Genomic DNA, 461,373 nt, shown 5'->3' with positions numbered 1-461,373 from the left:
ATTTAAGAATTATCAAGGAGAATTGCCGGGTGGGCAAGGAGATCAATCTCCATATCAAGAATACAGGGTGTTGCCTGATCCCAGTACAAATGGAGCTGGGCCAAGGCGAGTGGTTGTGAATACACAGACTAACGAGTTTTATTATACTTGGACGCACTATGGTGACGCAGGTGATCCTTCTTTCGTTCAGATTAGGTGATTTATGATATATATGATAAAAAACAATTTCAAAAGTTATAATGAAGAAGATTTTAGATCTGTTTTTAAGATTGTTATCTCTAATAATATTAAGAATAAAAGTGATTTTTTTCTGGCTATAAAGGAGAATTTTTTATTAGATCCGCCTATTAATAGTTTAAATTGGGATGCTTTATCAGATTCTTTTTACGAATCTATAAATAATTTGGAAGAAAAAAAAATATTAATAATTTTTGAAAATCTTATTGACTTTTTTTATTTAAAAAAATATGACTTTATTGTTTCATTAAATATATTGAATGATTTATCAGAAGAGATATTTTCTCCACCTAAGAAGTTAAAAATTTATATTGTTTTTGATGGAAATGGAAATACGAAACAACTCCTCTCAAATGATTTAGAACATCTGCAAATCGTCTGGGGGCCTGACCCGCTACGGCTATGACGCCGCCGGGCGTCTTCTGAGCGCGTCGGGCGACGCAGGCTCTGAATATTTTACCTTTGACCCTGCGGGCAACATACTCGGTGAGAACGGCGGATCCGTACAGGCCACGGGCGATCGTCTGCTGCTCTCCGGTGACCGGAAATTCTCGTATGACCGCTGCGGCAACTGTGTGCGGGAAATGCGCGGCGCAAGCGGTCGTGTCGAGACCCTCTATCATTACCGTGCGGATAACCAGCTTGCCTCGGTGGAGGAGCGCAGCCGTCTTGGCGTGAACATGACGCGGTTTGCGTATGACGCGCTGGGGCGACGGACGGAGAAAGTGTTCACGGTATCAGTCATTCATTCAGGGGCATGGCTGTAGTTCTTCGCGAACAGAGGTCGCAAATCAACCAGACTGACAGCCAGCGCAGTCCGCTCGCTGTCAGTCTGTTCACTGTGCCTGTATCAAACCTTACGCAAAAAGCGATGGACACTGCGCCCTATCGCAGGCCAAACCCCTGCTTCGCCAGAACCTCACGCAACCGCTCCCGGCCATGCAATCCTTTTGGTGAGGCGAGACGTGGCAGTATTGCGTCTACCCAGCGTTTCTCAGGAAGCCCTTCCGTTTTCTGGAAGGCGGCATAGACCTCGTTATAGCGGGTAATCGCTTCCTGCTCGCCGCTCGCATCATACTGTTCACGATGCAACACGACGGACTGTGCAAGGCGCGGCTTGATATGAGCCGGTCTGTCCGGGTCCGGAAAACCGACACTCAGACCGAATGCCACGGCTGTCAGGGGCGGCAGATTCAGTTCCCTCGCCACTTCCTCGCTATGGTTACGCATCCCGCCGAGATAGACGATGCCGAGGCCGACGGCTTCGAAGGAGGCGACGGCGTTCTGCGCGGCGATGCCCGCATCCACGGCTCCAACCATGAACGTGTCGAGATAATCAAGGTTGTCCGTCGGACGCCCCTCAGCCTCGCCGATCCGTTTCAGTCGTCCGCAATCGATCAGCCAGACCAGAAGCAGCGGCGCTTCCCGAATGTGGGCCTGATTCCCTGCAAGCGCGGCCAGTCTGTCCCTGCGGGCCTGATCCTCGATCGCCACCACGCTCCATATCTGCATGTTGGAGGACGTGGAGGCTGACTGTGCGGCAGCAATGGCGGCTTCCAGCGCACCATCGGGCAGGGGCGTATTCAGATAGGCGCGCACGGTACGGTGGGCCAGCAGGCTCTCCGTGACGGTATCCGGCGTCACGGACGGCGCAGGGACATCCGTTCCATAGCGTTCTTCCCACAGCGCTTTGAAATGATCGCTCATTGGGCTTTCCCTCCTTCAGCTCTGGGATGATCCCGTCGGAAAAGCGCCCATTCCTCCATGGAGGTGCCGTCCGGCAGGTGACAGATGCCGTGTACACCCTCCGCGTCACGCCTGAATTCCAGGCGCCCGCCTATTTTCTGGCAATAGACCGAAGCGGGATTGGCCATGCCGATCTTCGGTGGTCCGCCAGTCTGCCCATCTGAGTCCGCAGCACAGGCGGACACTGCGCCGACCAGCAGGGCCGAGGCGCCCACCATCATGATTTTGCGATATGTCACCGTCTGTCCTTTCCTGTGGCCTTCCGCTTGATCAGCCATCATATGATCCGAATGAACCAGCGGACAATCACGTCCAGCCTGCTTGTTTCCGCAGCGCCGTGTCCATGGCGGAAAACGCGCCTTATCGAGACAGGGCGGAGATGGGAAAGGCAGCCGGTCGGGTCTCGTCAGCGCCGCGCAATAAAAATGTCATGTACTGTTACGGCATTCCAAGGTTGCCCGGTTGATGACCGTTCAGTAATGGTCGCCCGTGTCAGAAAGCGGAGCGTCTGATTCATGAATGGTATAGTGCAGACGGACGGAACGGTTTCAGGGATATCACCAGAAAGCATGCAAAAGCCGGATAACGCGCTCGAAGCCCGGTCCCGCATGGACGGTGATTCCATTTTCCGCGGGCTGGTGACAGGGGCGGGCATCGGAGTCCTGCTCCTTCTCGGCGGGATCATTCTTGTCATGCTAGGTGGCGGGATGAAGGCGTTCCAGATTTTTGGAGCGTCGTTCTTCACGACCTCCATCTGGAATCCGGTCACACAGCATTTCGGCGCGCTCGCGCCTGTCTTCGGCACAATCGTCACAAGTCTGATCGGACTTGTCGTCGCGGTTCCGCTGGCTTTCGGTGCGGCTTTCTGGCTGACCCAGATGGCGCCTGCCCGGGTCTCCTTTGCTGTCGGCATGGCCGTGCAGCTCCTCGCCGCTGTCCCGTCGATCATCTTCGGCATGTGGGGCTTCTTCGTCATCGTGCCTCTGATCGCCCGTTATGTGCAGCCCACGCTGCATCACTGGTTCGGTCATGTCCCGCTTGTCGAAGCGCTCGTGGCGGGAGCGCCGTTCGGCACCGGACTGATGACGGGTGGCCTGATCCTCGCCGTCATGATCATGCCGTTTGTCACGGCGGTCATGTGCGACGTGTTCACCTCCATCCCGGCAGTGCTGAAGGAAAGCGGCTTCGGTCTTGGAGCCACGCGCTGGGAAGTCATGCGCAGCGTCATTCTGCCCTGGTCCAGGAGCGCGGTCGTTGGCAGTGTCGTGCTGGGCATGGGCCGTGCGATGGGTGAGACGATGGCGGTCACTTTCGTAATCGGCAATGCGAACAGGATCGGCTGGTCCCTGTTCGCGCCGGGTAACACCATTGCCTCCCTGATCGCGCTGGAGTTTCCCGAAAGTCCGGCAGGCAGCGTCAAGCTCTCGGCGCTGATGGCGCTGGGCGCCATCCTGATGGGCCTGTCGTTCATCGCGCTGGCAATTTCCCGTGTTCTGCTGGGTGTTTCCGGCAAGAAGGAAGGGCGCTGACATGGCGCAGCTCAAACAAGTGTCCCGGCAAGAGTCCCTTCCAGCCGTGAGTGATGGCTGGAAGGTTGACGGCTCTCTCGCGATGCGCCGTCATTTTATGGACCGGATGGCGACCGTGCTCAGCATCCTTGCGACGGCGGTGGCGCTGATCGCGCTGGGCTCGATCCTGTTCACTCTTGTCGTGCGCGGCGCGGGTGGGCTGTCGCTCATCACATTCACCCATTCAACTGCATCGCCCGGACTGAATGGCGGTCTGGCGAACGCCATCATCGGGAGTCTGATCCAGACGGCCGTGTCGATTCTCATCGGCGCGCCGATCGGCATGATGTGCGGTATCTATCTGGCCGATTACGGTCGCGGCTGGATGGCCAGCACCACGCGCTTCGTCTCGGACATGCTGCTGTCCGCGCCGTCCATTCTGATCGGTCTGTTCATCTACGAGCTGGTCGTCGTGCCGACAGGACAGTTCTCGGGACTTGCGGGCTCTCTGGCATTGGCCATTCTGGCGCTCCCCATCGTGGTCCGCACGACGGAAGATATGCTGCGTCTGGTGCCTGTGTCCCTGCGCGAGGCCGGTATCGGGCTGGGCGCTTCCAAGTGGCGTGTCATTCTCTTCATCTGTTTGCGTGCGGCGCGGACGGGCGTGCTGACTGGCGTGCTGCTGGCCGTGGCCCGTGTGGCGGGTGAAACCGCGCCGCTGCTGTTCACGTCTCTGGGGAATCTGGACTGGTCCGTCAGCCTGACCCGCCCGATGGCCAGTCTTCCGGTCACCATCTACCAGTATGCGGGCTCAGCGTTTGACGACTGGGTTCAACTCGCATGGACCGGCGCCCTGCTGGTCACGATGGGCGTCCTGATCATCAATATTCTTGTCCGTGTCGGCTTCGGCCGCAAGGGAGCATAAACGAATGACCACCCAGACAGACAGCGGACAGGCTGTGATGGAAAAACCGGCCATTTCTGTGAAGGGGCTCGATTTCTATTACGGAGAGCACAAGGCGCTTCGTAACATCTCCATGGATTTCGCCCGTCGCAAGGTCACGGGGATGATCGGTCCTTCCGGCTGCGGCAAGTCGACCCTGCTCCGTATCCTCAACCGGATGTATGACCTCTATCCCGGCCAGCGGGCGACCGGCGAGGTCGTCTTTGACGGGCGCAACATCATCGGTCCCGGCGTCGATCTCAACCGGTTGCGCGCCCGCGTGGGCATGGTTTTCCAGAAGCCGACGCCTTTTCCGATGTCGATCTATGACAACATCGCCTTCGGCGTGAAGCTGCATGAAAAGCTCTCCCGCTCCGAGATGGACGGGCGTGTCGAGGACGTGCTGCGACGCGTCGCCCTGTGGGCAGAGGTGAAGGATCGTCTGAAGGCTTCCGCGACCGCCCTGTCAGGCGGCCAGCAGCAGCGTCTCTGCATTGCCCGCACGATCGCAACCCGACCGGAAGTGGTTCTGCTTGATGAACCGACCAGTGCGCTCGATCCTGTCTCCACGGCGCGTATCGAGGAGCTTCTGGATGAACTCAAGAAAGAGTTTACCATCGCCATCGTGACGCACAACATGCAGCAGGCCGCACGCTGCGCGGATCAGGTTGCGTTCTTTTATCTGGGTGAACTCGTGGAAATGGACAGCACTGACCGGATGTTCACCGCGCCGAAAGAAACCCGGACGCAGGATTACATCACCGGCCGATTCGGCTGAGGAGAGCAGGGCGATGACTGAATCGACACATACCGTCAAAAGCTACGAGCAGGAGCTTGAGCATCTCGGCAGTCTGATGGCCCGCATGGGCGGTCTGGTCGAGCGCCAGACCGCACAGGCCGTCAAGGCCGTCGTGGATGGCGATGAGGAAGCGGCTCTGGAACCACCCGAGCTTGATCCGGAAGTCGACGAGCTGGAACGGGAGGCGGAGGCTCTGGCGATTCGTATTCTCGCCCTGCGCTCGCCGATGGCCGTCGATCTCCGCACCATTGTCGCGGCGCTGAAGATCACCGGCGATCTGGAGCGGATTGGCGATTATGCTTCCTCCATCGCCCGCCGCGCCATGAAGCTGGAGACGGAAGGCAACATCTCTCTGGTCGGACTGCGGAACATGGGTCATCTGGTGCAGAACAACCTGCGCCGCGCCATTGACGCCCTGACCACCAAGGACCGGGATGGCGCTGTCGCGGTCTGGCAGTCCGACACGGCGGTCGACGAACTCTACACGGCCATGTTCCGTGAGCTGATGACCTACATGATGGAAGATCCCCGCAATATCGGCACCTGCATCCATCTGCTGTTCGTGGCGAAGAATCTTGAGCGCATCGGCGACCATACGACGAACATCGCCGAACGCGTCTATTATGCCGTGACAGGTGAGATGCTCCCCGCCGTCCGCCCACGCGGCGGTCGTTCCTATCCTGCTGCTTCCTGAGGGCAGGATGTCGGAGACCTCCGGTAACAGCGGATTACGCATCCTTGTCGTGGAGGATGATCCTGCGTTGCAGGTCATGCTGCGCTACAATCTGGAAAAGCAGGGATACCGGGTCGAGGTTGCGGGCGACAGCGAAGCCGCGCAGGCTGCCTTCTCCAGCTTTCGTCCCGCTCTGGTCCTGCTGGACTGGATGCTGCCCGGCGGCGTGAGCGGTCTTGACCTGTGTCGGCGTTTTCGCGCCACGCCGGGGGGGCACGAACTGCCCATCATCATGCTGACGGCCCGTGCCGAGGAAACGGACGCCATCCGTGGCCTTGAGACCGGCGCGGATGACTATCTGACCAAACCCGTCAGCATGGCGACGCTTGAGGCCCGTATCCGCGCGCTCCTGCGCCGGACGCAGACACCGGCGGAGACGCTGGCGTTCGAGGACATCGTGCTGGATCTGGTCAAGCATCGTGTGGAGCGCGGCGGCCGCTCCGTGCAGCTTGGGCCGACGGAATTCCGTCTGCTTGAGTTCTTCATGCGTCGTCCCGGCCGGGTGTTCTCACGTGAGGAGATCCTCCGTTCGATCTGGGGCGAGAACATCCACGTCGAAATCCGCACTGTGGATGTGCATATCCGGCGGCTCCGCAAGGAGATCAATGGTCCCGACGAGAAGGATCTGATCCGCACCGTGCGTTCAGCAGGTTACGCTCTGGACAGCGAGGACGAATAACATCGCCGCGTTTGCCGGAAAGGACGGGAGATGACGGCGGCAGGCATCGCGGCCTGTCTGCTCCCTGTCTGGCTGATGGGGGGACTGGCCGGATGGTTCCTGCGGGGACGCAGCCTTTCACGGGTGCTGCCGGGCAGCCTGCGGGCGCGCAGGGAGGAGGTCGGCACCGCCTCGGTGTCTCTGGAGGAAGTGCTTGATCTGCTTCCTCAGGCTGCGGTTCTTCTGGACGGACATGGCGCACCCCGCTTCGCCAATATTGAAGCGCGTGAAGCGTTTGGCGATGCGCTCGGCACGATCATGCGTTACCCGGATGTGTTCTCATCCATGCGTCACCTCAATGGCGTAACGGTCCAGTCCAGCACCGAATTCGTTCTAACCGTGCCGGTGCGCCGGGTCGTGCGGGTCGATCTCCGCCTCCTTCCCGAACTGCTGGCAATCGGTCCGGCCCACATTCTGGCCATTCTGACGGACTGCTCGGACAGGGACGCCGTGGAGCGGATGCGTTCAGATTTCGTCGCCTATGCCAGCCACGAACTGCGCACGCCGCTGACAGCGCTGATCGGTTTTATTGAAACCCTGCGTGGCCCGGCCGCCGATGACCCGGTCGCCCAGCAGCAGTTTCTGACGATCATGGCGACGCAGGCGCACCGGATGCAGCGTCTGATCGAGCAGTTGCTGGAACTGTCCCGCGTGGAAATGCTTGAGCATCGCAAGCCACGTGGTGTCATGAATGCGAGACAGGTCGTCGAGCTTGTCCGCGATGAACTGGGTAGCCTTTGCGCAGCACGGCATGTCGAACTGGATGCTGACGCGGCCGACGTGATGGTCCCCGGCGATCAGGAGCAGATCATCCGGGTGCTTGTGAACCTCATTGAAAATGCTGTGAAATATGCAGGTGCGGACGGACGCGCCGTGAGAATCCAGCTCTCCGTCGCCCAGAAAGTGCTCCGTGGCCTTCCCGGCGTGGCCTTTGTTGTGGAGGATAACGGTGTCGGCATTGCCGAGGAACATCTGCCCCGTCTGACCGAGCGGTTCTACAGGGTGGAAGGACATCGCAATGCTTCCGGTTACGGACTGGGTCTGGCGATTGTCCGGCATATCGTGGATCGGCATGATGGCCATCTGGATATCGCCAGCCGGATCGGGCACGGTACGCGGTGCGAAGTCTGGCTGCCCTGCGTGCGGGAAGCGGTGCACAGACCGTCCTTGCAGGCCGGATAACGCCGTTCCTGTCGTCTGGACCTTATGACGTCAGTCTCCGGGAAGAGGAATTGTCATCAAGACATCATTTTCCCTCGTGGCCGTCGTGCGGTAGAGCGATGCATCGGCAGCCCTGTCCCATCGGCTGCTGCGCTATTTCAATGGAGTTGGGAATGCTCAACAAGACCCGTTTTCTTGCCGCCCTTCTGCTGACGGCAGCACCGGTTATGGTCCATCAGGCGCATGCCGCCGACATCACCGGCGCCGGTTCAAGCTTTGCCGCGCCGATCTATCAGGCATGGGGCGACGGCGCGAAGTCGGCAATTGGCGTTTCCCTGAACTACCAGAGCGTTGGTTCCAGCGCCGGTCAGAATCTGGTCACGGCCCGCACGGTTGATTTCGGCGCTTCTGACGCACCGATGGCTGACAGCAAGCTGGCTTCCGCCGCTCTTTATCAGTTCCCGACGGTCATTGGCGGTATCGTGCCGATCGTCAACATTCCGGGTGTTGCGTCCAACCAGCTGAAGCTGAGCGGCGCAGTCCTCGCAGAAATCTATCTCGGCAAGATTTCCAACTGGAATGACCCGAAGATCGTGGCCCTCAACCCGGGTGTCTCTCTGCCGGATACCGCCATTGCGCCCGTGCATCGCGCTGATGGCTCCGGCACGACCTTCGTGTTCACATCCTACCTGACCAAGATGTCCGCTGACTGGAAAGATCAGGTCGGCGCGGCGACGTCCGTTCAGTGGGCTGGTGGTGCTGGCGCACGTGGCAATGACGGTGTTGGTTCGTCTGTGCGTGCAACCGAGGGCGCTATCGGCTACGTCGAGTATGCCTATGCCCGTCGCAACAGCATCCCGACGGCCCAGCTTCAGGACAAGGACGGCGAATTCGTCTCTCCTGATCTCGGCAGCTTCTCCGCCGCTGCGGCCTCGGCCGACTGGGATCATGCCTCGCACTTCGCTGTCGATCTGCTGAACGGCGCTGGCAAGAACGTGTGGCCGATCGTCTCCGCGACGTTCGTTCTGGTTCCGACCAACCCGAAAGACGCTGGTCGCGCCGCGGCTGTCTACAAGTTCTTCGATCATTCTTTCCGCACAGGCGATGTCACGGCGCAGAAGCTCGACTACGTTGCTCTGCCTGAGAGCGTGAAGCAGAAGATCGAAGCCGGTTATCCGGGCAAGAAATAAGATTTTGCCCACTCGCTCCGGGCTGCGGCCCGGAGCGTCCTGAATCGGTCTGGATTCTCGTCGGGGGTGTTTCTGCAACTGTTTCTGAAACAGGCGTGGATCGCCTCAGGCGTCTTTCGCTCTCACCCGTCCCATTTCCTGTTCAGTCGACCGGAATGACGGCCATTTATGTGAGGGGCCCTGTCCTGTCCGTTGGTCAGCAGAGCTGCTCTGAAGCGTCAGTCGGACGCATCCCGTCGCTGATGTGCGATATCAAACATCATCAATAGCTGATAACCTGCCCGACAGTACGGAAGCAGGATGAAGTGACCATGACGCGTCGATCCGGAAGCGCCGACATGCCGCTGCATGGCGGACGTGTGCCACAGTGGCTCGCGGATCGGATGAGCAGTCTGGGTGCCGTGATCACACAGGCGATTGTCCATCATTACGGACGCGATGAATTTCTGCGGCGTCTGGCCCATCCATTCTGGTTCCAGTCCTTCGGCGCTGTCATGGGCATGGACTGGCATTCGTCCGGTATTACAACGAGTGTCATGGGGGCTCTGAAACGTGGGCTGGCGCCCTTGTCTGGCGAACTGGGCCTGCATGTGTGCGGCGGCCGGGGACGGCATTCCCGCAATACGCCGGATGAGCTGACGGCCGTTGCCGACCTGACCGGTCTGGATGGCGCAGCGCTGGCGCGTGCGAGTCGTCTGGTCGCCAAGGTGGACAGCGCCGCGGTTCAGGACGGGTTTGATCTGTATCTGCACAGCTTCGTTCTCGCGGATGATGGCCGCTGGGTGGTCGTGCAGCAGGGAATGAACGGGGAAAGCCGTTATGCCCGCCGTTATCACTGGCTGTCGGAAGGGCTGACCAGCTTCGTCGCTGATCCTCACAGCGCCATTGACGGAAAACCGCTGGGGAATATCGTCAATCTTGCGGACAAACGCGCCGACAGGAGTCGTGTCGCGCAACTGGACCTGCTGCGTGATCTGGGGCCGGACAGGGTGGCGCGTGAAGTATCCGCCCTGAGAGCCGCCGAGCAGAACGCCCCGGAGCAGGGGATGCTGCCGCATCTGGTCATGCCGGAACATCATGATGTGCGCTCTGGCGACGTGATGCTCCGTCGCCTGCACGGTGCTCTCGCCGCAGCGGCGGACCGTGGGCCGGAGGACTTTCAGGATCTGCTGCTGACGCCGGGCGTGGGAGCCCGAACCGTGGAAGCACTGGCGATGGTGGCGGAGGTTGTGCATGGAGCGCCCTGCCGCTTTGCCGATCCCGCCCGTTTTTCCATGGCGCATGGTGGGAAAGACCGTCACCCTTTTCCTGTGCCGACGGACGTGTATGACCGCACCATCGCCATGCTGAAAGGCGCTGTGGAACAGGCCAGTCTGGGAAATGACGAACGGCTTGAGGCCATCCGCAGGCTGGACGCTCAGGCACGACGTCTGGAGCAATGGGTGTCGGGTCCATCGCTTGATGAACATATTGCGGCTGAAAGGGCGCAGTCCCATACATATGGTGGTCGGAGTGTGTTTGGCTGGGAATCGCCACCAAAGGTAAAGCCGACACGTCTGCGAGCCGCGTCAACGGCGACCGAGAGAAAACGCAGACCTCCACGTTTTGCCCTGACTCCGTAAATGGAAGGGAGGGCATCGGTTGTCCGCATTGCTGAATGAACTGTGATTTTGTGCGGAGAGATGCGGCACTCTGACGGGATTCGGTCAGAAGCCGTAAGGTTCACGCTGTATTTCAGGAAATCGGGGCAAGGGATCAGAGCCTGATCGCTCGCCATAGTGTCAGTCATCGGCGATGACTGACACAACGCTGTCACGACAGCATTGTGCAAACCAGTCTCTCCGGAAGCCCTGATAAGGGGACTCCCGGAGAGAAACCATATGGATCAGGCGCTGGCTTTTGCCTTGGCTGCCGGAGCCGCCGTGTCACGGGGACGCTCGGCGATACGGGCGGACTTGCCGCTACGGCCACGCAGATAATACAGCTTCGCACGACGCACCTTGCCGCGACGGACGACGACGATTTCAGAAAGCGTCGGCGAGTAAAGCGGGAATACACGCTCCACGCCTTCACCGTTGGAAATCTTGCGAACCGTGAAGTTGCTGTTCAGGCCCTTGTTGGAGCGGGCGATGACAACGCCTTCGTAAGCCTGAACGCGCTCGCGCTCGCCTTCCTTGACGCGGACGGACACGCGAACGGTGTCGCCAGCCTGGAACTCAGGCACTGCGCGGATCGTGGTGAGGCGGGCGATTTCGTCGGCCTCGTACTGCTGGATGATGTTCATAGGGACTGTCCTTCCTGAACGGATGGTCTGGAACTGTGCGACAGATGGGCTGCCCACAGGTCGGGCCGACGCTCGCGCGTGACCCGCTCGGATTGATCGCGCCGCCAGCGGGCGATGGCCGCGTGGTTTCCGGACAGAAGGACGTCCGGCACCGTACGGCCCTGCCATTCGGCGGGGCGGGTATAGAGAGGGTATTCAAGAAGACCGTCGGAAAAGCTTTCCTCGACACCGCTTTCCGCAGAGCCCATGACGCCGGGCAGCAGCCGCACGCAGGCATCCAGCAGCACCAGCGCCGCCGTCTCCCCGCCCGAAAGCACATAATCGCCGATCGAGACCTGCTCGATGGAGCGTGCTTCCAGAACGCGTTCGTCCACCCCTTCGTAACGCCCGCAAAGCAGGGTCACGCCCGGTCCCGCCGTGTAACGACGGATATCGGCCTGAGTCAGAGGACGGCCACGCGGGGTCAGATAGACGCACGGAGCGCCATCCTGCCGAGAGACGGAGGCCAGCGCCGTATCCACCACGTCCGCACGCATCACCATGCCTGCACCACCTCCGAAAGGTGTGTCGTCCACGGCGTTATGACGTCCGAGCCCGAAGGCCCGTAGATCGCGCACATCGCAGTTCCACGTTCCGTTCTCCAGAGCCCGACCGGCCAGCGACTGGCCGAGCGGTCCCGGAAACATCTCGGGGAACAGGGTGAGGATCGTCGCCGTCCAGCTCATGCCTTTTCCCTTTTCGGCGTCTGCTCTTCCTCACCGATCACCTCGACCGGTCGCACGACTGTCATGCGGCGGCTGGGAAAATCGATTTCGGGAACACAGACCCTGGAGAAAGGCACGATCAGGCCGGTATCGAGTTCGAGACTCGTGCCCGCGCCATAATCATGCACCGTGACGACCCTGCCGAGCGAAACTCCGTCTTCCACAGCGTCCAGACCAAGCAGGTCACTGTGATAGAACTCTTCTTCGTCCGGCTCGGGCAGCACGTCACGGCTGACATAGAGCTTGCGGTTGACCAGCGCCTGCGCCGCCGTCCGGTCGGCAAGCGGCTTTCCCTGCGCGTCGCGCAGTTCCGCCACACCGCCCGAACGCCAGCTCAGCGTCCAGCGATCGCCACGATCGTCCGTCAGCACACCATAGGAGACGAGCGAGTCCTCATCGGCGGCGTAGCTGTGCACATGCACAAGCCCGCGCACACCGTGCGGCCTCCCTATCACTCCAATCTGGATGCGTGCGTCGTTCATGGCGAGAAAGCGTCTTCCGGTCTTTCTTCAGCCTCAGGCTGCGGCTTCAGCAGCAGCGGCAGCGGCTTTCGCACGAGCCTGCGCCTTCTTCTTCGGCGCTGCCTGCTTCGGCTGCTCGTTCCAGGTCGGCTTGGCGATCAGGCCGGCGTTGCCAAGGAAGCGGGCAACGCGGTCGGTCGGCAGGGCGCCCTGTGACAGCCAGTGCGTGATGCGCTCGTTGAGCAGCTTCACGCGCTCGGCGTGGTCGGACGGCAGCATCGGGTTGTACGCGCCAACCTTCTCGATGAAGCGACCATCGCGCGGTGAACGGCTGTCGGCGATCACGATGTGGTAGTAAGGACGCTTCTTTGCACCAGCGCGTGCAAGGCGGATTTTGAGGCTCATTCAACTACTCCGGTAAAGCCAGAAAAAGAAAAAAGGGGACAGGTCAGCCGAAGGGAGGCCGGCCACCGGGACCACCGGGGTAGCCGCCGGGGCCTCCCGGCATGCCGCCCCCGGACATGAGCGCGGAGGCCTGTCGCATCAGGCCTTTCAGCCCGAGCTTGTTGACCCGCTTCATCATGGTGGACATGTCATCGAACTGCTTGAGCAGCTTGTTGACGTCCTGAACTGTGGTTCCAGACCCGGCGGCGATACGCTTCTTGCGCGACGCCTTGATGATGTCGGGCGTCTTGCGCTCCGCCTTGGTCATGGAGGAAATGATGGCCTGATGCTTCTTGAAGATCGTGGTGTCGAGCTTCTTCTCGTCCACCATGTCCTTCATCTTGCCCATGCCCGGCAGCATCCCGAGGATGCCCGAGATCGAGCCCATCTTCTGGATCTGCTTGATCTGCGACACATAGTCGTCGAGATCGAACTTGCCGGCCATCATCTTCTTGGCCAGCCGCTCTCCCTCTTCCTGATCGAGCGTATCGGCAGCTTTTTCGACCAGTCCGGCGATGTCGCCGAGGCCGAGGATACGGCCCGCGACACGCTCCGGATGGAACTCTTCCAGCGCGTCCAGCTTTTCGCCCGAGCCGGTCAGCTTGATCGGCGCGCCGGTGATCGCACGCATGGAAAGGGCTGCGCCGCCACGGGCGTCACCATCCATACGGGTCATGACAACGCCGGAAACGCCAACGGCCTCGTTGAACAGCTTGGCCGTGTTGACGGCGTCCTGACCCGTCATCGCATCGACGACGAGCAGCGTTTCCGCCGGGTGCGTGACGTCACGGATCTGACGGACTTCGTCCATCAGCGCTTCGTCGATGGACAGACGGCCCGCCGTATCGAGGATGACGACGTCATAGCCTTCTCGGCGTCCCGTATCCATCGCACGGTTAGCGATCTCGACCGGCGTCTGGCCAGTGATGATCGGCAGCGACGCCACCTTCGCACGCTCGGCGAGCTGCTGGAGCTGGAGCTGGGCGGCGGGACGCTGCGTGTCGAGCGAGGCCAGCAGCACCTTCTTGCGCTCGCGGGTGGCGAGACGCATGGCGATCTTGCCGGATGTGGTGGTCTTGCCCGAGCCCTGTAGACCGACCATCAGGATCGGCACAGGCGCGGCTGCGTTCAGGTTCAGGGGAACAGCGCCCGCGCCGCCAAGGGCATCGATCAGCGCATCATTGACGATCTTGGCGACAGCCTGACCGGGAGAGATGCTTGCCAGCACTTCCGCGCCGACCGAACGCTCCTTGACCTTGTTTACGAAGTCCTTGACGACCGGAAGCGCGACGTCGGCCTCCAGCATCGCCAGCCGAACCTCGCGCATGGCCTCCGCAACGTCGGCCTCGGTCAGCGTGCCACGCTTGCCGAGATCGCCAATAACGCCGGAAAACTTGTCGGACAGAGATTCGAACAAGAACCGTTTCCCCAAAAGAATACGCGCCACTGCGCGAACACTCGCGAGGTGGCGTGACTTATATGTGGAGATGGTTCCTACGCGCAGGGGAAAGATGAGTCAAATGGAATCGGTGGAGAGATGACGGTCAGTTGGCTGCAGTCCGACCGAGCCTCCTCTTTCTCTGGATGCCGCCCATTGGTCGGACGCCTGTATATAAGCGTCCGCGTTTCCCAGTGAGGTTCAGAATTTACCTGTAGAGGGAGAAGGCGAGAGGATATGGATTGCTGACATGAATATGCGAGCACGTCTATCACGCTCGCTGACGTCTTCTGTTTCATCAGAAGGAGCGTCCGGAAGACTGTCTGCTTCCGTTGTGCCCGCAGGGCTTTGCCCTTCACCTGAAAGAGGTCTGGTCCTTCCGGTTGGGGGGATTGACGGGGCGCTGCCCTGAACCCCGCCAAAGGCGCGCCTTTGGAAACCGTTTGCTCTCAACAGATTGGGGTCAAGAGCCTGCATGACTTCTGTAAAGGTCAGCCAGTATGGTGTGTTGCATCACGTGCCGGGCGCTTTGACCGCCGGTCAGCACGGTCAAAACCCAAACAGGGATGCTTCAGTTCAGACAGCGATTTTCGGGAACCAGGGCTCGTCCTGTTGTCTTTTGGCTTCGAAGGTTTCGATCGCGTTTTCACGCTTCAGCGTCTGGCCGATATCATCCAGTCCTTCAAGCAGCAGATGCTTGCGGAACGGATCGATCTCGAAGCTGATTTCCTGTCCGTCCGGGCGGATGACCACCTGACGGGCCAGATCGACCGTGATCCGGCTGTTTGAACCCTGCGAGGCGTCGCCCATCAGCATATCGCAGACTTCACGCGGCAGGCGGATCGGCAGGATGCCGTTCTTGAAGCTGTTGTTGAAGAAAATATCGGCAAAAGATGGGGCGATCACGCAGCGGATGCCGAAATCCAGCAGCGCCCAAGGCGCATGCTCACGGGACGAGCCGCAGCCGAAATTCTCGTGGGTCACAAGAATTTCCGCCTTCCGGTAAGGTTCCCTGTTCAGCACGAAATCCGGGTTTTCAGAGCCATCCGGACGATAGCGCATGCCGTCGAAGGCATGCACGCCAAGGCCGGTGCGCTTCGTCGTCTTGAGGAAGCGGGCCGGAATGATCTTGTCCGTGTCGATATTGGCCTCGGGCAGAGGTGCCGCGATGGCCGTCAGAGTGGTGAATTTCTCCATCGGTCTTCGTCCTTCTCTGCCGAAATCAGTTCGTAAGCTCGCGGGCGTCGGTCAGCACGCCGGTCACCGCCGCCGCCGCCGCCATCGCAGGCGACAGCAGGTGCGTCCGTCCGCCCGGACCCTGACGTCCTTCGAAATTACGGTTGGATGTGGAGGCGCAACGCTGTCCCGGCGTCAGTCTGTCCGGGTTCATGCCGAGGCACATGGAGCAGCCAGCCTCACGCCACTCGAAACCGGCGTCGAGAAACACGCGGTCCAGCCCTTCTTCCTCGGCCTGCGCCTTCACCAGACCGGAACCCGGCACGATCATGGCGCGTACGCCGTCGGCGACCTTGCGGCCTGCCGCGACGGAGGCCGCCGCTCGCAGATCCTCGATGCGGCTGTTGGTGCAGGAGCCGATGAACACCACATCGACAGGCGTTCCGGCGATCTTCTGACCAGCCTTCAGGTCCATATAGTCCAGCATGCGGACCATCTGCGCCCGTTTCGCCTCATCGGGTTCATCTGCCGGGTCCGGCACCGTGCCGTTGATCGGCAGCACGTTCTCGGGGCTGGTGCCCCATGTCAGGCACGGCTCGATCTCTTCCGCCCGCAGGGTGATTTCCGTGTCATAGACAGCGCCTTCATCGGCGGCGAGCGTCTTCCAGTAGGCCACGGCCTGATCGTAGCCTTCACCCTTGGGGGCGAAGCGACGGCCTTTCACATACTCGAATGTCGTCTCATCAGGCGCAATCAGACCGGCGCGCGCACCAGCTTCGATGGCCATGTTGCAGACCGTCATGCGGCCCGCCATGTCCAGCCCGCGAATGGCGGAGCCACAGAATTCGATGACATGACCCGTGCCGCCTGCCGTGCCGATCCTGCCGATGATCGCCAGCACCACGTCTTTCGCCGTCACGCCGGGAGCAAGCTGACCCTCGACGGCGATTTTCATGTTTTTGGCGGGCTTCTGCAGGATGGTCTGCGTCGCCATCACATGTTCGACCTCGGACGTGCCGATGCCGAACGCCAGAGCGCCCATCGCACCGTGCGTGGAGGTATGGGAATCGCCGCAGACGATGGTCATACCCGGCAGCGAGATGCCCTGCTCGGGACCGACCACATGCACGATGCCCTGATTGGCCGACAGCAGCGGGAAATACGGAACGCCGAATTCGCGGACGTTGCGCTCCAGCGTCTCGATCTGGTTGCGACTTTCTGGTTCCTCGATCGGCTGGGTGCGATCGGAGGTCGGGACGTTATGGTCCACTACGGCGATCGTGTTTTCCGGGTGACGCAGCTTGCGACCAGCCAGACGCAGCCCCTCGAACGCCTGCGGGCTGGTGACTTCATGCACAAGGTGACGGTCGATGTACAGGATGGCGGTCCCGTCCTCAAGGGTATCGACAACGTGGTTGTCCCAGATTTTGTCGAACAGAGTACGCGGTGACATGGCCAATCCTGATTATTCCGAAATTGAAGCAGACCTTTGCCTCCCGGCCATGCGGACCGTCAAGTTCGGTCTTGCACAATGATGATGTGCGCAGGGCATGGGCGGCGAGAAGCACACTCTATTATAGCATGAGAACAGCGCCTTCGATATTCCGATCTTTATATGGTGATCGCTGTGTAAAAGAGGACACAGCGTTATTTCGGGTTTCGTCGCCTGTTTATTTTAACAGACTGGGTCAGGGGCCAGAATGGCGATGGCGTCGACCGGACAGGAATCCAGAAGAAAAGCGTCTGAAAATGGCAGGACGTCATCAGAACAGAAACGGGATGAGCTTCCATTTTACCTCTTGTGACCAGTCCACCCATTCGCTGGTCTCAAGCATCTTTTCTTCAGCCTTGATCCGCATGAGCTGCATCCACCAGGTGAAAAGGAGGACGGCAGTATTATGGAAGGTGGGATATTGCAGCAGAAAGGCCGCCTGCATCAGAAGATAGCCAGCATACATGGGATGACGGATAATCCGGTAGGGACCGTTGGTTTTTAGCCCCCGTGAGGCCGCGATGATCCCGAAACTTCTGCGAAGACACAGCTTTGCAGAAAGGCTGAGCAGGATACCGGCCAAGGCCAGACCGCCGCAGAGCACGCGAGGGAGGAGCGGCGCGACATGCGGTGTCGCGACGACCAGCAGGCTGGCGTATGTTCCCAGTACAGCAACGAGCCAGTCGCGCCAGTGCGGGCTGACCGAACCGGGCTGACGTATGACCGTAAAGGTGATGTCGAGAAGAGCCTCTGCCATGTAAAGGCACGCCACAAAATTATGCGTGACAAAGACGGGTGTGAAATTCGCAAAAATGAAATAGCAGCCGACAGCAAGGAGCAGGAATTTCTCGCTCCGCTCAATCAGGGGTGTAACAGACGTCATGGAGGCAGACATATTTCACCGCTGATGAGGACACCCCTCGCTATGAAACATGGCGGTAAATATTTGATTGCCCGAACCGGCAGGAAACACCCGGTCTAAATATTATAAATAGACAGGATGTCGCAGACGGGAGCCTGCTGAGAAATGTCGCCGCTCCTGTTACGGAGAGGCGACAGTGTCCATAATGGGAAAGTGTGTTTTGATGTCCGCCGTTCTGGCAAACTCTAGGGCCGACTGGATACGCTTCAGATCGTCAGGTTCGGGCTTCAGGCCCAGCGCGACATTCCATTGATCAACCGCCTCGGTTTTCCGGCCGAGATTCCAGTACGCAACGCCAAGGTGATAATTCACCTCCGGATCAAGCGGTGTCTGTTCGGCGGCCCGTTCGATCAGCGCCGCGCCATGGGGCAGATCGCCTGAGCGCAGCAGAACCCAGCCCAGACTGTCGCGGATCGCGGCGTCATCGGGGTCAAGGGCAAGAGCGCGTTTGAGCAGTTCGGTCGCTTCGTTCAGATGCAGACCGCGCTGCGCCCAGCCATAGCCGAGAAAGTTCAGCAGCAGAGGCTCATCGGGCACCATCCTGCGGGCTTCCTGTAGATCCGCTTCCGCTTTCGGCCAGTTGTTGGTGCGTTCATAGGCCGCAGCCCGTTCGAACAGCAGAGTCCAGTCGAGAGACTGGCTGGCGCGGGCATTGGTGATGGCCTTGCTGAACGCATCAATTGCTGCGGGCCAGTCCTTGCTTTCCGAGAGGATCGTGCCGAGCGAGCGGATGGGCAGCACGAGGTTCGGGGCGTCGTGGGACAGATGCTCCAGCGCCTTGCGCGCGTCCGCATGATTGCCGAGCTGATCTTCCAGCATGGCCACGCGATATTGTGCGACGCGTGTCAGGGGATTGGTGTCGGGCAGATCCTTCAGAACGGCGATGGCGATGTCCTTGTGTCCCAGACTCTCCTCGATCTCCGACAGCATCAGACGGGCGATGGCCAGTGTCGGGTCAAGGGTCAGCGCCATGCGCAGCATCATCGCCGAGGCGATGTTGATCTGCTGCATGCTGTCCACTTCCGGCGCGTGAAGGGCCTGCTGCCGAAGGATGAAGGCGACCAGTACATAAGCATGCGCCACGCCATCGCGGGCGGTCGGCACGGGAGGGGTGTCGATGGCCGCCTGCAATTCGGGCTCGGCGAGGGACAGGACGGTATCGCTGCCGGTTGCCGCCCGCAGAAGCGTACGGGCTTCACTCTGATGCCCGGTCTGCCACAGAAGGTTGGCGCGCGCCCTGTTGATGAGCAGATCGCTCGCGGGGAAGAGCTGGTTGGCCCTGTCGAACAGCATTCTGGCCTGCCCGGTGTTTCCGGCGAGGAGGGCGATCAGTGCGGCATGGCCGACATAGAATGGCGCTGCTGGCGATGTGCTGTGCTTCGACGATGTGAGAAGCGCTATCGCATCCGGGTATTTTTTCTCGCCAGCCAGACACCATGCCTGCAGAAGGGGAGAGAGAATGTTGGTCAGGGCGTCGGAAGGCATGCTCCGATAGGCTTCTGCCGCATCCTGCCAGCGATCATGCAGCACGGCGTCGTTGCCGAGGACGAAGGCTGTCAGGATGCTGCGTCCACCGGCCTTCGCCAGAGTCTGGCGCGCCAGATCCACGGCGTTGGGAGCGCCGGCCAAAGCCGCTTCCGAGAAGGCCTGCCGGAGCAGTTCCATATTGTCGGGGTCTTTGGCCAGAGCCGCGCTGTAGGCCTGAGCGGCGGTGGCGTAATCATTGGCCCGCGCAGCCACGAGCCCCACCAGAAAATCCGGCGCATCAATCGGTGTAAACGGAGCCGCCTCCACCTTTGGTGAGCCCGTCGGCGTCTTCTGTCCCGCGGCTATCGCGCTGCTGGACAGAAGAGAAGCCAGCAGCAGGGCGGAGAAGGCGGGACGGATTGGCATGATGGTGACGGGCCTCTGACGATGTGTGAATGGGACGGTGGCGTCCCATGACTGTAACGGTCATGGAAAAGACTTAACCCGGCAAGCGTGATCGGCCAACCACGAGCATATGTGACTGATGAAGTTTGAAAAAGGATGGATGACGGGCAGGTTGCCCCGGTGCTTTTTCCTGACGCCGCGTTCACAGGCATGGAGGCAGGAAGAATCCTGTCCGGCTGTAGTTTTGGGGAAGTATGGCCGATAGGTCCTGACGGGCTGATTTGCTCTGCTGTCCGGTCAGCCATGCTCCGGCTTTCTCATATGGAAAAGGAGGCTTTACGGAGAGGAGGACGGACGGCCTCTTTTTCTCTATAGGAGTAAGGCAGAAGGTGTGGAGAATCTGGTGACGATGGACGCTGGTGCGGTTGCGGCGCTGCTGGAGTTGCAGATCGAGTGGGGCGTTGATGTCCTGCTTGATGAGGAGCCCCACGACCGGTTTGCCGAGTGGGAAGCCGAGCGGGTGGCCCGGCAGACGGCTGCGCCGGTGGTTGAGCGTGCCGCAGAGTATGCTGAACGGCGACCGCTCCCTGTCCGCGAAGAACTGCCTGCTCCGGCCGCGGCGCTCTCGGCGGCTCCTGAAGCGACGCTCCGGGCGCTGGGCGGACTCGCGACTATCGAGGCGTTGGAAAAGGCCATTGACGGGTTTGTGGCCTGCAACCTGAGAGGGACGGCGACCCATACCGTCCTGCCGCGTGGTCCGGTCGGAGCGAGGGTGATGGTGATCGGAGATGCGCCAGATGCCGACGAAGACAGGAGTGGTGTCGTTTTTTCGGGGGAATCCGGAGGATTTCTGACCCGTATGCTCGCCTCGATCGGGCGGACGCGTGAAGAGATGATTCTGGCTCCGGCGATTCCGTGGCGTCCACCGGGCGGACGGCCTCCGTCTCCCGTCGAGGTTGCGCAGTGCCTGCCGATGCTTCTCAGGAGTATAGCGCTTTACCAGCCTGAAAGACTGCTTCTGTGCGGAGGGCTGGCGACCCGGATGATCCTTGGTCCGGACATCAATCCTGCCCGGGCGCGGGGGAGTTGGCGCATGACCGCATGGGGGGCGGAAGGAGGGGTGCAGAAGCCTGTCATGGCGATGCGACACCCCTCACAGTTGCGGGCGGGCGCGACGGCTCGCCGTCAGATATGGGATGATATGTTGTTACTTGCGGTAACACTCGATGATGCTGTGAATTAAGTCACGTAATGATGGAATAATGAACAGTGATTCACAGGATTAGTCTCAGGTAGAAGCATCTTTCTACCATGTGTGACAAACACGGGAATTCAAGCGTTTACAAGGGATATTCCTGCGTGACGCTTCTCTGTTCCCGTGTGATGATTGTCAGCAAACTTGCATTTTGCAGTGGGAACTTATAGACCCCCGCCACCATGCGAGCCATAGGTCATATTTCCCACTCGATCGCCGCCAGGTTTCTGCTTGCCGGCGCTGCCTTGCTGACGGGAGCATCCTTCGCCAGTGCGCGGCCGCTACCGGTTTCCCCTGACGAAGGAGGTTCCCGGTCTTCGGCGCGGTCATCCCATGATGGCCATGGCAGCGATGAGGTGGCCATGGCTGTGTCGCGTCTGCCCTATGGCGGGCCTGACGATGCGGGTGTCTCCCTGCCACGGCCGCTGTCTTCCGACATGGCGACCCTCGTGCGGGCCATTTTCCGGCTTCAGCGCCAGAGCGCTTTCAGCGAGGCTCTGGCCAGCACGACGCGCCTGACCGACACCACCCTGCTGGCCGACATTCTGGCCGAAAGATTTCTCAACCCATCCTATCATCCCACTGCCTCGGAGATGAGACGCTGGCTGCATGATCACGCCGACATGGCGGATGCACCGGCGGTCTATAGCCGCCTGTCATCGGTTTCCGAGCGTGGCGCGCCGCTGCCTCCCGCGCCGTCTCTCGCCATGCTGGGCGGAGCGCGCGCCGGGAGCGTCAATGGGTCGATGGAACGGGCGTTCACACGCAATGTCCTGCTGGACCGCACGGTCATGGAACGCGCCACAACGGGCGCAAAAGGCGCTGAAAGCGCCCTGCATCTGATCGCGATCACACCGGGCATGACGCCTCCTTACGCGGCGCAACTGGGTGGCGAGGTCGCTCAGGCGCTGCTGAGTCAGGGAGCCTTCGCGGCTGCGGAAAAAACCGCGCGTGAGGCGCTCCGTCGCGGCAATGAAAAGGTTGGTTTCCCCGCCTATATGGCCGGGCTCGCGGCCTGGTCGCAGGGACGCAGGGCGGAAGCCGTCGTCCTGTTCGAGAAAGCCTCCCGTGCGCCGCTCGTGACGCCAGAGCTGATTTCCGCAGCGGCTTTCTGGGCGGCCCGTGGTCACCAGGAACTGGGCGAGATGACCTCTTTCCGTCCGTGGCTTCAGCGGGCGCAGGCGGCTCCGACCAGCTTTTACGGTCTGCTGGCGCGGCGGATGATGGAGCGCGTGCCGCATCATGTCATGCGTGAAGGCGCAGTGCAGGACGCGAGCCTCGAACTGTCGGCGGATGCGGCGCCTTCCGAACCCCTGTTGACGGAAATCGACGTGGAGGCTGTGGCCGCCACTTCGGTCGGGCATCGCGTCTTCGCCCTGTTGCAGGTGGGCGAGCAGGAGCGGGCGGAGCAGGCGCTGCGCCGCTACTGGCCGCAGATTGTGCGTGACACCGCTCTGGCGCAGTCCTTCCAACTGGTGGCCGCTGCCGCCGGATTGAACGATCTGGCGCTGGAAATGGCGGATTCCATTCAGGCGATGGAACAGTCTTCCGGCAGGCATGGCGAGCGTCTGCCGCTGCCAGCCCTGCATCCGCGTCACGGTTTCACTGTCGATCCGGCGCTGGTCTATGCGCTGACCCGTCTGGAATCCAATTTTGATCCCGGCGCTGTGTCCGGTGCGGGTGCGCATGGCCTCATGCAGATTCAGCCCGGCACGGCAGGCTTCGTCACGGGGCAGGCTGACCGGTTTGCGTCCTCGCCGCAGGTGCTGCATGACCCAGGTCTGAATCTGGAAATCGGTCAGCGCTATGTGAAGTATCTGGCGCATCTGAGCTGGGCAGGGCAGGCGGCGCCGGATGGCGGTGACCTCATTCGCCTGCTGGCCAGCTACAATGCCGGACCGGGTGCGATCTCTCACTGGGAGACAAGCGCTGGCGTGTCAGAGGACCCGCTGCTCTATATGGAGCGGCTGCCCAATGCTGAGACGCGGGCCTACGTCACGCAGGCTTTCTCCTATCTCTGGACCTACGCGGATCGCCTCAACCTGCCGACGCCCTCTCTGGAATCGCTGGCGGACGGTGAATGGCCGGGCTTTGGTCCGGAACTCAAGCTCGCGGCTCCAGCCTCCGCCCCGGCGCGTCTGCATCTGGCCTCAGCGAATATCTCTCCGACCATTCACTGATCTGCCTGCGCCCGTAAGGGATCACAGATTCCCCCGCTCCCTTGTTAATTTAACTGATCGGGATCAAAGGGGCCACGTCCCTTTGTGGAGTTCGGGACAAAACCCCGAGAAACGCGCGATGACATCCAACAGATGCGTGAACCTGAAGCCGTATCCGTTCACGCCGGTTCACGTAAACGACTCTGGATCATTGTTTTGTCGAGAAGCTCTTTAGCCGATCAGATGATTCCACCTGATCGGATGATGCTCTAAATCCCCGTCAGCTCGACAATCCAGCGCGCCACGGCCTCGCCCAGCAGCCTGTAGCCGAAATCACCCAGATGCAGCCCATCGGGGGAAAGCTGCTCGCGGGTCATGCCATGCTCGGCGGACCATGATTTCATCAGCGCGTAGCGGTTGAAAAACGGGATATTCATCTCGATGGCAAGCGCCGGAACGGCATCCCGGAAAGCCGGGAAATTCGGCAGCTCTTCCATCATCTTGCACCATTGCGGTCCGATCATGCCCAGATCACATCCGTCTGCCCGACGCAGACGCTCCAGATCATCCCGGGTCCGATCAATGAAGCCCGAGACGGGCTGCTCTTTCCAGACGTCATTGGTGCCGCCCTGCCAGATGACCAGATCGGCGCGATCGTCGATCACGTCCTGAAGCCGGGCATGCATTTCCTCGGCTCCATTGCCGCCGATGCCGCGATTGATGATGGTCACGCCGTTGGGCATGAAGGGTTGCAGTGTCCGCTCCACGACCGGGCATAGTCCATACTCCGGCGCGCTTGCCCCGATGCCTTCAACAGTGGAGGAGCCGAACAGGCAGATCTTCACGGAGGAGCCGGCCTGCAACAGCCGGGTCAGACGGGGAAAATGGCTCATTGTCGGTGTTCCTGTGTCTGTTGGCGGCGTCACCACCATAGGGGTGGCAAAAGGATCAGGAGGCGGCAGGCTGCTGCGGTTCCGATGGCTTCATCAGCTCGCGCGCCCGGTTACGCTTACGCTCGTAGACAACCGTCACGCAGTAGAGAATCCACAGACCTGCAATGTTGATCGCGATCTGAAGCAGCCATCCTTCTCCGAATGTGGTGAAGATCAGACGGCCGATCAGGTCGAGAACGGTGCCGACCGTAAAGACTTCCAGCGAATGACGCCCGCACAGCGCCAGCGCCTGTCCCAGCCTTGTTTCCGAGAATTGCCGGGCCAGTTGTGAGGACTGCACCAGATAGAAGATGGACAGCACATCCAGCAGCCGCAAAGGAGCCAGCGTGCTTTTGTCGGGAGAGGGCAGGGCGAGCGGGCGGATGGTCGGCAATCCCCACTGTGTCCACGGAAAGGCCTCAAGCAGCGAGAACATCAGATAGCCCCCGCAGAGAATTTTCAGCCAGGAAAAGGAGGGGAGATCTCCGTTGTGGCGGCTGGCCTCGATCGCTCCGCACGCGCCGAGTACGAACAGGAACTGCCATGCCAGCGGATCGAAATACCACCCATCCGGATCAAGCCAGTTGGGGAAATTGACACTGGGGTCGAGATTGATCAGCAGCCACAAGGCGCAGCTCAGTCCCAGCGCCAGAAAGCGATTGAACCGGATCACGCAGTACATCAGCGGAAAGGCCGCCAGAAGCACCATGTAGAGCGGCAGGATGTTCAGGTTGGACGGCAGGGCGTCCAGTAGAAAGACACGCCAGAAATTGGCGAGACCGTGCGCCAGCTCCGGTTCCAGAAAATCGACGGGAACGGGTGTGAAGCTGCGCCATGTGCGGATGATGACGACAGAGGACAGCATCATCAGCGCCTGCGCGATATAGAGCTTTCCACAGCGCACGGCGATCTTGCGGAGCGTCTCCGGCACGCCGTGTTTCGGAAAGCCGCGTCCGTACGCCAGCCATGAGGCGTAGCCGGCCAGCAGCACGAAAATCTCCGCGGCATCGGCAAAGCCGAGATTGCGGATGGTCAGCCGGTTGAGGAGGTTCTGCGGCATGTGGTCCACGAACATCATCAGCAGCGCAATGCCACGCAGGGCATCGACACGGTGATCGCGGGCGCGTCTGGTGGCAGGCGGATTGGTCCCGGCGGCTGTGGTCCTGTCAGTCCGTGTTTCGGACGGGGCGTGATCGGAAGGCGGAAAGGCGGAGTTCGTGGCGGTCATGTCCTGTCCTGCATGGATGCGACAATGGAGTGGTCGCCGGAGACCCGCGCCTTATAGCAATCATTCACGGAAGGGTGAGAGCCACGACGGAGGCGTCTGAGGCGTTTTTGGAAAACGCTGGTATCCATGCAACATTCTTTCATGGAGCAACGGTCATGACGCTCTGGTCTGGAGATCAATCGCATGCCGCAGCATGGCCGGAAATGCTTTACGAGGCGTTCCGGTGAAGGACTGGCTGCTGAAAGGGTGGCGGGGCTTCCATCTGGCCGTTTCGGCTCATAAACGTCATAAGCACCAAACAGCAGATAAAAGAGGCGATGTCATGGCCGCGCAGAAGGTGCCCTCGCGTGAGGAAATCGAGACAGTCATCCGGGGTGTCCGTGAGCCGACCAGCGGGCGGTCGCTGCTGGAAATCGGGCGGATCGAGGCGTGTCAGACCGTCGCGGGGCGCATCCGCCTGACGCTGGCCGTGGAACCGGCTCTGGCGGCGCATCTGGAAAAAAGCGCCGCCGCCGCAGAGCAGGCGCTTGACCGGGCTTTCCCGGAATGGCGCGCGAGCGTGCTGCTGACGGCGCATCGTCCGACAGCATCTTCTCCGGAGCCAAAAGCCGGAGGCGGTCACCGGCCTCTCGGCGGCGTCGGGAACAAGGACGCGTCCGAACCGCTGCTGCCGCAGGTCCGCACCGTGATCGCCGTCTCGTCCGGCAAGGGCGGCGTCGGCAAATCGACCACCGCCGTCAATCTGGCGGCGGGACTGGCGCTGGAAGGACTGTCGGTCGGACTGATGGACGCCGATGTCCACGGCCCCTCGCTCCCGCGTATGCTCGGTGTCAGCGGCAAGCCCGAAGTCCGTGACGGCAAGCTGATCCCGGCTGAGGCATGGGGTCTGAAAGCCATGTCCATCGGGATGCTGGTGGATGAGACGCAGGCGATGGTCTGGCGTGGCCCGATGGTGATGGGCGCGATCGGCCAGCTTCTCGGCGATGTCGCGTGGGGCGAACTGGATGTTCTGGTGATCGACATGCCGCCCGGAACGGGAGACGCGCAGCTCACTCTGGCGCAGAAAGCTGTCCTGAGCGGCGCGATCATTGTTTCGACGCCGCAAGACATTGCCCTGCTGGATGCGCGGCGTGGCGTGGCGATGTTCGAGAAGACCAAAGTGCCTGTTCTGGGACTTGTGGAGAACATGTCCTATTTCTGCTGCCCGAACTGCAATCATCGCACGGAACTGTTCGGTCACGGCGGCGCACGGGAAGAGGCGCGACGGCTCGATGTGCCGTTCCTCGGCGAGATTCCGCTGCTGGCCGATATCCGCCTCAGCGCCGACGAGGGCGCACCGATTGTGGTGAGAGCACCGAAAAGCGAGGCCGCGAAGGCCTACCGCTCGCTTGCGGCTGGTGTGGCGGGCGTTGTGCGGAAACTGCCGCACAGGCAGTAATCGCGACCTGAAACAGGTATATTCCTTATTTATTTTTGATGGGACGCTTTTGTGTTAATATGTAACTAAATATTGGCGTCCTTTTCATGTTGTTAACGGTTCGGCTGTGGGCGCATCAGACAGGTTTGAGGAAAGTCCTGATGGCGAGCGTAACAAATGGCGGTTCTGTTTCTGGCGCAACTACAAGTTCCGGTGATGTAACGAGCGGGTCGGTCGTCTATCCGGGTGGCGGCACAGGAACTGCCCGCGAGACGGTGGTCAGCAGCGGTGGAGTATTGACGTCGGCTATGCTCAGGCCGGGTGATGTGGTGACCGTGGAAGCTGGCGGAGCCTCCTATTTTACATCGGCTGTGGACGTGACGGGGTGGGGCGGGGCTTCTCCCACACGTTTTCAGAGTTCGCAGGAGAATGTTTACGGCCTGAGCACAAACGGCATATTTTCCGGTTACATCAGTGCGTCTGGTGACGGCAATTACTTTACGTGCTCTGTTGAGCAGGATGTTTACGCCGGAGGCGAGGCCTACGGAGCAAGCTTTACAACGCAATATCTTCCAATTGAGAGCAGCGATGGATTACCCATCGGGCAGGTGGTGGCGCCTGCCGAGCAGGTAATTGACTCTGGTGGTCTCGCCCGAAATACCCTGGTGGGCTACAGGGCGGAGCAGGATATTGCCAGTGGCGGCGTTGCTATTGACACAATGGTCAGCGGTGGCTTGCAGCTCGTTGAGCCAGGTGGCGTAGCGCGTGACACGACGCTGAATGGTCTGTCTTTCCAGCAGCTCTCTGGTGCGGGAGCCGTTGCCTACAATACGACAATCAATCGTGGTGCACTGGTGGAGGTTTATAACGGAGCCGCTGTTGTCGGTGTGAAAGTCAACGACGGTGCTGGGATCAACGTTTCCACTGGCGGAACGGTGAGTGACGCTGATATTGGCTCCGGCGGCGTTCTGAGCGCAGGCAGCGGCGCGACGCTGACGGACATCACGCTTGAGAATGGCGGCAGGCTGGACGTGTCGAAAGACACGCTGTTCACGGACCGTCTCGTGTTCAACGGCGGCACGATCGACATCACCGACCTGACAGGCACCGGCACGCCGGACTACACGTTCAGCGGCGACAACAGACTGACCATCACCCGCGACGGCGTCAGCGAGACCATCCTGTTCGACGGTGTCTATGATCCGACCAAACTGCTCGTCACAATCGACACTGACGGCAGCACGTTGATCGACTACGGCACCCCCGCGCCGTGCTATTGCCCCGGCACGCTGATCGCCACGGCGGCGGGTGAAACCCCGGTCGAGGCGCTGGCAATCGGCGATCTGGTCCGCACGGCGTCCGGCGTGCTGCGTCCCATCCGCTGGATCGGCCGCCGCGCCTATGACGGCGTGTTCGCCCGCGGCAACCCGGACCTGATTCCCGTGACCTTCGAGAAGGGGTCTCTGGGGTCCAGCCTGCCGAAGCGGGCGCTGACGGTTTCGCCGCTGCACGCCATGTGCGTGGAGGGCTATCTGATCCCGGCGCACTGTCTGGTCAACGGCGGCTCCATCCATTTCGACAGCATCGGCGAGCGGGTGGACTATATTCACATCGAGCTTGAAAGCCATGATCTGCTGCTGGCCGAGGGTGCTCCGTCCGAAAGCTTCGTCGATGACGGCTCACGCGGCATGTTCCACAACGCTGGCACGTTTGCGGAACTGTATCCGGACGCCGAGACGGTCGAGGCGGTCTATTGCGCCCCGCGTCTGGAAGACGGCACGGTTCTGGAGCATATCCGCGACCGCCTGTCGGCCCATACCGGCAGCACCGTGCGGTTGGGTCTGCTGGCGTCCGACAGGGAGCGTCAGTTGACCGGCTGGGCTGTCGATCTGCTGACGCCATCCGAGCCCGTGGCGCTGGAAGTGCTGCTGGACGGACGCGTGATTGGCATGACGCTGGCCGATGGTCCGAGCGGCGTGGTGAGCAACGGCGCTGCGGCCTACGGCTTCACGTTTGGGCTGCCGCGAGGCGTCACCTCCGTCAGTGGCACATTCTCGCTGCGGGCCGTGTCAGCCGTGAAAGCAGCGGCCTGAGTCAGTCCCGCATGACCGGTCCGCTCTATCGCGCCTTCCTCGATCGCGCGGACCGGTATGTCATCGAGGGATGGGCGAGGGATGAGGTGGACCCGTTCACGCCTGTCCCGCTCACCGTTTTCCGTGACGGTGTGCAGGTCGCGTTGCTGACAGCCGAAAGCTGGCGTGAAGACCTTGTGGAGCCCGGCCACAGCGACGGTTACTGCGCCTTTCGTCATGTCTGGATGCCGCCGCTCCCGGAAAACGATTTTTCACGGATCGAGGTGAGGCTGCCCGACGGGGAGCAGATCAACGGCTCCCCTGTTTTCGTGCCCATGCCGACAGACGAGCAGACCGTGCTGGGTGTACGGGGCGCGATCGACATCCTTGATCACGAGCGCATCGCCGGGTGGATACGCGACGAAGATCGTCCCGAGCGTGCGGTCGGAGTGGCTGTTCTGCTTGACGGTCAGGAAGTCGCCTTTCTGCGAGCCAACAGTTTCCGCCGTGACCTTCGCGATCTGGGGCTGGGAAGCGGGCGATACGGTTTCGAGTTTCTGTTTACGTCGCCACCGGACCCGCTCACGGCGCATACTGTTGAAATCCGCCTCGATACTGGCGTGTCTTTTCCGGACGGGATGAAAATTCTTCCAGCGGCGGAGGGTTTTTTCGATCAGGCCATGATGCGTCTCGCCAGCCGCGAGATTGGCGGTCTGTGCGATGTGGAGAAGATTCGGACCGCTGCTGATTTTCTGTCGTCCTGTCTGGAGACTCTTGGGAAAAAGGATGCGGAAGGCACGCTGGGGCTGGCGTCCCGCCGTGAAATCCGCCGTCTGCGTCGGCAGGAAGGCAATCGTGCCGTCACGGTCCAGCGTCAGGTGCTGGTGATTGATGACCAGATACCCGATACGCGGCGTGATGCGGCGTCGGTGGCGCTGCTGTCGCATATGAAAGCGCTACAGGCGGCGGGCCTGAAAGTATTCTTCACCCCAAGCCTTATTTCCGGCTGTCGTGAAGATGTTCTCGCGTCACTGGAAAAACAGGAGATTACGGTTCTCAGGCCGCCTTTGTGGGAGTCGGTCGAAGCCATTCTCAGACGGGCTGGAGAGGCGTTTGATCTGATTTACCTGCATCGTCTGGGCAATGCGTCGGCCTACCTGGAACTGACGCGGCGTCTCTGTCCGATGGCGCGGATTCTTTGGTCTGTGGCGGACATCGACAGTCTCCGTCTGCGGCGGCAGGCGCAGGTCGAGCAGCGGCCCGAACTGACCATTCTTGCCGCCCAGAGCGAGGCGCGGGAGCGGATGGTTATCTGGCGCTCCAACGTGGTGATCACGCATTCGGATGAGGAAACGGCGCGGATCAGGGAGAGTGTGCCGTCTTCTGCGGCCGTCACCGTGCGTTGGGCGGTTCCTGTAGGAAGGACCGTGTATCGACCGGCGAAACGGGACAGGATCATTTTTCTCGGTCATTTCGGCCATGCTCCCAACCGGGATGCCGTGCGCTGGCTGGCGACGGAGATTGTGCCCGCCCTGCGCCGTCTGAGTCCCGCGCTGGAAATCACGGTGTTCGGTTCAGGCATGACGGCGGAGACACTCTCCTTCGCCTGTGACGGTCTGGTCTTTGCAGGATACAAGCCGGAGATTGCCAGTGTTTTTGCAGAGGCGCGGCTGATGGTGGCGCCGCTGCGTTTTGGCGCGGGGATCAAGGGCAAGATACTGGAAAGCTGGGCGCATGGCGTCCCGGTTCTGATGACGCCTATGGCGGCGGAGGGGCTGCCGCTTCTGGACGGTCAGCGTTCCTGTGTGGCGCCAGCGGAGACGGAGGCCTTTGTCGCCGGGCTTGTGGCGTTATGGGCTGATGAAAGCGGACTGAAAGAGCAGTCTGCCTTGGGGCGGAAACTGCTGAGGGAAGCGTTCTCGGAAAAGTCGGTGGAAGCGGAAATGGCGCAGGCTCTGTCAGCCGCTTTTGCTGAAAAAGGTATGAAGAGCGAGAGTCTGTAATCAGAAGTTTTTGATGAAGGTTTTTTAAAAAAATTAATAATATATAAGGATTTAATAAAAATACTTAGAGGCTGCAATCCAGCGGGTGCGGTCCCTTTGGTTCTGGTTTGCGTTTCAGGACAAGAACAGGGTGTAGCCGGTCAGTTGGCTGGCCCGGAGGCTTTCAGTGTCGCGGCGTTGAGCTGCTGATGCAAGGACAGGCCGTGCGCAACCTTGGCGGCGTCGGCTGGCGTCATGGCAAGACCGATCGGTCCGTAAGCAGGATGCTGAAAGGCGAGAATGGAGCCCTGTGACTCCGGGTCAAGCTGAAGCGCCCAGTTTGTGCGACGTACCGGCGTGAACGACACTCCTTCGATGGGCGGAATATTCGCGCCGACCATGGCCTGATGCACCGCGCCAAGCCCTGTGATCAGGTCGGCGACCTGAGCGGCGTTCAGGTCCAGAACAATCTTTTTGCGCCCTGATGTGATGGTCAGGGTCGCCTGTTTGAAGTCCTCGGACGCCGCGATGTGAATATGAGGGTCCCTGACGCGTTCCGCAGGAGCTGATGTTTCCGCGGGAGTCGGTTTCTTGCTCATTATTCCGTCAGGCTTTCCTGCTAATCGAGGGAACCTGAAACCGATATTTCAGGTGGTCTCCTCCTCACTATAAACCATTTCTCCCGGAGAGAAATGCTCTTTCAGGCCGAGGGCTGAGTGGGAGCGGGCAGAACAGGTCCTGCCCATATCCACCAGTCATTCTGCTGTTCCAGTCTGAGCTGGCGTGCGGCGGCTTCCGCGCTTTCGGCCGTTTCGAACAGGCCGAAGCAGGTTGCGCCGGAGCCGCTCATCCGGCTGAGCAGGCAGTCAGGCAGTGCGCCGATAGCGTCCAGAACAGTGCTGATGGATGGACAGAGTGCGCGGGCAGGCGGCTCCAGATCGTTGCTGAGGCGTCGCAGGTCATCCGTCATGGCGGCGGCGGACGGCCATGCGGGTGGCAGGATGGCGTCCCCGGAAAAGGCGGCGTTGCGCGCCTTGAAAATGGCGGGAGTGGAAACGGCCTCGCCACAGTTCACAAGCAGTATGCCGCAGGGCGGTAGGACGGGGGCCGGGTTGAGCTGCTCGCCGATGCCGCGCATCAGGGCTGGTTTCTGGAGCAGGCAGACAGGCACATCCGCTCCCAGTTTTTCCGAGATCGCCAGAAACCGCGATTCCGATGTGCCGAGAGCCATAACGCGGTCCACAAGACGGAGCGTGGCGGCCGCGTCCGCCGAGCCGCCACCTATGCCGGAGGCAACCGGAAGGTTTTTCCCAAGGACGAGGCGGCCTGTGAGCGGCGTGTCCGTTCCCTCGGTCAGCAGGCGGGCTGCTCTTGTGACAAGATTGTCGTCAGTGGCTTCCGCTGCGAGCTTCTGCCCGAACGGCCCCGTCAGTTCCAGTGACAGCGGTGCACCGGACGCTTCATAGGTCAGGCGATCCGCTGCCCCTGCAAACACCACGAGACTGTCAAGCAGATGGTAGCCATCCGGTCGTTTGCCCGTGACATGCAGGTAGAGATTGATCTTCGCATGGGCTGTTTCTGTGAGACTCACGGGTTTGTCCGGCTGTTGTGGGATCGGCCTGCCGGGTTTAGCGCAGCTTGGCGAATGGCGCGAGACATGAACAGGAAGATGAAGATGTGAGCCCGCAGCGGGTGGACGCATTACAGAAAACGAAACCATTGTCCTTATTTAGCGTTCTGTTTCAGTGAAATAGTATCGCTGCGTGCAGATACGGCGTGGGAAAGTCAGCCGGTTTCAGTCACGGACGGCGATTGCCTGGAGGCCGGATTGCCCGAGACTGTCTATAGAAATGCCCACCTGTTCGATGGTCTTGGAACAGCGCCTGTCGAATCCGATATCCTGATACGGGATGGCCTCGTCGTCGCTATCGGAAAAGCCCTCCCCGTCTCGGGGGACGCAGTGGACATTGACTGCCGCGGCCTCTGGTTGTTGCCGGGCATGCTGGACATCCATACCCATCTCGATCTGGAAGTGGAACTGACACCGGGATTGCCCGAGGTCGTCCGGCACGGCACGACCACGGTCCTGATCGGCAACTGCTCGATCGGTGTGAGCTACGGCAACCAGAGGCGCAACGGCGAGGACCCGATTGTGGACTGCTTTGCGCGGGTGGAAAATATCCCCCGTGTCGTGCTGGAAAAGGTGGCGGAACAGTGTACGTGGGACAGTTCCAGCGCGTATCTTGATCACCTCAGGGCCTTGCCGCTCGGCGTCAATGTAGCGCCTTTCCTGCCACATTCCATGCTGCGGATCGAGGTGATGGGACTGAAGGAATCAGTTTCCCGTAAACCCACGAGTGCGGAACTGCGGAAAATGGAACGGCTGGTGGAAACGGCCATGCAGGAGGGATATGTCGGCCTCTCCACGGATGCGTTGCCCTTTCATTTTCTCGCCAACGCTCCACATAAAAAAAGCAAAATTCCGACCCAGTACGCGGCATTCTCGGAACTGAAACAGCTTCTGTCTGTTGTGCGACGCTTTGGGAGAGTCTGGCAGGCGACACCGCCGAAAGACGACATTGTGGCCGCAGTCAGAGGGTTTCTGCTGACCAGCCGTCGTCTTTACAGACGGGCGCTGAAAACTTCCGTTCTGGCGGCGCTTGATCTGCGCACCAATCAGTCCGCCTACAGACTCTGTCTTCTGCTGGCCCATATTCTCAATTCAAAGCTGCTTGGCGGGCATTTTCATTTTCAGGCCCTGTCCGGGCCGTTCCGGATCTGGAGCGATGGCGCCATCAACCCGGTCGCGGATGAGTTGCCTGAACTCAGGGCGCTGAATGAGCTGGAACTGGATGACCGGGAAGGACGGTTGCGGATTCTGAATGACCCACAGTGGGAGAGGGATTTTTGCCGGATGTGGATGAAAGGCCGGAAAGGTTTTTCTCCTGCCCGGCTGCTGCACTGGCTGCGTCTCGATCATATTGTTCTGAGCCGTTCTCTGGCTGACATGAATGTCGTGGAATGTCCCCTGCCTCACTGGTCCGGAAAGACGCTGCAGGAACCATATCGTCGATTGAAACTGTGGCGGGTCTATGGACGGTGTTACGGCGCGCAGAGCGCTGCCGAGGAGACGCTGTTTCGGAAAGTGCCCGCTTCCGTAAAAGATGATGCCCGGTTTCTGTTGTTCCTGCTGCGTGAATGGGATACGGCGCTGCGCTGGGAGACGGCCATTGCAAACAATGATCCGGATATCCTGAGACATCTTCTGTTCCATCCCATGACCTTGCCGGGTTTCAATGACAGTGGAGCCCATCTTGCCAATATCGCTTTTTACGATGGCAATCTGCGCACCCTGAAGATCGCGCAGGAAGAAGGACTGACCCGTGTGGCCGAGAGCGTCATGCGTCTGACGTCCGTTCCGGCCCGGTTTTTCGGACTGGATGTCGGGGTCATCCGTGTCGGAGCCAGAGCGGATCTGTGTGTTCTTGATCCGGAAGCGCTGCGGATGTGGAATCCTGAGCAGACCTGTGAGCTGCTGGTGAGGCCCGAACTCGGGTGTCGGGCCATGGTCAACAGACCGGCGGGCGTGGTACGGGAGGTCATGGTGTCAGGACGACGGGTCTGGGTGGAAGGCAGTTATGCCGACGATCTGGGCAAAGCGTCTTACGGTACCGTCCTTCGTGCCCTCTGAGGGGGCTTTGCTGTAAAAGGCCGCCGACAACCGGCTTTTTTGATTATCTTTCTGTGTTAAAATGCCTGTGGGGCAGGGGATGCCGAAACCGTTTTCCCACCTGTCGGTGTCATGCACTTTGTGTCATGCTACGGGGGAAGGCGCGTTTCTGCTGTGACGCATATATGAGGATTGAAAGGGCATTCGATGAAATGGCTTGGCCTTCTGGCTGGGGCTCTTGTGATGAGCATCGCTGTTCCGGCACATGCCGAGGATTACGTCAGGCTGGTCAGGAACGCGAAAGTTCTGACTTTCAAGGATGCGAAACCTGTTCCTGTCTCCAGTTCTGAAAAACTGCGGAGCGTGGCCAATCTGGAGGTGCAGGATGGAAAATATGTCGATGACTGCAATCATCCTGTAACACCTCGCAGTATCGCGCTTGATCTTGGAAAGGCCCTGCCGGATGTGCGGGCTGTCTTTGTGCAGGACAGCGTCTGTTATGGCGCGGGTGAGAGCAGCCTGACTGTCCTTGATGGAAATGATCGGGTGATCTGGCAGGATAACGCGACGAGTGTTGCCGTTCTGACTTCGACTCACGACAAGGTAAGCGATCTCGCTTTTCAGGAAACGGTTCCGACATTTTCTGTCTGGCGCTGGAATGCGGGCAACCGTGTGTATGAAATGCTTGAGACTGTCGAGTTGCCGGACTGACGGGACATTCACGTCTGACAGGCATTTTGTCTTCTGATGTCAGGAGATGAAATGCCTCTGACGCATCCATTGTTGCGCCATATCTGGCCAAGCGGCGGTTTCCGTGCCGGGACGCCCCATGCCAAAGCCATGCCCTCCATGCCCGAAGAGATGCCTGACAACGTCAACATTGTTGTCATGACAGGCTCTTTCCAGAATGGCGGTGTTTTCGGCGCTGGCGATCCGGTCATCTGCCGCCTGCACGAGAAAAAAGGGCGGATCACCGGGCTTTACATAGGTCTGCATTGACCAGTCGATACCATCCTGCGTGGTTGGGTGGTCACCAATCAGCATCCGGCGTGTACCCGTGCGCTGATAGGGAGGCTCCAGTGTGACGACAGGATAGGCGAGAAGGCTCAGGGCGAGTGTGGCGGGCTCTGTGTCGTACAGGTCCACGGGATGATAGGTTTGCCATTCCGGTCGGATGGCGCATGTCCCCATCAGGTGACCACCTGCGGAAAATCCGAGAGCGCCAATTCTTTCCGGGTCGATGCCGAATGTTTTCGCATGACCTCTTACAAGGCGGATCGCGCGCTGGGCATCCTGAAAAGGAGCCAGCCGACCATCTTTCCAGTGTTCGCCAGGAAGCCTGTAAATCAGGACAAAAGCGGTAATGCCGAGGGAGGTCAGCCACTGGGCCGGAAGGACACCCTCTTTCCTGATCTGGATATAGCGATAACCGCCACCCCCGGCCACGATAACGGCCGCTCCGTTGGAGCGTGCCGGACGGTGGACACTCAGTGTGGGGGTCGTAATGTTGGTCAGCGCACCATGGATCGAGATTCTGGGCTCTCCCTGTGGGCCGCCGCCATCGGGAGGAGCGCCGTTCCACAGCGGAATGTGCAGATCGCCGTCAGGCAAGGCTTCCTCGGGGTAGTCTGTCCTGCCTGCGCGGAAATCATAGGCGGGAGGAGCGCATCTGCTTAACAGCGGAGCGGCCAGCGCGGCGGCTGCATTGAGCGTGAAAAGCCTGCGTTTCAACGGCATATGTTTCAGAGTCCTGAGTATTCCTGAATATGGTGTTCGCGGGTTTGCTGACAGTCAAATCAGTTGGTTGTGTGGCGCATGCGGATAGGTCAGAAAAACCCGGATTGAAACCGTCAGATAAATTTCATCAGTCTTTCAAAATGACAATGCCGATGAAGAATCTGTCGTGCTCTTGAAGGATTGGAAAATATACGTGGAAAGATCAATAAGCCGGACAGGTCGAGAAAACTGCTCGTAGAATGGTCTGCTCTTGTCCGGCTGTCTCTTCTGTGGCTCTGAAGTCGTCAGGTGTAAGGGATTAGGTTACGCATGCAGCTTTTCAAGGTGAGGATGTCGCTATCAGCGACTGAAGCCAGACAGACGCAAAAATCAGAAACCGTCATCGTTCCTATATTGTTGCGTAAGGTATGAATGAAATCATCGAGACCGATTTCGTTATTTACACTGATAGATGAACAGGGGACTTTTCCATCATAGTCGATTTTGTTCAGCGTATATTTCTCCCAATCCAGAATCTTTTTTGCCGAGAAGCTGACTTCGCTGTCATCACAGTGGCTGGGAGGAGATGTCAGATAACTGTATTCGTAAGGATTGCGTATTGAAACATGGTCGTCACCAGCGTCTTCAACGACGACGCAGAAGGATGACAGGCTGCCCGTATCGTTTGAAATGGCTATGCTTTCACATGACTTTTGAAAAAAGCTGTAGAAGTCATTGTTCCCTTTGAGCTTGCGAAGATAAACCTTCTCGCCGGGTTCGCTTGAAATCCTGCCAAACGGGTTTAGATTCAGGGTATCGCCATTTTTATTTCTGATTTCAAAAACGTCCACATCATCTGCCGGTTCGGTCCTGTAGACCACGTGGTCCGAAAGGGAAATCATTCTGTAGTTCTTATAGGGAAAAATACATGCATGCTTCAGCGCGTCGAAAAATCTTGCCCTGTTGATTCTGAGCATGATATTTCTTGCATTTTTGGAAAAGGAGAGCGGCGCGAAATCATCGGCGTCATTAACGTTGAAGTGATTCCAGTATCCTATGGAGTCTGACAGGTCTGCATTAACGCGTCTTTTTATGCGTGAAACATAGTGCTCCATGCTTCTGCATATAAAATGCATTACTTTCGCATGGTCCCAGTTTATTTTCTTGGTTGTGCCTCGCCATTCAACAACGTCGCCACTCTCATCAAGGTAGCGCTCTTCGTTGACGTTTAATCTGTGTGGATTTGAGTAGTCAAAATCAACTTTCTCGGGTCGCACGAAACTTTTGACCAACCCGAAACCATCGGGATCGGGAGCATTCACATTGTATTTTGTGAACTGGTCAATGTTGAGTTTGTTATTTGCGATAACCTTGTCATTGCTGCCATAGACGCACCAGCTTATGGCGATTCCATCTGCGTTTTCAAATTTCTTCTGGGCAAAGAAATCGGCGGCGTTTGTAAAATCATTGATATACAGATATTCATCGCCATCCAGAAAACCGAGCCAGTCAAAGACACCTCTGGCCTTTTCAACGGCGCTATTGAAGCTCTGGCCTTGTCGATGATAAAAATTACGCTCTTTTTTTATGTTGGTTCTATAGCTTTCTATGGAATATATTTGTGACGCCGCCTGAATGACTTCCCATGTGCCGTCATCAGAGTGGTCATCAAATATGTACAAATGATTGATACCAATAGCAAAATGCCAGGCAATCCATCCCGTGATATCGTGTATCTCGTTTTTCACGAACAGTGCACAGGCAATTTTCATCTTAAAGCCCTTGTTTTTGAAATTATAAAACAAGTTTTGATCAGAAATTCCCTCTCTTTCCATGTAAAAGGAAAGAGAGGGAATTCACATTATGCCTGACCGGCGGTCAGCTCCATCTCGCGCAGTATCGCTGACGTCACGCGTGCATCAAACGCCAGACCACGGTCTGAAGTGTAGTCGTTGATTCCGTTCCAGCTATAATCAACCGGGAATGGAATATGGATGCAGGTTATATTCGAGTGTTCGGAGTGGGGAACATGATCCCGAGTGAGATTGAGAACAAGAAGTCTGGATGATTTTTCAACAAGAATCGGATTCATGTCTTCCATGAACTTTGGAAGATCACATTCCCCGACCATGCCGAAGACAAGAAGGGCATGTCCCTTGTTGAAGCGTCTGGAAAATGAATCGACCTTGCGTTTTATCAGGCTGTGAAACGCCTCCTGATCATCGCCGATAATTGTCCGTCCACGTTCATGGCCGAAATGGACGCCGGAAGGCTTGTGGAACATCTGGGGTGCGCCGGATGGGTCAACACCCTGATAGTAGTTTTCGGGTTGCAGATAGCTTGAAAAATCGGTCTTGATGGCTTCAGCCGCCGAGTTGCGGCTGAAAGCGCCCAGATCAAAGATCGTTATATCAGCGTCACCCGCGTAATCGATCAGTCCCCAGCGATTGGCGACTGTATAGGGGAGACAACTCTGGCCGAGCGAAAGAACGCTTACTTTCTGCTTCTGGGTGCTCAGCAGAGAGTGATAATTCACGGCTGACATGGCCAATGCGCGCAGGTTTCTGTAATCCACGCCTTCAATGACGGGAGAGCCGCCTTCAATCGTTGAAAGAAGCCGGTCACAGAGTTCGATCTGACGCCTGTAGTCTCCCAGAGCTTCCAGCGCGTAATAAACGGCTGCTCCGCATTTGCCGTCGACAAAGAACAGTTCCCAGTACTGGGTGACAATTTTGTTGAGGTAGGGAAAGTTCTTGGTCTCCACCAATGGCAGAAAGCACTCGGTGACCAAAGGCAGGAAATGAATGTTGGTAAAGGGGTTGTGCTTCCTGAGCATCAGCTCACGGCGTCTGAGGGATTCATTCCAGTCCGCGCGGGCATCGGTGCAGCGTGTCCACTGCAGGATAAAGCCGACATCGTTCGGGAACAGTCTTACAAAGTCATCGGCGCACTGGTCTGCTTCAACATCCAGACGCGCTCTTCTCAGGGCCGAATAATACTGCCACCACAGACCCGCATCATCAGGGAAATTTTTGACCAGTATGGCAAAGACCTCGCATGCCTCTTCATAGTCTCCATCCTCCATGAACGACATCGCCTTGTCGAAAACAGAAGACTTTTCTTCTTCTTTTAACTCGGTATTCACAGTCATTCTCTCGGCCTTTGCATTTAAAACTTCTGAAGCGACATTACAGAATTCAGTGCACAAACAAAACCAGCATCACAATAGTCAGAGACAGTTTCCACTTCAGACGCCTGCGGAGCGTCCTCTTCTGGCGCCGCGCAGTGTGTGCATCGCGAACACGCCCACACCCAGAAGAATGGCGGCGAAGGTCTGATGAACGGTGCCCGCCCAGACCGGGACGACCAGCAGCAGCGTCGTCACCCCCAGAGCGTATTGAATCAGCACGGCCCATCCGAGCAACGCCACGGCGGCATGGGCGCGTGGCGTCAGCTTCGTTTTCATCCCGGTGAGAACCGTCAGGCCGATTGCCAGCGCCGTTACCGTCGCCAGAAGACGGTGATCGAACTGCACCGCCGGAATGTTGGCGATCCAGTTATACCAGAACGGGCTGAGCTTCGCGTAACCCTCAGGGATCAGGCGACCATCCATCAGTGGAAACGTATTGAAGACGAACCCGGCATGCGTGCCCGCCGTAAAGCCGCCCGCCACGATCGTCAGGCCGATCAGCCCGAGGGCCGCGTGCAGGAAGCTGCGGGTCCGGCGGGCGCCGGCCATGTCCGGCAGGGCTTCCGGCTCGGGGACGCGCACCGAGAGCGCCGTCCACAGAATGGCGACGTAAAGAAGCAGCGCCATGCCAAGATGCAGCACCAGCCTGACCGGTTCGACAGCGGTGCTGTCAGGGCGGAAGCCGGAGGCCACCATGAACCAGCCGATTGCGCCCTGAAGCCCGCCCAGCACGAAGAAGACCAGCAACCTGATCACCAACCCACGGGTCAGGGCTTTTCTGAAAGCGAAGAACGCCAGCCCGCCGAGCAGGTTGATGCCCATCAGCCGCCCCCAGAAACGGTGAATCCATTCGAGCCAGAAAATCTGCTGGAACCCGGCGAGCCCGAACCCGTCATGCAGTATCCTGTACTGCGGAATGCCCTGATAAAGTGCGAATTCATGCTCCCACTGCGCGTGTGTGAGCGGAGGAATGATGCCGGTCAGCGGACGCCATTCCATGATCGACAGGCCCGACCCGGTCAGACGGGTCGCGCCGCCAAGGGCGATCATTCCGAGCAGCATGACGCAGATGCTCAGCAGCCAGTTGGAAACGTGGCGTCGGTCACGCAGGGTCATGCCGTCGACCTTCCGGGGCGCGCGGATTGAGGGAGAGGCTGAGGCAGGGGAGGGCATGTTGGACATTGTGCCGGTTGTTTAACGCGCTCTTGCAACCCTGAGCAAGGAGGTGTTACCGCGCGCCATGAGCGAGAGCCCGATGCCTGATCCGACAGAAACGCACGACGGAAAAATGCCAATGGGGCAGACGGGTGATGCCGGGGATCAGGCCGCCCCGTCAGCACTGTCCCTCCTGCGTCCGGCGATCATGCTGGCTGTCCTGTTGGGGGGAGCGGTCGCATTGCGGGAAGTGCCCGCGCTTCATGACCTTCTCAATGATACGGCGCACCTTCGTCAGGGCGTGGCCGGTCGCTTCTGGTTCTGCTTCGCCGGGACGCTCTGGTGTCTTTTCGGCCTGCCGCGCCAGATCCTGTGTTTCGCGGCTGGCGTGGCGTACGGTCTCACGGAAGGGACGGCACTCGCCACGGCGAGCACCGTCGCGGGCGCCGTGCTGTGCTGGGCATGGGCGCGGTGGGGGGCGCATCGTTGGGTCAGTGAGACCATGGCGCGGAGAAAGCGTCAGGGAAAGGGTGGCGTTCTCATGCGCTACGGCGAGCGAGTCGCCGGGATGCTCGCGCGTCATCCGTTCGAGACGATTGTCACCCTGCGGCTTCTGCCTGTCGGGTCGTCCCTGCTGCTCAACCTGTTCGCGGGCCTGTCCGCTGTCGCCCTGCTGCCGTTCATCACGGCGACGCTGGTCGGCAGCCTTCCGCAAAGCATCATCTTTGTATTGCTGGGATCAGGGGCGCAGTTCGGCAGTCTGGATCGAACCCTCATTGCCATGGCGCTTTTCGTCGCTTCCGGTCTTCTGGGATACCGACTGCTCCGACGCCTCGCCACCGGCGGTCAGGCGGATTTTTCCTGAAGATATATCCGCCGTGATGCGATATTATGGCGACTGTCACAGTCTTCTTCACGACAGGCGTCATTGTAAATTTGGCTTACCCCTTGCGGAAGAGCCAGACTGAACGCTACGAGCAGCAGAACACACAAACACTTTCTGTGTGGGTCACGGGATCAAAGTCGTCGGCTCGTTCTTCGCAAGGACGGTCGTCATGAAATCCTCATCTTTTTTACCCCTATATCTTCAGAACACAGCATCCGGGAAACGGCATGGCCGCTAACGCCCAGCCCCAGAAGCCTTCGGCGCGACACAGTTACGAAGCCCGACCGACAACGCCCTGGTGGCTGCCGGTTCTGCTTGGCTTTCTGACGGCTGTCGGCCCCATCTCGACGGACATCTATCTGCCGGCGTTCCCGTCGATGGTGAGCATGCTGCATACGAGCCTGTCCTCCGTGCAGATGACGCTGTCCATCTGGTTTGTCGGACTGGCCATCGGACAGTTGACCGTCGGGCCGCTGTCGGATCGTTTCGGGCGGCGCATGCCGCTGATTGCCGGAAATATCATCTTCGCCGTCAGTTCAGCCATCTGCGCCGCTGCGCCGGACATTCTGACCTTCAGCATCGCCCGCTTCATCGCCTCGATCGGGGCTTCCGCCAGTCTGGTCGTCCCGACCGCCTGCGTCCGTGACCTTGTGCCGGATCAGCGGGAAGGAGCGCGCATGATGTCACGGCTCGTGATGGTCATGGGGGTGGTGCCCATTCTCGCGCCGATGCTCGGAGGCATTGTCGTGACCTTCGTGTCATGGCGCGTGATCTTCTGGGCTTCCGCGGCCTACGGCGTGCTGTGCGTGCTGCTGGTCATGCGGATGCTGCCTGAAACGCTGGCCTCTGAACTCCGTCTGCGCCTGCCGCCCATCACGCTGATGATGCGTTATGTGATGCTCCTGCGTCATCGCGCCTTTCTCTCCCACGCGCTGATCGCCGGATTTTCAACCTTTCTGTCATTCAGCTACCTGACCGCCGCTTCGCCCGTCTTCATCAACGGGTTTCATTTCACGCCGTTCCGGTTCTCCATGCTGTTCGGGCTGTTCGCCGTGTTCATGATCGGCGCGTCCCAGATCAACGGTGCTCTGGTCAGCCGGTTTGATCCCCGCAGGATTCTCGCCGTCGCCATCAGCCTGTCTCTTGTCGGGAGTTTGCTGCTGGCGGGAATTTCGTTCTGGCTCAATATCCATCCCGTGCCACAGCACGGCCTGTCCCGGACGGTAATCTTCGTCATTCTGGCGATGCTGCTCACTCTCAGCCCTACGGGGGTGATCTATCCGAACGCCACAATGGGTGCGCTGGCTGATCATGCGCGGGTCGCCGGTACGGCCTCGGCACTGGCGGGGACGATGCAGTACGTGTTCGGCGCCATTGCCGGTGTTCTCGTCGGCGTGCTGTCATCCCTGCCGTTTTTCGCCTCCGAAACGCCTCTGCCGATGGCCATCGGGATGGCGGCGGGCGCTGTCGCCATGATGCTCTGTCTGCCCATGCGTCCCCCTGCCCGTTAGGGCGTGTCGTCAGTTAATGCGTTAGGAGCCGTAATCCCGGTTCGCGGGGTGTGTCGCCAGACTGGGGCGGGGTTTGGCGGAAAGCCGAAGGGGGTAAGACAGGCGAAAGCGGCGTGGTGGAAGAGTGAAACTGTGCGTTTTCTGCATCATCTGTATAAACAGTGTCTTGACGCATGGCGCGATGTCGCAGTGCTATGCTGCACGCGCCAACATCTGACGGAATAAAAGATGGCTCGCCATCCTGCCAAACGGGCCCATGTGCTTGCGCTTCTGGGCGCCGCGCTGCTGATCGTGACCTTCGGAACTCTGGCCATGCAGCTGGGTAATGAAATGGCGCGGCATGGTCAGATGGACCGTCAGAGCGCCAGCGCCGACCAGATTCTCCGCTCGCTGGACCGGGAGGTGGAACAGGCCCGCATCTGCCGTTTCGCATGGCTTGCCACACAGGATGAAAAGCAGCGGCAGTGCTTTCACGATGCGTTGGTCCAGATCAATGTCATCAGGGATGATTTTCCGTCCGTGGAGCAGGTGCAGGAACGCCTGAACCGCATTCGTCCGGCCAGCCTTGATCAGCTCAAAACGTCTCTGGACATGATCGCAACCTGGCAGGCGTCTGATGACGACGTCGTGAATCGTCCGGAAACCGACGCCACGCTGTCAGGGATCGACGAGGCGCTCATCAGTCTGAGCAGTGTCGATACGGCGCGGCGGGAAGGGCGGCTTGCCGACATGCTCCGTAATACGAGCTGGCAGAAACGGCTCGATGCGCTCGGGATCATCATCGGCGTGCTGATCATGGTGACGGCCGGATGGATTCTGGACCGGACATCCCTCGCCGCCGCACGCGCCGAGGCGCGGAGTCGTAACCTCGCCCTTCAGCTCAGGGCCGTACTGGACAGTCTGGCCATCGGCGTCGCTGTTTTCGGCACGGACGGCCAGCTCCGGCACTGGAATGACAGGCTCGGTTCGATACTCGGTCTCGATGAGGGTTTTCTGCGTCAGGGCCTGTCATATGGAGATCTCAGCGCCGCTCTCGTTGTGGATGGGCAGCCGCTTCTCGAACCTTTTACCCATGTTGAGCGCGCCTTTCATCGGGGCGAATCCGCTCCGCCCGTGATGGTCGAGTGCAAGGGCGTCAACGGCGCGGATCTTGAACTCTGCCGGACCCTGTTCTTCGCCTCCGATGATGGCCTGCACGCGGAGGACCGTCGTGGGTTCGTGCTGACGGCCAACGACATCACGCTTCGCCTGCGGAGTGAGCGCGCTCTGGGTGAATCGCAGAAGCTGCGCGCTGTTGGGCAGTTGACGGCCGGGATCGCGCATGATTTCAAAAATCTTCTGACGGTCATTCTGGGCAATATCGAACTCGCCACGGAAGCCGGGCAGGTGTCTGACGGTGAGCGACGCCAGCACTGTCTGGACGCTGCGGCCCATGCGGCCCGGCGGTCGGAGGCGCTGACGGGGCAGCTCCTGTCTTTTACCCGCCGGGACAGACCTGCCGCCGACACTGTCGCGCTTGCCGACATCTTCGCCCTGACCAACGGTCTTCTCGCCCGGGTCATCGGCACGCGCATCACGGTCGAGTGTGGAAGCGCCCGGGACATATGGCATGTGCAGGTCAATCCGGCCCAGCTTGAAAGTGCGCTGCTTAATCTCGCCATCAATGCCCGTGACGCCATGCCCGGTGGCGGCCAGATCAGCATCAGCGCCAGCAATGCGTCCTACCCCACGGCAGTTGACCTGCTGACGCTGCCCGTCGAGGCGAATCGTGGCCTGCGGGTGTCATCCGAGCCGACGCCGCTGCCTGCCGGCGCCTGGGTGCGCGTCGATGTCATCGATAATGGCTGCGGCATGGGACCGGAAGTGCTCCAACAGCTTTTTGAGCCTTTCTTCACCACGAAGAGCGATGGCGAAGGCACAGGGCTGGGCATGGCCATGGTGGTTGATTTCTGCCAGCAGGCCGGAGGGCGGGTTGTCGTGGCCTCTTCGCCGGGGCAGGGAACCTGCGTGTCCCTCTGGCTGCCGCGCGCCCTGACCGAAGCCGTGCGGGTCAGGCCCGATTACACGCCGGCTCCCGCCAGAACTGATCTCCGCGCTCTGGTGGTGGAGGATGATCCGGCCATTCGGGATATCGTCGCAACCATTCTGGGTCTTGATGGATATCGCGTGACGGAAGCGGCGGATGGAGAGGCCGCGTTCGATCTGGTTGTCGAAGCGGGTAATATTTATGATCTTCTGGTGACGGATATTCAGCTTCCGGGTCCGCTGGACGGGTTCCGGCTGGCCCGTCTGCTGCGCGAGCGCCTGCCGGAGCTTGGCATCGTCTGCATGTCCGGCGACTTCACGCTTGACGGTCCGCGTCCGGCTGCTGCCCTGCCCATCGTTCAGCTTCTGCCGAAACCCTTCCGGCGCGAGGGGTTTCTCAGGACCGTGGCTGCGGCCATGCAGGAACGCATCTCGGCGTGATGCGCTTCACAAAATGACTCCGGCCCTGTCGCGGGTATGTGGGGCGCTGCAAACAGGCCGTGTCACCTTGCGACCCGTGTGCTCACGGGGTAGTGTCCGCCCCGTTTTGTCCGAAGACGCGTCAAGCCTCTGGCGCTCCCCTGTCTGAAGACGTCCTCCCGTCAACTCGCATCGGGCCGCTCCATGAACGACATCGACCTCAAGCAGTATATCGAAAGCATTCCGGATTTTCCCAAACCCGGTATCCTCTTCTATGATATCGGCTCACTGATGCGGAATGCCGACGCCTGGCAGATGGCGACAGCCCGTATGGCGCACGCGGTCGCCCCCTGGCAGCCGGACCAACTGGCCGCCATCGAATCCCGAGGTTTCCTCACGGCGGCGCCTCTGGCCACGCGTCTGGGAGCGGGCATCGTCATGCTCCGCAAGCCGGGCAAGCTGCCGGGCGAGACAATCTCTCACAGCTATGATCTGGAATACGGCTCCGATACGCTGCACATCCAGAAGGGCGCCATCAAGCCCGGCCAGCGCGTGGTCGTGACCGATGACATGCTGGCGACAGGCGGCACGCTCGCCGCATCCATCGCCCTGCTGCGCAAGGCTGGAGCCAACGTGGTCGGCGCTTCCGTGATGATGGAGCTGACGGCGCTGCGTGGGCGTGAAAAGATCGACGTGCCGGTGCACTCACTTCTCTCCTACGAAGACTGATTCATCACTGACGGGCGTGGGCAATGTTCCCCCATGCCTGCGCAGAGACACGGAGAATGGTTTTCCTCTGACGCGTCGGTAAAAGACGTCTTCGAGCGAGTGGAAAACCTGTCTTTCCTCTCCAAAGCCCAATAGTCCCCAAGTATTCCCTGTGTTCCATGCGGCCATGTGCATGTCGCGCCCCTGCTTGCGGGAAATTGAGTTATTCATCCTGCGGATACGTGCTTGTAAGCATGCTGGTGTAAGCGGTCACAATGACTGCCGGTCTGGATGATAACGTGGGGTGTGGGCATGAATGATGGGACGATTCCCGGACAGCATCCCTTCATGGCCCGGATATGCTCCCTTCTGACCGGCTTTGCGTCCAGTGGCCCCGGCTCATGGATCGCTCGCCAGAAATGGCTTTATGCTCCCAGCCTGCTGAATTTCGGCTATGCCTTCCGCACCACCATCGCCTCGCTGATCGCGCTCGGCATCGCCCTGTGGTGGGAACTTGGCAGCCCGCAATGGGCGCCGCTCACCGTGTGGATGATCGCACAGGGCTCTCGCGGCAAGTCTCTGGCCAAGGCCCGCTGGCACATGTTCGGCATGATTGTCGGAACGGCGGTCGCCATCGCGCTGGTCGCCGCAGCACCCCAGCAGCCGCTTCTTTTCATTCTGCTCCTCTCCGGCGCCATAGGGATGTTGTGCTTCGTCGGGACGCTGCTCCCCGGTCCGGCCTCCATGGCCAACTACCGGATGCACGGCATGAGGGCGAGCGGCTTCACCCTTTCGATCATCTCGCTGGACGGAATTGCCGACCCCAACCATATCTTCGATATCTCCATGGCCCGCGCGACCTACATCACGCTGGGCATTGTCTGCGAAACGGTCATTTCATCCCTCTTCCAGTTCAGGCTGACCCAGCGCGCCCGGAACCGGCTGGTCGACAATTACGTGGCGGCGATCAGGCCAACGACAAAAACACTCGGCGCGCTGCTTGACGGCGACCGCAACGCGCTCCGCACGTCAGCCGAAATGATGGCGACGCTGGCTGGACTGGGTGACCAGATCGAGTTCGCCGAGATCGAGATGGGGAAGCATGGGCGTGAAGGGGATCATGCGCGAGCGGCTCTGTCAGGTGTCGCGGCCCTGTTCTCTCGTGGTCTGGAACTGGCGGCGCTGATGGCCGACCCCGCATCCTGTGGCGCGCGCTGGGAAAGGCTGGCCTCTGACAGCCGCTCCTTTCTGCTGTCTCTGCCCGATCGTCTGACCGACCCCGCCGAATTCGGCTCCGTCATGACCGAACTGGGCAACCTGCGCTCTACAAGCCGTGTGGAGGCCGCCAACTGTCTGGCGCGCGAGATGGAGATGGTCACGCACCCTCCCGTCAACGTGGTGGCTGAAACCGTTGTGACGCGGGAAGGGCAGGCCGTTCACGTTCTCGGCGACATGCTCGACGAACTGGCGACCTCGCTCCAGCAGTTCGATGCCAGCCGCAATCCGGTCGCCCATGACCACTTCCATTATCCGATCGAGACATGGCGTGACTGGCGTCAGGCGACCGGCAACAGCCTGCGCGCCAGCGTCTCCATGTTTGTGGCCGGAGTGATCTGGATCGCCACGGCATGGCCGCAGGGGCTGTTTTTCCTGATGTTCGTCGGGATCATCAACGCGCTCTTCTCGACACTTGAAACGCCAGCCGTCGCCACACGCGCCTTCCTGCACGGAACCGTCGTGGTGACAGCCGTCGCCGCGTTCATGGTGATGCTCGTCATGCCTGCCATCTCGACCTACGAGATGATGGCGATGTGCTTTATTCCCGTCATGATGGTCGGTGGGCTGGCTTTCTCGAATCCCGCCACCATTCTGGGAGCTGTGGCCTATAATCTGTTTCTCACCATTCTGGTCAGTCCGTTCAATGACGAGCGGATGATGGACGAGATCACCTTTTTCAACACCGCCATGCCGCTCTTCCTGACCATGGCGTTCTGCATGTGGATGTATCGCGTCTTCCTGCCGCTTGATCCGGACGGTGTGCGCTGGAGCATGCGCGAGCAGATTCTTCAGATGCTGCGGGGACTTGCGCGACGTCCCTCTCCGATGCGTCCACATGACGTGATCGGCGTCAGCATCGAACGGATGGTCAGGCTGCTCAACACGGTTGGTGGGCGGCGCGGCCCCGTGGTGGATGCGTATCTACAGGGCGTCCTGTCGGGCATGACCGTGGGACTTGCGATCCTGAGCCTGCGGGAGGTGCTGGCCCGGGGGAAACTGCCGACAATGGCGTCACGCGACGTAAGGGACATGCTGGCGCGCATGGCGCAGTTTACGGGGCGTTACGGCGGTCATTATGGCCGGACGGAGCATGCGACCAATGCGGCGGTCGCGGCGCTGGTGCGACTGGAGCAGGGAGAAACCAACCTGTCCCAACGCGTGGAGATTCTGCGAGCGCTGGCGAACCTGCGTGTCATTGCGGCGGAGCTTCACGAGAATCGGTTGTTCTTTGATGCGTCAAGCCCGTATCTGGATCCTGTATTTTCTTCTTGATCTGTTTTGAGTCGAGATGGAGGGAGCGGGCAAGCAAGCAGAATGCCCATGCATACCTTCAACTTTCACTCTGCCTCTCAATTTTCATGCCGGTTCTCGTGCTTCCAGAAAAAATTGGTATCCGTGATCATTTCCCTGTAAACATAGATTTTATGAAATCATAAAAAATAACTGTTACAGATTTCAGCCTGTGTTTTCTGCTGAACTTGCAGTGTAGCTCCTGATTTTCACAGTCTGCTTCTGATGAGGTGAGATGCATGTCAGCACACTGAAAACAATGAAGACAAAAGCTGCTACTTCAAGAGGGTAAGGCCATTTCTGCTCCCAAAGAAAACCATAAATCAGAGCAAAAAATGTTTCGAACAGGATCATCTGCCCTGTCATGGTCAAAGGCAAAAGGCGGCTCATCCGGTTCCATAAGGCATTGCCAAAAATGGAAGCGATGATTGCCACTCCTAATGAAATAATGCCGAATTTTATCCATTCATCCAGTCTGTGCTGTAAATGATCGTAAACAAGAGCGGCAGGAGTTAATAAAACAGCCTGTAACCCGGTCATCAATCCCATAAGAAGGTTCCAGTCATGAATGGAAATCGTATGCAGGCGCAACAGACAGCGGCTATTTTCAACAGCATAGAATGTCCATGCAGCAAGAGCCGCAATAGCGCATGAGAGCCCTTCCATTGACTGGGTTGAAGCGTCTGGAGATGCAATTGCCTGCCATCCGATACAGATAGTGCCCGCAATACACAGCATAAGTGATGGTAGTAGAGCAGAAAGACCGACCGCCCCTTTGTCACGACTGCCGATAACTGTGATGGTAACAGGAAGAAAACCGATTATCAGTGATGTCAGTGCTATCCCTCCTTTCTGCACGGCCATGGAAAGCAGGATGTAGTACAGTATGTTCCCAAACAGGGAGAGCCGGAAAAGTGCGTATAAATCCTGTTTTCTGATGTTGAAGCGCAAGTTTTTCCAGCGAGGTATAATCATGATGCTGGCGATTGCGCCATATGCCAGATACCGTCCCGCTGATAGTTGGAGGGGTGTGAAATCCTGAACAAGTTTTGGCGCCAGAAAAATCAGACCCCATAAAGCTCCCGCACCTGTTCCATACAGAATACCTGCTGGAATATTATGGCCAACTCCTGCCTGCGTTCCTGCTTCCTTATTCATCACGATGCTTCTCCTTGCAGAGAGGCATATCATCGTAGATGTGATTTATGTGCTCTTGATTTGCCGTCTGAATGCAACAAAAACTCACCTATGAGCAAAAAACCTTTTCCGCGTCTTCTGGATGAATTTGACAGAGCCATTCTGCGTATTGTCCAGAAGGATAACAGGATGCCGCAGAGACAGATTGCTGAACGGGTCAATCTGTCAGCGGCAGCCGTGCAGAGACGGATTGCCGCTATGGAAAAGGCCAAGATCATAATCGGAAATTCTGCTGTCGTGGATGTGCATGCGGTTGCGATGAATATTACGGCAATGGTCGAGGTTTATTTGAAAGACGAACGGATAGACACAGTTGATAATGCAAAGAAGCTGTTTCGTTCTGCGCCGGAAGTTCAGCAGTGTTATTACGTCACGGGTGGGATTAGTTTTATTCTGATCATTGTTACGTCAGATATGATTGCCTATGAAGAGATAACGCGTCGCCTTTTTGCACAGAATGATTCTGTAGGCAGCTATCGCTCCCTGATAGCCCTTGATCGAGTGAAATCAGGTTGTGAAGTAATTATTCATTGATGTCAGTTTTGAAAATGCTGGCAATTTTTTTGAATAGCAGTAGGAAAACGGAAATACAAACACGAAAAAGATAGTGGATTTTCACGAAAAACGAGCTGGTTTCAGAAAATCTTTACTGAAACCAGCTCACACACTCATCAGTCAGTCAGCTTGTCCAGCTCGCGGACAATCGCCTCACCCATGACATCGGTGCCGACGCGGGCCTTGCCTTCGCTCATGATATCGGCAGTCCGCAGACCTGTCGCCAGCACGGCGGAGACCGCGTTCTCGATCATTGTGGCTTCGGCTTCAAGATCGAACGAGTAGCGCAGCATCATGGCCAGCGAGAGGATCTGCGCGATCGGATTGGCGATGCCCTTGCCAGCGATATCCGGCGCGCTGCCGTGGATCGGCTCATAGAGCGCGGGCATGCGTCCGTCACCTGTTTTCGCGCCGAGCGTGGCGGATGGCAGCATGCCGAGACTGCCGGTCAGCATGGACGCCAGATCGGACAGGATATCGCCAAACAGGTTGCCGGTCACAATCACATCGAACTGACGCGGATTGCGGACGAGTTGCATTGCGCAGTTGTCGGCCAGCATGTGCGTCAGCGTCACGTCCGGATACTCGCGGGCATGGAGGTCGGTGATGACCTCTTTCCACAGCAGGCCGCTTTCCATGACATTGTGCTTCTCGACGGAGCAGACGCTGTTCTGGCGCTTGCGGGCCATCTCGAACGCCACACGACCGACGCGCTCGATCTCGTGCGTCGCGTAGACTTCCGTGTTGATGCCGCGTTTCTCGCCGTTGGGCAGTGTTTCGATGCCGCGGGGATCGCCGAAATAGATGCCGCCCGTGCTCTCACGGACGATCATGATGTCGAGGCCCTGCACGACGTCCGGTTTGAGCGTGGAGGCGTCCACCAGCGCGTCGAACACCTTGGCCGGACGCAGGTTGGCGAACAGGCCCAGTTCCTGACGCAGCTTGAGAATCGCCAGTTCCGGACGTTTGTCGAAGCCGACGCTGTTCCACTTCGGGTCGCCGACGGAGCCGAACAGAACGGCGTCAGCCTCGCGCGCCTTCTGGATGACTTCCTCGCGGATCGGCGTACCGTATTCGGCCAGCGACGCGCCACCGACAAGGTCTTCGGAGACGTCGAACGTGATGCCGCGCTTGCGGCTGAGCCATGCGGTGACGCGCGCGACTTCGCGCATGACTTCGGGGCCGATGCCGTCGCCCGGCAGGATCAGCAGTTTCCTGGCACTCATGACAATCTCCGGTGTCCTGTTATGTCAGGCGTGCTTATCAGCGGGACGATCCTGTTTCAATGTAAGGCGGATCGAACAGGGCGAGAGACTCCGATGCAGACGGTTGCGGGACGGGATGGACAGCCGCGCTGCGCGTGGTGCGCGGCGACGGACCAGTACGAGGCTTATCATGACCATGAGTGGGGATTTCCCGTCTCCGATGACCGGCGTCTGTTTGAAAAACTCTGTCTGGAAGGCTTTCAGGCCGGTCTGAGCTGGCGAACCATTCTGGCCAAGCGGGAGGCGTTCCGGGCCGCTTTTGCGGGGTTTGATCCCCAGCTCGTCGCACGTTTTGGGGAAGCCGACGTGCAACGGCTTCTGGCGGATGCCGGGATCGTGCGGCATCGCGGGAAGATCGAGGCGGCGATCAACAACGCCCAGCGGATGCTGGAGCTTGTGGCGCGGGAGGGATCTCTGGCGGCCTATGTCTGGGGCTTTGAGCCTGAACGGCTGGCGGCTCCGGAGGTGGTGTCGGAGACAGCGGCATCCCGGGCTCTGTCAAAGGATCTGAAAAAGCGCGGCTGGAAGTTCGTCGGCCCGACGACGATGTATGCCTTCATGCAGGCCATGGGGCTGGTCAACGATCACGCGCCGGGCTGTGTGACTCGGGAGAAGGTGGACGCGGCGCGAGCTGTGTTCAAGGTGCCGAAGTAGGTCATAAAAGCAGAAGTTTTTGGGTGTCACCTTTTTTCAAAAAGGCGAACTCTTCTGAAGCTTTTTGGAAAAAGCTTCACCAAAAACTTTCTTGGGTTTGATTGTCGTGGCTTTTTACTCCGCCGCCACATCTGCGACCTTGGCATCGGACAGCTTTACCGCATCGGCTGGCGCGATACGGACAACAAAACCCTGATCACCAGCGTTGATATAGACGTGATCCTGCTCCATTGCGTCCTGTGAGATGACAATGGGAATTTGTGTGGTCTGTCCAAACGGAGACGTGCCGCCCGACTGGTAACCGGTCAGGTCATGCGCCTTTTCCGGGCTCATCATACGGGCATTGCGCCCACCGAAAAGAGCGGCGACCTTCTTGAGATTGAGCTTCTGATGCGCGGGCGCGATCACGCAGGCGGGTTGATTCTTGTCGATCTCGACTACCAGCGTTTTCAGCACGCTGTCGGGGCTGGAACCGAGCGCTTCCGCCGCCTGCATCCCGATGGGACCGCCTTCCGGCGCGTATGTGTATTCATGCAGGCTGTAAGGTACATCCTGCCCGGCAAAGAAGGCGGTTGCGGCAGTCTCTTTCGTCACGTTCTGACTCCTGTTGAGGGGAGGGCAAGTGCTAAACAGGTCGACCGGCGTTTGCCTTGTTCAGGCTGTCATAGCTGAACTGGCCGCCGATGGCTTCAAGCCAGCCAGCTATGAAAATCGCTATAAATTCAAGAGGGAATTTATAGTAAAGTTTTTAAAAATTTTAAATGGCGGTGTGTCGCAAAGTAAAACTGTTGCCCAAAACTTTTACTCTGTGTTCATCTCACGACCACCAATAAACGCTTATGCCAACGGTTCTATGGAATGACTCTTATGGGATGTTGCTTGCATTCGCGAAGCACCACAGGCTCTTTTTTCCAATCATCCGATAATAAACGGTATTCATAATACTGCTTTTTGTGGTGCTTGGCATAGTCCAGAAAATCCCTATTCCAAAATTGGGTAGAAAAGATGTTGGGATTATTTAATTCGCATCTGTGTTGCAAAAGATGTCTGGTCTATATATGCGAATGACTCGCGTTTGTAATTCATCGCGTGGCAGGGGCAGAAAAAGTGATGTCGGGCTTGTGCAGGAAAAGAGTCAGTAAAGGAAAAGCATTACCCCTGATCTGTTACTTATGCGGTTTCGCGGCCGTCATCACAGAATCTGGGTCTGGAGCCCATGCGGTCGCGCCGATGGTCAATCTCGGCAATGCTGCGGCAGCCGGTGATGAATCCTCGAACGGAGTATTCGGCTTTCTGTCCAACTGGAAACGCAGCGCAAACCTGCTCGGTAATATGTGGGGGCTGAGATCGGAACTGGGAAAAGCCGGGGTCGTACTCGCTGTTCAGGAAACGTCCGAACTGTTCGGTAATCCGGTCGGCGGCATTCATCGTGGCGCCGCTTATAACGGACTGACCGTAGCGGTGCTTCAGATGAACACACAGCGCGCTTTTGGCTGGTACGGAGGCACCTTTCAGGTCAGCATGGAACAGGTCCATGGTCGCAGCCTCAGTCAGGACAATCTGGGCGTTTATCAGACGGTCAGCGGCATTGAGGCTGACCGTTCGACGCGGCTTTGGGAACTCTGGTTTGACCAGAAATTTCTTGAACAGCAGAAGCTTGATATCAAGATTGGCCAGCAGAGTCTGGATCAGGAGTGGATGGTCAGCAGCAATGCGCTGGTGTTCGCCAACACCATGTTCGGCTGGCCAATGGTCCCTTCCGCCGATCTGCCGGGAGGAGGACCAGCTTATCCGTTGTCCGCGCTCGGCGCACGCGCCAGGTACTGGATCACCACACCGCTCTATGTGCAGGCCGGTGTTTTCAGCGGCAGTCCCGCCTACAACGTTTCCGACGATGCGCAGAAAAGCAATCGGTCCGGCACCAGCTTCGTGCTCAATCGTGGCGTGATGGCGATACTGGAGCTTCAGTATGTCTATCCCGGTCTGGGCGCCATGGTTTCGCCGGATGAAGGTGAGCCGCTGTCCCGTGTCTATCGGCTTGGCGGATGGTACGATTCGGAACCTTTTGGTGATCAGTACTGGGATAGTTCGGGGACGCCCCTGGCGTCTCCGGACAGCAACGGTAATGCCCAGACCCATCGGGGGGCGTTCAGCTTCTATGCTGTCGCCGATCAGATGCTCTGGCGCAGCCGGATCGATCCGAACAGGACTTTCAACGTGTTTGGACGTGCTATGGGGACGCCTCAGTCCAGTCGCGTGCCCATCGATTTCAGCATGAACTTCGGCTTCACCTTCAAGGATCCGCTGCCTTATCGTCAGGACGACGTGCTGGGCCTTGCCATGGGTTACACACATGTCAGTCGTGCGCTGGCGAACTATGATCGCGCCATTCACAAATATACCGGGGCCTACAGTCCCGCTCAGGGTGGGGAGACGTATCTCGAACTGATGTACATGTGTCAGATGACGGGATGGCTGCAACTGGAGCCTGATTTCCAATACATCTTCAACCCTTCAGGCGGCGTGCCCAATCCATACCATCCTGACAGGCGGATCAGGGACGTCGCGGTTTTCGGCCTGCGCTCGAACATCGCCTTTTAGAGCATCATCTGAACGGACAGAAACGCCTGTCCGGGTAAAGAGAATCGCTCAAACAAACGGTTGGAGTAGTGTTCGTGAACTGGTGTGAACGGGCACAGCTCTCAATGTAATTTCCACGAGATACATCATGCGCCACATTCTTCCCGCTCTTGTTCTTTTCGGCCTGTCGGCAGTCAGCGGAGTTCAGTATGCCGCCGCCGCACCGAAAGGCTTTCTGGAAACCATCCACCGCCATTCGATGCTTGCGTCCACGAGCCCCGGGAATGGCGACCTCAATCCCTATGCCGTTTTCGTCGTTCCTCAGGACATGGGTGTCCTGAAAAAAGATGAGGTGATGGTCACAAATTTTAACAACATCACCAATCTTCAGGGAACCGGCACGACGATCGTTGTCTATTCTCCCGTGACGAAGACCGCGAGGCTGTTCGCCAGCGCTCCATCGAATCTTGCTGCGTGTCCGGGCGGGATCGGTTTTACGACCGCCCTGACGATTCTGAAATCGGGATGGGTCATCGTCGGCAGTACGCCGAGCAAGGACGGCACGACCGGGACTAAAGGTGATGGTTGCCTGCTGGTCTTTGACGCCAATGGCAAATTCGCCGATGCGTGGAAGGGACCGCTCATCACAGGGCCATGGGGCGATATTGCCAGTCTCGATAACGGCGATTCAGCCGTCCTGTTCATCTCGATGGTCGCTGCCGGGTTGCCTGCGCCAGATGTGCGCGATCCGGTGACCCACTATCCGCCGATCCTGCATAACGCGACCGTGTTGCGACTCAACCTGCGCATTCCATCCGGTCAGCCGCCCGTTCTTGAAAAACAGACTGTTGTCGCCAGCGGGTTTGCGGGTCGCGCCGACCGCGATAATTTTCTCTTTGGCCCGACCGGCCTCGCTCTCGACACAGACGGCACGCTTTACGTGACGGATGGCTATGACGAGGAAGTCACCGCTATCGACGATGCAGTAAACCGGACGGAACCGGTCACGCGCCAGAATGACGCGGTGGGGCGGATCATTACCAAGGGTGGTCTGCTGAACTGGCCGCTGGCGATGATCTGGGCGCCCGGTCATCATCTTCTGGTCGCCAACGGGCGTAACGGGCAGGTCGTCGAAATCGACCCCGATGCGAAAAAACAGATCTATGCGCAGTGGGTGGACAGTGATCAGGCCCAGCAGCCGCCGGGCAACGGAGATCTCTTCGGTCTGGCCATGACGCCCGACAATAAAGGATTTTATTATGTCGAGGATGATATGAACACTCTCAATCTCAGCGCACCCTGAGGCTACCGGTCATGGATTTCATTCTCTCTCGCCGTGCCGCTCTCGGTTCGCTGGCGGGCTGTGCGGGCTGGCATCTGGCTGGCTTGTCGTGCGCACGCGCGGCCTCGTCTCTTTTGCAGCATCAGCCGGGGATCGCGACGCCTCAGGAACCTTTCCTCTATTTTCTCACCTTCGACCTGACCGCAGAAAAACGGCAGGACGTTATCGACCTGATGCGCCGCTGGACCCGGGCCGCCGATGCGCTGATGGCAGGTAAGGTGCTTCCCGGCCTCATCGATCCGGAAGATGCCGAAGGACTGTCTGCAAAGGGGCTGACGCTGACCTTCGGCTTTGGTCCGGGCCTGTTCATCAGGGACGGCAAGGATCGTTATAATCTGGCGGCTCTCCGCCCCGCTCCTCTGGCGGATTTGCCGCGGTTCAATGGCGATCAGCTCGTTGCGGCCCATACGGGCGGTGACCTCTGCGTCCAGAGTTGCGCCGGTGATCCGCAGACGGCCTTTCATGCCGTGCGCATCCTTGCGTCGCTGGCCTATGGCGCCGCCACGCCACGCTGGGCTCAGACCGGCTTCATGCCGGATTTCGGCAAGAGGAAGACGCCGCGTAATCTGATGGGTTTCAAGGATGGGACGATCAATCCCGACATAAGCAATCCGAAGATCGCCGACCGCGTTCTATGGGCGGCGCCGGGTGATCTGCCCTGGATGCAGGGTGGAACCTATCTGGTCGCGCGGATCATCCGCATGGCGCTGGAGCACTGGGACCGCATGAAGGTCGCGTTTCAGGAAGAAACGATGGGGCGTCAGAAACAGAGTGGCGCGCCCATCGGCGGTCATGGCGAGTTTGAGCCGCTGACGCTGAAACAGACAGACAGGGATGGAAATCCTATTACCGCTCAGGGGGCCCATGCACGCCTTGCGGCACCGGAAGAGAACGATGGCGCCCAGATTCTCAGGCGCGCCTATGCCTATGATAACGGTCTGAGTTACGTCGCCGAGCGATGGCCGCCCTGGCGTCAGGGCAACGAGTTTGACGCCGGACTGATGTTCCTCGCCTATCAGCAGGATCCGCGAACCGGTTTTACGAAAATCTTCGAACGCATGTCGAAATTCGACATGATGAACCAGTTCACCACCCATGTTGGAGGTGGGCTCTTCGCATGTCCCGGACGTCTGACCGGAGGGTACGTCGGTCAAACTCTTCTGGAAGTCTGAAGCGATTGTCAGTCAGACGGGATGACGTCGCTGGTGTTAATAGTTCTACGGGGTAACTCTTATGCGGTCTCTGCCCGGACCCGACAGGGACCGCAGATTTGCGCCCCCAGATTTATTGATCAAAACAGTTTCCAAAGACGGCCTTGGGTGGGATTCTGGGTATCGCTTCCCAAATCCTTCCCGACAAAAAACAGGCAGAAACCTCGTGTTTCAGAGGCCCGTCTTCATCATTTCACGCAGAAAAGCAGATGGCACCCGTCTGCGGCGGCCTTCGGTATGCAGAGCTGTCCGAAGAATGATCGATTATATTTCGAGTGGACTGCGGGGCAGTCAGTATCAGGTGCACAGAAGCAGGGGAAAAATCCCGAATCAGTCCTGAATGCAGCATGACGTTCGGCTCCACGGTCATACAGGGAGAGGATTGATCTCCTCCTGTGGAGCGCTGAACGCTTGCGGGACCGGTCAACATTTCTGCCGTCCGGCCCCTGTAGTCGTCTTGTATCAGTCGTTCTTCTTGGAACGCTCGTTCTTCTTGCGCTCGTGCGGGTCGAGGTAGCGCTTGCGCAGACGCACGGCGGACGGGGTGACTTCCACCAGCTCGTCGTCCTCGATGTAGGCAATCGCCTGCTCAAGGCTCATCTTGCGCGGCGGAACCAGAAGCAGAGCCTCGTCCTTGCCAGCGGCGCGGATGTTGGTCAGCTTCTTTTCACGGACGGCGTTCACTTCGAGATCGTTCTCGCGAGAATGCTCACCGATGATCATGCCGACATAGACCTTCTCGCCAGCATTGACGAACAGCGTGCCACGGTCCTGAAGGGAGAACAGCGAATACTGTGTGGTCGCGCCGTCTTCAGACGAGATCAGCGAGCCGTTGCGGCGGCCTTCGATCGTGCCTGCATAGGGCTGATAACCCGCGAACAGACGGTTCATGATGCCCGTGCCGCGCGTGTCGGTCAGGAACTCGCCGTGATAGCCGATCAGGCCGCGCGACGGGATCAGGAACGTCAGACGCACCTTGTCGCCACCGGACGGACGCATGTCCTGCATCTGCCCCTTGCGGAGCGACATCTTCTCGACCACGACGCCTGAGTAAGGCTCGTCCACGTCGATCAGAACCTCTTCATAAGGCTCTTCACGCTCGCCGGTCTCTTCGTTGGTGTGGAACAGCACGCGGGGACGACCGATGGTCAGCTCGAAGCCTTCACGACGCATCGTCTCGATGAGCACGCCAAGCTGAAGTTCGCCACGACCGGCGACTTCGAACGCTTCGCTCTCGGGGCTTTCCGTCACGCGGATGGCGATGTTGCTTTCTGTTTCCTTGAACAGACGGTCACGGATCTGGCGCGATGTGACCTTCTTGCCTTCACGACCGCCCAGCGGGCCATCATTGATGCGGAAGGTCATGGACAGCGTCGGCGGATCGACCGGAATGGCCTTCAGGGCTTCAGTCACTTCCGGAGAAGCGATTGTTTCCGGAATCGTGGCCTCGGACAGACCGGCGACGGCGACGATGTCACCAGCCTCGACCTCTTCGACCGGCACGCGGTCAAGACCACGGAAGGAGAGCAGCTTGGTCAGACGGCCCGTCTCGACGACGCTGCCATCTTCACGCAGCACGCGGACCGGCATGTTGACGCGGGCGCGGCCCTGCTCGACGCGGCCCGTCAGCACGCGGCCGAGGAAGTTGTCGGACTCGAGGATGGTCGCGACCATCGCGAACGGCTTGTCCTTGTCCAGATTCGGGGATGGGACGTGGCGCAGTACGAGGTCGAACATCGGAGCCAGATCCTTGCGGGGCCCATCCAGTTCCTCGTCCGCCCAGCCTTGACGTCCGGAGGCGTACAGCATCGGGAAGTCGAGCTGCTCGTCATTCGCGCCGAGGGAGGCGAACAGATCGAAGATCTCGTTGTGGACCTCGTCCGGACGGGCGTCGCCGCGGTCGATCTTGTTCACGACGACAATCGGCTTCAGGCCACGGGCCAGAGCCTTGCCGACCACGAACTTGGTCTGCGGCAGCGCACCTTCGGCGGCGTCGACGAGCACGATCGCGCCGTCCACCATGCTCAGGATACGCTCGACCTCACCACCGAAGTCGGCGTGGCCCGGGGTGTCGATGATGTTGATGCGCGTGTCTTTCCAGACGACGGACGTGCACTTGGCGAGAATGGTGATGCCACGCTCGCGCTCAAGGTCGTTGCTGTCCATCGCACGCTCAGCAACCTGCTGATGTTCGTGGAACGAGCCGGACTGCTTGAGCAGTTCGTCAACAAGAGTGGTCTTGCCATGATCGACGTGTGCGATAATGGCGATGTTGCGAATATCCATCGTAAGGCGGACCTGATCTTTCTTTCCGTACATGCCCGCCGCTGACAGCACGAAGCGCGCAGCGGACACCTGTTAACGGCTGTCCATAGAGGGCGGCGGCGCGGATTGCACGCGAAACTTCGCGGTAAAGTGCGTCTTTGACGTGAAACTGGTGTGACCGGGCTGTCCCGGACACGGCCCGGTCACGGTTTTCTGCTCCGGTTATCATCTGGAGAGGAGGCTGTTTTCTGCTGGCGGTCTTCCGGCGGCCTCCCGCAATGCCGATGAAGCGTCTCCGCCGGTATTATCCGGGCAGCATCATGAGGCCCTGCGGCATGCCGGGCGTTTCGGTGCGCAGGCAGAACACGGCCCCGTTCAGTGGCTCCGCTTCAAGCTCGGCTGCCGACAGCCCTTTGCATGCCGTTGTGATGAACACGGTCCGCAGATCGTCGCCGCCGAAAGCCGCCTTGGTCACATTGGCGGCAGGCACGGGAATCGGTGCGAGCCGCTTTCCAGCGGAAGTAAAGCGTTCCAGCCTGTGACCTCCCCAGATACCGACCCACAATGTGCCGCCGCTGTCCATCGCCAGCCCGTCCGGCGCGCCGTTGCTGATCTCGGCGAAAATTCTCTGCCCGGCCAGAGCTCCGTTGAGAGTGACGTCGAAAGCGTAGATCACCCCTTGCGCCGAATCGCAGTGATAAAGGGTGCGGCCATCCGGGGACATGACGGGACCGTTGCTGACCGTGTAGCCGCTATGATGCCGACGCAGGGCAGTATCTCCGCCGTCCATGCTGTAGAGAGAGCCGATGGGGAGTTCTTCCTCGTCATCCATCGTGCCGAACCACAGCCGTCCGGACCTGTCGACATGACCGTCGTTCAGGCGCGTGCGGGAGTAGTTCTGTTCAACAGGCAGGAACGGGTGGATGCGTCCGGTCTCCGGGTCGAAGAGATACAGACCGTCCTCCATGCCGCAGATCAGGGCGCCGTCATGGGTCGGAACCAGAAAAGTCGGGCGGCGCTGCACATGCCAGCTTGAGCGCATTCCGTCGGATAGACGGTAGCGATGCAGGGCGCAGTTCAGGATATCGACGAAGTAGAAGGCGGATTCCGTTTCGCTCCAGACCGGTCCTTCCCCGAGTCTGGCCTGCAAACTCCAGACACTGACGGCTTCGTTTATGTTCGTTTCCGCAGCCTGAAAGACTCTGTCTACAGGAATGTATGTGGTCATCGGCACGCCTCCGGGGCGGTAACGGACGAAAACGGGAAAAGTTGCCATGCGATGATGCATGACCTGTCTGTTTTTCGTCTGCCGGATACTGAAGTGGACAGCGACACGAATAGGAAATAGGTATCATTCGCAATACGGCAACCAAACAGGCGGACAGGATCTGCGCATGCGCCTGGATGAACTTCCGGTCGGAATCGACGCTCTTATCGACCATATCGACCATCGCGGCGCAGACGATATCGTGGCGCAGCGGCTGGGCGAGCTTGGCTTCGTTCCGGGTGAACCGTTGCGTATTGTCGCCAGCGGCCCTTTCGGAGGCGATCCGCTGGCTGTGAAGATCGGGTTCACGCGCTTTGCTCTCCGGCGGTCGGAAGCGTCCCGGGTCATTTTGCGGGATGTTTCGTAAATCATGGACGTGCTGATCGAAACCCTTCCGCTGCGGGCGGCGCTGGTCGGTAACCCCAATTGCGGCAAGACCTCGCTGTTCAATCTGCTGACCGGCAGCCGTCAGAAAGTGGCGAATTACGCAGGCGTGACGGTGGAGCGCAAGGAAGGGCGTTTCACCACGCCCGGCGGCAGACCTGTGCGGCTGCTGGATCTGCCCGGCGCTTACAGTCTTGCCGCCACCAGCCCTGACGAAGCCGTCACCCGCGATGTCTGCGCCGGGCTCTACAGGGGCGAGCCTGCTCCCGAACTGCTGATCTGCGTGCTGGACGCGACCAATCTGCGCCTGCACCTGCGGTTCGCTCTCGAAGTCTGCCGTCTCGGACGCCCGACGGTCATCGTGCTCAACATGCTGGACGCCGCCCGCAAGCAGGGGCTGGAAATCGACCTGCCGCGCCTGTCGGCCGAGCTTGGTGCGCCTGTCGTAGGGGTTGTCGCGATCAGGAAAAGCGGCGCGTCTGATCTGCTTGCGCTTCTGGATAACCCGCCCCTGCATGCGCCGGTCATTCAGGCGGGTATTCACGAGGAGGTCCATGCCACGGTGCGGCGGCTTCTCACGGAATGCACATCCCGCCCGGCCATTGCTTCCGAGGCGCTGGAAGAGCGGCTCGACCGCTGGATTCTGCATCCCGTCTGGGGGTTGGTGATCCTGCTGGCCCTGATGTTCGTCATGTTTCAGGCGGTCTTTTCCTGGGCGCAGCCGGTCATGGACGCTGTTGACGCCGGTGTCACCGATTTTGGCGAGATGCTCCGCCAGCTTCTGCCGGAGGGGCTGATCCGCAGCCTGCTGGTGGATGGGATCATCGCCGGAGCTGGTACGGTGGTCGTGTTCCTGCCGCAGATTCTGATCCTGTTCCTCTGGATACTGATTCTGGAAGAGTCCGGCTATCTGCCGCGTGCCGCGTTCCTGCTGGACCGGATCATGGCGACAGCCGGTCTCTCGGGCCGGTCTTTCATACCGCTGCTATCCAGCTTCGCCTGCGCGGTTCCGGGCATCATGGCGACGCGCACGATCCAGAACCCGCGTGACCGCTTTGTCACCATCCTGCTGGCGCCGCTGATGACCTGCTCGGCCCGGCTGCCGGTCTATGCCCTGCTGATCGCGGCCTTCATTCCCCGTCATTCGATTGGCGGCGTGCTGAACCAGCAGGGTCTGGTGCTGTTCGCACTTTATATGGTGGCGATCCTCAGCGCGCTGGGCGTGGCGTGGGTCATGAAGCGGGGTGGGGCTCAGGAAGAGCATCCGCTGCTCATGGAACTGCCCGCCTATCGCTGGCCGAGCCTGCGCAATGTGGCGCTGGGACTCTGGCAGCGGGCCGTCATCTTTCTCTCGCGCGTCGGCAGCATTATCGTCACGCTCAGCGTGCTGCTCTGGGCGCTGTCGAGTTTTCCAGCCCCACCGGCTGGCGCGACCGGTCCCGCTATTGATTACAGTCTGGCTGGCTGGATCGGGCACATCATGCTGCCGGTCTTCGCGCCCCTCGGCTTCACCTGGCAGATCTGTGTGGCGCTGATTCCCGGACTGATGGCCCGCGAGGTCGCGGTGAGCGCACTGGCGACGGTCTATGCGGTTGGTGGCGTGGAAACGGATGCCGCTTCACAGTTGATCCCGATCCTGTCCAGACAATGGAGCCTTGCGACCGGGCTGTCGTTGATGGCATGGTATGTCTACGCGCCGCAGTGTTTCTCGACTCTGGCCGTCATCCGGCGCGAGACAGGCGGCTGGAAGGTCGTCTTCCAGACGGCCGGTTATCTGTTCGGTTTGGCCTATCTGGCGTCTTTCCTCACATGGAGGTTTGCGCTGGCGATGGGGTGGGGGCCGTCATGATTCAAAGCCTGATTATCGGACTGCTGGTTCTTGTCTGTGCTCTTTACTGGCTGGGACGCCTTGCGCCTTCCGTGACGCGGAGGTTGTGGAAAGGTGCGCAGTCCGTCCTGCGGGCGGTGCATGCGCCAGCCGTGCTCCAGACTGCTGTAGCCGGGCGGGCAGATGCTGGCTCCCGCGGCGGATGCGGAGGCTGCAAGGGGTGTGACAGCAAGGGTGGCGGCTGTCACTGAGAGCAGGGTCTACAGGTCGGATTGAGTGTTCGGGCGTAGCGCGGGCGCTGGAAGCCTGCTGGACGCGGCGTTTGCGACAGGAAGAGCGTTGCTCTGAAGCGTTCCCAAAAAAGCTTTATCAAAAACTTCTTTATGATTTCTTGGGGGACTTTCCCCAGATCCCATTGAGCGATCAGGGGTAAAGGGGTGGTGTTCCTTTGTGGGGTTCGGGGCAAGGTCCCGATGACGCCGGAAGAAGCGCGTTCATGCGCTCCCGGTAAAGGATGCCAGCCGCAGCGGATCGATGTTGATCGCCGCCAGCGCCTTGCGCCACTTGACCGCGTGATCCGATCCGAACACGATTTCACGTGAAGCCGGGGCGACCAGCCACGCCGAGTGGCGGGCGATTTCCTCTTCCAGTTGTCCTGCTTCCCAGCCCGCATGGCCCAGCGCCAGCAGGGCGTCCTTTGGGCCTTCTCCGGCAGCAATGTCCTTGAGCACTTCGAGGTTGGCGCTCAGAGAGATCTCGTTATTGACGGTCAGCGTGCCATCGCCGCCCCAGTCGGTGGAATGCAGCACAAGCCCGCGACCCGCTTCAACAGGTCCGCCCGCGCAAAGGCCGATCCGGCGACGGGGCGGTGTGGGGGCGATATCGAGTTGTTGCAGCAGATCGTCGAAACCGGGCTGCGAGAGGCGACGGTTGATGACGATGCCCATTGCGCCGCCATCCGCCGAATGGGCGCACAGATAGATCACGCTCCGATCGAATTCGGACTCCGCGAGGGATGGCATGGCGATGAGAAGCTGGCCTGCGAGTGACTCTTCGGCGCCGCAGGGTGCAACCGTATCAGACTGTGAAAACTGCATGTCACAGATATGGTGCGCCCGGCGTCATTTGACAACCGAGCCATTTGACAACCCGGCGGCAGAGAGAGGCTAATGCGCTACCCGGAAGAAAGAAGGAACTGGACGATGGCTGACACGGTGCTTGTAACAGGGGCGACGGCAGGGTTTGGCCGGGCCATCAGTGAACGGCTCGTGCGCGATGGTTATCGGGTGATCGGCACAGGTCGCCGTGCGGAAAGGCTCGACGCACTACAGGCTTCGCTCGGGGATGCTTTTCTGCCTCTGGCGCTGGACATGCTGGACAAGGAGGCGCTGCGGGCGCTCCCGACCGAACTGCCGGAAGGGTGGCGCGAGGTGGATGTGCTGATCAATAACGCCGGTCTGGCGCTCGGCATGGACCCGGCGCAGGCGACCAGCGTTGACGACTGGGAGCGGATGATCGGGACAAATGTCGCGGGGATGGTCGAAATCACTCACGCGCTGCTGCCCGGCATGGTGGAGCGCAACCACGGTCATGTCATGTCCATCGGCAGCACGGCGGGCATCTATCCCTATAAGGGCGGAAACGTCTATGGCGCGACCAAGGCGTTTGTCTCGCAGTTCATGAGAAACCTGCGGACCGACCTGCTTGGTACCCGCGTGCGCGCCACAAATCTGGAACCCGGTCTGTGTGGGGGAAGTGAATTCAGTAACGTGCGTCTGGGCGACGATGCGAAAGCGGCGGATGTCTATCGTGGCACGAAACCTCTTCTGCCTGATGATATCGCCGAGACTGTTGCATGGGTTCTTGGGTTGCCGGCGCATGTGAACATCAACCGCATCGAAATGATGCCTGTCTGTCAGGCGGCAGGCGGTCTGTCCGTCGCGCGTGATCTGGACTGAGAAAGGGGATTGGCGGAATGGGCACGGCTCTCAAAAGCAAGGTGACAATGGATGATCTTTCAGTTCTCACCACGCGTTATCGTGTCGATCCGTCAAGGCCGTTTCATCTGAATGATTACGATCCGGCTGACGATGCCGGACTGGGACTGACCAAGAAAGAGGGCAAGGCGCTTCTGAAGCAGGCGAAGAAGCGTCTCTCCGACCTTCAGGAACTGCTTTTCGCCAACAGCGAAGCATCCGTGCTGATCGTGTTGCAGGGCATGGATGCCGCTGGCAAGGACGGCACGATCAAGCATGTGATGTCGGGCGTGAACCCGGCGGGCGTGGCTGTGACGTCCTTCAAGCAGCCGGGTCCGAGGGAGCTGCTGCATGGCTTTCTCTGGCGCATCCATATTTCAGCGCCTTCCGCCGGGCGTATCGTGATTTTCAATCGCAGCCAGTATGAAGACGTTCTGGTAACGCGCGTTCATCCCGAAATGCTGGAGCGTGAGCATCTCCCGGGCGAGGTCGGAACGCCGGCTTTCTGGCAGGGGCGTTTTGATGATATCCGGCATTTTGAGCACTACCTGTCGCGGCAGGGTACCGTTATTCTGAAATTCTTTCTCAATATCTCAAAGGATGAACAGAGAAAGCGTCTTCTCAGTCGTCTGGACGTCAAGGACAAGAGATGGAAATTTTCTTCATCCGACATCAAGGAACGTCAGTTCTGGGATCAGTATCAGGAAGCCTATGACGAGGCGATCACGCACACCTCCCGCGATTACGCGCCCTGGTTTGTGATCCCGGCCAATCGTAAATGGTTTGCCCGTCTGGCGGTCATAGAGACAATCATCGGCGCACTGGAAAACCTGAAGCAGAAACCCCCGGTAATGGAGGAGGGCCTGATGAAGAGCCTTGATGACTACAGGGATGAACTCAGTAAAGAGCCTGACTGAAAGCGTTGCTGTCCGCCAACCCGCAGGTGATCCCATGTCTCTTCCATCCATGACGATGAAAGCCGTGCAGCTTGTCTCTCCAGACCGGCCTTTTGCCTTGCGGGCTGTTTCTATTCCTGAGCCTGAGACGGGTGAAGTCCGGGTGAGAATTGTCGCCTGCGGTGTCTGTCGGACGGACCTGCATATTCAGGACGGATTGCTGGATCTTGGCAAAAGGGATTTTACGGTCGGGCATGAAATTGCCGGGGTGGTCGATGTCTGTGGCAAGGGCGTGGATCAGACGTGGGCAGGACGCAAGGTCGTTGTCTATTATTATGTTGGTTGCGGCGCCTGTCGTTACTGCCGTGTGGGCGACGATCACCTGTGCCCGCAACCGAAAGCCCAGCCGGGATTTTCGAGTGATGGTGGTTATGCCGAATATATCACTATCCCCGTGAAAAACTGTGTGCCTGTTGCGGATCATGTCGATCTTGCTGAAGCGGCGACCATGGGATGCGCGGGTTCCACGGCGGTACATGCAGGGCGTATGGCGGCGATCCGACCGGGCGACTGGGTGGTCATCAGTGGCGCCGGAGGCGTGGGACTCGCCCTCCTGCACTATGCGCGTCAGGTGGGAGGTCGGGTCATTGCAATCGGACGTGGTGGCGCACGGGCGCGGATCGCACTGGAGATGGGAGCGGAGCACATCATAGATGTGCTGGAAACACCAGACGCAGCCAGTCGTGTACGTGAACTCACGGGTGAAGGGGCTGATGTTGTTTTCGAGCTGCTTGGCACACAGACGGCCATGAGCAGCGCCCTGAACATGCTGCGCCGTCGTGGGCGAATGGTGATGCTTGGTTATACGACTGATTCTTTTCAGTCTCATCCCATAGATTTTATTGTGAGGGAAATCACGCTTCTTGGATCAGTCGGTTCAACACTTGACGATCTTCATGAAGCGATTGAACTTCTGGCCCGTGGTGTCATGCGTTCTCCTGTCGCGGAGATTATGCCTCTGGAATTCTTCGATGAGGCTCTGATGAAAACACGACAGGGTGGGCTGAATGGGAGGATTGTTCTGGTTCCCTGACAGGGATTGAACCGTCCGGATAATCGGAAACGTTTTGATAGTTATTTTTTTAGGATATTTCCGAAAGAGCGTTCCTTGTAAAACCAAGTTTTTGGTTTCTATCCACCTGCCGCCAGAACAACCGGGCCTGCCGCGTCCATAATCTGGAACGGCAGTATTCCAGCCGGATCTCCATCCGCCTGAACCGGCAGTCCTTCCGGTGTCATGATTTCTATATGGGAGGCCCGCACGGTCTGGACGCCGGGCAGACTTCCCATTCTTCCCTGCGGCAGGGAAATTCCCGCCATCAGAGCGGAAGAGACGCCGCCATTTTCAAAAATCGTGACAGAAAAACCGGGTTCACCGGGAAGGGCGTCCGATGACAGCAGATAAGGGCCGCCGTAAAAACGTCCCTTGCTGATAATCACGCTGGCGGCGTGATATTCCTTCCCGTCGGCTCGTATGCAGAGCGATGGAAACTGGTAACGCGGCAGTTCCCGGACTGTCTGGAGCACATAGGCGCCACGGCCAAGCAGCCGCTTGGTGCCAAGATCGATATGATGCACGACATGCGCGTCGAAGCCTGCGCCGACCATCTGGACAAATAGCCTTGATTGACCGGCTGATTTCAGAATTCCCGGCCAGAGAGGGGTGCCGCTGTCCGAGCCGAGTACAGCAGCCAGCGCCTTCGGTGCGAAAGGCAGATTGAATTCGTGGGCGAGGACATTCGCGGTGCCGAGCGGAATGATCCCGAGGCGGGTGTCGGAATGCATCATGCCGGCAACAACTTCCGCGATCGTGCCGTCACCGCCCGCCGCCACGACCATATCCGCGCCCTGCCGGACCGCCGTGCGGGCCAGTTCTGTGGCATGGCCTGCGTACTGCGTTTCAAGAATTTTCAGAGGAATGCCGTGGCTGGCGAGGCAATCGAGCACGTTCCACAACCGGCCGGTGTTCCTGCGACCTGCGGTGGGGTTGTGGATGACGTACATGCGGTCGGCCTTTCCTGCCGTGCGGTGAGCTTTCAATTTCGCCCGATCAACGCAGGAACGCCATGATCGGAAACCGTGATTTTCCATAAATCATGGAACTGTCATGTAGCCATTGGCGGGGATGCTCTAAACAGGGGCAGACCTCCTGCGGGACGGAGCGCCATGAGCTTTGTTGATACTTCCCTTGCCGGGCAAACACCCTATCGTGCGGTGTTCCTGTCCGATATTCATCTCGGAACCAGGGGAAGTCAGGCGGCTCTCGCAGCCGATTTCCTGAAATCCGTTTCCTGCGAAAAGCTTTATCTGGTTGGTGATATCATCGACGGATGGCGGCTGCGTCGGTCATGGTACTGGGACAGCCATCATGATGAACTGTTGCAGGTTATCCTGCGCATGGCCCGTCACGGGACGGATGTGATCTATATCCCCGGTAATCATGATGAGATGTTTCGCCGCTGGCTTCCCATGAATCTGGAAGTTGCCGGTGTCCGACTGATGCCCAGGGCAGAGCATGTCGCAGGCGATGGCAAACGCTATCTGGTTCTGCACGGCGATGAATTTGACAGTGTTGTCCGCTATGCGCCGATCCTGGCGCTTCTGGGCGATCAGGCTTACACGGTGGCCCTCGTGCTGAACCGCTGGATCAATGGTGTGCGGCGTCGGCTGGGGCTGCCTTACCGCTCCTTTTCCGCTTGGGCGAAGCGGCAGGTCAAAGGGGCTGTGAAAGCCATTGACCGTTTTGAGGAAGCGCTGGCGAAGGAAGCGCGTCAGGTCGGGGCGGACGGCATTATCTGTGGGCACATCCACAGTCCTGAAATCCGGACAATAGACGGTGTCTGCTACATGAATACAGGGGACTGGGTGGAAAGCTGCACCGGCCTTGTCGAGGATCGGCACGGTCAGTTTGCGCTGATCGACTGGAGCAGAAAGACGCCTTCTCCTGTTCGCGATACGTCGGCTGCCGGCAGTCGGTTCCGCTGGGCGGAGAGCATGATTTCCCGTCGGGATGAACAGAGCAGTCAGACCGCGATGCCGGTCAAGCAGCCCGGCTGAAACGTGTCCCGACGCGCCCGGACAGGTGTGACAATGGGATTTTCCGCACGGCAGCATTCTGAAAAACCATAGTTCTTCCCGGATTGAGTGAGGTCTGGCTTGCGGATATTGATAGTGACGGATGCGTGGACACCACAGGTCAATGGGGTCGTGCGCACCATGACCACCATCGTCAGCATGCTCAGGGCCAAAGGGCATGAAGTGGAGGTCATAGGGCCGGATCGTTTCCGCAGCATCCCATGTCCGAGTTATCCGGAAATACCTCTCGCTCTCAATCCCGGTCGACGTTTGGGAGAGCTGGCCAATGCTTTCAGGCCGAATGTCCTGCATATCGTCACCGAAGGCCCGGTTGGTTGGGCGGCATGGCGCTGGGCCCGTAAACGCGGCGTTCCCTTCACCACCTCATACCACACACGTTTTCCGGAATATGTTCAGGCCCGTCTGGGTTGGGGCCTCAGGCCCGCCTATGCGTTGCTGAGATGGTTTCACAATCAGTCTCAGGGCACTCTGGCCGCGACCAGCAGCCTGCGTGAAGACCTGTCGGCCCGTGGTTTCACACGTCTGGTGCCCTGGACTCGGGGCGTTGATCTTGCGCGTTTTACCCCTGTGTCACGCAGGGACTGGAAGGCGGAACTGGGGATTCCAGGTCCGGTCTTCATTCATGTCGGACGGCTGGCGGTCGAAAAGAATATCGAAGCCTTTCTGTCTCTCGATCTGCCGGGGACGAAGGTTGTTGTGGGCGACGGTCCGCATCGCGCCTCACTGGAAAAGAATTTCCCACAGGCGGTCTTTACGGGACGGCTTGAGGAGGGCGCGCTGGCGGCGGCTTACGCGGGGGGCGACGTCTTCGTGTTCCCCAGCCTGACGGATACGTTCGGGCTGGTGGTGCTGGAAGCTCTGGCCTGCGGTACGCCGGTCGCCGCCTACAATGTGACGGGGCCAAAGGATATCCTCGCCGGGGCCGATGGGTGTGTCGGCTCCGTCAATGATGATCTGCGTGTGGCCTGCATGCAGGCGCTGGAAGGGGATCGTGCCGCCTGTCGCGCCCATGCGGAACGGTTCACATGGGAAGCCTGTGCGGACATGTTTGAGAATACGCTTGTTTTGTTCTAGCGGTATTCGTTCAGACTGGTCACGGATGCCGTTCTAACTCATTGTGTATCGAGCAATTTTATCCGAACCAGACGATTCCGTCTGATCGGATATTGCTTTGGCGGTATTTGAGTCCTGCCGGTCACAAGCCTGCCGATGGCGCCAGTGTCTGAGAACTACGAGACCCTGTCAGGAAAAACCGATCATGGTGCGACAGGGATCCGAAAGCGGGGTTTCCGCAGGCGCACCACCAGCGTATCCAGCGCGGACAGATAACGTGAACGATCCGCCTTGCTGAAGGTAGGACCACCCGGCGTCTCCATCCCGGCGGAGCGGAGATCGGTCATCAGATTGCGCATGGCGAGCGCCATTCCGATGGAGTTGGCGTCGAGTATCTTGCCCTTCGAGTCAATAACGCTCGCGCCTTTTTCCACACAGCGGGCCGCGAGAGGAATATCGCCGGTGATAACGATGTCGCCTTCCTGCGCCTGTTCCGCGATCCAGTCGTCGGCGACATCCGGTCCGGCTTCCACCACCACACGTTCAACCAAGGGGGAAGCAGGAATGACGATCATGCGGTTTGACACAACCGCAACGGACAGTTTGTAGCGGTCTGCCACACGGTAAGTTTCGTCTTTTACCGGACAGGCATCGGCATCAATATAGATACGGGTCATAAGCTCCGTCGTGCCTTATCGCAGCTACGAGGTAAAGCGTGATTCCGTCAACGCGCCGAATGGGCTAAACTCTTCCCAGCATGTCCGAACCCGTTCCTATCCAGCCAGTCCTGCGTCGGCTTTCCGATGCTGTTATCAACCGTATCGCCGCTGGTGAGGTGATCGAGCGTCCTGCCGCGGCCCTTAAGGAACTGGTGGAAAACGCACTGGACGCCCGGGCCCGACGTGTCCGTGTCGCCATCGTCAACGGTGGCGCTGACCGCATTGTCGTCACGGATGACGGCATCGGCATGACGCCGGACGAATTGGCGCTGGCCGTGCAACGCCATTGCACGTCAAAGCTGTCCGACGAGACGCTAGTGCGGATCGCCACCCTTGGTTTTCGTGGCGAGGCGCTGCCATCCGTGGGGGCGGCGGCCCGTCTGACCATCACCTCTCGCAAGGCCGACAGCGACTGTGCATGGCGTATTCATGTCACGGGCGGGGAGATTTCTCCACCAGAGCCTTGCTCGGGGGGAAAAGGCACCTCGATTCTGGTCGAAGATATGTTCTTCGCCACGCCTGCCCGTCGGAAGTTTCTCAAGAGCGCCCGAGTGGAGGGATCACACGCGGAAGCCGCTGTCCGCCGTCTGGCGCTGACGGCTCCCGATGTGGCGTTTTTCATGGAGGTGGATGGACGGACCATCCTTGATCGCCCATCTGAAACGCTGGAAGCGCGGGCAGCGGCACTGCTCGGGATCGAGGACGCGGATGGCCTGCTGAAACTGGAGGGTGTGCGCGGCGACATGAAGCTGTCCGGCTTCGCGTGCAGCCCGTCCGTCCACAGGCCGACGACGGCCGGACAGTTCATGCTGGTCAACGGTCGCGCCGTGGTCGATCCATTGCTGCGTACGTCCATCCGTGTTGCGTATCGCCGCGTCATCGAGTCCGGCCGTCATCCTGTCGCGGTGATCAACCTGTCGCTGCCGTATGAGCAGGTCGATGTGAACGTCCATCCCGCCAAGACGGAACTCCGTTTTGCCGATGAGGCTGGAGTGCGGTCACTGGTCATCGGCACCATCACACGGGCGTTGGGGCTGGGAGCGGGAACGGCGGGCGTCCGTCCCGGCTTTTCCGCACCACGTCCGGCCCGCATTGTCTATCCGCCGGAAACGCCGCGTTCGGACGGGTTTGCCGAGCCATTTCTGGCGCTGGGTGCTCAACCGGCGGCACGCTCCTTTGCGCCAGATCAGAGTGTTTCCGTTGTGCCCGCATCCGTTCAGGATGGTATGGATAGCGGAAATCAATTTCCCGGCCCGCAGTCACAGCCGCAACGACAGTCAGAGAGTTCACAGGCATATTCGACCGCTCCGGCAATGCGTCCGGAGACGGACCACCCTCTCGGCGCTGCGGTGGCGCAGGTGCTCAGCACCTACATCATCGCCGTGACCACCGACGACAACATGGTGCTGGTCGATCAGCATGCGGCGCATGAACGGCTGACGCATGAGGTGCTGCGCGAGCAGTTTCTCTCCGGCACCATCCGCGCCCAGCGCCTGCTGGTGCCGGATGTGGTGGAGTTGTCCCGTAGTCAGGCGGACCTGCTGGTGTCGCGCGCCGAAGCCCTGTCGAAACTGGGAATTGATCTGGAGCCGTTCGGTGCTGGCGCGGTGCTCGTCCGCTCGCTGCCCGCCCTGCTCGGTAATGCGTCGGCCGTGAATCTGCTGCGGGATTTGGCGGAAGAACTGGATGCGGATGACCTCGCCAGCATCGAGGAAACACCCACTCTGGATGCGCGTCTGGATGCGGTGATTGCGCGCATGGCCTGTCACGGCAGTATCCGGGCGGGCCGTAATCTTACCATTCCGGAAATGAACGCGTTGCTGCGTCGGATGGAGGAAACGCCGCGTGCGGGCACCTGTTCGCACGGGCGTCCGACATGGGTGCGGCTGACACGCAACGATCTGGAGTTGCTGTTCCGTCGCCGTTAGAGCCTGATCCAGTCTGGATGGATACATGCAAATTGATGGCGACGCCCGATAGACAACGCGTTTACCAACGGCCCTGTGAGATGTGGGTTCTGTCCGCACCCGCAAGGGACCGCAGATTCCTTGAGGGCCTTTGGCGGGGTCGGGGCGGTGCTCCGCAAACCTCACCGGGATGGACATCCTGACCAGCCCGTCGTGACGGAAACCGGGGCAAACCTGGGAGTTCTCGCGCTCAGGTCGCCTCGGAGTCGTCCGCTTTGCTTCGACGCGTGATCAGCAACTGGTTGATGCGGAATCCCTCGACATCGACCACCTCAAAGCGGAAGCCGGAAGAGTCCGTATGATCCGCCTTGCGGGCCATGCGGCGCAGGCGATGCATGACAAAGCCTGCAATCGTGTCGAAGGAATTGCTGTCGGGCAGGTCGGCGACGCCAAGTTCGCGGATGACGTCGCCGATCGGGGCAGCGCCGTCGATCAGCCATGAATTCTCATCACGCTGAACGATAAGCTGCTCCTCGAACGGTGTGGCAAGTCCGTCCATCAGCGCGCCCATGATATCCTTGAAGGTGATCAGCCCGACGACAAGCCCGTATTCACTGATCACGAGGGCAAAACCTGCGCCGTGGGCGTCGAACTGGGCTAGCGTATCCCACAGATTGAGCGTTTCCGGGACGGACAGAACATCACGACGCAGGCGGCCAAGAGGAAGAGCGCCTTTTTCGTCGGCGGAGGCGACAAAAATATCCTCGATCCGCACCGAGCCGATGACGTGGTCAAGGCCGCCATTGCAGAGCGGATAGCGTGAATAGGAATCCTGACGGACCTTGTTGCGCAGCGTGTCCGGGGTTTCCTGCACGTCGAGAAAGACGATTTCGTCACGCGGCGTCATGGCTGAACTGACGGCGCGGTCCTGAAGACCCAGCACGTTCTGGATCATCAGATGTTCCTGTTCCAGCAGCACGCCGGAAGCGGTGCCCGCCGCGAGAATGGCGCGCAGGTCTTCCGGTGTGACCGGTTCGACAGCGGAGGCCGCCGGTATTTTCAGGGCGCGGAGGAGCGCATCGGAGATTTTTGAGAAGACCCAGACAAACGGATAGAGCAGATGCAGCGCCGTGGAGGGGAACCATCCGATGGCGAGCCCGATCCGATCTGGCGCGTTCATGGCGATGCGCTTGGGAAGAAGGTCGGCGAAAACGACGAACGTGCCGGTGATGAAGATGAAGCTGACTGTCGCGCCAAGACTGTCGGCGGAGGCGCTGTTCAGACCCCATTTCCGGAAAATGTCTGACAGCGGCGGGGTGAGCATGTCGGAACTGACGATACCGCCGAGGATACCCACGGCGTTCAGAAGAATCTGAAGCACCGTCATCACCTGGCCGCTGTTGCGGCGCATGGCGAGGAAGGCTGTCGCCCGTTCGTCTCCTGCTTCGGCGCGGGATCGCAGTCTGACATCGCGCGCGGCGGCGAACGAAATTTCCGAGAGAGAAATGAGGATATTGATGGCAATCAGCAGGACGACCGCAAGGACGCCCATCAGGAGAAGCAGCACGGGATCAACCGATGTTTTTATGGGAGCCGCGTCTTGGTCTGGCGCGGCCTGATGCTGGTGTATATCCCGCCGACGCAGGAAAATTCCAGCATAGTTTCAGGGCGGCTGGAGTTTTTATGGGATGGCCGCAGGATGTTTACCTGTCGGTAATATAGTTTCTCCGGAAATACAGTCTGTAATGGCAGTCTTTCTCACTCAAAAATGGAAACGTCCCGGTAAGAAAGGTGTCCGGGATCTACCTTTTCAAAGTATGAACGTTTCAATACCGGATCATGATTTGTCCTGTAGACTGTATGAGAAGTATCAGTCCGTTCCTGCCAGTCTGCTTTTCCGGCGTCCGTAAAGAAAATAGACGCCCAGCCCGATGCCGAGCCAGATGAAGAGGCGGAGCCAGGTCAGGCCATCCAGAGATACCATAACGGCCAGGCAGGACAGGACACCGGCCAGAGGAATGACCGGACCGCCCGGCACGCGGAACTTGCGCTCGATGTCCGGTGCCTGCCGTCGGAGCATCAGCACGCCGACACAGACGATGATGAAGGCGAGCAGCGTGCCTATGGATGTCATATGGCCCAGTTCGGCGATGGGCAGAAAGGCGGCCAGCAGTCCCGTCAGCACCATGAAGAACAGGTTGGACAGCCATGGTGTGTGAAAGCGGGCATGGGTCCGGCTGAACAGGGCGGGCAGGAGACCGTCACGGGACATCGCGAAAAACACGCGGCTCTGTCCGAGCAGCAGCATCAGAAGTACGGAAGTGAAGCCACAGATAATGCCGAATTTGATGGCGAGCTGGAGCCACGCGATGTGCGTCCGGTCGATGGCCGTGGCGACAGGCGCGGGATCTCCGGCCATATCGGCGTAGTTCACGATTCCGGTCAGCACAAAGGAAAAACTGACATAAGCCAGAGCACAGATGGCCAGACTGCCGAGAATGCCGATGGGAATGTCACGCTTGGGGTTTCTGGTCTCCTGCGCCGCCGTCGAAAGCGCATCGAAGCCGATATAGGCGAAGAAAATGGTGCCTGCCGCCCGCATGACGCCTGACATGCCGAAATGACCGAACGTTCCCTCGTTGGGCGGAATGAACGGGTGATAGTTGGCCGTGTCGATCCACGGGATGCCGAAGCCGATGAAGGCGGCGATGACCGAGAGTTTGAGGACGACGATGACCGCATTGAATCTCGCCGAGGCGGAGGTGCCCCGGATCAGCAGCAGGGAGACGAGAATGATGATGAAGGCCGCGGGTATGTTGGCGATGCCGCTGGCGGTGGCGCCATCCGCCAGATGAACGGTCTGAAACGGCGAGGCGGTCAGTCGCGCCGGAAGACGGATTCCCCATCCGGCGAGGAGCGAAGTCACATAGCCCGACCAACTGACCGAGACGGTCGCGGCCCCGACGGCATATTCCAGAACCAGATCCCAGCCGATGATCCACGCGACCAGTTCGCCCATCGTCACATAGGCGTAGGAGTAGGCGCTTCCGGCCACCGGGATCATGCCCGCCAGTTCACTGTAGCAGAGACCGGCAAACCCGCAGGCGATGGCGGCGATGATGTAGGACAGCGTTACGGCTGGTCCCGCATTGTCGCCAGCCGCAATGCCCGTCAGCGAAAACAGTCCCGCGCCGATGGTGGCGCCCACGCCGAGAGCGACAAGAGTGGCCGGACCCAGCACACGTTTGAGGCCGCTATTCTCAGGAGTGGCAGTGATGGATTTGCGGCGGAACAGGGAAGATGCGCTGGGCCGGGGCGGTTGAGGCATGGGTAAGGCTGTCCTTGAAACTCTCTACGCAGAGCATCTATGCGCGAGGTGTGGTTTTCCGTCCATGAAAAGGCTACAACCGCGCCAACAGCAAGGTACGTTTCGGGTTGGGTGTCCGGTTCCGGCGCGGCCTGCTTTGTGATGAGTGGCTCTGGGACAGGGAGTTTCAAGATGAGCGAGACGGATCTGCATCGCTTTTTCCAATCTTCGCTGGCATCTGTTGACGCTGAGGTTGCGTCAGCGATTGCGAGCGAGTTCGAGCGTCAGCGTGACGGGATCGAGCTGATTGCATCGGAGAACATGGTGTCGGAGGCTGTGCTACAGGCTCAGGGCAGCGTTCTGACCAACAAATACGCCGAGGGCTATCCGGGCCGTCGCTATTATGGCGGCTGCTCCGAGGTCGACAAGGTCGAGACTCTGGCCATCGAACGCTCGAAACAGATGTTCGGCGCGGGCTTCGCCAACGTGCAGCCACACTCGGGCGCCAACGCCAATCAGGCGGCGTTCATGGCCGTTGTCGCGCCGGGCGACACCGTGCTGGGCATGAGCCTCGCCGCCGGTGGCCATCTCACGCACGGCGCGGCCCCGAACTATTCCGGCAAGTGGTTCAACGCCGTGCAGTATGGCGTGCGCCAGCAGGACGGTCATCTCGACTACAAAGAGATGGAATCCCTCGCCCGCGAGCATAAGCCAAAGCTGATCGTCGCCGGCAGCTCCGCCTATCCGCGCATCATCGACTTCGCCCGCTTCCGCAGGATCGCTGACGAGGTCGGCGCTTTCCTGATGGTCGATATGGCGCACTTCGCCGGTCTGGTGGCGGCCGGTCTCTATCCGAGCCCGATCCCGCATGCCGACATCGTCACGACCACGACGCACAAGACCTTGCGTGGTCCTCGCGGTGGCCTGATCCTGACGAACGACGAGGCGCTGGCCAAGAAGATCAACTCCGCCGTGTTCCCCGGCCTGCAGGGCGGCCCGCTGATGCATGTGATCGCCGCCAAGGCCGTCGCGTTCGGCGAGGCGCTGAAGCCGGAATTCGCAGAGTATCAGAAAGCCGTCGCCGCCAACGCGAAGGCGCTGGGCGAGACGCTGGTGGCGCGTGGTTTCGACCTCGTGACCGGCGGCACGGACAGCCATCTGCTGCTGGTCGATCTGCGTCCGAAGAAGGTGACGGGCAAGATCGCGGAGAAGGCTCTGGAGCGCGCGGGCATCACGGCGAACAAGAACGCCGTACCGTTTGACCCGGAGAAGCCTGCGATCACGTCCGGCATCCGTCTGGGCAGCCCGGCGGCGACGGCGCGCGGCTTCCGCGAGGCGGAGTTCCGCGAAGTTGGCGAGATGATCGACGAGGTTCTGACCGCGCTGGCCGCGTCCGGTGGTGAGGGAGACGCCGCCGTCGAGAACGCCGTCCACGAACGCGTCAAGGCGCTCTGCAAAAAGTTCCCAATCTATACAAGGTGATCTGGTTTCCGCCTGTAGGGTTTGCGGAAGAAGAGAGGCCATTGCGCCTCTCTTTTTTTATGGGATGTTTTTATGAGGCGGTGGTGAAAAGGGTTTTGGAGAGTTTCTGGATGGAGCTTCAGGGTTCAGTCGTCGGAAAGTCCGAACAGCTCGGGATAGGGCATGGCGTTTCTGCTGAGCTTCTTCTTTTTCCACTCGTCCAGCGCTCTGTTATATTCGACGTGGCGGAGAGCAAACTGCAAGGCTTCCACATGACGTTCGTTGTTGGCGTCCATCATGCTGCGTCGCCAGCCTGCCGCAATCAGCCAGCACTCTCCCGCGAGTTGCCACGATCCGGCGCGATGATACTCCTCGGCAAGTCGTTCAAGACCGTGATATGTGTTGTTCGGATTGGCGAGCGCCTCCGCAGTGAGGATGAAGTCCTCATCCTTCCATGGAAATGTCGCTTTCATGTAAGGAAACTGGCGCGTCAGACCACCGGGATTACCGAAATGCTCCTTGATCAGCATGGGGACCAGCCTGTCGTAAGATCGACGCCATTCGCACTGCACAGACTATTCCTTGAAGCTGTGTTGAAGAGTTGTGTTCGTATAACGGAGTGGTTTGGTAGAGTCGATTTCCGGATGCTCATCTCATGTCCGGCTTTTAAAAAAGGCCAGAAATTGATGGACGCCTTGAGCCTCCTGAAAGATCGTCATCTTAAGCGCCATAAGCAGAAGAGTGTATTTTGATTATTTCTCAATTTTACTAAATTTTTTCTGAATTCCCAAGGACTGCGGACGTCTGTTGCCAGACGGATGGATTTCAAACCTGAAGCGTCCCGGTAATTCTTGTGATGGTCGCGCCCCCGATCCAGATTTTGTCTTCCTCAAGATCAATATACACGCGGCCACTCCGGTCCAGTCGGGCGCCCTGACTGGCGATATAATGCTGGGGCGCCCGTCCTTCTCCAATCAGCCACTGCGCCAGACCGGCATTCAGACTGCCCGTAACAGGGTCTTCGTTGACACCGGCGCTCATGACGAAAGCCCGCACTTCAAATTGTGCTTCCGTTCCGTCGGTGGCTGGATTCCAGGGACCGATCACGCCGATACTCAGCCCTGCCAGACTCGCGTAATCCGGTTCAAGCGCCAGAACTTCCTCCCGGGAGCCGAGCAGGACGGAGAGCCAGCCGGGACCATTATCCGTCCACGCGGACGCCTGAATGGAAGAAGGTGAAATCTTCAGTCCATGTGCGACACGGCTGAGAAGAGCTTCGTCGATCGGACCGGATCGACGAAGTTCAGGCGCAACAAAGGCCAGACGTTCGCCTTCGGAACGAATGGGCACAAGACCAATATCGCATTCCTGTACGATTGTTTCGTTGCGGGGGCGACCACCGGATGTCAGCCATGCGTGACAGCTTCCCAGCGTGGGATGGCCGGCAAAGGGCAACTCTGTCTGAGGGGTGAAGATACGGACCCGGTAGTCGGCTTCCGGTGAGGTCGGCCTGAGCAGGAACGTTGTTTCGCTCAGGTTGGTCCAACTGGCAAAAGCTGCCATCTGCTCGGTCGTCAGACTGTCTGCTGCAAGGACAACGGCGACCGGATTGCCTTTGAAAGGCGTGGTGGAAAATACGTCGACCTGCTGGAATTCAAGCGTCGTCATCATGGATGTCCTGCCGGAAATGGGACGGAATATACAAACTCATTTCTCTGTTTCAGACCCTGTTGCCGGTCAAAGAGGTCGATGTCGGAGGGAGCGATGCTGCGGGCGCACAGTGCTGTTCAATCAACAGGCGTGCCATCTGACCCACAGCCGCTGCCGGTCCCGGCGATGGAAATGACTGCCCGCAGGCATAGGCTCCCTCCATCAACAAAATCAGCCCGTCTGCGAGGAGCGCGGGGTTGCGCGCACCGATGACGTCCGCTTTCCTGACCATCCATTCACGAACTTCCTGTTTCAGGGCTGCTGCTGCCTGACGGACCGGGTGATTCTGGTCGGGAAATTCCGCTATCGCGTTTGAAACTCCACATCCACGATAGTCCGGATGGGATGCGCGCTCGGACAGGCCATCAAAATACGCCAGAAGCTGGGCGCGGCTGTCATCGGGATGAATCACGCAGACCTCGGCGATCCGGTCCCAGAAACATTGCTGATAATCCGCGAGATAGGTGGCTGCCAGACCGTCCTTGGAGTCAAACAGACGATACAGAGAGGGTTTGGTCACCCCGGCTTTCTGCACGATCTCGTCCACACCGACCGTGCGGATTCCCTGTGCATAGAACAGTTCCTGCGCCGCATCGCGGATCTTGTCCGCTGCTTTCGGACGGGGGCCTTTTCGGGAGTGCGATATCATCAGGCAGTTTCCTCTTGACCCTCTTATAGCCCGGTCCTTATAGCTGGCCAAGAAATAACTTACCGGTCAGTAACATGAATACGTCCACGCCCAGTAACATACCCGGCAACAAGGGCGTCCAGCGACCCCACTATTTCATCCTTGTCGTGGCGCTGACGTTCATATCGCTTCTGGTGTCGGCGGGCGTCCGCGCAACCCCCGGTGTCCTTATGATTCCGCTGCAAAATACGATGGGCTGGAGCCGCTCAGGCATCTCTCTGGCAGCCGGTATGGGGATTTTCCTTTATGGGTTTGTGGGGCCTTTTTCAGCCGCGCTCATGCAGGCGATCGGGATTCGTCGCACCCTGATTGGCGCATTTCTCCTGATCGGGAGCGCCACGCTCCTGTCATTGGGTATGACCCGGCCCTGGCAGTTCCTCGTGACATGGGGCCTTCTGACAGGACTGGGCACGGGGGCTGTCGCCATGGTGTTCGGAGCGACCGTCGTGAACCGCTGGTTCGTGACGCGCCGGGGCACAGTGATGGGGCTACTCGCCGCCAGCACGGCCACGGGTTCACTGCTGTTCCTGCCTGCGCTGGCGTCACTGGCGCAGCATGAAGGCTGGCGTGGACCGGTGCTGGTTGTGGCGATCGCCAGTCTGGTGATGGTGCCGATCGTTGCTTTCTTCATGCCCGAACATCCCGCCGATTGTGATCTCGTGCCGCATGGAGCGCCCCATGATTATGTGCCTCCAGCCCGACCCACCAGCAATCCGGTGCGCGTGGCTTTGGAAGCGCTTGCCAATGCTGTCCATCGTCGTGATTTCTGGCTCATGGTCTTCACCTTTTTCGTGTGCGGCTTTACGACCAATGGACTGATCGGGACGCATTTCATCGCCATCTGTGCCGATCATGGCATCGGGGAGGTGCCTGCTGCCGGTTATCTCGCCCTGATGGGGCTCTTCGATCTGTTCGGCACGACTTTCTCCGGCTGGCTGACGGATCGGTACGATGCCCGGTGGCTCCTGTTCAGCTATTACGGGCTTCGCGGACTTTCTTTGATTGCCCTGCCATTCTGTGATTTTTCAACGACAAGCATGATGGTGTTCGGAGCCTTCTACGGTCTGGACTGGATCGCCACATTGCCTCCGACACTGAGGCTGGCAAATGCCGCCTTTGGCGAGCGTTCAGCGCCAGTCGTCTTTGGCTGGATTCTGTTTGGACACCAGATTGGCGCTGCGTTCGCGACCTTTCTTGCTGGCGTACTGCGTCAGGTGGAGGGAAGTTATCGTGATATGCTTGTTCTGGCGGGTGTCTCCGGCATTCTGGCGGCGATCATGGCGACCCGTATCGGACGCAAGCATGCTGATTCAGCAGTCGCTGCCTCTGCCCTTTAGATATTGTCTGCATGAAATAGGCGGTGGTTTGTCCTGCTGATCGGCCGATGCCGCGTATCTTCGTCAAAGCGGCTTTATTTCGATCAAGCTGTCGTCGCCTGGATGTTTCTGATTGAGATAATCAGTCTTGCACCGTGAGGAATGATGAAGATTTGTGATCCTGTGTGGGTCACAAATCTCCCAGGAAATTCCGCCCGGATGAACCGGCATATCCGGCGTTTCCGCTATGCGTTTCTTGCTGCCTCAGCTTCCGCCTGGTCGCGCAGGGTGCGTGACAGAGAGATGGAAGACTGCACCAGAAACAGTCCTGAAAGGCCGAGATAAGCCCGCAGCCAGCTTTCCATTGGCATGTAGATGACGGCGATCGCCATGGAGAGCAGGGCGACGGCAAAGCTGATCCATGTGAACATGACCCAGCTGGAGGAGACGGTGACGCTGGCCGGTGTGCGAGATGTGCTCATGATAATTTCCTTTATGGCGTGGTTATGTGAACACTGTTCATAATGAACGATGTTCATTAATGCAAGATATATTTGAACGTCGTTCAAATTTTTTACGCTGTGTGATAGACAGGCGGAAAAGCAGTTGAGGCGGGGCATGGCGCGTAAAGGCAAAGATCCTGAAGCTCTCAGGAACGCTATCACGGATGCGGCGGAGCAGATCATCGTCGAGGAAGGATTTCGGGCCTGTTCGGCACGGGCCGTGACGGGAAAAGCGGGCTGCGCACTCGGTTCCCTTGGTTATCTTTTCGGGGGGCTGGATAATGTCATCCTACAGGTGAACGCCCGAACGCTGGTGGACATGGGAAACTTCATGTTTGCCGAAGCGGAGAAAAGTTCCGGAAACCATACGCGAAAACTGGAGGCTCTTGCTCTGGGATATTTCCGCTATGCCCGGGACCATCTGAATCGCTGGGACGCGCTCTTCGCCCTGCGCTGGGGTGCGCAGGAAGAATTGCCATCGGACTATCTTGCCCTGCGCGATAGTCTGGTGGAGCGGATCGGAACGCTGTTTGCCGCCGACATGCCTGTTTCCGCGCAGGAGCGGTCTGTGTTCGCACGCACCATGTATGAAGCCGTGCATGGCATTGTCGTGCTTGGACTCGACCGCAGGCTTGGTGGAAGTCATGAAGATGTTGAAACGCGTCTGCGCCTGTTGATCAGGAAAATGATTGTATCAGAGTAGAGAAAGCTGAAGATACAGACGCTGGGGCTTGCGGGCGGGGGATGTCCGTGGCGGAGAGAGCAAGAGCAGGCTGATATTTAAAAAAGAATTTTATATCAGCCATTCCGAAAATCTGGATATGTCAAAAGATGTCTGGTTGTCAGTTGCTGCTGCGACCAGGCAACCCATCATGTGCGCTGCTTTTCCGGCAGATGCGGTGATCGGGTTGTGCTCTCTCAACGCAAGGCAGTCCGATGAATGCAATCGTCGTCACCGCTCTGCGGCGGCCCTATACCTTCATTGTCCTTTCGATTCTGATCGTCATGTTTGGTCTCCTTTCAATCAGGAAGACCCCGACAGATGTTTTCCCAAATATCAGAATCCCGGCCATCGCAGTCGTCTGGTCCTATTCCGGGATGCTCCCCGAAGAATTTTCCGGGCGCATCATGTACAATTTCGAACAGGGTGTGACCTCCACGGTGGAGGGGATCGAGCATATGGAAGCCGATTCCTACTACGGTCGTGGAATCGTGAAAATCTATTTCCAGCCCGGGACAGATATCGGTGCGGCGGAAGCGGACGTCACCGCCATCTCCCAGACGGTCATCCAGCAGTTGCCGCAACATATTGCGGCCCCGATGATCATGCGTCTGGAAGCGTCCTCCGTGCCGGTGGTAACACTGAAGTTGACATCTGATGTGATGACACCGTCAGATTTATGGAAGCTTGCCTTCATCCGTATCCGTTCTCTTCTGGTCACGGTGCCCGGAGCCGTCGTGCCGCAGCCTTATGGCGGCATGGACAGTTTTGTCATGATTTCGCTGAGTCAGCAGCAGCTTCAGGCCCATCACCTGTCGGCGATGGATGTGCAGAACGCTCTGGACCACCAGAATGTCGTCAGACCAGCGGGTGATCAGAAGATCGGCCCGACAGACTGGATGGTGCAGACAAACGCGACGCCGAGAACTCTTGACGATATCGCGGATATTCCGATCAAGCGTGTCGGAAACGCGGTTGTCTACATCCGTGACGTCGGTCAGGTCTATCGAGGTGGCCATCCTCAGAGCAACAGCGTTCTGGTCAAGGGCAAGCAGGCCGTCATCATGGTCGTCATGAAAAGTGGTGAAGCATCTACGCTGGATGTTGTCGATGACGTGAAAAAGATGATGCCGCGTCTTCAGGCGGTGCTGCCGTCCAGCGTCAAGATCAGCATTCTCAGTGATGCGTCCGGCTTCGTGAAGGATTCCATTCACGACGTGATGCGGGAAATGGTGACGGCCGCCGCATTGACCGGACTGGTTGTTCTGTTGTTCCTTGGATCGTGGCGTTCAACCGTGATTATCGCGACTTCCATTCCTCTGGCCATTCTCTGTTCGATCATCGGTCTCGGCTGGGTCGGACAGACGATCAACGTCATGACGCTGGGTGGTCTGGCTCTCGCTGTTGGTATTCTTGTTGATGACGCAACGGTCATGATCGAAAATATCGACACGCATCTTGAAATGGGAAAGGAGCTGGAAGAGGCGATCATTGACGCCGCCAACCAGATCGTCATTCCGACATTTGTTTCCACCACCTGCATCTGCATAGTCTGGCTGCCTCTTTTCGAGCTGGACGGCGTAGCTGGATGGCTCTTCATGCCGATGGCGGAAGCCATCATCTTCGCCATGATCGCCTCTTTCATTCTCTCGCGGACGCTGGTTCCCACCATGGCGAAATATCTTTTCGCCGGGCATGTGCAACCGGGCGCGCATGGGGAAGAGCATGAAGCTCTGCCGCACGGCAACAATGCCTTCACCCGGTTTCAGAAGGGGTTTGAAAGAAAATTCACCAGTTTTCGTGAGTCCTATGGCGTGGTGCTGGGGAGGCTTATCCAGAACAGAACGGTTTTCGTTGGTATTTTCCTTGGAGTTTCCGTTCTGTCATGCGGTTTGTATACTGTGTCAGGGAAAGACTTCTTCCCGGAAATCAAATCCGGTCAGTTGCAGATGCACATGCGCACTCCTCTGGGCACACGTATCGAGGTTGCGGGACGTATTGCGACACTCGTCAGCGACAGGATAGGCGAGCTTTTACCCGGCAAGGTGGAAGATGTCGTGAGTAACTGCGGATTGCCGGAAGGGGCGCACAATCAGGCGTTTATTCCGACGCCGACACTGGGTGCGCAGGATTGCGATCTGACGATTTCCCTGACAGACGAAGCATCACCGGTTTGGGATTATCGCGCCATTCTGCGGCGTGGCCTCTCGGCGAGTTTTCCGGGAACGGTCTTCACCTTCCAGCCTGCGGATCTGACGGCGAAAATCCTGAACTTCGGTTCACCGTCACCGATTGATGTCAAGATTGGCGGGCCGGATCTGCGTGCAAGCTACAACTACGCTGTCGTTCTCGCCAACAGAATCCGAAAGGTTTCCGGTGCAGCCGATGTTTCTCTCCAGCAGACCATGCGGACTCCGACCCTGTTCGTGGAAGGCGATCGTACATTCGAGCAGGCGACCGGGATCGACGAAGGAAATCTTGCCGATAATGAGCTGATGACGCTGTCAGGCAGTTCGCAGGTTGACCCGCAGTACTGGTTTGACCCGAAAATGGGTGTAACCTTCACGCTGAATACATATGTGTCACAGGACCAACTCACTCATTACAACGATCTTCTGACCATTCCCGTGGATAAGGGCGATGGCGATCCATCGGGGAAATCCATGCAGCTTCTGGGGGCGATGAGCCGGATCAAGGCGATCGGCACACCAGGAGAGGTCTCGCATTATAACTCGATGCCGGCCTTCGATATCTATGTGTCGGCAGAAGGCACAGATCTGGGTTCCGTTCTTGATGGCGTCAAACGTGAAGTGGAACTGACCAAAAAGGATGTGCCGCAGGGCTCCGTCGTGGATGTCGAAGGGCAGGCCACAACCATGAGTTCGGCCTACAAGGAACTGGTAGGGGGACTGATCGTATCCGTCGTGCTGATCTACCTGCTCATTGTCGTCAATTTTCAGTCATGGCTTGACCCGTTCATCATCATATCGGCGCTGCCGGGCGCTCTGGCCGGCATCGCCTGGAGCCTGTTTCTGACACGCACACATCTCTCCGTGCCTGCCTTGACCGGAGCCATCATGTGCATGGGAACAGCGACGGCCAACTCCATTCTTGTGGTTGATTATGCAAGGGAGAGACTGGCCGTGCATGGAGAACCGCTGAAGGCGGCGCTTGAAGCCGGTTACGGACGCATTCGTCCGGTCATCATGACGGCCAGTGCGATGATTGTCGGCATGGTGCCCATGTCCATTAGCAACTCCCAGAACGCCCCGCTGGGTAAGGCGGTCATTGGCGGTCTGCTTGTCGCTACGATTTCGACCCTTCTTTTTGTTCCCTGTGTCTATGCAATTTTCTACAGCCGAAAATCTTCTCGTAAGGAGGCCGTGTGATGGCGCGCTCGATCCGTAAATATTCCGGATTGCTTCTGGTTGCTGGCGTTCTTGTTCTGGCTTCGGGTTATGTCATCGTTGAACGGATGGACGCTGATTATGAGGTGAAGCTGGTCACTGAACACAGCGCCATTCCGGATGTGGAAGTTGTCACGCCGGAACCGGGGGCAAAGACCGTGGCGCTGACCCTGCCGGGAACGGTGGACGCCTGGTATCAGGCGCCGATCTATCCGCAGGCATCTGGTTATGTAAAGATGTGGTATAAGGATTTTGGTTCCGATGTGAAGGCGGGAGATGTTCTCGCCGACATCAATGCGCCCAGTCTGGATGCCCAGTTTGCTCAGGCCAAGGCGGATCTGGACGCTCAGGCGGCGAAATACAATCTGACGGTTGTCAGCGCCAACCGTTGGCATGCGATGGCGCAGTCTCAGGCTGTTTCCGGACAGTCCGTTTCCGTGGCTGATGCAAACAAAAAATCGGGTTACGCCGAAATGCAGGCGTCGCAGCATAATCTGGATCGTTTCGCAGCGCTTGAGAAGTTCAAGACAGTGGTGGCGCCTTTTGACGGTGTCGTGACGTCGCGTGATATCAATGTGGGAGATTATGTCAGCGCGGGTGGCGGTGAGCATTCCGCCAGCGGTGATGCGAACCAGATGTTCGTCGTTTCTGACATGCACAGGATGCGACTGTTTGTGTCCGTTCCGGAAGTCTTTTCCTACATGCTCAAACCCGGTCTCACTGCGACCGTATCCGTTCCCCAGTTTCCGAACCGGACATTCGAGGCGCACTTTCTGACCATCGCCAAGGGATATGACCCGAATACACGTACCGCCGTCACGGAATTTACGATTGATAATCCGGATCATCTGCTCTGGCCGGGAACCTTTGCTTCCGTACATCTGACATCACCCGCGGAGGGGGGCATCTGGCAGATACCAACCTCGACACTGGTGTTTCAGGAAGCCGGCATGCAGGTCGCTGTTGTCTCCAGTGATAACCACGCACATTTCCGGTCCATCACGGTTGGGAGGATGGCTGACACACGCACGGACGTTATTTCCGGACTTCAACCGGGCGATCGGATCATTCGCAATCCTCCTGCCGATCTTCTGGATAATCAGGAAGTCCGTGTTGTCGTTCCCGCCAAAGGCTACGAGCGTGCGGATGAGGAGATCGAAGGATGAAGAAAACGTCGATCAAATCGTCTTCTGTCCTGAAACGGATCATGATGGGGACATGTGCTCTGGCATCAGTCGCGGCCCTGTCCGGATGCGATCTCGCACCCCATTACGAGGCTCCGCATTTCGTCGTGCCGGATAGCTGGACCGGTCAGACGCCTTTTGCGAAAGCAACGCCCGCAGAGCTTCAGATTCCGGTAAACTGGTGGACACTGCTGGGTGATCCCGTTCTGGATAATCTTGAGCAGCGCGCCGTTGAGCAGAATGCGGATTTACAGGCGGCGGCTGAGCGGTTTGTGCAGGCCCGTTCTCTGGTCATGAAAGCCCGTGCGGACCTGTTGCCGCATTTCGGACTGGCGTTCGGCGCTTCCGACAACAAGCAGTCGGCTGACGCGCTGTTCCGCTACAAAGGGGCCACAACCGCGACAGATGAGTTCTATGGTGGCCTTGCGTCATGGGAACCTGATTTCTGGTCGGAAATCCGTAATCAGGTCCGGATGCAGAAATTCGCGGCTCAGGAAAAGGCGGCTGATTTTGCAGGCCTAAGACTGAGCCTCGCGGCTGATCTGGCGTCGGATTATATCGCTCTCAGAGGCTATGACGCGCAGGATGCGATCTATCGTCAGTCCATCGCCTATTACGGCAAGGCCGTGGACATGACACGCACGCAGTTGGATAATCAGGCTGCGCCCCGTCTTGATCTTGCCCGCGCGCAGAACAGACTTTATGTGGCGCAGGCTGCGGAACTGGATGTGCGGGCGCAGCGCGAGGTGACGGAGCATGCGATTGCGGTTCTCACCAACACGGCTCCGGAAAGTTTTCATATCGAACCGCGTGATAGTTTCTCGTTTCGAACTGTGGATGTATCTCTGGGCGTTCCATCGGAACTGCTGCAACGGCGTCCGGACATCGCCGCCGCCGAGCGCGTGATGGCGCAGGCCAACCGTTCCATCGGTGTCGCACGGGCTGCTTTCTATCCGCATATTTCCCTGCGTGCGAATGGTGGTTTCGACGCCAACGGTTTTGATCTCGCAAAACTGGCCAACAGCATGTGGAGTTATGGCGCTTCAGCCTCCATGCCGATCTTTGAAGGCGGGCTGCGTCGCGCGGCGCTCCAGTATTCATGGTCTGTCTATCGTGAGACACGGGATTCCTATCGCTCCACCATTCTCTCCGCGTTCAGGGAAGTGGAAGATGAGCAGTCCCGTGTGCGGTTGCTGCGTCAGGAGGATGCGCGTCTCAAGGGCGCGGTGGGTACGGCCATGGACATGCAGAACATGACGATGACGCTCTATAAAGGAGGGCTCTCGAATTATCTTGAGGCGATCGTGGCGCAGGAAGCCGCTCTTGATGCTCGCATTGCGGAAGTGGAGGTCGCCGTTCGGGCAGAGCAGGCGGTTGTCGGTTTGATCCGTTCCACGGGAGGAGGCTGGAATGACACGCTGCTTCCAACGCCTGACCAGACAATGACCTTTGATGTGCTGCAATATGGCGACCTGCATTATCCCAAAGCGGCAGGCGGTATTACAGCGCAGCCCCCCGAGCAGTTCGAAAATCTGGTAACGGGCCGGTCTGTACAGGGAAAAATCCGGTAATCGAAAGATGACGGCCTGAGAAAGTTTTCTCAGGCCGTGTCTGGAATAATTTCACTTGCTGTCTGTCGGGCATCTTCATCAGCCTGAACGGGTCCATTGAAACCGGATCTGCTCTAACGTCGGATACGGGCAAGCCGTACGGCCGTATGATGCCGTGCAGCCCGAAAGTTCGGCATGACAAGCAGGCAGTGATCATACGGGGTACGGATCTCGTCCGGACCGTCCTGAGCGATGAGCGTGCCCCGTGCGGGGATGATGGTGCCGCTTGCAAAGGTATGAATGAAATGGAAATGCCCTGTGTGAGCGGTGACCCGATGCGTGGTGTCGGCAATCATCAGAGGAGTTAAGGATTTTTCGACACTCTCTGTCATCTCCGAAGTAGATAGAAAACGAAGGACCGTTTCCTTGGTCGTTTCGAGACAGTCCCATGTCCAGTGTTGACCGGCCTCCAGCAGGCAGGCCTGTGCCGCAGAATGCGGACTGGTGAAGTGCGGCATGTCGATCAGTCTTGGTCCGGCACGATGCCCGCCATCCCCGACGATGAGTGGAGGGATGCCGATTGAGGCTGCAAGAGACATGCCTTTTTCGGACGGCCCAGCCAGCATGAGCGGGCCGGCGGGCCATAACATGGAGTGGAGATCAAGAAGTCTGTCGATTGTGCCGATATAGGGGAGAAGCTGACAGACGCGTGTCTGCTCTTTGGAGTGCGAGACCGGTCTGGCGGGATCTGTGTCCCACAGCCGGTTCATATCTTCATCGACAAAACGGGACAGGATCGGGTTTTGCGGAGAGAAGCGGTCGAAAGCGTCCATGTTGAGAAAGATCAGCGACACTGTGCCGCGCCGGGGCACGAATCCCCGTCTGAGCAGATCGGCGAGAACGATGGCCCCCGCGTACTCGTTCCCATGCATCAGGGCCGTGATGGCGACGTGAGGGCCGGGCAGCGGAGCCGTGAGGCGATGGACGCCGGGAATGCCGACATTTCCCTCGCGCCAGAGGGAAAGATCGGGTTGTGGCAGTTCAAGGGGAAGAGAAGGAAGAGCGTGCGACGCAGGGGGGAGCTTTTCGGATAACCGCTTGCCGGGAGTGGTGCGGACTGAAAAGTCTCGACCTGACGTGGGGGGCTCCATGATGCGCGGCGGTCCGGCGTCACATTGTATTGGCGGGAAGAGGCGCTGTGTCGGCAACGCATATGCGACGGGTCATGTCGCGAAGAAAACGGTCGCAGGCGTCCAACTGGCTGCGTTCGATCCATTCATCGGGACGATGCGCCTGCGCGATGCTGCCGGGGCCGCATACAATGCTCGTCATGCCGGCCTGCTGGTAAATGCCCGCTTCCGTTCCGTAGGAGATGAAGCCCTCCGCATTGGTCCCGACGGACTGCCTGACCACTGTGGCCAGCGGATCATTGTTCGGAAGGGATAAGGGCGGCAGTTCATTGACGATTTCAAAATTCAGTCCGCATTCGGGTGAGGCTTCCTTCATCCACTGGTCTGTTCTGGTCAGCGCCTGCTTCATGCGGTCGAGAAGAGCGTGCGCGTCATCGCCGGGGACGGTGCGCCATTCGATCTCGGCCTCCGCATGTTCGGGGATGATATTGAGCGCTACGCCGCCGCTGGCCAGTCCGATCTGGATGGTGGAGTGAGGCGGATGGAACCCGTCAACCTGTCTTCCTTCAAACGCAAAGCGACGCGCCTCCTCAGCGACCCACGCCATGGCTTCGCCAAGGGCATGAAGGGCGTTCACACCATCCGCAGGGTAGGCTGAATGACCAGCCTTGCCACGGGCGGTCAGACGCACCGACAGACGTCCCTTGTGGCCGATGACCGGCAGCATGAGAGTCGGTTCACCCACGACACACCATGAGGGAAGAAGATGATCGGCCTCTGCCTGCCGCATGGCGATCCGTGCGCCGTCGCAGGTGATTTCCTCATCATGGGTGAAGAGCATGTGCACGGGGCGTTTCAGTTCCATGGCGGCCAGATCCGGCACGGCCGCAAGCATGCAGGCCACAAAACCCTTCATGTCGGCGGCTCCACGGGCGATCAGCCGGGTGCCGCTTTCATGGAGCTGGAAGGGATCGGATGACCAGTTCTGTCCTTCGACCGGCACCGTGTCCACATGTCCGGCAAAGGCGAGGCCACCTGCCGTGCGCGGCCCGATGATGGCGTGCAGATTGGCTTTGGTCTTCTCGGGATTATAGCTCAGTTTCCAGAAGACGCCGTGAGCGTCCAGCCATTCACCAATCCAGTTGATGAGCGCGAAATTGGAGAGCGTGCTGGTCGTATTGAAGGACACGATATGGCCGAGCATGGCGACGCTGTCGGTCGAGCCGGGGTGCGGAGCCGGGAAGGGGGCGCGGGCGTCATCCATAGGGAAGAGAGTATTCACGTCTGGGCTCTGGCTGCAATCCCGGATCATCCAGCGATGACCGCCACTAACGACTGGACGTGCCGCTGTTTTTGCGGCACGGGTAGAGTTCTATTCAAGTCTTTGAAAGATTTGAATAAATTTTGAGATTATGCGGATTTTCTGGATTTGAATCCCTTCTCTGACAAAGAGTATCATCCTTTGCACAGCCTGTGGCGCAAACTGCCCGCAGAGCCGCGCAGGCGGGGTGCTGCCGGATTGACCGCGTGGCTGGCGCCGAAAGCGCACTATCCGGTCCCTGTCGCTGGCGAGCATCTGCTCGTTGGAGGAGAGATCAACAGAGCGTCGGGTCTGGGCGAAGGCGCACGCATCATGCTGCGGGCCTGCCGGGCTCTGGGCATCCCGGCCAGCGGCTTTCAGGCCAGCCTGCTTGAAGGAGTGTCGCCGCCTTCGGACGGGCCGACCCGGTCGCCGCTGATACTGCACGTCAACTCACCCTCCCTGCCTTCCGTGCTGTTGAAGCTGGGACGCGGATTTCTGCGGAACCGCCGGATCATTGGCTACTGGGCGTGGGAACTGCCGGTCGTCCCGCCGCTCTGGAAGATGGCGGCAGGGTGTGTTCATGAAGTCTGGACGCCGTCGCTGTTTTCCGCCCGCGCTCTTGAAACGATCATGCCCGGTCGGGTGAGGGTGGTGCCTCATGCGCTGGCTGCTGACCCGCTCCTGCCCTCGCGTCTGGAACGCAGCGCTTTCGGTCTGCCGGATAACGCCGTTGTCGTGCTGGTTTCCTTCAGTCTGGCCTCAAGCTTTGAACGCAAGAATCCACTGGCCGCCATTCAGGCGTTTCGCCGGGCGTTCGGTGAGCGTCCGGACCGGTTTCTGCTGCTTAAAGTTTCGCATGCCGGACATTATCCGGAGGATATGGAGCGTCTGAGAGCAGCCATTGCCGGAGCCGGGAATATCCGTATCGAGGAAAGGGTTTTCCCGGCGGAAGACTCTCAGGCTCTGATCCGGTGCGTCGATATCGTGCTTTCCCTGCATCGCAGCGAAGGGTTCGGTCTTGTTCCTGCGGAAGCCATGCGTCTGGGGCGTACTGTCGTGGCCACCGACTGGTCGGCGACGTCGGAATTCCTGAACGCTGGGTGTGGTCTGCCTGTCCCGTATCGTCTGGTGCCTGCCCGCGATCCCCGTGGTGTCTTTGAGGCGGCGGGAGCTGTCTGGGCTGAGGCCGATATCGAAGCCGCGAGCGCGATACTGTCCCGCGCTGCTGATGACGCCGCCTTGCGTGAAAGGCTTGGAGCACAGGCCATGCATGTTGCAGGCCAACGGTTTTTCGGAAGTGAACTACTGGCGGCTCACTGGGCGCTGACACGTCGTGGGCAGGCGCATCCACACATGCAGCGGGCATCAGAGCAGGCGTCGGCATGATAAAGCGGGTTCTTGTCTGGCAATGGGGACGGCGGGGAGGTGGCCCGCGATTCGGGCTGAATCTCGCTCAGGCGATCGACCGTCTGCCGGGGCGTGAGGTGTTGCTGTGTCTATCCCGCCGTGCCGAAATCCTGACCGCCCCCGGTTTTCCCCGTCATGCGATGACAGTGTGGCAGGTCGAGACCTATGGGAATCTGAGCGGCCTGCTGCTTCGCCTGCTTGGCGCCCCCGTCGTCATCCCGCGATTGTTGAAGGTGCTGCGACTCTGGCGACCGGATCTGGCGATCTGCGCGATGGCCGGGCCGGTCGATCTGCTGATGGCGTCTGCCTTACGCTGTGCCGGAGTGCCGCTGGTGGTCATCGTCCACGACGCACTGCCGCATCCCGGTGATGGCTTTCCCTTCCAGCACACCTTGCAGAACATTCTGATCCGGCAGGCGCAGGGTGTTGTCGCCCTGACGCATCATGTCGCCAGCCAGTTGCGTGAACAGGCGGGAATGCAGGAGCGTGAGATCGTGGTGGCCAGCCTGCCTCCGTTCGACTATCCGGCCATGCAGGGGAGGGCCATTCCGCCCGTTATACGACCGCCGGGCCCTATGCGGCTGCTCATGTTCGGACGACTTCTGGCTTACAAGGGTCTGGATCTGCTTCTGGAAACCCTGAAAGGTTTGTCGCCTGTCTCCGACTATGAATGTCGTATCGTCGGCAGTGGCCCGGACTCGGACGTGTTGCGGAAGCTGGCGGCGCTTCCCCGTGTGTCGGTAGAAAACCGCTGGGTAGAGGAAGAGGAGATTGCCAGCGTCATCGGCTGGGCCGATGTGATGGTGCTGCCTTACCGGGAAGCAAGCCAGAGTGGTGTCGGGGCCGTGGCCGTTGCTGCGGGAAAGCAGGTGTTGGCCACACGTGTCGGGGGGCTGGAAGAGCAGTTTGCCGGACTGCCGGGCGTGACCCTCTGCGATGTCGATGTGAGGGCTCTGACAGACGCGTTGGAGGCGCTGATTCTGGCGGGGCCTACGGTATCGGAAGGACGGACAGGACAGACCGATATCCTGTGGGAGACTATGGCGGCCACCATGCTGTCGGATGTGGAACATTTAAGGCATAATCAGGAGACATCGCAGGAGGAAATCGTTGTGGTGCCGTCTTCGTAAGGCGCTGCTTCTGTCCGCCCGTTGTCACGCCGGGTAATCAGGCCGACATGACAACGGAACTGTCTTTTCGGGGTACGCCAGAACGGCGCGTGCTATTATCCCAGTGTAGGCATGGAGAATTCCGTGCCGTTACGGATACCTTCCGGCCAGCGGCTGGTGACGGCTTTCAGGCGCGTGAAGAAGCGCACTCCTTCCGGTCCGTGCATGTGGTGATCGCCGAACAGCGAGTCTTTCCAGCCACCGAAGGAATGGAACGCCATCGGCACAGGAATCGGCACATTGACTCCGACCATTCCCGCCTGAACGCGATGGGTAAAATTGCGGGCGGTGTCGCCATCGCGCGTGAAGATGGCGGTGCCGTTGCCGAACGGACTTTCATTCACCAGTCTGAGGGCCGTTTCAAAATCAGGGGCGCGCATGACGCACAGAACGGGACCGAAGATTTCTTCCTGATAAATCTTCATATCGCATGTGACATTGTCGAAAAGCGAGGCTCCGGTGAAGAAGCCAGCTTCATGGCCGGGAATCACATGCTCACGTCCGTCCACGACCAGTGTCGCTCCCTGTTCGACGCCGGAATCCACCAGCCTGCACACGCGCTCGCGATGCTGCGCCGTGATCAGCGGTCCCATATCGTTGCTGCCATCCTCGCCCGGACCGATCTTCAGTGTGCTGGCCCGTTCGGCCAGCTTGTTCACGAGAGCGTCCGCCACGGGACCGACAGCGACGGCGACCGAGATCGCCATGCAGCGCTCGCCAGCCGATCCCCACGCTGCGCCCGTGAGCGCGTCCACGGTCTTGTCCAGATCGCAGTCCGGCATGACGATGGCGTGGTTTTTTGCCCCGCCCAGAGCCTGCACGCGTTTGCCGTGCGCCGTGCCCGTTGCATAGACGAGCTTTGCGATCGGCGTGGAACCGACAAAGCTGACGGCCTTGATTTCGGGATGTTCAAGGATGGCGTTGACCATATCCTTGTCGCCATGCACCACCTGCAACACGCCATCAGGCAGGCCGGCTTCCTTGAAAATCTCAGCCAGCATCACGGACGCTGAAGGATCGCGCTCCGAAGGCTTGATGATGAAACAGTTGCCGGTCGCAATCGCCATCGGGGCCATCCAGAGTGGAACCATGACGGGGAAATTGAACGGCGTGATGCCTGCTGCAATGCCGAGCGGCTGGCGGACCGTCCAGGCGTCAATGCCCCGGCTCACCTGCTCGGTATATTCGCCCTTGAGGATTTCCGGCGCGGCTGTGGCGAACTCGATGACCTCCATGCCGCGTGTCACTTCACCCTTTGCGTCCGGAATTGTCTTGCCATGTTCGGCAGAAATCACAGCGGCGAGTTCATCGGCACGTTTTTCCACCAGATCGCGGACCCGGAACAGGATGCGGGAACGGGTCAGGGCAGGTGTGTCTGCCCATTTCGGAAAGACAGCCCGCGCGGCGGAGACTGCCGCTTCCAGATCCGCCGTATCGCCGAGCGTGACCTGAGCCTGCACCGCGCCGGTCGCGGGGTTGAAGACATCCGAACGACGCTGGCCTGCGCCTTCGGTTTTCTGGCCACCAATGAAGTGAGGAATGATTTTCATTTGTTTTGTCCTTGTCAGTAAAAAGTGGGAAAAAAGAGTTATTCGGCGGAGTGGCCGCTGGCGGTGGTCAGGGGTTCGTGGGACAGGGAAATGCCTCTGCGCTTTCCGTCCGCTGCGGCGGAGGGCAGCGTTTCAGGCACGAAAAACAGCGTGACGAGGAAACCGATGATGCAGATCGCGGCGGGATAGAGCAGTCCGGCGAAGACATTCCCGGTGCGTGAGACGAGGCTGAGGCTGATGAGCGGAAGGAAGCCGCCGAAAATGCCGTTTCCGATATGGTAGGGAATGGAAATCGAGGTGTAGCGTACCGCTGCCGGGAAGGTTTCGACGATGAACGCGCCGTAAGGTCCGTAAATCAGCGCGGCGATGACCACGAGAGCGAACACGATGGCGGCGATGGGAGCGGCATCGATTCCACTGTCATGGACACAGGATTTCAGAACCATGAACAGTGGCAGATAGAGGATGGCCGCAGCGGCCATACCGGTCAGGGCGAGCGGCTTGCGCCCGATCCTGTCAGACAGGCGACCGAAGATGACGAAGAACGGCAGACCGCACAGCGCACCGGCCGCCACGGCGAGTGTCGCAGGAAGAAAGGCGACCTTCAGGACGCTTTCAAGAAAATACAGGGCGTAGAACTGTGCTGTGTAGAATGTCACGGCCTGAGCGCAGGCGACGCCGAACAGAAAAGTCAGGATACGGCGCGCATTGCCGGGAATGGTGAAGGCGTCCCGGATGGGAGAAGAAGAAATCTGGCGATTTTCCTTCATCTCCAGAAACACCGGAGATTCGTGCAGTCGCAGACGGATGCGGAAAGACACGCCTACCAGCACGATGGAAAACAGGAATGGCAGACGCCAGCCCCACGCTGTGAAGCTCTCCTCGCCCAGTCCCAGACGCAGCCCGAGAACGATGCCCAGCGCCAGAACGAAGCCGCCGGACGCCATGGCCTGAATATAGCTCGCCCATTTGCCGCGCTCCGTGGCGGGAGCGTGTTCGGCGACATAGGTCGCGGCCCCGCCATATTCACCGCCCAGAGCCAGACCCTGAATGATCCGCAGCGTGATGAGCAGAACCGGCGCGACATAGCCAGCGGTTTTGAAATCAGGCAGCGCACCGATGGCGGCTGTTGAACAGCCCATGATCAGCAGGGTGGTGAGAAAGGTGATCTTGCGGCCGAAGCGGTCTCCGAAGTGACCGAAGACCAGACTGCCGAGAGGGCGGACCGCGAAACCGGTCGCGAATGTCGCCACACTGATCAGCGTGGAAGCCATGCCGTTTCCGGGTGGATAGAACATCTGCGCGAAGAAAATCGCGAGGCAGCCATAGAGAAAGAAATCATACCATTCGATGATGGTGCCGACGCTGGAAGCAAAAACCAGGCCATGCATCGAAGGACTTCTGGAGGAGACTGTAACGCTGCTCATGGTGCGGTCCTCCCTGTTACGCGGCCCAGACGCGGTGGTAGAGCGCGACGATGTCCTGTGCGGTCGGCACACGCGGATTGTTGGCGGGCGACCCGGACGCCAGCGCCTGCTCCGCCATCAGCGGCAGCAGGTTGTCCCATCGTGCGACATCCAGCCCATGTTCTTTCGGCGTCGGAACTCCGATTTCCCGGTTTCTGCGACGCAGCCCTTCCACAAGAGCCTCGCCTGCGGCGTCGTCGGATGTGCTGGCGTCGGCAATGCCCATCACGCGAGCGGCCATTGCATAACGCTCCGGCGCGCCGGACAGGGACCATGCCGTGATCTCCGGCAGCAGCATGGCGTTGGACAGGCCGTGCGGAACATGGAAATGCGCTCCGATGGGTCGGCTCATGCCGTGTACCAGTGCGACGGAGGCGTTCGAGAACGCCATGCCCGCCTCGAAAGCGCCTTGCATCACGGCGGCGCGGGCCTCGCGGTTGCCGGGCTCCTCGCAGGCGATGGGCAGCCATCTCCAGATCCGCTGCATCGCGCTCAGGGCGAGAGCATCGGTGAAGGGAGAAGCTTTTTTCGAAACCCAGGCCTCAAGCGCATGCGTCAGGGCGTCCGTGCCGGTATCGGCCGTCAGCCTGCGCGGCATCGTCAGGGTCAGTTCGTAGTCCACGATGGCGATGTGCGGCTGATAGGCTGGCCCCATACAGAGCATTTTCTCGTCGGAGACTTCATCGGTGATGACGGTGACCCGCGTGGCTTCCGATCCTGTTCCGGCGGTTGTCGGAATGGCGATGATTGGCAGGCCCGGCGTGTTCTGGATATGCGGCACCTTGAGACCGGAGGGTGTCGTGTCATGCCGTGCGAGCACGGCGACCATCTTGGCGGTATCGATCGGGCTGCCGCCGCCCAGCCCGATCACGCAGTCATGCTCACCATCCCGCAGCATGGCGAGGGCCGCGTTGACGCATGCGACGGTCGGGTCCGGAACGGTCTCCGTAAAGGCCCGTATCGTGTAACCGGCCTGTTCCAGAATGGAGCTGACCCGTTCAAGAACGCCGTTCGAAGCCATGAACGGATCGGTGATGATGAAAGGCGCCTTGAGACCGGCCTGCTGAAGGGCGTCCGGTAGGTCGTTCAGCGCGCCGCCCCCAAGCCGGACAAAAGGTGGAAGGACCAGTGCAGTCATCAGATTTTCCCCTTTTCGCGGATGGAGTTCCGGACCTCGGTCCTGCTCCATCTCTCTTGTGCTGCTGAAAGGGACTGGCACGGTCCGGACGCACGGAAAATCTGGTGTTTTAGCCCACCCCATGTGCAAAAATGCACGGATATTTTGAAATATCGGCAATGAGAGGATGAAGCATGCACGGAAGACGGGGGCTGGACTGGCGTGATCTCCAGTATTTTCTGGCGGTTTCCCGCGGTGGATCGCTGTCTGTGGCCGCGCGGGAGCTGGGTGTGGAGCACACGACTGTCGCCCGGAGAATTCAGTCTCTGGAGCAGACAATAGATGCCACGCTCTTTGAACGGCACCCGCGCGGCTATCGGCTTACACGACAAGGTGAACAGCTCATGGCCGGTGTGGAGGCAATGGAGCGGGAAGCGCAGGAGGTGGCGTTCAGCGCTGGAGGGGGGCTGTCGGGCACGGTGCGGATCAGCGCTCTGGAGGGCTTCGGGAACTTTTTCCTCGCTCCACGGATCGGCGCGCTGCTGGAAGCCAATCCGGATCTGACGGTGGAGATGGTGACGATCCAGCAGATCGTTTCTCTCTCCCGCCGTCAGGCCGATCTCGCCATCAGTCTTACCCGGCCATCCGGAGACCGGTTTCATGCGGAAGAACTGACGGACTACCGCCTGTTCATCTACGCCAGCCCGGATTATCTGCGGCGGCACGGGCCGGTGAGAAGACGGGAAGATCTCGCGGATCATCGGTTTGCAGGTTATGTCGATGAACTCGTATTCTCGCCATCTCTGGATTATCTGGCGGAGGTCGGGATCGATTCCCGGCAGGTCCGGATTCAGAATTCCAGTATTCAGGCGCAGAAAGCGGCGGTTCAGGCTGGACTTTGTCTCGGTGTCCTGCCTGCCTTTGTTGCGGAATCAACGCCCGGTCTGGTGCGGGTCCTGCCGGAGAAGATCAGTCTGCTGCGGACCTACTGGCTGATTACGCGGGGAGATGACGCGGGGTCGTCGCGGCTCGGTCATCTGTGCCGGGTGTTACGGAATGAGACCCGCTCCGCTCAGTCGTTCTTCCTGCCGCCGCCTGACTGTCCCTGACGTGTCGGCCGGAATAATCGTCGTCTTGAAGAGGCTCTCGTGGTCCGTTTGCCTGTCGTTGTCAGCGTTTTCGAAATTTTCTGGAATGGAAAGAGCGTTTTTCTCCCTCAGGGCGTCATTTCCATGAAAATCTGGCTTTCCGTGTTGATCCCGTCCGCCGGACGACCGCCGGGTTCGTCAGCGCCCATCGCCCTTACCCCGTGAATCAGGCAATCTCCTTTATGAACAAGGATCGGTTCCTTGGGCTGCAAGGTGAAGGCTGCATTGGGATAGGAAATTCCTTCCCCCTTGAGATAGGCCGTGTGCAGCGTGGTGGTCTGGGGTTCAAACATGAACGCATCCAGCGCCGGATTGTCCGAATAGGTGCCGTCATGTGGAAACTGCGGGCAGCCGCCATGTTCGAGAAAGACGGAATGAGACACGACCCACCAGTGCAGCGGGGTCCGGAACACCACTCCCGGACCGGCGACTGCCGCGACATTGCCGTCGATTGAAAAGATCATCCTGTCTTTGGGTACATGATAAACCTTGTAGGCTGTTTCATGCTTTTGTGGAGACATGAGGAATTCATCCGACATGGAGCCGTTGAGTTCAAAAGATTCCGGAGATGGCTGCGTGGGTGTGGTGGTCACATGCAGATGCGCCGTCATCGTGTAGGGTTTGCCGACAAAATCCGAGCCGTCGAGAATGACGAACAGGCAGTTCTTCAGCGGGAATGGTCTGGCGAGGTGGATATGCACAGGAATGCGCTGATGGTCTGGCGCGTTCTGTTTGACGATGGGAGCCGCCAGCGTGATGTTCGGAAAGTGCGCGTTGATGGCGGCATAATCTCCAACATCCTCTGCCTGTGTCGGACAGGCGGGAGACGTTGCCATATGCAGGGAGATCAGGGCTTCGCTGAATTGTTCGGAAGGAGAGGTGGTTTCCACATAGCCGTCTATCCCGACAAGGCTCTGTCCCGGTTCAAGGTGAACGGGAAAGAGCGGTTTGCGCGTCAGACCTTTGGTGACTGTTGTGGCGGAAGCATTGATCTCCACCTCTGCTGCCTGCGCGCCTGTGCACAGACCGGCGAGCAGCAGGACCGGCAGGAAGGCCTTGAGGGCAGAATCTGGCAGCATGGTGTGAACCTCTCCTCCGGGGTGGGGTGACGCTCACTATAAGGTATACTGCCGGAAATTATACCACCAGTCTTTCGGTCCTGCCGGTTTCCGACGAGGGCATCGTGATGAAGGTTGCTCTGGAGGCCGCAACAGAGGCGAGGGGGCAATGGCATCCACAGATGGTATTGCCCCCCCCCTGCTTCCGGAGGCTGATCGGTGTCGTCCTGATGCGGGTCTCAGGCTAATGGAGAAGCGTGCCCAACCACTGATAGACAATGACGATGACGACCAGAAGCATGCTGAGAGCAATTGAATGCGCCCATGTTTTTCTCAGAACATCGCCTTCACGTCCCTTGAGATTGGTGACGGCGACGCCTGTCGCGATGTTCTGGGGCGATATCATTTTACCCATCACGCCTCCGGCTGAGTTTGCGGCAGCGAAAAGAAGCGGGTTGAGATGCAGGCTTCGTGCGGCGCTGACCTGAAGATTGCCAAACAGGGCGTTGCCGGAGGTATCGCTGCCGGTGAGAAACACGGCGACCCAGCCAAGAAGTACAGAGAGAACATAGAAAAACGGTCCGGACGAGGCGGCTCCGAAGCCGAGCGTATAGGTCATGCCCGAATAATTCATCAGATAGGCAAGGCCGAGTGTAAGGGCCACGGAAACAACGGCGATCCAGCCCTGTCTAAGCGTGATGATGACGGCCTCGACATATTTTCGCGGTGAGATGCGACAGAATACGGAAAACAGTATGCCTGAAATAAAAATTGCCGTTCCTGTACCAAAGGGTTCAAATTTCCATATGGCGGCATAATCAGTGTTGTAGAGAGAAATGTGAACATTCTTGTGCAGGCCGGGCCACGGGATGGAAAAAGCCATTATGGTGTTCAGCTTGAGCATGTCCCAGCCGATGATGACGCAGGTGACGATGATCCATGGCAGCCAGCCACGCCAGAGAGCCCGTGCGGGGTGGGCCGGGGTTTGTGAATCACTCCACGAAATATTGAAAGAGCGGTCTGGTCGGGGTTGCCAGAACTTCAGAAAGGCAACGGTTGCGACAAGGGACACCGTTGAGGAGGCGATGTCGGTAAGACTGTATGAAAGGAAATTGGAAACAAAAAACTGGCAGAATGCGAAGCTGGCTCCTGCGACGAGCAGCACTGGCCAGATGGCCCTGACAGATTTCGCTCCCGCATAGAAAGCCATGACGTAAAACGGCAGGATCAGCGCAATGGGAGGGAGGAGATGCCCGATGACGGCGCCGAGTTCGGATGCTGGCAATCCTGTAACGGACCCGAGAACCGTAACCGGGATTCCCAGCCCGCCAAAGGCAACTGGCGCAGTATCGAAGATCAGCACATATGTCAGGGCTTCAAGGGGGGCAAAACCGGCAGCGATCAGCAGTGAACTGGTCACCGCGACAGGAGAGCCAAATCCGGCAATACCTTCAAGCAGCGCTCCAAAGCAGAAGCCGATGACGACAAGCAGAATACGCCGGTCTTCCGGAAGGTTGGCGGTGATCCATGCCCGGAGCGTATCGAAATATCCTGAGACGATTGTCAGGTTGAAGAGAAGGATTGCCGTCAGGGCGATCCACATCACGGGAAACAGGGAGAACGTCACGCCATATGAAATACTGAGAGCCGCCAGTTTCAGAGGCATGTGCCAGATGAAAAGAGCGATGAGCACACCCGCGATCATCGCGAGAAAGGTTGATTTCCAGGCCGCCCATTTCATGACGCCCATACAGAACAGGGCGACGATGATTGGCGTGGCGGCAGCCAGACAGGATAGCGAAACGCTGCCCATGACTGGTGTCAATTGCTGAACATACATGGTGCCGGTTATCTCCGATCTTATTATTGCTCTCTATTGGCACGGATCATGTAATGTTGCTACTCGCCAGATAGAGGAAGCCGCCAGTGTTCGTCTGTCGTGGTCCGGTTACATTGGTGCGCCGGTTATCCGGAAAACCATTGCCACATTCCCAATATCAGCGGCCCCAGCTTTTGCTATGCGTTCCATCGGCAACGCTCAGGATAGCGTGGAAAGTTTCTCCTCCTGTTTCCGTAACTGCGTCGGTTTTTTCGGTAATGGTTCCACAACAGGTGTCCATGTCGCCTCACATCGCCTGAGACGGTTTGGTGGGACTTGCAATCCTGATTGCAGGAACCAGATGTGATCCAGATCATCAGCCGCGATTGGCTATCAATACTGAAGCGTGCCGGGCCGTTTTAATCATGATGGCGAGTTTGTTCCTGTAACGCGTATGGAAGAAAAACAGAATTTTGAATATTCCTTGTTCTTTCTGAATGATATGAAAATCTCTTCAACAGTTGGGTATCCGTCTGGGTGCTTGCGGGGTAACGTATAAAGCCGCGTGCAGGATCTCCAGTATCGTCCCGGTGCCGCGGGATAACCCGGATTGCGCTGCTGTCATCCTGCGCTAGACTGCGGGCCAGATGTCCGCCGCCTTTCCCTCCCCGTATGAAGCGCCCGCTCTTGTCGCTGGTCATGGCTTCTTCTCCTGCCTCACCGTTGACGGAGAGTTGCTGACGCTCAACCGGACGCGGGCGAAGCAGTTTCTACAGGAAGAGCCAGCGCCACTGGTCGTGCACGCCCCGGCGACGGCCCGGATGCTGGGCATGCCGCCCCCCGGACAACCGGCTCCGTGGTTCGATCTGCTGGAACTGTTCGCCTTCGTGCATCCGGCCCGTTCCGTCGCGCCCACGCCGCGTGGGCTGGCCATCGCACTGGGGCTCGGCGACCTCGATGGACGGCGCGTCGAAGCAAACACATTGCCGGATCTGGCCGCCCGTCTGCTGACTGACCTGCGGGCCCTGAAGAACACACCCGCTTGTCCGTTCCTCGCGGCTCTCGCCACCCGTCTGGCCCAGACCGGCTGGATCTGGAGCGGCGCGGTCATGGAAGCGCTGGAGATCACCAGTCCGTTGTCGCGTGACGCGATGCAGCCCGGTGAGGCGCTGAGAATCTGGGATCAGCTTCCCAAATGGGAGGATACGGCCCGCCGTCCGCCGCCCGGCTCCAACCCCGTCACACCGGCCGAGGCCCGGACCCGGCTGAGTCAGATTCTCGGACCTGATGCGGAAATCCGGGTGGGACAGGCTGACTTCGCCGACGTCGCCACCCATGCCTTCGCCCCGCGCGAGGGGATGGGCTTTCCGCGTGTCGTGCTGGCGGAAGCCGGAACCGGCACGGGCAAGACGCTCGGCTATATCGCGCCCGCCAGTCTCTGGGCCGAACGCAATGGCGGCGCGGTCTGGGTCAGCACCTATACACGCCATCTCCAGCGCCAGATCGAGGCGGAAACAGCTCGCCTGCATCCCGATCCCGCCGTCCGGCGTAACCATGTGGTCGTGCGCAAGGGGCGTGAGAACTATCTCTGCCTGCTCAACATGGAAGAGGCGGTGAACATCGCTCCCACGCGTGGTCCGGGTCCGGTCATCGCGCTCGCTTTGCTGGCCCGGTGGGGGATGGCGACGATGGAAGGCGACCTGTTCGGCGGCGATCTGCCCGGCTGGTTCGGCGATATTCTTGGTCATGGCGTGCTGGCCGCCACAGCCGATCGGCGTGGCGAGTGTATTCACGGCGCCTGCCCGCACTATCAGCGCTGCTTCGTGGAACATTCCATCCGACGCGCGCAGGATGCGGATCTGGTGATCGCCAATCACGCGCTGGTCATGGCGCAGGCGGCTTGGGCGCAGTCGCAGGGTTTACCTGCGCTGGAGCAGGGCGACCAGCCGGAGGCCGCACCGGAAGAAGCTGTGCCCGACGAGGACGGCATCCCCACGCGCTATGTGTTCGACGAGGGGCATCATCTGGCTGACGCGGCGGATGGGGCGTTTGCGCTCGAACTTTCCGGGCTGGAAGCGGCGGAGCTCCGCCGCTGGCTGCTCGGCGCGGAGGGCAGCCGCTCGCGGGCGAGGGGATTGCGCCGCCGTCTTGACGATCTGGTGGCGGGAAATCCGCGTCTTGAGACTCCGCTTGATGCCGCCTTGCTGGCCGCGAAGGCGTTGCCCGCGCCGGGCTGGTCCGGGCGACTCTGGGTTGAACCGCAGGCGGACAGGCCTGAAGAGCCGCCCGAACCGGACGATGTGACGGCGTCGCTGTTCCCTGTACCCGCCCCCGTGCAACTGGTTGAACCAGTGCTCGACAACCCCACTGAGACGCTGCTGCATCTCTTGCGCGATCAGGTGCTGGCTCGAACGGTCGGGAACGGGCCGGTGCGCCGCAATGGCAGCGAGTGTGATCTGCATCCCATGATCGAGGGGCTTGGCGAGGCTGCCAATACACTCGCCCGGGCGTTGGGCCGTATTGCCGAGCCGCTTCGCACGCTCGTCAACCGGCTGGAAGACAAGCTGCGCGAGGACACGGACACTCTTGACACCGCCGCCCGCGCCCGTATCGAGGCGATGATCCGGTCTTTGCAGCGTCGCGCCATCGGGCGTCTCGACGGGTGGGTGTCGATGCTCACCACCTTCTGCACCCCGCCCGACGAGGTGGGGCCGCCTCAGTTCATCCGGTTCATCCGCCTTGAGGCGCGGGAGGGGCAGCGGCGGGGCGAGCAGGATGTCGGCCTGCACCAGCACTGGCTCGATCCGACCCTGCCGTTCGCCGCTGTGCTGGCTGCGCCCGCGCACGGTCTTCTCATCACTTCCGCGACCCTGCGTGACGAGACGGACACGGATCAGTCCGCCGAGGCTGAGCGGATATGGGAGGCGGCGGAAGCGCGTGTCGGCGCGAGCCATCTGCCGTCTCCCGCGTTGCGGGCCTCTCTCGCCAGTCCATTCGACTATTCCCGCCAGACCCGCGTGTTCATTGTCAACGATGTCGCGCACGACGATCCTGAAACGCTGGCTGCGGCCTTTCAGGCGCTTTTTCTGGCTTCCGGTGGTGGAGGGCTCGGGCTGTTCACGGCGATCGAGCGGTTGCGGATGGTGCATCGCAGGATCGCGGCGCCTCTGGAGGAAGAAGGTATTCCGCTTTACGCGCAGCATGTCGATGCGATGGATAACACCACGCTGGTTGATGTGTTCCGCACGGAGACGGACTCCTGCCTGCTCGGCACGGATGCGATGCGCGACGGTGTGGACGTGCCGGGTCATGCGCTCCGTCTTGTCGCGTTCGAGCGTGTGCCCTGGCCGCGTCCGGATATCCTGCACCGCGAGCGGCGGATGCATCTCTCACAGGGCAATCCCCGTCTTTATGACGACCGTCTGGCGCGCCTGCGTCTCAGGCAGGCCTTTGGCCGTCTGATCCGGACGCGTACGGATCGCGGCGTGTTCGTTCTTCTTGACCGCCGCGCACCCTCCCGGCTGCTCAGCGCCTTTCCCTCTGGTGTGATACCGCATCGGCTCGGGATCGCGGCGGCGGTGGAGGAGATTAAAGCCTTTTTTGCAAAAGATGATTGAGCGGACAGGGGGTTCTGTTTCCGCGCGCGTTGGGGCAGCATCGGTTTCAACAGAAACGGTCCGGCGCAGTCTGCACTGACAAGGAATGAATGATGGTTTCCGACAACAGGCGCTTCAAGAACCTCAGCCCTTTTGAGCTGAAGGACAAGCTCATCCGTATGGCCACCCGAAAGTCGGGACGCACCATGCTCAACGCCGGTCGCGGCAACCCGAATTTTCTGGCGACGTTACCCCGGTCCGCCTTCTTTCATTTCGGGCAGTTCGCGCTGGCGGAATCGGAGCGGTCCTTTTCCTATCTGACGGCGGGGATTGGCGGACATGCCCGGATGGAGGGGATCGAGGACCGTTTCGACCGCTTCCTGTCCGAAAAACGCGGGCAGGACGGCATTCGTTTTCTGACCCGTGCGATCAGCTATGTGCGGGATCAGATGGGTCTGTCAGCAGCCGCCTTTCTGCATGAGATGGCGGAGGGTATTCTGGGCTGTCATTACCCCACACCGCCGCGCATGCTGCCGCTGAGCGAGCAGATTACCGGACATTACGTTCTGAACGAAATGACCGGGGGCACGCTGGCGCGGGAGGAGGTGGATTTCTTCGGTGTCGAGGGTGGCGCGTCGGCCATGGCGTATATCTTCAACTCGCTGAAGCAGAACGGGCTGATCGAAAAGGGCGACAAGGTGGCGCTCGGTATGCCGATCTTCTCGCCCTATATCGAAATTCCGCATCTTGAGGAGTTCGGGCTTGAGGAAATCGGCATTCACGCCACGCAGGAGACAGGCTGGCAGTATCCGAAGGAAGAACTTGAGAAACTGAAAGATCCTGCGGTCAAGATTTTCTTCTGCGTCAATCCGGGTAACCCGACCGCGGTGAAGATGGACGATGCGTCCATGCAGGCCATCGCGGAGATCGTACAGAACGACCGTCCGGATCTGATCATCATCACCGACGATGTGTATGGCACCTTTGCCGACGACTTCCGCTCTCTGTTCGCCGTCTGTCCGCTCAATACGATCCTTGTCTATTCCTTCTCCAAGTATTTTGGGGCGACGGGCTGGCGTCTCGGTGTGATCGGCATGCACAAGGACAACGCGATCGACGGGCTTGTCCGTAAACTGCCGGCGAAACTTACCGGAGAACTGGCGGAGCGTTATTCCAGCCTGACGACTGACCCCGGCAATCTGAAGTTCCTTGACCGGATCGTGGCGGACAGCCGTCTGGTGGCGCTGAACCACACGGCAGGCCTGTCCACGCCACAGCAGGTGCAGATGGTCATGTTCTGCCTGTTCTGCCTGATGGACGAGCATGATCACTACAAGCAGACGGTCAAGAACCTGCTCCGCCGTCGTGAGGCGACGCTTTACAGGGCGCTCGGCGTTGCGCCGCCAAACGATCCCAATGGGGTCAACTATTACACCATGCTCGATCTGAAGAGCATCTGCCGCACGCTGTATGGCGATGAGTTTGCCGAATGGATGGCCATACGCTCCAGTTCCAGTGAGGTTCTGTTCCGCATTGCCGACGAGACGGGGATCGTTCTGCTGCCGGGGCAGGGGTTCGGTCTTCAGCGTCCCGCAGCCCGCGCTTCGCTGGCCAATCTGGATGAGTATCAGTACGTGTCGATCGGTCGGTCGCTGCGAAAAATGGCCGATGAGTATTATCAGGCGTTCCTGAAGACCCGTAACTGAGGTCGAACCGGGTTTTTTATGGGTGGGCAGGCCCGACTCCCTGAGGTGGGAGTCCGACTTAACACAATGCTAAGTCTTCTCTGTGACCCTTGCTGTAACGAAAAATCGTTGCCGCAAGGGGTTAAACCAATCCATGGAATTTCAGGATCATCACCCGGACAGCGATGTCCGACAGCCCGCAACCGAAGAACTGGCAGAACTCCGCGCCTGTATCTCGCAGTTTGCCTCAACCGATCCGGTCATCATTGCCTGGGCAGGACAGTGCGCCAGCAATCTGGCGGAAGAGGATCAGACCACGGAAGACATGATCCGTCTGTCCGCAACGGTGCTCAAATTTGTTCTGGACCTCGATCTACAGGCCCGCGCCGCTGTGAAGCAAAGCCTGCCCGCCGAATGGTGTGTGTCTCTCTGAGAGACAGCAGAGTCCCGGGATTGCTGCTTGCAGGACAGGGAGAGAAATCTCTCGATCCCGTCGGATATCACTCCGATGCCGGGCTTGGTTCGGGGGCGGAGGGATAACGGAGGCTTTCCGCAAAGAAGCCCGAGAGTGTGGAAAGAAGCAGGGCCTGCCGGAACGAAAAGGCAGTGACGGCCTGTTATCGTGTGCCGGGATTGAGCCCCGATCTTCCCGCTGGGCTGGAGATCACAGCTTTAATCCTGATATCTGGTGAAGGGGGGGCAGCCTTATCGCCACGCCTGTTCAGGGTAAGACAAGATTATGATTTCTACGGCGACTGTCGTTGAAAACTTTCCTGATATGGAAAGAATTTTCATGTGGTGCCGTGAAATTTCATCGCGAGTTCTGCAAACAGCCCACGGCTTCCCTTTCCGTTCGTCAAACAGCACAGACTGCCATGCTTCCGTCTCTACGGAGATATGCTCCACCGACAATCGCTCTGTTCAATCAGAGCGCGTTTCAGATGTTCTGTTGTTTTATCAGGCGGGATGTTGGGAGGCGGGTGCAAAGGCCGTTGATTGCTGGCGGGTCCCTGCCTGTAAGCTGGAGACTGCCGCGTGGGCAGCCTCCGGCAGGTTTTTTCAGAATTCCGCGGACAATGTGAAGTGATAGACGCGGGGCAGACCTGCATACAGGGTTGATGCTGCGCCTGATGTGCCGCTGGGAGCACCGGTATAGACGGATGCCCAGTAGCGTTCATTCGTCACGTTGCTGACGCCGAAGCGCGCGACCCACGGAAATCTGGCGACATGGAATGCATAACGCGTGCCGAGTTCCAGAGTGGTGTAAGACCCTGTATGCAACGTGTTGGTGACGTTGGCCGCACGATTGCCCATGTAATGAACACCGGCATTGAAGGCGAAGCCGGAGGCGAAAGAGCCAAGGGACGCAGGCAGGCGGTAATCCAACAGGATGCTCGCCTGAAGAGGCGCCGTGCCGACAATCTCTTTCTTGTTGAGGCTGGCGACGCGGGCGTGAACCAGTTCCGCATCCAGCCATGTCATACCGGCAAGAACGGACAGATTAGGTAGAACCTCGCCTGAAATCTGCGCTTCCACACCGTAGTTCCGCTGTGTGCCGCCATACTGATAGGTCTGGCAGTCGGCGCCCGCCGAACAGCCCTGTGACGGGTTGGCTGCGGCGACATACATGGCGTAAGGCGAGGTGATCCGGAAACCGGCGATGTTGAGCTGCATCTTCTGGAGAAAGCGCAGCTTGTAGCCGACTTCATACTCTTCCGAATGTGCGATCGGGAGTGCGATGTTCGTGTTGGTGTAGCTGGCGCTGTTGGGTGTGACAGGCCCGGCTTCGACCGACCGGCCATAGGTGAAGTAGATGGTCTGGTTTTCAGTCGGCTTGTACATCACGCTGGTCGTCGGGCTGAAGGCCGCCGACTTGCTGAATCTCTTGACCAGAGGGCTGGTTGCATTCAGCGCGCCTTCCTGACTGATCCAGCTCCAGGAAAGCGTGCCCATGATCGACCAGTGCTCATTGAGCTTCAGCGTGTCACCGACAATGAAGGACTGGCTGGTCACGCTGCTGGATTTGTAACGCCCGCGATAATAGGGCTGCGTGCCTCCGTTGGGAGAGGCGCCATACATGCTCAGGACACCCAGATTCTGGGCCGGTGTCACAGCAGCGACCGGGTTGTAATTGCCCATCATGTAGCCGTTGGTGCCGATGACCAGATCGTGCCGGATCGGGCCGGTATAAACGCGGCCGTTGAAATAGGCCATGTTGCTGCCGACACGGAAATCATCAGCCGTGGTCGTGGCTGTCGCTCTTGAACTGTACCAGCCGTCGCTGCCTTTACGTCCGCCGCAGGTTTTGCCGCCGTCACACAGCGTATCGGCCACACCGAAGGATTGCCGGGCCGCGTCCTGATACAGGCCACCCAGCGTGAAGCTCCAGTTTTCAGTGATCTGGTGTTTGATCTTGGCCAGAAACGTGTTGGTTTCCATGTGGTAGCCGCTCCATTCCGGAGCGAGGCGTTTGCCCAGATCGGGTGCTGTGGGCAGCCCGTCGCCACCGACGCCGGTTGCCGGAATACCAAAGGCGGGCGCGGTCCCGCGCTGGTCATGGGTGTAGTGGCTGGCATCCAGTTCGATAACCGTTTTGTCATCAAGATGGATGTCGAAGTCACCACTGACCATTTCGCGACGTATCGAACTGCCCTGCGTATAGGCGGTGCCGTCGGCATGCAGCATGTTCAGGCGGTAGCCGAACCAGCCATTGCGTCCCAGACGACCGGAAATGTCGCCGTTCACCGTTGGCGTGCCGATGGAATCCACACCGACAGACAGGCGCTCGGTGCGGCGGTCAGTCGGGCGCTTGAGTGTGTATTCAAAGACGCCAGCCGGGTTCTGGGGTCCATACATCGCGCCTGCGAGGCCGTTCAGAACCTGAAGATTATCCACCCATTCCGCCGGATAGGGGGTGGTGGAAACCACATTCAGCCCGTCCAGACGGGAGTTGGCGACCACGTCGGCCTCAAACCCGCGCGACTGGGGACGAGACGTGTTGGGGTCACCGCGGATTTCAAGCTGTACGGACGGCAGGTACTGAGCCAGATCGTTGAGGGTGCGAATCTGCTGATTGACTATAACATCATGCGGGACGCCCATGATGGAATAGGGTGTGTCCAGCGTGTCCCGGTTGCCCAGCGGTCCGAGATAGACGGTCTTGTTCATATATTTGGCGCCGGTGCCGTCGGCGGCATGGTGGCCGTGAACCGTGACCGTTTCGCCATTGGAACCATCGAGAATTCCGGCAATGGGGGCGGCTCTGGTTTTGTCCCTGCTGCTCGTCGGGCTGTTGCCTGAACCGACGGAGGTGTGAGCGGCTCCCTTGTCGGCGGCCTTCCCGTTCTTTGGAGATGAAACCGGTGTGGTGGCCAGCGCGGATGTCGTCAGCAGGACTGACAGGAATGTTCCCGCGATGAAAGCGCTCTGGAAACGGCAGGGCATGGGCAGACGTGTCCTGAATATGAATGGAGAAATATAATTAGGCCCCTTCTCCCCCCTCGGTGGATGCCTGTCTATATATGCGGGTAGCTATTCATTCCGGGTGGTGGGGATTTGTCACATACTGTTGCCGGAATAATACAGGTTCGAACCGTCCGAACCGCCATCCGGCCAGATTGAGGGATGCGCGGGAGGGGGACGGTTTTGTCCTGACCGGCTCGGAACTGTTTCCCCGAGAGCGTCTCTTTTTAAAGGAGACCGTCTTCTGACCTTATACGATCGTTAAGAACTGCGTGCGAGAGTCCGGGCAAAGCTGATGTGCCCTTTGATGGAATGATATTCGCATGGAACGGCTGTTTACATTTCTTCTCAGTGAGCAGCACGTTCGTTCGCATATGACGGTGATTCTGCAGGCGTTTCTGTTTGCGGCGCTGGCGATCTTCTTTCTCTCCAGAAAAACATGGTCGCTTACGGGCAGGGCGCTGCTGTTTTCCCTGTTTGTTTCCGTTGCTGACCTGACGATCTTTTTTGATACGTTCTGGTCGACCTATCCCAATCTTTCCGGCACGATTCCTCAACCGACAACGGAGATCACGGGTTTCCTGATCTTCGGTTTTGCTGTGATTGCGGCCTATCTTTATCTGGATGTCCGGCGCTCCATCAAAACCGTCATCATGTCCGGCGCGCTTCTGGCGTTCGGTCTGGCGTTTTCGGCTTTTGACATTCTGGTGGCGACAGTCAGTCCCGCCACGCTGGCATATGATCTTTCAGTCGTGCTCGGCGTGCTGGTTGCTGGCGCCACGCTGTGCGCGTTTGCCTTCTGGGAGCTTGGCAACCCTCTGGCGAGTCGTCCGCGTCTGACTGCCAGTATCCTGCTGGCGTTCACGCTGGCTCTGGTTCCGCTCGGGTCCATGGGCTCCATCCTGCCGTTCGATCAGTGGCTTACCGTCATCCAGACGCCAGACAGCGCCCTGTTTTCCCCGCTGTCCGTCCTGTGTCTGTCAGGGGGTCTGGCGATGGTGTTTCTTCTCTGCATCGCGTCCCTGCTGGATATCCGTGTCGCCACGTCCCAGCAGCGGGAAGGGGCGCGGATGCGTCATCTTGCCGACGGCACGTTCGAGGGCATTCTGATCAGTCGTGACAACGTGGTGATGGATGCCAACCAGAGCATTCTCGACATGACCGGTCTGGATCTGAATGACATCAAACTTCTGAAGGTTCCCGATCTTTTTGCCGGTGGTTTCGGGGAGAAGAAGGACACGGCTTCCGCGCTGGCGGAGCGGGTTGGCGCACCTGAGCAGCTTGAACTGCTGGGACCGGCCGGGCGACGCATTCCTGTGGAAGTGCTGTCCCGTGAGGTGCCTTATGTCGATGGGCAGGCCACGGTGGTCGCCATTCGTGACGTGACGGAACGCAAGGCGGCGGAGGATTACATCCGTTATCTTGCGATGCATGACACCCTGACGTCCCTGCCCAATCGCCGGGGTCTGGAGAATGTGCTGGGTCAGGTTATTGAGCACGCCCTGAAGAACGGTCTGGAATCTGCCGTGCTCGGGCTTGATCTCGATGGCTTCAAGGCAGTCAATGATTCCCTTGGCCATCATGCGGGCGACATGCTTCTCAAGGAAGTGGCTGTCCGCTTTCAGGCGCAGTTGCGGGATACGGATTACCTCGCCCGTCTGGGCGGCGATGAATTTGTGATCGTCCTGCGTTCGGTGGCGAATGTGGAAGATGCGATCCATCTGGCGAAAAGGCTGATTGGCTGCCTGTGGCAGCCTTTCACGCTGGCCGGGCATGATGTTTATGTCGGCGTCAGTATCGGTGTCGCTCTTTGTCCGCGCGATGGCGATACGGCCCAGATGGTTCTGAAAAACGCTGATATCGCCATGTATCAGGCGAAAATCAAAGGCAAGGGGCAGGTTTACGAATTTCAGACGGGTATGGAGACGGCCGTCCGGGAGCGGCATGATCTTGAGCTTGATCTGCGTGCGGCGCTGGGTCGGAATGAGTTGCAGATCTATTATCAGCCGCTGTTCAATGTCGCTGGCGTCATTACGGGTTTTGAGGCGCTGGCGCGGTGGCCTCATCCTGAGCGGGGAATGATTTCGCCGGATCGCTTCATTCCTCTGGCCGAGGAAACCGGATTGATTGTGCCACTGGGTGAATGGGTGCTGAAGACGGCCTGCATGGTGGCGGCCGGGTGGCAGTCGGACGTCAGTATTGCCGTCAACCTTTCCCCGACCCAGTTCCAGCGTGTTGATCTGGTCAATGTGGTCATGAAAACCCTTGAGGAAACAGGCTTGGAGCCTGCCCGTCTTGAGTTGGAAGTGACTGAAACGCTGTTGATGGAGGATGTGCCCAAGGCGCTGGCTCTGGTCCGGGATTTGCGGGCGCTCGGGGTTCGTGTGGCGCTGGACGATTTTGGAACCGGCTATTCCAGCCTCGCCTACCTCCACAATTTTCCATTCGACAAGGTGAAGGTGGATCGTTCCTTCATCAACAAGATCACCAATGACCCCAATGCGTGGACCATCGTGGAGTCCATCATTGTGATGAGTCACAAGCTCAAGCTGCGGGTGACGGCGGAAGGTATCGAAACCGGCGCGCAGCTCTCCCTGCTGACGGAGCATGGATGTGACGAGATGCAGGGCTTCCTGCTCGGACGCCCGATGCCGGAGCCTCAGGCGTCCAGACTGATCGCTTCTCTTGAGAATCTGTCACCCGCCATCTGAATTGGGGCTCCCCGGCTTATGGATTCTGTTCGTGGTGTAAGTGGCGACACTGCGGAACATGGACAGAAACAGGAGCGAACCAATGGCGTTTCCGGCCTTCCTCCTGTATCAGTAGCGCCCATGACTGAAATCCGCACCGCCTCCCTGCATCGTGTAACCGCCGAGACCGACATCCGTGTCGCCGTCAATCTGGATGGCAAGGGTGAAGCAAAGGTCAGCACCGGCATTGGTTTTTTTGATCACATGCTGACGGCACTGGCACGGCATGGAATGCTGGATATCGAGATTGCTGCAAAAGGCGATCTGGAAGTGGATTTTCACCATACGGTCGAGGATGTCGGCATTGCGCTCGGGCAGGCTGTAAGGCAGGCGCTTGGTGACAAGCGTGGCGTGCGTCGGTTTGGTCATGCGCTGGTGCCTCTGGACGAAGCCTTGGCGGAAGTGGTGGTGGACCTGTCCGGACGGCCGTTCCTGGCGTGGTCTGTGACGTTCCCGACGGAAAAGATCGGGGTCATGGACACGGAGCTGTTTGAGGAGTTTTTCCGGGCTTTTTCCATGGCGGCCATGATCACGCTTCATGTGACGCAGAAAACCGGGCGTAACAGCCATCATATCGCTGAAAGCGCCTACAAGGCGACGGCGCGGGCGTTGCGGATGGCGGTCGAATTTGACGAGCGTGCGGCGGGTCTCATTCCATCCACCAAGGGGGTCCTGTGAAGGTGTTTTCAGTCTGGCTGCCCGGAGAGGGAAGTGTCGGGAAACGGAACAGGGACCGGCTGCCTGTGCTGGTACAGCAGACATTCCGGTGGAATGTGCTGTTTCTGGGTGGCATCGCCCTGATGTGGTCAGGCGCGTGGATCTCAGGCAGCCTGTTCCTCTCGGCATCCGTCATTCTGACTGCTCTGCTGGGAAAGCTCTGGATTGTGCCCGCACTGATGCTTCCCGCACGCCTTGCGCTAGCGACGTTCAGTGCGGAACTGATGGAATGGGAGCTTCGGCTGAAGGGATATAGGGAAGCTGGTACGGTTGTCGGGCCGGATCAGGAGGCGGCGCTTTTGCGTTATATGGATCGGGCTGGAGATGCCGGGCGGGCAGTTCCGTCTCCAGTTTCGGGGAATTCCATTCCCGACCCGTTTGCGACCGCTTTCGCAAGGAGGGGCTGATCGTGCGGGTGGCTCATCAGTCTGTTGTCGTCATTGATTATGACGGTGGCAACCTGGCGTCGGCTGCGCGTGCTCTTGAGGAAGCCGCCCGTCTTTCCGGGGTATCGGCGACTGTCGTGATCACCAGCGATCCCGGGCAGGTTCTGGAGGCCGACCGGATCGTGCTGCCGGGGCAGGGCGCGTTCGCGGATTGCGCCAAAGGACTGGCGGCAGTTGACGGCCTCCGGTCGGCTCTGGATACGGCTGTGGGCAGAGGGACGCCATTCCTTGGAATCTGCGTCGGCATGCAGTTGATGGCGCAGCGCGGTCTTGAGCACGGCGTGACGGACGGGCTCGGCTGGATTGGCGGAGAAATCGCGCCGATGGAAGCAGCGGGTCTGCGGCTGCCGCAGATGGGCTGGAACGAACTGGCCTTTTCCCGTCCGCATCCGTTGACGGAAGGGCTTGGTCACCGTCCGCACGGCTATTTCGTTCATTCCTATGCGCTGACAGGCGCGCGGGAGGAGGAATTGCTGGCGACGACCGATTACGGTGGCGCGGTTCCGGCAATCGTGGCGCGTGGCAACAGGGCCGGCACGCAGTTCCATGTCGAGAAAAGCCAGACGGTCGGCCTGCGTATTCTGGCCAACTTCCTGCACTGGACGCCGGATGGGGCGCTCTGATGAGTGGTGAGGCGGGCACACCGGGACTGACGGCTGAACGCATTCAGACGTTGAATGAGGATGATCTCCCCGCCCTGTGCGAGTGTGTGGATGCGTCCATTCTTGGTGGGGGCGGCTTTGCGTGGGTCCGTCCGCAGGGGCGATCGGTCCTTGAACGGTATTTCCGTGGCATCCTTCTGGTGCCGGAGCGTCTGCTGTTCGTGGCGCGGCAGGACGGTCTTATCGTGGGGTCGGCCCAGATGGTTAGGCCGTCCCGCAGTAATGAAGCGCAGGCGATGATCGCCAGCGTCACGCAGTTTCACATTGCGCCCTACGCACGGGGGATCGGCCTTGGCCGTCTGCTGATCGAGGAGATCATCAAAGCGGCCAGAGCCATGGGGTATCAGGTCCTCAATCTGGATGTGCGCGAGACCCAGACTGCCGCGATGATGCTTTTCCGGAACCTCGGATTTGAGCAGTGGGGCGTCAATCCTTACTATGCGGCGGGTGACGGCCGGATGGTGCGCGGGCATTATTTCTTCAAACGTCTTCAGGAAAATAGTCGTCTCCTCCAGAATGAGGAGGCTTGTGAACCCGATCATGGAAAGCCTGCCGATATGACCGCCCGCGCTCTCACCCTCTATCCCGCGATCGACCTCAAGGACGGCGCCTGCGTCCGTCTGCGTCGTGGCGAGATGGATGATGCAACGGTCTATTCGGATGATCCTGGCGCGCAGGCGCGGGCCTGGTGCGCGGCCGGTTTCAACTGGCTGCACGTTGTGGATCTGAACGGCGCGTTCGCGGGACGGTCCGCCAACAGTGACGCCGTGAAGCAGATCGTCGCGAATGCGAAGGTGCCGGTGCAGCTTGGCGGTGGGCTGCGTGATCTGGCCGGGATAGAAAGCTGGCTGGAAGCCGGGATTTCCCGTGTGATTCTCGGGTCGGTAGCCGTGAAGAATCCCGATCTTGTGAAAGAGGCCTGCCGTCTGTTCCCCGGACGGATCATGGCCGGGATCGACGCCCGTATGGGGCTCGTCGCGACGGAAGGGTGGGCCGAAGTGTCTGACATGCAGGCCACCGACCTTGGTCTGCGGATGCAGGATGCTGGCGTGGCGGCGATCATTTTCACCGAGATCACCCGTGACGGCATGTTGCAGGGGCTGGACCTCGAACAGACGGCGCAACTGGCGCAGACTGTTTCGGTCCCAGTGATTGCCAGCGGCGGTGTCGGCTCGCTCGATGATCTGGCGGCGCTGCGGCGTGTCGCGGCTGATGTGCCGGGGATTGAAGGTGTGATCGTCGGACGGGCGCTTTATGACGGACGCATCTCTCCTGCGGATGCGTTGAGAGTTCTGTCCTGATGCTGAAACTGCGCGTCATTCCCTGTCTGGACGTGAAGAACGGGCGCGTGGTGAAGGGCGTCAACTTCGTCTCGCTTCGCGATGCGGGTGATCCTGTGGAGCAGGCTGCCGTTTATGACGCGGCGGGCGCGGACGAACTGACTTTTCTCGACATCACCGCCAGTCATGAAGACCGGGACACCATTCTGGACGTGGTGAGCCGCACGGCGGAACGTATCTTCCTGCCGCTGACGGTTGGGGGCGGCGTACGCACGACGGGTGACATGCGTCGGTTGCTGCTGGCGGGCGCCGACAAATGCGCCATGAACTCGGCGGCGGTGCAGCGTCCTGAGCTGATCAATGAAGCTGCGAACAAGTTCGGCAGCCAGTGCGTGGTGGTCGGTGTTGACGCCCGCTCGGATGGCAGGGGCGGCTGGGAAGTCTATACTCATGGTGGCCGCACCCCGACCGGCATTGATGTGGTGGACTGGTGCAGGGATGTCGCGGCGCGTGGCGCGGGTGAGATTCTCCTGACATCCATGGATCGTGACGGCACACGCTCCGGTTTCGACCTTGATCTGCTGCGAGCCGTCAATACGGCTGTCCGGCTACCCGTGGTGGCGTCCGGCGGCGTCGGGGCTCTGGAGCATTTTGTGGAAGGAGCGCAGGCCGGTGCAACGGGCTTGCTGGCGGCCAGCGTCTTTCATTTTGGACAATTCACCGTTCCACAGGTGAAGCAGGCTCTGGCGGATGCCGGGCTGCCTGTGCGCCCGCCCCTTGAAACACTCGATTTCGGCTACTGACCGGGAAGATCATGGCAAAGACACCGACCAAGAAAAACGTGACCAAAGAGGCGCCGGCCAAGAAGCAGCGGACCAGCGGCAAGTCTGACGCGACTCGGAAGAGGGCGGATGTGACGGCGTCCTCTCCGGCTGATCTGAAAAAACGGAATAACCGTGGTGGCAGGCAGGTCGCTTTTCCAAAGCCGGAGAGCGGGCTGATTGATGCGTCTGTTCTCGACAGGCTTTTCGATGTGGTGCTCAGCCGACGGGGCACTGACCCTTCGACCAGCCATTCAGCCCGGCTGCTGTCACGCGGCACGAGCAAGGTGGCGCAGAAGTTTGGGGAAGAAGCTGTCGAATGTCTGATCGAGGCCGTTGCGGGACGCACGCAGGAGCTGATTGGGGAAAGCGCGGATGTGCTTTATCACCTGATTGTTCTCTGGGTGGATGCGGGTGTGACGCCTGCTGAAGTCTGGGCGGAGCTTCAGCGTCGTGAAGGCACGAGCGGCATCGCGGAAAAGGCATCCCGTCCACGTCAGTAACGGACACGGACCTGCCGGGGACTAGAGCGGCATCCGATCAGACGGAAATGTCTGGTCGGATAAAATCGCTCGATAACAATGAGTTAGAACGGCATCCGTGGCCCATTCTGAACGGATGCTGCTCTAGGGGAGACACACATGGCGGTCAGCGGTATCGGGAAATATGATCCCGACAATATCTTCGCGAAGATTCTGCGTGGGGACATCCCGTGCAGAAAGGTCTTTGAGAATGACATGGTTCTCGCCTTCCATGACATCGCGCCGAAAGCGCCGGTGCATGTTCTGGTGATCCCAAAAGGCCCCTATATTTCATTCGCTGATTTCAGCCAGCGGGCGAGTGACAAGGAGATCGTCGCGTTCAACCGGGCCGTGGGCGACATTGCCCGCCAGTTTGATCTTGATGCTCCGGGCTACCGTCTGATCGGCAATGTCGGTGAGAATGCCGGTCAGGAAGTGCCGCATTTCCATGTGCATCTGCTGGGCGGCGGTTCTCTGGGTGCCATGCTGGCCGAGTGACTGTGTCCGGAGGGATCATGAGGGCAGGAAAGCCGCTTTCCTGCCTCGTCTGGCCCTTTTTGGATAGAAGGCTACTTGGCGAAGCTTTTTCAAAAACTTCAGAAAGCAGCCACAGGCGACGGTAGCCCGGCGGCCAGTTCCACGGAACGCCGACGGGCCGCATGGTCGTAAAGCGGAAAAGCCATCATCAGCTCATCGGGACGATGACGCCGGAGAAATTCCGTCAGGCGCGGCAGAGCCGTTTCTTGTGAACCCGTAAACGTGCAGGACAGGGTGTGCTGGAGCATGGCCAGTTCCTGTGACGACAGTCTGGCTTCCAGTCCGGCATCCGGTGGCGGGAAAGTGGTGGGGTGCCCACGCCGCAACGCCAGAAAATACTGATACAGGGATGTGACCAGTGTTCCGGCCTCGGCGGCGTCATCGGCCAGCACCATGTTGACGGTCAGCATGACATGCGGGCTGGCGCACCGATCAGACGGCTCGAAACGGTGACGGTAGAGCGCAATCGCCTCTTCCATCTGGGCCGGAGCGAAGTGCGAGGCAAACGCGTAGGGTAGGCCCAGTCTGGCGGCGAGAACGGCTGAAAACAGTGACGAGCCGAGAATCCAGACCGGCACGCGCAGGCCACAGCCGGGTATGGCGCGCACGGCATGGGGAGTGTTGTCTGCGGGTTCGAAGTAATGCAGCAGTTCCACGACGTCTTCAGGAAAGCGGTCAGGCGCATGCGGGTCTCTGCGTAGGGCCCTGGCGGTGCGCTGGTCCGCACCGGGCGCACGACCCAGCCCGAGATCAATCCTACCGGGAAACAGCGTTTCGAGCGTGCCGAACTGTTCCGCCACAACCAGCGGAGAATGATTGGGCAACATGATCCCGCCGGAACCGACCCGGATCTGCCGCGTCACGCCGGCGACCTGTCCGATGAGAATGGCGGTCGCGGCGGAGGCGATGCCGGGCATGGAGTGGTGCTCGGCCAGCCAGTAGCGCCTGAATCCCAGCCCGTCCGCCAGCCGCGCAAGGTCCATGGTGTTGCGATAGGCGTCGGCCAGGGTCGCGCCCTGTGTAATGAGGGACAGGTCGAGAACCGAAAAAGGAATCATGTTTTCCCCTGACTGCCCGGAAGCTACATCCGCATGTCTTGTGTCTGGAAGGGCGTTTTCTGTTGAACAGGATGTAGCACGGCAGGTTTCTGGCGGGGGGTCTAAAAGCCTTTCAGGAAATCACCTTTTCAGAAGGCGATGCGAGGCTTCTGTTTTGTTTGCCGGTTTGTGTGCCGGTGGATGGTTCGGAAACGGCTCATGAACCCTGAGATTACGGAGTGTCGTTACGGTGTGCGCCCTGCAAGCATGTCGGAATGGCGTGTTGTGATGACGACCGCTCCTATTCGAACGTAACGCCTGTCAGGCGTTCGGAAACCTCCCACAGACGTTGCGCGACACGGGGATCATGAGCGGAGGACGGAATGACGGCCAGGTCGGTCTTTCCGGTGCGTTCGCCTGCTCCATCCGGACCATAATAGCATCCGTCATGCGCCAGAGGTGACGCTGCGGCGTACAGGAACGGCTCGGCGCCACAAGCGGCGGACTGGCCGAACCAGCGAAAGGCGACGCTGGCGCCCGTCTCCACGATCCATGAGGACAGATTCTGCTTTCCGGAGCCGGGGCCGTTCGTGACAAGCTGCGTTCTGGCCCAGCCGGGATGAGCGATGCGGGCATGAATCTTCCATCCCAGACTTCGGGACCGACGGGCCAGTTCCTGACCGAACAGCAGGTTCGCCAGCTTGCTCTGACGATATGCGTCAAAAGGGGAATAACGGTGACGCGACTGTAGGTCGTCAAAGTGGATTCGGGATTTCCATGCCGCCAGACTGGCGACGGCCACCACCACGCCACCGTCTCTGGAAGACGCTTCCAGTAGCGGTTTCAGATGGCCGGTCAGGGCGAAATGACCGAGATGGTTCACGCCGAACTGCATCTCGAACCCGTCAGTTGTTTCCCCTCTGACAGGAGGGGCCATGACCCCGGCGTTGTTGACCAGAATATCCACGGCGCTGAACCGGTCATGCAGGGTGTCGGTGAAGCGTTCGATGGAAGCGAGAGACGCCAGATCAAGCTGTGCGGTTTCGGCGACGGCGTCCGGCACGCGCTCTTGTAGGGTGACCAGGGCGGCGGCGTTGCGTTCCTCGGAACGGGATGCGAGCACGACCGTCGCGCCGAGGCTCGCCAGTCCGCAGGCTGTCTCCAGCCCCAAACCGCTGTTCGCGCCAGTCACCACCGCGACGCGCCCGTCAAGACGGTTCAGCGTATTGAGAAGGGCCGTATGCTGCTCAATCTGGTCAGGCGTCATTCTGCTGCTCTCCGTCATGTGTCAGTTCCTTTTCCATGCCGAAGGTCAGTTCCCGGTCATTTTTCGCGGCTTTCATGGCCTGTGCGATCAGCCGCTTTTCATTTTTCTTGAGAAAAAGAAACACGGTCACGCCGACCAGAGCGGCAAGGCCGGCAATCCCCCAGGCGACTGGCCCGGAGAGCTTCATCGCCTCATGTCCGAGATAGTAGGCTCCCAGTGTGTAACCGCCTGCCCAGCACAGACCTCCAAGTGCATTATGCAGAAGGAACGTGTGCCAGGGCATCCGGTTCGCTCCGGCGAGCAGGGCGACGAAAATACGCAGCAGGGCGATGAACCGTCCGAAAAACACGACGGTCCCGCCATGCTGCCGGAAAATATACCGACCAAGCAGGATGCGGTCCGCGGAAAGACCGACATATTTCCCGTAGCGATGCAGGAAGCGGAACCCGAATTCCTTGCCGATCAGATAGCCGAAATTGTCTCCCATGATCGCCCCGCTCACTCCCGCGATCACGATTCCCCAGATGCTGAGCTTGTGAGTGGTCGCGCTGAGCAGGGAGGCGGTGATGAGCAGACTTTCCGCTGGCAGGGGCAGTCCCATGCTCTCCAGCATGACGACCACGCCAATGACGCCATAACCGTAATGGGACAGTAGCGTGTCAAGATAATGTAACAGGGTGAAACATCCCGGGAGCTTGTAGAGACGCATCAGGAACCGTCTGGACAGGCTCCTGTCAACCCTGCACATCACTATTACACGATATGTCTCAAGCCCCGTGGAGGTTTCATTGAACCGTCAGCCAGCCCCGTGCGGAACATGGCCCTCACCCGTGACGGCGACGCTCGCCGCCGGCAAGACCGTGACCCTGTCAGGCGTCTCCGTGAGCGGTGAGACCGTGCTGTGGCTTGAGAGGCGGCCTGCGGAGAAGGGGCGTACAGCTCTGGTCGTCTGGCGGGAGGGAGCGGAACCTCTGGATGCGACACCCCCGGGTGTCGATGTGGCGACCAGCGTTCATGAATATGGAGGTGGTGCGTTTGCTGTGGCCGGTCGTACCATCGTGTTCAGCAATCGACGGGACGGTGGCGTCTATACGCTGGAACTGGGCGGTGCGGCAGAGCCGCGCCGCCTCGTTCTCGCCGAGGGAGTGCGGTACGCCAGCTTTGCCTTCTCTCCGGATGGACGGCGCGTTTACGCTGTCCGGGAGGATCATCGTGGCGAGGGGGAGCCCGTCGATACGCTCGTCGCCCTCTCCCTGCTCGACGGGTCTGGAACCGTCATCGCGCAGGGAGCGGATTTCTATTCTACGCCGACACCGTCTCCCGACGGCAGCCATCTTGCCTGGATCGAGTGGGATCATCCGGCGATGCCCTGGACCCGTTCCCGCCTGTGCGTCATGCGGCTGAATGACCTGCGGTCCGGAAAAATCCTCGCTGGCGGGGGTGTCTCTTCAGACGGGAAACCAGAGTCTCTCACGGAACCGCAATGGGCCGACAATCACACTCTTTTCGCCATTTCGGATCGGAGCGGCTGGTGGACGTTGTGGCGTTTTGCTCTTGCTGGAGGCGAGCCGGAACCTGTCTGCGATCTTGAGGCTGAAATCGGCCAGCCGCACTGGGTTTTCGGCCAACGCAGCTACAGTCTGCTGCCGGATGGACGCATCCTCGCGCTGGCGGTGAAGGCCGGGCAGACGCAGATGCTTCTGCTGACACCGGGAGCTTCAGCCGACTACGATATTACGCCTGTCATGATGGGACTGCCCGAGCAATGCCCGATCGTGTTTGGCGGCGGGTTCGCATGGCTGGATGGGTCGCCGGACAGGGCGGCTTCAGTCGTTGTGGGATCGCCGGGGCAGGCGCCTCGTGTGCTGCGTGAAGCCACCCCCCTTCCTTTCGGAAAAGATGACATCGCTTTGCCCGAAAGTGTGCTGTTTCCGCTTGAGGACGGCACAGAAGGACAGGCGTTCTTCTACCCGCCCACCAGCGCTCAGTGCTGTGTGCCGGAGGGAGAACTACCGCCGATGATCGTGACCGCGCACGGAGGACCGACCGCCCGCGCGTCTGAAGGGTTCTCGTTCAAGGTGCAGTGGTGGACCAGTCGTGGCTTTGCCGTGCTGGATGTGAATTACAGCGGGTCCACAGGTTTCGGACGCGCCTATCGTGAGCGGCTGGATGGTCAGTGGGGTGTGCGGGATGTGGGAGACTGCATTGCGGCGGCTTCGTACATGGCGGTGAGCGGACGTGTTGATCCGGAACGGATTGTCATCCGTGGCTCCAGCGCAGGCGGCCTGACCGTGCTATCGGCGCTCGCGCATTCGACGCTTTTTGCAGCGGGAACCAGTCTTTATGGCGTGACGGATCTCCGCACTCTGGCGGAAGAGACGCACAAGTTCGAGGCGCGCTATCTCGACAGTCTTGTTGGGCCGTGGCCGGAGGCCGAAGAGGTCTATCGGGAGCGGTCTCCGCTTTTCATGGCGGACCGGATTCAGGCACCCGTGCTTTTCCTGCAAGGTCTGGATGATGCGGTTGTGCCGCCGGAGCAGGCCCGTTCGATGGTGGCTGCCCTGAAGCGGAACGGTGTTGTGTGTCCGCTGGTGGAGTTTGAGGGTGAAGGACATGGTTTCCGTGGTGAGGAGACTTTGCGTCAGGCCTTCAAGATTGAGCTGACGTTTTACGAACGGGTCCTTGGACTTAAGACAGTGGATGTTTAGTTCCTATCACTACAGTTCCTTTTTGTTTTGAATTTTAAATCTATGGGCAGCCCCGATTCAGGATATGATGAGTGGTGGTGCATCTGTTGAAGATACGCTGGATTTATGGGCGTCCGAGCTTCGGGCAGTAAAGGAGCGGATCGCGCTGCTGTCTACGCAGAAGCGTGTTGCGGCTTCTGCCTGTGCCTTCCTTGATGTTCTGATTGGCAATGAACCCCGTAAAACAGGTTGGATGCGTGCGGAAGCGGCTGGAGATTCTGGCCCCTGGCGGCAGCAGGCGCTTCTGGGGCGCGGGCACTGGGTGCCGATGCCCTTCGCGATGTCGTCAGGGATTATGTGATCGAGCATCTGGGGGCTGAAGAGGGCGTGCTGGTCATCGATGAGACCGGATTTCTGAAGAAAGGTCAGGCGTCCTGCGGTGTGGGGCGGCAGTATACTGGCTCTGCCGGCAAGATCACGAACTGCCAGATCGGGGTATTTGGCGCTTATGTTTCGAAACGGGGGCATGCCTTTATTGACCGCGCCCTGTATCTTCCAAAAGACTGGACATCAAAGCTTGAGCGCCTGGAGCAGGCCTACGTTCCCGATGACGAGGTGTTTGCAACCAAGCAGGCATTAGCCTCGATGATGATTGAGCGGAGTATTGAGGTCGGTGTGCCCTTCCGCTGGGTTGTCGCAGATAGCGTGTATGGCGTTGGCGATGTGGAACGCACACTTCGCCGGGCAGGAATTGGATATGTCCTTGGGGTCAGAGGTAATCACTGGTTCGGGTCATGGGCAACAAACCCGCTGATTGCCGGAGAAGCCAAAGACATTGCCGCAAATCTTGCAGAGCAGGCCTGGTGCCGTCTGTCAGCGGGAGGCGGCACAAAGGGCGAGCGGTTATACGACTGGGCATATCTTCCTCTTGCCGATCTGGATGCTGAAGAATTTGACTCCCCTGTAGCCGGACCATGGACACGTGGTCTGTTGATCCGCCGGAACATCGCCGATGGAGACCTTGCCTGTTTTACGACCTGGTGCCCGAAAGGGACAACCATGCAGAAACTCGTGAACGTTGAAGGCACGCGCTGGAGGATCGAAGAATGTTTCGAGACGGCCAAAAACGAGTTCGGTCTCGATCATAACGAAACCCGTTCCTGGTATGGCTGGCATCGGCATGTCTCTCTGGTCATGCTGGCCTATGCCGTCATGGCCAGTGTCCGGTATCAGGCAAACTCACTGAAACCGAAAAAAACACAACGCAGAACACGATAATCGTCGTCCGCTGGTCCATTCAGGAAATCAGGCGTCTCGTCGTAAAGCTTGCACAACGCAAACTATCCGTCCCTCACATCCTCAGATGGTCCGTCTTTCGACGAACACATCAGGTTAGCGCTATCCGCGCTCACTCACGACACAAAATGCAACTGTAGTGCTAGATCGGAAATAAGCGGAGCGTTTCAGCTAAACGTGCAGCTATTTGGCTTGTTCTACGTCCGTTGGAGCGAGCTCCCAGATAAACTCCGGCAGTGACGTTTGGTAATTGTGGCATTTCCATGGCCTCTTGAAGGTCTGGTGGGGTGGTCCGTCGTGCCATGGCGCTGACACCGATGTCTGCCCGTACAGCTGCGACAACACCAGCAAGGCTAGAAGCTGTGTAGATTACGTCTCCCTCGTAATTATTATTTTCGAGATTTTCCAGCATGGCGCCTCTATACAGGCAACCTTCAGGATAAGCTACAATAGGTACGCGATGTTCTTTTGAAATATGTCTAGTGGGAGCTCTGACCCACATGACAGGTTCGGTCCACAATGCAACTGCATGATCAGGTAGAGGCCCTGTGGAGAGTGCTAGTGCGATGTCCAGTTGGCCATCTCGAAGAGCTCGCAATAGCCCGATAGACAAGTCTGTTACAACTTCGAAATGACCTGCTTCCACACTGCCGTCTTCCAGCGCTAACAAGGGGCCTGGCAGATAATAATCAGCAAAATCTGAGGGGAAGCCGATTCGTAAACGTCCGCCTGAGCGATGTGGTGTTAGTCTTTGCAGCATTTTATCGTGGTCAGCCAGAATGCGACGTGCATATCGCAGGCAGGTTTTGCCGCTTTCCGTGATTATAAGGGTGCCTTTTTTACGTTCTAGAAGCGTCGTGCCAAGGGCTTCTTGCAATCTACGGATTTGAAGACTTACTGCGGGTTGTGTCAAGCCAAGAGCTTCGCTGGCACGCGTAAAACCGTCAGCGTCAACAACGGTAACAAAAGCTCTTAGGAGGTCGGTCGGAATGTCACGCATATACTCTAGATTCGATTATAAGGGTCTCTTATGCACCATTTATGAATTTCATTTTCGTTTTGTCAACGAACTGATTATCTGAGATTCCGATTTAAATTAATTTAGTAGGAGAGAGTGATGACGGCAGAAATGTTGCAGGTTATGGAGTGGCATAATGGAGAGCGGGGTTGGACACCTTTTTCAAATGACGAGTTCGCTGCGCGGCACAGTACAATACGCAAACATATGGCAGATCATAATATTGATGCGTGCCTTTTTACGTCATACCATAATATATGTTATTTTTCTGGTTTCCTATATTGTGCTTTCGGGCGTCGTTATGGATTGGTGCTAACGCATGACAATGTGACAACAGTAACTTCAGCAATTGATGGTGGTCAGCCTTGGCGGCGTGGTTCTGTTGGTAATGTTACTTACACTGACTGGCAACGTAACAATTTCTTTCTTGCATGTAAAGATCTGCTTGGAAAGGCCAAGAGTGTTGGTGTTGAGTATGATCAGATTCCTGTTGCACTTTTAAAAGAACTTCAGGAATATTTTCCTGAGATTGTATTCGTAGATATCGGAGACGATGTCATGTGGATGCGGACGATCAAGTCTCCAGAAGAAATGTCGCTGATTCGTCATGGTGCCCAGATAGCCAATATTGGAGGGCGAGCTGTGATGGATGCTGTTCGTGCTGGCATAAGCGAGCACGAGGTTGCAATTTCTGGAACAGATGCAATGATTCGTGCAATTGCAGATACTTTTCCAGATGTCGAGTTGCGAGATACTTGGACATGGTTTCAATCAGGGATCAATACTGATGGCGCGCATAATCCGGTAACGAATAAAATGGTAGAAAGTGGTGATATTTTGTCATTAAATTGCTTTCCCATGATCCATGGATATTATACAGCCTTGGAGCGGACGCTGTTTTGTGAACGAGTTTCAGCAGCACATCTACGTTACTGGGAAAAAAATTGTGAAGTGATGGAAAAAGGATCTGCATTGATAGGTCCAGGAAGGACGTGTTCAGAAATTGCTCTAGAACTTAATGAAATTTACCGATCTTCTCAACTTCTTCGCTTCCGATCTTTTGGTTATGGACATTCCTTTGGTGTGCTGTCTCATTATTACGGACGTGAGGCGGGTGTCGAACTCCGTGAAGATGTGCATACGGTTTTGAAGCCTGGGATGGTAGTCTCCATGGAGCCGATGATCATGATTCCAGAAGGTGAGGCGGGGGCTGGAGGGTATCGTGAGCATGATATTTTTATTGTGACAGAAACTGGTGCCGAGAATATTACCAATTTCCCGTATGGCCCAGAGCACATGATCGTTGGGGGCTGAAGTATGACAAGTGCAACCATGTCGCAGCATGTCACTGTTGATGTGCGACAATTAAGTGCTGTGATAGTGGGGTGCGTGATTGGTACATTTATAGAGTGGTTCGATTACGCGTGTTATGGCTATCTTGCGGCTATTTTTTCGCGCGTTTTCTTTCCCTTCTCTGATGAGAATTCTGGGTTGTTGGCGAGTTATGCTGTATTTGGACTCGCTTTTCTGCTTAGGCCAGTAGGGGGCGTATTATGGGGGCATTTGGGTGATCGGATGGGTAGGCGTCTTGCTTTAACTCTTTCTATCACACTCATGTCAATTGCAACGACTTTGATTGCCATACTGCCTGGGTATGCTTCTATTGGTTTTTGGGCTCCTTTGTTCCTTTTTATCCTCCGCTTAACACAAGGTTTTTCATGTGCTGGAGAATATTCAGGGGCTGCAGTCGTTTTGATGGAAAATGCACCTCGGGGGCGCCGCGGTCTGTTTACGGCATTGGTTCCTGCATCAGAAGCTTGTGGTTTACTTGCTGGTGCGGCCTTAGTGGCTCTTTTAACGTCTCATCTTACTGATAACCAGATGTTAATGTGGGGATGGCGTGTGCCATTTCTTTTTGCGTTACCACTAGGTCTTGTTAGTTTAGTTTTTCGGAAGAAATTATATGAAAAAACAGAAGAAAATTATAAAAATATAAAAAAAGATATGCCTATTAAAATTTTGTTCGACGATTATAAACCTAAAATGTTAATCGGATTTGGTTTTGCAGTTCTTAATGCTGTTGGTTTTTACACTATACTGAGTTTTATGCCAGTTTTTATAACATATTCTGGTGTTATTGGGTTGAATTTAGCTTCAAAATTTCAGATTGTTTTACTTTTATTTTATATTCCAACTGTTTTTTTTGTTGGAGTTTTGGCTGATAAATTTGGTCCTGTTATCTTATTGAGTATTTCTGCTATATTATTTTCAATTCTCTCTATACCTTTATTTTATGTAATTGGAATAGGTAAAAGTGAAATTATTTTATTTATTGAACTTATTTTTGGCGCGATATTGGCTTTGAATGATGGTGCGTTGGCACTGTTTCTTTCCGAAATTTTTCCTAAAAATGTAAGATATAGTGGTTTTTCTCTAATATTTAATTCGGCGAATGCAATATTCGGTGGAATATCGCCGTTTGTTATGACATGGCTTGCAACAAGGATGGGCTCTTCAACGGCATCAGGTTTGTGGGTGGCTGCTTCAGGTGTGGCTGCACTTTGCGCCGTTTATACTTATAGGAAGTGTATAAATAAATAATTTATGAATAAATTTCATAAATTATTTATTTATAATTATTTTTATTGATGAGTTTTCTGTTATTTCACCATAACCTAAGAATAAAGGGAGTGTTATAATGTAGTTTTTGTATTTGTGTAGTTGTTCTTTTTTCTTTATAGACTGGAGAAAGTAATGAAATATATATTTAAAAATAGCACAATGATGTGCAGTTCGTTTTTTTTGTTGCTTTATGCTTTTCCAGTGCAGGAGGCATTTGCTTCAGTATATCATACGAAAATGGATCATCGAATTATAAATAGTAATAGAAAAAACAATACGTCTTCTAAGAAAGTGGGTATTACACATCATCCTGTGCGTAATTCTGTTGTTTCTCATAAGGTTGAAGAGATTGGTGTGGTAGCCCATCCTTATCGCTCTCAAACAATAAAAGTAACTGCACGAGAGTTGCAGCGTGCTATTCCAGGGACTAACCCATTGAAGGTTATTGGTCAGTTGCCTGGTGTCATGTTTCAATCTGATGATCCTCAGGGGCTCGATACATGGTCATCACAGATTATGATGCATGGCTTTCAACAGCAGGAAATCGGTATGACATTGGATGGCATGCCGTTGGGAGAAATGACTTATAGAAACTATAATGGTACAAATCCATTGCAGGCTATTTCATCGGAAAATATTGCTAATTTAGATATATCTCGTTCTGCGGGTGCTGAAACTGTTGCTGCTACCAATAACCTTGGTGGTTCTATTGAATATATTTCATCGGATCCCAAAGATAAGCTTGGTGGTCAATTAAATCAAACTTTTGGAAGTAATTCTACATATCATACTTTTATACGATTTGATTCTGGAAAAATAAATTCATCAGGAACAAAATTTTATGTTTCATATATGAGAAATGAAAATTCTCTTTGGAAAGGTTATGGTAAGCAATTTTTTCAGCAAGTAAATTCTAAATTTGTACAGCCTATAGGAGATCGTAGTAGAATTACAGCATTTTTCGATTGGAGTGATTTACATCAAATGTTGTATCAAGATTACTCTTTCGAAATGCTGAATAAAATTGGCCCTGGGGTTAATTACTACTATAATGGAAAGCTTTCAGGTTATCAGGCTGCTTACAATGCGGCGCTAGCTGCTCAAGGGCTAGGTGGTGGTTCATATCCATCTTATCTCTCGGGATTATCTGATCAAGCTGACGCAGAATATTATAATGGAGCAACTAATAACGTAGATCTTCTCGGTGGATTGAAAGCTGATCTACAGCTGACTGATCGTTTGAAATGGAATACCACATTTTATGGTCATGGCCAAGAAAATCAAACTACTTGGACGACCCCTTATTTTTCTTCTCCTAATGGAGCTCCTTTAAGTGATGCTGTCAAAAGGCCGGAAATTAGAAGATTTGGTGTAGTGTCAGCTATGCACTATAGCATTGCTCATAATGCTATAGGAATGGGTGTATGGTATGAAAATAATAGCTATAATTCTTCAATGTATGCATATGAAGAGCCGACACTTACAAACGGTGTTTTGAGTGGTCCACTTGTAAACGATACCCATCATTTCCGTGATCCATTTGCGGAATTGTTTAACCAATCTTATAATACAAATACATTCACCGCGTTCGTGAATGACACATACCATCCCATACGAACAGTTGATATTCATTTTGGATTTAAATCAGTTCTTAATACAACTCGTGTTGGTAGTGGATATTTGAACCAAAATTATTATGGCAATGTTGGATCGATAACTAGTGGAGAAGGATTGACTGTTGCTAAACCTTTTCTTCCACATATTGGAATTGCATACAGGTTTTTGCCGGGTCATGAGTTATTTGTTGATATATCAGAGAATGTTCATACATATTCTCAGTCTGGATACAAATTAGCCGCTTCGCCTTTCTCGGTTTTACAATCAGCATTTAATAATAGTCATGTGCGTCCAGAAACAGCTTGGACATATGCTATGGGATATAGATTTAATAATAAATTTGTATCTGCAAATGCATACGCATATCGAACGAATTTCAATAATAGATTGCAGCAGGTGACATCTGGAACCCCGCTAAATCCAATATCGGCAGTAGAAAATGTAGGTAACGTTACTATGAATGGTGTCGATGCAGGTATTACACTGCGTCCATTTCGTGGTATTGAAATTTATAATAGCGTAAGTTATAATCATGCTGTTTATGATAAAAATTTAAATGTTCTTGGTGTAAACTACGCCCTAAAAGGCAAGCAGGTGGTTAATTACCCAAGATTTATGTATAAGACACGACTTTCTTACAGTATTGATAAGGCTACTGTTTGGGTTGATGCATCTTATACCGGTGCTCGTAATTATAGTTATACCGGGGATCTCAAAGCACCTTCATATTGGCTTGTTAATCTTGGAGCGGATTATAGGCTTGGAAACCTTGATAACTATATAAAAGGAGCTGGTTTTATAAAAAATGTTATTTTTTCACTTAACGTATCTAATTTAGCCAATACAACATACATAGCTACGATGGGGGAGAACGCAAATCCAATGAGTCTTTCAAGCGGAGCTTATTCATATCAGTCCTTTCTTCTTGGAGCGCCTCGTCAGTTTTTTGGATCGATTCGATCTGAATTTTGATATTAAAAATATTATTTGTATAATTTTGGTTTGCTTTGAGGGTGGGAAAATTCTATAATTCTCATCCTCTGCATACTTCTATTTATGATCAAAATTATTGCATATATTTTGGATGCCTCGAAAAGAGGTCGTGATATTGTGTGTGTGTCTTTCTCGCCTTGCGCTCGATTCTGGTAGGACGCTATTTGGACATCATAGAGATTTGCAGACGCGTAATTGAGATGCGATTATCTGTGCTGGCTTTACTATCTGCGGCAGTGCAGTAGGCAGGCTCTGGTCATCAGCAGAACAAAAAAGCATCTTGCCGCCTGAATTTATGAACGGCACCCTATAAGCGTCTGGATCAATCAGAAGCAAGGGACATGACCATGAGTGACACGCCTGAATCCCGTCTTGCCGCGCTCGGCATCGAACTGCCTACGCCTGCCGCGCCGGTTGCGAACTATGTGGCGACTGTTCGCACGGGCTCGCTGGTTGTCGTGTCCGGCCAGTTGCCTCTGAAGGACGGCAAACTTCTCGCCACCGGCAAGCTCGGCACCGCCGTTTCGCTGGAGGTCGGCACGGAAGCCGCGAAATACTGCCTGATCAACGTGCTGGCGCAGCTCAAGGCGGAAATCGGTGATCTGTCGAAAGTAAAGCGTGTGGTGCGTCTGGGGGGATTCATCTCCTGCACGCCTGAGTTTACGGCGCATGCAGGCGTCATGAACGGGGCGTCCGATCTGGCGGTCGCTGTGTTCGGGGATGCGGGGCGTCACGCACGGTCAACGGTCGGTGTGCCGTCCCTGCCGCTGGATGCGCCGGTTGAAGTCGAAGGACTGTTCGAGGTCGGCTGATGTCTGGATGGACGGTTTCCCTGCATGACCGGATTGCAGCCATTCCTGCTCAGGAGTGGGATGCCTGCGCCGGGCCGGGAAATCCGTTCGTCAGCCATGCTTTCCTGTCAGCCGTGGAGGAAAGCGGCTCGGCTACTCCCTCCACCGGCTGGCTGCCGCGCCATGTCGCGCTGAATGATGGGACCGGGCGGCTGGTGGCTGTGGCCCCCGCCTATCTGAAGGCGCATTCCTATGGCGAATATGTCTTCGACCATGGCTGGGCGCGGGCGTTCGAGGCGGCTGGTGGCAGCTACTATCCCAAATTACAGGTCGCCGTTCCCTTTTCTCCGGTGCCGGGACCACGACTGCTCGTCAAACCCGATGCGCCTGAGGGGACCGTGTCCGTGCTGGGACAGGCGCTGGCTCAGGTCTGTGGCGAGATGGATCTGTCCTCCACTCATGTCACATTCTGCACGGAAGAAGAACATGAGACGCTGGGGCAGGAGGGCTGGTTGCAGCGTCTGGGACTGCAATATCACTGGCACAATCGCGGTTATCAGGATTTCGAAGGATTTCTCGAAGCGCTTTCATCGCGGAAGCGGAAAGCGATCCGGCGGGAAAGACGGGACGCGAACGCGTGTGGTCTGGTGTTCCGTACGGTGCGCGGAAGCGAGATTACTGAATCGCTGTGGGATGCGTTTTTCGTTTTCTATCAGTCTACCGTCGATAAGAAATGGGGAAGCGCCTATCTGACGCGGGCGTTTTTCTCCCTCCTGTCAGAGCATCTGGGTGATCGGGTCGTGCTGATGGTTGCCGAGCATGAGGGATTGCCTGTGGCCGGGGCGCTCAACCTGCTGGGCGACGATACGCTCTATGGCCGCAACTGGGGATGCGTCGGCGAATGGCCGTTTCTGCATTTTGAACTGTGTTATTACAGGGCGATAGAGTTTGCGATTGAGCATGGCCTTTCACGCGTGGAAGCGGGGGCTCAGGGTGAGCACAAGATTCAGCGTGGCTATGTGCCGGACCTGACCTATTCCGCTCACCATATCCGGCATGCCGGTTTGCGACAGGCCGTCTCCGAGTTTCTGGAGGCCGAGCGTGCGGGCGTGTTGAGCGAGATGGTCGCGCTCAGTGAGCTTTCACCCTATCGTGTCGAGAAAACGTGAAGAAATAACATATGTTTTCTGATCAGCCGTTACACCGGATGCTCTCGTTGTGCAGCCGGTGTAACGGACTGCCGCTTGCAGGCAGCCGGCAATCTTCTGCAACACTCCCATGCTGTGTGTGCATTTGTCAGTTTTTCTCTTTTTTGTCATTGGATAATAAGCATGCGAACTATTCGTGTGTGTTCTAATCATGCGATCGGGGAAAGCTTCCAGTGTCCGGGCAGACGCAGGCTGGCAATGTTGCCAGTCAGTCAACAAAGCTTTTAAGGCGTCGGTTCAGTTATCGGCTGGTCAGGCTGGCGACCCAGTGGCGGCGGGAAATCGATCTGGATCTGCGCCAGTTCGGGTTGACCGATGCAACCTGGCGACCTCTCTATTACTTAAGAGTGCTGCCCGGTCCCGTCCGTCAGACGGATCTGGCGCGCGCCATGCTGGTGGAAGCCCAGTCGCTTGTCAGATTGCTGGATGTCTTGGAACGTCGTGGGCTGATCCACCGTGATACGGACCCGGATGACCGGCGCTCCAAATTCGTGACGCTCACCGATGCGGGCGTTGCAATGGGGGAGACAGTTCTGGGTGTGGCGGACGACGTTGCCCTCCGTTTTCTGGAAGGTGTTTCGGACGACGCCCTGAAGGAGTGCGAGGCTGTCTTTGATCAGGTCTGGTCGGGCAGGGGGCATGATCGTGCTTCAGCCGAAACCGCGCCGAAGTCACCGGCTCCTGCGGCGAGTGGGTCGTGAGCGTCTCCGCTTCTGTCATCAGTGGGGTCAGGACTGTTCCGGGCGGCCTGCTGCGTGAATGGCGGTATGAGTGGAGCCGCCTGAGCCCGACGGTTCTGTACGTGGCGCGGGTGTTTTTCGCGATAGGGCTGGCCCTGTGGCTGGCCGGTTTCCTGATGCTGGAAAACCCGATTTCCGCCGTGACGACAGTGCTGATCGTGGCCAACCCGACGCCGGGAGCCCTGATTTCCAAAAGTGTCTGGCGTATTATCGGCACGCTGGCGGGAACCGTGCTCGGGATCGCGCTGATGGCGGCCTTCCCGCAGCAGCCGGTGCTGTTTTTCGGGGGACTCTCCCTGTTGATAGGGCTGGCCTGCTGCGTGGCGACGCTTCTTCGTTTTTACAGGGCCTACGCCGCTGTCCTGACCGGCTATACGATCATCATCATCTCGACGAGCGCGTTTGTCGATCCGGATCGCATCTTTGAAAGCGCGATGTCGCGGCTGTCGGTTGTGGTGATCGGCATCGTCAGCACGGCTTTCGTGTTCCAGATCACGACCCTGAAAAGCCCCAACACGGCGACTGGCCGGATCGAGCAGTTTCTGCGTGACGTCCTCGGGCAGTTCGTCCGGCTGTCGAAAGCGGAATTGCAGGGCGACGCGCCGCGACCGGACGAGGCCGGGCAGGCCGGCGCTTTTCGTGAAATGGACATGTCGGCCTATAGCGAACGGGCCCGTCTGCTGACACAGGCCAGCGCTGTCATCGAGGCGATCGATTATGCGTCCTCGGTCGATTATCAGGTCAATCGCCGCTCCGCCGCGCTGCATGAAGGGGTCGGACGACTGATGGGGTTGCTCAGCGCCCATCATGCTGCCCAGCGCGCCATTCCTCCCGGTGATGCGGGTCATGTGTGGGAGGCGCGTCGTGTTTCCGGTCGTCTGATCGGCGAACTGGCCGATATGCCGATGGAGACACTGCTTCATGGCGACGCCACCCTGATTCGCGACAGGATCAGGCTCGCTATCGGGCAACTGGAAGCGCTGGCGCGGGAAGCGCCGGATCTGGCGGGACTCGCGGCAGTTGATACGGAGCGTGATATTGTCGTGCAGCTTGGACAGGCCGTGGATAACCTCTCCGACGTGGCCTGGCATGAGAAGGGTGTCCGTCTGCTGCCGCTGGTCGAGTGGCCCGCGGCGTTGCGGAACATGGCCCGTGGCGCGCTGGTCACGCTGATGGGGTGTCTGACCTGGTACGTCCTGCACTGGTCGGCGGGACCGAGCGCTCTGGTTTATCTGATCTGTGCGTCCTGCCTGCTTTCGACGGCACCGTCAGCGACGAAGGCGGCATGGCTTCTGGCCTCTGGAACCGCGCTGGCGATTCCCGCCTGCTACGTGTTCCGCACCTTCCTGCTGCCGCAGACGGACGGATTTCCACTGCTCTGGGTTTCCCTGTTTCTCTGTCTGCTGCCGGGGATCTGGATCCAGTTCCATCCGCGTTACGCCTTGCGCGGCTTCGGATATGCCGTCTTTTTCAACATCATCTCGCAGGTCGATAATCCTGTGCCCTATCATGATGTTCCGATGATGAACGCCTGGTTGGCCACGCTGATCGGCTGTATCGGGCTGGTGCTGGTTTTCCGTGTCGTGCTGCCTGCGGATCAGCGTCTTGATGTCGCCCGTCTGATTTCTTCGCTCTGCCGTGCGGTCCAGAGATTTGCGGCTCTCCCCCTGCGCTACAGGGTGAGCTGGCCGAGCTGGGAATATGTGCAGATGCAGCGTGTGCTACGCATGACGCAGCGGCTGTCCTTTGTGGAAGGCAGCGCCCGCGTGTTTCAGGTGACCGATGCGGCTCTCGCGGCGGTGGCGCTGGGGCGTACGGTGATGCGGCTGCGCTGGCTGTTGCGGGAAGAGGGAAGCGTCACGCAGGAGCAGGAGCGAATCGTGGAAAACGCTCTGGCGTCGTTAAAGGGGCTGAGGCGTGACCCATCGGCAACAGCGGCTGCGCTCCGCTGCGCGGCCACGCAGCTTTTGCCGGGTCTGTCCATTGACGGTGAAAGCCCTGTTTCGGCTGAAAACCGGGAAACGGAGACATCGGAGAGAGGGCTGGGCACTCTCAGACGCATGGCTGCCTGTCTTGTACAGGCGGCCCAGCTTATCGACGCCGCGCCCGGTTTCTTTCATAAGGGTGGCCCAATGCAACAAGCGGCGGATCATCCGCGCGCCCATGCGGATTTGCGCCACTTGATCATGCCTCGTGTAAAACGACCTGCTTCGAGATCTGCCTGATGCTGACCGAGTTTAATCTGTTCGGTGTTTTTATGGCGCCGATCGTGGTTTACGCACTGGTGGCCCTGCCCGTCACAATGTTTATCCGGTTTCTCCTCTGGTGGAGCGGAATCATGCGCTGGTTCTGGCACTTCGCGCTGTTCGAAGTCGCCCTGTATACCTGCGTGCTGTGTCTGCTCATCCTCTACGTCTGATTCATTCGTCCTGCTTCAACGAACATAAGGTTTTCAGGTCACAGCCATGCCACTGCTTCGCACACTGATCCGAGTGATCCTGACCCTGGCAGTCGTCTCGCTGGCCGTGGTGCTCGGCGTGACCCTCTGGAACACCTACATGATTGCTCCATGGACCCGCGATGGTCGCGTGCGGGTCTATGTTGTCGATGTGGCGCCTGAAGTGTCCGGAACGGTTGTGCAGGTGCCGGTGGTGGATAACCAGTATGTCCACAAGGGCGATCCGCTCTACGTGCTTGACCCCGTCCGTTTCCGTCTGGCCATCCGCGAGGCGCAGGCCCGTCTGGACGGCGCTCTCGAAGACCTGAAGCTCAAGCAGAACGATGCGAAGCGCCGTATGGGTCTTGCCGGCATCGTCTCGGCGGAAGAGCAGGAGGTCTTCAACTCCAACGTGGCGACGCAGGTCGCGGCGGTGGATGCGGCCCGTGCTTCCCTTGATGTGGCGAAGCTGAATCTTCAGCGCTCGGTGCTCTACTCTCCGGTGAACGGTTTCATCACCAACCTGAACCTGCGTGTGGGTGATTACGCCACAGCCGGGCAGGCGCGTCTGGCCGTGATCGATTCCGACTCCTACTGGGTCTATGGCTATTTCGAGGAAACGAAGATGTGGGGCGTGCATGTCGGTGATGTCGCCCGCGTCAAGCTGATGGGTTACAAGCAGATCATCCCCGGCCATGTCGTCTCGATCGCCCGTGGTATCAATGACACCAACGGTAACCCGGACAAGCTCGGGCTACAGGATGTGAATCCGATTTTCACCTGGGTACGTCTGGCGCAGCGTATCCCGGTCCGTGTGCATCTCGATTATGTGCCTGAAGGCGTGACGCTGGCGGCAGGCATGACAGCGACCATCAGTGTCGGGCCTGAATCACAGAGCCGTCGCGGCAAGCTGACCACCTGGCTGCAAGACCACCTGTAAGGCGTACGGCGGGATCATGGTGACAATGATAGCTTCTGAAACCGTACCGGTTTCCTCCGGTTACGCAAAAGATGGTGGCAGACGGGGTGTCTGGCGACGGATGCTGCCCATGCTGGTCAGCGGGTCCATGCTTGCGGGCTGCACGGTCGGTCCCAATTTCCAGCCGGACCGGATGAAGCTGCCTGCCAGTTTTGCGGAAACGGCAGAGGAAAAACCGGCCACTCCGGAAGAGATCGAGCGCACCAACAGGGAAATGACCGAGTGGTGGGCGAAGTTCAACGATCCGATCCTGACGAGGCTGGTCGAGGAAACCATCAAGGGGAACTACGATCTGCAGGAAGCCGGGCAGCGGATTCTCGCCGAACGGGCTCTGCGCGATAAGGCTGCTTCCGCATGGTATCCCCAGATGGACGCCAATATGGGCGGCGGCGATGTCCGGTATTCGATCAATATCGATAACTGGCCGATCCGTCCCAGCACGCCTCAGCGTCCGGAAGCGACGATGCTGACCTATGGCGCTTCCGCGACATGGGAATTCGATGTGTTCGGGCGCATCCGTCGTGGCGTTGAGGCGCATGAGCATCAGGTCGAGGCGACTGTCGAAGGCCGCCGCGCCCTGCTGATGGTGCTGCTGTCCCAGTTGGCGAATGACTACATGCTGTTGCGTGTGACGCAGTTGCAGATCCAGATCGCCACCGACAACATCAAGGTTGCGAAAGAGAATCTTGATCTGACCAACCGCCTTTATCTTGAGGGTGTGGGCAATACGCTCCAGACGGCGCAGGCGCAGGCGGAGCTGGATTCCCAGATTGCCGCCCGTGAGCCGCTCAAGACACGCGTGTCACAGGTGTCGCACGCCATTTCCGTGCTGACGGGCAAGATGCCGGGCGAACTGGAAGAGGAACTCAAGGTTGTCCGGCCCCTGCCGGTCGTGCCGTCTTTCCCGGCGACCCTGCCGTCGATTGTCATTGCCAATCGTCCTGACATTCGCATGGCGGAAAAGGAATATGCGGTGGCGACGGCGGAAGTCGGCGTGGCTGTCGCTGATCTCTATCCGCACTTCGTCGTGCCGCTGACCTTCAACCCGAATGCGTCGGCGATGTATCAGGCGTTTCAGGTCAATGGCATGAGCTGGCAGTTCCTGATGATGGCCAGTCTCCCGTTGATGCATGGCGGCAAATATACCTCCACCATCCGTGCGGCTCAGGCGGCGGCGGAAGCGGCGCGCCTGCATTATCGCCAGACAGTGCTCAAGGGTTTTCAGGAAGTCGAGGACGCGATGGCGGCCTGGCATGATGACGTCGAATATCAGGAAAAACTGGAAAAGGCGGCTCAGGACAGTGCGCTGGCCCGTGATCGTGCCCGCAAGCTTTACGGTGCCGGTCTGATCGGTTTTCTTGACGTGCTGACGGAAGAGCGGGCGACGCTGAACGCGCAGAATGCCGAGGCGCTGTCACGGCTTGAGCGGCTCAGGGATGCTGTCAATCTGTACACGGCCATTGGCGCCGGGTGGCATGGAAACGCCCTGACCAACTCGTCGCTGCCTGTTTCTTTGGAGACGCAGAATATCTGGGCGCGGGCTTTTCAGCAGTAAACTCGCAGCTTCAGTCATGCGTTACGGCAGAGACGCAACGGATGTTCTGTTCTGACAGGATGAAACCACGGAGGCCACGCAGGACCGATGACAGGCGAACCAGACTATCTCCGGCGGCTTATCCTGATCGGAGCGGGTTTTCTCGGTGGCTTCACGCTGATCATCGTCGATGGCTGGGCTCTGATCATTAATCCTGATGATTCCGATTCATGGCCTGTGTGGCTATTGCGCCGTCTGCCGGTGCTGATTGGAATTTTCTGTGTAGCCGGAGCTTTTTTCCTGCTTCGCAAGCCGGTGGCGAATGATCCCGATCTACCGGATGATGATATCGAAAACATGGACGGAGCCTGACCGCCTGCCCGGTCTGTGTCAGGGGTGTTGCTGGGCTTTGATTTCCTCCACGGCGGCATTGACCTGCATGTCAACGCCGATCGTTCCCAGTTCCGCCGTCGCGCCACGCGGGTCGCCACCATAAACACCGTCCGCTGTCGTGGGTTTGGGGGCGTTGCGGAGGGCTTCGGTCCGGACCATTGACGGATCGACGGCCAGCATGAGGGATGTATCGCTGAGGTCGGCATGGGTGCCGACAGCAGCTCCGAGACCTTTCTGGCGGAGGGCGTCGTCATAGGCTCCGGCGATGACGGTGTAATAGCTATTGATGCAGGCCGCGTGCGCGCCGGTGCCGGACCAGCTCTGGTTGATCTGGGCGACGGTCTTGCACATTTCAGCGCGGTATCCCCCGTGATCGCCAATGAATGCAACGAGCCGGAATCCCTGAACCCTGAAGCTTTCCGCCGTCGCTTTCAGCAGTCCGTCAAACACGGCGGGCGTGATGCTGATCGTGCCGGGAAAACGCATGTGCGACGTGCGGGGTGAGGTGCCGCCTTCCGGGACATATGCAATGACGGGTGCGACCAGCGTGTTTCCAAGTTCATGAGCGATCCGATCCGCGAGCGCCTGAACCCTGACGTTATGTTTGCCGACAGCGATATAGGGACCACTCTGTTCCGTACCGCCAACCGGCACGATGATGGTGTCGTATCCCGCGTGCAGGGCGTCCCGGATTTCCGTCCATGTCAGACGTTGCAGTTCGACTTGTGGAGCAGCTTCAGCGGTTCCGGTCAGGGCGACAAGAGCTGTGGCGGCAGTGACAGCGCGAAATCGGGAACGGAACATGAGGTCTCCTTGGACGATACTGCTTTTCCGGTATCCTGATCGGTAGCTAGCTGCAAGTATCCGGAAATATCTGTGCTTTCTTCGGAAAAACAGAGATGTCAGTGAGGGGCTGTGCTGGTGGGAGGGGGCTGGTTTCTGGATGTTTTGTGGAAAAGAAATTTTTAAAATAATAACCAAAAAATTAACAATTTCTCTATAGGTGGAAAAGAAGTAAAATAACATTTTTGTTGGACCGTATAGAATAAGTATTTTTCTGATTTTCTACCTTGTATAATGATAGTAATGGCTTGAGTTGCGTCGGCAAGGGGTTGTCATGGGTGCCTTTATAGATAAACATAATCTTAATTCGTATGCCTACCTTCCCCGTGCCGTAGCAGAAAATCACGGCCAGTGGCCCGCTCCGAAGTATCGTTTTTCATTGTCCGCATGCGCTCGATGGGAAGCCCGCTATATAAGCGAATGGTTGTCCTATCATCGGTCAATCGGCATTGATCATGTGGAGGGTTCGAAAAACCTTTGATTGACTTCTCTTGTGCCTGATTTCAGGTTTTTAGCGTGTTGACTGCTGCTTCCCTGGTCTAACTTTTACTCTGGGTTTTGAGCAGAGCGATGGTTTCCTGCTCTGGATTGCTACGCGGCGGCGTTAATCCGCTCCAAGAGGAGAAAGCGGCGCATATTATAGACGATATTGGCCAGCCCGACCCTCATGGTGGCCCGCGTTATGCCTACGGTTCGGACGAACAGCCCCGTCTGTGATTTCTGATCGGCAAAGACATGCTCGACACGCGACCGGATAACGGACTTTCCTGCGTTGGATCTCTGGATATGGCGTGGCATAGGCTTGAGATGCGGCTTTTTCCTGTGAACCTTCGAGACAAAGCCCTGCTTTTCCATGAAGTCCTCATTGGCTTTTGAGCGGTAGGCTGTGTCTGCCCAGACCGTTGAAGCTGTATTGCTTTTATCAAGCAGGCCCTCCCTCAATCGCGCGCCATCACTGGCGGCGGCATCTGTCGTCTTCCATTTGCGGATCAGCCGAAATTTCCGGTCGATGGAGATGTGCGATTTATAGCCAAAGAACGGGATGGCCAGATCTGTTGCAGGGATACTCCCGTCCTCCTGTCGCTTCGCTTTCGTGAACTTCAGGGTCCAGCGCGCATGCCTGTCCTTGTGGGACAGCTTTGACGGCTTGTCCTGCCAGTCCTGAGGGATCCGTCCTTCACGCAGATCCGCCTTCTCCGCATTGGTATTGCGCTGCTTCGGAGCCGCTACCAGCGTGGCATCCAGGATCTGGCCTGACATCGGCAGATAACCAGCGTTACGCAGGGTTGCGTCAAAGCGATTGAACAGACCACCAATCGCACCAGCCTGGGTCAGACGCTCTCGAAACAGCCATACCGTTCTGGCATCAGGTACACGGTCCGACAGCCCCAGACCTAAAAAGCGCATGAAGGAGAGACGGTCGTTGATCAGGTATTCCGTCCGTTCATCGGACAGATTGTTGAGTGTCTGGATCACCAGGATCTTGAACATCAGCACCGGATCAAACGGTGGACGCCCGCCTTTGCTCCCGTCTGAATAGGCCAGTGCCTTGTCCAGTTCCGGGCGGAACACCTCAAAATCCACAGTCCGGGAAAACGCTTCAAGCTGGTCGCCAAGACCGCTTAACCGAGCAAGCCGCTCTTCAACGTCAAAAAATCCCGCCTGTTTCATAGCGCCATTCCTCCAACCAGAACCAGAAAAATGGAATCACAGCGTAGGCCTCAATACCAAGAGGTTTTTAGAACCCTCCATGTTTATCTTTACTGCAATGACGATGATCCCTCTGAATTATATCAGGCTGTGCTCCCTTTTTTAAATGGTAATGAACCTTTTGTGACGTTTGTTCATTATCCGTTTCCCGGTCTCCAGTTTCAAATGTATTTTCATTTTGCTCGAAACTATATTCATGAAACAGAGTGGATGATGTTTCTGGATATAGACGAATTTTTATTTATACGGTCAGGAGAGGGGCTGGATCGATTTATTCAGGATTTTCCATCTGACATGGACGCGCTTTATTTTAACTGGTGTAGTTTTGGAAGTAACGGGCATAAGACGAGGCCGATTGGGAGCGTTCTACTCAATTATACAAAAAGAGAGGAAACGGCCACTCCCTTTACAAAGGTTTTTGTGAAATCAAATAAATTTCCATACAAGGAATTTTTTGAAAACAATAGTCATCCAGTGCATCATGACTGCGATAGCATAAAAAGGGATTTGATTTGTTATAACGCCTTAGGCGAGCGGGTGTCGGGTTATTACGATAATTTTCCATGGTCCGCATGGACGCTTCTGAATGAAGACAATCGGAAAGTCCGTATGCTTGATGTGGCGTTTATTGCACATTTTAATATTAAATCTGATGAGGATTTCGATCTCCGGGTGAAGCGTGGCTTACATGGAGATTTTGCCGCAGAAAAAATGTGGGGGGACAAATCGGAAGGTGAAAAGGCCGATTTCCACCTTTTGACTAATGCTGTGGAAGATTATGGACTTCATGATTACTGGCATGAATATCTCTCCGAGAGGGCGTGGAAAACCTCACCTTTCCCGGCTCCGAAATGGCCACTGATCTCAACGCACTGTCAGACCTCCCAGAGTTCGTCAGCCCATCCATGGGGGGCTGACGCGGATTCCCAAAATCTTGTTAACCGTCGTCCCAATGGTCGGTCACAGGCTCATACCGAGAAGGAAGAGCAGCCGTGGTGGCAAATCGATCTGGGATCTGTAAACTGTATACAGGAAATCAGGATTTTTAATCGTCTCGATGTTGCTCTGGAGCGTATGTGCCACTTCAGTCTGTTTTCATCTCTTGATGGAGAAAACTGGAATGAGTTCTATCATCACAACTCTCCTGAAATATTCGGCGGAATTGATGGGACGCCTTTCATCTGGTTTTCTGATGCCGGAGTGAAAGCACGTTTTATGCGTGTGGTGGTAAACGGAGAGCCGGATTACCTGAATCTGGATCAGGTTGAGGTTTATGGCTTGCCGGATTTTTCATGAAATCATTTATTCTGTCATAAAGCTTGTGAATTGTAATCTGTTTGTATTCCTCATGAATAACGTAAAAAGCTGATGATCTTTGCAGACCATCAGCCAGAAAAATAATCAGGGCGCGCTGTCCACCATGACCAGTTCGGCATCCTCGACAGCGTGGACCGTGATGCGGTCTTCATCATGGATCGCCACACCGTCACGAGCGGCTGCGGCCACGTCGTTTACCGTGATCGCGCCTTTGGCCGACACCAGATATAGATACCGGTCCCTGCCGGTCTCATAGGTGATGGTTTCACCGGCCTTCAGGGTTGCGCCAAGCACGCGGGCGTCAGCACCAATCCAGAGCGCCTCGCCGTCTCCTTCCCTGCCGGATGCCAGTGTGACGAACTGACCGGCGCGACCGTCTTTCGGAAACGGACGGGAACCCCAGCGCGGCTTGTGACCGTGCGCCGTCGGCATGATCCAGATCTGAAACAGGGTGGTTGTTTCATCCTCGCGGTTATATTCCGCATGGGTGATGCCGGTTCCCGCGGACATGACCTGCACGTCGCCCGCTTCCGTCCGGCCCTTGTTGCCGAGACTGTCCTCGTGCGTGATCGCCCCTGTCCGGACATAGGTGATGATTTCCATGTCGCGATGCGGATGCGGCGGGAAACCGGTGCCTCCGGCGATGGCGTCATCATTCCAGACCCGCAGCGCGCCCCAGTGAACGCGCCTGGGGTCATGATAGCTGGCGAAAGAGAAGTGATGGTGGGCGTCCAGCCACCCGTGATTGGCGGCACCCAGCCCAGCGAATGGTCTGACTTCGATCATGGTCAACTCTCCCTTTCCGAGGAAGTGGGAGGCGTCACCCGTTGGTGCGCCTGTCTATGACGAGACATGGCGCTTTATGGTGCTTTCGCAAAGAGAAGGGATGGAAAGGGAGCATTTCCGAAAACGGCACGTCTGTCCGTTCAGTTGCCGCGAAAGCCTTTCCACACGGACAGGGCCCGCTCCCGCGCCAGTCTGTGATCAATGACGGGATGGGGATAGTCTTGTCCCAGAACCACCCCGCACGCTTTCAGTATCTCCTGATCCGCAGCCCATGGCTCATGGATCATGGATGCCGGAACATGTTGAAGTTCCGGCACCCAGCGACGGATATATCCTCCGTCCGCATCGAACTTTTCGGATTGCAGGACAGGATTCATGATGCGGAAAAACGGGGCGGCATCGACGCCGGTGCCTGCGTTCCACTGCCAGTTCATCGGATTGCAGGCCGGGTCATGATCAACCAGCGTGTCCGCGAACCAGCGTTCGCCTTCCCGCCAGTCAATCAGAAGATGTTTCACCAGAAAGGATGCAACGACCATGCGGATACGGTTGTGCATCCAGCCGGTGTGCCAGAGTTCACGCATGCCGGCATCGACCAGCGGATACCCGGTGCGTCCGCGTTGCCAGGCTTTCAGATCTTCGGGATCTGTGCGCCACGGCAGCGCATCAAATTCCGGGCGGAGCGGTCGGGTTGCGACATTTGCCTGTCCGAACAGGATCGACCATGCAAACTCCCGCCATCCCAGTTCGGCAAGGAACTTGTCCTTGTTCTGGGCGGAAGCATCAGCCTGCATGACGGCATGCCAGAGCTGGCCGGGCGTGACATGACCAAAGCGCAGATACGGCGAGAGGCGGGAGCAGGCCTCTGCAGCTGGATAATCGCGCTTTTCACTGTAGTCCCGGAGCGTGTCTTCGACAAAAACTGTGAGATGCCCGTGCGCAGCTTTTTCGTCCGGCACCCATGTCTTCCGAAAACCTGATGCCCAGTCCGGTGATGTGGGCAAAAGATTGAACTCTTCCGGATGCAGGCAGTGAAACTGGTCTGTTTTCGGAAAGGGAGCGAAGAACAGCGTGTCTGGTGCGGGAAGTGGCGGGCGCGGATCGCCCAATTTGCGGGCTGCTCGCCAGAATGGGGTGAAGACCTGAAATGGTTGGTCCGCCTGAGTCCTGATGGTCCACGGTTCGTGAAGGAGTGCGCCGGGGAAACTGTGCGCCTCTGTCCCATCGGATTTCAGTTGGGTCTTGATCGCCGTGTCGATAGCGCGGCCTGTCGGATCATAGCGACGGTTCCAGTGCACGGCATTAGCGTTGCAGGCCTTCGCAAGAGCAGGAACAAGGTCTTCCGCCTTGCCGCGCAGGACGTGCAATCGTCCGCCTTTTTCCTGTAGGGCAGTATCCAGTGCACGGATGGAGCCATCCCGCCACCAGTCGTGCGCGGCTCCCCGCTGAGGTTGCGGTTCGAGAATGGTGATGCAGAGGACTGGTGCACCGCCTCGCGCTGCTGCGGAAAGCGCCGCGTTGTCAGCGAGACGGAAATCTTCACGGAACCAGATGATGGTGGGGGAGGTGGCCATGGTTCCGGCTTATCGCCGTTGGGAATGTGAGTCGAGGGAGCTGGGTGGGTGCTGTTTTCAGAGAAGGGCCTTTTCGGACTTCCTGTCGAAATAGGCTGATGTGGAAAGAAACGAGAGATAGGATTGTGCAATGGCGCTGTGCAGCATCAGCAAGGGCTTTTCAACGCTGTTATCATACCCGCGCACCGGATGAAGATGGGGAGAGAGCACCGTGTTCCGCTGTCTGACGGCGCTGTGGCCGTTCTGCAGGAAATTATGCCTCTACGCGATGAGTGTGCTGGTGATCTTGTGTTTCCCGGTCAGAAGCGAGGCAGGCCGTTGTCAGACGTAGCTCTGTCCAAGGCGCTTCACATTGCAGCAGGCACGAAGGACGTCACCGTCCATGGCCTGCGGTCCACGTTCCGCGACTGAGCTGCTGAAGAGACGGACTATCCCAGCGAAGTGGCCGAGATGGCGCTAGCGCACGCCATCAGCAACAAGGTGGAGGCCGCTTATCGACGCGGGGATCTGTTCGAGAAGCGGCGGGAGATGATGGCGGGCTGGAATGGATGGTGTCAGGATTTCAGATAATCAGGCCGGACATGCTTCAGCATCTGTTCCAATATCTGCGAAACTTTTGATCGGAACAGCATGGCCGGGAAACTTTGCTACAATCTGAAGCTCGCCGCCCATTGCCTCAATGTAACTCCGCAGCGTGCTGATATACATGTCAGTCCGCTTTTCCATCTTGGCAACAGAGGCCTGATTGACGCCGAGAAGCTCCGCAATCTGCTTCTGGGACATGACGTGCGCCCGACGCAGTTCAGCCAGGTCCATCGCATCCGCCATGGCCTGCGCTTTCATTGCAGCGCGTTCACGCGATACAGGTGATAATGTGGCCCCGAGAGAGGCCAGTGTCTTACGACCGGTCATATCAGCTTCTCCCTTCTCAATTCATCAAGATGCGCGTCATACAGATCATCCGCGACAGGGGTTAACCGGTCATAAAACCGTTCATCCCCCGTCTTGTCGCCGCCAATCAGAAGAATGGCTGCACGACGCGGGTCGAAGGCGTAAAAGACTCTGATCGGCTTGCCACCGCTCTGTATCCGTAACTCGCGCATGTGATTATGACGCGACCCATTCACTCCTGATGACATTGGAAACCGGAGGCTGGGGCCTCTTTCTTCAAGCAAAAGGCCGGACGCATAGACGTCTTCCTTCTCACTGTCGGACAGAGTAGCGAACCAGCCGCCGAACTCACAGTGTGTTCAACCAGCCACGTCATGGCTTCATCGTATATATGCCTCTGAGTGCATATTCAAGCATCTTGGTGTCTCCGCCGCACCTCAGCACCACCGCCATTCTCCGCAATAACTCGACACCCGCGGCTGCGATGGCGGTCCCTGCCGCAAGGGGGCGCTATTACCGACATCCTCTCGCTCCTCCAAAGAGCCCACCAGAACAAACAGTGCAATGGTCTATGAAGAGCCGTCTTTTATGGGGTGGAGAATGGGTGCGGGCGCACGACCCGGCGCAGATATGGCTTGAGAAGGTAGGAACCAGACCGGGGGAAGGCGCGGTTGGAGCGTTCGCGTTCGGTCGTGGCGTTGGTGTCATCGAGGGCGTAGCCGCTGCCATGGGTAAGCCACTGTCCACAGTGACACCGGCAGTTTGGAAGAAGGCGACCGGATGCCCTGCCGACAAGGGCCGAGCGCGAGCAAGAGCAATGCAGCTTTTCCTGGCGCACGCTGACTAGTTCAAACGCGTCAAAGAAGATGGGTGGGCAGAGGCGGCGTTTATCGGGGCTTACGTCTGTCGACTTAGCCGATAAATACGTTGCTTGTGATACTGAAAAATAGTATCACTTATTCATGAAAGCAAAACATCACCGCACGTTGGAGCTGATCTTCAAGCGCCCCGTTTCCGGCAATGTGCCATGGGCCGACATCGAAGCCCTCTTCATCGTTCTGGGTGGTGAGGTGTCGGAACGGGAAGGTTCCCGCGTTGGTGTGTTTCTGTTTGGAGAAATCCGGGTCTTCCATCGCCCCCACCCCAAACCGGACACCGACAAGGGCGCTGTTGCAGTGGTACGAAAATGGCTTGAGCAGAATGAGGTGACGCCATGAACAACATGATGGAGATCAGCGGTCATCGGGCCGTCATTCAGTTTGATCCTGAGATTGGCCTGTTTCGGGGCGAATTCGTTGGTCTCAATGGCGGGGCCGATTTTTATGCCGACAGTGTGGAAGGTCTCCGTCACGAAGGAGAAACGTCCCTGCGTATTTTCCTGGAGATGTGCGTCGAGAAGGGTGTCGAGCCTGTGAAGCATTATTCCGGCAAGTTCCAGGTGCGTCTACCACCTGAAGCGCACGCCCGGGCAGTCGAGATGGCAGCGGCGCGTGGCGTCAGTCTGAATCGTTTGGTTCAGGATGTTCTGGAGCAGGCTTCGGGCTGAAAACGTCTCTCCAAGCCTCAGAGCGGTGCTCTGAATGTCTGTCCGCAAGAGGGACAACATACAGGACGAACATCTGCTGTAGTGCTATAACTATTTGATTTTATTAACTAAAAACAAGGTAGTTGGCGGAGGGGATGGGATTCGAACCCACGATACGCGGTTAAGCGTATAACGGTTTAGCAAACCGCCGCCTTCAGCCTCTCGGCCACCCCTCCAGACACTGAGACAGTGCGTTGCGGCGGAAGCTACCTCGTTCTCATCCGGCAGTCAATTCCGGATGAGTCAGGAGGATGTCTCAAAAACTTCCTCCATTCGCTGTCATTGCGCCTGAGCAGGCTGATTCCCCATCTGCTGCAACAATGCCCTTACAGCTTCAGGATTCTTCTGCAGAAGAGCGACATTGTGTGGATTGAGATGCGGTGCGTCCTTGGCGTCAGCCTCGTGTGAAGTCACCGCGTAGGTAATGCCGAAGGATGTGAGACCCATGACAAACTGACGGGCCGAAAACCCCTGCGCCCTCAAAACCGGCTCAATACCCTGCACCGATTCAACACGTTTGATCGTGTCATCCAGAGAAATATGCCCCTCCGGAGGGGGCGGCTGCAAACCCGCATCCTGCAACGCCTGTAAGGTCGTGATCATCCTCGGCAGAAAATCATCCGGCAACTGATACGAGGCCGCGACCTGCACATCCTTGCGCATTGCCGCCAGTTGCGCCGCATCCGGTGCCGGAGGCTGCTGGAAATCACCTGATTGCTGGCCAGCCTGCGGCTGACTTGAATAAACCTGCTGGGCCTTGGCTTCCCTGCCCGCTGTGAGCACAACCGCAGCCGACAGCAGAAGAACAGTCCCGATTGTCTTGGGCGAATAGCGTCTTTCCATCACGTTCCATCTCTTTCGGTAAGCTTCAGCTTCCAGCAACAGCCACGCCACGAAGCATGACATCGGCACCAATATCGCAGAACCCTATTCACCGATCATGGCACGGATGCGTCATTCCCCAAATTGCTGAACGCTACTTTTCGCGTCCCGCCGCATACCACCAGCCAGCGACAAGAAATCCGACATAGTACCCAATATCCGCACCTCCAAGCCAGCGGGCAACCGGTCCTGTGTAAAGCGAACTGGTGGAAAACAGCAGTACCGTCAGCACGGATGTCACAACAAAGATCGTCGCACCACGCTTCCATCCCGAAGGCGGTCGCAAAATCTGCCCATACACAGCCCGCGCCGCCGAATGCCCCCCAGTGAGATACCAGTCCGCCAGCACAATCCCGCACCAGGGTGCGATCCAGTACATCGTAACCAGAAGATAGTCCGTATAAAGCGTCGCATACCGGCCCGCGCCAGCAACCGCCAGCCCGTAGCCCAGACTGGCCGTGATGATCGCCGCCGCAACGCGAGGCACATGAATCCCCGCCGAAATCAGACTGTAGCTGGCCGTATTGTCGTTGAACGAGTTCCCGGCAATCGATGACAGGGCAATCGCCGCCAGAGCCAGCGGTCCGAGCGGCCCCATGGCATGTTGCAAGCTGGCGATCACCGCTGTCGGAGAAGGCTCGGCAATGCTCGCCGCTGTGAGAAGCCCAAGAATCTGAAACGGCACAGCCGACAGCAGCAGCCCCGACAGAGCCAGCACGACGACCCGTTTCGGATCAGAATCCGCTGGCAGATAGCGGGTATAATCAGATGAATAGGTCGCCCAGGACAGGTTGAAGCTGACCAGTATCCCGACCGCCAGAAGAAACGTCGCCAGACCGACAGGATGCGTCGCCTGCACGACGCCGCCACCCCTCACAGCAAACGTCACGCCAATGATCGCAAACACGACCAGCAGCATGCCACCGAGATATTTCTGCAATGCCTGCACAACGTGGTGGCCATAGATGGACGCCACCATCTGAATCGACGCCAGCACACCCAGCGCCAGCCAGAACGGGGTCGGCACACCCACCAGCATCAGCAGACTGACCAGCGCCGCCGCTGCGGGAACATTGTTCACCGCGTCCCATCCGACACAATAGAGCCAGTTCAGAAAGGACGGCGGCCTGACGCCGATCGTCCCCAGCGCCATGCGCGAAGCCTCCATCTGCGTCAGCCCCGTCGCCGGACCGATCGCGGCTGCCAGAGCGACAGGCAGGGCGCCTACAAGGTTCCCCACCAGAATGGCCAGCACGCCCATCCTGAAATCCAGTCCGAGACTGACCAGAAGCGCGCCGGTCACCCAGCCGCCCGGACCGAGATTCGGCGAGAAATGGCTCCAGAAAACCCGGTCCATCGCCATCGTCTTGCGGGCAGCCGGGACAGGCTGGCAGACTGACGCCGCCGAAAGGTCTTCCATCAGGCCAGACGGTTCAGACGTCATCCCCGACACTCCACATCATAACGACATCCAGTTGAAACCAGTCATGCATCCGAGGGTTTCCGCACTACTGGCATGCTGCCCGCAGCGCCCGTCGGCTGGTTCTGATAATACCGCTCCGCCAGACCGATCGGCAGCAGATCCATCAGGCGCGATCCTGCCGCGATCCAGCGTGGGAAGGTAATCCGACGCCTGTTCTTCTCCAGACCAGCCATGATCCGTTCCACGGCCTCGGCCGTCTGCACCAGACCCGGCATGGCGAACTCATTCGTTGCGACCATCGGCGTATTGATGAAACCACACACCACGGAACTGAGCAGAATGCCATCCTGCTTCAGATTGCCGCCCGTGGCCACCATCAGACGATCCACCGCCGCCTTCGCGGCGCAATAGGACGGTGTGCCGGGGAACGACACCAGCCCGGCAATAGAGGAAATCGCCGCGATCCGGCCACGGAAGCCATCTGACGCCACAGGCTGACGACGTATTACATCGAGGGCTGGAAAAACCGTATTGAGAACGCCGTTCACATTGACGTCCATCATCCGCCGTACCTGATACTCGGATTCGCAGGGAGCACCATCCTGCCCCGGCCGCTCATGCACACCGCCAGTGATACCGGCGCAGGCCAGCACCACATCGAGCGAACCACCGGATACGCCGATGGCTTCAACCGCCTGCCGCATGGCGGGAGCATCGGTCACATCCAGCGCATGAGTGGACACCCGGGCCCCCAGCCCCTCCGCACGGGAGGCTGTGTCTTTCAACCGGATTTCGTTGCTGTCGATGAGATGGAGCGTCACGCCCGGACGGGCGGAACGCAGGGCGAAACCACGGCCAAGCCCCGAAGCAGCTCCCGTGATGAGAAGAGAATCCTGTTTCATAGTCGCCCCATTAAGAACCTGCTGCTAAAAGGTCGCAACCATCCTTCCGAAAACAGCGGGAGGATCGCTCGATACGGCAGGGAGGCACGAACGCCGATATGACACGCACCGGAACGACCGTCCCGTCGCCCATCACGCGGCGAGGCGTCTGCCTTGTCATTTCCGCCCCATCCGGCGCTGGAAAATCCACCATCGCCAACGCCCTGCGCGCCGCAGATCCCCGGCTTAAACACTCGGTCTCCATCACCACCCGCGCCCCTCGCCCGGGTGAAACAGACGGTATCCACTACCATTTCCGCTCCATGGAGCAGTTCAGGAAAATGGCAGATCAGGGCGAACTGCTTGAATGGGCCTCCGTCTTCGGGCGCGGCTACGGCACGCCACGCGCCCCTGTGGAGGCCGCCCTCGCCGCAGGGCATGACATGGTGTTCGACATCGACTGGCAGGGACATCGCCAGATCCGCACCGCCCTGCCGGATGACGTGGTTAGCCTGTTCGTCCTGCCGCCCTCCCTCGCCGAACTGGAACGCCGCCTGACGGGCCGCGCCTCCGACGCCGCGGAGGAAATCAGGAAGCGCATGGACGCCGCGCTCGACGAGATTTCCCACTGGGAAGAATTCGACCATGTGATCGTCAACGCGGAACTCGACCGCGCCATCGCCGAGACACAGGCCGTGCTGAACGCCGCCCGTCTCCGCACCACACGCCAGACCGGCCTGTCGGAATTCGTAGCCAGCTTCTGGGGCTGAGGCACATCATGGATTTCTCGAACATCACGGTTCTCTGTGTCGGTGACGTCATGCTCGACCGGTTCGTCTATGGCGAGATGGAGCGGATTTCACCGGAAGCCCCGGTTCCGGTCCTGCTTCTGAAAGAACGGCGCGAAATGCCCGGCGGCGCGGGCAATGTCGCCAGCAACATCATCTCCCTCGGCGGTCAGGCGATCCTGATCGGTCTGGTCGGCGAGGATGAGGCGGCAGTCATCCTCCGCAATGCCCTCCGCCTCCGTACGGGCGTTTCCGACATGCTGGTTCCCAGCTCGAAACGCCCGACCATCTGCAAGACCCGCTTCATCGCCTCCCACCAGCAGGTCGTACGCGCCGACGAGGAGAGCCGTCAGAAGCTGCAACCGGAAGAGGCGGAACTGCTCTGCCGCGCCATCGATGCAAGGCTGGATGAGGCTGACGTCGTCATCCTTTCCGACTATGGCAAGGGTGTTTGCGACAGCATGGTCGTCCGGCACCTGATCGGGGAAGCGCGTCTGAAGAATATCCCGGTCTTCGTTGACCCGAAAACGTCCGACTTCCGGCATTATCGTGGTGCCACCTGCATCACGCCCAACGCCAAGGAACTGGTTGCCGCGTCTGGTATTTCCGGCACGGACGATGCCAGCGTGGAACGTGCCGCCCGCAAGGTGATGGCGGAGGCTGAAGCCGACGTCATTCTCGCCACCCGTTCGGAAAAAGGCATGATGCTGGTGCCGGCCAATGGCGAAGCTGAAGCTGTTCCCGCCCGTGCGCGCGAAGTGTTTGACGTCTCCGGCGCAGGCGACACGGTGATCGCCACCATGGCGCTCGCCGTCGGGTCCGGCATGTCCTTCGGCCAGTCCATGCGCGTCGCCAATGCCGCAGCCGGTGTCGTTGTCGGCAAGCTGGGCACGGCCACCGCAGACCTTGGCGAAGTAACGCGCGAGTTGCAGGCCCAGAATACATCCATTGATTCGCCGCATCTGCTGACGTCGCACGAAGCCAGACGGCAGATAGAGGACTGGCAGGCGCAGGGTCTCACCGTGGGGTTTACCAATGGATGCTTCGACATTCTGCATCCGGGCCATATCAGTCTTCTGGCGGCGGCCCGTGCGGAATGTGACCGGCTGATCGTGGCGCTGAATGACGACGACAGCATCAGGCGTCTCAAGGGTGCAACACGCCCCGTCAACACCCTCGCCAGCCGGGCCGCCGTAATGGCCGCTGTCCGGTATGTGGATGCCGTCGTGTCGTTCGCAGAGGATACGCCTCTGGAAATCCTCACAGTCCTGTTGCCGGATGTTCTGGTGAAAGGCTCTGACTACAGGCCGGAAGATGTCGTCGGGGCGAAAGAGATTATCGCCAGCGGCGGACGTCTGTTTCTTGCTGATCTACAGGCTGGGCATTCGACCAGCGCCACGATCGGGCGCATCCTGGGGGCGGAATAATCCACTTATTCCGCCGTCAGAGCCTTTGGATCAGTCGCGAGGGAACGGTGCTCGCCCTGTGGCTGAGCCGTAACGATCTCATGACGCATCAGGCTGATGCCATGAGTCTATACCCGATGCCTGCATCCGGCCATCGCACGTAAAATCCGCTCAATCATCAGGGCCGGGTTTCAGACTCTTTCGCAGCGTCTGATCATTAAATCGAACGATATCGCTGTTTTCACCAGCAGAATGCGTCATAAAAACACTTTAAAAGATATATTTTATTTATATCTTTTTGGTCTGCGGGCATCTTTCAGGCCAGCTCGAACAATCTCCGGCGATCAATGTAAAGTTCGATCATTACGGTTTTACAACCAGAACACCGGATGCATTAATCCCTCCAAGCAGCACTGTCTGGAGAACATCCCATGTCCGAACAAACCGCTTACTGGGGATACCCCACCAACATTCTTCTGGCTTCAGGCTGTTCCGCCGAGGCTGTGACATGGTGCGGCAAAGCCGGACGGAAGCGCCCCCTTATCGTAACAGATCCGGGAGTGCGGGCACTTCCCTGGTTCGAGAAACTCACAGCGACATTGCGCGCCAGTTGCCCCGATCTTGTCATCTTCAGCGAGATCCATGCCAATCCGACGCTGGATGAAGCCAAGGCGGGCGCAAAATTTTTCCGGGATGGGCGCCAAGATTCCATTATCGCAATCGGAGGCGGAAGCGCCATTGACGCCGCCAAAGGCATTGCCCTTGCCTCCCGAAATCCCGACTATCTTGAGCAGTTCGAATGGTCGCAGGCCATGACGCAGTATCCGACGCTGGCCGACTATCCGAAATCCGAACTGCCACCCATGATTGTCATCCCAACAACCGCTGGCACAGGTTCGGAATTGAGCCGTGAAGCCGTGCTCGTTGACTCTGATCTCCATATCAAAAAAGTCATTACCCATGCAGAACTTCTGGCTTTCTGTGTTCTGCTTGATCCTGAACTGACAGTCGGTCTTCCTCCCGGCCTGACCGCCATGACGGGCATGGACGCTCTCGTGCATCATATCGAAGCGCTCTGTTCACCTCTCTTTCACCCCATGTCGGAAGGCATTGCGCTGGAAGGCATTCGCCTTGTCGCGCAGCACTTGCCAAAAGCTTTCACGGACGGGAGCGATCTGACCGCACGCGCTGGCATGCTGATCGCCTCCGCGATGGCCGCAGTCGCGTTTCAGAAAGGACTGGGCGGCGTGCATGCTCTGGCTCACCCCATCGGGGCACGCTTCGGGATGCATCATGGCCTCCTCAACGCCATCCTCCTACCCTACGTGCTCCGGGCTAACCGGAATGCCATCGAACCGCAGATGAACCGTCTCGCCCGTATCCTTGATCTGGAAGGAACAGGATTTGACGCGGTTGAAAGCTGGATTCTGTCACTCCGCAAAAACCTGAATGTGCCGCATGACCTGCATGCAGCCAGTCTGACCGAAGATGACGCCGAGTGGGTCGGACAGCAGGCGGTCGCCGACATCTCCTCTTCCGAGACCAACGCCCTGCTGTTGAACGCTGAACAGTACGCCACAATTTATCGGGCTGCCGTCCGTGGGAGACTGGAGGACGTCTCCTCCTTTTGAGGCCATGTTCCTCTCGCCGGGGAAAATATTTTTCTCAGGTGAGGGGGAATGCCGGAACAAACCCTCTTGACGGACAGATCCGAGAAAACCCTCTCCGCCATTATCCACAGATTCTGAGGATGGTTATGTGAACAACCCTGTGGATAGCGGGTACAGTTCTCCACAGGGAATGGGGACGGGGGTCAACGCAAAGCGGGTATTTTGCAATCAGATAAAATTCCGTCAAAAGTCACCTTGCCCGTTTCAGTCTTTTTCATCCTGCATTTTTGGCCGGGGTTTCTTGCTGTCATCCCTTTTCTCCTGTGACGGCATGCAGCGCCATTCTGACTGATGGCATTGATGGGGATACTGTTTGTTCTCCTGACCGGCATTCCATGGGAGATGTTTCCGCGCGAGATGGGATGTGGCTCAGGAATAATATGTTGGCGGTGGTTGCGGGATTGGCAAACTGCCGGAATTTAGGACAGGCTTCATCGGACATTACTGACCTGCATCCACTGGGCCGGGTCTGTGTGGGCAGTGTGTCCATTGCAGCACAAAAAAGGGGAGGAAGTGAACCCTAAGGATCGCGTCAGACCGGGCCGAAGCATCACATCATCACTGATCGACATGCTATTCCGCTGACCGTCCTGCTGTCCGGGGCGAATGTCCATGACAGCAGGATGCTGAAACCTCTGCTGGTACTCTGCCCTCCATTCAGGAGAAGCCCGGGAGGGCGCGTCAGCGCCCTGAAAAGCTTCACGCTGACAAAGGCTATGATTACAGACATTGCCGTTTCGCATGTCCCGCCGTGGGATCAGGCAGCGTATTGCGAGAAAAAGCATCGAAAGCGGCTCACAGCTCGGAAAGCATAGCTGGGTCGTCGAGCGCATATTCGCCTGGATATCACGTTTCAGACACGTCACCGTGCGCTGCGAACGAAGGGTCAACATCCATCTGGTATTCACCACGATCGCATGCTCACTCAATATGCTTTCAGGCACTCAAAACGTGGTTTTGAAAGTCGTTCTTAATGCAGAAAAAGTCGAATGGAGGTTCTGAGAACTCTTCAATAGATTATTGGATAATTCCTCCACCTTGGCTGAGATCATAGCTTGGTAAAGTAAGAGTGGTCATTGACAAAATCCATGTATCGTTGAGATTATTGAGAGCCATAATTCTATTTGCCTGTGTTGCGTCACCTAAATATTTTGCTGCGATATGCCATAGTGAAACGTCACTGGCGCTTACATTGATAATTTTTCCTGTTTTCATGTTGGCTTTATGACAATATATTTGAAAGAGAAATGTTGCTAGATGAGCGCTTTAGGTAGGCGTTATTGAGAGATGATGCCGCTAAAATCCCCGAATGTGCAGTTGCAGCGATCAGAGCGGAAGAACCTGAGACTAGATTATCTCCTGAATTAGTCGAAATAGATGATATTTCTGCATCTGAGGCGTTGATTACAGAAGAATTTAAATTGATTGACGACAAGATATTGTTTTGTAAATCTGTAAATTCTAGGTTGGAAGTTAAAGATGATAGAGCCCCTGCTTGCGTCGATAGACCGGAAAGCTTTCTGTTCAAAATCGACATTTCTCCACCTTCTCCAATTAAGTTGGCTAGAGGAGTGAGTTCTCCTGCATAGGTGCTGGCTGTGTTTGTTAGATAATTTGTATAATAAGTAACATTTGAAATAATTCCTGTTATTGTGGAGAATGCGCTTGAAATATCAGAGTTAACTAAATTAGAAAGAAAAGATAAAGTGGATGATGTATTTGCAGTTGTCTGGGGAATAATCTCGCAAAAAATTTCGTAAGGAATGATTGTTCCGCAAGTTGTGTAGGATGCTTGAAAGGCCGTAATCACAACTTTTCGTGAAATACCACCACCTGAAAAGCTGTAGGAGTTGCCGCTGCGAGCCATGGCATCCAGTGTTCTTGCTTTTTGAAGGGCAAAATTGCCACGAAAAATGCCACGCCAAGTCAGCGGTTGGTCATAATATCCATTGAGAATAACAACTTTAGCGCCGCCAATCTGATAAAAAATTTCTGTTGCCTGATGCCCTCCCCAGAATAATTCAGAAGGCACTTCAGTATCCAAAAAATTAATTGGACCTAATGTAAAATTCTGAGGGCCAATCGCGGATTCTATAGAAGAAACAATTCCTAAAAAACTCATTAAATATGTAATCCAGGATAGCTTGGAACACTTTGTACCCATGACATTAATGAGCCATTAGGAGGAGAACGAAGTGACTGGTTGAGTTGAGATTCAACCATGCTTGCAATGTCATGAATGTCTAAATTTTTATCATATTTTCTTATGGAGTGATCTGTGTTAAGTTGTGAACTATATAAATGTGTATTGTTATCAGATTCAGACGATTTGAGAAAAGAAAAATAATTTGAATCTGCCCGTCTTTCTGTAAAAAATTCGTTTTTTATTAATTTATTTAAAAGTGCATTTTTTATATTTTGAGAAGTATTTTTTATTATATTATCAAATTTATTAACTGAATTTGATGAATTTTTATAAATTTTATTTTTATCAATATTATTGTTATGAATATAATAATGAAAAGGAAAATAAAAAAGTTTTTTGAAATTATCCTTCTTTAAATTGATGTGTTTCCTTTTATGTAGTTTTTCTACTTTTTTTAAAAAGCTGCATAAATTATTTTCAATATAATTTTTAGTTTTATTTGTATTTTTATGTATTTTTTTAATATAATTGTTTATTTTATCGCCTGAATTTTTTTCTATATTTATTTTATGGCTTTTATTGTTGTAAATGTTATTTAAGCTGTGAAAATAGAATGCTTGAGATGTGTTGGAGTAATTTATTCCATGGCGTGTATGATTGTTAAATGCTCTTGAATATCTTTTAAAATTTGTAATTATTTTATTTTTTAAATAAAAATATATATTTTTAGTATGTATAGGGTTTCGCAAAAATATATATTTTATTTCATTGTTTTTTCTATATAAATTTACTCTTATTTTTGTTCTGACCACTGAAGGCGTTCCCATGAAAAATCCCCTCCATCCATTTTCCCTATGACGACAATAGCGGCAGCCCGCAAACGCCAGTCCCACTGCATGATCAGATCATAGGGAATATTTGCCTTTAACAAAGTAATTATTTCTGATAAAGATGGAGAGGAAGCTAGTTTTTTATTACATCAATATCGTTATTTTTATTGTCTTCCATAGAAATAAGATGCTCTTCGATAGATTTTATACCATCCATACCGATATCATTAGCGAGAACGTCGAGCATGGTTTTATTTCTTGGGAATGGAACGGGTATATTGTTAATAGAGCGAATTGAACACCATTGCTGAACTATATTAATATAGGTTTCGTTTTTTGAGCCATCCGGACCGCACAGCAAAATGATATCGAGCATTTCACTTGGTGTTATTTCTTTATAAATAAGTTCTTTTCCAGATTCACAAACAATTTTAATTACATTATCTTGCATCGATCATATAGCTCTTCGTAGACTGGCAAAAAATGTTACAGATTGAGACACAACATTTTCGGCCGTAAATTTTCCTGCGTTTGAAAAAGATAAACTCAAGCCACTATATTCAAATTTTGAAGTGCTCCCGTCACTTTCTTGAATATAACAATACAGTACTCCAGATGAAATAGTGTTTGAGTTCCAGAAAGCAAGTTCATCTGTGTTAAATAAATCATCTAAAGAAGAGTTTCCTCTATCTACTGTGAATGATCCTCTCCATCCTGCTGGTGTATTGAATTCAACAGGAGGTTTATTGAGTGGAGAAACTTTCTGCACTCGAACTTCTTGATGGACATTGAAATCAGTAACATCCTGAATATCAATCCTGTTTCCATTCCAGATCAGAATGATTGAGCCTTGTCGACCAAGAGTGTATGTAGTAGCCATTAGTTGTTTGAAACCGTAATGCCGGCCCCCCCAGTAATATTAACAATAAATTTCTTGTTAATTCCGAAATAAGTCACGCTGATATCTGCCTGTAAGAATCCTAAGGATGTCCGAGACTGAGGGTTGTTTTTTGTAGAACAGATAACAGAGTAGGGTGTACTGCCAGAGGATGTACCTATGACGCCTTGCTGCTCTAAATCAGAAAGGAATCCGGTTAATGTCGCTTCAATGTCTGTGAATAAAGATGGGGATATTGGTTGACCAATATAGATTCCCATACCGCCGGCGAGGGTTTCACTTATGAAATTAGTGGTTCTTGTGTATTCATCTCCGCTATTCGTTGAATTACTTGAAATGTTGATGCCTGCTCTTACTGTCCAGTAACTTCCTCCAGGAGCAGGATTGCAAATAACGTCAATCCCATTTGTAAAAAGAGAAGTCAACTCAGCAGAAGAGTAAGTTAGGTTTTGTCCAGAACTTACAAGCCCAGATTTTTGACTGCCAATGACACCGTATATCTGTTTGTTGAGGCTAGGAAGTTGAGGAGAAAGCGCTGCCAAGCGTCCTGCGACGAAGCCTGTAGGAGGCACCAACCTCGTAAGAGAATTTTCACTATCGTACCAATAAAGCCAGTCACCTAACATAGCTTTCAGGCTATAATTGTCGACGCCGATTGAACTCCGTTTTATTGAAGCTGTTTCGATAGATTCACCTGAAGCACCGGATGTAATCATGTAGATACCTTCCGACAAACCAAACTCGGCCTGAGTAGACCAAGTTGTATCATCTGTAACACCTGAAAGAACGCCTAGGCTGCATTTCTGTCCTCTGAGGGCATACATACCCGTCCGAAGAATACCATCGGTGCCTAATAGTGTATTTGCTGTTACGGCAGAATTTCCATCGGTACCACCGACCAGTGCAGTTGTACTCACGGCACTGGGAACTACATCAGTGGCCGTACCTAATGTTGCAGTGACTACTGAACTCGGTCCACGAGAAGATGATTGGCCATTGTTTATTGCAGAAACAAGATTGTTCCAAAATAAATTATTGTCTGATTGATATGTGATATTATCAAATACTTCTGGTAGATAATTCGGCATATTTACTGTTATTTTCCAGCTTTTTGGGGCAGATCCAACAGAAATATTAAAGGTGATATTGTTTGCTTCTGATCCAGTGTATTTTGAACTGATTAAAACCGGATACGTTTGGTTTTCATTCTGAAGAAGAACGGGCGCAGAACCAAATGTGTCTGTTCCGTCTGTAACCCTTACACCAACAAAATTTGAGGCACCTTGTAAAATAGCAGTGGATGATATGGTTGCTAAATCAAATGGGCTATCTTGCATTGACCCAAAATAGGCAGCTCTGTCGGCTGAAGTTCCAAAAACCAAGGGGGTATTTTTAGGCCCCCATGAACAAGTTCCGACAACGCCGATAATGTCAGTTTGTGCACCAGATAAGGAGGTGGTGCCACTTGTCTGAATTTGAATATAGAGATCTGGAACAGAAAGAGAATTTGTATTCAATGTCCCAGATTGAGTTATAATTGTCATTTATTATCCTGTACTATGTTAATATAATATATTTATGTGATTCCTATTATTTCTAGTGCATTCACATCAGCGGAAGGCCATAATAATGGAGGGCAGGAAATCGTAGATATAATTGAAAATTCTATAAACCATGTAAGATCGATGCGATATACGTTAGCATTTAAATTATTGTCGTATAATTTTCTATCCCTAAAATTTATAATACCTCTATCAAATTTGGGGTTTGATAAATTTTTCGAAGATGGAGGGTTCTAAAAACCTCTTGGTATTGAGGCCTACGCTGTGATTCCATTTTTCTGGTTCTGGTTGGAGGAATGGCGCTATGAAACAGGCGGGATTTTTTGACGTTGAAGAGCGGCTTGCTCGGTTAAGCGGTCTTGGCGACCAGCTTGAAGCGTTTTCCCGGACTGTGGATTTTGAGGTGTTCCGCCCGGAACTGGACAAGGCACTGGCCTATTCAGACGGGAGCAAAGGCGGGCGTCCACCGTTTGATCCGGTGCTGATGTTCAAGATCCTGGTGATCCAGACACTCAACAATCTGTCCGATGAACGGACGGAATACCTGATCAACGACCGTCTCTCCTTCATGCGCTTTTTAGGTCTGGGGCTGTCGGACCGTGTACCTGATGCCAGAACGGTATGGCTGTTTCGAGAGCGTCTGACCCAGGCTGGTGCGATTGGTGGTCTGTTCAATCGCTTTGACGCAACCCTGCGTAACGCTGGTTATCTGCCGATGTCAGGCCAGATCCTGGATGCCACGCTGGTAGCGGCTCCGAAGCAGCGCAATACCAATGCGGAGAAGGCGGATCTGCGTGAAGGACGGATCCCTCAGGACTGGCAGGACAAGCCGTCAAAGCTGTCCCACAAGGACAGGCATGCGCGCTGGACCCTGAAGTTCACGAAAGCGAAGCGACAGGAGGACGGGAGTATCCCTGCAACAGATCTGGCCATCCCGTTCTTTGGCTATAAATCGCACATCTCCATCGACCGGAAATTTCGGCTGATCCGCAAATGGAAGACGACAGATGCCGCCGCCAGTGATGGCGCGCGATTGAGGGAGGGCCTGCTTGATAAAAGCAATACAGCTTCAACGGTCTGGGCAGACACAGCCTACCGCTCAAAAGCCAATGAGGACTTCATGGAAAAGCAGGGCTTTGTCTCGAAGGTTCACAGGAAAAAGCCGCATCTCAAGCCTATGCCACGCCATATCCAGAGATCCAACGCAGGAAAGTCCGTTATCCGGTCGCGTGTCGAGCATGTCTTTGCCGATCAGAAATCACAGACGGGGCTGTTCGTCCGAACCGTAGGCATAACGCGGGCCACCATGAGGGTCGGGCTGGCCAATATCGTCTATAATATGCGCCGCTTTCTCCTCTTGGAGCGGATTAACGCCGCCGCGTAGCAATCCAGAGCAGGAAACCATCGCTCTGCTCAAAACCCAGAGTAAAAGTTAGACCAGGGAAGCAGCAGTCAACACGCTAAAAACCTGAAATCAGGCACAAGAGAAGTCAATCAAAGGTTTTTCGAACCCTCCAGATAGTAAGGATGCCATCACGGCATTTTCTATATTATCCCGATTGATGATGGATGAAGAAAAAATCGAAGTGCAGAATGTTTCTTCTAACCTACTAATTTCCTGATACATTGTGGTATTTTTTCCACAAAACCCCTTTATAGGTAATTCTGTTTTTGATATTATCGTTGAACCATCCAACGAAATTTTTCCGGAATAATTTTCTTGAATTGTTTGATATATATTTTTTGCAATAGTCTGAGAATTTTGCCCAGATTTAACGGACACTGGGTATGCAGATTTATCTATAACTATTCCAGCTAAGCCATCATGAATAGATAAACCATTAAATTGAACATAATATGCAGAATCTATAAAATTATCTAACGTTATACCAAATGAATTTTCTTCATCAAGTAACTTCCATTTTCTTCCATATCGTGTTTTATTTTTTGTTTGCCCATATTGTTGGTTTACAACTATCCAAGATATTTCCGATGAAGACATCAAGTCTCTAGATATCTCAGCTTCCTGTGGCCAGCCACGTGAAATTTTTACGTCTTGATTAATAGATGAGCTAAGTATCCCATTAGAATTGTCTGGATAGATATAATCGTATATCTCTTTGCAAATGATGTTCTCTATTTCAGAAGTTGTAGCCATTATGCTTGATCACTTTTTACGATTAACCGCAATCCAAACTGCGTTTCCTCAACAGTGAGTATATGGTAGCAATTTTGATCCATATCCTTAATTCTTAGTCCTTGAGATAATGTTACATCAGGAATGCGTGGCATGAGTATTTCCCAGTTACCGACAGAAAGATCGGTTCCTAGCCCTGTAGGGGAGCGTCCTGACGCTGATATTTCAAGCATTGATACTCGATAATTAGAGGCTATCTGAATGTCGTTTTTCCAGACAGGACCTGATGGTGGACGTAAGCCGACTAAATTATTATCAGAGGATACATCAGATTCATAGAAAGATATGGATTTGTTTGTTTGAACTATAAGTAAAGGTTTCCAAGGTTCAAAGCGAGCAACAAAATAAATATCTATGGAAATATTACATATATTTAAATCTTCTTGAACCTCAAGATAGTCACCTATTTTTACATTTTCAGTGTCAATTGCGCAAAATAAAATTTTATGTCCCCAAATTATTGGAGATAGACCAGAAAATGATGGAGATGGATCAATAAGGCATCTGAGTATAGATATTTTATCTGAAGAAGTAGGCATAGATGAATTTTGAGGTCGTATCTGAATGACAGAAAAACCTGCGATATTCGCTGCTTTGTTAAATCCAGAAGCAACTTTTTTTTGTATTTTATCTATATCCATTATACGGAAAATTTTATTGATAGAGACTGGAAGCCTGGTCCGACATCAATCCCTATAAACTTAACTAGTTCAAGCCTTTGTTGCTTAAATAAATTCACCCTATCGGAAAACTCATTTTTATTGTGAGTCCAGACTGCTGCTTTATATGTATCTAAATTATCAGCAGAGGAGATAGGTCCTTTCTCAAGAATTGAAAGGTTACTTAACATAATACGGATTATTTTTATTTCTTCATTTGAAAAATTGCATAACCTATGCTCTAAAATTCCATAATGGGAGAAATATAACCAACTTCCAGAGACATGACTATTTCCACGAGCGGGATACCAGCAATACCGTCTTACATTGACTTTTTCTGTTTCGCTTAAGGCGTCTTCCAGCATAGAAATAGACTTTCAAATGTGACCCAGAAAATATCTGGGTCATTTTAACTACCTAGAGACTTTCGATAATAACACCACGTTTTAGGTAGCTGTTCGTTGATGTCGGAATAATTGAAGGATTGACTGTAGCATCTGTTGGAAGAGCAAAGCCGCCAATCCAATACCAAGACTGAGCAATGATTTGTTTTAGACGATCCAAGGGCTCTCTTGTGATCATCATGATTCCATCAACATTTTCGACGAGAGCACGATCACTATCCGGAATATCAACTGATCCATTGTAGTCGCCTTCAATTAAGGCGCCTTGACCACAGACGATAGCCCGATGGATGACGCCACTACCGAGTGATGCTTGTAGAGGAGCTTCAGTAGTGGGAATAAATCGTACGCCTAAAAGTTCTACAATGGAGCCTGAGCGATATGCTTCACTGCCATAGGCACCACGATAAAGATATTTAAAATCGCCATCACGAAAAAGACCGAGCATCTGCTGGTCATCAAGATAGCAGTGATATGCCCCGTCGATAGTTGGCACGTTATTCATTCGCAAAGCGGCAACTGCAGAAAGAACAGTCTGGATACCAAGAGTATCACCAGTAATGTAATTGCTCGAGCCGTAGTTTCCTTCCGGTGCAACCAACTGTGCTGTAGTAAGCCGATTGTTAGGGCGAAGAACAAGGGGAGCAGTTGAAGCGACTACTGCATTCCCTTCGGTTCCATCGCTCACTGAGACTGCCGTAGAGAACGTCAGGACTCCGGATATTCCCAAGGGAGCAGTGGAGGTATTAACAGAATCGTATGTGGTACTGATGAGAGTGTAGGCATTGCTTCCAACGGTTACAGTCATGCCTGACGATTGAGCGACTGACACTACTTGGCCTGTTGCGTTGAGAACTCGTTCAAATCCACGGACGTCGTCGACCGAAATCTGGGTGCTGGAGGCGCTGATGGAAGATGTTACGCGAGTGTTTCCACCCATATAGCCGCCAACACCGGAAGATGGTCCAGAGAAAAGTGTATTTCTTGCAATTCTATCTAGTGATTGAAGGGCTTGGATACCATTTGTGTTTGCATTGGCGAGAAACTGATCACTGATTCCAACACCTTCGCTAACAACGTTAAGATCAATAGTATCACCATATTGGTTTATTGTTAATGTGTACTGTTCAACGGACCAGGTCGAAGGTGTAAGGCCATTATCAAAATTGGTATTTTGTGATGGGCTCATTGGAACTGTAACTGGTGCCTTCAAGCCTTTGCGAGTTTTAGTAATACTTTCACCAATTCTGTTGGGAAAAATTTCTCTGTCTGCAATGGCGCGAAAAGCGATTCGAGACTGTAGACCAGCCGAAAATTCGCGTGCCAGGTAGCCTTCCTGGATAATAGGTTGCAGTTGAGCAGGAAAATTATCAATAGCCATTAAATTTCGACCTCAATTGTATCTACGAGCGTATGAAGGGGCTACTTTTTTCAAAGAGCGTTTATATTCAGATTCGGACATATCTTTAACTGGCAAGGCTGTGTTGGCTTTAGCTTTTGGAATAAGTACTGAACGAGATGTGCTATTGTTTGTTCCAAAACGAGCGGTATCAGAAAAAAGAAAAGGTTTTTTTGATTTTAAATCAGCTATGGCAGAATCAATTCCAAGAATATTGCCATTTTCATCTAATTTAATTTCTGAGGAGTTCAAAAGTGGCAAGCAATCCAAATCGATTAGTCCAGAGGAAATAGCCTGTGATTTTATTTCAGAATCAATTTTTATTTTAGAAATTTCTTGTGATTGCTTGGCGACCATAGTCGCAGTTTCAGCTTTTAGATTGGCCAATTCTGCCTCGACAGAAACGGCATATGCTTTGGATGCAGCGAGGTCTGCCTGAACTTGAGCAAGTTGACTTGAAAATGCATTGGCGACACTGTCGGCCGCTGATCGAGGTGCATTGAATGCTTCATCTGATGTATTATTGCCCATGCTTTCAGATGAGACAGAGTTTACGTCCATTTTTTCTCCACAGCGGCATTGATTTATTGTCGTTAAGATAATTCATTGTCGTTCAATATTTTTTTTATTTCTTCAGTAACATGTTGAACATGCGTTGCAGGTTTCATCATTCTGACTGCGGTATCCATTGACACAACCCCAGATGATTTTGCTGACTGCACCGCATTGGCGATAGTCTGCATGTCTCCAAAGGTCGGTTCAAACCATGCAGGCCAGACTAACGAAATATTTTTTACCTGAAGCGCTCCATAACTATGTCCTGAAATTTCCAAATCTGAAAATTTTTGAGTAAATAGAACAATCAGTTTTATAACGGAAACTAATCCACAGTCACCATAAGATCTGCGTAGTCGGCCTACCAGCCATGTTAAACCGAGGCACATCAGTTCCATTGCCCGTCCTGATTGAGCCGCGCTGACCCGGTCTCCATGTGCGCGGTTACCGTGCATTGCTTCTAGAGCAAGAGAGCGTAAGGCCTGCCACATATTGAGAGCAGCCGCTGCTCCGGTTCCATTAATTTCGAGAAGTTTGGCATCACTACCTTGCGGCAAAGCGATTGCGTGGGAGGCATCTTTTGTAAACGATGAAGTCAAACCATTTGAGATTTGATATTCATCAACAGAAAGCACCATTGTTGGATCAGAGGAGTATCGTAGACCTCTTACGGTTTGTGACAGGAGATAATCGGCATCAATCATCGCATCAATGCCAGCACTAAAAGTACATTTTCCATCTGCGGCATTTGGATCTGCTGACGGAAGGTTTTTGATCCAGACAATAGGTACAATACCTAATCCATGTTGGGTGCAGCGTTCTTCGTCTCTTGTCAGAGATATATTTTTTTCTGTATTGTACTCTACTCGTACGGGATCGTACCAGACAGTTTCAAATTCGGTAAAATCTCTTGTAAACCAATAGTTTCCATCAGGAAATTCGCCGAATCCGGCTTTCTTTAATCCCTCGGCATCGACAATATACTGCTCTCTTACATGAACAAGTTTTCTTGGGTCAAGAAGTGAGAACGTAGGTTCCAGAAAGCATGTTCTTTTCAGCTCAATGACAAGCTCATTGTCTATGGCCTGCACTAGAATCGCAACTGAACCGACAGCGCCGATTACAGCGGCCTGTTCCATGAGGGAGGGCAGGTTGAGATCAAAACAAATTTTTCTGATTTTGGCTTCTATTTCACAATCTTCGTTTTCTGTTTCATTTTGTATGTGAATGGAAGGCCAATGTGAAGCGCTGAAAAGCAGTGAGACAGTGTCATCAACGACGATATTACATAAATGTGTTCTGATGGATGGTCGTCTTTTGTTGATAGGAATATAGGAACCATCTCCGCCACAGGTTTTAAAAAAAGGATATCGAATGTGATCGTAAAGACTACCATTTAAAATTTTTTCTAGAGCAAGAAGATTTTTTGTTCTTTCACAGTATTGTGTTGGAAAATTCATGCTTTTTTTTAATTCATGCCAGTCCATTTTCTTTTCCTATCTATCAAGAATTTTATTTGTTTTTATGTCAAATGTATTTTCAGAAAACCTGAAGTATAAATAGTAACCACTGGCGTCTACAAGATGGTCATATCCTTGCTTTTTATCTGGCTCAGATGTGCCTGGTATAAAAGCGTAACGTTCATAGCTTTCTATGCTTTTTATACATTTGGAAGAAACAAAAGCTTTTTTTTCTTTTAATGAATTTTCAAACATGGAGTTCATGAAATTCATCCTGTCACGCACTCGTGGAGACTGTTTTCTTGTTTTTATATTTATTCCATATGATAGGAGTATAGATATATCGGTTTTTCCCGAAGCTGATGTTTTGCGGGCCTGCCCTGCGGGATCTGGATATACTGTGATGTGTTGTGTAGAATAATTTTCTGATCCAGAAAAATCTATTTGTTTTGTTCCGTATCTTTTCAGAATTTCCTGTGACATTTCGTCGGTATTCGATGTTTGTATAATTATTTCGTCTACTTGTGTCGTGGTTAAATTTCCATTGTTATCAGTTGTTTCCTGCCAAACTGTCGCCGACATCGGATTTATGTTGAAATCCATACCTATATGGACATGTTTTTTTTCATCATAAATGGTATTTTTAACAGAGTGTTTTCGTGAAAATGCATATAGGCAGCGCCCGCAGAATGTTTCAAAAGAGGCTTCATATTCCTGTCGGTAGACACGAATATCCAGACTGCCTTTTGCATTACTGAGTTCTTCAGGCGAGACATTGCCACCATCCAGGGTGGTGTAAGAACATGACCACCAACCGTTTTCATGCGTTTTTCCCTGCTGGCCTTTCAGGTAAAGATCATAAAAATGATCTTTACCCTTGGGTGTGCCGATAAAGAGTGCGTGACCCTCGCATGTCGAAAGCATTGGACGGATTACTTCAGTCCAGGCTTCAGGTGAAGTATCTGCCCATTCATCACCTAAAAAAAAAACAAACCGCTGCCGCGCAGTGAGTCGTAATTTTCTAATCCTACAATGCGTATAATATGCCCCTGTGGTCCGACTTCCAAGGAAAGCTCTGTCTCTCTTGGAGGGCGGATAAGCCATTTTTTGGGGATGTTGGCTTTCAATTTTGGCCAGAATATTTTTTTTGCCTGTTTGTAGGTTGGTGCGGCATACCATATCTCATTATCAGGGCTGATATTTCTGGAAACTGCATTTTTTACTGCGCGACGGATTTCCTCCGCAGCTTCAAATGTTTTTCCGAATCTTCTTCCGCAGGCTGCGACACGAAATCTTGCGTCTTTTTTCCATCCTTGCTGATATATGCTCATTTGAGGTGGTGTCAGAGATATTCTGTCTTCAATCTTCATAGTGATCTTTGTTTTTCGTATTGCTTTCCTTGGGTGGTGGGTCTGAAACTATTTCATCCCTGAGTCTCGTGTTCCTTTCTTCTGTTGAGTGTTGGTTGGAATTTGAAAGATCTGCTTTTTCAGCCCGGGCGAGGCGACTTGAATGATCCCTCAGGAGTGTTGTAATAAGACGGGTGTCTGGAATTCTATCGATGATAGGTTTTCCTCGCTCATCTATAACAATTTTTCCTTTTTCTGTTCTTCTTATTTGTGGGATGCCGCCGAAAGCGAGGTCGTGGACTGCGGCGGTCATTTCATCGTGAAAAAAAGTTCGTGCTATTGTTAACCTCTGGCGTTCGTCGGGATTTTTCTTTAAGTAATAATATAAATCGCTAAGAGGGCGGTTAGCGAGTCTCATACAATTTGAACTGTTGCCTGTTTTTGACACGCAATCACAGATGGAAATAAAGTCAGCCCTGGTCATGGGCTTCTGTTTTTTTGTCATTTAATTTTCGTTTAGATTGTATGTGATTCTTTTTGTGTTCGCTTTAATTTTATAGCATCCCACGAAATTGGGTTGCCGGGAGCAAGAGGTTCCCATCCCGCTTCTTTACGCCTTTCACTGGCCTGTTTCATGGAACCTGAAGAAAGTGCTATTTTGATCGATAAACGATGTATATAGCTTCTGCTTGCGCCAGTTATTTTTGCAATATTTCTTATGGAAAGACCTTTTTTTTGAAATTCTGAAATTTTACTATAGACTTCTTTGCTGTAATTTTCGTCGAATTTTTTTGCCATTTACTTTTTCAATGTATTTTTTGAAATTCTAATTTTTTACTGCAACACCGAGTGAATCTGTCCATGTTGATCCATTCCACCACACAGGAATGCCTCTGTTGGTCGATGTTGAAGCGCTGGAGTAACAATCTGAACAATAACGCTGATCACCAGAGCTCGTGTTTGTAGTAGGCAATGAGCTGTAGGTGTTGCTTGGTGCATTTATTGCGCCATTTGATTTTAGTATTGCATCAATAACGAATGTACTCTTCGTGGGACCGTTTACACCCAGAACATGCATGTTCCCATCCGTGCTGGCATAAAGATAACCGGCAAGAGCGTTGCTGGCATTCATCAGGATAAGTGATTTTCCGCCATTGATAACAAGATTATCGTCGACTTCCGGGGTTCCCTGTCTGTTTACGGAGAAGCCGCAACCTGTGTAGCCACATAGGCTGATGCCATTGGGATAATTGGCGGGATTAAATTCCAGATGTTCCTGAGTCGTTCCATCCATGGAAAGTTGGTGCACGTCGTTGTGCCCATCAATCTGAACGCCCATGCTGGTGGTAATGTCGTTGTAGTCATTCTGATTGCTGGTATCGTCAGCGTTGCGGGTATTCCAGATTGTCAGACGTATATCATGTGAATAGGCAGGCCATGTTGTATCCGCATCCCATCCGGGTCTATTCGACTGTGCAAAATCTGCGACAACCTTCTGGGAGCCTTTGCTATAAGCGGGGCCACCATACCCTGCGGAGGCAAAGGAGTGTGAGGCGACATTCATCGAATACCATTCGCCTGAAAGGACGAGAGTGTTTGCATTGCCTCCGGCCAGATTCATGTCGTAGCTATCTGGGCTTGGAGAGGTCGTGCCGCTGTAAGCAACGGTAATGCCTTGCATATAGGCGGTTTCTCCGGACGTATCGTCATTCCAGAGATCATATTCAATACCTTCACAGCTACGAACCTGATTGTTTATTTTTCCTGTGGGGTCGTTGATGTCTCCCGGAGATGCGTGTGGGGTTGGGCCGGGAAGATAGCAGATGACGTTATTATCAAAGGCTTTTGTGTAAACCCCGAACATGATCGCCGGATCGGAGAAGTCTGACCAGACCGTGTCAATAGCGGGCGTGGTGCCGTCCAGCGAGGTCGTTCCCGGTGTTTCCGTGCTGGTGTCAGTATTGGGAAAGTTCTGTGTCTGATTGAAAATCCGCCACCCATCGGTCTGAACATTGGTGACGAGACCTGACGCATTTGTCGCATATCCCGTTAGTTCAGCGACAAAAGTTGCATTTTTATAACTGGAAGGATTGACGCCGATTTCATTGGTCATCATGCGGGCATGATTATGCGATTTAATCCAGTCAGACCATTGCTGTGGAAGAGGATTGGAAAAAGTCGCGCCCCAGTTATAGAATGTTGGGATATGGGTTAATCCGTCAGGCGCAGTGATGGCGCTGCCTGTGGTAGTGAAAACAGGCGAACTGGGCCCCGCGTATGTATAGCGGGCGACAGCGTCATAGTTGTCGTAAGCCGCTGCGCCGCTGGCATAACTGGGTCCAACGCCGGCAATGGATCCACGCATGTTTTCCGACTGCATGAAAACGCCTTCGACAATGCCCATATTGCCGCCGGAGTAGGGAATGTTATGCACAAAAAGCGGCACCCCATCGAATTCCTGCGAACCGCCCAGACGCAGATGGTTGGGCGGCATATAGTCATCCACATAACCATTGCCGGAGGAGTCATATCCCATTGTCCAGCGATGATTGAAGGCGATTTTCGGATTGCCGTACTGGGTGGCTGATCCGGAATTGGTGGTCCATGTGACCGGATCATTCCAGCCAACTGTGGAGTAATCACTGGCCGTTGCCGCGGTTGTGGAAACCGGAGACGTGACGTTGCCGCTTGAATCCAGCACGGCCAGACCGCCCGCGACCCCCATCAGTGATGTCTGGATTGCTCCGACTGCCAGAGAATAGGCGGAACTTGCGGTTGACGTCGTGGAGGCCAGAGAGTTCGTATTTTTCTGTGTGGTACTTGCAAGCTGTGCAAGAGTTTTTCCAGTGCCGGTTACAACGGCGCTTCCATTGATCTGCGTGACCTGAAGGGTGCTGTCGGCGTAGGCGCTGGACGTGGCTGTCGTCAGAAGAAAAACAAACCATGGCAATGGAGCAAGGTAGTGATGCAGGCAGGCGTATCCGCCCCGCGAAGCGTTGAAAATCTTCGAATATGGAAATGTCATTTTATCTCGACTGATGAAGACAGAGTGCAATGAATAAATCTTGCGCATATGAAAATGCGGCAGGCTGGAATGACGCAGATATTAACGTGTCTCTACTTGCCGCGCCTCACCGGGACATACCCGCATTCCCCGGTTTTCTGCTCTCCGGGCTTTTCTCAACCGGCCAAAGCGGCTATCCGCGCCTTGAGCAAACAGTTCCGCCCCGCAATCCAGGGGCATGAGACGCGGCGAGGTCACATGAGCGACGATGTTGATACACTCCGGCAGGACTGCCTCGCGGCCCTCGCTGAAGCCACCGACCAGCGTGGCTGGGATGCCATCCGCGTCTCGTTTCTCGGAAAATCCGGCCGTCTGACGGGACTGCTCAAACAACTCGGAGGGATGGACGCCGAAGAGCGGAAGGTGCGTGGTGCCCAGCTTAATCGTCTCCGTGATGAACTGACCCGCGCCATCGAAGATCGTGGTCGGGAGATCGAGGCTGCCGCACTTGACGCACGCCTCGCCGCCGAACGGGTTGATATCTCCGTGCCGGTCGTCGAAGCCGCTCTCGGCGGGCTCCATCCCGTCAGTCAGGCGGTCGAGGAAATCACCGCCATCTTCGGTGCGATGGGCTTCACCGTCGCCGAAGGGCCGGACATCGAAACCGACTGGCACAATTTCTCCGCGCTCAACACGCCGGAACACCACGCCGCCCGCACCGATCACGACACCTTCTACCTGCCACCGGAAGGCGATGGCCGGAACCGCGTCCTGCGCACCCAGACCTCCGGCGTACAGATCCGCACAATGCTCGGCGAGAAACCGCCGATCCGGATCATCGCGCCGGGCCGTACCTACCGCGCCGACCACGACGCCACTCACTCACCGATGTTCCATCAGTGCGAAGGACTGGTCATCGATCAGGGCATCACCCTTGGCCACCTGAAAGGCACTCTGATCGAGTTCCTGCGCGTCTTCTTTGGCAAGCCCGATCTGCCCGTGCGGTTCCGTGCTTCCTATTTCCCCTTCACAGAACCTTCCATGGAGGTCGATATCGGCTGGTCCCGCAAAACCGGCGAGATCGGGGCAGGGGAAGACTGGCTGGAAGTTCTCGGAGCCGGTATGGTCCACCCGCGCGTGCTGGCCAATTGTGGCCTGAACCCCGAGGAGTGGCAGGGTTTCGCGTTCGGCATGGGCATCGAGCGTCTCTCCATGCTCAAGAACGGCATCCCCGATCTCCGCTCATTCTATGAGAGCGATGTCCGCTGGCTCACCCATTACGGGACCGATCCACTCGCACCCGCCCTGCTGCACGAGGGAGTCTGATCCATGAAGTTCACCCTGTCCTGGCTCCAAGACCATCTCGAAACCTCCGCCACGCTGGAGGAAATCTGCGCCGCCCTGAACCGCATCGGCCTTGAGGTCGAGGGCGTCGAGCAGCGCGGGGCCGCCGTCGCGCCGTTCCTCACAGCCCGTATTCTCTCCGCCGTCCAGCATCCGAACGCCGACCGCCTGCGTGTCTGCCGCGTCGATGCCGGTCCGGGCTTCAAGGATGTGCAGGTCGTCTGCGGCGCGCCGAACGCACGCGAAGGTATCTCCGTCATTTTCGCTCCGCCGGGCACTCATGTTCCCGGTCTCGATATCACCATCAAGGCGGGCAATATCCGTGGCGAGGCCAGCGGCGGCATGCTCTGCTCGCTCCGTGAGCTCGGCCTGGGCGCGGAATCCGATGGTATCGCCGAACTGCCGGAAGATACGTTCCCCGGCCAGTCCTATGCCGACTTCGCGGGCCTCGACGACACCGTCGTCGAAATCGCCATTACTCCGAACCGTGGTGACGCGTTGGCCGTGTATGGCATCGCCCGCGACCTCGCCGCCGCCGGTCTGGGCAAGCTGAAGCCGTTCCTCGCCGACACGGTCGATGGCACTTTTCCTTCACCGATCAAGTGGGACGACACTTACACCGAAGCCTGTCCGTGGGTGCTTGGACGCACCATCCGGGGCGTGAAGAACGGTCCCAGCCCGCAATGGCTGCGCGACAGGCTGGAGGCCATCGGCCTGCGTTCCATCTCCACGCTGGTCGATATCACCAACCTCTTCGCCATCGACCTCGGCCGTCCCCTGCACGTCTTCGACGCCGCCCGTATCAAAGGCGACACGCTCACCGTCTGTCGTGGCGGCAACGAGACGATCCGTGCGCTCGACGGCAAGGACTATATCGTCACGTCCGAAGACTGCGTGATCGCTGACGGCGCGGGCGTCCAGTCCATCGCCGGCATCATGGGCGGCGAAGCGACCGAGGTCACGGACGCCACCACCGATGTCTTCGTCGAATGCGCCCTGTTCGACCCGATCCGCATCGCCCTGACCGGCCGTCGTCTCGGCATCAACTCCGATGCCCGCTACCGTTTCGAGCGTGGCGTCGATCAGGCTATGCCAGTCATGGCCCTCGAAGCCGCGACACGCATGATCATGGACCTGTGTGGCGGCGAGGCGAGTGAGGTCGTGTCCGCTGGTGCCCAGCCGCACTGGCAGCGCACGGCGAAGCTGCGCTTCGACCGTGTCGCGTCCTTCGGCGGCCTCGACGTGCCTGCCGATGAGTGCGTGATCCTCCTGGAGCATCTCGGCTTCGAAACAAAGGCTCGTGATGAGGGCAGCGTAACCGTTGCGGTCCCCTCATGGCGCAATGACGTGGCCCAGGCGGTCATCCTCGATCCCTCTTCCGACATTTCCGCTGACCGTTGCATGGAACTGGAAAAAGCGGTCGCCCGGATCGAACCCGAATGTGACCTGATCGAAGAAATCCTTCGCATCAAGGGGCTGGATCAGGTCAGGCCCGTGCCGCTGCCGACCCGCTCGGTCGTGCCGGGTGTGGCGCTCACACCCGGACGCGCCCGTCTGGCCCGCGCCCGTCGAGTCATGACCGCGCGCGGTCTGATGGAGACGGTCGGCTTCTCCTTCATCGCTTATGAGGAAGCCAGAAAGTTCGGCGATGCGCCGGACTCCCTGCGCCTCCTGAACCCCATCGCCGCCGATCTCGACCAGATGCGTCCGACTCCGGTGCCGAACCTGCTCGCCGCCGCCCGCCGCAACACGGCGCGCGGCTGGCCCGATCTGGGGCTGTGTGAAATCGGAGCGGCTTTCAGCACGGACGGCCAGACGACAATCGCCGCCGGTCTCCGTGCCGGGCGTACGGCCCGGCAGCCGGGTCTTGCCGCCATGCCGATGACATTCGCCGCTGCCAAGGCAGATGCGCTCGACGTGCTGACCTCGCTCGGCGTACCGGCTGACGCCCTGACCGCCACGCCCGATGCGCCCGGCTACTACCATCCGGGCCGTTCTGGTGTGCTTCGTCAGGGACCGAAAAACGTGCTGGCCCATTTCGGTGAACTGCACCCGTCCATTCTGCAGGATGCCGGGTTCGATGCGCCTGTCGTGGTGTTCGAGGTGTTCCTCGATCGTATCCCAGAGCCCAAGCGCCGCAAGAAGTCGGCGCCGGAACTCTCGCCATTCCAGCCGGTCCGGCGCGATTTCGCCTTCCTCGCCGCGCATGACGTGGCGGTGGAAAGCATCCTCCGTGCGGCCCGTGGCGCTGAACGCAACCTGATCGCCGGTGTTTCGCTCTTCGACATTTACGAAGGCGACAAGCTGCCGGAAGGTCAGAAGTCGGTCGGTATCGAAGTCGTTCTTCAGCCGAAAGACGAGAGCCTGACGGATGCGCAGCTTGAAGCCGTGTCCGCGAAGGTCATCGCCGCCGTCGCCAAGGCCACCGGCGCATCCCTTCGCTCCTGAAGGAGAAACTCCACATGACGTGGAACCGTCGCGGTGATATGAGCGCAGCATGACCTGCGATCAGCTCCCTTCTCCGGCTCTCCTGCCGCCGGGCTTCATCGACCTCCTCGCGGTCGATGCCCAGACCGAGGCGAACGGCACTCAGGCGCTCCTGTCCGTGTTCGCCAGCCACGGTTATGAGCGCGTCGCGCCGCCATTGATGGAGTTCGAGGACACGCTGCTCGGCGGGGCAGGGGCGGCGCTGGCCGATCAGGCCTTCCGCCTGATGGACCCCGATACACGTCGGATGATGGCCCTGCGTCCGGACATCACGCCGCAGATCGCGCGCATCGCCGCGACCCGTCTGCATGATACGCCCCGCCCCCTGCGCCTCTCCTACGCAGGGCAGGTCATTCTGGTCGGGAATGGCACGGCGGGACAGAATGAACGCCAGATCGGGCAGGCCGGAATTGAACTGATCGGCCCCGACAGCGTGCAGGCCGACGCCGAGGTTGTGGCTATCGCCGCCGAGGCTCTGGCCCGCGTCGGTATCACTGATCTCTCCTTCGACCTGACAATGCCGCCTCTGGCCCCTTCCCTAATCGAGCAGGCTGGGCTGTCGGCCGCCGCCACAACCGCCCTGATGCACGCCCTTGATCGCAAGGACGCCGCCGCCGTCGCCGAACACGGAGGGCCGGTCGCGGACGCCCTGATCCGTCTGCTCAATGCCGCCGGTGAAGCGGATCAGGCGCTCGCCGCCCTGCACGATGTCAGTCTGCCTGAAAAGACTCGCGCTTTCAGTGAGCGTCTCATGGAGTCCACCGCGGCGATCCGCTCCCGCGTGCCGGGCTGTCAGGTGACGGTTGATCCGGTCGAGTTCCGCGGCTGGAAATACCACACCGGGGTCTGTGTTTCAGTCTATGCGCTTGGCTCACAGGAAGAGCTGGGACGGGGCGGCCGCTATCTGTGCAACGACAATGAGCCCGCCTGTGGCCTGACCCTGCGGCCCAATGCCGTCTTCCGTGCGGCTCCCCGGAGGGAGCAGCCGCAGCGGGTGTATCTGCCGTTCGGCACGGATGAAACCGTGGGCCGCGCTCTTCGTGACAGGGGTTATGTCACTGTGGCAGGTCTCGTCGCCGAGCCACACGAAGAGGCAGAAGCCCGTCGTCTCGTCTGCTCTTTCATCAGCCGGGATGGAACACTCGTTCCGGTCGTCTGACCGTTCCTTTCCACGGAGGCTGTGGCCTCCTGTATTCCTATCATTTACCATCGGAGAAGCTGCGTCATGTCGAATGTCACCGTGATCGGGGCCCAGTGGGGCGACGAGGGCAAAGGCAAGATCGTTGACTGGCTGGCCAGCCGCGCCGACGTCGTCGTCCGCTTTCAGGGCGGACACAATGCGGGCCATACGCTGGTGGTGGGTGATCAGGTCTACAAGCTGTCCCTGCTGCCGTCCGGTCTCGTGCGCGGCAAGATCGGCATTATCGGCAACGGCGTCGTCGTCGATCCGCAGGCGCTGCTGTCGGAAATCGACCGCGTGGTGGCTCAGGGTCTGCCCGTCTCTCCGGCAACCCTGAAAATCGCTGAAAACGTGCCGCTGATCCTGCCGGTGCATGGTGCGCTCGACCGTGCCCGCGAAGCCGCCCGTGGCGACCGCAAGATCGGCACAACCGGTCGCGGCATCGGTCCGGCCTATGAAGACAAGGTCGCCCGTCGCGCCATCCGCCTGTGCGACCTCGCCGAACCCGAGACACTCGACTGGAAGCTCGACGAGCTTCTTCTGCATCACAACACCCTGCTGGCTGGCCTCGGCGCCGAGACGTTCGAAAAAGCCGACCTGCTGGCGTTCCTGAATGACATCGCGCCCAAGGTTCTGCCTTACATGACGCCGGTCGCCGACCTGCTGGAAGCCGAGCGCAAGAACGGCAGCAAGATCCTGTTCGAAGGCGCTCAGGCTGTCATGCTGGATGTCGATCACGGCACCTATCCGTTCGTGACCAGCTCCAACACGGTTGCTTCCAACGCAGGCACCGGTTCAGGCATGGGACCGGCAGCGGCTGGCTTCGTGCTCGGCATCGCCAAGGCCTACACCACACGTGTCGGCGAAGGCCCGTTCCCGAGCGAACTGTTTGACGAGACAGGTCGTATTCTCGGTGAGCGGGGTCATGAGTTCGGAACGGTCACGGGGCGTCCGCGTCGCTGCGGCTGGTTCGATGCCGTTCTGGTGCGTCATGCGGCGCAGGTCGGCGGTGTCAATGGTCTGGCTCTCACCAAGCTGGACGTGCTCGACGGGCTCGATGAAATCCGCATCTGCATCGGCTACGATCTCGATGGCGAGATCATCAGGCGCTTTCCCGCCGCTCCTGCCGCCCAGAGCCGTGTCAAACCGGTCTATGAGACGCTGGAAGGGTGGAAGGAATCCACAAAAGGCGCGCGTAGCTGGGCAGAACTGCCGGCACAGGCCATCAAGTATGTCCGCCGGATCGAGGAACTGGTCGAAGCGCCCGTGACCCTGCTGTCCACCAGTCCGGAACGCGACGACACCATTCTGGTACGTGACCCGTTCGATTCCTGAACGAATCACGCTCTTTTATAAGAGTCCGTTAATAGCTGCCCGCTACCCTTTGCGTATTCTGAAATGCGTAAAGGGTGAGCATGGCCGGGGCAGACGAATTCGGGCAATCTGAAGCGGGAGACAGCCGGAGCCTGACAATCGACGGGCGCTATGTCATCAATCCTGATCATAAGCTCCCCGACTTCGTCAATTGCCCTTCCTATCAGGTCAAGGACACTGTCTCCCCGACAACCGAACTCCTTGCTCTGGCGCCGTCGGCGCTCCTGCCACCGCAGGCCAGCGCCGCCGTTATCGCCAAAATACGGGTGCCCAACCTGCTGCCGGTCAGGTCGTTCAACGATGCAACCGGCTCACTGTGGATTCTGTGCGATGCGCCGCCCGGCAATCCTCTGAGTGACGGCGGCACATGGACGGAAACCGCCGTCCTTGAGCGCGTCATCGTTCCGATTGCGAGTATCCTTCACGCTTATAACGAAGCTGGCGTTACCCATCGCGCTATCCGGCCGGACAACGTGTTCGATGCGGGTGGACGCAGCGCGGTATGTCTCGGGCCCGCAGTGACGGCTCCTCCCGCATATTTCCAGCCAGATCGGTTTGAACCGCTGACATCCGCACTGTGCGAGCCTGCCGGACGTGGCAGCGGCAGCATAGTGGACGATATCTTCTCTCTCGGCGCCCTCGCGGCATGGTTGCTGGGAGGATGCGCGCCTTACCGGGACGACGCTCCGGGCGGTCTGCTTGAAGAGCGTTTTCAGAAAGGCAGTTTCGCTGTGCTGGCGGGACATCTGCTACTTTCGCAGGATGTGGCTCCCCTGCTCGCGGCCATGCTGTCGGATGACCCCGCAGCAAGACCCTCGCCCAGAGACCTGCTTCATGCGGCGGACCACAAGGGATATGTCGTCCGTCGTAGCACTGCGGCAACGGCTCCGATCATGCTGGGCTCCGTACGGATCAAGACGGCCCGGGCACTGGCATGGTATGCCGCACGGTATGGAAAGGAATTCGCCAGCCTTCTGGTCAGAGGTGTTATCGAGCGCTGGATGTCCTACGAGCTGGGAATGCCTCAGGCGGCGGGCAGGCTGGCTCTGCTGGCCCGGGATGCGGCGCTGGCTGAAGACGGCACTCTTGCGTCTTCAGGCACCCTCATGGAAATTATTTCCGCGATCGACCCGACCATGCCCCTGTGCTGGAACGGTATATGGTTCTGGCCGGACGCCATCGGTCAGTTGCTGACATCCGCGCTGGCGGGGAAAAGCACGACCTCCCTTGATCCCTCAACGGCTGTTTTCGAGCTGATCCGCACCGGCCGTCTGGACAGGTTTGCGCTCGTTACCACGGTAGCCACGCAGGCAGCCGCCTGTGCCGTGGTGCAGAAGGCCGCGCGACAGGTTTCCGTAGAAACTCTGTCAGATATCGACAGGCTGCCTTATGCCCTCAACCCCTATCTGCCCTGTCTGTCGCCGCGCTGCGAGAGCGATCGTCTGACGGCGACATGGGCCCTTCTGCAATGGCTTAATGCCGGGCAAGACACAGAAACCGCGGGAGCGACCGCGCTGCTTGACAGGCAGATGACGACCTTCATGTCGGTGGCTGCTCTGAGAAGCCGCCTTGTGGATGCGTTCAGTGATCTGGCTATAACGAAGAACAGTTGGCCTCTGGATCTGGCGCTTCTTGCGAGACTGCAACATCTTTACATGACCGGACCGCTGAAGGGGATCGGCCGCAAGCTGCTGCCGCATCTGACGCCGGAACTGAAACGCTGGCGCAGCCGCAGCACCAGAACTTCCCGTGGAGAACAGTTGGCGGTTGCCTCAGGTGAGGGCGATCTTGGCCTCATGCAGAAAATTCTTACGGATCCGCAGGCCCTGCGTCGTGACCAGACAGCCTATAGCGCCGCACGGAAGCAGGAGCATGCGCTGAAAGCAGAGCGTGAACGGCTCGAACGGCAGGATACGGACGTGCCACTGCCCATGAGAAACGAGATGATCCGTCTGGCAACGGCTGTGGGTGTTGTCTGCGCCATAGGCTCTCTTTGCGCGGAGATTGTGCTGTGACAGCCTCAGTCGCCAAGGGACAGCGTGGCTCCCTGATGAAATGGGTCAATGGTCTCGCCTGCGGAGCCGCTCTGGCGTGGCTTCCCGGTTATTCGCTGCTGATAGGGATCATGCTGGTCCCCCTGATTACGGTCTACATGCTGGACAGCAATCGGGGAGAGATGATGGCCAGAATGATGATGCCTTATGCGTTCGCGGCTCTCGTACATCCGTTTCACATGCTGTGGAACGCGGACGGATCGATGGAAGCAGCCATCATGCTGCTGATGAATCCCATGACCAGTGTCGTCGGATGGAGCGCTGCGGGAGGAGGCTGGTTCGTTTTTGAACTGGCTATCGTCGGGGTCAAGCTCACCCGCCAGCTACAGGTCCGTCAGCGTAAGGCCGCCATTACGAAGGAACTGGCGGCTCTGTCAGATGAATGGGATGAGCAGGCGATAGAAAGCTCATAGGCAGTGGTATCGGGAGGCCTCTCCACTGAAGGCATGACGTCCTGCTGAGAGAAATGACCGCCGGTTGTCCCCGGCAGGAGATATGCCTGTCCGGGGCGGTTGAAATAACGCTTTTCACGCAGCCTCATAGCTTGGACATGAGGCTTTCAGCCGCGTCGTTCAGGGTCGGTCTGTATCCCCGAATGACAATGTGATCGAGCTATTGGCAGGAAGTCTGCCGTGTCTCCTTTCTCGCCGACGGGAGCATGCCCAGCGCTCCCCGATCGGTTGCCCGCAGCGGATCTGCCCCGGCGTGCGGGATACTATTGCCATCATTACAGCCATCACGCATGAAAGCACCCAACTTTCCTTTTGAAGGTGATGAGAAAGGAAAAAGATCGATCAACGAAGGCAACGAGGGGCGGAATGTGAAGAGAATACGAGGTCTCGAAGGAATTCGGGGGCTGCTGGCTCTTGCTGTCGCCTATCAGCATACATTCGGTATCATGATAGGCTGGCAATCCGGGCGTTCAATGATCACGAATGCGCCTTTCGCCGTCGATGTATTCTTCGCCCTCTCTGCCTATGTTCTGATAAAATCGTACGATGACAGATTTCCCCGCGTGAGTATTCGGGAGGCTGTCAATTTTTACTGGTCCCGTTTTCTCCGGCTTTACCCACTCCATTGCGTCATGCTGTCTGTTGTGGTGGGAGTTTTCTACGGAATGGTGCATGGCATCCCATCCTATTTCAGTAATAATGTAAAACGTGACCTGATCAGCAACTATCTGATGACCCAGTCGCTCGTCACATCTGAGTCCTTTTCAATCAATCTGCCGTCATGGTCCATTTCTCTGGAGTTTTATCTGGGGTCTCTGGTCGTGCTTCTGGCGGTTTTCTGTCGTCCATTGTTCTACGCGGTCTTCGTGTTTTTCCTTTTTGTCGCAGAGCGTCATGGATTCCGTGTCGCAGGCAATAATGACCCGGTATTTCATGGTGTGAGTGCAGGAATGCTGCGGCTTTTACTGAGCATGGGCATCATGGTTTCCATCATGGATGTCGTAAAGCGTCTGCAAATCAGAGAAAATGTCGCGGAAGCTCTCTGTGTTTTCGGCGTTTTCACGATTGCCGTATCAACCATCTGCCTGCCGCCACCATTTCATCCGGTACCGATCTATCTGGTTTCGGTGTTGTTCGCCGCCGTCGCCATCGCGTTGATGGATAAAGCCGCTTTTGTTGACAGGGTCATGGGCAACCCGGTTTTCTTCATGCTGGGAAAACTGTCCTACAGTATTTACCTGGTGCATTTCCCGGTCAGCATGTTTCTGGTGTACCTGTTCCATGTCGACCTGTCCTATGACGCAGGCAACTGGATCGTACACTTCTCCATCCTGATGACGCTTCTCGTGTCATGCCTGACATACGAATATGTCGAGAAACCTTTCATTCTCATGGGACGAAAAGTCCGCCTCTTCAGCAAGGACAGTTCTGTCAAGGCATGAGGTCGTGACCGGTGCTGATCCCGTGCAGAGGTTGCTCGATGGACAGGACGTTCAGCAGGATGGGATCAAAAGGGTATACCATCAGCCTTTCTGCCTGCCCTTCCTGTCGAGGAGATTGACGGGGCGCTGCCCCGAACCCCGCCAAAGGCGCGCCTTTGGAAACTGTTTGATTATCAATAAATCGGGGTGCAGGGGCCTGCGGTCCCTGCCGGAGGAGGGCGGAGCCCGCATCGACCTCCGCAAAGGCCAGTCAGTTAAGCCGACCGCATAGACCGGCCTTGCTGTTTTGCTGCGCTTTGCCCGGGCAAAGCCTGTTGCGGGAAAACTCCCTGAAGTCAGATCGTTTCAACGCGCCTGCTGGATGGCCGAGAGCAGCCAGCCCCCGCCTGATGCCGGACGTACGAAGGTCCACAGTTCCGTCACCGTCACAGGATCGGCGGAACTGCCGCTGACAACACGTCCCATCATGTCGGTCGTCATGTCGATCAGACTGTAGCGCAGGGCAACCGTGGCGTAATCATAGCCGTTTTCCGACCAGGCTTCGGACAGATCACCCTGAAGAAAACGGACATCCGACACGACATTCCGCTCACCACGGCTCGCCAGACCGGCCAGTTCCTGATTGAAATAGCTGACCATTTCCGGTGTCGCCATCCCTTGCAGGGCGGGGATGTTCTGTTGCGTCCATGCTGCCTGTACGTTCAGCAGAAGCTGCTGAAACGCCTGATAATCCTGCGGACCGATCTGGATGGTGCGCTGAGTGCCCGGAGAGGGACGTCCAGCGTTACCTGCGGGCGTAAATCCGCCATTGCCAGCGGACGCGCCGCCATTCTGCCTGCGCATGAAGAGACCGAACAGCCAGCGTACGAGGAAGACGCCCAGCATGATCTGGATCAGCAGGCCGATAAACCCGAAAAATCCATGAGCCCCACCCATCAGGCCATGGCCCGACATCAGACCAAACAGCCCCGCCCCGAGCAGGCCACCGGCGAAGCCCGTCAGAAACGGATGCCGAGAAGGTGGCCGCATCATGCCGCCGTTATTGTAGGCTGGCGCACCGTAAGTGTTGTTTCCATAGGAAGGAGCCTGCTGGGGCGCAATGGAACGCTCCATCGGCGCCGCACCATAGGGCGAGGTCCGGGTGGGGGCCGGTGCGGACCATGTCCGGCTGCCACGGCTACCCATTGAACCGCCATTGCCCGGTCGTGCATCCGCAATGCCTGCGAACGACGCAAGAGAAAGCGCAAGAACCACCGCTGTCGTCAGAACGGGGCGAGTCTTCATGAGAGTCAGGGTCAGTCTCCGGTCGATCAGGATAGAGGTGCTGCTGGGTAAACTGCCCGTCGCACCTCGTTCAAACGATTAGAGCAGATCGTGATTGGGTGGACTCACCCAATCACGTGAAGATGCTCGATAAACAATGAGTTAGAGCCTTCTGCGATGAGATGCCTCATCGCAGAAGGCTCTAAAATCTGTCTCAGTTCCCGGCCACGCTCATGCCGTCAATGCGGATCGTCGGCGCGTCAGAGCCGAAACGGAATGACAGATCGTCCGCCAGTTGTAGACGCCCAAACATGTCCAGAAGATTGCCGGCAACTGTGAATTCCGCAATCGGCTCAGCCAGTTGACCATTGCGGATCATGAAACCGGAGGCGCCACGGCTGTAATCACCGGTCAGACCGTTGATCGATGAACCCATCATCTCGGTGACATAAACACCCTCGGCAATGTCGGCCATCAACTCAGCCGGCGACACCGTTCCCGGTGCGAAATACAGGTTGGAAACACCGGGAGAGGGAGGGGACGATGTGCCCCGGCTCGCCCGTCCGTTGGTGGTCAGGCCAAGCTGGCGCGCGCTCCGACAATCGAGCAGCCAGTGCTGCAACACACCGTCCGCAATGAGCTCCAGAGGCGCACACGCCACGCCTTCGCCGTCGAAGGGCTTGGAACGCAGACCACGCTTTCTGTGCGGATCATCCACCACCCGGACGCCGGGTGCGAAAATCCTCTGCCCCATCTTCTCTTTCAGGAACGAGGTCCCGCGCGCTACAGCTCCGCCGTTGATCGCCCCTGTCAGATGGCCGAGCAGCCCGTTGGACACGCGCGGAGCGTAGACCACCGGCAGAGTGCCCGTGCGGGGCTGGGTCGGATTGAGACGCGCCACCGCGTTGTGACCGGCATTCGCGCCGATCAGCGCGGGGTCTTCCAGATCGGACAGATAGACCGTGGAATGAAAATCCCAGTCCCGCTGCATCCCCGTTCCCTGACCGGCCAGAGCGCTCATGGAGACGGAATTCCGGGTGCGTTCGTAATAGCCCGCAACACCCGCCGAGCTAGCCAGCGCGACAAGACTGCGGCCCCACGTGGCGCTGGCTCCGGCTGAATTCGTCACGCCTGCAATGGCATGGGCGGCTTCTTCGCTGGCGCGCGCGCGGGCCAGAAGCTCTTCAGCCGTGGGCTCGCTGGCATCCACGAGGTCGAGACTGTTTTCGGTCAGGCGACCGATCAGCGGAATACCTTCCGGCAGCCCGGCATATCCATCTTCCGGCAGGACATGCGCCATTGCCAGCGCCTGATCGACCAGCGTGTCGAAACCGCTCCTGTCCAGAGTGGAGGTCGAGACAATGGCCGAACGCCTGCCGACAAAAACCCGCAGGCCGAGGTCGGTCGTCTCCGAACGCTCCAGTTCGTCCGTTACGCCATTTCTGACGCTGACACCGAGCGACGTGCTGCCAACACAGATCGCATCCGCCGTGTCCGCGCCTTTCTTCCGGGCAAGACCGGCCAGCTCGCAGGCGAGGTCGAGGGGGAGCAGACCGGGTGATGAAGCGGTCATGCTGCCAGCCGTCCTTGCAGGGTGTCGAGCGTCATCACGCCATCAATCGGTCCGATGGACGCCAGTGTCGGCGCACTGCTGAAAATCTTCCCAGCCACCCGGCAGATATCCGCCGGTGTCACGCTGTCGATTTTGGCGACCGTTTCGGCAATCGGAATCAGACGACCGAAAATCTGAAGCTGACGGGCGATCTGCTCGCAACGGCTGCCGGTGCTTTCCAGCGACATGAGCAGCGAGGATTTGAGCTGCGCCCGGGCGCGGGAGAGCTCGTCCATGCCGACCGAATGCTGCACCTTCTGGAGTTCGGCCAGCGTGACCGGAATCAGTTCACGCGCTTCTTCACCGCCGGTCCCGGCGTAGATGCCGAACAGACCGCCATCAAGGAACGGCGTGGTGAAGGAGTAGACCGAATAGACCAGCCCGCGCTTTTCACGGATTTCCTGAAACAGACGTGACGACATGCCGCCGCCCAGCAGGGTCGAGAGCAGCAGGGCGGCGTGATAGTCCGGATCACCATAGCGGACGCTCGGGAAGCCCAGCAGGATGTGCGCCTGATCCAGATCCTTGCCCAGACGGAACTCACCGCCTGTATAGCGACCGGGCATGCGATCCGGCACAGCGCCCGTCGGCAGGTCGGCGAAGTGACGGCTGACCCGCTCGACCACATCGTCATGATGCAGATTACCCGCCGCCGCGACGACGATGTTCTGCGTCGTGTAATGCGTCCGCATGTAGGACATCAGAGTCTCGCGGCTCATCTCGCGGATCAGCCCTTCCGGACCAAGCGTCGGCATGCCCATCGGTTGGCCGCTGAACGCCGTTTCCTGAAAATGATCGAAGATGATGTCATCTGGCGTGTCGTTGGCCTGACCGATTTCCTGAAGAATCACGCCACGCTCACGCTCGACTTCCTCGGGCAGGAAGGTCGAATGCGTCAGGATATCGCCGATGATGTCCACACCCAGCGGCAGGTCTTCCTTGAGCAGCTTGACGTAATAGGCCGTCTGCTCGCGGGCCGTGTAGGCGTTGATGTGGCCGCCGACATTCTCGATCTCTTCGGCAATCCGGGCCGCCGAGCGGGTCGTCGTCCCCTTGAACGCCATATGTTCGAGAAAGTGGGAAACACCGTTCTCTTCGGGGCGCTCATTGCGCGTGCCGGTGGCGACATAAGCGCCGAATGACACGGTTTCGACGCGGTCCATGCGTTCTGTGACGACCGTCAGGCCGGAGGGAAGGCGTGTCTGCTGAATGGGGTCGGTCATGAGCGTCCTGAAAGGGGAGTGGCGGAAAATCGCCACTCCTGAGATGAGAATCAGCTTCTGTTGGAGAGAACGGCTGACCTTACGGCGTCTTCAACGGTTCCGAGCGCGTTGTCCACGACGCGGAAACGCTCCTCACGGTCGAACAGGTCGGCAAGCGCCGGAGGCAGCGCCGGTGTGATGCCTGTGGCAGCCCGCATCGCATCCGGGAACTTGGCCGGATGCGCGGTCGCCATGGCCACCATCGGCACACCGGGTTCACGGAATTTCCGTCCGGCCGTGATGCCGATGACGGTGTGGGGGTCTGCAAGATACTGGCTGTTCTGATGCACGGAACGGATTTGGGCTTCCGTCTGTTCATCATCAAGGGCCAGACCCGAGAAAAGCGTGTGAATCGACTCCCACACCTTCTCCGGCACATCCATCTTTCCGGTTGAGCGGAAGCCGGTCATCAGTGTGGCGCAGGCTTCGGCGTCACGACCAAGGAATTCGAACAGCAGGCGTTCGAAATTCGATGACACCTGAATGTCCATCGACGGCGACAGGCTGGGCACGACCTGACGCGCCGACATGTCATTGCTGTCGAGGAAGCGGGTCAGGATGTCGTTGCGGTTCGAGCCGACACAGAGATGCTTGATGGGCAGCCCCATCTGCTTTGCAACCCACGCCGCCAGCACGTTGCCGAAATTGCCTGTGGGAACGGCGAACGAGATCTCCCGATCCGGCGCGCCAAGCGCCAGCGCGGAATAGACATAGTAGGGAATCTGCGCGGCGATACGCGCCCAGTTGATCGAGTTGACCGCAGACAGCTTCATGTCCTGCCGGAACGGCGCATCGGCGAACATCGCCTTCACCATGTCCTGACAGTCATCGAACGTGCCCTTGAGGGCGAGATTGGTGATGTTGCTGTCCAGCACCGTCGTCATCTGGCGGCGCTGCACGTCGGAGGTGCGACCTTCCGGATGCAGGATCACAACCGTCAGGCGGTCACGGCCACGGCAGGCTTCGATAGCCGCGGAGCCTGTATCGCCGGAGGTCGCGCCGACAATGGTGACGCGTTCGTCGCGCTCGGTCAGGACGTGATCGAACAGGCGTCCGAGAAGCTGAAGCGCCATGTCCTTGAAGGCCAGCGTCGGACCGTGGAACAGTTCCTGCACATACAGGCCGTCCTCAATCTGGGTCAGCGGCACGATGGCGGCATGATCGAACTGCGAATAGGCGTCCCTGCAGAAGCCCAGCAGCGTATCGTGGTCGATCGACCCGGCGGTGAAGGGCGCAATGATTTTTGCGGCCAGTTCCGGATAGGGGAGCGCCCGCATGGCGCGCCATTCATCGGCGGAGAACTGCGGCCATGATTCCGGCATGTAAAGCCCGCCATCCTCGGCGAGACCGGCAAGCAGGATATCGGAGAAGGAGCGGACCGGGGCGTTGCCACGGGTAGAGACGTATTTCATGCGCTTTCTATAACCGGTCTGGAGCGAAGCGGGGAGGGGACTATTTGCGAAGAACGTCAGAAGTCGCGTCCGAGGGGACGCGGAAGCTGTAAACGGTCACAGGCCACTGCACCGTCGTCTGCCCGTTCTGGAAGCGTGCGGCCTGATCAAGTTGCGCGGCTGGCACGAAAAGCGTGTTGCCAGACGGGGCCGTGGACAGGGACAGGCCTCCCGGCCATTTCAGGCGGGGATCGGTGATCAGATGATGCGGAATCCGCCCCGGCGTGTAGCTGTCGATGCTTCCGGTGGTGACGTCCGACCAGTAAACCGTGCCGTCAGGACCGACTGTAAGCCCGCCCAGCGCATGGGTTTTATACCAGAGCGTGGCGCTTTCCTGTAACGCCGTGTTCGTCGAATCCGGATCGTCGAACAGGCGTGTGGCGATGCGGTAAAGCGGGCCGCAATAGGACTGCACATACAGCCACTGACCATCCGGGCTGATAGCGATAAGACTCGCATCAATGGCCAGTGGCCGCCCATCCCGCGCTTTCACCGTGCCGGACGGAGTGACGATCGGTCGTTTGGCCGTCAGCCCTTCAACGTGATCGAGAAAACGTCGGGCGACACCACTTTCAAGGTCGATGACCAGAATGCCCGGCACCCCCGAATCCGCGACATAGGCTGTCTGCCCATGCACGGCGATGCCCGCCAGAATGCTGCCGGGCCTGAGCGCATCGGCGGAAACGGGGAAAGAGCGCCTGACCTGACCTGTCGCGGGGGCGATCTGAATCAGCTTGGCTTGGGCTTCCGGCTTGGCCTCACGGTCCGGGACGCCGCTATCGACAAGCCAGAGCGTGCCGTCAGCCACTCGCGTCATGCTCGTTAACGCCACAAAGCGTCGGACCGGGTCGCCGTCCGTCGCATTCCAGCCCGCATCGGGATAGGGGGCAGGTGTGCCACCGACTGTCGCGATGCTGAGTTGTGGACCCGGATTGCCGAGCCAGCGCGGGGCTTCCAGCACCAGCTTACCATCGGGAAGGGCGATGACGGACTCCCAAATCTGAACGGGTGACGTCACGGCGGGAGTCAGATCAGCCGCCGATGCCTCCGGTTTTTCCGGCATGGGCACAGCCAGTGCGGACGGAGAGAACGTCGCCAGCGCGGGAGGCAGGGACAGGCAGGTGACAAGAAGCAGTCGTTTCATGGCGGAGAGTTTCACCCCGTTCATGCCCTTCTGACAACACCTCCCGGCTGCGGTCCTGACGCGCGGAAGGCGCCTGTCAGGCTCATATGCTGTGATGTACGGAAACAGATATTGCAGAATGGTGAACAGGTTCTGATGTCTGTGTGTTCAGCCTGCAAAGGCGAGCGCAACAGGATTGGCCAGCGCCAGTCCTTCCGCCACGGAGACGAACTCGCCACCCAGTTCGACCTTGTCCGCGCCGAAGCGCTGGATGAACAGCGCCCGCACCGCAGGCACAAACGAGGTGCCGCCTGTCAGGAACACCCGGTCGATCTGATCTGGCGTCAGGTTCGAACGCTCAATGGCGAGGTCGATGGCATCTCCGAACTGCGCGAGGTCAGGCGCAATCCAGCGTTCGAAATCGGCCCGCTGGATTGTCTCTTCGATTTGCAGACCCTTCTGCGAGAAACGCAGCACGGCGCTATCTTCCGATGACAAGGTGCGTTTGGCGGCGGAGACTGCATTGTACAGAAGCTGCCCGTTCTGCTCGCGGATCAGTTCGATCAGATTCATCAGCCGTTCAGGCTCGGATGCCGTGCGGGCCACTTCGGCAATCTCGTTCAGAATGCGCGGGGTCCGCATCAGGGACAGGCGATGCCAGCGGGCGAGGGAGGTGTACCATTCGATCGGCACCGGCAGCGGCTCGCCACCCATAATGCGGAACGTGCAGTCACGACCCAGAAAGGGCGCGACCACGTGATCAATGATTCGCGTGTCGAACTGATCTCCGGCCAGCCCGACGCCGGCATAGCCCAGAGCCTGTGTGTGTTGCGCCGAACCGGGCTCGAAGCGCAGGACCGAAAAGTCGCTCGTGCCGCCGCCGAAATCGCCAACCAGCACCGTTGCCGCATGATTGAGGCGATGCGCGAATTTCCACCCGGCAGCTTCAGGCTCCAGCATGATGGAAATCTCCGGAAAACCGGCTTCGGCAAGACTGGTGCGCAGCCGGGCCTCACCAAGATCGTCATCCGCGTTGTCGCCGACAAAACGGACGGGTCGCCCGACCGTTACGGAGCAATCCTGCGGCGCAAGGTCCGCCAGCTTCATCAGTTCCTGAAGGAAAGAGGCCACCAGCGTTTCCAGCGGAACCCGCTGTCCGAAAAGCTGCGTCTCCCGGAAGCTGGCCTGAGCCAGGTAGGATTTCATCGACATGATGAGCCGGGTTTCGGAAGGATCGTCCAGATAGGCTTCGACGGCTCCCTCACCGACGGCGCGCTCAGTCAGACGCCGCCCACCCGTCAGTTCCTGCCACAACGCAAGAAGCGTGCGGCATGTGTCCGCCGTGCTTCCGTCCGGTGTTGGAAAGCGCACGGTACGTGTCGCGCCATCCTCGCTCCGCAGAACGATGACGCTGTTCGTTGTGCCGAAATCAATGCCCAGCCGGACGGAAGCGGAAGAGGAGCCGTTTTTCATGAGCGGGGACTTAAAAGCTGGACTTCCTCCTGTCCACGCCTGACCGTCACGATCTGCGTTTTCTTTTCTTCGTGTCCGACCGCACAGGTCCCGAATTTTTAAGAAAATCCAGCAGAGGCTGGGGCTTTCCGAGACTGTTGCCGCGTCCTTCCTGACAGCCGATGGCCTGTAGAAAATGCAGCGTTTCAGGCGTGTCCACACCGTCGGCACGGGTGTCCAGCCCGAAATCGCTCGCCAGTTGCACCACGGCGCGGGCGATGCTCTGGCCAGCCTGAAGATGGGCCGGGTCTTCGTGGTAGAAGAGGTGGCGGTCCAGCTTTACAGCCGTGAGCAGTCCGGAAAAGCTTCTGTCCCGCAGAAGGGACAGGCTCGTCAGACCCATGCCGAAACCCGAGAGCACGAGTCCGGCTCCCGCGTCCCGTAGGGCGGCGAGCGAGTAAATCAGAATCTCGCTGTCAACGGCGAGGCTCGATTCCGTAAATTCGAAATCCAGCTTCGAAATTTCAAGCGGGTTGCGGGCAAGGATGTCGGCAAGATGGCTCAGCAGGTCTTCGGGAAAAGCGTCCGTCGCCTCGACCGGCAGAGCCAGACGGCAACCTGCCGGAAGTTCGGTCGCGACCCTGCATCCTTCCGATATCAGCGGTAGCCAGACAGGGTCTTTCTGACGGCGCCGGGGCGTCATGCGCCCCGGTGCGAAGGATGGAGGAGGGCAGAGGTCGCCGCCTACAAAAGCCAGGCTCGCAAGAGAAAAGCGCGGTATGATGTTGAAGCTGGCATCGGTCCTTTGTCTCGCGTGCGTGCCTGTCAGATGCGACGTGATACGTTGAGCGGTCTCCGGGCGACCAGAAACGGATGTAACAGGCAAAAAAACTCTCCCGGTAAGGCGGATCACAGGAGAAGGTACAAACAGCAGGTAACTTTCTGGTAAATTATGCTGTTCTGGATGAAAAAGCCGGATACGGAATCCGGCAGCCAGACCGCTCAGGGCAAATCGAGTTTTGTCCGGGTCTCCGGATCAACCGGAATCCCGGTCTCCATCCGATGACGGGCTTCCTGCCATTCACGATCGCCCGGGGCCATGACGGGATGAGCGGAATCAAGGGAAGGTCCATTGCGCAGCAGGCTCAGGTAGCGCGCCATCGCCGTGTCGTAGGAATCGCGGCCGACAAAACGTTCAGGGTCGATGGCGATGACAAAATGACCGACATTCTGACGATTATCCGCCGTCTGCCCGGCATCCGTGCCGACCATCACCGGGTCTGTGTCCGCGCCGGTCATCACGGCTGAGAGAAGGGTGACAAGACCAGCAAGGGCCGCGCCCTTGAAACCGAACGCCTCTCCGCCGAGCGGCTGGAGAAAGGAGGCGCGCTGTGGGTCCAGCGTTGGCGCGCCATGCTCATCCAGCGCAACGCCCGCGGGCAGACCGATGCCGAGCGCCTGATAGAGTTTTACGCGGTTGAAGGGGATGGACGAGGTCGCCATATCGAGAAGCCAGGGATCGGCGTCGCGCACCGGAGCGGCGGCGGCGATCGGATTGGTTCCATGAAACGGAGCAGTACCTGAAAACAGGGAAACGGCCGAGTCCGAGTTGCTCACAACCAGACCGATCATGCCCTCCCGCGCCGCTTCGACCGCATAGGCGCCCGCCGCTCCGAAATGAGTGGAACGATGCACGCCGACAGCGCCGATGCCCGCCTCCCTCGCCAGCAGCATGGCTTCGGACATGGCGCGGTAGCAGGCCGGATGGGCAAGCCCGCTGTCGGCATCCAGCCGGCCTGTCGCAATGGCTGTCCGTGTATAGAGTGGAGCGGGCGTGGGGTTCAGGCCGCCCGAGCGCAGCAGATCGGCGTAGTAGCCCGCGAGACGGACGCCGTGGCTGTCCACGCCAATTCTTGAGGCATGCAGCAGCGCCCGTGCTGTCTCTGCTGCGTCCGAAGGCCGAGCGCCTGCTTCGACAAGTAGAGTCCGCACATGGTGTTCGAGCATTTCCGCGGGATAATGGTGGACACGTGTTTCGTCAGTCACTCAGAGACCTGCTTTCGGTGAAGGGGCGAGGGCGGCACGAGCCTGCTCGCGATCAAGAGAACCATTCCATGCCGCGATGACGACGGGCGCCACGCAGTTTCCGGCGAGATTGCCGACGGCACGGGCGATGCCGATGAACCAGTCGACTGCCAGCAGCAGGACAAGACTGGAGACCGGAATGGAGGGGGCCGCGGCCAGCGTCGCCGCCAGTACCACGATGGCGATGCCCGGCACGCCATGCGCGCCCTTGGAGGTGATGAGAGCCGTGGCAAGCATCGACAGCATCTGCATTGCGGTCAGATGCGTTCCGGTCACGTTGGCGAGGAACACCACCGCGAATCCGAGATAGATCGACAGGGCGTCGAGATTGAGAGAGTAACCCGCAGGCACAACCAGTCCGACGACCTGTCTGGAGACGCCCATGGTTTCCAGCTTGGCCATGATGCTCGGCAGGACTGAATCGGAACTGGTCGTTGCCGTCACGATCAGAAGCTCTTCCCGGAAATAGCGTGCGAAGCGCAGGGGCTGCACCCCGCAGAGAAACAGGCAGCCGCCAAGGATCACCACGATGAAGATGGCGATGGCAAGGAAGTAGAGCACGACAAACGATGCAAGATGCGCGATCGCATCCAGACCATACTGGGCGATGGTCGCGGCGACGGCGCCAAAAACACCGAGCGGGGCTGTGGCGATAATAATCCGCATCATGCGGGAAAAGACTACGGACAGACTGTCTATCAGCCGTGTCACCGGCGCGCCTGCCTCTCCGATATGAGAAAGACAGCAGCCAATCAGGATCGCAAAGAAAAGAATCTGAAGAATATTGCCTTCAGCGAAAGCGGCGACAGGAGAGCGCGGAATCACGCTCAGGATGAAGCCCGTCACGCCCTGCCCATGCAGAAGGCTGGCGTTTCCGGCATAGGAAGAGACCATATGCGCGTCTTCAGCAGTCGGAGCGAAAGGCAGACCACGCCCCGGCTCGATCAGAAGAGCAGCGCCCAGAGAGAGGAACAGCACAAGGGTCGTCATGACTTCGAAATAGATCAGGGCGCGAAGCCCCAGTCTGCCGACAGCGCCTAAAGAACCCGTGCCGGTAATTCCGGTGACGACAATACAGAACAGCAGCGGTCCAACCGCCATCAGGATCAGGCGCAGGAACAGGTCGGCGAGCCAGCGGCATTGCCCGGCAAGATGGGGCAGGAAAAGCCCGGTCAGCACGCCGAGGCAGGTGGCGGCGACCACCTGAACGAAAATGCCCGGCATGCGTCTTGACCCGTGCTGCGGAGATATCGGCGCAGCGGTCTCGGATTTCGTCATGGGCGCCTTTCCGTGTGTTCGATGAAATATAGTGACGGACACGCTGAAGAACACCGTATCCGCGCCGACCTCAGTAGCTCACGTTGATTTTTGCGCCGACAAAGCGGGGGAGGCCCGGAATGACGCCATAGAATGTTGCCTGCGTTCCTCCCGAGAGCCAATAGCGCCGATCGGCAAGATTCTGGCCATAGACCGTGACGGACCAGTGCTGTTTCGGAGCTGCGAAGGTCTGGAAGGAGTTGACGAGGAAGTAGGCTGGAGCGCGATAGATGCCGCCATCGCCGATATGCTGGGGCTGCGTTTGTGCGCCGCGATAGCTGTAATCCGCGTCGTACGTCATTTCGTAGTCTTTCAGGACCTTCCATGTGTAAGTGACGGCGCCGGAAAGCGTGAGGTTGGCGAGACCCATATTGTAGCCGTTATAGTTCGTATTGACCGGCGACCAGACGCCTGTTGAAGCGAACTGCGCCGTGGTCGCGCTACGGTTCAGGCTCTGGAACTGGGAATAAACGCCGTTCTGATAACCAAAGTTCTGCGTCAGGACGAGACCGCGGAACGGGTGCGCCTCAATGTCGAACTCCGCACCGTAAATATAGGAGCGGGGAGCATTCACATAGCCGCCCAGCACACCATAGGGCGGAACCAGAATACTGCCGAGCAACTGCTGGTCCCGATAATCGTAGTAGAAACCGGCGGCGTTGAAGCGCAGGCGTCGGTCGAACAGCATGGTCTTGAAACCGCCTTCATAGGTCAGGACCTGTTCAGGCTTGAACGGTTTGAGCTGGCTGGACTGTTGTGTGATGTTCGCCGAGAAACCGCCGGGTTTGAAGCCGCGCGAGAACATGACATATCCCATGATATTGCGTGTGAACTGGTATTGCGCGCCAACACGTCCCGCAAACTGGTTGGTCAGTGCGCCGAAGTTTCCGAAATTCTGAGACTTTATGGCCGCGCCGGTGTTCAGATTGTAATCGGTGCTCGTGACGTTCAGCATCTGCCGGTCGTCGGACTCATGGCTGATCGCGCCGATCAATGTCAGCTTCGGCAGGATACGGTAGGAAAGCTGCACATACTGATTGAAGTTCTGCTGATTCTGGCTGTAGGCCGTCTGATTGAGGGGCGTGGTTCCAGGGCGGTCGGATGAATCGTACCAGAAGCTCTGAGCCATGCGGGAACGACTGTAATACATCCCCGCCTCCCAGTGGAAACGGGCATGCGTGTCGAGAGATTCCAGCTTGATGTCCTGCGAGAACACGTTCGACTGGTTGTTTCGGAACATGTTGCCGTAAGCTGCAACGGAATTTGTCTGGTTTGTCAGCTCATGCTCATCCACGGCCTCGTAGGCGCTGATCGTCCACAGACGGCCCCAACTGAAATCTCTGGTGAAGCGGACATTGGCTCCCCAGAACAGATTGTCTTCTCTTGGTTTCTGATTTTTTCCATTTATGCCAAGTATTTTGGCAAAACGTGGGTCAAGTCCCCATTCCGTTTCCATGAGGTCTGAAGTGATCGGCACGCCATAGCTGTTGTACAGATTATGTCCCGATGAGGCTTCCGACTGATCGGTCGTCCAGTGACCGCCGATATCAAGCGTGGAAGCGTCGTCGATTTGCCAGCGCAGCTTGCCCCGGAGCGCGCCAATATTGGCGTTGCCGTAGCCTTGGCCTTTCGAATTGTGCTGGTAGCCACCTCCCGTCAGGGACTGACCGGCAAGTCGGAAGGAAACAGAGCGGGAGATCGGTCCCGAAACAAAACCTTCCACGCGGTTTCTGCCGTAACTGGCTATGTCTTCCGTCAGTCCGGCATGAAATTGCGGCGTCGGATCACCCGTATGAAAGTTGATTTCCCCGCCCGTGGTGGATTGTCCATGCGTGAAGCCTGATGGACCGGGCGCAATGGAAATATCATCCATGTCGAACAGCATGCCGGATGTCATGATGCTGATGGGATAGGCCACTCCGTCAACATAAGGCATGACGGAAGGGGTGTTGTTCTGTGTGAAATCCATAAGACCGACACCACGCAATGCGAAATTCAGAGCCGCACTGCCGAAGGATGGCTGGATGGTCAGGTTGGGAGCTATCCGGACGATATCGGTCATCTGACGGATATTCCGGTTCTGGAGCTCTTTTCGGGAAATAACGGTTTCGGAATGCGCTTCATGCTGTCCCGCGCCCGTTACGCCACGCCGGGAGACAACATGGACGCTTTCAGCGCTGCTGGCCGGAGAATTTATGCTGTGCGGGAGTCTGCTCCGCACGTTCGATTTCGCAGGATGATGAATAACAGGCTGTGCTGCAAAGGAATTTTCAGAGATGAACGGAATGGCCAGAAGAGGCGTGGACAGCAGAATTGTGCGGAAAGAAAGCAGACGGCGGGTAGGGACACAGGACATCAGGCGTCTCCGGATCATGGGAGTCAACTCAGCGGGAAATGCCCTGATTCAACATCGCGGCACATCTTGTATACCAGATATAATACGAGAACGTAATATTCCACATAAAAACGTATCGAATACGAAATATATTTGAGGCGGTTTGATAGGGTGTGGGAGTCGCCGCCGGGAGGCGGCCCGCTCCGCGCTTGCCCGTTTTCCGGGAGAGGTCCATAGCTCTCACATGCAGGAACACAAGACAGAAACTCTGCCTGTCGCGGGCAACCTCATCGAGCATCGTGTCATTCAGGCCGTGCTCTCCGGGCAGATTTCACCCGGCGAGCGGCTTGGTGAGAAGGAACTTGGCGAGATTTTCGGTGTTTCCCGTACGCGCGTGCGTGAGGCCATGATGCGGCTCAGCAGCAGGGGAATCGTAGCCGTCTCTCCGAGACGCGGCTGGTTTGTCATCGAACCTACAGTAGAGGAAGCGCGTGAGACGATAGAGGCCCGCCGGGCGGTGGAGGTCGGGTTTCTCTTGATGCAGAAAAGCATCCGGCCGGAAGCGATCCGGCAACTGGAAGCGCATGTGGCCGAACAGCAGAAAGCCATCGATGAGGACGATTTTGCACAGCGCAGTTACCTGCTGGGGCATTTCCACGTCTACCTCGCGGAGGCGTTGGGCAATTCCGTTCTGGCCGGTATTCTGGAAGAACTCACCACACGGACGGTCCTGATCGCGGCGCTTTATCAGCCGACTGAAGACGCCCAGTGTTCCTGCGACAATCACCGCCGTCTCATCAGCGCAATGGCGGAAGGTCACATGGAAGAAGCGATCCGGATCATGAACGAGCATTTGACCCGTCTTGAAAGGGTGCTGAATGTGCGTTCAGGGAACAAACGTTCAGGCCAGTCTGCGGGATAAGAAATACTTTCCAGACAGGAAACCCGATGTTGCAAGATGGCTTCCGCAGACAGGCGGGCCGAAACATGACGGGTGCGGAAAGCGGGGAAAACAGACTGCTTCAGCCATAAAAAAGCCCCGTCGCAGAACGACAGGGCTTTTCCGCACGCTGGCCGGAAACTGTTTTCCCGATCAGCGCTTCATGAGACCAAGAAAAATCAGACGAGAGCCTGCTTCAGGGCCGCTGTCAGTTCCTTCGTGCCGGCTTCGCCGCCCATGTCACGGGTGCGAACCTTGCCGCTCGTGATCAGGTTCTTGATGGCCGCGTCGATCCGGTCGGCCAGATCGTCACGACGGATGTGACGCAGCATCATCACCGCAGCCAGCAGCAGAGCCAGCGGGTTGGCGAGGTTCTTGCCTGCGATATCAGGAGCGGAGCCATGCACCGCCTCGAAGATCGCGGCTTTTTCGCCGATGTTCGCGCCCGGCGCGAGACCAAGACCACCGACAAGACCGGCTGCCTGATCGGAGAGAATATCGCCGAACAGGTTGGTCGTGACGATCACGTCGAACTGCCACGGGTTGGTCACCAGACGCATGGCGGCGGCATCGACGATGCTCTCGTCAACGGCGACCTTGCCCTCATATTCCTTTGCGACCTTGCGGCCTTCCTCAAGGAACATACCGCTCATCAGCTTGATGATGTTGGCCTTGTGAACCAGCGTCACTTTCTTGCGACCGTTCTTCACGGCGTAGTCGAACGCGAAGCGGACGATGCGTGCGCACTCCTTGCGGGAGACGTAGCCGCCGCTGATCGCCATGCCCTTCGGGTCGCCATCGGATGGGACGATGTGTTCCATCGCGGCATAATAGCCTTCGAGGTTTTCGCGGACGATGACCAGATCGATGTCTTCGTAACGACCGCCGGGAATGATTGTCTTGGTCGGACGGAGGTTGGCGTAGAGGCCGAACTCCTGCCGCATCGTGACGTTGATGGACTTGAAGCCGCCACCGCTCGGGGTGGTCAGCGGGCCCTTGAGGGCGAGGCCGGTCCTGCGGATGCTCTCAAGAGTGTCTTTCGGAAGAGGATCGTTGACCGCATCAACCCCGGCCATGCCAGCAATGTGGCGTTCCCACGCAAACGGAGCACCAACGGCATCGAGGATTTCGACCACCGAGTCCATAATCTCGGGGCCGATACCATCGCCCGGAATAAGGGTGGCGGGGATAGTTTTGCTGTTCGTCATCATGAACTCCCTATACATCCGCTGCCCCTTCTGCCCCGCATTGAGAGCCAGCGCGATACGCAATTGCGTGTTGTCACTTCCTCTTGATGGGAGAGCAGGCATGCGCCAGCCACGTTGCTGCCTCCCCGGAGAGCAGGGGACCAACCTCCGCAAGCACTCTGGCGTGATAAGAATCAAGCAAATCCAAGGCTTCCGGCCCCATAACCGCCGGATCAACCAGATGACGGTCGAAAGGAGCGAGAGTCAGCGTTTCGAACTCAAGAAAGTTTCGTCCGTCCTGTCCGACCTCAGAGGTTCTGACCATCTCCAGAGTCTCCAGCCGGATTCCGAACGATCCCGGACGGTAGTAACCGGGCTCGTTGGACAGAATCATGCCTGCTTCCAGAGGCACAGTGCTCGGCAGCTTCGAGATGCGCTGCGGTCCCTCATGCACGGAAAGATAGCTCCCCACTCCGTGTCCGGTGCCGTGGTCGAAATCCAGCCCGCCCTGCCACAGCGCATAACGCGCCACACCATCAAGCGCACTGCCGGTGGTGCCGGCAGGAAAGCGTGCCCGCCCCAGAGACAGATTGCCTTTCAGCACGCGACTGAAAGCCTCCCGGAGCGCGGAAGGAGGTTCATCCGGTCCTGTCCACACCGTGCGGGTGATGTCCGTCGTTCCATCCGGATACTGCGCGCCGCTATCTACAAGATAGACCGTGTTCGCGCCAAGGAGGCGGCTGGTCTCCGGCGTGACGCGGTAATGGATGATGGCCCCGTTCGGTCCGGCGCCTGAGATCGTATCGAAGGAATCGTCACGATATTCCGGCGCTTCAGCCCGGAAGGTCTGGAGGCGCTCCACCAGTTCCAGTTCGGTCGAGCCAGCGGCATGGGTGTCCAGCCAGTGCAGGAACCGGCAGACGGCAACGGCGTCACGCAGATGGGCGGCGCGGGCCCCCTGCTGTTCGACGGTATTCTTCCGGGCGCGGGGCAGGGCGCAGGGATCGACTGCGTCCACGATGGTCGCTCCCGCGTCCTCCAGCGTCTGGCTGAACCAGACCGGTGTCGCGGCAGGATCGACGGCAATCGTCTGCCCCTTCAATGCGCGAAGGGAGTCTTCCAGTCTGTCTGGGGAAAGGAGGGTCACATCGTCGCCAAGCCAGTCACGAAGCTCAGGCGTAATCTTTGCCCCGTCCACAAACAGATCGACCTGCCCATTGCTGTGCAGGACGGCAAAGGAAAGCACTACAGGCGTGTGCGGCACGTCGGTCCCGCGAATGTTCAGCAGCCACGCGACTGATGTGCAGTCGGCGATGATGGCTGCGGCCCATCCATTTTTTGCGAGTTGCGTGCCGAGACTGTGTCGTTTGTCCGCGCTGGTCTGTCCGGAAAATTCCAGCGGATGAATTCGTGCCTGAGCGGAGGGAGGCGCAGGGCGATCGGTCCAGATGACATCGACCAGATTGAAGGCTGTCGGGATAAATGTGACCGCATCCGTCTGAAGAGCCAGCAGCGCGGAGCGGCTGACGATGCGCGGATCGTAGCCGATCCGGGCCTTTGCTGGGGCGTTCTTTTCAAGCCAGCCACGAGGCGGGGCTTCCGTTATATGGTGACGCTCCCACAGGACGCCATCGACCTGATCGTCCATCTGGGTGATGTAGCGTCCATCGGAAAAGACGGCGGCCCTGTCAGAGAGAACAATGGCCAGTCCCGCGCTGCCCGTAAAACCGCTGATCCATGCCATCCGCTCGGCGCAGGCCGGAACATATTCCCCCAGATATTCATCGCTGCGCGGGATGATCAGCCCGTCCAGAGAGTGCTCTTTCAACAGGGCGCGCAGGGACTGAAGACGGTCTCTCATCCTGTCGGATGTGGAACGGGTGGTGGTCTCTGTCAACGGGCTCTCCTCTGTCTCCTCACACGACTGGAAACTGTCCCGCAATTCTGCCGTGGTCCGTCCGCAAACTATAAGGAGGTTTTGCTCTCATGATTGATTGCGAGAGAGTGTGCCGAGGGGATGTTTCGGTGCGGTTTTGTTGATGTGGAAATAATATTCCGAATTCATTCTGTATAGTGTTATATAAAATAAGGGGTTTCTCCAAATAAATCTGGCTGATTGGAGATCGGATTTCTGTCGCCACCCCCATCTGGAAAGCGTCACCCTCTCAGGAGAAAGTAAACGCAATCCTATGGGCGCAGACCGGTGGAGCCTACGGTGTCGCTCTATGTGTCGTTCTGCCGGTAGCCTTGCTCGGGAAGTGCTCAGAGGGCGTGGTCGAAACCGGATCAGGTGACGGGCTGAGCCACGCAGGCAATATCTGAGACGCCGCCGATGTCGATTCGTCCGGTCCCTGCGGCATGGATGTGCCTGATTTGATCCTGAAAGGAGCCTCTGGCGCGGTGGTGGTCGATGGGGCCATCTCATCCTCATTCGGCGTCTGAACCGGAGCGGGGGGCTCGGCGCTCGGAACCGGCTCGGGCTGAGCGGGGACGGGCTGCACAACCGGCTCAGAGCGGCTCGGAGGGGCGCTGACCGGTGCGGGAGAGTGCGGAATGGCTGGTGCAACGGCGGGAAGAGCCGGTGGCGGGGCAACCGGTGCCGCTTGCGCCGGAACTGCCACGGGGAGCGGGCTGGGAACTGCGGCAGGCGGCGTTATCGGTGCCCGCTGCGGCGCAGGGACCTGTGTGGCGTCCGGAACCGGGTTAATGGCGGACGGCGTCTCTTCCGGAGAACTGACGGAAGCCGGAGTGGGAGATTTGACCGCTGAGGGTTTGGCCGTTGAGAGTCTGGCTGGTCCACGCAGGCCAGACGCCATGCCACCGACAGAAGCGGAGGGGGCGGGAAGCGAAGGTGATGCAGCAGGTTGAGGCTTCTCGTGAGCGTCATGCCATGAGGCTCCATCGAACCAGCCCCGCCAGTGTCCATATTGATCATACCAGCCGAGATGACCGGCATGATGGCCCATCGTCCATCCGTCTTCATAGCCGGTGGGGCGGTAGTTGTACTGGGCGTAACAGCCTTCAAGCGCCAATGCGGTCAGCAGCATGGCCGCAATCTGTCCTGTTCGCATGGCGCACTCGTTCTCCTGAGCGTGTTCTCTTGATCTCGGGTTGGACCAGAGACGGCGCGCAAGAGCAAGGGGGGCAGCATATTCAAAGGCCGGTTTTCAGGCGATTCTCCGGAAAAGGAAGTGTCCCGGCGCAGAGCTCCGGGCTCTCCTCAGTCTCTTCTGAAGTCTCTTCTGATCGCGGGACAGGACGAAATAGCGTCAGCCTGCCCTGTAACGTTGGAATATCGACACATTCCTGTTTCGATTTTACTGTGACTTTATTGTTCAGGTTATTCACTGAATTCAGGAGAAACACCGTGCCGCGCTCTGTAACAGTCCGGGGACTTGTCGCTGTATTGCTGTGCTCGGCGCTGATCGCCTGCTCCGCGGAAAAGGCAATAATACGGGACCATAATTCGCCGCATACCGAACAGATTGAAAAAGAGATCAATCTTGATGAGGACGCTGCCGGCCCTCCCAAAGGAGACCTGTCGGAAATGCCGCAATCGCGCAGCACTCAGGACAAAAACTGACAGCAGAATGGAAAGGACAGTCTTGCTCGATCTGAGCGACATCCGAGAGGCAGTTCGAACGGATGTCGCCCTAACGGCTTCGGACGGGTGCTTTCTTTGGGTGCTGATACAGATAATGACGTCTGGATTCCGCCATAAGACACCGGCCACGGGCGGTCCGGTCCGAGATTTCGTTACAACTGTGTAGCTTTCTCTGGTCCCGCCGGATCTCCTGATGAGGTGACAGCCGGGTAGGGCCGGAACATGCCGCAAGCAGACACAGAACCGACGTCATCAGCAGCAGGCGAAAGGAAACGGTTGTAAAAGTCATGGTTCCCGGACCGGAGTTCAATCGGAAGGCGGAAGCCTTTCTCCACCCTGTCTAGAACAGTCCCGGTTCAAATGAAAACACCGGCATATGGGAACGTGCTCTGAAAATAACAGGCTGATCGAATCTGAATGTTGTGTAATCCGTGAAGAAATCCAGCCACAATCCGGCAGTAATGGAGTGGTGTGTTCTTCCGGTTTGACGATATTATCATTGTGGCATGTATCACTGACTGGATGTGCTGTGGTGTGTGCAGGTACCGTCAACCGTCTGGGTGTTCGCGTGAGCGCGTGCCCCGGCTACCTCCCGGAGGCCCGCCCGCTACGCCATCCCTGTATCAGTATTGTGTGACGCAGGGGGTGAAGCTGACAAAGGCGCGTCCATGTTCTGGCATCCACGAACCGGGCGTCAGAGAAGCTCTGTACAGGCACGATTCGTGCGGGTGATGTATTCCTGCCCAATGGCGTGATGGGAAGAACGAGGCTTACGCTGTGGTTGTTCGGAGATATTCACTATAGCCTGCGTTCAGACGAACAGCAGCTTCTATGCGCGGATGTCGGGCCATCCGTTGAAACCCCTGGTCGGAGTGAGAGGATTCGAACCTCCGGCCCCTGCGTCCCGAACACAGTGCTCTACCAGGCTGAGCTACACTCCGATTGGGTGCGGGCCTAATAGCGCCCCTCGTGCTTGACTGCAAGAGCCGAAATATCATCGAGCCCCTGAAGGGGCGTTTATTTTCGCCCTGATACTGGAAATTTACAGCCTTGCTGTCGCTTCGGAAGCATCATGGCCGGAAGAGTGGGTCACAAGCTCCAGACGGTGCAGGGCCGCTTCCACGTCGGACACCACTTCAATCAACGCCCGCGCCTCGGTCGAGGCGAAGCCCTGACTGACCGCCTCGTCCAGCATCGCAAGCACGCCCTGCGCCCAGTTTTCGACATTGACGACAAGGATGGGCTTGGAATGCAACTGGAGCTGCCGCCAGGTCAGAATTTCCATCAGCTCGTCAAAGGTTCCGAAACCGCCTGGAAGAATGAGAAATGCGTCAGCGATGGCAAACATCTTCTGTTTGCGTGTGTGCATGGAATCCGTGACGACCAGCTCCGTCACGCCATGATGCATGACCTCACGCGATTCAAGGAATTCGGGGATGATGCCGGTGACACGCCCGCCCGCCTGTATCGCGGCATCCGCCACGACGCCCATCAGACCCACATAGCCACCGCCATAGACCAGATGGATGCCAGCCCGGGCCAGTCCGGTTCCCACGGCTTCCGCAGCGTCCCTGTAAGCTGGCAGATTTCCAAAACGGGAGCCGCAAAAGACAGCGGCGGCATTGATGCGGGCAGACATGCAGGTAACTCTCCATGACGTGTCAGGCGTTTTTCTCCGGCTCAGCCGTCACTCGACAGCCGCCGTCTTTCCATAAGGTCATGATACAGCTTCATACCTTTACGCCAAGTCACTCAACGCCGTATTCCCGACGATCATTTCTGCGGGGAGGCTTTTCTGCCGCACGGAGCGTCTCGTCTGGATACGGTGCGGATGGAAGAGGTCTTCGGGGTTATCGCCAGCCAGTTATCGCCAGACAGTTATGGACGGTCAGTTGGAACGCGAGCGGAACGGTCATCCTGACCGGCGGCGTACGGCCGGGACAGAAGAGAAAAAGCCGATGCCGCCAGACCGCTTCCGGCTCCAAGCATGCCAAATCCCATTCCCAGAAGGCGGGCTTCTGCTCCATTCGCCAGATTTGTGCCCGGAAACATGTTTTTCCAGACTGCCATGCAGAGAACCAGAGAGGCCATGCCGATGAGCCCGTAACCGACCCAGAACATGATGGTGCAGCGTTTCATTCTGTCCGCTCCGTTTTGCTCAGGCTACCCGCCTGCATCTTCCATGCACAACAGAATCCGACTGCCGGAAGCTTCAGAAAATTCACCCAGATCGCAGGAATTCCGGAAATGGAGCCGCCTCACGACGCAGGCACGGCATGGGTGTTCTTCCGCAGGGTGAGGGTCAGGAAGAACCCGAGAGCGCAGAACGCGGCGGCCACGACGAACAGCGTCGGAAAGCCCCAGACAGGAATGATCATCCCCAGCCCCGGCCCGGACGCGCCGATGGCGAGATCAAGAAAGACGGAAAACCCACCCAGCGCCACACCACGGTTTTCCGCCCCCAGCCGTTCGATGGCCATCACGCCCAGAGCCGGGAAAACCAGCGAAAAACCGACACCCGTCAGAGCCGCTCCGATATTGGCCAGAATGGGAGAGGAACCTCCCGCGATGACCAGCAGGCCAAGCGTTTCAACCCCCATTGAGATCAGCGTCACCCTCTCGCCACCGATCTTTCGGATCATGTTCGAGAAGATGAACCGGGTCAGAACAAAGAACCCGCCGAAAACGGCCAGTGCAATGGCCGCACCGCTCCAGTTCCTGTCGTTGAAATAGAGCGTCAGGCAGGAGACGATCGCGCCGAACCCGACCGAACCCGCGCCCAGCGCGCAGCCATACGGCATGATTGCGCGGAAAATGGCCGTGAAACCGGGTTTCGGACCAGTCTGTGGCGCCGGTCGTGTGGTTTCCTGACGCAGGGCGTTGGGAATGCAGGCGACAAAGAGCAGCGTTGATAGCAGCCCGACCCCGACGAGGCCGCCGAACGAGGCGTGAGAGGAAAAGATCATGGCGGCAATCGGCGCGCCGAGCGCAATCCCGCCATAGGAGCAGACGCCGTTCCATGAAATGACGGTCGCCGAATGTGCAGCGCCCGCCCTGTGCATGTTCCAGATGATGACGCCGACCGCCACCCAGCTTTCACTGAAGCCGAGCAGGGCGCGACCGATGAGCAGCAGGCCAAGGGAGAGCGACGGGATCGCTGTGCAGAACGTTGCCGCCGCGAGCAGAAGCCCGGACAGAGCGCCCACGATCAGTCCCGTAAGAACCACGGGACGCGCGCCACTGGTGTCGAGTCGCTTTCCGGCACAGGTTCTGGTGGCCAGTGTGGCAAGATATTGGGCGGAGACCGCAAATCCGGCGAGCGCCGCACTGTATCCCAGCGTGAGGTGCACGAAAAGCGGAACGACCGCCATCTGAAGACCGATGACCGTGTAGCAGGCCAGTGTGAACAGCAGAACCGGATAGATGCGGACGATGACGGATGAAGTATGGGGCGGAGAAGAAGTCATGCAGCATCCGGTGGCAGTGATCGTTTCAGGGGCAGGGGGTAGGAGCAGGGGTTTCTGCATGCGTGCGGGCGGTCTAGCCTGCAACGCTTCGGAGACAGCGATGTTTCAGATGCCTTGATACGAACGCCCATCACGTGGGGAGGTAATCCGTTATGACGACGAAACCATCAGCAGACAGTATCGGTTTGCCTACAGATACCCCCGATGACGGAGGATATATCACGCTTTCCTCTCGCATCGCCTATGAAAATCCCTGGACACGGGTGCGGGAGGATATCATCCGTCGTCCAAATGGGAAGGACGGTCTCTACGGAATTGTCGAGCGGGGCGACTTCGTCGTCATCATGCCTGTGGGCGGTGAGGGCGGCGAACGGACCGTGACGCTCATCCAGCAGTTCCGCTATCCCGTGCAGCGCCGCATGTGGGAGTTTCCCATGGGCATGTGGGAGACGAAACCCGATGCAGACCCCGAGCTTGTCGCAGCAGGTGAGCTTCGGGAGGAAACCGGCCTGTCCGCCGCGCGGATGCAGCATGTCGGCGTCGTCTATCAGGGGGCGGGTTATTCTACCCAGCGCGGTCATGTCTATCTCGCGACCGATCTGACGCCGGGAGAAAACGCGCTTGAGGAGACAGAGCAGGACATCACCTGTCACACCGTTGCTCTCGCGGAATTCGAGCGGATGGTCCGTGACAATGAAATCACCTGTATGGTGACACTCGCGGCCTTCGCCATGATCCGCTCTCACGGGCTGGTCTGAGCAGACATCCCTTCCCATGCGAAGCACGGGGAGATGTCCGTATGGCTGGACTGTCGGCAAAGCAATTCTCGGACGATAGGGAATTGACAGGGACTCGTCTTCCACAGTCTGTAGCAGGGTCAGAATCGAAGACCTGTCTCCCACCGTTCCGGATACGCAGTGGTAAAAGACACGCCGCTGAAGGCAGAGGGAGTCCGGGGTATGCCGCACGATATCGATGAGTCCGTTTCTTCAGGGACGTCACCGGCAACAGGTGCCGGTGCATCTGCCGCTCCTGATAGCGGCGCAAGGCGTTCGGCTCTCCCTCCATCCGTTCTGGCAAGTGGACCGGCAGAGGAAGCCGCCGCGGAACGCGCGCAGCAGGCCCGCATGCATGAGGCCGTGCGGCGGGCCCGGCTGAGCGTCAATCAGGTCTGCCTGATCATCCTGACCGTTCTGGCGATGCTGTATACCCTGAAACTTGCCGCCTCGATCGTGCTTCCGATGGTCATGGCCGTGGTGACGAACCTGATGCTGGTGACGCCGATGCGCGTCATCTCACATTGGGTGAAACTCCCGCGCCCCATCATCGCGTTTCTGCTGATCGGCAGCATGTTCGGAGGGTTTGCTGCGGTCGGAATGGCTGTTTCGGTTCCGGCGGCCGGATGGCTTTCCCAGTTGCCGCAGGAAATCACGCTCGTTCAGTCGCATCTGGCCATCCTGAATGACCCCATCCACTTTCTGGAAAGCACGGGGCTGAGAATACAGAAGCTTCTAGGAGTGCCGAGCGATCCGCATGCGCCGGGTGTCGCGTCCGGCATCGTGCCGCTCGGCTCATCGCTTCTGCTCGGCACCCAGGCGTTCATGGGGCAGCTTTTCACTTTCTTCATCATGCTGTTCTTTCTGCTCGCGCAGGGCGACAGCCTGCTGCGGCGCTTTGTCGAGATCATGCCGACCTTCAACGACAAGCGGCGGGCCGTGCAGATTTCGTCCCATATCGAGCGGAATATCTCGCTCTATCTGGCCACCATCACGATGATGAATGTGTTCGTGGGGGTCGCCAACACGGTCCAGTGCTGGATGCTGGGCATGCCGACCCCCCTGCTGTGGGGAGTCGTGGCGTTCGCTCTGAACTATATTCCGATCATCGGCCCCTGCACGGGCATCGTGATCTATTTCTGCGTGGGGTTGCTGACGTTTTCAACGGTCGTGCAGGCGCTTCTGCCCCCGGCGGTCTATCTCTGTATCCATCTGCTGGAGGGAGAGACCATCACGCCCATGCTGCTGGCGCGGCGCTTCACATTGAACCCGGTGCTCGTGATGGCGTCCCTGCTGTTCTGGGACTGGATGTGGGGCATTACCGGTGCGTTTCTCTCCGTGCCGATGCTGGCCGTGTTCAAGATCATCTGCGACCACGTCGATTCCCTGACGCCAATCGGTCACATGATCGGAGGCCCGGGCGCCATGCCTGAGCGGCATGAACAGGGGCACCATCATGAAGAGGCTGTCCTGCATCCGGGGACGCACGTCAGTTCGTAAGGCGAAAGCCCGGATTGGTTGTCAGTCTCTTATATTCAGTCTCTTATATCAGGTGAATTTTCAGAAGGGTTCCGGGAGTGCTGTCCCGGAACCTTGTTCCCTGTCGGTCAGGTCGGATCGACAAAGAAAACCGGGATGGCGTCCCCGGAGGCGACAATCTGGTCGATCCGGTCGCAGGCCGCCAGAGCCTCGGAGATGGTCACGTCCATATCAAGATATCTGTAGGTTCCCAGACGTCCGAGGAAGGAAATCTTCTTCTCCGTTCTGGCCAGATCGATATAGCTTTCAAGCATGCGTTTTTCATGGACCTGACGGATGGGGTAGTAGGGAATGTCCCGCTCCCCTGCCAGTCGGCTGTATTCCCTGAAACAGACCGTGCGCGAGAATGTGTCAGCTTCCCACGGCGCGAAATGCTTGTGTTCGGAAATGCGTGTGAAGGGAACTGACTGGTCACAGTAATTGATGACGGCCGTGCCCTGATAATCGCCCTCATCCTCGATCCGTTCGAAATCCAGCGTCCGGTAGCCCAGTCGTCCGAGCCTGAAGCCGAAATAACGGTCAATCGGTCCTGTGTAGAAAACATGGTCGAACTCTTCGGCTACTGCCTCAAAGGAGGTGCCCAGCCGGACCTCAATGCGATCATGTCTGAGGATGTTTTCGATGATGGCCGTGTAACCATCCTCGGGCATGCCCTGATATGGATGGTTGAAGTAATTGTCGTCGTAATTGAAGCGAAGCGGGAGGCGCTTCAGAATGGATGCGGGCAGTTCCGTGGGCTCCATGCCCCACTGCTTGCAGGTATAGCCGTGGAAAAAGGCCCGATACAGATCAGGCCCGATCATGGACAGCGCCTGTTCTTCGAAATTCTGCGGATTCTTGATGGATTTATCCGCTTTTGACTCGATAAAGGTCCGTGCCTCTTTCGGGCTGAGAGTCTCACCGAAAAACTGGTTGATGGTCAGCAGATTGACGGGAAGCGTATAGACCCTGCCCTGAGAAATCGCCTTGACCCGGTTCACATACGGACGGAACGTTCCGAACTGGTTGATGTAATCCCATGCCCGCTGGTCGGCTGTATGGAAGATATGTGGCCCGTAGCGGTGCACCATGATGCCGGTCGCCGCATCGCGTTCGGTATGGCAGTTACCGCCAGCGTGAGGACGCTCATCCAGCAGAACGACCTCATGGCCTTTCTGCGCCAGATGCCTGGCAATAATGGCGCCGCTGAACCCCGCTCCAACAATACAGACTCTCATAAGCAACACTCAAATGCTGTTCCGGACGACATGTGCGCAGGCTTCTGACGCATAGTCTGTCAGAACGTCTACACGCGATAGTATGTGAGAGCAAAGTTTATAATTTTATAATCTATTGAAATCACACATGAAGATAAAATGAAGCAAGTATTTGAACATGTATTGTTCGTTTTTGCTCTTACTCCGCAATGAAAGGGAGGCGATGCCTCTGTAATCAGAGCGTTGTTCATTGCATGAATGTGTTTGGAGGGCTGGGTTAACTTCTGATGTCTGTCCGGCGTAACAAATGCCACTTCGTTTCTGGGCGAGCAGGAACGAACAAAAGAGGCACCATCCTAACGGCCGAAAGCGTCACCCGGCAGGGGATTGCCGCTATACCATTCTTTACCAACCACGGGGCCAGTCACGGGGGGCAATCATATGGGCGCAGCCACGGAGCCAGCGGACTGCGAGTGGTGACCGGTTTGCCAGCGGCTGAGGCGAATGGGCTGCCCAGTGAGCGCGTCTGTTTGCGCCGGAAGGCAGTTGATAGTACCCCGGCGGCTTCCATCAGCCCGCCCGAGGACCCCCGGCCCCCATGATCCGTCTCGACAATATCAGCAAGCACAACGGCAAGCGTGTCATCTTCATCGAGGCGTCAGCTTCCCTCCAGAAGGGTGAAAAGATTGGTCTCGTCGGCCCGAATGGTGCGGGCAAGACGACCCTCTTCCGACTCATCACCAAGCAGGAAGAGCCCGATGAAGGCAATGTCGTCACCGACAAGGGGCTGACCATCGGGTTTTTCAGTCAGGACGTTGGCGAGATGGAAGGTCGGAGCGCCGTCGCCGAAGTCATGGACGGCGTGGGTGAGGTCTCCACGGTCGCGGCGGAACTGTCCAGACTTGAGGCGGCACTGGCCGACCCCGAGCAGATGGATCAGATGGACGCCATTCTGGAGCGCTTCGGGGAAGTGCAGGCACGCTTTGAGGAACTGGGCGGCTACGCGCTGGACGGAAAGGCGCGTGAGGTACTGGATGGCCTCGGGTTCAGTCAGGAAATGATGGACGGCGATGTCGGCAAGCTGTCAGGCGGCTGGAAAATGCGTGTTGCTCTGGCGCGCATCCTGCTCATGCGTCCGGACGCCATGCTGCTCGACGAACCGAGCAACCATCTCGACCTCGAAAGTCTGATCTGGCTCGAACAGTTTCTTGCGAACTACGATGGCGCATTGCTCATGACATCGCATGATCGCGCTTTCATGAACCGCATCATCAACAAGGTCATCGAGATCGACGGTGGGAATCTCACCAGCTTCTCGGGTGACTACGAATTCTACGAACAGCAGCGCGCCCAGAACGAAAAGCAGCAGCAGGCCCAGTTCGAGCGTCAGCAGGCCATGCTTGCCAAGGAAATTGCCTTCATTGACCGGTTCAAGGCCCGTGCTTCCCATGCGGCGCAGGTTCAGAGCCGTGTGAAGAAACTGGACAAGATCGACCGTGTGGAACCACCGAAGCGTCGCCAGACTCTGTCTTTCGAGTTTCCACCCGCGCCGCGTTCCGGCGATGTGGTCGTGACGCTGAAGGGTGTGGACAAGAAATACGGCAGCAAGGTGATCTATGAAGGGCTCGACCTGATGATCCGCCGTCAGGAGCGGTGCTGTGTTCTCGGTGTGAACGGCGCGGGCAAGTCCACACTGCTGAAGCTCGTCACCGGCACGACGGAACCGGACGCCGGAACGGTCACGCTCGGCGGCAGCGTGAAGATGGGGTATTTCGCCCAGCACGCCATGGATCTGCTGGACGGTGACCGCACGATCTTCGAGACGCTTGAAGACAACTTCCCCCTCGCCAATCAGGGCGCCCTGCGGGCGCTGGCGGGAGGTTTCGGCTTCTCGGGCGACGATATCGACAAACCCTGCCGCGTTCTGTCAGGTGGCGAGAAAGCGCGTCTGGTGCTGGCGCTGATGCTGTTCGATCCGCCGAACTTCCTCGTGCTCGACGAACCGACCAACCATCTCGACATCGGCACCAAGGAAATGCTGATCAACGCCCTGTCGAAATACGAGGGCACCATGCTGTTCGTCTCGCATGACCGGCACTTTCTCGCCGCCCTGTCCAACCGTGTGCTGGAACTGACGCCGGAAGGCATCCATCGCTATGACGGTGGTTATTCGGAGTATGTGGCTCGTACCGGCAGGGAAGCGCCCGGTCTGCACGCGTGAACGGGGCTTATACCGACTGAAGTGCGCCGGATGGTTTTGTCGGGGAGATTTCCGGGGCCTGCCCCGTATCCCGCCAACGGCCCGTTTTTTGACATCAGTACATCGGGATGGGAGGCCTACCCCTTTCCGGGAGCCGTGAACCGGGAGGAGGGTAACCCGTAGCGTCGCTGGTATTACTCACGCCGCAGCACCTTGTCGGTAATGAATGACGCCAGCCTGCCCGCAACGAAATCGCGCTTGAGGGCAGCTTCGTCGTAATGATGCTCGACCCATTCCAGAAACGGGATACTGCCTTCGGCCTCGATGCGATACCGCCAGAAGAAGGCGTCCAGAATCCCGGTGCGGGAGCGGTTGAAATGTCCGAAACGCCATGAAAGCTGACGGAGCGCCTCATCGGTTGTGCCGCCCTCGAACATCACGACAAGACCGGAGGCGAGGCCCGCACGGTCCGCGCCGGACTTGCAGTGCATCAGCATCGGGAATTCAAGCGAGCGATAGAGCGACTCAAAGCGCAGGATGCGATCGCGGTGCGGCGCGCCCCGGCTTTCAAACGCCATATCCACATGGATCAGCCCCTGTTGCTTCGCCGCATTGCGGGAGAGGGCGTCTGATCCGCACTTCCGGTGTCCACGCAGATTGACCAGCGTTTTCAGGTGGAAGCGACGCTTCGCAGCGGCCAGACGGGCGGGTGTCGGATGGTTGCAGCGATAGACCTTGCCCGGCACGACCGCATGAAAATTGGTCCAGACAAGCCTGAAAACCGCATGGTCCACGAACAGGCTGTCCATCCAGGCTTTGCGACGGCCGCTCGGCGAGGCCAGACTTCCTTCGAACACAAGGATGCTCCTGTTTGTTGGGGGGCAGAGTATAGGGAGAGAGAGGCGTCTCTCCAAGATGGCTGCGCTGCTAGCGTAAGGGGCTCTCTCGTCACGGCATGATAGAGAGATGAGGGGAATGAAAGAGTTAAGGGGTTTTCGCTGGAGGGCAGCCCGGATATTCAAATGCCGGTCTGTTGGGGCAGAAGCCTGCTTACGAAGAAACGGGGTTTCGTGGGCTGATCGCTGAAGGCGGGCCGGTCAGGTCAGCACGCGCCGTACAGGAGCGGTGAACTCCCATGATACGCCTTCTGTTTCATGAAGGTAGATCACATGCGCGTCCTCTATTCCGCGTGGGTTGCGCTCGATGACCGCCGTGCCGAAACCCTTTGAAGGCGGTTCGGTGAGTGGCGGGCCGCCCCGCTCTTTCCATCGCAGTCGGAACAGGGCGTCATCGCCCTCTCCCTCAATACGCCAGTTGATCATTACCGTGCCGGTGTCATTGGAAAAAGCGCCGTGCAGAACAGCATTTGTCATCAGCTCATGAATGGCGAGGCCGATTTTTTCCACCGCCTCCGTCCGCAGACGGATATGGGAATCGCCATCAATGCGAAGCCGGGTGGGGCATATCGCGCCGTGCGCGGCAGTGTGCGCTGTCACGATATCTTCAATGCGCGCACCGGTCCATTGCTCCCGCACCAGCAGGTCCAGACCGCGGGCAATGGCATTGATGCGTTGATCGAGGGCTGTCACAAACGGTTCACGCGGGTCCGGGACCGTCCGTCTGAGCATGGCCCGAACGACAGTCAGCATGTTGCGCGAGCGGTGCGTGACCTCCCGCAGAAGCAGGCCGATCCGCTCCTCGTTTTCCTTTACTGTCGACACATCGCGGGACACGCAGAGAATGGCTTCTACACTGCCGCTTATATTGAAGAGGGGCGTCAGGATATTATCCCAATAGCGCGGTGGCTGTCCCGGTATCTTACTGAGGCCTCCAAAGCGGGCTTCTACGCCGTTACGGACTTCATTCAGCGCCTTCTCACCCGGCTCCCAGGCGGCCTCGGGAAGCAGCGGCAGCCATTTCATGCCGAAACCCGAATTGGGATTGACGCTCAGCGCCGTGCAGCCGGCTTCATTCATATGAGCCAGCGTGCCGTCGGTATTGATCACCTTGATGCAGTCTGAACTCACATTGAGCATGGCCATACGCAAATGGGCAGTGTGTCTGGTTTCCTGTTCCCGCGTTTTCTGCTCATGGACGTCAGTCAGGATATGGAACCAGAACTGAAGCGTGCCATTGCCATCCCTGTGGGGCACGGCCCGGAACAGAAACCATCGACCACGGCAGTCCGGACTGTGGAAGACGCACCCGGTCAGACGGCATTCCGTCACCTGCTGTTCGCCAGTTTCCAGAGACAGGCGCAGAGCCTGTTCGATCTTCTCCTGATCTTCCGGAATGATCCAGTTGACCCAGGAATCCGAGGCAAAATCGTCACTGGACCCGTTGGCATGGGTCCGCCAGGCCTTGTTGAAATAATCGCCCCGTCGCTCCGGACTGACCACGCAGATCAGGTCCGGCAGCAGATCCAGAGTGGCGTGCATTGAAGGTGTGGTGACAGCGGCGATGATGTTCATGGCAGTTCCGGATCATCAGGAAAGGCTGCACACGCTGTCTCAGTGCAGGACCAGAATGCATTTCTTTATAAAAAAGATATCTTATGAAACACCTGTCGGACTTTTTTGTCAAAAGAATGAATCAGATAGAGGCGTTTCCGGCGAGATGTCTCTTTAATTAACGATTTATAAACCTTTTTCGACCGTTCCCGGCGAGCCCTGTTTGCCCGGAAAGCCGCTTCCTGTCATGGAAGTCCAATGACTGGACCGCACCCCTTCGAGATCTTTCTGGCAACGATTCCCGGACTGGAGACAGTCCTGTGTGAAGAGGTGCGCCTTAAAGGCTTCAAACGCCCCGTCGCCGTCCCCGGTGGCGTCACGATTCTGGGCGGCTGGCCGGAGGTCTGGCGCGCCAATCTGTGGGTTCGCGGCGCAAGCCGTGTGCTGGCCCGGATCGACAGTTTTCGTGTGATGCATCTGGCGCAGCTCGATCAGCGCGCGCGCCTTGTGCCGTGGGCGGATGTGTTGCGTCCGGACATCCCCTTTCATGTCGAGGCGGACTGCATGGCCTCGAAAATCTATCACGAGGGTGCTGCGGTGGAACGCATCACCCGTGCCATCCGCGAAACGCTGGGAGCGCCGGAGGCCAAAGAAGGCGGCGTTCTGGTGCGGGCGCGGATTGAGCGGGATGTCTGCACCATCAGTGTCGATACGTCCGGCGTTCTTCTCCACCGGCGGGGGCACAAGGCGGCGGTCAACCGGGCACCCATCCGCGAAACCATGGCGTCCCTTTTTCTGCGGCAATGCGGCTACACCGGCAGTGAACCCGTGGTGGACCCGATGTGCGGTTCAGGCACCTTTCTGCTGGAAGCCGCCGAAATTGCGGCCCGTCTGAATCCCGGACGCTCACGCCATTTCGCTTTCGAGGAACTGGCGACCTTCGATCCGGAGGCGTGGGGGCAGATGCGGGCTGTGAAAAGTGAACGCACACCCTCTGTCAGATTTTACGGCAGTGACCGGGATGCAGGCGCCATCGCCATGAGCCGCGCCAATCTGGAGCAGGCGGGCGTCGCCGATTATGTGACGCTGCAACAGGCGACAATCAGTGAACTTCAGCCTCCGGAGGGGTCGCCGGGTCTGGTGATCGTCAATCCACCCTACGGAACCCGGATCGGAGACAAAAAGGCCCTCATCCCTCTCTACCGGGCGCTCGGCCAGACACTGTTGAGCCGTTTTTCCGGCTGGCGGGTTGGGATCGTGACGACGGAAACAGCGCTTGCCCATGCGACGACGCTGCCATTTCTGCCGACAGCAGCACCCGTTCCGCACGGCGGACTACGTGTGACGCTCTATCATACGGCGCCGTTGCCCTGAACGGTCAGATGTGAAATCTGCCTTTCTGGAGGGACGCAGGCTTGTATCAGGGGCGTCGGTTTGTCATGCCTGCATCCGCGAAGACGCACCCTGCGTCTGTCAGTAACGGAGAGTGCGAGATGAGCGAAACCCTGAAATGCCCGAAATGCGGATCGGCGCATGTGTATCAGGACGGTCCTCTCTGGATCTGCCCGGAATGCGCTCATGAATGGACTGGCGAGGCTGCGGAAGCCGGAGAGCAGGGTGAACGCGTGATCCGTGACGCCAACGGCAATGTGCTGGCGGATGGCGATACGGTGAGCGTCATCAAGGATCTGAAGATCAAGGGATCATCGCAGGTCGTGAAAGGTGGCACCAAGGTCAAGGGAATCCGTCTTGTCGACGGGACGGATGGACATGATATCGCCTGCAAGATTCCCGGTTTTGGCGCGATGAACCTGAAATCCGAGTTCGTGAAGAAGGTCTGATTTTCCGAAAATGGCGCGTAGGGGCTGAGCCGGTTCAGGCCGGTTCAGAAAGCCTTGCGTGATGACTGAAAGAGGCGGGAAATCCGGTAACCCAACCGGTTCGCCGGTTTTTCCACCTTCTCATACAGCAGATGGCTCACAGGTAGTCCGATCAGCAGGGTCAGACAGAAAACCATACCTTCCCGCACCGGCATTGAAAACGCCGGAAGCGCAGGGGAAAGCAGTCGTCCTGCGATGGCGATGACCAGAAAATGCACGAGATACAGGCTGAACGAAATATCGCCAAGCCAGAGCAGCGCCCTGTTTGAAAGCAGGGTTGCGATCGGGCCGTTGCGGGCCAGACCGAACAGCAGAAAGCCCGCGCAGACAGCCTCCGGAATAACCAGCTTCGGAGCGTTGAATATCGCGCCCAGTGTTTCCGGCTCGGTCAGCAGTGTGGTGGGAAGCGACATGCCGACCGCCGCCAGCACGATCCCGGTGGATGTGAGCATGATGTTCGTGTTCTGCCAGCCCCGATAGGCAATGATCCCCACAACGAAACTGAATCCGTAAATAAAGGGAAGCCCCTTGCCGCCTGATGGCGCACAGAGGGAAAGGAGCAGGGCAGACAGCACGACAGGAAGGAAAATCCGGCTTTCATTGCGGCTGGACGCCCAGAGAAAGGGAAAAAAGAGAGCCGCGATCAGTTCGACGGCGACGGTCCAGTTCTGCGGCACCAGTGCGCTGGAAACCGAGGCAAGGCATTTTGCCAGTAATGTGAGCGACAGGGGCATGTCATGAGGAAGCAGTGCTTCCATTGACGGGTCGCTTCCCGCCACCGGCCAGCTTGCGAATGGAGTGCGTGTAAAAAGAGCCGACAGCAGCGTGACGACAACCAGCGCAGGCAGAATGCGAAAGACGCGACGTGTCCAGAAGGTCAGGACGGTCTTTACGGTAAAGCTCTGTCCCACGAGCGAGTGTGTAAGGACAAATCCGCTGAGAACGAAAAAGAGCGTGACAGCGGCGGGAGAGTTGAAAAGAAAGAAGACGATGACTGACGCGGCATGACTCGACAGGGGATAGCAGGCGAGAACATGCCTCAGCACAACGACCAGTGCGGCCAGTCCACGCACGGACTGCAACGCGTCAAAACGTACGTTTTTCATCGCCGGGTGTGGGATGAAGAGCGTGAGTATAAGAACTGCATTGCTGTTTTTGTACCCTGTTCCGTGTGTGAAGAGTCATCCTCACGTCAGGAGAACAGGTATAATCATGTTTTTCAATGGCAGGAATTGGTGCGCGTCAAAGCTTTCCTCTGCCATCAGGTCCGCCATAATGCTGGCGACTTCTGGAAATCATGTCGTCAACGGGTTTCGGATAAAACCTCAAGGCTTTTTTGATATCGATTTTTCAAAATATTTGATGAGGAATTATTTTTCAGGCTTCGTATTTCATCTGTTCTGGTAACAAGCTGGCAGGTTCATACACGGGGTCCGACGGAGCTTTTTCCATAAGAGCCTCAATCCGGCGGCGTACACGCACGGCAGCGGCGTCCGTCACGAAATTCGGTTCATGGGCCGCGTCAGCGTCTGCAAGGCAGGGTTCTATCGCTTCCAGAACCCTGACGTCCTCATTCACAACCTGATCGTTGCGTTCTGCGTAACTGTTGGAAATGTCTTTATCGTTCAGTGCGAAATTTCGCATGATCCCGGCAAAGTAATGGGTGCTGTAATCGGTTTCCGGTGTGATGGCATGGAAAAAAACCAGATCACCTACGCTGGATGTCGGTTCGCCTTCCTCATCGCAGGCAATGATTTCGGAACCAGCGGCTATGACCAGTGCAACGCCAAAAAGTTCCGAGCGGCTTCTGATCCGCGTCTGTGAACTGAGGGTAGGGAACAGGGCGTGGAGGGCTTCGTCTGTGTCCTTCGCCGGAGAGAGGCGCGTGAAGCTCAGATGGTTTTTCTCATCAATGATTTCGGCAGGTTTGGTTGGACCGTTTTCAGCGCAGCGCTGTCCGAGCGAGAGCGGGTGCGTAAAACTGATATGAGACTGGTCAAAAAGGTTTTCGAGGACAATCTGTGATCTCGCCCGCACGTGGAAAGTCTTCATCCCGAAGAGAAGGGTTTGGCCACTCTCGGGTTGCAGACTGCGTGCAAATGGCAACCGACTGAGATCAGGCGCTTCTTCTTCGCCAACCCAGAGCCAGATAAAGGGCGCGTGTTCCACAGCATGAAACGCTTTCAGATCCATGCCTGCGGGGACATGTTTCTGAAACGGCAGATGCGTACACACGCCGTCGGAACCAAAGGCTGCGCCATGATAGGGACAGATGATCTGATCGTTGACGATTTCCGCTGTTTCCAGCGGCATCTGCCGGTGAGGGCAGAGAGCTGATACAGCCCTGACGGCGCCCGACCGCTCACGGAACAGAATGATGCGTTCACCCGCAATCGTTCGCATCAGGGGCGCTGCGCCGATTTCATGGCTCCATGCTGCGACATACCACTGATTCCGCGGGTAAGCCTGCCTGGACTCTATGAAGGGATAAAAGGCCATGAAATCTCGCATGCTTTCTGAATACCCAGACTGATGCGGCAAAGATGGTTAAAAGGTTCTTTGGAAAACGGGAGACTTGTCCGGAATTCAAGATTTGAGCGGAAATGTTTCGTTCTGTTACGTTTGGCCGGATGGAAAGCCGGGAACAGAGCGCATGTTTGCAGAGACTACAGCTACTGTTTCTTCTGGCGGGATGCGACGTAGGCTCGCGAGACGCCGTGCATGGCATCTGTGGACCGGTTTCTACAAATACCCGCCATAAAAAACGCCGGAAGGGAGAACCTTCCGGCGTTCTTCATTCAGTGCTGGATCAGCAGATCAGAGCTTGCGCTCGACCTGAAGCTCCTTGATCCGGCCAATAGCCTTGGCGGGATTGAGGCCCTTCGGACAGGTCTGCGTGCAGTTCATGATCGTGCGGCACGCATAGAGCTTGAAGGTGTCTTCCAGCGAGTCGAGGCGATCGCCCTGATGCTCGTCACGGCTGTCCGCGATCCAGCGATACGCCGCCAGCAGAGTGGCCGGACCGAGGTAACGGTCGCCGTTCCACCAGTAGGACGGGCAGGAGGTCGTGCAGCAGAAGCACAGGATGCACTCCCACATGCCGTCCAGCTTGGCGCGCTCTTCCGGAGACTGGAGACGCTCGCCATCCGGCGGTGAGGCGCTGTCGGCCTTCATCCAGGGTTCGATGGAGCGGAGCTGCGCATAGGCACCGTCGAGGTTGGATACGAGATCCTTCACGATGGGCATGTGAGGCAGGGGATTGATGAGAATATCCCCCTTCATGTCCTGAATCGGCTTGAGGCACGCGAGCGTGTTTTCGCCGTCAATGTTCATCGCGCAGGAACCGCAGATGCCTTCACGGCAGGAGCGGCGGAACGTCAGTGTCGGATCGACATCGTTCTTGATGTGAATCAGCGCATCGAGAACCATCGGCCCGATGGCGTCGATGTCGATCTCATACGTATCCATCACCGGATTGCTGTCGTCATCCGGCGTCCAGCGATAGATCTTGAAAGTCCGCACGTTTTTGGCGCTGGCCGGGGCAGGGAAAAACTGCCCCTTGCCCACCGTGCTGTTACGCGGAAGTCTCAGTTCGACCATGTTTCAGTCTCCCTTGTCTGACGGTGGGTTAGTAGACGCGCTTCTTGGGCGGGAAGACTTCGACCTCATCGGTCAGCGTCTTCATATGCACGGGACGATAGGTCATCTTCGTGCCGCCCTTGTCGTCCAGCCATGAAACGCTGTGCTTCATCCATTCCTTGTCGTCACGATCAGGGAAATCGTCACGGGCATGGGCGCCTCGGCTTTCATGACGCACCAGTCCGCTTTCCAGCGTCGCCGTCGCATTGCCAAGAAGGTTCTCGAATTCGAGCGCTTCCATCAGGTCGCTGTTCCAGATCAGGGAACGGTCGGCGACGGACATGTCGTCCTTGGCTTTCCAGATTTCCTGAATCTTGTCACAGCCTTCCTTCATGCTCTCTTCCGTGCGGAACACGGCGGCATGGGTCTGCATGTCACGCTGGAGACGGTCACGCAGTTCGGAGACGCGGGTGTCACCCTTGGCGTGCCGCACGCGATCCAGACGATCGAGGGCGTATTCACCCGCACCGGCAGGCAGCGGCTTCACGAAGTCGGCCGGCTTGACGATCTCGGCGGCGCGCTTCGCAGCGGCGCGACCGAAGACGATCAGATCGAGCAGCGAGTTTGTGCCCAGACGGTTCGCGCCATGGACGGACACGCAGGCGGCCTCGCCAACGGCCATCAGACCGGGCACGACGGCATCCGGGTTGTCGTCCGTCGGACGGACCACTTCGCCGTGAATGTTCGTCGGAATACCACCCATGTTGTAGTGAACGGTCGGCAGAACCGGCACCGGCTCCTTCGTCACATCCACACCGGCGAAGATGCGGGAGGTCTCGATGATGCCCGGCAGACGTTCATGCAGCAGGTCGGAGCCAAGATGCTCCAGATGCATCATGATGTGGTCCTGCTTCGTGCCGCAGCCACGACCTTCCTTGATCTCCAGCGTCATGGCGCGGGAGACCACGTCACGGGAGGCCAGATCCTTCGCCGTCGGCGCATAACGCTCCATGAAGCGCTCGCCTTCGGAGTTGGTCAGATAAGCGCCTTCACCACGGCAGCCTTCGGTCAGCAGGCAGCCCGCCGGATAGATGCCGGTCGGATGGAACTGCACGAACTCCATGTCCTGCGTCGGGAGACCGGCGCGCATGACCATGCCGCCGCCGTCACCCGTGCAGGTGTGGGCCGAGGTGCAGGACTGCCACGCGCGACCGTAGCCGCCCGTCGCCAGAACAACCATCTTCGCGTTGAAGCGGTGGATCGTGCCGTCATCCTGACACCACGCCATCACGCCGCGACAGGCGCCCTCATCATCCATGATGAGGTCGATGGCGAAATATTCGACGAAGAACTCGACATTATGCTTCAGGCACTGCTGATACAGCGTGTGCAGGATCGCATGGCCCGTGCGGTCGGCGGCGGCGCAGGCGCGGGGCACCGGAGCCTTGCCATACTCGCTCATGTGACCGCCGAAGGGACGCTGATAGATCTTGCCCTGCTCGGTGCGGGAAAAAGGCACGCCGAAATGTTCGAGTTCGTGCACGGCGGGAACCGCCTCGCGGCACATGAACTCGATCGCGTCCTGATCGCCCAGCCAGTCCGACCCCTTCACGGTGTCGTACATGTGCCAGCGCCAGTTATCTTCGGCCATGTTGCCGAGAGACGCGCCGATGCCACCCTGCGCGGCCACGGTATGGCTGCGGGTGGGGAAGACTTTCGTCACGCAGGCGGTGGACAGGCCGGCAGCGCCCATGCCCAGAGTTGCGCGGAGGCCCGACCCGCCGGCGCCAACCACGACCACGTCATAGGCGTGATCAACAATGCGGTAGGCCCCCCGGGAAGGAGAGGAATTAGCGTTCATAGTGACGGCGCTCCCGTTGTCTTGCGACCAGTCAGTGCATCAGAAAAACCGGCGCGGCCCGCTGGCCACGCCGGTCAGCGGTGATCAGCCTTTGGAGGCAGGGCGACCAAGGGCCAGTTTCAGCACCGAGACGATGCCGAGCAGACCAAGAAGTCCTGTGCCGATCTTGACGAGCAGTTTTGTGGGGGCATGAGCCTTGCCATGCACATAATCGTCCACGATCACCTGCAACCCGACTTCAGCGTGATAGAAGCTGGAGGCGACCAGCGCGGCGAGAAGAGTCGCGTTGACCGGCTTGCCGCCCCACTTGGCGACCTGCTCATAGTCAGCGCCACCAAGACGGAACATCTGGATGACAAACCAGCCGGAGAGCGGCAGCAGACTGGCTGCTGAAACGCGCTCCACAATCCAGTGATCGGTGCCGGAGTGACCGGAACCAAGGCCACGGGCGCGTCCCAGCTGTGAGCGCATCACGGTATGATGCGTGGGAGACGTTGCATTCATCTCAGGAAACCTTCTTCAGCAGCTTGGCGCGACGCCGGGCGCGACAGCAGGACACGCCGAGCAGGGAGGTGGCGAGCGTCAGACCCACACCGGCGATCACGCCGAGCGCAACCGGACCGTCCTCGTTCAGTTCCTTTTTGTCGTAGCGGTGGCCCGCATCCCAGATAAAGTGGCGAAGGCCACCGACCGTGTGCCAGACCAGTGAGAAGATCCATCCGAACAGCACGAGCTGACCCAGTGGATTGCCTGTCACCTTGCGGGCGCTTTCAAAGGATTTCGGTCCTTTTGCAAGGGCCGCCAGCCAGAAGACACCCAGTGCTGAACCGCCGGTCGCCACCACACCCGTAATTCGGTTCGAAATGGAAAGAAACATCGACAGGCGCATTTTATAGACCTGAAGATGCGGTGACATCGGTCGTCGGATTAGAGCGCCGTCACTTCGGCTCCCCACATAGAGCGCTTCCCGGACATCCTGCATCGTCGCCTCGTCATCTCGTCCATGTAAACGCCGCACGAAACACGGCGCTGTTCTGGAATCGGTCCTACGCCGCAGGGTTTTCGGGGTCAATTGAACAGGGAAACACGAGACCGAGAGGGAGGCTCACGTTTTGCATGTCGAACGGTCTGCCCGGAGAGGATGACTCTCCGTGACAGATGATGTCCCGACTGTTCTGACAGGTATAAACCGCACAAAACAGTCGTTTGATTGTCCGGTCACATCAATCCCGCGTGACCGGCTGGTCGGCTAGTTGCGTTTTGGTAACAGGTCGAGCGCAATCATGGTCTCGGCGATCTGCACGGCGTTCAGGGCTGCGCCCTTCCGCAGATTGTCGGACACGCACCAGAAGGCCAGACCGTTGGGTACGGTCGGATCGATTCGCAGACGCGAGACGTAGGTTGCATCTTCGCCCACGCACTCGATCGGCGTCACATAGCCGCCGTCCTCGCGCTCATCGAGCAGCACGACTCCTTCGGCCTCACGCAGCGCCTCGCGGGCTTTCTTCAGATCGACAGGCTCTTCGAACTCGACCACGACGGCTTCCGAGTGGCCGATGAAGACCGGCACGCGCACGCAGGTAGCGAGAACCTGAATCTCCGGGTCGAGAATCTTTTTCGTCTCGACGGTCATCTTCCACTCTTCCTTGGTCGCGCCGTCATCCATGAAACGGTCGATCTGCGGAATGCAGTTGAAGGCGATCTGCTTCTGGAACTGCTCGATCTTCGGCGGATCGTTGACGAAGGTGCCCTTGGTCTGGGCGAACAACTCATCCATACCGTCCTTGCCCGCGCCCGCAACGGCCTGATAGGTCGCGACGACGACGCGCTTGACCGTAAACAGGTCATGCAGCGGCTTCAGCGCCACGACCATCTGGATGGTGGAGCAGTTCGGATTCGCGATGATTCCGCGTTTGGCTTTCTTCAGGTCGTTCGGGTTCACTTCCGGCACGACCAGCGGAACGTCCGGCTCCATGCGGAAATGGGAGGTGTTGTCGACCACGATGCATCCCGCTTTCGCTGCGCGGGGACCATGAATGGCGGACACGCTGGCACCCGGCGAGAACAGGGCGACATCCCAGCCCGCGAAATCGAACGTTTCGAGATTCTGCACTTTCAGCGTGCGGTCCCCGAAAGACACTTCGCGTCCGGTTGAACGCGGCGACGCCAGCGCCACGATCTCGTCGACGGGAAATTCCCGCTCGTGCAAGGTCTTCAGTATTTCGCGCCCGACAGCGCCTGTCGCGCCCACGACCGCTACGCGATAACCCATCTCAGTTCCTCTCCTGATCCACGCTTACTGTGGACGTGCCACTGTAGAATTGCGTGTCGACACCTATAACAGGAACGTGGTGCGTGGAAGGCTTATCGCAAGGCTTGAAGGGGCCTGTGCGGGATACTGTTCCACCCTGATGCGGAAAATCTTGTATTCCGCTTCATGCGGGATGCGTGCGACACGAGAGAGTTGTGGGAGGAGCAACCCTGTAATTCACGGTTGACTTCGTGGTTGCGCCGCCTTTCCGCCTTATTAAGGTTCAACAGTCTGACCCGGCTTCGGTAGTATCTGGCTGGCCGGGGCATTACTGAGAAGGAAAATCCATGATCTTTCGTCGTTCTGGCGTTCTGGCGCTTATCGCCGGCCTGTCATTTGCCGGTGTATCGGCTGCTCACGCACAGTCTTTCGGAAGCATTGCCCAGGGAGCAGGGCAGGGCGCCCTGCAAAGCGTGACGGGCTCGACGGGCGGCACATCCGGCCTGCTCGGCAGTCTGGGCATTCCGTCCCTTTCTTCTGCAAGCTCTGGCAATATCGCTGGTCTGCTGGGCTATTGCGTCCAGAACGATCTGGTCGGCGATGTTTCTTCCGCCAAATCCACGCTGAATACGCTGACGGGCAGATCCGCTGTGACCGGCGACACGTCCTACGCTTCCGGTCAGCAGGGGCTGCTACAGCTTGCTGACGGCAACCAGCTTTCCCTGTCCTCCCTGAAAGGGGCGGTCCGCAAGAAAGTGTGCAAGGCCATCACCAGCAGAGCTTCCTCGCTTCTCTGATAAGAGAGTGAGCCTGCCGTCGGCGCGCGTCCGACGGCAGCAGGTAAAACGTCTGACGACGTTCAGGGCAGGCGGGTGATGATGCCTTCTTGCCCTGCAAAGGTGGTCCCTTCGGTTCGGGACGTGCGGCTTTAAATCACAGAAATGAAAAAAGCCTCGGTCTTTCGAACCGGGGCTTTTTGTTAGATGCGGATCGAAGAGGCGGTCAGAGCTTCTCGACCTGCCCGTAATCCAGATCGACCGGGGTGGAGCGACCGAAGATTGAAACGCTGACCTTGAGGCGCTGTTTCTCTTCGTCGACTTCCTCGACGACACCGTTGAACGAGGTGAACGGACCGTCCGCGACGCGGACCTGCTCGCCAACCTCGAAGGTGACGGAGGAGCGCGGACGCTCGACGCCTTCCTGAGCCTGTTTCATGATCCGCTCGGCTTCCGCCGCGGGGATGGGGCTCGGACGGGTCTTGGAGCCAAGGAACCCGGTCACTCGGGGAGTGTCTTTCACCAGATGCCATGCATCATCCGTGAGCTCCATGTTCACCAGAATATATCCGGGGAAGAACTTGCGCTCGGAGTTGACCTTCTGGCCACGACGGATCTCCACCACTTCCTCGGAAGGGACGAGAACCTGCTCAATATGGTCGGACAGCCCTTTCTGGGCAGCCTCTTCCATGATCTGGGTGGCGATTTTCTTCTCGAAACCCGAATAGACGTGAACGACGTACCACCGCTTGGCCATGCCGGTCCTCTAGCCTCCCAGCCCGAAAAGTTCTCGCACGCCGAGTCCGATAGCCTGATCGACGACGAAAAAGAAAATTGAAGCGAGCGTAGCCATCGCGAGCACGGCTCCCGTTGTCACCAGCGTCGCTTTCCGTGACGGCCAGGTGACCTTTTTGGCCTCGGCTTCTACATCCCGGAGGAATTTGACTGGACTGGCTGACACGAAAAAACCTTCTCTTTCGGTTCGCCTGCCGACCCATGTCTGGGCCGAATCCGGCAAACCGTAACACTCGCCAGAAACCGGCCGGAGCCGGCAACCTGTGCCAGCCCTGTCCAGCGTCGGGACTGGTCCCGTTGAGACTGAATTCAGGCTGATTTGGCAGGGGCGGAGGGTCTCGAACCCGCAACCTCCGGTTTTGGAGACCGGCGCTCTAGCCAATTGAGCTACACCCCTGCGGTACCATCCCGAGTGACTCCGGAGCGGACCGAAGTCTTTTCCGCTGTTACCACTCAGGTCGGGCACAGGTGGCGGAAAAGAATATGTTGCGCGTTCAAAGTCAAGGGGAGTGAGTGAGAATTGCACCGAAAAAAATGGTCGTGCTGAGGCAGAAGGCGCTGAAAGCCGGACGAAAAGCCGGTTTTTCACGGTAATTATTTTCTCTGAAAAAAGCCGCTCATGTGTCTGGACGCATAACGGTAAGGATAGAGGCTTGCGTCGTCGGAAAGGGAAGATATATAAGCGCCTCGGATGCGGGCGTAGCATAGTGGTAATGCAGTAGCCTTCCAAGCTTCTTAGGAGGGTTCGATTCCCTTCGCCCGCTCCAGATTTCCTGTATGAGCTTATAGACGATATGACTGAACCGGTCGGGCCGGGATGCCTCCCTTTGCCTGCGCTTTGTCATGTCCGTTGTGCTGTCAGGAAAAACGATGCCCCCGCAAACTGCTCGACCGGATACAGGAAGACACCAGTGGCTTGTGCTGGCGTCCTGCTGTCTCAGCCTGCTGCTGGTCATGATGGATGTGACCATCGTCAATGTGGTCCTGCCTTCCATAAGGCAGGCTTTCGGGGCCAGCATCTCCGGTCTGCAATGGATTGTTGATGCCTACACGCTGACGGTCGCGGCCCTGCTGATGGCGGCGGGTACTCTGGCGGACCGCTTCGGGCGAAAGCGGGTCTTTCTGACGGGAATCGTGATTTTCTGTGGGGCGTCCGCTCTTTGCGGGCTGGCCCTCACGCCGACCCAGATGATCGTGGCAAGGATTCTTCAGGGAGTCGGCGGCGCCATGCTGAATCCTGTGGCTCTCTCGATTATCGCCAATACATTTCTGGACCCCGGCGATCGAGCCCGCGCGATCGGAGTGTGGGGCATGATGTCCGGTGTCGCTCTTGCGCTTGGGCCTGCTGTTGGCGGGTTTATCACCGACGCCCTGAACTGGCGCGCCGTATTCTGGATCAACGTGCCTGTCGGACTGATCGCGCTCGCGATGACGATCCGCTTCGTACCCGAATCGCGTTCACCGGTTCCGGCGCGATTCGATCCTGCCGGACAGGGTTTGATCGCCCTGACGAGCATGACATTGGTGGGCGCGCTGATCGAAGGGCCGGATTTCGGCTGGTGCAGTGCTCCGATTCTGGGGTTTCTGGCCTTGTCCCTGCTGTCGCTGGTCGCATTTCTCACCGTCGAGCAACGCAGCACGTACCCCATGCTGAATCTTGGATTCTTCCGTTCCATTCCTTTTGCGTCAGCTACCGTGCTGGCGGTGCTTTGTTTCGCGGTTTTTTCATCCCTGCTGTTTCTGGGCACCATCTATCTTCAGGATGTAAGGGGATTCGCACCCGGAGCCGCAGGGTGGAAACTGATGCCCTTCGCTGTGGCTGTGGTGATCGCAGCCCCGCTTTCCGGACGGCTGGTGGCGGCGCGCGGCGCGCGGGTTCCGCTGATGCTGTCTGGTCTGGGTCTGGCTGGTGGGGCGTGGATGCTGACGAGGCTGGGAGCGGATACGTCGTCGCTCTGGCTGGCAACGGCGTACGCGCTCACGGGTGCGGGATTCGGTCTCTGCAACGCGCCGATCACCAATGCCGCGGTCTCTGGAATGCCGTGCCGACAGGCAGGTCTGGCCGCAGCGGTGGCCTCCACGAGTCGGCAGATTGGAGCCGCGCTGGGGGTGGCGATAGCGGGTAGTGTGCGTGGCGCGGAGATCGTGACGGCGGGTGGGGCCGAGTTTTCCGCCTCATTTCTGCATCTTAGCTATGTCGTCTGCTGGATTGCTGTGGCGCTCGGATGCTGTGTGGTGCTGGTGGGGGCGCTTGCGACAAGCGGCTATGCCCGTGAAAGCGCGGAGCGTGTGGCTCAGGACTTTTCATGAACGGTGGAGCGCGGACTGGGTTTATTGCCGGGTTGAAATATTAGGAGAAGATTGACTTCTCTTCATCTGGTCTGTTGCGTGCGGATAGTCACCATGCTAGAGGCCGCGACAATAACAAATGCGACCGGGTGTGCTCTCTGGTCTGGTACAAGACCCGACCGGGACCGCGCATTCCGATGCCCCTGGGGAACGCAGAAGGAAACAGCCGACAGTGGCCACTGCCGTAACAAGTACCCGATCCGCTGCTCAGTCCCCGGTGGGGACAGGTGGCCTCGCCGGGCGGTATGCGACCGCGCTTTATGAGCTTGCCGCTGACAAGTGGAAGCTCGACGAGGTCCTGCCTCAGACTGACGCTCTCGCCAGACTGATCGACGAAAGTCCTCAATTCGCGGCTGTCCTTCAGGACACGCGTCTGGATATCAGGGACGCCCGCAAGGCCGTTCTTGCCGTGATCAGGCAGCAGGGCTTCGGCGAACTGATCATTAATTTCGTAGGTGTGATCGCTGACAACCGTCGGCTTTCCCGCCTTCGCCAGATTCTGGCAGCGTTCGCCGCAGTGGCCGCTGCCCGTCGGGGTGAAGTGTCCGCTGAGATTGTCAGCGCGCAGCCCCTGACGAAAGCGCAGCGTGCCCAGTTGCAGGGCAAGCTCGCCGAGGCCGGTTATTCGCGTGTCGTGCTTCAGGAGCACGTTGATCCCGAGATCCTTGGTGGTCTTGTGGTGCGCGTCGGTCCGCGCCTTGTTGATACCAGCCTGCAATCCCGCCTTGTACGCCTGCATTATGCCATGAAGGGAGCCGCGTGATGGAAATCCGTCCCGCTGAGATTTCGGATATCCTGAAGCAGCAGATCGCTTCATTCGACACAGCGTCAGAAATCGCCGAAACAGGAACGGTCCTGACAGTCGGCGATGGTATCGCCCGCGTTTACGGCCTTCAGAACGTCATGGCCGGTGAGCTTGTCGACTTTCCGGCAGCCGGTCAGAAGGGCATGGCCCTCAACCTTGAGAACGACAACGTTGGTGTCGTTATCTTCGGTTCCGATACGGAAATCCGTGAAGGTGACACGGTCAACCGCTCCGGCGCCGTTGTCGAGGTTCCTGTCGGCAAGGGTCTGCTCGGACGCGTTGTCGATGGTCTCGGCAACCCGATCGACGGCAAGGGTCCGCTGACGGACGTCACGATGACGCCTGCGGAAGTCAAGGCTCCGGGCATCATGCCGCGTCAGTCGGTCAGCGAGCCGATGCAGACCGGCATCAAGGCGATTGACGCTCTGGTTCCGGTTGGTCGCGGTCAGCGCGAGCTTGTGATCGGTGACCGTCAGACCGGCAAGACCGCGATCCTGCTCGACACCATTCTGGCCCAGAAAGAAGTGAATGCGCTCGGCGACAACAACAAGTCGCTGTATTGCATCTATGTCGCTGTTGGTCAGAAGCGTTCGACCGTCGCCCAGCTTGTCCGCACGCTCGAAGAGCGCGGCGCGATGCCTTACTCCATCGTTGTCGCCGCCACGGCGTCCGACCCGGCTCCGATGCAGTATCTGGCTCCGTACTCCGCATGCGCCATGGGTGAGTATTTCCGCGATAACGGCATGCATGCCCTGATCTGTTATGACGATCTGTCGAAGCAGGCAGTCGCCTACCGTCAGATGTCGCTGCTGCTGCGTCGTCCACCGGCTCGTGAAGCGTATCCGGGTGACGTCTTCTATCTGCACTCCCGTCTGCTGGAGCGCGCTGCGAAGATGTCAGACGCCAACGGCGGCGGTTCTCTGACGGCTCTGCCAGTCATTGAAACGCAGGCTGGCGACGTTGCCGCCTACATTCCGACGAACGTGATCTCCATCACGGACGGTCAGATCTTCCTTGAGACCGACCTGTTCTACCGTGGTATCCGTCCGGCCGTGAACGTCGGTGGTTCCGTTTCCCGTGTTGGTTCTGCCGCGCAGATCAAGTCGATGAAACAGGTCGCTGGCAAGATCAAGCTTGAGCTTGCCCAGTATCGTGAGATGGCTGCGTTCTCCCAGTTCGCGTCCGACCTTGATGCTGCAACGCAGAAACAGCTTGCTCGGGGCGCCCGTCTGGTCGAGCTTCTGAAGCAGCCTGAGTCCTCACCTCTGTCTGTTGAAGAACAGGTTGTGGTGCTGTTCGCGGGAACGCGTGGCTATATCGACGGCATCGCTGTCGACAAGGTCGTGTCCTGGGAGACGAAGCTGCTGGCCGAACTGCGTAGCCCCGCCAAGGACATTGTTCAGGGACTGCGCACCGAACGTCAGATCACCAAGGATCTTGAAACGAAGATCGGCGAGTTCCTTACGGACTTCAACCGTCGTTTCGCAGCCTGATCGCGAGTAACCGTTCATGGCCTCCCTGAAGGAACTCCGCGCACGGATCGGAAGCGTCAAGTCGACGAAGAAGATCACGAGCGCGATGAAAATGGTCGCGGCGGCGAAACTCCGCCGCGCCCAGTTGCACGCCGAGGCGGCTCGCCCTTATGCGGCTGCCATGCGTCGTATGCTCGGTGAACTCGCCGGCTCAATGGCTGGTCAGGATGGTCTTCCGCAGCTTCTTGCCGGCACCGGTAACGATCGTGTCCATCTGCTGATCCCGATCACCAGTGACCGTGGTCTCGCCGGTGGGTTCAACTCGAACATCAACCGCACGACCCGTCTGACGATCCGCCGTCTTCAGTCCGAAGGCAAGGTTGTCAAGCTGCTGCCGATCGGCCGCAAGGGCTATGATTATCTGTCCCGTGAATATGCTGATCTGATCGTCGATCATGTCATCGGTGTTGGCGGTAAGGAAATCCCGTTCTCCGCAGCGAGTGATCTCGGTGCGAAGGTGACGGCGCTTCTGGAGGCCGGACAGTTTGACGTCTGCACCGTCATCTACAACCAGTTCAGGAATGTGATGTCGCAGGTGCCTACGCCTCTGCAACTCATCCCGCTGGGGCTTGAGGAAGCTGACGCCAGGCCGGATTCGGACGCAGCGCAGTATGAGTTCGAGCCGGACGAGCAGGTGCTGCTGGAGCGTCTGCTGCCCCGCAACCTGCAGGTGCAGATGTATGCCGCCCTGCTTGAGTCGGCAGCCGGTGAACAGGGTGCGCGTATGACCGCCATGGACAACGCTACCCGCAACGCAGGCAAGGCGATCGACCGTCTGACGCAGACCTATAACCGGACCCGTCAGGCCAACATCACCAACGACCTTATCGAGATCATCTCGGGTGCGCAGGCGGTCTGATCACCGCCTCCACCCGATCCCGTATCATTCAGACCGAATTTGCCCGCAGGAGCTGATCCCATGTCGGACACCACCACACAGACCCCGGCCCAGTCTTCAGCCGCGGGTTCATCAAACAATGTCGGCCGTGTCACCCAGATTCGTGGCGCTGTCGTTGACGTCCAGTTTGAAGGCGAACTGCCGAAGATTCTTGGCGCGCTGCACGTAAAGCTGGGCAGCCATACTCTTGTGCTCGAAGTGGCGCAGGAAATCGGCGAACACGAAGTGCGCTGCATCGCCATGGACACCACCGATGGCCTCGTCCGTGGGCAGGAAGTCGTCGACACAGGCGCACAGATTTCCGTGCCGGTCGGCCCGGAAGTGCTTGGTCGCATCATGAATGTGATCGGTGAAGCCATCGACGAAAAGGGTCCGATCCGCACGACGCGCACGGCTCCGATTCACCGTGAGGCTCCTTCCTTCGAAGAGCAGGCGGGTGCGTCCGAAATCCTCGTGACCGGTATCAAGGTTGTTGATCTGCTCTGCCCGTACCTCAAGGGCGGCAAGATCGGTCTGTTCGGCGGCGCTGGTGTTGGCAAGACCGTCATCATTCAGGAACTGATCAACAACATCGCCAAGGCGCACGGTGGCGTGTCCGTGTTCGCAGGTGTTGGTGAGCGTACCCGTGAAGGTAACGACCTGTATTTCGAAATGCAGGACGCAGGCGTTATCAAGGTGAACGAAGACGGTTCCACGGACGGTTCCAAGGTGGCGCTGGTTTATGGCCAGATGAACGAGCCGCCGGGAGCCCGCGCCCGTGTCGCTCTCTCGGGTCTGACGCAGGCTGAGTATTTCCGTGACGAGGAAGGTCAGGACGTTCTGTTCTTCGTCGACAACATCTTCCGCTTCACGCAGGCCGGTTCGGAAGTGTCCGCCCTTCTGGGTCGTATCCCTTCAGCCGTTGGTTACCAGCCGACGCTGGCCACGGAAATGGGTGCTCTGCAGGAGCGCATCACCTCCACGAAGAAGGGTTCGATCACTTCCGTTCAGGCCGTTTACGTGCCTGCCGACGATCTGACCGATCCGGCTCCTGCCGCGACCTTCGCTCACTTGGACGCAACGACGGTTCTTAACCGTTCGATCGCGGAAATGGGTATCTATCCGGCTGTGGATCCACTGGACTCCACATCCCGTTCGCTCGATCCGAAGATCGTTGGTGAAGAGCATTATCAGGTAGCCCGTGACGTGCAGCGTATCCTGCAGACCTACAAGTCCCTGCAGGACATCATCGCCATTCTCGGCATGGATGAGCTTTCGGAAGACGACAAGCAGCTTGTGGCTCGCGCCCGTCGTATCCAGCGCTTCCTGTCCCAGCCGTTCCACGTGGCAGAAGTGTTCACGGGCGCACCGGGCAAGCTGGTCTCGCTTGAAGACACAGTCCGTTCGTTCAAGGCGATTGTTGCCGGTGAATATGACGATCTTCCGGAAGGCGCCTTCTACATGGTTGGCTCCATCGAGGAAGCAGTCGCCAAAGCTGAGAAGATGAAGGAAGCGGCGTAAGTCGCCGACGTCGGAAGGGACCAACAGAATGCCGATCAAGGTCGAAATCATCAGCCCGGAGAAGGTTCTGGTGTCCCGCGACGTGGACATGGTCGTCATGCCGGGCGAGGAAGGCGATATTGCCGCCATGCCCGAGCATGCTCCCATGATGCTGCTTCTGCGTGGCGGCACCGTTACTCTCTATGAGGGTGAAACTGCGACTGACCATTACTTTGTCGGTGGCGGCTTCGCGGATATGACGCAGACACGGTGCACGATCCTTGCGGACGAGGCCGTGCCTGTGACGGAAATTTCCATCGACGCAGCTACGGCAAGGCTTGAAGCCCTGACGGAAGCATGGGAGTCGGCTGACAAGTCGGATGTTTCCCGTCTTGAGGGGCTGATGTCGAAGATCCAGTCTGTGCGTGCAGAGATTGATGCTGGAGCTGGTGGCTGAACGTCGTCAGTAACAGTTATTACAGTAAAACCCCGGTTCAGTGTCCTGAACCGGGGTTTTTTGTGATGTTTGCCCATCTTGCAAATGTGTCTTCAGGCTTTGCATCTGATCGCACAAAGGGACACAATCCCTTTGCAAATGACCGATCGGCAAAATGGAGACAGAACGCTTTTGGGGCGGATAATCTTACGGAATTGTCTCTTATCTGCCTCCAAGTGTGCCCCTTAACCGCGCCCTCGGTAACCTGGCACATCCTGAGCGGGGATCCAGACTCCTTCTGGCGGCAGGCCGGTCTGCCAGAAGACATCAATCGGCATTCCGCCTCTGGGATACCAGTAAGCGCCAATCCGGAGCCAGACCGGGTCAAGGCGTTTGACCAGTGTTTCTGCGATTGTCACCGAACAGTCCTCATGGAACGCGCCATGATTCCGGAAGCTCGTGAGATACAGCTTCAGGGACTTGCTTTCGACAATCCAGTCACGGGGAATGTAGTCGATCACCAGATGCGCAAAATCAGGCTGGCCTGTCACGGGGCAGAGCGATGTGAATTCGGGTGCGGTGAAGCGCACGACATACTGCCGCCCCTTGTGAGGAGCCGGAACACGCTCCAGTTCCGCCTCTTCAGGCGACTGCGGCATCGGCGTGGATCGACCGAGTTGGGTAAGGGTGTCCCGGCCGTCATTGTGCGCGGTCATGGTCTGTCTCCATTCAATCTTTCACGCGATGTGTCATTGGCGTGGTGCTGACGTCAAGGAAGCGCACTTTCGCTTTTCAGCGGCTCTGTGTATGGAACGCTTATGGCTAAAAGTCCCCGATACAGCTTCCCGGCGCCCCGTCTGATTACCAGCACGACTGACCTTGCAGAAACAGTCGAAAGACTCAGAAACGAGACATTCGTTACGGTCGATACCGAATTTATGCGGGAAAAGACGTACTGGCCCGAGCTGTGCCTGCTTCAGATCGCTGGAGAGAAGGAAGTTGTCCTGATCGATGCGGTTGCGCCGGATCTCGATCTGACGCCACTGACCAGCCTGTTCGACGATCAGTCTGTCGTGAAGGTTTTTCACGCGGCGCGTCAGGATCTGGAAATCTTTCTGCATCTGTTCGATCGGCTGCCGCAGCCCCTGTTCGATACACAGGTGGCGGCCATGGTGGCCGGATACGGCGATCAGGTGGGATATGACAATCTCGTTGGCGCCGTGACGGGTGTCTCCATCGACAAAAGCCATCGTTTTACCGACTGGTCTGTGCGCCCCCTGTCTCCGGCCCAACTGACTTATGCGGCGGCTGACGTGACCTATCTGCGTCTGGTCTATCAGTCCCTGCTCAAGCAGCTTGAGCGGGAAGACAGGTCAGCGTGGGTCAGTGCGGAGCAGGCTGCGCTTTCCGATCCGGACAGATTGCGGGTGGACCCGGAAAAGCAGTGGGAAAAGCTCCGCGCCCGGACGAATAACCGACGGATGCTGGGTATCCTCCGGGCGATCACCGCCTGGCGGGAAAGAGAGGCCCAGAACGCGAATATTCCACGGCAACGTATGCTCAAGGATGAGAGTCTTCTGGAGATTGCCGCGACGGTGCCGGGGAATACCGATGATCTGGCGCGTGTAAGAGGCGTCAGTCGTGGCTTTGCGGAAGGCCGTGCCGGGCAGGATCTGCTGGATGTGATCCGTGACGCGGGTCAACTCCCGGAGGCCGACTTGCCCAAGGTTGCGCGAAGCGGGAAGGGAGCTGATGGCCCGCGTCCCTCTCCGGCACTGGTTGCATTGTTAAAAGTTCTGCTGGCCTATCAGTGTGAAAAGCACGACGTTGCTCCTAAACTGGTGGCCAGTTCCGATGACCTTGACGCTTTTGCTCTGGACCCGGACACGGCCGGACCGCTACTGACGGGCTGGCGTCGTGATGTTTTTGGTGAGGAAGCTCTTGCGCTGTGTGAGGGGCACCTGTCTCTCGGTGTCAGCGCGGGGCGGCTGCGTCTGATGCGAACGGATGATCAGAATCAGGCCCGTTTGGCTGGGAACACCTGAACGGGAAAGAAGCTTCGGTGACGATCCCACAGTTCTACAGGAGAATTGTGGTGTTCGTCGTGGAGTTTTGACGAGTGTTGCTTGAGTGTGTGTGGCGAAAATTATATTTTCGCCGGAACTCGGACCCGGGTGCGACCGACCGTCCGAGAATGGGAGAGGCGTGTCATGGAATGGACAGACGAGACAATCGCCCGTCTCAAGGCTTTATGGCAGGAAGGTCTGTCAACGGCTGAGATCGGGCGACAACTCGGAATTACAAAGAACGCGGTTGTGGGCAAGGCTCATCGTCTGGGGCTTCCCGCACGTCCTTCTCCGATTCGCCGACAGGATGGAAAAACGTCCGCCAGAAAAACGGGTGAGGCTGACGGGCAGGTCAAGGCTGCGGCTCCGCGTCGTTCAGGCAAGGAAGAAGGCCTTGCAGAGCCCGCAGAGGCGGTTGCTGCTGCTCAGCCTGTAGCGGTTGCCGCCTCTATGACGACCGGGGATGTCGCAACGGCTGTGGTCAGAAAGCCTGTTGAAAAGCCGGTTGTGACCTGCAGCGAGGATACGGAAAGCGCACTGGTAAAGCAGGCTTCCGTTGCCGTGCAGGAAAAGCCGGCTGAAGAGCGTGTGAAAGCAGTTGTGCCGGCTGTCGTGAAAGCGGTTCAGGAAGAGCCTGCCGCGGAAAAAGCGGCTTCGGTTGAGAAGAAGGCTTCTCCTGTCGCACGTCCCGCTGCCCAGCGTCTGGCTGCCGTGATGGAGCCACGCCGGCGCAGCGCAACCTGCTGCTGGCCGCTCGGCGATCCGGGAACGCCGGGTTTCCATTTCTGTGGCGCCACACCACTACCGGGCAAGCCTTATTGTGCGGAGCATGCGGCTCTGGCCTACGTCAAGTTGCGGGATCGTCGCGAAAACGTGGGCTGATCTTTGGCAATAAACCCTCTCATGGGATGGAGATGGCTGTTGAGGTCTTCACCTCATGAGAAGAATTTTCGTCAGTTTCAGCGCTTGTGATTCAGGCGAAAGTAATAAAAAACCCGCCTGTATGGCGGGTTTTTTATTGTCGGATGCGCAGACCGAAGTCCGCGCTGTCCACTGTCCTGATCAGGCAGGCTTGTCGGTCTTGGCTGCTGCGTCCTTGTCGGAGAGCATTTCCAGTTGACCCGTGATCTGACCGCCATCTTCAACGCGCAGACGCTTGCAGGTCGCCTTGCCGAGCAGGCGGCCGGTTGCGGCGACGGTCAGATGACCGCGAACCGTCAGTGTGCCGTCCACGGTGCCAGCGATCTCTGCGTCTTCCACTTCGACGCCGCCACGGAACAGACCGCCCGGAGCAACGGACAGTTCCTTGGCGTTGATCATGCTGGACTCGACGGTGCCTTCAACTACGAGGCGCTCCGCATCCTGCACGGAACCCTGAACGCTGATTCCGCGACCGACAACGAGTGTGCGGCGATCATCACGCGGAGCATTGACGGCTGAAGGGCGCTGGCCGGGAACGATGGCCTGTCCGCCTGCGAGCGGTGCGCTCGGCGGGGTGGGGCCACCGGCGGGGGCTGAGCCTGGAGTTCCGGACGTGGGAGGAAAGGGAGCACGACCCATAGATGTTGAATCCTTCGAAGATGAGGAAGAACCAGCAGCGCTGGTTGACGCCCTGTCAGGCTCGTCTGCTGGCTTGGGCGAAAAGATGGCTCCATGTCCGACGGCATCTGCTTTTGCAGGTGTGCTTTCGGAAGAACCAGAAGTAGGCGACCGGGGAACGCCGGCATTGCTACCGGTCGCAGGTGTGGCCGACCCGGCTGACTGGGTCTTGGAGGCGTCAGGTTTGTGTCTCTTGAATAGCAAGAAAAAACCCCGTCACTCGTGTATGGGCCGCAGGGCGACCAGATAGCTGCCGACATCGTCAGCTTCGGAAAGGAAGTCTGTAGCCAATGTCAGCGGTTCCTCACGGTTATACGCATAAGAGGCCGCTCGACAAGGGAGTTCGCTACGGAATTTTCCCGGAAAATGGCTGATAAATGGTTATCCATGTACCGGAAATGGAAAAGAGGGCGTGCTGAAGGCATGGACTGTATCCGTGCATTGAGGTTAGAGGAGACCAGCTTCTCAGTCAGCGGGACCAGAGTATGACCATCCTTTACGATCTTTGCGGTATAGGAAACGCCATCACGGACGTGCTGGCGAAAGTGAGTTTTGATTTCCTGGATGCTCAGGGCCTCGTGGCGGGCAGCATGACGCTGATCGATGAGGATAGGGTAAAGACTCTGCGTGGCGCCGTGCAGGTCGAATGTGAGACGGGCGGCGGGTCAGCGGCCAATACCTGCGTGACGGCGGCCCAGTTGGGCGCACGCGTGGCGTATCTCGGCAAAGTGTCGGGTGACACGGCCGGAAACGCATTCGCCAACGACATTCGGGGCTGTGGCGTCACCTTTCCGTCCAGACCTCTGGACGGGCGTCTTGGCGCCAATCTGGCGACAGCCAGTTGCATCGTGCTGATCACGCCTGATGGCCAGCGCACGATGTGCACATATCTTGGCGCCTGCACGCAGTTTTCCCCGGAAGACGTGTTGCCTGACATCATCGCGGCGTCCTCGATCGTTTATCTCGAAGGCTATCTCTTTGATCCGCCGCATGCGCAGGAAGCGTTCCGTCGGGCCGCGACACTGGCGCACAACGCGGGGCGTCAGGTTTCCCTGTCGCTTTCGGACCCGTTCTGCGTGGGCCGTCATCGGGAGGCGTTCCTTGATCTGGTCAAGGGGCATGTCGATATTCTGTTCGCCAATGAAGATGAAATCTGCGCGCTTTATCAGACAGACAGGTTTGAAACGGCAGCCCGCCATGTTGCGGAAGACACCAGCTTCGCGGCGCTGACGCGTTCTGAGAAGGGAAGCGTGGTGATCCGTGGCGGTGAGCGCGTTGAAGTCGCGCCCGTGCCGACGCAGGTCGTCGATACGACCGGCGCAGGTGACGCTTACGCGGCAGGCTTCCTCACCGGCCTGACCTCGAACCGCTCACTGGAAGAGTGTGGGCGACTGGCCTCGCTGGCAGCGTCCGAAGTGATTTCCCATTATGGCGCCCGTCCGCTTTCCAATCCATGGAAAGACGCCGGGTTCTGAAAACGGGATACCGGAGAGCGTATGATGCTCTCCGGTCACAGGGCGGTCAGGGCTGGCTGCAACCGGTCCGCTCCAGAATACGGTGCGCGCAGTCCTGCCATTGCGGTGGTCTGTATGTTCTGCGGATACGGTCCTTCCACGCGACCAGCGCCTGCGGATCGTCCAGTGTTTCAGAGATGATCCTGAAAATATCTCCTGCATTGTCCGGGTCGAAGTAACGCGCAAACGACCCTCCGGCTTCCGGTATGGCGGTTGTGCCGGAAGCCAGACAGGGTTTGCCGGACGCCAGACTTTCCGAGACAGGGAGCCCCCACCCCTCGGCGAGTGAGGGGAACACGGTGAACAGGCAGCCGTCATAGAGCGAAGCCAGTTCCCTGTCGGTGGGGCTGGCGATATGGCGTATTTTTCCATCCAGCCAGTTCATACCATCAAGTTGCTGCATCAGGTCCTGCACCAGCCAGCCGACACGTCCTGCGAAAACCAGCGTCGGCACATGGGCTGCACCCCGTTCTTCCATCAGACGCCGCCATACCCGCACCATCTGGATGTGGTTCTTGCGGGCTTCCAGCGTGGAGACGAACAGAACGTAGCTGTCCGGCGGCGGGAGGCGCGTCGGACGGTCGGATGCAGGCGCGGAACGGGGCAGGGGGGCGCCTATACCGATGGGGGCCGGCTCGGATAGCAGAGACATCCTTTCCTGTCGGGCATATTTCTGAACATCACGTGCCGTGGCGGCGCTGGTTGTGAAAACATGATCCGCCAGCGGCAGCACGGTCCTGTGCCAGATTGTGAAGTTTGCGATCACACCGCGGTCGCACCATTCAGGATTGAAAACCGGGATCATGTCATGAATCAGCAGCCCGAATGTCATTCTTCGACTGTCGCGTAGCCAGCGGACAGTTCTGGCATAGTCAGCAAAATTCCAAGGAGAGCCGGGAACCAGAAATACATCACCGGGGCGGGCCTGTTCGGATAGCAGGAGACCGGAGGCACTATGCGGAAGAGAGTTCTGAGAGTGAAGCGAGCTTTGACGAAAAGCCCTTCTGAACCGGCCAGTCAGATTCTCTCCAAGCCGGTTCAGATGTCTGAAGACCGACGCCTGCATGTTGACTGCCTCCCGGATGAGAGCAAACAGTCCCTGTGGGGGGATGAATGGACCGGTCCCAGCCGGTGAAAAAGGAGCGGCTTGGACAACCTGTCGGGACACGGTCCTTTCAGAAGCTTCTGCAAAAAGAACCTCCATGTCCCGCCAGCTTACAGTTTCAAAGTCATATGGTCCTGCAAAACGTCTTACGAACCGTGTGCGTTCCGGCGCGCATTCCACAAGAGTCCGGGCGAGTTCGGATACAACGCGCTGGATGCCGCTTGGTCTGCTATGTTGACCAAGGTAGTCGAGGAGATCGGTTATATCGATCCACAGCATGGACATTATGCTCTTGCCTCCGGACAGGATGTCGCAAGGCAGGCGTCCAGCAGCATGTCGGCGGATTTTTCCCATGAGGTCGGTGTGAAGCCTGTCCTGATCTCGTTTTTCCAGAAAGAGAGTTTTTCATGATCTCCGAGAAGATCACGGATTTTCTCCACAGCCTCCGTAACGTTCTCGGGATCAAAGTAGCGGGCGAATTGTCCCCCGGCTTCAGGTAGGGATGAGGAATGCGACGCGAGGCAGGGAGTGCCCATCATCAGGCTCTCGGAGACAGGCAGACCCCATCCTTCTGACAGGGAGGGGAAGATGGTAAACAGACTGTTCTGATAAAGATGTTTCAGTTCTTCATCCGTCGGGTCGGAAATCAGCCTGATCTTGCCATCCAGCCAGTCGCTGTTATCAAGCTGCTGCATCAGGTCGCGTACCATCCAGCCGACACGTCCTGCGAAAATCAGTGTCGGAATGTCAGCCTGATTTCCATCACCAAGAAGACGACGCCAGACCCGCAGAAGGAAGGTATGATTCTTGCGGGCTTCCAGCGTGGAAACGAACAGGACATAGGAGCCTGTAGCAGGGAGTCCGACTGGAATTGTTTGTGATTGCATCGGTATGCTGCTGAAACCGGACCCCATGGGCATCACCGGCACAGGTGAGGGAAGCTCCAGTCCGTGTTCGGTTGCGTAATGCTCCACATCGCGTGCGGTGGCGCTGCTGACGGCCAGAAGTCGCGAACAGTATGGGAGGCTGGTTCTCAGCCAGTGCTGAAAATTCCTGACAAGAGAAGGATCGCACCATTCCGGATGACGAAACGGAATCAGGTCGTGGATGAGCAGTACCGGATGCACGCCATACTGTTCGCGCGCACGATGAAGGCGTTCACTGAAAAGAGGGTCGCACCACGCCGCGCCGAGAGCCAGAAAAACATCTTTCCGTGAGGATGACGTTGTTTTTCTGGAAAATGGCTTTGGGTCGCTGGTGAACAGCTCAGGAGCTTCTTTCATGTGAGAAGCAGCCGGTCTGTTCCGTGCCGGTCTGAAGCAGCGTCGCAGCAGGCGGATCGCACGCATCTGCGCGATGCCCGATGCCAGAAGAGGTTTTCCTATATCCTCCGGCATGGACTGAAATTTTGAAATCAGGGTTCTGCGCAGGCTTTCCCCAAATTGCGGCTGACGAAGAAGAGGCTGTCCGGAGCGACGGATGCCGCCTTGTCCTGTGACTGTCTGTTCCGTGCCGGTCAGTGTGCTGAACAGATCCGCGATGTCGGACCATGAGACCTCGGCAAAGGGATCGCCGTTCCGGCCGCAGCGCACAAACAGAATGCGTGGCTGCTGAGGGTGCGTGAGCGCACGCGCTTCCAGAACGCTCAGAATTTCATGAACGACGCGCTGGATTCCGCTTGGTCTGGGATTGGCCATCGCATACTGGAAAAGATCATCGACATCGACGCGGATCGTGCATTGAGAAGAGGATCGGATCATAAGGCTCAGGCCTGTTGTGTGACGGCGAGAAAGTATCCACCATCACCTGAGGGCGTCCGTCAACCAGATAGAGGGTTGAAATATATTTGATACGAAAACGATATTTTGAGACTCGCATGGGCAGGTTTGCGTCACTTTCCGCACGGCAGATTCATGAAGCCGTGCTTGTCATGGGCGCGATGTTTCGCGTTGCGCTGAAACGCCTACCTGACCAGAGCGAAATCAGGCGACTCATGCACCACGCGGTTGATCGCAGGACGGGCGAGGTGACACAGGTTTCGTTGCAGTCACTGGCGCGGATTGTGGTGCGATCGGATGAATTCACCCGCCTGTATGAACGCAAGGACGTTACGGCTTCTGGCAATGCAGAACTGAAACAACGCTTCTGTGACGATCTGGCGAGGCTGGCCCGGCTGCCGGAAAACCACATCGGGATCATACCGTTTCAGCTATGTTATCCGGAAAGCGCTTCTCCCGGCTATGATCGCGCCTATGCGCTATGGTTTCTCTCGGTCGTACAGGCTGAAACCGGATCTGGACTGAAAAAAACCTCTCGAAATCGTCTCTCTTTCGATGTCTACATGAATGTCGGGGATGAGAGTGTTGAAGCAGCTCGGCTCACCCTGAACGCGCTCTATGGGCAGAATGACGCAGACTGGACGCTGCATGTGGCTGCCTCTGCCGAAACATTCCAACATCTGTTGTCCACTGCCGCTCAAAGATGCATCCGGCGCACAGAGGAACCGCTTGAGGGTGTAGCTCCTTATCTTGCTTTCATTGAACCGGGCGATACGCTGGCGGACGGTGCGCTGGTCCGCATCGCCTCTGTGCTGGAGACCCAGCCTGAGACTGTTCTGCTTTTCACGGATGAAGACAGGATCGATCGGAGGGGTAATCACGTCGGAGCCTGCCTGAAACCGGGCTGGAGTGATGACCAGTTGCTGCTTGGTGATACGCTTGGACAGTTCTGTGTCTTTTCAAGACGGCGCGTGCAGGACGTGATGGAGCAACTCGGTGATGTTGAGGGATTGTACGACCCGCGAATGACTTCGGCCTGCTGGTTGTATGCGCTGAAACTCGCTGTCGTGGAAGGCGTGGAACCGCGACGGGTTGTTCATCTGCCGGTCGTGCTGTTCCATCGTTTCAGAGAGGAGCCTGACGGCGTCCTGCTTCGATCGCGCCTCCGCAGATTGGCGGAAAAGCATCTTGCCCGGCATCGGCCTGAGGTCGTGCTGACGGAGATGGCTCTGGTTCCTGAGCGGGTCGGCAATCAGAGCCATGTTCGGGTCTGCTACCCGCTACCGCCCGAGCCTCCGCTTGTGTCGATCATCATCCCGACAAAAGACAGGCCGGATTTTTTACGACTGTGTCTGCGGGGACTTCTCACGGAAACGGACTATCCGCATTTCGAAATCATCGTGGTGGATAATGGCAGTGTCCGTCCTGACACGTTGGCGCTGCTGGAAGACCTGTCCCGTCATCCGGCCGTGACGGTTCTTCGGCAGGAAGGAGCCTTCAACTGGGCGTGGCTGAACAATCAGGCGGCGGCGCGTAGTCGGGGCGAGATGCTGCTCCTGCTCAACGATGACGTGCGTATTCTGCATCCGGACTGGCTGGAAGAACTGGTAAGGCAGTGTCTGCGCCCCGGAGTGGGTGTTGTGGGCGCACGGCTGCTTTATCCGGATGGCACGATCCAGCATGCGGGGGTGATGCTGTCGCGGGATGGTGCGACGCATCTGCTGCGGGGGGCGAAAGCGCAGGATACGGGGTATCTGAACGCACTGACCTGCCAGCGGGATCTCAGCGCCGTCACGGGAGCCTGTCTGATGATCCGTCGGGATGTTTTTGATCAGATCGGTGGAATCGACGAGTCTTTTGCCGTGTCCTGCAATGATATTGATTTATGCCTGCGCGCCAGCGCCGCGGGATGGCGCGTGGTGTGGACGCCATATGCGACCCTTACGCATGTTGATGGTGGAACACGTGGGCGGGATGCGAGCCCGGCGCAGATTCTGCAACACTGGCAGGAGACGGCGCGGCTGGTGGGACGCTGGAAGGGATGGATGGAGTGTGATTTTGCGCTGAATCCGGCTCTGCGTGTAACGGATGACGCGCTGCTCCTGCGCTATCCGTGCCCGTTCGATACAATGAACGGGTGAGTGGCATGATCGTCTGTATCAGCAGGTAAGTCGGAGGTTGGTGGAAGATTATTTAACATATTGTTTTAAATAATTTTTATTGCTTCGATGATTCTGTTTGACAGTGATGTTTTCGGGGCTGTCCAGTCAGGAGAGAGGCGGTATAGCTTGGAAACGGTTTGGACATGTCCTTGGCGTAGCCTCACGCTACTGTCAGTGAGGATAACAGGTGATGCTTGAGAGGGTAGTCATGGACGACGCAGCGCAAACAGTCGTGGCCGACAGAGGGTTCATGACCGATTATCTGCGTCAGTCAGCCGATGCGATGGCGGCTTTCGCGCAGGATGAAGCGTCTCAGGCCGTCATGCTGGACATGGGCGCCCGGATTGTCGCTGCGCTGGAAAAAGGTGGTCGCTTGCTGATTGCCGGTAATGGTGGCAGCGCCGCCGATGCGCAGCATATCGCCGGAGAGTTCACGGCGCGGCTGATGTATGATCGCCGCCCGCTGAGCGCGGTCGCGTTGACGACCGACACGTCCGGCATCACCGCCATCGGCAATGATTACGGGTTTGCGGATATTTTCTCACGTCAGGTCATGGCGCTGGGACGGGCAGGGGATGTCTTTCTCGGTATCACCACCTCAGGGCGTTCTCCCAATATCCTGCGGGCTTTCGAGGCTGCGCGCGAAATCGGTCTGGTGACGGCGGCTTTCACGGGGCATGCCGGTGTGCAGGGCGCGCATTGTGACGTGACGCTCGCGGTGCCAGCCAACTGGACGCCGGTGATCCAGCAGCTTCACATTACCGCCGCGCATATTGTCTGCGGACTGGTCGAACGGGCTCTGTGTCCCCGTCCGGTCGGTGTGTGAGCAGAAAACGGCGGTGACGGACGAAGGCAGGCGGCAATCCGGAGAGTGCCTTGCTGTTCCACCACCGGTTGATCCGGCGGAGGAGCAGGCGTTTCTGGAACGGCGTTTACTGGAGTTGCTGGAGAAGCGTCAGGCTGATGACCAGCATATTCAGGCGCTGGAAAACCGTGTGGTCGCTCTGGAAAAACAGCTCGCGGAGGCGCGTTTTGGCCGGATCGGTCCTGTGATGCTGCTGGTCGCAAGAAAGCTGCTCGGACGATTGCGGCAACGCGGACGGCTGTAAAGGGTGGCTCTGGAAAGCTGACAGGAGGGGATTTCAAAAAGGCTGCCTGTGGCGCTCTCTGTCAGTTATGGAGGCGTGTTTGGTGAAGCTTTTTCAAAAAGCTTCAGGGATGCCGCCCTTGTGAGAAAGGCGGCGTTCAGGATCATCCGGTCGATACACGGCAGGCGCGGGAATCAGATCTTTTCCGCGCAGTCTTTCAGAGGGGCTGGAGGATATGGACCGCCAGCGGAGCGGCCAGAAGCGGTTCCAGAACGGCGGCCATTTTTTTGAAATGCGGCGTTTCCATGTGGGCCTGCAACGCCTCGCGGCTATCCCAGCGTTCAATGAAAATCATCGTGTCGGGCGCATCGAGATCACGATGCGGTGTGTAGGCATGGTTGGTGCTTTCAGCCCGTGAGGGTGCCACGCAGGCCTTCATGGCTTCGGCAGCTTCCGCTTCCTTGCCCGCCTTGACCTTCACGATGGCGACAACTTCGATCTGAGACATTCAACAATTCCCTGATGCATGGAGAACCAGTCGGGGACCGACGGCGTATGAGGTCGAGTGTGAACGCAAACAGAATGTTCGCCAAGGGCCGTCCCTCTATGGGGCGATCACGTCCTGTCGTGTATAAGCTGTTCCCTATCAGCATTGAACGCGGCACAGGGTGCTGGCGGCGTGGTTTCCACGGCATGGGAGAGAAAATGGCAGATACGCTTACAGGGTTCCCTGCATGACTCAGGATGCGGCCTTCCTGATCTTCCTTGTTTTCTGCGGCGGCATGGCCGCGCAGTGGATTGCCTGGCGTTTTCATCTTCCCGCCATCGTGCTGCTTTTTGTGCTGGGACTGGTGCTGGGACCGGGGCTCGATATCCTTCATCCCTCCACGCTGATCGGTCCGTTGTTTCACCCTGTCGTCTCGCTCGCCGTGGCGCTGATCGTGTTTGAAGGCGGTCTTGCGCTGGATTTCCGACAGCTCAGCGTAGCCGGTGAGGGGGTGATCCGACTTACTCTGGTGGCGTTGCCCATCAACTGGATTCTGGGTTCCGCCGCCGCGCATTATGTCGGCGGTCTGGCATGGGGGCCTGCCTGTCTCTTCGGGTCCATTGTCGTGGTGACCGGCCCAACGGTCGTGCTGCCACTGCTCCGTCAGGCCAAGCTGAAACCACGCATCGCCGCCTTTCTGCGTTGGGAAGCCATTGTCAACGATCCGGTAGGGGCGATCCTCGCGACGCTCGTGCTGGAAATTCTGCTGATGAAGCCGAATGAAGGCACGTCGGTCTATTTCACGGAGATGATGCCGCATCTCCTGATCAGCATGGTCGTGGCGATCGGGCTGGGGATCGGTGGCGGCTGGAGCGTCAAGCAGCTCTTTGTCCGGGATCTGATGCCCGAGACGCTCAAAATGCCGCTGCTGCTCACGTTGGCGCTGGCGGTCTACGGGCTGGGCACCCTGTTCATGGACGGGGCGGGCCTCATGGCGGCGACGGTCTTCGGCATGGCGCTGGCCAACATGCGTGTGCCGGGTCTGGGAGAGTTGCAGCGGATGAAGGAGAGCATGGTCGTCCTGATCGTCTCGCTCCTGTTCATTCTGCTGACCGCCGATCTTCATCGTGTCGTGCTGGCCCGTCTGTCGTGGTCCATCTTCGGGCTGACCCTTGCGATGATCTTCGTCATCAGGCCGTTGGGCATTTATCTGGCCACGTTGCGGAGCGGCCTGAGCTGGAGCGAACGTATCTTTGTCGGCTGGATCGCTCCCCGGGGTATCGTCGCTGCGGCCGTGGCCGGCATGTCCGGGATTCGGTTGAGCGAGGCGGGGTTCGCCAGTTCCGAATTCGTTATGCCCGCCGTGTTCGCGCTCATTGCGGCGACCATGCTGCTGCATGGATTTTCGCTGCGGCCACTGGCGCGAAAGCTGAAACTGACCCTCTCGAATGTGCCCGCGCTGGCGATTGTCGGGGCGAATCCCTGGACGCGCAATCTGGCTGAGGTCGTGATCAAAGCCGGAACGCCGGTGACCATGGTCGATACGGCGGCGCGGGGGCTGGTTCCCGCGAAACGGGCGGGCATTCCGGTGTTGCACGCCGAGATGCTGTCGGACGCCGGTGCGGAGAGTCTGGAGGAACTGCCCGCGGATTATCTGATCGCGGCCACGCCGGACGCGATCTATAACGGCATGGTCTGCGCGCACCTCGCGCCGCATTTCGGGCGGGCGCGCGTTTATCAGGTGAGCCCGGGTCTGAAGAAGCTGGATGAGTACCGGGGGTTGAGCCGGGACGCGCGGGGTAAGCTGCTTGGTGAGCCTGAGTGGAATTTCACGCTTCTGGATACGCTCTATCAGGATGGTTGGCGCTTCGTGGCGTTACCCGTCACGCCAGAAACCGAAATGCAGCTTTCACGACGTGTTGAAGAACGGCTTGATTTTCTCACGCTGCGACCGGGTGGCGGGATCATGATTCATTCAGCAGAAGAAGGGCGGGGTGCGCCGCCTGCTGTTGAAGAGGTGATCATCGCTCTCGTGCCGCCCACGACATCGCTGGTTATGACGCCGCCTCAACCGTGATCGAGGCAAGGCCCATCGCGAGCGCTTCCCTCAGATCAGCTTCCGTCAAGGCGATGCAGCCCTCCGTGGGAGCCCTGTCAGGCGACTGGAGGTGCAGAAAAATCGCTGAGCCGCGCCCCGGAACCGGAGGGTCATCGTTATACCCCAGCACGCCGATGATGTCGTAGACATGGTCTTCATGCCACAATTTTTCGTGACGGGCAGGGTGCGGCAGCGTGATCTGCCGGTTGTAGTCGGCGTGTGACGGATCGTCGCACCAGCCATCCTGTCGGGTGACCGGCTCAAGCAGGAGACGGGCGCCGTCAGAGGAGGCTGGCCCCAGTATCGGGCGGCTGACCCGGTCCGCGCGATAGAACAGTTTGCGTAGGGGCAGGGCGCCGACTGGGGTGGCGTGATCTCCTTCCTCCTTGTGGTGTGTGACGCCTGCGGCGCCGATCACAGCCGGGAAAATCCGGTTTGCGCAATGCAGTCGTGCAGTGCAGCCGCTTTCAGGAATGAGTGTCGCATGTATCATGATCACGGTTCCGGTTTCAGATCAGATTCTCGGGGAGGTGGCCTACTGACGGGTCTGCGCCGCTCTGGAAGACTGTCATGGCTGGCCGGTATTCTGCATCGGGATGATGGTGGAGTGGAATTGGCGTTATCCTCCGTTTCATGCCAGTCTGTCACGACGCCGTGAAGCAGGGGTGCGGCACCCGTCCGTCGGAGGGAGGGACGTGAGTCGGTTGCCTCTTGCCGTGCTGGTAAAGGGCGCTTACTGAGCCCGCAAAGAGAAGAGGTAGTGAATGTCGGGCGCACGTCCAATCCTGATCGTTGATGATGACCAGACGCTGCGACAGATGCTGGTCGAGCAGCTTCAGGTCGAGGGTGAGTTTCAGTCTGTGGAGGCCGATTCCGTTGCCGCCGCATGGGAGGCTCTGAAATCCCCTGATGCGCGTTTCGACGCCATTATTCTCGACGTGACGCTTCCGGACGGGGACGGTCGTGATTTCTGTGTGGAATTGCGGCGGGAAGGACTGCGTATGCCGATCGTCATGCTGACGGGGTCGGATGACGAGGCCGATATCGTGCGTGGTCTGGACGCCGGTGCGAACGACTATGTCGCCAAACCCTTCCGCATCGCCGAACTGCTGGCCCGCCTGCGTGCCCAGCTCCGTATCTTTGAAAACAGCGAAGACGCGGTCTTCACGGTCGGGCCTTACACCTTTCGCCCCTCAGCCAAGCTGCTGGTGGAGACGACCCGCAACAAGCGTATTCGTCTGACGGAGAAAGAGGCGGCAATTCTTAAGTTTCTCTATCGCGCGGGGACACGTCCCGTGCCGCGTCAGGTGCTGCTGAACGAAGTCTGGGGCTACAACGCCGCCGTGACGACGCACACGCTTGAGACGCACATCTATCGCCTGCGTCAGAAGATCGAGCCTGATCCTTCCAATGCGACGCTGCTGATTACTGAAGGCGGCGGCTACCGTCTTGATCCGGAAGCTGGCGTTCCGGCTGTCTGATTATTTACGGAAAGCCGCTCTTCCCGTTCTGGGGAGAGCGGCTTTTTCATTCGTTAAAGACTGTCTCCTGATTTGATTTGTTGGCCAGACCTCTTTCCATGCGCTGGTCCCAGTATTTCCATGAAAAAGCGACCTGCTCCACGGCGATGAAGGCCACATCGGGATCGTCCGAAAAAGCCTGTCGTGCGGTCTGAAGCGCATCGTTGCGGATGACATCAAGAAAGCGTGGTTTCGACCATGTTTCATCAATGACATGATTATGCTCGAGCACGCGTCTGGCAGGCTTATACCAGCGGCTTTCGCGCTCCCTGACCCTATCCATCAGATTTTTAATGTTGGCTGCTTCGGACACCTCGACAATAACAATCTCTTTCTTGGGTAGATCGAGAGCTATGAAGTCAGGACAGGCGCCTCCTTCTTGTAATTTTTTGTCGTAAGCAATCGCAAATTGCGGAGCGATAAAGACTTTCCCATCCAATGTAAGATAAGTTGCAACGTTTGATTCAGAGTCTGACATTGTATGCCTCCGTTTTCTGATTTTTTTTAGACATAAAATTGTAATTTCTGATCGGCCTTGATCTGATCATGATAGATCGAACACGCCAGATGGGTGTTCGATTTTGGAGCTGTTCTGACAAGATACCTTGAAACTTTGTCGGAAGGACAGACTCTCAGGATGCGTGAGGGCTGGCATTTACATCGTGGCAGTCTTTGGGGATGATCCTGCTTCGAGTTCGTAATAATGATGCCAAAGACAGGAAATATGACCGATTCAACGATGCCCGGATCAGAAGAGACCACCGCGCCTCATGAGTATTCCCGTCGGCAGTTCGCCCGGCTGGCAGGTCTCCTCGGAGCCGGAGCATCCTTTTCCCGGATTGTCCCATCCGCACGGGCGAGTGCGCCTGCGGTCGGACAGAAGGCGGACACCATTTTTCTGGATAAAAACGAATACTGGACAGGCCCTCTGCCGCAGGCGGCTCAGGCAGCGCAACGCGAAATCCTCTCCGGAAACCGGTATGATCCGGACAATCTGCATCATGATCTTCTGCAAACCGTCGCCAGTGTGGAACATGTTCCGTTCGATCGCGTGCTGGTCTGGCAGGGATCGACGGACCCGCTGATCCGGAGTGTGCCAGCTTTCTGCACACCGGAACGGGGACTGGTGACAGCCGATCCGACCTTTGAGGTGGTATGGGAGGTGGCGAAATATCTGGGGATTCCGCTTCAGCGCGTGCCGCTGACGGCAGCGGACAGTTATGCGACAAACGCCAGAACTCTGCTGGCAGCCAACCCGAAGGCCGGTCTTTATTATCTCTGCGCACCGAACAACCCGACCGGCACACCCACATCGCTGGATGAAGTCAGGTGGCTTCTGGACAACAAACCTGCCGATGCTGTCGTTCTGGTTGATGAAGCCTATATTCACTTCACAAACAGTCCCAGTGCGCTTTCCCTGCTGGGGGAACGTAGAGATTTACTGGTTCTCAGAACATTTTCGAAGCTGTTCGGTATGGCCGGTCTCAGGGTGGGGCTGAGTTTTGCCCATCCCGATCTGCACCAGCGCATGATGCGGTATGATGGCGAGGCTGCGACAGGCTACACCAATGTTTCCGCGCTCGCAGGTGCAAAAGCCAGCCTCCTGCTGCCGGAGCAGATCAGACAACGGCGTGACAGCATGACGGCGGTCAGAAACTCCGTCGAGCAGCATCTTGCAAAGAGAGGGATCAAATTCATCCCCGGCAGTCAGGCCAACATGATCATGGTTGACTGGGGCCGTCCGGTGGCGGAAGTGACCAAGGCTTTTGAACAGGGCGGTATCGCCATTGGTCGAAGCTGGGCAATCTGGCCGAACATGTCGCGTGTCACGATCGGTTCAGCAGACGAGATGCAGCGTTTCAACCGGCAGGTGGACCGGATTTTCCGGAGTTGATGGGGACTGACACTGGGACGTTGCGCTTCACTATCCGGCATCACCAGATCATGGTCTGATAGTGATGTTCTGTCTCGTGCCTGCTGGATGCCCCTGATAAACATCGGCTCGATAGTACAGAGAATTGGACGTCAAGAGATTGCACTGGGTTCTTTTAACGTCACACCACTGATTCCGTAAAACCGCCCTCTCTAAAGGAAAGCGGTTTTCTGTTGATTATTTCTCTTTCATGAACAGCCTTCAGAAAGTCGCGTTGATCCGTCCGTAATAATAAGCGCCCTCGAAACCGATATTGGCGCCGTGCGCGTCATAGATCGCAGCACCGAGATAATTATTGACCGGATTGACCTTTCGGGGACGCATGTTGAAGATATTGTTGGCTCCAACAGCAAGATGCCAGTGCGGGTTGACACGGTAGCCGACCTCCAGATCCGTGATCCAGATCGGCGTGTTCACAAAAGGTGCGAACTGGGTTGTTGAATATCTCAGATTGGCTGGGGCAAGATCAGAATAGCTGAGCATGGAGGACGTTTGTCCATAACGGGTTTCGCGGATATTCACGTCCCAGTTGTCCTTGGTCCAATAGGCATTGAGGACGATCTTGCTACGCGGAGAAGCTGTTGTCAGATAGGCGATTGTCTGGGCACTGGCGAGAGACTGTCCGAACGCATTGCTGTTGATGTGCTGCATGCGGGTACGGTTCAGGTTCAGCATGAGCGAGAGGTCAAGCGTGCCATAGCGGTGTAAACGCCAGCGATAGTCAGCCTGAATATCCAGTCCCTGCGTGCGGGTGCTGCCTATGTTGGCCAGATAGTTAGCCTGAACATTGCTCAGATCGAGACCCGATGGAAGAGTAATGCCGGTCTGGGAGATGGCGTCATACGCAGTTTGTCCGCTGGTGTAGTTGGACCCGTTGATGCGGTTACGGATATTGATCTGATAGACGTCAACGGACACATGAAAATCGTCCACGGGCTCGAGAATGAACCCTCCTTCGACGTTGGTCGATCGTTCAGCCTTGAGTTTTGTAGCACCAATCTGCGCAGCCGCCGCGTCAGTTGCACCCAGCAACCCGGTGGCTCCTGTGGGGCTGACGTTCAGTGAACTGAAATAGGATTCAGGCAGGCTTGGCGCGCGAAAACCATTGCTGATCGTGGCGCGAACGGCGATACGCTTGGTGAAATCATAGCGTGTCGATATCTTGCCTGTTTCGGCGTTGCCCGCATCCGTATAATGCTCGAAACGACCAGCAAAATCGAGATCCCAGTGTCGGAGTGGATGGAAATCACCGTCCAGATAGCCGGACCAGACATGTCGTTCCCATGAACCGGCGCTCTGCTCGGTCAGCCCGGCCCACGCTGCCGTTCCGCCGTTGAGATAGGAAGCAGGTTCACCAGCCTGAATATGATACATCTCCAGACGGTGCTCGGCACCAAGGGAAACGGTTACCGGAATCGTGTTGGCGATAGTGAAAGCACGATGCGCGTCAAAATTGCTGGTCCATTGGGAAAGCCGATAGCTGGAGGTCCGAACGCGGGTTGGACTCCAGCCCTGATTGGCCAGCATATTTGAATTGATCGTGTTCTTTACACCCAGATCTTCATCATCTTCGCCATACAGCGTGCTGAGATCCCAGTCGAAGCCAAGCAGGTTGTGGCCTTTCACGCCCAGATTCGCCTGAAAATCGTTTTCCTCGATCGTTTCAATGGGGGCAAATCCTGCCGGGTAAACGGCCGGAGCCGTGCTTGGAAGGCGATAGTGCTGGTTGGTTTCGGCATGGCGATGAGCATAGGTGATGAGACCATAGGTTTCGATTTCATCAGTGATGCCCTTCCCCCATTCGATGGAAAGGTTTTCGCGCGTTTCTTCGGGCGTGCTGACACTGTGATCGGAATAAGGGTTCCACGCGTCTCCCTGTGTCCATCTGTGGTCTCGCGTTGACCGGGATTTCGAGATGAAAAAATCCTTATGATAAACTTCACCGCTCAGATGGAGAAAACCGTCATTTCCCCATTTCAGGCCGCCATCAGCGCCAATCCTGTAACGCCACCCATCGCCATTATAAGCATCCGCTCCGGTGTCCGTGACCACATTCAGGCCATGTGCAGCTTTTTTGGTGATGATGTTGATGACCCCCGCGACAGCATCTGCTCCATACCGCGCGCCGGCTCCGTCACGCAGCACTTCGATGTGATCAATGGCGCTGGCAGGGATCATGTTCAGATCCACAGGAGTTGAGCCCTGCAAAGGGCCTGCATCCGTCACGATATTTCCTGTGGTGTGCCGCCGCTTCCCATCCACGAGAACAAGCACCTCGTTGGGGTTGAGACCGCGCATACGGATCGAAGAAGTCAGGGCTGCTGAATCCCATCCCTGCGCCTGTGTGGTAATCGAGGGATCAACACGCGCGATGGCGTCGGCAAGGTTGATCTGACCTGAGCGTCGAAGTTCTGCGGAAGAGATAACAGTAACGGGTGTGGTGCTATCCCGTGCGACCCGACGATAGGTATGTCCTCCCGATACATGGATATCTTCCGCATTATCCTTTCCGGCATCACGGGATTTTTGTTGTGAATAAGAACGGTGGGCTGATGGTTTCACGGAAACACTCTGAGCAGCCTGCCTGTTGCTGGCAGACAGTGGATGCTTTGTCCGGTGCAGGGTTGTTTGAGAGACTGTTGAGGCGCTCAGGGCGGGTGTTGTTATGCTAAAAAGAGAAACGGTACTCATAAGAAAAACAGTAAGGCGCATTTTCTATATCCGGATTCTATGGTTTCCTTATAAAAAGTTTAAAAATTTATATTATCAATTAAATACTAAATACACATTATATTATTATAATTAAATATTTTTTACATTATATCTTTTATAAAGTATTTAGAATATATTATATATACATTTAATTGTGATATTTATATCAATATTTTGAAATACATCATATTTTCATTTCTAAATGAACTGAAGGTCTCTGATTCATAGAGGAGATTTTTTGTAGAGCATCAGCAATCCGCCTTGGTGAGGAGGCCTGTATCGCGAGTATTGAATGTGCGTGCTTGTCTGCAAAAGAGAATGTTTTGAATTTCTCATTATCTGAGAACGTATTTTGGTGTTGTTCTGCTGGAAGATGCAATCAGGGACAGAAACATGACCAATCCAACTGGCTCCGGCCTTGCAGAATCTTCTATTCCTCATGAACTTTCACGTCGGCAATTTTCCAAACTGGCTGGCCTTCTGGGAACAGGTGTGTCTTTTGCGCAGCTTTTTCCAACGGCTCAGGCACGGAAGCCGGTGGACGAAGGCAGGTGGGCGAATGTTCTTACCTCTATAGACAAAAATGAATACTGGACTGGCCCCTTGCCTCAGGCTGCTGTGGCGGCTCAGAAAAAAATCCTGTCAGGCAACAGATATGACCCGGATCATCTGCATGCAGAGTTTCTGCAAACCGTTGCCAGTGTTGAGCATATTCCGGTTGAGCAGATTCTGGTCTGGCAGGGTTCGATGGACCCGCTCATCCGCAGCGTTGCAGCCTTCGCTTCTTCAGAAAAGGGATTGGTGACGGTTGATCCGACCTTTGAGGTGCCTTGGAGGGTGGCGAATTATCTCAATATTCCAGTCCAGCGTGTCCCTCTGACCGCAGCAGGTAATTATGCGACGGACACCAGAGCCCTGCTGAAAGCAAATCCGAAAGCTGGCCTTTATTATATATGCTCACCAAACAACCCGACGGGTACCTCAACCCCTCTGGAGGAAATCAGATGGCTTCTTGATAACAAACCCGCCGACGCCGTTGTGCTGGTTGACGAAGCTTATATTCACTTCACAAACAGTCCCAGTGCGCTTTCCTTGCTGGGGGAACGTAGAGATTTACTGGTTCTCAGAACATTTTCGAAGCTGTTTGGTATGGCCGGTCTCAGGGTGGGACTGAGTTTTGCTCATCCCGATCTGCATCAGCGCATGATGCGGTATGATGGAGAAGCCGCCACAAGACTGATCAATGTCTCGGCGCTCGCAGGTGCGAAAGCCAGCCTCCTGCTGCCTGATCAGATCAGAAAGCGGCGGGAGGATATGACGATAGTGCGAGAGGCTGTCGAACAGCATCTTACAAGACGAGGCATCGCATTCCTCCCCGGCAGTCAGGCGAATATGCTTATGGTGGACTGGAAGCGTCCGGCTGCTGAGGTAGCGGCGGATTTTGAAAAAAATGGAGTGATTATTGGGCGGAACTGGCCGATATGGCCGACTATCTCCCGTGTCACGATCGGTTCAGCAGACGAGATGCAGCGTTTCAACCGGCAGGTGGACCGGATTTTCCGGAACTGACGATAGCAGGCTGAATTCTACGCCCCGAAATCCAGCATCACCGGCACATGGTCGGACGGCGAGACCCAGTTCCGTGCCTCCCGGATGACCTGCATGCCGTGGAGCGCATCCTTCAGGTCCGGCGTCACCCAGATATGGTCCAGCCGTCGTCCACGATTGGAGACGCTCCAGTCGCGATTGCGATAGGACCACCACGTGTAGAGCTTTTCCGTCGGTGGCACGAAGTGGCGCATCGCATCGACAAAGCCCGTATCGAGCCACGCGTTGAGACGCGTCGTCTCTGGCGGGGTGTGGCTGACGATCTTGAGAAGCTGCTTGTGGCTCCAGACATCGTGCTCAAGCGGGGCGATGTTCAGATCACCGACAATCACCGTGCGCTTGCGGTGATGGGTCTGGAACCACTCGGTCACCTGATCCACGAAAGCCAGCTTATGCGCGAACTTCGGGTTTTCCTCGACATCCGGAATGTCGCCACCAGCGGGCACATAGAAATTGTGGATTTCGACCGGACCATGCTCGCCGTCGATGCGGGCCGCCGCGTGACGGCAGTCGCCGCGCTCGCACCAGTCGGGCGTGTCTGTAACAGGTGTCAGCGGATGACGGGAGAGGATCGCCACGCCGTTATAACTCTTCATGCCGCGCCGGACCTGATGCGCGTAACCCTGTTCGGTCAATGCCTCGGACGGGAACAGCTCGTCCGGCACCTTGGTTTCCTGAAGGCAGATCACGTCAGGACGCAGTTGTCTGTCCAGCTCCGCCAGTAGCGGAAGACGGAGGCGAAGCGAGTTGATGTTCCAGGTCACGATACGCATGGGGCGTGGTGGATCGCCCAAACGCCGCGCCGAGGCAAGGGGATTCTGTCAGGTCTGGTCAGCGCTGTGTCACACGGGGCACAGTCATGCCAGTGGCCACCTGTCTGAACTGCCTGTCAGAAACCGTCTGCCGTGACAGACTTGTGGGGCGTTACTCCGTGCCCAACCAAAGGCCCACCAGTAGAAACCCATTTGTAATCAATGAATTGGGGCCGTGGTTTCTTTGCGGGCAGGAGCAGAGGCCGCATCGGCCTCCGGAAAGGTCAGCCAGTTATGGCGACCGAATCAGTCCGTCCGGTTGCCGGGCTGCTCTTGCAAACTGCCAGCACAGCCCCGATTTTTCAGCCATGACATTCGACTCCAGCCGTCAGGCCGCTCCCGCTCCGATCACCGAGGAGGTGCTCGCCCTCCATAACGCGCTGCTCACACTCGACAGCCACATCGATATCCCGTGGCCGGACCGGGATGACGCGTTCCTCGACACACCGGATCGCTTTGTCGATTTCCCCAAGATGCAGCGCGGACACCTCTCGGCAGGCTGCTTTGTCGCCTATCTGCCGCAGGGCAAGTTGGACGCGGAAGGGCACAGGGCCGCGCAGGAACTGACCATCGCCATGCTGGAGGCGATCAACCGGATGCAGGGCACGCGCAACGGCATCACGGCCCGTGTCTGCCCCACGGTGGATGAGATCGAAGCCGCGTGGCGTGACGGAGCGCTGGCGGTCGTGCCGGGTGTGGAAAACGGCTACGGCATGGGCGACGACCTCAGCATGCTGGCGAAGTTCCGGGCGCTCGGGGCCCGTTATGTCACGCTGACCCATAACGGGCACAATGCGCTTGGGGATTCCGGCCAGCCCAGTCGGGCGCTGGGCGATCCGGCAGCGATGCATGGCGGCCTGTCCGCACTGGGCCGTGAAGCCATTGCCGAGATGAACCGCCTCGGCATGCTGGTCGATGTGTCCCACACCGGCCGCGAGACGATGTTGCAGGCTGTCGAGGTGTCTGCGGTGCCGGTGGTGGCGACCCATGCCTGCGTGAAGGCCCTGTGCGATCACCCGCGCAATCTGGACGATGTGCAGCTTGATGCGCTGAAGGCCAGCGGTGGCCTGATCCAGATTACCGCCATTGGTGGCTTTCTGCGTCCTCGTGTGGAACTGGCGGGCCGTCGGGCGACGGTCGCGGACTACATGGATCACCTCGACTATGTCGTGAAACGACTGGGGGTCGAGTATGTCGGGATTTCCTCGGATTTCGACGGGGGTGGACAGTTGGATGGATGGGAGAATGCGGCAGCGTCCCCTGCGTTGACGGCGGAACTGATGCGGCGTGGATACGACCGCAGCGAGATTCAGGCGTTCTGGGGGGGCAACTTCCGACGACTCCTTCGGAAGGGCGAGGAAGCTGCCACAGGAGGGGTGTAATCAGGGCGGATTCGTCTCTGTGAACAAACCGGGACCGTGGTGTAACGCGATGATCGGAACGGGATTGTCGATTTTGTCCACCTCCGGGATTGACTCCCTGTATTTCCATTCATTTTTGTCGATTCGACCCTTCGGGGAAAAGGTTCAGGTGATAAAGTCGTTTAAAAACAATAAGTTAATGTGGTTGATTAAAAAATATGCAATCCAAGATTCAAGGCGGAAGACCGGGGGGTCCATCAATCTGTCATCTTTTCTTCCACAAAGTTATCCACACGTTCGGTGGATGAATATTCTATGACAGACGAAATCCTTGGAGCGACTGCGGAAATGCCGGAGTCTCCCCTGACGGGTGTGGAGGTTATTCAGGCCGCGCTGAAGACCATGCCGCTGTCACCGGGCGTCTACCGGATGATCAACGCCAAGGGCGAGGTTCTCTACGTCGGCAAGGCGCGGGTTCTGAAGAAGCGGGTGACCTCCTACACGCAGCTTTCCCGCCTGCCGGAGCGTCTGCGCCGGATGGTGTCCGAAACGGCCTCCATGGAGATCGTCACGACCCATACCGAGGCCGAGGCGCTGCTGCTCGAAGCCAACTACATCAAGCGCATGAAGCCGCGCTTCAACATCCTGCTGCGTGACGACAAGAGCTATCCGTGGCTGATGCTGACCGGTCAGCATGATTTCCCTCAACTGGCCAAACATCGCGGCAGGATGGACAAGGGAAACAGTTATTGGGGGCCGTTCGCCTCGGCATGGTCGGTCAATCAGACCATCACCATTCTGCAGCGGGTCTTTCAGTTGCGGACCTGCACGGATTCCGTGTTCTCGTCCCGCACGCGGCCCTGTCTGCTGTTCCAGATCAAACGGTGTTCCGCGCCGTGCGTCGATCGGATCAGTCAGGAGGATTACGGCCACCTTGTCACGCAGGCGAAGGAGTTCCTTGCGGGTGAGGGCGCGACGCTGAAAGCGCAGTTCGCGGCGGAAATGGAGCAGGCGGCGGAGGCTCTGGATTATGAACGGGCGGCGATTCTCCGTGACCGTATCCGGGCTCTGGCCGGGATGCAGGACTCGTCCGTCGTCAATCCATCCGGTATCCGCGACGCCGATGTGATCGCGGTCTGGCAGACGGCGGGACAGGCCTGCATTCAGGTGTTCTTCATCCGTGGCAGTCGCAACAACGGTAACAGGGCCTTCTATCCCGCCCATACGAAAGACGAGACGGACGCCGACATCCTCGCGGCTTTTCTGACGCAGTTTTATGATGACAAACCGCCGCCCGCGCTGATCCTCGTGAACCGGGAGCTTGAGGAAACCCCGTTGCTGAGCGAGGCGCTCGGGATCAAGCGTGGCCACAAGGTCGAGATTCTGCGTCCCCAGCGTGGCGAGCGCCGCGAGGTTGTGGAACACGCCGAGACCAACGCGCGGGAGGCGCTGGAGCGCAAGCTGGCCGAGAGCGCCGGTCAGGCCAAGCTGCTGGATGGGGTGGCCAAGGTGTTCGGCCTCGATGAGCCACCGGGCCGGATCGAAGTGTATGACAACAGCCATATCATGGGGACGAATCCCTATGGTGTGATGATCGTCGGTGGACCGGAGGGCTTCGACCGGCGATCCTATCGAAAATACAGCATCAGGAGTGGCATCACCCCCGGCGATGATTTCGGGATGATGCGCGAGGTGCTGGAGCGACGCTTCGGGCGTGCGCTGAAGGAGGCGGCGGAGCAGGGACACGAGAAGTCAGCCGACTGGCCGGACGTGCTGTTGATCGACGGCGGCGCGGGCCAGCTTTCCGCCGTGCAGGGCGTTCTGGACTCGCTGGGTGTACGGGATGTGAAACTGGTGTCGATCGCCAAGGGACCGGACCGCAACGCCGGACGCGAGTGGTTTCACACGCTGGACGCGCCGCCGTTCCAGCTCGAACCCCGCGATCCGGTGCTCTACTATCTCCAGCGGTTGCGTGATGAAGCGCACAGATTTGCCATCACCACCCATCGCGCCGGTCGTTCCAAGTCCTTCGTGAAGTCGGAACTGGACGAGATTCCGGGGATCGGTCCGACACGCAAGCGGGCGCTGCTGAACCATTTCGGCTCGGCGCGGGGCGTTGGTCAGGCGGGTCTTGCGGAACTGGAAGCTGTGTCGGGCGTAAACCGGGAGACGGCGCGCGCCGTTTACGGTCATTTCCACCCGGACTGGACCCCGGCCTGACAGGAGATCGCTCCGGCTGGCGTTACCGGAGGTTGGGGCAGCCCGAAAAGGCGGCATAATTCTCCGGACCTCACAGGAGTAAGGGCAGGGGGAGATATCGCAGGGGTTCAAAGCCGGAGCGGACTCCTGCGGCGATGGCTTTCCTGCTGATAAAAAAGGCAGATGTCCTGCTGTGTGCCGTTCCTGTTCGCGGCAAAGTGGAGTAACGTGGTCCCCATGATAACCGATCTGCCGAATCTACTGACGCTGTCGCGGATCGTCGCCATCCCGGTTCTGGTCATGCTTGTGGCCCTGAATCGTCCGGAGGCGGCTGCGGGGGCGTGTCTGCTTTTCATTGCAGCGGCTGTGACGGACTATTTTGACGGCCATCTGGCGCGGTCCCGCCAGATGCAGTCGGATCTCGGACGGATGCTGGACCCGATTGCGGACAAACTGCTGGTCGGCGCATCGCTGATGGTGCTGGCGGGGCTGGGCAAGCTGACCTACGGCGCGCTTTGGCCCGCCATTGTGATTCTTTGTCGTGAGATTCTGGTCAGCGGTTTGCGGGAATATCTGGCGGGCACCCGTATCAGCCTGCCCGTCACCCGGCTGGCGAAGTGGAAGACCGGCTTTCAGATGACCGCCATCGGGTTTCTTCTGGCTGGTGACAGCACCGCTGTTCTGCTGCACATGCCCTGGTTGCCGGTCAGTTTCATGGGGTCGGTGATGCTGTGGGTCGCTGCAGTTCTGACGCTGATGACGGGCTGGGATTATCTGGTGGCCGGATTGCGGTATGTGGAAAAGGCCGGAGGCGCGGAGAAAACAACGGTCTGAGCGTGATCTGTTCGCCACGTTTTATCGTTCTCATGATATCAGAATGCGAAAGAACATGACTTTCAGGTAAGCTGGAATTTACCTGTGGCTGTCACGCTTGTATCAAAGACCGCACTACGCGGACCATCTGGACGAGGAAGAACTTATGCGGAAAGCCGCTCTTGTAGCGTCATTACTGGTGTTGAGCGGTTGTTCCGGCTTTGACAAATGGCTTACCGATACGGCGACTCTTCCGGGAGCCAATCCCAACGAGCCTCATGGGGAATCGGAGACGCTCCGACGCGTGCGTGGCTACGCGACGACTGAAACACCCCTGCTGCCTGAAGCTGGCAATATCTGGCCGGGCGCGCCCAAGCCTCTGCCTTCCCTGTCGGATGTTGCGTCTGATCATGATTCCCGGGTGGGAGGGGCTGCTGGTGATCTTCCTGATGGTGGCAAGCTGTCTATCGGCGAGGATTTTCAGGACTCCTTCTCTGGCGCAGGCACTTCCGCCGCCCTGCCCAGCGTAGAGCCTGACGTCGCCTCCAAATTTGGTGGTGGAAAGTCGGCCAGTTCCACCATCGAAATCCCGAACGGGGATGGCACGACCACCCTGATTAATCCGGATGGTTCGATCAGGACGGTGAAGAGTTCTTCTCTCCATCATGACGCCGCTGGAAAAAACAAAGCACCGTCTTCGACACCCACCAAGGGAGAAAAAGACATGGTGATACCCGTGACGCCGCTGCTGTCGACTGATCCGGCGGCCAAGCACTGACAGACATTATTGCCGCCAGAGGAATAACGATCTGGCGGCAATGTCGGCTACGACAGGGCTGATGCTGGCTGATCGCTGAATGTCTGCCCTTCATTGAAATGTGTCAGGCAGCCGGAACAGGAATTGGGTATGAGTGGTAGTGTGATAGTTCTCTATTTCGCCGGTCTGCGCGAGCAGGTCGGGCGGGGCAGTGAAACGGTCTCCCTCCCTCCTGATGTTCTCACGGTAAAAGACTTTCTGGCCGCCCGATGTCGGGAGGACGCCTCTTTTGACGCTGTTTTTTCCCAATTTCCCCGTATGCGGGTGGCGGTGAACAAGGTCATGGGAGACTTTTCGACCACCGTGCGCAGCGGCGATGAGATCGCCTTCTTCCCTCCCATGACCGGAGGATAAGGGCCATGCCGCAGCCGGAGCATTTCAGCAGAATCCGTGTTGTGGTCCAGACCGCGCTGTTCGATATGGCGACGGAAACGACACGGCTGCTGGCTCTTGGTCCGGACACGGGTGGTCTGGGATCGTTTCTCGGGGTTGTGCGTGGCGGCGACGGGCTGGTGGCTCTTGAACTGGAGCATTATCCCGGCATGTGCGAGCAGAGCCTGACGATGCTGGCGGAAGACGCTTTAGAGCGATTCACTCTGGTTGGCTGCACGATCATTCATCGCGTGGGACGGCTGGTTGTCGGAGAGCCGATCGTGCTGGTGCTGGCCGCTGCCGCCCATCGCGGCGCGGCTCTGGACGCCACGCGCTTTCTGATTGACCGACTGAAAACAGGCGCACCGTTCTGGAAAGCCGAAGAGTTTGCCGATGGGCGACGGGTCTGGGTGGAAAGCCGGCAGGAAGATGAGGCGATCGCCGCCGGATGGTGACCTGTCGCACGTTATGAAAAGACGGAAAACAGTATCCCGGCTTGGATTTCCCGGCGAATTTTCATTATGCAATCAGGACAGCAGGACCGGCAATAGTGCTGTCGGGAAAGAGTTCCGGGGCGCTCCTCCGAACTCCACCAAAGGAACACCTTCGGAAACCATCCCGTGATCACTCACCGGGTCAAGGGACCGATGGTCCCTTGCTGGTGCGGGCAGAGCCCGCATCAATCCCGACAGGGCTCCCGTCGTCCGAAGGGCCTATGAAATGCACGGAATTTCAAACTGAGACCCGACCTGAAGCTCCGGCACGTTGCGGAGAATACCGTCCATTCAATAACGGAGCTTCGAGCCCTACCGTTTCCCGCCTCTACGCCACCAGCACGGTGTGCACAGCCTGCGTCAGCGCCCGCACCTCTTCCGGCGCGATGGTAAAGGCCGGTGTCAGATAGACGATATTCCTGAACGGCCTGATCCAGACATTCTCGGCGATAAAGCGTGTCCGCAGCGCCGCAGGATCGGTGATCCTGTCCAGTTCCACCACACCGATGGCCCCCATGACCCGCACATCCTTCACACCCGGCAGTGTGCGGCAGGGCTCCAACTGTTCCCGAAGCGCTGTTTCGAGAGCCGCAACCTGTTCAAGTCGTGGTTCCTGTTCGAACAGGTCGAGTGACGCGTTCGCGCAGGCGCAGGCCAGCGGATTGGCCATGAAAGTCGGACCGTGCATCAGGGCGTGTTCAGGATTGTCGGAGAGAAACGCCTCATACACATGACGGCGCGCCACGGTTGCGGCCAGCGCCATCGTGCCGCCGGTGAGCGCCTTGGAGAGCGTGATGATATCCGGCACGATCCCGGCCTGCTGACAGGCGAACATCGTTCCCGTCCGACCAAATCCTGTGAAAATTTCATCCAGAATCAGCAGCAGTCCATGCCGGTCGGCAGCGTCCCGCAGACGACGCAGCACGTCCGGTGAATGAAACAGCATCCCGCCCGCGCCTTGCACCAGAGGCTCGACAAGAATGGCGGTGACTTCGTGAGCGTGAGCGGTCAGAAATGTCTCGAACGCCGCCGTGGTCGCCTCATCCCTTGGCAGGTCAATCACATGCTGCGCGGGCATCACGCCTGCGAACAGATGATGCATGCCTTCCTCAGGGTCGCAGATCGCCATCGTGGCCAGCGTGTCGCCGTGATAGCCGCCCTTGAACGCCAGCAGTTTCGTGCGTCCGGCTTCTCCGCGATTGAGGCGATACTGGATCGCCATCTTCATCGCCACCTCGACGGCGACGGACCCCGAATCTGTATAGAATACCCGCTCCAGATCGCCCGGAAGCAGGGCGGCCAGCCGGGAAGAGAGCCGGAGCGCGGGTTCATGGACCATGCCGCCGAACATCACATGCGGCATGCGGGCAAGCTGGGCCTCCGCACAGGCGCGGATGTGCGGATGATTGTAGCCGTGGCACGCCGTCCACCATGCCGACACGCCATCTACCAAAGAGCGTCCGTCCTCAAGCGTGATCCGGCTGCCCTGCGTCGCACGGGCGGCCAGCGGGGCCGGAGCGGTCTTCATCTGGGAATAGGGAAGCCAGATATGGGGCAGACCGTCTTCGTACCAGTCGGATGAGGACAACGCAGGCTTCCTTTCGGGGTGGAGCGGCTCTCGCAATGGAATGTATCTCATATCAGGGGAATACAGGATTGCTATTCATGCCGTTGAATCAGGGCCGGTTCCGGGATGAGAAGCTCTGAGGTCACGCCAGATTTTGTGGCCGGAAGAACTGGATCGCCTCTGAAACAGGGGGCCGCCCGTCACATGGCTGCGGGATTTCTCCCGCAGGGCAGGGGCGTTGCGCGGCCCGCCTCTTTCTTGTCCTGCCTCTGTCTCTCAGGGGGCAGGTGGCGGTGATTATAGTGGCCATCCTGATTGCATGATTGACCCGTTCTCCACCTTCCGGCACCACATTCGCCCCATGACAGGTTTTGATCCCCTTTTCAGGCAAGCCGTCGATGCGCTTCAGGTGCAGGACCGGCGACGCGTTCTCCGGCCCATGACAGCCGTGGGCAAGGCGCGTTTTGAACGTCCGGACGGTGCGTGTCTGGTTGATTTTTCATCGAACGATTATTTGGGCCTGTCGCAGCATCCTGCTCTGAGGGAGCGGGCTGCCGACTGGGCAATGCGTTATGGAGCCGGTAGCGGCGCCTCGCGGCTGGTGACAGGCACACGCCTGCTGCACGAACAGGTCGAAACGCGGGTCGCCCGCCTCAAGAAGACCGAGGCTGCTCTGCTGTTCGCTTCCGGCTGGCAGGCCAACGCCTCGCTGGTTCCGGCCCTTGCGCGGCTGTCCTCCGAACAGCTTGGAGCGGCTCCGCTGATTTTTGCGGACAGGCTGAATCACGCCAGCCTGCATCAGGGATGTGCGGCGGCGGGCGTCAGGCAGATACGGTTCCGGCATAATGACCTCGACCATCTCGAAGCCCTCCTGAAAGCCCGCGACACTGAGACGGGCCTGAAGCTGATCCTGACCGAAAGTGTCTTCAGTATGGATGGCGACCGGGCCGATGTGCCGGGACTGGCGGCTGTGGCGGAGCGGTACGGCGCTTTCCTCTGCCTCGACGAGGCGCACACCACGGGTGTTCTTGGGGCTCACGGCGCGGGACTGGCGAGTGAAGCAGATGGTGTGCATCTCATCATGGGCACGTTCAGCAAGGCGCTGGGCGGAATGGGCGCTTACATTGCCGGTTCGCGCGCTCTGTGTGACTGGTTGATCAACAGCGCGTCCGGGTTCATCTATTCCACGGCCCTGCCGCCCGCCATGCTCGGGGCTGCGGATGCGGCGCTGGAACTGCTGCCGGATCTGGATGAGGATAGAGCCCGTGTCGCGCGTCACGGAGAGACGCTGCGGCAGCGTCTGCACGCAGCCGGACTAATGACAGGCGCTTCCAGCACGCAGATCGTGCCGGTCCTGCTGGGTGAGGCGGCGACCGCGCTGTCTGTCGCGGCGAAGTTGGAAGCGGAGGGTATGCTCGTCGCCGCCATCCGGCCGCCGACCGTGCCGAAGGGGGAGAGTCGTCTGCGGATCACCCTGTCAGCGGCTCATACGGAGGACGATGTGCGGCGTCTTGCCGATGGGGTCGCGCGTCTCTGCGGCGTGGTCTGATGCAGATTGTTCTCGTGCATGGCTGGGGTTTCACACCCGCGATGTGGCAGCCGGTGCAGGACAGGCTTGGACGGGCAGCCGCCATGGTGGATCTGGGGTTTTTTGGACCTGCGGAGATGGGCCTGCCGACCGGTCAGCCTCTGCTGGCGGTTGGACATTCGCTCGGCCTTCTCTGGTTGCTGACCCGTGCCTGTCTGCCGGAAGGGAGTGTCGTGCTGGGGATCAACGGGTTTACGCGCTTCAGTCGGGCGGAGGATTTTCCGGCTGGTGTCATGCCGCGTGTGCTGGATCGCATGATGAAGGGGCTGGAACGGGACGCAGCGCCGGTTCTACGGCAGTTTCGTGAGAACTGCGGTCTGTCCGGACAGGAAGCGGAGCGTATCGGAAATCCTGAAACGACGCGTCTCATGGAAGGGCTGAATCTTCTACAGACAGGGGATGCCCGATTGCAGGGGCATCATGTGCAGGCTGCTCTGGCCAGTCGGGATGATGCGATTGTCAGCCTGGCCATGACGGAGGCCTCGTTTCCGCCGGAGCGGATCGAGTGGCTTGAGACAGGTGGCCATCTTCTGCCTCTGACCCATCCGGATCGATGCGCGACATTTATTCTTGAAGCCTGTGAGGAGTTTTCTGCCGATGGTCGATAAACGTCCGCAGACCGCGCAGGAGCGCACGGCCATCGCGGCGCGTTTCGGTGCGGCCGACGCGTATGATTCAGCGGCGACCATCCAGCGTCTGGTCGCCCGTCGCCTGCTCGACAGAATCGTTCGGATGCTTGGTGACCGCAAGCCTGCGCGCATTCTGGAGTTTGGTTGCGGGACCGGCGCGTTTACAGCGCTGTTGCAGGAGCGCTGGCCGGAAGCGCAACTGCTCGCCACGGATATTGCTCCCGAAATGCTTGATCGCGCCCGGGCGCGGTGCGGAGAGGGTGTGAGGTTCGCTGTCATGGATGCAGCGACACCGGCAGTCGACGGCTCTTTCGATCTCATCTGCGGCAATCTGGCCCTGCAATGGGTCGAGCCCCCGGAACAGGCTTTATCAGCGCTTTATCGGCTGCTGACTCCGGGAGGGCTGTTGGCTGTTTCCACGCTTGCCGCAGACTCTTTTTCGGAGTGGCGGCAGGCGCATGTGCAGCAAGGTGTTGCGGCGAATATCCGCGTTTATCCGAAACGCTCGACCTTCCGGAAAGGATGGCCTGAAGCTGCCGTCGGACCAGCATTTCAGACTCCGTCCGGGCAGTGGACCTTTGAAACGCTTGTCGAGCAGACGCACGGAGGACTGGCTTTTCTGCGTGGCCTGAAGCGGATCGGTGCGACAGCGCCGGTTGCGGGCGGACATCCCCTGACGGTTGGTGTCCTGCGGAACGTGGTGCGCCATTTCGACGCAGCGGGTTCCGCGCTGACATGGGATATTGCGTTTGGCCTTTTCCGCCGCGCACCGCGCGCCGGAGTTTTTGTAACGGGCACCGATACCGGGGTCGGCAAGACCTTCATCTCAGCCTGTCTGACCAGAGCCTGGGATGCGCTGTACTGGAAGCCGCTCCAGACAGGACTGGCGGACGAAGCGGGCGATACTCCAACAGTGACGGAGCTTGCGGAAGCGTCTGCGGACCGCATCCTGCCGCCTGCCGATACCTTTCTCGCCCCTCTGTCTCCACAGGCGGCGGCAGCGGCGGAAGGTCGGAGAGTGAATGTGAGCCGTCTGATTCTGCCGATGCTCCAGCCGGAGCGGCCTCTCGTTGTGGAAGGGGCTGGCGGCGTGGATGTGCCTGTGACTGAGGACGGGCTGCTGGTTGATCGGATCGCGGAATTTGGCCTGCCGGTGGTGGTGGTGGCGCGCAGCGGTCTTGGGACGGTCAACCACACGCTGCTTACGCTTGAAGCGTTGCGTCGTCGGGGTATCGGTATCGCCGGTGTTGTGCTGAACGGACCACTCAATCCGGGCAACCGGGCAGCAATCGAGGAGCATGGTCGTGTCGCTGTGCTGGCGGAAGTGCCGTTCCTTGAGAATGTCACAGCGGAGAGCGTGGCGGAGGCGTCCCGGCTTATGCCACGCTGGAGCAGCGTGGAGACAGGATCGCCTGATGGAACAAGCAGGCTGGATCATCAGACGAGCGAAGCCTGATCGCCTTCATGTCCCGTGCCGCTGTCCGGTGATGGGGCTATAGGAAGACTGCGAAAATCGACGGCGGATTGCCTGTGTCCAGAAGGGTCGCGCTCACTTCATTGCTGGAAAAAGATTTCCAGAGGCCGCGTTTTCGGAGGGACGAGAGGAAATCTCAAACTCTCTTTCCCAGAAACGATCAGGCATTCCACAATAGAAGACGGTCAGTGTTTGCGGGAACGGGCAGGGGTGTCCCGTTCTGGGTTGTCCCGTGCAGGAGTGTCCTGTGCAAGAGTGGGCACAGGAAGCGCCACCAGCTTGAGACCAAGCGTGCTTTCGACTTTCCGCATCGTCTTGCGTTCTTCCGCGGAGCAGAGTGTCGCCGCCCATCCCATGCGTCCCGCTCTTCCGGTGCGTCCGATCCGGTGAAGATAGGTATCCGGCTGCTCGGGAGGGGACATGTTGATGACCTGCCCGACCTGCTCAACGTCCAGACCGCGCGCGGCGATGTCGGTGGCGACAAGGACTGTGGCCTTGCCGCTGGAGAAAGCGTCGATCGCGGCATTTCTTGCGGGCTGGGTGAGGCCGCCATGCAGTCCGACGACTTTCAGGCCCCGTTTCCGAAGCTGTTTTGTCAGCAGATCGACTTCATCTCGGGTTGAGGCGAACACGATGGCGCTGCGATCTGGGTGGCGACGCAGAAGCGCTTCCGTGGCTGTCGGCTTGGATGCCTTGTCCACGAACAGCACGGCCTGCCGGATGCTCGGTTTTTCGCCCTTTTCCGGCTCGATCCGCACTGGTCTGTGCAGAAACTGCCGGGCTGCGGCCATCGTTTCCGCTGAGCCGGTGGCGGAAACGAGAACGCTCTGCCGGTCTCGTGGCAGAAGGGCCAGAATACCCTGCATTTCGTCACGGAACTCCGCCGTCATCAGCCGGTCGCCCTCGTCGAGGACGAGAAAACGGCAGCTTGCGGACTCAACCCGTTCCGTGCGGAGCATATCCAGCAGACGACCGGGCGTCGCCACGATCAGGCGTGCGGTTTCAGGCGGGACGTCATAATCCCTGTCGGGATCGTCCTGTGTGCCGCCGTAGACGGCAAAAGGCTCAAGCTCCGGACGTGCGGCGAGCAGGGTGCCCATTTCGGTGACCTGACGCGCCAGTTCACGGGTTGGGACGATGATCAGGGCCGTGTTTTTCTTCTTGCGCAGCAGATGATCGAACAGCGGGAGCAGGTAGCAGGCGGTCTTGCCTGTTCCTGTGGGCGCAAGGATTTCCGCGTCATGCCCGGCCAGCAGAGCCGGAATGGCGGTTTTCTGAATGGGGGTAGGTTCTTTCAGGCCAGCCTTTCCGAGCCGGGCGAGCAGGGTGGCGTTCAATTTTAGAGAAGAAAAACTGCCGTTTTCCGCGCTTTTCTGGTCGGTGGATGTCTGGGAAGAGGCAGCGGTCGATGAAGGCATGACAGGTATCCGAAGGAGTCCGGTGAATGTAATCGCGGCGCGGACCATGACCGGTCCGGGCAGACTGCCGAAAGCAGGGGCAGGGCGTTACGGCAGACATATGCCAAAATACCATCGCGGATGCCACGTTTTCATGGCACCCGTTTTGGCTAGAGGGATACTATCCTGAGAGTCGTAACTGTTCACACGATCGGTCTGTTCTGGATAGACTGTTCCGTTTCGTTTTTCGAAACGGGTTTATGGCGATCAGATATCAGGCCGCCTCTGCAATCCGGCTGAGATCCTCATTGTTGTTGTGATTATTGTACAGGCGGGCCTGCCGGGGAGTCTGGATGGCGAGCCAGCTAATGGGGTGGCCTGCGGCAAGAGGTTCAAACCCGGCCTGTTCACGAACAGTACTGCATGCACGAAAATGGATTTCGCTCTGCATTTTCTGAGATTTTCTATGAATAAAACTTCTGCTTACCCCAAGTTCTTTTGCAGCACCTCTAAGTGTCATCTTTTTTTTATTAAGAAGAAATGAAAGTTTTTCGTCCTGTTCGATGGACCATATCAGTGCACGAGGCATTAAATACTCTCTTTCTTTTGTGATCGGGTGAACATCTCCATTATTGCGATACCAGCTGAAAAACGAAGGCAATATTTAACGATGAATTAACGGAAGGTGGGGTGTTGCGATAATAAGTGGTATAATTTTATTTTTTGTTTTTATATTTATACATTCATTTCTGTGTATATTAGTTGTGTTATAGAGATACGGTGTATCGAATAATATGTTTTTATTTATAAGGAAAAATATCGAAAAAGATAATAATCAAATAAAAAAGAATCGTTCCGCAATAAATTGTCTGTTCTGAAAAGGGTTATGATACGCTATCTCATTGAAATAGCTTGATTAAATCCGGGGTGGTTTCTGTGATGACACATAACGGGAAAGTTGCTCGGAAAATGGCGCAAAAAGAACGACTTCGTCATTTTTATTGTGCCATATTCTGAAGCCCGTCCGGATGAGAACAATGCGGCATTCTTTCCTTGAAAATGCCGTTTTATGCGTCTCACCAGATGAGACCTGCCAGACAGGCCAGAGCGAATCCAAATCCGATATCCCTGTTGGCCCGGAACTGAGCGAGACAGAGACGCGGGTCCTGCGGGTTAACGGTGCAGGCCTGCCTTAGCAGCAGGACGATACAGATCAGCGCCACGGGATAAAAACCGATACCGGTATGCGCGAGAAAGCCAGCCCCCAGAAAAGCGAGACCGGCTCCGGCGTAACAGACGCCGACAAACTCTCTGGCGCGGCCCTGCCACAGAAGGGAGGTGGATTTCACCCCGATCCGGGCGTCGTCATCCATGTCCTGAAAGCCGTAGATGGTGTCGAAGCCGAGCTGCCAGAGAATGGTCGCGGCATACAGGAGCAACTGGGTCGTGTCGCAGCGGTCCGCCACGGCGGCGTAGCCCATCGGTGCACCGAAGCCGAACGTGAATCCCATGACAAGCTGCGGCCACCATGTGAACCGCTTCGCCAGCGGGTAAAGCGCGACCAGTATGAGGGAGGACGCTCCGAGCAACTGGCTGAGCGGATTGAGCTGGAGCAGGATGCCCAGTCCGATCATGAGCAGCAGCAGCAGAAATAGCGCTGCGTGCCGCATTCGCAGGGCGCCGGATGCAAGTGGTCGCCCTGCGGTGCGCGTGACCTGCCGGTCAATATCCCGGTCCCACATGTCATTGACCACACAGCCGGCGGACCGCATCACCAGACTGCCGATTCCGAACAGCACCAGAAGGCGCACACGTTCAAGCGGCGCGGTTGTTCCTCCGGCGTCCGGCAGAAGGATGCCCCACGCGCCCGGAAGAAACAGAAGCCATGTGCCAATCGGCCGATCCAGACGCGCCAGAAGCGCATAGGGGCGTAACGGAGCGGGAAGGCGGGAAATCCAGCCGGTGCTGCGGATATCCGTGTGCGGAGTGGCTGTAACTGACACTGCAATCCCTCTTCACTGGCTGTCTTGCCGGGCCTTTCCGCAGAACCGGACTGTCCGCCAGCCCGGTTCTGCGGAAATAATACTGGCCCGGGCTCCATAGGGCTTCGGGCGCTTCAGACTTGACCGGCGGACGAATCCCGCCGAAACCGCGCCGATTGATGCGGGGCAGACCCGCCGGGGTCAATGGTGTCGGGCTGTCCCGACGGACTCATGACCGCCGGACTGCCCCGAATCTGCAGGAAAGCGCCCGTCGATGTCAGCTCATCATACCCTTCCTCGCCTGTACCTCCCTGCGGATGCGCCACTGATCAGTGGAGCCGTCATCCCGATGTCTCCCGAGCAGGCGCGGTATCTCGGGACTGTCCTGCGCAAGGGGGAGGGAGATTCGGTCCGGGTCTTCAATGCCCGTGACGGGGAGTGGCTTGCCCGGATCGCGTCGGTCAGAAAGGACAAGGGCTCTTTCACAATCACGGAGAAGCTTCGCCCTTTTATTGATGAGTGTGGCTGTGCTCTCGCTTTTGCACTTTTAAAGCGTGATGCGACGGACCTCGTCATCCGGATGGGAACCGAGCTTGGGGTGTCCCGGTTCATCCCCGTGATCACGGAGCGGACGGTGGGGCAGAGAGTGAACGAGGAGCGGCTCGAATCGATTGCCATCGAGGCGGCCGAGCAGTGCGAGCGGCTGACGATTCCGCAGATTTCCTCACCTGTGCGTCTGCTTGATTTTCTGGGAGCGTGGCCTGCCGGAAAGCGTCTCTTTATTGCCGTCGAGCGACTTGAAAATCAGACGGACACGCAGAAAACCGGGACGGTTCTCTCCGGGAATCCTTTCGCGGACGCAGGGGATGGAGACGGTATCCTGACAGGTCCGGAAGGGGGATTCAGTCGGGCGGAGCTTGACGTTACGCTGGCGCGCCCCTTTGTTACACCCATCACATTGGGAAACAGAGTTCTGCGCGCGGAGACAGCCGTCGCCGCCGCGCTTTCCTTGTTCGATTCCCAGCTCCGAAATATCCGAGATCAGGCACAGGCCTGATCGCCCTGAGTGGAAGCACAGAAGCCCAATGTCGAATCCTGCCGATCAGGACACCCGTTCCATCACGTCCATACGCGATCTCGTGGATGTTCTGGCGGCGGGAAACAAACCATGTGATCTCTGGCGGATCGGCACGGAGCATGAAAAATTCGGTTTCGTCCGCCCTGAAGCGGCAACGGCTGAACGTGCCGCCTTTTCCTCCCCGGACTATGATCATCAGGGGATCGGCGCTCTTCTGAAGGGCGTCGAGCAGCAGGGTGAGTGGCTCCCCATTACGGATGGTCCCGCTGTGATCGGCCTGAAGGGGAGCGGCATCAACAAGGGAGCCGCCATCTCTCTGGAGCCCTCCGGTCAGTTTGAACTCTCGGGCACGCCGCTGGCCAGCCTGCACGAGACACGGACGGAACTGGAACGTCATTTCGACACCATCCGCACTCCCGCCCGCGCTCTGGGTCTGGGTTTCGCACCGCTCGGCTTCCACCCTTTCGCCACACGCGCCTCCCAGCCGTGGATGCCCAAGAGCCGTTACGCGATCATGCGGTCCTACATGCCGAAGGTCGGCACGATGGGGCTCGATATGATGCAGCGGACCTGCACCGTGCAGGTCAATCTCGATTTCTCCTCCGAGGCCGAAATGGTGCGCAAGATGCGCGTCTCGCTCGCGCTTCAGCCCGTCGCAACCGCCCTGTTCGCCAATTCGCCGTTCTATGAAGGCAGGCCGAACGGTCTGCTGTCCAACCGGGCTCAGGTCTGGACCGACACCGACAATGCCCGCTCAGGCATCCCGGCCTTCTGCTTCGAGGAAGGTTTCGGTTTCGAACGCTATGTCGAATGGGCGCTTGATGTGCCGATGTATTTCATCGTGCGTGACGACAAGCTGATCGACGTGTCCGGTCGGTCCTTCCGGGCGTGGCTCAAGGGTGAAAGACAGGATGGGCTGGACGGTTTCACTCCGACCATCGGTGACTTTGAAGACCATCTGACGACGCTGTTCCCTGATGTGCGCCTCAAGCAGTTCCTTGAAATGCGGGGGGCTGATGCGGGATCGGCGGAGATGATGCTGGCGCAGTCCGCTCTGTGGGTCGGGCTGCTTTATGACGATGCGGCGCTGGCGGCGGCGGAAAGCCTTGTGCGCGAGTATGACTGGGAGACCTACCGCGTGCTGCGCGGCGATGTCCCGGCGCGGGCGCTCAATACGCCCTTCGGAACAGGAACCGTGCGGGATATTGCGTCCCGTATGGTGGAGATCGCCACACAGGGGCTCCGTGCCCGTGCGCTGCGTGATGAAGCCGGTCAGGATGAAACGGTTCTGCTGGCCCCTCTTCAGGCGCTTGTCGCCGGTGCGCCGACACAGGCCGAGCGCTGGCTGGAACGCTATAACGGACCGTGGGCGGGCGATGTGACGCGAATCCTTCTGGAAGCGGAAATCTGAGGTTCGGACTTTCTTTCTTTCTTTTCACGCCTGACGATACAGGGTGTTGAAAGTAACCTGTAGAAGGATGCGTTCATGGTGCGGCCCTGTCCCGATTCCGGAGCCGCGACAAAGGCAGAAATGGATGACCGGCGTTCCGTCCGGCTGCGTCTGCTGGAGACGTCCGATCTCCACATGTTTCTGCGTGGATGGAATTATTATCAGGCTGAAAAGGATCATGGTGTCGGCCTTGCCCACATCGCCACCCTGATCCGCACCGCCCGCGACGAGGCGCCGAACTGCCTGCTGTTTGACAACGGCGATAGCTGTCAGGGATCACCCGTCGGTGACTTCATGGCGGGCAGTGGCGGCGGTGAGCGGACGCATCCCATGATCCGGGCGATGAATCTGCTCGGATACGATGCCGCCACGATCGGCAATCATGAATTCAATTATGGACTGTCCTTTCTCAGGGAACAGATCAAGGACGCGGCCTTTCCGTTTGTTTGCAGCAACATCACGTTGTGCAATGGTGCTCCGCTCCTGCCGCCGTCCGTCGTGCTGGAGCGGGAGGTCATCGACGATCTCGGTCGCAGGCACGATCTGCGGATCGGCGTGATCGGTCTGGTCCCGCCGCAGATCATGGTGTGGGACGCCATCCATCTGCATGAGCAGCTCATGGTGAGGGATATGGTGGAGGCCGCCCGGCAGGTCGTGCCCGAGCTGAGAAGTCGCTGTGATGTCATCGTGGCGCTCTGTCACTGCGGCATTTCCGCGGACCAGCGACAGGGCGGCGAGGAGAATGCCGCGCTCTATCTGGCCGAAATCGAAGGGATAGATGCGCTGCTGCTGGGGCATACCCATCATGTCTTTCCGGGTGAGCATCATGACAACCTCCCCGGTGTGGATGCCGTGGCCGGAACCCTCCATAACGTGCCCGCCGTCATGCCCGGTTTCTGGGGCAGCCATCTGGGTGTGATCGATCTGACGCTCAGGGAGGCGGAAGCAGGCTGGGTCTGCGAGGATTTTCAGGTTGAGGTCCGTCCTGTCTGCCGCCGGGAAGAAGGGCGCGCCCATCCGCTTGTCCCCGAAGATCCCGCCATTATCGAAGAAGTCCAGCCTGAGCACGAGGCGACGATGGCCTGGATGGACGAGCCTGTCGGCTGGACTTCCTCCGCATTGACGAGCTGGTTCACCTTTCTGGAGGCTGACCCGTGTCTGGCTTTGGTGAATGCGGCGCAACTGGCGTTTGCCAGACCGTTACTGGCGGGGACGGAGTGGGAGCATCTGCCGCTCCTGTCCGCCGCCTCGCCATTTCATGCCGGAGCGATGGCGACAGACGCTTTTGTGACCATCCCCATCGGTGAACTCACCATCCGCGATCTGGTGAATATCTATCCTTTCGCCAACACGCTGAGCGTGGTGCGGTGTCGTGGGGCTGACCTGCGGGAATGGCTGGAACGTTCCGCGACGGTCTTCAATCACATTCTGCCGGAAGAGGACGCGCCCCAGCCGCTGCTGGACCCGTTGCCCCCGGTATATACGTTCGACGTGATCATGGGAGACGCGGTGAGCGGCGCCCTGACCTACACGATCGATATCAGTTCTCCCCGTCGCTACTGCGAGCAGGGACGGCTCGTCGATTCGTCGGCCCGGCGTATTCATGATTTGTGCCTCGACGGGCGGCCGATTGAGGATGATCAGATCTTCGCTGTCGTGACGAACAACTACCGCGCCTCGGGCGGAGGACATTTTCCCGGCACGGGAGCGGACCGGGTTATTGTCACCACACATGAGTATAACAGGGATATTCTGGTCCGTTATGTCCGGCGGCAAGGGCACCTGATGCCGCCTCATGCCGGAAACGGGTGGCGTTTCAGACCGCTTCCCTTTCCTGCGACAGTCTGCATTGACCTGCCAGCCAGCGCGTCTGTCGCCGCCAGCCAGCGCGGGGACCTGACCTTTATGGAGCCTGTTGAGGGCGGCAGCCGGTATCGGGTCGGACGTCCGCATTTTACCCTGTGAGAGTGCTTGACGCCTGCCGGTTCCCGCTCTGGATGGACGTTCAGCGACGGAAGTTGGTCTGAACAGTCCGAACCGGCTTGACGTGCGCCGCGCCTCCGCCCATTCCTGCGCCATCATGCGTGTCGCCGCCATTCTTCTCGCGGCCGGGACCGGCAGCCGTTACGCCGCCGCAACCGGCTCCACCACCGCCAAGCAGTTCATCCCGCTTGCCGGTCGCCCTGTCATTCGCCATGCCGCCGAGGCGCTGGCCCCTCATGTCGCGCTGATCCAGCCCGTCGGCGATATCGCATCGCTGACCGAAGCGCTGGACGGCATGACGACCCTGCCGCCTGTCGCGGGCGGTAAGGAGCGTCAGGACAGTGTCCGCGCCGGTCTTGAGGCGCTGGCAACCCTGCCGGACGCCGAACGTCCCGATGTCGTGCTGGTGCATGACGGCGCGCGCCCCTATGTGACGGCCACGCTGATTCAGGGCGTGCTCAGCGCGCTGGAAGAGCATCCCGGCGCAATTCCGGCCGTGCCTGTGGCCGATACGCTCAAGCGTGGAGAGGGCGGCGTCATCACCGACACCGTGCCGCGCAAGGACCTGTTCCGCGCCCAGACGCCGCAGGGTTTCCGTTTCAACATCCTGCTTGATCTGCATCGCGCGGCTGAAAAATCCGGCGATTCCAGTGCGACCGACGATGCCCTGCTGCTGGAGTCCGCTGGTCTCAGCGTGGCGCTCACTCCCGGTTCCGAAGACAACATCAAGCTGACCTATGAGGAGGATCTGGTGCGCCTCGAACGCCTGATTGGCCCCACCCTGCTTCCCCGCACCGGCTTCGGCTACGATGTCCACGCCTTTGAAGAAGGTCGTCCGCTCATCATGTGCGGCATCAATATCCCGTATGATCGCGGCCTCGCCGGGCATTCGGACGCGGATGTCGGCATCCATGCGCTGTGCGACGCCATTTACGGCGCGCTGGCCGAGGGGGATATCGGCCGTCACTTCCCGCCCAGCCAGAACGAGTGGAAAGACGCGGACAGCGCCCGCTTCCTCGTTCACGCGGGCGAACTGATCCGCAAGAAGGGCGGCATGCTGGTCAACGCCGACCTGACCCTGATCTGCGAACGCCCGAAGATCGGCCCGCACGCACAGGCCATGCGCGAGCGTCTGGCCTCGCTGCTTCAGGTCGATGTGGACCGGATCTCGGTGAAGGCCACCACGTCCGAGCGGCTCGGTTTTACGGGGCGTGAGGAAGGGATTGCCTGCACGGCGACGGCGACGGTGCTGGTCCCGTAAGAAGGGGGCTCCGGCTGGTGGAGTCTGGAGGGAGTGTTCTGCCCTTCTTCTTCCCAGAAAAAAGAGCCCGACATTTCCGGCTGAGGGGATGACGTAACATTCTCTGAGCTTGTGGAATGGGGCAGGCAGTGTTGTCCCCGCTGTCACCTTGTTCCGGGCGTTCGACAGGACCGCACAGATGCCTTCTGTCGAACGCCCGGATCACTATTGGAAAACCCCGTGTCTGTGATGACCGTGCCAACCTGAACCACAGATGTTTTTTCTTCTGACCTGAAAAATCCAGGATTGCTTCCATTCTGGATGGAATGATCTTCTAACCTTCCCGTAGATACGAACGGCTTCGACAGACAGGGTACTGTTCAGTTCATGGCCCGGCCCGGCACTCCGCCACCGTGATCATATCGGTTTTCTGGAAGGATCATTCCATGCGTTTTTCCCTGTCTCGCGCTGCGTTTCTCGCTGCTTCCATCGTGGCCCTGCCTGCTCTCGCCTCTGCCCAGACGGTGACGAGCGCCGCTCAGGTCCAGTCGGGCGCCTATGCCATTGAACCGGGCCACACACAGGTCGGATTCTCCCTGCTGCATTTCGGATTCACCTACTACAGCGGCCTTTTCTCCAACGTCTCCGGCACGCTGGAACTGGACGTCAAAACGCCGTCCTCTTCCAAGCTGGATGTGACCATTCCGGTCGCCTCCGTCCAGACCACCAGCGACAAGCTGACGGAAGAGCTGAAGAGCGACCAGTGGTTCGATACTGCTAAATTCCCGAACGCAACTTTTGTCTCCACTGAAGTCAGGCTCAACGGCAGGAACGACGCCATCGTCACCGGTAACCTGACCCTGCATGGCGTCACGAAGCCCGAGACGCTGAAGGTGCATTTTGTCGGTGCAGGCATCAATCCGATGGACAAGAAGTACACGGCCGGTTTCGAAGCCACGACGACGATCAAACGTAGCGACTTCGGTGTGAAGATGTATGTGCCGTATGTCGGTGATGACGTGACACTGCGCATCGCCGGTGCATTCGAAAAGCAGAGCTGATTCATGAGCACGATTCCGATGCTTGCTGAAAAAGCGTCGCGATATGGGACGGTGGCGATCATCCTGCACTGGCTGATCGCCGCCGGTATCCTGACCCTGATCGGCATGGGGCTGATCATGGATCATGTCGCCCTTGAGCCGATGCGCCTGTTTCAGCTTTACCAGTTGCACAAATCCATCGGGATTTCCGTCCTGCTGCTGGTCTGCCTGCGGGTGGGATGGCGTCTGACCCATGCGGCGCCAGTTCTTCCTGCGGACATGCCGGTTGCTGAACGCGGAGCGGCCCATCTGGCGCATCTGGCCCTGTACGGATTGCAGATCATCCTGCCCCTCAGCGGCTGGGCCATGGTTTCGGCGTCTGTGCTCGGCATACCAACCGTGCTGTTCGGCACGATTCCCTGGCCGGACCTTCCTGTTCTGGCAACTCTTCAGAACAAGGCTCCTGTCGAGGCTGTTCTGAAAGAGTTTCATCACTGGGCCGCGTGGACGTTGGCCGTTCTGATCATTCTGCATGCCGCAGCCGCATTGCGACATGCCCTGATTTTACGGGATTCCGTGTTTGAACGGATGCTGCCCTGGCCAGTCGGATCGTCACGCCGCAAGTAATCGGAGGATTTTTACAATGGTATCCATTAAAACAATCGCCGCCCTGAGCCTGATGACGGGTCTTTCCCTACCTCTTTCCGCCATGGCTGCGGACTGGACGATTGATCCGGCGCACAGCACGCTGGCCTTTTCAGGCACGCAGACCGGAGCGCCGTTCAGTGGTCATTTCGGATCATTCGACGGAACCATTTCCTTCGATCCGGCTCATCCGGAAGCTGGTCAGGCCCATGTGACGATCGCCATGTCGAGCGCCGTCACGGGTGACCGGCAACGTGATGGCGCTTTACCGGGCAAGGACTGGTTCGACGTAGCCGGGTTCCCCTCCGCGGTGTTTGACGCGCAGAACTTCAAGGCCAAGGGCGGCGATGCCTATGAGGCCGCCGGAACGCTGGTCATCCGGGGGATCAGCAAGCCGGTCACTCTGCCATTCAAACTCGACATTGATGGCGCCACGCTCCACGTAAAGGGGCATCTTGATCTCGTGCGCTCCGCGTTCGGCATTGGGCAGGGAGTCTGGGCGACCGGACAATGGGTTGCGCTGGAAGTGGGGGTTGATCTCGACGTCACTGCGCAGCGTAAGCCTTGATTGATGAGGTATAGCTTCCCTGAGGGGTGAAGTGATAATTCGGAAGAAGCAGCCATGTCGTCAGACGATCGTTTTCACACCTACCGACCTGAAGACGGACATGGCCTTCAGCATGACCCGTTTAATGCCATCATCGCGCCGAGGCCGATCGGATGGATTGCGACGGTCGATACGGAGGGAGCAGCCAATCTTGCTCCCTATAGTTTTTTCAACGCATTCAATTACACGCCACCGATCATCGGATTTTCCTCGACCGGCTGGAAAGATACGGTCCGCAATGCGCAACAGACCGGCGAGTTCGTCTGGAATCTGGTTACGCAGCCGTTGGTCGGGCGCATGAACCTGTCATCTGCCGCATTTGACCGACAGATTGATGAATTTGATGTGGCGCGACTGGAAAAGGTACCATCCTGTCGTGTCCGACCGCCACGGGTGGCAGCCAGTCCTGTGCAGTTCGAGTGCCGCGTGACGCAGATTGTTCGGCTTCAAGCAGCTTCCGGAGAGTCTCTGGAAACCTGGCTGACACTGGGCGAAGTTGTGACTGTCCATATAGACCGGACTTTTGTGCGTGATGGCGTTTATGAAACCGCCGAGGCGCGCCCTGTGCTGAGAGCAGGTGGGGCAGGGTGGTATTCAGAGGTGACGGAGGCTTCGATGTTCGACCTGCGTCGACCGGTATCGCCTGATGCCGCTCTGGATGAGGGTGCCGGATTGCCGATTCTGCCTCCCGCACCCTGAGAGACGATTACCAGCCTTCGTCCCATTCCGGCCGGTTCTTGAAGTAGCCTGAAAGAAAATCGGACAGGGCCCGTATTTTGGCGGCAAGGTGCCGTGCGGGTGGATAAAGCACATGTATGCCCAACGCCTGCGGCTCGAAGTTTCGCAGTAGGGGGGTGAGTTTGCCTTCCTTCATGGGCTGGCCTGCGATGAAACTGGGCAGGTACGCGATGCCAAGCCCCCGCGTGGCCGCAGTCAGGCAGGCTTCTCCATTGGAAAAGGCAAAGCGCCCGCTGACGGGAACCTGAACAGCCTGTCCCGATGGCGCATCGCGGAATGCCCAGCTACGGGGAGTCCGAAAATTGGTGTCGATGATACAGGTGTGCTGCGACAGGTCTTCAGGGCGCTGGGGCGCGCCGTGGGTCGTGATGTAATCAGGGGAGGCGACGGTGACGATCCGCGCGTCGCACAGTCTGCGAACAATCAGGCTGCTGTCGGACAGGTGGGCGATACGAATGGCGACATCAAAACCGTCCTCCACCAGATCCGCCAGCCTGTCCGAAAAACTGATATCGAGGCTGATGCCGGGATACTGTTCCGCAAAGACCAGCAGCGCGGGTACAAGCTGGGCGGAGCCGAAGTATATGGGAGCTGTAATACGCAGTCGCCCGGAAGGCGCGCCGGATGTCTGCCGGATGGACGCGTCAAGCGCGTCCCGTTCTTCAAGCAGAATCCTGACCCGTTCGTAATAGACCTGGCCAATTTCGGTCGGAGAGAGGGCGCGTGTCGTGCGTTTGATCAGTTGTACGCCCAGATCGGTCTCAAGGCGTGACAGCATTTTGGATGCCTGCCCGCTGCTGACCCCCATCCGCTCGGATGCCGCAACAAAACTCCCTGTTTCAAGGACAGCGACAAACAGGCGATCAAGGCTCAGACGATCCACATTACAGATCCCTAGATCGTGGGAGAGTCCGCCAGCAGGACTGTCTTCACAAAGCTCAACGCCTGAGCCACTCCCGAGGCAGTCAGAGTATGGTCCACGCCCGGGAGAATGTCACATGTGACGCTCATGCCGATACTGGTCAGAATCTCTGCGGCTTTCGAGGCTTCCTGCACCGGCATGATGGGGTCGGCATCTCCGTGGATGAGCAGGATACGTGTCTGTCGTGCGGGTGTGTAGGGAGCAGGTGAGGCAAGGCGTCCGGAAAACGCCACGACACCCGCGACCGGCCAGCGGCCCGAGACCACGGCATCCAGCGCCATGATCGACCCCTGCGAAAACCCCACAAGCGCCACCCGGTCCAGCCTGTCCTCGAAACCGGCTTCTGTCACGCAGGCCCGAAGGGTCTCGTCAAAGGCCTGACGGGCCGCGACAATACGCTCCGCCCGGTTGGCCTCCGTCACGCCCTTGACACTGAACCATTGGCGGCCGTTGGGGGCCAGATCGAATGGAAACGGCGCATCGGGAGCGGTCAGGGCGACCACGGGCAGATCAGTGCGCCATTGTGTCAGCAGCGGTGAGAAAGAAGCGCCCTGACTGCCGACCCCGTGCAGGAAGATGACCAGTCCGTCACTCATGCTTCTGTCTCCGTGAGGTATCGTGGCGCGGGCAGGCTGGCGGCCCATGCAAGGTCAGGCCCGAGAGGCACGATGCCATTGGGGTTGAGGGCCTTGATCGAATAATAGCCGTGCTTGATATGATCGAGGCTGACAGTTTCGGCGACGCCCTTTACGGCCAGCATCCGTTCCAGATGGCGCGTCAGGTTGGGATAGTCCGCGATGCGTCGGCGGTTGCACTTGAAGAGCCCGTGATAGGCGGCGTCAAAGCGGACGAGCGTTACAAACAGGCGGATGTCGCTTTCCGTCAACTGGTTGCCGACCAGCCATGAGGCGTCTCCGGACAGGCGCTCTTCCAGACTGTCCAGCATACCGAAGACATCTTCGAAGGCTTCTTCATAGGCCTGCTGCGTCGTCGCGAACCCGGCGCGGTAGACACCGTTGTTGAGGCGCGCATACAGCGCGTCGTTCAGTGCGTCGATTTCGCCGCGCAAAGGTTCGGGATAGAAGTCGTAATCCGGGGACGCCAGCGGGCCGAACCCGGTGTTGAACATCCGCACGATATCGGCGGACTCGTTGTTGACGATCGTCCGCTTTTCCCTGTCCCACAGGACCGGCACTGTGGCGCGGCCTGTATAATGCGGGTCGGCGCGGGTGTAGAGTTCGTGTATCCATGTCGCGCCGTTGAGCGTATCGAAATCCGCTCCGGGATAATCGCCGAAGCGCCAACCCTGATCGGTGAGCCGAGGTTCGACCACCGAGACGGACACGACATCCTCCAGCCCTTTCAGACTGCGGGCAATGAGCGTCCGGGACGCCCACGGGCAGATCAGCGCGACGTAGAGATGATAACGCCCTTTTGCGGCTGCAAAGCCCCCTTCGCCCGTGGGGCCAGGACTGCCATCCGGCGTAATCCAGTTGCGGAATGACGAGGTCTGCCGGACAAAGCCTCCCTTTGAGTCGCTGGCCTGAACGGGCTGCCAGTTTTCAACCCATCGTCCATCAACCAGCATCGGAAGCTCCTGTTCTTGCAGTATCATGATGACCCTGCCGACGACTGGCGATATCGTGGTCTGTCAGTGTCATCGTCTCTCTACATGTTTTAATCCGGTTGGTCGTGAAAGATTAGCGGCTGCGATAGCAAGGAATTCCTTCCCCGGAGGAAGGAATATGCCGGAAAGCAGGATCGAGAGTCTGCGGGGTTTTGGGAAAGCACGGCATCAGCGCCTGTTGCCGGAAACATGAAGGGCAGACGTTCCGCTTTGACGCACTGCCGCCGGTCTGCTTTAAATTCATTGAGTAGACAGGTAGATCAGGGGGGAACTGAAGGTCCGGTTTGAAACAAAACTACTTGGAAGCCGACATGTTCTTCGATCCATACACCGTGCAACAAAGCCTGTCCAAGCATTCGCTCACTTCTCAGGCGGAGGTGTCTTTGACTTTCTTGCTTTAGTGTCACGCTTTCTTGATAAAGCCCTTCGAGGTATTAATGACTTATATTCATCGACATCGTGATAATGCCAAGATTGGTCAAACGGTTCGAGCATCTCACGATAAATGGTGGACTCAAGCAACTTCATCAAGGTAGCTAGAACTTCAGCTCCGGGCTCCCACCCTCGATGGGCTGCGGCGTTACCCACCTCGACAAGCGTTTTGAAGGCCTCGCTTTCTTGTTCCCCAAGAATACCTCTCTCCTTAATATGAATGACAGGTCTCTCTTGAGGCGATAGTTGCGGTTCAGGAGACACATGCTCTTCTACTGTAATTTTGTGTGATTTTAGCCAGTCAATCTTTTGAGGAAAGGTGAGTTGTTCATCAACCCCAAATATATTAACAAGAATTTCGAATGCTGCGCGAATACCTATGGCGGCCAACACATGCAATTCGTTATCAAGCGCAATGTAGATTTGTTCCAGAACGGAACGAAGGCGGTCGTGATTGTCATCTTCGCCAACGAAGAAAGTGAGACGTGTTAGCCATTCAGGACGAGGCTGCCGAACAATTCCAGGAAAATAGATGAATTCCTGACCGGCAGAATGAAACTCCCCAGTCTCATCATCAAATGAACCATACTCTTTTGGATGTGTGATAACGCACATACAGAAGATGTAGTCACAACCCGCACAAGACATAAGCCTGTAATTGAAATCACGCCGTAAACCGCCTAAAAACTCTACATTCGTGCCGTCAGCGCGAATGTAGCAGTTTCGTTCTGCATTACAGCGGCCACAATGCGCTTTGACCGTTTGTCTTTCTATCGGCATCACATACCTCACTCAATAACTATGGTCACGTTCCGACGCGTCGGACACCTTTATTGAACGGTGCAGCTATTGAACGGTGCAGCCTGATTGGACTTGCCATATCTGGCAAGGTCCATATCGCATTTGTGGGGTGACATGAAGGACTGCTGGAATGCACGCGAGCAACAGCGTTGTTCCGAGATACTGCGAGCTAATGTCACACATGTTCTCTATCCATATTTTCATGCGAATGGATGGCCGCTTTCGGGAAGCCTCAACGGCTTCTCTAATGATTGACATGAGGGCAAAATCAGCCATTTCCCGGTCAGAACCCCGAACATCCCCGGTCCACACTCACCCCGACCGACTGCTGGCTGAACCGCACGCTATAAGAGTGGCGCACAGCCTCAATCCGCTCCGCAAGGTGCGCGTCATCAGGCGTCACGATCCAGACCAGTCGTGAAGGCTCGGAGCCCACCCGCCCGTTGGTCCTGTCCCGCCAGAACCCCTGGGCAGGAAGAACCGTCAGACCATCCGGGAAGCGTGGGGCAATCTCCGTTCGTAGAAAATCCTGCCAGTCGGTGTCGCTCACCGGGCGACCGTCAGGCCGGGTAAGACCGAACATCAGCGTTACATGCTGGTCGTCGGTCGCCGCCAGCCTGTGACAGAGAGAGTGTGTCGGAGCGCATCCGGCCATCAGAAATCCGAGCAGCAGGGCAGAAACGACATTCACCCGGGTCATTTCAGTGCGTGCCGCCCTGCAATCCCTGCCGCAGCGCCACACCCTCTTCTGACAGTGGATCAATCAGGCCAGTCCGCAGAAACAGATCGATCAGCACCAGATTGACGTTGAACTTGAATTCGTCCGTATCCCGCACAAGCCGGAAGACCTCGCCGATGGGGAGTAGCAGGAATTCCTCAACCTCTCCGTCCGCAGGGGCAGGTTGGAAACTCTCCGCCAGCACAAGGTCGTAGCAGACCAGCCGGTCGCGCCGCAGCCCCTCGAGGCGTTCGAGCGCATAATGCAGCAGGCCGACCTTTTTCGCATCCCGCTTCACAAGGTACGGCGGAAGGCTGGCTTCTTCCTCGGCTTCCTTGATGATCGCGATATCGGGAGTGAGGCCCGCCGGGACGCCACCCGCGACAAGGTGATCCAGCTTGCCGGGATCGAGCCGCTTGTTCCGCGCCCGCCGACCGACCCAGAGATGCAGCCCGTCTTCCTTGCGCACCAGACCATTGAGATGCACGCCGACGCCGACAAAACCGAACAGCGGCAGTGCGCCCCGGTCGATACGCCCGAGTGGAGGCTGGCCGTCATCGCCCCATACGTCGAACAATTCATTGTGCGTGCGGTAGAATCCCTGCCGGGCCAGTTCCTCGCCGATGGATTCGAGGCGGGTCGGATCGCTGAGGGACAGACCGCCTGAAGTGCTGTCGTCTGCAAGGCCCATTTCTTTCAGGGCGGCGGCGATTTCAGGGTCGGCATAGCCCGCCAGCACGCCGTTGATCCGCAAGGGCAGGCGTTGACCGGGGAGTGTCGCGGTGTTGCAGGCTCTGATGTGCCGCATGAAACCGTCTGTGGAGAGGAGGCTCATGAGCGGTATCCTGTGAACAGTCCGTAAAAGGTTTCTTCGGAGACTGGGAGCATGATGTTCTTCCGACGAAGTCTGGCCGGGACTGTCCGGCCTGTCTTTTTCCTACGGGGCGACGCCTGACCTGACAATATGATGCCGTGACGGCCTGTTCGGTTGTCCGTGGGGTTGCAAAACGGCGACAACGTGCCACATCGGAAACAATGAGCCCGCCATCACGATCCGATACCGCGCCCGGCAAGCCTGCCGGCGTGACCGTTGCCCGTCTGCTTCCCTATCTCTGGCCGCGTGACGATCCGAAGCTGAGACTGCGCGTGACGGCGGTCGCCCTGCTGTTGCTGGCGGCCAAGCTGGTCACGGTCGCCGTGCCGTGGGTGTACAGCCGGATCATTGATGTGCTGTCCCATCCGGCGGGTGTCGCGACCGTCCCGATCCTGCTGATCATCGGCTACGGTCTGGTGCGGGTGCTGACATCCGGTTTCAACGAGCTGCGCGACGTGGTGTTCGCGCCGGTCCGCTATCAGGTGGCCCGAGACGCTGCGCTCCGCAGTTTCATGCACATGCATGATCTGTCGCTGCGTTTTCATCTTGACCGCCGCACCGGAGGCGTCACCCGCGCCATCGAACGCGGCACGGAGGGCGTCGAGACTCTCCTCAGGATGGGGCTGGTGATCCTGCCGACCCTGCTCGAAGCCATTCTGGTCATCGGTCTGATCTGGGAGGTGTTCGACTGGCGTTACGCCGGGCTCGTTCTGGGGGCGGTGATTGGCTACGTGGTTTTCACGTTTTCGTTCACCTCATGGCGAATCGGCATCCGTCGTCGGATGAACGACATCAACAGCGAGGCGACCGGCAAGGCTCTGGACAGCCTGCTGAACTATGAGACGGTCAAGTATTTCGGCAATGAGGCGCACGAGGCGAAACGCTACGGCGATGCCCAGACCCGCTACGCGAAGGCCGCCGTCCACACCCAGTATTCTCTCAGCATCCTGAATTTCGGGCAGGTGGCGATCATCTCTCTGGCGCTTGCGCTGGTGATGCTGCTGGCCGGACACGATGTGGCGGCGGGGCGTCTGACGGTCGGCCAGTTCGTGCTGATCAACACTTATCTGTTGCAGCTTTATGCGCCGCTGAATTTCCTTGGCTCGATCTATTCGTCCATTCGCACGTCGTTGGTTGATCTCGAACATATGCTGGGCCTGTTGGATGAGACGGTGGAGGTGGCTGATCCTCCGCATCCACTCCCGCTGCCGGCTCATCTGAAGGAGGCGCCGCCCGTCAGCGTCGCCTTTCAGGATGTGCATTTCGGGTATCGCAAGGATCGTGAAATCTTGCATGGCGTCAGCTTTTCCGTGCCGCCGGGTGGTCTGATTGCGATCGTGGGTCCGACAGGGGCCGGAAAATCCACCATCAGCCGCCTGCTGTTCAGGTTTTATGACACATGGTCCGGGCAGGTGATGATCGATGGACATGATGTCCGCGATTACCGGCAGGCTGATCTGCGGGAAGCGATTGGCGTGGTGCCGCAGGATACGGTGCTGTTCAACGACACGATCGGCTATAACATCGCCTACGGACGCCTTGGCGCCACGCAGGACGAGATCGAGCAGGCGGCGAAGCTGGCGCGCATCCATGACTTCATCCTGTCCCTGCCGGAAGGCTACCGGACGCGGGTGGGCGAGAGAGGGCTGAAGCTCTCCGGCGGCGAGAAACAGCGCGTGGCGATTGCCCGCACGATCCTGAAAGACCCGCGCCTTCTGATTCTGGATGAGGCGACGAGCGCCCTCGATACACATACCGAGCGGGAGATCCAGTCGGCTTTGCGGGCTGTTTCCGCAGAACGTACTACAGTCGTGATCGCGCACCGTCTTTCAACGATCGTCGAAGCAGACGAAATACTGGTTCTGGGTGACGGGCTTGTGCAGGAGCGGGGGTGTCACGCGGACCTGATCGCTCGTGGCGGTCTGTATGCCGCCATGTGGGCGGCGCAGGACGCAGGGCAGGAGGTTGCGCCGGACTCCGGTCTGGCGGCATCGGCTCCTGTTCACGGGTAACTGTTGTACTGACAGAAACAATCACACTCCGGCCTGAAGCCGGAGCAGCATGGGAGAATGAACATGGCGGAGACCAGTCCTCAGGACAGCGGGCAGATGGAGCAGGTATCGGAAGAGCTGACCAAGTGCGCGATGGTCATCGAGCACGCGATTGATCATCTTCTGGAAGAGAATCATGCGCCTCTGGCTGTCGCATCGGCGTTGCTGGGCGGCTCGCTGGGTCTTCTGTCCCGGACGATGGATCGGGAGACGATTCTGCGTATTCTGGACAGCGCCGTGCAGAGCGTGCGTGCGGGCGAGCTGGAAGAGGCTGAAAAAGCGCGCAAGGCCGGGAGCGCCTGAGAGCAGAGCCTGTCTCCGCGAAACCGTGGAGAAAAGCGGGTGTGCTCTGTGAAAAAGTGACGGAAAGACGGCTTTCCGCCACTGTTTGCTTGACGGGACGCGATGCCTCCGTCATAAGCCGCGCCTGATTGTAAGGATGAAAGCCGGGCTCCGCCTCGGCCCCGTTCTGTTTTTTGACCGAGGATAAACCGATGTCCCGCCGTTGCGAGATCACAGGCAAGGGTGTGCTGACGGGCAACAATGTCAGCCACGCCAATAACAAGTCCCGCCGCCGTTTCCTGCCGAACCTGCAGGAAGTGTCGGTTCTTTCCGACATTCTCGGCGCGCCGGTGTCCATGCGTGTGAGCACGCGCGGCCTGCGCACCATCGAACATAATGGTGGGCTCGACTCCTACCTGCTCGATACGCCGAATCGTAACCTGACCACCGAAGCTCAGGTGATCAAGCGTCGCATTCTGCGCGTTCAGAGCAAGAAGCAGGCCGCAGCCTGACTGTTTGCCGGCCCTGTTTGTGGCCGGCGTTTCTGATCGCCCCCGCATCAGCGGGGACCGCGTGATCACACAGCCCGTCAAGAGCACGGATCGTGTTCGAAAGGGTCGAGGGCGCGGGGAGATTTTCTCCTGTCGCGCCCTGTGTGTTTTCGCTTTCCTCTGAATTTCTGGTTCAGCCGTTTCCCGGAGAAGCCCCGTGTCAGCCCAGTCCGAACTCTCGAAAATCCGTAATATCGGGATCACCGCGCATATTGACGCGGGTAAGACCACGACGACAGAGCGTATTCTGTACTACACGGGCGTGTCCCATAAGATCGGTGAGGTCCACGAGGGCAACACCACGACCGATTACATGGCTCAGGAGCGTGAGCGCGGCATCACCATCACCTCCGCCGCCGTGACCTGTGAGTGGGACAACCACCGCATCAACATCATCGACACTCCGGGCCACATCGACTTCAACATCGAAGTGAACCGTTCGCTCCGCGTGCTCGATGGCGCGATCTTCATCATTGAAGGTGTGGCTGGCGTGCAGCCGCAGTCCGAGACCAACTGGCGTCTTGCTGACCGCTACAACGTTCCCCGCATCATCTTCATCAACAAGCTTGACCGCACGGGCGCCGACTTCTACTATGCTTTCAGCACGCTGAAAGAGAAGCTGGACATCGTCGCCATCCCGCTGCAGTTGCCGATCGGCACAGAAGATAACTTCATCGGTGTCGTCGATCTCGTCGAGATGAAGGCCATCGTCTGGGAAGGCGGCGAACTCGGCGCGAAGTTCCATGATGAAGAAATCCCGGCTGATCTGAAGGAAAAGGCTGAAGAAGCCCGTCAGAACCTGCTTGATACCGCTCTGGCCGTCGATAACGACGCCATGGAAGAGTATTTCGAGAAGGGTGACGTTTCCGTCGAGACCCTGAAGAAGTGCATCAAGAGGGGCACGATTTCCGGCGACTTCCGTCCGGTTCTGTGTGGCACAGCCTTCAAGAACAAGGGCGTTCAGCCGCTGCTCGACGCCGTCATCGACTACCTGCCGGCTCCTGACGACGTGGAAGGCATCCGCTGCGCCCCGCCGGAAGGTGAGGAAGAGACCGATTCCAAGAACCTGCCGATCATTCCGGTTGACCCGAACGGCAAGTTCGCTGGTCTGGCGTTCAAGATCATCAACGACAAGTATGGCACACTGACCTTCGTCCGCGTCTATCGCGGCGTGCTGAAGACCGGTGACACCATTCTGAACACGACCAAGGGTCACAAGGAGCGTATCGGCCGTATCTATCAGATGCATGCCGACAAGCGCGAAGAACTGTCCGAAGTGCATGCCGGTGACATTGCCGCTTTCGTGGGTCTGAAGGACACACAGACGGGTGACACGCTGGCAGATGGCGCTGATCCGGTTGTTCTGGAGCGTATGAGCTTCCCTGTTCCGGTTATCGACATCTCCGTCGAGCCGAAGACAAAGGACGCCGTCGAGAAGATGACGCTGGCCCTGCAGAAGCTGGCCGCGGAAGACCCCTCCCTGCGTCTGAAGACCGATCAGGAAACAGGTCAGACCATTCTGTCCGGCATGGGCGAACTGCATCTCGACATCATTGTTGACCGTCTGCGTCGTGAATACGGCGTTGAAGCCAACGTTGGCGCACCGCAGGTTGCCTACCGTGAGACGATCACGAAGGCGCACACCGAGACCTACACCCACAAGAAGCAGTCCGGTGGTTCGGGTCAGTACGCTGAAGTGAAGATCGAGTTCGCTCCGCATGAAGGCGAGATCGAGTTCGAGAACAAGGTCGTTGGCGGAACGGTTCCGAAGGAATACATTCCGGCTGTCGAAAAGGGTATCCGCGTTCAGTCCACCAGCGGCGTGCTGGCTGGCTTCCCGACCGTGGATTTCAAGTTCACCCTGCTTGACGGTAAGTACCATGACGTTGACTCGTCCGCTCTGGCGTTCGAAATCGCGGCAAAGGCCTGCTTCCGTGAAGGTATGAAGAATGCAGGTCCGGTGATCCTTGAACCGATCATGGACGTGGAAGTCACGACGCCGAATGACCATGTTGGTGACGTGGTGGGCGATCTTAACCGTCGTCGTGGCATGATCCAGAGTCAGGAGACATCGGGCTCGACCGTTATGGTTCGTGCACAGGTGCCGCTGAAGGAAATGTTCGGCTACATCTCGCACCTGCGTTCGATGACAAAGGGCCGTGCTTCCTTCACGATGCAGTTCCATCACTACGATCCGGTGCCGCGTAATGTGGCTGAAGAGATCATGGCAAAATCTGCCTGATCCCTTCGGGAGCCGAAACGAGAAAGCCGACCTTATAGGTCGGCTTTTTTTATGTCTGCCGCTTTGCCTGAAGCCGGTCTCGGCGGCTGGTTTCAGCGCTGACGATGTGTTGCCTGTCGAGTATTGATGGGTTTTTCAGATTATCTAAGTAGAATTTTTATCTCATCAGGATATTCTGATGAGGCTTGTTCTTGGGGCAGCGGAATACGAGGAAAGTCGTATTGGCGGCCCATGAGATAATGAATGTTTTATAAATACGAACTGGAATTTTAGATGTCGTCAATCTGCAAAACAGATACGGTTTATGGCGAGACGGTTATTCTGGAGTCAGAACCTGCCTTATTTGATTTGTGTGATGTCGTTTATGTGCCGGAGCAGGACCCGAATTCACCAAGCGGAATATTTGACCCGAGCCGTAAACGTATCTTTCAGGCTTCCTATTTCCGGGGGCCAAGGATCGAGGATGTGGCTCCATCGCTGACGATGGGCTATCGTTACGACGACATCAAGGAGTATGCTCCTGATGACGTCTATATCTATTGCGGTTCTATCCATCCGCATTTCGGGCACTTTCTTCTGTCGACATTCAGCCGTTTCTGGTCTGATGCCCGGGAGCGGTTCCCTCATGCCAAAATACTGTTCAACTCCGATCAGAGCATGGAGTTCTGGTATGAGCATAACAGTTTTATGCCCAAACTGTTCGGTGCCCTGAATCTTTCCATGGAAGATTTTGTCCGGTTTTCGTCACCAAAGAAAATCAGACGTCTGATTCTTCCTTGTGCGGCCTTTGAAGAAGCAAGTTTTGCTCATCGTCGCTATGCGACATTCTGCCATGATGTCGGACGAAAGCTTGCTGGGCATTTGATGGATAAACCTGATTTGCGTCCGGCTTATATCTCAAAGTCGAAACTCGGGGCTGGTGTCAGGCGTCTGATCAATGAGGACGTCATCTGTGATCGGCTTGAAGCAAACGGTGTCGAGATCGTTTATCCGGAAACGCTTTCGCTTGAAGAGCAGATCGCTTTCTGGGCCAACCGCCCGTATGTGACCGGCTTTACCGGTTCAGCATTTCATACAAGTATTTTTGTGCCTCGCAAGAATATCTTCATGATCAACTACAATATGTCTATTTACAGCAATTTTACCCTGATTGACCGGGTAAATAACGCGCAGGCTGATTACTACGGCGTTCCCGACAACGGAATTGTTGATATTGATCCAGAGAAAAACCCGGGGCAGACACATGGGTTCTCCGCCGTCTGCATAGCGTCCGACCCTGTCGGCATTGCTGACGGGATTCTTCGGATATTTGATTACAAGATGAGAGCCGATAGAAGCCGTGCTCACGGACATGTTGTTGTCGGAGCATTCCAGTGGCAGAAGCAGAACGAAGAAAATGAAGCCGATGCTACTGCATTGAGAAATGTTGCTATAGATAAAGAAACAAGACAAAGCTCGCTTCATCCTTGGATTCCGGATCAGAAGCCCAATGCCACCAGCGGCATTCTTACCGGTACGTTCCAGTTCCATACGGATGTGGAACAGAATCCCTGGTGGGAAGTTGATCTGGGCGAGCCGTGCAGGATCAAGAGCATCCGACTGTACAACCGTTGCGACTCTGCTTCTGAACGTTGTAGTCGTCTTCGTATTGAAGTTGGAATGGACGAAAGCTCCATGAAAACCATTCTGGAAAAACAGGACGCCAGAATTATCGGTGGCGTTGATGGAATGCCTCTTGAGTGGCAGGCGTCAGAGCCACTTGTTGGGCGTGTGGTCCGTATTACATCTCTAGTGAATGACTATTTTCATCTTGATCAGGTTGAAGTGCTGGGGTGGCCCGTCTCAGAAGACTGAGAATACAGAGACATATCTGCACTGAGGCTGAGAGACTGTTTCAGGAATATTGCTCTTCAGTGCGGGGGAATCCAGATTTTGATTTTCTTGTGCTGCATGGGATGTTTGCAGATTTCAGGGTGTAATCTGGCTGGTTGGTCGTTTGGGATTCCTCTCTTGAAAGCAATCTGTTTCGTCTTGATTGGCGGAAGGAGGGCTGGCACTTATGGCCCGATACGCTATCGTCTGATCTGCGGTAATGCGCCAACGTCGTGGCTCCTGTTGCATGACCGCCGGCTAGCGGTCGAATGCTTGGGGTTTTCTTCTCCGGCGTAACATGGTGGACGGTGGATCGGCGTGCAAGCAACCGAAAGCACGGTCTACAACAGGGTAACGACGATTACGTCGAAAACGCTCTGTAGGAGGCCGGTGTCTCATCCTCATGATTACTGGAAACTATGGTGTTCATCAGCGGATTGTGCCTGTCTACCCAATCCCGATGGATAAACAGGTCTGATATTTCCTGCGTGTTTTTAGAACGGTGCGACAGCATCCAGTAATTGCTGACCATATCTCGGTGTTTGCAGAATGGTAAGCTGTCCGCGTCCACCATAGGAAATACGGGCTTCTGCCATCCGGTCGTGGGTAACGGTATTGTCTGCGGTGATATCCTGAGGACGGACAACGCCCGTTACCTGTAGTTCGCGGAGTTCACTGTTCACACGAACCTCCTGACGCCCCACTACGACAAAATTGCCGTTGGGAAGCACCTGCGTAATCGTTCCTGCCACTCGAACGGTCACTGTTTCATTTCTGCTGATTCGTCCGGTGGCTGTGTTGCTGTTACTGCTGGACGTTGAAAGTGCGCTGGAACTGGTGATGTGTGAAATGGCTTTTCCATGGAAGCCAAAAAGGCTTGGTATTCCCATGCTTTCATTGCCGCCACCACTTGCGCTGGTGTTATCAACCATCGTGGCGTTGTCAGTGATATCAACAATGACCGTCACAAGATCGCCGACCTGAGCCGCCCGCTGATCCTTGAAGAAAGCTCTGCTCCCCGGACGCCAGAGACTGGCGACTTCAACCGGAGGGGGTTGCAGGGGAGGCATGGGCATTGTGACCGGCCTGTAGGCCGTATCGCGGGTAGGGTCCTGCGTCCGTGTCATGGCCGGGGGATGGCCGATTTCGCTCAGGCTGCCAATTCCGCCGTTGCAGGCTGACAGGTTGAGAAGCGAGAGAAGCAATAAAGAACGTTTCATGAAAAAAATCTGATCCAATCAGGAAAATTCTAGATATTTTTCGGCACCTTAACTCCGGCGGAACGGAGATCTCTGGGGTCGGCGGGAGTTGGAGCGGTCCCGGGCGTTACCTCAATACGTGTCCTGTCGATAATCTGGCCGACGACGATCATGCGCGATATCGGATTCAGCGCGTGGATACGTTCTCCCTGAGCGCCGGAATCCAGTGCTACTCCTGATGCGGTAAGATGCAGACCGGATGAGGAAACATCGAGGATGATCGGAGCCCCTTTTTCAATAAGGTTGACGCGGGATGTCATATCGGAGGTGAGAGGAGTGTGGGCGCGGATGGACTGTCGTGTGGACTGGCCCAGAATGTCGGCAGGCTCCTGAATGGCGCGCGCCGGCATGGATCTTGAATCGACCTCTGCGACTTCGATATCCGCCTGTCCGATAATCTGGCCTGCGGGCAGGTCGGTGCGTGCTGTTACAACCTGAACACGGGAACTGACTGTTCCATCCGCACGGAAAGATTGTGTGTCGCTATCGGATGTAATGGAAAAAAAGGCTGAAAACCTGCCATGCGAAGCGTCGTAAACAATATTGGATAATTGCGGATTATTCGCCAGTTCAGCCGCAACGACCGGGCCTGAAAAGCTGCTGATGTCGATGGCGGCGTTGTCGGGGACACCTCGTGCTTTCAGCCCGTTAACAATCAGGGGCATGATGTCATCACGCGACACGGTATGGCTGGCGCGGGTAAGGGTGGCCTGCGCCAGATCGGATATGTCAGGCCAGTCAATGCCGTACTGCTGGGCGATGGCCTGCAACTGTGGAGCGCTGATGGTCAGGCTCTGTCCCGGTAAGGGGGCGGGGCCAAGATCGCAGTCCTGATCGGGTGCGATCCCGTTGAAAAGGTCTGAAAGCCGCACCTGGGAATGATGCAGCACGCTTGTCCGACGGAGGCTTGCCGCATCCGAGGGTGGTGCATTCAGACAGCCCCCCACGATGCATGCCGCAAAAAAACGATGGACTATACGCCTCATTTCAATCCTGTCAGGGTCTGGAGCATTTGATCGGATGCCGTGATGACCTTGCTGTTCATTTCATAGGCGCGCTGGGCCGTGATGAGATCCGTGATCTCTGTCACCACGTTGACGTTGGATTCCTCGACATAGCCCTGACGGATATCACCGAAGCCAACGCTCTGGCCCGTGCCGGTAATCGCGTTGCCCGAAGACTGTGTCTCGGTGAACAGGTTCTGACCCATGGCGGCCAGACCGTTCTCGTTCTGGAAAGTGGCCATCTGGAGCTGGCCGACAACCGTCGACTGGGTCTGGCCGGATACTGTCACCTGCACCTGACCCGTCTGGTCGATCGTGACGGTCTGGGCGTTGTTCGGGACCGTGATGCCGGGACTGACCGGATAACCGTCCGCCGTCACGATCTGGCCTGTGTCTGACAGGGAGAACGTGCCGTCACGTGTATAGGCGTATTCACCTGAGGGCAGGGTGACCTGAAAATAACCCGGCCCCTCAATGGCGAGATCCAGACTGTTGTTCGTCTGCTCCAGTGTGCCCTGCACGTTGATTCGGTAAATGCCTGCGGTGCGAACGCCAAGACCGACCTGAGCGCCGGCGGGAACCAGGGTGCCGCTGTCAGAGCTCATCGTGCCGACGCGCCGGATGTCCTGATAGATCAGATCCTGAAATTCCGGACGACGACGTTTGAAGCCGGTCGTCGTCATGTTGGCGATATTGTTGGCGATGACCTCCACATTCGTCTGCTGGGCCTGCATGCCGGTTCCGGCAATGTCGAGAGAACGCATCATGTCGGTAAGCTTTCGTTTGTGTCAGATCGGATGAAGAAACAGGTCAGGACTGGGTCTGGGTGATCTTGTCGATCGCGTTCTGGCGACGGGTCGCTTCATTCTCGACAAGATTGGCCGTAATCTGGAAATCACGTTGGAGCTCGATAAGATTTGTCGTCTCGGTCATCATGTTGACGTTGCTGCCCTCCAGCATGCCCTGCCGGAGTTCCTTGACATCCATCTGTGTCGTCGGAGTGCCTGCACGGAAAAGCTCGTTGCCTTCTCCGTGCAGGTCGTAATTACTGGCCACCCGCACGAGCCCTATTTCCGCCGCCACGCCGTTTTCCGTGGACAGGGTGCCGTCGGAGGAAATGCTGATGGTGCGGTCCTGAGGACGCAGCATGATGGGCTGCCCCGTGCGGTCCAGCAGGGCGTGACCGGCAGCATCCGTGACGCTTCCGTCCGACAGGCGCTGAAAGCGACCGTTGCGGGTCAGGCGCACGCCTTGTGGCGTCATGACGGAAAAGAAACCTTCGCCGGTGATGGCGATATCGAGTGCATTCCCGGTCTGCTGGAGAGCGCCCTGCGTGAAATCCCGATAGGTCGCGCGGTCCTGCACATAAACTTCCGGGTTCTCGCCCGGAGCATGCGAACCACCTTTCAGCTTGGAAAGGTAATCAGCGAACTGGACATGGCCCGACTTGAATCCGGCGGTTGAGCCGTTTGCGATATTGTTCGCGAGCACACTCATGGCGCGTTGCTCAGCGTCCATGCGTGACAGCGCGATATAGGTCGTGTTGTCCATGCGGCAGACGTCTCCTTCTGAAGACACCCTGCCGTGTAAAAATTGACAAACAGTTTCTTCGGACAGGAGTCGTCTGTCCGCTTCACCGCGCGTCAGGCTGCGGGAGAACGGTCCATCAGCATGCCGGTGACGGCTGACTTCAAGGGAGGAAGAGCATCCGCGACCCGCAGACCAAGGCTGCGGAGCAGACGGAACGGCGCGGCGTCATGTGTATAAAGCGTCGCAATGCCGTTCGTGGCGGCAAAGAGCGGCATCGTGGCGGCGCGGTGTTTCTTTTCAAAACGACGCAGCACCGCCGCTGATCCGATATCCTGACCGTGCGAGAAAGCCGCCTCCACTTCGCTGGCCAGAACTTCCGCGCCACGCAGGCCAAGATTGAAGCCATGCGCCGTGATCGGGTGCATCCCGACCGCCGCGTCGCCAAGCAGCGCCAGCCGTCTGGCGGTAAAGCGGTGGGCGTAGACGCATTTGAGCGGATAGGCGTGGCGCGTGCTGACCAGCCGCATGGCGCCCAGCCGGTTGCCGACACGCTCCATGATCTCGGCGTTGAAGGCATCCTGTCCAGTGTGCATCAGGCGCTGGATATCGGCAGGGGGAAGCGTCAGGACCAGCGATGAGGCATGTCCGTTCACCGGCAGAAGCGCGATGGTCTGCCCCTCGGCGAACCACTGAAGCGCGACGTTATGGTGCGGTAGGTCATGCGCCATGCGGCAGACCATCATCATCCGTTCGAAGTCGTGGATCACGGCTCCGATCCCGGCCCGCCGCCGTGTGGGGGAAAAACGGCCATCGGCGGCGATGACCAGCCGTGTCCGCAGCCGACGCGGCTGCGCGCCCTGACAGTGGACCACCGCCGTCATCGTGTCCTGCCGCACGGTCTCGACGCTGACGTCCGGCAGAAGGGTAATTCCCGACTGTCCCGAGGCTTCGGCATGCAGGGCGCGGCGGATCATGTTGTTCGATACCAGCCAGCCGAGGGGCGCTTCCTTCGTTCCGGCAGGGCGATCCGCTTCAAAGATCAGGGGGTGATTGCCCCGGCCAGTCTCGATACGGGCCTCGTTCAGTGGGCAGATCACCGTTTCCGGAATGTGCCGCCATGCGCCCAGCCGTTCGAGCAGCGCCCGCGCGTGGTAGGTCAGAGCGATTTCCCGACCATCGAATGCCGGTTCTGCCCAGGCCGCATCTGGAGCACGCTCCAGAACGGCCACCGAGAGACCGGCGGCATCCAGCGCCAGTGCTGCGGCAAGCCCGACCGGGCCGCCTCCAATGATGGTGACGTCGTGGTCCGGGGTCATGTCGTGATCGGGAAAGGTGCTCATGACACCCGCTCTTAATCCTTGTCAGCGTCGAAGGAAACCGGCTCGCCGGTCCATTCGGCCACGTAGGGCGCGACGGGGCGGCGTTTGGTTTCGTGGTCTTTCTTCTCCGGTGTACCGACAAAGAAGAAGCCTGCGAGCGCGTGAGGCGCCGGGAGCCCCAACTCTTCGGCCAGAACAGGATCGTACGCGACATCGCCGGACACCCAGACGGCTCCATATCCGGCGGCATGAAGGGCGTTCAGAAGATTCATACCGGCGGCGCCGACTGCAAGCTCCTGCTCAAGCAGGGGAATCTTGTCATCAGGACGCAGATGCATGCCCAGAACGATGGTCATCGGCATGGTGGAAAATCTATTGTAGCGCTTTTCCAGCTTCTTTGGGTCCGGTTCCGCATGCAGCCGTTTCATGCTCTCCACGATCCTTTCCGCGAGTTTGACACGGGCATCGCCCTTCACGACCACCAGCCGCCAGGGACGCAGCTTGCCGTGGTCAGGCGCGCGCATCACGGCGGAGAGGATGGTCTCCAGTTCCTCACCCTTGGGGGCGGGCTTGGTCAGGGCATCCGTGGAAGAGCGGGACAGAAGCGACTCAAGCGCGATGTGGGCATGTTTGTTCATCTGATCGGTATCCTGTTGAAAGGACGATGGGATGGAGGAGATATGGTGATGGATCATGGAATAATCAGGACATAAAGCCAACCATCAGTCATGCCTCCGAGTGGCAGACCGTAATTTTCAGGTTGGCAATTTCAATGATAGCTTTCAGGAAGAAAATGTATCTGATGCTGCCTGTACTGTGCCGTATTCATGTCGGCGCATTGCAACTTTGGAATAACTGTTTTTTTGAAAGTAAGACGACGAATATGAAATCGGTATTTCTCGGTTGGGTAGTGCTTTTTGGGTTTGTCCTGTTTTGGCTTGGGTTTCCGATCTTTATTGTAGAGACGTTGGGAGTAAATTATCTTGTCTGTAGCTTTGTTCGTATGTCATTGATTCTATGGATAGCTCTTTGGGGTGGTATTGTTTTCGGAATATTAATGTTTTTATATGTATTGTTTTGTGGAGAACGAAAGGGTGTGAATGAAAATTCACCACTGCCCCCGTTGGTATATGGAAACTATATCTCCAGCGGCACGATCCTGCATCGCGAATGTTTTCTTTATCCGCAAGGAGTGACTGCTGGTTATTATATTGCAAAACGTGATTTTGATTTCGATCATGAAAGACGTCAGTTTGAATATTCGCTTCAGGATGAACGAAGACCGACGAGAGTGGGGGAGTTCACCGAGTGGTTGCTCAACGAAGAGTTGATAGAAGATCTGTCATCCGGTCGATTGAGGGATTATTTTGACAACATGATGTCTGAAGGTGTGTGTCTGACGTATAAGGACTGAATATCTGTCACGTCGTCGAGACTTTGTTCTTTCAGGTAGCGTGTCAGTTTCTCCCGCCTTCGTTCATGCTGCATTATCCGGCAGCGTCGATCCACGGGCTGGCAGTGTTAGCGCAGTGATCAGCGTGCAGCAGGCGCAGGCCGAGACATACCACGCAAACCAGCTTTCATGTCCCGCATGGCGGCACCAGAGCGCGATATATTCCGCTGTGCCGCCGAAAACCGACACGGTGACGGCGTAGGGGAATGCGACGCCCAGAGCGCGGATACGGGTCGGGAACAGTTCGGCTTTCACAATGGCGTTAATCGAAGTGTAGCCCGACGCCATCAGCAGGGCGAGGGTGATCAGGGCGAAAGCCCCGAATTTGGAGTGGGTGTCCGCCAGCAGGGTCATCAGCGGAACGGTGCAGAGTGTGCCCAGCACGCCGAATGAAACCAGCAGAGGCTTGCGACCAATCCGGTCCGACAGAGCGCCGAACAGCGGCTGGGCCACGGCGAACACCAGCAGCGAGGCAGAGGAGATCAGCGTCGCTTCATCCTTGCCGAAGCCCAGCGAGTTGGCGAGGAATTTCTGCATGTAGATGGTGTAGGTATAGAATGCGACCGTTCCGCCAAGAGTCAGGCCCACGACCGTCATCACGGCGCGCTTGTGGCGGAGCAGCACTTTCAGGCCGCCTTCCTCCTGCGCCTGTTCAGCTTTTTTGAAGGCGCTGCTTTCCTCCATGTTCCGCCGCAGCCAGAAGATCAGGACAGCTCCGGCGGCTCCAAGAAAGAACGGGATGCGCCAGCCCCACGCGTTGATCTGTTCCGGTGTGAGAAACAGATATTGCATGAGCAGAAGCACGGCCATCGCGCCGAGCTGGCCCGTGATCAGGGTGACATAGAGAAATCCTGACCAGAAACCACGGGTTTCGGGGCTGGACACTTCCGCGATATAGGTGGCCGAGGCCCCGTATTCTCCGCCCAGACTCAGTCCCTGAACCAGACGGGCCAGAACGAGGATGATGGGCGCGGCCAGACCGATCTGGTCATAGGTCGGGCAAAGGGCGATTGCGAGAGAACCGATGCACATGGCGGCGACCGACAGGGTGAGGGCGCGTTTACGGCCATACTGGTCGGCGACGACGCCCATCAGCCAGCCACCGACAGGGCGCATCAGGAACCCGACTGCGAAAACGGCTGCCGTGTTCAGAAGCTCGGCGGTGTGGTCGTGTCCGGGAAAGAAGGCATGCGCGAAATAGAGTGCAAAAGCCGAATAGACATACCAGTCGAAATATTCGAGCAGGTTGCCCGCCGACCCGGAAAAGATACCACGCAGACGCTGGAGGTTTGTCATCTGGTCGGAAGCGGATGATGTCATTACGGCCTGTATTCCAGAAAAAAGCGGCGGGAAACTGTGGTTCAACTGGTCGGAACTGGGAAGCCCATAACAAGTTCCTTCCAGCAGATCCGGGTGAGCAGCCCGTAATGTCTGGTGGGGCTGCTCACGACAAGGGCTCGATCCATGATCAGAATGTCAGTTCAAGGTTGCTCTGCACGTAGGCGCCGGACGAAGCACCGGCCTTGATCATGGATTTACCCGCGAAGATATATTCTCCGTCGATACTGAACGTGATGTGGCGTGTCGCACGCCATGTGAAACTGGCCTGTGGGAGGGTGGCTGTATAGCCGCCATGAGGACGCAGGCCGTAAGGGGCGGTCGGGTTGGAATAGACGGCGTCGTTGGTGCTGTTGCGCCAGACGACGGGGACTTTCGCCAGCAGGGTGGTGTTGGGCGTGGGCGACATGGTCAGGATCGGCCCGACATCGATCAGGTTCTGGTTGCCCAGATAGGTGCTCATATCCAGATAGTAGGCCGAGGGCACGAAGGGCGACATATAGCTGCCCCACGAGCTGTTCCGCCCTTTTGTGTAGTCGCCGCCGGAGATGTCATCCGCCTGAATGCCGATGGCGGGGCGTCCCCACCATTTGGCGAAGCGCCACGAGGCCTGGGCGTTGAAGGAATAGGCGCTGACGGAGCGCGATGGGCCGTGATTGGCTTCGTTGAAATAGCCGCCCTGCCATGAACCGCCGACGGAGAATTCGAGTGGACCGGCATTGCCCCAGATACGCATGCCGGGCGTGTCACGACGTGTGGAGCCGTTGAGCACGCCTTTCTGCTGGGCAATCTGGGCGGAGGCCAGAAGAAAGCCAAGATAGTAGGTATCGACGAAAATCTGGCTCTTCCTACCCAGAAAAGTGAATGACGGCGCGGCATAGGATGTGTAGGCGCCAAACAGTCTCGTCCTGTAACCTACCTGATCCCTGAACGGGACATTGTTCAATGTCCAGTTGGTCATGGTCAGATCGAAGAAATCCACACGGAAATTTTTCCAGAATGAATAGACGCGTACGCCGTTCCATGAATAAGGAATCGTCGGATAGACGGAACCGGCGGTGAAGTAAGCTGGCGCGTCAAGGAAGGTCATGCGTCCGACCATCACGCCCATGTTGGCGTTGAGGAGATGCCCCTTGATTTCCACAAAAGCCTGCTGCGCGTCGAGCTTGCTGCGCCAGCGGCCGTTATTGTAGCCGTAATAGTTCGTGCCGCCGGCCTGTCCGCTCATGAGTTCGCCATACAGACGGACATGCTCGCCCAGATGCAGGTCCGCGCCGACATTCCAGCGGAAATTGTTGCGGTAGGCAGGGTCTTTCTTGGTCTGTCCGAAACCTGCCCGCTGGTCATAGAAATTGTGCTGACGGAAGTTGCCGCTGAAGGTCAGATAGATCGAGCCGCTGTTATTCAGGGGGATGTATTTCAGCGGGTCCATGAAGTCGATGCGGTTCTTCTTGTCCCGCAGATTGGACCAGTCTTCCGCCCAGCGGGAGATCGCGTAATAGCCTACGGTGCCCCAGCCGGATGCCGCGCCTGTGTTGGAATTGAAGATCCCCCACGGTCCCTGATGAAGCAGGGCGGGATTTGACTGCTGTTTTGTCAGAATCAGTGTCTGCGGCTGGGCGTAGTTTTCCGGGCGTGATTCCAGCGGCGGCAGAAGACTGCTGCTCCAGGGATTCGGCTTGCTGACCCGTGGCGACTGTGTCTGGGGAGCACTGCGAAATTCCTCCGGAATCTGCGCATGGTGGTTCACGTTGGCGTTTGGCGCCGTTTCCGCCATTGCGGGCGCAGCAAGCACGCACGGAAAGCCGGTCAGCACAGTCGAGAGGACCAGATGCCGCAGCGGAGAACGGAACTGTTTTCCTGAGGAGGGATGAGTGATGCGATGTTTGTTTTTCATTCTTTTTGCAGCCTGACGCCGTCGAAACTCATGCTGCTCTTGCATGGCAGCTCATACATACGCTGCACGCATATTTATGTTTCGTCACATCGAGAAAACGTGTGCTCATCAGGAAGTTAAGTTATGTGGTAAAATTATCACAATTATTCATTTTATAAATAAATAAGTTTTTGCGGACAGACGAGAATCCCCAGACATCCAGCACAATACCCGATAACGGGAATCTTCTGTCTATTCGACAGATCAGTGAAAAGAATACTGCTCATTGCGGGTTTGGGCGTACTTCGTGCGCTGGTGAAAGATGGACAGGTTTTTCCAGATGGCAGAGTCAAAACGCGCGTCCTGCGGTCCGGGAGGCGTGAACAGGACGTAAATTCACATCCATTTCGTCATGTTTTGACATAATTTGTGTGCCGTATGCAGAGGCTCCTGTGGTCGTCGGTACTGCATGGGGAGCGGGCCAGTATCACGCCGACGCTTGCAGAACAGTCTGCGAGCTGTGCTGACAGGCTTGCCTGAAGTGCGCCTCTGCCGCCTCATGAAAGAGGTAGCTGAGTGAACATGGCTACTGCGCTTCCGTCCATGTTCTCACAGGATGATGCGGGTCTCTTTCAGTCAGTGAGGCAGTTTCCGGATCACGCCTGTCATCCTCATCCTGAATATGAACAGTTTCGATGCGCTGGATGTCGCAGGCAGTCAGGAGACCGACAATCTGAGCCATTGCGGCGGGTTCCTGTCCACCGTACCCGGCAGGCATTAAGATTGGCAGAATATGTTCCGTTCATTATGAGCCACACAGAGGGCTATCAGCTTTCCCTCCCGGTTTTCAGGCTGGTAGTGCGCTTGCTCGACGGCTTCTCCGTTACATTCGATGGTTTTCTTTTTCGGAAATGGACTTTTGTGCATGACGACGCTCTCTCCCGGCAGCAAAGGCTACATTCTGACGCTGAGCTGTCCGGATCAGCCGGGCATCGTGGCCGCCCTGAGCCAGACCCTGTTCGAAGCTGGCGCGAACATTACCGAAGCGCAGCAGTTCGATGATACGGGCAGCGGCAGCTTTTTCATGCGGATCATGTTCGATATCGTGAAAGGTGGGCGCACGGAGGCCGATCTTCGCGGGATTGTCGAGACGCTGACGGGCCAGTTCCAGATGCAATACCGTCTGAACTGTCAGTCCTATCGTCCCAAGGTCATGATCCTTGTGTCGAAGTTCGATCACTGTCTGGTGGATCTTCTGTATCGCTGGCGGATCGGCGAACTTCAGATCGACCCTGTCGGTATCATCGCCAATCATCCTGAAGAGACATACAGGGATGTCGATTTCTACGGGATTCCGTTTCATTATCTGCCGATTACCAAAGACACGAAGACGGAGCAGGAGGCCCGCATTTTCTCGCTCGTGCAGGAAAGCCAGACGGAACTCGTCGTGCTGGCGCGCTACATGCAGATTCTATCCAATGAGATGGCATCGGTCTTTTCCGGGCGCTGCATCAACATCCACCATTCGTTCCTGCCGGGATTCAAGGGAGCGCGCCCCTATCATCAGGCGTGGAATCGCGGCGTAAAACTGATTGGCGCGACAGCGCATTATGTCACCAGCGATCTTGATGAAGGCCCGATCATTGAACAGGATGTCGAGCGCATCTCGCATGCGGACAGCCCGGAAGATCTGATCCGCAAGGGGCGCGATATCGAGCGCCGGGTTCTGTCACGGGCCGTGCGGTATCACATCGAGATGCGCACGATCCTGAACGGGAACAAAACCATCGTGTTCACATCGTGATCTGAACAGACGCCTCCTTCGGCAAAGGGTTTGTTCGCCGGAGGGTTCACGCACATGACTGTATTTCCCAAAAGGGAATGTCACGAGACAGGCGAGGATACAGGTTCCACGGACAGGCCTGAATCCTCTCATGCCTTAATGAAAATCGTTTGCGCCCTTCAGGGTGATTTCCTCATGGCCGGATACGAGGTTGTCCGGAATGCCCGCTTGTGGCGGAGGCAGCCGACCGGCCAGTGCGTCCTGTAGCCTGTCCATGTCCAGCGCGCCTTCCCAGCGCGCCACGACGATGGTTGCAACGGCATTGCCGACAATATTGGTGAGAGAGCGGCACTCGGACATGAACTTGTCCACGCCGAGGATCAGCGCCATGCCCGCGACCGGAATGGACGGCACGACGGACAGGGTCGCGGCCAGCGTGACAAAACCGGCTCCCGTAACGCCCGCGGCGCCCTTGGAACTGACCATGGCGACGAGCAGCAGGGCCAGTTGTTCTCCCAGGGACAGATGTACATCCGTCGCCTGCGCCACGAACAGGGCTGCAATCGTCATGTAGATGTTGGTGCCGTCAAGATTGAAGGAATAGCCCATCGGCACGACCAGCCCGACGATGGGGCGGTCACAGCCTGCCGCTTCCAGCTTCGCCATCAGGGTGGGGAGAGCGGATTCAGAGGAACTTGTTCCCAGAACGATCAACAGTTCCTCGCGCAGATAACGGAGAAGGCGGATGATCGAAAAACCGCACAGACGGGTGACAATGCCCAGAACCAGCAGAATGAACAGGATGGAGGTGAAGTAGAACGTGGCCACCAGCCAGATCAGGCTGATGACGGAGCCGATGCCGAACTTGCCGATGGTGAAAGCCATGGCGCCGAAAGCGCCGATCGGGGCTGCCAGCATGACAATCCGGACCACGCCGAACACAAGCTCGGTCAGTTGCTTGAACAGCTTGAGAACGGGCTCACCACGCGGTCCCATCTGCGACAGGCTGATGCCGAACACGATGGCGACAAACAGAACCTGAAGAATCTCGCCGGAGGTGAAGGCGCTGGCGGTCGTCGTCGGGATGATCTGGAGCAGGAAGTCGGAGAAGGAGTGGTCCTTCGCCCGTTCCACATAAGTCCCCACGCTGGCTGCATCGAGCGAATGAACGTCCACATGCATGGAAGCGCCCGGCTGGACGACATTAGCGACGATCATGCCGACAATGAGGGCGAGCGTCGAGAAAAACAGGAAATACGTCATGGCTTTCGCGCCGATCCGTCCCGCTTTTCCCAGATTGCCCATCCCGGCGATGCCGGTGGAGACGGTCAGGAAGATGACCGGCGCGATCACCATTTTCACCAGTTTGATGAAACCGTCGCCCAGTGGTCGCAGGGAGGCTCCCAGCCCCGGATCGAAATAGCCAAGCAGGACACCGGCCACGACGGCGACCAGAACCTGCACATAAAGGCTTTTCCAGAGTTGCCGCCGGGGGAGAGGAGAAGATGTTTCTGTCATTATCATGGCTCTTTGAGTGATCCCGCGCAGGAGAATTCTTGTTGTTTGTTGGTCCTGTCACAGCAGCAAGGCAGTGGGCGTAATGGTTTCGATAACAGGACAGGGGCCTCGCACCAAATCCCGGAGCACTTTCTTGTTTTGTTCTGATTTGTTAGAGGGGAGGCGTTCGATCGTTCAGAAAGCACAGTGAGTCATGGTTCCAACGTCTGCGGGCTCCCCTGAAACCGGTCTGTGGCTTGGGCTGCTGGTCTGCGCCAGTCTGATAATCGTCTTTCTACTCTTCATTCTTCTGCGTCGTCGTTCAACTTCTGGTGGGGGGAACGACAGCGACCTGCTCGCGCGGCTCTATGTGCTGGTGGAGAGGGAGGCCGGTATGCGTCATGCCGAAGCCGAGCAGCAGCGGGTCAGGCTGGCGGAAACCGAGCGGGCGCTGATCGGTCGTGTCGAGCAGATGCGGGCGGAACTGATGGAGCGTGTGGCGCATCTGTCCGGCGCGCTCGGCAAGGATCAGGCGGAGGTCCGCGCCATGCAGTCGGAGGCGCTCAGGGAGATGGCGGAAGCGAGCGCGCTTCAGTTGAACGCCATTCGAGGCGCCGTGACGGAACAACTGCATGCGGCGGTCGAGCGTCAGATGCAGACGTCCTTCCAGCGGGTTCTGGAGCAGTTCTCGGCCATGCAGAAAGCCATGGGAGAAGTGTCGGCCATGACGGCGCAGATCGGCGACCTCAAGCGCCTCTTCGGCAATGTCAAAACACGGGGCGGATGGGGAGAGGCGCAGCTCCGGGCCATTCTGGAGGACGTGCTTCCTCCCGGCACCTTTGAAGCCAACCGCCGCCTTGGACAGGGCCGCGATGTGGTCGAGTTTGTCGTGCGGATGCCCGTGCGCGGGCCAAATCCGCCGGTGCTCGCCATAGACAGCAAATTTCCGACGGAAGCCTATGAGCGGCTGCTCGATGCTGTGGCGCAGGACGACAGGGATGCGGAGCGAGGCTCGCGTCGGGCTCTGGAAAACACGGTGAAGATGGAGGCGCGCAAGATCGCCTCCAAGTATATCGTGCCGCCGGAGACGGTCGAGTTCGCCGTCCTTTATCTGCCGACGGACGGTCTTTATGCGGAGGTGGCGCGGGCGCCGGGACTGATTGACGAGATTGGCCGGACATGCCGCGTTCTGATCATGGGACCGTCACTCATGCCGGCGCTCCTGCGGACCATTCATCTTGGTTATGTCACGCTTTCTCTTGAGGAACGTACGGACACGATTGCCCGACTTCTCGGCGCGACACGGCAGGAAATGCTGAAGATGGACGGTGTTCTCGAAAAACTGTCCCGCAACGCACAGGCGATGAGTTCGACGATCGAGGATGCGCGGCAGCGGACACGGGTCGTGGCCCGGCAGTTGCGGAGCCTCGATACAACGGATGATGGTGGGGAAGAGGTGCTGCTGTAGCATGGCGCTTTTCACGTGACTGATGCGAGACGAGAGGATTTCTGGTGAAGATATGTTCCGGAGGAGCAGACTATGAGTGATGAGCGTCGGCGACGCGGGTTTTTGAAGAGAATCTGCTTTTTATCAGTTATTCTTCCCGCATTTGCAGGGATGGGTGTAGCCCATGCCCGCTCTCTTTATACAACCAGCGGGTCATGTGACGGATTTCCGCGTGTCAGTCTGGAGACACCCGCCGGAACATGCATGGGACTTGTGACTTCTGGTTTGCGTTTTCCGCGGGATATGGCTGTCAGGAGCTCGACAGTTTATGTCGTGGATATGGGAGGCTGGCAGCGTAACCGTGGTCGCCTTCTGGCGTTCGGACAGAATGGCCATGAGGCGGGCAAGGTGCTTCTGACCGGGCTGGATCGTCCCAGCGGTCTCGTCTTTGCATCCGATGGGCAGCTTTATATCGGCCTGCCTGACCGTGTCCTGCGTGTGGTTCTGCATGACAACGGTTCGGCGGAGACACGGGAGGTTCTGACCGATCTGCCTTCCGTTGGCCGTCACCCTCTCAAGGCTCTGGCGGCGGACCATGACGGCGGTCTGTATGTCAGTGAGGGGTCTGCTACGAATAATTGTGAAACAGCGTCGGGTGGCCTGCCGGTCGCTTCGCAAGCCTGTCCCGAGACGCAGGGAAAGGTGCCTCGCGCCTCGATCCTGTGGTTCAGGCCGAACGATAAACCCCAGCCTGCTTCGGCTGCGACTGTTGTTGCTACCGGTATGCGGAATCCTGCGGCGCTGACTGTCATGCCGAACGGGGTGCTGCTTGCCGCAGTCAATGGACGCGACAGCATCAACGCCGTTGATCCAAAGCTGTCCGATGAAACACTTCCTCATGAACCATTTCTCGTGGTGCAGAAAGGAAAAGACTATGGCTGGCCTTACTGTTTTGATGACAGGAAACCAGCCCCCGAATATCCAAAGCATGACTGTTCAGGGGTAACGCCACCGGATCTCCTGCTGCCTGCCCACGCAGCGCCTCTCGGTATGCTTGTTTATTCTGGAAGGGCTTTCCCGGAATTACAGAATAAGATTCTCATAGCGTATCACGGTTATCGGGATACCGGGCATCGTGTCATGAGCCTGACGATCAATCCTGATGGCAAACCGCAGGGTTCTCCGCAGCCGCTCGTTCAGGGGTGGCGTAACCTCACCCAGCCGGGCAGCGATCCGACAGGTTCGCCCGTTGGTCTGGCCGTAATGGCGGATGGAACCCTGCTGATTTCAGAAGATCATAACGGCACGGTGCTGCGGCTTGCGCCGGATCGGTCTGCCGGTCATCACTGAACAGGCGGGTTGAGGCAGGGATAACAGGGGGGCAAGAGAGCAGCTTCCATGAATTCTCTGCCTTGTGCTCTTATAAAGGTGCTTCTTGGTTGCAGGAGGAGGGAGCATCCTGACCTGATCATGATGGATAAAAATCTTTATTTCTGAAAGATATTTCGGATCCGGCATAAGTAGATCACGGGCCGGATATGTCGGTTGATTCTGAAAGGGTAAGAAATTTTCGAAGGTTGTCTGCTGTCCATAGTTTTCCGCCATGTGTCTGAAGGTGCCGTTCATTCAGCAGGTCCGCCTGCTGGCGTAACGACAGACCCTCCTGTCTGTCCAGAGCGCGCAGAATGGTCTGTCGATGCTCCGGCTTTGACTGCATGTGGTTCTTTTCCCTCATCCTCCATTCCCGGAAATGCCCTTGTGGATCGAAGAGCATTCCATCCACGATCATGGGAGTCGGAGGCAGCGCCACACATCGCTCTGGAGGCAGGCCTTTTCTCAATGCAGGCTGGGGACGCCAGCCTTGAGCGGCTGTGAAGTCCACGCTCAGAAATGTGGCGTTCGGGGGGCATTCCTGCGCCAGTTTTTCAAGGGTCGCCAGACTCTCGGATGTCGCCCGGTCAGGCTCCAGTTCCAGCAGAGCCACCTCCCGCTCCAGAATGCCGTTCACCTCGCGCACGTATTGTCGGATCAGATCACGCTGATAGCGGATGGTGCGGCTTTGCTGTGCCGCGACGTCGATATCGGAGGAAAGAGTGTCAAACCCGGCCCACGGAACAGGGCGGGTCCACGTCAGGGCGACATAGGATTTGTGAAGAGGCATGCGGAAAATCCCGACGGTTCGATATTGCAGCGCGCTTTCATGAAAAACGGCTTCAGGAACAAAGTGCGCGGGTGACATTCTGCCCCGCCAGACCCGAGGAGACCAGACTTGCGAGATTCCTTGAGCCATCCGCTGATGATCGACAGTTTCCATCTGGCTGAAGGCAGCGTCGGCATGACCCTCTGTCCGGGGCGAAAGGGACCGTCCCTTTCCGGTCCCGACTGGAACCGTGATGTGCAGGCGGACATTCTGCGCCTGCGCCTTTGGCGCACGGATATCGTGATCTCCCTGACAGGACAGGAAGAGATGGACCACCTGCGGGTCGGCAACATGAGCGCCGCCATGAGAGAGGCTGGGCTGCTGTGGTATGTCATGCCCATCCCTGACGCTGGCATTCCGGATACTGACTGGTTGCGGGTGTGGCGTCGGATTTCACCTGTGCTGCATCAGCGGCTGGAAGCGGGAGGCAGGGTCGTGATCCATTGCAGCGCCGGACTGGAACGTACGGCGCTGGTGGCTGCGCTGCTTCAGTGTGAGCGAGGCGAAAGTATCTCCCGAGCTCTGAAACAGATTGCAAAAGCCCGTAATGGTGCCGGACCGCTGCCGCGTCAGAGGGCATGGCTGGAAGAGCGGCGGAAGGAACACAGAAGGGAATGTCTGTTGTTCCGCGCCTGCCTGTTCGGAGGCGCCATTGGCGATGCGTTGGGGGCGGAAATGGAGTTCTGGTCTCTGGATCGTATCCGTCAGAGCTTTCCGAACGGTGTTGACCGGATTCTGCCGCATGATGGGCGTCCGGCGGCCATTACGGATGACACGCAGATGACTCTGTTTACGGCGGAAGGACTGATTCGTGCCGCTGTCCGCGGTAGTCTGAAAGGAATATGTCATCCTCCGAGCGTTGTGCATCATGCTTTGCTACGCTGGCTGATCACGCAGGGGGAGACACCAAAAACGCATATTCTTGACTGGTGTGGTCTCGTCAGTGATCCACGTCTGCATCGTCGTCGCGCGCCGGGAATAACCTGTCTGTCTTCCTTGGAAGCCGCTGAGCATTTCGGGGAAACGGCTGTCAACGACAGCAAGGGATGTGGAACGATCATGCGTGTTGCGCCGGTCGCCCTCTATGCCGGTCTAAACTCTGATTCTTTGGCTGATACGTGTTCCTATCTGACACATGCTCACCCAGCCGGTCGTGGTGCCGCACGGGCGCAGGCGCATATTCTGGCGCATTTGCTGCAAGGCGTTTCTCTGGAAGAAGCCGTCCGGTCTCTGAATGGGCTGGATCTGGACGCGGCGACAAGAACGGCCGTGGAGCGGGCCGGGGTCGCCTTACCGGATGGACGGCCGGAAACGGTTGCAACGCTTGGGCAGGGTTGGGTCGCGGAAGAAGCGCTGTCCATCGCGCTCTATGCGGCCCGTGTCGCGACAGGTTTTGAGGAAGGATTGCGTATCGCCGTGACACATTCAGGGGATAGCGACAGCACGGGAGCCATCGCCGGAAACCTGCTGGGGCTGTTGTTTCCCGAGCAGGTTATGGCTCATGTCTGGCGCACGCGGATCGAGTGCGCGGATCTGATCGATCGGCTGGCCAGTGATCTGTGCGATGTCGTGCATGGCGGAGCGGGTGAGCGTCTCGCTCTGCTCTTTTCGGAATTTTATCCGGGCAGGTGATATCAGAATCCTTTGCTCCGGGGAGATTACGGGGCGCTGTCCCGAACCCCGCGAGAGGTGTGCTTTTGGAAGCTGTTTTTTTAGGGGACAAATCGGGTCAAGGAGCCTGTGGTCTCTTTCGGGTACAGGCAGAACCCATATCAACCTTCGCAGGCGGCAGTCAGTCATGCCGCCCGCACAAGGCAGTCTTCTTCAGGAAATGAGAGGACTGTGATCAACTGACCAGCCGCAATCCCCGCCGGCCGCCCGGTGGTGACGGTTTGGCGGCATCGCCGCTTTTGAAATCGAACGGTAGCAACGGCGAACCTCCCTGCTGATCGTCCTCATGCGGCGCATCGGGTAGACGCTGTTGCAGATACAGGTTGGACAGCGCTCTGAAGGCGTAATCCAGAATCGAGGTCGCATAGGATGTGACCGGGTCACCCTCGACGGTGCCGGCGGGACCGAATGATGAGTAGGCGAACCGTTCGACGAAGTCTTCCAGCGGCGCGCCATATTGCAGACCGATGCTCACGGCCTGACTGAAGCTTTCCATCAGACCGCGCACCATCGCGCTTTCACGGGCCGGTGTCAGGGCGATCTCGCCAAGCGTGCCGTCTTCATATTCCGCTGTTCGCAGGAAGAAGCGATGACCACCGACCGAGGCCTTCTGGGCGATTCCGGTATGGCGCTCGGGAAGCGGCTGCAACGTGCCGCGTGGCAGGATACGGGGCGGTGGCGCCATCGTCGGGTCCGGGCGAGCCGGAACACGGTCCACAAATCCGGCGAGGGCGCGATACATCCGCATATGCGCGTCGGTTGTCGGCAGAATCAGCGGGCTTTCGCCCGCGAGAGAGGCCGCCAGCGCCGTTTCCACGGATAGACCCCGAGCGGCCAGCCGATTGAGCGTGCTTGCGGCAAGACGCCCATCGGGCCGGAGCGGGGAAAAGACAGGCGCAAGGCCGCAGGCCTCGCAGCCCAGCAGCGCATCGACAGGTCCGGTTGAGGAAAAGCCTGTTTCAATCCGGGCTTCTGGTGTGTCGGTATCGACGGCGGCGCGCGACCATGCGTCCCGGATCGCGGCGGACAGACCCGGCAGCACATGGCGATGCGGCATGAGGGGGAGATGGTCGCACCCTGTGCCCTCGCGGGAGACGAGTGTTGTCAGCGCGACGATCGAGCAGGCCGCGTCACGTCCGTCATCGCTGTCATAGTCGAGACCGAGAGCGGCGAGGCAGGCGTCCAGATTGGTCAGCAGAATCTCGCCCACGATCGGAAGCGGTGCGTCCGGAAGCAGGCTGCCTGTGATGTCGGCTTCGGCCGGGACTGATGGCGTCACCGGTTTTGCCGGGGATTTCATCTCGGACGGTGTGGTCGGCAGATCGAACAGCGTCGGTTCGGTGGTCGTCACCTCGTCAAGCGGCAGTTCGCCATTGCGCCGGGCGGCCTTGACGCGGGCGTCCGTGCGCAGAACGAGGCACAGCAGGCGGAGCGCCGCCACAAACGTCTCGGCGGCGAAATCCTCGCCCGGCAGCACGAAGGCGGCGAGGTTGAGGACGAATCCCGGCCGTCTGTCTGATGCGCCATGCCAGACGGCAAGTGTCGGCGCGGCCTGCCTGAGGATCAGGAGCCATGCGAGCGAACGCCCGCTGATGATTTCTCCGCGTGATGGACCAGCGTCCTTTGCGCCCGGCTGCGCTGCACCGGATGTAAAGGAGTCGATCCAGCGTGCGGACTCCATCGGCAGAGAGACCGGCCGTGTTCCGGTGACAATGTCCGCAAGAGCGGCGGCGGCCTCGTCATCCCAGTCGGCGGGCAGCGTAATGGCGCGTGCCGGGGCGTCGGGGTCGGCGGAGGCCATGACGGTGCGCATTTCGACACCGTTCCAGAAATGATGAGCGTTCATGCCGGAAGCTTATCGTTCCGCGAGAGGCGGGCGGAAGCGGGGCAGGCTGAGGATAAGGAGGGGATAATGGTCGGGAAAGCGAGGATATGGGGGATAACTTTTATCAAGGCTGGAAAAGGAGTGGAGTGACGCTTCCGGGGCGTGCGGCGATACGTCCGGACTCGTTCTCGGGGAGGTGCTGCGTAAAGTGAACGCGAGGAAGCGCGTGAGCGGTGGACGGCGGCAGTTCGACAGCCTATGGTCGTGCTCATGGCAACGCTTGGCACCCTTCTTCATACCCGCCTGCATGGACGTTTTGTGGGCAAGGACAATGATGGTCGCGCCTATTACGAGTCGCGGCGACCTACCCGTAAAATGGGTGGGGGCGAGCGCCATGAGCGCTGGGTCATCTACAGGAAGGGTGAGGATGCATCCGCTGTGCCGCCCGAGTGGTGGGGCTGGCTGCATTACATGGAGGATCAGCCGATCCCCATGGAGACCCGCAAGCCCTGGCAGTTGCCCTACGAGCCCAACAAGACTGGCACGGCGGAGGCCTATCGTCCTCCCGGCAGCGCCTACAGGGGTGGGCGTCGTCCGTCAGCGACAGGTGATTACGACGCCTGGACGCCGGAAGGCTGAGCGGCCGAAGTTTCAGACATGAACGGAAGCCGCGACAAAAGGGCACGTTTTAACGTGCCCTGAATAGGCGGATATGCGGGCGCGGGCATATTCTTGCCAGAGAGTTGCGCTACCGGGCTTGTCAGGCTTCATCATTCCAGACGACAAGAACGGATGATCTTAAAGGCGTATGAGAACTCATGAGTTCTGTTTCGACCACTTCCCGGCCTGCGGAGGCGCTGTCACCTCTTCGCAGAACACGTTCGACCGTTGAGCTCCTCGCGGGTTTCGCCGTGATCATCGCCTTCGTGCTTCTGCTGGGGCTTGCCGTAGTCAGCAGTGGCCGCAAGACGGATGCGGGCTATCAGCTCAGGGCAGGGTTCTCCCACATCGACGGTCTCGATATCGGATCGGCTGTAAAACTGGCCGGGATTTCGATCGGCCATGTCGTGTCCGCTGGGGTCGATCCGAAAACTTTTCAGGCGGAAGTCGTGTTCACGGTGCGTCCGGACGTGCAACTGCCGGTGGACAGCGCTGCCATCATCACCAGCGACAGTCTCCTCGGCGGCAAATATATCGCCATTTCACCCGGTGGTGACACGAAAAACCTGAAAGCCGGTGGTGAGATCAGCGAGACGCAGGGGTCGATCAGTCTTGAGCAGTTGCTGAGCAAGTTCATTTTCTCTGTCACGGATACGCTGACGCAGGCCAATCAGGCGAAGGCGAAAAAAGAAATGGATGCGCCGAAGGGCGAGACGCTGCCGTGACGGAGGTTCCCTCTCTCTGGCCTCAGTCGGATGGAACGCCTGTTTCCTGCACGGAAAAATTGCTGGTTCTCCGTCAGAACTGGGAAGAGTTGCAGGGCGTCATGCAGGACGCGTTTGAAGACGCGGTGCTGATGGGTGTGGATGAGGCTGAAATGAAAAAAATGCTGACGGCCCTCGTGGGGTCTCTCACCAGCCCTCTCGGCAGGTCTTCGGTATGACGGGCAGGGTGAAAACGAAGATGTTGGTACGGTCCGGTCGGGCGTTTCTGGGGCTGGCGTCAGTTCTGGTCCTCTCTGGAGCGGCTGTTGCAGCGGAGCCGCTGGCGCCACCGGCGATGTATCCGCGCAACACATGGCAGGGGAAGAGTACAGCCGTCGTGCGGGTGCTCAATCGTCTCGATTCCCGTGTTGAGACCGTGAAAATCCCGGTTGGTGAAACCTCTCATTACGAGACGCTTGAAATCGGCGTGACGCGCTGCCTGCAACATGCCCCGACAGCGCGTCAGGATGCCGCCGCATGGCTCGATATTCAGGATCGTCGGGCTGAAGGCGCGACTTTCCATGGCTGGATGCTTGCCGCCGAACCGTCACTGGGCATTCTCGAAAGCCCGATCTATGATGTGCATGTCGTGACCTGTGAAGGGAACGATATTCAGCCCATGCTGCCGACGCTGGAGCAACCGGCGGTTCCGCCTCTGCCCGGGAAGAAACCTGACAGTTCACAATCGGGTCAGGAGCAGGACAGCGGACATGGGAGCGATACACCAGAAAATAACGAAATCGCTCCATCTTCTTCCGGTTCTTCAACGGATCATGACGCGACGAACGGGGCTCAACCCTGACGTTGTTGCGATGGAGACGCGGAGCAGGGGATCTGGTCCGTCTGTAGCAATGCCGGTGACGCTATGGTGAAACGGGACACTCTACGCAGCAGGCGCGGCTCCATCAGTGAAACGACCTGTACGCGCTGCCCTCCGGGATGAGCCGGGTTGGCGCAGGCTGAACAGGCGAGCAGGGAAGGTATTTTGTCGTGAACTCTTCGGACAAGACTTCAGCTCCTCAGGATTCAACCGCCAAACTGACACGCAGTCATATGCCTCTGGGGCAGGTGGCGTTTCTTTTCGATTTTGACGGCACACTTGTCGATATTGCTCCCACTCCTGAGTCGGTGGTCGTGCCGCCGGGGCTGAAGGAGACGCTGCTCGCGCTGCGGGAAGCGACGGGTGGCGCTCTGGCGATCATCTCCGGGCGGCCTGTTGATCAGATCGACGCCTTTCTGGGTGATATACCGTTCGCCGTTGCCGGGGAGCACGGCATCGCCATCCGTCATCGTCCGGGCGGCCCCATTGAGCGGGCCGCTCTTCCCTCCGTTCCCAGCAGGTGGGTGATCGAGGCGCAGGAACTGGTCGCGTCCCTGCCGGGCACGCGATTGGAACGAAAGATCGGCGGGTTCGTTCTGCATTACAGGGGGGCGCCGGAAACGGGAGGGCAGCTCCGTAAGGCAGCGGAGGCGTGGATGAAGGAAGAAGATGGCAAATTCCATATTCAGTCGGCCAAGATGGCGTGGGAAATCAGGCCAGCCGGTGTGGACAAGGGTTATGCGGTCGAACTGCTCATGGAAAACGCTCCGTTTGCCGGTCGCAGACCGGTCTTTGTCGGAGACGACGTGACGGATGAGGACGCCATCAGGGCTGCCGCACGTACGGGAGGAGCCGGGCTGCGTATTCCGGTTGATTTTCCGACGCCGTCGGTCTTCCGGGGCTGGCTTGCGTCTCTGGTTGAGGCGCAGGCCGGGGTGCAGGCTGGGGCGCGTCCGACGGACAGTGGGGCGGAGTGATGGGACGTCTTGTCGTTGTTTCCAACCGGGTGCCGGACCCTCGGGAGAGAAACAAGCCCGCGGGTGGTCTTGCGGTCGGTCTGGCCGATGCCCTGCGTGAGGATCAGCAGACCCTGTGGTTCGGCTGGTCTGGCCGACAGGTGGAGTCGGACGCGGATCCTGTGCCGTCTCTGGATACGCACGGGACGGTAACCTACGCCACGATTCCTCTGACCCCGACGCAGCATCGCGGCTATTATCAGCGTTTCTCGAACGGCATCCTCTGGCCCCTCTGCCACTACCGGCTGGGGCTCATGAATTATGGACGGGCGGACTGGCAGCAGTATCTTGAGGTGAACAGGATGTTCGCCCGGACGCTGGCTCCTCTTCTGAAGCCTGATGATATCATCTGGATTCATGACTATCATCTTTTTCCGCTGGCGCAGGAGCTGCGTGCGCTTGGCGTAACCGCTCCCGTCGGGTTCTTCCTACATATTCCGTTCCCGCCCTGGAGCCTGTTCCGCGCCCTGCCGCCGGCGACGGCCCTTCTGGAGGCCATGCAATCCTATGATCTCATCGGCGTTCAGACAGAAGAAGACGCCCAGAACCTATGGGAATGCCTGCGTGTCGAAGGCATGACCGACCCGTCCCGGGTAGTCGCCTGTCCGATCGGGATCGATCCCGTTTCCTTCAGCGAGGAGGCGAGGGAGGCTTTCGATGGGCCGGAGGTGCGTCGTCTGCGAGAAAGTCTTCATGACGAGCCGCTGATTATCGGCGTGGACCGTCTGGATTATTCCAAGGGGCTGGAAGAGCGTTTTCTCGGTTATGAAAAGCTGCTGATCCGTTATCCCGAGCATCATGGGCATGTCACCTATCTTCAGGTCGCGCCGGTTTCCCGTGGCGAGGTCGAGGAATACCGTCTGCTGCGCCGTCAGCTTGATGAAACGATCGGCCGGATCAATGGTGTCTTCGCCGCCTATGACTGGACGCCGATCCGCTATCTGACGCGACCTATCGCACGTCAGACACTGGCGGGTTTCTATCGTCTCGCCGATGTCGCGCTGGTCACGCCCCTGCGTGACGGCATGAATCTCGTCGCCAAGGAATATGTGGCGGCACAGAACCCGGATGATCCCGGCGCGCTTGTCCTGTCACATCTGGCGGGGGCTGCGCCGGAGCTGGATGAGGCGCTGCTGGTCAACCCGCACGATGCGGACGCGATTGCCGATGCCCTGCATCTGGCGCTGACCATGAAAAAGAAAGAGCGCAAGCGTCGCTGGGACATCCTCAACAGTGAGGTCCGCAACACGACAGCCGGTTCCTGGGCCCGGGATTTTCTGAAAGCCCTGAATCGTACCGGAAAGACCGGTACCGGGTGAAATTCATGTGGGGTGCTGCTATACGCACGTTTCCCGAAACACATGATTTCCATGTGGAACAGAAAGCTTGGCGCATGGTGCTGATGCCACGACGCAGAATTTTCAATAAACAGACACCCGGAACGGTACGCCTGCCCAGCCTCCTGCTGATAGTCGCGGGGGTTGTGGCGATGCTTTTCGTATGGTGGGTGCAGGACGGGCTTGGCATAGCGCCCTGTGCGCTCTGTCTGTGGGAACGCTGGCCCTGGCGTGCGTTGGTGGTGATCGGGGTGATCGGTCTGCTCGTGCCGCGACGCTGGGCCAGAACCGTGGCGTGGTGCGGCGTGCCGGCATTGCTGGTCGATCTCGTTCTTGTGGGCGTTCACGCCGGGGTCGAGTGGCGCTTCTGGAAGAGCCCGCTGCCCGAATGCCTGTCCCCGCATCTGACCGGCGCGACAATGGCGGAGCGGCTGGCCTCCATGCCGTTACGGCCCTCCAAGCCCTGCGACATGCCGACCTATCTTTTTGACGGGCTGCCGGTCTCCCTTACCGTGATGGAGGGAGTGGCAGCCCTGACTGTTCTTGTTCTGCTTGCTGTCGGGTTGCTCAGCCCCTTCTGCGGCCGAACAAGAGGCTGATGACGAACATGACGATAAAGATGAAGAACAGGATCTTGCCGATATAGGCAAAATTGGCGGCTATGCCGGAAAAACCGAAGACCGCCGCGATCAGGGCGAACACCAGAAAAATCAGGGTCCAGCGTAAAAGGTCCATGGGAAATACTCCTGTTCCGTTCCTTCCAGAACGCATGCCGGAGTTGAAAAGTTTCCCCACGCCCATACGAGGATTTCTCCTGATCAAAGCTTCTTCCTGATGGAAATCAGGGCTGTTTCCGGCAGGCCTGTCGCGTTTATGCGACAGAACGGACAAGCTGTTGTCACGAAATTGAGAGACTGAACCTGCGTATTTTGTAATCGGAAATGCAGGCGTGATGTGCTGCCGGGGCACGGCCGAAGCCGATGTCCAGCGGGAGGGGGCAGCATGACAGCATCAAAAAAAGTCGCACTGGTGACAGGCGCGGCACAGGGGATTGGCAGGGGCATCGCCCTGCGTCTGGTGCGTGACGGATTTGCCGTCGCTCTGGTCGATATCAAGCGGGAAGCGCTGGATGGGGTGGCCGGAGAGATTCACGAACAGGGCGGAACCTGCACCACTTTCAGTGCGGATATCGGGGACCGGGAGCAGGTTCGGGCCGCCGTGGATCACGCTGATCAGACGCTGGGCGGCTTTGATGTCATGATCAACAACGCCGGTATTGCACAGGTGAAACCGATTGCCGCCGTCACGCCGGAAGATGTCGAGCGAATTTATCGCATCAATGTGCAGGGTGTCCTGTGGGGCATCCAGGCGGCGGCAGACCGGTTCATGATGCGGCAGCAGAAAGGAAAGATCATCAACGCCTGCTCCATTGCCGGTCATGAGGGATACGCGTTGCTGGGGGTCTATTCCTCGACGAAATTCGCCGTGCGGGGACTGACACAGGCAGCGGCCAAGGAATATGCCAGCAAGGGGATCACAGTGAACGCCTACTGTCCCGGTGTCGTGGGAACCGACATGTGGGTCGAAATCGACAGTCTTTTCGCCGAACTTACAGGGGCTGAAAAAGGAGCGACCTTCAATAAATATGTTGAAGGCATAGCCCTTGGCCGTCCGGAGACACCCGACGATGTCGCGGCGCTCGTGTCCTATCTTGCCGGACCGGATTCCGATTATGTGACGGGTCAGGCGATTCTGATTGATGGAGGCATGGTCTATCGATGACCGTGTTGCAGAAACGCGATACGGCTTTCAGCCGGTAATGGCTGGAAGCAGCACGGCAAACACAGCCAGACAGAGGGCGATCAGGACAATGGTCAGGATGCCCTCAACTTTTGCCAGAGCGATATCCATGGACTTTGTTTCATTCAGCGCCGTTCTTACCTTGCAGAAACGCCAGTAAGAAACGGGAAGCAGGAGAATGCCTGTCAGGACAGTAAGAATGCCCACTTCCGAGGTGGATGCGAAGGACTGATGGACGGTCACGGCATGCTGGGCAGCCAGAAGGCGCAGGAACAGATCGAATTTTGCGAGAACACAACCGAAAGCGACCAGCGCCAGCGCCGTGCGTATCCACGCGAGAAAGGTGCGTTCGTTCGCGGCGTGATCCGTATAGCGTTCGATCATGAGAAGGAGTTCCTGTCGCGCCGGTGAAGGAGGCCGGTTTCCCAGACTGCGGAGGAAGACGCAAGTGACAGATGAGGCATAGAGCGCCTGAGCGCAGTGACTTTACGAGATTTGACGTTCTCCAAAAGAAAAAGGCTCCCCGAAAAGAGGAGCCTTTTTCATAACGTCAGTTCAGCCGGTCAATCAGGCGAGAACGGTCGCCGCTTCACGCCCGTTGATGATCAGGCCATCGCCGTTGGCCGAGACCGTGACCTCCTCGCCATCATGGATCGTGCCTTCGAGCAGCAATTCCGCGAGGGGGTTCTGCAGGGTGCGCTGAACCACCCGCTTGAGCGGACGGGCGCCATAGACCGGATCGTAGCCTTCGTTGGCCAGCCACTGATGGGCCAGATCGTCCAGCCTGATCACGATGTTCCGGTCGGTCAGCAGCGACTGGAGACGGGATATCTGGATATCCACGATCCGCGCCATGTCCTTCTTCTGCAACCGTGAGAACAGCACGATCTCGTCCAGACGGTTCAGGAATTCGGGGCGGAAGTGCGCACGCACGACTTCCATGACCTGAGCCTGCACCATGTCGGTGGTTTCGCCGTCCGGCTGGTTGGCCAGAACGTCGGAGCCGAGGTTGCTGGTCAACACGATCAGCGTGTTGCGGAAGTCCACCGTGCGGCCCTGACCGTCGGTCAGACGACCATCATCAAGCACCTGAAGCAGGATGTTGAAGACATCCGGATGAGCCTTTTCCACCTCGTCGAACAGGATGACCTGATAGGGCCGACGCCGCACGGCCTCGGTCAGCACACCCCCCTCCTCGTAGCCGACATATCCCGGAGGCGCACCGACCAGACGGGCCACGGAGTGCTTCTCCATGAACTCGCTCATGTCGATGCGGAGCAGGGCCTTTTCGTCGTCGAACAGGAATTCGGCGAGCGCCTTGGTCAGTTCGGTCTTGCCGACGCCGGTCGGACCGAGGAACAGGAACGAGCCGATCGGACGATTCGGGTCCTGCAATCCGGCGCGGGCACGGCGCACGGCGCTGGCCACGGCCTTGAGCGCAGGCTCCTGACCGACGACACGGCGACGCAGTTCATCTTCCATGCGGAGCAACTTGGCGCGTTCGCCTTCGACCATGCGATCCACGGGGATGCCGGTCCAGCGGGATACGACCGAGGCGATGCTCTGTTCGGTAACCGCTTTCGACACCAGATCATTGGCCGAACTGGTCTGTTCTTCGTTCTGCGCCTCGGTGATCTTGGCTTCCAACTGCGGAATGGTGCTGTACATCAGCTCCGAAGCGCGACCCAGATCGCCCTTGCGTTGCGCGACTTCCACCTGTGAACGGGCTTCGTCCAGTTGCTCCTTGAGCTTCTGAATGGCGGTGACCCGGTCCTTTTCCGCATGCCAGGCGGCGTTCATTGCGTCGGATTTCTCTTCCAGCTCGGCCAGTTCGGCATCGACCTTTTCAAGACGTTCGCGGCTGGCTGAGTCGTTTTCCTTACGCAGCGCCTCACGCTCAATCTTGAGCTGGATGACGCGACGATCAAGTTCGTCGAGGTCTTCCGGTTTGCTGTCGATCTGCATCCGCAGACGGCTGGAGGCTTCATCGATCAGGTCGATGGCCTTGTCCGGCAGGAAACGGTCGGTGATGTAACGGTTCGACAGCGTGGCGGCGGCGACAAGCGCGCCGTCGGCGATGCGGATGCCGTGATGGAGTTCGTACTTCTCCTTGATGCCGCGCAGAATCGAGATCGTATCGGCGACCGAAGGCTCGCCAACGAACACCGGCTGGAAACGGCGGGCGAGCGCCGCGTCCTTCTCGATGTATTTGCGATACTCGTCGAGCGTCGTGGCGCCAATACAGTGCAGCGTGCCACGGGCGAGTTCCGGCTTGATGAGGTTGGAGGCATCCATCGCACCATCGGAGCGCCCCGCGCCGACGAGCGTGTGCATCTCGTCGATGAACAGGATGACCTGCCCTTCGGCGGATTCGATTTCTTTGAGAACCGCCTTCAGACGCTCCTCGAACTCGCCACGGAACTTCGCGCCTGCAATCAGCGCGCCCATGTCGAGGGAGAGCAGCTTCTTGTTGCGCAGCGCCTCAGGCACGTCACCGTTGACGATACGCTGGGCCAGTCCTTCCACGATGGCGGTTTTGCCGACGCCCGGCTCACCGATCAGGACCGGGTTGTTCTTGCTGCGACGGGCCAGAACCTGAATGGCGCGGCGGATTTCCTCGTCACGGCCAATGACCGGGTCGAGCTTGCCCGCCAGCGCCACGGCGGTTACGTCGCGGGCATATTTCTTCAGCGCGTCGAACCCGGCTTCGGCATTCTCGCTGGTCACGGTGCGACCTTTGCGGACTGTCGCCACGGCTCTTTCAAGTGCTTCGGCGGAAGCACCGTTGGCCTTGAGCGCGCGGCCCGCCTGTGTGTCGGACGCCGCGATGGCGACGAGCAGCCGGTCCTGCGCGACGAAGGAGTCGTTCGCCCTCTGCGCGGCCTGTTCAGCGTTGTCGAGCAGGCGCACGAGGTCAGGCGTTGCCTGTGGCTGTCCGGCTCCGCCTCCCTGAACTTTCGGGAGTTTGGCGAGCGCTTCTTCCACGGCCGCCAGAGCGCCGGGCGGGTTGCCGCCAGCGGCTTTGATCAGTGAGGAGGCTGCGCCTTCACTGTCGTCCAGCATCGCCTTGAGCAGATGCTCGGGCGTGAGTTGCTGGTTGTAGTCACGGAGCGCAATCGTCTGGGCAGCCTGAAGAAAGCCACGGCACCGTTCTGTAAATTTCTGAATGTCCATATTCCTGTTTGTCCCTTTGAAGTGAGGCGACGGTCAGGGCCATGGGGGAGCGCCCCTCAAGGAGGCGGCGCGGCCATGGTCTTGATCTTGCCAAGGATATGGGCGCTGAAAAACAGAATGCAAGAGGCAGTGTGTCGTGCGCGACGGCCTGCTGTGACCGGCTTTTAAAGTGGGGAGCTTCTTTTTCGCACAGCCTCGGACGATGCATGACGCAGGCCTGACGATCGGACGCCATCCTGATCGTGTTGAGTAACACCTTAATTTTTCAGGTCTGAGTCAGGCGTCTGTGAAGCGGGCAGAGATATTCCAGTCCGCTTCTGTCTTCCATCCGTGCGGTGTGGAGCGTTCTGTTGCAGCTTTTTCCTGCCATTGTCGTTAGATATCAACGGTAGTGAGACCTTGCACGAACGGAGCCTGTATCCATGCGTCTGGATGATGAACGCGAGAGCACCAATATTGAGGATATGCGTGGGGCCAGTGGCGGAGGCAGGCGCGTGCCTTTGCGGGTGGGCGGAATTGGCGGCATCCTGCTGATTGTCGGGGCACTTTATTTTGGCGTTGATCCACAGATCGTTCTCAATCTTCTGGAAGGTGGCGGTGGGGCGGTCAGCAGCGGTCCCACCGTTGCGCAGGCTCCATCCCCCGCCGATGACGCACAGAAGCGTTTCATCGCCCGGGTTCTGGCGTCCACGGAGGATGTCTGGACAAACTATTTCACGCAGATGGGACGAACCTACCGCCCTCCGCACCTGGTTCTTTTCAGCGGCGGCATAAATTCGGCCTGTGGTTACGCCCAGACCGCGGCTGGCCCGTTTTATTGCCCGGCGGATCAGAAGGTTTATCTGGACCTTGGCTTTTTCCGGGAGTTGCAGGACCGCCTCGGTGCTGGTGGTGAGTTTGCCCGCGCTTATGTCGTGGCGCATGAGGTCGGACATCACGTTCAGAACCAGTTGGGCATCATGCAGCAGATGAATCAGCAATATGGCGCGACTCAACGTGGTGCGACCAGTCAGTCGGTCCGTCTGGAGTTGCAGGCGGACTGTTTTGCGGGCGTCTGGGCAAAACGTGCTGACGACGCCAGACATATCCTTGAAAATGGCGATGTGGAGTCAGGTCTCAACGCCGCTTCAGCGGTTGGTGACGACAGACTTCAGAAAGAAACGCAGGGTTATGTTGTCCCGGACAGTTTTACCCATGGCAGTTCGGCGCAGCGTGTCACCTGGTTCCGTCGGGGGCTTGGCAGTGGCGACATCAGGCAGTGTGACACGTTCGCGGCGTCATCGCTGTGAAAGGTTAAGGAAAATAGACAGGTGGAGGCTTTTCTGTCTCGACGATGTGAAGTCCATTCGTTCTGTTGATTTGCCACAGGTGAGGAAATCGGAATTGATGGGGTAGGAGGCGCGCACTTCCTTTCCGGGGAGTGATGCGTCGGTTTCTGGACGACCGTACTGTTTCTGAAAAGGATTTTAGTGGTCAGGTCAGCATGTGCAGGGCATCGGTGAAGGATGACAGATATGACCATTACAGCGCCTGATGGCGTCGAAGGGATCCGGGTTCTGCTTGTCGAGGACGACGCTGACATCGCTGAAGAAATTTCAGCGGAACTGAGGGGGCGTGATTTTCACGTGACCGTTGCGGAGACGGGAAGCTCTGGTTTGGAGCAGGCGCTTGCCGGTCAGTATAATGTCATGATTGTTGATCGTATGCTGCCTGAGCTTGATGGCCTGTCTCTGATTGAGGCAGTCCGACAGAAGGGGGGCCGTACTCCGGTTCTTGTCCTGTCAGCGCTGGGCGCTGTTGATGACAGGGTGAGTGGTCTTAAGGCGGGCGGTGACGACTATCTGACAAAGCCGTTCGCCATGGTGGAACTGATTGCTCGGATTGAAGCGCTGCTGCGTCGTCCGGATGACATCCGTCAGACCATCTTGCGCGTCGGTCCGTTGACGATGGACCTCATTGACCGCACGGTGAAACGGGACGGGCGTGAAATCGAGCTGTTGCCACGGGAATTCCGGCTTCTGGAATATCTGATGCGTCGTCCGGGACAGATTCTGACGCGGGCGATGCTTCTTGAGGAAGTCTGGAACTATCGGTTCACGCCGCAGACCAATCTGGTGGATGTGCATATCGGAAAGCTGCGCCGCAAGGTGGACGCCTCTGGGGAGCAGACCCTGATTCACAGCATTCGGGGAGCGGGTTTTACCCTACAGTCTTCGGATTAGGATCACCTTGCTGAAAAATCTTCTTCAGAGTGACCGGCTGGCTCTTTTCCGGACGGCACGTTTCAAATTGGGGCTGGCATTCGCTCTGGCAATGCTTGGCACCATCGTCGTGCAGTTCAGCCTGACCTATACCCAGATGACATCGGTCGAATTCCGGAGGTCCGGTCAGGTCCTGAACGGCGAAATGAAGCTGCTTCTGGCGATGACGACGGAACATCTCGAATATGTTATCCGCGAGCGCGCCACCGATGATTTGAGACTTGTCGTGAATGAGGCAGGGATTTTTACGGCATCCCATCAACCGGTTGTCGGTGAGCTGCGTACATGGCCGGATGGTCTGGTCGCGGATGGCAAGCTCCACAATGTTGTGATGGAGCCGGAAGAGGGGAGTCCCTATACGCTGAGATTTCTCGCGGCGAGCATGCCGGACGGGCATATTCTTGTTCTTGGGCGTAGTCTGCATGTTCTGGAAGAGCAGAAGATCATGCTCCGGCATGCTTCGCTCGTCACTCTTGTTCCCATCGTCTTTTTTGCTCTCCTGGCGGGAACCTGGCTGAGTCACAGAGCGCTGACCCGTGTGAAGGAAATGCATGAAGCTGTCGATCTGATCATGCAGGGGGACATTCATGAACGGCTGCCCGCTGGCGCCCAGCAGGATGAGTTGCAGCGTCTGGCGGGCAGCGTCAACCGGATGCTGGACCGGCTGGAACAGCTTATGCATGACATGCGAAGCGTGGGAGACGATATTGCCCACGATCTGCGCACACCGCTGGCCCGTGTGCGGGTGGGGCTGGAAAGAGCTCTTTCAGGGCCGCAGGCCTTGTCCGCGGACGCCTTGCGGGCTGTAATTGAACGGGCAATCGGTAATCTGGACCAGTGTTTTTCTATCATAACGGCTTTGCTGAGACTGACGGAAATCGATAACAGCAAGGGGCGTGCGGCATTTACCAGAATAGATCTGGCGACGCTCGTGTATGATATTGTTGATCTCTATGAACCGATAGCAGAGAGTGAAGGTATAGAGTTTCTGGCTGCTTTTCCGGAGAAAAGGATTTCTGTAAACGGAGACAGGGATCTTTTGATCGAAATGCTTGGAAACCTTGTTGATAATGCAATAAAATTCACACCTTCTGGAGGAACGGTCCGGATTTCTGTCAGTATGACAGGGCATCATCCTTTCATTGCTGTCGAGGATACAGGCATAGGTATACAACCTGACGAACGGCAGGCTGTTTTATCCCGTTTTTACCGATCTGATAAAAGCAGACATATTCCTGGAAGTGGTCTGGGACTGACGCTGGTTGCCTCGATTTTGCGTTTGCATAATGCGGAATTGAAAATTCTTGATACTCAGGCGGGTCTTCCTGAAAAAGGAGTCTGTTTTCTGATTGTCTTTCCTGCTTCTGAAGCTGTGTAACGCGGAGTCTGAATCAATCAGAACTGGAAGCTACTAGAATGGCTTCTGTTCCTTCAGCCTTGATGCCTGTAATCTCGTGGGAAACGACGGAGAAAGAAGCTTCTCCTGAAGTCATTATGAAAACAGTGCCGGGGGAAGTTCTTGAGCCATAACAAAGACTGGTGCTGTCGTATGTGTCGCGTCCATAACATGCACAGTCTACTGAACTCCAGGGTTCAACGATTCTTTCTATGCTACTGTCAGATGCTTTTACAGAATCAAAAGCCTCTCGCGTGTTACGCTTGGTGAAAAATTCCTGCTTTATACGTTCTATGTAAGAGGAATCACTTTCATTTTCCAGACGTGGCAGGCTGTTGCCGAAATAATCAGATGCGGCAATATCTATGAAGTTTCCACTGCTGGTATCAAGTCGGGTCTGGTTCTGTGTGTAGCCCAGAAGTTTGTAAAGCATTGCCCATGGCCACGCCAGTCCGGTTAAAATACCATCAAGTACCGGGGTCGCATTCTCTGAGGATGCTGGGAACCATGATTGGGGTAAGGTAGAGCGAATGCGTTTGAAAATATCTTCACTGTCGCCAGTAGCCATTGGATTTCCTTAAATATAGGATACGGAAAAATCAATATTTTTCAACCGTACAACGGTGCCGGTCTGTCCACCTATATCAACTGATTGCTGGTTAATCATGATGACGCCAATGGATTCTACAATATTTTCGGCAGCAGAAAAAATGACGCTGGATATTTTTGTATAACTGCATACAGCTCCGACGGTGAGGCTGTTGATATAATCAGATATGCTGGTTGTGATGGTTTTTTCTATGCCTGTCATGTCTGTTCCGGTCTTTACCGTTATGGGAACGGCCACAGACACTGGAATTGTTGTGGAACGAATGACGGAAAATTCTACTCCACAAGCGCGAACGACATTTATCGCCGCTATTGTTTTGTTTATGTTGTCTGATGATATGTCGCCGGAGCCATCATCAACAGCAACGTAAAAAAAACCGGGTCTATAGTACCCGGAAGGATCCTTGTTTTCTATGATCTGATAGAAAATATTTGGGAATGAGCTTTCTATGGCGTATTCAATGGACGAAAGCGTTGCAGAGGATAATGAAGAGAACCACAGGTTAATACGGGATTTGACCGATTCATCTGTTTCTTCGTCATAACCATTGCTGACGTTTGAAAGGTTGGTGCATGTGTCGATGCCTGAAATCTGGGTGCCAAGTGTATTGAGAACACCTGACATGACGTTCCCAACAGAACCTGCGACAGTGCACGTGACGGGGCATGTGATGGATGCAACACCATTTTGACGGATATAACCGTTTGAAGATTCTGACCAATACTGATTGGTCTGATCCTTGGTAACGGAAAACAATACGCTTCCATCAGATGATTTGACGATGGCTCCGACAGGAACTGTTGCCGATGAGGAGTCGGGAGTCAGGCTGATAAAGGTTTCTGTTGTAGTGGATGCTGCTGCTGGCAGGCGGGAAATTCCGAATTGTGCGATCCAGGTATCAACATCATCGCCAAACGATGTGGAAAGTCTGGTGAGCGATAAGGTTTGAAGAATTAAATACTGTATCCAGAGCGCAACTGTTGCATTGGCTTCAAATATCGATCGTGTGACTGAACCCGTTGTGAAATCAATCAATGATGAACAGGCGCTTTGGGCTGCCGCGCATGAATTTGAAACCAATGTTGAAAAATTCTGTAAGGATAGATTCATCTTAAATTTCCATCAGCGTAGTTTCATCCGTAGTTGAATCGGAGTACTGTATGCTGATTTTTTTTGTTCCGTCACTTAGGGTGTGCATTTTTATGGAGGGTGTTGGTGATACTGAAATAGCGGATTCCATTTTCATTTGTTCTAATATAATGGAGGTGATATCATTTAATGTATCTGTATTTCCTATTCTTTGAGGAAGTCCTGCTCCATAGTCAGTCCAGAAAATGTAATCACCTGGATTGGTGCATAGGCGTCGGGTAATGCGTTGTTTTCCAATATCTGAACCGGATGCTACAGCCAGATCACCTGTTTCAGTAATATCAAGATCATATCCAGATGTATGAGATATATCTGACACTTTATCCTGTCCTTGAATTTGTGTTATTGAGGGGGTGTTGTCGAATCCGAGCCTGCTTTCACACCGGAATGTGTATGATGCATGAGCGAAATGCCAGATACTTTCACATCACCTGAAACGGTTACGTTGCCGGTAATTTCAAGATCGGAAATTATTTTTATTCCATTTTTGTCAATACAAAATTCGATGTTTCCTGTTTTTATACCGAGCTGTCCTGCTGAGACGGGTTGATTCTTCAGGCAGGAAAACGTTTGAGGTGGTGTGGTTGAATCAAAAACCCGGCTTACGACGACATAGTTGTCGCCATCTCCATGAGCCGTATCAACAAAAACATGTGTTCCTACTGGCGATGGTGAGTAGATTGTGGCTTCACCAACAGAGATTGCCGCATCACATATCCAGCCGGTTTCACAATTGTCTGGTTGCAGTCGTACTTTTACCAATCCATTTTTATAATCCAGCGCGCTCACGATGCCAAATTTTGCGCGGCCAATTCTGTTGATATGCGAATGCATAAGCATATTTATTGAATTGTGAATCTGTGTCATTTTTTAATTTTCCATATCTACCGCGGTCTTAACATCGCCTTTTTTGTTATGGATCGTCCGCTATATTCGATGGTAACCTGATCAACAGTATAGATTATAGAATCAAAAGAAGTTCCTGTTCCGCTGAGTTTTATGAGTTGTCTTGTGGATATATTCAAGTAAGGGTGGAGGTGTAGTTCAACATTTTTGCCATGCGCCATAATATCGTTATAACGTCTCTGAGCCAGATTTTTACATTGATCAGTCGTTGTTCCAATTGGCGCCGTAAAATTAAAGGCATGTCCGGAGCTATTGTTTTCTGGATATTGTGCGGAATGTACGGTCTTTTGGCGAGCATCCCACGAAGATATTTTTACATATATATCTTCCGAATAGGTCTGGTTGTTCAGTAAATTTATATCGAGAATAGCTCTTTCATAGTTATTCGAGCTTCCTGTCTGATTGTTCCATTGCAGGTTAATGATGTTATCGTTTTCCTGCTTTTTCTTGAAATATAAGGTTTTATTTTCAACCCAGAGATCATATCCATATTCGTGCTGCATGCTGACACAGAGATCCCATGCGGTCTGGTATCTATGCATGCCGGAAAGACCATGCGCCTTATGTTCATACTGGTAAAACTGACCTATAAATCCGGACGTCTTGTCAATATCTGCTGACAGGCCGACCTGTCCCGCGAGATAGCTTATGGCGTCTGACGCTGTCATGTTCAAAAATGACTCGCCTGATATTTCGTAATTTATAAGATTGGCTGACCAGTCTCGTCCGGATAGATTCAAGATCCTTTTGAGAGGATTGAAGGTTGAGTGATCAATTTTTCCGGAAAATATCCGGTCTTCACTTGTCGTGTTTCCGGAGCCGGATGATGTGGTTTGTGCATAAATATCAATAGAGTTGCCGTTTTCAAAAAACGGAATGCTGTTATATGTCGTATCTATGGGTATGGTTGCATTGAATGTGCAGGATTCTGAAAGTCTCGAATTTATGACTTTGACACGAATGGGAGTGAGTGTGTTTCCACTATTATCTTTTATACTTATATTGGAACTGATTGATTGAGGTGTATTTTGTGTATCCAATGATAAAAGGGACATTTTTATTCACTAATGATTATTTTCCTGTTTTTAGGTGTCCCTATGAATTCCAGCAAGTGTTCATGCGAGGAAGATACGGTCGTTAGAAACCTGTAAGAGCAGACAGTTTGTTGATCTCGGGACAGGACATGAGTGAAAAACGAAAATCACCACAATGCGATCTTTTCAGGACTGATTCCTGACGTGGACAGTCGCCTCGTCGGATGGAAAGCGGACGGAAACGATGATGCCTCTTGCCGTTCCGGGAACAGGAGACGTAATCCTGATATCGGCCTGAAGCTGAAGTGATATTTGCCGAACGATCGCAAGTCCGAGTCCACTGCCTTCCGCATCTGTCGTGCCTCTGACGAAAGGTTTCTCCATATCTTGCAAGATTTCCGGCATGAGTGGGTTGCAGTCATTAAAGATCAGAACCTCGGAACTCTCTGTGACCGTCACCCGGACCGGCTGTCGCAGGGAGCCATGAAGAACCGCGTTTTCCAGAAGATTACGGAACAGGATACCAGCAGCATCCATGTCCCCCCGTATCATGAGGTGTGATACTCCTGAGAGTTCAATAGTCTGGTCTTTTTCCCGCTCAAGCTCCTGCGCCAGAAATCGGATGACAGGCACCAGATCAAACCTGTCTTCGGTCAGGGCAATGCCTGATGTGACACGGGAGAGTTGAAGGAGTTTTTCCATCATTCTGCCAATTCGGCGGGCCTGATGCATGATGGTGGTAGCGCGTTCTTCATGTTCCGAGTGCTCCAGCATCCCTCTTAGAATCTGCACCTGCGCCAGAAGTGCCCCGATTGGATTTCTGAGTTCGTGGGCGGCATTGGCTGCAAACGCCCGTTCGGTCGAAAGCGCCATTTTCAGGCGTTCCAGCAGAAGATTGACGGCGGAGTGGATCGCCACGAGTTCTTCCGGCAGTTCCAGCGGTGGGATAGGGGCCAGATTTGCTCCGCCTCGGCTTCTGATTTCCTGCTGCAGACTGGTAAGAGGCTGCATGGCGCTGCGCACACGCCAGCGGACCAGAAGCCAGATCGCCGGAAAGAAGATCAGCATGGGCATGACTGAAATCAGAGTGGCCCGTCTGACCGCTTCATTTCTATGAAAGGTCGGCTCACCCACAAGAATGTAATGATGCCCGGAAACCGAAGGCACGATATACACGCGGAATTCGGAAAGATCGTAGAATCCCGTTTGCAGATGAGGAACAAAAAGCGTATCCGGCGCGTTTTGGGAGCGGACTTCAAGACGACCATCCGTTGAAGCGATCTGATAGGCAAGCGTGCGCCGATTCACGCCGGGGAGCCGGGCGACTTCCCCGCCCGGCGCGGCGGAAGCGTGATCACTTTTATCCAGTTCGCCAATGACGAATTCCAGACGCTCCGCGACTTCCTGCAGGGAGTTGTCGAGACGTTCCGTGACCTCGTAACGGGTAAAAGCCGCGACCAGAACGCTGAGAAGAATCAACGCGCCAAGTACGATGACCAGAGTGCCCGACACGATGCGTGACGCCAGACTCCAGTGTTTCATCGTGACGCCGTTCCCGCGAGGCTGTAGCCCCGGCCGCGAACGGTCACGATCAGACCGGCTTCGGTTTTCTTGCGTATCCGGCTGATGAAAACCTCAATGGCGTTGCTCTCTACATCGTCACTGAGGCCATAGAGAGCATCTTCGATCTGTTCGCGACTGCACAAAGCGCCCGGGCGGCGCGCAAGAAGCTCGACAATAGCCCATTCCCGCGCTGAAAGATCGACATCATGTCCATCGCGCCTGAGCTGCCGCCGGGACAGGTCAATCTCGATCGCGCCAATCGTCACGACATTGTCGGGCAATGCCACATAACGCCGGGCAACAGCCTCGATGCGGGCCACGAGTTCGTCCAGATCATAGGGTTTGACAATATAATCGTCCGCGCCATCCGACAGCCCCGCGATCCTGTCGCTGACCTGATCCCGCGCCGTGGTGATCAGGATCGCCATCGCTGAACGATCACGACGGATGTCCCGCAGGAGATCACGGCCGTTGCCATCCGGAAGTCCCAGATCCAGCAGCAGGAAATCATACGCAGAAGCCCGCAGGGCCGCACGGGCGTCGGAAAGGGTTCTGAACCAGTCAACGACATGACCTGCCTGCCGGGTGTGATCCCTGACAGCCGACCCAAGCGCGCTTTCATCTTCGATAAGCAGGATTTTCATGAGATGCGATTTTTCATGATCCGGGCATAGAGCGATGGCAGCACAAGTAACGTCAGAAGGGTCGAGGAGATCAGTCCACCGATCACAACTGTCGCCAGAGGTCGCTCGACTTCAGCGCCGGCGCTGCTTGAGATGGCCATGGGAATGAAACCCAGACTGGCCACCAGCGCGGTCGCCATGACGGGCCGGAAACGCTCCTCCGCCGCTTCGAACGCCGCACCCGCGGCGTTCCGGCCTGCCTGACGCAGGGAGGTTATGGCTGTCACAAGCACCACACCGTTCAGAACGGCCACGCCGAACAGCGCAATAAACCCGATTCCGGCTGAAATGCTGAAAGGCAGACCCCGAAGGGCGAGGGCCAGAATACCGCCTGTCGCGGCGATGGGCAGATTGATGAAAACCAGCCCGGCCAGTCGCACGGAATTCAGCGCGGTGATCAGCAGGGCGAAAATCAGAGCCAGAGCGATCGGCACGACAATTTCCAGACGCGCCATGGCCGAACGCAGGTTCTGGAACTGGCCGGCCCAGACAATGCGGTAGCCCACGGGCAGGCGGATTTTCGTGCCGACGGCCTTCTGGGCTTCCACCACGAAGGAACTCAGGTCACGTCCGCGCACATTGGCCTGAACAATCAGGCGACGGCGGATGTTGTCCCGGCCGATACGGGGAGGACCGTCCTGCACCGTGACCTTTGCGACCTCGGAGAGCAGAACCGCCCCGCGTCCGTCCGCGCGACGTATCCTGAGACGGGCGATCTGGTCCCGTGTGCCGACCTGAGCGGGATCATAACGAACCTGCGTGCTGATCAGGGCGTCATCGACTGTGACCGACCGTCCGATATGGCCGCCTACAGCTTCGACAACATTCAGGAGTTCCTGCTGTGAGATTCCGAGACGCGCCGCCTGTCTGCGGTCGATGTCGATATGGATGAAGGAAACGGTTCCCTTCCCCTGAGGGGCAACGTCAGCCGCTCCGGGCACGGCTTTCAGAACAGCCGCCACCCTGTCACCAAGGCGGGCAAGCGTGTCGAGATCATCGCCGTAGACCGAGACCGCAATCTGACTCCGGACGCCGGCGAGAAGGTCATCCATCCGCATCTGCACCGGCTGGCTCCAGGACTGCGCGACGCCGGGCAGTTCCGTGCCCAACACCCTGCTCATCGCCATGACCAGCCCTTCCTGTGTCCGCGCCGTGGTCCACTGGGAAGGCGGTTTGAGGAAAATGAAACTGTCCGTCTCGTTGACGCCCATCGGATCGGTGGGGATGGCCGAGGTTCCCGTGTTGCTGACAACGGCAGTCACCTCGGGAAACCGGCGCAGGATACGCTCCTGAATACTGACTTCCTTCAGGGCCTGAGGCAGCGAGATTCCGGGCAGCCGCGTCGTTGTCACCGTCAGTGCGCCTTCACCGAGAGAGGGGATGAACTCGCCGCCAAGATGCAGCCCGACCCAGATGGAAAACACAAAAACTGCGGTCGTCGTGCCGAAGAGTATCCGGGGCCGGTGCTCGCACCAGTTCAGGAGCGGAGCATAACCACGGCGGAGAACGGCGACCAGACGTGTATCACTGTGGCGGCCGACAGATTTCATCACCAGAGCCGCGAGCACCGGCACGCAGACGATGCAGTAAAAGAGCGAGGCCAGCAGGGCCATGATCACGGTCTGCGCCATGGGCCGGAACATCTTGCCCTCAATGGCCTGCAGGGTCAGGATCGGCAGATAGACCATGATGATGACGAGAATACCAAAGCTCACGGGACGGAGGACTTCCGACGCCGATGCAATCGCAAGAGCAGCCAGCGGCGTCTTCTGTCCGGTGGCCTGATCCCGCGCGCGGTGGGTCATGAGACTTTCCACCACGACAAGCGAACTGTCGACGATCATCCCGAAATCAATGGCCCCGAGACTCAGCAGATTGGCCGAAATCCCGAACCAGCGCATGCCTGTCATGGCGCAGACGAGAGCAAACGGGATGACGGATGCAATGACCAGTGACGCCCTCCAGTCACCGATGACCACAATCAGGACGCCGATGACCAGAAGCGCTCCAACGACAAGGTTTTCCTTGACCGTTCTGATGGTGCTGTCCGTCAGTGTCGAACGGACATAGTAGGGATCGAGGCTGACGCCTTTGGGAAGAGACCGGCGAATATCCGGGAGCGCCGCGTGGATGGCGGCCAGCGTGGCGTCTGAACTCGCCCCCATGCGCATCATGATGACGCCGATGACGATTTCACCCTGACCGTCCCGCGTGACGGCGCCAAGGCGTGTTCTCGGCCCCATGGAGATGTGTCCGACATCCCGCAGGAAAATCGCGGTGCCATTGGCGTTGGTCCGGACGGGAATGGAGCCGAATTCGTCGAGCGAGCCGATCAGGCCGCGCCCGACGACGATCTGCTGCTCTTCACCATGTTCGATCCAGCCGCCGCCGGATGCGGCGTTGTTGCCGTCCACCGCGCGGAAAACGTCATCGACCGAAACACCGAGCGCCAGAAGGCGGGCCTGATCGAGAGCCACCTGAAAGGTCTGTTCCGCGCCACCATTGACGTTGACGTCCACGACACCCGAAACCAGCTTCAGCTGAGGCGCCACGGTCCATGTCATCAGGCGGTTCAGATCCATCAGGGAATAGCCGTCGCCCTTGATCTGCAACTGCATGATCTCGCCGAGGCCGGTCGCCAGCGGTCCGATATTCACGCTGATCCCGGGCACGGATATCGTGTCACGGGCCTGCTGAAGCCGCTCCTGAACTCGGGCGCGATCGAGATTGATATCCGTATCATCGGCGAACTGGAGGTAAACGACGGAGACCCCGGACCGTGAGACCGACCTGAGATCGGTCATCTCCGGAATGCCGGCCATACTGGCCTCGATCGGAAAGGTGATCAGTCGCTCGATTTCTTCCGTGGCAAGTCCCGGCGCAACGACGGAAACCAGCACCTGCTGGGGGGAAATGTCAGGCACGGCCTCCACAGGGAGGCCACGTACAGCGAAACATCCTGCGATGAAGATCAGGCCAATAACTCCGAGGATCAGCCAGCGCCGCGTCTGGAGAGCGGATAGAAAGGTAGACATGCGCCTTTCAGTCTCCGTCATCCGAGTCAGAGACCAGCATCACTTCCTTCAGGGCGAACGCACCGTGCGTCACAATCCGTTCCCCTGCCGAGAGGCCGGATGTAATGACTTTCTGTCCATTGCTCGTCCCGCTGACGCGCACTTCCTGTGGGCGGAACCGGTCCGGACCGACCGGGATGAAGACGATGCTTATACCGTTGATGTCCATGACGGCGCTTTCGGGCACGACGATGCCCGTCGTTTTTCCTTGTGCGGGCAGGTGGGTGTTAAGAAACATACCGGGACGAAGACGACCGTCCGGGTTTGGAACGGTGCTTATGACACGCACCAGACCGGTAGCCGGGTCGGCCACGTCACCCACCGAGGTTATCTGCGATTTCAGCAGTGTCGTGCCGGTATCCGACACGAGTTCCGTGGTCTGTTCGCTGCCTTCCGCCACCTGAGCGGCATCCTGTGGGAGAATATCCGAGATAATCCAGACGGAAGAAATGTCGGAAAGGGTCATCAGTTCCGTGGCGGGGGAGACGTCGTCCGCCACGCCGACGGATATGTTCTGCACTTCCGCTGCGGCAGGGGCGATGATCGCCGATGTCTCGTCGGACCTGCTGGTCTGGACCCTGTCTGATTCCGTAACGGAGTTGTATTCCTCCCTGAGTTGGTGGGTCAGCGTGTCAACATCGGCCTGCCGGGCGATGATATCACTTTTTGCCGCCTGAAACGCCGCCAGACGACGTTTGTTTTCTCCTTCCGACACCGTTGATCCTGCGAGCAGCCGTCCCCGATCGTGGGCGGCGGCGGCGTTCTGGTAGGCTGCCTGTGCTGTCGCCAGTGCGGACTGGGCTCTGGCCATCTCAAGACGCACCAGATGCAGGGCGTGATCCTGATAGGTGAGGAGCACATCACCTTTGCGGACGTGCTGTCCCGGGACGACGGCTATGTGCAGGACTTTTCCGGAACCCGCGGGGTGGAGGCGGACAATGCGGCTCGCCTCGGATGTGACGGTCCCCATGGCTTCGAGAGTTTTGCCGAGTGCGCCAGACTGCACCGTCGAGACAGTCAGGGCGGCATTGCCCTGCGCCTTTGGTCCCATTGTGATGATCTGCCCGCTCTCCGCCGCTGATGAAGGGTGTGCAAGCAAGGCAGACAGGCAGACAAGCACCGGAAGCCATCCGACGGCAGCGGGCCTGAAACTCACTGGTCCTTTCCTGCGGCGATGAGTGTCTGGGCGCTGACATCCAGCCAGATGAACGTTTGCTTCTGTCCTACTGACGGAGTGCTGAGTGGCATGACGAACATGCATGAAATTCAGTCGGCTTTCGGTGTCGTTGGTGGGGATGAACAGTGATCTGAGTTTTAATCTATCAGGTGAAGCTGACAGTTTCCTGAACGTCATGCCGGAGTGTCGTTATGCCCGCTGCGGGTGATATGAGGGAGTGATCCGGGAATGCTCTGACAGGCACATGATACGCGAGACTACGCGATGTCTGGTGTTTGGCTTTGAGCCTGATGACGCATCTTTTCCATGAGGAGAAGACTGCTTTGTAACAGGCTGGAGGGTGTTGCTTATCTTCGTACGGATGCGGTGGCGTGCCCCATAAGGAGCAATGTCGTCGAGGCCTGTGATATTTAATTGAAACATTTGTAATACTGAATGTACCAGCTGCTGGAACGTCCCTGTGGAGGCTCGGCCTGCTCCCGGCGGGAAGATGGATGTTTAGCCGTGGGTTATCTCAGAGCCTGCCTGCGGTTGATACAGGCAAGTCAAGTCTTCTCTTCCATAACATTCTGAATAAGGGAGAGGGATTGCCCAACTCGGTGAAACCGCCTCGGCTGACTGGTAAGTTGCGGGCGGTAGTTGAGTTCGTGTGTCTGCGTCAGATGCAGTTCTGGACCGTTTTTACAGTTTGTCCTGTTCTGTATGGCTGTTGAGAATATCAGCCTGTTATGCGGTTTACTGGTCAGATGTCACTGCTACGCCATAACATATGACACGTTCAGGATACAGAGCATGCTAATTCATTGATATAACAATGGAGTTATGATTGCGGGATTTTTGTGGAGTGGGTGGCGATGATGCGCCACAGGTAAAATCTTATCAAAATCAGCCAGATTTTCATTGCGTGAGATATGTCATGAATTTAGAAATTATCAATGATAAAGAAGAATTATTTGTATTGTTCTTTATCTATCCGTCTCATTAATTCGAACATCGGATTATTTTCTTGCAGAAAATACAAATTATTAAACACAAAAGGCAGTAAACTTTAAAGTAATTTCTTTTTGTAAGATTTCATGTTGTGGTATTTTTTGTTTGTGCAGGAAAAACAATCAAGTATTTATAGTTTGGTGATTTTATGGAAAATAGCAATGATATTGGGATAAAATCGAAAAAAATAAAAACAAAATATGATAGATATTACGATCTTCTCGAAATTAAAACTACCCATGTATATAAAAAACACGATGGTGCGTATGAAAAATTAGATATTTTAAAAAATAAAAACATACACAAAAAGGAGTCGAAAATATCATATATGATTATGGCTCATAAAATTGACGATCAGCTGAACTTGCTGCTTGAATCCCTTCTCTCTGATCATAGATCTGTTGTTTATGTTCACCTCGACGCCAAAGTGGATATCCATAATGGTAATTTAATCAATCAAAGTAATAGAATAGTTTTTTTGGAAAATAGAGTGAGGGTGAATTGGGGAGGTTTTTCTGCGGTACAAGCCATGAAAAACCTTATCTATGAAGCGCTTAAAGATGTTGACAGTGATCGTTTTGTTTTTATAAGCGGGTCATGTTTCCCGATAAAAATTCCTGTTAAAATTAATAATAATTTGTTGCGCAGTAAGGGAAATATATTTTCTATATGGGGAGGGATTGATCCGGAGAATCTATCATCCGAAGGATTGGGTCGCTATTGCGTAACAAAATTTCAGCCATGTGATATTGAAAGCCTTAATCCTAAAAAAAGCATTCTTCATTCAAGAGTATGGAATTTTTATAAAAAAGTATGCGGAAAATTTCCTTTGGAACGAGAGGTCGTCTTGTCAGATCTCTGGCGTGGATCACAGTTTTTTGCCGCAAACCGGGCGGTTGCGGAATGGTTTGCGCAATCTCATCCTGATTTGGATCATGCTCTGAAATGGAGTCTGGCTCCTGATGAAATTTATTTTAATACTTTGTATATTCGATATATACGCCAGCAGGGCGAGAAATTTTCTGAAATATCGCCATGCAAAACAGAGCAGGGAACGCATTATATTAAAAAAACCGCCCCTCAAAACCGGACATTGAGGCAAAAGCTTTTTGATCCTATTGATCTTAGAAAGCTAAATGAAATTGATTTGCCGGAAGCTCTGGCGTCATCGTGCTTTTTTGCCCGGAAATGCAATCCGGAAATTTCGAAGGAAATAAAGCTTTCATGGAATGGTTAATTTTAAATATTCAATTCGGTATTTGTATTTTATTTTAAGTATTTTCTGTAAAAAACTCCTTTAACGCCGGGATGAAATTCTGGTTTTCATGTCCTGGTCTTGTGAGTTTCATCAGGGCGAAGCGTTGCAACGGGGAAAGATGGTTCCACTGCTGCAAGGTTGGTGTGGCTGCGCCATGCGCAGCAGCGGTCTGTCTGATGCTCTGCGGTATATCATCTGCTTTCTGCCAGGTTTCCGGTGAAACTGGCGGAAGAAAGACGGGCTCTTCTTCCGCTCTTTGCCTGATAAGGTCGACAAGGAGATTGCGATAGATTTTACACTGCTTCAGGCTTTCTGCCGGTCGTTGCACGAGTGCGGCCCGATCCTCCTGTGTGAAACGGCTCCATTGACGGAGGCTGACTTTTACACCGCACAGATCAAGTTTCATCCTGACTATCATCGGGATGCAGCGCAACGAATGGGCGAAATCCATTTCGAAGTTGAACAGCATGAAGGAGGAGCCTGTTAAGGTACGTTTCCGGAAAATCAGAGAGGAACGGGAGGTGCGGAGGTCAAGGCGCCGGAAGCACTCCACTGCATGAGTGTCTGCCGTTCGGTATTTTCCAGCCAACCAAGAGCCATCATGTCGTGAATGATCCATTCGATATCGTGCTTCTGAAGCATTCCGGAAGAAAAGGAGATTGCTTCTGCGGCAGATCCTTCTGGCAGCACTGCGTGAGTGGCTTCCGCAGGGAGCGCGAGACCGCCCGTCGGGAGGGAAGCCGCGAGCGCATCGGTGATGCCCTGTCTATGGTGGGGTTGCTGACAAAAGCTGATGGCTTCCTGCAGGGCGCGGGTCATCGCCTGCATTTTGGGTTCGGAACAGGCAAGCTCCCCGGAAGCCACCATGATCTTCTCGACATGATCAGGAAAAACGGAGGACGAGCCACCGACCCGGAAAGCAACACCGATCCTCTCCGCCTCAGTTCCCCATGGCGGGCCGACACATCCACCGTCGATCTTCTTCTCAGAAAGAGCGTGGATCATGTCGACGGGTGGCATCACCAGAAGCTCAATATCGCTTTCCATGTCCACATCAATCATTTTCAGAAATCTTCTGAGAATGAGAAGATGAGTGGAATAGCTGTGCACGACGGCAATACGGGGGCGTCGTCCGATGCCGCTGCGCCAGATATCAAAAGCACGTCGCCCTTGTGAGCCTGCGTGCCAGATTGTCTCGACCGGATTGGCTCCCCGCAGCATGATCGTATTGCCTCCCCGGCTGATCGTGCCCAGAGGACGCAGAAGGGTGCCGTGTCCACGCCGGCCCAGAGCGGTCATCATTGCCAGTGGGCAAAAGACTACAGCTGCATCAAGTTTTTTCCAGACGAGGCCATCCGCGATATTGGCCCAGGACGGAGAGACAACAATGTCCGTTTCCAGTCCGTGCCGGGCAAAGAGGCCCTGCTGCTGAGCCATGATGACGGGCGCGCTGTCGGCCAGTTGCAACACGCCGATGCGAATTGGCGTCTTCATGACAGATCATCCCTTTTCTGGCTGGCGAGATATTCCTCCGCAACGGCTGCGATGCGACGGGACGTCTGCATGGCGCGACGTTGCAGCCAGCGGTGAGCCTGGGTTTCGTTTGTTTTTTCGTTCTTCATGAAACACCTTTTGGCCTGATCAATAAGTTTGCGCTCCGCAAGGACACGCTGGACTTCACTGAGTTCTTCGCGTGTCCGGCGGAAGCGGTCATAGAGGGCGATGGCGGCCCGGAGGAGAGGCTTGACGTCACGGGGCGGCGTCTCGATCACATTGTAGGAACAGATGCCCGTATCGAATGCCGTTTCCATCAGAGCGGAGTCATCCTCGTCGACAAAAAGCGCTATCGGGCGCTCCTGCGCGGATTGCGACAGGGCGCGGATACTGTCCAGCGCATCACGGTCGGCTCGCGCCATGTCCACCAGCACGACATCCGGACCGTGCAGTTTTACGGCGTCAATCAGCGCCATTTCGGCCGGAACCGTCAGAACACGAAGGGAGCTATCACTGCGCAATGTTTCAGACAGGGCGAAACCCCGTTTCGGATTGGCGTCGGCGACCAGAACCACCAGAGGAGGGCGTCCTTCTACCATCAGTAGACATCCCGCAGATAGCGTCCCTCGCGTGTCAACTGCGCCACAAACGAGTCAGCTTCCCCTGTCGGCAGGCCGCCGTGACGCGCGACGATCCGCTTCAGGGCGGCATCGACATCGCGGGCCATACGGCTGGCGTCTCCGCAGACATAGACACAAGCGCCATCATTCAACCATTTCCACAAATCCGCACCAGCCTCCTCCATACGGTCCTGCACATAGATCCGTTCCGGCTGATCACGCGAAAAAGCCGTGTCCAGTCGCGTCAGCACACCTTCAGTCTGGAAGGATTCCAGTTCGGAGCGATAGTAAAAACCCTCATCAGCGTTGCGTTCACCGAAGAAAAGCCAGTTACACCCGGAAGCCTTGCGGGCGGCACGCTCCTGAAGAAAGCCTCTGAAAGGCGCAATTCCGGTGCCGGGACCGATCATGACCACCGGAATCGCATCATCCTGCGGCAGTCTGAAATGTGTGGTGGGCTGGGTAAAGACCGGCACTTCATGGCCATCCTCCAGACTGGCGAGCCAGTTCGAGCACACACCCGGCCACGGCGTGAAATTGATCCCCACAGTCAGTTCCACCACCCGGCCCGTGGCCTGCGGTGAGGAAGCGATGGAATAAAGACGTGGCTGCATACGCCGGAACAGGGCAGGCACGTCCTGCGCTGTAACAGAAAGAGAAGCCTCTCTGAGAAGGTCGGGCAGAAAACCCGTTTCCCGTTCACCGAGAGCCGTCAGCATGGCCGGATTGGGACGGGACAGATCGAAATGACGCAACAGAGCATCCCTCAATCCGATCGCGCCACACTCTCTTAAAACAATTGATGTGTCTCCCGGAAGTTGTAGGGCATGCAAGGCGATCTCTGCATTTTCTACTGTATTGCAGGGCCACACGCCTAGCGCATCGCCTGTTTCCCATGTCAGTTCCGTTCCGCTCAGGTCAAGACCGATCCGGCGGGTGTCCCGTTCGCTTCCCGATGTGCAGAGCCGTTCGTTGATGCTCAGTTTAGCCACGACCGGCGCGTCGCGTGTACCCGCCACGATCCGGGGAGCTTCGACGGCAATGGGGGCGGCCGGAGCGCCTGTCCCGTTGAGTGCTGTCAGCAGAGCACCTCGCCATGCTTCAACAGTGTCTTCGAAATCCGGTTCGCAGTCCACGCGCTCCAGTAACGGTGACGCTCCCAGTTCGCGCAGCCGTCCATCAAGAGCGCGTCCAAAGCCGCAAAAGCTGGCATAGGAGGAGTCACCGAGCGCCAGAATGGCATAAGCAAAACCAGTTAATGGCGTCTTCTGAGACCTTAACGTATCCCAGAAGGGGGCGGCGCAATCCGGTGGATCACCATCTCCGAAAGTGGAGACCACAAAAAGCGCTTTCCCGGAAACCGGATGGCCACACTCCCAACTGTCCAGACACTTCGCTTCTGCCGGATGCCCTGCCTCGCGTAACCATGTCACAACCGTTGCCGCAAGCCCTTCAGCACGTCCGGTCTGGGAAGCCCACCATACGCCGATAGTCGGAGGCAGCGGAGAGTTGTCCTCTGCCTGTGTCGGTATCTCTGGTCGTGTCCGGCTGTACAGCCCTGCGAGAATTCCGCTGAAATGCGTCCGTGTCTGCGGGGGGAGTGGAGCGGAAGCCGGAACGGACGGCAGTTCACCCGGTTCCGGCGGAGCGATTTTCAGTCCTTCAAGAAAACCGGACAACCATGCCTGTGCTTCTTCGGACAGAGCGGGCAGGGAGACAGAAGTCGAAGAATCCAGACCGAGATGGGTGACGAGAGACCGCAAGGTCATGGTGTGAGATCCTTCCTTTTCCGGTTTCACGGAAGCGGCGTGCGTCGTTGTTTCCACGCGCTCAAGAGAGACGGCGCAGACTTTGAAGCCGGGTTGCAGCGAGATGGGATCGACGGCATCCGGTGTGACGGCGTTGACCGTCATGTTTTCCCCGAATCTGTCATTCCAGTGAAAGGGAGCGAAGCACGTGCCTGAACGCACCCGTGACGAGATTAGCACGGGAAGAACGATCTGCCCGCGCCGGGAGGTGATGCGCACGGAATCATCCTTCGCCAACCCGAGCGTGGCGGCGTCTTCGCTGCCGATTTCTACGAATGGTCCCGGATTGAGGCGATTGAGACTCTCCACCCGTCCGGTCTTGGTGAGCGTGTGCCACTGGTGTTGGAGGCGGCCGCTGTTCAGGACGAAGGGGAACTCGTCGTCCGGCCATTCCTCCGGTCGCATCCATGGACGAGCGAAAAAGACCGCCTTGCTATCAGCTGTCGCAAAGACGGGACCGTCACTGTCAGACGGGAGATAGCGGATGGGATGCCGCGACTGCGTGTCGCCAGCCGGAGCGGGCCATTGCACGGGGCCTTCGCGAAGACGGGCATGACTGACACCAGCAATGTCGTAACCTGTTTTCGGATTTGTGAACCGGCTGGCTTCGGCAAACACGTCGGCTGCGGAAGCAAACGTAAAATCCTGTTCGAACCCCATGGCGCAGGCCACGCGGGCAATGATGTCCCAGTCCGCCAGTGCTTCGCCCGGTGGCGGCACAGCCTGACGGGCAAGCGTCATGGTGCGGTCGGAATTGACCTGCACCCCCTCGCTTTCCGCCCACAGAGTGGCAGGCAACAGAATGTCGGCAAAACGGGTGGTCTCGCTGTCCGCGAACGCGTCCTGCACGATGACACAGTCAGCAGCCTCCAGAGCCCGCACCACATGTTTGCGGTTGGCGACTGTCGCCACAGGATTGGTGCAGATGACCCAGCACGCCTTGATCTCTCCCTGTTCCATCGCTTTGAACATCGCGATGGCCCCGTCACCACCTGTATCACGCAGGGTTCCGGGCGAAAGATTCCATTGCTGTTCGACAAAGTTCCGATCCGCTGCGACCAGCGCGCTGCGCTGACCGGGCAGACCGGGGCCCATATAGCCCATCTCACGCCCGCCCATGGCGTTGGGCTGTCCGGTGAGCGAGAAAGGACCGCTACCGGGACGGCAGATGGCCCCGGTTGCAAGGTGAAGATTGCACACAGCGTTGGTGTTCCATGTACCGGCGATGCTCTGGTTCAGCCCCATGGTCCACAGGCTCATCCACTCACCGGCTTCTGCGATCCAGTGTGCCGCCGTCAGGATGTCCTCGGTGGGCAGACCTGTAATCTCGGCTACGGTTTCAGGCGCGTAGTCCTCAAGAAACGCCTCCATGGAGTCCCAGCCCGTGGTGGCGTGTGCAATGAAATCCCTGTCGATAGCATCGTTTTTGACAAGAAGATGGAGCAAGCCGTTGAGAAGGGCGAGGTCGGTGCCGGGACGGATGGGAAGATAAAGATCGGCTTTTTCGGCTGTGGCTGTCCGGCGCGGATCAACAACGATCAGTCTGGCTCCGCTGCGTTTGCGATCCATCAGCCGCAGGAACAGGATGGGGTGACAGTCGGCCATGTTCGCGCCGATGACGAAGAACAGGTCGGTGCAGTCGAAATCTTCGTAGCTGCCCGGCGGCGCATCGGCTCCCAGTGAGAGCTTGTAGCCGGTTCCGGCGGCGGCCATACAAAGCCGGGAGTTCGATTCAATGTGCTGGCTGCGGACAAACCCTTTGGCCAGCTTGTTGATCAGATACTGCGCTTCCAGAGACATCTGCCCCGAGACGTAGAAGCCGATGGCGTCCGGACCATGTTTGTCGAGAATGCTCCGCAGGCGTTTCGCCGTGGTTGCGATGGCCTGCTGCATGGGCAGTGGGGCTGCTGCTTCGTCACGTTTGGCGCGGACAAAAGCCTGACGCAGCCGCTGGTCGGAGAGGAGAGGTTTATCGCAGGAACTGCCTTTGGTGCAGAGCCGACCACCATTCGCAGGGTGTGCGGTGTCGCCGCGTACCTTGACGATACGCTCATTTTCGACTTCCAGAATAACGCCGCACCCGACCCCGCAATAGGGGCAGACGGTGCGGATTTCCTCTCTCGCCATATCGGATCAGGCCGTTACGAGATCCGGCACGTTTGTCTCGGTCTTTGCCCTGATCTCGATTTTTCTGTTCTCCATCCGGGCGTCCCATGTCCGCAGCCGAACATTGGCGTCTTCCAGACATTGTCCATCTTCCAGCCGGAAGTGCTGCTTGTAGAGAGGCGAGGCGACCACAAGCTGTCCTTTCAGATCCCCCATGATACCGCGACCGATGACATTGGCGTTGGAAAACGGATCGTGGTTGTCGATGGCATAGACCCGGGCAGCAGTGGTTTCCGTCGCGGGCAGATAGAACAGTGCAATCTGACTTCCGTCATGCCACGCGACAACGCCCGAGTTTTCCACGAGATCATCCTGTCCGCACAGGGTCGTCCAGTGAAAAGGACCCGCTGAGGAAACGGCTTCAGGCAGATTATCAGCCGGACGAACCTGATCACGCTCCGGCACTGTGCGGATATTCGGGTCGGGACGGCTGTCATTGACGAATGTACGGAATCTCTTGAGCTTTTCACGATCCGTCAGGGCGTCTCGCCATTCGCAATGATAGCGGTCAACGACCAGTTGCATCTGGCTCTCCAGTTCCGTGCAGATGCCGAGACTGTCGTTGATGATGACGTCCCTGAGGTAATCCAGCCCGCCTTCCAGATTCTCCCGCCAGACGGAGGTACGTTGAAGTTTATCAGCCGTACGGATGTAGAACATTAGGAAACGGTCGATATATTTTAGAAGCGTATCCGTATCCAGATCGGTGGCGAACAGTTCCGCATGGCGGGGCCGCATGCCGCCATTGCCGCAGACATAAAGGTTCCAGCCGTTTTCGGTGGCGATCACGCCCACATCCTTGCTCTGCGCTTCCGCACATTCACGGGTGCAGCCGGAAACGGCGAATTTGAGCTTGTGGGGAGAACGCAGACCCTTGTAGCGGTTTTCCAGATCCAGCGCCTTGCGGACGCTGTCCTGTACGCCATACCGACACCATGTGCTGCCGACACAGGATTTCACTGTCCGGGTGGATTTTCCGTAAGCGTGTCCGGTCTCGAAACCTGCATCGAGCAGTTCGACCCAGATGTCGGGCAACTGCTCAAGTCTGGCTCCAAAAAGATCGATACGCTGTCCGCCGGTGATCTTGGTATAAAGGTCATACTTCTTGGCGACCTGACCAAGAACGATCAGCTTTTCAGGCGTGATCTCGCCGCCCGCGATGCGGGGAACGACGGAGTAGGTGCCATTCTTCTGCATGTTGGCCATGAACGTATCGTTCGTGTCCTGAAGCGGAATGTAGAGCGGGTCCGTAATCGGCTTGTTCCATGCGGAAGCCAGAATGGAGCCGACGGCAGGCTTGCAGATATCGCAGCCGATCCCACCATTGCCATGCTGTGCCATGAGATCTTCAAATGTCTGGATGCCATGCACGCGGACCAAGGAGTAAAGTTCCTGCCGTGTATAGGAAAAATGCTCACACAGACTGCGATCTACCGTGATTCCGCGTGATTCCAGTTCATTCTCGAATACGCTTTTCAGAAGGCCCGCGCAACCGCCGCAGCCCGTGCTGGCCTTGGTGCTCTGTTTCAGGGAGGAAAAGTCCGCGCAGCCGCCATCAATGGCGGTGCAGATCGCGCCCTTGGTGACGTTGTGGCATGAGCAGATCATGGCCGTATCCGGCAGCGCATCGGCTCCCAGCAGTTCCGCGCCTTCGCCACGCGGCAGGATCAGAGCCGCAGGATCGGCGGGCGGCTTGATGCTGTTCTGCACATACTGAAGGATCGTGTCGTAATAGGCATTGTCGCCCACCAGAACGGCTCCGAGCACCTGACTGCCGTCTTCCGAAAGGACGAGACGGCGGTAGGAGCCATCGACTTCTCCAATAAAGCGATAGCTGCGGCTGCCCGGTGTGACGCCATGTGCGTCGCCGATGGAACCGACATCCACACCCAGAAGCTTGAGTTTTGTGGACATGTCCGCGCCCGAGAAGGCCGCTTCTTCACCCGCCAGCGTGGAGGCGACAGTCCGCGCCATGGTGTAGCCCGGTGCGACGAGGCCGAAGACCTGTCCATTCCAGCAGGCGCATTCCCCGATGGCGAAAATGGAAGGGTCGGAGGTGCGGCATGTGTCATCAATGACCACGCCTCCACGCGCGCCGACGGCCAGACCACAGTCACGGGCCAACCGGTCCTGTGGACGGATGCCCGCCGAAAACACCACGAGATCGGTTTCCAGTGAAGTGCCGTCTGCAAATGCGAGACGGTGCCTGTGCGTTTCACCAGATACGATTTCCTGCGTGGCGTGTGCGGTCAGAACCTGAATCCCGAGGGCTTCGATCCGCTGTTTCAGCGCGGCTCCACCCTCCTCATCAAGCTGCACAGGCATGAGGCGAGACGCGAATTCGACCACGGCTGTTGAAAGGCCAAGACCAGCAAGGGCATTTGCCGCTTCCAGCCCCAGAAGACCGCCGCCGATCACCACACCATGTTTCGCACCTTCTGCGGCTGAGCGGATCATGTCGAGATCGTCCAGCGTACGATAGACCAGCCCTGCCGTGCCTGTATTGCCGGGAACCGGCGGCACGAAAGGCGTGGAACCTGTGGCGAGGATCAGGGTGTCGTAGGGCAGGAAGCCTTCGTCGCTTTCCACAACCTGCGTCGCACGGTCGATGCCTGTCACCCGCACACCACGATGCAGGGTGAGTTCATGTGCTGCGTGAAAATCCTCGACATGCAGACGAAGCGCCAGCGCGTCCCTGCCGCTCATATACTCGGTAAGATGCACCCGGTCATAAGCGTCATGCAGTTCGTCGCCGAAAATGTGGATCGCATGGGTCTCATTCAGCCCATGCATCACAAGCTGCTCGGCACAGTAATGGCCGACCATGCCGTTACCGATGATGATGATGTTGCCTGCCTTGGTCATGGTCGCGTCTTCTGTCATGTGCTGTCTCTGTGCGGCGCTGTGTGAGCTTCAGAACTTGAATTCCATGGTCTGCATGTAGAAGGCTCCGTCCTTCGCGCCCGCGTGATGCATCCCCTGCGAGGCGAGGAACCCGGCGATGTCATGGGTCCATGTCCAGTGGGGCGCAAAGTTCCACGCGACCTGCGTCTGTGGCGTAACACCGAGGAAGCCACCGGAAAGAGTGTTGCGATATCCGTAGATTTTTCCGGTGCCATAGACAGCGTCCTGCGTGCTTTCACGCCAGAAGACCGGCACATGCAGTTTGAGGTGTAGATTCGCCAGAGGAGCGGCTGTGATGACAGGCCCAACCCCGATCAGGTTCTGGGAGGTGAGGGCGAGTGTTACATCGTTGTAGTAAGGCAGCGGGAAATACGGTGTGGCGAATGTGCCGACCGCGCCGTCCTTGCTGTGATAGGAGCCGCCGGAGAACAGATCGGCCTGAAGAGCGATGGAGGGTTTCGCCTTCAGGCTTTTCGCCGTCCAGCCGAACGAGCCGTTGACGGCATAGGCGCGGACCGGGCGGGTCGAGCCCTGATTGGCGGCGGGGCGGAACTCACCACCCTGAAACACGCCGGTCAGGCTGATATCGAAAGGACCGACATTACCCCAGAACCGTGCACCGACATTATCACGACGGGTTGATCCGGCCTGTGTGCCGGTCATGGTCGGCAGGGCAGCCGGGGCGCCGTTGAAAAGATAACCGATGAAGAACACATCCGCAAAAAGCTGGCTTTTCTGGTTCATGACGGAAAAGGTGGGGAGAGCTGTGGAGGTATAGATTCCGTACATCCGGGCATTGTAGTTCGTGCCGTCAGCAAAGACGTTCCGCGGCAGCTTGTTCGTCTGCATGAAATCGAACACGTCCAGCCGGAACGACTTCCAGACCGCATAACCGCGAAAGCCGTCCCATGTCTGCTGCACGTTGGTCAGATCGCGGGCGGACTGCATGGAAACGGGGGCATCAAGAAACACCTGTCGGCCGCCGATCACACCCATTTTCGCGCCGAGCAGGTTTCCTTTTACTTCAAGAATACCCTGCTGGAGATCGAGACGCTCACGCTGGGTTCCGGCCTGATAACCGTAATAATTGGAGCCGCCTGCGACCCCCCAGAGAAATTCGGCGTAGGCGCGGACATGCTCGCCAATATGCAGGTCAGCGCCATACATGCTGCGCAGCAGCACGCGGCTGGCATTGGTTTTGCCTGCGGTTCCCATCATCGGCTGGTTCTCGAAGATATAGCGCAGCCGCTCTTCTCCGTTGATGGACAGCCAGATATCGCCCTTGTCTGTCAGGCGAATGTATTTCAGACGATTGAACCAGTCGTTCTTCCGTTTTTCGGGCGATGTATTGACGATATCGCTCCAGTCTTCCGCCCAGCGTGCCTGACCGTATCCGCCTACTGTTCCGAAACCGGCCGCAGCGCCTTTGCCTGCATTGAAAACGCCCCAGTCAGGGCTGTGCAGGAACAGTTTTTTAGAAGTGGGTGGTGCTTTTCCCTGCTGTGAAGAAGGAGGATTTTGAGTGATAGGGAGAGCATCAGCCCATGCGGTCTGCGCCATGCACAGACCCGCGAGCAGGGCAGCCGATCCCGCGCTGAAGCGAGATGGACGAAAAAATGGCGTGCGAGGAGTCACTGTGTGCGTTCCTGCTGATGGGAGAGGGAGGACGGTTACAGAGACGCCGGGGCGTTTGCGGCGGCAGGAAATACATCCCGTTCGGATTTCCAGCGTCGGCGGCAGAGGCTGACGCATGCCAGTCCCAGAAGAGCGATGATCGCGAAGCCCAGAAAACCGGGGCCGTATGAGCCTGTCGCCTGCCGCGCCGCACCGAGGGATGAGGCAAGATAGAACCCGCCGACGCCTCCGCTCATGCCGACCAGACCGGTAAGAATGCCGACCTGCGTTGGAAAACGTGTCGGCACAAGTTGGAACACCGCGCCGTTGCCGAGACCAAGCACCACCATACCGAGAAAGAAAGCAGGGAAAGCGAGCCAGATGGTCGGGAGTCCGAAGCCGATAATCGCGAAGACGATGGCCGCCAGTCCGTAGAGGATGGTCAGGGTGCGTTCGCCGCCAATACGATCGGCGATTGCCCCGCCAAGAGGACGCACGAAGGAGCCGACGAACACAACAAAAGCGGTGCAGGTTCCGGCGATCGCGGGAGACAGGCCGTACTGGTCGTTGAAGTAGATGGTGAGGAAGGAGGCCAGACCGACAAAGCCGCCGAAGGTCACGCCGTAGAAAAACATCAGGGCCCAGCAGTCGGCGTTACGCAGAACGGGAAGCCAGGTTTTCAGGCCACCTCCAGCTTTTCTGCCCGGAGGTTCGCTGGCCAGAAACAGGAAGGCGATCAGCACGCCGGTCAGCGGCAGAGTGGCCAGTCCCAGCACATTAACCCAGCCATAAAGGGCTGCCAGTCCCGGTGCGAAGAGAGAGGCGAGCGCTGTTCCGGAATTTCCGGCGCCAGCGATGCCGAGGGCCGTGCCTTGGTACTGCGGCGGATACCATGCGGAGGCGAGGGGAAGGGCGACGGCGAAGGAAGCCCCGGCCACGCCCAGCACCAGCGCCACGCCAAAGAGGGCCGCATAGCTATGCGGCGCGATCATCCACGCGAGAAAAAGCCCGACGATGACGAAAATCTGTGCTCCGATAGCGACGCGGCGTGGCCCGAACAGGTCGACCAGCGCCCCGGCCAGTACGCGCAGCACGGCGCCTGCCAGCACAGGAGTCGCGACCAGCAGGCCTTTCTGACCTGCATTGAGATGCAGGTCGTGGGAGATGGAAATTCCCAGAGGTCCGAGCAGAACCCAGACCATGAAGGACACGTCGAAATAGAGGAATGCCGCGAGCAGAGTGCGCGGGTTTCCTGCCTTGAGGAAGCCTTTGTCCACGTCATAACGTCCAGCATCTGTCGCAGGGAGCAGATGCGCCATTATCAGGCACAGAGACCGTCGTTGGTCATCCGGGTGTCATCGCTGGTTCTGTCATCGGCTTACTGTCCCCACCGTCGTTGATGGGCACGTCACGAGCTGATGCATTGGCTTGTGATGCCATGTGTAATGATACGTTGTCAAAACATTTTGACGATTTCTTTCCCGACGCGGAGTGGCGTCATGGGGGGCAACCTCCTGTGTGCGTGGTGCGAGAAAAGAGGTCTGGTGTTTACGCTCCTGTTCTGCCGGTGTGCTGGCATTCAGAAGAAGATCAGGATTGACGAGCGGGAGACGGACCGCACTGGAAAGACAGGACCGCAGGGGAGGGTGCGCTGCTCTCTGCTGTCGGCAGGAGCGAGCGCTTCAGGTTCCCATACGGCGCAAAGAGGGTCTTCTGTTTCTTTTGCCAGAACGCCGCTGTCTGTTCCGACCTGTCGACTCAAAACAAGCTTCTGTACAATGCTGATTTTGAGAGGGGGAAGATCACAGTCGAAAACACATCATGCAACGTCAGGATATGGATGACGGGCGGCACGCAATCCGGCTACCGGTCCATTCTCATCAGATAAAACAATGATCTGGGGAAAACGGGAAGGGGCAGGCCCGAATTTCTGGTCTGTAGGTAACGAGATGAAACACCGTGTCATATGCGGTTCAAGAAGGTAAAAAACATGCTTTATCTGACTATGTTTTCCGTAATGGAGAGTGACCTTGTCCGTTTGCGTGCGGTGACTGTGACCACCCGTCAGGACAAGGCCGAAAATTGACGGCAACTGGTTCTGCAAGAGAGTACCATGCTGCCGAGATCAGACGCGCAGACCCGAAAGACCGGTCCCGTCAGGAGAGACTGCACTGGATCACCATTCAGGCCGGTGGCGGCTCCAGACTGACAAGTTCATCAACATGATAGTTCAGAAGACTTTTTAAATGCTGATCCCCATCCTGAACGAAGAGATCACGACCGATGGCGAAGGAGAGTTTCTCGACGCCGAAACGCATCGCGCTTACGGATGCACCGGACAGGCCCATGCTGGGTGTGGCGGAAAAGGTAAAATTGTGAATGGCCGCCAGCATAGGTGTGATGGGATCATTCTCATCTTTGGGAAGAAACTGAAAGTTTTTTCCCAAATAAGGATAATCTCCAAGAACACCGCTCGGTTCATCTTCAGGTGGTGTGAAACGCTCTTTCCAGAGCGCTACATGGCTGGCTATTCCCGCCAGTTCGGGACGTAGCGCCATATCGACGGTAAAGCCGGTGCCGATAATAAGGAAGTCAAAGCGCATCTCACCCTTGGGTGTCGTCACCACGACGTCATCTCCGTCACGACTTACCGCTGTCCATGGTGCGCCGGTATGAAACGCGAAATTCTCATGGCGACGGCAGCGCCAGAACGTATCCTGCGGCGGAGGCTGGTTGAGGTCGTAGATACGGCGCATGAAACGCCAGCGGGTGAGATCAGGAAGCTCCGAGAAAAAGCTTAGAAAGCCCGCATTTTCCATCCAGCGATATGGATTGACCGACGGAATCTCCTTGCGTCTCAGGCAGAGATCTACACTGGCCGCCCCCATCTCCAGAGCTGTCGCAGCATTGTCGAAAGCCGAAGCTCCGGCTCCCAGAACGCCAATGCGCTTGCCACGCAGTTTCTCGAAATCAATCTGCTGCGACGTATGGGCATAGGAGGTGGACGGCAGAGCATCCGAGATGAATTTCGGGATGTGCCACCGGCCGCCACCGTCAATGCCGGTCGCCAGAACCAGTTTGCGGGCCCATACAGTTTTTCGCTCTCCTCCCGCACATTCAAAAGACAGACGCAGAAGGCCATCCTGCCATGCCATGTCTGTCAGCCGGTGCTCGTTCTGAACCGGCAGCTCCAGCACGTCCCGCACCCAGTCCAGATAGGCCTGCCAGTCCTGACGGGAGATCTTGTTCAGATCTTTCCATGCCTGCACGCCATATTTGGCTTCATACCATGATTGTGGCGTCAGGCTGGGAATGTCCAGATCAGGTCCTGTCACATATTTCGGCGTCCGGAGCGTGAGCATGCGGGCAAAGGTGATCCAGGGACCCTCTCCACCGCGAGGGGCCGCATCAAAAATGCAGACGTTGGAAATGCCACGCCGTTTGAGCGCGAAGCATGTCGCAATTCCACCCTGACCGCCCCCGATGATGGCGACATCGAGAACCTGTTCACCATCTTTCTGACGGGAAAAACACCAGTTGCCTGTTGCATACGAGATTTTCTGAAGGTCTGCCTTCACCTGTCTTTCGAGCTGTTCCATGCGCGCCTATCAATCCTTGTTGCGCCATACAGAGAGCTTCTTCACGGATATCCCCGGTAGCGCCTGCAACTCTGACGTCAATGTTTCACAATCGAAGTGTTCTTGTATATATTTTTATTCAGCATGATGTATTCGCAAAATGAGAGCAAGTCAGGATGCCCGTTTTCTCCGATATTTCATGTGCGCCGCGCAGCACGGCTCCATACGGAAAGCATCCGATGAACTGCATATTGCGGCATTCACCATTGACCCGCAGATTCTTCAGGGTGAATGCACTCTGGATACGCTGCTCTTTAAACGGCTGCCCGCCGGTCTGCGTCTGACAGTGGCCGACGATTTGCTGTTGCCGGCCTGTAATCGCTGGTCACGTGATATGAACACCATCAGGACACAGATTGCGGTCTCAAGGGTCTGAGACAGAGCGCGGTCGATGTGCTGATTTCCGACGCAGGGCCTATGAAAGGGCAGGCGCGACGGCTTCTGACTGCTGAGCCATCAGCGATACATGCGCTGCGATTATTTTCCACTGTCCGTTCACACGGACCCATGTCTGCATCTGACGGCCCGTTCTCTGGCTGCCTTCCCGCCTGAATTCCAGACTGACGACGGCGGTATCATCACCCATACTGGTAATGTGACGTCGAAGGACCGCGCGTGGAGGTGAGCCGCCCTGCCGGGCACGGCGGAAGGCCGCGATTTCTTCACCACCGTACAGATTTTCCCCTACGCCGTAACGCACCACTTCCGGTCCATTCCAGAAAAAATCGTCCAGTGTCGCAACGTCGTTATCAGCCAGAGCCTTTTCATAGCGGTCAGCGCAGTCGGAAATTTCCTGAACTATTCTGATATTGTTGAACTGCATGAGCTACTCTCCCGGTTATCATGATCATCTGGTTCATATTACAGAGTCAGGCGGTTCCCGAAGCATTTTTCGCCATGCATCAATGAGATATGAAAGGCGGCAAGAGCCGATCTCTGGTCTACCTCATATTGGAATGGTATTTATCAGAAACAGTGTTTGGTAATATACATGCTGCTGCATACCTTGTGCGCTGGTCAGGAGCGCTATGTGAGTTGCGGATCAGAGGCAGGGTCATGGGTAGAGAGGTTTGTCAGCACCATGTTTGGAAGAGTGGCCTTGAACGGGGGTGCCGATAAAGGAAGGAATGCCATGGCGCTGTTCCCGCGCTGCCTTGCTTTCTTCAGTGTGTGAGAAACGACGTTGGGCTTCGTCCCTGTCCACAGAGAACCGAAGGAATTGCCGCCGTCGGTCATTGGGCGCGTGACCTGCTTTCTGCCTGTATCTGACCTGACAGTGTGAACGGCGACATCCAGCCGCGTCATCCTGATATGACGCACGATGCGCCAGAGGACGATCTCTTCTTACCTCAGGATGGGACGTATCGTGGCCCGGCCGGGACGTCGGACATAACAGGCTGTATCCTGCAAAGAAGATAAAAATATCAAGTATTTATTTGGGCAGAATCAGAGTTTTTCGTAAAATGAAAGGGGGTTCTGATTCTGGTTTCGAATATAAAATCGGACGTCCAGTGTCTGCTCATCCCGACTGCGGTTTCTTTGCTCCCCTCTTTATTTATCCGGAGACTTGCTCGGCATCGCGTCCGATTGGCTGTGGCAAAGAGCGGCTTCGTCCGGCGCAAAATAGCGGACCAGCCCGGAAAATGGGGCGCTATCGCATCGGGGTCTGTTTGGTATTCAAATTTATGGAGGGATTTCTTTTGAAATAAATGACATGAAATCAAAATGTTAGTGTCTGTTCGGATTTTAGTTTCATGGCAAGAACATTTTTATGTTGCAACCAACTGGATTCCGTCAGAGAATGAGTAATACGATTTATATGATTCGTATTACTGGAGTCTGACCATGCACCTGCTCCCGCTTCTTCGGAAAACCCTGCTGGCTGGCGTCTGTGTCGCGGCAACGCTCTCCTCCGCGTCCGCTGCGACCCTGAAGATCGGCTACAGTGACTGGCCCGGCTGGGTTGCTTGGCAGGTCGCCATCGACAAGGGATGGTTGAAGGAAGCCGGTGTCGATGCTGATTTTCAGTGGTTCGACTATAGTGCCTCACTTGATGCGTTTTCGGCCCACAAGCTTGATGCTGTCATGGCCACGAACGGCGATGCCCTCGTCACGGGAGCGAATGGACATAAGGGGGTGATGATCCTCGCCACGGATTATTCCGACGGCAATGACATGGTTGTCGCCCAGCCGGGCATCACTGATATCAAGGGGCTCAAAGGGAAGTCGGTTGCGGTTGAAGAGGGGCTGGTCGATCATCTGCTGTTGCTCACGGGGCTGGAAAAGGCTGGTCTGAGCGAGAAGGATGTGAAGCTGGTCAATACGAAGACCAATGAAACCCCGCAGGTGCTCGCTTCTGGAGAAGTTGCTGCGGTAGCAGCCTGGCAGCCAAATGCGGGGCAGGCGTTGCATATGGTGCCGGGAGCGCGTCCTGTATTCACATCCCATGAAGCGCCCGGATTGATCTATGACACCATCGTTGTCGATCCGCAGTCCCTGCATGACAACCGGGATCAGTGGCAGAAGCTGGTGGGTGTCTGGGATCATGTCGTCTCCTATATCAAGGATCCGAAAACACAGCCTGATGCCTTGAAGATCATGGCGACACGCACGGGCGTTTCGCCCGAGGCTTACAAGCGTTTCCTGAAGGGAACGCACCTGCTGACTGTGTCTGATGACAAGGCTGTTTTTGCAAAAAAAGAAGGTCTCGGGTCGCTCTACGGTTCTTCCTCGGTCTCCGATTCCTTCAATGTCCGCTACAGCGTTTATAAAACTCCACAAAATGTGGACAGCTATATCGATCCGTCTTTCGTGGCGGCTGTGAAATAACGCTGGGCAGGAGCGACCGCCATGCAGGGCCTTGCCGCTTCATGGAGACTATACGGGCGGACTGACGGGCTGTCCCGTGGAGTCTTCGGGGTTTTTGCCGTGCTGCTGCCGTTGTTGGTCTGGAGTGCTGTGAGCTACCTGCCGTTCGTATGGCATCCGCAGGTGCTGATTACGGACCCGGGTGGCGAGGATTATCTGGAATCGGGCATGCGGATGAACCGTGCTGATTTCACGCGTGCCGTCAGCGAGATGCAGGCAAAAAATCAGCCTGTTCCTCAAGGAATTGCTGCAAACCCGGTCTATCTTCCTTCTCCCGGCGAAGTTCTGACAGCTTTCGTGCGTGCCTTCACGTCTTCTGCTCCCACGGGAGCGGAACACTCCATCACGCAGGCTTTCGGACACAGTATCCAGATCATTTTCTGGGGGTTTCTCATCTCTTCCCTGATCGGCGTGCCGCTTGGTGTGTTGTGTGGCGCGCTGCCCGGTCTGGCGCGCCTTGTCGAGCCTTCGGTGGATTTTTTCCGGTATCTTCCCGCGCCGGCATTTGGTGCGCTCGCTGTCGCCATTCTTGGTATTTATGATGCGCCGAAGATTGCCATCATTGTTATCGGCACGCTGTTTCAGCAGATTCTTGTGATTGCCAACACGACACGCAAGCTGGATTTCGCACTGATCGAAGCGTCCCGCACGCTTGGAGCGAAGGGGTTGAAGCTGCTTTTTCGTGTGGTGATTCCGGGCATCCTGCCGGACCTTTATCGCGACCAGCGTATCCTGCTGGGCTGGGCCTGGACCTATCTGATCGTGGCCGAGCTGATCGGCACATCTTCAGGCATCACATGGTTCATCACCCAGCAGGCGCGTTACCAGCATTTCGATAATGTTTATGCCGCAATGGCTATTATCGGAATCGTCGGTCTTGGAACCGACATGGTTCTCGGTCTTCTGGGGCACCGGTTCTTCAGCTGGAAAAGGGAGATCGACGGATGACTGAACATCAGCTTCCCGACTATCGCACGCTTCCGGCGGATGTGGCCGAACGTATGGAGCAGATCAAACAGCGCGAGTATGTGCTGGAGATCGATCACGTTGGAAAGGTCTTCGCGCAGAAGCGCAACAGGACCGTGGCGCTTGAAGATATCGAATTCGGCGTTCACCGACGCGAATTTATCTGTGTCGTAGGCCCGTCTGGATGCGGTAAATCAACCCTGATCCGCATCCTTGCGGGGCTTGAGGAAACGACCACAGGCCGTATCCTTGTAGATGGAAAACCTGTGAACGGCCCCGGCCCAGACCGGGGTATGGTGTTTCAGAAATACACGTTGTTTCCGTGGCTGGATGTCTGCCGAAATGTGATGTTCGGCATTGAAATGGGCGGTACCGAGCGGTCGGAAGCCCGTCGTCAGGCCATGCAATGGTTGCAGGTTGTAGGACTGGAACAGTTCGCCACATCCTTTCCTCATCAGCTCTCCGGTGGGATGCAGCAGCGTGTCGCCATTGCCCGGGCCTTGGCCGCCCGTCCACGCGTTCTGCTGATGGATGAATCCTTCAGCGCACTGGATGCCCAGACCCGTCTGAAGATGCAGAACTATCTGATGGAGATCTGGCGCAAGATCGACATCACCATTGTCTTCATCACGCACGATCTGGATGAGGCCATTTATCTGGCTGATCGCATTCTCGTGCTCAAGCCCCGTCCGGGACGGGTGGAAGAAGTCATTGAAGTGCCGCTGTCCCGTCCGCGCCGGGCGGCGCAGATGACATCTGATGAATTCCTCTCGACGAAAGCCCATCTGGAAGGGCTGATCCGTTCCTTCGGCGGTAACGTGGAAGACGCGGATGAGGGTGGGGAAGATGTGAATATTCCGCTTCTTACCCTCGTCACGGACAAGGCTGAGTAGGAACTGCGCCAATGACCAGACGGGAAACGAAGGAGCAGGTCAGTCGTGTGAGCATTTCGCTGCCGCCCGGTATCCTGCAGGAACTGGACGCCATGGTGGCGGAGAAGGGCTACGCCAGCCGCTCTCAGGCCATCCAGAATATCCTGCATCAGGAACTGATGGCGTCACGCAATGACTGTGCGGATGAACTGATGGCGGGGGTCATCATTCTTTTCTACAACAACGCCGCAACGGGCCTTTCCCAGAGGCTTGCTGAACTGCAATATGAAAATCTTGCCGAAGTGATCAGTTCTCTGCACGTCAACCTCGTGCGTCGCCAGACACTGGAGGTTCTTCTGGTGCAGGGAAAGGTCGGAAAGCTTCAGGAAATTGCGGACCAGTTCATGACGCAGTCCGGTGTCATTTCCGGAAAACTGCATCTCATCGCATCTCTTATTCCCCCCGTTCACGAGAAGGGACGTCCCCCTTCGCTCGATATAACGCCGTGCTGACCGGTATTTTTCGGCTTACTCCATAAAAAGGAGCGTTTCATGCAGATCGATCAACAGACACCAGAATGGTATCGCGCCCGCTACAACCAGCTCCGTGATCAGGCTCTTCTCGCGGAAAGCGGCGCACGTCCCGCCTTCACGCCTATAGAGATGACCGAAAGCAGTGTGCTGCATCGTGAAGCCATTCCGGGCGGTTGGTACTGGAGCACAATCCTGCCGCGTGGTCAGGCGCTGCGTCTGATCAATGCATCAGGCAACAATGGCGTTTCCGTCGGGTTGTGGAATGCGGATGATCTGAGCGAGCGTTATAACGCTGGCGACACCATCAAGCTGCAATGGACCACATGCCTCACAACGGGCCGTGTCCTGTTCTCGGACATGGGGCGTGTGCTCGCTTCCATCATCGGTGACTCCTGCGGTTACAGTGATACGCTGGTCGGTGGCAGCACGCCACAGAGCAATGCTCGCAATTTTGGTAGTGAGGGTCTGCGTAACACACGTAACAACCTTCGTCTGATTGCCGGCAAACACGGCATGTCGCAGCATGACGTCACCTCCTGCATCACCTTTTTCTCGCATATCAGCACGCAGGCGGATGGCAGCTTCCGCTGGATCGATGGCGATGTCCGGGCTGGCGACCATGTCGATCTGCGGGCGGAGATGAATCTTCTCGTGGCGGTCTCCAACTGTCCGCATCCTCTGGCTCCGGAGAAAACCTTTGCGCCCGGACCGATCGAGGCCGTGCGCTGGCAGGCTCCCGCCATCAAGCCGGATGATCTGTGCCGGACTTTCTGTGAAGAAGCCCGCCGTGGCTTCGAAAATACCGACCCTCTCTTTGTCTGATCCGGGAGTCCGATCGATGCCAGAATGCGATATCAGCAAGGTCTTCTCGACCATCACTCTTGATGAGGTTGTGGCTGCCCGGGTGCCCTGGTCCGGTGTGGTCCGTAAGGGGCAGGTCCTCCGCATTATCGACCTTGAAAGCCAACAGGCTGTGGATGCCCTTTTCTACAATGCCCATGCCTATCACGAGCGCTACAGCGCACAGGATACGCTTGTGAATCAGGGAGCGGCCTATATCGGCAAGGGTGGTCGCCTGTTTTCCAATGAAGGCAATGTGCTCATGACCGTCGTGGAGGACACCTGCGGACGTCATGACACGCTAGCGGGTGCATGTAGCTGTGAATCCAACACGGTGCGCTTCGGACATGAGACGAAATACATGCACGCCTGTCGCGAAAACTTCCTTCTGGAAGTGGAAAAATACGGCATGAGCAAGCGGGATATCGTCAACAACGTCAATTTCTTCATGAATGTTCCCATCATGCAGAATGGCGAACTGGTGATTGATGACGGTCTTTCCGAGCCCGGTGGTTTTGTCGATCTGCGTGCGGAAATGGATACGCTTGTCGTGGTGTCGAACTGCCCGCAGGTCAATAATCCCTGCAACGGCTTCACGCCCACGCCCATCCGCGTGGTCATCGGCGACCCCGTTTCCATCTGATCCATCGGAAAATCAGTCATGTTCAGCAAGGTCCTCATCGCCAATCGTGGAGAAATCGTCCGGCGTGTCAGCCGTACACTCCGGCACATGAATATCGCGTCCGTTGCCGTGTGTTCGGAAGCGGACCGTTTCACGCCTCCCGTTCTGGAGGCCGATGAGTCCGTACTGATCGGTCCGGCGGTGGTGACAGACAGTTATCTGAACATGGACGCGATTCTGGATGCCTGCGCCAGAACGGGGGCGCAGGCTGTCCACCCCGGTTACGGTTTTCTCAGTGAACGAGCCGAGTTTGCCGAAAAACTGGCTGAACGTGGCATCCGTTTCATGGGGCCGCGTCCGGAGCATATGCGGGCGTTCGGCCTCAAGCATACCGCACGCGATCTGGCCAAGCAGAACAATGTGCCGTTGCTGCCGGGGTCCGATATTCTCGGCACGGCCGATGAGGCCGCGGTCGAGGCCCAGCGCATCGGCTATCCGGTCATGCTCAAGAGCACGGCAGGTGGTGGTGGCATTGGCATGCAGGTCTGCCACAACGAGGCTGAACTGCGTGACTGCTTCGCGGCGGTTTCCCGTATGGGTGGCAACAATTTTGGTGACGCCCGCGTCTTTCTTGAAAAGTTCATTGCCTTCGCACGCCATGTCGAGGTGCAGATATTCGGTGACGGCAAAGGCAACATTCTTACGCTGGGTGAACGTGACTGCTCGCTTCAGCGCCGCAACCAGAAAGTCATTGAGGAAACACCGGCTCCCAGCCTGTCAGAGGCGACACGCAAGGGACTGCGTGAGGCGGCCCGCGCCCTGTGCTCCGCAGTCGCGTATGAGTCTGCGGGCACCGTGGAATTCATCTATGATACCGAAAGCGGTGAATTCTATTTTCTTGAGGTGAATACACGTCTTCAGGTCGAACACTGCGTCACCGAAGAAGTATTCGGGATCGACCTCGTGGAGTGGATGGTCCGTCAGGCGGCTGGCAGTCTGGTTCTGCCGTCACAGGACAGCCTGATTCCGCAGGGCGCAGCTGTGGAAGCGCGCGTGTATGCCGAGAACCCGGCGGAAAACTTCCGTCCGTCCACGGGACGTCTGACTGAGGTCCATTTCCCGGAGAACGTGCGGGTGGATGGATGGATCGAGACCGGTACGGAAGTGACGCCCTATTATGACCCGATGCTGGTCAAGGTCATCGCACGGGGCGCTACACGAGAAGAAGCCTTCCACAATCTGAACGAAGCGCTGACGGCGACGCGTATCGGTGGTCTGGAAAGCAATCTCGATTATCTGCGCGCCATTACTGGAGCGCCTGCCGTGCTGGCCGGTGAGGTTTTTACTGGTCTGCTCAACAGTTTTGCCTACACGCCAACGACAATCGAAGTCATTGCGCCGGGCCTTCAGTCCACAGTGCAGGATTGGCCGGGACGGATCGGCTACTGGGATGTGGGCGTGCCCCCCAATGGTCCGATGGACGATCGCAGTTTCCGTCTGGCCAATCGCATTGTCGGCAATGCCGAGGGTGTGGCTGCTCTGGAATTCACGGTTTCTGGTCCGGTCCTCCGTTTCAACGCTCCTGCCACCATAGGTCTTGCCGGGGCATTTATGCCTGCCACACTGGATGGAGTGGAAATTCCTTACTGGGAGCCGATCGAGGTGCAGGCCGGACAGGTTCTGTCACTGGGTCAGATCAAGGGGGCAGGGCATCGCACCTATCTTGCCATCCGGGGTGGCATTGATGCGCCGCTTTATCTCGGATCGCGCTCAACCTTCATGCTCGGTCAGTTCGGTGGTCATGCGACCGGACAGTTGCGTACCGGTGATGTTCTGAGACTTGCTGCGCCGCTGACGAATGCTCCTCCGACCATCACCATTCCAGTCGAAGACCGTCCGGCGCTGACGCAGACATGGGAATTGGGTGTGCTGTACGGCCCGCATGGCGCACCGGATTTCTTCCGTGACGAGGATATCGCCGAGCTGTTTTCCAGTGAATACGAGGTTCACTTCAACAGCGCCCGTACGGGCGTCCGCCTGATCGGACCGAAGCCACGCTGGGCGCGCACGGACGGCGGCGAGGCTGGGCTGCATCCTTCCAACATTCACGATAATGCCTACGCCATCGGCGCCATCGACTTTACTGGTGACATGCCGATCCTGCTGGGGCCTGATGGCCCAAGTCTGGGCGGTTTTGTCTGCCCGGCCGTGCTCACCCGCGATGAGCTGTGGAAGATGGGGCAGCTCCATCCGGGCGACAAGGTGCGCTTCCGTCGCGTGCAGCCTGAGCCGCTGAATCTGCCATTCCTGACAGCTTCGGTGACGGGTGACAGTCCCATCCTGTTTCGTTCGGAAGGTGAAATTCCGGTCGTGTATCGTCGTGCGGGCGACAGCTATCTGCTGCTCGAATTCGGTCCACCGGAACTGGATGTGACGCTGCGTCTGCGTGCCCAGCTTGTGCTGGAGCGTCTGAAAGGCGAAGCTGTTGACGGTATTATTGACCTGACGCCCGGCATCCGGTCGCTTCAGGTTCATTACAATCCTGATGTCATCAGTCTGTCCGCACTTCTGGAAACCCTGCACGGTATCGAGCAGGCGCTTCCATCAGGCGACGATGATATCGTGGTGCCCAGCCGTATCGTGCATCTCCCCGTCTCATGGGATGACGAGCAGGCGCGTCTAGCCATGCAGCGTTATCAGGAACTTGTGCGTCCCAACGCGCCATGGTGCCCGTCCAATATCGAGTTCATCCGTCGCATCAACGGACTGTCTTCGATTGATGCAGTCAAAAACATTATCTTTGACGCCTCCTATCTCGTTCTGGGGCTGGGCGATGTCTATCTCGGCGCGCCTGTCGCCACTCCGATAGACCCGCGTCATCGGCTGGTGACGACCAAATACAATCCGGCCCGCACATGGACGCCTGATAATGTGGTGGGCATTGGCGGCAGCTATATGTGCATCTACGGGATGGAAGGGCCAGGCGGTTATCAGCTTTTTGGCCGCACCACACAGGTCTGGAACACATGGCGGACAACGGATGTGTTCCATGAAGGTACACCGTGGCTTCTCAGGTTTTTCGATCAGATCCGTTTCTACCCCGTCTCGCACGATGAGCTGATGGAGGCGCGTGCCGCTTTCCCATATGGTCGCTTCTCCGTGAAGATCGAAGAGACGCAGTTCAGTCTGCGGGAGTATCGCGCCTTTCTCGACGCCAACAGGGACGAGATTGAAGCCGCCCGGAGCCGACAGCAGGCCGCCTTCGAAGCCGAGCGTCAGGACTGGATTGCGAATGGTCTCGACACATTCGAGGAAGAGACGAACGATAATCAGGCGGATGAATCCCTTCTCCCCGAAGGCCACATGGGCGTGGACAGCCCGGTGCCCGGCAGCGTGTGGCAGCTTCCCGTCAATGTGGGTGATTCTGTGAAAGTGGGAGACACCGTCGCCATCATTGAATCCATGAAGACCGAGATGAAGATCGTCTCGCCTGCAACCGGTATCGTCACGGATATTCTCTGCCGCAAGGGACGGGAAGTGCGGGGCGGCGAACGCATCATGGTTGTGCGCACAGACTGACATTCACGAACAATCCGACGCTGACAGAACAGGAAAACATCATGACCTTGCCAAACATGTTGCAGATAGCACCCCTGCTTTCCGCCTGTCGCGCCGGAACGCTGACGCCTACAGAGATCGTGCGTGAAGTTTCTGCGCGCATTGAGGCTTATGCCGCCAAGGATTCGGCGGTCTGGATCAGCCGTGTTCCAACAGAGCAGCTTCTGGCCCGTGCTGCCGAGCTGGAAAAGCTGTCTGCGGATGACCTGCCGCTTTACGGTATTCCGTTTGCAGTAAAGGATAATATCGATGTCGCCGGTCTGCCGACGACGGCAGCGTGTCCGGCTTTTGCCTATGAACCGAGCGAAAGCGCCGAAGTGATCAAGCGGCTGGAAGCAGCCGGAGCCATTGTCATCGGCAAGACCAATCTTGATCAGTTCGCGACAGGTCTTGTGGGAATGCGCTCGCCCTATGGCCAGCCGCATTGTGTGTTTAACGCGGATTATGTCTCGGGTGGTTCAAGCTCCGGCTCTGCTGTGGCTGTGGCCGCCGGGCTCGTGTCGTTTTCTCTGGGAACGGATACGGCAGGATCAGGTCGCGTCCCGGCAGCCTTCAACAACATCGTCGGTCTCAAGCCGTCGAGAGGTGTTCTCAGCACGCGGGGGCTCGTTCCTGCCTGCGAATCCCTTGACTGTATTTCGGTTTTTGCCGGATCGACCGCCGATGCATGGGAGGTCGAACGGATTGCGGGCGCTGCGGATGCCCGTGCACCGTTTTCGCGGACCCTTTCGCCACATTCGCTGCCGCTTGCGACGTTCCGCTTTGCAGTTCTGTCGGCAGAAGATCGCTTTTTTGACGGCAACGAAGCCAATGCCGCTCTCTATGAACAGGCCATACAGCGCCTTGAGCAGCTTGGCGGAACACCTGTCGAACTGGATTTCGCGCCTCTGAAGGAAACGGCGGCCCTGCTCTACAGCGGTCCCTTCGTTGTGGAACGTCTTGCGGCAATAAAGGATTTTTATCACTCAAATCGTAAGGACATGGACCCGACTGTCGGGGTGATCCTCGACGGAGCGGTAAACTATTCCGCTACAGATGTGTTCGACGGGATTTATCGCCAGCATGCGTTGCAGCAGGTTGCGCAGCGGATGTGGAATGATTTCGATGTCATGCTGTTGCCGACCGCGCCCCGTATCGTCACGAAGCAGGAGGTCATCGAGCAGCCTATCGCCGCGAACAGTCTGCTTGGCGCCTACACCAATTTCGTCAATCTGCTTGATATGGCCGCCTGCGCCGTGCCCGCCGGTTTTGCCCCCGATGGCCTGCCCTTTGGCGTGACATTTGTCGGGCCAGCTTTCACCGATGAGGATCTGGCTGCTCTGGCGGGGCGTTTTCATGAGGCTCTGGGTGAAGCCATCGGTGCTGCGCGCAGTGAAAAGCCGGAATCTTTTGCAGAACGGGGCGGCTCATCCTCCGGCCGGGTGCTTCTGGCTGTCGTGGGAGCGCATCTGAAAGGTTTCCCCCTGCACTGGCAGCTTGAGCAGGAGAACGCCGTTCTGCGGGAAACGACGCGTACAGCGCCTGATTACAGGCTTTTTGCCCTGCCTGACGCAACGCCGCCAAAGCCGGGCCTTGTGCGTGAACGTGGTTTCACGGGCGAAGGTCTGGAAGTCGAAGTCTATGAACTGGATACCGCAGGTTTCGGACGATTTGTCGCTTCGGTTCCGCAGCCCATGTCCATCGGGCGTCTCACGCTGGCCAATGGCAAGGAAGTCTGTGGCTTTCTGTGCAGTGAAGCTGTCGCCCGGAGTGGCACGGATATCACCGCGACGGGTGGCTGGCGTTGTTACATGAAGAAGTAAACACTTCCGGCAGAGCAGGGGGGGGGGGGGGGATGTTGCAGGGGCAGGCTCGTGGTAACGGGCCGCCCCTTTGTGTTTGCAGTGACGGGATGGCGGATTGCGTGGCGCTGATGGGCTCTGTCACCCTGAATGTCCGTTTCTCTGATCCTCAAGTAAGATAAAGCTCAGAAAAACAGAAGCAGCGCCTCGGAAAGTCCTTGTTACGGTGTCAGAACAAGGATGATAGCCTCTCTACATAGTCAGAATTCATCTTCTGGCTGACAGGATTTTCCTGCGGAGAGACATCGAAGCCATGACCTTTTCCCTCGTCGCGCGTTGTTCCCGTACCGGCCAGTTCGCGGTCGCCGTATCCTCATCCTCTCCTGCCGTGGCGGCCCGCTGCGCCTTTGCGAGAGCCGGTGTGGGAGCCGTCACCACGCAGAACGTAACCGATCCGCGCCTTGGTCCGTGGGCGCTTGACCTGATGCAGGCTGGCGCGTCCGCTGGCGAAGCCCGAGACATCATCGCCCGCACGTGTACTTTCCCCGCCTTTCGCCAGATGACCCTGATCGACCGGGAGGGCCGGACGGCCCTGTGGTCCGGGGAGAAATCCCTCGGGATCAACGCAAGCGCCGAAGGGCTCAATGTGGTGTCCGCAGGCAATCTTCTGGCTTCTCCGGACGTGCCGGCAACCATCGTGCGCAGCTTTGAGGAGGCGGGGCCGGAGATTGAACTCGGAGAACGAGTCATGCTGGCCATGCAGGCGGGTCTCCATGCAGGCGGAGAAGCTGGTCCGGTCCGGTCTGCGGGCATGCTGTTGGTTGACCGGGAGGCGTGGCCTCTGGCCGACCTCCGGGTGGACTGGGAGGACGATCCCATCGGACGTCTGGCGTCGCTGTGGAGTGTCTGGAAGCCGCAGATGCACGATTACGTCACCCGCTGCCTCAACCCTGAAGCGGCCCCGTCTTATGGCGTGCCCGGCGACGAATAACCGTTTCGTCTTCTGAAAGCCCTTGGGCGGGCGCGTCATCTTTCACGTCTATTTGTTTCGATATCGTATTGTTGTGTCATGCCCGGGTATGACCGGGAAGGAAGGAGGCAGCCATGTCTGTCGAAAAAACCGAAGTTGTCGTGGTTGGAGCCGGGCAGGCCGGTATCGCCATGAGTGAACACCTGCGCTCCTACGGCATCCCGCATATCGTTCTGGAACGGAACCGCGTGGCCGAGCGTTGGCGGAGCTGCCGCTGGGATTCCCTCGTCGCCAATGGACCGGCGTGGCATGACCGTTTCCCGGGAATGCTGTTTCCCAAGGACGGTCCGGACGATTTCGCACCGAAGGAAAGGGTCGCCGATTACCTCGCGGCCTATGCCGACATGATCGAAGCGCCGATCCGCTGTGGCGTGGATGTCAGGGAGGTGCGTCGCAGGCAGGGGCAGACCGGTTTTCACATCGACACGTCCGAAGGCGCAATCGAAGCCGAATGTGTCGTTGCTGCGACCGGCCCTTTCCAGATTCCGGTCATTCCGTCCGTGGTGCCGGAGACGGCCGGTCTCAGCCAGATTCACTCGGCGGCATATCGCAACCCCGACCAGCTTCCTGACGGCGCTGTTCTGGTCATCGGAGCCGGATCGTCCGGCGCGCAGATTGCCGAAGAACTGATGCGTAAGGGCCGTAAGGTCTATCTCTCGGTGGGGCCGCATGACCGTCCGCCCCGCAGCTATCGCGGACGCGATTTCGTGTGGTGGCTTGGCGTGCTGAACAAGTGGGATGCCGAGGCGACGCCGGGCGTGGAACACACGACCATCGCCGTCAGCGGTGCGAATGGTGGTCATACCGTCGATTTCCGCCGTTTCGCCGCGGAAGGCATGACCCTGCTCGGGCGCACCGAAAATTTCGTGGACGACAGACTGACCTTTGCGCCTGATCTCGCCGAAAACATCGCGAAAGGCGACGCCAACTACCTCTCCCTGCTCGGAGAGGCGGACGCCTATGTCACCCGCAACGGTCTGGATCTGCCTGAAGAACCCTCCGCCCGCGATTTCCTCCCGGAGCCGGAGTGCGTGAAGCATCCCCTGCTCGAACTGGATCTGAAGGAAGCGGGGATCACCACCATCATCTGGGCGACGGGTTTCGGTGTGGATTATAGCTGGCTGAAGATGGAAGCGCTGGACGAGAACGGTCGTCCTCACCATCAGCGCGGGGTTTCCTCCGAGCCGGGCGTGTATTTTCTCGGTCTGCCCTGGCAGACGCGCCGGGGCTCCTCCTTCATCTGGGGCGTCTGGCATGACGCGAAATACGTCGCCGACCATATCGCCAAGCAGCGCAGCTACATGACATACCGGCCCGGACACGGAGCGGCGTGATGCAGAGCCTTGCTCATTATGCGGGGCGCGCCTCCAGCCTGATCTTCCGTAATCAGTGCTGGATTGACGGACGATTCGTCCCCGCTGCTTCCGGTCGATGCTTCGGCACCGTCAACCCCGCCAGCGGCGAGGTTCTGACGGACGTGGCGCGCGGAGGAGTGGAGGACATCGACCGGGCCGTGCAGGCTGCCCGCAAAGCGTTCGACGACGGCCGTTGGTCCCGCCTGACCCCCGCTGCCCGCAAGGACGTCCTGCTGCGGCTGGTCGCGTTCATCCGCGACAATGCCGAGGAGTTCGCGCTGCTCGACACGCTTGACATGGGAAAGCCCATTTCCGAGACCGTGAACGTGGACGTGCCGGGCTCGATCCATTTTCTCCAATGGCACGCGGAAGCCATCGACAAGCTGTATGATGAGGTTGCGCCCACCGGTGGACGCGATGTGGCGATGATCCGTCGTATGCCGCTAGGGGTGGTCGGCGCGGTCGTGCCGTGGAACTTCCCTCTGGATATGGCCATCTGGAAGCTCGCGCCTGCTCTGGCGGCGGGCAACTCGGTGGTTCTGAAGCCTGCCGAGCAGTCGCCTCTGTCGGCGCTCCGTCTGGGTGAACTGGCGAGCGAGGCCGGACTCCCGGATGGCGTGCTGAACGTGGTGCCGGGATTCGGCGAGGAGGTGGGACAGGCTCTCGGACGTCACCCGGATGTGGATTGCCTCGTCTTCACCGGCTCGACCGATGTGGGCAAGCTGTTCATGCGCTATGCCGGTGAGAGCAACATGAAGCAGGTCTGGTTGGAGACGGGCGGGAAAAGCCCGAACCTGATCTTCCCGGACGCCGATCTGGACGCCGCCGCCGACAAGGCCGCCTTCGGCATCTTCTTCAATCAGGGCGAGGTCTGCTCCGCCAACTCCCGTATGCTGGTGCATGAGAGTGTGGCGGACGACATGGTCGAACGCATGCGCGTGCGTGCGGAGGCGATCGTGCCCGGCAATCCTCTCGATCCCCAGACCAGAATGGGTGCGATGGTGGATGTCCGGCACACTGCGCGGGTCGCGGAGTTTCTGGCCTCGGGACGCGAGACGGCCCGCCTTGTCGCGGGCGGCAGTCGCGTGACGGTCGGCGCGTCGGATGCTTTCATCCAGCCCACGGTCTTTGCGGACGCGCCTTCTGACGCGCCGATTGTGCGGGAAGAGATTTTCGGTCCGGTTCTCGCCATCCAGACCTTTCGTGACGAAGAGGAGGCGCTCCGTCTGGCGCACGATACGTCCTACGGGCTGGCGGCTTCCGTCTGGACCCGCGATGTCAGCCGGGCGCTCGATCTGTCGGAGCGGCTGAATGTGGGGACGGTGTCCGTCAACACGGTGGATGCGCTGTCCGCCATGACACCCTTCGGAGGTGTGAAGCAGTCCGGCTTCGGTCGTGACCTCTCTCTGCACAGCTTCGATAAATACACAGCGCTGAAGACCGTATGGATTCATTACTGAGGTCAGATTTTCTGAAGCAGAACGTCAGAAATAATTTCTTTTTCTGAAAGCCTAATTCGTTTCACACTTGCAACAGGATTATCCGGGCAGGAACCTGAGAACCTCTCGTGGTTCCGCAGCGACCAGCCCGTCCCCGTTGCGCAGGATCATCATCTCCGGTGCGGACACACCGACCGGACAGTACCAGCCCCACACAGGGAGACACAGACCATGGCCCACACCCGCCTCCGTCCTTTCAACACGAAGGACACCTACCCCGAGCAGGCGCTCGACAACGATCTCTGTCAGGCCGTCATCACGGGCAACACGATCTATCTGCGTGGTCAGGTGCCGCAGGATCTCGATACACGCGAGAATGTCGGCGTGGGCGACCCGATCGCGCAGGCCGAGAAGGTGATGGACAATATCGAGCTGCTGATGACAGAGGCGGGCGGCAAGCTCACGGACATCTGCAAGGTTACGGTCTATCTCACGGATATCCGTTATCGCGAGGCGACCTATCGCGTGCTCGGCCGTCGCCTCAAGGGTGTCTTCCCGGTCTTCACCGGCCTTGTGGTCGTGGCGCTGGCCAGACCGGAATGGCTGATCGAGGTCGATGTCATCGCCGAACGGGAATAGTCTGACTGCAATCCCGCCGGTCTGGAGCCGAGCGGGATTTTTCTGACTTTCAATATTACGATTCCGACACAAAATCGCCGGGCACGCCCTGATACCAGAGCCTGATACCAGAGGAAGGAACCGCTCCCATGACAGACGCCGCGACGGCACGGGGTCCAGAAGCCCACACCATCTATCAGATTCCGCTCGACCAGCGGCACGGACGCCCGCGCGATCTGTTCACCGTGTGGTTCGGCTCCAACATCATGATGCTGACCATCATTACCGGCGCGCTGGCGACCACCGTGTTCGGCCTGCCGTTCTGGCCAGCGCTGCTGTCGGCTGTGCTGGGCAACATGATCGGTGGCCTGTTCATGGCGCTTCACGCCGCGCAGGGGCCGCAGCTCGGCGTGCCGCAGATGGTGCAGACGCGAGGTCAGTTCGGTTCCATGGGCGCGATGGCGGTCATCTGCCTCGTCGTGGTGATGTATGTCGGTTTCTTCGCCTCCAATCTGGTTCTTGGTGGTGAGTCGCTGCACACGGTGATGACGTTCCTACCCGAAAAGGCCTGTGTCGCCCTGCTGTGCCTCGTCAGTCTGGTGGCTACGATCTATGGCCATGATCTGATCCACGCCTACACACGACTGATGACAGTGGTGTCCGGTATCGCACTGGCGCTGTGTTTCGTGTGGATTCTGTGTGTGAACGGCGTTTCGACCGCGATCCTGTCACACGGCACGTTCACCATGTCAGGCTTCCTCGGCGGCCTATCCACGGCGGCGCTCTGGCAGATCGCCTACGCGCCGTACGTCTCGGACTATTCGCGCTATCTGCCGCCCGGCACTGGCAGCCGTCAGGCCTTCATGGCCAGCTACTGGGGCTGCGTGCTCGGCTCGGTCTTCCCCATGATCCTTGGCGGTCTGCTGGGTGTGATCGCAGGAGGCGGCGACGTGGTGGCGACGCTGACCACACAGGTCGGTCCGCTGGCGCTGTTCATCGTGCCCGTGCTGTCGCTGGGCATCGCGTCAACCAACGCCATGAATCTTTATTGCGGCGCGCTCTCGGCCATCACGGTCATCCAGACCATCATTCCGTCATGGAAAGCCACGCATGTCGGTCGTGCGGGCACGGCCATCGTTCTGGCCGGTCTTTCGTTGCTGATCGCCCTCGGCGCGGAGGCGAATTTCATGGAGGAATACACCAACTTCATCCTGCTGCTGCTCTACGTTATGGTGCCCTGGACCGCGATCAATCTGGCTGACTTCTATCTGATCCGGCACGGCGAATATGATGTTCCTTCCTTCTTTCGCGCCGATGGCGGCATCTATGGCCGCTACTGCTGGCCCGCTCTGACCGCCTATGTCTTCGGTATTCTGATCCAGATTCCCTTCGTCTCGAACGGTCTCTACACCGGTCCTGTTGCGAACATGCTGGGCGGCGCCGATATCTCGTGGATTGTGGGGCTGATTGTCGTGACAGTGTTCTACGTCTGGCTGATGCGTAACGAACGCCACACCCTGCCTGTCATGGGAGGAGCTGACTGATGACCACGCAGAACGATTTTCCGACCGATTACGACTTCATCGTCGTCGGTGGCGGCGCGGCGGGCTGTGTGCTCGCCAACCGCCTGAGCGCCCGCAGCAATCTGCGGGTGGCGCTGCTGGAAGCGGGCGGCCCCGACAACACGCCGCGCATCCATGTGCCCGCCGGGACCATCTCGCTCTACAAGAGCCGGAAATATACCTACCAGTATTACTCCACGCCGCAGACGCATCTCGACAACCGCCGCGTGCATGTGCCGCGTGGCCGGATGCTGGGTGGCTCGTCCTCCATGAACAGCATGATCTATATCCGTGGCGCACGCTCGGATTATGACGGCTGGGAAGCGATGGGCTGCACCGGCTGGGGTTATGATTCCGTGCTGAAATACTTCATGCGCGAGGAAGACAATCAGCTTCATCAGGACCCGCAGTTTCACGGAACTGGTGGCGAGCTGATGGTGGATCAGCCGCGTGACCCGCTCGACGTGTCGCGCCTGTTCATCAAGGCCGCTGAAGAGGTTGGGCTGAAAGAAAACACCGATTTCAACGGCGCTCGACTGGATGGCGTCGGCGTCTATGACGTCACGCAGAAAGATGGAAAACGTCTCAGTTCCTATCGCGCCTTTGTCGCTCCAGTGCGGTCGCGTCCGAACCTGCATGTGCTGACCGGCTGTCGCGTGGTCTCGCTCGTGACCGACGGGCGGGAGGTGCAGGGTGTCACCATAGAGCGGAACGGCCAGTTCCACGTTCTGCGGGCGCACAGGGAGACCATCCTTTCGGCGGGCGCCATCGGTTCGCCGCATCTGCTCATGTCGTCAGGCATTGGCAATGCGAAGGAACTGCTGCAATCCGGCGTTCCCGTGGTGAGCGATCTGCCGGAAGTGGGGCGCAATCTTCAGGATCATATCGACGGGCTGGTGACCATCCGTTCGGACTCGGCAACGACACTCGGTTTCTCGCGGGCGTCGCTCGGCTCCGTGCTGCCTGCGCCTTTACAGTTCCTGCTGCGTGGCAAGGGCTGGCTGACCACCAACTATGTGGAAGCCGGTGGATTCGCCTCCACCCGTTACGCCGAAGGCGTGTCGGATGTGCAGTTCCATTTCGTGCCGGGCTATCGCAGCCATCGCGGGCGTCTCTTCGAATGGGGACACGGTTTCGCACTGCATACCTGCGTGCTGCGTCCCCAGAGCCGAGGCAGCATCCGCCTGACGCAGGATGGTAGTCGCAACCCCGAAATCGACTTCAATTTCCTGTCTGACGAGCGCGATGCGCTCGTGTTGCTGGAAGGGGTGAAGCTTGCCCGTCGTATCCTGCGGGCGTCGCCGTTTGACGCCATTCGGGGCAAGGAAATGGCGCCGACCGCCAATCTGGAGACCGACGCACAGCTTATGGACTATCTGCGGGCCTCCGCCAGCACAGTGTTCCATCCATCCGGCACCTGCCGCATGGGATCGGACGCGGACAGTGTGGTCACGCCCGAGCTGAAGGTGCGCGGGCTGAAAGGTCTGCGCGTGGCTGACACTTCCATCATGCCAACACTGGTCAGCGGTAACACCAATGCGCCGACGATGATGATCGGCGACAAGGCTTCTGACATGATTCTCTCCGAGTTGAGCTGACATGGTCGACCCGCAGGTTCTTGCCGTTCGTGATATCCTTGCAAAGCTGATTGCATTTCCCACTGTCTGCCGCATGGAAAATGCGGAACTGATTGACTGGGCTGAAGGCTTTCTGCGTGATCTTGGAGCACGCTGCCACCGCGTGCCGGGCAAGGAGGAGGGGCGGTTCAATCTATTCGCCAGTATCGGGCCGGATACGCCGGACGGCATTGTCCTGTCGGCCCATAGCGATGTGGTGCCCGTGGAGGGACAGCCCTGGACAACCGATCCGTTCGCGCTGACCGAGCGGGATGGAAAGCTTTACGGGCGCGGCAGCAGCGATATGAAGGGATTTCTTGCCTGCATGCTTGTGGCGGCGCGGTATGCCGCCAGTCAATCCGGGCTGCGTGCGCCCTTGCATCTGGCTATTTCCCATGACGAGGAAATCGGGTGTGTGGGCGTGCATTCGATGCTGCGCGATCTCGCCGCCCGTGGTTTTCAGGCGCGCGGATGCGTCATTGGCGAACCGACCGGTCTGCGGGCCGTGTCCGGTCACAAGGGCAAGCTCGCCGCTCGTATTGTCTGTCATGGTCTGGCTGCACATTCCGCCAATCCTGATCGCGGCTGCAACGCCATCGGGCTGGCGACGGATATGGTGAAAATCATTGAGGCGCTACAGGAAGAGTTGAAAGAGACCGGCGCTCAGGATGAGCATTACGAGGTGCCTTACAGCACCATGCAGGTCGGCCTGATCCGGGGCGGTGTAGCGCTCAACATCGTGCCGGATCTGTGCGAGGTTCAGTTCGAAATGCGTCTGCTGCCCGGTGTTGATCCGCAGCCTCTGCTTGACCGGTTACGAGAGGAAGCGGACCGTCTGTGTGCGGAGCGACCGCATGCCCGTATCGAGATCGAGACGCTGAACACGTATCCCGGTCTGCATACATCCGACGGTGCTTCGTTCCTGCACGAGATCATGCGGATTACGGGTGATAACGCGCCCTCACGCATCGGTTTTGGAACGGAGGGTGGCCTGTTCAGCGAGTATCTGGGCATGCCGGTTGTCGTCTGTGGCCCCGGTTCCATTGATCGCGCTCACAAGGCGGACGAGTTCATTCTGCCGGAAGAGTTGCAGGATGGCGTGCGGTTTGTGGAGCAGGTTGTGGATATGCTGGCTCGTCACTGAAAGGATCAGTGCAGACAGTGCAGAGAACTGGCTTTTGCAATCAGGGATGCAAAGGCCAGTCTGCATGGTGGATGCAAAAGGCGTTGTTCATGTGTCTCACGTCATTTTATGGATCCATATTCAGTAGCCTGCGCACGCGTTGTGTTTCCATCTGAAGAAGATCGAGTAATGTGCGGGCTTCGGTCCTGAGCGGAATCCAGACAGGATCACTCATTGCTTTCAGGTGGTTTTTCCGGGTGTTTGTTACAAAAACAACTTCATCAGGGATATTTTCCACCTTCTGAAGCAGCATTTTTATGGATTGTTTCTGATATAATGTGAGATAGGCTTCTCCGGTAAAAAGAACAGCATGTCCATTGCTGAGCATATCGTCTTTTAATTCCCACGCCACGTTGAAATAACCATACTGTTCACACTGAGTGGCTGTATCTTCTGAAAGAGTTCCTAATGAATCATTGAAATAAATATAATTATTCGCATAAGCGTCCTCTTCGGAAGAAAGTGGCATAGATTATCTCACACCTGATGTATGTTCCGTTGCGATATTGTTCTGGTAATAATTAATATTATTGATACTTCGTGTGGTTTGGTGCATTAAAATGACAGGTTATTGTGGCATGCATTTTGATTAATGAAATCTCTGTTTTCTGAGCTTCAAAAATTCATTTCTCTGTAAACTCTGGTAAGTTTCATGCCATCAGGCCGGTGGCCTTTACCGCCAGCCCCAAGGAGCGACCAAGAGTGAAATTCTCCCTGCGACAGATCGAATATTTCGTCGCCACGGCTGAAACCGGCTCCATCGTGCAGGCCTCGCGCCAGATACCCATCTCGCAGCCCGCCATTTCCGCCGCGATCGCGCATCTGGAAAGCGTGTTCGGCGTGTCGCTTTTCATCCGTCACCACGCGCAGGGGCTGTCTCTCACGCCAGAAGGCCGCATGGTGTTGCAAGAGGCTCGTGAACTGCTCTCTCAGGCGCAGGAACTGGGCAGCTCGCTGAATGGCATGTTGGGACGGGTGCAAGGCGAAGTCACCGTTGGCTGCATGACGACGCTGTTCCCTCTGCTGGCGCCCGATCTGATCCAGAATTTTTCCGCAACCTACCCGGAAGCCCGTCTGCGGGTCATCGCCGGTCATCATGAAGAACTGACGGAAAAACTGCGTGACGGAGAAGTCTCCGTCATGATCGGCTATAATATGCCCATGCCGCCGACAATCGGTTTTCAGCCACTCTCCGCCCTGCCGCCCTATGTCTTCACATCAGTTGACCATCCTCTTGCCGCGGCGGGGTCTGTCCGGCTGGAAGCGCTTGTGGATGAACCCTTCCTTCTGCTCGATCTTCCCTTTTCGCGTGAGTATTTTCTCCAGCTTTTTTCTTCCGCCGGTGTGGTGCCGCGTATCGCAGGTCATTATCCCAGCATGGATGTGATCCGCAGTCTGGCCGCCCGGGGTGTTGGTTTCGGGCTGGGAAACGCCCGGCCACGCAACCAGAACGCTCTTGATGGCAAACCCCTGGCCTATCTCGGGCTGGAAGACGAGTGCGCTCCGCTGGTCTACGGGTTGTTTACCGTGACAGGCCAACGCATTCCCATGCGGGTTTCGGCATTTCTGGATATGTGCGTTGAGACTCTTTCCAACAGAAATCTGCCCGGCACGATCTGAGTAATTCAGCCGTCAAGGTCATGCTGGCAAACGCGTGGTATTTCCGTGCCGCCTCTGGCTGCCTGTTCAGAACTGGATCATCTGATTGAGAAAGGTCCGGGCGCGCTCCGTGCGAGGCGCCGTGAAGAATTCCTGCGGAGGGGCGACTTCGAGAATGCTGCCCTTGTCCATGAAGACGATGCGGTCCGCAATGCGACGGGCAAAGCCCATTTCATGGGTCACACAGATAATCGTGATCTGCTGGGCGGCCAGTTCGTCGATAATGGCGACCACCCCGGAGATGGCTTCGGGATCAAGGGCTGCGGTCGGTTCATCAAACAGGATAATCTCGGGGTTCATGCTCAGCGCACGGGCGATGGCGACGCGCTGCTGCTGACCACCGGAAAGCTGGATCGGATATTTCCCAGCCTGCTCGCCAATGCCCACCAGCGCCAGATAGCGTCGGGCATCTTCCTCAGCCTGCTGACGGGAGGCGCCCCGGACCAGACGCGGTGCGAGCGTGCAGTTATCGAGAACGGTCAGGTGAGGAAAGAGATTGTAGTTCTGGAACACCATTCCCACGCGACCACGCAACGCAGCGAGATCCGTTTTGTCGTCGATGACCTGTCCGTCAATCATCAGCGTGCCGCTGTCATGCGGTTCGATACGATTGAAGCAGCGGATGAAAGTCGATTTTCCCGAACCTGAGGGGCCGAGAACGACAATTTTCTCGCCTTGGTCGATATCGAGGTCCAGACGGTCAAGCGCCAGAAACTCTCCGTAAAACTTGCTTAGATTACGAAGGGAGATTCGAATGTCGGGGTTGGGTGCGGTGTCACTGACCATGGCCGGTCGCCTTGTTGCGGTCTGCCCAGGAGAAACGACGTTCAATCCGCTTCTGCAGGAAAAGGAAGAAGAACACCATCGCCAGATAATAGACGAGGGCTGCTGAATAATACTCGGTGAATTCGAATGTGCGCGCCACCTGAATCTGCGTCACGGCAAGCAGTTCCTGCAACGAGATAACGGAGGCCAGAGAGGTCGTCTTCAGAAGACTGATGAACTCGTTGATCGTTGGTGGCAGTGCGATACGGAGCGCCTGCGGGAAGATGACATGGCGATAGATCTGCGAACGCTTCATGCCCAGCGCGTCGGCCGCGACCAGTTGTCCCTGATCGACCGCCCGCAGGGCGGCGCGATTGATTTCCACCTGATAGGCGGATTCATTGATCGACAGGGACAGCCATGTTGCCAGAAATGGTGTGAACCAGCTTTCACGAAAGATCGGGAAGAACTGAGGCAATGCGTTCCAGATGAACAGCAGTTGCAGCAGTGTGGGCGCACCACGAAAGACCGCGACATAAGCCGAAAGCAGCATCTGCAATGGAGAGCGGGGGCCGTTGAGTTTGAGCGCCACCGGAATGGAAATGACGATGGCGGTCAGGTGTGAGAGCACTGCGATGATCAGTGTCAGGGCAGCGCCTTTTACAAAGGCCATGGATGTTAGCGCGGAGAAAAAGACTTCAAGGCTGAAGGCGGAGGACGTGGCCTTTTCCGTGAACGCCTGTTCCTGCGCGTTTGAAATGCTCCATTTCCGGCTCAGATTTTCCAGAACACCCTGCTGTCTGAGTGCTGCGACCGTCTGCCCCAGCGCCGCCTTGTCCTGTGGATTCTTACGGATATAAACGGCGAATTCACGATAATCAGGATTGTCCGGTTTCAGTATGATCGTGACTTTTCCGCCCAGTTGCTTCTGGCGGTAATAAACCTCCACGTCCTGACTGATCAGCGCATGCACACGACCGAGCAGAACCTGCTGCACGACCTGATCTTCCGCCGGATAGAGCTGAAGACTGATCGGAGCCCGGCCTGATTGTGCCAGTTTCTGGTTAGTCTTTTCGACAAGCGTTGCATAGCTGGTGCCGGATTCCACGGCGACGCTCTGACCGGAAAGGTCTTCCAGCGCGGTAATCCGTGGCGTCCCGGACCGGGCGATGACCACGATGGAGGAATCAAGATAAGGCACGGCATCGTAATTCTTTTCACGCCCCGCCTGCCGCATGACCCCGCTGATGACCATGTCGCAGCGCCGGGACGAGAGACTGGGGAGCATGCCCTCGAAATCCATCGTCAGGATTGCTGGCTCGGCATGCCATGCCCGGCCAAGCTCGTGCGCGAGGTCAATGTCAAATCCGGCGAGATCCCGCGTGTCCTGGCCATTGACGAACGTCATCGGCGGGAGCGTGGGATTTGTGCAAACCGTGAAATGGCCATTGACGGCAAAGGGAGGAATATCCCCGCCCTGTGCCGTCTGAGTCTCGGTTTGGCTCTCAGTCTGAGCATATCCTGAGGACGCAAACCCGCACACCGCCGCAAACAGGCCTGCCGCGATGATCAGACGTGATGCTGACCGGTGTATGAAGGAACGTGTTGTCACCGGCTGACCTCATTGAGAACGGAGCGGAAGGCGGCTGTCATCGGCTCGCTGTCCTGCGAGGGGCGGGCGAGCAGGTAAAAACTGTTGGTCAGAGCGAGACCGTCAAACCCGATCCGGCGTAGACGACCTTCCTCGACCATCGGCGCGGCGAACAGATCAGGGAGAAAACCGATGTAGACGCCGGAAAGAATCAGAAGCGTGCGGGAATCGATGTTGTCGGCGGCAGCGGAAAAATTCATCTCGCTACGGAGTTCGTCCCAGCGCGGGGAGGTCGTGGCATCTGAAACCTCGATCATCCGCGTCGCCGTCAGATCGGCTCGCGTGATATCCTCGTCCGCCATGGAAAAGAAAGGATGGCGCTGCCCGCAATAGAGTGACGCCGTTTCCTGAAACAGCGGGGTTGTCTGCATCTCCGGACGCTGATGCGGGTAGAGCGTAATGCCCATCGTCGCAGACCCGTTGAGGACGGCAAACTCCACTTCACGCGGCGTCGCCGAACGGACGTCCATGTAAATGTCGGGATAATGGACGGTAAAGCGTTCTATGGCCCTGACGAGCACTGTTTCGCCGTGAATCTGGATCGTGTCGGGAAGATAGAGGCGGAAACGGCCGGAGAGCGTGCCGCTGGCCTCGTTGAGACGTTTCTGAAAACTGTCAATATCATCAAACAGTTTTCTGGTGGCGTCCAGAACGCTTTCGCCGGAGGGCGTCAACGCAAACCCGCTGCGGCCACGATGGCAGAGTGTCGTGTTCAGTCTTTTCTCAAGCGAGGAGATGTCGATGCTGACAGCGGATTTGCTTTTGCCGAGCGCTACTTCCGCCGCGGCGAACCCGCCATGTTCAGCAACGGCGGCGAAGACTCGCAGCAGTCGCAGATCGACTTCCGCGATCCGCCCCTGAAAGCCTGTGGTGCGGGTGGGGAAACTGGACGGCATACGGCTCAGGGCGATCTCCATGGTCGGGTACCTTTTTTCGTTCCGAAAGTTAAACAAAATCCAAACTATGCCGTCAACAGATATTGGAACAGCTTACTTTTGCGATTGCTAAACTGAACGCAGGGCATAAGTTGAATCAACGTCAGGGTTCGGTTGCCCACTTAAGGGAATGATAAAGTCATATTGAACTCTATGAAAATGCAGATCATCGTTGTTTTGCTGTATGTTGCGATATCATAATGAGCGGCGCGGAACGGGAGGATGAAGGGATGAAGAGACTTGCCGTTAGTGCCGATGGTCCTGCCGCCTGGGAAAGCTGGCGGGATGCCTTCGCCCGTGTCGCTCCGGACCTTCCCACGATTTCCTGGTTTGATCCTGCATTTGATCCCGCGGACGCCAGCTATGCGCTGGTCTGGGAACCGCCGGTGGGCGAAATGGCGCGCATGGCGAACATGCGCGTCATCCTGAGCACGGGGGCTGGCGTCAATCATCTGGTCAATCGACCGGATTTCCCGGCCGATGTGCCGCTCGTGCGCATGGGTGGCGATCAGACCGCCGTGCTGATGGCGGACTACGTGATGTGGGCGGCCATCGGATTGTTGCGGGGCGCGAGACGCTGGGCGCGTGATCAGGAAAAGCATCTCTGGTGTAACCGCCCTATCCTTCGTAATAGCGCGGAAACCAGGGTTGGTGTCCTCGGTTTCGGTAACCTTGGAGCGGCTGTCGCCAGACGGCTGGCAGCAACAGGTTTTATCGTCTCCGCCTGGTGTCGTACTCCCCGTGAAGAAAAGCAGATCCCCCTGTTCTTTGGCGAGGAGGGGTTGTCCGATTTTCTTCCGTCCGTCGATATTCTGGTCAACCTTCTGCCCAGCACGCCTCACACGCGCCATATCATTGATGCGGAACTGCTTTCCCGCCTGAAGCCGGGCGCAGATTTCATCAATGTGGGGCGAGGCGATCATGTCGTCGAAGATGATCTTCTGGCTGCGCTGGCGTCAGGGCAACTCGACAGCGCCGTGCTGGATGTCGTGGCGACAGAACCGCTTTCCGCCGAATCTCCCTTGTGGGACCATCCACGGATCACGCTGACGCCTCACATGGCGTCGGAAGCCTCGCGGGAGGCGCAGGCGGCTTATGTGGCGCATGTCATTCGCGAACTGGAAGAAGGGCGTGCGCCGCCACTGCTTTATCGCCCGGACCGTGGCTACTGAGCGGAAGCAGACAATCAATCATCGCTGTGTGAGTTAAGGACAAGGAACATGCAGACACTTCCCGCCACCTCGTCAGCGCAGGACGAACAGACTCTCCGTGAAGAGTTGGCCGCAGCCTATCGCCTGCTGGCGATGTTCGACATGACGGACCTCGTCTACACGCATCTTTCGGTGCGTCTGCCGGGTGAGGATCATCGTTTCCTCGTCAATCCCTATGGACTTCTGTTCGAGGAAATCACTGCTAGTTCGCTGGTTGTTGTGGACGCGGAAGGGCATCCGAAGCAGGCGACGAGCTGTCCGGTCAATCCGGCCGGATTCGTCATTCACTCCGCCGTGCATCGCGCCCGTCCGGACGCGGCCTGCGTCATGCATACGCACACGCTTGCCGGCATGACGATCGCCGCCCAGACCACCGGTATTCTGCCGGTCAATCAGATGAGCATGGAATTCTATGGGCGTGTCGGTTTTCATGGTTATGAAGGAATCGCCGCTGATGACAATCTCAGCGAACGCGAGAGGCTTGTCCGCGATCTTGGTGACAATATCGGCCTGATTTTGCAGAATCATGGGTTGCTGACAGTCGGTGCGACAGTGGCGCAGACATTCTACCGGACGTGGTATCTTGAACAGGCCTGCCGGATTCAGGTCGCAGTGCAATCGACCGGCGTGCCGCCAGCTTTGCCGCCGGAGAGCTATGTTCTGCGCGCGCGTGAGCAGTTTGAGAAAGATGAAGATCAGGGGCGTCTGGCGTGGGCCGCGCTCAAGCGCAAGCTTGACCGTGAGCAGCCCGACTACCGGAACTGATCCTTATGGCCCGGGAGTCTGTCATCCGGGCTATTGTTTCAAAAAATTCTTTTAATCTCAAGAGAAAACAAAACTTATTTCACGACAGAACGATCACGTATCGTTTTTCTGGAAAGAAGTTGTGAGATTAAAGTGAGCTTTTGGAGCTTCTTAACGAAACTGCATCGGTTATTGTTATTTAATCGAAACGATCAAGCAGCCAGCCAAGGGCATCCGATGAGAGTTGTGTTCCGTTCCCGTCCTCCTCGCCACGCACTTTTCACCGCTTCCCTGCTCTGTGCAGCCAGCCCGATCGCTACGGCGGTAGCCGCGCCCAGCCAGGGCAAGGCTTCCGGGCATCCAGCCACAGCGCAGCATTCGGTGCAGCCTGTGAAAAAAGCTGCAAGAACACGCGTTGCAGCGAAAGTTGACCCCGAAGCGATTACGGTCACCAGTTCCCGTACGCGGCGTTTTCATCAGATGGCCAACACCGTGAATACGTTGAGCGGCCGTGAGCTCGAACAGTTTCATATTGTCAGTCCGAAGGAAATCGCGGCGTTCGTCCCCGGTGTAACGGCGGTGAACGCCGTCTCCGGCAGCACGCCGATCTTCTCGATCCGCGGTATCGGTCTGGATGACTATATCGGCAACAATATGGGTGGAATCGGCATCTATCAGGATGGCGTTTTCGCCCCTTATTCTGTTCTCTACAACGGACAGATGTATGACGTGCAGACGGTCAGCGTTGAAAAGGGGCCGCAGGGTTTCGAGTATGGCCGCAGCACAACGGGCGGCTCCATCAACGTCGAGTCCATCAAACCATCAAGCAAGTTCGGCGGATATATCAACTGGGGTTACAGCAGTTACAACACCAATACCGGGAAGGGCGCAATCAATGTTCCCATCACGGATCGCATCTTCAACCGCTTCTCCTTCAGCTATATCAAGGGTGACGGCTGGCAGCACGATATCAACACCAACAAGCGCTATGGCTCGCAGGATTTGCTCGGTCTGCGGAACCTGACCCGCTTTGATATCAGTGACCGTTCCTCGCTTCTTCTGAACATCCATTATGTCCGCGACAAGGGAACGCCTGTTTCACCGCAGGATGTTGACGTGGACCAGATGAACAACGTGCCGGTCGGCACCTATGGTGTGGGGCCGAATGCCCGGAACAATGCGGTGAATGTCGGCACCAACCGCGCTTCCCGCAATGAAAATGGCGGCGGTGTGGGCCTCAATTTCACGCACCGGTTCGACTGGGGCACGTTCACCTCAGCCACGGGCATCGATTTCTACCGTCGTAGCAATTATGACAACTATGACGGTCAATCTGTGAATGTTGGTGATTATCACTGGAATGATACCTATATCGTCCAGTCGCACGACATGCATTTGCGGACAACGATCGCCAACCGTCTGCACCTGACTGTCGGCGTGTATGAATCATATGACAAGATCGACGGTGCCTATACCAGTTACCGTTCCTTCCTGCTGGACAACCCGAACGGCACTCTGACGGACCGCTTCGTGCAGCAGAACGTGTCCACGGGCCTCTACGTCAATACGGTCACCAATATCGTCAAGGGGCTGGACTTCATCGCCGGAGGTCGTCTGTCCTATGACGAACGTGGCTTCCATGGCGGCACCCGTGATGACGGAGGCGCCCTGACAGGCGTTCCCGGCTCCAACCTGAGCTATATGAATTCCAATCACACCTATGAACGCTGGACCGGCAAGGTCGGGCTTCGTTACACAATCGTACCGGGCACGCTCGTCTATGGCACGATTTCGAACGGCTACAAGGCAGGCTCCTACTTCGCCGGACCGGTCAGTTCTCCGAGCGCGCTGGATTACGTCCGTCCCGAGAACCTGATCGCTTATGAAGTGGGCGCTAAGACAAGCCTGTTCCATGACAAGGTCATTCTGGAAGGCTCGCTCTTCGACTATGAATATCACAACCGCCAGACACTGTTCGTGGCCGAGATGCCGGGCAATATCACGTCGCTCAGCCTTGGCCCGATCCCTCGGGCAAGAACGCGCGGTGGCGAACTGAGCGGAACCCTTCACAATCTGGTCCCCAACCTCGATCTGAACGGTTCGTTCGCCTATCTTGATGGCCGGTCAATCTCTTCGGTCAACAATATCGCCGGTCTGCCGCTTCTCTCGAATGTTGATGCCCATTCGGCCCTGCCATTTGCGCCCCGGTTCTCCTGGAGCGCCTATGCCCGTTATGGTCTTGATGTCACCCGTGATTATCGGGCGACCGTGCAGGTCAACTACACGTGGAAAGACAACATGCTTGTCGCCCTTGGTGATCCGAATGGCCAGACCAGCAAGATCAGCTCGATGGGTATGCGGTTTGAGGTCGGCCCAAAGACCGGAAAATGGACGGCGGCTGTCTATGTCGACAATATGCTGAACAAGCACGGCAACACCTACTCTTACACCGGGAGTGATAACAGCCGCGTGCAGTATCTCCAGACACCCCGCTGGGTGGGCTGTGATCTGCGCTACAATTTCTGAAGATCGTTTCATGAAACTGGAACTGTTCAGAACACTCTGGGGCGACACGCGGGACTGGGGAACGATTATCCCGGAAACGCGTGAAGCCGGGTTCACCGGTCTGGAGGCACGCATCCCCCAGACCGCCCATGAAGCCACGGAGAAGGCGGCTGTCCTGCAAGGGGAGGGTGTCCCTTACATCGCCATCGCCCTGACCGGGGGCGGTGTCATCCCACGGCAGTCCGCAACAGTCGCCGATCACCTCGAAGATTTTCGGGGATGCCTCGACAGAGCCGCCGTCATGGCGCCACGCTTCGTCAATGTGCTGGGTGGTAATGACCGCTGGTGCGCCAGCCAGCAGGCCGAGTTCATCAACAAGGCTCATGAACTGGGAAAAGAAGCGGGATTTACCTGTTCTTTTGAAACGCATCGTGCGCGCATCCTGTCTTCACCGTGGATGACTCTTGATGTGCTGCGTCAGTGTCCCGATGCTGTGTTCACCGCCGACATCAGCCACTGGATTGTCGTATGTGAGCGTCTTCTTGACGATCCTTGTGATGATTTCACGCCTTTCATCGAAAGGGTGCATCATCTTCAGGCCCGTGTCGGCTACGATCAGGGACCGCAGGCTACGCATCCCGGTGCTCCTGAATATGCCGCCGCGCTCTCGTTCCATCAGAAGTTCTGGCAGTCTGTCTGGGAAGCACAGAAACGACGCGGTTACACCGTTACCACCATGACGCCGGAATTCGGGCCGGATGGCTATCTTCACACGCTGCCCTTCACCAACGCCCCCGTGGCGGATCTCTGGGATCTCAATCGCTGGATCGCCGCTGAACAGCAGCGTCGGTTCGCCCTCTGGACAAGCTGAGACTGATAAATCATGACAGCCACAGAAACATTCACATCCATTCCGTGCGTCAATATCGCTGGACTGTATTCCGACTCTCTGGCGGATCGTGAGGCGGTCGCCAGAGAACTGGGCGATGCCGCCCGCAAGGTTGGGTTTCTCTATATCGAGGGCCATAAGGTCAGCGGGGATCTGATCGCCGGTGTCCGGTCCGCTGCAAAGGATTTTTTCTCCGAGTCTTTCGACGAGAAGATGAAATACTATATCGGCACATCCGCCACACATAAGGGCTTTGTCCCGGAAGGTGAGGAGATGTATGGCGGCGACCGTCCCGACCACAAGGAAGCCTTCGACATCGGTTATGAAGTTCCGGCGGACAATCCGCTGGTCAAGGCGGGCACACCGCTGCTTGGTCCGAATAACTGGCCGACCGTCCCGCATTTCCGGGAACGGGCAGAGGCCTATTACCGTGCAGTCTTCGATCTTGGCCGGACCCTGTTCCGTGGTTTCGCGCTGGCGCTTGGCCTGCCGGAAGATGCGTTCGACGACAAGGCCAATTTCCCACCGTCCAAGCTGCGCATGATCCATTATCCCTATGATGGCGAGGCCCACGACGTCCCCGGTATCGGCGCGCATACGGACTACGAGTGCTTCACCATCCTTCTTGCCGATGCGCCGGGTTTGGAAGTCATGAACGGCAATGGCGACTGGATCGACGCGCCACCCATTCCGGGCGCTTTTGTCGTCAATATCGGTGACATGCTGGAAGTGATGACGGCTGGCGAGTTCGTTGCAACGGCACATCGGGTTCGTAAAGTCAGCGAGGAGCGCTACTCCTTTCCGCTCTTCTATGCATGTGATTATCATACCGAGATCAAGCCGCTTGCCGCATTCGACAAGGAAGGCGCGTCCTATGAAACGATGATGATCGGCGATCACATGTGGGCACAGGCGCTTCAGACCTATCGCTATCTGGTCGGGAAGGTCGAACGGGGCGAACTGAAACGGCCTGAAGGTACCCGCGATACCGCGACATTCGGGCATTTCAAACGGGTAAAGGCGTAAGGGTGGTGTTGCCGTAACTTACGTATGCGTGTCTGAACATTCTGGCGTCGTCATTCTCAACGGATGACGACGCATGATTTTTACAAAGCGAGCTGCTTGTTGTTCCAGTTCCAACCTGTCCTGAAAAAACAGTTTGTGCTGACAGTCATGGCCAACTGCGAGAACAGACGCAGGAACGGCGTAAGCCTTGCCATCAAAAAGACGGAAAATGTTTTTCGTTTTCCTTCTGTTTGTGACTGTTGGAAATTTCTGTAGTCATCAGAATGTGAGAACACAAATTTATCATTCAATCTAACGCGGGCGTGACTGGCCAGATCATTTTCGGTTTTACATGATTTATTCAATCATGAATCAAAGCTGGAAAGATATTATGAAGCGCTGTCTCGTCTCTCTGTGCATCATGACCTGTGTGACAGGTGCAGCTTCCGCCGACAGCCAGACCACACGCTCTGACCGGCCGCACAGCGCTATTCAGCACATCTCAAGCCAGCGCCCTGTTTCCCACCCTGTTTCCCGTAGTGTCGAACAGGCCACTGACTCGCAGTCATGCGTTAAAGTGTGGGTGAACCAGCAGACGCATGTGTATCACATGCCCGGAAGCTTCTGGTACGGCGCGACCCCGAACGGACGTTACATGTGCGTGCAGCAGGCTGTTGCCAGTGGCAACACGCGGGCGTTTTTCTGATCAATCGCTATTGGGGCAGCCTCCATCCTGTCCGACGGGTTCCTCACGCGAGAGTGAAACCGGAAAACCCAGTTCATGCGTCACATGTATGACGCCTATCGCAAATGTGAGTGAAAAAGCCCTGTTCGCCCGTTGGGCGTCATCAATGAGCGTGTTAGGCCGAAAACCTGTTCAGCGCCGTCAATACGGCTTGAAGCGTGACGATATCAAAGGAAATAGACGTCCTATGGCGAAAATAAAGGTCAAGAATCCGGTCGTAGAACTCGATGGCGACGAGATGACACGCATCATCTGGCACTTCATCAAGGAGCGCCTGATCCTGCCCTATCTCGACATTGACCTGAAATATTATGACCTCGGGATCGAGAACCGCGACAAGACGGATGACAAGGTCACGGTCGAAGCCGCCGAGGCCATCAAGAAGCACCGTGTCGGCGTAAAATGTGCGACCATCACGCCTGACGAGGCGCGCGTCGAAGAGTTTGGTCTCAAGAAGATGTGGCGCTCGCCGAACGGCACGATCCGCAACATCCTCGACGGCACCATCTTCCGTGAACCGATCATCTGCTCGAACGTGCCGCGCCTCGTGCCGCACTGGAGCAAGCCGATCGTGATCGGGCGTCATGCTTACGGTGATATCTACCGCGCCGCCGAGACGAAGATTCCCGGCCCCGGCAAGGTGACGTTGAACTATGTACCTGCCGATGGCGGCGAGCCGCTTGAGCTTGAAGTGCACGACTTCAAGGGACCGGGCGTTGCGCTGGGCATGCATAATACCCGTGCGTCGATCGAAGGTTTCGCCCGCGCGTCCCTGAGCTATGGCCGTGACCGCAAGTTCCCTGTCTACCTCTCGACCAAGAACACGATCCTCAAGGCCTATGACGGCATGTTCAAGGACGTGTTCCAGGAGATTTACGACAAGGAATTCAAGGCCGATTTCGAAAAGCTGGGCATCACCTACGAACACCGTCTGATCGACGACATGGTGGCTTCCGCCCTGAAGTGGGAAGGTGGCTATGTGTGGGCCTGCAAGAACTATGACGGCGATGTCGAAAGCGACATCGTGGCGCAGGGCTTCGGCAGCCTCGGCCTGATGACATCCGTTCTGCTTGATCCGACGGGCACCATCGTTGAGTCGGAAGCCGCACACGGCACCGTGACGCGTCACTATCGCGAGCACCAGAAGGGTCGTCCGACAAGCACGAATCCGATTGCGTCGATCTACGCATGGACGCGCGGTCTCGCCTATCGCGGTCGTTTCGACGAAACGCCGGAAGTGGTGAAGTTCGCCGAGACCCTTGAACGCGTTTGCGTCGAGGCGGTTGAAGCGGGTGAGATGACCAAGGATCTGGCTCTGCTGGTCGGAAAAGGTGCAAAATGGCTCGATACGCAGCCGTTCCTCGATGCGATCGACGCCCGCCTACAGAAGGCTCTGAACGTCGCTTGAGACGCTGCTAACGGTTGATTAGGAAAAACGCCGCATTCTGTTCGAATGCGGCGTTTTCTTTTTCTTGTGATCGGATGCGTGTCAGGTCCGGTTTCGGGGGCATGGGCAGAGTCCCAGCTTCCGGCCATGTCATGGGCTGCGCATCCGCCTCTCGCGTCAGGAGGGAACAACGCCCAGCCATTCTGGTCGGCAGCGCGATCACCGTCGCCTTTTGCGGCTTCCACCGGTGAACCGCCTCCACCTGGCGTGACCACGCCGGACAGGGCGCCCATGATGATGGGGGCTCAATTTCAGCCTCAACCGACAGGCAATATTGAGCCAGGCGATGCGCGTCTGTGCACAAATGCGATCTTGATGGCGGAGCGGAGCACCCGGATTCCCGATCAGTTCCTCGTCGCGATGGGGCGTGTCGAGAGTGGCCGGCATGTCAATGGCGAGCTTGTTCCATGGCCGTGGACTGTCAACGCACAGGGCAAGGGCTATGTCTATGACAACAAGCGGCAGGCGATAGACGCGGTTCGCGCTTTTCAGGCGCAGGGCATCCGCTCGATTGATGTGGGTTGCATGCAGGTCAATCTCCAGCAGCACGCCGATGCTTTCCCGTCACTGGAAGCGGCGTTCGATCCGTCCACAAACGCCCTGTTTGCGGCACGTTTTCTGGTTGATTTGTTTGGCCGCACGGGAAGCTGGCCCAGAGCGGCTGCGGCCTATCACTCTTTCACGCCCAATATCGGCTCCGCCTATCAGTGGAAAGTGCTGGAATCCTGGGCGATGCCGTCAGGCACAGGCACAGGCACAGGCACAGGCACAGGCATGTGGCCAGTGCATCCGACATCATCAGCCATGATGATACCGCATCATACGGCGCCGCTGGCTCCTTCTACACAGCCGACCACACCTTATGTGACCAGCCGGGGTGCCGCGGCGACCATGGCGTCAATGGGCGGCGGCGGTGGAAACGCGGCCGCTATGCCTGTTTCTGCTGGTCCGGCAGGAGGGTATGCGGCTCCGGTCAGCCGTCCGCCTTTCCTTGGCGGAGAGGCGGGAGGACGTTCACTGGCCGCCTACCGTGCGAACCCCGTGCACATGGTGCGACAGGCCATGGTCGTGCCGCCCAGGTTCTGAGAGGCCACAACGAAGATAACTCATTCGTAAGGAAGTTTTTCTTCCTTTGAGGCGACCATCCCGTACATGCTGCGTTAGGCATCAGAAGGCGGAAAAGCGGCCCTTCTGCGAGAGCTGATACATTTTTCCTTTGCTGCTGTCCTGCCAGACACAGAATGGAGTATGTTTTCATGGATGCCCAGCCTACTGGTCCTGCCGATCATACTGATACGTCTGTCGACGAGCCGTTGGACACAGCGCTCCTTTCCGATGATCTGAGCTCGATGGCCAGTGCGATCCTGTCGAGCCGTCGGCTGCACTGCCTGAAAAATGGTGATCTTTTCGGCGTTTTTGATCAGACCGGTGATATCCTATGGGGGCAGGATATCGCGGACGGATTGTATTATCGTGACACGCGCTATCTGTCCGGTCTGACATTCCGTCTGGAAGATCAGAGGCCCATTCTGCTTTCTTCTGTTGTTCGTGAAAACAACATTATGATGTCAGTCAATTTGACGAACGAAAACCTCTCACTGCGTGATGGGGCGCGCCTTCAGCACGACCTTCTGCATGTGCTGCGGTCGCGCTTTCTGTGGAACGGAGCGTGTTACGAACGGATCGAAATACGCAATTTTGATACAAGTCCTCATGAAATCGTCTGTGATATGCGGTTCTTTGCCGATTTCGCGGATCTTTTCGAGGCAAGGGGCATGAAGCGTGCCAGACGGGGAGAGACTCTTGAGCCCGTCATAGACAACGACACGGTCACACTCTCCTATAAAGGGCTCGATGACCGCACGCGGACGACACGGCTGCGGTTCTGTCCCCAGCCGAAAACACTCTCGACAGACCGGGCGACATTCAGCTTTTCGATCAAACCCGGAGAAAAGGCGCTTATCCATCTGGAGGTGCAGTGTGACCCCGCAGAGAGAGAGCAAAGCGCCCAGCCCCCGGCACGGACTTTCCTGTCGGCTGCTGTCGCGGCGCGACGGGCTCTGAGGACAGCGTCGTCCCGTGCGTCCGCCATCGCCACCTCGAACGAAGCTTTCAATGAGGCGATCCGGCGGTCCATCTGCGACATCTACATGCTGCTGACGGAAAAGAAGACCGGGCCTTATCCTTATGCTGGCATCCCTTGGTACAGCACGGTTTTCGGGCGGGATGCCCTGATCACGGCATTACAGACCCTATGGCTCGATCCTCTGATCGCGAAGGGTGTTCTTCAGTATCTCGCCGTCAATCAGGCGGATCATGAAGACCCGCTGGCCGATGCGGAACCGGGTAAAATCCTGCATGAGGTGCGGCTGGGCGAAATGGCTGAACTCAGGGAAGTGCCTTTCAGGCGCTACTATGGTTCGATTGATTCCACGCCGTTGTTTGTCATGCTCGCGGGAGCCTATCTCGATCGCACGGGCGATGTCGGAACGCTCAGCCATCTCTGGCCGCATATTACGCGGGCCATTGACTGGATAGAGCGGTTTGGTGACCGCGATGGAGATGGCTTTGTGGAATATGGCCGTAAAAACAAGGACGGACTGGCCAATCAGGGATGGAAAGACAGCCACGACAGCATTTTCCACGCCGACGGTTCTCTGGCCGAAGGGCCGATCGCGCTGTGTGAAGTGCAGGCCTATGTGTACGCGGCGCGGCGTGCGGCGGCTGTTATCGGACGCAGGCTTGGACAGACCGCCTATGCGGCCCATCAGGACGCGAAAGCCGATGCCCTGAGAGTCTCGTTCAACCTGAAATTCTGGAACGATGAGATCGGCACATATGTCATCGCTCTGGATGGAAAAAAGAAACAGTGCGTCGTGCGGTCTTCAAACGCGGGGCATGTGTTGCTGACCGACATGGTGCCGGGTGAGCGGCTGGATAAGGTCGTGCATAACCTGATGAACCGGAAATCATTTTCGGGCTGGGGAATCAGGACCATCCCCGAGGGAGAAGCCCGCTACAACCCGATGGCCTATCACAATGGTTCCGTATGGCCGCATGACAACGCCCTGATTGCCATGGGATTTGTCAAACATGGTCTGAGAAAGGAAGCAGCGCTTATCTTCTCCGGCCTGAGCGATGCGGCGCTTCACACCGACCTTCGCCGTTTGCCTGAGCTTTTCTGCGGATTCACACGTAGTCAGGCGGAAGGGCCGGTTCGTTATCCTGTGGCCTGCTCGCCTCAGGCATGGGCGGCAGCCACGCTTCCAGCACTCGTGCAGGCCGTCATGGGCCTACGCTACGACCCCGATAATGTCGCAGTCGAATTCGTCCGGCCGGTTCTGCCCGAGGCAATTCACTCCCTCCAGCTTTTCAATCTTGCCGTCGGAGGGGAATGGCTCACTGTCAGGATTGTGCGCGCGGGTGACGAGGTCGCCATCAATGTCGTGGAACGCTCAGCTTCAATCCAGATGAAGATCATCAATTAACAGAACTGGAGACGCCGATCGAAAATAGGCTGTCTTTCGATCGGCGTCTTTTCAGAAGACTCTTATCAGCTTGCAGGAGCTTCAGGCGATTACTGTGCGATGTCGTGCGCGGTCTTTTTCGTCCAGTTCGCCGTGTCGTGAGCGGCTTTTTCAGTGCCGTTCTTGGTGGCGTTCCAGCCTTTTTTACTTGTCTTGCCTGTCCATTTAGCAGCTTTTGTCGCGCCGTTCTTTGTGGCGTCCCAGCCCTTCACGGTTTCCTTTTTTGTCCACTGGGCGGCATCGGTGGTGTCGTGTTTGACCGAGGACCATGACTGACGCACGGAGCGGCAGAGATCGGTTTCACAGGGGGCCTCAGGTGTCTCTGCCGCCATCGCGACAGGCGCCAGAGACAGGCTAACCAGAGATAGGCCAGCGAGAAGGACGAGGGCAGACGGGGTATGGAAGCGGATTGACATTGGAAAACTCACCAGAAAAACCAAAAGGCCAGACTGTCACTTCGGGCAGCTTACGGCAAGTTTGCTGACCGCGCTTCCGGGCACGGCCTGTAGAACTGGTTAGGCTTTTTCAATCGCGACGCGTGCTTCCGTCGCCAGTTGATCCACACGTTCATTTTCCGGCACGCCGGAGTGTCCCTTGACCCAGTGCCATGAGACATCATGAGGCTTTGCGGCATCAAGCAGGCGTCGCCACAGATCCATGTTCTTGACCGGATCACCCGCGGCATTGCGCCAGTTGCGGCGCACCCAGCCCGTATGCCAGCGCGTGATGCCGTTTCTGACATATTCGCTGTCAGTGTGCAGAGCGATCCTGCACGGTCGTTTCATGGCTTCCAGCGCCTCGGCGGCGGCAGTCAGTTCCATGCGGTTATTGGTGGTCTCCGGCTCGCCGCCCGACAGTTCGCGTTCATGTCCCTTGTAACGCAGCAGCACGCCCCAGCCGCCGGGGCCGGGATTGGGGCGACAACCGCCATCTGTCCAGATCATGACGACAGCATCGTCATCCTGAGCGGTTTCAGGCGTGTCCTGTGTGTCAGACACCGTAAGCCCCGCTGTTGTCCGCAGCGAGATGAAACCGGAGACGGTGGACATAATCCATCGGGTTCTTGCGTGTAACCATCGCGTCTGGCGGGGTGTTGATCCAGTCATACAGACGGGTCAGGGCGAACCGCATGGCGGCGCCCGCGCAGAGCACCGGAAGGGCTTCCCGTTCGGCGGAAGTAAGAGGCCGGACCGTTTCATAACCGGCGATCATCTGCCGGGCGAACGTCGCGTTGAATGCGCCGTCCTCGCTGAAGCACCATGCGTTCAGGCAGATGGCGACATCGTAGGCGAGGAAATCCGTGCAGGCGAAGTAGAAGTCGATCAGGCCGGAAACCTTGTGGTCCAGAAAGAACACGTTGTCGGGAAACAGGTCGGCGTGAATCTGTCCACGCGGCAGGTCGGCCTGCCTGTCAGCGTCGGGCCAATCCGGGAGGATGCGATCCAGAGCGAGGTCAAGCTCCGCGATAAGGCGCTTCGTCTCGTCGGTCTGGCGGTCTGACTGCGCGGCATCCTGCAGAAGCGGTCGCCATGCGTCAGGGCCGAGGCTGTTGGCGCGGACGGGCAGATAGCTGCCACCTGCGACATGCAGCCGCGCGAGCGCTTCGCCAAGCGGCTGACAGTGTTCGTTGTGAATATGGCGCGGCCAGACACCGGAGAGGAACGTCGTGATCGCGGCGGGGCGACCCGCAAGCGTGCGGAGCGCTTCACCATCCCGTCCGCAGACGGGCAGGGGACAGGAGACGCCCTCGGTCGCCAGATGACGCATGAAGCCGAGGAACCACGGCAGGTCATCCGGATTCACGCGCTTTTCGTAAAGCGTAAGGATGTAGTCGGATTCCTGACCGTCTTTTTCGGTACGCAGAAGGAAGTTGCTGTTTTCAACACCCTCCGCAATGCCGCGAAAGGCAGTCAGATGCCCGATGTCGTAGCCGACGAGAAAGGCGGAAAGCTCCTCGTCGGTGATTTCTGTATAGACGGCCATGAGTCTCTTCAGAATCAGCCGAGCGGCGCGGGAAGGCGGAAGGTGACGTTTTCTTCCTTCACGGTGCGCTCGTCGATCTGGAGCGTGTAGCGCTTGGCAAGCTCGTTGACCATTTCCTGCACGAGGGCTTCCGGCGCGGAAGCACCGGCCGTGATGCCGAGCGTCTTCACGCCTTCCAGCACGGACCAGTCGAGCGCCGCCAGCTTGGGGACGAGCAGGGCGCGCTTGGTGCCGGACCGCTCGGCCACTTCACGCAGACGCTGTGAGTTGGAAGAGTTGGGCGAGCCAATGACGATGACCAGATCGCACTCGGGCGCGATGGCCTTCACCGCTTCCTGACGGTTGGTCGTGGCGTAGCAGATGTCTTCGCGCTTCGGTCCCTCGATGAGGGGGAACCTGTCGCGCAGGATGTCCACGATTTCAGCCGTATCATCGACCGAGAGCGTGGTCTGCGTGATGAAGGCGAGGCGGGTCGGGTCCGCGGGCTGCACCGTCCGGGCTTCTTCCGCGTCATTGATGAGCGTTACCGCGCCGGGGGGGAGCTGACCCATCGTGCCGATGACCTCGGGGTGTCCCGCGTGGCCGATCATCAGGATGTGACGGCTGTCCGGACCGCCATTGGCGTAGTGACGTTCGGCTTCGCGATGTACCTTCGACACCAGCGGGCAGGTCGCATCAAGATAGAGCAGGTTGCGACGTTCGGCTTCAGCCGGAACCGTCTTGGGCACGCCATGCGCCGAGAAGACCACGTGACCGTCCGCAGGCACTTCGTCGAGTTCCTCGACGAAGATCGCGCCTTTTTCCTCCAGCTCTTCAACCACGGTCCGGTTATGGACGATTTCATGGCGGACATAGACCGGAGCGCCGTAAGCCCGGATGGCTTCTTCCACTACGCGAATGGCGCGGTCGACACCGGCGCAGAACCCGCGGGGACCGGCCAGAAGCACTTTAAGGGCGCGTGTCTGGTCCTGCGTTTCGACAGGTTTCAGGGAGAGGGTGGACTGGTCGGGCATGGTGTTCCCCAAACATTCGGCAGGCGACATTACGGGGCGGCCGGCAGAAGCACCGGCTGGCCACAGGATAGGTTTTGCCTCGCCCTACGCAAGACAGACGGATCGCGCAAGCCGTATCGTGATAAAGAGCTGCTGTTCCCTTATGACACAAAACCCGCCAGTTGCCCCATATGGTGTGTGATTGTTTATTTTTTTGTGTGGGATTCGAGGCCAGCCCGGTTTTCGTGGACGCATTTCTGGTCGATACTCGCGCCGTGATCTGTGCCCGCTGCATGACGCCTCCATGTGAGGAGGGCGTGCGGCGTCAGGTCGTGTAACTTGTCAGTCTGGATTGTCGCATGGCCCGGTCTCCGCTTGTGTTTCTGCATTTTTCCCGTTCGCGCGCGGCGCATGATCATCTATCGAGTCGCGCATGGTTCATGAAGTGGGGTCTCTCCGGATTTGCCGCGCTGATGCTGCCGCTGGCGCTGACTGGCTGTGCGGAGACTGATGACAACGTCTTTGCTCCGAGTTGCCCGCAGATGCATATCCCTTCGGAAGTGGCGGATTATTATAACTACTCCGCCAAGGGGCCGTCATTCGACCATCTGGTGACGCATGCGAGTCTCAGCAGCCTCGGCGGTGACTGCATGGCGCAGGGACGCAAGGATCTGAGAACCCGCGTCGGTGTGCATATGGTGGTGCGCAGAGGCCCGGCCGCTCCCGGCGACACGGTTACCCTGCCGTGGTTCGTGGCCGTGGTGCATAATGACAAGATCGTCGGGAAGCATATTTTCGAGCAGAAGGTCACTTTCCCGGCCGGACAGGACGCCGTTGCTGTCGATACACGCCTTGTAACCGTCGACCTTCCGATCAAGCCCACGACAATAGAGAATGAGTACCGCTTCGAGGTCGGGTTCCAGCTCAATCACACGCAGGTTGCCTATAACCGTGAGCACGGTGTGACGGCTTCTTTCGTATCGAAGTGAGCCACACGCCCTGTTTCCGGATGGCGGCGTGTCCCGGAGTTGGGAAAACCGCGTGTTGCCCCGTTGCCGCATTGCGGGAAGAAAGCTAACCAAGTCACAGGGCCATGTCCGTCTCCGTTTAAGGTGCCGGACAGTCCAGCGGTCAAACCGGCCAACTGCAAAGATGGAGTGTCTCTCGCGTGCGTGAACGTCCCGTAAGCTTTCGTTCTGTTTCGTGCGGCGAGACGCCTGTCCTGAAAGGCGCTGGCCGGAAAGTGGCGGTTGTCCGGCGTGTCGGCCTTCTTCTGGCCATGAGTGGCATGATGTCCGGCTGTTCATGGATGTTCGGAACACCGTCCCAGAGCACGCCAGACGAACACCCGGTTCTTTCCCTGTATGGCTCCGGCACCAAGATGTTGACGGGGTATGTGGGGAGTGTCGTCGCTGACGAGCCGCACGCCGCCCTCGCCGCGATGACGGTTCTGCAGAGAGGCGGTAACGCGGCGGATGCCGCTGCCGCGCTGGGACTGGCCCTGTCGGTGACCCTGCCGTCGCGGGCTTCGCTCGGCTCTGGCGGCGCCTGTGTGGCGTGGCGTCCCGAGGATCGTGGCGCTGGACGGGCTTTTCTGTTCATGCCGACAGGCGATGCTCCGGCTGACCCGGTTTCGGGGGCCAGAAGCAGCCGTGCCGATCGTCCGGCTTCGATCCCCATGCTGGCGCGCGGCCTGTTCCTGATGCAGTTGCGTTACGGGAGTGTGGATTTTGCCGAGACGACGCAGCCGGCCATCACGCTGGCGCGAAGCGGGATCGAGGTGGGTTCTCAGTTGGCTGCTGATCTCGCCACCGTGCAGGCGCCCCTTCTGGCTGACGAGGGGGCTCGAAAAATCTTCGGACGCTCTGACGGAACTGTGCTGAAGGCTGGCGACATCTTCAGTCAGCGCTATCTGACCGGCACGCTTGAGCGGATCAGGTCCGCTGGTTCCGGTGATCTTTATACCGGCGCTCTGGCTCAGGTTCTGGTGGCGTCGAATGAAACAACCGGCGCTGGTCTGACCATGGTCGGGCTGCGAGGCGCGGTTCCCATTGAGACGATGCCTCTGACCGCCTCCGTCGGTAATGTGACGGTATCCTTCGTGCCGCCTCCCGCAGACGGAGGCTATGGTATGGCCGCTGCCTGGAAAGCTTCCGAAAGCGGTCAGGCTGCGGGTGACGCGGGAGCGCGGGCTGTCGCGGGCTGGCGCACGACGGAGGGGCGTGCTTCCGTGGCGGCTCTGAGCGCGCATGCTCAGGCATTGCTTGATTCCGGCAGGATGCCGGGTGGAAGCAGCCTGCCGAATCTTCCTGCCTCGACATCCTTTGCGGTTGTGGACAGGAAAGGTGAGGCTGTCGCCTGTGCTGTTTCGATGAACAACCTGTTTGGCACAGGCCGCGTCGCGGGCTCCACCGGCATCGTGCTGGGGGCTTCTGCGGCCCATCGTCCCCGTCCGATCCTGCCCGCCGGCATTGCTCATCGGGATGGTGAGTTTCTCGCGGCCGCTACAGCTTCGGGGCAGGCAGACGCCGCTGACGCTGCCGGGGCTGCGCTATCCGGAGCGCTGACGGGGGATATCAGGGCTGCTACGGCTAATGGTCGCGCCAATGCGATTTCATGTCGTAATGGTCTGCCAGGCGGCAGCAGTCACTGCTTCGGCTGGGTCGATCCGCGTGGCAGCGGATATGCGACGGGCTCTGAGCGGAACTGAGGCCCGCAAGAGGCCGTAGCGTCGTTTCAGACAGCACTTCCACAGAGCATTTGTAAAAACTCTCTGTGGAAGCATGGCGTTGCCTCGTCAAAATTCCTGTGATTTTTGGAGAGTGGCTCTGACTTTCTGCCAGTCAGCGGGTCTGCTTTGCTTTATGCGCGCCTCATCGTTGACAGATGAAGCAGAGGGCCGTCGCCCGACAGTATCAGGCGAATGCGTTAGATGAAAAGTGACGTCCTGTAATGATGTCGTCATGAGGTCTGGCGGGTATTTCTCACAAGCACGACCGTAAATCCCAGCGCTGATCTCACGGCAAAGGCCTGAGTCTATACTGAAAATCCCGTTCGGTGTGTCGTCAGATTGGAGTGGATGAATACACTCTGATCTGGAAACATCGCCCAACAAAAAACGCGGCCTGTTAAGGCCGCGTTCCTTGAAAGTCCAACTCTGTCCGAAAGGATCAGACGGAGTAGTACATCTCGAACTCAACCGGGTGAGGTGTGTGCTCGAAGCGATACACGTCTTTCCACTTCAGCTCGATGTAGCTGTCAATCTGGTCTTTCGTGAAGACGCCGCCTGCCAGCAGGAAGTCGTAATCCGCTTCCAGAGACTGGAGGGCTTCACGCAGCGAACCGGCAACCGTCGGAATCTGCTTCAGCTCTTCCGGAGGCAGATCGTACAGATCCTTGTCCATGGCGTCGCCCGGGTGGATCTTGTTCTTGATGCCGTCCAGACCAGCCATCAGCATGGCGGAGAACGCCAGATACGGGTTGGCGGTCGGATCCGGGAAGCGAACCTCGACGCGCTTTGCCTTCGGGCTTGTCGCATACGGGATACGGCAGGAAGCGGAACGGTTGCGGGCGGAGTAAGCCAGCAGAACCGGAGCTTCGAAGCCCGGGATCAGACGCTTGTAGGAGTTGGTGGACGGGTTGGTGAACGCGTTCAGCGCCTTGGCGTGCTTGATGATGCCGCCAATGTAGTAGAGCGCCGTGTCGGACAGGTCGGCATAGCCGTTGCCAGCGAAGGTCGGCTTGCCGGCTTTCCAGATCGACTGGTGAACGTGCATGCCCGAGCCGTTGTCGCCGTAGATCGGCTTCGGCATGAAGGTTGCCGTCTTGCCGTAGGAGACGGCGACGTTGTGGATACAGTATTTGTAGATCTGCATGAAGTCGGCCGAGCGGACCAGCGTGTCGAACTTGGTGCCAAGCTCGTGCTGGGACTGCGCGACTTCGTGGTGATGCTTTTCGATCGGCAGGCCCATCTCGCCCATCGTCGTCAGCATTTCAGCGCGGAGATCGTTCTCGCTGTCGACAGGAGCGCAGGGGAAGTAACCACCCTTCACACCCGGACGGTGACCCAGATTGCCCTCGGGATATTCCTTCAGGGATGCGCCGGGGCCTTCGATGCTGTCGAGCTGATACTTGCCGTAGTTCGGACCCGTGCCGAACTGGACGTTGTCGAAGATGAAGAACTCTGCTTCCGGGCCGAAGAAAGCCGTGTCACCGAGGCCGGTGGACTGGAGATACTGTTCGGCGCGCTTGGCGGTGGAGCGCGGGTCACGGTTGTAAAGCTGGCCGGTCGCCGGATCAACGATATCGCAGATCAGGATCAGCTGCGGCTTTGCGGAGAACGGGTCCATGACGGCTGTCGTCGGGTCGGGCAGCAGCACCATGTCGCTCTCATTGATGGCTTTCCAGCCACCGATGGAGGAACCGTCGAACATGAAACCTTCCGTGAAGGTGTCTTCTTCGATCGTCGTGATGTACTGCGTGGTGTGGTGCCACGTTCCGCGCGGATCAGTGAAGCGCAAGTCGACCAGTTCGACGGAGTTTTCGTTAATGAGCTCGAAAACCCGGGCTACTGCTTCCGACGACGTCTTGGTCGAACCGGTTTCTTTTTTCGCCATTAGTGCCTCTATCTGCCTGTTAGCGCCGCCATCGCGGCCTTCAGATTTGCGGTTCGTCGTTCCATTCTGCGAAGGGTCGGATCGATACCGCACCGAAACTTTTGTGTCCTATGCCGGACGTCCTAGCAAGACGGAAAAGTCGTCCCGCCTGAGGATTGTCCGCTCAGATGGCGTCTCCACCCCGTTCGCCGGTGCGAATGCGGATGGCGTCATCAACAGGGATGATGAAAATCTTGCCATCGCCGATTCGTCCGGTTCGCGCCGCATTGGAGATCGCCTCTACCGCCCGCTCCGCCAGATCATCGGGGCAGACGACTTCGATCTTCATCTTGGGAAGAAAATCAACGATATATTCCGCGCCGCGATAGAGTTCCGTATGCCCTTTCTGGCGTCCGAAACCCTTCGCTTCGATCACGGTAATACCTTGAAGACCGAGTTCGTGAAGGGCGTCCTTCACCTCGTCAAGTTTGAATGGCTTGATGATGGCCTCGATCTTCTTCATGTCCCTGTCGTCACACCAATCTCTGTTACGGCCAAATTTCTAGCATGCGAACGGCAGCGATTGAACTGCGGTTCAGGCAGAACAGTTGCACGGGTTTGGCTTGCGGGCAATCGGGTTGACAGCGAAATAATCCCGTCGTCGGACCGGCTGGCGTGGATTGTTGACGAAGACCCGAACGCAGGGCTTATTTCCAGTCTCCTCGCATCTCAGGGGGATGCGGCGGATGTCGCAGGGAGCAGGGATCAGGGATCACTCCCTCTTTTCCATCAGTCAGGCCCGGGGGCATCGTGAAGCCATTGAATCATCAGTTGACGCAGTTGCCGACGACCATCTTTACGGTCATGTCGGCATTGGCCTCAGAGCATGGCGCGATCAATCTGGGGCAGGGGTTCCCTGACACGGAAGGCCCTGCCCATCTGACAGAGGTGGCGGCTCAGGCGCTTCTGGATGGCCGCAACCAGTATGCGCCTCTGACAGGACTGCCGGAACTGCGTGAAGCCGTCGCACGATCGAATGCCCGTTTCTATGGCTTGCAGATCGACCCGGCCCGTGAGGTGATCGTGACGTCCGGCGCAACGGAGGGGCTGGCCTCGTCCCTCGCGGCCCTGTTGAATCCCGGTGATGAAGTGGTGGTCATTGAGCCCGCCTATGACACCTATCTCCCCATGATCCGGTTGCTGGGTGCGGTCCCGAAGCTGGTGCGCCTGACGCCCCCCGCATGGTCCCTGCCCCGCGATGAACTGGCAGCCGCCTTCGGCCCCAACACCAAGGCGATCATTCTGAATTCGCCGATGAATCCGGTGGGAAAAGTCTTTTCCGAGGATGAGTTGCAGTTCATCGCCGGACTGGTCGAACGGCATGATGTCTATGCGTTGTGCGATGAGGTTTACGAGCATCTGACTTTCGGGGCGCGTCATATTCCGCTGATGACCCTGCCGGGAATGCGTGACCGCTGCATCCGGATCGGCAGCGCGGGGAAAAGCTTTTCAATGACGGGCTGGAAGGTGGGGTACATTACCGCGCCTGTGGCGCTGGCGGCCGTCATTGCCAAAGCTCACCAGAATCTCGCCTTTTCCACAGCGCCCAATCTGCAACGTGCCGTCGCCGTCGGGCTGGATCAGGACACCGCCTACTTTGAGTCTCTGGCGTCAGACATGCAGGTTCGGCGGGACATCCTTGCATCCGGTCTCAGGGAGATGGGCTTTTCCGTGCTTCCCTGTGACGGAACCTACTTCCTGACCGCGGATATTCGTGGGGTCGGTGAATTGATGACCGGATCGGAGACCGATCTGGAATGGAGTCGGCGTATGACGGTTGAAGCTGGTGTGGCAGTCATTCCTGTCTCAGCATTCTATGACGCCAGTCTGCCCGGCGCTCCCTCTCATCTGGTCCGGTTTGCGTTCTGCAAGAAACCCATCATTCTGGAGCAGGCTCTGACACGTCTGCGGGATCGTATCGGTCGGGGATAGAAAACGGCAAATTTACTATTGACGGGATGTCCCGCAATTCTCTATTAGCAGGCCCGCTGTGGCGGACGTAGCTCAGTTGGTAGAGCGCCGGTTTGTGGTACCGGTTGTCGCGGGTTCAATCCCCGTCGTTCGCCCCAGCGTTTTCATGAAAAATTAAAGCAGTAACAAAGTGATCCCTTTATTCACTCGCGGGATCAGTCTGCTCTTCGTGGCTGGCCCGGTGTTGGCGCACACATTCATCTCTTAACAGGACCGGGAGTCCAGACTGGGGTTGAGCGCAGCCCTGACGCAGTGACTCCGCGTTTATTCTGTTTGTTCATTCCAAAACAAGATCAACTGAGACTTGCGAGGTGTGACACCGATCAGCGAACAGTCCTCCTGAATGGATAAATCTGCTACACGCGGAATCGTCTGTTTCGTGGAGGCTCAGTTGAAGGATCATGACCCGGCTTCCTACGATGAACTGAAGGCCCGACTGGCCCGGAATCCCGGCGATCCGCTTCTGCTGCACGGTCTGGCGAAAGCGGCCTTTACACAGGGCCGGTTTGATCAGGCAGTCGGCTATGCGGGGCTGGCGGTCAGAACCGATCCTCGCGCCGAATTTCACGTCACACTTGGACTGGCGCTTCTCAGGCTTGGTCATGTCGAGGCTGCTCTGGGCGCTCTCCGGGTCGCTGTGCTGACCGACCCGAGCAACCCTTCCGCCCAACTGGCTCTGTCAGAAGCTTGTGAAGCGGCTGGCCTGCTTGTCGACGCGGAAGCCGCGCTCCGCATGGCGCTGGATCAGCGGCCTCTGGAGGCGGGATATCCGCTGGTCCTGTCACAGTTTCTGACGCGCCATGGTCATCCTGCCGAGGCGCTTGCCATGGCGCGACGCGCCACACGGCTGGCGGCCACTGATGACGTCATCACGCGACAGCACGAAGCGACAGTCCTTGGTGCTGCGGGCGATCATGTCGCAGCCGAGATACTGTTCGCGGAACTCTGCTCTCTCCATCCCACTGACCCTGCGGTCTGGGCCAATCACGGAGCCATACTGTTTGAACTCGGTCGTCTGGACGATGCCTGCATCGCACTGGAAAAAGCATCCGCCCTTGGTTCTCCTACAGCCGAAACACTGACCAATCTCGGGCTTGTGCACATGGCGTTCGGTCATCTTGCCGAAGCAGAAAAGGATTTTTCCAAAGCCATTGCGCTGAAACCGGGTGATCTCCGTATCCTGCTCAATCAGGGGACATTACTGAATGATCTGGGACGTCGTGAGGAAGCGGCGGACCTGTTCCGGCAGATCATGCGGAACGCGGCGGGGACGGTGGACGCGGCAAGAGCTCGTTTCAATCTGGCCACGGTGGAACTGGCGGAAGGCCGTTTCGTGGAAGGCTGGTGGGATTTTGAGGCGCGACGTCTTCTGCTTCAGCCGCTTCCCCGTCCTGATCTTCCTGACTGGGATGGTGGTCCGTCAGAAAAGCCGATTCTGTTGTGCGGCGAGCAGGGGCTGGGTGATTACATTCAGTTCCTGCGTTTTGTGCCAATGGCGGTTGAGCGTGCGCCTGTTCATCTGCTAGTGCCGGACGGTCTGATGGGACTGGTCGAACAGTCCTTGACGCTTCCCGTCTGGCAGCATGTTCAGGAGAGGGGCAGGTTGAAGCTCGTCACGTCGGCCAGCGACAAAACCGTCGTAGCGAAAGCATCCCTCCTGAGCCTGCCCCATCTTCTGGATGAAGGACGGCCTCCGGAAACAGTGCCGTATCTTTGTGCCGCGCAGCCTCGGGTTTCTCAGGACAGACAACCGCCACGCATCGGACTGTGCTGGTCGGGTAATCCGGGCTACCGCTTCGATCGACGACGCTCGATTGCATTGGACCTGTTGGAACCGATTCTGAAAACTGATGGCGTGCAGTGGGTTTCCCTGAACCGAGGGACCGCGCCTTCAGGTTTTGAACGCCTGCCGGAACACGGCGACATGGCTGTGACCGCCGCCGCTGTCAGTAGCCTTGATCTGGTGATTTCCGTCGATACTGCTGTGGCCCATCTTGCCGGGGCGATGGGTGTGCCGCTGTGGCTCCTGAACCGGTCTGGCGGCGACTGGCGCTGGGCAGAGGGTAACTGGGACCGGCAGGGCCGTCATCTCTGGTATCCACAGGTGCGGCTGTTTGCGCAGGAAACGGCGGACAGACCGGATATTGCCTGGCGGAAGCCGGTGGCCAGAGTGGCGGAGGCCCTACGGATTTTCGTCGCCAGAAAATCCTGATGATGTGTCAGGATTTTTCCTGCTTTTTCACCTCGCTCCAGACAGAGTCGAGCTTTTCCACATCGCACTCCGCCGGTGTCAGACCTTGCCGGGCCAGCAGGCTCTCCACAGATTCGAAACGCCGCGTGAACTTTCCGTTGGCCTGACGTAGGCAGGCCTCCGGATCAAGACCGAGCCTGCGGGCCAGACTGGCGACGGAAAAGAGCAGATCGCCCACTTCATCCTGAAGAGCCGTCCTGTCACCGGACGCGATTTCCGCCTCGACCTCGGCCAGTTCCTCATGCACCTTGGCGACGACCCCGCCGACATCTGGCCAGTCGAACCCGACACGCGCCGCGCGGGAGGCCAGCTTGCTGGCGCGGAGCAGGGCAGGAAGCGCCAGAGGAATGCCCGCCAGAGCGCCATGCTCCGAACGCTTCTGCCTCTCCTGCGCCTTGTTCTGCTCCCATTGCGCGGTCAGAGTAGCCTTGTCGTCGCGGCTGTCCTGCGCCTCGCCAAACACATGAGGATGACGGCGCACCATCTTGTCGGCGATACGGCGCGCTACTTCGGCGAAATCGAAACGCGCCTTCTCCTCGGCAATCCGGGACTGGAACACCACCTGTAACAGGAGATCGCCGAGTTCATCCGCCGTCTCGTCCCATGCTTCCCGTTCAATGGCGTCCGCAACCTCGTAGGCTTCCTCTATTGCGTAAGGCGCCACGGTTGCCGGTGTCTGCTGCACGTCCCACGCGCATCCGGTCTCCGGGTCACGCAGTTGCGCCATGATATGGAGGAGGCGCTCCAGTTCGTGGCCGGCATCGGCGACGGAGACGTCCATGAAAGACTCGGATGGGAAGGATTTGCTCATGGTTCGCTCCGTGGAGGCTTGAAGGAGGAGGTGCTGGTTCAGGCTATATTGTTGAAGAAGATTTTTCGATATCGGGCCTTATTTCCATACCTGCAATCAAAATAATCATGTTCTGATAAGTCTGTGTGTGCAGGGTTGGTAGAGCCGGAAAGATGAAAACTCTATCGTTTCGTCCAGCCTTCATGCGTATGACGCAATTCGAAACTTTCAACAGCAATTTGCGCCAGAAATGCAGCTACTCTCAGAGATGTATTGATATCGTCATGCGCCATGCCGAGGTTCAGTGGCGCAAGATACTGTAATGGAGCATGAGGCATAATACCATGCAGGATGCTATTCGATATCGGAAGTATATTTTTGGAATAATATGATGAATATATAGCTCTCCTATCGCAGGAAGAATGCTTCTGGGATATAGAAATCATGGGACGGATGACCGGGTTGAAGACCGTCCTGTTGAAAGGCGTCAGCACCGAGGTTTGATATGACAGGTCCGTGGCAGGCCAGATTTGCGATCTCCTGCTCTCCCTTCTGGACAGCAACGCCGTTTACTTCAGCGGGCGCGCCATGCTTACCCCATCGTCCGATCGCACTGAATACAGTATATTGAAAGCCGTTTTTGTTGAATGTCACGTAGGCTCCGCCACCGCCAGAAAACATCATCGTATCCGCATTGAAGGCGTCAGAGGTTTTTTCTGTGTTGTCGGGATAAGACATCTCAGTGTGACCTGGTCGGCCGAATCTGTAATGAATTGAAGCGTTGTTTTCGCAAAGAGATGCTATTTTATTCCCTGTTCGACAGGAGAAAAGTACATGCTCGTTGTTGGCGCATAGAGTGGCATCAGCCCACAAGGGGCTGCTTTGTCCCATCGAACATGGAGGATCGCTCCAGTTAAAATATAAAATTTCATAAACCTCTACCGAAATGCAGAATTTTGAAGAGTTTTTATAATTTTGGAGAGTCGATTTAAGCAACCCCAAAGAGATTTCTCGTGATGGTATCTGTTTCGGGCAAGCGACCTCAACCGGGTTTTACAGCAACCGATGGTCAGACAAGCCGGAATAGAAGACGAACTTGAAGCGGTACGCGTTATTACTTCCGCCCTCAGATCGCAGATAAGATCTTCAAGAGAGTGGGGCGTGTAACGGCCATAACGCCTCCAAAGCCTGTCCGTTTAACTCCGGCGAAGTTTCTCAAACCGGGCCACGACTTTTCCGCGCCTGAGAGGCGACAGTCGCTGGGTCCAGAACAGGCCGTTCAACTGGTCGATCTCGTGCTGGTGACAGACGGCGCGCAGCCCTTCGGCATCCTCGATATGCTCGGTTCCCACGATATCCTGAAAACGCACACGGATACGGGCGGCCCTTTCAATCGGGCCGGTGACGCCCGGCATTGAAATGCTCCCCTCTTCCAGACGGAGTGTTTCTCCGGACGTCTCGATAATCTCGGGATTGATATAGGTTCGCGGTCCGGATGCATCGGGGAGTTCCAGCACCACGACACGCTGTGCAACGCCGATATGCGGAGCGGTGATCCCTATCCCCGGAGCGGCCCGCATGGTGTCGAGAAGATCCGTGGCCAGAGACTGCAGGGCCTCGTTGAAACAGGTCACGGGCTCAGCGACGAGACGAAGCCTCTGGTCGGGGAAAGTCACAATCGGACGCAGAGCCACACCGGCCTCCATCTGAACAGGGAGAGTGGGGCTGTGTAATGGCGTGCTGGCTCAGGAGGCAATGCCCGCATGGTGTGGCGATTGCCGATTTCTCTCCATTTTCCCGGCCGCCCGTGGTAAGGAGCGCGCCTTTACGATCATTTCTGGCTGAACTGGAAGATACAAGACCATGAGCGACACGGACTTCGCGCTTGACGCCGCCGACCGGGAGCGGATTCTCGCGAAGTCGGCGCTGTTCTCACCGCCGCCGATCCAGCTTGCCGATGGTCGCCGTGATCTTGTCGGGCTGTCGCGTGAGGAACTGACCGAGGAACTGGTCGCTATCGGCGAAAAACCGTTCCGCACCAAGCAGCTCTGGCACTGGATCTACCATCAGGGCGCAACCGATTTCACGAAGATGAGCAGCATCGCCAAACCGCTTCAGCAGAAGCTGGCGGAGCGGTTCATCGTCGGACGCCCCGATCCGGCGGTCGTACAGACCTCTCAGGACGAGACGCGCAAGTTCCTGTTCCGCTTTCGCGACGGGCAGGAAGCCGAGACGGTCTATATCCCGGATCGGCGTGAGGATCGTGGTGCGGTCTGCATCTCCTCGCAGGTGGGCTGCACCCTGTCCTGCACCTTCTGCCATACCGGCACACAGAAGCTGGTGCGTAATCTCGGCGCTGCGGAAATCGTCGGCCAGTTCATGGCCGCGCGCGATTCCTATAATGAATGGCCCAGCCCGAAAGGCGATACGCCGCGCCTGCTTTCCACCATTGTTCTGATGGGCATGGGGGAGCCGCTCTACAATTACGAGAATGTGGCCAAGGCCATGCGGATCATCATGGACGGGGAGGGGATCGGCCTGTCGCGGCGTCGCATCACGCTGTCAACGTCCGGTGTCGTGCCGCTGATGGATCGCTGCGGCGATGAACTCGGAATCAATCTCGCAGTGTCGTTGCATGCCGTCCGCAATGACCTGCGTGACCAGATCGTGCCGCTCAACCGGAAATATCCTATCGAGGAAGTGATCGCTGCCTGCCGTCGCTATCCGGCGGCGAGCAATGCACGACGCATCACGTTCGAATACATCATGCTGCGCGGGATCAATGACAGCGAGGCCGACGCCCGTGAACTGGTGCGCCTGATCCGCGGTATTCCGGCCAAGGTGAACCTGATCCCGTTCAACATCTGGCCCGGCAGCGACTATAAGCCTTCAACCCGCGAGCAGCAGGCGAAATTTGCCCAGATCGTCATGGATGCCGGTTTCGCCTCGCCAATCCGTACGCCGCGTGGACGTGATATTCTGGCGGCCTGCGGCCAGTTGAAGACTGCCAGCGAGAGAAGTCGTCCTGTCCGGGAGGGGATATAGGGCGTCGTTAATAGGAAAGTGAAAATGCTTTCCTGAACATGTAGAACTTGTCACTTGTATGGAGTGGGGTGAAGACCAATCTTCCGGACGCCTCTGCAGGATCGACGAGGTCACAGACCTCCGGGAGATTGAAAATGACGTATTTTGCTCACCTGACTGACCGGTCGGTGATAGCCATCAGAGGCGAGGACCGTGTCCGGTTCCTTCAGGGGCTGGTTTCCAACGATGTGGCTGCCGTGGAGCCGGGGAAGGCTGTGTGGGCCGCCCTGCTCACGCCGCAGGGACGCTGGAAAGCCGACTTCTTCATCATCGCCGCTCCTGATGAGCCGTGCCTTCTGCTCGATTGCGCCGCGTCACAGAGAGCCATGCTGGTCACAACGCTTTCCAGATTCCGGCTCCGCTCTGATGTGAGCATTCAGGAGACGCGTCTTGTCGTTCATGCGGCATGGGGCGGTCTGCCTGACGTCGCCACCGTGGAAAACGCGATTGTCGTGCCGGACCCGCGTCTGCCGGAAGCGGGATGGCGTCTTCTCATGCTGGAGCCGTCAGCCGCCGCGAAGGCGGATGATGTGGCGTATGACCTGCATCGCCTCGTGCTGGGGCTGCCTGACGGTGTCCGTGACTGTGAGCCGGAAAAGACCCTGCTGCTTGAGGCCAACTTCGATCTGCTCAATGGCGTCTCATGGACCAAGGGTTGCTATATGGGGCAGGAACTGACGGCGCGGACCCATTATCGTGGGCTGGTCAAGCGGCGACTTGTGCCTGTGGCGTCTGAAGCGGTCCTGCCTGCGCCGGGAACCCTTGTGATCGCCGATGGTCGTGAAGTCGGGCAGATCCGTTCCAGTCGCGATCATTGCGGTCTGGCGTTTCTGAGGCCGGAAGTCGTGGACCTTCATCTGGAAGCGGAAGGCCATCGTATTGTGCCGCGTGTGCCGACATGGTTTACGACCGTGCTGACAGCCGAAAAAAGCAGCCAGACTGCGAGTGCAGGAGAGGTGTCGTAATGAAAACCGTTCGTCAGGAAGCCATCCGTCCGACAGCCGAATCTGTCGATCGTGAACTGGAGCGTGTCGCTTTTGATGCGGACGGACTTGTCTGCGGCATTGCCCAGCAGCACGACAGCGGTGAAGTGCTGATGGTCGCATGGCTCAACCGTGACGCACTCAGGGAAACATTGCTGACAGGACAGGTCTGCTACTGGTCACGCAGCCGTAAGGCGCTGTGGCGCAAGGGTGAAACGTCCGGACAGGTGCAGAAGCTGGTCGAAGCCCGTCTCGACTGCGACGGTGACGCCGTTCTGCTGCTGGTGGATCAGACCGGCGTGGCCTGTCATACTGGGCGTCGTAGCTGTTTCTACCGGCAGTTCGGACCGGATGGGCTGGAAACGATCTCGGACCCGCTCGTCACGCCTGAAACGCTTTACGGTCACTGAGACCTGATGGTCGCCAACGGCGACGTCATTTGCCGACGGGACTGTTTTCGCCCATTCTCACTCGGCTGCGCCAGGCGGAAGTGAGGACGTTCATGCTTTCAAACGAGATCAAGCAACCATCGGGTGAACTGACCATCCGGGTTATCGCCATGCCGAGCAACACGAACGCCGCAGGTGATGTCTTCGGCGGCTGGGTCATGTCGCAGATGGATTTGGCGGCGGGCTCGGCGGCGGGTATGCGCGCCGGTTCAAAGACCGTGACGGTCGCCATCGACGGCGTGTCCTTCCTCGCCCCGATGGCGGTGGGCGATGAGCTGTCGGTTTACACGGACATTCTCAAGGTCGGCCGCACCTCCATGACGATTGGTGTGCAGGCGTGGCGACGGGTCAGACAGTCCAGCGAACGGCAACTGGTGACGCACGGCAAGTTCGTGTTTGTCGCCGTGGGTGAGGATAACCGTCCGGTGGAGATTCCTGCAGCGGCAGGGTAGAGCTTTGGGGCGGGTGTGCTCCACCCATGAAAGAATATAAGGAGCAGCGTGGCATAGAGTGGGCGAGCGACGACACCATTCGTTGCTTGTTTGGTCACTATTCTCAAGCCGCTAAACACTACATCAGTCGTCGCAACGATGCCGAACGCGGACGTTCGCGATATCCACGAAGTCACGCCGGATCCGCCTAGGCCCGCCGGTCTTAGTCCACAGATGTTGTCGCCAACGGGCGGACGAGAGAGACAAATCCATGAGATGGGCGACCGCCATAGGCGATTTGCCCATGTCGAACAGTCGGTAGCAGATCTCTACGCCGCGAGGCGTGAGACGGCCTTGGCCATAGCGGTTCTCGGGCCAGCTTGGGTCGAAGGTGCCTGTCAGTTCTGTGCCTTCCAGGCTCAGTTCGTCATTGACCGCACGGATGTCGTCCCGTCGGGTGCGGAGTAGCTTGGCGATACGGGATTCGAGAGCCTTCAAATCGGCCGTCATTACCTTTTCGGTCGCATTGAAGAAGAGCGATCCCACACTGAGCTGGATGATATAGTGTTTACCTATCATCCGTTCGGAGAGTAGCCGCCGGGCTGCACGGAGTTGGTCAAGGGCTTGATAGTCATGCGATTGGCGATTGGGATAATGGCGCACGTAGTCACGGATAGATTTGTCGGTTGAGAGATCGGCGGTTACCTGATCGAGATGATGAGCGATACTGTTTCGCTGGCCGATCAGATTGACCATTTGCTTGCGCTCGTCGGCTGTTAAGACGCCGTCTCGCACCAGCATGTCGAAAGCACGCTTCTGCTTTTGTCTATCCTTTAGTAGTTCAGCCGATTCCGCTGGGCCACCAGACTGATTGTCCAGTGAGTGTCGCAATTTCTCCTGAGCGGCGACACCATTGATGACGTCCCGCTTCAACTCCTCGGCATGATAGAGGATCAGGATCATCTGCAGCGCGCGGTGGCGGATCATGCAGCGTTCAAGTTCGGGCAAGTGGCCGCACAGTGGATCGGTGTAGTGGCGCCGGGGCCAATTTCTGTTCCGTTCGTCGTCCGGATCGTCTGTCATAGGTAGTTATGATAGACGATAGACCCTGTCGTCGTCATCGCTCTTAGGCAACTGCCCTGTTAGGGGGTACGTCCCAACGAATTATGGTGCATTTTGGTCGATGGACTTTCGGTAGACCTTGCTCTTGGGAGGTCTGGTTAAGTCGGTTTGCGGTTCAATCCGGCGATAGGACTTCGTAGCAATGATATCCACTTTGCGAAACGCAGATCAAGAACTCCGTATGACCGACATGAGAGAGGAATCTGTCTTTCCGGCAGCCTGTTTTCACCAATAAAAAAAGCCGCCCCGAGAGGCGGCTTTCTTACATCGTCCGTGAGGGCAGCAATCAGGCAGCAAGAGCAGCCTGAGCCTTTTTCACGATTTCACCGAAGGTGGCGGCGTCATCGAATGCGATGGCGGCCAGAACCTTACGGTCGATTTCGATGCCAGCCTTGTCCAGACCGTTGATGAAACGGCTGTAGGTCAGGCCATGCTCGCGGACGGCAGCGTTGATACGCTGAATCCACAGGGCGCGGAATTCACGCTTCTTGTTGCGACGGTCGCGGTATGCGTACTGAAGCGACTTTTCAAGACGCTCAAGCGCAATGCGATAGTTCGTGGAGGAACGTCCGCGGAAGCCCTTGGAGAGCTTGAGAACCTTCTTGTGACGGGCGTGCGTCGTGACGCCCCGCTTAACACGTGCCATTTATAAGGTGCTCCTCAAGCCAGCCCGTAGGGGGCCCACTGCTTCACAGTCTTGCCATCCATCTCGGTCATCGTCTGAGGACCGCGATTGGTGCGCTTCATCTTCTGTGAACGGTTGATAAGGCCGTGGCGCTTGTTGCCAGGACCGCAGAGCACCTTGCCGGTCGCGGTGATCTTGAACCGCTTCTTGACCGACGACTTCGTCTTCATCTTGGGCATTTCAGTCTCCTTGACGTAAGGCTGCTTCCCTCCCGAAGGAGAACAGCAGCAAAGCACGGCCGGGCATGCCCTACAGGCCCGGACGCGTGAAGGAAAGGCGCTCTTACAGAATGATGCCCGGCTTTTCAAGTCTTTTCACGGGGACGTTCTGTCTTTCGTTCAGACAGGCTGGCTGATCTTTTTATCGGCAGCAATGTCGGGGTCGCGCACAGGAAAGCCGGGGATGGTTTTGATAACCCGCTTTACATGCTCAACCGTGATCAGGCGTGTACACTCAAACTGGCGTGGTGTGCCGGTATGACGCGGACACCACAGAAAGTCCTTGTGATCAAAGCGGTGCGTCGGATCATTCCAGCAGGAATTGCAGGCATGCCAGTTCACAATGCGCCACGGCGTGTGGAATTCATTGGTGGGGTGGGTGAACCCGGCAATCATCACCACCTTGCAGCGCGCCGCCCACGCCAGCCAGGAGAGGCCGCTGGAGAGGCCGATGAAAAATTCGGCATGGCGTAACCACCGGACGCGTTCCGCCAGCGACCGGTCGCCCGTCTGATCTTCCGCGCCAAAAGGAATCTGGTTCCAGACGATTCCGGTGCCATGCACCGGCTTCTGGTCAATGCAGATCACCCGGTAGCCGCATTCTTTCAGATACGCGACAAGCTGTAGCCAGCCGCTCGGATTATTCCAGTATTTGCACTGTGAACTGCTCTGGGCCGCGATACAGACATAGGGTTCTTCAATCGGGCGGGTGGGGTTCTCATCCGGGACAATGACCGGGGGCTCCTCCGTCGGGTCGACCCCGAGGATATAGCCCGCAGTCCGATGCAGACCGACAAGACGGAAATCCGTGGGCTGCCAGATGTTGGCCTGATCGTCGAAAAACAGACCGATTGTGTAGGTTGCGTAGAAGGTGTTGAGCGTCTCGCTGTTCTCGATCTCTTCCGGCGTGACGAACGTGATGTGCGGGTACGAACTCCTGAACAGCGGGATGATGGGCGCGGCCATCACGCATGTCACCTTGCAGTCACGTACCTCGGCGAAACGGGCGACATACGGAAACCAGCCCAGCGTATCGCCCAGCGTGCCGACGGGAAGCTGGATCAGGACCGGTTTGTTCCGGCAGTCATAGTCATGGGACAGGACAAGAGCGCCTGCTTCATCATGAATCTGGATGCCGAAGCGAACGTAGAAACGTTTTGAGCTGTTGACGCTGGCTCTGCCTGTCGTTGTTTCGAACAGGATATTCCCTGTATCGAGGTCCTTGAGGCGAATCGTCCATTTTCCATCCGGCAGGGCGACACGGCAGCCGAGATTGAAGTCGAAGCGGATACCCGCAGGTCCTTCCTGTGTGGGAAGCTTGGCAGGAGCGATGAAGGCGCCCTTCTCGGGCTTTGCTTCTGCCTTGCCGTCGCCGGCGCTGGCAGCCGCTCCGGAAGAGGCGGCTGCCGGAGGAACGGGTGTATCCCCGATCGGAGCATCAGCGGGAGGGGCTTCTGTTGCAGACATACAGCTCTTGACAGTCAGAAGGTTTCAGAACGCGGGTGTCCTGATTGTTAAACCGTGAATGTGATTAAGAAAAATATAATGAACGCCTGAAATTGGCTGACATTAAGGCTCTCCCGCTGACCCGACGCTTCCCACGGCATCTCCGCCACGACCGGACTGACCGGCGTAGGTATGATAGGTAAAAGGGGCGTTATAGGGGGCAGCGACCGGCGCGATGAATTTGACCGGCACGCCGAAGATATCGAACTGCGTGGCCCCGTTGTTGGCGTCTCTGGGAATCTGCTGCGCCTCGATGGACGGAAGAGGTTCGCCGTGCGGCGTTTTGCGGACATCGAGGGAATAGTGGGATTCTATCGTCTCGTCGATATCCTCGACGGGCTCATATCCGTCCGGCGGTGGTGGAGCGCCTTCCTGCGATTCCAGCGAGCGGGCCGTCGTCGCTGGTGCGAGCTGACCGGATGAGAGATCGGTCGGATCGGTATGCTGCGCCGCTGCCTTGTGGTGCTTTGTGTGTGGCGCTGCGGCGGCGTGATGGAAGCCCGACATGGCCAGAAGCATGGCGAGAGTGAGCCCTGTGGCTGCTTTTTTTACAATCACTCTGAACGGGGCCCCTGAGGAAAGGGACGACTTCATGGCGGCGGGTGATAACATGGTCATGATGCCTTCCTGACACGGCGATAATGCCAAAGTCGACTGTATGGTGCTTGCGGTCAATGAATGTTTCCGCAACCTTGCGCGAACGAAAGCGCTTATATTTATAAGTAGCAACACATGAGCCAACTGGAACAGGATCCCTTCCGATGACCATAAGCACAGGACAGCAACTTGCCCCATTAGCACTCACGGACGGGCAGATCCTGGAGCTTGAGAACGCGCTGAAGCAGGTAGAGGCCGGGCGGGGCGTTCTGGTTCGTATGGCCGACCTGATGGGAGGGGCTGTCGGGCACGCGGCCCGACTCGGTCTGCGCGGATTGGGGATGACGCCCCGTGTGCAGGAGAAACTCAAGGGCATTGCGGAAACAGCCATCGCCCGTTCGTTCGATGTGGCAATCCTTGGGATGTCAGGCCCGCTGGACGCAGAAGCGAGCGGGGAGGCTGTCGATCGTTCGACCGGAAAGGGTTTGCGGGAGAAGGCCCTGCAGGCCGCTGTTGCCGTGTCGGGTGCTGTGGGTGGCTTTGCCGGTCTTGCCGGACTGGCGCCCGATATCAGCTTCACCACGCTGACCATCATGCGGGAGATTGCGCGGATTGCCCGTGAGGAAGGTGAGGATCTGTCCGATCCGGACGCCCGCCGCGCCTGTCTTGAAGTCTTTGCGCTACGCGCCTTTCCCAATATCGGTGAAGGACGCGAGAGTGAACTGGGATATTTTTCCGCCCGTACGGTGCTGCGTGGCCGTCCGGTCGTCATGCTGATTTCCGAGGTCGCTTCGCATTACGGGCTGGCTCTGGGTCAGAAGATATCTCTGCAACTGATGCCGGTCGCGGGCGCGCTGTGCGGGGCGTCGCTCAATGCGGCGTTTCTCGCCCATTATCAGGCGCTGGCACGGGCGCACTTCACCATTCGTCGTCTGGAACGTGAGCATGGCCCGACTGTGCGGGACACGGCAGTCGCGCTGCGTGATCTGGCGAGCGCTCAGGACGCCTGACACCAGCGGCCTTTTTTCCTGCCGGAGCGATGTACGGGGCGCTGCCTCGAACCCGCCCCGCCAAAGGCGCGCCTTTGGAAACCCTATATGATCAATAAATCGGGGTGAAGAGGCCTGCGGCCTCTTCCGGGTGCGGGTAGCGCCCGCTTTAGAGCCTTCTGTGATGGGGTGCCTCATCGCAGAAGGCTCTAACTCGTTGTGTCAGCAAGAATCTTTACGTGATCAGGAGCGGTTGTAGGTATCCTCAAGCCGCACGATGTCGTCTTCGCCGAGATAGGCGCCTGTCTGCACCTCGATCAGCGTCAGCGGGATTTTGCCGGGGTTTTCCATGCGGTGCACGCAACCCTGCGGCAGATAGATGCTCTCGTTTTCCCGCACGAGCACCCTGTCCTCGTCCCGTGTCACCAGCGCGACGCCGCCGACGACAATCCAGTGTTCCGCACGGTGGAAGTGTTTCTGGAGGGAAAGTTTCTCACCCGGCTGAACGACAATCCGTTTGACCTGAAAGCGGTCGTTCTGGATCAGGCTCTCGTAAAATCCCCACGGACGATAGCAGCGATTGTGGCTTGCAGCTTCGGGGCGCTTCGTTTTCTTGAGGCGATCCACGATTTTCTTGACGTCCTGCGCCCGGTCGCGGTGCGTGACCAGCACGGCGTCATCCGTCGTCACGACGACCAGATCATCGACCCCGGCGACGGCCGTCAGGTATTTCTCCGAACGGACGTAGCTGTTTTTCGAATCTTCGATCAGCACATCGCCAACGGCGACATTTCCTGCGGCGTCTTTCTGGCTGATATCCCATAGCGCATCCCAGCTTCCGACATCCGACCACCCTAGGTCTGCAGGCACCACGGCGACATTGCTGCTTCGCTCCGCGATGGCATAGTCGATTGAAATATCTGGCGCGGTCTTGAACTCCTCGATGCCGAGACGTTCAAAGAAAAGGTCGCCTTTCCGGGCTTCGAAGGCTGCCCGTACGGCTGTCATGACGTCTGGAGCGTGTTCTTCCATCTCACGGATCAGGGTGTCCGCCCTGAACACGAACATGCCGGAGTTCCACAGATAGTCCCCCGACTGGAGGAAGAATTCAGCCTGTTCAGCATCGGGTTTTTCCCGGAAGGCCCGCACTGTGGAGACACCTTCGAGTCCCGGAATGGCCTCGCCGACTTCGATGTAACCGTAGCCGGTCTCCGCCCGTGTCGGCTTCATACCGAAGGTCACCACGAGTCCGCGTTCAGCACCGGCGATGGCGTTCTGCATGGCGGCATTCAGGGCTTCCGGCTTTGTGATGGCGGCATCGGCAGCCATGAGCCAGAGCACGGCCTGCGGGTCCGTCTGGGCGACAAGGAGCGCGGCGGCGGCGATGGCTGGCGCGGAGTTGCGCCCTGTCGGTTCCAGCAGGATTCTGGGAGACTCTATACCTGCTTCCCGCAGTTGTTCCGCGATCAGGAAGCGATGTTCTTCATTACAGACAATCACGGGAGCGGAGAGGGAAACGCCTCTCGCTCTCAGCGCTGTTTCCTGCAGAAGGGACTGTGCGCTCAGCAAGGGCCAGAGCTGTTTGGGGAAACTCGCACGTGACATTGGCCATAAACGGGTTCCCGACCCCCCAGAAAGAATGACGGGTATGACGGTCGAAGCATTTTTGTCTGCCATCTGGATCCCTGTTCTGCTCATGGCGAAGCCTGTTCCCTGCCGCATTTCAGACGCGTTCTGTCTGATGCTGCTTCGAAGAAACATTCTGCTGCAGGCCATTGTTACACGGAACCTAGCCCAACACAGATCGTGATGAAATCCGTTCGATCACAAATCTCGACTGATGAAAGAGAGAAACAATGCCATACAGGGAGACATTCTCCATGCGCTGAGCGGAATCTTATAAATGATGAATTTGAGTAGATTTTATCCGCGGCGACGGGTGTGCTTTCCCGGCAGGCAGCCATGCTTGCTGTCCGTATAATAGATCGCTCGACCGACGGGCGCCAGCAGCTTTCCATGCGATCCGATCGCGCCGAGTGTGCGACCATGCGTTACGATGACGGAGCCACCGGACAGGCAACCCTGTAGTGCGGATTTTTTCGTGTGATGCGTTTTGCCGTGCAGGACCACGCGCTGCGGGGAGGTCTGCGTGTGCGGTGTTCGCGCTCCAGCATGTGTCGGGACAATCAGACTGCCCAGAAGAAGCAGGCTGCCAGCTTTTGATGCCCAGCACCCCAAGGGTTTCGCCTGTTTCAGGCCGCATTCTGACAAGCCGTATACGAAAGCCATAACAGCGCCCGAAAAAACGGTCGTCGGAAACTGACCGTGGGGTGGAATCAGCTTCGACACTATATCAGAAACGTCGGCAGGACATGCGAAATAAGGGCGTCAATCTTCATGAGCCGCTTTTTCCAGATTATTCGTCCTGTGGCGTTGCTCCATTGACACGTTCGCGGAGCTCTTTGCCGGCCTTGAAAAAAGGCACGAACTTCTCGTCGACAGAAACCGATTCACCCGTGCGGGGATTGCGGCCCGCTCTGGCTTCCCGTTTCTTGACGGTAAAAGCACCGAAGCCGCGGAGTTCTATGCGATCTCCGCGTGCAAGCGCACTTGTCAGTTCGTCGAAGATCGTATGAACGATCAGTTCGACGTCCTTGAGTAAAAGATGAGGGTTCGCTGCTGCTATCTCAGCGACAAGTTCGGATCTGGTCATCTCGCTCCCCGCCGAGAGCTAAGGTTTCCAGATCGAAACTGCGCCGTCAATAGCTGCACGCGTCTGCGGCAGAAAAATGTCTGCATCAAGGCCAAGCCATGACATGACCCGCCCTCCAAACCAGCCGAATATGCGGCGTTTCAGGCCGAACGACTTGTGCTCTTCGCCAATCGTCACGATCTTAGGCTCACCAGGCAGGCCGGAGGCTTTGACCAGCCAGTTCCGGGCGTCCTCATGTCCACCGATACTGTCGATCAGCCCGACTTTAAGGGCCTGCTCACCTGTATAGGGGCGACCATCGGCAAGGGTGCGCACCTTGTCTTCAGGCATGTGACGGCCAGTAACCACCATGGTCACGAACTGATCGTAAAGATTGCTGACCACGCCCTGAAGCATGATGTGTCCTTCAGGGGAGATCGGTTTTGTGAGGGAGGGCTGGCCTTTCAGAGGCCCGGACACCAGTTCCTGAACATTGACGCCGATCTTGTTGAGCACACCGGAAAATTCAGGCGCTTCCATCAGGACACCGATGGAGCCGGTCAATGTGCTCCGTTCAGCAAAAATACGTCTTGATGGGAGGGCGATCATGTATCCTGCGGAAGCGCCCATGCCTCCCATGGTGGCGACGACGGGTTTGTCATGGGCAAACCGTTCGATGGCGTCGTGCAGTTCTTCTCCGCCGGTCACCGCGCCGCCGGGGCTGTCGATGTCAAGAAGCAGACCTTTGACGTTCCTGTCTTTGCCGGCATCGGTCAGGGCCTTCGTCCAGCGCGAGACATCAGAGCCGATCATGCCATGAACGTTTAGCTGAACAAGGTGAGGCGTATTCTTTCCGGCGCCGATACGCCAGTTGTCATCTCTGGATTGCTGACCATAACGTCCGGCAATCATGACTGACACGGCAACGGCTGCGATTGCGCCAATCCGCCAGCGACGCAGTCTCCGTTTCTGAACAGAGTACGCCACAGTCTCGTCAACGCCTGAACTCATTACAGTTTATTCCGGAATAGCGATAAAGGCTTATGGAAAGCTGTTTCCATGAACGAAACGTTCAGCATGGCTTCCGGCAAAAGGAAGCCATGCTGATGTGACCGGCTTTACTGAGCCTTGCGGCCACGGCGACGCGGCGCTGCGTCATCGTTCTCGGAAGCAGCGCTGGTAGCGCTGATCTTGCGACCAAGACCGATTTCACGGGCCAGCGTTGAACGACGCTCGGCATAGTTGGGCGCAACCATGGGGTAGTCTGTGGGCAGACCCCAGCGCTCACGATACTGCTCAGGCGTCATGCCATAGGCGCTCTGCAGGTGACGCTTCAGCATTTTCAGCTTTTTGCCGTCTTCCAGACAGACGATGTAGTCGGGGAAGACCGAACGCTTCACCGGAACTGCGGGTTGCAGTTTCTCTGGTTCAGGCGCTGCCTGCCCGGCTGTTTCAAGCGCCGTAAAGACATCACGGATCAGGCCGGGAAGCGTCTCTGCGGATGCGGAGTTGTTTGAAACATGGGCGGAGACGATTTGCGCTGTCAGTTCGAGCAGAGGGGAGAGGGGTTTATTCTCAGACATAAAAAAAACTCCGTTACAATTTAAAACAATTCAGCGCACATTTACAGAAAATGGAGCGAAACCTGTATGGCTCTCTCTGCTGAAATAATGAAGTATGCTTCGTGGTGCAAGGCCTGGCCGCTATATTATGTTCGTCGAGTTCTTTGAAGTGAGGATAAAGGTAGAAAAACTCCCGGTTTTCCTGAATGGATATGGAGGAGGTCGATAAACTATTTCTTGAAAAGACATAAAAGAAAAATATGCGAAACGAGAAAAAGTTGGGATTTTTCTAACGTTACCTGCGAGCTTTTAAATTTTATTTAAAGATATGGTTTTATGCGAGGCTCCGCTGTAAATCTGAAAATCGATTTTTTTATTTTGCACGAATACCTGTAACGCTTTGATTTTTTTTAAGATTGTCTTTTGAGAATTTTTGACAGGGTTTGTTCGGCTTCTGACCGTTGAAATCAGGGGGTAAATGGATTGTTCGGTCTGATTTAATGCCTTTAATATACATTTATATCGAAATTCTATGCTTTATCTTTTTGTAATATATTTTTTAATCAAAGGGAGGGAACGATCGAGATGGTTATGCCCGAAACAGATTTCGGGCAATTTAGCGTTCTGTATTACTTGAATTCCTTCCACAGAAAGCCGGCGATTCCGGCTACGATCATTATGCCGGCGATTTTCTTCAGGCTGCAGCAGCCCTTTTTTGCCGGGACACATCCGCCAGTCTTGCAGCTATTTTTGGCCATTGAACCATTCCCTGAAACGTCTGTTGTAAACTATGTGATATCGACCATAGATACAGGTAAATACAGTCGATCCCTGAAATCTAGCATGTCTGCCGGAAAAGCAATACCAACACCATCATGACTGTTTTGTAATGATGGCTTGTCAGGCGTGTCGGTCGCAGAAACGATGACAGCCTTTTGCTCTTCCTTGGAAAAGAGAGGAATCTGACACATTGTATATGATGATGGGAGAAGAAGGTTTCTGAGGCGTTATGAAGAGTGCCTCTTCGGGTGAGGCGCGTTTTATACAATCATTCATAATAACAGACTGATCGTGAACGATATTTCTTCTATCTGCTTGAAAGCGACAGCCACGGGTACGTGCGTCTAATGCCGTCGGAAAAATCCTCTCTGACAGACAGAAAAATTTATGAACAGAAGAGTGCTCGCCTTGAGAGGCTGTATAAAAAAGGCGTCACTTTAATGCGTGCCGCCTGAAAGCCCGCTGTGGCAGAAAGAATACAGTTTTCAACCATTTTCCAATTGTGATCATCAGTAAATAGACCGCAGGTGTTGAATAAAGGGTGAGCAACTGGCTCATCGCCAGTCCTCCGACGACAGCAATTCCCAGAGGACGACGCAATTCAGCGCCGTAGCCGTTACCAAAAATAAGCGGCAGAGCCCCCAAGGCTGCTGCCAGCGTGGTCATCAGGATGGGGCGGAAGCGTGTCCGGCAGGCTGCACGAATGGCGTCTGTGGGCGGCATGCCCTGATGCCGTTCGGCGTGCAGCGCAAAGTCAATCATCAGGATTGCGTTTTTCTTGACGATGCCGACCAGCAGAATCACGCCGATCATGGCGATCAGGGAAAAGGACTGTCCTGACAGCCACAGCGCGACCACTGCGCCGACAGCGGCGGACGGAAGTGTGGAAAGGATGGTCAGAGGGTGGATATAGCTCTCGTACAGAATACCCAGCGTGACATACATGGTGGCGAGAGCGGCAAGGAACACGAGAAGCTCGTTGATCAGGGCCTTCCTGAAATCGCCTGCACGTCCGGTAAAGCTCCCGCGAATACTGTCCGGCATGTGAATGGCGTCACTGACCCGTTTTATTTCCGCCTCAGCATCCGTCAGTCCTTTTCCGGATGGCAGATTGAATGAAATTGAGCCTGAGACGAAATTATCCTCGTGACTGATTTGCAGGGCCGAGGGACGTGTAACAAGATCGGCTACCGAGATCAGCGGCACCATGGTTTCGGCTGAAGACGATACCGCTGAACCGTTGGAGGCCCCCGCGCCACCAGCCAGCCGGTTTGCGATCTGGTTTCGGAAGGACAGCCGGTTGAGGGCTGCTTCTCTGGAATCCGTCGAGCGCGGCACGCGGATCGAGTTTGAGACGGTGCCGCCGCCCGCTGTCCCACCCGCTGTCGAAATCCACAGTGTCTTGAGCATTTCGGGGTTTTCCCGATACAGCCGGTCGGCTTCCATCACGACGTAATAGGTTGTCAGCGGAGTGGAAATGTTCGACGCGGTGCGCTGACCAAAGGCGTCAGACAGGGCGTTTCCGATCAGTTGCGGGGTGATCAGGTAGCGCGCTGCGACGTCGCGACGAATGTCCACATGCAAGGAAGCGCCATTATTGTGGATATTGGTGCTGACATCGGAAATCACGGTGCTGCGTCGCAAGGCTTCGCTGAGACGCGGTATCCATGTGATCAGGTCGTCCGCCACGTCGCTTCGGAACACATAGGTATAGTTTCCCGTCTGCTGGCGCGTGCCCCCACCGTTCACGTCGCCGGAGTTGGAAATGTGCGCGTCGAGACCGGCGATATTCGCGACATGAGACTGTATGCGTGCGGCAATGGTCTCAGGTGTATCGCGTCGTGCGGATTTGTCCGTAAGAGAGGCGAACGCCGACGCTTCGTTGGCTGCGTCATCGCCTGTAAAGGCCACCACGGATGTCACATCGCGGTCCTGCATCATGGTGTTCACGACACGCTGTGTCTTGTCGGAAACAGCCTGAAACGAACTTGTCTGGTCGGTGGTCAGATAGGCTGAGACAAGAGCGATATCTTCCGGCGGCAGGATTGTCTTCGGCATGACAACAACGACGGCGACGGTAACCGCCAGACTGACGGGCAGGGAGATCAGCACCAGCCAGCGGTGGCGGAGCGCGACATCCAGCGACCGCATATAGACATGCAGCAGACTGTTCAGGACAGTTTCAACACCATCGAACAGGCGATGCATCCGGCGTGACCATCCGCCGCGCCCGGCCGTCGTTGCTCCGTGGTCCACTTCGAGCAGGTAAGCGCACATCATTGGCGTCAGCGAGAGGGACAGGAAAAGCGAAATTGTGACGGCCGTTGTGAGTGTCATCGCAAATTCGAAAAAAATCTTGCCCGGAACCCCGGACAGCAGAAGCAGCGGCAGAAACACCGCTATCAGCGAGATGGTGATCGACACCACGGTAAAACCGATTTCCCGCGAACCGATCAGGGACGCCTCCATGCGCTCCATGCCGTCTTCCATATGGCGGGCGATGTTCTCGACAACGACAATCGCATCATCCACCACAAATCCCGTGGCGATGGTCAACGCCATGAGGGAAAGCGTGTCCAGCGAGAAATGGAGGAGGTGCATCACGGCAAGGGAGCCTGCCAGTGAAACGGGCACAGTAACCGCCGGGATCAGGGTCGAACGCCATGAGCGAAGAAACGCCAGCACTACAAACACGACCAGTATGACCGAGATCAGGAGCGTGAGCTGGGTATCCGTCAGGGCCGCCCGGATCGATCGCGACATGTCGTCAGCCAGAGTCAGTCTGACGTCGCCGGGTAGTGCGTTCTGGATACGGGGAGCGTGGGCGCGGATGGCGTCGGTGACTTCAATGACATTCGCGCCGGGTTGCGCACGGATGATCGCCATGACGGCAGGTTTGCCGTCGAGCCAGGCGGCCTGACGTTCATTCTGCGGGCCATCATGCACCGTCGCCACGCTGGACAGGCGGACTGGACGGTCATTGCGATAACCGATGACCAGATCACGATACTGCTCGGCTTTTCGGGCCTGATCGTTGGTGGCCAGCATCATGCGCTGCGTGCCGATATCCAGAAAACCCTTGGGCGTCTTGGCGTTGGCGGAAGCGAGGGCCGAGCGGATATCCTCGAACCCGATGCCGTAATGGTAGAGCAGATAGGGATTCATCTCGACCCGTACGGCGGGTTTGGCGGTGCCTTCGGGCTGCACCCATCCGACGCCGTGAATACCCGCCAGTTGCGGGAGAAGGCGCGTTTCCGCCAGATCACGCAGCTGACTGAGCGGCCGTGTATCGGAAGTCAGCACGGCGATCATGATCGGGTTATCGGCGGGGTTGGCCTTGTAATATTGCGGCGTGTCGATCAGCGTGTTCGGCATGTCCTGACGGGCCGCCTGAAGAGCGGCCTGCACGTCACGCGCCGCGCCGTCCACATTCCGGTCGTCATCGAAGAACAGCAGGATGAAGGAAGAGCGATCCGTGGTGTCCGACGTCATCTGCGTCAGTCCGGCAATACTCCCGAGACGGCGCTCCAGCGGCGTCGTCACGGCGCTGGCCATCTGCTGCGGGGAGCTGCCCTGCTGGCTGGCGATGACATAAATGACAGGAACGGAAATGTCCGGCAGATCGGCGACCGGCATGACGCGGTAGGACAGCAGCCCGGCGAACACCATCGCCAGAGACAGAAGAATGGTGGCGACAGGACGGCGGATGAAGAAGGCGCACAGATTCACCAGCGTCCTCTCCGGGTCATGAGGCTCTGCTTCGGGATGGCGCTGCGGCGGGTTTGGCGACATTCAGGAGATGCATCCTGACCGCCGTCATGAATGGCCCATTGATGACAGGCCTGACGTTTCTGATCATTATATTCAAGGAAACCTGTGTGCCGACAGATGAAGGTTTCTCTGTAACCGTGCATGTGGGCTTTGGAAAGACTGTCTTCCTCGATCACTGGACCCGTCCGACCTCATGGAGGAAGGCGAGGATGTGATCATAATAACGGCGCTTCATAATAAAGCGATCATAAAACAAAAAATAAAAAATCTAAAAATATAAACAGATTTGTTTTCCTAAAAAGCAGTCTATAATTATGAAATTGTTTTCGATAATGTTTTATGTAATGCATATTTCGAAACGAATTGCAGGCGTGAGTTGACCTTGTCTGTAACATTAAACAGTAAAGCCTCTAATGACCCTCGCTGATAACATCCTCACGCGACATCTGCGCAGGCTCTGTCTTGCCGGTATGGGGAGCGAACTGGTTCCGGCTTTCCTGCGTATCCGCCTTCTGAATGCGCTTGGCGCCAGTCTCGATCCCTCGGCCTGTATCTGGCCGGGCTGTCGCATGCGCTCGACCAGACTTGAGATGGGTCGGGAAAGCTTCATCAATGTCGGCTTCTTTTTCGATGGTACGGCACGGTTGAAGATCGGCAGTCATGTCCGGATCGGGCAGTTCTTTTCAGCCGTGACCGGCACCCATGAGATCGGCCCGGCCGAGCAGCGCTGTACCATTGAGGCCGTGCTGGGCGATGTCGTTATCGAGGACGGATGCTGGATCGGTGTGAATGTGACCGTTCTGCCCGGTGTCACCATTGCGAAAGGATGTGTGATTGGGGCGGGCTCTCTGGTGACAGCCAGCACAGAGCCGAACGGCGTGTATGTCGGCTCACCTGCCCGCAGAATACGTGATCTTCCGCTAGGCAAGCCCGAGCGTAGAAACGGCAGGACGGCGGAACGCGCGCCGTCGCCGTTTCCGTCCGTTCAGCGGGCCGGAGCGACTGCTGAATAACTTTCGGGAATGGCGAACAGTGTGTCGGGCTGCGCTGCCCGGTCAATGGAGAGCGCCCTGACCAGAATGCGTCCCTGCTGCTTCACCTGAAGCAGGATGCCGTCCTGCGTATAGCAGGCGTCGCTTTCATGACCGTCCTGATCTGTCGTGCGCCAGATCGTGCAGAGCTGGCCGCTGACCATGTCCGTTCCAAGTTTCCGGAACGAACCCGGCGGAATTTGTCCGGGCAGGGTGAGCGTGGCTCCGGGTGCGGGCATGACGCTGCGCCGGTGGCCCAGTGTGTCCACGACGGTCAGGGTATGATCGCGCCAGGACGTCACCATGTAGACGGCGGAATTTTCAGGGTTGATCCGCTGGCGCAGGGAGGCGACCTGCCAGTGCATGTCCTGATGCACCGGCAAGGCGTTTTGTGGCGCCACCATTTCATAATGCACGCTCACATCCACGGAAGGCGTGACATAAGGTCCGCTTGCGACCGGTTCCGCATCCTCCGCCCGGACGCTGTGGACCGAAAGCAGAACCACCAGAGGCAATGTCAGCAGCAGGCGTAAGGCGCGGCGAACCATCTTGTTATCCATGACTTCGCCTCAGGGCTGTCCGGAAGCGCCCGGCGTGCCGGAGGATGATGCCGGAGGCGGTGTCGCGGCAGCGCCGCCAGCAGGTGAAGAGCCGGTTCCGTTCACAGGACCGGTTGAAAGAGCGGGTGCGCCGCCCTGCCCGGACACGCGATGCTGATGGACTTCCTGATAGTCAGAGGGAGCGGAAAAGGCGGAGGCCGGAATGGTTTCGTAGGAAACGGACTCCGCGGCCAGATGACCCTTGGCGCCGTCCGCATCCACGCCGTTTTCAGCCAGAATCAGGCCGTCCGCCGTCACGCAGGCGGTGGCGTCGCCATGTCCGGAAGCCACACTCCATTCCGTGCAGGGAATGCCTGCAACCGTGCGGGTGCCGTGGCGTGTGAACTGCATGGAAACGTCCAGCAGGAACGGGTTCCTCACGCTGCCGCGCTGTGCGAGCTGGGTGAAGACGCGCTGTTTGTGCAGGAGGATCGTCACGGTCTGGGCGGTACGGTTGAGGATGGTGGATGCCGAGCCGTCCGGGGCGTCGATCCGCATTCTCGCACCCTCGGCGGTGAACCACACCTTGACCTGCTGCGGCTGAGGCGCGCCGTCGGGCTGCACACTGTAAGTGATGACAGCGTCTTTCAGCGGTGTGAGGGGGGGATGATCGCCGTCCGCTGCCAATGCCGCTGCCGGCAACAGGATGGTAGCCAGACCTCCTGCTGCTGCGAGTCCCCCTGTCAGCGCCAGTGCGAGGCACAGCCTCCACATCCCGGCCCTGTTTCTCCTGTCAGACTTCCCGATGTCCTGTCGCATGCGTCGAACAGTCCTCATTTCATGAACATTCCTGCCGACAGCACCCCATATGCACCTGTCAGTCAACCACCCGCGAGACGGGTCTCTTCACGTATCTGTCGGATTTCGGTGGCAATTTCCGTCGTCGAGAGAGGTGTCCAGCGCTGTTCGGACCGCACGGCCCTGCGCAGGCGGGCCCTGTAGTCGTCCGCGTCAATCTCGACGCCGCCGAACTGTGAAAGATGGGTCGTGCCGAACTGGGTATCCAACAGGTCAAAGCCCAGAAGACGTAGCCGTGCGACAAGATGCACCAGTGCGACCTTGGATGCATCCGTCTCCCGGCTGAACATGCTCTCGCCGAAAAAGGCGCTTCCGAGCGCAACGCCATAGAGCCCGCCGACGATTCTGCCGTCGTGCCAGGTCTCGATGCTGTGGCCGTAGCCCATGTCGTGCAGACGGCAGAAAAGACTGACGATCGTTTCGCTGATCCATGTCGTTTCGCGTCCCGGCGCGGGAGCGGCGCAAGCCCGCATGACGCCTTCAAAATCACGGTCGGATGTCACGGTGAAGCGATCGCTCAGCGCGGTCCGACAGAGGCGTTTGGGCAGATGAAAGCCATAGAGCGGCATGACGCCGCGAGGGTCGGGATCATACCAGTCGATCGTGTCAGGATTTTCGCTGCTGCCCATGGGGAACAGCCCGACGGAGTAGGCTCCGAGCATCAGCTCCGGCGTCAGTTCGAGCTGGTCGTTCATGCCGATCCTTCTTTTCATTGACCCGAAAGGCAACGGGCCCGGACGTGGCAGGGAAGTTTTGCCTCGTTGTTTCCGGATGCGCTTCATCCGTTGTCGCCATGACATGCGCCAAAGAATGTGGCTGTAAGGAATAGACCGGGGCTATGCAGGAGGAAAGAGGGTGGCCTGCATCCGGCCCGTCTTGCGGGATGGGCAGGAAGCAGGTGGCGGGCTGAGACCGCCAGCGTGCAGGGATTCCGTCATGTATTTCGTGGTCTGGATAGCCGTCTGGTCTGCTGGAGCGACTGCTGTCATGCCCGCGTCGTCTGGTCACGAAACTGCCAGCCTCTTGCCGTGCTGCTCTTTCTCGCTTCATGATCCGGACCCGATCAACGCCCCCCCTCAGATGATGGAGTTAGCCATGTCCCTCTCCCGCACCCGTATTGTACGCAGTGTTCGCCTGCCGGAGGCTGTGGAAGCGCGGATTGAACAGGATTTTGATGCGCCACCCTCTCCGGCGGAGCCCCTGAATACGGAGACCTTGTTCAGACTGGCGGAGGAGACGAAGGCGGAAGCTCTGCTCGTGACCCATCATGCGGCGATCAAGGGGGAGGCTGTTAATAAAATTCCGGCCTCGGTGCGTCTGGTTGCAACTGTCAGTGTCGGGCTCGACCATCTCGATGTGAAGGCCATCCGTGCACGCGGCATCGCCGTCTCCAACACGCCTGATGTGTTGACCGAGTGCAACGCCGATCTCGCCATGCTGCTCATTCTGGCGGCTGCCCGGCGCGCCGCTGAATTTACGGCGCTGGTTCGCAGGGGGTGGGGACGTGATCTTGCCATGGATGAAATGCTGGGCATGCGGATCAGCGGCAAGACGCTGGGCATTGTCGGCATGGGACGTATTGGACAGGCCGTTGCGCGCAGGGCACGGGGGTTCGGTATGACCGTGTTTTATAACAATCGGCGGCGTCTGGCTCCTGAGTTTGAACACGGCGCGACATGGGTGGAAAAGCTGGAGGATATGCTGCCGCGCTGTCAGATCATCAGCCTGCATCTGCCCGGCAGCGACGAGACGGATGGCATGGTGGATCAGGGCTTTCTGTCACGTCTCCCCAGAGGAGCGATTTTCGTGAACGCGGCGAGGGGCCGTCTCGTGAATGAGGACGCCCTGATCGAGGCATTGCGGAGTGGTCAGCTTGCCGGGGCAGGACTCGATGTCTGCCGGAATGAGCCGTACCCTGATCCAAGATTGCTGGAGCTTCCCAACCTGTTCATGACGCCGCATGTTGGAAGCGCCACGGTCGAGACACGGACGGAGATGGGTATGCTGGCGCTGGACAATGTGGCGGCGATGGCGGCAGGCAAGACGCTCGTGTCACCCGTGGAGGGGTGAGCGACCGCCTAAAATAGGGTTTTCGGGCTTTGTCGCTGCAAGGGCAGGGCTGTGACCAGAAAAATGACTGGTTACAGCATGGGCGGACCTGTCAGACGGAGCCGGAGAGCAGGCCGGTGCGGGTGGACCGCCGGAAATCGTCCAGAATGGTTCCGGCGTTTTCTACCGCGTCAGGCAGCGCCGTAACGGGAACCGGCATCGCGAAAAGATATCCCTGACAGGCAGTGCAGCCGAGATCATTCAGGATGCGCAACTGTTCAACGGTCTCAACGCCTTCAGCGATGATCGCCATATCGATGCTGCGTGCCAGACGGATCAGGCCGGAGGTGATTTTCAGATCACGTACGCTCTGATCAATGTTCTTGATGAAGCTGCGGTCGATCTTGATATGGGTCAGCGGCAGTTCACGCAGATGGCTGATCGCCGCATAGCCGGTGCCGAAATCGTCGAAGGCGATCTTGAAGCCATGCCGCGAGAGTTTGAATATCTCCCGGCGCACCCGGTCTGATCGTGTTGCGCCGAGGAAAATGGTTTCCGTTATTTCGACCTGAACCCTGTCGCGTGGCACGCCAGCCGCTTTCGTCAGATCACAGAATTCCCGTGTGAGACCATCTGTGCCGAAATCCGCCATACTGACATTCAGCGTCACATTGCCGGTGTAGTCACCGGTTTCGATCCATGTTGCGAGATCCCGGATAACGGATTGCCGGACGAATTTTCCGATCGCCAGCCCGGTCCGGAAATCGCTGAAGACTTCAGGGAAGGAAACGGGGGTCAGCAGGCCCAGTTCGGGATGATGCCAGCGCAGGAGCGCTTCGCAGGCCGTGACGCGGCCAAGCGACAGGTTGATGATGGGCTGGTAGTACATTTCCAGCTCGCCGCGCTCGACGGCCAGATGAATCTGGCTCATCAGCAACTGATGGTTCTTCGCCTTGATGCCCATGCCCGGCGTAAAGGCGATAACGCTCTTGCCGCCCCTCTGCTTTGCCTGAAGCAGGGCGATATCCGCCTCTTTCAGAAACTGCTGACCGGATGCGGTGGCGCTGCTGAAAAACGTGTAGCCGATACTGGCCGATACCGATACGCAGGTTTCCTCGATGACGACTGGCACTTCGATTGCGCTCAGCAGATGCTGGAGGTGCTTTTCCGCATATGCGCCCGGATCAGGCCCGTCCATGATGATAGCGAATTCGTCTCCCCCCAGACGGCCGATGACGGCATCGGGTCCGGCGAAGGTCCTGAGCCGCAGGGCGACTTCAATCAGCACCGTATCGCCGGCGTCATGGCCGTAGATATCGTTGACTTCCTTGAAACCGTCGAGATCGATCCGCACCATCAGGCGGGTCTCTTCCGCCGCTCCGGTCTCTTCAAGCGTCGTGGCCAGCCCTTCGGAGAACCCGATGCGGTTCAGCGCATCGACCAGAGGGTCCTGCCGGGCAAGATGTTTCATCCTGTTCCGGGCTTCGACCAGAGGCGTTACGTCGAAGCGGTATGCGACGTAGGCGAGGTTTTTTCCTTGATCATCCTTGCGGGGGATGATGGTGGTGGCGACCCAGTACAGCGATCCGTCTTTCGCTCTGTTGCAGATTTTCCCGCGCCAGATTTCTCCTGCTCTGAGGGTTGCATACAGATTCCGGAAGAAATCCTCACTGTGATAGCCGGAGTTCAGAATTCTATGGGTGTGGCCGAGAAGCTCATGCCTTGAATAGCCGCTGATCTGACAGAAACGGTCATTGACGTGCGTAATGACACCATTGACGTCGGTAATGGCGACAATGAGAACCTCGTCAATTGCCGAGCGGAAAAAACGAATATTTTGTTCTACCGGATCGTTGTCAGGAATACGAACGGATTGCTCTTTCATAGCAATGTCTATCCCTTTTGGTGCCTGGTCGGGCTTTATGACTCAAACTGGTTAAGTATCTGTAACGCGCAAACTTCCTGAAGCGGGATTGTCCGAACGCCGCCGTAAATTAAGAGAAGAGGCTGGCGATATTGCGGATTGGCTTTCTGCGTCAAGTCCGCTCACTATTTCAGAGAGCGGGGGCCAGACAGAACAATATACAGGCAGATATGGATAATGAGGAGGAAATGACCGTTGCGGGATGGAAATCATTGATTATGACCAAAGGTGTCCCCGAACGGAGTAGCCTAAAAATCCGCAACAGCCGCGAAATAGATCCCGCGTCTTTGTCCGTGCTGGGCCTGATACACCCCGACACCGCTGCCGTTTCGTAGCTGGTATTGCCGGTCAAAAAGATTGACCACATCGGCGCGCAGCCGGACAGCATGACCGAGCGGCACTGGCGCAATCGTGTACTGATAGCCGATGTTGAAAACGGCGTATTGCGGTTCCTTGTCGATATTGGCGAACCCGCTGCGCAGGCCGTTCCCGTAAATGAAATCGACATAGGCCATATGATGCGTGCTGCTCCATGACACGCCGCTGCTGGCCGTATATTTGCCCTGATGGTCAAGCTGGATATCATGATGCCGGATGTAATCCAGTTCTTCCTGAGAAAACTGATATTGCGCCGAATTGATGTCGTGCGCGCCTGTTTTCACGAATGAGAAATTTCCGAATACGGACCAGTGCCCCCTGCGCCAGGACATGCCGAGTTCTGTGCCGTAAATATGACCACGGCGGTAGCTGAAGGGCGCCAGAATGACGGCGCGACCGAACTGCCCCAGATCGGTCATGTCATGCGCCCACTTGGAGAACGCATCGACGGTGACCTGAAATTCCGGTGTGATGTGTTGCAGAATACCAATATCGACGTAATGCGATTTTTCAACTTTTGTCGCATCTCCAGCTGGGGAGGCCGGCGCATTGGTCGTGTCCGCGAAACGGGCCAACGTCGAGGGATAGATATATTGTGGCGACGGCGGCGCGAAGTAGCGTGAATAGCCGATATGAAAAGTGGTGTTTTGGAACGGCTTCCAGACGAGATTGGCGCGTGGGCTCAACTGTCCCTCATTGTCGAACGAGGAGGCGAACCGATCATAACGGATGCCATAGTTCAATGTCAGAGAGCGGGTGATCTTATACTCATCCTGAAGATAGGCTCCAGCTTCCACGGACCAGTTGCCGCTGTTGTCGATTATCCGTTGTGGTGTCGCGGATAACTGCTGGCCCTCGTTCCCGGTCAGAAAAACAAGAGAATTCGTATCAAGCCGTTCGGAGGTGTACTGTCCGAGAATGCCTGCCCGCACCGTGTGGTGCTTCGCAATATTCCATGACAGATCGAACTGCATGCCGCCTGTCGTAAAGTCATTGACCTCATGTTCGGAGACGCCCTGAAACACCAGATCCCGGACCGGGTCGGGTGTATAATCAATGCGTCCGTAGCGGAAAAACGGCGAGACCTGAAAGTTCAGGTTATCCTGCGTGTGCTGCCAGGACACGACGGCGTAATAGTTCTGCTCCGTCTGGCTGTCTCTGAGAAAGCGTGACTGAACAGAGGGGGACTGGGTACCAGTGCCATCAAGTGCATAGAGCTGTGGCAGTCCCGGCGTATTGGGTATTTCAAAATCACTGTAGGAAGCGCTTGTCAGAAGTGACAGGCGGTTTACATCGTCGGGATGCCACGAAAAATAACCGAATGCTTTTTCCTGCTCGGTCAGATCATGCACAGGCCGGAAGGAACCGGTCGGGTTTTCAATGCCGATGGCGTTGCGGTTGTAGGAAACTGTCGTGAAATACTCGAAATTTCCCTTGTGTCCACCAAGCTGGAGAGACGGCGCAAAGGTCTGGTAGCTGCCGCCATAAAGTGAAAGCTGATTATGCTTGAGCTGAGAGCCGCTTTTCGTGTTGACGTCGACAATACCGGCGGTGCGGAAACCGAACTGGGCGGGCAGGGTGCCGGTCAGCAGATTCATGGACTGGATGATGCGTGTGTCGAGTTCCTGACCAAAGCCGTTGAGACCCTCCGGCAGCAGCACGCCGTTGACGCGATAGGTCAGGCCGCCATGCTCGCCACGCACATGCACTTCGCCATAGCTGTCCTGCACTACGCCCGGCAAACGCAGCATGATCTGGCTGAAAGTCGCGTTCTGCCCTTGGGGCGTCGTCTGTATCTGTTTTTCGTCGATGCCGTAGGAGACTGCCCCGAGCGCGGGGAAAATGCGCCCTCGGGCCTGATCCATATGGCCGATGATGTGGATATGCTCTGAAGAGGAGGCAGGGTTCCGGTTCGTGGGTTTGTTCCTCGCAGAAAGTGGATGAGCCGACGTTTTTTCACGATCCGGTGCGGAAGACCTGTCCGTGATGTCAGCGCGGGCGCTGTGTGGTGACATCAAAACAATGATGCTGACGAGCACTGGGTTGAAAGCCGTCCTGCGGTGCGACATGGAGAGTGCCTATGCAATATAATATAGCTATTGCTATAATTTGAGTGGTGTTGGGACGCGGCCAGTGTCACTGGACAAGGCACGGGCTGAGAGGCTGACAGCGTGTATGACGCTTATCCTATTATTAAAACAAAATGCTAATCTATATGCAATATGGTATATTGTGGTTTTAATGAAAGCTGGATCGAATTTTGGGAATCATCTATTCGTGACGGAATAATTGTCCGGGAAAGTCGTGATCTTGAAGTCGCCACGAACACTGAAGCTGTCGCCCTCCCTGCCGGACCCGACCGCGCAGTCAGAGAGTTTCCGGGCGAACCGGGAAGCGCGGCGCAAGGTTCTGGTGGAAGATTATGTCGAGCTGATTTCCGACCTTCTGGAGGAATCGCAGGAGGCCAGACAGGTCGATATCGCGGCGCGTCTGGGCGTCTCCCAGCCGACCGTCGCCAAAATGCTGGCGCGGCTGGTGGCTGACGGTTTTGTCGTCCAGAAACCCTATCGCGGTGTTTTTCTGACCGAAGCCGGACAGGAAGTGGCGGAAGAGGCAAGGGCCCGGCACAGGATTGTCGAGGCGTTTCTGCGCGCTCTGGGCGTGAGCGAAGACAGCGTGCTGGTCGATGCCGAGGGGATCGAACATTATGTCGGGGATGAAACGCTTGCGGCCTTCAAAAGGGCCATTGATGGCGGGTTAGATGTGTTCATCAATACCCTGACAGCGAGAGAATGACCGGTATTCCTGCTCACTGCTTATGAAAGTTTGCCTATCATGCCCATGCTGATCGCCTGTCTTGTCTGCTGGGGGCTATGCGCCGTGGTTTCGTATGGCTTTCCGCATTATGCGCCGGCTGGAGAAACGATCGCCATTTTCCTTACCCCTGCGGGCCTGTTCGCCGGAGTTCTTACGGCGTTTGGAAAGCCATAGGGAAGACAGGAAAAAGGCGGACGCCATGACAGCGCCCGCCTGAAAACTGTCTGGAACTGATATCAGCTTTCAGGAACGAAGTCCTAGCTCGCTGGTCAGGAAGTCCCGGAAGACGGCAACGCGTTTCGAGCTGCGCAGTTCTTCCGGATAGACAAAGAACGCTTCCACCTTGGGAGGCTCGACATTCGGAAGCACTTTGATCAGTTCGGGATATTCCGCGACCGCGTAGCCTGGGACCGAACCGATGCCCAGACCGGCGGAAATGGCGTCCGCCATGGCGACCATGCTGTTGACTTCCAGTCGTGCCGTCCGTCTTGCCCCATCGGGCATACCGGCTTCCAGCAGCCAGTTCACATGCGGAACCGGGGGGTGATAGCCACCGAAGGCCACCAGATTGTGACTGGAGAGATCCTCAAGCGAGGTGGGCTGGCCGAATTGTTCAATGTAGCGCGGCGAGGCGAAGACGGAGAGCGGGAAGTCCGCAAGATGCCGCTGGATAAGGTCCGGTTGACGCGGCGCGTGCATGCGCACCGCGACATCGGCCTCACGCATGCCCAGATCGAGGTCGTTATCCTCAAGGATCAGCGTGATGGAAATATCGGAATTCTGCGCCATGAAGCGGTGAAGCCGCGGCATCAGCCAGCAACTGCCAAATCCTGTCGTCGTGGTGACACGCAGTCGCCCGGCAGCCTTTTCCTTGCTTTCCGTCAGCAGTGTCTGGGTCATCTCCAGTTTGGAGAAGACCTCCCTGACGGTCTGATTCAGCGTCTCGCCCTGTTCGGTCAGGATAAGGCCACGGGCATGACGATGAAAAAGAGGGACCTGGAGTACTTCCTCCAGAGCTGAAATCTGGCGCGAAACAGCAGACTGGCTGAGGTTGAGCACGTCACCTGCATGGGTAAACGACCCGGCTTCCGCAACAGCGTGGAATATCCTGAGTTTGTCCCAGTCCACTCCGATCTCCCTTGTCTGGTTTGAGGCACATGTCCTGACCCGATGTGCCTACATGGTTTTTGGTGAAGGAAATCCTTCAGACGGTCAAGTATTCTGTCCTGATTCCGAAACGAGTCCGCCCAGATGCCTTTCAGCGTCAAGCGCGGCCATGCATCCTGTCCCGGCTGCGGTGACGGCCTGACGATAGATCTTGTCCTGCACATCACCTGCCGCGAAGACGCCTGGCACCGATGTGCGCGTCGTGCCTGCTTCGGTCACGATGTAGCCTTCCGCGTCCAGCATCAGCTGGTCATGGAAAAGCCCCGTGTTCGGCGCATGACCTATGGCGACGAACACACCTTCAACATCCAGTGTGCTGAGGGTCTCGTTCAACGTATTGAGCAGTTCCACGCCGGTAACGGTCGGCGGAGCGCCCGTGCTGAGGATGTCGGCCACAACCGAATTCCACACGACGGAGATTTTCGGATTGGCTGCCAGCCGGTCCTGAAGAATTTTTTCCGCCCGAAGCGAATCGCGCCGATGGATCAGCGTGACGTGCGACGCATGGTGCGTGAGATACAGCGCTTCCTCGACCGCGGTATTGCCGCCGCCGATGACCGCGACCTTCTTGCCGCGGAAAAAGAAGCCGTCGCAGGTGGCGCAGGCGGAAACACCCGCGCCCTGAAGCGCCTTTTCGGAGGGCAGTCCAAGCCACTTCGCCTGCGCGCCTGTCGCGATGATCACGCTGCGGGCGAGATAGACGTCGCCGCCATCAAGCGTGATGCGAAAGGGCGAGCCATTCCGGAAATCGACTTCTGTGACAAGATCATGAACAATCTGCGTGCCGACATGCTCGGCCTGCGCCGCCATCTGCTCCATCAGCCACGGCCCCTGAATGGCGGTGGCGAAACCGGGATAGTTTTCCACGTCGGTCGTGATCATCAACTGCCCGCCGGGCTGCATGCCGGCGACCAGAACAGGTTTGAGATTGGCGCGTGCGGCGTAGATGGCGGCGGTGTAACCAGCCGGTCCGGCACCAATGATCAGGAGATCGGTGTTTATTGTCATGTGGTACGACGCCTTTCGCTCTCGTCCTGTCATCTGGCGCCGGTCCGGGGAAAAGCGCCGTGCTGTCTCCGATATACGGAGTTGATTGTGGAGCGATATGGTCCTGTTTTCCACTCGGAGCAAGCACCGGGTGTCAGGTTTTGATGCACTGCTGGTAGGTGCAAACGGGTTTTGGACAGATGCTGGGGTTCGTCCTATATGCACGCGGGAGCGCGGGATGGAGAGGCTGGTGACGGAAGCGGAACTCGATGCGGTGGACCGGCTGATCATTGCCGAACTGCAGGCGGACGGACGCATGACGAATGTGGAACTGGCCCGCAGGGTGGGCATTTCCGCGCCTCCCTGTCTCCGGCGTGTGCGGCGTCTGGAAGAGACTGGTGTCATCAGGGGTTATCATGCCGATGCTGACGCCAATGCGTTGGGCTGGCCCATCACCCTGTTCGCCCTGATCGGTCTCGACAGCCAGAAGGAAACAGTTCTGTCACAGTTCGAGGCTATGGTGTCGTCCTGGCCGGAAGCGCTGGAGTGCCACATGATGCGAGGCAGCACAGACTTCCTCGTTCGGCTGGTGGCCCGGAACACGACGCAGGAGAATGAGATGACCCGCCGCCTGACAGAGGCTCCCCACGTGGTGCGCGTGCAGACTCTCCAGACAATCCGCACGACGCTTTCACGGTTTCCGTCGCCGGAAGGGGTGGGAGACGGGAAGCTGCCGTGACCACGCTCGTCATGCAGGACCGGCTTTCACAAGCGATCCATTCTCCCGCTGAAGACACACCCACCGGAAGTCCCGACATCACGGTTATAGTGCCGTGCTACTGCGAGGTGTCGAACGTCCGGCCTCTGGTCGAGGCGCTGACGCAGGCTCTCGCCGGACGGGACTGGGAGGTCGTTTTTGTCGATGACAATTCGCCCGACGGCACGATAGAGGCTGTCCGGGAACTGGCCCGCACCAACTGGCGCGTGCGGGGTCTCTCACGCATCGGACGGCGCGGGCTGTCCACGGCGGTCATTGAGGGGGCGCTGTCTTCCTCCGCGACCTATGTCGCCGTGATGGATGGCGACCTCCAGCACGATGAAACCCGTCTGGGTGTCATGCTCGACGCGCTGGCGAGCGGACGGTGCGATATTGCCGTTGGCAGCCGTCATGTTGAAGGTGGCGACAATAGTGGTCTGGCCAATGCGTGGCGGCATGTCCTGTCGAACGGTGGCATCGCGCTGGCGCAGATGATCCTGCCGGTGAAGCTGGGCGACCCGATGAGCGGCTTTTTCGCCCTGAGGCGGGATCTGTTCGTCCGTACCGCGCCACGTCTGTCCGGAGCGGGGTTCAAGATTCTGATGGATCTGGTGCTGTCCGCGCCGGTCAAGGTGCGGGTTGAGGAGATTCCCTGCACGTTCAGACCGCGTCTTGCCGGAGAGAGCAAGCTCGACATCCTCGTCATGCTTCAGTTCCTCGGGCTGATGCTCGACAAACTGTTTCACGGCTGGCTGCCGATTCGGTTTCTGGTCTTCGCGTTTGTCGGCATGATTGGCATTGTCGTGAACATCGCCATCATGAATATGCTGCGCCTGTCCGGCACGGACTTTCCGACAGCCCAGACGGTCGGCACCTTCATCGCCATGCTGGTCAATTTCTGGCTCGACAATACGCTGACCTACCGTGACCGCAGGTTGAAAGGCGTCCGTCTGTGCGGTGGCCTGTTCGTGTTTCTTGTCGTGTGCTCCGCCGGTGCGTGGGCCAATATCGGTATCGCCCAGCTCTTCCATGAAGATGGACAGACATTCGACCGGGCCAGCGCAACGGGTGCGGTGATTGGTGTCGTCTGGAACTATGCGGTGTCCTCGACGCTGATCTGGCGCAGGAAGTGAGGCTTCAGGCCGGAGCGTTGTGGTGAGCCTGCCCGGTGTAGGGAAGGCGCTTTCCCGTCTTTCGGCTGCTCTTCTCGCTCATCCGTTCGTCAGTCTGGGCGCGCTCACGGTCCTGCGTCTGGTTCTGGCGGCCTGTCTGCCCGTCACGCCTGATGAAGCCTATTACTGGACGTGGTCCCACATCTCTCAGGCCAGCTATCTGGATCATCCGCCGATGGTGGCGTGGTGGATAGGGGCGGGAACGGCGCTCTTTGGCGACACCGGACTGGGCATCAGGCTGACAGCGCCTTTTGCCGCCGCTGTCGGGACCATTCTGACCGTTCTGGCCTGCCGGGATTTTCAGGTCGTCCTGCTGCGTGACAGACCGTTTGCGCGGGTGGTGAATCCGTGGGTTGCGGGTTTACTGCTCAATGCCACGCTGGCGCTCGGGGTGGGCGCTGCCGTGATGACGCCGGATACGCCGCTTCTCTTTTTTATGGCTCTGTTTCTGTGGGGTTGCGGGCGGCTGGCGAGAACAGGCGATCTGCGCTGGTGGGTGCTGCTTGGCGTCAGCGCAGGACTCGGGTTTGACAGTAAATACACCATGGTTCTGCCGGTCGTCGGTCTTGGCGTATGGTGTCTGCTGTCTTCACGGCGACTGAAACAGTTTCTCACTCCGTGGCCCTGGCTGGGCATAGTCATCGGTGCGTTTCTGACAGTGCCCGTCATCTGGTGGAACGCCACGCATGGCTGGGCCAGCTTTATCCGGCAGGGTGGACGGACAGGTGACTGGCATCCCTCCCGCGCACCGGGGTATATTGGCGAGTTGCTGGGTGGGCAGATCGGGCTGCTGACGCCGGGGATTTTTCTGCTGGCTCTGATGGCGGTTGCCGCCTCAGTTCGCAGGCGTACGGACGTGGACCGTTTGCTACTCTGCCTGACCTGTGTGCCGGGGCTGGTTTTCCTTCAGCATGCTCTGGGGGACCGGGTGCAGGCGAACTGGCCCGTGCTGATTTATCCGGCTCTGATGTGCCTGATCGTCCTTCAGGCGGACCGGCGCTGGAAGATGGCCGCCGGTCTCGGTTACGCTCTCTGGGGGCTGTTGTTGTGTCAGGCCGCGACCGGATTCCTGCCGCTGAACAGACATCTTGACGTTGCCCTGCGACAGGGTGGCGGCTGGCCGTCATTCACTGAAAATGTCGCGCAGCAGTCTGAGGGAGCGGCTTTCATCGCCTCTGATGACTATGCTCTTGCATCGGAACTGGCCTTCCATCTGCCTGACCGGGTCGTGCTGGGTGCCGAACCCCGCTGGATGCTGTTTGATCTGCCACCGTGGTCCTGCAAGGCGGGCTGGGGAATGTTGATACGGAATGGACGGCGGTCTTTTTCATCGACCAGCCCTTGGGCTGCCCTGGGACAGCCAGCAGGGATGATCGTGCGGTCGCGTGGTGGGCGTGAGGCGGAACGATACGCTCTCTACCGGGTGGCCTGCCCGATCCCGCCGGTACCGGAAGCGTGGCTGAGAAAGCTGCCGACCGCATCGTCGAGCCGTTAAGGCTTCCGACATCACACTCTTGTTAAGCGTGTTTTAAGCCCCTTCCTCCAGCATGGCCGGACGGTTGGAGAGGCAGATGCCACGTAAGAACGGGGATAACAAAGCGCGAATCATCGTCGTCAAACGCGGCGGCGGAGGCGGTGCAGGGCATCATGGCGGTGCCTGGAAGATCGCCTATGCGGATTTCGTGACCGCCATGATGGCGTTCTTTCTGGTGATGTGGCTGATCAACGCCACCACGGAACAGCGCCGTCGTGGCATCGCCAATTTCTTCAACCCGATGGCGACCACAGGTGACGCGGCGGCGCAGACTCCCAGCGGCCCGGGTAAATCCTCATCCGTTGTGCAGGGTGATTCCAATGACGCGGGGCACGCGAGCGGGGCGGATATGTCCGGACAGCAGGCGGCCCAGCAAATAGCTTTTTCCCAGAAGGCGCAGACCTCCAAGGTTGAGAAAAACGCTATTCTGCCGCCCGGTACGATCAGTGACGCCAAGAAAGACAAGGCGGCCGAAGCGGGTGGAATAGGCTCGGGCGTTTCCATCGCCGCCGGTAACGAGACTTCGGGCGCGGGAAATGATGTTCGCACACGCGGCTTTTTCGCCGTTCCCAATCCGGCTTTTCCGGATCGCAGTCTCGGTAAACTCGTCTCGATCACGCCGGCTCTTCCCCGCATCGTGCCTGTGGGTGGTCAGAAGAGTGGCGCGACCATGTCTCTCGGTGACGGCGGGAACTCCGCCGCTGAAAAGGAAGAAGCGGACCTTCAGGAAGACAGGAAGCAGATCGAGCAGGCTCTGGCGCAGGACCCGGCCGCCGCCCAGCTCAAATCGCAGATTTCGGTGGACGTGCTTCCGATCGGCCTGCGTATCCAACTCGCGGAGAGTAACCGTAATCCCATGTTCGAGACGGGTTCGGCGCGCCTGAACGAGCGCGCGACGCATCTGCTGCAGTTGATCGCACCATACCTGACGGCCATGCCCCAGAATCTGTCCATCTACGGTTACACCGATGGCGCCCTTTACAAGAAAAAAGGCGCTTCCAACTGGACGTTGTCTGCGGCCCGGGCGGATTCCGCCCGTGAGGTTCTTTCTGCGGCAGGGTTCCCTGAACAGCGGCTGGCCGAGGTTGTGGGACGCGCAGCGCATGATCTGGCTGATCAGGACGATCCTGCTGCGGCGGTGAACCGGCGCGTGGTGCTCGTGCTGCATCGGGAGCGTGAGGTGAAGATGTCGGACGACACGTCTGCCCCGACGGTAGGCGACACGGAGTCGGCCCCTGCTGCTGCCGGGACACCGGTATCAAAAACTCAGTGACGATGGCATGGCGCGGTAAGATTACCCGGCCTGAGACGAGGATGGACTAGATGTTATTAATCGGTGGGCTGGTGTTTCTGCTGCTCTGTGTGTTCGGGTCGTTTGCGGCGTCGGGTGGCGCAATCGGGCCGCTGGTCAAGTCCATGCCCTTCGAACTGATCACGATTCTGGGGGCTGGCATCGGCACGTTTGCCATGGCCAACTCGATGTCGGATGTGAAGCATGTGCCGGGAGCCTTGAAGACGGCGATCAAGGGACCTGCTTTTGGGCGGCAGGATTACATTGACCTTCTGGGACTGCTGTTTTTCTTTGCGCGGCTTGCCCAGACACAGGGTGTCATGGCGCTTGAGCCCCATATCGAAACACCGATGGAGAGCACGGCTTTCGCCGCGTATCCCAGAATTCGTGATAATAACCGGGTCCGTAATCTGATCTGTGATTATCTTCGGATGATCAGCATGAACATGGATGACGCCTTTCAGTTCGATGAAGTCATGTCCCGTGAACTGACGAAGAATCTCAAGGAAGACACGCACATCGCTCATGGCCTGCAGACGCTCGCGGACGGCCTGCCTGCGCTCGGTATCGTCGCGGCCGTGTTGGGCGTCATCAAGACCATGGGGTCGATCAGCAAGCCTCCCGAAGTTCTTGGTGAAATGATCGCTGGCGCGCTTGTCGGTACCTTCCTTGGCGTTCTGCTGGCGTACGGCATGGTCGGGCCACTGGCCGGGCGCATTCAGAGTGTTGTGGAAGAGGACGCTCATTATTATGACCTGATCCGGGCCGTACTTGTCGCCTATTTGCAGGGTAATCCTGCGCAGGTGAGCGTGGAGATCGGTCGGAAAGACATTCCGATGCATCTGATGCCGAGTTTTCAGGAGATCGATACCGCGATCAGCGAACTCTCCATCGGATAGTGTCGATGAACAGGGTTAAGGGCGCGTGGCGCAGAACGAAAAGACTGACCGGAACGGAGATCTCGCCCGGTATGTAACACCGAGAGGCTTACGCGTGATGCGGGATGAACTGTCCCATCTCATGCGTGTTGAGCGGCCGTCTGTCGTGGAGATCGTCTCATGGGCCGCTGGAAATGGCGATCGCTCTGAAAATGGCGACTATATTTACGGCAAGAAACGACTGCGTGAGATTGATCGCCGCATCCGCTTTCTGACGAAGCGGGTGGAAACGGCCATAGAGGTCGATCCTGCACAGCAGGTTCGGCGTGACCGGGTGTTTTTTGGCGCGACGGTGACCTATGCCGATGTGGACGACAGGGAAACGACGGTCACCATTGTCGGAGCAGATGAAGCCGTCTCTGAAAAACACGAGATCACTCTGCTCGCTCCCGTTTCGCGGGCGCTCCTCGGACGCGCTGTCGGGGATGAGGTCATGCTGCATACTCCGCGCGGAACGGATTTGATCGAAATACTCTCCATCACCTATCCGGCGACGCCGTGACTGCCGAAGCGTTTTGCTTGCGGAGGGAAGTGCTTTAAGAGTTTCGCTCTGAAAAAGGAGTTTGGGCTGATGCGTTCTGGGCTTGATGTTGCTGTACAGATGGACCCTCTGGAAGGGGTGGATATCAATGGTGATTCAACATTCGCCATGATGCTGGAAGCTCAGGCCCGGGGATATCGTCTGTTTGTCTATGGCGTGGAGTCTCTGGCGCTGCTGGAGGGAGGACGGGGTGAGAAGACCCGTCTGACGGCCTCGGTGCGGCCCGTCACCGTGCGGCGTGAAAAAGGCAACCACGCGACATTCGGAGAAGCGAAGCGGGTCGACCTGTCAGAGGTGGATGTGATCCTCATGCGGCAGGACCCGCCGTTTGATATGGCCTATATCACGGCGACGCATCTGCTTGAGCATGTTCACGGAGTGGGACCGGACAAGGCGCTGGTCGTCAATGACCCGCGTTCCGTCCGGGATTCTCCGGAAAAACTGCTCGTCACGCACTATCCGGAACTCATGCCGCCGACTCTGGTGACATGGGATGTGGGTGAAATTCACGCCTTCCGAAAGAAATGGAAAGACATCATCGTCAAGCCGCTCTTCGGCAATGGCGGGAGCGGTGTTTTCCGCATTCGCGAAGACGACCAGAATCTCAATGCCCTGCTTGAGATGCATTTTGCCCGTTCGCGCGAGCCTCTCATGATCCAGCGTTACGAGGCGGCTGTGCGGAAAGGCGACAAGCGGATCATCCTTGCGGACGGCAAGCCGATTGGCGCCATCAACCGCGTGCCTGCCGAAGGCGAGGCGCGATCCAACATGCATGTTGGCGGTGTGGCGCAGCGTGTGGAACTGACTCCGCGTGATATCGAAATCTGCAACGCGATTGGTCCGATGCTGAAGGAACGCGGACTGATCTTTGTGGGAATCGATGTGATCGGTGACTGGCTGACGGAAATCAACGTGACGTCGCCGACGGGGCTTCAGGAACTGGAGCGATTTGACGGTATCAACCCGGCAGGACTGTTGTGGGATTGTATCGAGAGTCGCCTGTCCGTCTGAAGGATTGAGTGATCGGGGTTTGATCACTTCTTTTGAAATGTTTTGTAAAATTTTAGAATGCAGGCCGCTCATGCGTCACGAAGGGGAATGTTTTTCCCTTCAACGCGGCGGCAGGCAGGTAATGCCCCTCAGATTTGAAACCGGGGGATTTTCAGGAATTATTTTCTTCCTTGTCGCTTTTGCGAAAGCGCTCGAAATCAAACTTGTTGTCAAGCCAGCGATAGAGCGGTGTGCGCCAGTGCAGCAGGAGCATCGTTGACCAGATGACGAGGGAGGTGAGGATAAGGAAAATCGTCAAGTCATCTCTCCGGTAATGTCGTGCGCGTCATAGGCTTCAAGGTCGCCTGCTTGCGGGCGTGTAACTCTCTTTGACACCATAACATTAAGAGAAAGCGGCGCCTGTAAAAAGGCTGCCTGTAACAAACCTGTACTGTGACGGGACAGCGAGGTTCTTTCCCTGATTCATGCATGGGATTGAGGACTCGCGGAATATGGTGGTTCCCTCAGGCAAAACACCTCTGGGGAGGGAAGCGGGAGGTCCGGTCGCGACATCTTTCCCGCGTGGGGTTGGTCGTTTCCGTCTCGTGTGGCAATGTGTCCGGACAATACTGAGCGCGACCGTGTTTTTACGATGCCCTGGTCGTGTCTCAATGTTCAACCATTGGGCAGCAGATAGGGCGTAATGAGCGAAGTCTTGCAGGATGTCCGCAGTAAAACAGCGGAAGGCGTCTCCCAAACGGAGGAGAGTCACGGGCCACGTGTGGCGCTGGATGCGGATGCTGTAAGGGCCGCATATCGGCGCTGGGCCGGTGTCTATGACACCGTGTTCGGCGGTATCTCGGCGTTCGGGCGGAAAAGGGCTGTCTCAGCGGTCAATCGTCTGCCGGGTTCCCGCGTGCTGGAGGTCGGTGTCGGCACGGGCCTCGCGCTGCCGCATTATACGGCGAGCAAGCGGATCACCGGTATTGATCTGTCGTCCGATATGCTTGCCCGCGCCCGTGAGCGCGTGCGTCGTGACCATCTCAGCAATGTTGACGCCCTGCTGGAGATGGATGCCGAGGATACGCGTTTCGCTGATGATTCGTTCGATATCGCCGTGGCGATGTTCGTGGCGTCGGTTGTGCCGCATCCCCGCAAACTGCTGGCCGAACTGAAGCGTGTCGTCCGTCCGGGCGGTTATATTCTGTTTGTGAATCACTTCCTCGCCCCGACGGGTGTGCGTGGTGCGATCGAGCGTGGCATGGCCCGGGCGTCCCATTCCCTTGGCTGGCATCCTGATTTCGCCATGGAAGCTCTGCTTCCCCCGGAAGATATGGCCCATGCGCGGATCGAGCCGGTTCCGCCTGCAGGGTTGTTCACACTGGTTACGCTGGAGCACGAAGTGGCTGTGGCAGAAGCGGTGAAACGTCAGGAAAAAGTCGTCGCCTGACTGGTTGCCGCTTTGGTGTGGCGCGCGCTGCAAGCAGGTCTGCGTGCTGCCCGGCGGGTAACAGGCCGCTTTTGATTGGTGGTAATTTCCATTAGTCTGATCAGGCTTGTAACGCTGATGGTCGGGGAGCCGACTATACGCGGATCGTACCAAAGACCTGATGAACGAGAGACGTGAACGTTGATGGCCGTTGTGACTCCTGCCCAGAATCAAGCTCACAGCCGTCCGGGTCAACTCTCTCCCCATGTCGCCGCCGGTTATCTGGCCCTGTCCGTCACAGTGGGTGGACTGGCGGGTGCGGCGGCTCTTGCCGGTCAGCTTCACCTTCTCCCTGCTGGCCTTGAAGCAAGAATGGCGGGTTTCCACCCCAGCGCCATGCTGCTGTTTGTCGGGATTTCGGCTTTTCTGGGCGCTTTTGGCCGACTTTTTCTTGCGCGTGACCTGATGACGGGTGGAGTGAAAGCGCTGCCCCTGCTTGATGGCGCGGCTCTTGTCGCCATGCTGGTGGCATTGCTGATGTTCCTGAGCGGCGTCTCGCATGGGGATCTGATCGGCATGAGCGTGTGGAGTGTCGGCGCTGTTCTCATGGCCGTCTCTACACTGACGCTTATCTCTGATTCGCGAGCTGGCGTGGGCATTATCGCACCCCGAGGACAGGAGAGGGTGGATGGTCTCCTGCCTTTCTCTCTGTTTGTCTGGACACAGCTTTGCGCCGCCGTAGGGCTTCTGCTCACAGCGCCGGTGCTGGCGGCGGGAGCGACACGGGAGCTTTTCGGCGCTTCCGGCGTCATGCCGCATTTCGAAATGCCGGTGACTCTGATTGTTCTGGTCTCGGCGTTTGGACTGGCGGCCAAGGTATTTGACGGGATTGCCCCGGTCGGGAAGGCGCTGAAAGCCGTTGCCGTCACTGTTATCGCCATAGTGGCGATTGGCGGTCCTGTTCTGTGGGATCGTCTGGCGTTTGTGCATGCTGACCCGGCTTCCGCGCAGAAGGCAGGGGCGGTTCTTGCCGCCGTTGCGTCGATTGCATTCACTGGCGTCTGGATTCGGACACTGTGGCGGCAGGCCGTGACGCTACGCGTTGCGATTGATGTGCCGGTTCTGTGGGTTTCCGGATTTTTCGTGCTGCTTGCCGCTGGCTGGATGGGTTCAGGCGTGCATACGGCGGTTCTGAATGGTGCTGTGTTCGTCCTTTTCGGCGGATTTTACGCTTGGCTCGGCGATGTGACCAAAGGGCATTACTCCCGGAATTTCGCCAGAATGCAGTTTGGACTCATGTTTCTCGGTGTGCTGGCCTCTGAAAGCAATACCGGTCTGGGACAGGCTCTTGGCGGAGCGGCGATGGCGGTTTCGCTCTGGGTCATGGCGTTCGTGCTGTTGAGCGTGCTGAGCGCCAGCCGGAAAGTCGTCTCAGGTAATGTCGTCATGCTGCGGGAGGTCCGCCGATGAGCGGCGCCACGGCTGAAGCCCGTCCCGCGCGCATCCGTTTTGATGCGGCCCGTGTCGGCACGAACGCGAAAGACTGGATTCAGCTTCTCAAGCCTCGGGTGATTTCACTCGTGGTGTTTACGGGGGCTGCCGGTCTTTACATGGCTCCCGGTCACATGAATCCCCTGATGACGGCCATCAGCATCCTGTGCATCTGCCTCGCTTCCGGCGCGGCGGGTGCCATCAACATGTGGTACGATCGCGATATCGACATCATCATGCAGCGGACAGCAACCCGCCCGATTCCGGGTGGACGTATTCCGGCTGATGAGACGCTGGCCTACGGGCTGGGGCTGTCTGTTTTCTCGGTCATTCTGATGTGGCTGGCGACGAACACGCTGGCGGCGGGTATTCTGGCGTTCTCCATCTTCTTCTATGCCGTGATCTATACGATGTGGCTGAAGCGCTCGACGCCGCAGAATATCGTCATTGGTGGAGCCGCAGGCGCTTTCCCGCCGATGATCGGCTGGGCTGCGGCGACCGGTTCGATGGATGTGATGCCGGTGGTGATGTTCTCCATCGTTTTTCTGTGGACGCCACCGCATTTCTGGTCGCTCTCGCTCTATGCCTGCAAGGATTACGGGCGGGCGGGCATTCCCATGCTGCCGGTGGTGAAGGGTGCCCGTCACACACGCTGGAACATTCTGGCCTACACGATCATCCTGCTGGCGGTGTCGCTGGTTCCGTCCTTCATGCATCTGAGCGGGATGGTTTATACGGTGACCGCGCTGGCTCTGGGGCTTGGGTTTATTGCGTGTGCTGTCCGTGTGCTGCTGGAAAAGCAGGACGCAGACGGTGTCAGTCTGAATGGAGACAAGGCCGCGCGGATTTCGTTCCGTTTTTCGCTGGCCTACCTGTTCCTGCTGTTCTGTGGTCTGCTGGCTGATCACGCCCTGACATGGTGGATGTCATGATGACTGTGCCGACCGATCTGACAGAGGCAGAGCGGGTTGAACTGCTCCGCCGTCAGCGTGGGCGGGTGATCAGCCTCGTCGGCTTTACGCTGGCGATGGTGCTGGTGGTCTATGTAGTGGCGCTGATCCGCCTATAGAAAGCAGTCGTCCGCATTTATTCCAACGTTTTGATAGATAAATTTAGGGATCAAAGGGACGGTGTCCCTTTGTGTATGGGGGCAAGGCCCCCGTAGTCCGGCCCGTTCGCCGCTCCCTTAATCCGCTCTGACCAGTTCATACAGGCCGATTGCCGCCGCCACGGAAACGTTGAGGCTTTCCATTGTGCCGGGCATGTGAAGACCTGCGATTTCGTCGCAGTTTTCACGGGTGAGGCGACGCAACCCATCACCTTCCGAACCAAGAACCAGCGCAGCGCGACGTCCCTGAAGACTGCTGCCTTCAAGACGTCCTCCCCCGGCGTCGAGGCCGATCACCCAGCAATCATTCTGCTTCAGGGTTTCCAGACAGCGGGCGAGATTAACCACGCGCACCAGCGGCACAACCTCCAACGCGCCTGAAGCAGCCTTGGCCAGAGCCGCACCTTCTTCCGGTGCGTTACGGTCCTGCATCACAACGCAGGATGCGCCGAAGGCCGCTGCTGAACGGAGAATCGCGCCGACATTGCGGGGGTCGGTCACCTGATCGAGCACGAGGACCGGGCCTGGGCGTTCCAGAGCATCCTCGATGGCGACAGCCTCCAGCGGCTCCACCAGCACGGCGACGCCCTGATGGACCGCTTCAGCACCGAGAAGCGCGGTGAAGCGGGCTTTGTCGCCGCGTTCCACATAGGAGGGCAGGGACACGGACAGGCGTTTTGTGAAATCCTCCTGCGCCTCGGCGGAGAGAAGAACACACTGCACCGTGCGGTGAGGATTCTCCAGAGCCGCCTGACAGGCATGCACGCCAGCGATCCAGTAGGGACCTCCGGGTTTCTGCCGGTTCCGACCGTGCGGACGCTGGCCGCCGCGGTGGGCTTCTCCATGGTCTCGGGAATCGGAGTGTGGCTGGCGGGGAGGACGGGGTGAGGACTGTCGTGGTGTGCGCATGCGGCTGCTATACGACGGGTTGTGTGCTGTCGTCATCAGGTCTGACGACAGGAATGAAAGAGAAACTGCCAAACCGGTTGACAGGCGGCGTGAACACCCTTAATTCGTCGCCCAACGGAAGGGTGCCCGAGTGGCTAAAGGGGGCGGACTGTAAATCCGCTGGCGTACGCCTACGTTGGTTCGAATCCAACCCCTTCCACCATTTTCCATGAAATACCGCAGATATCAGCCGATAATTGTCGCTCTTAGACAATCATCGCGGTAATTTCCTTAGCCCGCTTTCGGCAGTCTTTTCCCGAGATACAGCCGTGTGTAGCGACTGAATTCTGACAATATTTTATACCAGTGGTCGCTGCGATTTCGTGTAGGGAGCACCCCGCTGCGGCCAAATGCCTAGCTATAGCCTTCCGGTAATCTGGCCTCTCGGCACCAGCCTTTAAATACGTTGTGGAATCCATTGACCGAGAGAGGCTTCCTTCATCTGTTGTAATACCAACTGGCGGCACGATTGCAGTTGCAGCGACATGACAACGGCAGGCGCTGCGACTCTTGGTGTGGTGCTCTGACAGTTATTGTAACACCAACGGATGAGGTTCGATCGGCCTCGCCAACGCCACGTCATCAGCGCCGATGCGACTGAAACTTCTTGTCCCTTTGTGTGGGGGCAAAGCCCCCTAAGTCGCAAGCGGCCTGCTATCAGACCATCACGCAGCGAATGTCAGTTTTTTGGCCAGAGCCGACAGCTTGTGACGCCGTAGCTCGGAACGCGCCTTCGCTCCGGTTTCCATGTAATTGAGCTGAATCGTGTAGCGGGGGCCGACATACTGCCGGTGGCCATGCCATGTCGTCGGTCCATTGGGAAAGACGAGCAGCGTGCCGTTGACCGGCGGCACTTCCACAGCGAAATTCTCGACATCATCAGGACCGTTCAGAAGGCGCAGGCAGCCTTCCTGACGTTCGAACGCAGCCGATGGTGGGTTCAGGTAAAGAAGAATCGTAACGCGTTTGGCTATGGAGTCGCAGTGAATGCGACCATCCTTCTCCCGTGTGCGGCCTCGTATGGTCAGCATCGTGGGCGCGTCGTCGAGATCGAGATCGAACTTCCGGGCGATGATTCCTCTCAGCTCCGGGCCTTCAAGCTGTGTGATGAGAGTCTGCATGAGTGGCGTCAGCGTCAGGGCTTCGGGCGGAAAGGAGCCGCCGGAACCGATCTGCGGCAGGGATGTCTGGAGAGCGGTCAGTTCATCCTGTGGAATGAAATGCTCGACGGCGACGTGGGGAAACGGCGTCTTCTCGACCGGCTTTGCTGCCAGAGCGGCAAAATCAAGATTCAGAGCGGCGACAGTCATGATCCGGGACTCCTTGACCTCGCCATGCTGGGTGAGGTCGGGTTCTGCCTTTGCGAGCGCCGCATCATATGTCTGTGCCGTTGGCGTGTCACATGGGGGGTATGCCGTTATCTCGCGATACGTCGACAAGATTAAAAATCATCACCCAATGAGGGGTGCGCTCACAAAATAAGGAATTGGTTAAGTTTTCTGCCGGATGGTGCCGGAAAGCATCATTACATCGGGCAGATTATGAACAGGCGGTCAAAAAGACTGGAAACGGCGTTCTGCCGGATATTCCTACAGGCCGACTGGCTGACCCGGGGCAGGGCGCTGGCGTACTGTCGCATTCTCGCTTTCTACGGATGGGGACTGTTTCTTTCCATCATCGTGGTTTCGCATTGGGGCACCAATTTCGAGGGGCAGCCGATCTGCGCCGATTTCGTCAGCTTCTGGGCGGCCTCCCGGCAGGTGCTGGATGGCCATCTGGCCGAGCTGTATGACAGTGCGAAACACCATCTGGTCGAGCTTTCCGCATTTCCCGGACTGTCGTTCGGGAATTTTGCCTTTTACTATCCTCCGACCTTTCTGCTGGTCTGCCTGCCGCTCGCGCTGGTGCCTTACCGTCTGTCCGTCGCGCTGTTTCTCATCCTGACCGGTACAGTGTTCGTGCGGGCCATGCGCCGACTGCTGCCCCAGCGATGGGCGCTATTGCCCATTCTGGCCTTTCCGGGCCTCGTCATCGGTGTGGCGAACGGACAGAACGGTCTTCTCACCGGTGCCCTTTTTGGTTGGGCCATGGTGCTGCTGGCGGAACACCCTTTCGTGGCGGGGCTGTGCCTCGGTGGGCTGGTGATCAAGCCACAACTGCTGGTGGCTGCGCCTGTAGTCCTGCTGTGCGCCCGGAGATGGCCGGCTGTCGCCGGAGGAATATGCTCCGGTCTTGGACTGATAGCGGTGTCGTGGCTCGCTTTTGGCGCTACGGGCTGGAATGGTTTCCTGCATATGAGTCACGAGGCGCAGGGGGCGTTTTCGCACGGCTATGTCCAGTCATGGAAAATGCAGAGTGTCTTTGCCGCGGCGCACCTGCTTCATGCGCCCGGATGGCTGGCCTATGGCGCGCAGATAATGGCGGCGGGGCTGGCTCTGGGGCTCGCCGGTTGGCTTGCGGCGCGTCTGCGCGGATGTGCTGCCGAACTGGGCGAGCATGGGGCGGCCTCCGGGCAGGTGGCGGTGATGATCGCCGCGATGCCGTTCTGCTCACCGTTTCTTCTGGACTATGATCTTGCCTGTCTGGCCTTTCCGATGGGATGGCTCTTGTTGCAGGCGCAGCGGACTGGTTGGTGGTCCGGTGAAAAATTCGTTCTGTTTCTCGCCTATTTCTATCTGCTGGGAGCAAGGCTGTTCGCCGAACTGACGTATATCGGTCCAACTCCCCCTGTCTGTGCGGCGCTGCTGTTTGTGCTGGCGCGTCGCATCGCGCCGGAAGAGTGGCTACGGCTCAAAACGGCTGTCATGTCGAAGCCGGGTCTGTTCAGCCGGAGACAGGTTCAAGTCTCTGTCGTCCCGGCTCATGGCAGAGGGGACGTTCAGGCCTGACGGTTTTCCAGCAGGCTGCGGCGGATGCTGCGTCCACGCTCGATACGGTCGACAATATAGTCGGAATCACCCCAGCGGATCGCCCGGGCCATGGCCTGCGCGTCTTCGAGGAAGCGTGACAGCATCTCCAGAATGGCTTCACGATTGGACAGGAAGATGTCCCGCCACATGATCGGGTCTGACGCTGCGATTCGTGTGAAGTCGCGGAAGCCGCTAGCCGCGAATTCCAGAACTTCGGAGCGTGTCTCGTCGGCCAGATCATCAGCGGTGCCGCAGATCGTGAAGGCCAGCAGATGCGGCAGATGGCTGACGATGGCGCACACCCTGTCATGATGCTCCGGCGCCATATCCCGCGTGCGTGCGCCACAGAGCTGCCAGAGGGTCGTGATTGCCGCCACACTCTCCGGCGTGCTGTCGGGCAGCGGGGTAAGCAGGCTCCATCGATTGTCGAACAACGTGGCGAAACCGGCGTCCGGTCCGGAATATTCCGTGCCTGCCATTGGATGCGCCGGAACATAGGGGACATCCGGACGGAGGAAAGGTCGGATGGCCTCGATCACCGCCACTTTGGTCGAGCCGGTATCCGTCAGGATGGCGCCGGGCTTCATGGCGGGAATGACGGTGGCGGCGACTTCACCCATCGCGCCGACCGGCACGCAGAGCATCACACAGTCAGCATCGGCAACGGCGGCTGCCGCGTCGTCGGTGACCTCGTCGGCTATGCCGAGCTCACGCACACGCTCGCGAAAGGCAGGGTTGATGTCCACGGCCACCAGTCGTCGGGCAATCGTCCTGTCGCGTCGGGCGCGATGCAGGACGGACGCTCCGATAAGACCGGGACCGATGACGACCAGCGTGTCGAACAGAGGCGTGGGTGTGTCGGAAGCGTCGGTCACAGGCATCATCCTTCCGGCGTATCGGTCAGGGCATCGGGCATCCGGTCTGGCAGGACGCGGGCTTCGTTGCGCGCAGCGCGGACTTTCAGCGCCCGCATCTCCGAAACCTGCCACCACACCAGCATGGGGATACCGATGCTGATTTCCCGGCCACGACGCAGCAGGGATAAGGCGAGGCAGAGGGACGCATCCAGCCCGAAAGCATGACCTAGCGTCATGTAAGCGCCTTCCTGCACACCGAGGGCGGCGGGGACCAGAAAGGAGGCCGACATGAGGCCGCAGGTGACGCCCTCGATGGCGATGGCGTCCGGAAAACTCAGGGACGCGCCCATCAGATAAACGGTCAGCCAGAGAACGCCCGCGCTGCTGATCCACCCCACCAGATGAATGGCGGCGGAAGCTGAGATGCGACCGGGGCGGGACCAGGCTTTCTCCATCCAGTCCTGAAGGGTTCCGGCTCCATCCATGACCGTCGTCTGCCACTGCCCGGCGATATGTTTGCCGAGCAGACGGACCGTGCGTTTCACCGCTGTTCCGCCGCGCTGCTGGGTCCAGATGAACCCCGTAGCGCCAGCGGTCAGCAGAAGAGCGCCGATGATGACTGGCTTGACCAGCGGATTGGACGCGCTGCCGACGGCCAGAAGCGTTACGGCCAGAAGAATGAAGACAATCTGGCCCAGCACTTCCGTCGTGATATCAACCACGTTGGCGCAGGCGGCTTCCGGCCATTCGATGGAGGAAGCTTCCACGGCGTGGTGGCGGCTGGTGGCGCGGATGCCCAGCACGATGCCGCCAAGTTGGGAGAAGGGCAGGCAGGTCGAGGCGGCGTCCCGGATCATCCGGGCGAGCACCAGATGTCTGTAGGTCATGGACGGGAAGGCCGCATACCACGCGCAGCCGAGAACGGCGTCCACGGCCAGTTGCGCAAGGATCGTCAGGAGGAAACCGCCAAGACCGATCCGCGAGATGGCGACCGCGACCGAGCCGAAGCCACTCCACGCCATGGCGGCGGTGATCGCGGCGAGACCGAGAAGGGTGAGAAGGATGGTAAGCTTTTTCAATTGTATCTGACCATCCGTCGGTTGTCGCTCAGGGCTTTGGCCGGACGCGGGACGAAGCTGTCCGGAAAAGATCGAAACAGGAGGTCCGGCACGGGATGTGCGACCTTTCTCCAAAACAGGGCGAAGTCCTTACACCACCCCGGAAGGTTGCGCCAGTGCGACAGGGATGTGGTCTTTTATCGTGCCCCTCTGGTCTAAACCACACTCCTCAGGATAAAGCAGAATGACACATTTTGACCATGATGCCTGAGGGGATAGGGATTCCATGACCGCGCCAACTCTTGTGACGGGAGCTACCGGTTTTGTGGGCTCTGCTGTGGCTCGTGTGCTGCTGGCTCGTGGTCATGCCCTGCGTCTGATGGTCCGCGCGGGCAGCGACCGCCGTAATATCGCCGACATGCCGGCGGAACTCGTGGAAGGCGATCTTTCCAATCCCGCCAGTTTCGCGAAGGCCGTCGAAGGCTGTCGCTACGTGTTTCATGTCGCGGCGGACTATCGTTTGTGGGTGCCAGATCCGGCTCCGATGATGGCGGCGAATGTCGAGGGCACCCGTCTGCTCATGCAGGCCGCGCAGGCGGCTGGCGTGGAGAAGATCGTCTACTGTTCTTCGGTCGCGGCGCTTGGTCTGATCGGCGACGGTACGATTTCGACGGAAGAAACACCGGTCAACGAGCACTCCGTCATCGGTATTTATAAGAAATCGAAATATCGCGCTGAGCAGGAAGTCCTTCGCATGGTGCGTGAACAGGGGCTGAAGGCCGTTATCGTCAATCCATCCACGCCGGTCGGTCCGCGCGACATCAAGCCAACCCCGACAGGACAGATGATTCTCGACTGCGCGGCGGGAAAGATGCCCGCCTACGTCGATACGGGCGTTAACATCGTGCATGTCGATGATGTGGCGGAAGGCCATGCTCTGGCGCTGGAACGCGGCGTTATCGGCGAGAAATATATCCTTGGCGGCCAGAATTACCTGCTGGGCGATTTGTTCCGCATGGTGGCGGAAATCGCGCATGTGAAGGCGCCGCGGATCGTGCTCCCACAGGAGGTGATCTGGCCGGTTGCCGTGGCTTCGGAATGGCTGTCCCGCAGATTTGGCATCGAACCCCGCGTGACGCGGGAGATGCTGGCGATGTCACGGAAGAAGATGTTCTTCTCCTCGGACAAGGCCATCCGTGATCTAGGCTACACGCCGCGTCCGGCGTATGACGCCGCCAGAGACGCGATAAACTGGTTCCGTCAGGCTGGTATGCTGAAATAAGAGCGGGGACGTATGCTGGTTTATCTGGCCGGTCTCTCGGCGCTGATCTGGGCCGCTCTCCTCGGCTTTCATGGACGATTCTGGCAGGCCGGGCCCATTCTGCGCCCCGGCAGAGCGCATAGGACACTGCCTCCGGTCAGTGTGGTGGTGCCTGCGCGGGACGAGGCTGAATCCATCAGCATCTGTCTCTCGTCCCTTCTGGGGCAGGATTATGCAGGACAGTATCGCATTGTCCTGACTGACGATCGCAGCACGGACGGTACGGGTGATCTGGCCCGTGCGCTGCCGGACCCTCAGGGAAAACTGACGGTGCTGGATGGACAGCATCGCCCCGATGAAGCCTGGAGCGGGAAGCTCTGGGCCGTCGAGCAGGGAGTGACGCGTGTCCGGTCGGAACAGCCTGAAGATGACGGCTATATTCTGCTGACGGACGCCGATATCGAGCATGATCCGGCCCACATCTCGACACTGGTGGAAAAAGCCGAGCGTGAGGGGCTCGATATGGTGTCCGAGATGGTTGAACTGAACTGTGTCAGTCCGGCTGAAAAGGCGCTGGTGCCCGCCTTCGTGTTCTTCTTCGCGCTGCTCTATCCTTTTGCCAGGGTGGCTGACCCCAAAAGCAGGACCGCCGCCGCCGCCGGTGGCACCATCCTGATTCGCCGTTCCGCGCTGACCCGCATTGGCGGCATTGCTGCCCTGCGCGGGGCTCTGATCGATGACTGCACGCTGGCGGCCCATGTCAAACGCTCGGGCGGGCGGATCTATCTGGGGCATTCCTGTCTGGCGCGTTCCATCCGACCCTATCCGCATCCGCGTGACATCTGGCGCATGATCGCCCGCACGGCTTACGTTCAGCTCCATTATTCTCCGCTGATTCTCGCCGGAACGGTGCTCGGGATGGTGCTGGTCTGGATTCTTCCCGTCTTTCTGACCCTGTTTGGAAAAGGGCAGGCCCGCAAACTGGCGGCTCTCGCGTGGGCGGCTTCGATGGCGTCCTACATGCCGACATTGCGACGTTTCCGCATGTCGCCTTTCTGGGCGCTGCTGTTGCCAATCGTTGCAACATTCTACACGGCGGCGACCGTCGGCTCGGCTGTGGATCATCACCGGGGGCGTGGAGTGAGATGGAAGAACCGGGCCTATACCGAGGCGACGCACGCGGGGTAGCGCTGGCGGTCTTTACGCGGCTTTGTTCGTGCCCTGCCAAAGTTTCTGAAGGCTATTTTCTGTCAGAGAACTGGCGTGGACAGAACAGGAGCAAGGGTAAGCAGGCTCAGCGACGCTCTGAACGCTTGTTCAGGGCCAGAAGCGCCTGTCGTGTCGCCTCGGTCAGTGGTGAGGGCAGGGAAGACAGGTCGAACCAGCCCATTCCGGCTAGCGCCTCCGGTTCACGGATGGCGGGTTCGCCGATGAAGGTCTCCACCAGAAAAACCGGCGCGACCCAGTGCTGCTCTCCGGCCCGATCAATCTGATCCACGACGCAGAGCAACTCGGGAGCTTGAATCCGGATGCCCAGTTCCTCGTCGATTTCGCGCGCCGCCGTGTTGGTAATTGTCTCATAGGGATCGACCTTGCCGCCGGGGAGTCCCCAGTATCCGGCTTCGGGATTGCGCTTTCTTTTGACGAGCAGAAGCTGCCCGTTGCGGAAGATCGCGGCGCCGCAACCGACGCGCGGAAGAGAGGGATTTGTCATGGTGCGGGGCTCCTGTGGATGGGTTTGCCGGGAGACGCGGTTGGCTGTCCGCTTTCATCCGGCGGAAGTAACCTTGTGGTAAGTGTAGGCAGCAGCCTTCGGAGCGTGTAAACCACCCCGCCATGTTTCCGGATTCCTCATCAGCCGCGCACGCGGAGCCAGCCCTTCTGTCAGACAGCCTGTCAGTGGAAGACGTACGGGCTATCGTCGCCCGTGACAGGATAGACCCGTGGCGCGCGCCTGATGTCTCGTCCGGCAAAGGACAGTCGGACGAGAACTTTCCTGTCGGATCGGTGCTGTTTGCGCCCGCCCTGCGGAATCATGTGCATGCCTATTATGATTTCGCCCGGTTCAGCGATGACGTGACCGATAGCGATCAACTGACGCCAGAGGAAAAAGTGGCGCGTCTGGATGCGATGGAAGACATCGTGCACGGTCGGGCGGAGGCGCCTGACCGCAAGGACGCCCGTTCCGCCGCGCGTGTCCGTGAGATGCTGCTGCGCACCGGGCTGCCGTTCGAGGTCGCGACCGATCTGCTGGTCGCGTTCCGGGAGGATGCGGTCAAATCGCGTTACGGCTCTCAGGCTGAACTCGACCGCTACTGCCGTTACTCCGCGAATCCGGTCGGACGCTTTCTGCTGGGTCTGCATGGTGAGAGTGACAGGACATTCCCGGCGTCCGACGCGCTCTGCACATCGCTCCAGATTCTCAATCATCTTCAGGATTGTCAGAAAGACCTTCTCCTTCTGAAGCGGAGCTATGTGCCGCTGGACCTTCTTGTAGCGCAGGGGCTCGGTGTAGAGGCTGTTCTGGAAAACACGACGTCTCCGTCGTTGCGTCGCGTTTTCGACATAATGCTCGACGAGACAGACCGTCTGAACGGGGTGGCTCTCGGGCTGCTTCGTCAGGTAAGAGATCGCCGGATGCGGATGTATTGCGGCGCGGTCGTCAAGCTGGCGCACCTGCTGACAGCCCGTCTGCGAGTGGGAGATCCGCTGGCGGAGCGGGTCGCGCTGACGAAAGCCGATTTCGCGCGGGCGGCGCTCGCCGCTCTCGGGGGCTGGAAGAACTGACATGCCTGCTGGAGACGGGTCCGGAGGCAGGATACAGGGGAGTGTCTGCTCCCGCTGGACTATTGGACGGTACGGAACCGTTCAGGAAAGGATGCCATGACTGACGCACTCGGAACGCATGACGAACCCACACCGCTCGGCTGTGATCCGACCGACCTTGCGCGGGTCGAGGCGATCGTGCGGCAGGCGGGAACGTCATTCGCCTCGGGAATGCGCATTCTGCCGCCTTACCGCCGCTATGGCATGTATGCGATCTATGCGTTCTGCCGGATGGTGGATGACATCGCGGATGGCGACGTGCCGTCCCTTAGCGGTCCGGAACACGCAGGAGACCGCGAGGCGCGCCTGAATGAGTGGCGTGAGCGTATCGGTCGCCTGTACGACGACAAGACGCAGGATGCGCTGGACCGGGTGCTGCATGCCGCCATCCGCTTCTTTTCGCTCAAGCAGAAAGATTTCGACGCTGTCATCGACGGCATGATCATGGACGCGACAGGGCCGGTGGTCGCACCGTCAGAAGAGACGCTCGATCTTTACTGTGACCGCGTGGCTTCCGCTGTTGGACGTCTTTCCGTGCATGTGTTCGGCGACAGCTCGGAACATGCCGAGAAGGTGGCCTATCACCTTGGCCGTGCGCTCCAGTTGACCAATATCCTGCGTGATGTTGCGGAAGATGCGCGGATTGGCCGACTTTATCTGCCGAAGGAACTTCTGGCCCGTTTTGACGTGCCTGCCGATCCGCAGAAGGCTCTGACGGCTCCCGGTCTGGCTGGTGTGATGCGGATTCTCTCCGTGCGGGCGCAGGATCATTTCCGTCAGGCGTTCCGGGCCATGAAGAAATGTGACCGCAAGGCCATGATGCCTGCGCGTATGATGGGCGGCTGCTATCTGGCGATCCTGAATGCCCTGACAAAGCGGGGCTGGGACCATGTCGGCGCACCGCTGGCAGTCTCCAAGGTCAGCAAGGCGGTCGGCGTCGTGCAGGCTTTCGCGGCCTGATACGGATGGCGCGTCGGGTTCATATTGTCGGTGGGGGGCTGTCCGGACTGTCCGCTGCCGTCGAGATCGCGGGTAGCGGGCAGCATGTCATCGTGCATGAGGCCGGTCCCGCCTGCGGTGGACGCGCCCGCTCCTACGAGGACAAGAAGCTGGGCTGCCGGATCGACAACGGCAACCACCTGCTGCTGACAGCCAACGAGGCTGTCTTCCGATATATGGGCTTGATCGGTGCTCTGAACACGTTGCAGGGGCCGGAGCAGCCGATTTTTCCGTTTGTGGACCTCAGGAAGCCCTGCGTGTGGACGCTGGACCTCTCCATGGGGCGGGTGCCGTGGTGGGTGTTCAGCCCGAACCGGCGTGTGCCGGGAATGAAGTTGGGTGAGCTGCTCAGCCTGAAGCGTCTGATTGACGCGAAACCCGATCAGGTCGTGTCCGACTGCCTGCTGCCTGGCGAGTTCTCGCGTCGTCTGCTCGATCCATTTTCCATTGCGGCGCTCAACACGCCGAGCGATGAAGCCAGCGCGGCTCTGCTCGGCCATGTGATCAGCGAATCGCTGGCCAAGGGTGGGCGTGCCTGCCTGCCGCGTTTCCCTAAGGTCGGCCTGTCCGAGAGCCTTGTGGACCCGGCTCTGTCGCACCTGTCCATTCTGAAGGCAGAGGTCCGTACCGGACGGCGTGTCACCGGTATCGAAACCGCGAACGGCCGTGTCGCGGCGTTGATCTTCCCAGACGAACGAATCGACGTTGGCGAGGATGATGCGGTCATTCTGGCTGTCACAGCGCCCGTGGCGGCGAGCCTGCTGAAAGAGGCGCTGCCCGATCTGGTGGTGCCGGATGAGTTTGAGGGCATCTTCAACGCGCATTTCCGTCTTGAACGGCCTCCGGTGCCGGTCGGCGCATTCGCCAAGACCCGCTTTGTCGGCGTTGTGGGCGCTGTGACGGAGTGGATTTTCCTCAAGGACGACATCCTCTCGGTCACGGTCAGCGCCGCGAACCGTTATGCCGACCGTGATCCCGAAGAGCTTGGACGACAGATATGGCAGGAGGTCCGTCAGGCGATGGACGGACTTCTGGCGGGACCGCTTCCCGCCGAGCCGCCCTTGCAACGGCTCGTGTGGGAGAAGCGTGCGACCTTTGCCGCCACGCCTGCGCAACTGCGGAAAAGGCCGGGTGCGGCGACGGGGCTTGTCAATCTGGCACTGGCCGGGGACTGGACGGCGACGGGTTTGCCCGCCACGATTGACGGTTCCATCCGTTCCGGCGTCGCCGCCGTGAAGGCGCTCGGGCTTCGCGGCTCCATATCCGACTGATGGTGTCTGACCGATTCTGACTTGGGTATCACGGCAAGACCGTGGATTGCGTTAACGACTGACACGGTTTCTGAAGAAGCGTGTTTCTACTGGGGGAATGACAGCAGGCCATGCTGGACGATGTAACGAACTCTGCCACCACGACCGAGAACACGGGAGCGGCTTACAGCGAGCTGACTTCCAGTGAACTGGACCGTGTGGTCGAGCGTGCTCATGCGGCGCTGGGCGGCAAGCAGAATGACGATGGTCACTGGGTGTTCGAGCTTGAAGCCGATGCCACCATTCCGGCGGAATATGTCCTGCTGGAGCATTTCCTCGACCGGATCGACCAGCCTCTGGAAGACAGGATCGGCGTCTATCTTCGGCGTATTCAGGGCGAGCACGGTGGCTGGCCGCTTTACCATGACGGCGATTTCAACATCTCCGCGACGGTGAAGGCCTATTATGCGCTGAAATGCATTGGTGACGACATCAACGCACCGCACATGCAGCGCGCCCGTCAGGCCGTTCTCGATCATGGCGGCGCCGAGCGGAGCAACGTTTTCACACGTTTCCAGTTGGCGCTGTTCGGAGAGGTTCCATGGCACGGCACGCCGGTCATGCCGGTCGAGCTGATGCTGCTACCGCGCTCGGCGTTCTTCTCGGTCTGGAACATGTCCTACTGGTCGCGCACCGTGATCGCCCCGCTGCTGGTGCTGGCGGCGCTGCGTCCGGTGGCGGTCAATCCGCGCGGCGTGCATGTGCAGGAACTGTTCGTCACGCCGCCGGATCAGGTGAAGGACTGGATCAAGGGCCCTTACCGCTCCAAATGGGGACATGCCTTCAAGGTGCTGGATCAGGTTCTGCGTCCGGTCGTGAAACTGATCCCGCAGAAAGTGCATGAGAAGGCCATCAAGGCGTCAGTCGATTTCATCGAGCCGCGTCTGAACGGCATCGACGGTCTCGGCGCGATTTACCCGGCGATGGCCAATACTGTGATGATGTATCGCGCCATGGGCGTGCCGGACAGCGACCCTAGGGCCGATACGGCGTGGGAGTCGGTCAGGGCGCTTCTGGTCGATCACGGGGATGAAGTGTACTGCCAGCCCTGCGTGTCGCCCATCTGGGATACCGGGCTGGCCGGGCACGCCATGATGGAAGCGGCCAGTGGTCCCAACCCCATCGCCCGGAAGGAAACGGAAGAGAAGATGGCGAAGGCGGCGGAATGGCTGCGTGACCGTCAGATTCTCGACGTGAAGGGTGACTGGGCCATCAACAAGCCCGACCTTGAGCCGGGCGGCTGGGCTTTCCAGTATCGCAATGACTATTATCCTGACGTGGATGACACGGCGGTTGTCGGCATGCTGCTGCATCGCCAGAACGATCCCGCCAATGACGAGGCGATCGAACGGGCCCGTAAGTGGATTATCGGCATGCAGAGCTCCAATGGTGGCTGGGGCGCTTTTGATATCGATAATGACAAGGAACTGCTGAACCATATTCCGTTCTCGGATCACGGTGCGCTTCTGGACCCCCCGACAGCCGACGTGACGGCGCGCTGTATTTCTTTCCTCGCGCAGCTTGGTCACGCCGAGGATCGTCCGGTGATTGAACGTGCTCTGGAATATCTGCGGAGCGATCAGGAGAAGGACGGTTCCTGGTTCGGCCGCTGGGGCACCAATTTCATTTACGGTACATGGTCCGTCCTGTGCTCCCTGAACGCAGCCGGTATTTCCCATGATGATCCGATGGTGGTGCGCGCCGTGGAGTGGCTCCGCTCCGTTCAGCGTCCAGATGGCGGCTGGGGCGAAGGCTGTGAGAGCTATGAAGACGGTCCTCGTGGCCAGTACAAGCAAAGCCTGCCTTCCCAGACGGCGTGGGCGGTTCTGGGCATGATGGCGGTCGGTCGTCGCGATGATCCGGCCGTGGTGCGGGGGATCGCATGGCTGTCAAAGCAGCAGGGTGACAATGGCGAATGGGAGGAAGACCCCTATAACGCCGTTGGTTTCCCCAAGGTGTTCTATCTCAAGTATCATGGCTACAGGCAGTTCTTCCCGCTTCTGGCTGTGTCACGCTACCGGAATCTCAAGAGCAGCAACTCCGGCCAGGTGAGCTACGGTTTCTGACCATGAACAACAGCCTTCCTCCTCCTGCCGATATCGGATTTCTTGTGGGACTGAAGGCCGAGGCCTCTCTTCTGCGACAGTTTTTTCCCGGGTCGCCAGTCGCGATCAGCGGGGCCACAAGGGAAGGCGCACAGAAAGGAGCCGCACGGCTGATTGCTTCAGGTGTGCCTTCCGTCGTGTCGTTCGGACTGGCGGCGGGGCTGGACCCTGCGCTCAGACCCGGCACAATTCTCGTGCCGGACGCTGTGGTCGCAGATGGCAGGCTCTATCCCTGTTCACCGGCTGTGCGTCGCCGTCTTGGAGCGGATGCGGCGCCCGGAGTGGTGGCGGGTGCGCTGCTGCATAGTGATGTCGTTGTGCTGACCGCCGAGGAAAAGCAGCGTCTGGCCATGGAAAGCGGCTGCTGCGCTCTGGATATGGAGAGTGGTTTTCTGGCGGAGGCGGCGCAGGCCGTGAAGCGGCCTTTCGGTGTGCTGCGCGTGGTGTGTGATCCGGCGGAGCGGACACTGCCTCCTGCTGCCGGTATTGCGCTTTCACCCGATGGCGGTCTGGGTGCGGGAGCCCTGATGTCATCGCTGCTGCGTAATCCCCTGCAGATCGGCAGTCTGATCCGCCTTGGGGGGGATGCGTCCCGGGCGCGTCATGCCATGCGGCGTTTTCTGGAAGTTAAGGCTTCTGCTGTAATGTCGTGACGCCGCAGAAGACGTGCTTCCACACGGTGATCGGGAATTATGCCTGATCATGCCTTGCGGTCGCGGCGTTTCAGGCCTCTTTCAGAGCGTTCTGCGTGAAGAGTGTGTTTTGAATTGGTGTGTTCTGATGGAAGGATGTTTTTAATATGCCTTCCGGACAGTGCTTTGTCCTGGAGTGTGCTTTCTGGCGCACGCCAGGGAAACGAGGATTTTCATGAAAGCTCCCCTGCCGACTTCCCGTCAAATTACACAGTTCATTGGTTATTTTGATAGCTTGGATGGTCTTGAGGTAAAGGGGTGGGCGTGCAATCTGGCCGCGCCGCGTGTGCCTGCGACCCTCCATGTCATTGTTGACGGACAGGAAATCGGGTCGGTGACCTGTGATCTGCCCCGGACCGATGTGCAGGAAAATATCGGCGTCATGACGCCCAATCTGGGTTTTTCCTTCAGGCTGCCGGACGCCCTTGCCGACGGAAAGGAGCATCGGGTCGGCCTGCGGTTCCCGAACCGGTCCATCGTGCCCTGTCTGGTGACAGATGACGGTTCGATCAAGCAGGAAGATATCACAGTCACTTTTCAGCCGCAGTTCAATTACGAATCCTGTGTGGACGGTTTTTCGCGCGGCGCGCTGCGTGGCTGGGTGCAGCGCATCAATGCGGCGGATGGGTCCAGAACAGGTCAGTGCGAGGTCGCGGTTTTTATCGACGGTGCGCCTTTCGCCCGTATCCGTGCAGACCGTTTTCGTGGCGATGTCGCGGCTGCTGTCGGTGGCGACGCCAATTGCGGTTTCGAACTGGTCATTCCCAAGCATCGTCGCCAGACGGGCACGCGGACAATCCGCTTTTTCGCGGTGCCGGGTGATATGGAGCTGATGGGCAGTCCCATCTCCACATCACTGGTCGATAACAAACTGGAAGAGCATCTGCTTGGTGTCAGCGAAACCATCGCGAGGCTGCATCGTGAGATTTCCTCCCTACGCGCGACGATAAACAATCTGCTTCCCGAACAGCGTTTCAATCTTGGTGATTATGACAACTGGGCGCGTCGCTACTTCAATGTGCTGCGGGCTCGGGTAGCGGAACGCCGGCAGCAGCTTGGCGCAGACTTTGTCGCCAAAGGACCGCTGGTGAGCGTCATCTGTCCGACCTACAAACCGGATATGACGGACTTCATCGCCGCCGTTGAATCGGTGATGGCGCAGACATGGAGCAACTGGGAACTCATTATTGTCGATGACGGCGGGAAGTCTCTGGAAGTCGCGGCGAGGATGGCGGAATACTGCCGGAATGATCCTCGCATAAAGCTGATCCGCCTTAAGAAAAACCTGGGAATTTCCGGAGCGACCAATGAAGGCGTCAAGGCGGCGAAAGGCGAGTGGGTCGCCTTCTTCGACCATGACGACGCCATGGTCGATGTGGCGCTGGAAGCGATGTTGCAGGCAGCGGCCGGACTTGATCCGCAGGTCATTTATTCTGATGAGGACAAGGTCGATCAGGCAGGCTACTTCCTTGAGCCGAATTTCAAGCCTGATTTTGATTACCGGTATCTTCTGGGATGCAACTACATCTGCCATCTTACTATGGTGCGGAATGAGGTTTTACAGCAGGTGGGTGATCTGAACGCCAGTTATGACGGCGCGCAGGATCATGACCTGATGCTGCGTCTGACGGAGATCGTGCCGCGGGAGGGCTTCCTGCATGTTCCGGAGGTTCTTTATCACTGGCGGAAAACGCCGAACTCGACCGCGATGACGATCAGCAACAAGCAGTACGCCGTGAATGCGGGTGTTCGGGCGGTTGCCGATCATTTGAGGCGTGTCGGGCATGTTGCGCAGGTCGAGGCGATCAATGACCTGACCATTTATAATGTATGGTGGGGCATAAACCGCGAGCCGACGGTTTCGATCATTATTCCGTTCCGCAATCAGGCCGATCTGACGCGGGAATGTGTTTCCCGCATTCTGGAACATACGGATTACAAGGCCTACGACATCATTCTGGTTGATAACTGGTCAACGGATGAGGATGCGCTTGCTTTCTGCAAGGAGATGTCCCGCAACAAGCGCATTCAGGTTCTTTCGATCCGCGAGGAATTCAATTTCTCACGTCTGAACAATCTTGCCGTCGCTTCAAGTTCGTCCGAATTCTTTTTCTTCATGAACAATGATCTTTTCGTGGATGATCCCAAATGGCTGAAAACCATTGTGGGAGAGGCGATGGCTGGCGAGGATATCGGTGCCGTCGGCGGAAAGTTTGTCTATCCCAACGGTGCGATCCAGCATGTCGGCGTCGTTGTGGGACCTGACGGTGTGGCGACGCATGTGCATCGGGGATTACAGGCGCACGAATATGGCTATATTTCCCGTGCGATCCTGTCTCACGAAGTCACGGCTGTCACGGCGGCAGGAATGTTGGTACGGGCCGAAGCCTTCCGAGAAGTCGGTGGTTTTGACGAGGTGAATCTGAAAGTCGCTTATAACGACGTCGATCTTTGCCTGAAGATGCGTGAAGCCGGCTGGCGTATTGTCCAGTGCAACAATTTTCTGGCTGTGCACCATGAGAGTGTCTCGCGTGGCAGTGATGACCGTCCCGAGCATGAAGCGCGATTCTTTGCCGAGACGCAGCATATGCATCATTACTGGGGTGATCATGCGATTTATCAGCATGATCCGGCTTATTCACCACACTTCATGCTTGATCAGAGCTACTATGATCTGGTCACACCCGAATAAGACGGAAAGATCGATAATTGGCCGGGATAGCCGGATTCTGAAAACACCCGTCTCTCTGAGGCGGGTGTTTGCCTGTGGGCTTATGGAAGTTTTCATCTGAGCCGATGTCGCGCTCTGAGGTGAGCTTATCCTCACACAATCATGAGAGCCGATTCAATCGCCGATGAAATTTTGTTCAGGCTGATGCTATCCTTTCCGAAAAGAACGGATTTTGCCCATGTCTTATCTCTTTGAGCCTGTTTCGATTCCGTCCATTCCTGTTCGTGAGACTGACGCACGGTTTCCGGTTCGCCGGATATGGTGCGTTGGACGGAATTATGGAGAGCATACGCGGGAAATGGGTGGTGATCCGGCGCACGACCTTCCGATATTTTTTGCAAAACCTGCCGATGCCATAACAATGGAAGAGGCTCTTCCCTATCCATTGCACACGGAAGATCTTCATCACGAAATTGAACTGGCTGTGGCGATCGGTCGGCAGGGCGTGAATATCCCGGTGCAGTCAGCACTGGATCATGTGTTCGGCTACGCTCTGGCATTGGACATGACACGGCGCGATCTTCAGGCCGTCGCCAAAAAGTCGGGGCAGCCCTGGGATATGAGCAAGGGTTTCGATCAGTCCTGTCCCATCAGCCCTATCGTGCCGGTGACACAGGCAGGGCATCTGGTGAGGGGGCGGATCAGTCTTGCCGTCAATGGGACGGCTCGCCAGCAGGGCGATATCAGCGACCTGATCTGGCCGATCCCGGAAATCATTTCCATTCTTTCGAGTTTTGTCGAACTGCGTCCGGGCGATCTTGTTCTTACCGGCACGCCGTCCGGTGTCGGGCCGGTGAAAATCGGAGACAGGCTCGAAGGAGAATGTGAGGGTGTCGGGAAAATCCATGTACGTTACACGGAGCGTTGAGGATCGAGTCTAAGGACGTGGAGACCCACTGAGGTCTGTCTGGAAAAATATTGGTATATCTTGCAAATATTGGCTTGGTGGTGTTCAGGGGGTCGCCCCGGCCCCCACTCTGCCTCCTGTTTGCAAGCCATCAGACGTCCTCGGGAAATTCCGCATAATGAGAAGTTTCTGGTGAAGTTTTTTCAGAAAGCTGGTCCAGACCATTATGGTCGCGTGCCGTTTGACTGCGTCGCTGGCACACTCTGCTCCACAGCGGAAGGTTGCTG

At 57.8% G+C, this 461,373-nt stretch carries 402 protein-coding genes, 6 tRNA genes and 2 pseudogenes (2 of these 410 only partly in view); 215 read left to right on the top strand and 195 right to left on the bottom strand.

From position 1 onward, the window contains the following. The 3 genes from LKE90_RS10965 to LKE90_RS10955 all read left to right on the top strand — a co-directional run. On the top strand, positions 1–199 hold the final stretch of the coding sequence (locus LKE90_RS10965; protein ID WP_291501462.1) for an RHS repeat-associated core domain-containing protein. The gene continues 794 nt to the left of window position 1, outside the view; 199 of the gene's 993 nt are visible here — the last part of the coding sequence; its start codon lies off the left edge, out of view; it ends in the stop codon at positions 197–199. A gap of 12 nt (positions 200–211) precedes the next feature. After that, positions 212–643, top strand: coding sequence for a barstar family protein (locus tag LKE90_RS10960; RefSeq protein ID WP_291492374.1), 432 nt, complete (start codon positions 212–214; stop codon positions 641–643). Between the two features lie 178 nt (positions 644–821). Further along, a complete protein-coding gene (locus LKE90_RS10955; RefSeq protein WP_291492372.1) occupies positions 822–1,004 on the top strand; it encodes a hypothetical protein in 183 nt (60 codons plus the stop codon). 118 nt (positions 1,005–1,122) lie between these two features. On the opposite strand, the gene LKE90_RS10950 is transcribed toward LKE90_RS10955, so the two are convergent. Continuing rightward, positions 1,123–1,944: an NADPH-dependent oxidoreductase gene (locus tag LKE90_RS10950; RefSeq protein ID WP_291492370.1), complete on the bottom strand. Its 822-nt coding sequence runs from the start codon at positions 1,942–1,944 to the stop codon at positions 1,123–1,125. Continuing rightward, on the bottom strand, positions 1,941–2,222 hold the full coding sequence (locus LKE90_RS10945) for a putative hemolysin (protein WP_291492368.1): 282 nt from the start codon (positions 2,220–2,222) through the stop codon (positions 1,941–1,943). Before LKE90_RS10945 ends, LKE90_RS10950 begins: the two co-directional genes overlap by 4 nt. Positions 2,223–2,552: 330 nt before the next feature. Here LKE90_RS10945 and pstC point away from each other — a divergent pair, with 330 nt between their 5' ends. The 8 genes from pstC to LKE90_RS10905 all read left to right on the top strand — a co-directional run bounded on the left by pstC (position 2,553) and on the right by LKE90_RS10905 (position 10,657). After that, positions 2,553–3,512 (top strand): phosphate ABC transporter permease subunit PstC, encoded by a 960-nt coding sequence (pstC, locus tag LKE90_RS10940; protein ID WP_291492367.1) that lies wholly within the window; start codon positions 2,553–2,555, stop codon positions 3,510–3,512. Positions 3,513–3,594: 82 nt separating this feature from the next. Further along, on the top strand, positions 3,595–4,416 hold the full coding sequence (pstA, locus tag LKE90_RS10935; RefSeq protein ID WP_291492394.1) for a phosphate ABC transporter permease PstA: 822 nt from the start codon (positions 3,595–3,597) through the stop codon (positions 4,414–4,416). Positions 4,417–4,453: 37 nt separating this feature from the next. Continuing rightward, a complete protein-coding gene (pstB, locus tag LKE90_RS10930; RefSeq protein WP_407066072.1) occupies positions 4,454–5,212 on the top strand; it encodes a phosphate ABC transporter ATP-binding protein PstB in 759 nt (252 codons plus the stop codon). Between the two features lie 13 nt (positions 5,213–5,225). After that, positions 5,226–5,927, top strand: a complete 702-nt coding sequence (gene phoU, locus LKE90_RS10925; RefSeq protein ID WP_291492363.1) for a phosphate signaling complex protein PhoU — start codon at positions 5,226–5,228, stop codon at positions 5,925–5,927. 7 nt (positions 5,928–5,934) lie between these two features. Further along, on the top strand, positions 5,935–6,645 hold the full coding sequence (phoB, locus tag LKE90_RS10920; protein ID WP_291492361.1) for a phosphate regulon transcriptional regulator PhoB: 711 nt from the start codon (positions 5,935–5,937) through the stop codon (positions 6,643–6,645). A 30-nt stretch (positions 6,646–6,675) separates the two neighbouring features. Further along, on the top strand, positions 6,676–7,866 hold the full coding sequence (locus tag LKE90_RS10915; protein WP_291492359.1) for a sensor histidine kinase: 1,191 nt from the start codon (positions 6,676–6,678) through the stop codon (positions 7,864–7,866). A gap of 152 nt (positions 7,867–8,018) precedes the next feature. Further along, entirely contained in the window at positions 8,019–9,035 is a 1,017-nt protein-coding gene (gene pstS, locus LKE90_RS10910) for a phosphate ABC transporter substrate-binding protein PstS (protein WP_291492358.1), read from the top strand. Between the two features lie 311 nt (positions 9,036–9,346). Continuing rightward, positions 9,347–10,657, top strand: coding sequence for a DUF763 domain-containing protein (locus tag LKE90_RS10905; protein WP_291492356.1), 1,311 nt, complete (start codon positions 9,347–9,349; stop codon positions 10,655–10,657). Positions 10,658–10,920: 263 nt separating this feature from the next. Here the strand turns inward: LKE90_RS10905 and rplS are convergent, their stop codons facing one another. From rplS to LKE90_RS10860, 9 genes are all read right to left on the bottom strand, one after another. Then, on the bottom strand, positions 10,921–11,319 hold the full coding sequence (gene rplS / locus LKE90_RS10900) for a 50S ribosomal protein L19 (protein ID WP_291492354.1): 399 nt from the start codon (positions 11,317–11,319) through the stop codon (positions 10,921–10,923). Further along, a complete protein-coding gene (gene trmD / locus LKE90_RS10895) occupies positions 11,316–12,044 on the bottom strand; it encodes a tRNA (guanosine(37)-N1)-methyltransferase TrmD (protein ID WP_291492351.1) in 729 nt (242 codons plus the stop codon). The genes rplS and trmD overlap by 4 nt, the downstream gene beginning before the upstream one ends. Next, positions 12,041–12,565: a ribosome maturation factor RimM gene (gene rimM, locus LKE90_RS10890; RefSeq protein ID WP_291492349.1), complete on the bottom strand. Its 525-nt coding sequence runs from the start codon at positions 12,563–12,565 to the stop codon at positions 12,041–12,043. The genes trmD and rimM overlap by 4 nt, the downstream gene beginning before the upstream one ends. A 33-nt stretch (positions 12,566–12,598) precedes the next feature. Continuing rightward, on the bottom strand, positions 12,599–12,949 hold the full coding sequence (rpsP, locus tag LKE90_RS10885; protein WP_291492347.1) for a 30S ribosomal protein S16: 351 nt from the start codon (positions 12,947–12,949) through the stop codon (positions 12,599–12,601). A 43-nt stretch (positions 12,950–12,992) separates the two neighbouring features. Further along, positions 12,993–14,405, bottom strand: a complete 1,413-nt coding sequence (gene ffh, locus LKE90_RS10880; RefSeq protein WP_291492346.1) for a signal recognition particle protein — start codon at positions 14,403–14,405, stop codon at positions 12,993–12,995. 597 nt (positions 14,406–15,002) lie between these two features. Continuing rightward, on the bottom strand, positions 15,003–15,623 hold the full coding sequence (gene leuD, locus LKE90_RS10875) for a 3-isopropylmalate dehydratase small subunit (RefSeq protein ID WP_291492343.1): 621 nt from the start codon (positions 15,621–15,623) through the stop codon (positions 15,003–15,005). A gap of 25 nt (positions 15,624–15,648) precedes the next feature. Further along, positions 15,649–17,055, bottom strand: a complete 1,407-nt coding sequence (gene leuC / locus LKE90_RS10870) for a 3-isopropylmalate dehydratase large subunit (protein ID WP_291492341.1) — start codon at positions 17,053–17,055, stop codon at positions 15,649–15,651. A gap of 310 nt (positions 17,056–17,365) precedes the next feature. Then, the gene (locus LKE90_RS10865; protein WP_291492339.1) at positions 17,366–17,977 is read right to left on the bottom strand and encodes a methyltransferase family protein; all 612 of its coding nucleotides are present in this window, start codon (positions 17,975–17,977) and stop codon (positions 17,366–17,368) included. A 159-nt stretch (positions 17,978–18,136) separates the two neighbouring features. Beyond that, positions 18,137–19,909 (bottom strand): tetratricopeptide repeat protein, encoded by a 1,773-nt coding sequence (locus tag LKE90_RS10860; RefSeq protein ID WP_291492337.1) that lies wholly within the window; start codon positions 19,907–19,909, stop codon positions 18,137–18,139. A 388-nt stretch (positions 19,910–20,297) separates the two neighbouring features. Here LKE90_RS10860 and LKE90_RS10855 point away from each other — a divergent pair, with 388 nt between their 5' ends. Both LKE90_RS10855 and LKE90_RS10850 read left to right on the top strand, forming a co-directional pair. Continuing rightward, positions 20,298–21,131 carry a uracil-DNA glycosylase gene (locus LKE90_RS10855; protein WP_291492392.1) on the top strand — a complete coding sequence of 278 codons (834 nt, stop codon included), beginning with the start codon at positions 20,298–20,300 and terminating at the stop codon, positions 21,129–21,131. 194 nt (positions 21,132–21,325) lie between these two features. Next, positions 21,326–23,323 carry a lytic transglycosylase domain-containing protein gene (locus LKE90_RS10850; RefSeq protein ID WP_291492335.1) on the top strand — a complete coding sequence of 666 codons (1,998 nt, stop codon included), beginning with the start codon at positions 21,326–21,328 and terminating at the stop codon, positions 23,321–23,323. Between the two features lie 248 nt (positions 23,324–23,571). Here the strand turns inward: LKE90_RS10850 and LKE90_RS10845 are convergent, their stop codons facing one another. Both LKE90_RS10845 and LKE90_RS10840 read right to left on the bottom strand, forming a co-directional pair. Then, positions 23,572–24,195, bottom strand: a complete 624-nt coding sequence (locus tag LKE90_RS10845) for an SGNH/GDSL hydrolase family protein (RefSeq protein WP_291492333.1) — start codon at positions 24,193–24,195, stop codon at positions 23,572–23,574. 55 nt (positions 24,196–24,250) lie between these two features. After that, positions 24,251–25,462: an OpgC family protein gene (locus LKE90_RS10840; RefSeq protein ID WP_291492331.1), complete on the bottom strand. Its 1,212-nt coding sequence runs from the start codon at positions 25,460–25,462 to the stop codon at positions 24,251–24,253. A 322-nt stretch (positions 25,463–25,784) separates the two neighbouring features. On the opposite strand from LKE90_RS10840, the gene LKE90_RS10835 reads away from it, so the two are divergent. From LKE90_RS10835 to LKE90_RS10825, 3 genes are all read left to right on the top strand, one after another. Beyond that, complete coding sequence (locus LKE90_RS10835; RefSeq protein WP_291492329.1) at positions 25,785–26,900, top strand: Mrp/NBP35 family ATP-binding protein; 1,116 nt, start codon at positions 25,785–25,787, stop codon at positions 26,898–26,900. 140 nt (positions 26,901–27,040) lie between these two features. After that, positions 27,041–28,972, top strand: a complete 1,932-nt coding sequence (locus LKE90_RS10830; protein ID WP_291492327.1) for a Hint domain-containing protein — start codon at positions 27,041–27,043, stop codon at positions 28,970–28,972. Between the two features lie 11 nt (positions 28,973–28,983). Further along, the gene (locus tag LKE90_RS10825) at positions 28,984–30,954 is read left to right on the top strand and encodes a glycosyltransferase (protein ID WP_291492325.1); all 1,971 of its coding nucleotides are present in this window, start codon (positions 28,984–28,986) and stop codon (positions 30,952–30,954) included. 140 nt (positions 30,955–31,094) lie between these two features. Here the strand turns inward: LKE90_RS10825 and LKE90_RS16610 are convergent, their stop codons facing one another. Both LKE90_RS16610 and LKE90_RS10815 read right to left on the bottom strand, forming a co-directional pair. After that, a complete protein-coding gene (locus LKE90_RS16610; RefSeq protein WP_291492323.1) occupies positions 31,095–31,532 on the bottom strand; it encodes a hypothetical protein in 438 nt (145 codons plus the stop codon). 101 nt (positions 31,533–31,633) lie between these two features. Beyond that, positions 31,634–32,524, bottom strand: coding sequence for a 4-(cytidine 5'-diphospho)-2-C-methyl-D-erythritol kinase (locus LKE90_RS10815; RefSeq protein ID WP_291492322.1), 891 nt, complete (start codon positions 32,522–32,524; stop codon positions 31,634–31,636). Positions 32,525–32,761: 237 nt separating this feature from the next. Here LKE90_RS10815 and LKE90_RS10810 point away from each other — a divergent pair, with 237 nt between their 5' ends. Then, positions 32,762–34,624: an N-acyl-D-amino-acid deacylase family protein gene (locus LKE90_RS10810; protein WP_291492321.1), complete on the top strand. Its 1,863-nt coding sequence runs from the start codon at positions 32,762–32,764 to the stop codon at positions 34,622–34,624. A gap of 186 nt (positions 34,625–34,810) precedes the next feature. Then, positions 34,811–35,314: a hypothetical protein gene (locus LKE90_RS10805; protein ID WP_291492320.1), complete on the top strand. Its 504-nt coding sequence runs from the start codon at positions 34,811–34,813 to the stop codon at positions 35,312–35,314. Positions 35,315–35,353: 39 nt separating this feature from the next. Here the strand turns inward: LKE90_RS10805 and LKE90_RS10800 are convergent, their stop codons facing one another. The 4 genes from LKE90_RS10800 to LKE90_RS10785 all read right to left on the bottom strand — a co-directional run bounded on the left by LKE90_RS10800 (position 35,354) and on the right by LKE90_RS10785 (position 40,625). After that, complete coding sequence (locus LKE90_RS10800; protein WP_291492319.1) at positions 35,354–36,340, bottom strand: alpha/beta hydrolase; 987 nt, start codon at positions 36,338–36,340, stop codon at positions 35,354–35,356. A gap of 284 nt (positions 36,341–36,624) precedes the next feature. Beyond that, entirely contained in the window at positions 36,625–38,091 is a 1,467-nt protein-coding gene (locus LKE90_RS10795) for a glycosyltransferase family 2 protein (RefSeq protein ID WP_291492318.1), read from the bottom strand. Between the two features lie 89 nt (positions 38,092–38,180). Next, a complete protein-coding gene (locus tag LKE90_RS10790) occupies positions 38,181–39,470 on the bottom strand; it encodes a hypothetical protein (protein WP_291492316.1) in 1,290 nt (429 codons plus the stop codon). Positions 39,471–39,566: 96 nt separating this feature from the next. After that, positions 39,567–40,625 carry a COX15/CtaA family protein gene (locus LKE90_RS10785; protein ID WP_291492314.1) on the bottom strand — a complete coding sequence of 353 codons (1,059 nt, stop codon included), beginning with the start codon at positions 40,623–40,625 and terminating at the stop codon, positions 39,567–39,569. Positions 40,626–40,749: 124 nt separating this feature from the next. Between LKE90_RS10785 and LKE90_RS10780 the strand changes: the two genes are divergently transcribed. The 5 genes from LKE90_RS10780 (at position 40,750) to LKE90_RS10760 (ending at position 48,764) form a co-directional block, all read left to right on the top strand. After that, a complete protein-coding gene (locus LKE90_RS10780; protein ID WP_291492312.1) occupies positions 40,750–41,529 on the top strand; it encodes a TVP38/TMEM64 family protein in 780 nt (259 codons plus the stop codon). 248 nt (positions 41,530–41,777) lie between these two features. Beyond that, on the top strand, positions 41,778–43,061 hold the full coding sequence (locus tag LKE90_RS10775) for a multidrug effflux MFS transporter (RefSeq protein ID WP_291492311.1): 1,284 nt from the start codon (positions 41,778–41,780) through the stop codon (positions 43,059–43,061). A 228-nt stretch (positions 43,062–43,289) separates the two neighbouring features. Further along, complete coding sequence (locus tag LKE90_RS10770; RefSeq protein WP_291492309.1) at positions 43,290–45,527, top strand: ATP-binding protein; 2,238 nt, start codon at positions 43,290–43,292, stop codon at positions 45,525–45,527. A 183-nt stretch (positions 45,528–45,710) separates the two neighbouring features. Continuing rightward, the gene (locus LKE90_RS10765; protein WP_291492307.1) at positions 45,711–46,235 is read left to right on the top strand and encodes an adenine phosphoribosyltransferase; all 525 of its coding nucleotides are present in this window, start codon (positions 45,711–45,713) and stop codon (positions 46,233–46,235) included. A gap of 327 nt (positions 46,236–46,562) precedes the next feature. Next, a complete protein-coding gene (locus tag LKE90_RS10760) occupies positions 46,563–48,764 on the top strand; it encodes an FUSC family protein (RefSeq protein ID WP_434735031.1) in 2,202 nt (733 codons plus the stop codon). Positions 48,765–48,947: 183 nt separating this feature from the next. Here LKE90_RS10760 and LKE90_RS10755 read toward each other — a convergent pair whose 3' ends face one another. Further along, on the bottom strand, positions 48,948–49,940 hold the full coding sequence (locus tag LKE90_RS10755) for a DMT family transporter (protein ID WP_291492390.1): 993 nt from the start codon (positions 49,938–49,940) through the stop codon (positions 48,948–48,950). Between the two features lie 90 nt (positions 49,941–50,030). On the opposite strand from LKE90_RS10755, the gene LKE90_RS10750 reads away from it, so the two are divergent. Further along, on the top strand, positions 50,031–50,513 hold the full coding sequence (locus LKE90_RS10750) for an Lrp/AsnC family transcriptional regulator (protein ID WP_291492303.1): 483 nt from the start codon (positions 50,031–50,033) through the stop codon (positions 50,511–50,513). Positions 50,514–50,650: 137 nt separating this feature from the next. Here LKE90_RS10750 and leuB read toward each other — a convergent pair whose 3' ends face one another. Then, positions 50,651–51,760, bottom strand: a complete 1,110-nt coding sequence (gene leuB / locus LKE90_RS10745) for a 3-isopropylmalate dehydrogenase (protein ID WP_291492301.1) — start codon at positions 51,758–51,760, stop codon at positions 50,651–50,653. A 93-nt stretch (positions 51,761–51,853) separates the two neighbouring features. Here leuB and LKE90_RS10740 point away from each other — a divergent pair, with 93 nt between their 5' ends. Beyond that, complete coding sequence (locus LKE90_RS10740; RefSeq protein ID WP_291492299.1) at positions 51,854–52,453, top strand: DNA-3-methyladenine glycosylase I; 600 nt, start codon at positions 51,854–51,856, stop codon at positions 52,451–52,453. A 114-nt stretch (positions 52,454–52,567) separates the two neighbouring features. On the opposite strand, the gene LKE90_RS10735 is transcribed toward LKE90_RS10740, so the two are convergent. Beyond that, the gene (locus LKE90_RS10735) at positions 52,568–53,047 is read right to left on the bottom strand and encodes an aminoacyl-tRNA deacylase (protein WP_291492298.1); all 480 of its coding nucleotides are present in this window, start codon (positions 53,045–53,047) and stop codon (positions 52,568–52,570) included. A 636-nt stretch (positions 53,048–53,683) separates the two neighbouring features. Between LKE90_RS10735 and LKE90_RS10730 the strand changes: the two genes are divergently transcribed. The 3 genes from LKE90_RS10730 to LKE90_RS10720 all read left to right on the top strand — a co-directional run bounded on the left by LKE90_RS10730 (position 53,684) and on the right by LKE90_RS10720 (position 57,547). Continuing rightward, positions 53,684–55,054: a carbohydrate porin gene (locus LKE90_RS10730; RefSeq protein WP_291492296.1), complete on the top strand. Its 1,371-nt coding sequence runs from the start codon at positions 53,684–53,686 to the stop codon at positions 55,052–55,054. A gap of 127 nt (positions 55,055–55,181) precedes the next feature. Further along, a complete protein-coding gene (locus LKE90_RS10725) occupies positions 55,182–56,336 on the top strand; it encodes a hypothetical protein (protein ID WP_291492294.1) in 1,155 nt (384 codons plus the stop codon). An 11-nt stretch (positions 56,337–56,347) separates the two neighbouring features. After that, positions 56,348–57,547 carry a Dyp-type peroxidase gene (locus LKE90_RS10720; protein WP_291492292.1) on the top strand — a complete coding sequence of 400 codons (1,200 nt, stop codon included), beginning with the start codon at positions 56,348–56,350 and terminating at the stop codon, positions 57,545–57,547. A gap of 501 nt (positions 57,548–58,048) precedes the next feature. Here LKE90_RS10720 and typA read toward each other — a convergent pair. Beyond that, a complete protein-coding gene (typA, locus tag LKE90_RS10715; RefSeq protein ID WP_291492388.1) occupies positions 58,049–59,872 on the bottom strand; it encodes a translational GTPase TypA in 1,824 nt (607 codons plus the stop codon). A gap of 283 nt (positions 59,873–60,155) precedes the next feature. After that, complete coding sequence (locus LKE90_RS10710; RefSeq protein WP_291492290.1) at positions 60,156–61,079, bottom strand: SMP-30/gluconolactonase/LRE family protein; 924 nt, start codon at positions 61,077–61,079, stop codon at positions 60,156–60,158. A 166-nt stretch (positions 61,080–61,245) separates the two neighbouring features. Between LKE90_RS10710 and LKE90_RS10705 the strand changes: the two genes are divergently transcribed. The 3 genes from LKE90_RS10705 to LKE90_RS10695 are packed head-to-tail and all read left to right on the top strand — an operon-like array spanning position 61,246 to position 63,581. Then, the gene (locus LKE90_RS10705; protein WP_291492288.1) at positions 61,246–61,485 is read left to right on the top strand and encodes a FeoA family protein; all 240 of its coding nucleotides are present in this window, start codon (positions 61,246–61,248) and stop codon (positions 61,483–61,485) included. 3 nt (positions 61,486–61,488) lie between these two features. After that, positions 61,489–63,351: a ferrous iron transport protein B gene (gene feoB / locus LKE90_RS10700; protein WP_291492286.1), complete on the top strand. Its 1,863-nt coding sequence runs from the start codon at positions 61,489–61,491 to the stop codon at positions 63,349–63,351. After that, positions 63,348–63,581 (top strand): DUF6587 family protein, encoded by a 234-nt coding sequence (locus tag LKE90_RS10695; protein ID WP_291492284.1) that lies wholly within the window; start codon positions 63,348–63,350, stop codon positions 63,579–63,581. Before feoB ends, LKE90_RS10695 begins: the two co-directional genes overlap by 4 nt. A 243-nt stretch (positions 63,582–63,824) precedes the next feature. Here LKE90_RS10695 and LKE90_RS10690 read toward each other — a convergent pair whose 3' ends face one another. After that, positions 63,825–64,427 carry a YqgE/AlgH family protein gene (locus LKE90_RS10690; RefSeq protein ID WP_291492282.1) on the bottom strand — a complete coding sequence of 201 codons (603 nt, stop codon included), beginning with the start codon at positions 64,425–64,427 and terminating at the stop codon, positions 63,825–63,827. Positions 64,428–64,532: 105 nt separating this feature from the next. Between LKE90_RS10690 and LKE90_RS10685 the strand changes: the two genes are divergently transcribed. The 3 genes from LKE90_RS10685 to LKE90_RS10675 are packed head-to-tail and all read left to right on the top strand — an operon-like array spanning position 64,533 to position 67,295. Then, positions 64,533–65,288 (top strand): SDR family NAD(P)-dependent oxidoreductase, encoded by a 756-nt coding sequence (locus LKE90_RS10685; protein ID WP_291492280.1) that lies wholly within the window; start codon positions 64,533–64,535, stop codon positions 65,286–65,288. A 17-nt stretch (positions 65,289–65,305) separates the two neighbouring features. Further along, the gene (locus LKE90_RS10680) at positions 65,306–66,223 is read left to right on the top strand and encodes a polyphosphate kinase 2 family protein (RefSeq protein ID WP_407066068.1); all 918 of its coding nucleotides are present in this window, start codon (positions 65,306–65,308) and stop codon (positions 66,221–66,223) included. Positions 66,224–66,257: 34 nt separating this feature from the next. Beyond that, entirely contained in the window at positions 66,258–67,295 is a 1,038-nt protein-coding gene (locus LKE90_RS10675) for an alcohol dehydrogenase catalytic domain-containing protein (RefSeq protein WP_291492279.1), read from the top strand. A 98-nt stretch (positions 67,296–67,393) separates the two neighbouring features. Here LKE90_RS10675 and LKE90_RS10670 read toward each other — a convergent pair whose 3' ends face one another. Further along, a complete protein-coding gene (locus LKE90_RS10670; protein WP_291501461.1) occupies positions 67,394–68,266 on the bottom strand; it encodes a diacylglycerol/lipid kinase family protein in 873 nt (290 codons plus the stop codon). Positions 68,267–68,428: 162 nt separating this feature from the next. Between LKE90_RS10670 and LKE90_RS10665 the strand changes: the two genes are divergently transcribed. Then, entirely contained in the window at positions 68,429–69,319 is an 891-nt protein-coding gene (locus LKE90_RS10665; RefSeq protein WP_291492275.1) for a UDP-2,3-diacylglucosamine diphosphatase, read from the top strand. A 114-nt stretch (positions 69,320–69,433) separates the two neighbouring features. Then, entirely contained in the window at positions 69,434–70,432 is a 999-nt protein-coding gene (locus LKE90_RS10660) for a glycosyltransferase family 4 protein (RefSeq protein WP_291492274.1), read from the top strand. A gap of 182 nt (positions 70,433–70,614) precedes the next feature. On the opposite strand, the gene LKE90_RS10655 is transcribed toward LKE90_RS10660, so the two are convergent. After that, complete coding sequence (locus LKE90_RS10655; protein ID WP_291492272.1) at positions 70,615–71,088, bottom strand: YaiI/YqxD family protein; 474 nt, start codon at positions 71,086–71,088, stop codon at positions 70,615–70,617. A gap of 80 nt (positions 71,089–71,168) precedes the next feature. On the opposite strand from LKE90_RS10655, the gene mutL reads away from it, so the two are divergent. After that, positions 71,169–73,058: a DNA mismatch repair endonuclease MutL gene (gene mutL / locus LKE90_RS10650; RefSeq protein ID WP_291492270.1), complete on the top strand. Its 1,890-nt coding sequence runs from the start codon at positions 71,169–71,171 to the stop codon at positions 73,056–73,058. Between the two features lie 229 nt (positions 73,059–73,287). Here mutL and LKE90_RS10645 read toward each other — a convergent pair whose 3' ends face one another. Then, positions 73,288–74,604, bottom strand: a complete 1,317-nt coding sequence (locus tag LKE90_RS10645; protein ID WP_291492268.1) for a hemolysin family protein — start codon at positions 74,602–74,604, stop codon at positions 73,288–73,290. Positions 74,605–74,907: 303 nt separating this feature from the next. Next, the gene (locus LKE90_RS10640) at positions 74,908–76,365 is read right to left on the bottom strand and encodes an amino acid permease (RefSeq protein ID WP_291492266.1); all 1,458 of its coding nucleotides are present in this window, start codon (positions 76,363–76,365) and stop codon (positions 74,908–74,910) included. 171 nt (positions 76,366–76,536) lie between these two features. Here LKE90_RS10640 and glyA point away from each other — a divergent pair, with 171 nt between their 5' ends. Continuing rightward, the gene (glyA, locus tag LKE90_RS10635) at positions 76,537–77,826 is read left to right on the top strand and encodes a serine hydroxymethyltransferase (protein ID WP_291501460.1); all 1,290 of its coding nucleotides are present in this window, start codon (positions 76,537–76,539) and stop codon (positions 77,824–77,826) included. A 125-nt stretch (positions 77,827–77,951) separates the two neighbouring features. Here the strand turns inward: glyA and LKE90_RS10630 are convergent, their stop codons facing one another. The 3 genes from LKE90_RS10630 to LKE90_RS10620 all read right to left on the bottom strand — a co-directional run bounded on the left by LKE90_RS10630 (position 77,952) and on the right by LKE90_RS10620 (position 80,164). After that, entirely contained in the window at positions 77,952–78,377 is a 426-nt protein-coding gene (locus LKE90_RS10630; RefSeq protein ID WP_291494522.1) for a hypothetical protein, read from the bottom strand. A gap of 253 nt (positions 78,378–78,630) precedes the next feature. Next, positions 78,631–79,473 carry a PhzF family phenazine biosynthesis protein gene (locus tag LKE90_RS10625; RefSeq protein WP_291494565.1) on the bottom strand — a complete coding sequence of 281 codons (843 nt, stop codon included), beginning with the start codon at positions 79,471–79,473 and terminating at the stop codon, positions 78,631–78,633. Positions 79,474–79,525: 52 nt separating this feature from the next. Beyond that, complete coding sequence (locus LKE90_RS10620; RefSeq protein ID WP_291494523.1) at positions 79,526–80,164, bottom strand: TetR/AcrR family transcriptional regulator; 639 nt, start codon at positions 80,162–80,164, stop codon at positions 79,526–79,528. A 74-nt stretch (positions 80,165–80,238) separates the two neighbouring features. Here LKE90_RS10620 and LKE90_RS10615 point away from each other — a divergent pair, with 74 nt between their 5' ends. After that, complete coding sequence (locus LKE90_RS10615) at positions 80,239–81,540, top strand: MFS transporter (RefSeq protein WP_291494524.1); 1,302 nt, start codon at positions 80,239–80,241, stop codon at positions 81,538–81,540. 224 nt (positions 81,541–81,764) lie between these two features. On the opposite strand, the gene LKE90_RS10610 is transcribed toward LKE90_RS10615, so the two are convergent. Then, entirely contained in the window at positions 81,765–82,001 is a 237-nt protein-coding gene (locus LKE90_RS10610) for a YiaA/YiaB family inner membrane protein (RefSeq protein WP_291494525.1), read from the bottom strand. Positions 82,002–82,137: 136 nt separating this feature from the next. On the opposite strand from LKE90_RS10610, the gene LKE90_RS10605 reads away from it, so the two are divergent. The 4 genes from LKE90_RS10605 (at position 82,138) to LKE90_RS10590 (ending at position 88,905) form a co-directional block, all read left to right on the top strand. Beyond that, the gene (locus tag LKE90_RS10605) at positions 82,138–82,725 is read left to right on the top strand and encodes a WHG domain-containing protein (protein WP_291494526.1); all 588 of its coding nucleotides are present in this window, start codon (positions 82,138–82,140) and stop codon (positions 82,723–82,725) included. 233 nt (positions 82,726–82,958) lie between these two features. Beyond that, positions 82,959–86,132: an efflux RND transporter permease subunit gene (locus tag LKE90_RS10600; protein WP_291494527.1), complete on the top strand. Its 3,174-nt coding sequence runs from the start codon at positions 82,959–82,961 to the stop codon at positions 86,130–86,132. Further along, positions 86,132–87,316, top strand: coding sequence for an efflux RND transporter periplasmic adaptor subunit (locus LKE90_RS10595; protein ID WP_291494528.1), 1,185 nt, complete (start codon positions 86,132–86,134; stop codon positions 87,314–87,316). Before LKE90_RS10600 ends, LKE90_RS10595 begins: the two co-directional genes overlap by 1 nt. Next, positions 87,313–88,905 carry an efflux transporter outer membrane subunit gene (locus tag LKE90_RS10590; RefSeq protein WP_291494529.1) on the top strand — a complete coding sequence of 531 codons (1,593 nt, stop codon included), beginning with the start codon at positions 87,313–87,315 and terminating at the stop codon, positions 88,903–88,905. Before LKE90_RS10595 ends, LKE90_RS10590 begins: the two co-directional genes overlap by 4 nt. A 113-nt stretch (positions 88,906–89,018) precedes the next feature. On the opposite strand, the gene LKE90_RS10585 is transcribed toward LKE90_RS10590, so the two are convergent. Together LKE90_RS10585 and argE (LKE90_RS10580) are read right to left on the bottom strand one after the other, a co-directional pair. Continuing rightward, positions 89,019–90,035, bottom strand: a complete 1,017-nt coding sequence (locus LKE90_RS10585) for a succinylglutamate desuccinylase/aspartoacylase domain-containing protein (RefSeq protein WP_291494530.1) — start codon at positions 90,033–90,035, stop codon at positions 89,019–89,021. 19 nt (positions 90,036–90,054) lie between these two features. Continuing rightward, a complete protein-coding gene (gene argE / locus LKE90_RS10580) occupies positions 90,055–91,296 on the bottom strand; it encodes an acetylornithine deacetylase (RefSeq protein ID WP_291494531.1) in 1,242 nt (413 codons plus the stop codon). A gap of 147 nt (positions 91,297–91,443) precedes the next feature. On the opposite strand from argE (LKE90_RS10580), the gene LKE90_RS10575 reads away from it, so the two are divergent. Next, positions 91,444–92,703, top strand: coding sequence for a glycosyltransferase family 4 protein (locus tag LKE90_RS10575; RefSeq protein ID WP_291501459.1), 1,260 nt, complete (start codon positions 91,444–91,446; stop codon positions 92,701–92,703). After that, the gene (locus LKE90_RS10570) at positions 92,700–93,854 is read left to right on the top strand and encodes a glycosyltransferase family 4 protein (RefSeq protein WP_291494533.1); all 1,155 of its coding nucleotides are present in this window, start codon (positions 92,700–92,702) and stop codon (positions 93,852–93,854) included. The genes LKE90_RS10575 and LKE90_RS10570 overlap by 4 nt, the downstream gene beginning before the upstream one ends. 95 nt (positions 93,855–93,949) lie before the next feature. On the opposite strand, the gene LKE90_RS10565 is transcribed toward LKE90_RS10570, so the two are convergent. From LKE90_RS10565 to LKE90_RS10555, 3 genes are read right to left on the bottom strand one after another with little or no spacing between them, the layout of a single operon-like run. Further along, positions 93,950–95,443, bottom strand: coding sequence for a CoA-acylating methylmalonate-semialdehyde dehydrogenase (locus tag LKE90_RS10565; RefSeq protein WP_291494534.1), 1,494 nt, complete (start codon positions 95,441–95,443; stop codon positions 93,950–93,952). A gap of 38 nt (positions 95,444–95,481) precedes the next feature. Beyond that, on the bottom strand, positions 95,482–96,870 hold the full coding sequence (locus LKE90_RS10560) for an MFS transporter (protein WP_291494535.1): 1,389 nt from the start codon (positions 96,868–96,870) through the stop codon (positions 95,482–95,484). Positions 96,871–96,886: 16 nt separating this feature from the next. Then, positions 96,887–98,047, bottom strand: coding sequence for an iron-containing alcohol dehydrogenase (locus LKE90_RS10555; protein ID WP_291494536.1), 1,161 nt, complete (start codon positions 98,045–98,047; stop codon positions 96,887–96,889). Positions 98,048–98,220: 173 nt separating this feature from the next. Here LKE90_RS10555 and LKE90_RS10550 point away from each other — a divergent pair, with 173 nt between their 5' ends. Further along, entirely contained in the window at positions 98,221–99,135 is a 915-nt protein-coding gene (locus tag LKE90_RS10550) for a LysR family transcriptional regulator (RefSeq protein WP_291494537.1), read from the top strand. A gap of 107 nt (positions 99,136–99,242) precedes the next feature. Here LKE90_RS10550 and LKE90_RS10545 read toward each other — a convergent pair whose 3' ends face one another. After that, on the bottom strand, positions 99,243–100,253 hold the full coding sequence (locus tag LKE90_RS10545; RefSeq protein WP_291494538.1) for a hypothetical protein: 1,011 nt from the start codon (positions 100,251–100,253) through the stop codon (positions 99,243–99,245). A 223-nt stretch (positions 100,254–100,476) separates the two neighbouring features. Beyond that, positions 100,477–102,045, bottom strand: coding sequence for an L-lactate permease (locus LKE90_RS10540; protein ID WP_291494539.1), 1,569 nt, complete (start codon positions 102,043–102,045; stop codon positions 100,477–100,479). A 653-nt stretch (positions 102,046–102,698) separates the two neighbouring features. Between LKE90_RS10540 and LKE90_RS10535 the strand changes: the two genes are divergently transcribed. The 3 genes from LKE90_RS10535 to LKE90_RS10525 all read left to right on the top strand — a co-directional run bounded on the left by LKE90_RS10535 (position 102,699) and on the right by LKE90_RS10525 (position 107,765). Further along, entirely contained in the window at positions 102,699–105,668 is a 2,970-nt protein-coding gene (locus LKE90_RS10535) for an ATP-dependent DNA helicase (RefSeq protein WP_291494540.1), read from the top strand. 92 nt (positions 105,669–105,760) lie between these two features. Continuing rightward, positions 105,761–107,353 (top strand): bifunctional aspartate transaminase/aspartate 4-decarboxylase, encoded by a 1,593-nt coding sequence (locus LKE90_RS10530; protein WP_407066111.1) that lies wholly within the window; start codon positions 105,761–105,763, stop codon positions 107,351–107,353. A gap of 133 nt (positions 107,354–107,486) precedes the next feature. Then, positions 107,487–107,765 carry a hypothetical protein gene (locus tag LKE90_RS10525; protein WP_291494542.1) on the top strand — a complete coding sequence of 93 codons (279 nt, stop codon included), beginning with the start codon at positions 107,487–107,489 and terminating at the stop codon, positions 107,763–107,765. Between the two features lie 626 nt (positions 107,766–108,391). On the opposite strand, the gene LKE90_RS10520 is transcribed toward LKE90_RS10525, so the two are convergent. Beyond that, a complete protein-coding gene (locus LKE90_RS10520; RefSeq protein WP_291494543.1) occupies positions 108,392–110,776 on the bottom strand; it encodes a TonB-dependent siderophore receptor in 2,385 nt (794 codons plus the stop codon). 341 nt (positions 110,777–111,117) lie between these two features. On the opposite strand from LKE90_RS10520, the gene LKE90_RS10515 reads away from it, so the two are divergent. From LKE90_RS10515 to LKE90_RS10480, 8 genes are all read left to right on the top strand, one after another. Further along, the gene (locus LKE90_RS10515; RefSeq protein WP_291494544.1) at positions 111,118–113,505 is read left to right on the top strand and encodes a putative bifunctional diguanylate cyclase/phosphodiesterase; all 2,388 of its coding nucleotides are present in this window, start codon (positions 111,118–111,120) and stop codon (positions 113,503–113,505) included. Positions 113,506–113,625: 120 nt separating this feature from the next. Further along, positions 113,626–114,222, top strand: a complete 597-nt coding sequence (gene hisB / locus LKE90_RS10510) for an imidazoleglycerol-phosphate dehydratase HisB (protein ID WP_291494566.1) — start codon at positions 113,626–113,628, stop codon at positions 114,220–114,222. Further along, positions 114,219–114,668: a hypothetical protein gene (locus tag LKE90_RS10505; protein ID WP_291494545.1), complete on the top strand. Its 450-nt coding sequence runs from the start codon at positions 114,219–114,221 to the stop codon at positions 114,666–114,668. The genes hisB and LKE90_RS10505 overlap by 4 nt, the downstream gene beginning before the upstream one ends. Before the next feature lie 2 nt (positions 114,669–114,670). Next, a complete protein-coding gene (gene hisH, locus LKE90_RS10500) occupies positions 114,671–115,330 on the top strand; it encodes an imidazole glycerol phosphate synthase subunit HisH (protein WP_291494546.1) in 660 nt (219 codons plus the stop codon). After that, positions 115,330–116,670 (top strand): 1-(5-phosphoribosyl)-5-[(5-phosphoribosylamino)methylideneamino]imidazole-4-carboxamide isomerase, encoded by a 1,341-nt coding sequence (gene hisA, locus LKE90_RS10495; protein ID WP_291494547.1) that lies wholly within the window; start codon positions 115,330–115,332, stop codon positions 116,668–116,670. Before hisH ends, hisA begins: the two co-directional genes overlap by 1 nt. Then, entirely contained in the window at positions 116,670–117,452 is a 783-nt protein-coding gene (gene hisF, locus LKE90_RS10490; protein ID WP_291494548.1) for an imidazole glycerol phosphate synthase subunit HisF, read from the top strand. The genes hisA and hisF overlap by 1 nt, the downstream gene beginning before the upstream one ends. A gap of 11 nt (positions 117,453–117,463) precedes the next feature. After that, positions 117,464–117,973 carry a phosphoribosyl-ATP diphosphatase gene (locus tag LKE90_RS10485; protein ID WP_291494549.1) on the top strand — a complete coding sequence of 170 codons (510 nt, stop codon included), beginning with the start codon at positions 117,464–117,466 and terminating at the stop codon, positions 117,971–117,973. Positions 117,974–118,111: 138 nt separating this feature from the next. Next, on the top strand, positions 118,112–118,489 hold the full coding sequence (locus tag LKE90_RS10480; RefSeq protein WP_291494550.1) for a histidine triad nucleotide-binding protein: 378 nt from the start codon (positions 118,112–118,114) through the stop codon (positions 118,487–118,489). Positions 118,490–118,587: 98 nt separating this feature from the next. On the opposite strand, the gene LKE90_RS10475 is transcribed toward LKE90_RS10480, so the two are convergent. The 3 genes from LKE90_RS10475 to LKE90_RS10465 all read right to left on the bottom strand — a co-directional run bounded on the left by LKE90_RS10475 (position 118,588) and on the right by LKE90_RS10465 (position 121,541). After that, entirely contained in the window at positions 118,588–119,586 is a 999-nt protein-coding gene (locus tag LKE90_RS10475) for an LLM class flavin-dependent oxidoreductase (RefSeq protein ID WP_291494551.1), read from the bottom strand. Between the two features lie 280 nt (positions 119,587–119,866). Next, positions 119,867–120,832, bottom strand: coding sequence for an SDR family oxidoreductase (locus tag LKE90_RS10470; RefSeq protein WP_291494567.1), 966 nt, complete (start codon positions 120,830–120,832; stop codon positions 119,867–119,869). Next, the gene (locus LKE90_RS10465) at positions 120,822–121,541 is read right to left on the bottom strand and encodes a DedA family protein (RefSeq protein ID WP_291494552.1); all 720 of its coding nucleotides are present in this window, start codon (positions 121,539–121,541) and stop codon (positions 120,822–120,824) included. The genes LKE90_RS10470 and LKE90_RS10465 overlap by 11 nt, the downstream gene beginning before the upstream one ends. A gap of 79 nt (positions 121,542–121,620) precedes the next feature. Here LKE90_RS10465 and LKE90_RS10460 point away from each other — a divergent pair, with 79 nt between their 5' ends. Both LKE90_RS10460 and LKE90_RS10455 read left to right on the top strand, forming a co-directional pair. Next, a complete protein-coding gene (locus tag LKE90_RS10460; protein ID WP_291494553.1) occupies positions 121,621–123,540 on the top strand; it encodes a S9 family peptidase in 1,920 nt (639 codons plus the stop codon). A gap of 64 nt (positions 123,541–123,604) precedes the next feature. Next, a pseudogene (locus tag LKE90_RS10455) lies at positions 123,605–124,797 on the top strand (IS701 family transposase). Positions 124,798–124,957: 160 nt separating this feature from the next. Here the strand turns inward: LKE90_RS10455 and LKE90_RS10450 are convergent. After that, a complete protein-coding gene (locus LKE90_RS10450) occupies positions 124,958–125,815 on the bottom strand; it encodes a LysR family transcriptional regulator (RefSeq protein ID WP_291494554.1) in 858 nt (285 codons plus the stop codon). Positions 125,816–125,932: 117 nt separating this feature from the next. On the opposite strand from LKE90_RS10450, the gene LKE90_RS10445 reads away from it, so the two are divergent. From LKE90_RS10445 to LKE90_RS10395, 11 genes are all read left to right on the top strand, one after another. Further along, positions 125,933–127,147 carry an aminopeptidase P family protein gene (locus LKE90_RS10445; RefSeq protein ID WP_291494555.1) on the top strand — a complete coding sequence of 405 codons (1,215 nt, stop codon included), beginning with the start codon at positions 125,933–125,935 and terminating at the stop codon, positions 127,145–127,147. Between the two features lie 3 nt (positions 127,148–127,150). After that, positions 127,151–128,434 carry an MFS transporter gene (locus LKE90_RS10440; RefSeq protein ID WP_291494556.1) on the top strand — a complete coding sequence of 428 codons (1,284 nt, stop codon included), beginning with the start codon at positions 127,151–127,153 and terminating at the stop codon, positions 128,432–128,434. A gap of 153 nt (positions 128,435–128,587) precedes the next feature. Further along, the gene (locus LKE90_RS10435) at positions 128,588–131,044 is read left to right on the top strand and encodes a TonB-dependent receptor (RefSeq protein ID WP_291494557.1); all 2,457 of its coding nucleotides are present in this window, start codon (positions 128,588–128,590) and stop codon (positions 131,042–131,044) included. 368 nt (positions 131,045–131,412) lie between these two features. Continuing rightward, the gene (locus LKE90_RS10430; RefSeq protein ID WP_291494558.1) at positions 131,413–131,877 is read left to right on the top strand and encodes a RidA family protein; all 465 of its coding nucleotides are present in this window, start codon (positions 131,413–131,415) and stop codon (positions 131,875–131,877) included. Next, positions 131,877–133,025, top strand: a complete 1,149-nt coding sequence (locus tag LKE90_RS10425; protein ID WP_291494559.1) for a GNAT family N-acetyltransferase — start codon at positions 131,877–131,879, stop codon at positions 133,023–133,025. Before LKE90_RS10430 ends, LKE90_RS10425 begins: the two co-directional genes overlap by 1 nt. Positions 133,026–133,237: 212 nt before the next feature. Further along, positions 133,238–133,765 (top strand): MarR family winged helix-turn-helix transcriptional regulator, encoded by a 528-nt coding sequence (locus LKE90_RS10420; RefSeq protein WP_291494560.1) that lies wholly within the window; start codon positions 133,238–133,240, stop codon positions 133,763–133,765. Next, the gene (locus LKE90_RS10415; RefSeq protein WP_291494561.1) at positions 133,762–136,029 is read left to right on the top strand and encodes an FUSC family protein; all 2,268 of its coding nucleotides are present in this window, start codon (positions 133,762–133,764) and stop codon (positions 136,027–136,029) included. Before LKE90_RS10420 ends, LKE90_RS10415 begins: the two co-directional genes overlap by 4 nt. Further along, complete coding sequence (locus LKE90_RS10410) at positions 136,029–136,223, top strand: DUF1656 domain-containing protein (RefSeq protein WP_010667513.1); 195 nt, start codon at positions 136,029–136,031, stop codon at positions 136,221–136,223. The genes LKE90_RS10415 and LKE90_RS10410 overlap by 1 nt, the downstream gene beginning before the upstream one ends. 46 nt (positions 136,224–136,269) lie before the next feature. Beyond that, positions 136,270–137,181 (top strand): biotin/lipoyl-binding protein, encoded by a 912-nt coding sequence (locus tag LKE90_RS10405; protein ID WP_291494562.1) that lies wholly within the window; start codon positions 136,270–136,272, stop codon positions 137,179–137,181. Between the two features lie 100 nt (positions 137,182–137,281). Beyond that, positions 137,282–138,775, top strand: a complete 1,494-nt coding sequence (locus LKE90_RS10400) for an efflux transporter outer membrane subunit (protein ID WP_291494568.1) — start codon at positions 137,282–137,284, stop codon at positions 138,773–138,775. An 87-nt stretch (positions 138,776–138,862) separates the two neighbouring features. Beyond that, positions 138,863–139,126, top strand: a complete 264-nt coding sequence (locus LKE90_RS10395) for a hypothetical protein (protein WP_291494563.1) — start codon at positions 138,863–138,865, stop codon at positions 139,124–139,126. A gap of 18 nt (positions 139,127–139,144) precedes the next feature. Here the strand turns inward: LKE90_RS10395 and LKE90_RS10390 are convergent, their stop codons facing one another. Further along, on the bottom strand, positions 139,145–139,951 hold the full coding sequence (locus tag LKE90_RS10390; protein WP_291494564.1) for a creatininase family protein: 807 nt from the start codon (positions 139,949–139,951) through the stop codon (positions 139,145–139,147). Between the two features lie 630 nt (positions 139,952–140,581). Beyond that, positions 140,582–141,661: an IS5 family transposase gene (locus tag LKE90_RS10385; RefSeq protein WP_011252003.1), complete on the bottom strand. Its 1,080-nt coding sequence runs from the start codon at positions 141,659–141,661 to the stop codon at positions 140,582–140,584. 30 nt (positions 141,662–141,691) lie between these two features. Between LKE90_RS10385 and LKE90_RS10380 the strand changes: the two genes are divergently transcribed. After that, positions 141,692–142,996: a discoidin domain-containing protein gene (locus LKE90_RS10380; RefSeq protein WP_291501458.1), complete on the top strand. Its 1,305-nt coding sequence runs from the start codon at positions 141,692–141,694 to the stop codon at positions 142,994–142,996. A gap of 105 nt (positions 142,997–143,101) precedes the next feature. On the opposite strand, the gene LKE90_RS10375 is transcribed toward LKE90_RS10380, so the two are convergent. The 3 genes from LKE90_RS10375 to LKE90_RS10365 form a co-directional block, all read right to left on the bottom strand. Further along, positions 143,102–143,803: a pirin family protein gene (locus tag LKE90_RS10375; protein WP_291501457.1), complete on the bottom strand. Its 702-nt coding sequence runs from the start codon at positions 143,801–143,803 to the stop codon at positions 143,102–143,104. 140 nt (positions 143,804–143,943) lie between these two features. Continuing rightward, positions 143,944–145,377 carry a cryptochrome/photolyase family protein gene (locus LKE90_RS10370; protein ID WP_291501456.1) on the bottom strand — a complete coding sequence of 478 codons (1,434 nt, stop codon included), beginning with the start codon at positions 145,375–145,377 and terminating at the stop codon, positions 143,944–143,946. Positions 145,378–145,434: 57 nt separating this feature from the next. Further along, a complete protein-coding gene (locus LKE90_RS10365) occupies positions 145,435–145,587 on the bottom strand; it encodes a hypothetical protein (RefSeq protein WP_291501471.1) in 153 nt (50 codons plus the stop codon). Here LKE90_RS10365 and LKE90_RS10360 point away from each other — a divergent pair. Beyond that, positions 145,552–145,947, top strand: a pseudogene (locus LKE90_RS10360) (tyrosine-type recombinase/integrase); the annotation flags it as partial. The gene LKE90_RS10365 and the pseudogene LKE90_RS10360 overlap by 36 nt on opposite strands. On the opposite strand, the gene LKE90_RS10355 reads toward LKE90_RS10360, so the two are convergent. Both LKE90_RS10355 and LKE90_RS10350 read right to left on the bottom strand, forming a co-directional pair. After that, a complete protein-coding gene (locus LKE90_RS10355) occupies positions 145,948–146,289 on the bottom strand; it encodes an XRE family transcriptional regulator (protein ID WP_291501455.1) in 342 nt (113 codons plus the stop codon). It lies immediately after the preceding pseudogene. Further along, positions 146,286–146,552, bottom strand: coding sequence for a type II toxin-antitoxin system RelE/ParE family toxin (locus LKE90_RS10350; protein ID WP_291501454.1), 267 nt, complete (start codon positions 146,550–146,552; stop codon positions 146,286–146,288). The genes LKE90_RS10355 and LKE90_RS10350 overlap by 4 nt, the downstream gene beginning before the upstream one ends. A gap of 287 nt (positions 146,553–146,839) precedes the next feature. On the opposite strand from LKE90_RS10350, the gene LKE90_RS10345 reads away from it, so the two are divergent. The 3 genes from LKE90_RS10345 to LKE90_RS10335 all read left to right on the top strand — a co-directional run bounded on the left by LKE90_RS10345 (position 146,840) and on the right by LKE90_RS10335 (position 147,814). Then, positions 146,840–147,115 (top strand): hypothetical protein, encoded by a 276-nt coding sequence (locus LKE90_RS10345; protein WP_291501453.1) that lies wholly within the window; start codon positions 146,840–146,842, stop codon positions 147,113–147,115. Between the two features lie 115 nt (positions 147,116–147,230). Further along, positions 147,231–147,485: a type II toxin-antitoxin system HicA family toxin gene (locus LKE90_RS10340; RefSeq protein ID WP_291501452.1), complete on the top strand. Its 255-nt coding sequence runs from the start codon at positions 147,231–147,233 to the stop codon at positions 147,483–147,485. Beyond that, positions 147,482–147,814: a type II toxin-antitoxin system HicB family antitoxin gene (locus LKE90_RS10335; protein WP_291501451.1), complete on the top strand. Its 333-nt coding sequence runs from the start codon at positions 147,482–147,484 to the stop codon at positions 147,812–147,814. The genes LKE90_RS10340 and LKE90_RS10335 overlap by 4 nt, the downstream gene beginning before the upstream one ends. 123 nt (positions 147,815–147,937) lie before the next feature. Here the strand turns inward: LKE90_RS10335 and LKE90_RS10330 are convergent. The 4 genes from LKE90_RS10330 to LKE90_RS10315 form a co-directional block, all read right to left on the bottom strand. After that, positions 147,938–148,029 (bottom strand) — tRNA-Ser (locus tag LKE90_RS10330). 103 nt (positions 148,030–148,132) lie between these two features. Beyond that, complete coding sequence (locus LKE90_RS10325; RefSeq protein ID WP_291501470.1) at positions 148,133–148,696, bottom strand: hypothetical protein; 564 nt, start codon at positions 148,694–148,696, stop codon at positions 148,133–148,135. Between the two features lie 133 nt (positions 148,697–148,829). After that, positions 148,830–150,179 (bottom strand): purine-cytosine permease family protein, encoded by a 1,350-nt coding sequence (locus LKE90_RS10320; protein WP_291501450.1) that lies wholly within the window; start codon positions 150,177–150,179, stop codon positions 148,830–148,832. Between the two features lie 41 nt (positions 150,180–150,220). Next, entirely contained in the window at positions 150,221–151,060 is an 840-nt protein-coding gene (locus LKE90_RS10315; protein ID WP_291501449.1) for an SDR family NAD(P)-dependent oxidoreductase, read from the bottom strand. A 98-nt stretch (positions 151,061–151,158) separates the two neighbouring features. On the opposite strand from LKE90_RS10315, the gene gmk reads away from it, so the two are divergent. The 5 genes from gmk (at position 151,159) to LKE90_RS16500 (ending at position 155,905) form a co-directional block, all read left to right on the top strand. Further along, positions 151,159–151,809, top strand: coding sequence for a guanylate kinase (gmk, locus tag LKE90_RS10310; RefSeq protein WP_291501448.1), 651 nt, complete (start codon positions 151,159–151,161; stop codon positions 151,807–151,809). Between the two features lie 8 nt (positions 151,810–151,817). Continuing rightward, positions 151,818–153,254, top strand: a complete 1,437-nt coding sequence (rfaE1, locus tag LKE90_RS10305) for a D-glycero-beta-D-manno-heptose-7-phosphate kinase (RefSeq protein ID WP_291501447.1) — start codon at positions 151,818–151,820, stop codon at positions 153,252–153,254. Positions 153,255–153,664: 410 nt separating this feature from the next. Continuing rightward, complete coding sequence (locus LKE90_RS10300) at positions 153,665–154,864, top strand: iron-containing alcohol dehydrogenase (protein ID WP_291501446.1); 1,200 nt, start codon at positions 153,665–153,667, stop codon at positions 154,862–154,864. Positions 154,865–155,194: 330 nt separating this feature from the next. After that, positions 155,195–155,326, top strand: coding sequence for a transposase (locus LKE90_RS16505; RefSeq protein ID WP_367117417.1), 132 nt, complete (start codon positions 155,195–155,197; stop codon positions 155,324–155,326). 318 nt (positions 155,327–155,644) lie between these two features. Then, positions 155,645–155,905: a transposase gene (locus LKE90_RS16500; protein WP_367117416.1), complete on the top strand. Its 261-nt coding sequence runs from the start codon at positions 155,645–155,647 to the stop codon at positions 155,903–155,905. Between the two features lie 15 nt (positions 155,906–155,920). Here LKE90_RS16500 and LKE90_RS10295 read toward each other — a convergent pair whose 3' ends face one another. The 6 genes from LKE90_RS10295 to LKE90_RS10270 all read right to left on the bottom strand — a co-directional run bounded on the left by LKE90_RS10295 (position 155,921) and on the right by LKE90_RS10270 (position 160,321). Then, positions 155,921–156,118, bottom strand: a complete 198-nt coding sequence (locus LKE90_RS10295) for a LysM peptidoglycan-binding domain-containing protein (RefSeq protein WP_291501445.1) — start codon at positions 156,116–156,118, stop codon at positions 155,921–155,923. Between the two features lie 7 nt (positions 156,119–156,125). Then, on the bottom strand, positions 156,126–157,025 hold the full coding sequence (locus LKE90_RS10290) for a hypothetical protein (protein WP_291501444.1): 900 nt from the start codon (positions 157,023–157,025) through the stop codon (positions 156,126–156,128). Beyond that, positions 157,025–157,876 (bottom strand): hypothetical protein, encoded by an 852-nt coding sequence (locus LKE90_RS10285; protein WP_291501443.1) that lies wholly within the window; start codon positions 157,874–157,876, stop codon positions 157,025–157,027. Before LKE90_RS10285 ends, LKE90_RS10290 begins: the two co-directional genes overlap by 1 nt. Before the next feature lie 136 nt (positions 157,877–158,012). Then, positions 158,013–158,330, bottom strand: a complete 318-nt coding sequence (locus LKE90_RS10280) for a hypothetical protein (RefSeq protein ID WP_291501442.1) — start codon at positions 158,328–158,330, stop codon at positions 158,013–158,015. A 3-nt stretch (positions 158,331–158,333) separates the two neighbouring features. Further along, on the bottom strand, positions 158,334–158,759 hold the full coding sequence (locus LKE90_RS10275; RefSeq protein WP_291501441.1) for a hypothetical protein: 426 nt from the start codon (positions 158,757–158,759) through the stop codon (positions 158,334–158,336). Further along, positions 158,759–160,321 carry a phage tail protein gene (locus LKE90_RS10270; RefSeq protein ID WP_291501440.1) on the bottom strand — a complete coding sequence of 521 codons (1,563 nt, stop codon included), beginning with the start codon at positions 160,319–160,321 and terminating at the stop codon, positions 158,759–158,761. Before LKE90_RS10270 ends, LKE90_RS10275 begins: the two co-directional genes overlap by 1 nt. A 322-nt stretch (positions 160,322–160,643) precedes the next feature. Here LKE90_RS10270 and LKE90_RS10265 point away from each other — a divergent pair, with 322 nt between their 5' ends. Further along, positions 160,644–161,723 (top strand): IS5 family transposase, encoded by a 1,080-nt coding sequence (locus LKE90_RS10265; protein ID WP_011252003.1) that lies wholly within the window; start codon positions 160,644–160,646, stop codon positions 161,721–161,723. 90 nt (positions 161,724–161,813) lie between these two features. On the opposite strand, the gene LKE90_RS10260 is transcribed toward LKE90_RS10265, so the two are convergent. Genes LKE90_RS10260 through LKE90_RS10210 form a run of 11 tightly spaced genes read right to left on the bottom strand, consistent with a single transcriptional unit; the run spans position 161,814 to position 171,387 of the window. Continuing rightward, positions 161,814–162,497 carry a hypothetical protein gene (locus tag LKE90_RS10260; RefSeq protein ID WP_291493561.1) on the bottom strand — a complete coding sequence of 228 codons (684 nt, stop codon included), beginning with the start codon at positions 162,495–162,497 and terminating at the stop codon, positions 161,814–161,816. Further along, positions 162,497–163,177, bottom strand: a complete 681-nt coding sequence (locus LKE90_RS10255) for a hypothetical protein (protein WP_291493562.1) — start codon at positions 163,175–163,177, stop codon at positions 162,497–162,499. The genes LKE90_RS10260 and LKE90_RS10255 overlap by 1 nt, the downstream gene beginning before the upstream one ends. Then, positions 163,177–163,560, bottom strand: coding sequence for a hypothetical protein (locus tag LKE90_RS10250; protein ID WP_291493563.1), 384 nt, complete (start codon positions 163,558–163,560; stop codon positions 163,177–163,179). The genes LKE90_RS10255 and LKE90_RS10250 overlap by 1 nt, the downstream gene beginning before the upstream one ends. Before the next feature lie 52 nt (positions 163,561–163,612). Further along, positions 163,613–164,980, bottom strand: a complete 1,368-nt coding sequence (locus LKE90_RS10245) for a DUF4043 domain-containing protein (RefSeq protein ID WP_291493564.1) — start codon at positions 164,978–164,980, stop codon at positions 163,613–163,615. A 12-nt stretch (positions 164,981–164,992) separates the two neighbouring features. Then, positions 164,993–165,559, bottom strand: a complete 567-nt coding sequence (locus tag LKE90_RS10240) for a phage scaffolding protein (protein WP_291493566.1) — start codon at positions 165,557–165,559, stop codon at positions 164,993–164,995. Between the two features lie 32 nt (positions 165,560–165,591). Then, positions 165,592–167,040, bottom strand: a complete 1,449-nt coding sequence (locus LKE90_RS10235; protein ID WP_291493568.1) for a phage portal protein — start codon at positions 167,038–167,040, stop codon at positions 165,592–165,594. Positions 167,041–167,049: 9 nt separating this feature from the next. Further along, complete coding sequence (locus LKE90_RS10230; RefSeq protein ID WP_291493570.1) at positions 167,050–167,937, bottom strand: hypothetical protein; 888 nt, start codon at positions 167,935–167,937, stop codon at positions 167,050–167,052. Between the two features lie 53 nt (positions 167,938–167,990). Continuing rightward, entirely contained in the window at positions 167,991–168,383 is a 393-nt protein-coding gene (locus LKE90_RS10225) for a Terminase-like domain protein (RefSeq protein WP_291493572.1), read from the bottom strand. Next, positions 168,373–168,867, bottom strand: a complete 495-nt coding sequence (locus LKE90_RS10220) for a hypothetical protein (protein ID WP_291493574.1) — start codon at positions 168,865–168,867, stop codon at positions 168,373–168,375. Before LKE90_RS10220 ends, LKE90_RS10225 begins: the two co-directional genes overlap by 11 nt. Positions 168,868–168,878: 11 nt before the next feature. Further along, positions 168,879–169,160, bottom strand: a complete 282-nt coding sequence (locus LKE90_RS10215) for a hypothetical protein (protein WP_291493576.1) — start codon at positions 169,158–169,160, stop codon at positions 168,879–168,881. 28 nt (positions 169,161–169,188) lie between these two features. Next, a complete protein-coding gene (locus LKE90_RS10210) occupies positions 169,189–171,387 on the bottom strand; it encodes a hypothetical protein (protein ID WP_291493578.1) in 2,199 nt (732 codons plus the stop codon). A gap of 237 nt (positions 171,388–171,624) precedes the next feature. Here LKE90_RS10210 and pheS point away from each other — a divergent pair, with 237 nt between their 5' ends. The 7 genes from pheS to LKE90_RS10175 all read left to right on the top strand — a co-directional run bounded on the left by pheS (position 171,625) and on the right by LKE90_RS10175 (position 181,699). Beyond that, entirely contained in the window at positions 171,625–172,692 is a 1,068-nt protein-coding gene (gene pheS / locus LKE90_RS10205; protein WP_291493580.1) for a phenylalanine--tRNA ligase subunit alpha, read from the top strand. A 3-nt stretch (positions 172,693–172,695) separates the two neighbouring features. Further along, positions 172,696–175,158, top strand: a complete 2,463-nt coding sequence (gene pheT / locus LKE90_RS10200) for a phenylalanine--tRNA ligase subunit beta (protein ID WP_291493582.1) — start codon at positions 172,696–172,698, stop codon at positions 175,156–175,158. A gap of 49 nt (positions 175,159–175,207) precedes the next feature. Further along, positions 175,208–176,356, top strand: a complete 1,149-nt coding sequence (locus LKE90_RS10195) for an ATP phosphoribosyltransferase regulatory subunit (RefSeq protein ID WP_291493584.1) — start codon at positions 175,208–175,210, stop codon at positions 176,354–176,356. 66 nt (positions 176,357–176,422) lie between these two features. After that, positions 176,423–177,712, top strand: coding sequence for an adenylosuccinate synthase (locus LKE90_RS10190; RefSeq protein ID WP_291493586.1), 1,290 nt, complete (start codon positions 176,423–176,425; stop codon positions 177,710–177,712). An 80-nt stretch (positions 177,713–177,792) separates the two neighbouring features. Then, entirely contained in the window at positions 177,793–179,766 is a 1,974-nt protein-coding gene (locus LKE90_RS10185; RefSeq protein ID WP_291493588.1) for a hypothetical protein, read from the top strand. Next, positions 179,763–180,218 carry a hypothetical protein gene (locus LKE90_RS10180; protein ID WP_291493590.1) on the top strand — a complete coding sequence of 152 codons (456 nt, stop codon included), beginning with the start codon at positions 179,763–179,765 and terminating at the stop codon, positions 180,216–180,218. The genes LKE90_RS10185 and LKE90_RS10180 overlap by 4 nt, the downstream gene beginning before the upstream one ends. 407 nt (positions 180,219–180,625) lie before the next feature. Beyond that, a complete protein-coding gene (locus LKE90_RS10175; RefSeq protein ID WP_291493592.1) occupies positions 180,626–181,699 on the top strand; it encodes an acyltransferase family protein in 1,074 nt (357 codons plus the stop codon). A gap of 345 nt (positions 181,700–182,044) precedes the next feature. Here LKE90_RS10175 and LKE90_RS10170 read toward each other — a convergent pair whose 3' ends face one another. The 10 genes from LKE90_RS10170 to LKE90_RS10125 form a co-directional block, all read right to left on the bottom strand. Further along, positions 182,045–182,983: a Tim44 domain-containing protein gene (locus tag LKE90_RS10170; RefSeq protein WP_291493594.1), complete on the bottom strand. Its 939-nt coding sequence runs from the start codon at positions 182,981–182,983 to the stop codon at positions 182,045–182,047. Positions 182,984–183,176: 193 nt separating this feature from the next. Next, on the bottom strand, positions 183,177–184,535 hold the full coding sequence (locus LKE90_RS10165) for a TldD/PmbA family protein (RefSeq protein ID WP_291493596.1): 1,359 nt from the start codon (positions 184,533–184,535) through the stop codon (positions 183,177–183,179). Beyond that, positions 184,532–185,797, bottom strand: coding sequence for a M16 family metallopeptidase (locus LKE90_RS10160; RefSeq protein WP_291493598.1), 1,266 nt, complete (start codon positions 185,795–185,797; stop codon positions 184,532–184,534). The genes LKE90_RS10165 and LKE90_RS10160 overlap by 4 nt, the downstream gene beginning before the upstream one ends. Before the next feature lie 50 nt (positions 185,798–185,847). Further along, positions 185,848–187,248 carry a threonine synthase gene (thrC, locus tag LKE90_RS10155; protein WP_291493600.1) on the bottom strand — a complete coding sequence of 467 codons (1,401 nt, stop codon included), beginning with the start codon at positions 187,246–187,248 and terminating at the stop codon, positions 185,848–185,850. A gap of 40 nt (positions 187,249–187,288) precedes the next feature. Continuing rightward, on the bottom strand, positions 187,289–188,455 hold the full coding sequence (locus tag LKE90_RS10150; RefSeq protein ID WP_291493602.1) for an SMP-30/gluconolactonase/LRE family protein: 1,167 nt from the start codon (positions 188,453–188,455) through the stop codon (positions 187,289–187,291). Positions 188,456–188,578: 123 nt separating this feature from the next. Next, positions 188,579–189,883, bottom strand: a complete 1,305-nt coding sequence (locus LKE90_RS10145) for an Hsp70 family protein (RefSeq protein ID WP_291493604.1) — start codon at positions 189,881–189,883, stop codon at positions 188,579–188,581. A gap of 46 nt (positions 189,884–189,929) precedes the next feature. Next, a complete protein-coding gene (locus LKE90_RS10140; protein ID WP_291493606.1) occupies positions 189,930–190,748 on the bottom strand; it encodes an EAL domain-containing protein in 819 nt (272 codons plus the stop codon). A 116-nt stretch (positions 190,749–190,864) separates the two neighbouring features. Further along, positions 190,865–191,908 (bottom strand): Ldh family oxidoreductase, encoded by a 1,044-nt coding sequence (locus LKE90_RS10135; RefSeq protein WP_291493608.1) that lies wholly within the window; start codon positions 191,906–191,908, stop codon positions 190,865–190,867. Continuing rightward, on the bottom strand, positions 191,909–193,171 hold the full coding sequence (locus LKE90_RS10130; protein ID WP_291493769.1) for a cation:dicarboxylate symporter family transporter: 1,263 nt from the start codon (positions 193,169–193,171) through the stop codon (positions 191,909–191,911). It lies immediately after the preceding gene. Between the two features lie 124 nt (positions 193,172–193,295). After that, entirely contained in the window at positions 193,296–195,620 is a 2,325-nt protein-coding gene (locus LKE90_RS10125; RefSeq protein WP_291493610.1) for a TonB-dependent receptor, read from the bottom strand. A gap of 223 nt (positions 195,621–195,843) precedes the next feature. On the opposite strand from LKE90_RS10125, the gene LKE90_RS10120 reads away from it, so the two are divergent. Continuing rightward, positions 195,844–196,521, top strand: coding sequence for a GntR family transcriptional regulator (locus tag LKE90_RS10120; protein WP_291493612.1), 678 nt, complete (start codon positions 195,844–195,846; stop codon positions 196,519–196,521). 197 nt (positions 196,522–196,718) lie between these two features. Here LKE90_RS10120 and LKE90_RS10115 read toward each other — a convergent pair whose 3' ends face one another. The 3 genes from LKE90_RS10115 to LKE90_RS10105 all read right to left on the bottom strand — a co-directional run bounded on the left by LKE90_RS10115 (position 196,719) and on the right by LKE90_RS10105 (position 200,797). After that, entirely contained in the window at positions 196,719–197,750 is a 1,032-nt protein-coding gene (locus tag LKE90_RS10115; protein WP_291493771.1) for an isocitrate/isopropylmalate dehydrogenase family protein, read from the bottom strand. A 70-nt stretch (positions 197,751–197,820) separates the two neighbouring features. After that, positions 197,821–199,587 carry an aminopeptidase P family protein gene (locus LKE90_RS10110; protein ID WP_291493773.1) on the bottom strand — a complete coding sequence of 589 codons (1,767 nt, stop codon included), beginning with the start codon at positions 199,585–199,587 and terminating at the stop codon, positions 197,821–197,823. Positions 199,588–199,936: 349 nt separating this feature from the next. Beyond that, positions 199,937–200,797, bottom strand: coding sequence for a hypothetical protein (locus LKE90_RS10105; RefSeq protein WP_291493614.1), 861 nt, complete (start codon positions 200,795–200,797; stop codon positions 199,937–199,939). 296 nt (positions 200,798–201,093) lie between these two features. Between LKE90_RS10105 and LKE90_RS10100 the strand changes: the two genes are divergently transcribed. Continuing rightward, the gene (locus LKE90_RS10100; protein WP_291493615.1) at positions 201,094–201,309 is read left to right on the top strand and encodes a hypothetical protein; all 216 of its coding nucleotides are present in this window, start codon (positions 201,094–201,096) and stop codon (positions 201,307–201,309) included. Positions 201,310–202,194: 885 nt separating this feature from the next. Here LKE90_RS10100 and LKE90_RS10095 read toward each other — a convergent pair. From LKE90_RS10095 to LKE90_RS10080, 4 genes are all read right to left on the bottom strand, one after another. After that, positions 202,195–202,271: transfer RNA gene (locus tag LKE90_RS10095), tRNA-Pro, on the bottom strand. Between the two features lie 101 nt (positions 202,272–202,372). Continuing rightward, positions 202,373–202,969 (bottom strand): TIGR00730 family Rossman fold protein, encoded by a 597-nt coding sequence (locus LKE90_RS10090; RefSeq protein ID WP_291493617.1) that lies wholly within the window; start codon positions 202,967–202,969, stop codon positions 202,373–202,375. Between the two features lie 239 nt (positions 202,970–203,208). Further along, complete coding sequence (locus tag LKE90_RS10085; protein ID WP_291493619.1) at positions 203,209–203,469, bottom strand: hypothetical protein; 261 nt, start codon at positions 203,467–203,469, stop codon at positions 203,209–203,211. Positions 203,470–203,588: 119 nt separating this feature from the next. After that, positions 203,589–204,797, bottom strand: coding sequence for an MFS transporter (locus LKE90_RS10080; RefSeq protein ID WP_291493621.1), 1,209 nt, complete (start codon positions 204,795–204,797; stop codon positions 203,589–203,591). A 152-nt stretch (positions 204,798–204,949) separates the two neighbouring features. Here LKE90_RS10080 and LKE90_RS10075 point away from each other — a divergent pair, with 152 nt between their 5' ends. Both LKE90_RS10075 and LKE90_RS10070 read left to right on the top strand, forming a co-directional pair. Further along, positions 204,950–205,555: an NUDIX domain-containing protein gene (locus LKE90_RS10075; RefSeq protein ID WP_291493623.1), complete on the top strand. Its 606-nt coding sequence runs from the start codon at positions 204,950–204,952 to the stop codon at positions 205,553–205,555. Between the two features lie 201 nt (positions 205,556–205,756). Then, entirely contained in the window at positions 205,757–207,073 is a 1,317-nt protein-coding gene (locus LKE90_RS10070; protein WP_291493625.1) for an AI-2E family transporter, read from the top strand. Between the two features lie 107 nt (positions 207,074–207,180). On the opposite strand, the gene glf is transcribed toward LKE90_RS10070, so the two are convergent. Further along, entirely contained in the window at positions 207,181–208,329 is a 1,149-nt protein-coding gene (gene glf / locus LKE90_RS10065) for a UDP-galactopyranose mutase (RefSeq protein ID WP_291493775.1), read from the bottom strand. A 577-nt stretch (positions 208,330–208,906) separates the two neighbouring features. Here glf and LKE90_RS10060 point away from each other — a divergent pair. Beyond that, a complete protein-coding gene (locus LKE90_RS10060; protein WP_291493627.1) occupies positions 208,907–210,529 on the top strand; it encodes an ABC-F family ATP-binding cassette domain-containing protein in 1,623 nt (540 codons plus the stop codon). A gap of 173 nt (positions 210,530–210,702) precedes the next feature. On the opposite strand, the gene LKE90_RS10055 is transcribed toward LKE90_RS10060, so the two are convergent. Then, on the bottom strand, positions 210,703–211,365 hold the full coding sequence (locus tag LKE90_RS10055; protein ID WP_291493629.1) for a tyrosine-protein phosphatase: 663 nt from the start codon (positions 211,363–211,365) through the stop codon (positions 210,703–210,705). A gap of 240 nt (positions 211,366–211,605) precedes the next feature. Next, positions 211,606–212,979 carry a PAS domain-containing protein gene (locus LKE90_RS10050; RefSeq protein ID WP_291493631.1) on the bottom strand — a complete coding sequence of 458 codons (1,374 nt, stop codon included), beginning with the start codon at positions 212,977–212,979 and terminating at the stop codon, positions 211,606–211,608. Between the two features lie 237 nt (positions 212,980–213,216). Between LKE90_RS10050 and LKE90_RS10045 the strand changes: the two genes are divergently transcribed. Next, positions 213,217–214,332 (top strand): THUMP domain-containing class I SAM-dependent RNA methyltransferase, encoded by a 1,116-nt coding sequence (locus LKE90_RS10045; protein WP_291493633.1) that lies wholly within the window; start codon positions 213,217–213,219, stop codon positions 214,330–214,332. A 119-nt stretch (positions 214,333–214,451) separates the two neighbouring features. Next, positions 214,452–214,799, top strand: a complete 348-nt coding sequence (locus LKE90_RS10040; RefSeq protein ID WP_291493634.1) for a zinc ribbon domain-containing protein YjdM — start codon at positions 214,452–214,454, stop codon at positions 214,797–214,799. 44 nt (positions 214,800–214,843) lie between these two features. Here LKE90_RS10040 and LKE90_RS10035 read toward each other — a convergent pair whose 3' ends face one another. The 7 genes from LKE90_RS10035 to LKE90_RS10005 all read right to left on the bottom strand — a co-directional run bounded on the left by LKE90_RS10035 (position 214,844) and on the right by LKE90_RS10005 (position 222,550). After that, positions 214,844–215,944 (bottom strand): acyltransferase family protein, encoded by a 1,101-nt coding sequence (locus tag LKE90_RS10035; protein WP_291493637.1) that lies wholly within the window; start codon positions 215,942–215,944, stop codon positions 214,844–214,846. Between the two features lie 271 nt (positions 215,945–216,215). Continuing rightward, positions 216,216–217,337: an aromatic ring-hydroxylating dioxygenase subunit alpha gene (locus LKE90_RS10030; protein ID WP_291493639.1), complete on the bottom strand. Its 1,122-nt coding sequence runs from the start codon at positions 217,335–217,337 to the stop codon at positions 216,216–216,218. 318 nt (positions 217,338–217,655) lie between these two features. Next, the gene (locus LKE90_RS10025; protein WP_291493641.1) at positions 217,656–218,438 is read right to left on the bottom strand and encodes a succinate dehydrogenase iron-sulfur subunit; all 783 of its coding nucleotides are present in this window, start codon (positions 218,436–218,438) and stop codon (positions 217,656–217,658) included. A gap of 28 nt (positions 218,439–218,466) precedes the next feature. Beyond that, on the bottom strand, positions 218,467–220,278 hold the full coding sequence (sdhA, locus tag LKE90_RS10020; protein WP_291493643.1) for a succinate dehydrogenase flavoprotein subunit: 1,812 nt from the start codon (positions 220,276–220,278) through the stop codon (positions 218,467–218,469). Between the two features lie 84 nt (positions 220,279–220,362). Continuing rightward, a complete protein-coding gene (gene sdhD, locus LKE90_RS10015) occupies positions 220,363–220,782 on the bottom strand; it encodes a succinate dehydrogenase, hydrophobic membrane anchor protein (protein ID WP_291493645.1) in 420 nt (139 codons plus the stop codon). A 1-nt stretch (position 220,783) separates the two neighbouring features. Next, complete coding sequence (gene sdhC / locus LKE90_RS10010; RefSeq protein ID WP_366509530.1) at positions 220,784–221,260, bottom strand: succinate dehydrogenase, cytochrome b556 subunit; 477 nt, start codon at positions 221,258–221,260, stop codon at positions 220,784–220,786. Positions 221,261–221,527: 267 nt separating this feature from the next. Beyond that, complete coding sequence (locus LKE90_RS10005; RefSeq protein WP_291493649.1) at positions 221,528–222,550, bottom strand: aspartate-semialdehyde dehydrogenase; 1,023 nt, start codon at positions 222,548–222,550, stop codon at positions 221,528–221,530. Between the two features lie 326 nt (positions 222,551–222,876). On the opposite strand from LKE90_RS10005, the gene LKE90_RS10000 reads away from it, so the two are divergent. After that, the gene (locus tag LKE90_RS10000; protein ID WP_291493652.1) at positions 222,877–223,326 is read left to right on the top strand and encodes a DUF2501 domain-containing protein; all 450 of its coding nucleotides are present in this window, start codon (positions 222,877–222,879) and stop codon (positions 223,324–223,326) included. 205 nt (positions 223,327–223,531) lie between these two features. Here the strand turns inward: LKE90_RS10000 and nusG are convergent, their stop codons facing one another. From nusG to LKE90_RS09985, 3 genes are all read right to left on the bottom strand, one after another. Further along, a complete protein-coding gene (gene nusG / locus LKE90_RS09995) occupies positions 223,532–224,062 on the bottom strand; it encodes a transcription termination/antitermination protein NusG (protein WP_291493654.1) in 531 nt (176 codons plus the stop codon). Between the two features lie 9 nt (positions 224,063–224,071). After that, complete coding sequence (gene secE, locus LKE90_RS09990; RefSeq protein ID WP_077814465.1) at positions 224,072–224,266, bottom strand: preprotein translocase subunit SecE; 195 nt, start codon at positions 224,264–224,266, stop codon at positions 224,072–224,074. A 154-nt stretch (positions 224,267–224,420) separates the two neighbouring features. Continuing rightward, positions 224,421–224,497, bottom strand: a tRNA-Trp gene (locus tag LKE90_RS09985). A 296-nt stretch (positions 224,498–224,793) separates the two neighbouring features. Between LKE90_RS09985 and LKE90_RS09980 the strand changes: the two genes are divergently transcribed. From LKE90_RS09980 to atpC, 7 genes are all read left to right on the top strand, one after another. Continuing rightward, a tRNA-Gly gene (locus tag LKE90_RS09980) sits at positions 224,794–224,867 on the top strand. Positions 224,868–224,970: 103 nt separating this feature from the next. After that, positions 224,971–226,410, top strand: a complete 1,440-nt coding sequence (locus LKE90_RS09975; protein ID WP_291493657.1) for an MFS transporter — start codon at positions 224,971–224,973, stop codon at positions 226,408–226,410. Positions 226,411–226,528: 118 nt separating this feature from the next. Further along, positions 226,529–227,212, top strand: a complete 684-nt coding sequence (locus LKE90_RS09970) for a F0F1 ATP synthase subunit delta (RefSeq protein WP_291493659.1) — start codon at positions 226,529–226,531, stop codon at positions 227,210–227,212. Continuing rightward, entirely contained in the window at positions 227,212–228,747 is a 1,536-nt protein-coding gene (atpA, locus tag LKE90_RS09965) for a F0F1 ATP synthase subunit alpha (RefSeq protein WP_291493661.1), read from the top strand. The genes LKE90_RS09970 and atpA overlap by 1 nt, the downstream gene beginning before the upstream one ends. Before the next feature lie 16 nt (positions 228,748–228,763). After that, positions 228,764–229,645 (top strand): F0F1 ATP synthase subunit gamma, encoded by an 882-nt coding sequence (locus LKE90_RS09960; protein WP_291493663.1) that lies wholly within the window; start codon positions 228,764–228,766, stop codon positions 229,643–229,645. Between the two features lie 60 nt (positions 229,646–229,705). Then, the gene (atpD, locus tag LKE90_RS09955) at positions 229,706–231,184 is read left to right on the top strand and encodes a F0F1 ATP synthase subunit beta (RefSeq protein ID WP_291493665.1); all 1,479 of its coding nucleotides are present in this window, start codon (positions 229,706–229,708) and stop codon (positions 231,182–231,184) included. A gap of 28 nt (positions 231,185–231,212) precedes the next feature. Continuing rightward, a complete protein-coding gene (atpC, locus tag LKE90_RS09950) occupies positions 231,213–231,620 on the top strand; it encodes an ATP synthase F1 subunit epsilon (RefSeq protein ID WP_291493667.1) in 408 nt (135 codons plus the stop codon). Positions 231,621–231,844: 224 nt separating this feature from the next. On the opposite strand, the gene queF is transcribed toward atpC, so the two are convergent. Continuing rightward, positions 231,845–232,315, bottom strand: coding sequence for a preQ(1) synthase (gene queF, locus LKE90_RS09945; RefSeq protein ID WP_291493669.1), 471 nt, complete (start codon positions 232,313–232,315; stop codon positions 231,845–231,847). A 102-nt stretch (positions 232,316–232,417) separates the two neighbouring features. Between queF and rnd the strand changes: the two genes are divergently transcribed. Then, positions 232,418–233,644, top strand: coding sequence for a ribonuclease D (gene rnd / locus LKE90_RS09940; RefSeq protein ID WP_291493671.1), 1,227 nt, complete (start codon positions 232,418–232,420; stop codon positions 233,642–233,644). Positions 233,645–233,809: 165 nt separating this feature from the next. Next, the gene (locus LKE90_RS09935) at positions 233,810–234,547 is read left to right on the top strand and encodes a GcrA family cell cycle regulator (protein ID WP_291493673.1); all 738 of its coding nucleotides are present in this window, start codon (positions 233,810–233,812) and stop codon (positions 234,545–234,547) included. Positions 234,548–234,727: 180 nt separating this feature from the next. Here the strand turns inward: LKE90_RS09935 and LKE90_RS09930 are convergent, their stop codons facing one another. Further along, positions 234,728–235,468 carry a bactofilin family protein gene (locus LKE90_RS09930; RefSeq protein ID WP_407066095.1) on the bottom strand — a complete coding sequence of 247 codons (741 nt, stop codon included), beginning with the start codon at positions 235,466–235,468 and terminating at the stop codon, positions 234,728–234,730. Positions 235,469–235,749: 281 nt separating this feature from the next. On the opposite strand from LKE90_RS09930, the gene LKE90_RS09925 reads away from it, so the two are divergent. After that, complete coding sequence (locus LKE90_RS09925; protein WP_291493675.1) at positions 235,750–236,739, top strand: adenosine kinase; 990 nt, start codon at positions 235,750–235,752, stop codon at positions 236,737–236,739. 46 nt (positions 236,740–236,785) lie between these two features. On the opposite strand, the gene LKE90_RS09920 is transcribed toward LKE90_RS09925, so the two are convergent. After that, a complete protein-coding gene (locus tag LKE90_RS09920) occupies positions 236,786–238,162 on the bottom strand; it encodes a glycosyltransferase family 4 protein (protein WP_291493677.1) in 1,377 nt (458 codons plus the stop codon). 5 nt (positions 238,163–238,167) lie between these two features. Beyond that, complete coding sequence (locus tag LKE90_RS09915) at positions 238,168–239,643, bottom strand: glycosyltransferase family 4 protein (protein ID WP_291493678.1); 1,476 nt, start codon at positions 239,641–239,643, stop codon at positions 238,168–238,170. 116 nt (positions 239,644–239,759) lie between these two features. On the opposite strand from LKE90_RS09915, the gene LKE90_RS09910 reads away from it, so the two are divergent. The 3 genes from LKE90_RS09910 to LKE90_RS09900 all read left to right on the top strand — a co-directional run bounded on the left by LKE90_RS09910 (position 239,760) and on the right by LKE90_RS09900 (position 242,932). Next, a complete protein-coding gene (locus LKE90_RS09910) occupies positions 239,760–241,802 on the top strand; it encodes a glycosyltransferase family 2 protein (RefSeq protein ID WP_291493680.1) in 2,043 nt (680 codons plus the stop codon). Positions 241,803–242,013: 211 nt separating this feature from the next. Beyond that, entirely contained in the window at positions 242,014–242,649 is a 636-nt protein-coding gene (locus tag LKE90_RS09905; RefSeq protein WP_291493682.1) for a D-sedoheptulose 7-phosphate isomerase, read from the top strand. Between the two features lie 13 nt (positions 242,650–242,662). Next, positions 242,663–242,932: a hypothetical protein gene (locus LKE90_RS09900; RefSeq protein ID WP_291493684.1), complete on the top strand. Its 270-nt coding sequence runs from the start codon at positions 242,663–242,665 to the stop codon at positions 242,930–242,932. A 196-nt stretch (positions 242,933–243,128) separates the two neighbouring features. Here the strand turns inward: LKE90_RS09900 and LKE90_RS09895 are convergent, their stop codons facing one another. Continuing rightward, positions 243,129–243,419 carry a putative quinol monooxygenase gene (locus tag LKE90_RS09895; RefSeq protein WP_291493686.1) on the bottom strand — a complete coding sequence of 97 codons (291 nt, stop codon included), beginning with the start codon at positions 243,417–243,419 and terminating at the stop codon, positions 243,129–243,131. A 226-nt stretch (positions 243,420–243,645) separates the two neighbouring features. Here LKE90_RS09895 and LKE90_RS09890 point away from each other — a divergent pair, with 226 nt between their 5' ends. Then, positions 243,646–245,475 (top strand): cation:proton antiporter, encoded by a 1,830-nt coding sequence (locus LKE90_RS09890; RefSeq protein WP_291493688.1) that lies wholly within the window; start codon positions 243,646–243,648, stop codon positions 245,473–245,475. Here the strand turns inward: LKE90_RS09890 and LKE90_RS09885 are convergent. Next, on the bottom strand, positions 245,453–245,989 hold the full coding sequence (locus LKE90_RS09885; RefSeq protein ID WP_291493690.1) for a L,D-transpeptidase family protein: 537 nt from the start codon (positions 245,987–245,989) through the stop codon (positions 245,453–245,455). The genes LKE90_RS09890 and LKE90_RS09885 overlap by 23 nt on opposite strands. A 271-nt stretch (positions 245,990–246,260) precedes the next feature. Here LKE90_RS09885 and LKE90_RS09880 point away from each other — a divergent pair, with 271 nt between their 5' ends. Beyond that, the gene (locus LKE90_RS09880) at positions 246,261–246,977 is read left to right on the top strand and encodes a response regulator transcription factor (RefSeq protein ID WP_291493692.1); all 717 of its coding nucleotides are present in this window, start codon (positions 246,261–246,263) and stop codon (positions 246,975–246,977) included. A 46-nt stretch (positions 246,978–247,023) separates the two neighbouring features. On the opposite strand, the gene LKE90_RS09875 is transcribed toward LKE90_RS09880, so the two are convergent. Next, positions 247,024–247,494, bottom strand: coding sequence for a hypothetical protein (locus LKE90_RS09875; RefSeq protein ID WP_291493694.1), 471 nt, complete (start codon positions 247,492–247,494; stop codon positions 247,024–247,026). Positions 247,495–247,740: 246 nt separating this feature from the next. On the opposite strand from LKE90_RS09875, the gene LKE90_RS09870 reads away from it, so the two are divergent. After that, positions 247,741–248,910 (top strand): aminotransferase class I/II-fold pyridoxal phosphate-dependent enzyme, encoded by a 1,170-nt coding sequence (locus LKE90_RS09870; RefSeq protein ID WP_291493696.1) that lies wholly within the window; start codon positions 247,741–247,743, stop codon positions 248,908–248,910. Positions 248,911–249,150: 240 nt separating this feature from the next. Here LKE90_RS09870 and LKE90_RS09865 read toward each other — a convergent pair whose 3' ends face one another. Further along, positions 249,151–251,661 carry a TonB-dependent receptor plug domain-containing protein gene (locus tag LKE90_RS09865; protein ID WP_291493698.1) on the bottom strand — a complete coding sequence of 837 codons (2,511 nt, stop codon included), beginning with the start codon at positions 251,659–251,661 and terminating at the stop codon, positions 249,151–249,153. Between the two features lie 393 nt (positions 251,662–252,054). Here LKE90_RS09865 and LKE90_RS09860 point away from each other — a divergent pair, with 393 nt between their 5' ends. After that, entirely contained in the window at positions 252,055–253,230 is a 1,176-nt protein-coding gene (locus LKE90_RS09860; RefSeq protein ID WP_291493700.1) for an aminotransferase class I/II-fold pyridoxal phosphate-dependent enzyme, read from the top strand. A 17-nt stretch (positions 253,231–253,247) separates the two neighbouring features. Here LKE90_RS09860 and LKE90_RS09855 read toward each other — a convergent pair whose 3' ends face one another. Then, the gene (locus LKE90_RS09855; RefSeq protein WP_291493702.1) at positions 253,248–254,042 is read right to left on the bottom strand and encodes an exodeoxyribonuclease III; all 795 of its coding nucleotides are present in this window, start codon (positions 254,040–254,042) and stop codon (positions 253,248–253,250) included. Positions 254,043–254,389: 347 nt separating this feature from the next. Between LKE90_RS09855 and LKE90_RS09850 the strand changes: the two genes are divergently transcribed. The 6 genes from LKE90_RS09850 to LKE90_RS09825 all read left to right on the top strand — a co-directional run bounded on the left by LKE90_RS09850 (position 254,390) and on the right by LKE90_RS09825 (position 260,098). Continuing rightward, the gene (locus tag LKE90_RS09850) at positions 254,390–255,463 is read left to right on the top strand and encodes a dipeptidase (RefSeq protein WP_291493704.1); all 1,074 of its coding nucleotides are present in this window, start codon (positions 254,390–254,392) and stop codon (positions 255,461–255,463) included. Positions 255,464–255,757: 294 nt separating this feature from the next. After that, on the top strand, positions 255,758–257,662 hold the full coding sequence (gene uvrC, locus LKE90_RS09845) for an excinuclease ABC subunit UvrC (protein WP_291493706.1): 1,905 nt from the start codon (positions 255,758–255,760) through the stop codon (positions 257,660–257,662). A gap of 216 nt (positions 257,663–257,878) precedes the next feature. After that, positions 257,879–258,475 (top strand): CDP-diacylglycerol--glycerol-3-phosphate 3-phosphatidyltransferase, encoded by a 597-nt coding sequence (gene pgsA / locus LKE90_RS09840; RefSeq protein WP_291493707.1) that lies wholly within the window; start codon positions 257,879–257,881, stop codon positions 258,473–258,475. 145 nt (positions 258,476–258,620) lie between these two features. Beyond that, on the top strand, positions 258,621–259,232 hold the full coding sequence (locus tag LKE90_RS09835) for a hypothetical protein (RefSeq protein ID WP_366509526.1): 612 nt from the start codon (positions 258,621–258,623) through the stop codon (positions 259,230–259,232). A 129-nt stretch (positions 259,233–259,361) separates the two neighbouring features. Further along, entirely contained in the window at positions 259,362–259,625 is a 264-nt protein-coding gene (locus LKE90_RS09830) for a MoaD/ThiS family protein (RefSeq protein ID WP_291493709.1), read from the top strand. A 5-nt stretch (positions 259,626–259,630) separates the two neighbouring features. Continuing rightward, positions 259,631–260,098 (top strand): molybdenum cofactor biosynthesis protein MoaE, encoded by a 468-nt coding sequence (locus LKE90_RS09825; protein WP_291493710.1) that lies wholly within the window; start codon positions 259,631–259,633, stop codon positions 260,096–260,098. A gap of 367 nt (positions 260,099–260,465) precedes the next feature. Here LKE90_RS09825 and LKE90_RS09820 read toward each other — a convergent pair whose 3' ends face one another. Then, positions 260,466–261,776 (bottom strand): adenosylmethionine--8-amino-7-oxononanoate transaminase, encoded by a 1,311-nt coding sequence (locus LKE90_RS09820; RefSeq protein WP_291493711.1) that lies wholly within the window; start codon positions 261,774–261,776, stop codon positions 260,466–260,468. A 289-nt stretch (positions 261,777–262,065) separates the two neighbouring features. Between LKE90_RS09820 and bioF the strand changes: the two genes are divergently transcribed. From bioF to bioD, 3 genes are read left to right on the top strand one after another with little or no spacing between them, the layout of a single operon-like run. Then, the gene (gene bioF / locus LKE90_RS09815) at positions 262,066–263,253 is read left to right on the top strand and encodes an 8-amino-7-oxononanoate synthase (RefSeq protein WP_291493712.1); all 1,188 of its coding nucleotides are present in this window, start codon (positions 262,066–262,068) and stop codon (positions 263,251–263,253) included. Beyond that, positions 263,253–263,900: an alpha/beta fold hydrolase gene (locus tag LKE90_RS09810; RefSeq protein ID WP_291493713.1), complete on the top strand. Its 648-nt coding sequence runs from the start codon at positions 263,253–263,255 to the stop codon at positions 263,898–263,900. The genes bioF and LKE90_RS09810 overlap by 1 nt, the downstream gene beginning before the upstream one ends. Then, positions 263,890–265,377 (top strand): dethiobiotin synthase, encoded by a 1,488-nt coding sequence (gene bioD / locus LKE90_RS09805; RefSeq protein ID WP_291493715.1) that lies wholly within the window; start codon positions 263,890–263,892, stop codon positions 265,375–265,377. Before LKE90_RS09810 ends, bioD begins: the two co-directional genes overlap by 11 nt. Before the next feature lie 203 nt (positions 265,378–265,580). On the opposite strand, the gene LKE90_RS09800 is transcribed toward bioD, so the two are convergent. The 3 genes from LKE90_RS09800 to ubiA form a co-directional block, all read right to left on the bottom strand. After that, positions 265,581–266,813, bottom strand: a complete 1,233-nt coding sequence (locus LKE90_RS09800) for a DEAD/DEAH box helicase (protein WP_291493717.1) — start codon at positions 266,811–266,813, stop codon at positions 265,581–265,583. Between the two features lie 253 nt (positions 266,814–267,066). Beyond that, positions 267,067–267,381 carry a hypothetical protein gene (locus tag LKE90_RS09795; RefSeq protein ID WP_291493719.1) on the bottom strand — a complete coding sequence of 105 codons (315 nt, stop codon included), beginning with the start codon at positions 267,379–267,381 and terminating at the stop codon, positions 267,067–267,069. Positions 267,382–267,868: 487 nt separating this feature from the next. Next, entirely contained in the window at positions 267,869–268,795 is a 927-nt protein-coding gene (gene ubiA, locus LKE90_RS09790; RefSeq protein WP_291493721.1) for a 4-hydroxybenzoate octaprenyltransferase, read from the bottom strand. 253 nt (positions 268,796–269,048) lie between these two features. Between ubiA and LKE90_RS09785 the strand changes: the two genes are divergently transcribed. From LKE90_RS09785 to LKE90_RS09750, 8 genes are all read left to right on the top strand, one after another. After that, positions 269,049–269,831, top strand: coding sequence for a 16S rRNA (uracil(1498)-N(3))-methyltransferase (locus LKE90_RS09785; protein ID WP_291493722.1), 783 nt, complete (start codon positions 269,049–269,051; stop codon positions 269,829–269,831). Between the two features lie 28 nt (positions 269,832–269,859). Further along, positions 269,860–271,263: a glutamate--cysteine ligase gene (locus LKE90_RS09780; protein WP_291493723.1), complete on the top strand. Its 1,404-nt coding sequence runs from the start codon at positions 269,860–269,862 to the stop codon at positions 271,261–271,263. A 75-nt stretch (positions 271,264–271,338) separates the two neighbouring features. Then, the gene (locus LKE90_RS09775) at positions 271,339–273,267 is read left to right on the top strand and encodes a bifunctional 2',3'-cyclic-nucleotide 2'-phosphodiesterase/3'-nucleotidase (protein WP_291493725.1); all 1,929 of its coding nucleotides are present in this window, start codon (positions 271,339–271,341) and stop codon (positions 273,265–273,267) included. Positions 273,268–273,382: 115 nt separating this feature from the next. Further along, positions 273,383–274,546, top strand: a complete 1,164-nt coding sequence (locus tag LKE90_RS09770) for a bifunctional 2-C-methyl-D-erythritol 4-phosphate cytidylyltransferase/2-C-methyl-D-erythritol 2,4-cyclodiphosphate synthase (protein ID WP_291493779.1) — start codon at positions 273,383–273,385, stop codon at positions 274,544–274,546. Positions 274,547–274,971: 425 nt separating this feature from the next. Then, positions 274,972–275,586: a YceI family protein gene (locus LKE90_RS09765; RefSeq protein ID WP_291493727.1), complete on the top strand. Its 615-nt coding sequence runs from the start codon at positions 274,972–274,974 to the stop codon at positions 275,584–275,586. A 3-nt stretch (positions 275,587–275,589) separates the two neighbouring features. Next, positions 275,590–276,192, top strand: coding sequence for a cytochrome b (locus LKE90_RS09760; RefSeq protein WP_291493729.1), 603 nt, complete (start codon positions 275,590–275,592; stop codon positions 276,190–276,192). Positions 276,193–276,208: 16 nt separating this feature from the next. Continuing rightward, entirely contained in the window at positions 276,209–276,778 is a 570-nt protein-coding gene (locus tag LKE90_RS09755; protein WP_291493731.1) for a YceI family protein, read from the top strand. Between the two features lie 54 nt (positions 276,779–276,832). After that, a complete protein-coding gene (locus LKE90_RS09750) occupies positions 276,833–277,516 on the top strand; it encodes a flavin reductase family protein (protein WP_291493732.1) in 684 nt (227 codons plus the stop codon). A 7-nt stretch (positions 277,517–277,523) separates the two neighbouring features. On the opposite strand, the gene LKE90_RS09745 is transcribed toward LKE90_RS09750, so the two are convergent. From LKE90_RS09745 to LKE90_RS09720, 6 genes are all read right to left on the bottom strand, one after another. After that, positions 277,524–278,438, bottom strand: a complete 915-nt coding sequence (locus tag LKE90_RS09745; RefSeq protein ID WP_291493733.1) for a LysR family transcriptional regulator — start codon at positions 278,436–278,438, stop codon at positions 277,524–277,526. 11 nt (positions 278,439–278,449) lie between these two features. Further along, complete coding sequence (locus LKE90_RS09740) at positions 278,450–279,073, bottom strand: alpha/beta hydrolase (protein ID WP_291493734.1); 624 nt, start codon at positions 279,071–279,073, stop codon at positions 278,450–278,452. Further along, positions 279,070–280,065 carry a glutathione S-transferase family protein gene (locus LKE90_RS09735; protein ID WP_291501439.1) on the bottom strand — a complete coding sequence of 332 codons (996 nt, stop codon included), beginning with the start codon at positions 280,063–280,065 and terminating at the stop codon, positions 279,070–279,072. Before LKE90_RS09735 ends, LKE90_RS09740 begins: the two co-directional genes overlap by 4 nt. A 399-nt stretch (positions 280,066–280,464) precedes the next feature. After that, positions 280,465–281,316 carry a hypothetical protein gene (locus LKE90_RS09730; protein ID WP_291493736.1) on the bottom strand — a complete coding sequence of 284 codons (852 nt, stop codon included), beginning with the start codon at positions 281,314–281,316 and terminating at the stop codon, positions 280,465–280,467. A gap of 304 nt (positions 281,317–281,620) precedes the next feature. Beyond that, positions 281,621–282,037 carry a DUF3574 domain-containing protein gene (locus LKE90_RS09725; protein ID WP_291493738.1) on the bottom strand — a complete coding sequence of 139 codons (417 nt, stop codon included), beginning with the start codon at positions 282,035–282,037 and terminating at the stop codon, positions 281,621–281,623. A gap of 1 nt (position 282,038) precedes the next feature. Next, positions 282,039–282,890 carry an NUDIX hydrolase gene (locus LKE90_RS09720; RefSeq protein ID WP_291493739.1) on the bottom strand — a complete coding sequence of 284 codons (852 nt, stop codon included), beginning with the start codon at positions 282,888–282,890 and terminating at the stop codon, positions 282,039–282,041. 200 nt (positions 282,891–283,090) lie between these two features. On the opposite strand from LKE90_RS09720, the gene LKE90_RS09715 reads away from it, so the two are divergent. The 5 genes from LKE90_RS09715 (at position 283,091) to LKE90_RS09695 (ending at position 289,909) form a co-directional block, all read left to right on the top strand. After that, positions 283,091–284,941: an ABCB family ABC transporter ATP-binding protein/permease gene (locus tag LKE90_RS09715; RefSeq protein WP_291493741.1), complete on the top strand. Its 1,851-nt coding sequence runs from the start codon at positions 283,091–283,093 to the stop codon at positions 284,939–284,941. Positions 284,942–285,004: 63 nt separating this feature from the next. Beyond that, positions 285,005–285,283, top strand: coding sequence for a hypothetical protein (locus LKE90_RS09710; protein WP_291493743.1), 279 nt, complete (start codon positions 285,005–285,007; stop codon positions 285,281–285,283). Between the two features lie 191 nt (positions 285,284–285,474). Beyond that, a complete protein-coding gene (gene rpmB / locus LKE90_RS09705; RefSeq protein ID WP_291493745.1) occupies positions 285,475–285,774 on the top strand; it encodes a 50S ribosomal protein L28 in 300 nt (99 codons plus the stop codon). A 196-nt stretch (positions 285,775–285,970) separates the two neighbouring features. Next, on the top strand, positions 285,971–288,055 hold the full coding sequence (gene fusA, locus LKE90_RS09700; protein ID WP_291493747.1) for an elongation factor G: 2,085 nt from the start codon (positions 285,971–285,973) through the stop codon (positions 288,053–288,055). Positions 288,056–288,328: 273 nt separating this feature from the next. After that, positions 288,329–289,909 carry a glycosyltransferase 61 family protein gene (locus LKE90_RS09695; RefSeq protein WP_291493749.1) on the top strand — a complete coding sequence of 527 codons (1,581 nt, stop codon included), beginning with the start codon at positions 288,329–288,331 and terminating at the stop codon, positions 289,907–289,909. A 512-nt stretch (positions 289,910–290,421) separates the two neighbouring features. Here LKE90_RS09695 and flgH read toward each other — a convergent pair. The 6 genes from flgH to LKE90_RS09665 form a co-directional block, all read right to left on the bottom strand. Beyond that, positions 290,422–291,147, bottom strand: a complete 726-nt coding sequence (gene flgH, locus LKE90_RS09690) for a flagellar basal body L-ring protein FlgH (protein WP_291493751.1) — start codon at positions 291,145–291,147, stop codon at positions 290,422–290,424. A gap of 29 nt (positions 291,148–291,176) precedes the next feature. Beyond that, complete coding sequence (gene flgA / locus LKE90_RS09685; RefSeq protein ID WP_291493753.1) at positions 291,177–292,172, bottom strand: flagellar basal body P-ring formation chaperone FlgA; 996 nt, start codon at positions 292,170–292,172, stop codon at positions 291,177–291,179. After that, positions 292,169–292,954 (bottom strand): flagellar basal-body rod protein FlgG, encoded by a 786-nt coding sequence (gene flgG / locus LKE90_RS09680; RefSeq protein WP_291493781.1) that lies wholly within the window; start codon positions 292,952–292,954, stop codon positions 292,169–292,171. The genes flgA and flgG overlap by 4 nt, the downstream gene beginning before the upstream one ends. A gap of 46 nt (positions 292,955–293,000) precedes the next feature. Then, positions 293,001–293,741, bottom strand: coding sequence for a flagellar basal-body rod protein FlgF (gene flgF / locus LKE90_RS09675; protein WP_291493755.1), 741 nt, complete (start codon positions 293,739–293,741; stop codon positions 293,001–293,003). Positions 293,742–293,833: 92 nt separating this feature from the next. Then, the gene (ubiM, locus tag LKE90_RS09670) at positions 293,834–295,036 is read right to left on the bottom strand and encodes a 5-demethoxyubiquinol-8 5-hydroxylase UbiM (RefSeq protein WP_407066097.1); all 1,203 of its coding nucleotides are present in this window, start codon (positions 295,034–295,036) and stop codon (positions 293,834–293,836) included. A 35-nt stretch (positions 295,037–295,071) separates the two neighbouring features. Beyond that, positions 295,072–295,677 carry a nitroreductase family protein gene (locus LKE90_RS09665; protein WP_291493759.1) on the bottom strand — a complete coding sequence of 202 codons (606 nt, stop codon included), beginning with the start codon at positions 295,675–295,677 and terminating at the stop codon, positions 295,072–295,074. 164 nt (positions 295,678–295,841) lie between these two features. Between LKE90_RS09665 and LKE90_RS09660 the strand changes: the two genes are divergently transcribed. Continuing rightward, positions 295,842–296,453 (top strand): hypothetical protein, encoded by a 612-nt coding sequence (locus LKE90_RS09660; protein ID WP_291493761.1) that lies wholly within the window; start codon positions 295,842–295,844, stop codon positions 296,451–296,453. A gap of 63 nt (positions 296,454–296,516) precedes the next feature. On the opposite strand, the gene LKE90_RS09655 is transcribed toward LKE90_RS09660, so the two are convergent. The 3 genes from LKE90_RS09655 to LKE90_RS09645 all read right to left on the bottom strand — a co-directional run bounded on the left by LKE90_RS09655 (position 296,517) and on the right by LKE90_RS09645 (position 300,448). Next, a complete protein-coding gene (locus tag LKE90_RS09655; protein WP_291493783.1) occupies positions 296,517–297,788 on the bottom strand; it encodes an MFS transporter in 1,272 nt (423 codons plus the stop codon). Between the two features lie 172 nt (positions 297,789–297,960). After that, complete coding sequence (locus tag LKE90_RS09650) at positions 297,961–299,727, bottom strand: alginate export family protein (RefSeq protein ID WP_291493763.1); 1,767 nt, start codon at positions 299,725–299,727, stop codon at positions 297,961–297,963. A gap of 565 nt (positions 299,728–300,292) precedes the next feature. Beyond that, entirely contained in the window at positions 300,293–300,448 is a 156-nt protein-coding gene (locus LKE90_RS09645) for a hypothetical protein (protein WP_291493765.1), read from the bottom strand. A 183-nt stretch (positions 300,449–300,631) separates the two neighbouring features. Here LKE90_RS09645 and purU point away from each other — a divergent pair, with 183 nt between their 5' ends. Further along, positions 300,632–301,510, top strand: coding sequence for a formyltetrahydrofolate deformylase (gene purU, locus LKE90_RS09640; protein ID WP_291500996.1), 879 nt, complete (start codon positions 300,632–300,634; stop codon positions 301,508–301,510). 135 nt (positions 301,511–301,645) lie between these two features. On the opposite strand, the gene dctA is transcribed toward purU, so the two are convergent. Beyond that, on the bottom strand, positions 301,646–303,007 hold the full coding sequence (gene dctA / locus LKE90_RS09635) for a C4-dicarboxylate transporter DctA (protein WP_291493055.1): 1,362 nt from the start codon (positions 303,005–303,007) through the stop codon (positions 301,646–301,648). A gap of 193 nt (positions 303,008–303,200) precedes the next feature. Between dctA and LKE90_RS09630 the strand changes: the two genes are divergently transcribed. Together LKE90_RS09630 and LKE90_RS09625 are read left to right on the top strand one after the other, a co-directional pair. Next, positions 303,201–304,454, top strand: coding sequence for a DNA recombination protein RmuC (locus LKE90_RS09630; protein ID WP_291493057.1), 1,254 nt, complete (start codon positions 303,201–303,203; stop codon positions 304,452–304,454). Between the two features lie 282 nt (positions 304,455–304,736). Then, positions 304,737–305,783 carry a PQQ-dependent sugar dehydrogenase gene (locus LKE90_RS09625; protein ID WP_291493058.1) on the top strand — a complete coding sequence of 349 codons (1,047 nt, stop codon included), beginning with the start codon at positions 304,737–304,739 and terminating at the stop codon, positions 305,781–305,783. A gap of 175 nt (positions 305,784–305,958) precedes the next feature. On the opposite strand, the gene LKE90_RS09620 is transcribed toward LKE90_RS09625, so the two are convergent. Next, positions 305,959–306,594, bottom strand: a complete 636-nt coding sequence (locus LKE90_RS09620; RefSeq protein WP_291493060.1) for a hypothetical protein — start codon at positions 306,592–306,594, stop codon at positions 305,959–305,961. Positions 306,595–306,702: 108 nt separating this feature from the next. On the opposite strand from LKE90_RS09620, the gene LKE90_RS09615 reads away from it, so the two are divergent. Next, on the top strand, positions 306,703–308,265 hold the full coding sequence (locus LKE90_RS09615; RefSeq protein WP_291493062.1) for an ADP-ribosylglycohydrolase family protein: 1,563 nt from the start codon (positions 306,703–306,705) through the stop codon (positions 308,263–308,265). 214 nt (positions 308,266–308,479) lie between these two features. On the opposite strand, the gene LKE90_RS09610 is transcribed toward LKE90_RS09615, so the two are convergent. Further along, the gene (locus tag LKE90_RS09610; RefSeq protein ID WP_291493064.1) at positions 308,480–310,150 is read right to left on the bottom strand and encodes a TSCPD domain-containing protein; all 1,671 of its coding nucleotides are present in this window, start codon (positions 310,148–310,150) and stop codon (positions 308,480–308,482) included. 249 nt (positions 310,151–310,399) lie between these two features. On the opposite strand from LKE90_RS09610, the gene LKE90_RS09605 reads away from it, so the two are divergent. The 7 genes from LKE90_RS09605 to LKE90_RS09575 all read left to right on the top strand — a co-directional run bounded on the left by LKE90_RS09605 (position 310,400) and on the right by LKE90_RS09575 (position 315,325). Then, the gene (locus tag LKE90_RS09605) at positions 310,400–310,768 is read left to right on the top strand and encodes an NADH:ubiquinone oxidoreductase subunit NDUFA12 (RefSeq protein ID WP_291493066.1); all 369 of its coding nucleotides are present in this window, start codon (positions 310,400–310,402) and stop codon (positions 310,766–310,768) included. Between the two features lie 179 nt (positions 310,769–310,947). Then, the gene (gene mlaD / locus LKE90_RS09600) at positions 310,948–311,514 is read left to right on the top strand and encodes an outer membrane lipid asymmetry maintenance protein MlaD (protein ID WP_291493068.1); all 567 of its coding nucleotides are present in this window, start codon (positions 310,948–310,950) and stop codon (positions 311,512–311,514) included. Further along, on the top strand, positions 311,511–311,732 hold the full coding sequence (locus LKE90_RS09595) for a hypothetical protein (RefSeq protein WP_291493070.1): 222 nt from the start codon (positions 311,511–311,513) through the stop codon (positions 311,730–311,732). Before mlaD ends, LKE90_RS09595 begins: the two co-directional genes overlap by 4 nt. Positions 311,733–311,752: 20 nt before the next feature. Continuing rightward, on the top strand, positions 311,753–312,355 hold the full coding sequence (locus LKE90_RS09590; protein ID WP_291493071.1) for a DUF2155 domain-containing protein: 603 nt from the start codon (positions 311,753–311,755) through the stop codon (positions 312,353–312,355). Positions 312,356–312,606: 251 nt separating this feature from the next. After that, complete coding sequence (gene otsB, locus LKE90_RS09585; RefSeq protein ID WP_291493306.1) at positions 312,607–313,350, top strand: trehalose-phosphatase; 744 nt, start codon at positions 312,607–312,609, stop codon at positions 313,348–313,350. After that, entirely contained in the window at positions 313,350–314,708 is a 1,359-nt protein-coding gene (locus tag LKE90_RS09580) for an alpha,alpha-trehalose-phosphate synthase (UDP-forming) (RefSeq protein WP_291493308.1), read from the top strand. Before otsB ends, LKE90_RS09580 begins: the two co-directional genes overlap by 1 nt. 53 nt (positions 314,709–314,761) lie before the next feature. Next, positions 314,762–315,325: a disulfide bond formation protein B gene (locus LKE90_RS09575; protein WP_407066088.1), complete on the top strand. Its 564-nt coding sequence runs from the start codon at positions 314,762–314,764 to the stop codon at positions 315,323–315,325. Here the strand turns inward: LKE90_RS09575 and LKE90_RS09570 are convergent. After that, positions 315,294–315,461 carry a DUF1328 domain-containing protein gene (locus LKE90_RS09570; protein ID WP_291493311.1) on the bottom strand — a complete coding sequence of 56 codons (168 nt, stop codon included), beginning with the start codon at positions 315,459–315,461 and terminating at the stop codon, positions 315,294–315,296. The two genes, LKE90_RS09575 and LKE90_RS09570, sit on opposite strands and share 32 nt — an antisense overlap. Before the next feature lie 267 nt (positions 315,462–315,728). On the opposite strand from LKE90_RS09570, the gene LKE90_RS09565 reads away from it, so the two are divergent. Further along, a complete protein-coding gene (locus LKE90_RS09565; RefSeq protein ID WP_291493074.1) occupies positions 315,729–316,508 on the top strand; it encodes an acetoin reductase in 780 nt (259 codons plus the stop codon). A gap of 27 nt (positions 316,509–316,535) precedes the next feature. On the opposite strand, the gene LKE90_RS09560 is transcribed toward LKE90_RS09565, so the two are convergent. Both LKE90_RS09560 and clpB read right to left on the bottom strand, forming a co-directional pair. After that, positions 316,536–316,910, bottom strand: coding sequence for a YidH family protein (locus LKE90_RS09560; protein ID WP_291493076.1), 375 nt, complete (start codon positions 316,908–316,910; stop codon positions 316,536–316,538). A 183-nt stretch (positions 316,911–317,093) separates the two neighbouring features. Continuing rightward, a complete protein-coding gene (gene clpB / locus LKE90_RS09555) occupies positions 317,094–319,700 on the bottom strand; it encodes an ATP-dependent chaperone ClpB (protein WP_291493078.1) in 2,607 nt (868 codons plus the stop codon). Between the two features lie 422 nt (positions 319,701–320,122). Between clpB and ypfJ the strand changes: the two genes are divergently transcribed. The 3 genes from ypfJ to LKE90_RS09540 all read left to right on the top strand — a co-directional run bounded on the left by ypfJ (position 320,123) and on the right by LKE90_RS09540 (position 323,339). Continuing rightward, positions 320,123–320,989, top strand: coding sequence for a KPN_02809 family neutral zinc metallopeptidase (ypfJ, locus tag LKE90_RS09550; RefSeq protein ID WP_291493080.1), 867 nt, complete (start codon positions 320,123–320,125; stop codon positions 320,987–320,989). Between the two features lie 225 nt (positions 320,990–321,214). Continuing rightward, positions 321,215–321,922: a response regulator transcription factor gene (locus LKE90_RS09545; RefSeq protein WP_291493081.1), complete on the top strand. Its 708-nt coding sequence runs from the start codon at positions 321,215–321,217 to the stop codon at positions 321,920–321,922. Positions 321,923–322,013: 91 nt separating this feature from the next. Beyond that, the gene (locus LKE90_RS09540) at positions 322,014–323,339 is read left to right on the top strand and encodes a sensor histidine kinase (protein WP_407066089.1); all 1,326 of its coding nucleotides are present in this window, start codon (positions 322,014–322,016) and stop codon (positions 323,337–323,339) included. 13 nt (positions 323,340–323,352) lie between these two features. Here LKE90_RS09540 and LKE90_RS09535 read toward each other — a convergent pair whose 3' ends face one another. The 9 genes from LKE90_RS09535 to LKE90_RS09495 form a co-directional block, all read right to left on the bottom strand. Further along, positions 323,353–323,925 (bottom strand): hypothetical protein, encoded by a 573-nt coding sequence (locus LKE90_RS09535; RefSeq protein WP_291493085.1) that lies wholly within the window; start codon positions 323,923–323,925, stop codon positions 323,353–323,355. Positions 323,926–323,934: 9 nt separating this feature from the next. Further along, positions 323,935–325,077, bottom strand: a complete 1,143-nt coding sequence (locus LKE90_RS09530) for a baseplate J/gp47 family protein (protein ID WP_291493087.1) — start codon at positions 325,075–325,077, stop codon at positions 323,935–323,937. Position 325,078: 1 nt separating this feature from the next. Continuing rightward, complete coding sequence (locus tag LKE90_RS09525) at positions 325,079–325,435, bottom strand: phage tail protein (protein ID WP_291493090.1); 357 nt, start codon at positions 325,433–325,435, stop codon at positions 325,079–325,081. A 23-nt stretch (positions 325,436–325,458) separates the two neighbouring features. Further along, the gene (locus tag LKE90_RS09520) at positions 325,459–325,983 is read right to left on the bottom strand and encodes a hypothetical protein (protein WP_291493092.1); all 525 of its coding nucleotides are present in this window, start codon (positions 325,981–325,983) and stop codon (positions 325,459–325,461) included. A gap of 17 nt (positions 325,984–326,000) precedes the next feature. Then, complete coding sequence (locus tag LKE90_RS09515; protein WP_291493093.1) at positions 326,001–327,077, bottom strand: hypothetical protein; 1,077 nt, start codon at positions 327,075–327,077, stop codon at positions 326,001–326,003. 165 nt (positions 327,078–327,242) lie between these two features. Then, complete coding sequence (locus LKE90_RS09510) at positions 327,243–328,598, bottom strand: sensor histidine kinase (RefSeq protein ID WP_291493095.1); 1,356 nt, start codon at positions 328,596–328,598, stop codon at positions 327,243–327,245. Further along, complete coding sequence (locus LKE90_RS09505) at positions 328,595–329,263, bottom strand: response regulator transcription factor (RefSeq protein ID WP_291493096.1); 669 nt, start codon at positions 329,261–329,263, stop codon at positions 328,595–328,597. The genes LKE90_RS09510 and LKE90_RS09505 overlap by 4 nt, the downstream gene beginning before the upstream one ends. Continuing rightward, the gene (locus LKE90_RS09500) at positions 329,260–332,337 is read right to left on the bottom strand and encodes an efflux RND transporter permease subunit (protein WP_291493098.1); all 3,078 of its coding nucleotides are present in this window, start codon (positions 332,335–332,337) and stop codon (positions 329,260–329,262) included. Before LKE90_RS09500 ends, LKE90_RS09505 begins: the two co-directional genes overlap by 4 nt. 7 nt (positions 332,338–332,344) lie before the next feature. Next, positions 332,345–333,532 carry an efflux RND transporter periplasmic adaptor subunit gene (locus tag LKE90_RS09495; RefSeq protein WP_291493100.1) on the bottom strand — a complete coding sequence of 396 codons (1,188 nt, stop codon included), beginning with the start codon at positions 333,530–333,532 and terminating at the stop codon, positions 332,345–332,347. Between the two features lie 1,159 nt (positions 333,533–334,691). Here LKE90_RS09495 and LKE90_RS09490 point away from each other — a divergent pair. Next, positions 334,692–335,780 (top strand): beta-1,6-N-acetylglucosaminyltransferase, encoded by a 1,089-nt coding sequence (locus LKE90_RS09490; protein ID WP_291493102.1) that lies wholly within the window; start codon positions 334,692–334,694, stop codon positions 335,778–335,780. Positions 335,781–335,814: 34 nt separating this feature from the next. On the opposite strand, the gene LKE90_RS09485 is transcribed toward LKE90_RS09490, so the two are convergent. The 9 genes from LKE90_RS09485 to LKE90_RS09450 all read right to left on the bottom strand — a co-directional run bounded on the left by LKE90_RS09485 (position 335,815) and on the right by LKE90_RS09450 (position 350,006). Beyond that, entirely contained in the window at positions 335,815–336,270 is a 456-nt protein-coding gene (locus LKE90_RS09485) for a nitrate reductase associated protein (protein ID WP_291493104.1), read from the bottom strand. Between the two features lie 35 nt (positions 336,271–336,305). Beyond that, on the bottom strand, positions 336,306–337,295 hold the full coding sequence (locus tag LKE90_RS09480; RefSeq protein WP_291493106.1) for an ABC transporter substrate-binding protein: 990 nt from the start codon (positions 337,293–337,295) through the stop codon (positions 336,306–336,308). Continuing rightward, entirely contained in the window at positions 337,292–337,894 is a 603-nt protein-coding gene (locus LKE90_RS09475) for an ANTAR domain-containing response regulator (RefSeq protein WP_291493107.1), read from the bottom strand. The genes LKE90_RS09480 and LKE90_RS09475 overlap by 4 nt, the downstream gene beginning before the upstream one ends. Then, complete coding sequence (locus LKE90_RS09470; protein WP_291493109.1) at positions 337,894–341,850, bottom strand: bifunctional nitrate reductase/sulfite reductase flavoprotein subunit alpha; 3,957 nt, start codon at positions 341,848–341,850, stop codon at positions 337,894–337,896. Before LKE90_RS09470 ends, LKE90_RS09475 begins: the two co-directional genes overlap by 1 nt. Before the next feature lie 6 nt (positions 341,851–341,856). Beyond that, entirely contained in the window at positions 341,857–344,754 is a 2,898-nt protein-coding gene (gene nirB, locus LKE90_RS09465) for a nitrite reductase large subunit NirB (protein WP_291493313.1), read from the bottom strand. Between the two features lie 48 nt (positions 344,755–344,802). After that, on the bottom strand, positions 344,803–346,353 hold the full coding sequence (locus tag LKE90_RS09460; protein WP_291493315.1) for an alginate export family protein: 1,551 nt from the start codon (positions 346,351–346,353) through the stop codon (positions 344,803–344,805). Positions 346,354–346,463: 110 nt separating this feature from the next. After that, positions 346,464–347,726, bottom strand: a complete 1,263-nt coding sequence (locus LKE90_RS09455) for a nitrate/nitrite transporter (RefSeq protein ID WP_291493111.1) — start codon at positions 347,724–347,726, stop codon at positions 346,464–346,466. Positions 347,727–348,226: 500 nt separating this feature from the next. After that, complete coding sequence (locus LKE90_RS16495) at positions 348,227–348,499, bottom strand: NTP transferase domain-containing protein (protein ID WP_366509529.1); 273 nt, start codon at positions 348,497–348,499, stop codon at positions 348,227–348,229. 91 nt (positions 348,500–348,590) lie between these two features. Then, positions 348,591–350,006, bottom strand: a complete 1,416-nt coding sequence (locus LKE90_RS09450) for an NAD(P)-binding domain-containing protein (protein WP_291493113.1) — start codon at positions 350,004–350,006, stop codon at positions 348,591–348,593. 139 nt (positions 350,007–350,145) lie between these two features. Between LKE90_RS09450 and LKE90_RS09445 the strand changes: the two genes are divergently transcribed. Next, entirely contained in the window at positions 350,146–350,421 is a 276-nt protein-coding gene (locus LKE90_RS09445) for a helix-turn-helix domain-containing protein (RefSeq protein ID WP_291493115.1), read from the top strand. A 39-nt stretch (positions 350,422–350,460) separates the two neighbouring features. On the opposite strand, the gene hpxZ is transcribed toward LKE90_RS09445, so the two are convergent. Then, positions 350,461–350,868, bottom strand: a complete 408-nt coding sequence (hpxZ, locus tag LKE90_RS09440) for an oxalurate catabolism protein HpxZ (protein WP_291493117.1) — start codon at positions 350,866–350,868, stop codon at positions 350,461–350,463. 1,022 nt (positions 350,869–351,890) lie between these two features. Between hpxZ and LKE90_RS09435 the strand changes: the two genes are divergently transcribed. The 15 genes from LKE90_RS09435 (at position 351,891) to argE (LKE90_RS09365) (ending at position 370,909) form a co-directional block, all read left to right on the top strand. Further along, the gene (locus LKE90_RS09435) at positions 351,891–352,874 is read left to right on the top strand and encodes an ABC transporter substrate-binding protein (protein WP_291493119.1); all 984 of its coding nucleotides are present in this window, start codon (positions 351,891–351,893) and stop codon (positions 352,872–352,874) included. Positions 352,875–352,895: 21 nt separating this feature from the next. Continuing rightward, positions 352,896–353,861, top strand: a complete 966-nt coding sequence (locus LKE90_RS09430) for an ABC transporter permease (protein WP_291493121.1) — start codon at positions 352,896–352,898, stop codon at positions 353,859–353,861. Then, the gene (locus LKE90_RS09425; protein WP_291493123.1) at positions 353,858–354,772 is read left to right on the top strand and encodes an ABC transporter ATP-binding protein; all 915 of its coding nucleotides are present in this window, start codon (positions 353,858–353,860) and stop codon (positions 354,770–354,772) included. The genes LKE90_RS09430 and LKE90_RS09425 overlap by 4 nt, the downstream gene beginning before the upstream one ends. Before the next feature lie 11 nt (positions 354,773–354,783). Next, the gene (gene nikR, locus LKE90_RS09420) at positions 354,784–355,263 is read left to right on the top strand and encodes a nickel-responsive transcriptional regulator NikR (protein WP_291493126.1); all 480 of its coding nucleotides are present in this window, start codon (positions 354,784–354,786) and stop codon (positions 355,261–355,263) included. Between the two features lie 39 nt (positions 355,264–355,302). Further along, positions 355,303–356,106, top strand: coding sequence for an urea amidolyase associated protein UAAP1 (locus LKE90_RS09415; protein ID WP_291493128.1), 804 nt, complete (start codon positions 355,303–355,305; stop codon positions 356,104–356,106). 16 nt (positions 356,107–356,122) lie between these two features. Further along, positions 356,123–356,767, top strand: a complete 645-nt coding sequence (locus LKE90_RS09410) for an urea amidolyase associated protein UAAP2 (RefSeq protein WP_291493130.1) — start codon at positions 356,123–356,125, stop codon at positions 356,765–356,767. 18 nt (positions 356,768–356,785) lie between these two features. Next, positions 356,786–360,325 (top strand): urea carboxylase, encoded by a 3,540-nt coding sequence (gene uca, locus LKE90_RS09405; RefSeq protein ID WP_291493132.1) that lies wholly within the window; start codon positions 356,786–356,788, stop codon positions 360,323–360,325. Positions 360,326–360,366: 41 nt separating this feature from the next. Further along, positions 360,367–362,166 (top strand): allophanate hydrolase, encoded by a 1,800-nt coding sequence (atzF, locus tag LKE90_RS09400; RefSeq protein WP_291493134.1) that lies wholly within the window; start codon positions 360,367–360,369, stop codon positions 362,164–362,166. 292 nt (positions 362,167–362,458) lie between these two features. Beyond that, positions 362,459–363,136: a DUF1028 domain-containing protein gene (locus LKE90_RS09395; protein ID WP_291493136.1), complete on the top strand. Its 678-nt coding sequence runs from the start codon at positions 362,459–362,461 to the stop codon at positions 363,134–363,136. A 113-nt stretch (positions 363,137–363,249) separates the two neighbouring features. Next, positions 363,250–364,509, top strand: coding sequence for a flavin-containing monooxygenase (locus LKE90_RS09390; protein ID WP_291493137.1), 1,260 nt, complete (start codon positions 363,250–363,252; stop codon positions 364,507–364,509). Further along, positions 364,509–365,990, top strand: a complete 1,482-nt coding sequence (locus LKE90_RS09385; RefSeq protein WP_291493139.1) for an aldehyde dehydrogenase — start codon at positions 364,509–364,511, stop codon at positions 365,988–365,990. Before LKE90_RS09390 ends, LKE90_RS09385 begins: the two co-directional genes overlap by 1 nt. Positions 365,991–366,200: 210 nt before the next feature. Further along, entirely contained in the window at positions 366,201–366,608 is a 408-nt protein-coding gene (locus LKE90_RS09380) for a RidA family protein (RefSeq protein WP_291493140.1), read from the top strand. A gap of 128 nt (positions 366,609–366,736) precedes the next feature. Then, a complete protein-coding gene (locus tag LKE90_RS09375; protein ID WP_291493142.1) occupies positions 366,737–368,131 on the top strand; it encodes a purine-cytosine permease family protein in 1,395 nt (464 codons plus the stop codon). Beyond that, positions 368,131–369,747: a GMC family oxidoreductase gene (locus LKE90_RS09370; protein ID WP_291493145.1), complete on the top strand. Its 1,617-nt coding sequence runs from the start codon at positions 368,131–368,133 to the stop codon at positions 369,745–369,747. Before LKE90_RS09375 ends, LKE90_RS09370 begins: the two co-directional genes overlap by 1 nt. Position 369,748: 1 nt before the next feature. Then, a complete protein-coding gene (gene argE, locus LKE90_RS09365) occupies positions 369,749–370,909 on the top strand; it encodes an acetylornithine deacetylase (RefSeq protein ID WP_291493147.1) in 1,161 nt (386 codons plus the stop codon). A gap of 106 nt (positions 370,910–371,015) precedes the next feature. Here argE (LKE90_RS09365) and LKE90_RS09360 read toward each other — a convergent pair whose 3' ends face one another. Beyond that, complete coding sequence (locus tag LKE90_RS09360; RefSeq protein WP_291493149.1) at positions 371,016–371,417, bottom strand: hypothetical protein; 402 nt, start codon at positions 371,415–371,417, stop codon at positions 371,016–371,018. A gap of 233 nt (positions 371,418–371,650) precedes the next feature. Here LKE90_RS09360 and LKE90_RS09355 point away from each other — a divergent pair, with 233 nt between their 5' ends. Further along, complete coding sequence (locus LKE90_RS09355; protein WP_291493151.1) at positions 371,651–372,568, top strand: LysR family transcriptional regulator; 918 nt, start codon at positions 371,651–371,653, stop codon at positions 372,566–372,568. Between the two features lie 66 nt (positions 372,569–372,634). Here LKE90_RS09355 and LKE90_RS09350 read toward each other — a convergent pair whose 3' ends face one another. From LKE90_RS09350 to LKE90_RS09340, 3 genes are all read right to left on the bottom strand, one after another. Beyond that, a complete protein-coding gene (locus tag LKE90_RS09350) occupies positions 372,635–373,393 on the bottom strand; it encodes an amino acid ABC transporter ATP-binding protein (protein WP_291493152.1) in 759 nt (252 codons plus the stop codon). Further along, entirely contained in the window at positions 373,383–374,840 is a 1,458-nt protein-coding gene (locus LKE90_RS09345) for an ABC transporter substrate-binding protein/permease (protein ID WP_407066090.1), read from the bottom strand. Before LKE90_RS09345 ends, LKE90_RS09350 begins: the two co-directional genes overlap by 11 nt. A 140-nt stretch (positions 374,841–374,980) precedes the next feature. Beyond that, complete coding sequence (locus tag LKE90_RS09340; RefSeq protein ID WP_291493154.1) at positions 374,981–375,940, bottom strand: LysR family transcriptional regulator; 960 nt, start codon at positions 375,938–375,940, stop codon at positions 374,981–374,983. A gap of 248 nt (positions 375,941–376,188) precedes the next feature. On the opposite strand from LKE90_RS09340, the gene LKE90_RS09335 reads away from it, so the two are divergent. The 9 genes from LKE90_RS09335 (at position 376,189) to LKE90_RS09295 (ending at position 387,992) form a co-directional block, all read left to right on the top strand. Further along, on the top strand, positions 376,189–377,130 hold the full coding sequence (locus LKE90_RS09335) for a 2-hydroxyacid dehydrogenase (RefSeq protein ID WP_291493156.1): 942 nt from the start codon (positions 376,189–376,191) through the stop codon (positions 377,128–377,130). Between the two features lie 48 nt (positions 377,131–377,178). Next, entirely contained in the window at positions 377,179–377,934 is a 756-nt protein-coding gene (locus LKE90_RS09330; RefSeq protein WP_291493158.1) for a class II aldolase/adducin family protein, read from the top strand. A 216-nt stretch (positions 377,935–378,150) separates the two neighbouring features. Beyond that, the gene (locus tag LKE90_RS09325) at positions 378,151–380,439 is read left to right on the top strand and encodes a TonB-dependent receptor (protein ID WP_291493160.1); all 2,289 of its coding nucleotides are present in this window, start codon (positions 378,151–378,153) and stop codon (positions 380,437–380,439) included. Between the two features lie 10 nt (positions 380,440–380,449). Next, positions 380,450–381,289, top strand: a complete 840-nt coding sequence (locus LKE90_RS09320; protein ID WP_291493162.1) for a sugar phosphate isomerase/epimerase family protein — start codon at positions 380,450–380,452, stop codon at positions 381,287–381,289. A 12-nt stretch (positions 381,290–381,301) separates the two neighbouring features. After that, a complete protein-coding gene (locus LKE90_RS09315) occupies positions 381,302–382,333 on the top strand; it encodes an isopenicillin N synthase family dioxygenase (protein WP_291493164.1) in 1,032 nt (343 codons plus the stop codon). Positions 382,334–382,703: 370 nt separating this feature from the next. Continuing rightward, positions 382,704–383,018, top strand: a complete 315-nt coding sequence (locus LKE90_RS09310; protein WP_291493166.1) for a hypothetical protein — start codon at positions 382,704–382,706, stop codon at positions 383,016–383,018. 226 nt (positions 383,019–383,244) lie between these two features. After that, on the top strand, positions 383,245–384,465 hold the full coding sequence (locus LKE90_RS09305; protein ID WP_291493167.1) for an NADP-dependent isocitrate dehydrogenase: 1,221 nt from the start codon (positions 383,245–383,247) through the stop codon (positions 384,463–384,465). A gap of 45 nt (positions 384,466–384,510) precedes the next feature. Further along, the gene (locus tag LKE90_RS09300; protein WP_291493168.1) at positions 384,511–385,590 is read left to right on the top strand and encodes a transglycosylase SLT domain-containing protein; all 1,080 of its coding nucleotides are present in this window, start codon (positions 384,511–384,513) and stop codon (positions 385,588–385,590) included. Between the two features lie 170 nt (positions 385,591–385,760). Further along, on the top strand, positions 385,761–387,992 hold the full coding sequence (locus LKE90_RS09295) for an amylo-alpha-1,6-glucosidase (protein WP_291493169.1): 2,232 nt from the start codon (positions 385,761–385,763) through the stop codon (positions 387,990–387,992). Between the two features lie 89 nt (positions 387,993–388,081). Here LKE90_RS09295 and LKE90_RS09290 read toward each other — a convergent pair whose 3' ends face one another. The 4 genes from LKE90_RS09290 to ispH form a co-directional block, all read right to left on the bottom strand. Next, positions 388,082–388,447 (bottom strand): hypothetical protein, encoded by a 366-nt coding sequence (locus LKE90_RS09290; protein ID WP_291493170.1) that lies wholly within the window; start codon positions 388,445–388,447, stop codon positions 388,082–388,084. 99 nt (positions 388,448–388,546) lie between these two features. Beyond that, positions 388,547–388,975 (bottom strand): ribonuclease HI, encoded by a 429-nt coding sequence (gene rnhA, locus LKE90_RS09285; protein ID WP_291493319.1) that lies wholly within the window; start codon positions 388,973–388,975, stop codon positions 388,547–388,549. 46 nt (positions 388,976–389,021) lie between these two features. Next, positions 389,022–390,014: a homoserine kinase gene (locus LKE90_RS09280; protein WP_291493171.1), complete on the bottom strand. Its 993-nt coding sequence runs from the start codon at positions 390,012–390,014 to the stop codon at positions 389,022–389,024. A gap of 14 nt (positions 390,015–390,028) precedes the next feature. Further along, positions 390,029–391,027 carry a 4-hydroxy-3-methylbut-2-enyl diphosphate reductase gene (gene ispH, locus LKE90_RS09275; protein WP_291493172.1) on the bottom strand — a complete coding sequence of 333 codons (999 nt, stop codon included), beginning with the start codon at positions 391,025–391,027 and terminating at the stop codon, positions 390,029–390,031. A gap of 338 nt (positions 391,028–391,365) precedes the next feature. Between ispH and LKE90_RS09270 the strand changes: the two genes are divergently transcribed. Together LKE90_RS09270 and LKE90_RS09265 are read left to right on the top strand one after the other, a co-directional pair. After that, entirely contained in the window at positions 391,366–391,995 is a 630-nt protein-coding gene (locus tag LKE90_RS09270) for a hypothetical protein (protein ID WP_291493174.1), read from the top strand. Positions 391,996–392,174: 179 nt separating this feature from the next. Next, positions 392,175–393,716, top strand: coding sequence for a gamma-glutamyltransferase (locus LKE90_RS09265; protein ID WP_291493175.1), 1,542 nt, complete (start codon positions 392,175–392,177; stop codon positions 393,714–393,716). Positions 393,717–394,176: 460 nt separating this feature from the next. Here the strand turns inward: LKE90_RS09265 and glnA are convergent, their stop codons facing one another. Together glnA and LKE90_RS09255 are read right to left on the bottom strand one after the other, a co-directional pair. Then, positions 394,177–395,622, bottom strand: a complete 1,446-nt coding sequence (glnA, locus tag LKE90_RS09260; RefSeq protein ID WP_291493176.1) for a type I glutamate--ammonia ligase — start codon at positions 395,620–395,622, stop codon at positions 394,177–394,179. Positions 395,623–395,785: 163 nt separating this feature from the next. Then, positions 395,786–396,124: a P-II family nitrogen regulator gene (locus tag LKE90_RS09255; RefSeq protein ID WP_291493177.1), complete on the bottom strand. Its 339-nt coding sequence runs from the start codon at positions 396,122–396,124 to the stop codon at positions 395,786–395,788. Between the two features lie 287 nt (positions 396,125–396,411). On the opposite strand from LKE90_RS09255, the gene LKE90_RS09250 reads away from it, so the two are divergent. The 3 genes from LKE90_RS09250 to LKE90_RS09240 all read left to right on the top strand — a co-directional run bounded on the left by LKE90_RS09250 (position 396,412) and on the right by LKE90_RS09240 (position 399,844). Then, positions 396,412–397,593, top strand: a complete 1,182-nt coding sequence (locus LKE90_RS09250; RefSeq protein WP_291493179.1) for an aminotransferase — start codon at positions 396,412–396,414, stop codon at positions 397,591–397,593. Positions 397,594–397,654: 61 nt separating this feature from the next. Beyond that, positions 397,655–397,730, top strand: a tRNA-His gene (locus LKE90_RS09245). 245 nt (positions 397,731–397,975) lie between these two features. Continuing rightward, on the top strand, positions 397,976–399,844 hold the full coding sequence (locus LKE90_RS09240; protein WP_291493181.1) for a tetratricopeptide repeat protein: 1,869 nt from the start codon (positions 397,976–397,978) through the stop codon (positions 399,842–399,844). Between the two features lie 7 nt (positions 399,845–399,851). Here LKE90_RS09240 and mazG read toward each other — a convergent pair whose 3' ends face one another. From mazG to LKE90_RS09225, 3 genes are all read right to left on the bottom strand, one after another. Beyond that, complete coding sequence (gene mazG, locus LKE90_RS09235; protein WP_291493182.1) at positions 399,852–400,694, bottom strand: nucleoside triphosphate pyrophosphohydrolase; 843 nt, start codon at positions 400,692–400,694, stop codon at positions 399,852–399,854. A gap of 387 nt (positions 400,695–401,081) precedes the next feature. Next, a complete protein-coding gene (locus tag LKE90_RS09230) occupies positions 401,082–401,411 on the bottom strand; it encodes a hypothetical protein (protein ID WP_291501438.1) in 330 nt (109 codons plus the stop codon). 458 nt (positions 401,412–401,869) lie between these two features. Next, the gene (locus LKE90_RS09225; RefSeq protein ID WP_291493186.1) at positions 401,870–402,367 is read right to left on the bottom strand and encodes a peptide deformylase; all 498 of its coding nucleotides are present in this window, start codon (positions 402,365–402,367) and stop codon (positions 401,870–401,872) included. Between the two features lie 169 nt (positions 402,368–402,536). On the opposite strand from LKE90_RS09225, the gene rlmN reads away from it, so the two are divergent. From rlmN to LKE90_RS09205, 4 genes are all read left to right on the top strand, one after another. After that, complete coding sequence (rlmN, locus tag LKE90_RS09220; protein ID WP_291493187.1) at positions 402,537–403,718, top strand: 23S rRNA (adenine(2503)-C(2))-methyltransferase RlmN; 1,182 nt, start codon at positions 402,537–402,539, stop codon at positions 403,716–403,718. Positions 403,719–403,852: 134 nt separating this feature from the next. Next, complete coding sequence (ygfZ, locus tag LKE90_RS09215) at positions 403,853–404,722, top strand: CAF17-like 4Fe-4S cluster assembly/insertion protein YgfZ (protein WP_291493189.1); 870 nt, start codon at positions 403,853–403,855, stop codon at positions 404,720–404,722. Further along, positions 404,722–405,150: a phosphoribosyl-AMP cyclohydrolase gene (gene hisI / locus LKE90_RS09210; RefSeq protein ID WP_291493192.1), complete on the top strand. Its 429-nt coding sequence runs from the start codon at positions 404,722–404,724 to the stop codon at positions 405,148–405,150. Before ygfZ ends, hisI begins: the two co-directional genes overlap by 1 nt. A gap of 92 nt (positions 405,151–405,242) precedes the next feature. Next, the gene (locus LKE90_RS09205) at positions 405,243–405,641 is read left to right on the top strand and encodes an acyl-CoA thioesterase (RefSeq protein ID WP_291493194.1); all 399 of its coding nucleotides are present in this window, start codon (positions 405,243–405,245) and stop codon (positions 405,639–405,641) included. A gap of 123 nt (positions 405,642–405,764) precedes the next feature. Here LKE90_RS09205 and LKE90_RS09200 read toward each other — a convergent pair whose 3' ends face one another. From LKE90_RS09200 to LKE90_RS09180, 5 genes are all read right to left on the bottom strand, one after another. After that, on the bottom strand, positions 405,765–406,703 hold the full coding sequence (locus LKE90_RS09200; protein ID WP_291493196.1) for a hypothetical protein: 939 nt from the start codon (positions 406,701–406,703) through the stop codon (positions 405,765–405,767). A gap of 325 nt (positions 406,704–407,028) precedes the next feature. Continuing rightward, positions 407,029–407,388 carry a 50S ribosomal protein L20 gene (rplT, locus tag LKE90_RS09195; protein ID WP_010669173.1) on the bottom strand — a complete coding sequence of 120 codons (360 nt, stop codon included), beginning with the start codon at positions 407,386–407,388 and terminating at the stop codon, positions 407,029–407,031. A 14-nt stretch (positions 407,389–407,402) separates the two neighbouring features. Then, positions 407,403–407,606 (bottom strand): 50S ribosomal protein L35, encoded by a 204-nt coding sequence (rpmI, locus tag LKE90_RS09190; RefSeq protein ID WP_291493197.1) that lies wholly within the window; start codon positions 407,604–407,606, stop codon positions 407,403–407,405. Between the two features lie 159 nt (positions 407,607–407,765). Continuing rightward, the gene (locus tag LKE90_RS09185) at positions 407,766–409,112 is read right to left on the bottom strand and encodes an autotransporter strand-loop-strand O-heptosyltransferase (protein WP_291493199.1); all 1,347 of its coding nucleotides are present in this window, start codon (positions 409,110–409,112) and stop codon (positions 407,766–407,768) included. A 102-nt stretch (positions 409,113–409,214) separates the two neighbouring features. Beyond that, on the bottom strand, positions 409,215–409,769 hold the full coding sequence (locus LKE90_RS09180) for a hypothetical protein (protein WP_291493201.1): 555 nt from the start codon (positions 409,767–409,769) through the stop codon (positions 409,215–409,217). Between the two features lie 143 nt (positions 409,770–409,912). Here LKE90_RS09180 and LKE90_RS09175 point away from each other — a divergent pair, with 143 nt between their 5' ends. Then, positions 409,913–410,758 carry an EcsC family protein gene (locus LKE90_RS09175; RefSeq protein WP_291493203.1) on the top strand — a complete coding sequence of 282 codons (846 nt, stop codon included), beginning with the start codon at positions 409,913–409,915 and terminating at the stop codon, positions 410,756–410,758. A 222-nt stretch (positions 410,759–410,980) separates the two neighbouring features. On the opposite strand, the gene LKE90_RS09170 is transcribed toward LKE90_RS09175, so the two are convergent. The 5 genes from LKE90_RS09170 to LKE90_RS09150 all read right to left on the bottom strand — a co-directional run bounded on the left by LKE90_RS09170 (position 410,981) and on the right by LKE90_RS09150 (position 415,012). Further along, positions 410,981–412,435, bottom strand: a complete 1,455-nt coding sequence (locus LKE90_RS09170; RefSeq protein WP_291493205.1) for a mannose-1-phosphate guanylyltransferase/mannose-6-phosphate isomerase — start codon at positions 412,433–412,435, stop codon at positions 410,981–410,983. Positions 412,436–412,660: 225 nt separating this feature from the next. Further along, positions 412,661–413,026: a hypothetical protein gene (locus LKE90_RS09165; RefSeq protein ID WP_291493207.1), complete on the bottom strand. Its 366-nt coding sequence runs from the start codon at positions 413,024–413,026 to the stop codon at positions 412,661–412,663. A 127-nt stretch (positions 413,027–413,153) separates the two neighbouring features. Next, positions 413,154–413,450, bottom strand: a complete 297-nt coding sequence (gene ihfB / locus LKE90_RS09160; protein ID WP_291493209.1) for an integration host factor subunit beta — start codon at positions 413,448–413,450, stop codon at positions 413,154–413,156. 18 nt (positions 413,451–413,468) lie between these two features. After that, positions 413,469–414,440 carry a signal peptide peptidase SppA gene (gene sppA / locus LKE90_RS09155; protein WP_291493211.1) on the bottom strand — a complete coding sequence of 324 codons (972 nt, stop codon included), beginning with the start codon at positions 414,438–414,440 and terminating at the stop codon, positions 413,469–413,471. Between the two features lie 107 nt (positions 414,441–414,547). Next, positions 414,548–415,012 carry a MucR family transcriptional regulator gene (locus tag LKE90_RS09150; RefSeq protein ID WP_291493213.1) on the bottom strand — a complete coding sequence of 155 codons (465 nt, stop codon included), beginning with the start codon at positions 415,010–415,012 and terminating at the stop codon, positions 414,548–414,550. 564 nt (positions 415,013–415,576) lie between these two features. Here LKE90_RS09150 and LKE90_RS09145 point away from each other — a divergent pair. Next, positions 415,577–415,870: a hypothetical protein gene (locus LKE90_RS09145; protein WP_291493215.1), complete on the top strand. Its 294-nt coding sequence runs from the start codon at positions 415,577–415,579 to the stop codon at positions 415,868–415,870. A gap of 333 nt (positions 415,871–416,203) precedes the next feature. Here the strand turns inward: LKE90_RS09145 and LKE90_RS09140 are convergent, their stop codons facing one another. After that, positions 416,204–419,500 carry an efflux RND transporter permease subunit gene (locus LKE90_RS09140; protein WP_291493321.1) on the bottom strand — a complete coding sequence of 1,099 codons (3,297 nt, stop codon included), beginning with the start codon at positions 419,498–419,500 and terminating at the stop codon, positions 416,204–416,206. Between the two features lie 455 nt (positions 419,501–419,955). Here LKE90_RS09140 and LKE90_RS09135 point away from each other — a divergent pair, with 455 nt between their 5' ends. Further along, positions 419,956–420,555 carry an acyltransferase gene (locus tag LKE90_RS09135; RefSeq protein ID WP_291493217.1) on the top strand — a complete coding sequence of 200 codons (600 nt, stop codon included), beginning with the start codon at positions 419,956–419,958 and terminating at the stop codon, positions 420,553–420,555. Here LKE90_RS09135 and LKE90_RS09130 read toward each other — a convergent pair. The 4 genes from LKE90_RS09130 to LKE90_RS09115 all read right to left on the bottom strand — a co-directional run bounded on the left by LKE90_RS09130 (position 420,528) and on the right by LKE90_RS09115 (position 422,959). Next, positions 420,528–421,133 (bottom strand): hypothetical protein, encoded by a 606-nt coding sequence (locus LKE90_RS09130; protein ID WP_291493219.1) that lies wholly within the window; start codon positions 421,131–421,133, stop codon positions 420,528–420,530. The two genes, LKE90_RS09135 and LKE90_RS09130, sit on opposite strands and share 28 nt — an antisense overlap. 9 nt (positions 421,134–421,142) lie before the next feature. Continuing rightward, a complete protein-coding gene (locus tag LKE90_RS09125; RefSeq protein WP_291501437.1) occupies positions 421,143–421,931 on the bottom strand; it encodes a hypothetical protein in 789 nt (262 codons plus the stop codon). A 62-nt stretch (positions 421,932–421,993) separates the two neighbouring features. Beyond that, on the bottom strand, positions 421,994–422,665 hold the full coding sequence (gene aat / locus LKE90_RS09120) for a leucyl/phenylalanyl-tRNA--protein transferase (RefSeq protein ID WP_291493223.1): 672 nt from the start codon (positions 422,663–422,665) through the stop codon (positions 421,994–421,996). A 141-nt stretch (positions 422,666–422,806) separates the two neighbouring features. Then, entirely contained in the window at positions 422,807–422,959 is a 153-nt protein-coding gene (locus LKE90_RS09115) for a hypothetical protein (protein WP_291493225.1), read from the bottom strand. Between the two features lie 106 nt (positions 422,960–423,065). On the opposite strand from LKE90_RS09115, the gene LKE90_RS09110 reads away from it, so the two are divergent. After that, positions 423,066–424,040, top strand: coding sequence for a 2-hydroxyacid dehydrogenase (locus LKE90_RS09110; RefSeq protein ID WP_291493323.1), 975 nt, complete (start codon positions 423,066–423,068; stop codon positions 424,038–424,040). A 91-nt stretch (positions 424,041–424,131) separates the two neighbouring features. Here LKE90_RS09110 and LKE90_RS09105 read toward each other — a convergent pair whose 3' ends face one another. Continuing rightward, on the bottom strand, positions 424,132–425,904 hold the full coding sequence (locus tag LKE90_RS09105; protein ID WP_291493226.1) for a putative bifunctional diguanylate cyclase/phosphodiesterase: 1,773 nt from the start codon (positions 425,902–425,904) through the stop codon (positions 424,132–424,134). A gap of 287 nt (positions 425,905–426,191) precedes the next feature. Continuing rightward, entirely contained in the window at positions 426,192–428,336 is a 2,145-nt protein-coding gene (locus LKE90_RS09100) for a TonB-dependent receptor (RefSeq protein ID WP_291493227.1), read from the bottom strand. Positions 428,337–428,631: 295 nt separating this feature from the next. On the opposite strand from LKE90_RS09100, the gene mntR reads away from it, so the two are divergent. Further along, entirely contained in the window at positions 428,632–429,117 is a 486-nt protein-coding gene (gene mntR / locus LKE90_RS09095) for a manganese-binding transcriptional regulator MntR (RefSeq protein ID WP_291493229.1), read from the top strand. 39 nt (positions 429,118–429,156) lie between these two features. After that, positions 429,157–429,312 (top strand): hypothetical protein, encoded by a 156-nt coding sequence (locus LKE90_RS09090; protein ID WP_291493231.1) that lies wholly within the window; start codon positions 429,157–429,159, stop codon positions 429,310–429,312. A 69-nt stretch (positions 429,313–429,381) separates the two neighbouring features. Here LKE90_RS09090 and LKE90_RS09085 read toward each other — a convergent pair whose 3' ends face one another. Further along, positions 429,382–430,266, bottom strand: a complete 885-nt coding sequence (locus LKE90_RS09085) for a LysR family transcriptional regulator (protein ID WP_291493233.1) — start codon at positions 430,264–430,266, stop codon at positions 429,382–429,384. Between the two features lie 84 nt (positions 430,267–430,350). Further along, positions 430,351–431,313, bottom strand: coding sequence for a thioredoxin-disulfide reductase (gene trxB / locus LKE90_RS09080; RefSeq protein ID WP_291493235.1), 963 nt, complete (start codon positions 431,311–431,313; stop codon positions 430,351–430,353). A 217-nt stretch (positions 431,314–431,530) separates the two neighbouring features. Between trxB and LKE90_RS09075 the strand changes: the two genes are divergently transcribed. The 7 genes from LKE90_RS09075 to gshB all read left to right on the top strand — a co-directional run bounded on the left by LKE90_RS09075 (position 431,531) and on the right by gshB (position 438,536). Beyond that, on the top strand, positions 431,531–432,031 hold the full coding sequence (locus LKE90_RS09075) for an Lrp/AsnC family transcriptional regulator (protein WP_291493237.1): 501 nt from the start codon (positions 431,531–431,533) through the stop codon (positions 432,029–432,031). Between the two features lie 11 nt (positions 432,032–432,042). After that, positions 432,043–433,182, top strand: coding sequence for a glycosyltransferase family 2 protein (locus LKE90_RS09070; protein ID WP_291493325.1), 1,140 nt, complete (start codon positions 432,043–432,045; stop codon positions 433,180–433,182). Positions 433,183–433,204: 22 nt separating this feature from the next. Then, positions 433,205–434,716, top strand: a complete 1,512-nt coding sequence (locus LKE90_RS09065; RefSeq protein WP_291493239.1) for an ArnT family glycosyltransferase — start codon at positions 433,205–433,207, stop codon at positions 434,714–434,716. Between the two features lie 76 nt (positions 434,717–434,792). Further along, complete coding sequence (locus LKE90_RS09060; RefSeq protein ID WP_291493241.1) at positions 434,793–436,028, top strand: flagellar motor protein MotB; 1,236 nt, start codon at positions 434,793–434,795, stop codon at positions 436,026–436,028. Positions 436,029–436,078: 50 nt separating this feature from the next. Further along, positions 436,079–436,945, top strand: coding sequence for a flagellar motor stator protein MotA (gene motA / locus LKE90_RS09055; RefSeq protein WP_291493243.1), 867 nt, complete (start codon positions 436,079–436,081; stop codon positions 436,943–436,945). Between the two features lie 25 nt (positions 436,946–436,970). After that, positions 436,971–437,486, top strand: a complete 516-nt coding sequence (gene greB, locus LKE90_RS09050) for a transcription elongation factor GreB (RefSeq protein ID WP_291493245.1) — start codon at positions 436,971–436,973, stop codon at positions 437,484–437,486. A 69-nt stretch (positions 437,487–437,555) separates the two neighbouring features. Continuing rightward, on the top strand, positions 437,556–438,536 hold the full coding sequence (gene gshB, locus LKE90_RS09045; RefSeq protein WP_291493247.1) for a glutathione synthase: 981 nt from the start codon (positions 437,556–437,558) through the stop codon (positions 438,534–438,536). 151 nt (positions 438,537–438,687) lie between these two features. Here gshB and LKE90_RS09040 read toward each other — a convergent pair whose 3' ends face one another. After that, complete coding sequence (locus LKE90_RS09040) at positions 438,688–438,834, bottom strand: hypothetical protein (RefSeq protein WP_291493250.1); 147 nt, start codon at positions 438,832–438,834, stop codon at positions 438,688–438,690. Between the two features lie 384 nt (positions 438,835–439,218). Here LKE90_RS09040 and LKE90_RS09035 point away from each other — a divergent pair, with 384 nt between their 5' ends. The 4 genes from LKE90_RS09035 to LKE90_RS09020 all read left to right on the top strand — a co-directional run bounded on the left by LKE90_RS09035 (position 439,219) and on the right by LKE90_RS09020 (position 442,504). Further along, positions 439,219–439,965: a class I SAM-dependent methyltransferase gene (locus LKE90_RS09035; protein ID WP_291493252.1), complete on the top strand. Its 747-nt coding sequence runs from the start codon at positions 439,219–439,221 to the stop codon at positions 439,963–439,965. A gap of 183 nt (positions 439,966–440,148) precedes the next feature. Further along, positions 440,149–441,414 carry a hypothetical protein gene (locus tag LKE90_RS09030; RefSeq protein WP_291493254.1) on the top strand — a complete coding sequence of 422 codons (1,266 nt, stop codon included), beginning with the start codon at positions 440,149–440,151 and terminating at the stop codon, positions 441,412–441,414. Continuing rightward, complete coding sequence (locus tag LKE90_RS09025) at positions 441,411–442,367, top strand: heme o synthase (RefSeq protein WP_291493256.1); 957 nt, start codon at positions 441,411–441,413, stop codon at positions 442,365–442,367. Before LKE90_RS09030 ends, LKE90_RS09025 begins: the two co-directional genes overlap by 4 nt. Then, on the top strand, positions 442,364–442,504 hold the full coding sequence (locus tag LKE90_RS09020; RefSeq protein WP_291493258.1) for a hypothetical protein: 141 nt from the start codon (positions 442,364–442,366) through the stop codon (positions 442,502–442,504). Before LKE90_RS09025 ends, LKE90_RS09020 begins: the two co-directional genes overlap by 4 nt. A gap of 117 nt (positions 442,505–442,621) precedes the next feature. Here LKE90_RS09020 and rlmB read toward each other — a convergent pair whose 3' ends face one another. Further along, on the bottom strand, positions 442,622–443,452 hold the full coding sequence (gene rlmB, locus LKE90_RS09015) for a 23S rRNA (guanosine(2251)-2'-O)-methyltransferase RlmB (RefSeq protein ID WP_291501436.1): 831 nt from the start codon (positions 443,450–443,452) through the stop codon (positions 442,622–442,624). Positions 443,453–443,568: 116 nt separating this feature from the next. Between rlmB and LKE90_RS09010 the strand changes: the two genes are divergently transcribed. Beyond that, positions 443,569–443,654: transfer RNA gene (locus tag LKE90_RS09010), tRNA-Tyr, on the top strand. Positions 443,655–444,156: 502 nt separating this feature from the next. Here the strand turns inward: LKE90_RS09010 and LKE90_RS09005 are convergent. Next, a complete protein-coding gene (locus LKE90_RS09005) occupies positions 444,157–444,801 on the bottom strand; it encodes a 2OG-Fe(II) oxygenase family protein (RefSeq protein WP_291493262.1) in 645 nt (214 codons plus the stop codon). Positions 444,802–445,032: 231 nt separating this feature from the next. Between LKE90_RS09005 and LKE90_RS09000 the strand changes: the two genes are divergently transcribed. Next, positions 445,033–446,379 (top strand): glycosyltransferase family 87 protein, encoded by a 1,347-nt coding sequence (locus LKE90_RS09000; protein ID WP_291493264.1) that lies wholly within the window; start codon positions 445,033–445,035, stop codon positions 446,377–446,379. Here the strand turns inward: LKE90_RS09000 and LKE90_RS08995 are convergent. Together LKE90_RS08995 and LKE90_RS08990 are read right to left on the bottom strand one after the other, a co-directional pair. Further along, the gene (locus LKE90_RS08995) at positions 446,370–447,281 is read right to left on the bottom strand and encodes a prephenate dehydrogenase/arogenate dehydrogenase family protein (RefSeq protein WP_291493327.1); all 912 of its coding nucleotides are present in this window, start codon (positions 447,279–447,281) and stop codon (positions 446,370–446,372) included. The two genes, LKE90_RS09000 and LKE90_RS08995, sit on opposite strands and share 10 nt — an antisense overlap. Beyond that, a complete protein-coding gene (locus tag LKE90_RS08990; protein WP_291493266.1) occupies positions 447,281–448,336 on the bottom strand; it encodes a lysylphosphatidylglycerol synthase domain-containing protein in 1,056 nt (351 codons plus the stop codon). The genes LKE90_RS08995 and LKE90_RS08990 overlap by 1 nt, the downstream gene beginning before the upstream one ends. 265 nt (positions 448,337–448,601) lie before the next feature. On the opposite strand from LKE90_RS08990, the gene hpnA reads away from it, so the two are divergent. Further along, complete coding sequence (hpnA, locus tag LKE90_RS08985) at positions 448,602–449,597, top strand: hopanoid-associated sugar epimerase (RefSeq protein ID WP_291493267.1); 996 nt, start codon at positions 448,602–448,604, stop codon at positions 449,595–449,597. A 12-nt stretch (positions 449,598–449,609) separates the two neighbouring features. Then, a complete protein-coding gene (locus tag LKE90_RS08980) occupies positions 449,610–450,764 on the top strand; it encodes a glycosyltransferase (RefSeq protein ID WP_291493269.1) in 1,155 nt (384 codons plus the stop codon). A gap of 106 nt (positions 450,765–450,870) precedes the next feature. Here the strand turns inward: LKE90_RS08980 and LKE90_RS08975 are convergent, their stop codons facing one another. Next, positions 450,871–451,290 (bottom strand): NUDIX hydrolase, encoded by a 420-nt coding sequence (locus LKE90_RS08975; protein WP_291493271.1) that lies wholly within the window; start codon positions 451,288–451,290, stop codon positions 450,871–450,873. Positions 451,291–451,412: 122 nt separating this feature from the next. On the opposite strand from LKE90_RS08975, the gene LKE90_RS08970 reads away from it, so the two are divergent. The 7 genes from LKE90_RS08970 to LKE90_RS08940 all read left to right on the top strand — a co-directional run bounded on the left by LKE90_RS08970 (position 451,413) and on the right by LKE90_RS08940 (position 461,107). Then, positions 451,413–452,363, top strand: a complete 951-nt coding sequence (locus LKE90_RS08970; protein WP_291493273.1) for a squalene/phytoene synthase family protein — start codon at positions 451,413–451,415, stop codon at positions 452,361–452,363. A 96-nt stretch (positions 452,364–452,459) separates the two neighbouring features. Further along, on the top strand, positions 452,460–453,362 hold the full coding sequence (gene hpnD / locus LKE90_RS08965) for a presqualene diphosphate synthase HpnD (protein WP_291493275.1): 903 nt from the start codon (positions 452,460–452,462) through the stop codon (positions 453,360–453,362). Between the two features lie 5 nt (positions 453,363–453,367). Continuing rightward, a complete protein-coding gene (hpnE, locus tag LKE90_RS08960; protein WP_291493277.1) occupies positions 453,368–454,672 on the top strand; it encodes a hydroxysqualene dehydroxylase HpnE in 1,305 nt (434 codons plus the stop codon). Positions 454,673–454,782: 110 nt separating this feature from the next. Continuing rightward, positions 454,783–456,777 carry a squalene--hopene cyclase gene (gene shc, locus LKE90_RS08955; protein WP_291493280.1) on the top strand — a complete coding sequence of 665 codons (1,995 nt, stop codon included), beginning with the start codon at positions 454,783–454,785 and terminating at the stop codon, positions 456,775–456,777. 2 nt (positions 456,778–456,779) lie between these two features. Further along, the gene (locus tag LKE90_RS08950; RefSeq protein WP_291493281.1) at positions 456,780–457,469 is read left to right on the top strand and encodes a phosphorylase family protein; all 690 of its coding nucleotides are present in this window, start codon (positions 456,780–456,782) and stop codon (positions 457,467–457,469) included. Between the two features lie 214 nt (positions 457,470–457,683). Beyond that, a complete protein-coding gene (locus tag LKE90_RS08945; RefSeq protein WP_291493283.1) occupies positions 457,684–460,200 on the top strand; it encodes a glycosyltransferase family 2 protein in 2,517 nt (838 codons plus the stop codon). A 217-nt stretch (positions 460,201–460,417) separates the two neighbouring features. Beyond that, positions 460,418–461,107 carry a fumarylacetoacetate hydrolase family protein gene (locus LKE90_RS08940; RefSeq protein WP_291493285.1) on the top strand — a complete coding sequence of 230 codons (690 nt, stop codon included), beginning with the start codon at positions 460,418–460,420 and terminating at the stop codon, positions 461,105–461,107. A 203-nt stretch (positions 461,108–461,310) separates the two neighbouring features. Here the strand turns inward: LKE90_RS08940 and LKE90_RS08935 are convergent, their stop codons facing one another. Beyond that, positions 461,311–461,373, bottom strand: partial view of a hypothetical protein gene (locus LKE90_RS08935; RefSeq protein WP_291493286.1) — the 3' end only. It continues 183 nt past the right edge of the window; 63 of the gene's 246 nt are visible here — the last part of the coding sequence; its start codon lies off the right edge, out of view — the gene reads right to left on this strand; its stop codon occupies positions 461,311–461,313.

The sequence above is a fragment of the Acetobacter sp. genome, assembly GCF_022483985.1.
In the GTDB taxonomy this organism is placed as follows: domain Bacteria; phylum Pseudomonadota; class Alphaproteobacteria; order Acetobacterales; family Acetobacteraceae; genus Acetobacter.
Note: the sequence above shows the minus strand (reverse complement) of the source record. Positions and strands in the feature narration are given on the sequence as shown.

Coding starts and splice junctions, on each gene's coding strand:
- LKE90_RS10960 (WP_291492374.1), top strand. CDS start 212: ATGATAAAAAACAATTTCAAAAGTTATAATGAAGAAGATTTTAGATCT.
- LKE90_RS10955 (WP_291492372.1), top strand. CDS start 822: ATGCGCGGCGCAAGCGGTCGTGTCGAGACCCTCTATCATTACCGTGCG.
- LKE90_RS10950 (WP_291492370.1), bottom strand. CDS start 1,944: ATGAGCGATCATTTCAAAGCGCTGTGGGAAGAACGCTATGGAACGGAT.
- pstC (WP_291492367.1), top strand. CDS start 2,553: ATGCAAAAGCCGGATAACGCGCTCGAAGCCCGGTCCCGCATGGACGGT.
- pstA (WP_291492394.1), top strand. CDS start 3,595: ATGCGCCGTCATTTTATGGACCGGATGGCGACCGTGCTCAGCATCCTT.
- pstB (WP_407066072.1), top strand. CDS start 4,454: ATGGAAAAACCGGCCATTTCTGTGAAGGGGCTCGATTTCTATTACGGA.
- phoU (WP_291492363.1), top strand. CDS start 5,226: ATGACTGAATCGACACATACCGTCAAAAGCTACGAGCAGGAGCTTGAG.
- phoB (WP_291492361.1), top strand. CDS start 5,935: ATGTCGGAGACCTCCGGTAACAGCGGATTACGCATCCTTGTCGTGGAG.
- LKE90_RS10915 (WP_291492359.1), top strand. CDS start 6,676: ATGACGGCGGCAGGCATCGCGGCCTGTCTGCTCCCTGTCTGGCTGATG.
- pstS (WP_291492358.1), top strand. CDS start 8,019: ATGCTCAACAAGACCCGTTTTCTTGCCGCCCTTCTGCTGACGGCAGCA.
- LKE90_RS10905 (WP_291492356.1), top strand. CDS start 9,347: ATGACGCGTCGATCCGGAAGCGCCGACATGCCGCTGCATGGCGGACGT.
- rplS (WP_291492354.1), bottom strand. CDS start 11,319: ATGAACATCATCCAGCAGTACGAGGCCGACGAAATCGCCCGCCTCACC.
- trmD (WP_291492351.1), bottom strand. CDS start 12,044: ATGAGCTGGACGGCGACGATCCTCACCCTGTTCCCCGAGATGTTTCCG.
- rimM (WP_291492349.1), bottom strand. CDS start 12,565: ATGAACGACGCACGCATCCAGATTGGAGTGATAGGGAGGCCGCACGGT.
- rpsP (WP_291492347.1), bottom strand. CDS start 12,949: ATGAGCCTCAAAATCCGCCTTGCACGCGCTGGTGCAAAGAAGCGTCCT.
- leuD (WP_291492343.1), bottom strand. CDS start 15,623: ATGGAGAAATTCACCACTCTGACGGCCATCGCGGCACCTCTGCCCGAG.
- leuC (WP_291492341.1), bottom strand. CDS start 17,055: ATGTCACCGCGTACTCTGTTCGACAAAATCTGGGACAACCACGTTGTC.
- LKE90_RS10865 (WP_291492339.1), bottom strand. CDS start 17,977: ATGACGTCTGTTACACCCCTGATTGAGCGGAGCGAGAAATTCCTGCTC.
- LKE90_RS10860 (WP_291492337.1), bottom strand. CDS start 19,909: ATGCCAATCCGTCCCGCCTTCTCCGCCCTGCTGCTGGCTTCTCTTCTG.
- LKE90_RS10855 (WP_291492392.1), top strand. CDS start 20,298: ATGGACGCTGGTGCGGTTGCGGCGCTGCTGGAGTTGCAGATCGAGTGG.
- LKE90_RS10850 (WP_291492335.1), top strand. CDS start 21,326: ATGCGAGCCATAGGTCATATTTCCCACTCGATCGCCGCCAGGTTTCTG.
- LKE90_RS10845 (WP_291492333.1), bottom strand. CDS start 24,195: ATGAGCCATTTTCCCCGTCTGACCCGGCTGTTGCAGGCCGGCTCCTCC.
- LKE90_RS10840 (WP_291492331.1), bottom strand. CDS start 25,462: ATGACCGCCACGAACTCCGCCTTTCCGCCTTCCGATCACGCCCCGTCC.
- LKE90_RS10835 (WP_291492329.1), top strand. CDS start 25,785: ATGGCCGCGCAGAAGGTGCCCTCGCGTGAGGAAATCGAGACAGTCATC.
- LKE90_RS10830 (WP_291492327.1), top strand. CDS start 27,041: ATGGCGAGCGTAACAAATGGCGGTTCTGTTTCTGGCGCAACTACAAGT.
- LKE90_RS10825 (WP_291492325.1), top strand. CDS start 28,984: ATGACCGGTCCGCTCTATCGCGCCTTCCTCGATCGCGCGGACCGGTAT.
- LKE90_RS16610 (WP_291492323.1), bottom strand. CDS start 31,532: ATGAGCAAGAAACCGACTCCCGCGGAAACATCAGCTCCTGCGGAACGC.
- LKE90_RS10805 (WP_291492320.1), top strand. CDS start 34,811: ATGAAATGGCTTGGCCTTCTGGCTGGGGCTCTTGTGATGAGCATCGCT.
- LKE90_RS10800 (WP_291492319.1), bottom strand. CDS start 36,340: ATGCCGTTGAAACGCAGGCTTTTCACGCTCAATGCAGCCGCCGCGCTG.
- LKE90_RS10795 (WP_291492318.1), bottom strand. CDS start 38,091: ATGAAAATTGCCTGTGCACTGTTCGTGAAAAACGAGATACACGATATC.
- LKE90_RS10790 (WP_291492316.1), bottom strand. CDS start 39,470: ATGACTGTGAATACCGAGTTAAAAGAAGAAGAAAAGTCTTCTGTTTTC.
- LKE90_RS10785 (WP_291492314.1), bottom strand. CDS start 40,625: ATGACCCTGCGTGACCGACGCCACGTTTCCAACTGGCTGCTGAGCATC.
- LKE90_RS10780 (WP_291492312.1), top strand. CDS start 40,750: ATGAGCGAGAGCCCGATGCCTGATCCGACAGAAACGCACGACGGAAAA.
- LKE90_RS10775 (WP_291492311.1), top strand. CDS start 41,778: ATGGCCGCTAACGCCCAGCCCCAGAAGCCTTCGGCGCGACACAGTTAC.
- LKE90_RS10770 (WP_291492309.1), top strand. CDS start 43,290: ATGGCTCGCCATCCTGCCAAACGGGCCCATGTGCTTGCGCTTCTGGGC.
- LKE90_RS10765 (WP_291492307.1), top strand. CDS start 45,711: ATGAACGACATCGACCTCAAGCAGTATATCGAAAGCATTCCGGATTTT.
- LKE90_RS10760 (WP_434735031.1), top strand. CDS start 46,563: ATGGCCCGGATATGCTCCCTTCTGACCGGCTTTGCGTCCAGTGGCCCC.
- LKE90_RS10755 (WP_291492390.1), bottom strand. CDS start 49,940: ATGAATAAGGAAGCAGGAACGCAGGCAGGAGTTGGCCATAATATTCCA.
- LKE90_RS10750 (WP_291492303.1), top strand. CDS start 50,031: ATGAGCAAAAAACCTTTTCCGCGTCTTCTGGATGAATTTGACAGAGCC.
- leuB (WP_291492301.1), bottom strand. CDS start 51,760: ATGAGTGCCAGGAAACTGCTGATCCTGCCGGGCGACGGCATCGGCCCC.
- LKE90_RS10740 (WP_291492299.1), top strand. CDS start 51,854: ATGCAGACGGTTGCGGGACGGGATGGACAGCCGCGCTGCGCGTGGTGC.
- LKE90_RS10730 (WP_291492296.1), top strand. CDS start 53,684: ATGGTCAATCTCGGCAATGCTGCGGCAGCCGGTGATGAATCCTCGAAC.
- LKE90_RS10725 (WP_291492294.1), top strand. CDS start 55,182: ATGCGCCACATTCTTCCCGCTCTTGTTCTTTTCGGCCTGTCGGCAGTC.
- LKE90_RS10720 (WP_291492292.1), top strand. CDS start 56,348: ATGGATTTCATTCTCTCTCGCCGTGCCGCTCTCGGTTCGCTGGCGGGC.
- typA (WP_291492388.1), bottom strand. CDS start 59,872: ATGGATATTCGCAACATCGCCATTATCGCACACGTCGATCATGGCAAG.
- LKE90_RS10710 (WP_291492290.1), bottom strand. CDS start 61,079: ATGACCACATACATTCCTGTAGACAGAGTCTTTCAGGCTGCGGAAACG.
- LKE90_RS10705 (WP_291492288.1), top strand. CDS start 61,246: ATGCGCCTGGATGAACTTCCGGTCGGAATCGACGCTCTTATCGACCAT.
- feoB (WP_291492286.1), top strand. CDS start 61,489: ATGGACGTGCTGATCGAAACCCTTCCGCTGCGGGCGGCGCTGGTCGGT.
- LKE90_RS10695 (WP_291492284.1), top strand. CDS start 63,348: ATGATTCAAAGCCTGATTATCGGACTGCTGGTTCTTGTCTGTGCTCTT.
- LKE90_RS10690 (WP_291492282.1), bottom strand. CDS start 64,427: ATGCAGTTTTCACAGTCTGATACGGTTGCACCCTGCGGCGCCGAAGAG.
- LKE90_RS10685 (WP_291492280.1), top strand. CDS start 64,533: ATGGCTGACACGGTGCTTGTAACAGGGGCGACGGCAGGGTTTGGCCGG.
- LKE90_RS10680 (WP_407066068.1), top strand. CDS start 65,306: ATGGGCACGGCTCTCAAAAGCAAGGTGACAATGGATGATCTTTCAGTT.
- LKE90_RS10675 (WP_291492279.1), top strand. CDS start 66,258: ATGTCTCTTCCATCCATGACGATGAAAGCCGTGCAGCTTGTCTCTCCA.
- LKE90_RS10670 (WP_291501461.1), bottom strand. CDS start 68,266: ATGTACGTCATCCACAACCCCACCGCAGGTCGCAGGAACACCGGCCGG.
- LKE90_RS10665 (WP_291492275.1), top strand. CDS start 68,429: ATGAGCTTTGTTGATACTTCCCTTGCCGGGCAAACACCCTATCGTGCG.
- LKE90_RS10655 (WP_291492272.1), bottom strand. CDS start 71,088: ATGACCCGTATCTATATTGATGCCGATGCCTGTCCGGTAAAAGACGAA.
- mutL (WP_291492270.1), top strand. CDS start 71,169: ATGTCCGAACCCGTTCCTATCCAGCCAGTCCTGCGTCGGCTTTCCGAT.
- LKE90_RS10640 (WP_291492266.1), bottom strand. CDS start 76,365: ATGCCTCAACCGCCCCGGCCCAGCGCATCTTCCCTGTTCCGCCGCAAA.
- glyA (WP_291501460.1), top strand. CDS start 76,537: ATGAGCGAGACGGATCTGCATCGCTTTTTCCAATCTTCGCTGGCATCT.
- LKE90_RS10625 (WP_291494565.1), bottom strand. CDS start 79,473: ATGACGACGCTTGAATTCCAGCAGGTCGACGTATTTTCCACCACGCCT.
- LKE90_RS10620 (WP_291494523.1), bottom strand. CDS start 80,164: ATGATATCGCACTCCCGAAAAGGCCCCCGTCCGAAAGCAGCGGACAAG.
- LKE90_RS10615 (WP_291494524.1), top strand. CDS start 80,239: ATGAATACGTCCACGCCCAGTAACATACCCGGCAACAAGGGCGTCCAG.
- LKE90_RS10610 (WP_291494525.1), bottom strand. CDS start 82,001: ATGAGCACATCTCGCACACCGGCCAGCGTCACCGTCTCCTCCAGCTGG.
- LKE90_RS10605 (WP_291494526.1), top strand. CDS start 82,138: ATGGCGCGTAAAGGCAAAGATCCTGAAGCTCTCAGGAACGCTATCACG.
- LKE90_RS10600 (WP_291494527.1), top strand. CDS start 82,959: ATGAATGCAATCGTCGTCACCGCTCTGCGGCGGCCCTATACCTTCATT.
- LKE90_RS10595 (WP_291494528.1), top strand. CDS start 86,132: ATGGCGCGCTCGATCCGTAAATATTCCGGATTGCTTCTGGTTGCTGGC.
- LKE90_RS10590 (WP_291494529.1), top strand. CDS start 87,313: ATGAAGAAAACGTCGATCAAATCGTCTTCTGTCCTGAAACGGATCATG.
- LKE90_RS10585 (WP_291494530.1), bottom strand. CDS start 90,035: ATGGAGCCCCCCACGTCAGGTCGAGACTTTTCAGTCCGCACCACTCCC.
- LKE90_RS10570 (WP_291494533.1), top strand. CDS start 92,700: ATGATAAAGCGGGTTCTTGTCTGGCAATGGGGACGGCGGGGAGGTGGC.
- LKE90_RS10565 (WP_291494534.1), bottom strand. CDS start 95,443: ATGAAAATCATTCCTCACTTCATTGGTGGCCAGAAAACCGAAGGCGCA.
- LKE90_RS10560 (WP_291494535.1), bottom strand. CDS start 96,870: ATGAGCAGCGTTACAGTCTCCTCCAGAAGTCCTTCGATGCATGGCCTG.
- LKE90_RS10555 (WP_291494536.1), bottom strand. CDS start 98,047: ATGACTGCACTGGTCCTTCCACCTTTTGTCCGGCTTGGGGGCGGCGCG.
- LKE90_RS10550 (WP_291494537.1), top strand. CDS start 98,221: ATGCACGGAAGACGGGGGCTGGACTGGCGTGATCTCCAGTATTTTCTG.
- LKE90_RS10545 (WP_291494538.1), bottom strand. CDS start 100,253: ATGCTGCCAGATTCTGCCCTCAAGGCCTTCCTGCCGGTCCTGCTGCTC.
- LKE90_RS10540 (WP_291494539.1), bottom strand. CDS start 102,045: ATGGGCAGCGTTTCGCTATCCTGTCTGGCTGCCGCCACGCCAATCATC.
- LKE90_RS10535 (WP_291494540.1), top strand. CDS start 102,699: ATGTCCGCCGCCTTTCCCTCCCCGTATGAAGCGCCCGCTCTTGTCGCT.
- LKE90_RS10530 (WP_407066111.1), top strand. CDS start 105,761: ATGGTTTCCGACAACAGGCGCTTCAAGAACCTCAGCCCTTTTGAGCTG.
- LKE90_RS10525 (WP_291494542.1), top strand. CDS start 107,487: ATGGAATTTCAGGATCATCACCCGGACAGCGATGTCCGACAGCCCGCA.
- LKE90_RS10520 (WP_291494543.1), bottom strand. CDS start 110,776: ATGCCCTGCCGTTTCCAGAGCGCTTTCATCGCGGGAACATTCCTGTCA.
- LKE90_RS10515 (WP_291494544.1), top strand. CDS start 111,118: ATGGAACGGCTGTTTACATTTCTTCTCAGTGAGCAGCACGTTCGTTCG.
- hisB (WP_291494566.1), top strand. CDS start 113,626: ATGACTGAAATCCGCACCGCCTCCCTGCATCGTGTAACCGCCGAGACC.
- hisA (WP_291494547.1), top strand. CDS start 115,330: ATGAGTGGTGAGGCGGGCACACCGGGACTGACGGCTGAACGCATTCAG.
- hisF (WP_291494548.1), top strand. CDS start 116,670: ATGCTGAAACTGCGCGTCATTCCCTGTCTGGACGTGAAGAACGGGCGC.
- LKE90_RS10485 (WP_291494549.1), top strand. CDS start 117,464: ATGGCAAAGACACCGACCAAGAAAAACGTGACCAAAGAGGCGCCGGCC.
- LKE90_RS10480 (WP_291494550.1), top strand. CDS start 118,112: ATGGCGGTCAGCGGTATCGGGAAATATGATCCCGACAATATCTTCGCG.
- LKE90_RS10475 (WP_291494551.1), bottom strand. CDS start 119,586: ATGATTCCTTTTTCGGTTCTCGACCTGTCCCTCATTACACAGGGCGCG.
- LKE90_RS10470 (WP_291494567.1), bottom strand. CDS start 120,832: ATGACGCCTGACCAGATTGAGCAGCATACGGCCCTTCTCAATACGCTG.
- LKE90_RS10465 (WP_291494552.1), bottom strand. CDS start 121,541: ATGCGTCTCTACAAGCTCCCGGGATGTTTCACCCTGTTACATTATCTT.
- LKE90_RS10450 (WP_291494554.1), bottom strand. CDS start 125,815: ATGCGTGACATTCCGACCGACCTCCTAAGAGCTTTTGTTACCGTTGTT.
- LKE90_RS10445 (WP_291494555.1), top strand. CDS start 125,933: ATGACGGCAGAAATGTTGCAGGTTATGGAGTGGCATAATGGAGAGCGG.
- LKE90_RS10440 (WP_291494556.1), top strand. CDS start 127,151: ATGACAAGTGCAACCATGTCGCAGCATGTCACTGTTGATGTGCGACAA.
- LKE90_RS10435 (WP_291494557.1), top strand. CDS start 128,588: ATGAAATATATATTTAAAAATAGCACAATGATGTGCAGTTCGTTTTTT.
- LKE90_RS10430 (WP_291494558.1), top strand. CDS start 131,413: ATGAGTGACACGCCTGAATCCCGTCTTGCCGCGCTCGGCATCGAACTG.
- LKE90_RS10425 (WP_291494559.1), top strand. CDS start 131,877: ATGTCTGGATGGACGGTTTCCCTGCATGACCGGATTGCAGCCATTCCT.
- LKE90_RS10410 (WP_010667513.1), top strand. CDS start 136,029: ATGCTGACCGAGTTTAATCTGTTCGGTGTTTTTATGGCGCCGATCGTG.
- LKE90_RS10405 (WP_291494562.1), top strand. CDS start 136,270: ATGCCACTGCTTCGCACACTGATCCGAGTGATCCTGACCCTGGCAGTC.
- LKE90_RS10400 (WP_291494568.1), top strand. CDS start 137,282: ATGCTGCCCATGCTGGTCAGCGGGTCCATGCTTGCGGGCTGCACGGTC.
- LKE90_RS10395 (WP_291494563.1), top strand. CDS start 138,863: ATGACAGGCGAACCAGACTATCTCCGGCGGCTTATCCTGATCGGAGCG.
- LKE90_RS10390 (WP_291494564.1), bottom strand. CDS start 139,951: ATGTTCCGTTCCCGATTTCGCGCTGTCACTGCCGCCACAGCTCTTGTC.
- LKE90_RS10385 (WP_011252003.1), bottom strand. CDS start 141,661: ATGAAACAGGCGGGATTTTTTGACGTTGAAGAGCGGCTTGCTCGGTTA.
- LKE90_RS10380 (WP_291501458.1), top strand. CDS start 141,692: ATGGAATCACAGCGTAGGCCTCAATACCAAGAGGTTTTTAGAACCCTC.
- LKE90_RS10375 (WP_291501457.1), bottom strand. CDS start 143,803: ATGATCGAAGTCAGACCATTCGCTGGGCTGGGTGCCGCCAATCACGGG.
- LKE90_RS10370 (WP_291501456.1), bottom strand. CDS start 145,377: ATGGCCACCTCCCCCACCATCATCTGGTTCCGTGAAGATTTCCGTCTC.
- LKE90_RS10355 (WP_291501455.1), bottom strand. CDS start 146,289: ATGACCGGTCGTAAGACACTGGCCTCTCTCGGGGCCACATTATCACCT.
- LKE90_RS10345 (WP_291501453.1), top strand. CDS start 146,840: ATGAAGAGCCGTCTTTTATGGGGTGGAGAATGGGTGCGGGCGCACGAC.
- LKE90_RS10340 (WP_291501452.1), top strand. CDS start 147,231: ATGAAAGCAAAACATCACCGCACGTTGGAGCTGATCTTCAAGCGCCCC.
- LKE90_RS10335 (WP_291501451.1), top strand. CDS start 147,482: ATGAACAACATGATGGAGATCAGCGGTCATCGGGCCGTCATTCAGTTT.
- LKE90_RS10325 (WP_291501470.1), bottom strand. CDS start 148,696: ATGGAAAGACGCTATTCGCCCAAGACAATCGGGACTGTTCTTCTGCTG.
- LKE90_RS10320 (WP_291501450.1), bottom strand. CDS start 150,179: ATGACGTCTGAACCGTCTGGCCTGATGGAAGACCTTTCGGCGGCGTCA.
- LKE90_RS10315 (WP_291501449.1), bottom strand. CDS start 151,060: ATGAAACAGGATTCTCTTCTCATCACGGGAGCTGCTTCGGGGCTTGGC.
- gmk (WP_291501448.1), top strand. CDS start 151,159: ATGACACGCACCGGAACGACCGTCCCGTCGCCCATCACGCGGCGAGGC.
- rfaE1 (WP_291501447.1), top strand. CDS start 151,818: ATGGATTTCTCGAACATCACGGTTCTCTGTGTCGGTGACGTCATGCTC.
- LKE90_RS10300 (WP_291501446.1), top strand. CDS start 153,665: ATGTCCGAACAAACCGCTTACTGGGGATACCCCACCAACATTCTTCTG.
- LKE90_RS16505 (WP_367117417.1), top strand. CDS start 155,195: ATGGCATTGATGGGGATACTGTTTGTTCTCCTGACCGGCATTCCATGG.
- LKE90_RS16500 (WP_367117416.1), top strand. CDS start 155,645: ATGTCCCGCCGTGGGATCAGGCAGCGTATTGCGAGAAAAAGCATCGAA.
- LKE90_RS10295 (WP_291501445.1), bottom strand. CDS start 156,118: ATGAAAACAGGAAAAATTATCAATGTAAGCGCCAGTGACGTTTCACTA.
- LKE90_RS10290 (WP_291501444.1), bottom strand. CDS start 157,025: ATGAGTTTTTTAGGAATTGTTTCTTCTATAGAATCCGCGATTGGCCCT.
- LKE90_RS10285 (WP_291501443.1), bottom strand. CDS start 157,876: ATGGGAACGCCTTCAGTGGTCAGAACAAAAATAAGAGTAAATTTATAT.
- LKE90_RS10280 (WP_291501442.1), bottom strand. CDS start 158,330: ATGCAAGATAATGTAATTAAAATTGTTTGTGAATCTGGAAAAGAACTT.
- LKE90_RS10275 (WP_291501441.1), bottom strand. CDS start 158,759: ATGGCTACTACATACACTCTTGGTCGACAAGGCTCAATCATTCTGATC.
- LKE90_RS10270 (WP_291501440.1), bottom strand. CDS start 160,321: ATGACAATTATAACTCAATCTGGGACATTGAATACAAATTCTCTTTCT.
- LKE90_RS10265 (WP_011252003.1), top strand. CDS start 160,644: ATGAAACAGGCGGGATTTTTTGACGTTGAAGAGCGGCTTGCTCGGTTA.
- LKE90_RS10260 (WP_291493561.1), bottom strand. CDS start 162,497: ATGGCTACAACTTCTGAAATAGAGAACATCATTTGCAAAGAGATATAC.
- LKE90_RS10255 (WP_291493562.1), bottom strand. CDS start 163,177: ATGGATATAGATAAAATACAAAAAAAAGTTGCTTCTGGATTTAACAAA.
- LKE90_RS10250 (WP_291493563.1), bottom strand. CDS start 163,560: ATGCTGGAAGACGCCTTAAGCGAAACAGAAAAAGTCAATGTAAGACGG.
- LKE90_RS10245 (WP_291493564.1), bottom strand. CDS start 164,980: ATGGCTATTGATAATTTTCCTGCTCAACTGCAACCTATTATCCAGGAA.
- LKE90_RS10240 (WP_291493566.1), bottom strand. CDS start 165,559: ATGGACGTAAACTCTGTCTCATCTGAAAGCATGGGCAATAATACATCA.
- LKE90_RS10235 (WP_291493568.1), bottom strand. CDS start 167,040: ATGGACTGGCATGAATTAAAAAAAAGCATGAATTTTCCAACACAATAC.
- LKE90_RS10230 (WP_291493570.1), bottom strand. CDS start 167,937: ATGCTTTCGACATGCGAGGGTCACGCACTCTTTATCGGCACACCCAAG.
- LKE90_RS10225 (WP_291493572.1), bottom strand. CDS start 168,383: ATGAAGATTGAAGACAGAATATCTCTGACACCACCTCAAATGAGCATA.
- LKE90_RS10220 (WP_291493574.1), bottom strand. CDS start 168,867: ATGACAAAAAAACAGAAGCCCATGACCAGGGCTGACTTTATTTCCATC.
- LKE90_RS10215 (WP_291493576.1), bottom strand. CDS start 169,160: ATGGCAAAAAAATTCGACGAAAATTACAGCAAAGAAGTCTATAGTAAA.
- LKE90_RS10210 (WP_291493578.1), bottom strand. CDS start 171,387: ATGACATTTCCATATTCGAAGATTTTCAACGCTTCGCGGGGCGGATAC.
- pheS (WP_291493580.1), top strand. CDS start 171,625: ATGAGCGACGATGTTGATACACTCCGGCAGGACTGCCTCGCGGCCCTC.
- pheT (WP_291493582.1), top strand. CDS start 172,696: ATGAAGTTCACCCTGTCCTGGCTCCAAGACCATCTCGAAACCTCCGCC.
- LKE90_RS10195 (WP_291493584.1), top strand. CDS start 175,208: ATGACCTGCGATCAGCTCCCTTCTCCGGCTCTCCTGCCGCCGGGCTTC.
- LKE90_RS10190 (WP_291493586.1), top strand. CDS start 176,423: ATGTCGAATGTCACCGTGATCGGGGCCCAGTGGGGCGACGAGGGCAAA.
- LKE90_RS10185 (WP_291493588.1), top strand. CDS start 177,793: ATGGCCGGGGCAGACGAATTCGGGCAATCTGAAGCGGGAGACAGCCGG.
- LKE90_RS10170 (WP_291493594.1), bottom strand. CDS start 182,983: ATGAAGACTCGCCCCGTTCTGACGACAGCGGTGGTTCTTGCGCTTTCT.
- LKE90_RS10165 (WP_291493596.1), bottom strand. CDS start 184,535: ATGACCGCTTCATCACCCGGTCTGCTCCCCCTCGACCTCGCCTGCGAG.
- LKE90_RS10160 (WP_291493598.1), bottom strand. CDS start 185,797: ATGACCGACCCCATTCAGCAGACACGCCTTCCCTCCGGCCTGACGGTC.
- thrC (WP_291493600.1), bottom strand. CDS start 187,248: ATGAAATACGTCTCTACCCGTGGCAACGCCCCGGTCCGCTCCTTCTCC.
- LKE90_RS10150 (WP_291493602.1), bottom strand. CDS start 188,455: ATGAACGGGGTGAAACTCTCCGCCATGAAACGACTGCTTCTTGTCACC.
- LKE90_RS10145 (WP_291493604.1), bottom strand. CDS start 189,883: ATGAAAAACGGCTCCTCTTCCGCTTCCGTCCGGCTGGGCATTGATTTC.
- LKE90_RS10130 (WP_291493769.1), bottom strand. CDS start 193,171: ATGCCGGGCATTTTCGTTCAGGTGGTCGCCGCCACCTGCCTCGGCGTG.
- LKE90_RS10125 (WP_291493610.1), bottom strand. CDS start 195,620: ATGTCCTGTGTCCCTACCCGCCGTCTGCTTTCTTTCCGCACAATTCTG.
- LKE90_RS10120 (WP_291493612.1), top strand. CDS start 195,844: ATGCAGGAACACAAGACAGAAACTCTGCCTGTCGCGGGCAACCTCATC.
- LKE90_RS10115 (WP_291493771.1), bottom strand. CDS start 197,750: ATGATGACGAACAGCAAAACTATCCCCGCCACCCTTATTCCGGGCGAT.
- LKE90_RS10110 (WP_291493773.1), bottom strand. CDS start 199,587: ATGAGAGACCGTCTTCAGTCCCTGCGCGCCCTGTTGAAAGAGCACTCT.
- LKE90_RS10105 (WP_291493614.1), bottom strand. CDS start 200,797: ATGCGAACAGGACAGATTGCGGCCATGCTGCTGACCGCATTGGCGCTT.
- LKE90_RS10090 (WP_291493617.1), bottom strand. CDS start 202,969: ATGTCTGCCCGCATCAATGCCGCCGCTGTCTTTTGCGGCTCCCGTTTT.
- LKE90_RS10085 (WP_291493619.1), bottom strand. CDS start 203,469: ATGAAACGCTGCACCATCATGTTCTGGGTCGGTTACGGGCTCATCGGC.
- LKE90_RS10080 (WP_291493621.1), bottom strand. CDS start 204,797: ATGACTTCTTCTCCGCCCCATACTTCATCCGTCATCGTCCGCATCTAT.
- LKE90_RS10075 (WP_291493623.1), top strand. CDS start 204,950: ATGACGACGAAACCATCAGCAGACAGTATCGGTTTGCCTACAGATACC.
- LKE90_RS10070 (WP_291493625.1), top strand. CDS start 205,757: ATGCCGCACGATATCGATGAGTCCGTTTCTTCAGGGACGTCACCGGCA.
- glf (WP_291493775.1), bottom strand. CDS start 208,329: ATGAGAGTCTGTATTGTTGGAGCGGGGTTCAGCGGCGCCATTATTGCC.
- LKE90_RS10060 (WP_291493627.1), top strand. CDS start 208,907: ATGATCCGTCTCGACAATATCAGCAAGCACAACGGCAAGCGTGTCATC.
- LKE90_RS10050 (WP_291493631.1), bottom strand. CDS start 212,979: ATGAACATCATCGCCGCTGTCACCACACCTTCAATGCACGCCACTCTG.
- LKE90_RS10045 (WP_291493633.1), top strand. CDS start 213,217: ATGACTGGACCGCACCCCTTCGAGATCTTTCTGGCAACGATTCCCGGA.
- LKE90_RS10040 (WP_291493634.1), top strand. CDS start 214,452: ATGAGCGAAACCCTGAAATGCCCGAAATGCGGATCGGCGCATGTGTAT.
- LKE90_RS10035 (WP_291493637.1), bottom strand. CDS start 215,944: ATGAAAAACGTACGTTTTGACGCGTTGCAGTCCGTGCGTGGACTGGCC.
- LKE90_RS10030 (WP_291493639.1), bottom strand. CDS start 217,337: ATGGCCTTTTATCCCTTCATAGAGTCCAGGCAGGCTTACCCGCGGAAT.
- LKE90_RS10025 (WP_291493641.1), bottom strand. CDS start 218,438: ATGGTCGAACTGAGACTTCCGCGTAACAGCACGGTGGGCAAGGGGCAG.
- sdhA (WP_291493643.1), bottom strand. CDS start 220,278: ATGAACGCTAATTCCTCTCCTTCCCGGGGGGCCTACCGCATTGTTGAT.
- sdhD (WP_291493645.1), bottom strand. CDS start 220,782: ATGAATGCAACGTCTCCCACGCATCATACCGTGATGCGCTCACAGCTG.
- sdhC (WP_366509530.1), bottom strand. CDS start 221,260: ATGCAGGATGTCCGGGAAGCGCTCTATGTGGGGAGCCGAAGTGACGGC.
- LKE90_RS10005 (WP_291493649.1), bottom strand. CDS start 222,550: ATGGGTTATCGCGTAGCGGTCGTGGGCGCGACAGGCGCTGTCGGGCGC.
- LKE90_RS10000 (WP_291493652.1), top strand. CDS start 222,877: ATGATCTTTCGTCGTTCTGGCGTTCTGGCGCTTATCGCCGGCCTGTCA.
- nusG (WP_291493654.1), bottom strand. CDS start 224,062: ATGGCCAAGCGGTGGTACGTCGTTCACGTCTATTCGGGTTTCGAGAAG.
- LKE90_RS09975 (WP_291493657.1), top strand. CDS start 224,971: ATGCCCCCGCAAACTGCTCGACCGGATACAGGAAGACACCAGTGGCTT.
- LKE90_RS09970 (WP_291493659.1), top strand. CDS start 226,529: ATGCGACCGGGTGTGCTCTCTGGTCTGGTACAAGACCCGACCGGGACC.
- atpA (WP_291493661.1), top strand. CDS start 227,212: ATGGAAATCCGTCCCGCTGAGATTTCGGATATCCTGAAGCAGCAGATC.
- LKE90_RS09960 (WP_291493663.1), top strand. CDS start 228,764: ATGGCCTCCCTGAAGGAACTCCGCGCACGGATCGGAAGCGTCAAGTCG.
- atpD (WP_291493665.1), top strand. CDS start 229,706: ATGTCGGACACCACCACACAGACCCCGGCCCAGTCTTCAGCCGCGGGT.
- atpC (WP_291493667.1), top strand. CDS start 231,213: ATGCCGATCAAGGTCGAAATCATCAGCCCGGAGAAGGTTCTGGTGTCC.
- queF (WP_291493669.1), bottom strand. CDS start 232,315: ATGACCGCGCACAATGACGGCCGGGACACCCTTACCCAACTCGGTCGA.
- rnd (WP_291493671.1), top strand. CDS start 232,418: ATGGCTAAAAGTCCCCGATACAGCTTCCCGGCGCCCCGTCTGATTACC.
- LKE90_RS09935 (WP_291493673.1), top strand. CDS start 233,810: ATGGAATGGACAGACGAGACAATCGCCCGTCTCAAGGCTTTATGGCAG.
- LKE90_RS09925 (WP_291493675.1), top strand. CDS start 235,750: ATGACCATCCTTTACGATCTTTGCGGTATAGGAAACGCCATCACGGAC.
- LKE90_RS09920 (WP_291493677.1), bottom strand. CDS start 238,162: ATGCTGTGGATCGATATAACCGATCTCCTCGACTACCTTGGTCAACAT.
- LKE90_RS09915 (WP_291493678.1), bottom strand. CDS start 239,643: ATGATCCGATCCTCTTCTCAATGCACGATCCGCGTCGATGTCGATGAT.
- LKE90_RS09910 (WP_291493680.1), top strand. CDS start 239,760: ATGGGCAGGTTTGCGTCACTTTCCGCACGGCAGATTCATGAAGCCGTG.
- LKE90_RS09905 (WP_291493682.1), top strand. CDS start 242,014: ATGCTTGAGAGGGTAGTCATGGACGACGCAGCGCAAACAGTCGTGGCC.
- LKE90_RS09895 (WP_291493686.1), bottom strand. CDS start 243,419: ATGTCTCAGATCGAAGTTGTCGCCATCGTGAAGGTCAAGGCGGGCAAG.
- LKE90_RS09890 (WP_291493688.1), top strand. CDS start 243,646: ATGACTCAGGATGCGGCCTTCCTGATCTTCCTTGTTTTCTGCGGCGGC.
- LKE90_RS09885 (WP_291493690.1), bottom strand. CDS start 245,989: ATGATACATGCGACACTCATTCCTGAAAGCGGCTGCACTGCACGACTG.
- LKE90_RS09880 (WP_291493692.1), top strand. CDS start 246,261: ATGTCGGGCGCACGTCCAATCCTGATCGTTGATGATGACCAGACGCTG.
- LKE90_RS09875 (WP_291493694.1), bottom strand. CDS start 247,494: ATGTCAGACTCTGAATCAAACGTTGCAACTTATCTTACATTGGATGGG.
- LKE90_RS09870 (WP_291493696.1), top strand. CDS start 247,741: ATGACCGATTCAACGATGCCCGGATCAGAAGAGACCACCGCGCCTCAT.
- LKE90_RS09865 (WP_291493698.1), bottom strand. CDS start 251,661: ATGCGCCTTACTGTTTTTCTTATGAGTACCGTTTCTCTTTTTAGCATA.
- LKE90_RS09860 (WP_291493700.1), top strand. CDS start 252,055: ATGACCAATCCAACTGGCTCCGGCCTTGCAGAATCTTCTATTCCTCAT.
- LKE90_RS09855 (WP_291493702.1), bottom strand. CDS start 254,042: ATGCGTATCGTGACCTGGAACATCAACTCGCTTCGCCTCCGTCTTCCG.
- LKE90_RS09850 (WP_291493704.1), top strand. CDS start 254,390: ATGACATTCGACTCCAGCCGTCAGGCCGCTCCCGCTCCGATCACCGAG.
- uvrC (WP_291493706.1), top strand. CDS start 255,758: ATGACAGACGAAATCCTTGGAGCGACTGCGGAAATGCCGGAGTCTCCC.
- pgsA (WP_291493707.1), top strand. CDS start 257,879: ATGATAACCGATCTGCCGAATCTACTGACGCTGTCGCGGATCGTCGCC.
- LKE90_RS09835 (WP_366509526.1), top strand. CDS start 258,621: ATGCGGAAAGCCGCTCTTGTAGCGTCATTACTGGTGTTGAGCGGTTGT.
- LKE90_RS09830 (WP_291493709.1), top strand. CDS start 259,362: ATGAGTGGTAGTGTGATAGTTCTCTATTTCGCCGGTCTGCGCGAGCAG.
- LKE90_RS09825 (WP_291493710.1), top strand. CDS start 259,631: ATGCCGCAGCCGGAGCATTTCAGCAGAATCCGTGTTGTGGTCCAGACC.
- LKE90_RS09820 (WP_291493711.1), bottom strand. CDS start 261,776: ATGAGATACATTCCATTGCGAGAGCCGCTCCACCCCGAAAGGAAGCCT.
- bioF (WP_291493712.1), top strand. CDS start 262,066: ATGACAGGTTTTGATCCCCTTTTCAGGCAAGCCGTCGATGCGCTTCAG.
- LKE90_RS09810 (WP_291493713.1), top strand. CDS start 263,253: ATGCAGATTGTTCTCGTGCATGGCTGGGGTTTCACACCCGCGATGTGG.
- bioD (WP_291493715.1), top strand. CDS start 263,890: ATGGTCGATAAACGTCCGCAGACCGCGCAGGAGCGCACGGCCATCGCG.
- LKE90_RS09800 (WP_291493717.1), bottom strand. CDS start 266,813: ATGCCTTCATCGACCGCTGCCTCTTCCCAGACATCCACCGACCAGAAA.
- LKE90_RS09795 (WP_291493719.1), bottom strand. CDS start 267,381: ATGCCTCGTGCACTGATATGGTCCATCGAACAGGACGAAAAACTTTCA.
- LKE90_RS09785 (WP_291493722.1), top strand. CDS start 269,049: ATGTCAGCTCATCATACCCTTCCTCGCCTGTACCTCCCTGCGGATGCG.
- LKE90_RS09780 (WP_291493723.1), top strand. CDS start 269,860: ATGTCGAATCCTGCCGATCAGGACACCCGTTCCATCACGTCCATACGC.
- LKE90_RS09775 (WP_291493725.1), top strand. CDS start 271,339: ATGGTGCGGCCCTGTCCCGATTCCGGAGCCGCGACAAAGGCAGAAATG.
- LKE90_RS09770 (WP_291493779.1), top strand. CDS start 273,383: ATGCGTGTCGCCGCCATTCTTCTCGCGGCCGGGACCGGCAGCCGTTAC.
- LKE90_RS09765 (WP_291493727.1), top strand. CDS start 274,972: ATGCGTTTTTCCCTGTCTCGCGCTGCGTTTCTCGCTGCTTCCATCGTG.
- LKE90_RS09760 (WP_291493729.1), top strand. CDS start 275,590: ATGAGCACGATTCCGATGCTTGCTGAAAAAGCGTCGCGATATGGGACG.
- LKE90_RS09755 (WP_291493731.1), top strand. CDS start 276,209: ATGGTATCCATTAAAACAATCGCCGCCCTGAGCCTGATGACGGGTCTT.
- LKE90_RS09750 (WP_291493732.1), top strand. CDS start 276,833: ATGTCGTCAGACGATCGTTTTCACACCTACCGACCTGAAGACGGACAT.
- LKE90_RS09740 (WP_291493734.1), bottom strand. CDS start 279,073: ATGAGTGACGGACTGGTCATCTTCCTGCACGGGGTCGGCAGTCAGGGC.
- LKE90_RS09735 (WP_291501439.1), bottom strand. CDS start 280,065: ATGCTGGTTGATGGACGATGGGTTGAAAACTGGCAGCCCGTTCAGGCC.
- LKE90_RS09730 (WP_291493736.1), bottom strand. CDS start 281,316: ATGCCGATAGAAAGACAAACGGTCAAAGCGCATTGTGGCCGCTGTAAT.
- LKE90_RS09725 (WP_291493738.1), bottom strand. CDS start 282,037: ATGACCCGGGTGAATGTCGTTTCTGCCCTGCTGCTCGGATTTCTGATG.
- LKE90_RS09720 (WP_291493739.1), bottom strand. CDS start 282,890: ATGAGCCTCCTCTCCACAGACGGTTTCATGCGGCACATCAGAGCCTGC.
- LKE90_RS09715 (WP_291493741.1), top strand. CDS start 283,091: ATGAGCCCGCCATCACGATCCGATACCGCGCCCGGCAAGCCTGCCGGC.
- LKE90_RS09710 (WP_291493743.1), top strand. CDS start 285,005: ATGGCGGAGACCAGTCCTCAGGACAGCGGGCAGATGGAGCAGGTATCG.
- rpmB (WP_291493745.1), top strand. CDS start 285,475: ATGTCCCGCCGTTGCGAGATCACAGGCAAGGGTGTGCTGACGGGCAAC.
- LKE90_RS09695 (WP_291493749.1), top strand. CDS start 288,329: ATGTCGTCAATCTGCAAAACAGATACGGTTTATGGCGAGACGGTTATT.
- flgH (WP_291493751.1), bottom strand. CDS start 291,147: ATGAAACGTTCTTTATTGCTTCTCTCGCTTCTCAACCTGTCAGCCTGC.
- flgA (WP_291493753.1), bottom strand. CDS start 292,172: ATGAGGCGTATAGTCCATCGTTTTTTTGCGGCATGCATCGTGGGGGGC.
- flgG (WP_291493781.1), bottom strand. CDS start 292,954: ATGCGTTCTCTCGACATTGCCGGAACCGGCATGCAGGCCCAGCAGACG.
- flgF (WP_291493755.1), bottom strand. CDS start 293,741: ATGGACAACACGACCTATATCGCGCTGTCACGCATGGACGCTGAGCAA.
- ubiM (WP_407066097.1), bottom strand. CDS start 295,036: ATGACCCCGGACCACGACGTCACCATCATTGGAGGCGGCCCGGTCGGG.
- LKE90_RS09665 (WP_291493759.1), bottom strand. CDS start 295,677: ATGAACAAACATGCCCACATCGCGCTTGAGTCGCTTCTGTCCCGCTCT.
- LKE90_RS09660 (WP_291493761.1), top strand. CDS start 295,842: ATGCTGCCTGTACTGTGCCGTATTCATGTCGGCGCATTGCAACTTTGG.
- LKE90_RS09655 (WP_291493783.1), bottom strand. CDS start 297,788: ATGACAAACCTCCAGCGTCTGCGTGGTATCTTTTCCGGGTCGGCGGGC.
- LKE90_RS09650 (WP_291493763.1), bottom strand. CDS start 299,727: ATGAAAAACAAACATCGCATCACTCATCCCTCCTCAGGAAAACAGTTC.
- LKE90_RS09645 (WP_291493765.1), bottom strand. CDS start 300,448: ATGGCTCAGATTGTCGGTCTCCTGACTGCCTGCGACATCCAGCGCATC.
- purU (WP_291500996.1), top strand. CDS start 300,632: ATGACGACGCTCTCTCCCGGCAGCAAAGGCTACATTCTGACGCTGAGC.
- dctA (WP_291493055.1), bottom strand. CDS start 303,007: ATGACAGAAACATCTTCTCCTCTCCCCCGGCGGCAACTCTGGAAAAGC.
- LKE90_RS09630 (WP_291493057.1), top strand. CDS start 303,201: ATGGTTCCAACGTCTGCGGGCTCCCCTGAAACCGGTCTGTGGCTTGGG.
- LKE90_RS09625 (WP_291493058.1), top strand. CDS start 304,737: ATGGCTGTCAGGAGCTCGACAGTTTATGTCGTGGATATGGGAGGCTGG.
- LKE90_RS09620 (WP_291493060.1), bottom strand. CDS start 306,594: ATGCCTCTTCACAAATCCTATGTCGCCCTGACGTGGACCCGCCCTGTT.
- LKE90_RS09610 (WP_291493064.1), bottom strand. CDS start 310,150: ATGAACGCTCATCATTTCTGGAACGGTGTCGAAATGCGCACCGTCATG.
- LKE90_RS09605 (WP_291493066.1), top strand. CDS start 310,400: ATGGCAACGCTTGGCACCCTTCTTCATACCCGCCTGCATGGACGTTTT.
- mlaD (WP_291493068.1), top strand. CDS start 310,948: ATGAGTTCTGTTTCGACCACTTCCCGGCCTGCGGAGGCGCTGTCACCT.
- LKE90_RS09590 (WP_291493071.1), top strand. CDS start 311,753: ATGTTGGTACGGTCCGGTCGGGCGTTTCTGGGGCTGGCGTCAGTTCTG.
- otsB (WP_291493306.1), top strand. CDS start 312,607: ATGCCTCTGGGGCAGGTGGCGTTTCTTTTCGATTTTGACGGCACACTT.
- LKE90_RS09580 (WP_291493308.1), top strand. CDS start 313,350: ATGGGACGTCTTGTCGTTGTTTCCAACCGGGTGCCGGACCCTCGGGAG.
- LKE90_RS09570 (WP_291493311.1), bottom strand. CDS start 315,461: ATGGACCTTTTACGCTGGACCCTGATTTTTCTGGTGTTCGCCCTGATC.
- LKE90_RS09565 (WP_291493074.1), top strand. CDS start 315,729: ATGACAGCATCAAAAAAAGTCGCACTGGTGACAGGCGCGGCACAGGGG.
- LKE90_RS09560 (WP_291493076.1), bottom strand. CDS start 316,910: ATGATCGAACGCTATACGGATCACGCCGCGAACGAACGCACCTTTCTC.
- clpB (WP_291493078.1), bottom strand. CDS start 319,700: ATGGACATTCAGAAATTTACAGAACGGTGCCGTGGCTTTCTTCAGGCT.
- ypfJ (WP_291493080.1), top strand. CDS start 320,123: ATGCGTCTGGATGATGAACGCGAGAGCACCAATATTGAGGATATGCGT.
- LKE90_RS09545 (WP_291493081.1), top strand. CDS start 321,215: ATGACCATTACAGCGCCTGATGGCGTCGAAGGGATCCGGGTTCTGCTT.
- LKE90_RS09540 (WP_407066089.1), top strand. CDS start 322,014: ATGCTTGGCACCATCGTCGTGCAGTTCAGCCTGACCTATACCCAGATG.
- LKE90_RS09535 (WP_291493085.1), bottom strand. CDS start 323,925: ATGGCTACTGGCGACAGTGAAGATATTTTCAAACGCATTCGCTCTACC.
- LKE90_RS09530 (WP_291493087.1), bottom strand. CDS start 325,077: ATGAATCTATCCTTACAGAATTTTTCAACATTGGTTTCAAATTCATGC.
- LKE90_RS09520 (WP_291493092.1), bottom strand. CDS start 325,983: ATGACACAGATTCACAATTCAATAAATATGCTTATGCATTCGCATATC.
- LKE90_RS09515 (WP_291493093.1), bottom strand. CDS start 327,077: ATGTCCCTTTTATCATTGGATACACAAAATACACCTCAATCAATCAGT.
- LKE90_RS09510 (WP_291493095.1), bottom strand. CDS start 328,598: ATGAAACACTGGAGTCTGGCGTCACGCATCGTGTCGGGCACTCTGGTC.
- LKE90_RS09505 (WP_291493096.1), bottom strand. CDS start 329,263: ATGAAAATCCTGCTTATCGAAGATGAAAGCGCGCTTGGGTCGGCTGTC.
- LKE90_RS09500 (WP_291493098.1), bottom strand. CDS start 332,337: ATGTCTACCTTTCTATCCGCTCTCCAGACGCGGCGCTGGCTGATCCTC.
- LKE90_RS09490 (WP_291493102.1), top strand. CDS start 334,692: ATGGAAAATAGCAATGATATTGGGATAAAATCGAAAAAAATAAAAACA.
- LKE90_RS09485 (WP_291493104.1), bottom strand. CDS start 336,270: ATGCTGTTCAACTTCGAAATGGATTTCGCCCATTCGTTGCGCTGCATC.
- LKE90_RS09480 (WP_291493106.1), bottom strand. CDS start 337,295: ATGAAGACGCCAATTCGCATCGGCGTGTTGCAACTGGCCGACAGCGCG.
- LKE90_RS09475 (WP_291493107.1), bottom strand. CDS start 337,894: ATGGTAGAAGGACGCCCTCCTCTGGTGGTTCTGGTCGCCGACGCCAAT.
- LKE90_RS09470 (WP_291493109.1), bottom strand. CDS start 341,850: ATGGCGAGAGAGGAAATCCGCACCGTCTGCCCCTATTGCGGGGTCGGG.
- nirB (WP_291493313.1), bottom strand. CDS start 344,754: ATGACCAAGGCAGGCAACATCATCATCATCGGTAACGGCATGGTCGGC.
- LKE90_RS09460 (WP_291493315.1), bottom strand. CDS start 346,353: ATGGCGCAGACCGCATGGGCTGATGCTCTCCCTATCACTCAAAATCCT.
- LKE90_RS09455 (WP_291493111.1), bottom strand. CDS start 347,726: ATGGCGCATCTGCTCCCTGCGACAGATGCTGGACGTTATGACGTGGAC.
- LKE90_RS09450 (WP_291493113.1), bottom strand. CDS start 350,006: ATGGAACAGCTCGAAAGACAGGTGAAGGCAGACCTTCAGAAAATCTCG.
- LKE90_RS09445 (WP_291493115.1), top strand. CDS start 350,146: ATGAGAGCAAGTCAGGATGCCCGTTTTCTCCGATATTTCATGTGCGCC.
- hpxZ (WP_291493117.1), bottom strand. CDS start 350,868: ATGCAGTTCAACAATATCAGAATAGTTCAGGAAATTTCCGACTGCGCT.
- LKE90_RS09435 (WP_291493119.1), top strand. CDS start 351,891: ATGCACCTGCTCCCGCTTCTTCGGAAAACCCTGCTGGCTGGCGTCTGT.
- LKE90_RS09430 (WP_291493121.1), top strand. CDS start 352,896: ATGCAGGGCCTTGCCGCTTCATGGAGACTATACGGGCGGACTGACGGG.
- LKE90_RS09425 (WP_291493123.1), top strand. CDS start 353,858: ATGACTGAACATCAGCTTCCCGACTATCGCACGCTTCCGGCGGATGTG.
- nikR (WP_291493126.1), top strand. CDS start 354,784: ATGACCAGACGGGAAACGAAGGAGCAGGTCAGTCGTGTGAGCATTTCG.
- LKE90_RS09415 (WP_291493128.1), top strand. CDS start 355,303: ATGCAGATCGATCAACAGACACCAGAATGGTATCGCGCCCGCTACAAC.
- LKE90_RS09410 (WP_291493130.1), top strand. CDS start 356,123: ATGCCAGAATGCGATATCAGCAAGGTCTTCTCGACCATCACTCTTGAT.
- uca (WP_291493132.1), top strand. CDS start 356,786: ATGTTCAGCAAGGTCCTCATCGCCAATCGTGGAGAAATCGTCCGGCGT.
- atzF (WP_291493134.1), top strand. CDS start 360,367: ATGACCTTGCCAAACATGTTGCAGATAGCACCCCTGCTTTCCGCCTGT.
- LKE90_RS09395 (WP_291493136.1), top strand. CDS start 362,459: ATGACCTTTTCCCTCGTCGCGCGTTGTTCCCGTACCGGCCAGTTCGCG.
- LKE90_RS09390 (WP_291493137.1), top strand. CDS start 363,250: ATGTCTGTCGAAAAAACCGAAGTTGTCGTGGTTGGAGCCGGGCAGGCC.
- LKE90_RS09385 (WP_291493139.1), top strand. CDS start 364,509: ATGCAGAGCCTTGCTCATTATGCGGGGCGCGCCTCCAGCCTGATCTTC.
- LKE90_RS09380 (WP_291493140.1), top strand. CDS start 366,201: ATGGCCCACACCCGCCTCCGTCCTTTCAACACGAAGGACACCTACCCC.
- LKE90_RS09375 (WP_291493142.1), top strand. CDS start 366,737: ATGACAGACGCCGCGACGGCACGGGGTCCAGAAGCCCACACCATCTAT.
- LKE90_RS09370 (WP_291493145.1), top strand. CDS start 368,131: ATGACCACGCAGAACGATTTTCCGACCGATTACGACTTCATCGTCGTC.
- argE (WP_291493147.1), top strand. CDS start 369,749: ATGGTCGACCCGCAGGTTCTTGCCGTTCGTGATATCCTTGCAAAGCTG.
- LKE90_RS09360 (WP_291493149.1), bottom strand. CDS start 371,417: ATGCCACTTTCTTCCGAAGAGGACGCTTATGCGAATAATTATATTTAT.
- LKE90_RS09350 (WP_291493152.1), bottom strand. CDS start 373,393: ATGGTCAGTGACACCGCACCCAACCCCGACATTCGAATCTCCCTTCGT.
- LKE90_RS09340 (WP_291493154.1), bottom strand. CDS start 375,940: ATGGAGATCGCCCTGAGCCGTATGCCGTCCAGTTTCCCCACCCGCACC.
- LKE90_RS09335 (WP_291493156.1), top strand. CDS start 376,189: ATGAAGAGACTTGCCGTTAGTGCCGATGGTCCTGCCGCCTGGGAAAGC.
- LKE90_RS09330 (WP_291493158.1), top strand. CDS start 377,179: ATGCAGACACTTCCCGCCACCTCGTCAGCGCAGGACGAACAGACTCTC.
- LKE90_RS09325 (WP_291493160.1), top strand. CDS start 378,151: ATGAGAGTTGTGTTCCGTTCCCGTCCTCCTCGCCACGCACTTTTCACC.
- LKE90_RS09320 (WP_291493162.1), top strand. CDS start 380,450: ATGAAACTGGAACTGTTCAGAACACTCTGGGGCGACACGCGGGACTGG.
- LKE90_RS09315 (WP_291493164.1), top strand. CDS start 381,302: ATGACAGCCACAGAAACATTCACATCCATTCCGTGCGTCAATATCGCT.
- LKE90_RS09310 (WP_291493166.1), top strand. CDS start 382,704: ATGAAGCGCTGTCTCGTCTCTCTGTGCATCATGACCTGTGTGACAGGT.
- LKE90_RS09305 (WP_291493167.1), top strand. CDS start 383,245: ATGGCGAAAATAAAGGTCAAGAATCCGGTCGTAGAACTCGATGGCGAC.
- LKE90_RS09300 (WP_291493168.1), top strand. CDS start 384,511: ATGCGGCGTTTTCTTTTTCTTGTGATCGGATGCGTGTCAGGTCCGGTT.
- LKE90_RS09295 (WP_291493169.1), top strand. CDS start 385,761: ATGGATGCCCAGCCTACTGGTCCTGCCGATCATACTGATACGTCTGTC.
- LKE90_RS09290 (WP_291493170.1), bottom strand. CDS start 388,447: ATGTCAATCCGCTTCCATACCCCGTCTGCCCTCGTCCTTCTCGCTGGC.
- rnhA (WP_291493319.1), bottom strand. CDS start 388,975: ATGATCTGGACAGATGGCGGTTGTCGCCCCAATCCCGGCCCCGGCGGC.
- LKE90_RS09280 (WP_291493171.1), bottom strand. CDS start 390,014: ATGGCCGTCTATACAGAAATCACCGACGAGGAGCTTTCCGCCTTTCTC.
- ispH (WP_291493172.1), bottom strand. CDS start 391,027: ATGCCCGACCAGTCCACCCTCTCCCTGAAACCTGTCGAAACGCAGGAC.
- LKE90_RS09270 (WP_291493174.1), top strand. CDS start 391,366: ATGGCCCGGTCTCCGCTTGTGTTTCTGCATTTTTCCCGTTCGCGCGCG.
- glnA (WP_291493176.1), bottom strand. CDS start 395,622: ATGGCGAAAAAAGAAACCGGTTCGACCAAGACGTCGTCGGAAGCAGTA.
- LKE90_RS09255 (WP_291493177.1), bottom strand. CDS start 396,124: ATGAAGAAGATCGAGGCCATCATCAAGCCATTCAAACTTGACGAGGTG.
- LKE90_RS09240 (WP_291493181.1), top strand. CDS start 397,976: ATGGATAAATCTGCTACACGCGGAATCGTCTGTTTCGTGGAGGCTCAG.
- mazG (WP_291493182.1), bottom strand. CDS start 400,694: ATGAGCAAATCCTTCCCATCCGAGTCTTTCATGGACGTCTCCGTCGCC.
- LKE90_RS09230 (WP_291501438.1), bottom strand. CDS start 401,411: ATGTCTTATCCCGACAACACAGAAAAAACCTCTGACGCCTTCAATGCG.
- rlmN (WP_291493187.1), top strand. CDS start 402,537: ATGAGCGACACGGACTTCGCGCTTGACGCCGCCGACCGGGAGCGGATT.
- ygfZ (WP_291493189.1), top strand. CDS start 403,853: ATGACGTATTTTGCTCACCTGACTGACCGGTCGGTGATAGCCATCAGA.
- hisI (WP_291493192.1), top strand. CDS start 404,722: ATGAAAACCGTTCGTCAGGAAGCCATCCGTCCGACAGCCGAATCTGTC.
- LKE90_RS09205 (WP_291493194.1), top strand. CDS start 405,243: ATGCTTTCAAACGAGATCAAGCAACCATCGGGTGAACTGACCATCCGG.
- LKE90_RS09200 (WP_291493196.1), bottom strand. CDS start 406,703: ATGACAGACGATCCGGACGACGAACGGAACAGAAATTGGCCCCGGCGC.
- rplT (WP_010669173.1), bottom strand. CDS start 407,388: ATGGCACGTGTTAAGCGGGGCGTCACGACGCACGCCCGTCACAAGAAG.
- rpmI (WP_291493197.1), bottom strand. CDS start 407,606: ATGCCCAAGATGAAGACGAAGTCGTCGGTCAAGAAGCGGTTCAAGATC.
- LKE90_RS09185 (WP_291493199.1), bottom strand. CDS start 409,112: ATGTCTGCAACAGAAGCCCCTCCCGCTGATGCTCCGATCGGGGATACA.
- LKE90_RS09180 (WP_291493201.1), bottom strand. CDS start 409,769: ATGACCATGTTATCACCCGCCGCCATGAAGTCGTCCCTTTCCTCAGGG.
- LKE90_RS09175 (WP_291493203.1), top strand. CDS start 409,913: ATGACCATAAGCACAGGACAGCAACTTGCCCCATTAGCACTCACGGAC.
- LKE90_RS09170 (WP_291493205.1), bottom strand. CDS start 412,435: ATGAGCAGAACAGGGATCCAGATGGCAGACAAAAATGCTTCGACCGTC.
- LKE90_RS09165 (WP_291493207.1), bottom strand. CDS start 413,026: ATGGCTTTCGTATACGGCTTGTCAGAATGCGGCCTGAAACAGGCGAAA.
- ihfB (WP_291493209.1), bottom strand. CDS start 413,450: ATGACCAGATCCGAACTTGTCGCTGAGATAGCAGCAGCGAACCCTCAT.
- sppA (WP_291493211.1), bottom strand. CDS start 414,440: ATGAGTTCAGGCGTTGACGAGACTGTGGCGTACTCTGTTCAGAAACGG.
- LKE90_RS09150 (WP_291493213.1), bottom strand. CDS start 415,012: ATGTCTGAGAATAAACCCCTCTCCCCTCTGCTCGAACTGACAGCGCAA.
- LKE90_RS09145 (WP_291493215.1), top strand. CDS start 415,577: ATGGTTATGCCCGAAACAGATTTCGGGCAATTTAGCGTTCTGTATTAC.
- LKE90_RS09135 (WP_291493217.1), top strand. CDS start 419,956: ATGACCCTCGCTGATAACATCCTCACGCGACATCTGCGCAGGCTCTGT.
- LKE90_RS09130 (WP_291493219.1), bottom strand. CDS start 421,133: ATGGATAACAAGATGGTTCGCCGCGCCTTACGCCTGCTGCTGACATTG.
- LKE90_RS09125 (WP_291501437.1), bottom strand. CDS start 421,931: ATGCGACAGGACATCGGGAAGTCTGACAGGAGAAACAGGGCCGGGATG.
- aat (WP_291493223.1), bottom strand. CDS start 422,665: ATGAACGACCAGCTCGAACTGACGCCGGAGCTGATGCTCGGAGCCTAC.
- LKE90_RS09115 (WP_291493225.1), bottom strand. CDS start 422,959: ATGACAGCAGTCGCTCCAGCAGACCAGACGGCTATCCAGACCACGAAA.
- LKE90_RS09110 (WP_291493323.1), top strand. CDS start 423,066: ATGTCCCTCTCCCGCACCCGTATTGTACGCAGTGTTCGCCTGCCGGAG.
- LKE90_RS09105 (WP_291493226.1), bottom strand. CDS start 425,904: ATGAAAGAGCAATCCGTTCGTATTCCTGACAACGATCCGGTAGAACAA.
- LKE90_RS09100 (WP_291493227.1), bottom strand. CDS start 428,336: ATGTCACCACACAGCGCCCGCGCTGACATCACGGACAGGTCTTCCGCA.
- LKE90_RS09090 (WP_291493231.1), top strand. CDS start 429,157: ATGCCCATGCTGATCGCCTGTCTTGTCTGCTGGGGGCTATGCGCCGTG.
- trxB (WP_291493235.1), bottom strand. CDS start 431,313: ATGACAATAAACACCGATCTCCTGATCATTGGTGCCGGACCGGCTGGT.
- LKE90_RS09075 (WP_291493237.1), top strand. CDS start 431,531: ATGGAGAGGCTGGTGACGGAAGCGGAACTCGATGCGGTGGACCGGCTG.
- LKE90_RS09070 (WP_291493325.1), top strand. CDS start 432,043: ATGCAGGACCGGCTTTCACAAGCGATCCATTCTCCCGCTGAAGACACA.
- LKE90_RS09060 (WP_291493241.1), top strand. CDS start 434,793: ATGCCACGTAAGAACGGGGATAACAAAGCGCGAATCATCGTCGTCAAA.
- motA (WP_291493243.1), top strand. CDS start 436,079: ATGTTATTAATCGGTGGGCTGGTGTTTCTGCTGCTCTGTGTGTTCGGG.
- gshB (WP_291493247.1), top strand. CDS start 437,556: ATGCGTTCTGGGCTTGATGTTGCTGTACAGATGGACCCTCTGGAAGGG.
- LKE90_RS09035 (WP_291493252.1), top strand. CDS start 439,219: ATGAGCGAAGTCTTGCAGGATGTCCGCAGTAAAACAGCGGAAGGCGTC.
- LKE90_RS09030 (WP_291493254.1), top strand. CDS start 440,149: ATGGCCGTTGTGACTCCTGCCCAGAATCAAGCTCACAGCCGTCCGGGT.
- LKE90_RS09025 (WP_291493256.1), top strand. CDS start 441,411: ATGAGCGGCGCCACGGCTGAAGCCCGTCCCGCGCGCATCCGTTTTGAT.
- LKE90_RS09020 (WP_291493258.1), top strand. CDS start 442,364: ATGATGACTGTGCCGACCGATCTGACAGAGGCAGAGCGGGTTGAACTG.
- rlmB (WP_291501436.1), bottom strand. CDS start 443,452: ATGCGCACACCACGACAGTCCTCACCCCGTCCTCCCCGCCAGCCACAC.
- LKE90_RS09005 (WP_291493262.1), bottom strand. CDS start 444,801: ATGACTGTCGCCGCTCTGAATCTTGATTTTGCCGCTCTGGCAGCAAAG.
- LKE90_RS09000 (WP_291493264.1), top strand. CDS start 445,033: ATGAACAGGCGGTCAAAAAGACTGGAAACGGCGTTCTGCCGGATATTC.
- LKE90_RS08995 (WP_291493327.1), bottom strand. CDS start 447,281: ATGCCTGTGACCGACGCTTCCGACACACCCACGCCTCTGTTCGACACG.
- hpnA (WP_291493267.1), top strand. CDS start 448,602: ATGACCGCGCCAACTCTTGTGACGGGAGCTACCGGTTTTGTGGGCTCT.
- LKE90_RS08980 (WP_291493269.1), top strand. CDS start 449,610: ATGCTGGTTTATCTGGCCGGTCTCTCGGCGCTGATCTGGGCCGCTCTC.
- LKE90_RS08975 (WP_291493271.1), bottom strand. CDS start 451,290: ATGACAAATCCCTCTCTTCCGCGCGTCGGTTGCGGCGCCGCGATCTTC.
- LKE90_RS08970 (WP_291493273.1), top strand. CDS start 451,413: ATGTTTCCGGATTCCTCATCAGCCGCGCACGCGGAGCCAGCCCTTCTG.
- hpnD (WP_291493275.1), top strand. CDS start 452,460: ATGACTGACGCACTCGGAACGCATGACGAACCCACACCGCTCGGCTGT.
- hpnE (WP_291493277.1), top strand. CDS start 453,368: ATGGCGCGTCGGGTTCATATTGTCGGTGGGGGGCTGTCCGGACTGTCC.
- shc (WP_291493280.1), top strand. CDS start 454,783: ATGCTGGACGATGTAACGAACTCTGCCACCACGACCGAGAACACGGGA.
- LKE90_RS08950 (WP_291493281.1), top strand. CDS start 456,780: ATGAACAACAGCCTTCCTCCTCCTGCCGATATCGGATTTCTTGTGGGA.
- LKE90_RS08945 (WP_291493283.1), top strand. CDS start 457,684: ATGAAAGCTCCCCTGCCGACTTCCCGTCAAATTACACAGTTCATTGGT.
- LKE90_RS08940 (WP_291493285.1), top strand. CDS start 460,418: ATGTCTTATCTCTTTGAGCCTGTTTCGATTCCGTCCATTCCTGTTCGT.